The sequence below is a fragment of the Nonomuraea sp. NPDC001699 genome (assembly GCF_053596455.1).
In genome coordinates this window covers 338,769-678,626 of sequence record NZ_JBSFGF010000003.1, presented here as the reverse complement: position 1 = coordinate 678,626, position 339,858 = coordinate 338,769, and the positions used below count along the sequence as shown (strand labels likewise).

At 71.7% G+C, this 339,858-nt stretch carries 317 protein-coding genes, 1 tRNA gene, 3 pseudogenes and 3 riboswitches (1 of these 324 cut by a window edge); of the genes and pseudogenes, 182 read left to right on the top strand and 139 right to left on the bottom strand.

Annotation, left to right across the window (positions count from 1 at the left end; translation table 11 throughout):
- From istA to ACWCSU_RS13305, 5 genes are all read right to left on the bottom strand, one after another.
- A partial coding sequence (gene istA / locus ACWCSU_RS13325) for an IS21 family transposase (protein ID WP_449935096.1) occupies positions 1 to 999 on the bottom strand: 999 nt, incomplete at its 3' end.
- Between the two features lie 290 nt (positions 1,000 to 1,289).
- Entirely contained in the window at positions 1,290 to 2,300 is a 1,011-nt protein-coding gene (locus tag ACWCSU_RS13320) for an NAD-dependent epimerase/dehydratase family protein (RefSeq protein ID WP_449935095.1), read from the bottom strand.
- The gene (locus tag ACWCSU_RS13315) at positions 2,297 to 3,421 is read right to left on the bottom strand and encodes a hypothetical protein (RefSeq protein ID WP_449935094.1); all 1,125 of its coding nucleotides are present in this window, start codon (positions 3,419 to 3,421) and stop codon (positions 2,297 to 2,299) included. The genes ACWCSU_RS13320 and ACWCSU_RS13315 overlap by 4 nt, the downstream gene beginning before the upstream one ends.
- 50 nt (positions 3,422 to 3,471) lie before the next feature.
- The gene (locus ACWCSU_RS13310; RefSeq protein ID WP_449935093.1) at positions 3,472 to 4,701 is read right to left on the bottom strand and encodes a beta-ketoacyl-[acyl-carrier-protein] synthase family protein; all 1,230 of its coding nucleotides are present in this window, start codon (positions 4,699 to 4,701) and stop codon (positions 3,472 to 3,474) included.
- Complete coding sequence (locus tag ACWCSU_RS13305) at positions 4,698 to 4,967, bottom strand: acyl carrier protein (RefSeq protein WP_449935091.1); 270 nt, start codon at positions 4,965 to 4,967, stop codon at positions 4,698 to 4,700. The genes ACWCSU_RS13310 and ACWCSU_RS13305 overlap by 4 nt, the downstream gene beginning before the upstream one ends.
- Positions 4,968 to 5,240: 273 nt before the next feature.
- Between ACWCSU_RS13305 and ACWCSU_RS13300 the strand changes: the two genes are divergently transcribed.
- From ACWCSU_RS13300 to ACWCSU_RS13290, 3 genes are all read left to right on the top strand, one after another.
- Positions 5,241 to 6,467 carry an aminotransferase class I/II-fold pyridoxal phosphate-dependent enzyme gene (locus ACWCSU_RS13300; RefSeq protein WP_449935090.1) on the top strand — a complete coding sequence of 409 codons (1,227 nt, stop codon included), beginning with the start codon at positions 5,241 to 5,243 and terminating at the stop codon, positions 6,465 to 6,467.
- Positions 6,468 to 6,630: 163 nt separating this feature from the next.
- On the top strand, positions 6,631 to 8,925 hold the full coding sequence (locus ACWCSU_RS13295) for an MMPL family transporter (RefSeq protein WP_449935089.1): 2,295 nt from the start codon (positions 6,631 to 6,633) through the stop codon (positions 8,923 to 8,925).
- A 663-nt stretch (positions 8,926 to 9,588) separates the two neighbouring features.
- Positions 9,589 to 10,890 carry a wax ester/triacylglycerol synthase domain-containing protein gene (locus ACWCSU_RS13290; RefSeq protein WP_449935088.1) on the top strand — a complete coding sequence of 434 codons (1,302 nt, stop codon included), beginning with the start codon at positions 9,589 to 9,591 and terminating at the stop codon, positions 10,888 to 10,890.
- Positions 10,891 to 11,738: 848 nt separating this feature from the next.
- Here the strand turns inward: ACWCSU_RS13290 and ACWCSU_RS13285 are convergent.
- The 7 genes from ACWCSU_RS13285 to ACWCSU_RS13255 all read right to left on the bottom strand — a co-directional run bounded on the left by ACWCSU_RS13285 (position 11,739) and on the right by ACWCSU_RS13255 (position 21,661).
- Positions 11,739 to 12,854: a thiopeptide maturation pyridine synthase gene (locus tag ACWCSU_RS13285; protein ID WP_449935087.1), complete on the bottom strand. Its 1,116-nt coding sequence runs from the start codon at positions 12,852 to 12,854 to the stop codon at positions 11,739 to 11,741.
- Positions 12,851 to 13,777 carry a thiopeptide-type bacteriocin biosynthesis protein gene (locus tag ACWCSU_RS13280; protein ID WP_449935086.1) on the bottom strand — a complete coding sequence of 309 codons (927 nt, stop codon included), beginning with the start codon at positions 13,775 to 13,777 and terminating at the stop codon, positions 12,851 to 12,853. The genes ACWCSU_RS13285 and ACWCSU_RS13280 overlap by 4 nt, the downstream gene beginning before the upstream one ends.
- Positions 13,774 to 16,209: a lantibiotic dehydratase gene (locus tag ACWCSU_RS13275; RefSeq protein ID WP_449935084.1), complete on the bottom strand. Its 2,436-nt coding sequence runs from the start codon at positions 16,207 to 16,209 to the stop codon at positions 13,774 to 13,776. Before ACWCSU_RS13275 ends, ACWCSU_RS13280 begins: the two co-directional genes overlap by 4 nt.
- 71 nt (positions 16,210 to 16,280) lie before the next feature.
- Positions 16,281 to 16,457: a thiomuracin/GE37468 family thiazolyl RiPP peptide gene (locus ACWCSU_RS13270; RefSeq protein WP_449935083.1), complete on the bottom strand. Its 177-nt coding sequence runs from the start codon at positions 16,455 to 16,457 to the stop codon at positions 16,281 to 16,283.
- A gap of 14 nt (positions 16,458 to 16,471) precedes the next feature.
- Positions 16,472 to 17,968 carry a hypothetical protein gene (locus tag ACWCSU_RS13265; RefSeq protein ID WP_449935082.1) on the bottom strand — a complete coding sequence of 499 codons (1,497 nt, stop codon included), beginning with the start codon at positions 17,966 to 17,968 and terminating at the stop codon, positions 16,472 to 16,474.
- The gene (locus ACWCSU_RS13260) at positions 17,965 to 19,827 is read right to left on the bottom strand and encodes a TOMM precursor leader peptide-binding protein (protein ID WP_449935081.1); all 1,863 of its coding nucleotides are present in this window, start codon (positions 19,825 to 19,827) and stop codon (positions 17,965 to 17,967) included. The genes ACWCSU_RS13265 and ACWCSU_RS13260 overlap by 4 nt, the downstream gene beginning before the upstream one ends.
- Positions 19,820 to 21,661, bottom strand: coding sequence for a hypothetical protein (locus tag ACWCSU_RS13255; RefSeq protein WP_449935080.1), 1,842 nt, complete (start codon positions 21,659 to 21,661; stop codon positions 19,820 to 19,822). The genes ACWCSU_RS13260 and ACWCSU_RS13255 overlap by 8 nt, the downstream gene beginning before the upstream one ends.
- A gap of 796 nt (positions 21,662 to 22,457) precedes the next feature.
- Between ACWCSU_RS13255 and ACWCSU_RS13250 the strand changes: the two genes are divergently transcribed.
- The 3 genes and pseudogenes from ACWCSU_RS13250 to ACWCSU_RS13240 all read left to right on the top strand — a co-directional run.
- On the top strand, positions 22,458 to 22,829 hold the full coding sequence (locus ACWCSU_RS13250) for a hypothetical protein (RefSeq protein ID WP_449935079.1): 372 nt from the start codon (positions 22,458 to 22,460) through the stop codon (positions 22,827 to 22,829).
- A complete protein-coding gene (locus ACWCSU_RS13245; protein WP_449935078.1) occupies positions 22,829 to 24,562 on the top strand; it encodes a hypothetical protein in 1,734 nt (577 codons plus the stop codon). Before ACWCSU_RS13250 ends, ACWCSU_RS13245 begins: the two co-directional genes overlap by 1 nt.
- 1 nt (position 24,563) lies before the next feature.
- Positions 24,564 to 24,989: pseudogene (locus tag ACWCSU_RS13240) on the top strand (tetratricopeptide repeat protein); the annotation flags it as partial.
- 93 nt (positions 24,990 to 25,082) lie between these two features.
- Here the strand turns inward: ACWCSU_RS13240 and ACWCSU_RS13235 are convergent.
- A complete protein-coding gene (locus ACWCSU_RS13235; protein ID WP_449935108.1) occupies positions 25,083 to 25,337 on the bottom strand; it encodes a hypothetical protein in 255 nt (84 codons plus the stop codon).
- Here ACWCSU_RS13235 and ACWCSU_RS13230 point away from each other — a divergent pair.
- Both ACWCSU_RS13230 and ACWCSU_RS13225 read left to right on the top strand, forming a co-directional pair.
- Positions 25,260 to 25,547 (top strand): annotated as a pseudogene (locus tag ACWCSU_RS13230) (tetratricopeptide repeat protein); the annotation flags it as partial. The gene ACWCSU_RS13235 and the pseudogene ACWCSU_RS13230 overlap by 78 nt on opposite strands.
- A gap of 112 nt (positions 25,548 to 25,659) precedes the next feature.
- Positions 25,660 to 25,833: a hypothetical protein gene (locus ACWCSU_RS13225; RefSeq protein WP_449935107.1), complete on the top strand. Its 174-nt coding sequence runs from the start codon at positions 25,660 to 25,662 to the stop codon at positions 25,831 to 25,833.
- A 443-nt stretch (positions 25,834 to 26,276) separates the two neighbouring features.
- Here ACWCSU_RS13225 and ACWCSU_RS13220 read toward each other — a convergent pair whose 3' ends face one another.
- Together ACWCSU_RS13220 and ACWCSU_RS13215 are read right to left on the bottom strand one after the other, a co-directional pair.
- Positions 26,277 to 27,218, bottom strand: a complete 942-nt coding sequence (locus tag ACWCSU_RS13220) for a protein kinase (protein ID WP_449935077.1) — start codon at positions 27,216 to 27,218, stop codon at positions 26,277 to 26,279.
- A 161-nt stretch (positions 27,219 to 27,379) separates the two neighbouring features.
- Positions 27,380 to 27,889, bottom strand: a complete 510-nt coding sequence (locus tag ACWCSU_RS13215) for a hypothetical protein (RefSeq protein WP_449935076.1) — start codon at positions 27,887 to 27,889, stop codon at positions 27,380 to 27,382.
- Positions 27,890 to 28,248: 359 nt separating this feature from the next.
- On the opposite strand from ACWCSU_RS13215, the gene ACWCSU_RS13210 reads away from it, so the two are divergent.
- From ACWCSU_RS13210 to ACWCSU_RS13170, 9 genes are all read left to right on the top strand, one after another.
- Positions 28,249 to 28,968, top strand: coding sequence for a hypothetical protein (locus ACWCSU_RS13210; protein ID WP_449935075.1), 720 nt, complete (start codon positions 28,249 to 28,251; stop codon positions 28,966 to 28,968).
- A gap of 2 nt (positions 28,969 to 28,970) precedes the next feature.
- Positions 28,971 to 31,760 (top strand): DUF6603 domain-containing protein, encoded by a 2,790-nt coding sequence (locus ACWCSU_RS13205; protein ID WP_449935074.1) that lies wholly within the window; start codon positions 28,971 to 28,973, stop codon positions 31,758 to 31,760.
- Entirely contained in the window at positions 31,757 to 34,039 is a 2,283-nt protein-coding gene (locus ACWCSU_RS13200) for a hypothetical protein (protein ID WP_449935073.1), read from the top strand. Before ACWCSU_RS13205 ends, ACWCSU_RS13200 begins: the two co-directional genes overlap by 4 nt.
- A gap of 13 nt (positions 34,040 to 34,052) precedes the next feature.
- The gene (locus tag ACWCSU_RS13195; protein WP_449935072.1) at positions 34,053 to 37,826 is read left to right on the top strand and encodes a hypothetical protein; all 3,774 of its coding nucleotides are present in this window, start codon (positions 34,053 to 34,055) and stop codon (positions 37,824 to 37,826) included.
- Positions 37,823 to 38,947: a hypothetical protein gene (locus ACWCSU_RS13190; RefSeq protein WP_449935071.1), complete on the top strand. Its 1,125-nt coding sequence runs from the start codon at positions 37,823 to 37,825 to the stop codon at positions 38,945 to 38,947. Before ACWCSU_RS13195 ends, ACWCSU_RS13190 begins: the two co-directional genes overlap by 4 nt.
- A gap of 16 nt (positions 38,948 to 38,963) precedes the next feature.
- Positions 38,964 to 40,115, top strand: coding sequence for a hypothetical protein (locus ACWCSU_RS13185; RefSeq protein WP_449935069.1), 1,152 nt, complete (start codon positions 38,964 to 38,966; stop codon positions 40,113 to 40,115).
- A gap of 120 nt (positions 40,116 to 40,235) precedes the next feature.
- Positions 40,236 to 41,360 (top strand): hypothetical protein, encoded by a 1,125-nt coding sequence (locus ACWCSU_RS13180; protein ID WP_449935068.1) that lies wholly within the window; start codon positions 40,236 to 40,238, stop codon positions 41,358 to 41,360.
- A 215-nt stretch (positions 41,361 to 41,575) separates the two neighbouring features.
- Positions 41,576 to 43,264: a hypothetical protein gene (locus tag ACWCSU_RS13175; RefSeq protein ID WP_449935067.1), complete on the top strand. Its 1,689-nt coding sequence runs from the start codon at positions 41,576 to 41,578 to the stop codon at positions 43,262 to 43,264.
- A 131-nt stretch (positions 43,265 to 43,395) separates the two neighbouring features.
- Positions 43,396 to 43,869 (top strand): hypothetical protein, encoded by a 474-nt coding sequence (locus tag ACWCSU_RS13170; RefSeq protein ID WP_449935066.1) that lies wholly within the window; start codon positions 43,396 to 43,398, stop codon positions 43,867 to 43,869.
- An 860-nt stretch (positions 43,870 to 44,729) separates the two neighbouring features.
- Here the strand turns inward: ACWCSU_RS13170 and ACWCSU_RS13165 are convergent.
- Positions 44,730 to 45,596 (bottom strand): site-specific integrase, encoded by an 867-nt coding sequence (locus tag ACWCSU_RS13165; RefSeq protein ID WP_449935065.1) that lies wholly within the window; start codon positions 45,594 to 45,596, stop codon positions 44,730 to 44,732.
- 1,175 nt (positions 45,597 to 46,771) lie between these two features.
- Here ACWCSU_RS13165 and ACWCSU_RS13160 point away from each other — a divergent pair.
- The gene (locus ACWCSU_RS13160) at positions 46,772 to 48,364 is read left to right on the top strand and encodes a site-specific integrase (RefSeq protein WP_449935064.1); all 1,593 of its coding nucleotides are present in this window, start codon (positions 46,772 to 46,774) and stop codon (positions 48,362 to 48,364) included.
- 288 nt (positions 48,365 to 48,652) lie between these two features.
- Here the strand turns inward: ACWCSU_RS13160 and ACWCSU_RS13155 are convergent.
- Positions 48,653 to 48,928: pseudogene (locus ACWCSU_RS13155) on the bottom strand (transposase); the annotation flags it as partial.
- Between the two features lie 48 nt (positions 48,929 to 48,976).
- Between ACWCSU_RS13155 and ACWCSU_RS13150 the strand changes: the two are divergent.
- Complete coding sequence (locus ACWCSU_RS13150; protein ID WP_449935062.1) at positions 48,977 to 50,371, top strand: IS30 family transposase; 1,395 nt, start codon at positions 48,977 to 48,979, stop codon at positions 50,369 to 50,371.
- Here the strand turns inward: ACWCSU_RS13150 and ACWCSU_RS13145 are convergent.
- From ACWCSU_RS13145 to ACWCSU_RS13135, 3 genes are all read right to left on the bottom strand, one after another.
- The gene (locus ACWCSU_RS13145) at positions 50,322 to 50,939 is read right to left on the bottom strand and encodes an IS3 family transposase (RefSeq protein ID WP_449935061.1); all 618 of its coding nucleotides are present in this window, start codon (positions 50,937 to 50,939) and stop codon (positions 50,322 to 50,324) included. The two genes, ACWCSU_RS13150 and ACWCSU_RS13145, sit on opposite strands and share 50 nt — an antisense overlap.
- The gene (locus ACWCSU_RS13140) at positions 50,939 to 51,244 is read right to left on the bottom strand and encodes a transposase (RefSeq protein WP_185068271.1); all 306 of its coding nucleotides are present in this window, start codon (positions 51,242 to 51,244) and stop codon (positions 50,939 to 50,941) included. The genes ACWCSU_RS13145 and ACWCSU_RS13140 overlap by 1 nt, the downstream gene beginning before the upstream one ends.
- Before the next feature lie 278 nt (positions 51,245 to 51,522).
- A tRNA-Ile gene (locus ACWCSU_RS13135) sits at positions 51,523 to 51,596 on the bottom strand.
- Positions 51,597 to 51,833: 237 nt separating this feature from the next.
- On the opposite strand from ACWCSU_RS13135, the gene ACWCSU_RS13130 reads away from it, so the two are divergent.
- Positions 51,834 to 52,361 (top strand): histidine phosphatase family protein, encoded by a 528-nt coding sequence (locus ACWCSU_RS13130; RefSeq protein ID WP_449935060.1) that lies wholly within the window; start codon positions 51,834 to 51,836, stop codon positions 52,359 to 52,361.
- A 283-nt stretch (positions 52,362 to 52,644) separates the two neighbouring features.
- On the opposite strand, the gene ACWCSU_RS13125 is transcribed toward ACWCSU_RS13130, so the two are convergent.
- Positions 52,645 to 53,577, bottom strand: coding sequence for a LysR family transcriptional regulator (locus ACWCSU_RS13125; RefSeq protein WP_449935059.1), 933 nt, complete (start codon positions 53,575 to 53,577; stop codon positions 52,645 to 52,647).
- Positions 53,578 to 53,673: 96 nt separating this feature from the next.
- Here ACWCSU_RS13125 and ACWCSU_RS13120 point away from each other — a divergent pair, with 96 nt between their 5' ends.
- On the top strand, positions 53,674 to 53,898 hold the full coding sequence (locus ACWCSU_RS13120; protein WP_125631040.1) for a DUF6158 family protein: 225 nt from the start codon (positions 53,674 to 53,676) through the stop codon (positions 53,896 to 53,898).
- A 17-nt stretch (positions 53,899 to 53,915) separates the two neighbouring features.
- Positions 53,916 to 54,137, top strand: coding sequence for a hypothetical protein (locus ACWCSU_RS13115; protein ID WP_397038750.1), 222 nt, complete (start codon positions 53,916 to 53,918; stop codon positions 54,135 to 54,137).
- A 102-nt stretch (positions 54,138 to 54,239) separates the two neighbouring features.
- On the opposite strand, the gene ACWCSU_RS13110 is transcribed toward ACWCSU_RS13115, so the two are convergent.
- A complete protein-coding gene (locus tag ACWCSU_RS13110) occupies positions 54,240 to 54,401 on the bottom strand; it encodes a hypothetical protein (protein ID WP_357700926.1) in 162 nt (53 codons plus the stop codon).
- Positions 54,398 to 56,029: a sodium:solute symporter family protein gene (locus ACWCSU_RS13105; RefSeq protein ID WP_449935058.1), complete on the bottom strand. Its 1,632-nt coding sequence runs from the start codon at positions 56,027 to 56,029 to the stop codon at positions 54,398 to 54,400. The genes ACWCSU_RS13110 and ACWCSU_RS13105 overlap by 4 nt, the downstream gene beginning before the upstream one ends.
- 76 nt (positions 56,030 to 56,105) lie before the next feature.
- Between ACWCSU_RS13105 and ACWCSU_RS13100 the strand changes: the two genes are divergently transcribed.
- Positions 56,106 to 56,885: a putative hydro-lyase gene (locus ACWCSU_RS13100; protein ID WP_357700922.1), complete on the top strand. Its 780-nt coding sequence runs from the start codon at positions 56,106 to 56,108 to the stop codon at positions 56,883 to 56,885.
- Here the strand turns inward: ACWCSU_RS13100 and ACWCSU_RS13095 are convergent.
- Positions 56,794 to 59,067 (bottom strand): excinuclease ABC subunit UvrA, encoded by a 2,274-nt coding sequence (locus tag ACWCSU_RS13095; RefSeq protein ID WP_449935057.1) that lies wholly within the window; start codon positions 59,065 to 59,067, stop codon positions 56,794 to 56,796. The genes ACWCSU_RS13100 and ACWCSU_RS13095 overlap by 92 nt on opposite strands.
- 52 nt (positions 59,068 to 59,119) lie before the next feature.
- On the opposite strand from ACWCSU_RS13095, the gene ACWCSU_RS13090 reads away from it, so the two are divergent.
- Positions 59,120 to 59,740: a TetR/AcrR family transcriptional regulator gene (locus ACWCSU_RS13090; RefSeq protein ID WP_357700918.1), complete on the top strand. Its 621-nt coding sequence runs from the start codon at positions 59,120 to 59,122 to the stop codon at positions 59,738 to 59,740.
- Here the strand turns inward: ACWCSU_RS13090 and ACWCSU_RS13085 are convergent.
- The gene (locus ACWCSU_RS13085) at positions 59,682 to 60,278 is read right to left on the bottom strand and encodes an AAA family ATPase (protein WP_449935056.1); all 597 of its coding nucleotides are present in this window, start codon (positions 60,276 to 60,278) and stop codon (positions 59,682 to 59,684) included. The two genes, ACWCSU_RS13090 and ACWCSU_RS13085, sit on opposite strands and share 59 nt — an antisense overlap.
- An 85-nt stretch (positions 60,279 to 60,363) precedes the next feature.
- On the opposite strand from ACWCSU_RS13085, the gene secY reads away from it, so the two are divergent.
- The gene (gene secY / locus ACWCSU_RS13080) at positions 60,364 to 61,653 is read left to right on the top strand and encodes a preprotein translocase subunit SecY (protein WP_357700914.1); all 1,290 of its coding nucleotides are present in this window, start codon (positions 60,364 to 60,366) and stop codon (positions 61,651 to 61,653) included.
- Between the two features lie 38 nt (positions 61,654 to 61,691).
- On the opposite strand, the gene ACWCSU_RS13075 is transcribed toward secY, so the two are convergent.
- The 3 genes from ACWCSU_RS13075 to ACWCSU_RS13065 all read right to left on the bottom strand — a co-directional run bounded on the left by ACWCSU_RS13075 (position 61,692) and on the right by ACWCSU_RS13065 (position 64,604).
- Positions 61,692 to 62,381: a response regulator transcription factor gene (locus ACWCSU_RS13075; protein ID WP_449935055.1), complete on the bottom strand. Its 690-nt coding sequence runs from the start codon at positions 62,379 to 62,381 to the stop codon at positions 61,692 to 61,694.
- A gap of 97 nt (positions 62,382 to 62,478) precedes the next feature.
- A complete protein-coding gene (locus tag ACWCSU_RS13070) occupies positions 62,479 to 63,591 on the bottom strand; it encodes a histidine kinase (RefSeq protein ID WP_449935054.1) in 1,113 nt (370 codons plus the stop codon).
- A gap of 107 nt (positions 63,592 to 63,698) precedes the next feature.
- The gene (locus ACWCSU_RS13065; protein WP_364093657.1) at positions 63,699 to 64,604 is read right to left on the bottom strand and encodes a phosphotriesterase family protein; all 906 of its coding nucleotides are present in this window, start codon (positions 64,602 to 64,604) and stop codon (positions 63,699 to 63,701) included.
- A gap of 148 nt (positions 64,605 to 64,752) precedes the next feature.
- Between ACWCSU_RS13065 and ACWCSU_RS13060 the strand changes: the two genes are divergently transcribed.
- Positions 64,753 to 65,208: a TIGR02611 family protein gene (locus ACWCSU_RS13060; protein ID WP_364093661.1), complete on the top strand. Its 456-nt coding sequence runs from the start codon at positions 64,753 to 64,755 to the stop codon at positions 65,206 to 65,208.
- A gap of 73 nt (positions 65,209 to 65,281) precedes the next feature.
- Complete coding sequence (locus ACWCSU_RS13055; RefSeq protein ID WP_449935053.1) at positions 65,282 to 66,211, top strand: hypothetical protein; 930 nt, start codon at positions 65,282 to 65,284, stop codon at positions 66,209 to 66,211.
- Here ACWCSU_RS13055 and ACWCSU_RS13050 read toward each other — a convergent pair.
- Together ACWCSU_RS13050 and ACWCSU_RS13045 are read right to left on the bottom strand one after the other, a co-directional pair.
- Complete coding sequence (locus ACWCSU_RS13050; RefSeq protein ID WP_357700902.1) at positions 66,206 to 66,526, bottom strand: GroES family chaperonin; 321 nt, start codon at positions 66,524 to 66,526, stop codon at positions 66,206 to 66,208. The genes ACWCSU_RS13055 and ACWCSU_RS13050 overlap by 6 nt on opposite strands.
- 86 nt (positions 66,527 to 66,612) lie before the next feature.
- Complete coding sequence (locus ACWCSU_RS13045; protein ID WP_449935052.1) at positions 66,613 to 67,539, bottom strand: endonuclease/exonuclease/phosphatase family protein; 927 nt, start codon at positions 67,537 to 67,539, stop codon at positions 66,613 to 66,615.
- Between the two features lie 55 nt (positions 67,540 to 67,594).
- Here ACWCSU_RS13045 and ACWCSU_RS13040 point away from each other — a divergent pair, with 55 nt between their 5' ends.
- Positions 67,595 to 68,848 carry an ArgE/DapE family deacylase gene (locus tag ACWCSU_RS13040; RefSeq protein WP_449935051.1) on the top strand — a complete coding sequence of 418 codons (1,254 nt, stop codon included), beginning with the start codon at positions 67,595 to 67,597 and terminating at the stop codon, positions 68,846 to 68,848.
- Positions 68,849 to 68,867: 19 nt separating this feature from the next.
- Here the strand turns inward: ACWCSU_RS13040 and ACWCSU_RS13035 are convergent, their stop codons facing one another.
- Positions 68,868 to 69,185 (bottom strand): rhodanese-like domain-containing protein, encoded by a 318-nt coding sequence (locus tag ACWCSU_RS13035; RefSeq protein WP_449935050.1) that lies wholly within the window; start codon positions 69,183 to 69,185, stop codon positions 68,868 to 68,870.
- A 37-nt stretch (positions 69,186 to 69,222) separates the two neighbouring features.
- Between ACWCSU_RS13035 and ACWCSU_RS13030 the strand changes: the two genes are divergently transcribed.
- Positions 69,223 to 69,861, top strand: a complete 639-nt coding sequence (locus ACWCSU_RS13030) for a TetR/AcrR family transcriptional regulator (protein ID WP_357700894.1) — start codon at positions 69,223 to 69,225, stop codon at positions 69,859 to 69,861.
- Here the strand turns inward: ACWCSU_RS13030 and ACWCSU_RS13025 are convergent.
- From ACWCSU_RS13025 to ACWCSU_RS13015, 3 genes are read right to left on the bottom strand one after another with little or no spacing between them, the layout of a single operon-like run.
- On the bottom strand, positions 69,858 to 70,667 hold the full coding sequence (locus ACWCSU_RS13025; RefSeq protein ID WP_357700892.1) for an ABC transporter ATP-binding protein: 810 nt from the start codon (positions 70,665 to 70,667) through the stop codon (positions 69,858 to 69,860). The genes ACWCSU_RS13030 and ACWCSU_RS13025 overlap by 4 nt on opposite strands.
- On the bottom strand, positions 70,667 to 71,674 hold the full coding sequence (locus ACWCSU_RS13020) for a FecCD family ABC transporter permease (protein WP_449935049.1): 1,008 nt from the start codon (positions 71,672 to 71,674) through the stop codon (positions 70,667 to 70,669). The genes ACWCSU_RS13025 and ACWCSU_RS13020 overlap by 1 nt, the downstream gene beginning before the upstream one ends.
- Entirely contained in the window at positions 71,671 to 72,744 is a 1,074-nt protein-coding gene (locus ACWCSU_RS13015; protein ID WP_449935048.1) for a FecCD family ABC transporter permease, read from the bottom strand. Before ACWCSU_RS13015 ends, ACWCSU_RS13020 begins: the two co-directional genes overlap by 4 nt.
- Positions 72,745 to 72,829: 85 nt before the next feature.
- On the opposite strand from ACWCSU_RS13015, the gene ACWCSU_RS13010 reads away from it, so the two are divergent.
- Positions 72,830 to 73,846 carry an ABC transporter substrate-binding protein gene (locus ACWCSU_RS13010; RefSeq protein WP_449935047.1) on the top strand — a complete coding sequence of 339 codons (1,017 nt, stop codon included), beginning with the start codon at positions 72,830 to 72,832 and terminating at the stop codon, positions 73,844 to 73,846.
- On the opposite strand, the gene ACWCSU_RS13005 is transcribed toward ACWCSU_RS13010, so the two are convergent.
- A complete protein-coding gene (locus ACWCSU_RS13005) occupies positions 73,840 to 76,257 on the bottom strand; it encodes a helicase-associated domain-containing protein (RefSeq protein ID WP_449935045.1) in 2,418 nt (805 codons plus the stop codon). The genes ACWCSU_RS13010 and ACWCSU_RS13005 overlap by 7 nt on opposite strands.
- A 77-nt stretch (positions 76,258 to 76,334) precedes the next feature.
- A complete protein-coding gene (locus tag ACWCSU_RS13000; RefSeq protein WP_357700883.1) occupies positions 76,335 to 76,829 on the bottom strand; it encodes an ATP-binding protein in 495 nt (164 codons plus the stop codon).
- Positions 76,830 to 77,061: 232 nt separating this feature from the next.
- Between ACWCSU_RS13000 and ACWCSU_RS12995 the strand changes: the two genes are divergently transcribed.
- From ACWCSU_RS12995 to ACWCSU_RS12975, 5 genes are all read left to right on the top strand, one after another.
- Complete coding sequence (locus ACWCSU_RS12995) at positions 77,062 to 77,883, top strand: helix-turn-helix domain-containing protein (protein ID WP_352323686.1); 822 nt, start codon at positions 77,062 to 77,064, stop codon at positions 77,881 to 77,883.
- On the top strand, positions 77,884 to 78,120 hold the full coding sequence (locus ACWCSU_RS12990; protein WP_352323675.1) for a DUF397 domain-containing protein: 237 nt from the start codon (positions 77,884 to 77,886) through the stop codon (positions 78,118 to 78,120).
- A gap of 88 nt (positions 78,121 to 78,208) precedes the next feature.
- Positions 78,209 to 78,460, top strand: a complete 252-nt coding sequence (locus tag ACWCSU_RS12985) for a hypothetical protein (protein WP_357700881.1) — start codon at positions 78,209 to 78,211, stop codon at positions 78,458 to 78,460.
- A gap of 43 nt (positions 78,461 to 78,503) precedes the next feature.
- Positions 78,504 to 79,262, top strand: coding sequence for a hypothetical protein (locus ACWCSU_RS12980; protein ID WP_364093697.1), 759 nt, complete (start codon positions 78,504 to 78,506; stop codon positions 79,260 to 79,262).
- Positions 79,263 to 79,282: 20 nt separating this feature from the next.
- On the top strand, positions 79,283 to 80,038 hold the full coding sequence (locus ACWCSU_RS12975; RefSeq protein WP_357700877.1) for a maleylpyruvate isomerase family mycothiol-dependent enzyme: 756 nt from the start codon (positions 79,283 to 79,285) through the stop codon (positions 80,036 to 80,038).
- 52 nt (positions 80,039 to 80,090) lie between these two features.
- On the opposite strand, the gene ACWCSU_RS12970 is transcribed toward ACWCSU_RS12975, so the two are convergent.
- Both ACWCSU_RS12970 and ACWCSU_RS12965 read right to left on the bottom strand, forming a co-directional pair.
- Complete coding sequence (locus ACWCSU_RS12970; RefSeq protein WP_449935044.1) at positions 80,091 to 80,675, bottom strand: histidine phosphatase family protein; 585 nt, start codon at positions 80,673 to 80,675, stop codon at positions 80,091 to 80,093.
- Positions 80,668 to 81,594 carry a TIGR03621 family F420-dependent LLM class oxidoreductase gene (locus tag ACWCSU_RS12965; protein ID WP_449935043.1) on the bottom strand — a complete coding sequence of 309 codons (927 nt, stop codon included), beginning with the start codon at positions 81,592 to 81,594 and terminating at the stop codon, positions 80,668 to 80,670. Before ACWCSU_RS12965 ends, ACWCSU_RS12970 begins: the two co-directional genes overlap by 8 nt.
- A gap of 59 nt (positions 81,595 to 81,653) precedes the next feature.
- Here ACWCSU_RS12965 and ACWCSU_RS12960 point away from each other — a divergent pair, with 59 nt between their 5' ends.
- The 9 genes from ACWCSU_RS12960 to ACWCSU_RS12920 all read left to right on the top strand — a co-directional run bounded on the left by ACWCSU_RS12960 (position 81,654) and on the right by ACWCSU_RS12920 (position 89,796).
- Positions 81,654 to 82,421: a phytanoyl-CoA dioxygenase family protein gene (locus ACWCSU_RS12960; RefSeq protein WP_357700871.1), complete on the top strand. Its 768-nt coding sequence runs from the start codon at positions 81,654 to 81,656 to the stop codon at positions 82,419 to 82,421.
- A complete protein-coding gene (locus ACWCSU_RS12955; protein ID WP_449935041.1) occupies positions 82,406 to 83,362 on the top strand; it encodes a phosphotriesterase family protein in 957 nt (318 codons plus the stop codon). The genes ACWCSU_RS12960 and ACWCSU_RS12955 overlap by 16 nt, the downstream gene beginning before the upstream one ends.
- Positions 83,359 to 84,552, top strand: coding sequence for a cytochrome P450 (locus tag ACWCSU_RS12950; protein ID WP_449935040.1), 1,194 nt, complete (start codon positions 83,359 to 83,361; stop codon positions 84,550 to 84,552). The genes ACWCSU_RS12955 and ACWCSU_RS12950 overlap by 4 nt, the downstream gene beginning before the upstream one ends.
- Positions 84,553 to 84,635: 83 nt before the next feature.
- Positions 84,636 to 85,493 (top strand): Gfo/Idh/MocA family protein, encoded by an 858-nt coding sequence (locus tag ACWCSU_RS12945; protein ID WP_449935039.1) that lies wholly within the window; start codon positions 84,636 to 84,638, stop codon positions 85,491 to 85,493.
- A 215-nt stretch (positions 85,494 to 85,708) separates the two neighbouring features.
- Positions 85,709 to 86,686, top strand: coding sequence for an ABC transporter substrate-binding protein (locus ACWCSU_RS12940; protein ID WP_449935038.1), 978 nt, complete (start codon positions 85,709 to 85,711; stop codon positions 86,684 to 86,686).
- A 2-nt stretch (positions 86,687 to 86,688) separates the two neighbouring features.
- Positions 86,689 to 87,735 carry a FecCD family ABC transporter permease gene (locus ACWCSU_RS12935; protein WP_449935037.1) on the top strand — a complete coding sequence of 349 codons (1,047 nt, stop codon included), beginning with the start codon at positions 86,689 to 86,691 and terminating at the stop codon, positions 87,733 to 87,735.
- Positions 87,732 to 88,508, top strand: coding sequence for an ABC transporter ATP-binding protein (locus ACWCSU_RS12930; protein ID WP_449935036.1), 777 nt, complete (start codon positions 87,732 to 87,734; stop codon positions 88,506 to 88,508). The genes ACWCSU_RS12935 and ACWCSU_RS12930 overlap by 4 nt, the downstream gene beginning before the upstream one ends.
- Positions 88,505 to 89,143: an adenosylcobinamide amidohydrolase gene (locus ACWCSU_RS12925; RefSeq protein ID WP_449935035.1), complete on the top strand. Its 639-nt coding sequence runs from the start codon at positions 88,505 to 88,507 to the stop codon at positions 89,141 to 89,143. Before ACWCSU_RS12930 ends, ACWCSU_RS12925 begins: the two co-directional genes overlap by 4 nt.
- A gap of 53 nt (positions 89,144 to 89,196) precedes the next feature.
- On the top strand, positions 89,197 to 89,796 hold the full coding sequence (locus ACWCSU_RS12920; RefSeq protein WP_449935034.1) for a Uma2 family endonuclease: 600 nt from the start codon (positions 89,197 to 89,199) through the stop codon (positions 89,794 to 89,796).
- Here the strand turns inward: ACWCSU_RS12920 and ACWCSU_RS12915 are convergent.
- Together ACWCSU_RS12915 and ACWCSU_RS12910 are read right to left on the bottom strand one after the other, a co-directional pair.
- The gene (locus ACWCSU_RS12915; RefSeq protein WP_449935033.1) at positions 89,739 to 91,439 is read right to left on the bottom strand and encodes a hydantoinase B/oxoprolinase family protein; all 1,701 of its coding nucleotides are present in this window, start codon (positions 91,437 to 91,439) and stop codon (positions 89,739 to 89,741) included. The genes ACWCSU_RS12920 and ACWCSU_RS12915 overlap by 58 nt on opposite strands.
- A complete protein-coding gene (locus ACWCSU_RS12910) occupies positions 91,436 to 93,427 on the bottom strand; it encodes a hydantoinase/oxoprolinase family protein (RefSeq protein ID WP_449935032.1) in 1,992 nt (663 codons plus the stop codon). Before ACWCSU_RS12910 ends, ACWCSU_RS12915 begins: the two co-directional genes overlap by 4 nt.
- A 102-nt stretch (positions 93,428 to 93,529) precedes the next feature.
- Between ACWCSU_RS12910 and ACWCSU_RS12905 the strand changes: the two genes are divergently transcribed.
- From ACWCSU_RS12905 to ACWCSU_RS12880, 6 genes are all read left to right on the top strand, one after another.
- Positions 93,530 to 95,008 (top strand): zinc ribbon domain-containing protein, encoded by a 1,479-nt coding sequence (locus ACWCSU_RS12905; RefSeq protein WP_357700849.1) that lies wholly within the window; start codon positions 93,530 to 93,532, stop codon positions 95,006 to 95,008.
- Positions 95,008 to 96,702, top strand: a complete 1,695-nt coding sequence (locus tag ACWCSU_RS12900; RefSeq protein ID WP_449935106.1) for a serine/threonine protein kinase — start codon at positions 95,008 to 95,010, stop codon at positions 96,700 to 96,702. The genes ACWCSU_RS12905 and ACWCSU_RS12900 overlap by 1 nt, the downstream gene beginning before the upstream one ends.
- A gap of 70 nt (positions 96,703 to 96,772) precedes the next feature.
- Positions 96,773 to 97,429 carry a response regulator transcription factor gene (locus tag ACWCSU_RS12895; protein ID WP_357700847.1) on the top strand — a complete coding sequence of 219 codons (657 nt, stop codon included), beginning with the start codon at positions 96,773 to 96,775 and terminating at the stop codon, positions 97,427 to 97,429.
- A 70-nt stretch (positions 97,430 to 97,499) separates the two neighbouring features.
- Entirely contained in the window at positions 97,500 to 99,563 is a 2,064-nt protein-coding gene (locus tag ACWCSU_RS12890) for a DUF6421 family protein (RefSeq protein WP_357700845.1), read from the top strand.
- Positions 99,560 to 100,189 carry an SDR family NAD(P)-dependent oxidoreductase gene (locus tag ACWCSU_RS12885; protein WP_357700843.1) on the top strand — a complete coding sequence of 210 codons (630 nt, stop codon included), beginning with the start codon at positions 99,560 to 99,562 and terminating at the stop codon, positions 100,187 to 100,189. Before ACWCSU_RS12890 ends, ACWCSU_RS12885 begins: the two co-directional genes overlap by 4 nt.
- Positions 100,186 to 101,235, top strand: coding sequence for a threonine aldolase family protein (locus tag ACWCSU_RS12880; RefSeq protein WP_357700841.1), 1,050 nt, complete (start codon positions 100,186 to 100,188; stop codon positions 101,233 to 101,235). Before ACWCSU_RS12885 ends, ACWCSU_RS12880 begins: the two co-directional genes overlap by 4 nt.
- A 51-nt stretch (positions 101,236 to 101,286) precedes the next feature.
- On the opposite strand, the gene ACWCSU_RS12875 is transcribed toward ACWCSU_RS12880, so the two are convergent.
- Both ACWCSU_RS12875 and ACWCSU_RS12870 read right to left on the bottom strand, forming a co-directional pair.
- On the bottom strand, positions 101,287 to 102,708 hold the full coding sequence (locus ACWCSU_RS12875; RefSeq protein ID WP_449935031.1) for a phytoene desaturase family protein: 1,422 nt from the start codon (positions 102,706 to 102,708) through the stop codon (positions 101,287 to 101,289).
- Positions 102,709 to 102,764: 56 nt separating this feature from the next.
- The gene (locus tag ACWCSU_RS12870; protein WP_449935030.1) at positions 102,765 to 103,403 is read right to left on the bottom strand and encodes a DUF305 domain-containing protein; all 639 of its coding nucleotides are present in this window, start codon (positions 103,401 to 103,403) and stop codon (positions 102,765 to 102,767) included.
- Positions 103,404 to 103,524: 121 nt separating this feature from the next.
- Here ACWCSU_RS12870 and ACWCSU_RS12865 point away from each other — a divergent pair, with 121 nt between their 5' ends.
- On the top strand, positions 103,525 to 104,226 hold the full coding sequence (locus ACWCSU_RS12865; protein WP_449935029.1) for a DUF3105 domain-containing protein: 702 nt from the start codon (positions 103,525 to 103,527) through the stop codon (positions 104,224 to 104,226).
- A 59-nt stretch (positions 104,227 to 104,285) separates the two neighbouring features.
- On the opposite strand, the gene ACWCSU_RS12860 is transcribed toward ACWCSU_RS12865, so the two are convergent.
- Together ACWCSU_RS12860 and ald are read right to left on the bottom strand one after the other, a co-directional pair.
- On the bottom strand, positions 104,286 to 104,780 hold the full coding sequence (locus ACWCSU_RS12860; RefSeq protein ID WP_364104772.1) for an EF-hand domain-containing protein: 495 nt from the start codon (positions 104,778 to 104,780) through the stop codon (positions 104,286 to 104,288).
- A 74-nt stretch (positions 104,781 to 104,854) separates the two neighbouring features.
- Entirely contained in the window at positions 104,855 to 105,970 is a 1,116-nt protein-coding gene (ald, locus tag ACWCSU_RS12855) for an alanine dehydrogenase (protein WP_357700831.1), read from the bottom strand.
- 166 nt (positions 105,971 to 106,136) lie between these two features.
- On the opposite strand from ald, the gene ACWCSU_RS12850 reads away from it, so the two are divergent.
- Positions 106,137 to 107,066 carry an excalibur calcium-binding domain-containing protein gene (locus tag ACWCSU_RS12850; RefSeq protein ID WP_449935028.1) on the top strand — a complete coding sequence of 310 codons (930 nt, stop codon included), beginning with the start codon at positions 106,137 to 106,139 and terminating at the stop codon, positions 107,064 to 107,066.
- On the opposite strand, the gene ACWCSU_RS12845 is transcribed toward ACWCSU_RS12850, so the two are convergent.
- From ACWCSU_RS12845 to ACWCSU_RS12835, 3 genes are read right to left on the bottom strand one after another with little or no spacing between them, the layout of a single operon-like run.
- Complete coding sequence (locus ACWCSU_RS12845) at positions 107,063 to 108,445, bottom strand: NCS2 family permease (RefSeq protein ID WP_357700827.1); 1,383 nt, start codon at positions 108,443 to 108,445, stop codon at positions 107,063 to 107,065. The two genes, ACWCSU_RS12850 and ACWCSU_RS12845, sit on opposite strands and share 4 nt — an antisense overlap.
- Positions 108,446 to 108,504: 59 nt before the next feature.
- A complete protein-coding gene (locus ACWCSU_RS12840; RefSeq protein WP_357700825.1) occupies positions 108,505 to 108,738 on the bottom strand; it encodes an EF-hand domain-containing protein in 234 nt (77 codons plus the stop codon).
- The gene (locus tag ACWCSU_RS12835) at positions 108,722 to 110,935 is read right to left on the bottom strand and encodes a xanthine dehydrogenase family protein molybdopterin-binding subunit (protein ID WP_449935027.1); all 2,214 of its coding nucleotides are present in this window, start codon (positions 110,933 to 110,935) and stop codon (positions 108,722 to 108,724) included. Before ACWCSU_RS12835 ends, ACWCSU_RS12840 begins: the two co-directional genes overlap by 17 nt.
- Before the next feature lie 95 nt (positions 110,936 to 111,030).
- Here ACWCSU_RS12835 and ACWCSU_RS12830 point away from each other — a divergent pair, with 95 nt between their 5' ends.
- Entirely contained in the window at positions 111,031 to 112,560 is a 1,530-nt protein-coding gene (locus ACWCSU_RS12830) for a PucR family transcriptional regulator (protein WP_449935026.1), read from the top strand.
- Between the two features lie 2 nt (positions 112,561 to 112,562).
- On the opposite strand, the gene ACWCSU_RS12825 is transcribed toward ACWCSU_RS12830, so the two are convergent.
- The gene (locus ACWCSU_RS12825; RefSeq protein ID WP_449935025.1) at positions 112,563 to 115,373 is read right to left on the bottom strand and encodes a BTAD domain-containing putative transcriptional regulator; all 2,811 of its coding nucleotides are present in this window, start codon (positions 115,371 to 115,373) and stop codon (positions 112,563 to 112,565) included.
- Positions 115,370 to 118,168, bottom strand: a complete 2,799-nt coding sequence (locus ACWCSU_RS12820; protein WP_449935024.1) for a BTAD domain-containing putative transcriptional regulator — start codon at positions 118,166 to 118,168, stop codon at positions 115,370 to 115,372. The genes ACWCSU_RS12825 and ACWCSU_RS12820 overlap by 4 nt, the downstream gene beginning before the upstream one ends.
- A gap of 452 nt (positions 118,169 to 118,620) precedes the next feature.
- On the opposite strand from ACWCSU_RS12820, the gene ACWCSU_RS12815 reads away from it, so the two are divergent.
- From ACWCSU_RS12815 to ACWCSU_RS12800, 4 genes are all read left to right on the top strand, one after another.
- Positions 118,621 to 119,904 carry a helix-turn-helix domain-containing protein gene (locus tag ACWCSU_RS12815; protein WP_449935023.1) on the top strand — a complete coding sequence of 428 codons (1,284 nt, stop codon included), beginning with the start codon at positions 118,621 to 118,623 and terminating at the stop codon, positions 119,902 to 119,904.
- Between the two features lie 44 nt (positions 119,905 to 119,948).
- Positions 119,949 to 120,548 carry a copper resistance CopC family protein gene (locus ACWCSU_RS12810; protein WP_449935022.1) on the top strand — a complete coding sequence of 200 codons (600 nt, stop codon included), beginning with the start codon at positions 119,949 to 119,951 and terminating at the stop codon, positions 120,546 to 120,548.
- Complete coding sequence (locus tag ACWCSU_RS12805; protein ID WP_357700812.1) at positions 120,545 to 122,521, top strand: cytochrome c oxidase assembly protein; 1,977 nt, start codon at positions 120,545 to 120,547, stop codon at positions 122,519 to 122,521. The genes ACWCSU_RS12810 and ACWCSU_RS12805 overlap by 4 nt, the downstream gene beginning before the upstream one ends.
- A gap of 206 nt (positions 122,522 to 122,727) precedes the next feature.
- Positions 122,728 to 123,117: a sensor histidine kinase gene (locus ACWCSU_RS12800; protein WP_449935021.1), complete on the top strand. Its 390-nt coding sequence runs from the start codon at positions 122,728 to 122,730 to the stop codon at positions 123,115 to 123,117.
- Positions 123,118 to 123,150: 33 nt separating this feature from the next.
- Here ACWCSU_RS12800 and map read toward each other — a convergent pair whose 3' ends face one another.
- Positions 123,151 to 123,999, bottom strand: coding sequence for a type I methionyl aminopeptidase (gene map / locus ACWCSU_RS12795; RefSeq protein WP_397038814.1), 849 nt, complete (start codon positions 123,997 to 123,999; stop codon positions 123,151 to 123,153).
- A gap of 32 nt (positions 124,000 to 124,031) precedes the next feature.
- Here map and ACWCSU_RS12790 point away from each other — a divergent pair, with 32 nt between their 5' ends.
- The gene (locus tag ACWCSU_RS12790) at positions 124,032 to 124,208 is read left to right on the top strand and encodes a hypothetical protein (protein ID WP_357700991.1); all 177 of its coding nucleotides are present in this window, start codon (positions 124,032 to 124,034) and stop codon (positions 124,206 to 124,208) included.
- Between the two features lie 7 nt (positions 124,209 to 124,215).
- Here ACWCSU_RS12790 and ACWCSU_RS12785 read toward each other — a convergent pair whose 3' ends face one another.
- Positions 124,216 to 124,863: a cyclase family protein gene (locus tag ACWCSU_RS12785; RefSeq protein ID WP_449935020.1), complete on the bottom strand. Its 648-nt coding sequence runs from the start codon at positions 124,861 to 124,863 to the stop codon at positions 124,216 to 124,218.
- Entirely contained in the window at positions 124,860 to 125,111 is a 252-nt protein-coding gene (locus ACWCSU_RS12780) for a CBU_0592 family membrane protein (RefSeq protein WP_449935019.1), read from the bottom strand. Before ACWCSU_RS12780 ends, ACWCSU_RS12785 begins: the two co-directional genes overlap by 4 nt.
- Positions 125,112 to 125,184: 73 nt before the next feature.
- On the opposite strand from ACWCSU_RS12780, the gene ACWCSU_RS12775 reads away from it, so the two are divergent.
- The gene (locus tag ACWCSU_RS12775; RefSeq protein WP_357700802.1) at positions 125,185 to 126,126 is read left to right on the top strand and encodes a LysR family transcriptional regulator; all 942 of its coding nucleotides are present in this window, start codon (positions 125,185 to 125,187) and stop codon (positions 126,124 to 126,126) included.
- Positions 126,127 to 126,173: 47 nt separating this feature from the next.
- Here ACWCSU_RS12775 and ACWCSU_RS12770 read toward each other — a convergent pair whose 3' ends face one another.
- Positions 126,174 to 126,752, bottom strand: coding sequence for a hypothetical protein (locus tag ACWCSU_RS12770; protein ID WP_357700800.1), 579 nt, complete (start codon positions 126,750 to 126,752; stop codon positions 126,174 to 126,176).
- 111 nt (positions 126,753 to 126,863) lie between these two features.
- Here ACWCSU_RS12770 and npdG point away from each other — a divergent pair, with 111 nt between their 5' ends.
- Positions 126,864 to 127,517 carry an NADPH-dependent F420 reductase gene (gene npdG, locus ACWCSU_RS12765; protein WP_221761998.1) on the top strand — a complete coding sequence of 218 codons (654 nt, stop codon included), beginning with the start codon at positions 126,864 to 126,866 and terminating at the stop codon, positions 127,515 to 127,517.
- Here the strand turns inward: npdG and ACWCSU_RS12760 are convergent.
- The 6 genes from ACWCSU_RS12760 to ACWCSU_RS12735 are packed head-to-tail and all read right to left on the bottom strand — an operon-like array spanning position 127,514 to position 133,054.
- Entirely contained in the window at positions 127,514 to 128,119 is a 606-nt protein-coding gene (locus ACWCSU_RS12760; RefSeq protein WP_357700798.1) for a response regulator transcription factor, read from the bottom strand. The two genes, npdG and ACWCSU_RS12760, sit on opposite strands and share 4 nt — an antisense overlap.
- 43 nt (positions 128,120 to 128,162) lie before the next feature.
- Positions 128,163 to 129,251 (bottom strand): sensor histidine kinase, encoded by a 1,089-nt coding sequence (locus ACWCSU_RS12755; protein ID WP_449935018.1) that lies wholly within the window; start codon positions 129,249 to 129,251, stop codon positions 128,163 to 128,165.
- A 19-nt stretch (positions 129,252 to 129,270) separates the two neighbouring features.
- Positions 129,271 to 129,990: an ABC transporter permease gene (locus ACWCSU_RS12750; RefSeq protein ID WP_449935017.1), complete on the bottom strand. Its 720-nt coding sequence runs from the start codon at positions 129,988 to 129,990 to the stop codon at positions 129,271 to 129,273.
- Positions 129,987 to 130,868: an ABC transporter ATP-binding protein gene (locus ACWCSU_RS12745; RefSeq protein WP_449935016.1), complete on the bottom strand. Its 882-nt coding sequence runs from the start codon at positions 130,866 to 130,868 to the stop codon at positions 129,987 to 129,989. The genes ACWCSU_RS12750 and ACWCSU_RS12745 overlap by 4 nt, the downstream gene beginning before the upstream one ends.
- 46 nt (positions 130,869 to 130,914) lie before the next feature.
- On the bottom strand, positions 130,915 to 131,604 hold the full coding sequence (locus tag ACWCSU_RS12740; RefSeq protein ID WP_357700790.1) for an alpha/beta hydrolase: 690 nt from the start codon (positions 131,602 to 131,604) through the stop codon (positions 130,915 to 130,917).
- A 13-nt stretch (positions 131,605 to 131,617) separates the two neighbouring features.
- Entirely contained in the window at positions 131,618 to 133,054 is a 1,437-nt protein-coding gene (locus ACWCSU_RS12735; RefSeq protein WP_449935015.1) for an aminotransferase-like domain-containing protein, read from the bottom strand.
- Between the two features lie 60 nt (positions 133,055 to 133,114).
- Here ACWCSU_RS12735 and ACWCSU_RS12730 point away from each other — a divergent pair, with 60 nt between their 5' ends.
- The gene (locus tag ACWCSU_RS12730) at positions 133,115 to 134,287 is read left to right on the top strand and encodes a trans-sulfuration enzyme family protein (RefSeq protein WP_449935014.1); all 1,173 of its coding nucleotides are present in this window, start codon (positions 133,115 to 133,117) and stop codon (positions 134,285 to 134,287) included.
- A 47-nt stretch (positions 134,288 to 134,334) separates the two neighbouring features.
- Complete coding sequence (locus ACWCSU_RS12725; RefSeq protein ID WP_357700784.1) at positions 134,335 to 135,270, top strand: serine/threonine dehydratase; 936 nt, start codon at positions 134,335 to 134,337, stop codon at positions 135,268 to 135,270.
- A gap of 13 nt (positions 135,271 to 135,283) precedes the next feature.
- Here ACWCSU_RS12725 and panB read toward each other — a convergent pair whose 3' ends face one another.
- Complete coding sequence (gene panB, locus ACWCSU_RS12720) at positions 135,284 to 136,111, bottom strand: 3-methyl-2-oxobutanoate hydroxymethyltransferase (RefSeq protein ID WP_357700782.1); 828 nt, start codon at positions 136,109 to 136,111, stop codon at positions 135,284 to 135,286.
- Between the two features lie 133 nt (positions 136,112 to 136,244).
- Between panB and ACWCSU_RS12715 the strand changes: the two genes are divergently transcribed.
- From ACWCSU_RS12715 to ACWCSU_RS12705, 3 genes are all read left to right on the top strand, one after another.
- Complete coding sequence (locus ACWCSU_RS12715) at positions 136,245 to 137,471, top strand: MFS transporter (protein WP_449935013.1); 1,227 nt, start codon at positions 136,245 to 136,247, stop codon at positions 137,469 to 137,471.
- A gap of 253 nt (positions 137,472 to 137,724) precedes the next feature.
- On the top strand, positions 137,725 to 139,266 hold the full coding sequence (locus ACWCSU_RS12710; RefSeq protein ID WP_357700778.1) for an MFS transporter: 1,542 nt from the start codon (positions 137,725 to 137,727) through the stop codon (positions 139,264 to 139,266).
- A 7-nt stretch (positions 139,267 to 139,273) separates the two neighbouring features.
- Complete coding sequence (locus tag ACWCSU_RS12705; protein ID WP_357700776.1) at positions 139,274 to 139,891, top strand: TetR/AcrR family transcriptional regulator; 618 nt, start codon at positions 139,274 to 139,276, stop codon at positions 139,889 to 139,891.
- Positions 139,892 to 139,929: 38 nt separating this feature from the next.
- Here ACWCSU_RS12705 and ACWCSU_RS12700 read toward each other — a convergent pair whose 3' ends face one another.
- The 5 genes from ACWCSU_RS12700 to ACWCSU_RS12680 form a co-directional block, all read right to left on the bottom strand.
- On the bottom strand, positions 139,930 to 141,039 hold the full coding sequence (locus ACWCSU_RS12700; RefSeq protein ID WP_449935012.1) for a DNA alkylation repair protein: 1,110 nt from the start codon (positions 141,037 to 141,039) through the stop codon (positions 139,930 to 139,932).
- A 165-nt stretch (positions 141,040 to 141,204) separates the two neighbouring features.
- Positions 141,205 to 142,974 (bottom strand): NAD+ synthase, encoded by a 1,770-nt coding sequence (locus ACWCSU_RS12695; protein ID WP_357700772.1) that lies wholly within the window; start codon positions 142,972 to 142,974, stop codon positions 141,205 to 141,207.
- A 32-nt stretch (positions 142,975 to 143,006) separates the two neighbouring features.
- Positions 143,007 to 144,473: a BTAD domain-containing putative transcriptional regulator gene (locus tag ACWCSU_RS12690; RefSeq protein WP_357700770.1), complete on the bottom strand. Its 1,467-nt coding sequence runs from the start codon at positions 144,471 to 144,473 to the stop codon at positions 143,007 to 143,009.
- Positions 144,474 to 144,522: 49 nt separating this feature from the next.
- The gene (locus tag ACWCSU_RS12685) at positions 144,523 to 146,403 is read right to left on the bottom strand and encodes an ATP-binding protein (protein ID WP_449935011.1); all 1,881 of its coding nucleotides are present in this window, start codon (positions 146,401 to 146,403) and stop codon (positions 144,523 to 144,525) included.
- A 105-nt stretch (positions 146,404 to 146,508) separates the two neighbouring features.
- Positions 146,509 to 147,711, bottom strand: coding sequence for an MDR family MFS transporter (locus ACWCSU_RS12680; RefSeq protein ID WP_357700766.1), 1,203 nt, complete (start codon positions 147,709 to 147,711; stop codon positions 146,509 to 146,511).
- A 58-nt stretch (positions 147,712 to 147,769) separates the two neighbouring features.
- Here ACWCSU_RS12680 and ACWCSU_RS12675 point away from each other — a divergent pair, with 58 nt between their 5' ends.
- Positions 147,770 to 148,735 (top strand): DUF5937 family protein, encoded by a 966-nt coding sequence (locus tag ACWCSU_RS12675; RefSeq protein WP_364091462.1) that lies wholly within the window; start codon positions 147,770 to 147,772, stop codon positions 148,733 to 148,735.
- Positions 148,736 to 148,751: 16 nt separating this feature from the next.
- Here ACWCSU_RS12675 and ACWCSU_RS12670 read toward each other — a convergent pair whose 3' ends face one another.
- Both ACWCSU_RS12670 and ACWCSU_RS12665 read right to left on the bottom strand, forming a co-directional pair.
- Positions 148,752 to 149,732, bottom strand: a complete 981-nt coding sequence (locus ACWCSU_RS12670; RefSeq protein WP_357700762.1) for a terpene synthase family protein — start codon at positions 149,730 to 149,732, stop codon at positions 148,752 to 148,754.
- Between the two features lie 8 nt (positions 149,733 to 149,740).
- The gene (locus ACWCSU_RS12665) at positions 149,741 to 150,286 is read right to left on the bottom strand and encodes an EF-hand domain-containing protein (RefSeq protein WP_364091460.1); all 546 of its coding nucleotides are present in this window, start codon (positions 150,284 to 150,286) and stop codon (positions 149,741 to 149,743) included.
- Positions 150,287 to 150,438: 152 nt separating this feature from the next.
- Between ACWCSU_RS12665 and ACWCSU_RS12660 the strand changes: the two genes are divergently transcribed.
- Entirely contained in the window at positions 150,439 to 151,800 is a 1,362-nt protein-coding gene (locus tag ACWCSU_RS12660; RefSeq protein ID WP_357700758.1) for a glutamine synthetase family protein, read from the top strand.
- A gap of 12 nt (positions 151,801 to 151,812) precedes the next feature.
- Here the strand turns inward: ACWCSU_RS12660 and ACWCSU_RS12655 are convergent, their stop codons facing one another.
- Together ACWCSU_RS12655 and ACWCSU_RS12650 are read right to left on the bottom strand one after the other, a co-directional pair.
- Positions 151,813 to 152,157, bottom strand: coding sequence for a YciI family protein (locus ACWCSU_RS12655; RefSeq protein WP_449935010.1), 345 nt, complete (start codon positions 152,155 to 152,157; stop codon positions 151,813 to 151,815).
- A gap of 71 nt (positions 152,158 to 152,228) precedes the next feature.
- Complete coding sequence (locus ACWCSU_RS12650; RefSeq protein ID WP_364091456.1) at positions 152,229 to 152,822, bottom strand: AAA family ATPase; 594 nt, start codon at positions 152,820 to 152,822, stop codon at positions 152,229 to 152,231.
- 487 nt (positions 152,823 to 153,309) lie between these two features.
- Between ACWCSU_RS12650 and ACWCSU_RS12645 the strand changes: the two genes are divergently transcribed.
- Entirely contained in the window at positions 153,310 to 154,023 is a 714-nt protein-coding gene (locus tag ACWCSU_RS12645; protein ID WP_364091454.1) for a PaaI family thioesterase, read from the top strand.
- An 82-nt stretch (positions 154,024 to 154,105) separates the two neighbouring features.
- Here the strand turns inward: ACWCSU_RS12645 and ACWCSU_RS12640 are convergent, their stop codons facing one another.
- On the bottom strand, positions 154,106 to 154,954 hold the full coding sequence (locus ACWCSU_RS12640) for an alpha/beta fold hydrolase (protein ID WP_449935009.1): 849 nt from the start codon (positions 154,952 to 154,954) through the stop codon (positions 154,106 to 154,108).
- A gap of 107 nt (positions 154,955 to 155,061) precedes the next feature.
- Here ACWCSU_RS12640 and ACWCSU_RS12635 point away from each other — a divergent pair, with 107 nt between their 5' ends.
- The gene (locus tag ACWCSU_RS12635; RefSeq protein ID WP_449935008.1) at positions 155,062 to 155,748 is read left to right on the top strand and encodes a type 1 glutamine amidotransferase; all 687 of its coding nucleotides are present in this window, start codon (positions 155,062 to 155,064) and stop codon (positions 155,746 to 155,748) included.
- Positions 155,749 to 155,844: 96 nt separating this feature from the next.
- Here ACWCSU_RS12635 and ACWCSU_RS12630 read toward each other — a convergent pair whose 3' ends face one another.
- Positions 155,845 to 156,408, bottom strand: coding sequence for an HXXEE domain-containing protein (locus ACWCSU_RS12630; protein WP_449935007.1), 564 nt, complete (start codon positions 156,406 to 156,408; stop codon positions 155,845 to 155,847).
- Between the two features lie 91 nt (positions 156,409 to 156,499).
- On the opposite strand from ACWCSU_RS12630, the gene ACWCSU_RS12625 reads away from it, so the two are divergent.
- Both ACWCSU_RS12625 and ACWCSU_RS12620 read left to right on the top strand, forming a co-directional pair.
- Entirely contained in the window at positions 156,500 to 159,412 is a 2,913-nt protein-coding gene (locus ACWCSU_RS12625; protein WP_449935006.1) for a bifunctional [glutamine synthetase] adenylyltransferase/[glutamine synthetase]-adenylyl-L-tyrosine phosphorylase, read from the top strand.
- 33 nt (positions 159,413 to 159,445) lie between these two features.
- Positions 159,446 to 160,489, top strand: a complete 1,044-nt coding sequence (locus ACWCSU_RS12620) for a hypothetical protein (RefSeq protein WP_357700742.1) — start codon at positions 159,446 to 159,448, stop codon at positions 160,487 to 160,489.
- A gap of 13 nt (positions 160,490 to 160,502) precedes the next feature.
- Here ACWCSU_RS12620 and ACWCSU_RS12615 read toward each other — a convergent pair whose 3' ends face one another.
- Positions 160,503 to 161,330, bottom strand: a complete 828-nt coding sequence (locus tag ACWCSU_RS12615) for a LysR family transcriptional regulator (protein ID WP_449935005.1) — start codon at positions 161,328 to 161,330, stop codon at positions 160,503 to 160,505.
- A gap of 83 nt (positions 161,331 to 161,413) precedes the next feature.
- Here ACWCSU_RS12615 and ACWCSU_RS12610 point away from each other — a divergent pair, with 83 nt between their 5' ends.
- Positions 161,414 to 162,688 carry an MFS transporter gene (locus ACWCSU_RS12610; RefSeq protein ID WP_357700738.1) on the top strand — a complete coding sequence of 425 codons (1,275 nt, stop codon included), beginning with the start codon at positions 161,414 to 161,416 and terminating at the stop codon, positions 162,686 to 162,688.
- A 43-nt stretch (positions 162,689 to 162,731) separates the two neighbouring features.
- A complete protein-coding gene (locus tag ACWCSU_RS12605) occupies positions 162,732 to 163,418 on the top strand; it encodes a B3/B4 domain-containing protein (protein WP_364091441.1) in 687 nt (228 codons plus the stop codon).
- A 30-nt stretch (positions 163,419 to 163,448) separates the two neighbouring features.
- Here the strand turns inward: ACWCSU_RS12605 and ACWCSU_RS12600 are convergent, their stop codons facing one another.
- From ACWCSU_RS12600 to ACWCSU_RS12590, 3 genes are all read right to left on the bottom strand, one after another.
- Positions 163,449 to 163,682, bottom strand: coding sequence for a hypothetical protein (locus ACWCSU_RS12600; RefSeq protein WP_357700734.1), 234 nt, complete (start codon positions 163,680 to 163,682; stop codon positions 163,449 to 163,451).
- Positions 163,683 to 163,865: 183 nt separating this feature from the next.
- Complete coding sequence (gene glnA / locus ACWCSU_RS12595) at positions 163,866 to 165,290, bottom strand: type I glutamate--ammonia ligase (protein WP_449935004.1); 1,425 nt, start codon at positions 165,288 to 165,290, stop codon at positions 163,866 to 163,868.
- A gap of 95 nt (positions 165,291 to 165,385) precedes the next feature.
- Positions 165,386 to 166,402, bottom strand: coding sequence for a hypothetical protein (locus tag ACWCSU_RS12590; protein ID WP_449935003.1), 1,017 nt, complete (start codon positions 166,400 to 166,402; stop codon positions 165,386 to 165,388).
- A gap of 77 nt (positions 166,403 to 166,479) precedes the next feature.
- On the opposite strand from ACWCSU_RS12590, the gene ACWCSU_RS12585 reads away from it, so the two are divergent.
- The 4 genes from ACWCSU_RS12585 to ACWCSU_RS12570 are packed head-to-tail and all read left to right on the top strand — an operon-like array spanning position 166,480 to position 169,723.
- On the top strand, positions 166,480 to 166,941 hold the full coding sequence (locus tag ACWCSU_RS12585; protein WP_357700729.1) for an RDD family protein: 462 nt from the start codon (positions 166,480 to 166,482) through the stop codon (positions 166,939 to 166,941).
- A complete protein-coding gene (locus ACWCSU_RS12580; RefSeq protein ID WP_449935002.1) occupies positions 166,938 to 168,113 on the top strand; it encodes an MFS transporter in 1,176 nt (391 codons plus the stop codon). The genes ACWCSU_RS12585 and ACWCSU_RS12580 overlap by 4 nt, the downstream gene beginning before the upstream one ends.
- Before the next feature lie 48 nt (positions 168,114 to 168,161).
- Positions 168,162 to 168,788, top strand: a complete 627-nt coding sequence (locus tag ACWCSU_RS12575; protein ID WP_357700725.1) for a TetR/AcrR family transcriptional regulator — start codon at positions 168,162 to 168,164, stop codon at positions 168,786 to 168,788.
- Positions 168,785 to 169,723, top strand: a complete 939-nt coding sequence (locus ACWCSU_RS12570; protein WP_449935001.1) for a hypothetical protein — start codon at positions 168,785 to 168,787, stop codon at positions 169,721 to 169,723. Before ACWCSU_RS12575 ends, ACWCSU_RS12570 begins: the two co-directional genes overlap by 4 nt.
- Here ACWCSU_RS12570 and ACWCSU_RS12565 read toward each other — a convergent pair.
- From ACWCSU_RS12565 to ACWCSU_RS12500, 14 genes are all read right to left on the bottom strand, one after another.
- On the bottom strand, positions 169,704 to 170,468 hold the full coding sequence (locus tag ACWCSU_RS12565; protein WP_397038872.1) for a class I SAM-dependent methyltransferase: 765 nt from the start codon (positions 170,466 to 170,468) through the stop codon (positions 169,704 to 169,706). The two genes, ACWCSU_RS12570 and ACWCSU_RS12565, sit on opposite strands and share 20 nt — an antisense overlap.
- A complete protein-coding gene (locus tag ACWCSU_RS12560; RefSeq protein ID WP_352323051.1) occupies positions 170,468 to 171,148 on the bottom strand; it encodes a DUF4191 domain-containing protein in 681 nt (226 codons plus the stop codon). The genes ACWCSU_RS12565 and ACWCSU_RS12560 overlap by 1 nt, the downstream gene beginning before the upstream one ends.
- Before the next feature lie 57 nt (positions 171,149 to 171,205).
- A complete protein-coding gene (locus ACWCSU_RS12555) occupies positions 171,206 to 173,548 on the bottom strand; it encodes a glycoside hydrolase family 3 protein (RefSeq protein WP_449935000.1) in 2,343 nt (780 codons plus the stop codon).
- A 67-nt stretch (positions 173,549 to 173,615) separates the two neighbouring features.
- The gene (locus ACWCSU_RS12550) at positions 173,616 to 174,425 is read right to left on the bottom strand and encodes an alpha/beta fold hydrolase (RefSeq protein WP_449934999.1); all 810 of its coding nucleotides are present in this window, start codon (positions 174,423 to 174,425) and stop codon (positions 173,616 to 173,618) included.
- On the bottom strand, positions 174,404 to 174,787 hold the full coding sequence (locus ACWCSU_RS12545) for a VOC family protein (RefSeq protein WP_357700714.1): 384 nt from the start codon (positions 174,785 to 174,787) through the stop codon (positions 174,404 to 174,406). Before ACWCSU_RS12545 ends, ACWCSU_RS12550 begins: the two co-directional genes overlap by 22 nt.
- Before the next feature lie 97 nt (positions 174,788 to 174,884).
- The gene (locus tag ACWCSU_RS12540) at positions 174,885 to 175,841 is read right to left on the bottom strand and encodes an AraC-like ligand-binding domain-containing protein (RefSeq protein WP_449934998.1); all 957 of its coding nucleotides are present in this window, start codon (positions 175,839 to 175,841) and stop codon (positions 174,885 to 174,887) included.
- 87 nt (positions 175,842 to 175,928) lie between these two features.
- Positions 175,929 to 176,858 (bottom strand): lipoyl synthase, encoded by a 930-nt coding sequence (gene lipA, locus ACWCSU_RS12535; RefSeq protein WP_357700710.1) that lies wholly within the window; start codon positions 176,856 to 176,858, stop codon positions 175,929 to 175,931.
- Positions 176,859 to 176,900: 42 nt separating this feature from the next.
- Positions 176,901 to 177,884, bottom strand: a complete 984-nt coding sequence (locus ACWCSU_RS12530) for a M48 family metallopeptidase (protein ID WP_449934997.1) — start codon at positions 177,882 to 177,884, stop codon at positions 176,901 to 176,903.
- Between the two features lie 58 nt (positions 177,885 to 177,942).
- Positions 177,943 to 178,635: a lipoyl(octanoyl) transferase LipB gene (lipB, locus tag ACWCSU_RS12525; RefSeq protein ID WP_449934996.1), complete on the bottom strand. Its 693-nt coding sequence runs from the start codon at positions 178,633 to 178,635 to the stop codon at positions 177,943 to 177,945.
- 37 nt (positions 178,636 to 178,672) lie between these two features.
- Positions 178,673 to 179,410 carry a Type 1 glutamine amidotransferase-like domain-containing protein gene (locus tag ACWCSU_RS12520; RefSeq protein ID WP_364091415.1) on the bottom strand — a complete coding sequence of 246 codons (738 nt, stop codon included), beginning with the start codon at positions 179,408 to 179,410 and terminating at the stop codon, positions 178,673 to 178,675.
- Positions 179,411 to 179,446: 36 nt separating this feature from the next.
- Positions 179,447 to 180,340 carry a TIGR01777 family oxidoreductase gene (locus tag ACWCSU_RS12515; RefSeq protein WP_449934995.1) on the bottom strand — a complete coding sequence of 298 codons (894 nt, stop codon included), beginning with the start codon at positions 180,338 to 180,340 and terminating at the stop codon, positions 179,447 to 179,449.
- A gap of 70 nt (positions 180,341 to 180,410) precedes the next feature.
- Positions 180,411 to 181,865: a 2-oxoglutarate dehydrogenase, E2 component, dihydrolipoamide succinyltransferase gene (sucB, locus tag ACWCSU_RS12510; RefSeq protein ID WP_357700700.1), complete on the bottom strand. Its 1,455-nt coding sequence runs from the start codon at positions 181,863 to 181,865 to the stop codon at positions 180,411 to 180,413.
- A 38-nt stretch (positions 181,866 to 181,903) separates the two neighbouring features.
- Positions 181,904 to 183,268, bottom strand: coding sequence for a dihydrolipoyl dehydrogenase (gene lpdA, locus ACWCSU_RS12505; RefSeq protein ID WP_357700698.1), 1,365 nt, complete (start codon positions 183,266 to 183,268; stop codon positions 181,904 to 181,906).
- Positions 183,269 to 183,319: 51 nt separating this feature from the next.
- Positions 183,320 to 184,789: a leucyl aminopeptidase gene (locus ACWCSU_RS12500; protein ID WP_357700697.1), complete on the bottom strand. Its 1,470-nt coding sequence runs from the start codon at positions 184,787 to 184,789 to the stop codon at positions 183,320 to 183,322.
- Between the two features lie 105 nt (positions 184,790 to 184,894).
- Between ACWCSU_RS12500 and ACWCSU_RS12495 the strand changes: the two genes are divergently transcribed.
- From ACWCSU_RS12495 to ACWCSU_RS12485, 3 genes are read left to right on the top strand one after another with little or no spacing between them, the layout of a single operon-like run.
- Positions 184,895 to 185,242 carry a GntR family transcriptional regulator gene (locus ACWCSU_RS12495; protein WP_357700696.1) on the top strand — a complete coding sequence of 116 codons (348 nt, stop codon included), beginning with the start codon at positions 184,895 to 184,897 and terminating at the stop codon, positions 185,240 to 185,242.
- Positions 185,239 to 186,204, top strand: coding sequence for a hypothetical protein (locus ACWCSU_RS12490; RefSeq protein WP_357700694.1), 966 nt, complete (start codon positions 185,239 to 185,241; stop codon positions 186,202 to 186,204). Before ACWCSU_RS12495 ends, ACWCSU_RS12490 begins: the two co-directional genes overlap by 4 nt.
- Complete coding sequence (locus tag ACWCSU_RS12485; RefSeq protein WP_357700692.1) at positions 186,201 to 187,088, top strand: CPBP family intramembrane glutamic endopeptidase; 888 nt, start codon at positions 186,201 to 186,203, stop codon at positions 187,086 to 187,088. Before ACWCSU_RS12490 ends, ACWCSU_RS12485 begins: the two co-directional genes overlap by 4 nt.
- Positions 187,089 to 187,130: 42 nt before the next feature.
- Here ACWCSU_RS12485 and ACWCSU_RS12480 read toward each other — a convergent pair whose 3' ends face one another.
- Positions 187,131 to 187,874, bottom strand: coding sequence for an adenosylcobinamide-GDP ribazoletransferase (locus tag ACWCSU_RS12480; RefSeq protein WP_449934994.1), 744 nt, complete (start codon positions 187,872 to 187,874; stop codon positions 187,131 to 187,133).
- A 35-nt stretch (positions 187,875 to 187,909) separates the two neighbouring features.
- Here ACWCSU_RS12480 and ACWCSU_RS12475 point away from each other — a divergent pair, with 35 nt between their 5' ends.
- A complete protein-coding gene (locus tag ACWCSU_RS12475; RefSeq protein ID WP_449934993.1) occupies positions 187,910 to 188,710 on the top strand; it encodes an ABC transporter ATP-binding protein in 801 nt (266 codons plus the stop codon).
- Between the two features lie 39 nt (positions 188,711 to 188,749).
- On the opposite strand, the gene ACWCSU_RS12470 is transcribed toward ACWCSU_RS12475, so the two are convergent.
- Positions 188,750 to 189,733 (bottom strand): bifunctional adenosylcobinamide kinase/adenosylcobinamide-phosphate guanylyltransferase, encoded by a 984-nt coding sequence (locus tag ACWCSU_RS12470; RefSeq protein WP_357700686.1) that lies wholly within the window; start codon positions 189,731 to 189,733, stop codon positions 188,750 to 188,752.
- Between the two features lie 202 nt (positions 189,734 to 189,935).
- Between ACWCSU_RS12470 and ACWCSU_RS12465 the strand changes: the two genes are divergently transcribed.
- Positions 189,936 to 190,142 carry a hypothetical protein gene (locus tag ACWCSU_RS12465; RefSeq protein WP_357700684.1) on the top strand — a complete coding sequence of 69 codons (207 nt, stop codon included), beginning with the start codon at positions 189,936 to 189,938 and terminating at the stop codon, positions 190,140 to 190,142.
- Positions 190,143 to 190,203: 61 nt separating this feature from the next.
- Here ACWCSU_RS12465 and ACWCSU_RS12460 read toward each other — a convergent pair whose 3' ends face one another.
- The gene (locus tag ACWCSU_RS12460) at positions 190,204 to 191,202 is read right to left on the bottom strand and encodes an aldo/keto reductase family protein (RefSeq protein ID WP_449934992.1); all 999 of its coding nucleotides are present in this window, start codon (positions 191,200 to 191,202) and stop codon (positions 190,204 to 190,206) included.
- Positions 191,203 to 191,258: 56 nt separating this feature from the next.
- Here ACWCSU_RS12460 and ACWCSU_RS12455 point away from each other — a divergent pair, with 56 nt between their 5' ends.
- Positions 191,259 to 192,197 carry a hypothetical protein gene (locus ACWCSU_RS12455; protein WP_449934991.1) on the top strand — a complete coding sequence of 313 codons (939 nt, stop codon included), beginning with the start codon at positions 191,259 to 191,261 and terminating at the stop codon, positions 192,195 to 192,197.
- A 100-nt stretch (positions 192,198 to 192,297) separates the two neighbouring features.
- Here the strand turns inward: ACWCSU_RS12455 and ACWCSU_RS12450 are convergent, their stop codons facing one another.
- Positions 192,298 to 192,882 (bottom strand): DUF3043 domain-containing protein, encoded by a 585-nt coding sequence (locus ACWCSU_RS12450; protein WP_357700678.1) that lies wholly within the window; start codon positions 192,880 to 192,882, stop codon positions 192,298 to 192,300.
- Between the two features lie 151 nt (positions 192,883 to 193,033).
- Here ACWCSU_RS12450 and ACWCSU_RS12445 point away from each other — a divergent pair, with 151 nt between their 5' ends.
- The 6 genes from ACWCSU_RS12445 (at position 193,034) to ACWCSU_RS12420 (ending at position 197,619) form a co-directional block, all read left to right on the top strand.
- Positions 193,034 to 193,837 carry a PspA/IM30 family protein gene (locus ACWCSU_RS12445; RefSeq protein WP_357700676.1) on the top strand — a complete coding sequence of 268 codons (804 nt, stop codon included), beginning with the start codon at positions 193,034 to 193,036 and terminating at the stop codon, positions 193,835 to 193,837.
- Positions 193,834 to 194,112: a PspA-associated protein PspAA gene (pspAA, locus tag ACWCSU_RS12440; RefSeq protein ID WP_357700674.1), complete on the top strand. Its 279-nt coding sequence runs from the start codon at positions 193,834 to 193,836 to the stop codon at positions 194,110 to 194,112. Before ACWCSU_RS12445 ends, pspAA begins: the two co-directional genes overlap by 4 nt.
- A 5-nt stretch (positions 194,113 to 194,117) precedes the next feature.
- Positions 194,118 to 195,017 (top strand): zinc metalloprotease HtpX, encoded by a 900-nt coding sequence (gene htpX / locus ACWCSU_RS12435; RefSeq protein ID WP_357700672.1) that lies wholly within the window; start codon positions 194,118 to 194,120, stop codon positions 195,015 to 195,017.
- Between the two features lie 6 nt (positions 195,018 to 195,023).
- The gene (gene pspAB, locus ACWCSU_RS12430) at positions 195,024 to 195,581 is read left to right on the top strand and encodes a PspA-associated protein PspAB (protein WP_357700670.1); all 558 of its coding nucleotides are present in this window, start codon (positions 195,024 to 195,026) and stop codon (positions 195,579 to 195,581) included.
- A 25-nt stretch (positions 195,582 to 195,606) separates the two neighbouring features.
- Entirely contained in the window at positions 195,607 to 196,950 is a 1,344-nt protein-coding gene (locus ACWCSU_RS12425) for an alpha/beta fold hydrolase (RefSeq protein WP_357700668.1), read from the top strand.
- Positions 196,951 to 197,016: 66 nt separating this feature from the next.
- Complete coding sequence (locus ACWCSU_RS12420; RefSeq protein ID WP_449934990.1) at positions 197,017 to 197,619, top strand: SIMPL domain-containing protein; 603 nt, start codon at positions 197,017 to 197,019, stop codon at positions 197,617 to 197,619.
- A gap of 81 nt (positions 197,620 to 197,700) precedes the next feature.
- On the opposite strand, the gene nadA is transcribed toward ACWCSU_RS12420, so the two are convergent.
- Positions 197,701 to 198,858, bottom strand: coding sequence for a quinolinate synthase NadA (gene nadA / locus ACWCSU_RS12415; RefSeq protein ID WP_364091391.1), 1,158 nt, complete (start codon positions 198,856 to 198,858; stop codon positions 197,701 to 197,703).
- Between the two features lie 157 nt (positions 198,859 to 199,015).
- On the opposite strand from nadA, the gene erpA reads away from it, so the two are divergent.
- On the top strand, positions 199,016 to 199,369 hold the full coding sequence (erpA, locus tag ACWCSU_RS12410; protein ID WP_125630793.1) for an iron-sulfur cluster insertion protein ErpA: 354 nt from the start codon (positions 199,016 to 199,018) through the stop codon (positions 199,367 to 199,369).
- 108 nt (positions 199,370 to 199,477) lie between these two features.
- Entirely contained in the window at positions 199,478 to 200,464 is a 987-nt protein-coding gene (locus tag ACWCSU_RS12405; RefSeq protein WP_357700662.1) for a carbohydrate kinase family protein, read from the top strand.
- 53 nt (positions 200,465 to 200,517) lie between these two features.
- On the opposite strand, the gene ACWCSU_RS12400 is transcribed toward ACWCSU_RS12405, so the two are convergent.
- Genes ACWCSU_RS12400 through ACWCSU_RS12390 form a run of 3 tightly spaced genes read right to left on the bottom strand, consistent with a single transcriptional unit; the run spans position 200,518 to position 202,384 of the window.
- Positions 200,518 to 200,946 (bottom strand): CBS domain-containing protein, encoded by a 429-nt coding sequence (locus ACWCSU_RS12400; RefSeq protein ID WP_357700660.1) that lies wholly within the window; start codon positions 200,944 to 200,946, stop codon positions 200,518 to 200,520.
- Positions 200,947 to 200,999: 53 nt separating this feature from the next.
- The gene (locus ACWCSU_RS12395) at positions 201,000 to 201,245 is read right to left on the bottom strand and encodes a sulfurtransferase TusA family protein (RefSeq protein ID WP_352353344.1); all 246 of its coding nucleotides are present in this window, start codon (positions 201,243 to 201,245) and stop codon (positions 201,000 to 201,002) included.
- Positions 201,242 to 202,384 (bottom strand): cysteine desulfurase family protein, encoded by a 1,143-nt coding sequence (locus ACWCSU_RS12390; RefSeq protein WP_364091386.1) that lies wholly within the window; start codon positions 202,382 to 202,384, stop codon positions 201,242 to 201,244. Before ACWCSU_RS12390 ends, ACWCSU_RS12395 begins: the two co-directional genes overlap by 4 nt.
- Positions 202,385 to 202,526: 142 nt before the next feature.
- On the opposite strand from ACWCSU_RS12390, the gene ctaC reads away from it, so the two are divergent.
- The 4 genes from ctaC to ACWCSU_RS12370 all read left to right on the top strand — a co-directional run bounded on the left by ctaC (position 202,527) and on the right by ACWCSU_RS12370 (position 206,779).
- Positions 202,527 to 203,360, top strand: a complete 834-nt coding sequence (gene ctaC, locus ACWCSU_RS12385; RefSeq protein WP_364091384.1) for an aa3-type cytochrome oxidase subunit II — start codon at positions 202,527 to 202,529, stop codon at positions 203,358 to 203,360.
- Complete coding sequence (ctaD, locus tag ACWCSU_RS12380; protein WP_364091382.1) at positions 203,357 to 205,018, top strand: aa3-type cytochrome oxidase subunit I; 1,662 nt, start codon at positions 203,357 to 203,359, stop codon at positions 205,016 to 205,018. Before ctaC ends, ctaD begins: the two co-directional genes overlap by 4 nt.
- Positions 205,018 to 205,431, top strand: coding sequence for a cytochrome c oxidase subunit 4 (locus ACWCSU_RS12375; RefSeq protein ID WP_352353336.1), 414 nt, complete (start codon positions 205,018 to 205,020; stop codon positions 205,429 to 205,431). Before ctaD ends, ACWCSU_RS12375 begins: the two co-directional genes overlap by 1 nt.
- A 187-nt stretch (positions 205,432 to 205,618) precedes the next feature.
- The gene (locus ACWCSU_RS12370; protein WP_449934989.1) at positions 205,619 to 206,779 is read left to right on the top strand and encodes a L,D-transpeptidase; all 1,161 of its coding nucleotides are present in this window, start codon (positions 205,619 to 205,621) and stop codon (positions 206,777 to 206,779) included.
- Positions 206,780 to 206,887: 108 nt separating this feature from the next.
- Here ACWCSU_RS12370 and trpD read toward each other — a convergent pair whose 3' ends face one another.
- Both trpD and ACWCSU_RS12360 read right to left on the bottom strand, forming a co-directional pair.
- Positions 206,888 to 207,934 carry an anthranilate phosphoribosyltransferase gene (gene trpD / locus ACWCSU_RS12365; protein WP_357700648.1) on the bottom strand — a complete coding sequence of 349 codons (1,047 nt, stop codon included), beginning with the start codon at positions 207,932 to 207,934 and terminating at the stop codon, positions 206,888 to 206,890.
- 6 nt (positions 207,935 to 207,940) lie between these two features.
- Entirely contained in the window at positions 207,941 to 208,339 is a 399-nt protein-coding gene (locus ACWCSU_RS12360; protein WP_357700985.1) for a hypothetical protein, read from the bottom strand.
- A gap of 207 nt (positions 208,340 to 208,546) precedes the next feature.
- Here ACWCSU_RS12360 and ctaE point away from each other — a divergent pair, with 207 nt between their 5' ends.
- The 4 genes from ctaE to qcrB are packed head-to-tail and all read left to right on the top strand — an operon-like array spanning position 208,547 to position 212,779.
- Positions 208,547 to 209,197, top strand: a complete 651-nt coding sequence (gene ctaE, locus ACWCSU_RS12355; RefSeq protein WP_357700646.1) for an aa3-type cytochrome oxidase subunit III — start codon at positions 208,547 to 208,549, stop codon at positions 209,195 to 209,197.
- 14 nt (positions 209,198 to 209,211) lie between these two features.
- Positions 209,212 to 210,021, top strand: coding sequence for a cytochrome bc1 complex diheme cytochrome c subunit (gene qcrC, locus ACWCSU_RS12350; RefSeq protein WP_357700645.1), 810 nt, complete (start codon positions 209,212 to 209,214; stop codon positions 210,019 to 210,021).
- The gene (gene qcrA, locus ACWCSU_RS12345; protein WP_357700643.1) at positions 210,018 to 211,133 is read left to right on the top strand and encodes a cytochrome bc1 complex Rieske iron-sulfur subunit; all 1,116 of its coding nucleotides are present in this window, start codon (positions 210,018 to 210,020) and stop codon (positions 211,131 to 211,133) included. The genes qcrC and qcrA overlap by 4 nt, the downstream gene beginning before the upstream one ends.
- A complete protein-coding gene (gene qcrB, locus ACWCSU_RS12340) occupies positions 211,130 to 212,779 on the top strand; it encodes a cytochrome bc1 complex cytochrome b subunit (RefSeq protein ID WP_357700641.1) in 1,650 nt (549 codons plus the stop codon). Before qcrA ends, qcrB begins: the two co-directional genes overlap by 4 nt.
- A 229-nt stretch (positions 212,780 to 213,008) precedes the next feature.
- Here the strand turns inward: qcrB and ACWCSU_RS12335 are convergent, their stop codons facing one another.
- Both ACWCSU_RS12335 and ACWCSU_RS12330 read right to left on the bottom strand, forming a co-directional pair.
- A complete protein-coding gene (locus ACWCSU_RS12335; protein WP_357700639.1) occupies positions 213,009 to 213,296 on the bottom strand; it encodes an Lrp/AsnC family transcriptional regulator in 288 nt (95 codons plus the stop codon).
- Between the two features lie 17 nt (positions 213,297 to 213,313).
- Positions 213,314 to 215,038 carry a DEDD exonuclease domain-containing protein gene (locus tag ACWCSU_RS12330; protein WP_357700637.1) on the bottom strand — a complete coding sequence of 575 codons (1,725 nt, stop codon included), beginning with the start codon at positions 215,036 to 215,038 and terminating at the stop codon, positions 213,314 to 213,316.
- A gap of 181 nt (positions 215,039 to 215,219) precedes the next feature.
- Here ACWCSU_RS12330 and ACWCSU_RS12325 point away from each other — a divergent pair, with 181 nt between their 5' ends.
- The 3 genes from ACWCSU_RS12325 (at position 215,220) to ACWCSU_RS12315 (ending at position 219,858) form a co-directional block, all read left to right on the top strand.
- Positions 215,220 to 216,728, top strand: coding sequence for a serine/threonine-protein kinase (locus tag ACWCSU_RS12325; protein ID WP_449934988.1), 1,509 nt, complete (start codon positions 215,220 to 215,222; stop codon positions 216,726 to 216,728).
- Entirely contained in the window at positions 216,718 to 218,157 is a 1,440-nt protein-coding gene (locus ACWCSU_RS12320) for a serine/threonine-protein kinase (protein WP_449934987.1), read from the top strand. The genes ACWCSU_RS12325 and ACWCSU_RS12320 overlap by 11 nt, the downstream gene beginning before the upstream one ends.
- Positions 218,158 to 218,226: 69 nt before the next feature.
- The gene (locus ACWCSU_RS12315; RefSeq protein ID WP_449934986.1) at positions 218,227 to 219,858 is read left to right on the top strand and encodes a hypothetical protein; all 1,632 of its coding nucleotides are present in this window, start codon (positions 218,227 to 218,229) and stop codon (positions 219,856 to 219,858) included.
- 192 nt (positions 219,859 to 220,050) lie between these two features.
- On the opposite strand, the gene ACWCSU_RS12310 is transcribed toward ACWCSU_RS12315, so the two are convergent.
- The 3 genes from ACWCSU_RS12310 to ACWCSU_RS12300 are packed head-to-tail and all read right to left on the bottom strand — an operon-like array spanning position 220,051 to position 222,295.
- Entirely contained in the window at positions 220,051 to 221,571 is a 1,521-nt protein-coding gene (locus tag ACWCSU_RS12310) for a PH domain-containing protein (RefSeq protein ID WP_449934985.1), read from the bottom strand.
- Positions 221,568 to 222,059: a PH domain-containing protein gene (locus ACWCSU_RS12305; protein ID WP_449934984.1), complete on the bottom strand. Its 492-nt coding sequence runs from the start codon at positions 222,057 to 222,059 to the stop codon at positions 221,568 to 221,570. The genes ACWCSU_RS12310 and ACWCSU_RS12305 overlap by 4 nt, the downstream gene beginning before the upstream one ends.
- Positions 222,056 to 222,295, bottom strand: coding sequence for a hypothetical protein (locus ACWCSU_RS12300; RefSeq protein WP_449934983.1), 240 nt, complete (start codon positions 222,293 to 222,295; stop codon positions 222,056 to 222,058). Before ACWCSU_RS12300 ends, ACWCSU_RS12305 begins: the two co-directional genes overlap by 4 nt.
- A 110-nt stretch (positions 222,296 to 222,405) precedes the next feature.
- On the opposite strand from ACWCSU_RS12300, the gene ACWCSU_RS12295 reads away from it, so the two are divergent.
- Both ACWCSU_RS12295 and ACWCSU_RS12290 read left to right on the top strand, forming a co-directional pair.
- Positions 222,406 to 223,629, top strand: a complete 1,224-nt coding sequence (locus ACWCSU_RS12295) for a sensor histidine kinase (protein ID WP_449934982.1) — start codon at positions 222,406 to 222,408, stop codon at positions 223,627 to 223,629.
- Positions 223,630 to 223,643: 14 nt separating this feature from the next.
- Positions 223,644 to 224,300, top strand: a complete 657-nt coding sequence (locus ACWCSU_RS12290) for a response regulator transcription factor (protein WP_364091361.1) — start codon at positions 223,644 to 223,646, stop codon at positions 224,298 to 224,300.
- On the opposite strand, the gene ACWCSU_RS12285 is transcribed toward ACWCSU_RS12290, so the two are convergent.
- A complete protein-coding gene (locus tag ACWCSU_RS12285; protein ID WP_449934981.1) occupies positions 224,290 to 225,369 on the bottom strand; it encodes a phosphotransferase family protein in 1,080 nt (359 codons plus the stop codon). The genes ACWCSU_RS12290 and ACWCSU_RS12285 overlap by 11 nt on opposite strands.
- 144 nt (positions 225,370 to 225,513) lie before the next feature.
- Between ACWCSU_RS12285 and ACWCSU_RS12280 the strand changes: the two genes are divergently transcribed.
- The 6 genes from ACWCSU_RS12280 (at position 225,514) to ACWCSU_RS12255 (ending at position 232,926) form a co-directional block, all read left to right on the top strand.
- The gene (locus tag ACWCSU_RS12280; RefSeq protein ID WP_357700618.1) at positions 225,514 to 226,836 is read left to right on the top strand and encodes an NYN domain-containing protein; all 1,323 of its coding nucleotides are present in this window, start codon (positions 225,514 to 225,516) and stop codon (positions 226,834 to 226,836) included.
- A 132-nt stretch (positions 226,837 to 226,968) separates the two neighbouring features.
- Complete coding sequence (locus tag ACWCSU_RS12275) at positions 226,969 to 227,895, top strand: C40 family peptidase (protein ID WP_449934980.1); 927 nt, start codon at positions 226,969 to 226,971, stop codon at positions 227,893 to 227,895.
- Positions 227,896 to 228,291: 396 nt separating this feature from the next.
- A riboswitch (cyclic di-AMP (ydaO/yuaA leader) is annotated at positions 228,292 to 228,454 on the top strand.
- 130 nt (positions 228,455 to 228,584) lie between these two features.
- The gene (locus tag ACWCSU_RS12270; RefSeq protein ID WP_449934979.1) at positions 228,585 to 229,067 is read left to right on the top strand and encodes a C40 family peptidase; all 483 of its coding nucleotides are present in this window, start codon (positions 228,585 to 228,587) and stop codon (positions 229,065 to 229,067) included.
- Positions 229,068 to 229,220: 153 nt separating this feature from the next.
- Entirely contained in the window at positions 229,221 to 230,051 is an 831-nt protein-coding gene (locus ACWCSU_RS12265) for a hypothetical protein (protein WP_449934978.1), read from the top strand.
- An 11-nt stretch (positions 230,052 to 230,062) separates the two neighbouring features.
- Positions 230,063 to 231,844: a M48 family metalloprotease gene (locus ACWCSU_RS12260; RefSeq protein WP_449934977.1), complete on the top strand. Its 1,782-nt coding sequence runs from the start codon at positions 230,063 to 230,065 to the stop codon at positions 231,842 to 231,844.
- A complete protein-coding gene (locus tag ACWCSU_RS12255; protein WP_449934976.1) occupies positions 231,841 to 232,926 on the top strand; it encodes a glycosyltransferase family 4 protein in 1,086 nt (361 codons plus the stop codon). The genes ACWCSU_RS12260 and ACWCSU_RS12255 overlap by 4 nt, the downstream gene beginning before the upstream one ends.
- Positions 232,927 to 232,946: 20 nt before the next feature.
- Here the strand turns inward: ACWCSU_RS12255 and ACWCSU_RS12250 are convergent, their stop codons facing one another.
- The 3 genes from ACWCSU_RS12250 to ACWCSU_RS12240 are packed head-to-tail and all read right to left on the bottom strand — an operon-like array spanning position 232,947 to position 236,019.
- The gene (locus tag ACWCSU_RS12250; RefSeq protein ID WP_357700606.1) at positions 232,947 to 233,864 is read right to left on the bottom strand and encodes a carbohydrate ABC transporter permease; all 918 of its coding nucleotides are present in this window, start codon (positions 233,862 to 233,864) and stop codon (positions 232,947 to 232,949) included.
- Positions 233,861 to 234,733, bottom strand: coding sequence for a carbohydrate ABC transporter permease (locus ACWCSU_RS12245; protein ID WP_357700604.1), 873 nt, complete (start codon positions 234,731 to 234,733; stop codon positions 233,861 to 233,863). Before ACWCSU_RS12245 ends, ACWCSU_RS12250 begins: the two co-directional genes overlap by 4 nt.
- Positions 234,733 to 236,019: an ABC transporter substrate-binding protein gene (locus ACWCSU_RS12240; protein ID WP_449934975.1), complete on the bottom strand. Its 1,287-nt coding sequence runs from the start codon at positions 236,017 to 236,019 to the stop codon at positions 234,733 to 234,735. The genes ACWCSU_RS12245 and ACWCSU_RS12240 overlap by 1 nt, the downstream gene beginning before the upstream one ends.
- Positions 236,020 to 236,202: 183 nt before the next feature.
- On the opposite strand from ACWCSU_RS12240, the gene ACWCSU_RS12235 reads away from it, so the two are divergent.
- A complete protein-coding gene (locus ACWCSU_RS12235; protein ID WP_357700600.1) occupies positions 236,203 to 236,985 on the top strand; it encodes a DeoR/GlpR family DNA-binding transcription regulator in 783 nt (260 codons plus the stop codon).
- A 43-nt stretch (positions 236,986 to 237,028) separates the two neighbouring features.
- On the opposite strand, the gene ACWCSU_RS12230 is transcribed toward ACWCSU_RS12235, so the two are convergent.
- Positions 237,029 to 237,922: an aldo/keto reductase gene (locus tag ACWCSU_RS12230; RefSeq protein WP_449934974.1), complete on the bottom strand. Its 894-nt coding sequence runs from the start codon at positions 237,920 to 237,922 to the stop codon at positions 237,029 to 237,031.
- Positions 237,923 to 237,981: 59 nt separating this feature from the next.
- Between ACWCSU_RS12230 and ACWCSU_RS12225 the strand changes: the two genes are divergently transcribed.
- Complete coding sequence (locus tag ACWCSU_RS12225; protein WP_449934973.1) at positions 237,982 to 238,350, top strand: MerR family transcriptional regulator; 369 nt, start codon at positions 237,982 to 237,984, stop codon at positions 238,348 to 238,350.
- Positions 238,351 to 238,354: 4 nt separating this feature from the next.
- On the opposite strand, the gene ACWCSU_RS12220 is transcribed toward ACWCSU_RS12225, so the two are convergent.
- Positions 238,355 to 240,100, bottom strand: a complete 1,746-nt coding sequence (locus tag ACWCSU_RS12220; RefSeq protein ID WP_357700596.1) for an AMP-dependent synthetase/ligase — start codon at positions 240,098 to 240,100, stop codon at positions 238,355 to 238,357.
- Between the two features lie 128 nt (positions 240,101 to 240,228).
- On the opposite strand from ACWCSU_RS12220, the gene ACWCSU_RS12215 reads away from it, so the two are divergent.
- The 7 genes from ACWCSU_RS12215 (at position 240,229) to ACWCSU_RS12185 (ending at position 245,885) form a co-directional block, all read left to right on the top strand.
- The gene (locus ACWCSU_RS12215) at positions 240,229 to 240,996 is read left to right on the top strand and encodes a metallophosphoesterase family protein (RefSeq protein ID WP_357700594.1); all 768 of its coding nucleotides are present in this window, start codon (positions 240,229 to 240,231) and stop codon (positions 240,994 to 240,996) included.
- 61 nt (positions 240,997 to 241,057) lie between these two features.
- Positions 241,058 to 241,501, top strand: coding sequence for an SRPBCC family protein (locus tag ACWCSU_RS12210; protein WP_357700592.1), 444 nt, complete (start codon positions 241,058 to 241,060; stop codon positions 241,499 to 241,501).
- Entirely contained in the window at positions 241,498 to 242,661 is a 1,164-nt protein-coding gene (locus ACWCSU_RS12205; RefSeq protein ID WP_357700590.1) for an ArsA family ATPase, read from the top strand. Before ACWCSU_RS12210 ends, ACWCSU_RS12205 begins: the two co-directional genes overlap by 4 nt.
- 39 nt (positions 242,662 to 242,700) lie before the next feature.
- A complete protein-coding gene (locus ACWCSU_RS12200; RefSeq protein ID WP_449934972.1) occupies positions 242,701 to 243,096 on the top strand; it encodes a hypothetical protein in 396 nt (131 codons plus the stop codon).
- A 13-nt stretch (positions 243,097 to 243,109) separates the two neighbouring features.
- A complete protein-coding gene (locus ACWCSU_RS12195; RefSeq protein WP_357700588.1) occupies positions 243,110 to 244,042 on the top strand; it encodes an ROK family glucokinase in 933 nt (310 codons plus the stop codon).
- A 39-nt stretch (positions 244,043 to 244,081) separates the two neighbouring features.
- A complete protein-coding gene (locus ACWCSU_RS12190) occupies positions 244,082 to 244,741 on the top strand; it encodes an endonuclease/exonuclease/phosphatase family protein (protein ID WP_364091328.1) in 660 nt (219 codons plus the stop codon).
- A 37-nt stretch (positions 244,742 to 244,778) separates the two neighbouring features.
- Positions 244,779 to 245,885 (top strand): hypothetical protein, encoded by a 1,107-nt coding sequence (locus ACWCSU_RS12185; RefSeq protein ID WP_449934971.1) that lies wholly within the window; start codon positions 244,779 to 244,781, stop codon positions 245,883 to 245,885.
- Positions 245,886 to 245,921: 36 nt separating this feature from the next.
- Here ACWCSU_RS12185 and ACWCSU_RS12180 read toward each other — a convergent pair whose 3' ends face one another.
- Together ACWCSU_RS12180 and ACWCSU_RS12175 are read right to left on the bottom strand one after the other, a co-directional pair.
- Positions 245,922 to 246,398 (bottom strand): DNA translocase FtsK 4TM domain-containing protein, encoded by a 477-nt coding sequence (locus ACWCSU_RS12180; RefSeq protein WP_357700583.1) that lies wholly within the window; start codon positions 246,396 to 246,398, stop codon positions 245,922 to 245,924.
- Between the two features lie 46 nt (positions 246,399 to 246,444).
- Positions 246,445 to 247,203 carry an alpha/beta hydrolase gene (locus ACWCSU_RS12175; RefSeq protein ID WP_357700581.1) on the bottom strand — a complete coding sequence of 253 codons (759 nt, stop codon included), beginning with the start codon at positions 247,201 to 247,203 and terminating at the stop codon, positions 246,445 to 246,447.
- Between the two features lie 147 nt (positions 247,204 to 247,350).
- Between ACWCSU_RS12175 and ACWCSU_RS12170 the strand changes: the two genes are divergently transcribed.
- The gene (locus ACWCSU_RS12170) at positions 247,351 to 248,058 is read left to right on the top strand and encodes a lysophospholipid acyltransferase family protein (protein ID WP_449934970.1); all 708 of its coding nucleotides are present in this window, start codon (positions 247,351 to 247,353) and stop codon (positions 248,056 to 248,058) included.
- A 20-nt stretch (positions 248,059 to 248,078) separates the two neighbouring features.
- Here the strand turns inward: ACWCSU_RS12170 and ACWCSU_RS12165 are convergent, their stop codons facing one another.
- Positions 248,079 to 248,534, bottom strand: coding sequence for a MarR family winged helix-turn-helix transcriptional regulator (locus ACWCSU_RS12165; RefSeq protein WP_449934969.1), 456 nt, complete (start codon positions 248,532 to 248,534; stop codon positions 248,079 to 248,081).
- Between the two features lie 81 nt (positions 248,535 to 248,615).
- Between ACWCSU_RS12165 and ACWCSU_RS12160 the strand changes: the two genes are divergently transcribed.
- Entirely contained in the window at positions 248,616 to 249,044 is a 429-nt protein-coding gene (locus tag ACWCSU_RS12160) for a DoxX family protein (RefSeq protein WP_449934968.1), read from the top strand.
- A 77-nt stretch (positions 249,045 to 249,121) separates the two neighbouring features.
- On the opposite strand, the gene mmuM is transcribed toward ACWCSU_RS12160, so the two are convergent.
- From mmuM to ACWCSU_RS12145, 3 genes are all read right to left on the bottom strand, one after another.
- On the bottom strand, positions 249,122 to 249,988 hold the full coding sequence (mmuM, locus tag ACWCSU_RS12155; RefSeq protein ID WP_364091318.1) for a homocysteine S-methyltransferase: 867 nt from the start codon (positions 249,986 to 249,988) through the stop codon (positions 249,122 to 249,124).
- A gap of 404 nt (positions 249,989 to 250,392) precedes the next feature.
- Positions 250,393 to 252,789 carry a VIT domain-containing protein gene (locus tag ACWCSU_RS12150; RefSeq protein WP_449934967.1) on the bottom strand — a complete coding sequence of 799 codons (2,397 nt, stop codon included), beginning with the start codon at positions 252,787 to 252,789 and terminating at the stop codon, positions 250,393 to 250,395.
- On the bottom strand, positions 252,786 to 253,430 hold the full coding sequence (locus tag ACWCSU_RS12145) for a helix-turn-helix domain-containing protein (protein WP_449934966.1): 645 nt from the start codon (positions 253,428 to 253,430) through the stop codon (positions 252,786 to 252,788). Before ACWCSU_RS12145 ends, ACWCSU_RS12150 begins: the two co-directional genes overlap by 4 nt.
- A gap of 116 nt (positions 253,431 to 253,546) precedes the next feature.
- On the opposite strand from ACWCSU_RS12145, the gene ACWCSU_RS12140 reads away from it, so the two are divergent.
- Complete coding sequence (locus ACWCSU_RS12140) at positions 253,547 to 254,014, top strand: Dps family protein (RefSeq protein WP_357700567.1); 468 nt, start codon at positions 253,547 to 253,549, stop codon at positions 254,012 to 254,014.
- A gap of 269 nt (positions 254,015 to 254,283) precedes the next feature.
- Entirely contained in the window at positions 254,284 to 255,306 is a 1,023-nt protein-coding gene (locus ACWCSU_RS12135; RefSeq protein ID WP_357700565.1) for an alkaline phosphatase PhoX, read from the top strand.
- A 144-nt stretch (positions 255,307 to 255,450) separates the two neighbouring features.
- On the opposite strand, the gene ACWCSU_RS12130 is transcribed toward ACWCSU_RS12135, so the two are convergent.
- Positions 255,451 to 256,308, bottom strand: a complete 858-nt coding sequence (locus tag ACWCSU_RS12130; RefSeq protein ID WP_357700563.1) for a bifunctional helix-turn-helix transcriptional regulator/GNAT family N-acetyltransferase — start codon at positions 256,306 to 256,308, stop codon at positions 255,451 to 255,453.
- Between the two features lie 94 nt (positions 256,309 to 256,402).
- On the opposite strand from ACWCSU_RS12130, the gene ACWCSU_RS12125 reads away from it, so the two are divergent.
- Positions 256,403 to 257,302, top strand: coding sequence for a lactonase family protein (locus ACWCSU_RS12125; protein WP_449934965.1), 900 nt, complete (start codon positions 256,403 to 256,405; stop codon positions 257,300 to 257,302).
- An 89-nt stretch (positions 257,303 to 257,391) separates the two neighbouring features.
- Positions 257,392 to 258,849 (top strand): N,N-dimethylformamidase beta subunit family domain-containing protein, encoded by a 1,458-nt coding sequence (locus ACWCSU_RS12120; RefSeq protein WP_449934964.1) that lies wholly within the window; start codon positions 257,392 to 257,394, stop codon positions 258,847 to 258,849.
- Here the strand turns inward: ACWCSU_RS12120 and ACWCSU_RS12115 are convergent.
- Positions 258,806 to 259,531, bottom strand: a complete 726-nt coding sequence (locus tag ACWCSU_RS12115) for a Clp protease N-terminal domain-containing protein (protein ID WP_357705284.1) — start codon at positions 259,529 to 259,531, stop codon at positions 258,806 to 258,808. The two genes, ACWCSU_RS12120 and ACWCSU_RS12115, sit on opposite strands and share 44 nt — an antisense overlap.
- A 173-nt stretch (positions 259,532 to 259,704) precedes the next feature.
- Between ACWCSU_RS12115 and ACWCSU_RS12110 the strand changes: the two genes are divergently transcribed.
- Positions 259,705 to 260,730, top strand: a complete 1,026-nt coding sequence (locus ACWCSU_RS12110; protein WP_357705286.1) for a 6-phosphofructokinase — start codon at positions 259,705 to 259,707, stop codon at positions 260,728 to 260,730.
- Positions 260,731 to 260,969: 239 nt separating this feature from the next.
- On the opposite strand, the gene ACWCSU_RS12105 is transcribed toward ACWCSU_RS12110, so the two are convergent.
- Positions 260,970 to 261,830, bottom strand: a complete 861-nt coding sequence (locus ACWCSU_RS12105; RefSeq protein ID WP_357705288.1) for an MHYT domain-containing protein — start codon at positions 261,828 to 261,830, stop codon at positions 260,970 to 260,972.
- A gap of 114 nt (positions 261,831 to 261,944) precedes the next feature.
- Here ACWCSU_RS12105 and macS point away from each other — a divergent pair, with 114 nt between their 5' ends.
- From macS to thiI, 3 genes are all read left to right on the top strand, one after another.
- Positions 261,945 to 263,072 (top strand): MacS family sensor histidine kinase, encoded by a 1,128-nt coding sequence (macS, locus tag ACWCSU_RS12100; protein WP_449934963.1) that lies wholly within the window; start codon positions 261,945 to 261,947, stop codon positions 263,070 to 263,072.
- A gap of 9 nt (positions 263,073 to 263,081) precedes the next feature.
- The gene (locus ACWCSU_RS12095; protein WP_449934962.1) at positions 263,082 to 263,738 is read left to right on the top strand and encodes a response regulator; all 657 of its coding nucleotides are present in this window, start codon (positions 263,082 to 263,084) and stop codon (positions 263,736 to 263,738) included.
- Between the two features lie 66 nt (positions 263,739 to 263,804).
- Positions 263,805 to 265,001 (top strand): tRNA uracil 4-sulfurtransferase ThiI, encoded by a 1,197-nt coding sequence (gene thiI / locus ACWCSU_RS12090; RefSeq protein WP_357705293.1) that lies wholly within the window; start codon positions 263,805 to 263,807, stop codon positions 264,999 to 265,001.
- Position 265,002: 1 nt separating this feature from the next.
- Here the strand turns inward: thiI and ACWCSU_RS12085 are convergent, their stop codons facing one another.
- Complete coding sequence (locus tag ACWCSU_RS12085) at positions 265,003 to 265,293, bottom strand: YiaA/YiaB family inner membrane protein (RefSeq protein ID WP_357705294.1); 291 nt, start codon at positions 265,291 to 265,293, stop codon at positions 265,003 to 265,005.
- A gap of 156 nt (positions 265,294 to 265,449) precedes the next feature.
- Between ACWCSU_RS12085 and ACWCSU_RS12080 the strand changes: the two genes are divergently transcribed.
- The 3 genes from ACWCSU_RS12080 to ACWCSU_RS12070 all read left to right on the top strand — a co-directional run bounded on the left by ACWCSU_RS12080 (position 265,450) and on the right by ACWCSU_RS12070 (position 268,048).
- The gene (locus tag ACWCSU_RS12080) at positions 265,450 to 266,046 is read left to right on the top strand and encodes a molybdopterin-dependent oxidoreductase (RefSeq protein WP_357705295.1); all 597 of its coding nucleotides are present in this window, start codon (positions 265,450 to 265,452) and stop codon (positions 266,044 to 266,046) included.
- A 55-nt stretch (positions 266,047 to 266,101) separates the two neighbouring features.
- Positions 266,102 to 267,241, top strand: coding sequence for a sensor histidine kinase (locus ACWCSU_RS12075; RefSeq protein ID WP_449934961.1), 1,140 nt, complete (start codon positions 266,102 to 266,104; stop codon positions 267,239 to 267,241).
- Positions 267,242 to 267,307: 66 nt separating this feature from the next.
- Entirely contained in the window at positions 267,308 to 268,048 is a 741-nt protein-coding gene (locus tag ACWCSU_RS12070) for a LytR/AlgR family response regulator transcription factor (protein WP_357705297.1), read from the top strand.
- A gap of 578 nt (positions 268,049 to 268,626) precedes the next feature.
- Here the strand turns inward: ACWCSU_RS12070 and ACWCSU_RS12065 are convergent.
- Positions 268,627 to 269,469: a deoxyribonuclease IV gene (locus tag ACWCSU_RS12065; protein WP_357705298.1), complete on the bottom strand. Its 843-nt coding sequence runs from the start codon at positions 269,467 to 269,469 to the stop codon at positions 268,627 to 268,629.
- A gap of 145 nt (positions 269,470 to 269,614) precedes the next feature.
- On the opposite strand from ACWCSU_RS12065, the gene uraD reads away from it, so the two are divergent.
- The 7 genes from uraD to ACWCSU_RS12030 are packed head-to-tail and all read left to right on the top strand — an operon-like array spanning position 269,615 to position 274,273.
- On the top strand, positions 269,615 to 270,139 hold the full coding sequence (gene uraD / locus ACWCSU_RS12060; RefSeq protein WP_449934960.1) for a 2-oxo-4-hydroxy-4-carboxy-5-ureidoimidazoline decarboxylase: 525 nt from the start codon (positions 269,615 to 269,617) through the stop codon (positions 270,137 to 270,139).
- Entirely contained in the window at positions 270,136 to 270,435 is a 300-nt protein-coding gene (uraH, locus tag ACWCSU_RS12055; protein WP_357705300.1) for a hydroxyisourate hydrolase, read from the top strand. The genes uraD and uraH overlap by 4 nt, the downstream gene beginning before the upstream one ends.
- Positions 270,436 to 271,299, top strand: coding sequence for a factor-independent urate hydroxylase (gene pucL, locus ACWCSU_RS12050; protein ID WP_357705301.1), 864 nt, complete (start codon positions 270,436 to 270,438; stop codon positions 271,297 to 271,299).
- Between the two features lie 5 nt (positions 271,300 to 271,304).
- Entirely contained in the window at positions 271,305 to 272,165 is an 861-nt protein-coding gene (locus ACWCSU_RS12045) for an FAD binding domain-containing protein (RefSeq protein WP_357705302.1), read from the top strand.
- The gene (locus ACWCSU_RS12040; RefSeq protein ID WP_449934959.1) at positions 272,165 to 272,635 is read left to right on the top strand and encodes a (2Fe-2S)-binding protein; all 471 of its coding nucleotides are present in this window, start codon (positions 272,165 to 272,167) and stop codon (positions 272,633 to 272,635) included. The genes ACWCSU_RS12045 and ACWCSU_RS12040 overlap by 1 nt, the downstream gene beginning before the upstream one ends.
- Entirely contained in the window at positions 272,632 to 274,014 is a 1,383-nt protein-coding gene (locus ACWCSU_RS12035) for an 8-oxoguanine deaminase (protein WP_397038959.1), read from the top strand. Before ACWCSU_RS12040 ends, ACWCSU_RS12035 begins: the two co-directional genes overlap by 4 nt.
- Positions 274,015 to 274,060: 46 nt before the next feature.
- Positions 274,061 to 274,273 carry an EF-hand domain-containing protein gene (locus ACWCSU_RS12030; RefSeq protein ID WP_357705305.1) on the top strand — a complete coding sequence of 71 codons (213 nt, stop codon included), beginning with the start codon at positions 274,061 to 274,063 and terminating at the stop codon, positions 274,271 to 274,273.
- Between the two features lie 111 nt (positions 274,274 to 274,384).
- Here the strand turns inward: ACWCSU_RS12030 and ACWCSU_RS12025 are convergent, their stop codons facing one another.
- Positions 274,385 to 275,536, bottom strand: coding sequence for a winged helix DNA-binding domain-containing protein (locus ACWCSU_RS12025; RefSeq protein WP_449934958.1), 1,152 nt, complete (start codon positions 275,534 to 275,536; stop codon positions 274,385 to 274,387).
- A 247-nt stretch (positions 275,537 to 275,783) separates the two neighbouring features.
- Between ACWCSU_RS12025 and ACWCSU_RS12020 the strand changes: the two genes are divergently transcribed.
- The 3 genes from ACWCSU_RS12020 to alc are packed head-to-tail and all read left to right on the top strand — an operon-like array spanning position 275,784 to position 279,181.
- Complete coding sequence (locus ACWCSU_RS12020) at positions 275,784 to 276,926, top strand: glycerate kinase (protein WP_449934957.1); 1,143 nt, start codon at positions 275,784 to 275,786, stop codon at positions 276,924 to 276,926.
- The gene (gene allB, locus ACWCSU_RS12015) at positions 276,923 to 278,233 is read left to right on the top strand and encodes an allantoinase AllB (RefSeq protein WP_449934956.1); all 1,311 of its coding nucleotides are present in this window, start codon (positions 276,923 to 276,925) and stop codon (positions 278,231 to 278,233) included. Before ACWCSU_RS12020 ends, allB begins: the two co-directional genes overlap by 4 nt.
- Positions 278,234 to 279,181, top strand: a complete 948-nt coding sequence (gene alc, locus ACWCSU_RS12010; RefSeq protein ID WP_449934955.1) for an allantoicase — start codon at positions 278,234 to 278,236, stop codon at positions 279,179 to 279,181. It begins immediately after the preceding gene.
- Positions 279,182 to 279,187: 6 nt separating this feature from the next.
- Here alc and pknB read toward each other — a convergent pair whose 3' ends face one another.
- The 4 genes from pknB to ACWCSU_RS11990 form a co-directional block, all read right to left on the bottom strand.
- Entirely contained in the window at positions 279,188 to 281,122 is a 1,935-nt protein-coding gene (pknB, locus tag ACWCSU_RS12005) for a Stk1 family PASTA domain-containing Ser/Thr kinase (protein WP_449934954.1), read from the bottom strand.
- Positions 281,123 to 281,290: 168 nt separating this feature from the next.
- Entirely contained in the window at positions 281,291 to 282,046 is a 756-nt protein-coding gene (locus tag ACWCSU_RS12000; protein WP_357705311.1) for a thiazole synthase, read from the bottom strand.
- On the bottom strand, positions 282,039 to 282,239 hold the full coding sequence (gene thiS / locus ACWCSU_RS11995; RefSeq protein ID WP_352331034.1) for a sulfur carrier protein ThiS: 201 nt from the start codon (positions 282,237 to 282,239) through the stop codon (positions 282,039 to 282,041). Before thiS ends, ACWCSU_RS12000 begins: the two co-directional genes overlap by 8 nt.
- Positions 282,236 to 283,831: an FAD-dependent oxidoreductase gene (locus ACWCSU_RS11990; RefSeq protein ID WP_449934953.1), complete on the bottom strand. Its 1,596-nt coding sequence runs from the start codon at positions 283,829 to 283,831 to the stop codon at positions 282,236 to 282,238. Before ACWCSU_RS11990 ends, thiS begins: the two co-directional genes overlap by 4 nt.
- Positions 283,821 to 283,937, bottom strand: a riboswitch (TPP riboswitch). It overlaps the preceding gene by 11 nt.
- 52 nt (positions 283,938 to 283,989) lie before the next feature.
- Between ACWCSU_RS11990 and ACWCSU_RS11985 the strand changes: the two genes are divergently transcribed.
- The 3 genes from ACWCSU_RS11985 to thiE are packed head-to-tail and all read left to right on the top strand — an operon-like array spanning position 283,990 to position 286,195.
- Positions 283,990 to 285,159 (top strand): NAD(P)/FAD-dependent oxidoreductase, encoded by a 1,170-nt coding sequence (locus ACWCSU_RS11985; RefSeq protein ID WP_357705313.1) that lies wholly within the window; start codon positions 283,990 to 283,992, stop codon positions 285,157 to 285,159.
- A 30-nt stretch (positions 285,160 to 285,189) separates the two neighbouring features.
- Complete coding sequence (locus tag ACWCSU_RS11980) at positions 285,190 to 285,564, top strand: Rv2175c family DNA-binding protein (protein ID WP_357705314.1); 375 nt, start codon at positions 285,190 to 285,192, stop codon at positions 285,562 to 285,564.
- Positions 285,542 to 286,195 carry a thiamine phosphate synthase gene (gene thiE / locus ACWCSU_RS11975; protein ID WP_357705315.1) on the top strand — a complete coding sequence of 218 codons (654 nt, stop codon included), beginning with the start codon at positions 285,542 to 285,544 and terminating at the stop codon, positions 286,193 to 286,195. Before ACWCSU_RS11980 ends, thiE begins: the two co-directional genes overlap by 23 nt.
- 62 nt (positions 286,196 to 286,257) lie before the next feature.
- Here the strand turns inward: thiE and ACWCSU_RS11970 are convergent, their stop codons facing one another.
- Positions 286,258 to 287,325, bottom strand: coding sequence for a polyprenyl synthetase family protein (locus ACWCSU_RS11970; RefSeq protein ID WP_357705316.1), 1,068 nt, complete (start codon positions 287,323 to 287,325; stop codon positions 286,258 to 286,260).
- An 85-nt stretch (positions 287,326 to 287,410) separates the two neighbouring features.
- On the opposite strand from ACWCSU_RS11970, the gene metF reads away from it, so the two are divergent.
- Positions 287,411 to 288,331, top strand: a complete 921-nt coding sequence (metF, locus tag ACWCSU_RS11965) for a methylenetetrahydrofolate reductase [NAD(P)H] (protein ID WP_357705317.1) — start codon at positions 287,411 to 287,413, stop codon at positions 288,329 to 288,331.
- Between the two features lie 187 nt (positions 288,332 to 288,518).
- On the opposite strand, the gene ACWCSU_RS11960 is transcribed toward metF, so the two are convergent.
- Positions 288,519 to 289,082 (bottom strand): GNAT family N-acetyltransferase, encoded by a 564-nt coding sequence (locus ACWCSU_RS11960; protein ID WP_357705318.1) that lies wholly within the window; start codon positions 289,080 to 289,082, stop codon positions 288,519 to 288,521.
- Between the two features lie 10 nt (positions 289,083 to 289,092).
- The gene (locus ACWCSU_RS11955) at positions 289,093 to 289,569 is read right to left on the bottom strand and encodes a YbaK/EbsC family protein (protein ID WP_357705319.1); all 477 of its coding nucleotides are present in this window, start codon (positions 289,567 to 289,569) and stop codon (positions 289,093 to 289,095) included.
- 99 nt (positions 289,570 to 289,668) lie between these two features.
- Here ACWCSU_RS11955 and ACWCSU_RS11950 point away from each other — a divergent pair, with 99 nt between their 5' ends.
- Positions 289,669 to 290,508 (top strand): L,D-transpeptidase family protein, encoded by an 840-nt coding sequence (locus ACWCSU_RS11950; protein ID WP_357705320.1) that lies wholly within the window; start codon positions 289,669 to 289,671, stop codon positions 290,506 to 290,508.
- 158 nt (positions 290,509 to 290,666) lie between these two features.
- Positions 290,667 to 292,295 (top strand): hypothetical protein, encoded by a 1,629-nt coding sequence (locus ACWCSU_RS11945; protein ID WP_449934952.1) that lies wholly within the window; start codon positions 290,667 to 290,669, stop codon positions 292,293 to 292,295.
- Here ACWCSU_RS11945 and ACWCSU_RS11940 read toward each other — a convergent pair.
- Positions 292,278 to 292,781 carry a hypothetical protein gene (locus ACWCSU_RS11940; RefSeq protein WP_449934951.1) on the bottom strand — a complete coding sequence of 168 codons (504 nt, stop codon included), beginning with the start codon at positions 292,779 to 292,781 and terminating at the stop codon, positions 292,278 to 292,280. The genes ACWCSU_RS11945 and ACWCSU_RS11940 overlap by 18 nt on opposite strands.
- A 115-nt stretch (positions 292,782 to 292,896) precedes the next feature.
- Complete coding sequence (locus ACWCSU_RS11935; protein WP_357705323.1) at positions 292,897 to 293,496, bottom strand: TetR/AcrR family transcriptional regulator; 600 nt, start codon at positions 293,494 to 293,496, stop codon at positions 292,897 to 292,899.
- 90 nt (positions 293,497 to 293,586) lie between these two features.
- Here ACWCSU_RS11935 and ACWCSU_RS11930 point away from each other — a divergent pair, with 90 nt between their 5' ends.
- The 3 genes from ACWCSU_RS11930 (at position 293,587) to ACWCSU_RS11920 (ending at position 295,898) form a co-directional block, all read left to right on the top strand.
- Positions 293,587 to 294,759 (top strand): cytochrome P450, encoded by a 1,173-nt coding sequence (locus ACWCSU_RS11930; protein ID WP_449934950.1) that lies wholly within the window; start codon positions 293,587 to 293,589, stop codon positions 294,757 to 294,759.
- Positions 294,760 to 294,765: 6 nt separating this feature from the next.
- Positions 294,766 to 294,957 carry a ferredoxin gene (locus ACWCSU_RS11925; RefSeq protein WP_357705325.1) on the top strand — a complete coding sequence of 64 codons (192 nt, stop codon included), beginning with the start codon at positions 294,766 to 294,768 and terminating at the stop codon, positions 294,955 to 294,957.
- A gap of 554 nt (positions 294,958 to 295,511) precedes the next feature.
- Positions 295,512 to 295,898, top strand: coding sequence for an SAV_6107 family HEPN domain-containing protein (locus ACWCSU_RS11920; RefSeq protein ID WP_357705326.1), 387 nt, complete (start codon positions 295,512 to 295,514; stop codon positions 295,896 to 295,898).
- Between the two features lie 291 nt (positions 295,899 to 296,189).
- On the opposite strand, the gene bldD is transcribed toward ACWCSU_RS11920, so the two are convergent.
- The 8 genes from bldD to ACWCSU_RS11880 form a co-directional block, all read right to left on the bottom strand.
- A complete protein-coding gene (gene bldD / locus ACWCSU_RS11915; protein WP_026214021.1) occupies positions 296,190 to 296,684 on the bottom strand; it encodes a transcriptional regulator BldD in 495 nt (164 codons plus the stop codon).
- Between the two features lie 300 nt (positions 296,685 to 296,984).
- Complete coding sequence (locus tag ACWCSU_RS11910) at positions 296,985 to 297,851, bottom strand: universal stress protein (RefSeq protein WP_449934949.1); 867 nt, start codon at positions 297,849 to 297,851, stop codon at positions 296,985 to 296,987.
- Between the two features lies 1 nt (position 297,852).
- On the bottom strand, positions 297,853 to 299,274 hold the full coding sequence (locus ACWCSU_RS11905) for an amino acid permease (protein ID WP_449934948.1): 1,422 nt from the start codon (positions 299,272 to 299,274) through the stop codon (positions 297,853 to 297,855).
- Between the two features lie 9 nt (positions 299,275 to 299,283).
- Positions 299,284 to 300,219: a carbamate kinase gene (gene arcC / locus ACWCSU_RS11900; protein ID WP_357705329.1), complete on the bottom strand. Its 936-nt coding sequence runs from the start codon at positions 300,217 to 300,219 to the stop codon at positions 299,284 to 299,286.
- A complete protein-coding gene (gene argF, locus ACWCSU_RS11895) occupies positions 300,220 to 301,224 on the bottom strand; it encodes an ornithine carbamoyltransferase (RefSeq protein ID WP_357705330.1) in 1,005 nt (334 codons plus the stop codon). It abuts the gene before it with no gap.
- Positions 301,225 to 301,246: 22 nt separating this feature from the next.
- Complete coding sequence (locus ACWCSU_RS11890; protein WP_357705331.1) at positions 301,247 to 302,491, bottom strand: arginine deiminase; 1,245 nt, start codon at positions 302,489 to 302,491, stop codon at positions 301,247 to 301,249.
- Complete coding sequence (locus tag ACWCSU_RS11885; protein ID WP_449934947.1) at positions 302,488 to 303,903, bottom strand: amino acid permease; 1,416 nt, start codon at positions 303,901 to 303,903, stop codon at positions 302,488 to 302,490. The genes ACWCSU_RS11890 and ACWCSU_RS11885 overlap by 4 nt, the downstream gene beginning before the upstream one ends.
- Before the next feature lie 105 nt (positions 303,904 to 304,008).
- Complete coding sequence (locus tag ACWCSU_RS11880; RefSeq protein WP_357705333.1) at positions 304,009 to 304,224, bottom strand: DUF3040 domain-containing protein; 216 nt, start codon at positions 304,222 to 304,224, stop codon at positions 304,009 to 304,011.
- Positions 304,225 to 304,449: 225 nt separating this feature from the next.
- On the opposite strand from ACWCSU_RS11880, the gene pyrR reads away from it, so the two are divergent.
- From pyrR to ribH, 31 genes are all read left to right on the top strand, one after another.
- On the top strand, positions 304,450 to 304,995 hold the full coding sequence (gene pyrR, locus ACWCSU_RS11875; protein ID WP_357705334.1) for a bifunctional pyr operon transcriptional regulator/uracil phosphoribosyltransferase PyrR: 546 nt from the start codon (positions 304,450 to 304,452) through the stop codon (positions 304,993 to 304,995).
- Positions 304,992 to 305,909 (top strand): aspartate carbamoyltransferase catalytic subunit, encoded by a 918-nt coding sequence (locus ACWCSU_RS11870; protein WP_352353188.1) that lies wholly within the window; start codon positions 304,992 to 304,994, stop codon positions 305,907 to 305,909. Before pyrR ends, ACWCSU_RS11870 begins: the two co-directional genes overlap by 4 nt.
- On the top strand, positions 305,906 to 307,201 hold the full coding sequence (locus tag ACWCSU_RS11865; RefSeq protein ID WP_449934946.1) for a dihydroorotase: 1,296 nt from the start codon (positions 305,906 to 305,908) through the stop codon (positions 307,199 to 307,201). Before ACWCSU_RS11870 ends, ACWCSU_RS11865 begins: the two co-directional genes overlap by 4 nt.
- Positions 307,198 to 308,304 carry a glutamine-hydrolyzing carbamoyl-phosphate synthase small subunit gene (carA, locus tag ACWCSU_RS11860; RefSeq protein WP_364091214.1) on the top strand — a complete coding sequence of 369 codons (1,107 nt, stop codon included), beginning with the start codon at positions 307,198 to 307,200 and terminating at the stop codon, positions 308,302 to 308,304. Before ACWCSU_RS11865 ends, carA begins: the two co-directional genes overlap by 4 nt.
- Positions 308,291 to 311,578, top strand: coding sequence for a carbamoyl-phosphate synthase large subunit (carB, locus tag ACWCSU_RS11855; RefSeq protein WP_357705338.1), 3,288 nt, complete (start codon positions 308,291 to 308,293; stop codon positions 311,576 to 311,578). The genes carA and carB overlap by 14 nt, the downstream gene beginning before the upstream one ends.
- 37 nt (positions 311,579 to 311,615) lie before the next feature.
- Complete coding sequence (locus tag ACWCSU_RS11850) at positions 311,616 to 312,467, top strand: dihydroorotate dehydrogenase electron transfer subunit (protein ID WP_357705339.1); 852 nt, start codon at positions 311,616 to 311,618, stop codon at positions 312,465 to 312,467.
- Positions 312,457 to 313,434, top strand: coding sequence for a dihydroorotate dehydrogenase (locus ACWCSU_RS11845; protein WP_357705340.1), 978 nt, complete (start codon positions 312,457 to 312,459; stop codon positions 313,432 to 313,434). The genes ACWCSU_RS11850 and ACWCSU_RS11845 overlap by 11 nt, the downstream gene beginning before the upstream one ends.
- Positions 313,431 to 314,129: an orotidine-5'-phosphate decarboxylase gene (gene pyrF / locus ACWCSU_RS11840; RefSeq protein ID WP_357705341.1), complete on the top strand. Its 699-nt coding sequence runs from the start codon at positions 313,431 to 313,433 to the stop codon at positions 314,127 to 314,129. The genes ACWCSU_RS11845 and pyrF overlap by 4 nt, the downstream gene beginning before the upstream one ends.
- Positions 314,130 to 314,562: 433 nt before the next feature.
- Positions 314,563 to 314,886 carry an integration host factor, actinobacterial type gene (gene mihF / locus ACWCSU_RS11835; protein ID WP_020541698.1) on the top strand — a complete coding sequence of 108 codons (324 nt, stop codon included), beginning with the start codon at positions 314,563 to 314,565 and terminating at the stop codon, positions 314,884 to 314,886.
- A gap of 121 nt (positions 314,887 to 315,007) precedes the next feature.
- Positions 315,008 to 315,595, top strand: a complete 588-nt coding sequence (gene gmk, locus ACWCSU_RS11830; RefSeq protein ID WP_364091495.1) for a guanylate kinase — start codon at positions 315,008 to 315,010, stop codon at positions 315,593 to 315,595.
- Between the two features lie 5 nt (positions 315,596 to 315,600).
- Positions 315,601 to 315,870: a DNA-directed RNA polymerase subunit omega gene (rpoZ, locus tag ACWCSU_RS11825; RefSeq protein ID WP_043638590.1), complete on the top strand. Its 270-nt coding sequence runs from the start codon at positions 315,601 to 315,603 to the stop codon at positions 315,868 to 315,870.
- Positions 315,871 to 315,878: 8 nt separating this feature from the next.
- Positions 315,879 to 317,072, top strand: coding sequence for a bifunctional phosphopantothenoylcysteine decarboxylase/phosphopantothenate--cysteine ligase CoaBC (coaBC, locus tag ACWCSU_RS11820; protein ID WP_449934945.1), 1,194 nt, complete (start codon positions 315,879 to 315,881; stop codon positions 317,070 to 317,072).
- Between the two features lie 126 nt (positions 317,073 to 317,198).
- Positions 317,199 to 317,522: a hypothetical protein gene (locus tag ACWCSU_RS11815; RefSeq protein WP_352322592.1), complete on the top strand. Its 324-nt coding sequence runs from the start codon at positions 317,199 to 317,201 to the stop codon at positions 317,520 to 317,522.
- Positions 317,523 to 317,650: 128 nt separating this feature from the next.
- The gene (metK, locus tag ACWCSU_RS11810) at positions 317,651 to 318,841 is read left to right on the top strand and encodes a methionine adenosyltransferase (RefSeq protein ID WP_449934944.1); all 1,191 of its coding nucleotides are present in this window, start codon (positions 317,651 to 317,653) and stop codon (positions 318,839 to 318,841) included.
- A gap of 284 nt (positions 318,842 to 319,125) precedes the next feature.
- Positions 319,126 to 321,579, top strand: a complete 2,454-nt coding sequence (locus tag ACWCSU_RS11805; RefSeq protein ID WP_449934943.1) for a primosomal protein N' — start codon at positions 319,126 to 319,128, stop codon at positions 321,577 to 321,579.
- 49 nt (positions 321,580 to 321,628) lie between these two features.
- On the top strand, positions 321,629 to 323,107 hold the full coding sequence (locus ACWCSU_RS11800; protein ID WP_449934942.1) for a hypothetical protein: 1,479 nt from the start codon (positions 321,629 to 321,631) through the stop codon (positions 323,105 to 323,107).
- A 37-nt stretch (positions 323,108 to 323,144) separates the two neighbouring features.
- On the top strand, positions 323,145 to 324,500 hold the full coding sequence (locus ACWCSU_RS11795; protein WP_357705346.1) for a hypothetical protein: 1,356 nt from the start codon (positions 323,145 to 323,147) through the stop codon (positions 324,498 to 324,500).
- 28 nt (positions 324,501 to 324,528) lie between these two features.
- Complete coding sequence (gene def / locus ACWCSU_RS11790; RefSeq protein ID WP_357705347.1) at positions 324,529 to 325,077, top strand: peptide deformylase; 549 nt, start codon at positions 324,529 to 324,531, stop codon at positions 325,075 to 325,077.
- 2 nt (positions 325,078 to 325,079) lie between these two features.
- Entirely contained in the window at positions 325,080 to 326,009 is a 930-nt protein-coding gene (gene fmt / locus ACWCSU_RS11785) for a methionyl-tRNA formyltransferase (protein ID WP_357705348.1), read from the top strand.
- Positions 325,996 to 327,453, top strand: a complete 1,458-nt coding sequence (locus ACWCSU_RS11780) for an RsmB/NOP family class I SAM-dependent RNA methyltransferase (protein WP_449935104.1) — start codon at positions 325,996 to 325,998, stop codon at positions 327,451 to 327,453. The genes fmt and ACWCSU_RS11780 overlap by 14 nt, the downstream gene beginning before the upstream one ends.
- A 122-nt stretch (positions 327,454 to 327,575) precedes the next feature.
- Positions 327,576 to 328,229, top strand: coding sequence for a ribulose-phosphate 3-epimerase (rpe, locus tag ACWCSU_RS11775; protein WP_357705349.1), 654 nt, complete (start codon positions 327,576 to 327,578; stop codon positions 328,227 to 328,229).
- Between the two features lie 921 nt (positions 328,230 to 329,150).
- Positions 329,151 to 330,128, top strand: coding sequence for an ABC transporter permease (locus tag ACWCSU_RS11770; protein ID WP_357705350.1), 978 nt, complete (start codon positions 329,151 to 329,153; stop codon positions 330,126 to 330,128).
- Positions 330,129 to 330,968: an ABC transporter permease gene (locus tag ACWCSU_RS11765; protein WP_357705351.1), complete on the top strand. Its 840-nt coding sequence runs from the start codon at positions 330,129 to 330,131 to the stop codon at positions 330,966 to 330,968. It abuts the gene before it with no gap.
- Positions 330,965 to 333,034, top strand: a complete 2,070-nt coding sequence (locus tag ACWCSU_RS11760) for an ABC transporter ATP-binding protein (RefSeq protein ID WP_357705352.1) — start codon at positions 330,965 to 330,967, stop codon at positions 333,032 to 333,034. Before ACWCSU_RS11765 ends, ACWCSU_RS11760 begins: the two co-directional genes overlap by 4 nt.
- Positions 333,031 to 334,740 (top strand): ABC transporter family substrate-binding protein, encoded by a 1,710-nt coding sequence (locus ACWCSU_RS11755; protein ID WP_357705353.1) that lies wholly within the window; start codon positions 333,031 to 333,033, stop codon positions 334,738 to 334,740. Before ACWCSU_RS11760 ends, ACWCSU_RS11755 begins: the two co-directional genes overlap by 4 nt.
- A 95-nt stretch (positions 334,741 to 334,835) precedes the next feature.
- A complete protein-coding gene (locus tag ACWCSU_RS11750; RefSeq protein WP_449934941.1) occupies positions 334,836 to 335,645 on the top strand; it encodes an oxygenase MpaB family protein in 810 nt (269 codons plus the stop codon).
- A gap of 77 nt (positions 335,646 to 335,722) precedes the next feature.
- Positions 335,723 to 335,853, top strand: a riboswitch (FMN riboswitch).
- Between the two features lie 105 nt (positions 335,854 to 335,958).
- Complete coding sequence (ribD, locus tag ACWCSU_RS11745) at positions 335,959 to 337,128, top strand: bifunctional diaminohydroxyphosphoribosylaminopyrimidine deaminase/5-amino-6-(5-phosphoribosylamino)uracil reductase RibD (RefSeq protein WP_449934940.1); 1,170 nt, start codon at positions 335,959 to 335,961, stop codon at positions 337,126 to 337,128.
- Positions 337,128 to 337,718, top strand: coding sequence for a riboflavin synthase (locus ACWCSU_RS11740; protein WP_357705356.1), 591 nt, complete (start codon positions 337,128 to 337,130; stop codon positions 337,716 to 337,718). Before ribD ends, ACWCSU_RS11740 begins: the two co-directional genes overlap by 1 nt.
- A complete protein-coding gene (locus ACWCSU_RS11735; RefSeq protein ID WP_357705357.1) occupies positions 337,715 to 338,362 on the top strand; it encodes a nicotinamide mononucleotide transporter family protein in 648 nt (215 codons plus the stop codon). Before ACWCSU_RS11740 ends, ACWCSU_RS11735 begins: the two co-directional genes overlap by 4 nt.
- Positions 338,359 to 339,600, top strand: coding sequence for a bifunctional 3,4-dihydroxy-2-butanone-4-phosphate synthase/GTP cyclohydrolase II (locus ACWCSU_RS11730; RefSeq protein WP_357705358.1), 1,242 nt, complete (start codon positions 338,359 to 338,361; stop codon positions 339,598 to 339,600). The genes ACWCSU_RS11735 and ACWCSU_RS11730 overlap by 4 nt, the downstream gene beginning before the upstream one ends.
- A protein-coding gene (gene ribH / locus ACWCSU_RS11725) for a 6,7-dimethyl-8-ribityllumazine synthase (RefSeq protein ID WP_357705359.1) crosses the window boundary here: on the top strand, positions 339,597 to 339,858 show its 5' portion. The gene runs 206 nt beyond the window's last position; the window shows 262 of its 468 coding nt (coding positions 1–262); its start codon is at positions 339,597 to 339,599; the stop codon falls past the right edge of the window. Before ACWCSU_RS11730 ends, ribH begins: the two co-directional genes overlap by 4 nt.

Sequence of the window (339,858 nt, the reverse complement as noted above, 5' to 3'; positions counted from 1 at the left end):
ATGACGGTCCACTCGCAGCGCGAAGTGCCGGCCTGTCTCGAACGGTTCGTCCGGCAGCGGCTTGAGCAGTTCCCGTTCAATGGCGAAGTACTCACCGATGGTGCGTGGGCGGGAGCGGATCCGTCGGGCCTCATCTTCCTCATCCCAACGCTCGACCATCGCGTTCAGCTCGGCCAGGGAGGCGACCTCGGGCACCGGGACGAAGTGGTTGCGGCGAAACCAGCCGATTTGGCCCTCCACTCCGCCCTTTTCGTGCGCGCCCTCGATGCCGGGCCGGCAGTAGAAGCCTTCGATGCCGTAGTGGGAGCGAAACGCTGTCCAGCGTTCGGTCTCCACCCGCTGGCGGGCGAAGCCCAGGATCCGGGCGACCGCGGCCTTGAGGTTGTCGTAGCGAATCTTGCCGAAGGGCACCCCGCCCAGCACGTTCAGCGCGTGGACGTGGCCCTCGAAGAACGCCTCCTGGCCGCAGGAGACGAAGACGCGGTGCACCGCCTTGCCGGAGTAGGACAGACGCAGGCTGAACAGGTAGCAGGTCACCTGCTCCCCGGCCAGGCGCACCGTCACGTCACCGAAGTCCACCTCCGCCTCGGCGCCAGGGCGGTGACTCTGCGGGATGAACGCCTCCACCGGCCCGCGACCGGCTTCGATGCGAATCTGCGGGCGCCTCTCGGCGACGTATCTGCGTACGATTCCGTAGGAGACGTCCATCGCGTCGTGCTCGTCGACGAGTCGGTCGAAAATCCTCTTGGCGGTGTGGCGCTGCTTTCGAGGAGCGTCCAAGTCCGCCAGCAGCATGGCGTCGATCAACGCTTTGTAGTGGTCTAGCCGGGTCGGCCGCGCCGGCGGCTTCTTACGCGGTTGGGGCCAGGCCGACGCCAGCGCCTTGGTCACCGTGGGATAAGACACCGAGTGCTTGCGCATCGCGGCCCGGATCGACATCCCGCCTCGCACGTCGCGTCGGATCGCAGCGTAGAGCTCGGTCTTGGACTGCCGCACCATCCGAGGCCCCTCACGGTGGGTGACAAATCCGATACTCCCACCGCAAGCCCCTGGGTGTTGCTGAAACTCATCAACACGACAACCCGACGATCAGGGGGTGTTGCCGAGTCTCGTCGACAAACGTTGCTGTTACACCCGAACGAAACCACACCGCTCAACAGAACGATCCGGAGGACAAAGAACAAGCTGAGGGAATGCGCGGAGCAGTAGGTCGACGCCTTTCCGTTGCTACCCGGCCGATGTACAGGATCGTTGCATCAGCAGTGTGGGATGGGCGTCGACGAGCGCGGCTATGCCGGGCACGCCTCATCGGTGATGACCGAGGCCAGGCCATGCATAAGGGGAATACTCGGGGTATAGCCGAGTTCCCGCGCGGTCACGTCGATGCGCTCGGGCGGGCAGACCCAGGAGGCACAGCGCATTTCCCGGGCCTTGTCGCGGTTGAACACCGGCACCTGCTGCCGTGTTCGCGCAATGAGTTCGGTCAGGCTGGCCGCGGCATGGACGGCCATCATAGGGACCGGGATGATGAGGGGCGCTCTGCGGCCCAGCGCGTCGGCGACGAGGGCGCAAATCTCCGTCCAGTCGTAGGAGCGTCCGTCACAGACGGGGTAGACGCCTACGTGCGGGTCATCCCTTGAGAGAGGAGTCCCGCGCTCGCTGGCGGTCAGCAGGGCGGTGCACAGGTCGTCGACGTGCAGCAGGCAGTAGCGGCGTGGGCCGAAACCCGCCTTGACCACCACACCGCGTTGGATCATGGGAATCAGCGTGGGCAGCAGCGCCGGCTCTTGGGGGCCGTAGACGATACCCGGCCGCACGATGACCGCTTGGAGGCGGTCGGCGTAGTCGCGGACCGCTTGCTCGCCGGCGAGCTTGCTGGAGCCGTACTGAGATACCGGCCCACCCACGCTGTGACCGCCTGATCCGGCCGCCGGGCCTGCGGCGGCCAGGGAAGAGCAGACAACGAGACGGGGCGGGTGCGACAGCGCGGCCAGTGCCTGGGCGAGTCGGGCGGTGCCGTGTTGGTTGACCTTCCAGAAGTCGACGGGAGTGCGCGCCTTGACGAGGCCGGCCAGATGGATCACCCGGTCGACATGGACAACTGCTTCGGCCAGGCCGCGGCCGGTAGTCAGGTCTCCCTCGATCACTTCGACACCGCGTTCGCGCAATGTCCGCGCTCGTGGCGACGGACGGGCGAGCGCGATGACCGTGTCTCCGCGGGCGAGCAGCATCTGGGTCAAGCGGTTGCCGATGAAGCCTGTAGCGCCGGTGACCAGAAAACGCAGGCGGGTGTGCGTCATAGGCTTCGTTGGTAGATGCGACAGGTCTTGGACCGGGAATAGCGGCTTGCTAGCAGGTATCGATTGATGGCGTCGTTGTCTTCGAGCGTCCAGCCAAGCTCCACGCCGCCGTGGTATCCGGCAGCCCGCATGGCCTCGATCGCTCGGATGACGAGCAGGGTTTCGATGCCGCGTTGCTGGAAGCTCGGGACAACGCCGAGCAGGACAACACGGAGGCGATTGATGCGGCGGGCGGCTCTGGCCAAGCGAAGGAGTCCGATCGGCAGTCCGTAAGTCGTCAGGCGGCCACGCGCGGCGGGCAGGGCCTGATTGATGTCAGGCAGGACAAGGAGGACGGCGACCGGTTCGCCCTCGCTTTCGGCCAACAGGATCAGCCGTGGGTCGGCGATTTTGCGGAGCCGGTGTGCGAGCGCGGCGTATTCCTTGTCGGTCATTGGCGTAAAGCCCCAGTTGTGCTGCCAAGCGACGTCGTAGACGTGCTTGATGCGGGCTGCCTCGGCGTCGAAGTCTCGTAGCTTGATGGATCGGACGGTGAGTTGACTTCGCCGCTGGACGTGAGTGGCGATGCGCAACAGTCTCTCTTCCGGCGGCTGTGATCCGCGCTCCCAAACCCACAGGTCTTTGATTTTGGTCAGTCCGGAAGTCTCCAGCAGGGCGGGATAGTAGACGGGGTTGTAGGGCATCATGATCGCCGGAGCGGTATCGAAGCCGTCTACCAAGAGGCCGCATTCATCGTTGGTGGTGAAGTTGACCGGTCCGATCATGGTGTCCAGGTCGTGCTGCCGCAGCCAGGCGGCGGTGGCCTCGATGAGGTCGCGGGCGATGGCCGGGTCGTCGACACACTCGAACTGGCCGAAGAAGCCGTCGCGTGCCTGGTGCGTAGCGTTATGGCGGGGGTTGTGGATCGCGGCTACGCGGCCCACAACCCGCCCGTCTCTGCAGGCGATGAACAACTCGGCCTGACCGTAGGCGAAGAAGGGGTTGCGTTTGCGATTCAGGAGGTTGTGGCACTCGTTACGCAGGGGCGGCACAAAGTTGGGATCGTTGCGATACAGGCGATGAGGCAGTTCGATGAACTCCTTCAACTCACGGCGCGTGCGCACACGCCGGATCGTGTGCATGGCGGGACGGTGGTTGAGCAATTGAAGACACCCTTGTCAGCGATGTGTGGTCAGCGGCCGTACGGGATGAGGACAAGGCTGGCGTTATGGCCGCCGAAGGCGAAGGAGTTGGACACGACGGCGCCCGGGGCCAGCGGGCGTGGGGAGCTTGGCACGTCGATGTCGCAACGCGGATCGAGCGTCTGCAGGTTGGCCGTGGGATGAACGGTTCGCTTGATGAGGGTGAGCGCGGTGACGACGGCCTCGATCGCCCCGGCCGCGCCAAGTGCGTGGCCGGTGATGCTCTTGGTGGAGGTGACGGGCACCTGCTGCGGGCCAAAGACGCGAGAGATGGCTTGGGCCTCGGCTAGGTCGTTGAGCTGGGTGCTGGTGCCATGGGCGTTGACGTGGGTCACCTCGCCGGGAGAGAGCCGGGCGTCGGCCAAGGCTTGGCGCATACACCGTTCGGCGCCGTCGCCGTCCGGGTGCGGCATCGTCAGATGGTAGGCATCGGAGGTGCGGCCGTAGCCGGCCAGTTCGGCATAGATGCGAGCCCCGCGCCGTAGTGCATCGTCGAGCCGTTCCAGCACCACAAAGGCGGCTCCTTCACCCATGACGAATCCGTCGCGGCCGACGTCGAAGGGGCGCGAAGCGCGCTCGGGGTCGCTGGAGCGGGTGGACAGGGCTCTGCATCGGTGAAAGCACAGCAAGACATTGGGGGACAGACATGCCTCTGCGCCGCCTGCTATGACGACGTCGGCTGAGCCGTCCCGGATCAGCCGCAAGCCTTCGCCGATGGCGTGGCCGCCTGAGGCGCAGGCGGTGGAGATCGTCATGCTCTGCCCCGAGATCTGGTGGCCCATGGTGATCCAGGCGGCCGCCGCGTTGTGCATCGCCATCGGCACCGTTAGCGGCGTGGGAGCGCCTTGGGGGGCGGTCCCCAGCAACAGTGACTGCTCTCTTGCATGGTTTCCGCCCAGCGAAGTCCCAGTTACGACCGCTCGGCGCTCTGGTAGAGGGTGCAGGCCGCCGGCGTCGGTGACAGCGTCGGCGGCTGCGCAGAAGGCCAGCAAGGTGGCGCGGTCCATGCGGTGCGCGTGCCTGGGGCTGACGTGCTCCTCCCACCCCGGATCGTTCACCTGGCAGGCGAAGGTCACTGGCAGATCGTCGATGAGGAGGGAAGGGATGGTGCGCGCGGTGGAGCGACCCGTCACCAGCGTGTCCCAGAAGTCATTGAGATGGTGTCCGGCGGGTGTGCGCACACCCATCCCGGTGACGGCAACCCGGGTACGCGCGTTCATGGTGCGGTCGGCAGTGTGTGCCGGCGGTCGAGCCTGGCCCGGACAAGCTCCACGGCGTCGGCCACGGTGCGCACCTGCGCGAGGGCGGGGGCATCCAAGGCCTGTCCGAATTTCCTCTCGATCGCCGCGAAGACCTCGGCCAGGTCCAAGCTGTCGGCCTCCAAATCGGAGTACAGGTCGGTGTCGAGGGTGATGCTGGCGGGGTCGGCGTACAGGATCGTGGCACAGAGGTGGCGCAGCTCGTCGAAGATCGTCTCGTCGGTCACGTCGAACGTCCTTGGGGATAGCAGGAGGAGCGGGAATGGAGCCGGCGGGGCTTCACAGCGTTACAACGGCGCGTGAGGTGCGACCTCAGTATGCCGATGAGATTACTCAGCGTGACGGTCGTTAAGTAAAATCAAGGTAAAGTTGCTTCCCGACCCGGTAAGGCGTCTCTCAAGATCTCTTCTACAACACGCTGAGTAACCGTCAAGAGTGAGTCGCTGTGGCCGAGTTCCGCGGCAGTCACCACTCGTCCGCCACAGGAAGTGAGCCAGCCGATGTCGGACGCCTTCAGCAAGTGCCAGCCTCGCCCCGATGTGCGCTTCGCCCTCGACTCAGGGTTCTTCCCCTACTACCACCCCATCTCCGAACGGCTGGCTGATGGCGAAGCTGTCATGGACGGCAAGCCGGTACTCATGGCCGGCTCCAACGACTACCTGGCCCTGTCGAATGACCCCCGGCTCAAGGCTGCGGCTGTCGCCGCGACCACCCGCCTCGGCGCGGGAAACTCCGGCTCTCGGCCCAGCAACGGCACGCTGGCGCTGCATGAGGACCTTGAGGCCGATCTCGCCGACTTCCTGCATCAGGAAGCCGCCCTGGTGGTCACCACCGGCTACCAGGCCAACCTCGCTCTCAGTGCTCTACTCGCCGCCGACGACATCCTGTTCGCCGACAAGCACGTCCACGCGTCACTACTGGACGCCGCCCGCCTGGGCCAGGCCGAACTGCGGCGCTTCCGCCACAACGACGTCGCCCAGCTCAACGACCAGCTAGAGACCGCAGACCAGGACCGGGGGCGTCTCATCATGACGGAGGGCATGTTCTCCACCGATGGCGACCTGGGCGACCTGCCATCGCTGGCGCGCATCGCCGACCGGCACGGAGCTCGCCTTATCGTGGACGGCGCGCACGACGTGGGGCTGCTCGGCGCGAGCGGCAAAGGCGCGGCCGAGCACCTTGGCGTGCTGGACGCCGTCGATGTCCAGACGCTGACGTTCTCCAAATGCTTTGGCACCCTCGGCGGCGCTGTGGCCGGCCCCCGGCATGTCATCGACCATCTGCGGCTGCACGCGCGGGCAGCGGTGTTCTCGGCGTCGCTGCCACCGGCGTGCACCGCCGCTGCGCACGCCGCGCTGGGCATCATCCGAACCGAGTCCGAACGCCGCCTTGCCGTCCTAGCTTCCGCGCGCCGCCTGCGCGCCGATCTCACCGACCTCGGCTTCGACACCGGGCCTGGCAGCACACCGACCATCCCGGTACACGTGGGAGACCCGCTGCTCTGCCTGCGCCTATGGAAGGAGCTCCTGAACGAAGGAGTCTTCACCAACGCCATGATCCCCCCGGCGGTCCCGAACGGGCGAGCTCTCATCCGCATCAGCGTTACTGCGGCGCACTCCGACCTCCAACTCGACCGCATCACCGACGCCTGTCAAGCGGCAGGTCGCCGGCTCGAACTCATCCCCGCGCAACGCCCACCCACGACGCCTGCCTCAGCACCTGAATGAACACGCCCGCCCTGCCGGTGCCGGGCGGCCAGCACAGCATCCGGCCGGCTACCCCATCTCACGGTGCCGCTGACCTTGCAGTTTCTCTGCTACATGGCCGCGGCCAGGCGTGTCGATGCCGTCGTCGCGCACCTCACCCGACACCCTCATAAGGAGTACCCGCATGCGCCCAGCGGCGATCGCACACACCGTGCTCTGGCTGACCGCGGCCGGGTTCGTCGCGGCGCTGTTGCTCGGTCACGACGTTTCCGATCGGCTGGTCCTCGGAAACACCGCGCCCATCGGCGCCCCGTCCGCCCGTGCAGACGAGTTGTTCCACCAAGCCTATGAAGCCGGGAACCCTGACCTAGTAGTGATCGCCCGCGATGAGAAGTCCGTCGACTCCGCGGTCAGCGCCGCCACCGGCGCGCGGCTGACGACCGCGCTGAGGCACGCCGCCGGCGTGTCCCACGTCAGCTCCTACTGGGACGACCGCTCGCCACAAATGCACAGCCGTGACGGCCGAAGCGCCCTCATCCTGGTCGCTCTGACGGGCGATCAGGCCCGTCGCGCAGCCACAGCCCGCCAACTCGCCACCGACCTGACCGGCGGCTACGAACACCTGACTCTCAGCGTGACCGGTAAGGCCCCGATCCAGGCCGCGAATCAGGAACGCAGCGAGAACGACCTGCGCACAGCCGAACTCATCGCAGCCCCCATCACCCTGGTCATTCTGCTCGTAGTCTTCGGCGGGGTCGTGGCAGCCCTGCTGCCCATACTCGTCGGAGCCCTGGCCGTCACCGCCACCATGGCGGTGTTGCGTCTGCTGACCGAGGTCACCGACGTCTCGGTGTTCGCCCTGAGCATCGTTACCGCACTCGGCTTCGCGCTCGCAGTCGACTTCAGTCTCTTCATCGTCACCCGTTTTCGCGAGGAACTCGCCCGCGGCCTGTCACCCCAGCCCGCAATCGCGCTCACCATGCGCACCACGGGCCGGGCCATGGCCTACTCGGCGGCCACCGTCGCCTTGTCGATGACCGCGCTGCTGCTGTTCCCGTTCACCCTGCAACGCTCACTCGCCTACGGCGGAATCACCATCACCGTCGCGGCCGCGGCCGCGAGCCTGCTCGTGCTGCCTGCCGTACTCCTCCTGCTCGGCGAGCGCGTCAACAGCCTCCCCATGCCCGGCCCGTGGCGAGCCGGGCGCACCCCCCCGGCCGGCCGGGCGGCTGGGCACTGGTGGTACGTCGGCGCCACCGCTGTCATGCGTCGGCCCCTGGCCGTGGCCATCCCCACCACCCTGCTCCTGCTCGCTCTCGCCATCCCCTTCACCGACGTCCGCCTCGCCACCATGGACGACCGGAACCTGCCACCGCAGGTCCCCGCCGCCCAGGCGGCCGAGCAACTGCGGCATGCCTTCGGCGGCATCGGCGGCATCGCACCCACCACCATCGTCCTGCCCGGCTTGCCGATCGCGCCTGAGATCAGCGCCTACACCGCTTCCCTGCACGACTACGCCCGCCGAGTGTCAGCCGTACCAGGAGTCGTACACGTGGAAACCGCCGCCGGCTCCTACCAGCAAGGCACCCTCACCCAGCGCGCACCGCGACCAGCGGCCACCTCGACCACCGGCGACTCTTACCTGATAGTCACCCCCGCATACGAGCCATACTCCGTCGCCAACAGTGAATTGGTGCGGCAGTTGCGCCGGCTCCCTTCGCCGGTCCCGGCGTTGATCGGCGGCCCAGGCGCCAACCTGGCTGACACCCGCGACAGCCTGGGAAAGATGCTGCCCCGCGCCCTCATGCTCGTGGCCATGGTCACCTTCGCCCTGGTCACCGCCCTGACCGGCAGCATGGTCCTCGCGTTCAAAGCGCTGCTGATGAACGCGCTCAGCCTTACCGCCACCTTCGGCGTCCTGGTATATGTCTTCCAGGACGGCCATCTGCGCTGGCTGGTCGGCGACTTCACCGTGACGGGCAGCATCGAGGTCCTCATCCCCAGCACGATCTTCTGTATCGCCTTCGGTCTTTCGATGGACTACGAGATATTCCTGCTGGCCCGCATCACCGAGGAATACCGACGCACCGGCGACACCGCCGCTGCCGTCGCCCTAGGGTTGCAGCACACCGGCCGCCTGTTCACCTCCGCCGCCCTCATCTTCGCCCTCGTCATGGCGGCACTGGCCACCTCCGGCCTGACACTGCTCAAAATGGTCGGCGTCGGCCTGGCCCTCGCCGTCATGCTGGACGCCACCCTCATCCGCGCGCTGCTGGTGCCTGCTGTCATGCGCCTGGCCGGCCGCGCCAACTGGTGGTCACCCTGGCCGACCCGACAGCGCGCTGACACACCCCGACGGTCACGCCCCCGCGGTCGTGATGTTTCAACGACCCTTCCACCCCCCAACCTCACGCGACCATCAAACCGGGGGCGCGACACGTACGATCCCGATTCATCACCTCAGCTTGCCGATGAGTGAGGTGAAGCAGATCCGATCTGTGCGCGAGACAACCTCGCCCGGTTCTCGCCGGCACCACCCGCGCCGCCATGCCTGGGCGCGCCCGAGAACGATCGCCGGCGGTGCAGCGGCGCTGCCCATACAGATGCCGACGGCCTATTCGACGGGTGGCGCGGTGGGAGGAGAGGACGGAGGGTCATATACATTCATCACGCGCGATCGTCATGAGAATATGTCTTCCAGCCCCAGCTCAACCTAGTTCTCATAGTGCATAGCCGCGCCTTCAGCCCGAGCCATATGGTGATGGAAGAACCTGACTTACCGCCTGACGATTCCTCGATCGTGAGACGGGCCATGCCGCACCCACTCGTGCGACTTTCATGTGTACCGCCGGTACTCTCGCGTCGCAAAATCGTCAAATGCGAGATTGTCGTCGCGGCTTTCCTGTCGCCGCAGGACACCGCATACTGCCACGGCAGAGCATGTACTGGAACTTTCCAGCAGCGGAACACGTCAGATTCGGGAGATTGCTCGGCCAGCCTACAGGCCAAGCCCCGCCAGGCCCCGGTGTCGTGAACGCAACCTGGGGACAATAGGTCCGGGTAAATGGGTTTGATGGTCGTCGATTGGACAATCTAGACCTCCCCTTTCGCCTGGGCCTTCCAGGTGATACAGTCACCGCCTGTGAGTGAAAGCAAATCCGGAAATCAGACTTACCCTGAGAATGCGATACCGCTGAATGTGACCGACCGGCATTTTCAGATCGTTTCCGGTCTCGCGGAGGAGTGGCGCCTGTACATGGGATTCGGCGCCCAGATGGATGGCCCTCCACCTTCTCTGGAGCATTTGCGGGATCTCGTCACGCAAGCGGTGACCCGTGCACCGGCCCTGACCTACCGGCTCCATGGGGCCGGACGCCGTACGCACTGGATCCCTGATCCTGCCTTTGACCCGGCTCAACATGTGGAACTCCACCGCATAGCGCCAGGGCAGAGCCCTCACCAGGCAGTGGCCGACATCGCTGCCCGTCGACCACTCCCGCGTGACCGGCCGCTATGGAAATTCATGGTCCTGCACGGCTATGCCGACCATGAACACCTGTTGTGCTATGCAACACATCACATGTTCCAGGACGGCCTGGCGATGGTCAACACTGTCCGGGCTCTGACTGCTAATCGGACGTTGCCAAGTCCTACGCCGCCGCCACCGCCCGACTCACGACCTCCTCTGGTCCAAACATTGCGGTCTCTTGTAGGCGATCTCACACGGCTGTCCGCTGCGTCGCCGACATGGCATGCCAGCCGCACAGACGCCTCTTCTGGTCGCTGCCTGCACATTCTTAGCCTGGACATGGCGCCGTTTCGCGACATCGCACGTCGCACAGGAGCCTCCATACCGCAGATCAGCTGTGCCATCCTTGCGGGCGCGCTACGGGAATGGCACCCGCAACGATGGACAGAATCGGCTCACGACAAGCGAGAGCTAGTTGTCGGCCTGCCGGTGAGCATACTCGGCACGCGCCATCACATCACGCTGGGAAACCATGCGGGCTTTCTGCCCATCACCCTTCCCTGTGGGGAAGCATCGCCTGTCAAGCGACTGACGAGCATCGTCCGCCAAACGGGCGTCGACAAAATCGCCCGGCAACGCCAAATATTTCGAGACTCCTACCACATCCCCTCTGCGGTAACCTGGCCGATTCTGAGGGCTGTCATGCCTGTTTTCCTTCAAGACTCCAGTCAACGGCTTAACGTCAGCGTGTTGGGGCATAGCCACACTTTTCCGGGTGGCCGTAACATCTTCGTCTGTCCCCCCTTGGGTCGTGGAAGCTCCGCGATGGTCGTTTTCAGCTACGACGAGGACAGCATGGTTGTCTCCGCTATGTTTGATCCTCGGGTCTCCCACGCCCAAGAGTTGCTGCCTTTCGTGCAAAAGTCCCTAGCGGATCTGCACCTCGACGTTCTGGCACAGGATTCGGTGGACTGACCGCGGCTTACCCGTCAAGCGTCCGGGCCCGGCCTCATCCTCTTCCGGCGCCTGGCCGCCGTCATCCTGGCCGCCGCCGACATTCCCTGCCTCGAACCTCTCTACATCTGGGCCACCATGCGCTGCCGCAACGCCGGCGGGCTCCCCGCCATCTTCGGCGACACGATGCGCTGCGAGGGCGGCAAGGACAACGGCTGGAGTGTCAACCTACGGCCCACAACCGTCACGCGGAGCGAATGCCAGCTCGCAGGTGGCACGCCCACTCCCTCCCCACGCCGCCCTGCCAACCGCCGCCAGTACTACTGCAACAACCCCTACACGCCCTACCACGGGATGAGGATGCTAGAGCGGACGGCACACTTTCTCCCCGTTGAGCCGGCTGCTCAGACGGCACGGGAATGCGGGCCGGTGGCGATCGCAGGTTGTGGTGATCAGTTCAGGGGGAGGGTTGGACTCGGACCTCGGTTTCTCCCGGGAAGCCATTGCCTACCAGCTGATCGTCAGCATCTGTAACAAAGGCCGGCACGCCCGGAGCCGCATCGAGCCCGTCGCCTGAACACCTTTGCACAGTGAGGCGGCGATGGTCATCTGGGTTCGCAGCCCTTCCCGCAGCTCAGAGCGATGTGATCTTGTCAGGCACGTAAAGGCGAGGAGGCCGCCTGATGGCCTGGGCACCCAAGAGGATGACGGCATCCCACCCGAGCAGGCCATCGCCGGGTGACTGCTCGTCCTCACCGATCACGTGGCGGTGCGGGTCGGTGAAAGCGATGCAAGCGGGACAGGGGGCGGGCCGTAGCCGGCGCGGGTGGTTGCCTCTGTGCAACGGACGTCGCCATGAGGGCTGCTGGTCAGGGGTTGGGGTGGGCGGCGACCGTGTGGCGGATCGCGTCGAGGGCGTTGACGTTGTAGACCTCTTCAATGGCATTGGCGGCCAGGTGGCACAGGCGCATGCGCTCGGGCGGGGTGAGGCCGAGCCGGGTGATCTGCAGGTAGGTGTAGTTGATCAGCAGGCGGTAGCAGCTGAACCGGGGAGGTTCGAACACGCTCCGGTGAAAGGCCCGGTTGCCGAACATCAGGCGGTGTATCTCGGCGGGATTGCGGGCGGCTTCGTTCTCGTTGTAGACGAGCGGCCGGATGAGTTTGCCTTGGGCGATGAGCGGGGTGGCGCGGTCGCGGTAGGCAGCCATGAGGCCGGCCCACTCGCGGACGAAGGGCACCGGCTGGGCCGCGCGGCCGTCAAGGGTGCCCATGATCGCGCGGACCCTTGCCGTGAACCGGTCGCGGTGTGCGTCGTAGTGGGCGTCGAAGCGGGCGCGGGTGGCTTCGGGGTCGGCGCATTGGGCGATGAAGCCTTCGGAGTGGGAGCGGTAGGAGACGAAGCTATCGGTGATGGGCGGCACGAGGGTGACCGAGTTGGCCAGCATCAGGCCCAGCGCGATCAGTTCGAGGCGGTCGTGGCCGGCGCGAGCGTGCTCCAGCATCTGAAACAGCAGTGGAGTGCTGTCGGTGTAGAAAGCGTTGATCAGGTCGACCGCCTCGGGGTCGGTCAGGACGTGCAGCCGGTCGTCGAAGGGGGCGTACTGGATGCTGTTGTCGGGGTGGAAGGGGATGAGCGGCCCGTGCTCGTTCTCGCGTTCGGCAAGGAATCTGTGCTGGGCCAGCAGTGAGCGCTGGTCCAGGCGGGCAGTGGAGGGGCGCGCGGCCAGGTAGGCGCCGATGCTCTCGTCGATCGCGGGCTGCACGGTGCGAACCCAGGTGTGCGCGTCTGTGCGGATGTTGAGCCGCAGGTGAGGGCCCTGGCGCCAGTGCCGGAGCACGTGCGCGCCGGTCACCAGGGGGTGGAGCCGGTTGAGCAGGGGACGAATGCCGTCCAGGAGCAGGTCGGTCTTGTCGGGCTCGTAGTAGTAGATGTGTGCCGAGTGCCACTGGGTGGGGGGCGGCTGGGGCGCCGGTTGTGCGGTCATGGCAGGTCTCCAGTCTGGTGCAGGGTGGACAGAGCGTGCGCGGCCAGCAGAGCGATGTGGTGTTCAGTGGTGGAGCTGAGGCCGAGCCGATTGTTGAGCAGATGGGTGCAGCGCAGGAGCACCGCGGTGATCGCGCGCTCTTCGGGGGGTGCGGCACGGGCGAGGAAGCCCAGAGGAGACCCGGCGTCCCGGGCGCAATGGCCGTCGAGCAGCGCCTGGCGCAGCGTGGCGACGGACTGGTGCCAGGCGCCCAGAACGCCGCCGGGCTCGGCCGACCACAGGGAGCGGGTCTGCCGGAGCAGGTCGTCGCGGCGTGTCTGGAAGTGGTCATGGACGGTGGCGGGCAGAGCGGCGGGGCTGAAGCCGCTCGGGTCGGTGGCGCAGGCGGCCAGAGTGAGCGTGACGGCGGCCAGGGCGATCGCGGCGCGCCGGGCGGGTTCGGGGTGGGCGGTGAGCATGTCCAGGGCGAGGCGGCTGGAGGTGGTGAAGTGAGTTTCGACGGCGGCCATACAGGTGGCGTCGCCGTAGGCGTGGTGTTCGGGCTGATAGGCGATGAACTCGATGGTGTCGTTGGGGTGCAGGCTGGGGTCATGGGTGGGGAGTCGTTCACCGCCGGCCAGCCGTGGGGCCAGAATGCGGTACTGATCGGCGGTGAGGGCGCGGTGTGAGGGATAGGCGGCCAGGTAGGAGTGTGACCTGCGCGTGAGTTCACGGGTGACCTGTTCGGCGTGGCCGGGATCGGCGGGCCGTAGTCGCAGGCGCAGGTGCGGGCCGCCTTCCCAGTAGCGCAGGAAGAAGAACGAGCCGGTCAGGTCCAGGTCGGCCACCAGTGGGGCGAGCAGGCGGGTCAGGAGCGTGTCGAGGTTGCCGGCGTGGAAGAGGTGCGCGCTGATCCAGCGCGTACGGCCGGACCCTGTGGTCATGCGCCCACCTCGAAGACGTACTCGGTGACCCGGCGGCCGTGGGCGCCGTAGCGGGGCGCGTCGGCGGGGTGGGGCAGGGCTTCTTCCAGGACGAGCACGTCATCGGGGTCACGAAGGGAGCGGGTCAGCGACAGCAACAGGAAGTGGTGGCGCACGTCTACATACAGCGGCTTGCGGTATTTGCTGGCGGCCCGCCCGGCCCGCGCTGGGGTGAGGCGGGCGAAGAAGCAGCGGGGTATGCGGTGGTCGGCCAGCCAGCGGGCCAGCCGGAGCAGGTAGGCGGCCTCGCCCTCGCCTCCCTCGGGTACGGGGAAGGCGTTGGCGCGCATGCGCCACGCGGCACGGGTCAGGACGACACGGCCGATCTGCAGCCGCGGCCGGTGGGCGACCGGACCGGTGGACGTGCTGGGCCAGTGCCGTAGCGGCATGGCGATCGGCGGCTCGCCGAAGACGCGGATCAGGAACATCCAGGCGGGCGGCAGCATCAGCTCGCTGCTCATTCCCGTGTGCATCGGATGCAGGCGCTGCTCGGATTCATCCGTCAGAACCAGCCGTCCGCTCGCGGCGTCGTGCGACACCCACAGGTCGGTCAAAAGCGTGCCGGCGTCGCTGCTGGTGAAGGGGTAGTCGATGCCGGTGGCAGCGGCGGGTCGCAGGTTGAGGTTCGTGCCGAAGGCGCCCCGGCATTCCAGCACGGGATAGATGGCGTCGCCGGCGCGTCCGAGGAGGTGCCGGATGCGGCCGGTGTGGCGGCCGTAGCCGGAGTAGACGGTGTTAAGGGCCAGCCCGATCCCGTCCGGGGCGGACACGGCCTGGCCGTAGCAGCAGATCGAGTCCGGCGCACGCAGGTGGTCCGGCCAGGTCGCGGTGAGCTTGCCGATCAGCGTGCCATCGACCACGATCACGCCTTGGATGTCCTGCGGGCCGCCGTACAGGGCCTCCCAGGTCTGCCGTCGCAGTGCCGCGTGCGCGGTTCGCCGCGGTGTGTCCTGGCCGTGGAGCAGGGCTCGCAGCTCAGCGCCGAAGGCGTGGGCCGCTTGGTACAGGCGCATGAAGGGCACCGGTTCGCCGAAGTGGCAAAGGAAGAAGTCGGCGGCAGCCGCCTTGATCGGGCCATCGGGGTCGAACACCGCGCACAGCCGGCGCAGCAGCTGCAGGTCGCCCAGGACCGGCTGCCAGGCTGGGCGGCTGCAGATCGCCAGGTGGCGGGGGGAGACCGCGGTGTCCAGGCACAGGGTTTTGCCGACCGGCCCGGCCGTTCCGAGGTGTTCCAGCGCGTTGCTGGCCAGTTCGCGCATCCGTTCGACGGCGCGGCGGCGCACGTCGGGCCGGCCGGCGGGGGCGTGCAGCAGCCGGTGGAGTTCGTCCAGCGTGGCCAGCAGGTAGGACCGGTCGGGGGTGTCGGCGGGCAGGCTGCGCCGCAGCCAGGCCAGCAGGTCGCCGAGGGGATCGGCGGCCTGGTCGGTGTACGGGGGCCGCCGCTCCAGCAGCCCGGCCTCCAGCAGCCGGTCTACCGGTTCCGGCGCGCCGGCCAACCTGTCCACGGCGGCAACCGTGGGATCGGACAGGTCGCGCACGCCCGCCAGCAGATCCTCCAGGGCCGGCACGGGCGGCACGCTGGTCAGCGGTTCGTGCGGGCCCGCCCCCAGGAACCACAGCCGTCCCTCATGCTCGGCCAAGCTGGGATTGACGCGTACGCCCACCGCGGCACGCAGCTCCGGCCGGCGGGCCAGTGCCCCCCACAACCGCCGCACCACGGCCTGGTCCAGTTCCGCGACGATCTCGCCCGACAGCTCGCGAGGGACACTCACCGCCGAGCCGCCGGCGGACCAGCGGCCCAGGCCGCTGAGGGTGAAGGTGGCATAGGGGCTGGTCTTGGTCGCGACTCGGGCCAGGTACCGCGACAGCCGGATCAGAGCAGGGCGCCCCGGGAGCGCGCCCGGGTCGTCGAGCCACTTCGACAGCTGTGCTGACAGCGTGAGGCTGGAGAACAGCAGGCCGTGCCGGAACCCCTCATCGGCGGCCAGTCTGCGCAGCGTCTCGGTCCTGTCCCTCAGTTCGGTGGCGAGCACCTCAGGCAGGCAAGCCGCCAGGGCTTCCCGCCGTGCCCGTCGATGCCGCCACAGGTCGATGCGGTGCGCGACGTCGTCCGGCAGGACGGTCCGTAGGATGTCCAGGCCGTGGACGGGCCGGCCGGTGTAGACGGCGCGGCGCAGCGCTACCAGCAGCGGTTTCGCGCCGGGTTGTCGGTTGCGGCCGATGACGTCGTACAACGCCTGCGACAGGGACTCGCCTTCAGCGGCCAGCCAGGCGTCCTGGGCGGTGAGTTCGTCCACCGCTGCCCAGGTGCGCGGGAAGCGCAGCTCTTGCAGGGTGTTGACGGCCAGGCCCGCCACCCGGACGCCGAAGGTCTCGCCCGGCCCTGATGCCATGAGGGCGTTCCTTCCGGTTGGAGGGGCAGGCCCGGCACGCGCCGGGCCTGCCCGCTTGTCGTGGCTACCGGTCAGGCGTCGTCCTCCGGCAGACGACGGCCGGTGCAGCTGTAACTGTTGCCGGAGTTGCAGGAGGCCGCGATCTCGGTCATGCCGTGACCGCTGGTCAGGGCCTCGATGCTGTCTGCAGGCTGGACGTCGATCGTCTCGATGGGCAGCTCGCTGAGGTTGCGGATGCGTTCGGACATGGTGAGTGTTCTCCTCACGGGCACGACTGGTGCCCTGTCGGTTGGCACAGGGCCGGGTGGTCCTGTACCGGTGAGACCGGCGCATGCCGCGTCGGCCCGTCTACGCGGGGCGCTCCCAGGAGCAGGCAGCCCAGGGATCGCCACGGGGTCGCGCTCAGTCCGAGCGCGGTGTCGGTGGCGGGGTTGGTGGCGTCGGAGTGGATGCGGGCGGTCAGACCAAGGGCGTGCGCGGCCAGGGTGGCGCGGTGGAGTACAAAGCCGATCTCGGCCTGCTGAATCCGGTACCACAGGTCGCCGAACCGGCCGGCTCCGGCGAGCGGGTCACCGACCGTGATGAGCGCGGCGGCGGCGGTGCGTAGCGCAGCCCGGGTATTGGGCTGGAGAGGGCCGCCGGAGATGGCGATGATCGCTTCGGCATCGGCGACCTGGTGAAGGATGTGCCGTTCAGGCTGGTAGCGGTAGAGGCCGGGCGGAGAACCGGTGACGCGCAGCATCAGCAGGTAAGGGGCGACCGCGCCCGCATCCAGGTCTTCGCCGGGGTGGTCGGTCCAGGGACTGGCCAGAATCTGGGCCAGCTCGTGCAGTGGCAGGCGGGCGGGCCGGAAACCGTTGAGGGGAGAAGCACGGAAGGGGATGCCGTCGGCCAGGCGGACCGGCCGTACGGCGGGCAGCCGCATGGCCGACCCTGCCGGCTCAGGCGGGAGGGAAGGGCTGGTAGGGCCGCGTGTTCGGGGGCGGCGTCGGGTGGCCGCGTGCAAGGCCGTCAGGTACGGCAGCCGGGTGGCGACCGGCGGGGGCGGATCGGCGGGGGCAGGGCGGCCGCTGCCGGGAGGACCACCGGTGGGGGAGGCGGCGTGCGGTCCGGAGAAGGTGAGCAGGGCCAGCGTGCCCTCCGCGGCTGGGTCGAGATCCAGCAGTCGGTCGGCGGCCAGGCCGTCGACGTCCAGGTGGACGGCGGCGCGCAGTCCCAGTCGGCCGGCCAGCGCGTGCGCTTGGGCGGCGAGCACCCCGACCTCCTGGCATTGCACGCGGTAGGCGTAATCTCCGTACTTGAAGCCGGTACGCCAGAACACCGCCGTCAGCGCCACCACCAGATCAGGGACCGTGCTCGGCGGCGTGAGGCGACGGCGGTGATCGCCTTCGACGACGACCTCCAGGGCGTGGTGGACCACGTCGTAGTGGTACAAAGCGCGGCCGGTCGCCGCATACGCCTCGATGGGGTACAGCGCCCCGCCGGAAGGGGCGGGCCGGGACGGATAGGCCCTGATGCGGCCGGAGACGAACGCGCCGGTCTCGTCGTAGGGGTGGCTCCAGCAGATGCGGGTCAGGCCGAGCAGGCCGCGTAGCAGGTCCCCGATCCGATCGCCGTCGGTCAGGGCGATCCGGGCGGCTGTGAGGTAGCGCTTGTAGGGGGCCGGTGCCGCGCTCCAGTCGATCGGGGCCGGCTCGCGGTCATCGAGGGCCTTCAGGTAGCGGCGGGTCGCCTCGCCCGGGGCGGGTTTGCTGCTCATGGGAAAGGGTGCGGGTAGGGGTTGAGCTCCTCGGGGAGCAGGTCACGGTCGCGGTAGCCGAGCAGGCGCGGCACGGTCAGCGTCCGCGGCAGGCCGTGGATGCGGCGGTAGCGGTGGCCGAAGGTCATCGACAGGGTGCCGGGCACCAGCACCTTGGCGGCGGCCAGGCCGCCTTCCCGCAGCTGAGGGAAGGTGGTGTCGACCGCGACCACATCCAGGCCGGTGGCCAGGTAACGGCCCACCAGCTCGGCCAGGTCCTCGGCGAGGTCGGTGTGTGATGGCCAGGGCTCGGCCAGATCTGCCAGCGGTCGGCCGGAGGCGCGGGCGGGCAGAAACTCCAGCCGCTCGTAGGCGCCGGGATGGCAGGACAACTGCCGGTGCTGCTCCATCTCCCGGACCAGGTCGCCGTCGGCCAGCAGAGCCGCCGCCGCGCGTTCGTCGTAGCGGTCGCCGAGGGGCGCGATCGAGGGCAGCAGCTCCAACAGCGCCGAATGTAGCGCCTGCTCGGGGTCGGGGTGAGCGCCCGCTGCGCACAACACGTAGGGCCGGCCCGGCCCGCCGACGGCATCGACGGCCATCGCCCAGAAGGCCGGGACGCGCTGTTCCATCGGCATCGCGAACGCCATCAGCTCGTACCCGCAGTCCTGACGGGCCTTGGCCGCCAGCATCGGGATGCGCCGGTCGGCGGCCGTGTCCAGATCGACCTTGGGAACGGGCAACCGGCCGTACCAGGTCATCAGGAAGGCATCACGCTCGGCGACCTCCAGCAACCCGTAGAAGATCGCCTCGGCCAGGCAGCCGCCGAGCGCGGCGCCGTTGGAACACTCATACGCCCAGCCGGGCTCTGCCTCGGTCGCCGCGCCGTAGAAGGCGAAGGTCAGCGGCACCAGCACCGGCCGCCGCTCGCGGAAGGAGAACCCCCACACCCAGCGGACCGGCTGGTCGGGGTCGAAGCGGGCGAAGCCGAAGCCGGGCCGGTCGTACCAGGCGTCGGGATACAGTCCCAGAGTGCGCGGGTCCAGCGCGTGATCGATGATGTCGGCGTAGGCCGCGCGAACAGGTTTGCGGTCGCGGGGCAACGTAGTGGCGTGGCGTTCCAGCGCTTCGAGGATCGCCATCCGTCGGGCGGAGGCGAAGTCCAGGGCGCGACCGTAGCCGTGTCGGCTCTCGTCGCCCTCGCGTCCGGGATCGCGCCGGGCGACAGCCGTGGGGATGTTGCCCTGGCCGGCCCTGCCCAGCGAGGCGATCAGCCCGGTCTCGGCATCGACGAAGCGTCCTTCAAGGTCGGCAGGGAGCGGACGGATGCGGAACGTGCCGAGGCCGGGTTTGGGCGCGGGCCCCAGGTCGAAGGTGTGGGGCCTGTCCTCGGGCCGCTGAGCGCAGTCCGGGCACAACGGGTCGGCCGCCAGCCGATGATGGGTGACGGCCGCGCCGGTGACCGACACCCTCAGCACACCCCCATGCGTCCGGCCGAATCCGTTGCCGAGCTCGGCGGCGACCAGCGTGGCGATCACCGATGACACCACGGGCAGCAGCCGGTCGCTGACGTGCCGAGGCTCATGCTGTTCGGCCAGGGCGCGGCGGGCGGTGGCGTCGGATCGGTTGCGGTCGCGCCGCCGGCCCAGGCAGGCCGGGCAACCCGGTATCCCCGCCGTCACGGCCGGACCGATCAGCACCCAGCCGCTCTCGGCCCGTACCGGCAACCAGGTCAGACCGTGCTCGCGGGCGTGCGCCCGCGCCAGGGAGTACCGGTCGTCGTCGCCGCCGTCGGCCAGCACGACAAACGTGCCGTCCGGCGCAGGGACCTGCTCCAGCATCGCACGCAGCCCATGCGTGACAGCGGCCTGCGTCTCACTCATCGCACACCACCCGCACCACGTGCGGGAGCAGCCGCGCCACTTCGGCGTCCGCGCGCAGTGGTAGGGCGGTCGGCGGCCGTCCCACCGCGGTCAGCGCCCTCGTGAGCCTTTCGACAGCGCCGTCATCGTCGCCGCAATCGTCGCTGTCATCGTCATCGGGCCACAGCGCGACCGGTTCGGAGTAGCAGGGCTGGTTGTTGGTGCGCGCTTGCCAGGTCAGCAGTAGATGTTCCAGCGCCCGGCGCATCGCCACCTGCGGGGTGGCGGCGCACGCCGGCGCCGCCGAGCCCGCGGTGTAGGCAGGCACGCCCAACACAGCTGTCAGATCCCGCAGCGCTGCCGGCTCCTGGGCCGCTTGCAGCAGCGCGAGCAGGCGGGCGATCTCCGGATCGTCCAGCGGTGCGACGAGGGGGTGGGTAGCGCGGTCGCTCCCGCCCAGCAGAGCCTGGCACTGCTGAGTCAGGCCGGCGGTGACCGCCTGCCGCCAGGACAGGCCCGCAGCCACTCCTACCGGAGCGCGATACGGCGCGCTCGCCTTCCGTTCTGCGAGCAGCGCCTGATAGGTGGCCAGTCCGGCCAGCACCGCACGCAGCCGCGCCGACGTAGGGTCTCGTCCCCAGCCGATCACCTCTGGCATCGCTCCGGGCCCAAGCACCCCGTTCGGGTCGGACACACGCGCCCGGCACACCGCCAGCGGCACCTGAGCCAGATCACCCTCGTCCACCTCGCCCAGCACCCCGGTGCGGGGATCGATGTAGTCGCTGCTGCGCTTCAGCAACTCCTCACCAGTCAACGGCGCCTCTCGCGGGGACTCGCCCATCCGGCGAGAACCGGCGGTGACCGTCAGCGGATGCACGCGATGCCGGCGCGTGTCCAGCGTCCGCAGATCGACGCAGGTCAACGCCAGACGATCGACCGGACAGGCCATGCCCGTCAGGTGCTCGAAACACGACAGCGCCAGTTGCGTGGCCAGCACCGCCGGCACCGCCCCGGTCAGCCAGTCGACGTCCTCCGCGTCCGGCGCCTCGCCCCGCCGGCCTGGCGGCTCGGTCAGGCGCCGCCAAGTCGAGGCGGACGTGCCCGCCTTCGCCGAGACCAGTGACAGCCAGCCCTCGGTCTTCCTGACCCACAGCTGTCCCAGTGCGATCCGGCGTTCCGCGCACAGCCGACTGACCCGCAGCAAGCCCTCCGCGTGCTGGCCGTCATACACCTGCAGCACGACGTCGGCTCCGTCCGGGATCTGGGCGCACGCCCGTACCGACTGGGCCTCGTCGCGGCGTCCGCGGGCGATGGCGCCGGCCAGCTCCCCACTCGCGGCACCTACCGTGCACACCTGCCGCCAACCTGACCCAAGGCCGGCCTCCACCAGCGCGGCCAGCACCCGGCCGGTGCCCACCAGCGCGATCGTGGCCTGCCTCAGCACTTCGAAGCGGGCTTCGGCCGCGTCGAAGCCGTACCGGATGAAGGAGAGTTCCGGCGCGTAGACGGCCAGCTCGTGCAGGGTAAGAGTGTGCGGCTGATCTCGGCCCGCGTCAACCACGAAACGACGCTCGACCAGCACCTCCACCAAACGTTTCACCATCTGGGCCGATGGGGCCGGCAGCGAGGCGGTCAGTTCCTCCATGGTGTGCTCGCCGGTCAGGAGCGGCGCGAGCTGCGTCAGCCAGGCATGGCTGTGCTGCCCGGTGAGCGTGCATGCATCCAGATCGCTTTGCATGTATACGCCGTCCTTGACGGCGACGAAGCGCACATCGGCAAGTAGGCGCGGACGCATGCCGCCGCCTGCCGTGGCTGCTGTGGTGACGGTCGCGTCGGTCGTGGATTGGGGTGTCATGGGGGTCGCTTTCCCTGCAAGGAGAACAGGTCCAACCCCATAGTAACTAAAAGTAGTCATCTGACTACTAGAAGTAATGGGAGAGTGGAGGGCTGGAATGTGCCGTGTAACCTGACCGCCAGAGGCAAGCGGAAGCTGAGCACGCTTCTCAAGCCTCACTGACACGTTCCCGCGGATTCCGCTGGCCAGGACTGCATGGCAACAGCGCCCGGCGCGGTGCCCTGGGTCTCCACCCCCAGCTAAGGCTATCGACACCGATCACGCTGTCGGGCGGCGCCATGAAGCGTCAGGCAGGCAGCGCTGGCCGAAGAAGCCTCATCGCCGACGGAGAACCCCGATGGCGTCCTGCGGGTTCCGACGGTCATCTTGGGTTCGCAGTTCTTCCCCCAGCTCAACGTGGCGTGATCTTGTCAGGCACGTAAGACAAGCAGGCCACTTGACGGCCTTAGGCGCCGCGCTGGCCACCGCGCCCTCGACACTTTCCTCGCCACAGCGCGCACCGCCAACCCCAACACCCACCGGAGCCTGCGCACCCTGAGCATCTACGTCCAGCCCAGCACCGAAGCCATCGCCGCCGCGCTCGCCGAGCACGACCCCGGCCCGCTGGCAGCACTGACCCTGCCACCATCCCGCAGGCAGAGGGCCCAGGAGCCGGCGGACATTCTGTACCACCCGATCCGAGATCCGCCACCCCGGGCGCTGCCCGCCGGAGCCGCGCCTTGTGTCATCCTCCGAGTGGGCTGAGGATGTTGTCATGTCCAGACGCGCGCGGATGTGGGGTGGAATCGTAGTCGGGGTGCTCGTCCTGGCCGGGCTGGGTGTTTATCTCGCCGCGGAGGGGCTGGACAAGGCCGACAAGATGGCCAGCGTGATCGGCCTGTTCGTCGGGATCGCGGCGCTGGCGGTAGCGCTGTATGAACGTCTCGCCGACCGGAACGGCAGCGGCGGCGAGATAGCGGGCACCACGCCCTCCGAGGAGCGTTCGACCGCCGTCGCCGGTGACGACAACGGCACTGTTTCCTCGGGCGACGGCCCCGTGCAGAACATCACCGCGTCGGCGCCGGGAGCGACTGCTCAGGGCGCGATGTTCGGCAACGTGATCAACCACCACCATGCCGCCCGGCCGCTGGCCGGCTCTCAGCTCCCGCCCGGCGACGAGGACGCCTGATGGACGACGATCGGCAGCCGGTCACGCAGAACGTCACAGCCGTCAACGGCTTCGCCTACGGAGTCATCGGTGCGGATATCCACGTGTTCGGCGACAACGTCCCCCTGTACCTGCTGAGGAAGTGGGAACCACCCCAGGAAGCCGACCTCCACTGGCTGAGGCGGATACCCAGCCGCCTGCTGAACGCGCGCTTCGCCATCGTGGGATTCACCGGCCGCGCCGACGAACTGGCGAATCTGCACCGATGGCGGGACAGCCCGCCACGCCTGTCCGCCCGATGGCTGTACGGGCCAGGCGGACAAGGCAAGACGCGGCTCGCGCGGCAGCTTGCCGAGGAGTCGCTCGAAGCGGGCTGGCTAGTGGTCACCGCGGTCCAGGGGCCGGGGCAGGTGCAGCTCGCGCCAGGCAGCCAGGACCTCCGCGCGGACGGCGTCGCAGGCCTGCTGCTGATCATCGACTACGCCGACCAGTGGCCGTTGACGCATCTGACCTGGCTGTTCAGCAATGCCCTGCTGCATCGCGGCGATGTCCGTGCCCGGGTGCTGCTGCTCGCCCGCAGCGCCGATGCCTGGCCGGCGGTTCGCGCTGCCCTTACCGAGGTCCGGGGCGAGACCTCGACGCAGCTGCTGGGGGACCTCCCGGGCGGGCTCGGGCCGCGCGGGGAGATGTTCCGCGCCGCCAGGGACGGCTTCGCCGCCCGCTACGGGCTCGCGGACCCTAACGCCGTCGGCCCTCCCGGCCCGCTGGACGATCCCGCGTTCGGGTTGACCCTGGCCCTGCACATGGCCGCTCTGGTCGCGGTCGACGCCCACGTCAACGGTGCCACCTCCCCCAGCGACCTGACCGGGCTGACGGTCTATCTGCTGAACCGCGAGCACCTGCAATGGGCGCGGCTGCGTGGGGACGCGGCCCACGACCTCGACCCGGCCGGGCGCGCGTACCAGACGCCGTCGGAGGTGATGAACCGCTTGGTGTTCACCGCGGTACTGACCGGCCCCCTCCCCGCACCCGCGGGCGCCGCCCTGGTGAGATCCATGCGGGTGCCGCTCCCGGCCGAGCGGGCCCTCGCCGACCACAGCCTGTGCTATCCCCCGGCCGACCCGGCCCGGCCCACAGTGCTGGAACCGCTGGCTCCCGACCGGCTCGCCGAGGACTTCCTCGCCCTGACCATGCCCGGCCACACAGCCGACTATCCCGCGCAGCCCTGGGCCGCGTCCACGACCGGCTTCCTGCTCGCCCGCGACAGCGAACGGGAGCCGCCTGACTGGACGCCCCGCGCGATCACCTTCCTGGCCGAGGCCCGCCCGACGCTGGCCGCACCTCGGCGTCCGCCACCTGTACCCCCTGCTGCGCCGCGATCCCCAGCTGGCCATGGCCGCGGGCAGCGCCGCCTTGACCGCCCTGGCCGGCCACGACCACCTCGACCTCGGACTGCTGGAGGCCATCGAGTCCTGCTTCCCCGCCCACCGAAACATCGACCTGGACGCCGGCATCGCCGCGCTCGGCGGGCGACTGGCCGAGCGTCAGCTGGCCGTCCGCACAGACGCCGCTGGACGTGCCCGCGTCCACAACACCCTGGCCAGGCGCCTGGCCCACGCGGGCCTCCACGCCCGGGCTCTGGAGGAGAACCGGCAGGCCACCGAGATCTTGCGCCGGCTCGCCAGGAACAGGCGCTCCGCCCACCTGCTCAATCTGGCTGCCTCGGTGAACGACCAGGCGGCCCTGCTGGCTGAGATGGGGCTGCGGGATGAGGCGTTACGGCTCAGCGAGGAAGCCGTCCGGCTGCGGAGCAGATCGGCCAGGGCCGACCGTGCCGCCCACCTGCCCGACCTGGCACTCACGCTGAACAACCACGCGGCCCGGCTGGCGGAGGCGGGGCGGCGGCGCGAGGCCGTACGGGTCGGCAAGGAGGCCCTGCGCCTGCGCCGCGAGCTGGTGGCGTCCGACCGCGCCGCCCACCTGGCCGCCCTGGCCGCCTCGCTGAACGACCAGGCGGCTCATCTGTCGGCGGTGGGGAAGCGCGATGCGGCGGTGCCGCTCAGCGAGGAAGCAGTCAGCACCTTGCAGGAGCTGGTGACGCTCGACCACGCCGCGCATCTGCCCGATCTGGCCGGCTCGCTCAACAACCATGCGGCCCTGCTGGCGGACCTGGGGCGGCACGAAGAGGCGATCCCGCTCAACCAACAGGCCGTGGACCTGCTCCGGGGGCTGGTGGCGGGCAACCGCGCCGCCCACCTGCCCCATCTGGCCGCCTCACTGGGTGACCAGGCAGCCCTGCTGCTGGAGGTGGGGCGTTGCGCGGCGGCGATGCCGGTCAGCCAGGAGGCCGTCGGCCTCACCCGCGAGCTGGCCACCGCGCTCAGCAACCACGCGCTCCTGCTGGCCCAGCTGGGGCGGCGGGACGACGCGGCGCCCGTCAGCGCGGAGGCCGTGCGCCTGCGCCGGGAGCTGGTGGCGCTCGTCCCGGCCGCCTTCCTGCCCGACCTGGTCGCCTCGCTGATCAATCACTCGGTGCTGCTGTCAGGGGCGGGGCGGCGGTACGAAGCGGTGCCGCTCAGCGAGGAGGCCGTCGGCCTCACCCGCGAGCTGACGGCGCTCGAGCGCGCCGCCCACCTCCCCCGACTGGCCGCCGCGCTCAGCAACCACGCGTCCCTGCTGTCCGCCCTGGGGCGGCGCGCCGAGGCGGTACGGCTCAGCCAGGAAGCCGTCGCCCTCTACCGGGAGCTGGTCGCCGCCAGTCGCCGCCTACCTGCACCACTTTGTCGAGAGCCTCACCACTCTGGGCCAGGTCCTGGTCGACGACGCGCGTTTCCGGGAGGCGACCGCTCCCTTGTTCGAAGCCTTCGACGCCGCACAGCGCCTGCCCCTGCACGCGAGAGCCATCATCGGCGTCATCGTGGAAGTGCTGCGTCGTGCCGGCGAGGGGGACGCCACGGGCGTGAGCCGGGAGTTTCGCGTCCTCACCGGCCAGGACTTCGCCCGCTGGATGCGCCGACCTCCGTGACGACCCCGGGGTCGAGGAACAGGCGGACAGCCGTTGGCCCTGAGAAGACTCTTGATCGCGCGCCATCGTCATCTCACTGCAGGGTGCGCAGTGTGACCGGCTCTGCTCCCGCCCAGCCCGGCTTAGGACGTAGTGGATCGGCACGCCGGCGTGGACGAAGCCGCAGTCGAAGACATTTACCCACGTGGGTGTACGAGAGTGGGGCACTCGGGTTCAGACGAGGCAGCCAGGTGCACATCACCGACCGTGGCCAGGGGAACACCACGGCACTCGACGACCTCATCAGCGGCTCGCCGGGGGCAGACCGATGCGCCAGACCGGATGGACCTGCTCCTGGCTCCGGCCAGGAGCGCCGCGCAGCACACATGCCCAAACCCATCCAGTCGCCCAGTTTGCTGGCCAGGGCCATGATGGTGAGCTCGACATGTTCGTGGCCGCCTGGACTAGGGGGCGGGGCACACTCCCTTTTGCGCAAGCAGGTCGCCAGCCAGTTCGTTGAATCTCTCGACCATGACGGTATCGTTGTGCCACATGTCGTCAGTCGTGTTCGAGGCGGGCGGCTGCCGGTAGTCCCTGATGAATTGCTTGAATGCATCACCCGTCTTGGCGTGGCCTTTGAACGCCTCGTCGATCTGCTTCTCCACCACGCCTCTTAGCGCGTCGTCGCTGAAAAGCCGGTCGGGAGCGTACTCCTTTTTAGCGATGACGCTGACGCTCAGCGCGATGGCCGCCTCCACGTCGACAACGTCGTCGGTCTCCAGCTTTTTCCATTTTCCGAAGTCGGCGAGCTTGGCACGAGTGCATCCCTGCTCTTTTCCAATGCGTTCGCGTACGAGGAGCACATTAGGGGCGATGAAATCCCCGTGTCTGACAAGATTGAGTCGAATAAATTGTGTGGCCGCCAAAATGTCGCGTGCCCAGCCGACTCGTTCTGCCAGCGGCTGTTGAATCTCGTTCTGCAACGCATCTCGAAGGGACTCGCGGGCCAGCTCGTATATCACGAATTTCCTTCCGGCGGGCGATGTCCCCTTGTCGATGTAGTGGATGACCGCCTTGTACTCGCCCATGGCGACCATTTTGTCGGCTTCCTTCTTCTGTTCATCGGGGTCGTTGAAGATTTTCACGGCCACCGCGGTCTTGGTCGACTTGATCCAACCTCGGTGCACCTCCGCCTGGCTGCCCGCGGCCAGGGAATCCTTGCGCACCTCAACGTTTTGGCCCGTGTCGGTCGTGAATTGCCAGGCACCGTCCGTGGTCGTCGCCACGGGCCAGTGCGGCAAGACTGCTGATACAGGGATGGATCCGCGAGGGGGCATGGTGAAAGCGGCCGTCAGGGCCCATGCGGACGATCCCAGCAGGCCGGCCACCACGAGGGCCGCGGCCACATTCCTTCTTCTCACAAATCTCCCCGGCTTTCGTCCGTTCTCAGCACTTCCACACAACCGAGGACCTCCCGCAGAGATCTCGTGTCAGGCGGGCTCTGTCCCGCGTCATCCGGCGTTGGCGTCAGGCGGTCGGCCACAGGTCGCACAGCGCGCTGCCGCTCCTACGTCACGCCGAACGCCTTGGCCAAGTCCGTCAAGCTGATTCCGCCATGGCCGCCGTCGGCCTCCCAATCTGCTTCGAGCTGCCAGCCTGACGCGCTCTGTTGCAATTGGCCGATGAATTCGAGTTTGTGGCCGGTTCCCCCTGTTTCAACTTTCACATACACAGTGGCGCGTAGCACGAACAGCTCCGGGTTGGTCACGTACATGATTTTGACGGATCTGAGAGCGAGGGGCAGTTCGCTCATCTCGGCGTTTTGTACGGCCATGAAATCGTACGACGTGGACTTCTGGGTCACCTCGATGATGACGTCAAGTTGGTCTATGGTCTGCGCGAGCAGGTCCTCGGGCAGCGCATGTCCTCCACAGTTCTTCGCCACCCAGTCCAGCAGGTCGGACAGTTTGACAGCGGCCCCCTCACCCCGCTGCTGGATGAAGCCTGAGTCCTGGGTGACGATGTCCAGCGGTATTTTCGCGCCGCTCTTGAACTGGATGTCTGCGTGCCCGTCCACGGCGCTTTCCTCGATTCTGTAGGCGGATGTCTCCGCTCACGTCGGGTTAGGAGGAGCTCTTGGCGTCCTGGGGTGCGATGCTCATGACCTGTCGCCGGCCAAGATTGTAAGTGCGGTCAAGACGTGGCATGCCCCAGCGGGACCGTCGCCCCTGATATGTCGGCGCGGCTGGGGATTCGATGCTGTCCAGAGTAGGTGTTGCCTTCCAGATGAGGCACGTTCCCTGTCCTCGTCCGGTTGACACCGCCTCTCGCCCATTGACCGCCCCTTGCGAAATGGCGGTTGTTTGCACGTTCCAGGGGTGATGATGGCCGGCGGGCGGGAAGGACGGCATCGGATTTCCGCTGGGAGGTGAGGACATGGCCGAGTGCCCGGACGCGGTGTTCGCTTTTCGCGGCGAAGACGAGGTACCGCGTGTTTACCTGTTTTTCGGCGCGATGGTGCGGTGTGTTTTCCAGGATCCGAAGAGCGGACAGTCGCGCACCAACTACCCGGATCGGGACGGCCAGTGCCAAACAGCGGACGCGGCCGCGGTGCCGTATCCGACACTGTGGCCGCACCTCGAGGGGAAGCTCGGGCCGGCCCCGCTCGACTGCTACATGAAGCCGGCCGGCTCGTTCGAGGTGCACGGCCTCGTGGGCTCGGCCGGGAACCTGACACGGGTGTCGTGGCATCCGGAGCGGAACGTCGAGCCGCGACGCACGGAGAACGTCTTGCAGCAGTCGGAGCTGGCGACCGTGTCAGGGGCGTGCGAGACCGAGCACCCCGACCACGTGCTGCTGTTCGGGACCTCAGCCGGCAAGCCGGCGTACTGGGTGTGGAAGTTGGACGAGGGCAAAGCCGCCGGTCCGCTCGATCTGCCGCAGGGGCAAGGCGAGGTGCAGGCGGCCTTCCGCGGTTTCGACACGCCCGAGGGCGAGTCCAGCGGGTCCGGGATCCGGATCACCCGGCTGTACTCCAAGGCCGAGAACGGATTCACCGAGACCGCCTACACGATCGGGACGACGTCCGCAGGCGGGCACACGTTCACCCGGCAACAGGGGGCTGCGCAGTTTCTGACCGGCGTCGAGGAAGGCTGATCGTGCCGAAGCCAGGGGAGGGACCGCTGCCTGAGGAGATCGTCCCGGCGCTGACCCAGGCGAGCCTGCTGATCCGGATCCCGTCGGGCAAGGGGCCGGTAGAGCTGGGGATGCGGCTGGGCGGGGAAGTGGCCGGGCGGGCGTGGACGGTGGGGCTGGCCAGCGCGGTCCCCAAAAGCGGCGGCAAGCGGGCCACGCTGGTGGTGGCGGGCGTGCAGGTGCAGGCGGGTCTGCATGAGATGCCGGTGTTCGGGCCGCGGATTCCGGAGAACTTGGCGAAGGTTCGGGCGCTGGGGCTGTGCGCGCACACCGGCAAGATCGCGGCCGGCGACGTTCAGGGGCTGCTGGCGCTGGTGCCCGGAGAGGCCGGGAGTTTTCCGGCTCCCACCGAGCAGGCGTTGACGGGCAAGGTCGCCGCCGGGGTCGAGGTGGAGCTGGGCGGCGCGGCCCGAGGGGTGTGGGCGTCGCTGGACGGCACGAAGGACAAGAAGAAGCGGTCGCGGGCGACGAAGGGCGGCAAGCGGACGCCGGCGCTGATGGCCGGCGACGGGCCGACGGGCGGTGCGGACGTCGCGGCCACGGGGTGGGTCGAGGTGAACACGGAGGTGGGGCCGCTTCGGCTGCGCCGGCTGGGGGTGGCGTTCGGCGGCAAGCGTCTGCGGCTGATGGCCGACGCGTCGGTGAAGCTGGGCGGCCTGGTGTTCGACGCGGTGGGCCTCGGGTTGGCGGTGGAGTTGCAGGGCTCCTACAAGGTCGAGGGGACGCTGGACGGGCTGGGCCTGGCCTGGCGGGCCGACCCGGTGACCATCGCCGGCGCCCTGGTCCGCATGGAGGACAAGTCAGGGCTGACGCGGCTGTACATCGGCGGGCTGGTGGTGATCAAGACACCGCAGATCACGTTCGCGGCGGCGGGGATGTACGCCGAGTTGCAGTCGGGGGCGACCTCGGTGTTCGTGATCGGAGAGGTGGCCGGGCTGCGCATCCCGGTAGGCCCGGTGGAGATCACCGGGGTCCTGGGCGGGTTCGGCTACAACTCCCACCTGGCGATCCCGGATGCTCCCGAACAGGTGGCGACGTTCCCGCTGGTCGCCGGGCTCGCCGATTCAGGGGTGATCTCGGTGGCCGACGGTCCGGCCAAGACGCTGGAGAAGCTGGGCACGTTGATCACCCCCGCGCAAGGGGAGATCTGGCTGGCGGCCGGGCTGGAGTTCACCGTTTTCGAGCTGGTCAAGGCCAACGTGGTCGTGGGGGTGGCGGTGGCCCCCGATGATCTGACGGTCGTGGTGCTGGGGGTGGCCCGCGCGCAGTTCCCGCTCAAGGGCACCGCCTACGTCAAGGCGACGCTCGGCTTGCGCGCGATCTACCGCAAATCGACCGGGGAGCTGTCGGTCAGAGGCGCTCTCGCGCCGAGCGAGTCGTACCTGATCGATCCGGGCTGCCGGCTGATGGGCGGGTTCGCGGTGGCCACCTGGGTGGAGCCGTCGCCGCACGCCGGCGACTTCGTGATCACGATGGGCGGCTACCTGCCCGGCTACGCCGTGCCGGAGCACTACCCCAAGGTGGATCCGATCGGCTTCGACTGGCAGGTGAACGACTCGCTCAGCATCAACGGCGGCTGCTACGCGGCGGTGACGCCCCGCATGCTGATGGTGGGCGGGCACCTGAAGGTGGCCTTCACCAGCGACCTGGTCGAAGCGTCGTTGGAAGCGCACGTGAACGCGCTGATCCAGTGGGATCCGTTCTACTTCCTGGTCGACATCGGGATCAGCGTCCGCGTGGTCGTGCATGTGGCCATCGTTCCCGATCTGAACCTGCACGTGTCGCTGACGGTGTGGGGGCCGCCCACGGGCGGCACGGCCACACTGGAGCTGCCGGTCGTTCCCGACATCACCATCCACTTCGGCGCTGACAAGCCGTCCAAGCCCAGCTACCTCGACTGGCCCGCTTTCCACGAACGGACTCTCGGCAACCAGAAGCTGCAGGTCGTGCCCGTCGACGGGATGCTGCGGGAGCAGAGCGCCACCGATGGCAAACCGCCTGACAAGGCGGCGGTGCCGAGGGTGAGCGCGCACGGGTTCGCCGTGATCGCCCGATCACCCGTCCCGTGTTCGGCGATCGGCACGAAAGCGCCGTCCGGCGCCAAGCCGCTGGCGCTGCAAGGGGCCGGCCCGATCTCGATCCGGCCGATGAACGTCTCCCAGGCGGCCTCCGACGCCACGCTGTCGATCTCCCACACGCCGTTGGGGACCACGACAACCTCATTGGTGGACGTCTCCGCCTGGCGGCTGGAACCGGTCCGTCAGAACGTCCCGGTCAGTGTGTGGGGCGAGCCGCTGAAGTCGGCCGATGAGCCGGTGCGGCCAGGGCAAGAGCTGCTTCCCGACCGGTTGATGGGCGCGACGCTCACCGTTCCCGCTCCCCGGGCGGGGGACGTGCTGGGCCCCATGCCCAAGAGCCGGCTGGAGCACGAGGGCGACAACGTGGGCGTGCTGCCGCTGGGCGAGGTGACCTCCGACCAGCAGGTGATCACCGTCGGAAAGGCCCGCCAGGAAGCGTGCCAGGGGCTGAAGACAACCGCCGCCCAACGGGTGGCGCTCTGCGACGAGCTGGCGCGTCTGGGACTGCGCCCGGGTGATCAGGCCACGCCGCCGGTGGACGCGCTCGGCGAGTACGGAAGCCGGGCGTGGTCGTACCTGGACGCCGACCCGCTGATGTCCGCGGGCCCGCCACAGTGGACGCCGCACGAGGAGCCGCCGACGATCGTCACCGCACGCCCGGAGGTGCTGGTATGACCACGCCCAAAGAGGCGCAGGTCAGCCTCGTCAGCAACTATGTGCCAGCGGTGGAGGGCGGTACCTACACGATCGCCTTCACCCAGTCGATCAATGACAGCAAGACGGGACATGTCGCCGATGTGCCCGCGGGCGAGTGCACGGTGCGGGTGGACGCGCCCAGATTCGCCCTGGACCCCGCGGAGATCGTCGCGGTGCATCCCCCGCCGGGCGCGTCCGGCGACTTCGCCACCACGCTGCCGCACCTCGTGGCGACCAGCCGGATGCTGCCCTGGGCCAGGGACCTGCACAACAAGCCGGACGTTCCGTGGCTGGCGCTGCTGCTGCTCGCCGACGCCGAAGTGGTCGCCGACCCCGCGAGCGGCGACGCGGTCAGCGCCCGTACCGCCGGCACGCTGGCCGCCGGCGCGCCCCGCCCCGACAAGACCGTGTTCCCCACGCTGAACATCGCCGACGACGAGCGCGCCGCGCCGTGCCGCACACTGGACGTCCGGCTGGACGCGCTCAAACAGGTGATGCCGTCTGTCGACGAGCTGCGCTGGCTCGCGTACGTGCGCGAGGTCACCGCGGGGGAGCAGACGGTCGGGCTCGAACCCGGCGCGCACAGCGTCCTGGTGGCCAACCGTTTCCCGCGGACCAAGTCCCGCTACACCGTCGCCCTTGTATCGCTGGAAGGGCTCACCGGCTACGCCTTCTGCGGCGGCAAGGACAAGGTGCCCGCCGGCACCGAGTTCGTACGGCTGGTGGTGCTGTGGTCGTGGACGCTGAACTCCGACCCCGGCGGCCCGGGGCACGACTTCGCCGGGTTGGCCCAGAACCTGGCCGCGCAGAAGGACGACCTGCTGCGGGTGTATCCGAGCCACGACAGCGGCGCCACCACCACCGCGTCGGCCAAGGCCCAGGTCGGCGGTCGCCTGCGGGACGGCTACGTACCGGTCCTCTACCGGCTGCCCAGCGGGGAGCAGACTCCGGCCTGGTACCGGGGGCCGTTCACCCCCCGGCCCGCCGCACCGCTGCCCGCCGGCGTCCAGCCGTTCGCCTCGGCCGACGCCGCCCTGATCTACCAGGCCGGGCAGGGCGTCTTCGACGTCAGCTACGCCTGCGCCTACACCCTGGGACAGCTGGTCGCGCTCGCCCACCCGCAGCTGCTGAAGACCCTCGGCGCGCAACGTGAGAAGGTGCTGTCCAGGTTGCGCGGCTGGCTCATGGACACCGGAGCCGACACCGCCCGGTCCGCGCACTGGCTGGTCACCCCGCCCCTGGAGAACGGCTCCACCGGACGCCAGAGGCTGGACAAGCTGCTCCAGCACGGCCTGGCGACCGGGATCACGGCCCGACTGAACTCCGGCGGCGGGCAGCACCACGACCTGGATGTTCCCCGTACCGCCGGGGACGGCATCGCCACCGGCGGCCGCCGCGGGCTCGCCGCCGTGGTCGCGCACATGAACGGCGGTGACGGCGGCGTGCGCGAGGGCGACGGCGATCCGGTGGCCGCGTTCGCGCGGGCGGTCGTGGAGCAGGCGACGGCCGGTCACGACCGGGAGCTGGTGCAGGTGTTCACCCGGCCCGACGGGTGGCTGGGGCAGGTGCCGTTCGGGCATCTGATCGCCCACCAGGAGATGCTGCCGCCCGAGAGCGTACGGTTCTTCTTCGTCGACCGGCAGTGGATCGAGGCGCTGGGCGCCGGTGCGCGTTCCGTCGGCGCGATCACCTCCCTGGACCACCAGCTGACCGGGGGAGCGAGCACGCCGTACATGGCGGGCTGCCTGGTGCGCTCGGCATTGATCCGCGACTGGCCGAAACTGAGCGTCGAGGTCAGCCGGCCCGCCACCCTTCCGAGCGCGGACTTCCATCTGCACGCCTCCCACCCTCTGCCGGACGTCCTGCAGCTGCTGTTCAGCCACATCCCGGATCAGATCATCCTGCGCGAGCCGCCGCACGGGGTGAGCGTCGGCATCGACACCCTCAAGGACGGCGGCGAGCTGGGCCTGCGCGCCCCGACCCCCTTCCGGACGAAGGACGGCGCCTTCTACGCCCAGGGGGACGGGATCGCCAACGCCCTGGTGTCCCTCGCCGGGTGCATGAAGGGACCGGGCAACGAGGTGCTGCGCGTCACCAGCGGCGGATCCGACTGCCTCACGGCCCGGGTGAGCGCCAAGCTCGCCGAGCAGAAGACCGAGGACGGCAAGCCGTTGCAGCACACCCTGACCCCCGCGTCGCTGGCCCTGCAACTGCTCAACGGCGCCGGTCAGCTCACCTTCATCCCGGCGAAGAAATGAAGGAGATCCGGCCATGACCGATGCGACTGTGGTGATCGTGCCGATCCGGGTCGACGCGTTGATGGTCAACTACGCGGTCGCCCAGGACCCCTTCTACCAGGCCCCGCTGGACTTCAAGGGCGACTTCACCGATCCCGAGCCTGTGCCGTTGATCCAGCCCGCCTTCAAGTTCGACAAGCAGGGGGGCATGCACCTGCACTGGCACCTGCCCCGCGCGCTGGGGCACGGCCGCATCGCGGCCGACACGGGCGGGCGCATCCGCTTCCCCAAGGTGCCCAACCGCTGGCTGGTCCTGCGCTACCACCACCCCCGCGACCGGGCCGTCACCGCCGATCCGGACGCCGCCGGCTGGCTGGTGCACAGCGACTACCTGTCCGACGACGACGAAGAGGCCACCTCCCCCGTCGGGCCGAAACTGTGGATGGGCCGCCACATCGACCTGGCCACCACCGCCTGGAAGGAGAGCGAGTCCACTCCGCCCGCCCAGCACGGATTCGACTGGCCGATGACCGCGCTCGGCCCCGGGCTGCCGAACTTCGCCGCCTTCCAGCCCTACTGCCGGGACGTCTTCTCCCTGCACGACCCCCTGGCCGCCACCGGCGTCAAGGGAGCCAAGCCGGCCTCGCTGGCCGCGGGACGGCTGAGCTACCTGGTGGTGGGCTGGCACGCCGGCAGCGAGCACGACGTGCTCCACCCCGCCGAGATCGACGCGGTGCTCGGCTTCTTCGGCACCCCGCAGGCCGAGCGGCACTCCGGCACCGCCCTTGAGGTGTTCGGCTGGCGGCTGGCCGGCGGCGACACAGGGACGCTGACGCGCTCGCTCTATGCCGGGACCGTGCTGGCCGTGGACTGGGACCCCGACACCAAACGCCCGGCGCCGGTGGCCCCGGGGTATCCGGTCGATCCAGGGGCGGTGAAGATCGCTGTCGGGCACGACGCCGCTGACGCGACCGCCGCGCTGCTCGAACAGAACATGCCCGCCAAGCTGGACAATCTCGACCAGAACCAGGGCTTCAATCCTGCCGCGGCCGCCGACCTGCTCCACGCCTTCCAGATCGGCCACCTGGACACGCTGGAGCGGGCCGCCACCGACGCGGGGGTCCGCGAGCTGCTGGACTCGCTCACGCACCGCCTGTGGTTCCAGCCCACCCCGGGCGGCATGCAGTGGCGGGCGCACGGGCCGGGCGACGGCCACCAGACCGAACCGGCGAAGGCCACCCGCGGCGCGCTCGCCACGCTCAACCAAGCCCAGAACACCTGCGACCAGGCCGCGCTGGCGGCCGTCGCGCAGCAGCGGACCGTCTACGAGCTGTGGTGGCTGTCACAGACCGGCAAGCAGCACCAGGTCGACAAGGAGCTGACCGCCGCCGCACAACAACTCGCCGACCTCGCCAAGCGGCTGAAGGACGCCCTGGCCGGCCGCGACAAGGCCAAGGACGAGGCGGTCAAGGTCCTGCCCAAGGACTGGTCACTCAAGAGCGTGCCGCGCCCGCCCTTCAACCGGGCAGCCGACCCCGTCATTCTGGTCCGCGGCGCCGGCACCGCCGGCGACACCAGCCGTGACGTGCCCTGCCGCACCCCCGACCAGCTGATCAGCTCCGTGACGGTGAAACTCGGCACCGAACAGCCGATCACGGCACCCGCCGAACCGCCCGTGCCCGCCCAGTGGGCCTCGGTGCTCGCCACCCTGCCCAAGGAACTGGCACCGCTGCCGGGCAGACTGGCCGCCGAACTCTACGTCCTGCACGCCGCCGCATGCCTGCTCACCAGCGGCGACACCCCGCTCGCCACCGACTCTCGCCTCGTGGTGAAGGCGCCGGGCGCGCTGCCTGCCCTCACAGGGCACTGGCGGCAGCCATGGACGCCGCTGATGGTGCAGTGGCTGGCCAAATGCTACCCACTGCCCTACCACATGCCCGACGGGAGCGCCGAGTCCTGCTGGACCTTCGACGGCTCCGGCCGCCACCTGCGCACCGACGACGCCATCCAGGAGGCGCTCAAGAAGATCGAGCCGTACGTCCTCAAGGGCCGATCGCTGCTCAGCGACGTGCCGGCCGCCACCCTGGCCCGCCAGGTCGACGCCTACCAGCGCACTCTGCCCGCCGACTCGGCCGCCTTCGCCAGCCTGCGCGGCGAGACCGCCAAGTGGGACCTGGCCTGTCAGACCGTCACCGGCCTGTCTGCCCTGCTGATCCGCCGCCGCCCCGGCGTCACCCTGGCCGAACCACCCGAGTCCCTGGGACTCCGGCGCCACGCCGCCGAAGTGCCCGACCCCACGCTGCCGTTCTTCCAGACCGTCCAGGCGGCGCACTTCGCCCTGGACCGCCTGGTGGTCATGGACACCTTCGGACGGGCCGCCGAGGTCGTCCGCGACACCGGCGACAAGCCGAACAACCTGTCCTACCAGCCTGTCCGCTCCCGTGACATGACCCCCACGTGCACCGTCACCGACAAATTCACCTACCGCTACGCGGAACTGCCGCCACGCCTGCCGCAACCGATCCGGCTCACCATGGCCCCGCTGTCCTGCACCGCCACCACCTCCGAGCCCGCGACCGCCATGGACCCGGCCACCCGCGACCGCGTCGTCGACACCCTCGCCGACCCCCTCCTGCGCGACGACACGCCGGTCTGCGGCTGGCTGATCATGCGCGGCAACCCCGCCGGGCAGCCACGCTGGCGACTGGGCGTGTACGGCCCGCACGGCGAACCGCTGGGCGAAATCCGCCGCATCGGCCCCGACCACGACCCGAAGAACACCGCGGAAGCCGATCGCCGCGCCGTCACCTGGCAGGCCCTGCCCGGCTCCACCCTCGCCACCCCGGCACGGCTGTGGGAGACGTCGTTCACCGGCGCCTTCCCGGGTCTGGCCGGCTTCCTGCACGCCCTGGTCGACGCCGACGCCGACGCCATCGCCGCGGGCACCACCAAGGCCACCGGCAAGGCGGGCGCCCTGGCCGATCTGGCCGCCGCCATCGACGCCGCGCTCCTGAACATCGGCGGCGCCAATCCCGCCACCGGCAACCGCGTCGGCGCCGCCCTGGCCGCGGGCCGCCCCCTGGCCCTGGTCCGCGCCCGCGTCACCCTCGAACTCGACGGCCCGCCCCGCATCGACCCCGCCCAGCCGGACAAGCCCGGCGACCCCGACCACCAGACGCGCCGCTGGCCGGTGCGGCTCGGGTTCGCCGCCGACCTGGCCGACGGCCTGATCGGCTACTACACCGCGCCGTCGAGCGGCTCGCACCCGGCCGGCGCCGCCGACTACAGCCGCCTGCACGCCGTGCACGTGCCCGCCACCACGTCCTCGTCGTACCTGGCCGCCATCGGCACCGGCGCCGGCCTCACCGTGGCCGCCCGCCCGGCCGGGCCGACCGTCGACGCGGACGCCGCCGCCTACGTCACCCTGCTGATGGACCCGTTCACCGCCGTGCACGCCCACACCGGCATCCACCCCGTGATCGACTTCCGCCTGCCCCCCGCCGCCGTCGCCGACGTCCTTGACCGCCTGGATCTGGCCGTCCCGCTCGGCCCGGCGCTCGCCCGGCTCATCCCGCCCGCTCCGCAACCGGCGGGCGCCGCGGCCGCGCTGCCCGTACTCGACCTGCCGTGCCCGGCCGCTCCGGGGCAGTGGGGCTGGGCCGAGCACGCCCGCCCGTCCGTCACCACCCCGGCCGGCCCGTGGATCCACCACGCGCTCACCACGACCGACAGCGATCCCCGCCTGGAGCTCGGGACGCCCGACGCCCACGCCGGCTACCTCACCTACCAGAGCGGAACCCACCAATGACAGCACCGGCCGGCCCCGCCACCGCCGCACCGCCGTCCCAGGCCTGCGCGATCGACGTCTACCCGCGCGGCCTGAGCGCCTCCGCCGCCGACGGCGCCGGGGAGCTCAAGGTCGTCATCACCGCCGCCCGCCACGACGTGCTGTGCCACGGCCTGACCCTGCTCCTGCCCGACGGCGACGATGGCCCGTCGCTGTTCGGTGACGCCGTCGCCACCTCCACCGCCGGCTGGACCGTCGAGCGGACCGGCTCGACCCTGCGCCTCACCCCGGCAGCAGGCCAGCTCTCCCTGGGGCCGGGCGACCGGCAGGAGATCGTCCTCACCGGCCTCACCTCACCGGCCACCACCCCCGGTATGCGGCCGCTGGTCACCACCGCCGAGCTGAGCGCACCGGCCCCCACCGGCCAGGCGCCTGAGAGCGCCCGGCCCGAACCGGTCACGATCACCCACCAGCTCTTCTTCGGCGGCGAGCAACTGATCGTCAACTTCCACCCGAGCTGCGGCAACGTCAAACGCCTCGACAACGTCACCCTGCACTGGGGCGGCCCCGCCGACGCCGTCTACACCCTGCAGACCGGCACGGCCGACCACGGCTCGCCGGCCCCCCAGGAACTCCAGCCGGTCTTCGACGGCCACGGCAACTGGAGCTGCGCCACCAAGGCGCTCTCCATCACCACCGTCTTCCAGCTCATCGCCAAGAAGGGCGGCGTCACCGACACCGCGCTCACCGTGGTCGTCGTCGTCGACGGCGACATCACCGCCGGCAACCTGAGCGCCAACGGCACGGTGAAGCTCCTGCAACCCCCCGTCAAATGCCTAGACATGTACGCCGAAACCCAGCCGCACACGGTCTCCTACAAGAAGGCGCCCACCGACGGCCTCCTGACGTTCGCCATCGGCGCCGGCAGCCAAACCGCTGAGATGCGCATCAAAATCACTCCCGCCGAAAGTGTCGCCAACCCCATCGTGGTCCTGCAGGCGGTGCCCGGCAGCAGGAACAGCACCGTCCTGCCCATCAGCAAGGGCGCCGTGGTCGCCGTCACCCTCTCCGGAGCCGGCGCCACCGGATACGCCACCTGGTTCGCCTTCGGCCAAGGCCGGCTCGAACAGCAGCAAGACTGACCACTGGAGCCCGGCCATGACCGACCCGCAGTCCGCCGCCACCGCCCATCTCTGCCTGGACTACGAGGTGTTCACCGACCCGTACCCGCTGACCCTGCACGACACCGGCACCATCACCCTGCGAGCCAGGAACCGGTCGGGGAAACCGCTCCACTGCACGCGCATCACGCTGAACGTGCCCATCGGCACCGCCGCGGGGCAGCTGACAGACCACCCCGAAGGGCTCGGCGTCAAAGACTACGACAGCGACGGTTGGAAGAGCTTCAGCGCGAAGAACCCCCCTGACAGCGGAACACCGCAGTCGATGGACATCGGCATCACCAGCGTCCACAGCAAGGGATACACCCGGATCGACGACGGCGAAGAGGTCGCGTTCACCCTCACCGACGTCAACGTCAACTCCACCAGCGGCCCGGCCGCACTCACCATCGCCGAACAGCTGACCGACACCCCCGGACGGACGGCGCCCGCCTCCCTGCCCAAGGGCCCCGCCGACTTCCAACTACGCGACCTGCACCCCGACGAAGTCGTCGTCGAGGCCGGGCGTCCCGTCGTCGTCAGCTGGTACACCAAGACGCCCGACACCGGCACCGCCACCTACTTCCTGCACCACGGGCTCGGCAACTCGGGCGAGAACGTCGCCGCCGACATGAGCAGGACGTACTGGCTCTGCCAGGACACCGCCTTCCGCCTGGTCGGCACCTACGAGCCCCCGCCACCCGGGGCGAAGATCGAGGTGGTGCTCACCACCCTGGTCAGTGTCGCCCATCCGTGGATCACCGCCCACGACCTGTCCGCCGGCCTCACCGTGGCGATGCAGGACATGCCTGGCAACGGCGGCGGCGGGATTCCCGGCTACAGCCGCGAGAAGACCTGCACCGGCCAGCAGAAGGTCCGGCTCGCCGCTCTCACCGACGGCTTCCTGCTCATCACCACCGACGGCTTCGGACAGACCACCGTCGCCGTCGCCGGCGACCTCACCGGCGCAGGCGGCACGCTCAACATTCTCCATGGCACCAGCACATGCGAGAACACCCTCACCTTGCCGGTCCCTGCTGCCCACACCGTGCACATTTCCGCCAACACCGACAAAGACGGCAAGGAATACCTTCTCGCCCTGCACTGGCACCCTCTCGGCAGGGGCGCGCTCAAACCATCAGACTCATGAACGCGGAGTGAGAAGCTGTTGATGTACTCATTGCGTAGCCGGCGGTTGAACGGAAAAAGCTGGAGGGAATAAGGAGAACGACCGGAGCTCGTCACAGTAGCACTTGGAAGGCGCATCTTGATGGCCAGTAGAATTCGCCTCCTCCGCTGGGAGGAAACATACGCCGACGATCAAAAAGACCGAAAAGGTCTGATCGAAGAGATGTGGATGGAACGAGAGCTCTCCTCCGGCAGTGATCCCAAGTTCAATACCCAAGCCGGGGACAAACGGGCAGACTACTCTCTCGACGGCAAGTTGCAACTGCAGGAGCTCACCAAAGTAAGTCTCGACCTGGAGACAGGTCTGACCTACCGGCGGCTCTCCGATCAAGGGATTTACGAGTTCAGCCTGGGCACGAGCGGAAACTCTCAGGCGCACAAGCTCGGCGGTGGTCCTTATGCCGGCTGCACATGGGCGAGCGATCCGACGGCCATTAACGGGCTACTCTACTGCGGCCATGCTGACGCCGGAAAAATCACCTATTTCGAAGCGCCGAAGAACGGGACCAGAAGCCAAGCGCAGACTGTCGACGTCGATGTGGCAAACGGATGGACCGCCGGCGTCGAAGACGTGCAGGTCTACTCCTCCGCTGGGGGCCGAAGCGCTTACGTGCTTTCCGGTGTCATGGGAGGTAAGCGTAAGTTCGGGCTTGTGGATCTGACCAAGTCCGGTTTGGGCGTTGAAGGTAACGACACCAGGTCCGACAAGGTGTACGGCACGGTGGACGTCTCCGCGGCGGTGGAACGGATCGTGATCAGCTCTGACGACCGGTTCGCGCTGGTGGCCGGCCCGACCTGCATTCAGCTCATCCGCCTGAAGGATAATACGGTCATAGACCTTACGCAAGGCAAATCCCTGTTGAGCTGGCCCGCCCTCGTTACCGCAGGTGGAACAACTTACTGCGTTTACGCCCTGACGGACATCGGAAAAGTCGCATTTGCGATGATCGATCTCAAAAAGCCGGAAGTGACGAACACGTCCCGCTCGCAGGCGGCTTGGGTGGGGGAGGAGCGGCCGCTTCAGCCGCTCTACTCCGAGCCTGGCGCGGGAAAGGTCTGGGGATTTCTCGCGATCCAGAACTCGGCGGTCGCGGCCTTCAAGGTCGGGGTACCGAAAGGTGACATCACCTGGGGCAGGCTCGGCTCGAGCACCGAAGAGAACAAGTCGACAGAAACACGCCAGACCTTCCTCGTCGCTTCGTGGTAGGCGCGACAATAGCCATTCCCTAGTCGTACGAAAAGGAAAATGATATGAGCGAGCCGTGGACAAAAATCGATCCGGGTACAACTGCGGCCTGCACGAAGTATTTGCATGACGGGGGCTACTATGCGTGCTCTGACGTCCACGGAGCAGAGTCTCACTGTGAGGCGATATATGATAATTTGGAGAAAAAGTGTAAAGGTAAGGATACCTTCTGGCCGGTGCAGAGTAGCGTATGTTGCCGACAGAAGAACGACATCTGGGAATGCGCGGAGATGAACGTCAATCATGCCGCGGCAGACTGTATGCACAAGCATGATTTTGACGACAAAGCCTGGATGTCGTATGACTGTAACTGCTGTTGTGCCTGCTTCGCTCGGGGGACGGTGGTGGCCACACCAGACGGTCATCGCGCCATCGAGACTCTGGCCGAGGGAGCATTGGTGCTGGCCGCGCACCCGTCCGGCGAGGCGCCGGGGGGGCTGGTCTGGGAGCCGACGAAAGTCACGTTCAGCAGCGGCACGAGTCAAGGCACCAACCACAGCATGGTCTATCTCGCCTTCCATGAGGGGGAGCAGCAGCCACGCGACCTGATCTGCTCAGCGGATCAGGTGCTGATGCTGGCCGACGGCAAGCTGACCCGGGCGTCCCGACTGCATCGCGGAGACCAACTGGTCACGCAGGACGGTGCCCCGGTGCAGATCCACACGATTGCGATCGGCGAGTACGACGGTGGCGTTCACCACATCGGCACAGCAGCCCTCAGCGACCTCACCGGCCAGCACCTGATCATCGCCGGCGGCGTAGTGGCAGGTGACTACTACCTTCAACTCAACTTCGACGCCTTGGACGACGCGTACAAGGTGGCCGACCACGCGCAGCGTTCCGACATCTGGAACTCCACGTACCAGGAGCAGCACGCAACCGGGGACGGCGCACAGACCAGAATGGTCTTCGGAGACCAACCGGCCGCAGTGAGCGGGCCCACCGGCCTGTTCACCGTGTACGGCACCGGTGATGAGCCCTACGGAGACCTGTCAGCCAGCCTGTTCACCTCGGAACAAGCAGCGGACGTAGCCAAGAACGGCCACCAAGTCCCGCTGGGCCACACGCCGTCGCGGGCCAGGGTCGAGCACATCTTCCGCAGGCTCACCGGTTTCTATCCCGACATCGAGTTCTACCTCGACTGGGCGCGCACGGAAATCAATACGTACGCGGTGCGCACGTTGGGGCGCAAGTTCGTGATCGTCACCGGAGGGCTCGCCCGGTTGCAGGAGCTCAGCTACAACGGCTGTTTCCTCGCCATCGCCCACGCGATCGGCCGGCTCCTCGAGACCAAACCACTCGGACGCGACGGCTTTTCCGGGACCGGCGCCGCCGACTGGAACGCGTTCGCGCTGGTCCGCTCCGATTTCTGGTTCCCGGGCACCGGGCCGAACTCCATGGAACTGTACCGGGAATACAAGACGCTGCTTGAGTTCATCGATACCGCTCACGCCGGCGGCGACCCCAACGACCCGGTCAACCACCCGTCCGTGGAATGCCGTCTCGAGTGCGTCTCAGCCGCCATTTTCGGCGGAGGCGTTTCAGCGTGCGCAGGCGGTAACCCACCGATTCCGGTCTCCCTGGAGGAAGCGAGGGCCACCAGCGCCACACGTATCGTGCTCACACTGAACGAAACGGTCAGCGCCGAGTCGGCCGCCATCACCGACAACTACGCGCTCACTCCTCACGCTCAGGTCACCAAGGCCGAGCTCGTCCCGCAGTCGCTGCCCTGCCAGATCATCTTGACCACCCAACTCGACGGGGCAAAGACCTACAGCATCACGATTCACGGTCTCAAGTCGTCCCTGTACGGTGCTGACGTCGACCCTGAGCACGACACCGCGCAGTTCACCAGCCCGGGCTAGAGACCGCTCACGGCTCATGGTGAGCAGTAAGCACGACAGGCGAATTTCCGACGACCATTGCAGGTGTCATGCCACACACATCATCATCCATCCCCAGCACGTCGACCCACTTGCTCGACCAGCGAGCCGAAATGGGACGGGTGCTCGGCCTGGACGAGGCCGTCCCGGAAGAGGTGTTGCGCGCCGCGCTCATTGACGAGAACTACGCGGCCAACCTGCTCACCTGCCGCCGGCACCCGGAGCTGCTCCAGCATTTGCTGAGCAACCCGCCGAAGCGGCAGGCCGAGATGCCCGTACACGATCTGGTGGCCCGAGCGGGCGGCGCACTGGTTCGCTGGGCGCGTACCGGATTCACGCACGTGGACGACGAGACCCTCCAGCGGCGGATGGCGGCCTGCGAGCGCTGTCCTGAGCTGCGGAACGCACCCCAGAGCCCCGGCCGCCGGGCCCTGTACACCATCGCCACCCTCGGGCTCGACGACAAATCGCTCTGCGGTAAATGCGGCTGCGCGGTCGTTCGCAAGGCCCGCCTGACCTCTGAGACCTGTCCCGCGCCTGACCCGAGCAATCCCGAGATGACCCGCTGGCAGGAGCCCATGCAGTAGGCGGCGGACTCTCGACCCGCCCCGGTCGGACGAATGACTGCCATCGCGCTGCGAACGCGGGCGCGGGGAGCAGGCCGCCGCACAGCAACGCGTCCGGGAGGCATTTCCCGGCATCCGGGGCAAAGCCGGCGGTGCTGTGGAGATGGGTGTGGTAGACGCGGCACAGACCCGAAGCGCTGCCTTGAACCCGGACCGCGCCGCGCAGGGCGACCAGAAGGGGGAAGCTGCCCGGCAGCCGGTCAGGGAGCCGGTCGGCATGGTCCAGGTGTGCGAGCCCGTCGTCCTGCCGGGCCACGCCAGCGGGCGTGGCCGGGGAAGGACCCGATCATCGCTACGGGTGGCCGGCCCGGCCCGCGCTCACCACCGGCGTGGTGGTGAGCTCGCCGATCAGACAGTGCCGCCCGCCGGCGTGAGCACCGTGCTCCCGGCAGGCGGGTCAGCCGGGCTTCCAGCGCCTGCGCCGTGGCCTTATCTGGCAGCGCCACTCTCAGGCCGAGTGGACCTTTGCGCTCTGGGCGATCGCAGCAGGCGACACCATCGAGGAACTCCTCCTCGAACTTGAGCAGTGTCTCGACCGGCTCCCGAACAGGCGGCGGCGTGCCCTACGCATCGCAGCTCTTCGCCTCGGCGAAGCCGGGCTGCTTGCAGAGCGATCAGTGACAGCCACCACCGCCAGCGGCTTGCTTGCGGAGATGCTGGCCGCCCGAGCCGGCCGCGCAGTCACACAGGGCAGTCCAGATTGGGTGGCTCCCGTAGCCGTTCAAGAGCGAGCACCACTCGCAAGTGTTGCCCGCACAGCGAAGTGGCTCAAAGTCGATCAGGCGGCACGATACCGATAGGCAGATCAGCGGCTGCCGGTCTCATAGTCCGATGCCGTGCAGAGGGTTGTCGTTCCACTTGTCGGCCTGGCGGATGTAGCCGGCGACGACGGGTGAGCCGTCGGCCCAGCGTCCGTGGCGGGTGATCGCGGACATGGGCGCGCCGGCCTTGGCGGCGGAGGTGGCGCCGCCCGCGCGCAGGCCGTGGGCGGTGTAGGCATCGGCGTGGTCGAGGTCGGCGGCTGTGGCGGCCCGTTTGACGATCAGGTTGATGGTCTGCGGGGTCAGCCGTTCACGGCGGCCGCGACCGGCAGTCGGATGGGCGGGGGAGGCGATGCGGCCGTGCCGGTCGATCGGGCGGAACAGCGGCCCGGTCGTCACGCCGGCGCCGGTCAGGTCGGCGAGCCATGCGCGGGTCACCCGGACGGGGCAGGTCTGCGGGTGCTGGCCGTGGGGGATGGCGACGCTCTCGCCTTGGGCGTCCTGGTCGGTCTTGCTGAACGGGACGTACAGCTCCAAGCCGTCGGCGGTGAAGGTGAGGTCGTCGATGTCGATGTCGGCGATCTCCGAGCGGCGGCCCATCAGGGCGAAGCCGAGCACCAGGACAGCGTGGTCGCGGCGGGCCGCGGGGGTGGCGGCAGGCAGGGCGTCGACCATCGCGCGCAGCCGGTCGACGGTGATCGGCGGGGACTTGCGGGGCCGGTGACCCTGCTGGGCGCGCTCGCGGCGGTAGGCGCGCAAGGCCAGCCGGGCCGCGGTGGTGGCGGGTTTGGCGAGCTGCATGGGAGCATCGCCCCCATGCAGCACCAGGTCACTGCTGCGGCCGTCCAGGGTGATCTGGCCCAGCGGCGCGCTATGGAACTCGCTGACGTAGGAAGGGGGCGTGGTCTCGGTGCCCAGTTGCAGCATCAGCCCGTGGTTGCGCGCCCGCGCCGTGGGCGGCCTCCATCATGGCCGGTCACTGCGGCCATGATGGCTGTAGGCGTCAATGCCAGCAGGTGAGGTGGTCCTCCGCACGCCGCCGGGGCGAGCTCGTTCCAGTGCGCCCGGTTTCCGGTCGCACTGGTGAGACCGCATATTCCCGCGGGTCTGGCTTGACCTGCCAGGCGAGCGGTATGCCGTTTCGCCCCGCTGTCCGGTTGTCCATGTGCCGGATGCGTGCCGACGAGCATGGACTCGGCCGTTTTCGCCTCTCCAAAGAGGGCGGAGATTCGAGAAAGTACAGGTCAAAATGGGGAGCGGTAGGGCGCCCGGGGCTCGGTCCCGGAACCTACGGATTAAGTCCGCAGTTCTGATTGTGCATGTCAAAGCGTGCCACCTTCTGTCCCACGCGTTCAGAAGGTGGCAGTGCGAATGCGTCGATACCGGGACATGCACGCATGAAGCGACCGCCGGTGATCCGTCCGTATATGCCGCGCGTCTAAAACCACGCGCTGCTGGTGATTGATCGAGCTGCTCGGCTCGGAATCCGATGCCGGTTTGACCAAGAGTTGGCCTCCTGCTCTGTCCTAACTCGGCCTTTCTGGCCGGTATTTAGATCAGTGACAGGGATGATTCGCTCGCCAGATCGGGGCGTCTGATGGTGACCGTACAGTCCAGCTACTTCGCCGACTCTTCATGCACCTTCCGCACCAGCTGAGGCTGCCACCGTGCGATCGGCGAGGGGCTCTCTGCGTGAGGTTGGCGTCCTCCGGCGAGGCATGCAATCCGATGCCCCCAGTCCTGGTCGCGACGTGCAACGGGGCATTGTGACCAGCGGATATTGCTTGACATGGGTGGTGAAGGTGGGCGTCGATATCGACCGCCCCGGGCCGGCCGGTGGCACCGCACGTCCCCCGCTATAGGCCCCTAACGGGTCTGTACGGGCCGACCGGGGCCGCCCTCCGTGCCGGGGCGCGGCAATCCTCCGTCCGGGCCGCCGACGGCGACCCGCGCGGTGATGGACACGGTACGCCGAGCGCTGCCAGGAGCGTCCAGCATCGGCCGTACCTCACGGGGCGTGGCGACGGGGGAGCGTCGCAGGAAGCGCGACGTCGAGCGGTCGGCGACGCGAAGTCAGCGAACAAGGAAGGCGCCACGCGACGATGAACGGAACCACCTTCAAGACGTGTTCCTGCCGGGACGAGGCTACGGGGAAGAGGCTGGGCAAGGCGTGCCCGAAGCTGCGCCGCCCTGGTGGTGGGGAGCGGTGGAGCAGCACCCACGGTACGTGGGCCTTTCAGCTGGAGTTGCCCGCGCACGCCGACGGACAGCGACGCAATCCGCTGCGCCGCCGGGGCTTTGCGACGCTGGAGGAGGTGGAGGCCGAACTGGAGCAGGCTCGGGCGCTGCTGGCGTTGGATGAGGACCCGCACGTGCAGCGGAAGATCGCTGAGCTGATGCTGGTCACGCTCAAGGACACCAAGGCGTTGCCGCCGGTGGAGGAGGTGCGGCGCAAGGTCCGCACCCGCCAGGACCTCAACCCCACCGTCACAGTCGCCGAATGGATGGACGAGTTCCTGCGCCGCAAGCGGAAGATCGACCCGACCACGCGCCGCTCGTACGAGGCGCACATCCGCCTGTACTTCACCCCCTACCTCGGAGACATCCGGCTGGACCGGCTGCGGGTGTCGGATGTGGCAGGCATGTTCGATGCGATTGAGGACTTCAACGACGTCATCACCACCGCCCGCGCCAGCGCCGACCCCGAGGAGCGGGCCAAGGTGCGGTATCGGCGACCGGTCGGCCCGGCCACTATGCACCGCATCCGCGCCACCTTGCGGCATGCGCTGAACATCGCGATCAAGCAGGATCGGCTGATCGACTTCAACCCGGCCGCGGTCGTCGAACTCGCTGACGCCGAACGCCCGAAGGCGCTGGTGTGGACCGACGAGCGGGTCGCCGCCTGGAACCGGGATCTGCAGGAGCGGCTCGATGTCGAGCAGCGGCGACGCGGCGCCCGGCTCAGCCGCGCCCACATGATCAACGTGTACGCGTCCGTGCCCCGTCCATCTCCTGTGATGGTGTGGACGCCCTCGCACACCTTCGCCTTCCTCGCCCAGGCGGCTACCCACCGGCTGTTCGCGCTGTACCGGTTGACCGCCCTGCGCGGGCTGCGCCGGGGCGAGGCGGTCGGGCTACGGTGGAAGGACGTCGACCTGGCCGCCGGGACGGCAGGGGTGCACTGGCAGATCACCCAGCTGGGGTGGGAGCCGGTGCAAGGCAGGCCGAAGACCGAGGCGAGCGACCGCACCATCGCCTTGGACGCCGACACAGTCACGGCGCTAGGCGCACATCGCAAACGGCAGGCGGCTGAGCGGCTGGCCGCGGGGGAGGCGTGGACGGACAGCGGGTTCGTCTTCACCGACGAGCTCGGTCGGCCACTGCATCCGCAGCAGGTCAGCGACCAGTTCTACCTGCTGGCCTTCCACGCGGGGTTGCCACCGGTGCGGCTGCATGACCTCCGCCACGGCGCCGCGTCGATCATGCTCGCTGCCGGAGTCGATCTGAAGGTCGTGCAGGAGACGCTCGGGCATGTGTCATCCACCTTCACCCGAGACACCTACACCAGCGTTTACCCAGAGGTGGCCCGCGCCGCCGCCGAATCCACCGCCGCCCTCATCAACACCGCAGCCGCAGGTGCCCAGAGCGCCCGGCTGATCACACTGCCGAACCACACGGGCGACACCACCACCTGAACCACCGGACGCAGCAGGCCCGCCGACTCTTCGGCGGGCCTGCTTTTCTATTCAGCGCCGTGCAGGATGCAGCCGATCAATCCCCTGGCCCACCCTGCAAGCGCACCGAGACGATCGCCTGAGAGAAGTCAGCGGATCTTTAATCTGCTGGTCGCAAGGGGCTGGTCGGTGAGACGGTGAGACGGGCCCACTTGGACAAGGCTTGACCGGCCATCGGGTCTGAATCGTCCCGGGTTCGGTGGAGACTTTGGTGTGCCCTGGGTTCGATGGAGTCGCGTTTCTGGATTGTCATGCCACGGTGGACGCGTTCTCGAACTGTATCGGGGTGAGCATGCCCAGACTGCTGTGCCGTCGTTGCCGGTTGTGCCAGATCTCCAGGTACTCGAAGATCGCGTTCGCGAGTTCGATCCGGGTGTTCCAGCGCTGACGGTCGAGGAGCTCGACCTGCATCCGCGACCAGAACGACTCCATCATGGCGTTGTCGAAGCAGTCCCCGACGCTGCCCATCGAGGGCAGCAAGCCGGAGTCCTTGGCGCGCTGGGTGAAGGCCCAGGAGCCGAACTGGGCGGATTCAACTGATCGTCGCAACACCTTGATTCTGAGGAGGATGTTGTGGCGCAAGGAAGGGCGCGTGCGGCGATTCAGGCTGGTCGGCCGCCGCTTCGGTCACCGGGGCGGCCTCCGGTAAACCGGCGCGAGGAGAAGCAGCGGTTCTGGCGCCTGATCGCCGAGGGGAGGTCGAGTGAGGAGGCCGCTGTCGCGTGCGGCGTGTCGATGCCGTTGGGGCCGCGGTGGTTTCGTGAGGGTGGCGGTATGCCGCCGATCAGCCTGGAGTCACTGTCGGGTCGCTACCTGTCCTTCGCCGAACGCGAGGAGATCGCCCTGCTGCGCGCCAAGGACCGCGGGGTGCGGGAGATCGCCCGCACTCTGGGACGTGCCCCGTCGACGATCTCGCGGGAACTGCGGCGCAACGCGGCGACTCGCGGCGGCCGCCTGGACTATCGGGCCTCGGTCGCGCAGTGGCACGCCGACCGGCAAGCGCGCCGGCCCAGGAGATGCAAGCTCGCCGACAACGATCGGCTGCGGCAGTACGTGCAGGACCGGCTGGCCGGCACGGTCCGCGCCCCGGACGGCAGCGAGATCGAAGGGCCGCAGGTCCGCTGGATCGGGCGACGGCATGGGCGCCGCCAGGACCGGCGCTGGGCGACGTCATGGAGTCCGGAGCAGATCGCGAATCGGCTGCCGGTCGACTTTCCTGAGGATGAAACGATGCGGATTTCGCACGAGGCCATCTACCAGGCCCTGTATGTCCAGGGCCGCGGCGCGTTGCGTCGCGAGCTGACGGCCTGCCTGCGCACAGGCCGGGCGCTGCGAGTGCCCCGGGCCCGGGCCCGTGGCCGGGGCAAGAAGTTCGTCACCGAAGAGGTACTGATCAGTGCGCGGCCCGCCGAGGTCACCGATCGGGCGGTGCCCGGGCACTGGGAAGGCGACCTGATCATCGGTCTGGACAGCTCCGCGATCGGCACGCTGGTCGAGCGCACTACCCGGTACACGATGCTGCTGCATCTACCCCGGATGGACGGCCACGGCGAGAGCGAGCGGGTCAAGAACGGCCCGGCACTCGCTGGGCACGGCGCCGAGGCCGTGCGCGACGCCATCGCGGCCACGATCGTCACGCTGCCTGAGCAGTTGCGCAGGTCGCTGACTTGGGACCAGGGCGCGGAGATGGCTCAGCACGCCCAACTACGTATCGACACCGGGCTGGAGATCTACTTCTGCGACCCGCACAGTCCCTGGCAACGCGGCACGAACGAAAACACCAACGGTCTGCTCCGGCAGTACTTTCCCAAGGGCACCGACCTGAGCAGGCACAGCCGAAACGATCTGGATGCCGTCGCCGCCACACTCAACAGCCGCCCCCGTAAAACACTCGGCTGGCGTACTCCCGCCGAGGCGTTCAACGAGCGTCTAGGCTTGCTGACAGGCAGTGTTGCAACGACTCCTTGAACCCGAGCTGGACGCCCTGGTCGGAGTGGATGATCGTGCCTGCGGGCGTACGGTTGTCGATGGCCATGCCTAAGGCACTGGTGACGAGGGTGGCGGTCTGGGTCGAGTCGATCGACCACCCGACCACCCGGCGGGAGTAGGCGTCCAGCACCACACAGCAATACACCTTGCCCTCTCTGGTGGGGTGTTCGGTGATGTCAGTGACCCACAGCTGGTTGGGACCGCTCCGGGCGAAAGCTCGGTCTACCAGGTCGACGGCGATCTGGTCGGGCCTGGCACGCCGCCACTTCGGCCGGCCGCTGAGGCCTTGCAGCCCTGCTCGCTGCATGAGTAACTCCACCGCTCCATGGCTGACCGGGACTTGGTGGCCCAGGCGTAGCTCGGCATACACCCGCCGGGCGCCGTAGGTACCTCGGGAACGCTGGTGGATCTGCTGGATCAGGTCGGTCAGCCAGACATGCCGGATGGTCCTCGGCGAGGGCGGCCGATCCCGCCAGGCGTAGTAGCCGGACACCGAGACGTGCAGCACGCGGCAGGCCACCTCGACGGGGATACCTTCGCCGGCCATCACCGCGATGGCCTCGAACCGCCTTTTGGGGGCACCACCTCTCGCACCAGTTCGATCGCCCGCCGCGTGGCCTGTAGTTCTGTCTCCAACTCGGCGATGCGACGCTTGGCGACTGCTAGCTCGTCCTTCTCACTGCTGGTCAAGCCGGGCTCCAGGCCGCGATCGATGCGGTCTTGCCGCCGCCAGGTATAGATCGTCTGACTGCTGATCTCCAGATCGTGCGCCAGGTCGGTGACCTTACGCCCCGCCTCGAGCAGATCCAGCACCTTGCGCCGGAACTCTGGCGGATAGCCCCGTCGTCCCATGCCACTTTCCTCTCATCAAGTGGCACTTGAATCCAGTAACCCACCTCCACTCAACCCGGGACACACCACACCACTGACCAGCGGTGCTGTCCAGACCTTCCCACTTAATCTTCGGATGGCCATCTCTGGGGTCTGAGCTGACGGTGGCGGTCTAAATGATCTACCGCGATACACGTTCCGCACACAAGAGCAACCATCGAGCAACCAGCCATGATCAACAACGCGATCCGAGGCCGTCGAGAACCGAGAAACCCCAGGTCGGACGCGTTTTTGGAGAGTAGGGCGGGTGGGACTTGAACCCACGACCCACGGATTATGAGTCCGATGCTCTGACCGGCTGAGCTACCGCCCCTGGATTCAGTTGTGGCGTGCGGTGTGCGGCGGGTGGATCTTGGTGAGGCTCGCGCATGTCAAGGCTAGAGCATCGGATCCGGGTGTCGCACGGCCGGACGGGGACGGTGTCCCGCGGACATCATTCCATGCCCGGCAAGGTTGGTGGAGTCGTGTCGATCATATTCGGGTCTCGGTTACGGGTCGTGTTTGCTGTGGGCGGAATGAGGGGGCTTGAGGGCGGAGGTACGGTGCCGTCATGGCGGTCAAAGTGGTGTACGAGACCCATTCCATCACTGTGGACAACGAGATCGGGGTTGCCACCGGGTGGCTTCCCGGGGAGTTGTCCGAGCGGGGGCGGGAGCTGGCCGCCGAGCTCGGGATGCGGAGGCGGGGAGTGGACGTCGTCTACTGCTCCGATCTGCGCAGGGCGGTCGAGACGGTGGAGGTGGCGTTCGGGGGTGGGAAGGAGGTCCGGCTCGACGCGCGGCTCCGGGAGTGCGACTACGGCAGTTACAACGGGCGGCCCGTGAGCGAGGTCGCGGCCCTGCGCAGGGGGCACATCGACGCGCCTTGGCCTGGTGGGCAGAGTTATCGGCAGGTCGTGGCGGAGACGGCCGCATTCCTGGGGGAGCTGCGGGAGGAGTGGCAGGGGGCCACGGTGCTGGTGGTGTCCCATTCGGCCAATCGGTGGGCGTTGCAGAACCTGCTGGAGGGGACTCCGCTGGAGGATCTGGTGGATGCGCCGTTCGCGTGGCAGGAGGGGTGGGAGTACCAGGTGGAGTAGTGCCTCGCCTGGAGGTGGGTCCCCGGGGGCCGGGGTGCGGGGGCCCGATCGGAGGTGGGCTCGTCGATGAGGTGGACGTGGGTGTCGGCGGGGTCGCCAGGGCGCCGGGGCTCTTCTGGGCGTACGTCGGCGGCGTTCGGTGGACATGGCTGATGCGCCGATCGCGTTCGCGATCAGCGCCGGTGGGTCGAGCTGGTTGTCTCCTTGCCGCCGGGGGTGTCGCCACGCCACGTTAACGGCGGGCCTGGGGGGCGAGGAGTACTACTTCACTCCTATCAGGGTGTTATGGAGCGGTGCCGTACGCCGGGTTGCGTACGAGCCAATCGGAGTAGACCGGACTGCGACGTACGGCCTCGGTGTGCGCCTGTTTGGCCTGGGCGACGACCCAGGTGGCGTCGGGGGCGGTGGGGTGGCGGCCGAGGAGCTGCCGCCAGCGCAGCGGCGCGCCGGAGAGCGGGACCATGACCAGCCCGGGCAGGGCCTGGTGGGTCGCCTGGCAGAGCACCACGGCGCGGCCCACCTGGGCGAGGTGGGTGCAGGTCGGCACGTCCGTCTCGTAGATCGTCTCGGGGGTGAAGCCGGCCCGTGCGCACGCCATGGCGAAGCAGTCGGCGAAGCAGCCGTCGCCGGGCGTGACCGCCCATTGTTCGCCGGCCAGGTCGGCCAGCTCCACCTCCTTCTCCTTGGCGAGCGGATGGTCCTCGCCGACGAGGCAGAAGACCGGGTCGAGGCTGATCGTCTCCCACAGGAGTGTTCCCGTGGGGGTGCCGGAGTCGCCGCAGGCGCCGGTCAGCACGTAGTCGAGGCGGCCGAGCTCGACCATGTTGATCAGCTCGTGCGTTGACCAGGACGTGAACGTGGTGACCGTGCGCTCCGCGGCCAGCCGGTCGACCAGGCCGCCGAGTATCGGGCCGTTGGTGGCGCCGATGCGGAAGCCGGGGGAGGGGGTGTGGGCGAATCGTACGGCTTCGTCCTGCAGTTCCTTTGCCGCGGGGAGCAGCACGCGCGCCCGCGCGAGAACCAGCTCGCCGAGTCGCGTGGGCCGGGCCCCGTGACGGTCACGTTCGAACAGGGCGCCGCCGAGCACCCTCTCGATACGTTTGAGCTGGGCGGTGAGGGCCGGCTGCGCCAGCCCGAGCAGGGACGCGGCCTTGCTCACACTTCCCGCGTCCGCTACCGCGCGGACGATCCTGAGGTGCCTGAGCTCGAGGTCCATAACGGGAAGGTAAGGCGACGAATCGCTCCCAAACAATGGCTATATGTCAGGAATTGTGACAGATATTGTCGGGGGTGTCTGGGGTAGGGGGAACCCATGACGACGATGGGAATAGATCCGGCCCAGCTCAGCGACGAGGATGTGGTACGCGAGCTGCGGCAACTCCATGCCACTCGTAGTGACACATTCTTCCATGGATCAGACGATGCTCTGGCACGTCACACTTCCCGTACCAATGAGCTAGAGGCAGAATACCTTCGCAGGTTCCCCGACCGCGAGGTCGATCCGGCCCGGCTGCGGGAGGGGGCGAGGCAACGTTGATGTCCGAGGGGCATGACGTGCAGGAACTGTCGGACGTCGACATCCACGTCTACGAGGCGGTGGCCTCGCAGGCGATCGAGTCCGACGGCGTGGCCGGCCTGGAGGCGGTGATCCGGGCGACCGGCCTGGAGGGGGACGAGGTGCGCGAAAGCCTGGCCACCCTCGCGGGCCAGGGGTACGTCGTCCCGCGTGGCGACGGGTACGGCCTCGGTCCCCACACCTTCGAGGTCGAGTACTGACGCTGAGGTCGGGCGCCGGGGCCGTGCCGGGCCCCGGACCGGCCCCCGCACGGGCCCGGAGGGGGCTCAGAGGGGCCTCGGGCAGGGGAGGGGTTCGGAGGGTCAGATCGGGCGGATGCGGGCCCAGGCGACGAAGGCGGCGCCGAAGACGGCCATCGGAAGCCCCGTCCACAGATTGACCACGTCCCCGAGCACCCCCGCCACGATCAGGATCACCCCGTACAGCAGGAACAGCCCGCCGATCACCATCCGGATGTCACTCACAGGATCACTCCGTACAAGAGGGCGGCCAGAATGACGGCGCCGGTGCCGAGCAGCACCGGCGAGCGGTACCAGCGCCGGTCGCCGGCGAGGGCGTCGTCCTCCAGGTCCACGGCGCTCAGGCCGTACACCAGGCCGCGCAGTTCCGCCTCCGGCTTGGGCGTGGTGACCAGCGTGACGATCACCGACACCAGCACGTCCACCACGAAGGCCACGCCCGCGCCCCAGAAGCTGGCGTTCAGCTCGGTGCCGAAGTTCACCACCCCGGCCTTGTACGCGAAGTACGACGCGAAGGCGCTGGCCGTCCCCGCCAGCAGCCCCCAGAACCCGGCCCACGGCGTCATCCGCCGCCAGAACAGCCCGACGACGAACGTCGCGAACAGCGGCGCGTTGAAGAAGCTGAACAACGCCTGCAGGTAGTTCATGATGTTGGAGTAGCCGGCCGCGATGAACGCCGTGCCCACGCCGAGCGCCACCCCGGCGACGGTCGCCACGCGTCCCACCTTCAGGTAGTGGACGTCCGGCCGGCCGGGCCGTACGTGCGCCTGCCAGATGTCGTTGGTGAACACCGTGTTGAACCCGCTGATGTTGGCTGCCATCCCCGCCATGAACGAGGCCAGCAGCCCGGTCACCGCGACGCCGAGCACGCCGTTCGGCAGCAGGTCGCGCATGAGCAGCGGGATCGCGTCGTTGTAGTCCTGGCCCTTGCCCAGGTCGCCGAAGAGCACCAGCGCGATCATCCCCGGCAGCACCGTGACCAGCGGGATGAACAGCTTGGGGAAGGCCGCGATGATCGGCGTCATCCGGGCCGCGTTGGTGTTCCTGGCCGACAGGGCGCGCTGCACCTCGGCGAAGTTCGTCGTCCAGTAGCCGAAGGAGAGCACGAACCCCAGGCCGAAGACGATCCCGATCCAGTGGGCCTGCATCGGGTTGGAGCCCGCGGTCCCGGCCCAGGTGTGCAGGCCGCCCTCGCCGAGCGCGCTCCGGCGCACCTTGTCGAACAGGCCGGACACGCCGCCGACCTTGATCAGGCCGAGCACGGTCAGCGGGATCAGCCCGGCGAGGATCACGAAGAACTGCAGCACCTCGTTGTAGATCGCCGAGGACAGGCCGCCGAGCGTGATGTAGGAGAGCACGATCAGCGCCGAGACGACCACCGACACCGGTAGCGGCCAGCCGAGCAGGGCCTCCATGACCAGGGCGAGCGCGTACAGGTTCACGCCGGCGATGAGGATCTGCGCGACCGCGAACATGAGGGCGTTCAGCAGCTGGGTGGCGCCGTTGAAGCGCCTGCGCAGGAACTCCGGGACGCTGCGCACCTTCGAGCGGTAGTAGAAGGGCATCATGACGATGCCGAGGAACACCATCGCGGGGACGGCGCCGATCCAGTAGTAGTGCACGGTCATCGCGCCGTACTGGGCGCCGTTGGCCGCCATGCCGAGGATCTCGATCGCGCCCAGGTTGGCCGACACGAACGCCAGCCCGGTGATCCAGGCGGGCAGCCCCCGGCCCGCGAGGAAGAAGTCGAGGCTGGAGCTGATCCGGCGGCGGGCGGCGAACCCGATCGCGAGCACGGTGGCGAAGTAGACCGCGATGAGGAGGTAGTCGAGGAGGTTGACGTCTAATCGCACAACCGGCCCGCTACCCGGAAAACACCGCGATAGCCGCGTGGTGGACCGCGTGCACCGGCCGCCATAGTGTCGAAGGGTGGACGTCGCCACCTTGAGCCCAGCGCAGGCGCGGGCGCGCTTCCGCGCCGGTGAACGGGTGCCCACGGCGGGCTGGTGCCGCGGCTGGACGCAGGCCAACCTGATCGCCGTGCCCGCCCGGCTGCGGTACGAGCTGCTGCTGTTCGCCCACCGCAACCCCAAGGCCTGCCCCGTCCTGGACGTGGGCGAGCCGGGCGCCTGGTCGACCACCCTGTTCCGCGGCGACCTGCGGACCGACCTGCCCGGCTACCGCCTCTACCTGGGCGGCGAGCCGGTGGCCGACCTGGACGAGGTGACCGGCCGGTGGCGGGCGGACCTCGTGCCGTTCCTCATCGGCTGCAGCTTCACCTTCGAGGGGGCGCTGCTGGCCGCCGGGGTCCCGGTACGGCACCTGGAACAGGGCCGGAACGTGCCGATGTACCGCACGAACGTGCCGTGCGAGTCCACCGCCACGCTGTCGGGCCCGCTCGTCGTCTCGATGCGGCCGGTCCCGGAGGAGCTGGTGGAGACCGCTGTCGAGGTGACCGGCAGGTATCCGCGGGTGCACGGCTCGCCGGTGCACGTCGGCGACCCGGCCGCGATCGGCGTCCTCGACCTGGACCGGCCCGACTTCGGGGACCCGGTGGAGGTGCGGCCCGGCGAGGTGCCGCTGTTCTGGGCCTGCGGGGTGACGCCGCAGGCGGCGGTCATGGCGAGCGGCGTGGAGTACGCGATCGGCCACCTGCCGGGCCACATGGCCGTGCTGGACGCCCGGGATGACGACTATCGAGTGACTTGATCAGATATTTCGCGGTATAGGTGGATGCTTCGGTCAGTTCGGCCGGAGTGCCCTCGAAGATCACCTCGCCGCCGTGCCGGCCCGCCTCGGGGCCGAGGTCGATGACCCAGTCGGCGTGCTTGACCACGTCGAGGTCGTGCTCGACGACGACGACCGTGTCGCCCTCGTCCACCAGCCGGTCGAGCAGGGCCAGCAGCGTGTCGACGTCGGCCATGTGCAGCCCGGTCGTCGGCTCGTCGAAGACGTACACCTGGCCGCGCTCGCGCATCCGGTGCGCCAGCTTCAGCCGCTGCCGCTCCCCGCCGGACAGCGTGCTGAGCGGCTGCCCGAGCGTCAGGTAGCCGAGCCCCAGCGCGCCGAGCCCGCCGATGCCGGGCAGGTCGAACAGCCCCGTGGCCTCCTCGGCCGTCATCGCCAGCACCTCCGCGATCGTGCGGCCCGCCACCGTGTACGACAGCGCCTCCTCGCTGTACCGGCTGCCCCCGCAGGCGTCGCACACGCGGGTCACCGGGTCCATGAACGCCAGGTCCGTCCGGATCTCGCCGCGGCCCTTGCACACCGGGCACGCGCCGGCCGAGTTGAAGCTGAACAGCCCCGGCCGCACCCCGTTGGCGTCGGCGAACAGCTTGCGCAGGGGGTCCATGGCCTCCAGGTACGTCGCCGGCGTCGAGCGCGGCGACCCGCCGATGGCCGACTGGTCGATGAGCACCACGTGCGGATGGCGGGCGACCAGCTCCCGGCGCATCAGCGTGCTCTTGCCCGACCCCGCCACGCCGGTGACCGCGGTGAGCACGCCGAGCGGCACGCGTACGGTGACGTCCTTGAGGTTGTGGGCGTTCGCGCTCTCGACGGTCAGCCAGCCGGACGGCGCACGGACGGCGTCCTTGAGCCCTGTGACGCGCCGCATCATGCGGCCGGTCAGCGTGTCGCCGGACGCCAGCCCCGCCACCGTGCCCTCGAACACGACCCGGCCGCCCCGCGTGCCCGCGCCCGGCCCCATGTCCACCACGTGGTCGGCCAGCTCGATCAGGTCGCGGTCGTGCTCGACGACCAGCACCGTGTTGCCCTTGTCGCGCAGCTCCACCAGCAGGTCGCCGAGCAGGTGGACGTCACGCGGGTGCAGCCCCACGCTGGGCTCGTCGAAGATGTACGTCATGCCGGTGAGGCTGCTGCCCAGGTTCCGCACGGTCTTGAGCCGCTGCGCCTCGCCGCCCGACAACGTCGGCGTCTCCCGATCGAGGCTGAGGTAGCCGAGCCCGATGGCGTCGATCCTGCGCAACGACTCCACCGCCGCCTCCGCCACCGGGTCGTCCAGGCCCTCCAGCACGCCGATGAGGTCGGTGACCTCCATCGCGCAGTGGTCGGCGATGGACAGCCCGCCGATGAGCGAGGCCAGCGCGGCCGCGTTGAGCCGCCGGCCGCCGCACTCCGGGCACGTGCCCTGGCGCACGTACGGCGCCGCGGCCTTGTCGAGCCGGTCGAGGTCGCGCTTGAGGTGGACGCGCTCGAACCGGGTGACCAGGCCCTCGTAGGTGTTGGTGTACTCGCCCCGGTTGACCTTGAAGCCGCCGCCGTACAGCAGCAGGTCGCGCTCCTCGGGCGTGAAGGCGCGCACCGGCTTGTCGGGGTCGAACAGCCCGGACCTGGCGTAGAGCTGCCACACGTACGACCCGGGCGGGGCCATCCGGATCGCGCCCTCGTTCAGCGACAGCTCCTCGTCGAGCAGCCTGCCGAGGTCGGCCTCCACCTTCTTCCCCAGGCCGTCGCAGACCGGGCACATGCCCTGCGGGTCGTTGAACGAGTACGCCGTCGCGGCCCCGGCCGACGGCTCGCCGCGCCGGGAGAACAGCACCCGCAGGATCGCGTGCACCTCGGTCATCGTGCCCACGGTCGAGCGCGCGCCGCCGCCGACCGGCCGCTGGTCCACGATCACGGCCGCGGTCAGGCCGGACATGTGCTCGGCGCGCGGGCGCTCGTGCTTGGGCAGCCGGTTCCTGACGAACGCGCTGAAGGTCTCGTTGAGCTGCCGCTGCGACTCCGTGGCGACGGTGCCGAACACGATCGAGGACTTGCCCGACCCCGACACACCGGTGAACACGGTCAGCCGCTCCTTGGGCAGCCGCAGCGTGACGTCCTTCAGGTTGTTCTGCCGCAGGCCGATCAGCTCGATGTCGCGCGACACGTGCCACACCTCCCATAGCTTTGGCTACTACCTATAGCTTAAGCTAATACACGTGGCTGACATTCCCGACCGGCGAGCGCGACGGCGAGCCGAGACACAGGCCGAGATCCTCGCCATCGCGCTCGACGTGATGGCGGAGGAGGGCGTCGCCGGGCTGAGCCTGGCGACCGTGGCCAGGCGGCTCGGCATCCAGCCGCCCTCGCTGTACAAGTACTTCCCGTCCCGGCACGCGGTCTACGACGCCCTGTTCAGGCGCGGGCAGGAGGGCTACCTGGAGGCCGTGCGGCGGGGGGCCGAGCCGCACGAGCCGGGGCTGGCGGCCATGGGCCCGTCCCTGGAGGCCGGGGCGCGTTGGATCATGGAGAACCAGGTGCTGGCCCAGCTGATGTTCTGGCGGCCGGTGCCGGGGTTCGCGCCCTCGCCCGAGGCGTACGCGCCCGCGCTGGCCGTCCACGAGCACTTCGCCGTCCTGATCAGGGCCGCCGTCGAGCGCGGTGAGCTGCGTGCCGACGCCGCGGGTGAGGACGGGCTCGCCCTGGCCGCGAGCCTGATCGCCGGGCTCGTCTCCCAGCAGCTCAGCAACGAGCCCGGCGCCTCCTACGAGGAGGGGCGGTTCACCCGGCTCGTCCCCCGGCTGCCGGCGGTGTTCGCGGCGGTATACCCGCCGCCGTGAGCTGGTCGCCGACCGATGGCGCGCCCGGCCGGTTGTCGATCTCCAGGTGCGGCACGACGGGCGGCTCGTCCACGCGGACGTTCCGCAGGTAGTCGGCGAAGGCGGCCAGTTTGCCGGCGTCCCTGCCCAGGCCGCGCGCCTCCAGCCGGGCACGCAGCGTCGGCCCGTCCGAACGCACCCACAGCAGGCGTACGGGCGGCCCGCCCAGCTCCCCGGCCCACCGCGTCCAGCGCGCCGCGTCGTGCACCAGCGTGGTGAACGGGCCGTCGAGCAGCACCGGGCAGCCGTGGCCGCGGATCTGCGCGGCGAGCCTGGTCAGGCCCTCGTACTCATGGCGTTTGACGTGCCGGTCGTACCAGGGGCCCTCGCGCTCGCCCTGGTCGCGGCCGTGCGCCCGCAGGACCTCCGCGACGAGCCCGCCGTAGACGGTGTCCTTGTCGAGCAGCGCGGGCACGGGCGACAGGCGGGCCAGCAGCTCGGCCGCCACCGTGGACTTGCCCGCCCCCGGCGGCCCGCTGATCACCCACACGGTCGTCATGCGATCAACCTACGCGGATCTGCGTACACGGGTGCCTCGCCTGGACGGACGACGTCCGGCGCGCCCGCCGACAGACTTCCTGCTCATGCTGACCGTCTTCGCCAGAGCGTTCCGGGTGCCGGAACTGCGCAGGAAACTGCTGTTCACCCTGGGACTGATCGTGCTGTTCCGCCTCGGCCAGATCATGCCCGCCCCCGGCGTGGACGTCGTGGCCGTACGGCAGTGCGTGGGCTCGGCGAGCGGCGGCGTCTTCGACATGATGCAGATGCTCAGCGGCGGCGCGATGCTCCAGCTCTCGGTGTTCGCGCTGGGCGTCATGCCCTACATCACGGCCAGCATCATCATGCAGCTGTTCGCCGTCGTGGTGCCGCGCTTGGACGCGCTCAGGAAGGAGGGCTCCAACGGGCAGGCCCGGATCACCCAGTACACCCGATACATGACCGTCGGCCTCGCCGTGCTGAACGCCACCACCATCGTCGCCATGGCCCGCTCGGGGAACCTGCTGCCCGGCTGCGCCCGTCCGCTGCTGCGCGACCAGGGGCTCTTCGCGGTGTCTGTGATCGTGACGACGATGGTCGCGGGCACCTGCGTGGTGATGTGGATGGGCGAGCTGATCACCGACCGGGGGATCGGGAACGGCATGTCGATCCTGATGTTCACGCAGGTCGTGGCGGTGTTCCCGGGGTACATGGCGAAGATCTTCGTGCTCACGCCGTTCGGGTTCGGGGTGATGCTGGCGGCCGGGCTGTGCCTGGTGGCGGCGGTGGTGTTCGTCGAGCAGGCACAGCGGCGGGTGCCCGTCCAGTACGCCAAGCGCATGGTGGGGCGGCGCATGTACGGGGGGAGCAGCACGTACATCCCGCTCAAGGTCAACCAGGCGGGGATCGTACCGGTGATCTTCACCTCGTCGCTGCTCTACGTGCCGACACTGGCCGCGCCGCTGCTCGGCGCGGAGGCGGGCGCGTGGGTCTCGCGCAACCTGACCGCCGGCACCCATCCGCTCTACATGACCGTGTACGTGCTGCTGATCGTCTCCTTCGCCTACTTCTACGTCTCGATCACCTTCAATCCCGTCGAGGTGGCCGACAACATGCGGCGGTTCGGGGGGTTCGTACCGGGGATCCGGCCGGGCGTGCCGACGGCCCGCTACCTGGCGTACGTGCTGTCGCGGCTGACCGCGCCCGGAGCCGTCTACCTCGGCGTGCTGGCGCTGCTGCCGCTGGTGGCGTTCGCGATCCTGCGCGACCCCGGCACCCAGCAGAACTTCCCGTTCGGCGGGACGAGCGTGCTCATCATGGTCGGCGTGGGGCTGGACACGGTCAAGCAGATCGAGGCCCAGCTCCAGCAGCGCAACTACGAGGGCTTCCTCAGGTAGCCCCCGGCCCTGCCCGATGCCGCCCTGCCCGATGCCGCTCAGGTCGGCAGTGCGAGGCCGGCCCGCATGGCGAACACCACGAGCTGGGCCCGGTCGCGGGCGCGCAGCTTGACCATGGCCCGGCTGACGTGGGTGCGCACGGTGTCGGGGCTGATCACCAGCTCGCCGGCGATCTCGTCGTTGGACCGGCCCGTCGCCACCCACGCCACCAGCTCGCGCTCGCGCGGGGTGAGCGTGTCCAGGCCCTCGACGGGCTCGGCGCCGCTGCGGCCGAACAGGCCGATGACCTTCCTGGTGATGGACGGCGACAGCAGCGCCTCGCCCGCGGCCACCACCCGCACGGCGTTGACCAGCTCGTCGGGCGCGCTGTCCTTGAGCAGGAAACCGCTCGCCCCGGCCTGGAGGGCGGCGAAGACGTACTCGTCGACGGCGAACGTGGTCACCACCACGATCCGGGTGCCGCCCAGCGTGGGGTCGGCGGCCACGGCGCGCAGCGTGGCCAGGCCGTCGGTGCCGGGCATGCGGATGTCGAGCAGCAGCACGTCGGGACGGGCGCGGCGGATCAGGTCGAGTGCCGCCGCGCCGTCGGCCGCCTCGCCCACGCACTCCATGCCGGGCTCCCGCTCCAGCAGCGCCCGCAACCCCATCCGCACCACGGCCTGATCATCCGCGACCGCCACCCTGATCACCGGCTCACCGGAAGTGGGGTGGTGTGCGTCCCTGATCACGGGCTCTCCGAAGCGGGTCGTGGGGCGTTCGTGATCACCGGCTGCCCGGAGGCGGGGTCGGGGGTGTCCGGGGCCGGGCCGTGGGGGGTGTGGGTGGTCATGCCGTGGGCCGGGGGAAGCGGGCGGTCACCTGGAAGCCGCCGCCCTCGCGGGGCCCGGCGGTGAACCGGCCGCCCGCCTCGGTGACGTGGGCGCGCATCCCGGCCAGCCCGCGGCCCTCGTCCGCGCCGTTCCAGCCCGCGCCGCGGTCGGCGACCTCCAGCACGAACGCGCGGGGGTCGTGCGCCAGACGCACCGACGCCCTGGTCGGCCCGGCGTGCCGGAGCACGTTGGTGAGGGACTCGCGGACCACCCGGTAGACGGCGCCCTTGAGGTGGGCGGGCACGGCGGGGTCGGCCGGCTCGACGTCGACGGGCAGCCCGGCGGCCCGTACGCCCGCGATGAGGCCGGGCAGGTCGGCGGCCGGCGGGTCGATGCCGTCGAGCGCGGCGCGCAGGTGGGCGAGGGCGGTGGTGCTGGTCTCCCTGATCGCCCGGAGCGAGGCCCGCGCCTGCTCGGGGTCGTCGTCGAGGGCGACGAGCGCGAGCCCGGCCTGCATGGCGATGGCGGCCAGCCCGTGACCGGCGGCGTCGTGCACCTCCCCGGCGATCCGCGCCCGCTCGGCCGCCACGACCCCCACCCCACCGGGCACGGCGTCGGACGCGCCGGGACCGGCGGTCGTGCGGCCCGGAAGCAGGCACGCGCCCGCCACGAAGGCGTCGCCGTCCGCGACGGCCTGGCCGGGACGGACGGTGGCCGCGGGATGGGGTACGGCAGGCGCCGGAATCCCCCACGCCGCACCCGGCCGGGGCCCACGAACCGGAGCCGCGCCACCGGCCACCGTGTACGGCGGCGCCCCGTCCTCCGGGGTGAGCGTGTACGGCGGCGCGGTGTCGAGGGCGTATGGCGGTGCCGCGGCCTCGAAGGCGAGGGTGTGCGGTGGTGGGGCGGTGTCGGCGGTGTGGGCCGAGGGCGGGGGTTCGGTGTCGGCCGCGGCGGCCGCCGCGGCCGCTCTGGCCTGGGCGAGACCGCTGAACGACCACGGGACGGCCAGCCACCCGGCCCAGGCCAGCATGACCACGACCGGGATGTCACCCACCCGGTTCAGGCGCGACAGCGCGGCGAACGACCCGCGCAGGCGCCCGCCGCGTTGCGTGTGCTCGCTCACCATCCCCCACCCGGCCAGGCTCGTGTCGTCCCGATCCTAGCGAGTTCCTAGCGGCACGGTTCGATCGCGGGCCCGTCCGGCCGCCCCGGGACGATCTTGCCGGGAGGGCGTCAGCGCATCCCGTCGGTCAGCCAGCGCAGGGGGTTGTCGCGGGTGATCAGGCGGATGACGTCCTCGGCGGTGCCGGCCTCGCGCAGGCGGGGGAGCACGCTGTGGAACAGGTGGGCGTAGCCGCAGCCGCCGTAGCGCTGGACCTGGGCCACGCGGCTCAGTCCGGTGCTGAGCAGCAGGCGGTCGGCGTGGCCGTCCTCGATGAGGCCGAGCGCGATCCTGGCCGCCTGGTCGGGGCCGAGCGCCACGGCGCTGAGACTGACGTACGCGCCCGCCTCGGCGATCTTGCGGGCGCCGCCCAGGTCGCCGGAGTAGCCGACGGCCACGCGGGAGCCGGGCAGGTTCTCGCCGAGCAGGATCTCCAGCAGCGCCAGGGCGTTCTGGCCGTGGGTGGCGACGGGCAGGCGCGACTGCCGGGAGGCGCGGGCGGCGGCGCGCAGGCAGCGCTCCTCCCACGCGGTGGGCTCGGCGCCCCAGCTGCCGACCTCGCCGATCACGCCGGGGAAGACGCCTGTGCCGTCCACGCCGCTGGAGATCTCGGTCATCAGGCGCCGGGTGAGCTGCTCGACGTCCTCGTCGCCGACGCCGGTGAACGGCTGGGCGAAGAAGCCGGTCGAGGCGATCACCGGCACCCGGCTGCCCGCCGCGATGCGGGCCAGGGCGGCGGCGTCGCGGCCCATGCCGAGACAGGTCAGGTCGACGACCAGGTTGAGCTCGTCGGACTGGCGGAGCTCACGGAGCTCCGCGGTGACAGTGGTCTCCTCGTCGAGCCAGCGGTGCGGGTCGGAGTCGATGCCGACCGCCCAGCGCATGTCGTTGCGCAGATGCTCGTGGGGGAGTACGGCTCCGTTCACGGCGGCCGCGCGAATGGGGCCGGTGACGGTGCGAAGGATGACCTCGGGCATAGCAGACATTAACCGATAGTTACCGAATCCTGTGCCCCACGTCCGGAAATTTTACCTTTAGTCCCGTTTGGTGAGCTGCTAGTGGTCTGCAAGTGTTCCTGCCGGTGTGGGCCTTATCCTGAAGGGAAGCCGACGACACGGGGGAGACGTGCCGATCCAGAACTCCGAGACGGGCGACGCCGACGTGATGAAGGACGAGGCCGCCGAACGTTCCGCCATGCCCGGCCGCCGTACCGGCCTGAAGGGCTGGCTCGACGGCGTCAGGTCCACCCGCGCGGGCGCGCTCACGTTGAAGATCGTGGTGGGCGCCATCGGCGCGGTGATGGTGGTCGGCGGCCTGATCATGGTGCCGTTCCCCGGGCCGGGCTGGCTCGTGGTGTTCGCCGGGCTGGCGGTGCTGGCCACCGAGTTCCACTGGGCCCACCGGGTGCTGGAGTTCGGCAAGCAGACCCTGCACGCCTGGACGCAGTGGTACAAGCGGCAGGGCTGGACGGTGCGTATCCTCGTGCTGCTGGTGACCGTGGCCGCCGCCGGGGTGATCGTCTACTTCGGCATGCTGACGCTCGGCATCGACCTGCTGGAAATCGCCCAGCGCTTCGTCTGATCCGGCGAAGGGCTTTCAGACCGGGTCGTTATCGTTCCCGGAATCGCGGCCTTTCCCTGCCTATTCTGCGGGCGTGATCGCTCACCTCGCCGTCGCCTTGTCGCTGACGTTCCTCGCTCCGGCCGCCGCCAGGGCCGACCTGGCATTGCCGGGAACCGGTGGAATGAAATATCAGGAAAAGTCGGGCGATCCCGTACGGCTCAGCGCGTACGGCCTCGGCACCGCCGGCACCTACCTCCGCGCCGCCACCGGCGACGCCTTCACCCGGCAGAAGAGCCTGTCGGAGGTGTCGGTCTCGCCCGACGGGCGCCTGACGGCCGGGGTGCCGTCGTCGTACCGGGCGGGCTTCGACTCCGTGGTCGTCACCGACCGGACCACCGGCAAGACCGCCACGATCCGTACCGTCAAGAAGCCCATGACGGCCTCCTACGCCTCCTGGTCCAGGGACGGCAGGAAGGTCGCGCTCACCGTCGAGCAGAAGGTGAGCGGGACGTGGCGGGTGCTCGGCTTCACGGTCGTGGACGTGCGCGCGGGCACCGCGAGCACCGTCCGGGTCGCCGGGCTCGCCCGGCGGGCCGGCTTCTGGTGGAGCCCCGACGGCAACCTCGTCAGCATGTACGGCACCGGCCTGCGCGTCTACCGCCCCGCCGACGGCACGGTGCTGCGCACGTACGCGGACGTGGGCCTGCCGACCGGCCCCGAGGACTCCTACGCGCCCTCGGGCAAGCGCCTGACGACCTGGTGCCCGTCGCGCTTCAAGGAGCAGGTCTGCCTGGTCGACCTCGCCACCGGCACGATCGCCCAGCGCGTGGCCGTCAAGCCGGAGGCCCTGTTCGGCTGGTGGGACGACAGCCACCTGATCGCCGTCACGAAGGCCGGGAACGGCCGCCGCCTGTCGGTGCTCGACCTGACCGGCCGCACGACGCGCGTGCTCGCGGACGTGCCCGCCGCCACCTGGGCCGCCGAGCTGTGGGTCAGCTTCGCCAGGACCCGCGTGTCATAGGTAGAGGCCCGTGCCGTGGTCGGTCTCCTGGGTTGCCACCGCGTGCAGGTCGCGCTCGCGCATGACCAGGTAGACCCGCGCGTGCACCTCGACCTCGAACTGGTCCTCCGGGTTGAACAGCACCTTGTCGCCCACCTTGACCGCGCGCACGTTCGTGCCGACGCCGCAGACCTCGCCCCACGACAGCCGGTTGGCCATCTTGACCGTCGCGGGGATGACGATGCCGGAGCCGCTGCGCCGCTCCTCGGCCTCCTGCTCCAGCCGGATCATCACGCGGTCGTGCAGCATCTGAATCTCGAACTTGGGCGCTTCCACGGGTGACAGTTTACGAGCCGCCGCGCCCCCGCCGGTCCGCGATCGTCCCAGGTCCCGCCGGACGCCGGTCAGGGCCCGGTGGTGGGTCAGGGCAGCCGGAGCTCGGCGTACACCGGGCGGTGGTCGCTGCCGATCGGCCCGAGCACCTGGAAGTCCCGCACCGCCATGCGGCCGTCGGCCAGCACGTGGTCGATCGCCACGCCGGGCACCGGACCCCATCCGCCCCACGTCGGCGACAGGCCCCGGCCCATGGCGGCGGCCGCGTCCCGGTAGCCCGCGGCCAGCAGTTCGCGGACCGGGCGGTGGTCGAGCGTGGCGTTGAAGTCGCCGGCCAGCACGCGCAGCCGTCCGCCGCCGCGCGGCAGCCGTTCCAGCCCCGCCAGCCAGCACGGCTGCCGGCCCATCCGTTTGGGCGCGCAGGGATGCACCGAGACGATCTCCAGCCGGGCCCCGCCGGGGTGCGTCAGCACGGCCGTGGCCTGCCCGAACCCGCCCAGCTTGATCAGCTCGCCGGCCGCGAGGGGATGGCGGGCGTACACGGCCGAGCCCCCCACGCCCTCGGTGGCCCGCGGCACCGCGTACGGCAGCAGTTCGCGCACTCCCGCCGCCTCCAGCCGCCGCTCGGCCGCAGGCGTGAACTCCTGCAACGTGAGCACGTCCGGGCGCAGCGATCTGACCAGCCGGGCCAGCTCGGCCGCGTCGGCCGTGCCCACCAGCAGGTTGGCGGCCAGCACGCGCAGCGTCGCGCCGCCCGCGGCGGCCCCAGCGGGCTCAGGGAGGGCGCGCGGCAGCACCGCGACGCCGAGCGCCAGCACCGTGACCAGCGCGACCGCCCCCGCGGCCCACCGCCGCAGCAGTCCGGCGAGTGCCAGGCTCAGCACCGCGCCCGCCGCCGCGTGCGGCGTGAACGCCACCATCGGCACCCACGGCCAGTCCGGCTCGAACCCGCTCACCCGCACCGCCGCCCACACGGCGAACGGCGTCACCGCGATCCAGCTCATCCAGGTACGCACGCCCTGTATCACCACATGTCCTGCAAGGAGTTCACGGCGTGAGAAGGTGTGCTCCATGCGCGACGTGGAAGCCAGGGTCCTCAACGCCATCGACGAGACGGAGACGGTCGGCCTGCTGGCCGAGACCGTGCGGGTCCCCAGCGTGACGGGCACCGACGCCGAGTCCGACCTCCAGCACCGCTTCGCCCGCCTGCTCACCGAGGCCGGCCTGGACGTGGACGTCTGGAAACTCGACTTCGCCGGTCTCACCGCCCAACCGGGCTTCCCCGGCACCGAGGCCCCCAGGCAGGAGGGCTACGGCGTCGCCGCCGTGACCGAGGGGGAGGGCGTGCCCGCGCTCGCCCTCCAGGGCCACGTGGACGTCGTCCCCACGGGCGACCTGGCCAAGTGGGAGGGCAGCGACCCGTTCGCCGCCCGGATCACCGGGGACGTGCTGCACGGCAGGGGCGCCTGTGACATGAAGGCCGGCCTGGTGGCCAACCTGGCCGTCGTACGGGCGCTGAAGCGGGCGGGCGTGCGCCTGGCCAGGCCGCTCGCCGTGCACTGCGTGATCAGCGAGGAGGACGGCGGCCTCGGCGCGTTCGCCACCCTGGCCAGGGGGCACACGGCGGAGGCCGCGGTGATCACCGAGCCCACCAGCGGCGCGGTCATCACCGCCAACGCCGGCGCGCTGACCTTCCGCCTGGAGCTCGCCGGCCGGGCCGCGCACGGCGCCACCAGGTACGAGGGCGTCAACGCGATCGAGGTCTTCTGGCCGGTGTTCGAGGCGATCAGGCGCCTGGAGGCCGAGCGCAACCGGGACGTCCCGGAGATCTTCGGCGGCAACCCGATGCCGTACCCGATCGAGGTCGGCACCGTGCGGGCGGGCGACTGGGCGAGCACCGTGCCCGACCTGCTGGTCGCCGAGGGACGCCTCGGCGTGCGGCTGGAGGAGGACCCGGCCGCGGCGCGGGCGGCCTTCGAGGAGGCCGTCGCCTCGGCCGCCCACCCGTGGCTGCGGGACAACCCGCCCGCGGTGACCTGGCCGGGCGGCCAGTTCGCCAGCGGCCGGCTGCCCGCCGGGCACGAGCTGCTCGGCGAGGTGAACCGGGCCGTCTCCGACGTCGCGGGCCGCCGTCCGGCCGAGGCCGCCGCGCCGTACGGGAGCGATCTGCGCCTGTACGCGGCCGGCGGCGTCCCGACCCTGCACTACGGCCCCGGCGACGTCCGGTTCGCGCACGCGCCCAGGGAGCAGGTCGAACTGGCCGAGCTGCGCGAGGTCACCCGCGCGCTGGCGCTGCTCGCGGTCCGCCGCTGCGGCGTCCTGTGAGCAGTTCCCGGTACGACGGTCACAGGGACGACTCGACCGGCAGGCCGGCCCCGACCCAGTCCTCGATGCCCTCGACGTACCGGCGGACGTCGGTGTAGCCGAGCGCGGTCAGCCGGTTGGCCACGGCCTTGCTGTTGCCGCAGGCCGGGTTGGAGCAGTAGGTGACGATGGGGGCGTCCTTGTCGGGCAGCAACTCGGCGGCGCGCTCGGCGACCTCGCTCTCGACCAGCGCGACGGCCCCCGGCAGGTGCTGCTGGGCGTAGTAGGAGCCGCCGAGCGTGTCGAGCACGGTCACGCTGCCCAGACGGGCGTGCAGTTCCTCGCGGGTGATGGTCATTGTGGCCTCCAAGAGAAATGGACTAAAGTCCGGATGTGTGGATGGCCAGAAAGTTAACGGACCGCAGTCCGGTTCGTCAAGCGAGCCGCTGGAGCTGCTGACCGGCAAACCGGTCAAGGAACGCGCGGACGCGGCGCGCAACAGGGAGAAGGTGCTGGCCGCCGCCGCGCGGCTGTTCGCCGAGAAGGGCGTGGAGGCCGTGTCGATGGACGCGGTCGCCGCCGAGGCGGGCGTCGGCAAGGGCACGCTGTTCCGCAGGTTCGGCGACAAGTCGGGGCTGGCGGTGGCGCTGCTGGACGCCCGCGAACGCGACCTGCAGCAGCGCGTGCTGTCCGGGCCGCCGCCCGTCGGCCCCGGCGCGCCCGCCGCCGAGCGCCTGACCGCCTTCACGGCCGCCTACCTCGACTACCTCTACGCCCACCTCGACCTGGTACGCATGTCCGAGACGGCCAGCCCCGGCGCCCGCTACCGCATCGGCGCCTACCGCTTCTGGCATCGTCATTGTGCGATCCTGCTGGCCGAGGCCCGTCCGGGCGCCGACGCCGACGTGCTCGCCCACACCCTGCTGGCCGCGATGGGCGCGGAGGCGGCCGGGGTGCTGCGCGAGGAGTACGGCCGCGAGCGCGCCGTCGCGGGCGTCACCGCCCTGGCCGACGCCCTCGCGCGGCCGGTCTAGCCCAGCGCGGGGGCGGTCACACGCCGCCGCGCCTCGGGGACGATCATCGGCGTCCCCGTCTGCGGGTCCTGGATGATCTCGCACCGCAGGTCGAACACCCGGCGGACCAGCTCGGACGTGACGATCTCGGCCGGCACGCCCTCGGCCACGACCTCGCCGGCCCGCATGACGATCAGGTGGGTGGCGTACCGGCACGCCTGGTTGAGGTCGTGCAGCACGGCCACCATGGTCCGGCCGGCCTCGTGCAGGTCGGCGCAGAGGTCGAGCACCTCGATCTGGTGGGAGATGTCCAGGAACGTGGTGGGCTCGTCCAGCAGCAGGATCGGCGTCTCCTGGGCCAGTGCCATGGCCAGCCACACCCGCTGCCGCTGCCCGCCGGACAGCTCGTCCACGATCCGGTCGGCCAGCTCGGCGACGTCGGTCGCGCGCATGGCCTCGGTCACGGCCGCCTCGTCGGCCCGCGACCACTGCCGCATGAGCCGCTGGTGCGGGTACCGCCCGCGGGCCACCAGGTCGGCCACGCTGATCCCGTCGGGCACGATCGAGCTCTGCGGCAGCAGGCCCAGCCGCCGCGCCACCTCCTTCGACGGCAGCGAGGTGATCACGCTCCCGTCGAGGTGCACGGCGCCCTTCCTGGGCCTGAGCATCCTGGCCAGCGCGCGCAGCAGGGTGGACTTGCCGCACGCGTTCGGGCCGATGATCACCGTGAAGGACTCGTCCGGGATCGCCACGCTGAGGTCGGTGGCCACGACGCGCTGGTCGTAGGCGAGGGTGAGGTCGGTGCCCGAGAGGCGAGGGGCGTCCATCAGTGGCGGTCCTTCCGCAGGAGCAGGGCGAGATACGTGCCGCCGACCGCGGCGGTGACCACCCCGACCGGGAGCTGGGCCGGGGCGAGCAGCCGCTGGGCGACCAGGTCGGAGGCGGTCAGCAGCACGGCCCCCATGAGCGCCGACGCGCCCATGGTGACCCCGGGGGAGCGGGTCAGGCGGCGGGCGATCTGCGGCGCGGCCAGCGCGACGAAGACGACGGGCCCGGCCGCCGCGGTGGCCACGCCGGTCAGCAGCACCCCGGCGGTGACGGCCACGGCCCGTACGGCCTCGACCTTGACGCCCATGGCCTTGGCCGCGTCGTCGCCCATCTCGATCATCCGCATCGGCCGCGCCACCAGCGCGCACACCGGCAGCAGGACGGCCAGCGCCACCGCGACCGGGATCGCGTGGTCCCAGCCGCGCCCGCTGAGGCTGCCGGTCAGCCACGCGCCCGCGGTGGCCGCGTCGTTGATGTTGGCCCTGGTCAGCAGGTAGTTGTTGACCGCCAGCAGCAGCGTGTTGGCGCCGATGCCGACCAGCACCAGCCGGTAGCCCTGCACCCCGCGCCGGAACGCCAGCGCGTAGACCAGGACGGCGGTGACCACGCACCCGGCCAGCGCGCCGCCCGCGATCGTCATGGCCGACCCGCCCGCGACGACGGCGACGATGCCGCCCGTCGAGGCGCCGGCGCTGAAACCGATGAAGTCGGGGCTGCCCAGCGGGTTCTTGGTCAGGCTCTGGAAGATCGCGCCGCCCGCCCCGAACGCCGCCCCGACCAGCAGCCCGGTGACCACGCGCGGGGCCCGCAGCTTACTCACGATCAGCTCGGCGACCGGCGTGCCCTGGCCGAACAGGGCGTCCAGGACATCGGGCACGGAGACGGTGAACTCGCCGGTCGCGATCGCCGCCACGGCCACCCCGCAGCCGATCGCCACGAGGGCGGCGCAGACGAGCAGGGACCGGGGCGCGAGCCGTACGGACCAGGGGCCGACTCGTACGGTCACAGCGCCGCCACCCGCCTGCGCCTGGCCAGCAGGATGAAGATCGGCGCGCCGATCACCGCCCACACGATGCCCACCTGCACCTCTCCCGGCCGCGCGATCAGCCGTCCGACGACGTCGGCGCCCAGCAGCAGCACCGGCGCGGCCAGCGCCGAGTACGGCAGCACCCACCGCTGGTCGCCGCCCACCAGCGCGCGCACGGCGTGCGGCACGACCAGCCCGACGAACCACAGCGGCCCGGCGGCGGCGGTCGCGGCGCCGCACAGCAGCGTGACGGCCACGCCGGTGAGCACCCGCGTCCTGCCGACGGCGACGCCCAGCGAGCGCCCGGCGTCGTCGCCGAGCGAGAGCATGTTGAGCGGCCTGGCCAGCGTCAGCCCGAGCGCCAGCCCCGCCACCATGAACGGCGCCAGCCGCACCAGCGTGTCCGCGCTCTGCCCGGCCAGCGAGCCGGTCAGCCAGAACCGCATGCGGTCGAAGGTCTGCGCGTCCATGCGCAGGATCGCCGAGGCCACCGCCGTGAACACCATGCCGAGCGCGACGCCGGCCAGCGCCAGGCGTACCGGGCCGGCACCGGAGCGGCCGGCCGAGGCCAGCGCGTAGACGACGACGGAGGCCACCGCGGCGCCGCCGAAGGCGAACCAGACGTAGACGGCGGGGTCGGACAGGCCGAACAGGCCGAGCGCGAGCGTGACGCCGAGCGCGGCGCCCTCGTTGATGCCGAGCAGCCCGGGGTCGGCCAGCGGGTTGCGGGTCAGGCTCTGGATGAGCGCCCCCGCCAGGCCCAGCGTCGCGCCGACGCCGATGCCGAGGAGCGTTCGGGGGATGCGCAGCTCGCGGATGACGACGTGGTCGCTGGAGCCGTCCGGGGCGAACAGCGCGTCGATCACCGTCGAGAGCGGCATCGACCGTGCCCCGAGCGCCACGCTCGCCGCGGCCACCAGTGCCAGCACCCCCGCGGTCACGACCAGGCCGGTCACCAGCACGGTGGCGGGCCGGTGGAGTCGCGGGCCTCCCCCGGTCGCGGCCGGTCGCCCGGTGGCGGGCTCAGCGGTGTCCTCTGCCGGGCGCACCCGACCCCCTCTCGTCGCGGTCAAACTTAGGTAAGGCTAATCTAATGCCTCGGCATGAAGGCAAGCCTAACCTTAGGAGATGGACATGTCGGGACCGGTACTCGCGCGCAGGGGCTTCCTGGCCGCCACGGCAGGGCTCGCGGCGGCCCTGACACTGTCGGCCTGCGGCGGCACCGAGGCGGCGGGCGGCGGCGCGTCCGCGTCGGCCGCGCCCTCCGGCACGGCCGCGCGGAGCTGGACGTTCACCGACGACCGCGACAAGAAGCTGGACCTGCCCGAGCGCCCCTCCCGGGTGGTGGCCCAGGTGGGCGCGGCCGCCGCGCTGTGGGACTTCGGCGTGCGCCCGGTCGCCGTCTTCGGCCCGCACAAGCTGGCCGACGGATCGAGCGACCCGCAGGTCGGCAACGTCGACATCACCAAGGTCGAGGGCCTGGGCAACGTCTGGGACGAGTTCAACGTCGAGAAGTACATCTCCCTCCAGCCCGACCTGCTGGTCAGCAGCATGTACGTCAAGGGCACCCTCTGGTACGTGCCGGAGAAGTCGAAGGAGACCATCGAGCAGGTCGCCCCCACCGCCGGCGTCATGCTCACCGGCCGCAGCGCCACCCAGGTGATCGGCAAGTACGAGGAGCTGGCCAGGTCGCTGGGCGCCGACCTCCAGGGCGTGCCCGAGGCCAAGGCCCGCATGGAGGCCGCGACCAGGGAACTGGCCGCCTTCAAGGACCTCAAGATCCTCATGATGTCCGGAGGCGCCGACGCCATGTGGGTGGTCAACCCGCCCGAATACCCCGACATCGTGCATCTCACCGAGAACGGCCTGAACGTCGTCAAGCCCTCGAAGGTCGACGACGGCGGCTTCTTCCAGACCCTGAGCTGGGAGAACGCCGACACCTACGACGCCGACGTGATCCTCTACGACACCCGCACCCAGTCGCTCAAGCCCGAGGAGATGCTGAAGAAGCCCACCTTCGCCAAGCTCCCGGCGGTCAAGGCCGGCCAGTACTACCCGTGGCGCGCCGAGGCGCCCTTCAGCTACCAGGGCTATGCGGCGTTCCTGGAGGAGCTGGTGTCGAACCTGAAGAAGGCCGAGAAGCTTCAGTAGGCTCCGCGCACCTCGACGATCTCGGCGAGGGGGAACTCCAGGTAGTCGCCCGCCTCCTCGCACCAGGCGTCGAGCGTCCCGGCGCGCAGCTCGCCGTGGCTGATGGTGGCCGTCAGGCCGTCGGTCAGCGTGATGCCCGCCCGGACCCCGCGGTCGACGACGAAGCCGAGCAGCGACTGCTGGGCGGTCGGCAGCCTGTTGGCCATCCGGCCGATGACCGCCCAGGTGCGGCCGTGCTTGTCGGAGTCCTCCCGGCCGGCCGCGACCAGGCGGCGGGCGTGCTCGTGCGGGTCGGGGGCCGGCTCGGCGATCACGTACGTCGGCTGCGCGCCGGAGCCGGCCGCGAACTCCGACAGCTCGGCCACCTGCCCGCCGGGCAGCAGGATCAGCTTGCCGTTGTGCGGCTCCTCGGCCCTGGCCCGGTGGATGGTGATCTCGCCGGTGTCGGAGACGGGGACGGGGGAGTAGCCGTTCTCGCGCAGGGCGGCCAGCGTGCGGTCGGCCGGGGCGGCGCTGATCAGCACCGTGGGGGCCAGCAGCCGCAGCCCCAGCCGGGCCAGCCGCCGGTGCCCGGCGATCTCGGCGAGCAGCCCGGTGTCGCCGGCCTGCACGACGCAGCCGACCGTGGAGACCGTCACCTCGCCGTGCCGGCGCGCGGTGTCGCGCACCAGGTACTCAAGGGGCTGCGGGATCGTGCCGACCGCGGCCAGCTCGTCGAGCAGCTCGTCGGCGTCGTAGCCGTGGTCGAGCGCGCCGCGCACGCTCTCGGTGGTGAAGCGCCACACCGAGGCCGCGCCGCGCGACTCGCGCTCGGCCACCCGGTCGAGCAGCGCCGCCAGCTCGGCCGACGGCGGCCCGGTCACCACCGCGGTGAGGTCGGGGCCGAACAGCGCGCTCCTGCGCACGCTGGCCAGCGCCCTGGTGGACGCCTCGGCCAGCACGGGATCGTGCTCGACCTGCGGGACGGCGTCGTCGTTCTCGTCGCCGGGGTCCGCGGTCAGCCCGGCCAGGGCGCGGCCGAGGTCGGTGAGCGCGCCGTTGGCCAGCAGGCCGAGCAGCGTGGCCTCGTCGAGGACGGCTGGCGCGCACTCGGCCAGCAGCGCCTGGTCGAGCAGCGGGGCGTGCCAGTGGACGTTGCGCACGAGGCTGTCGCGGTCGGCGACGGCGGTGCCGGCGGGCAGGTGGGCCAGCGCCGCCAGCACGGCCCGGCGCACCCTGGCCACCGCGCTGCCCGAGGGGTCGTCGCCGAGCACGGTGGCGTACTTGCCGTCGACCTTGCGCAGGGACGACCGTTCCATCCGCCACCATGCCGACAGCAGCACGCGCAGCCGGGCCGAGCCCTCGTCGAGGCGCCAGCGGTCGAACCGCTCGGTGGGGATCATGCCGCCCGACTGCTCGTCCCAGGCCAGCAGCCTGGCCACCGCGCAGACCTCCAGCAGCAGGCGGGTCTCGTCCTCGTCGCAGCCGGTCTCCTTGGCCACCCTGCGCACCTCGCGCACGCCCACGCCGCCGGTCTTGAGCAGCGGCAGCGGGTTCTTGGAGGTGTTGTCCAGCAGGGCCGCGCACCGCTCCACCACGTGCGGCGCGGCCAGCGTCATCAGGTGGTCGACCTCCTCGGGGTCGACCGGGATCGAGGCCACCTCGGGCGCCTCGGGCTGGAACGGCGGGTGGTAGCCGGGGCCGCGCACGCACAGCGCCACCTCGCGGGGGATCTCGGCGACGTGCCAGCTCGGGCGGAACAGCAGGCCGTGGTCGGCGCACCACTTCTCCGGCGTGCCGGGGACGACGAACCGGCCGCCGTCGACGTCGCGGGCGGGGCCGTCCCAGGCCAGGCGGCCGAGCAGGGCGAGCGTGCCGTCGGGGGCGGTGGCCGCCAGCCGGTCGAGGCGGCCGGGGTCGGACAGCAGCTCGATGACGCGGGCGATCGTGCGCCGCTTGTTGCCGTGGGCGGGCAGGCCGAGCGCGCGGGCCAGGGCGCGCAGGGCGTCGTTGCTGATCGTCCAGGAGTTGAGGTAGTGCTCCAGCGGCTCGCCCAGGCCGAGCGGCGCCGCCCACCAGCGCGCGACGCCCTCGGCCAGATGGATCACGCCGTCGGGGTCGGGCCAGGCCAGCGCGTGGTCGTGCAGATGGTCGAGCCAGGGGGTCACGGTCTCACCCGGGACGCCGAGGAAGGCGGCCAGCCCCTCGGGCGTCGGCCGGCTCATGGTCAGGCCCGCCTCGGCCAGTTGCAGGGCGGGCAGCGGCAGCCCCCGCATGGCCTCCATGACGGCGAAGCCGTTGCCCAGGCGCTGGGCCAGCGTGTCGAGCCGGCGGGGCCAGGGCGGCGCGATGGCGTCGGGCCTGTTGGCCAGGATGCGGGCAAGCCTGTTTTCGTCTAGTGTTCGCAGCCAGCCGAGCAGGTGATCTTCCATCTGTCAGCACTCTCATGGGGTCGCGTGGGACTCACCGTGAGCCATGACCATCCACGGTAGTGCAGAGCACCCCTCCGTCAGGAGAGGACTGCCCAGACGATCTTGCCGTGGGGCGCGAGTGCCGACCACCCCCAGCGGAGGCTGAGCGATTCGACGATGTGGAGACCCAGGCCGCCGGTGTCAAGGGGGCCAGGGTATCGCAGCACGGGCACCGAGGTGCCGGGATCGGTGAACGCGCTGGTGACGAGTCCGCCGCGGCGCACCAGGGACATGTGGACCGGGCGCTGGCAGCGGGGCTCGTCGAGGCGCAGGCCGTGACGCAGGGCGTTGGTCGCGAGTTCGGAGACCACCAGCTCCATGTTCTCGACCAGCTCGCCGAGCCCCCAGCCGGACAACGTCCCCATGGTGAAGCTGCGCGCGGAATGGACCGAGGAGGCGGTGGGGGGGAGCACGTACGTGGCGCTCGCGGACGGGCCGGTCACCAGGAGATCGCGAGCCGCCTCCGGCCACCAGCCGACGGGCGGCCACCAGTCGAACGTGGTCCACTGGCCGGGCGCCGTGGTGGATTGCACGTGATCATTCTGCGCCAATCTCTCGTGCAGGTGCAAGAGCGAATGCACGTGCAGACAACTCGTGCAGGCGCTACGGTTCTCCCCAAGTGGTCAATATGGGGGAAAGGGGATCTTGTCCGCGGCCCATGATCTTTCGGCCGCTAAGTGACAGACTGTGTCTTCAAGGAAACGACACAAGGAGCAGCACGTGTCCATTGATCCGCCCGGCTCCGGTTCGACCGTTCGGCGCATCATGCTGGGTGCGAGCCTCAGGCGCCTGCGCGAGGCCTCTGGTCTCGACCGCGGCCAGGCCGGATTCCACATCCGGGCGTCCGAGTCCAAGATCAGCCGCATGGAGCTCGGGCGTGTCGGGTTCAAGACACGTGACGTGGAAGACCTGCTCACCCTGTACGGCGTCGTCGACGATGCCGAACGCCGTGCCCTGCTGGAGATGGTCCGCGAGGCCAACACCCCCGGGTGGTGGCACAAGTACTCCGCCGAGCTGCCCTCGTGGTTCACGACGTACGTGGGCCTGGAGGAGGCCGCGAGCGTGATCCGCACCTATGAGGTGCAGTTCGTGCCCGGCCTGCTGCAGACGGCCTCGTACGCGCGATCGGTCTTCCAGCTCGGCAACCCCGATGCCAGTCCGGACAAGATCGAGCGCCGCGTGCACATGCGCATGCAGCGCCAGGAGCGCTTCACCCAGAAGGACGGCCCCAAGCTGTGGGCCGTCATCGACGAGGCGGCGCTCAAACGGACCATCGGCGGGCGGGAGGTCATGTCCGAGCAGCTCCAGCATCTGCTGGAAGTCGCCGCCCTTCCCAACATCACCCTCCAGGTGATGCCCTTCAGGTTCGGCAAGCACGCCGCCGAGGGGGGCGCGTTCAGCATCTTGCGGTTTCCCGAGTCCGACCTGTCGGACGTTGTCTACGTCGAGCAGCTCTGGGGTGCCCTGTACCTGGACAAACGTGAGGACATCGACCCGTACCTCACCGCCATGGAGCAACTGTGCGTGGAAAGCACCACGCCAGGGGGCACCGTCGAGCTCATCGGCGGTCTTCTCAGAAAGATGTAGATGAACCACACCTACAACGGCATGCCCGCGGCCGACCTCACCCAGGTCGCCTGGCGCAAGAGCCGCTACAGCAACTCGCAGGGCAACTGCGTGGAGCTCGCGGAGCTTCCCGACGGAGGGATCGCGGTCCGCAACTCGCGCTTCCCCGACGGTCCTGCTCTCATCTATACCCGCGACGAGATCCGGGCCCTGGTGCTCGGCGCGAAGGACGGCGAGTTCGACGGCCTCCTCGTGTAACAGCCTGTTCACCTCCGGCGCGCTTCCGTAACGGGGGCGCGCCGGTGGCGTAACCGGCGTAGACCTTCCGCCGGTCAGGATGGCGGACATGCTCGACCGGATGAATCTCTACCCGATCGCCGACGACGTGCTGTTCGCGCCGGGCGGCAAGGTCGTGGTCCGCACGTACGGCGTGGCGCCCGCGGGCGCCTCCATCTCCTACCGCACCTGGGTGACCGGGCTGCGCGACCAGCCGCGCTACTGGCACTGGGGGCACTTCGAGGACGCCGCCTCCGGGCACCGCCGGGTGCTGGAGTGGCTGACCGGCAGGGGGCCGCAGCCTTCCCAGGCGCTGACCTGATCGCTATTCTCGTGCCAAGCAAATGCTTGGTAGAGGAGGCGTGGTGCGGCGCGCGATCCACCTGCTCGAAGAGGTCGACTTCCGGCCGATGAACTCCCGGCGTCCGCTGGAGTACCTGACCTGGCTGACCCGCTACAAACGCGAGGACGAGAGCCGCGCCGAGCCCGCCCTGACCTCCGGCATGTCCATCAGGTCGCGCGAGATCGACCTCGTCGGCGCCTTCTACGCCGTGGGCATCACCGGGCACCCCCAGTTCAAGGCCGTCACGCTGTGGGACTGCCACGGCGGGTGGGACGGCGGCTGGCGCCAGATGATGAACATCTACCAGGGCGTGGACGAGCGCCTGTTCCTGTCCGACATCGACGACCTGCGCTTCTCCGCCTTCTCCAGGCCGCTCGGCGCCGCCCCCGGCTGCCCGCCGCTCGGCGAGGCCCCCGCCGCCGAGTTCTACCTGTTCGAGAGCGCCCGGGTACGCCCCGGCGCCGCGCTGGACTACCTGGAGGCCGTCCGCACCGAGCGCGCCCCGCTGCTGGCCGAGCACGGCCACACCCTGACCGGCCTGTACGAGGTGCTGTTCTGCGACACCGAGGCCGTCACCATGTGGGCCGTCTCCCTGGACGACCACCTGGCCGCCCAGCGGGCCCGCGACGCCGCCCTCGGGCTCGACGACGAGGTCCGGCCCGATCCCCGGCTGCTCGACTGGGGCAGGCGGGCCCGCGGCTACCTCGAAGGCCCCTGGCGCGAGACCCTGCTCGCGCCGTTTCCCGGCAGCCGCCTGGCGCGGGGGCCGCGGCCGGGTTAGCGTCGGCCGCGGAGGCAGCCATGACGGACCCGTACCTCTACGGCGCGGGCGAGGGGGACCACCTCGCCGCGTGCCCGGCCGTCGCGTCCGTGGCGGTGCCGTACGCCGAGCAGGTGGCGCTCATGGGCGACCTGCTCGCCGGGCTGAGCCCGGCCCAGTGGGACGCGCCGATCGCCCGGCACGGCACGGTCCGCGACCTGGTCGGCCATCTGGCCGCCAACGACGGCGCCGTGGCGTTCGTCATGGGCCTGCCGGGCGCGTCCGGGGACCACCGGCGCTGGCGGGAGCAGGCCGGGTCGCTGGTCGAACGCCTCTCGGTGGCAGGGGAGGTGCTGCTCGGGGTCGAGGTGGGGCTGGCGGGGGTGCGTCCGGCCCGCGCGCCGCTGCGCCAGGCCCTGATCCAGCGCACGTTCGAGACCTGGACGCACGCCGACGACATCAGGGCCGCGACCGGTCGCCCGCCCGTGCCGCCGCGCGACGGGCACGTGCGCCTGGCCGCCGGGTTCGGCCTGGCGCTGCTGCCGCGGGCGCTGAAGGGGCCGCGCCGCGACGTCCGGGTCACCGTCGTGCTGACCGGCCCCGGGGGCGGCACGTGGACCGTCCCGCTCTCGCGCGCCCCCGGCCGGGTCGCGGCGCTCGTGTCGGCGGACGCGGTGGACTTCTGCCGGCTCGTGGCCGGCCGCCGGCCCCCGGACGCCTTCACCTGCGCGGTGGAGGGCGACCCCGGCCTCGCCCGCGCGCTGATCCACGCCGCCGCCACCCTCGGCTGCGACTGACGGGGCCGCCGGACGGCCGGCGACTTCGAGCTGCGACCGACGCGACGGGCCGTCAGGCGGCCGGCGAGTTCCAGCTCAGCAGCACCGGCTCGGAGTGCTCGAAGCCGAGCCGCGAGTAGGTGCCGGTGTCGAGCCTCAGCAGCCGGCCGTCCGCCGCGTCGAGGCCGAGCCAGCGGGCGGCCAGTACGCGCAGGAAATGGCCGTGCGCCACCAGCACGACCCGCCCCTCGGCCCGCCGGGCCCGCTCGATCACCCGGTCGGCGCGCGCGGCCACCTCGGCGGCGCTCTCGCCCGGATGCTCGGCGTCGCCGGGGATCACGCCGTCACGCCACAGGTACCAACCCGGCCGGGTCTTCCTGATCTCCACCGAGGTGATGCCCTCGTAGCCGCCGTAGTCCCACTCCCACAGGTCAGGGTCGACCTCGTAGTCCGTCAAACCGGCCAGCTCCGCCGTACGGCGGGTCCGCTGCGCGGGGGAGACCAGCGCCAGCCCGAACGTGCCCTCCTTGACCAGCGGCGCCAGCGCCCTGGCCTGGGCCTCCCCGTCGGGCGTCAAGGGCAGGTCGGTACGGCCGGTGTGCTTGCCGACCGTGCTCCATTCGGTGGCTCCGTGCCTCAGCAACAACATCTCATCCATGTGGTCCATCATCCGGCAGGCCCGCCAGCTCCTCGACGATGGGGGTGAAGGCGGGCAGGTCGCGCTCGTGGTGCAGCACGAAGTAGGACACGCCGTGCTCGTCGCGCCAGTGGCGGAGCTTGTCCACGATGTCGCGGCGGGTGCCGAGCAGCACCTGCGGCGTCTCGCCGAGCCCGGAGCTGTCGGCGGCGCTCCACGACTCCTCCGGCTTGCGCTCGCCCACCTGCATCACGCTGGTGCCGACCTCCAGCAGGTGGTGACGGGGGCCGCAGCGCAGCAGCGCCAGCTTGGCGAGGAACGCCTCCAGGCCCGCGTCGCGCGGGTCGGGGCCGGTGCCGTCCGGCTTGACGCGGGTGCCGAGGTTGACGATGTCGGCGTGCTCGGCGGCCAGGCGCAGCATGCGGGGGCCGCCGCCGCCCAGCAGGATCGGCGGGTGGGGGCGCTGCATCGGCGTGGGCGCCTGCTCCAGCCCGGCCAGCCGGTAGTGCTCGCCCTCGTAGGTCTGCGGACCGCCGGCCCACAGCCCCTTGATCACCTCCAGGGCCTCGCGCAGCCGGTCGAGGCGGACGCCGGGCGGGTCCAGCCGCAGCCCGGCGCCCGCGTACTCGCCGGCCATCCAGCCGGTGCCGAGGCCCAGCTCCAGCCGTCCGCCGGAGAGCACGTCGAGGGTGGCGGCCTCCTTGGCCAGCACGGCCGGGTGCCGGAAGTCGTTGGCGAACACCAGCGTGCCGACGCGCAGCCGGGTGGTGGCGCAGGCCGCCGCCGTCAGCGCCGCGACGGGCGCGAACCGGGGGCCGACCAGATGGTCGGGGACCAGCAGCACGTCGAAGCCGGACGCCTCCAGCCGCCTGGCCTTCTCTGCCCACGCCTTGCCGGACCGCGCCTCGCGCAGCACCGCGCCGAACCTGAACCGTCGCACGGCAACCTCCTCGCGCCGGATCTTAACAAGCGCTTGCTTGGAATGGCACACTGGTGGCCATGGAGATCCCGGTACGCCAGGCGACGGACGACGAGGTGGCGTTCTTCGGCGCGCACGGCTGGGTCCGCCTGGACCGGCTGGTCGACCCCGGCACGGTCGCCGACCTGCGTGAACGGGCCCGCGAACGCCTGCGGGGCCGCAGCCGGGCCGGGGACACCCCGGTCGACCGGGCCTTCGGCCAGTCGCGCGACGTCGCCGCCGAGGACGAGCTGTTCGGCGCGCTGAGCACCAGCCCCGCCATGGGACGCAACGCCGTACGGCTGCTCGGCGGCGTGCGGGCCGTGCGCGTCCAGGTCACCAACCTGCTGGTCAAGGAGCCGGGCGAGCACGGCGCCACCGAGTTCCACCAGGACTTCCCGTGGATGCCCATGGACCGCTCGGCCATGCTGACCGTGTGGCTGGCGCTGGCCGACGTGCCCGCCGACATGGGATCGCTGCGCTTCTACAGCGGCTCACACCGCTGCGGCCTGCTCGGGCGCAGCTTCACCCGCGCCGGGGACGACCAGCTCAGCCAGCATCCCTGGATCGGCGAGCTGGAGCTGTCGCCGCCGCTCGACCTCAGGGCCGGGGACGCCACCGTGCACCACGCGCTCACCGTGCACGGCGCGCCCGCCAACCGCCGCGACGCCGCCCGCCTGTCGTTCACCGTCACCTACTTCGACGCCGACGCCCTCTACACCGGGCTGCCGTACCGGCAGACCGACGGGCTCGGCCTGGAGGTCAACCGGCCCTTCGAGCACGAGAGGTTCCCGTGCCTGAGACCGTGAGAGGGCCGGTCGCCGACCTCGGGGCGACGCTCATGCACGAGCACGTGTTCGGGCTCAGCCCGGAGATCCTGTGGAACTGGCCGGACGTGCCCGAGGGCTGGGACCTGGAGAAACGCGCCCGGGAGGCGGCGGCCAAGCTCGACGCGCTCAAGGCCGAGGGCGTCGACACGATCGTCGACCTGACCGTCGTCGGGCTCGGCCGGTACGTCCCGGCCGTCCAGCGGGTGGCCGAGCTGACCGAGGTCAACATCGTGGCCGCCACCGGGCTCTACACCTACGACGCGCTGCCCCCGTACTTCGGGAACCGGGGGCCCGGGTCGTTGTTCGGCGGCCCGGACCGGCTGGCCGAGTTCTTCGTCCGCGACATCGAGGAGGGGATCGGGCGGACCGGGGTCAAGGCGGCCATGCTCAAGTGCGCCTCCGACCACCTCGGGATGACCAAGGGCTGCGAGCGGGTGTTCCGGGCCGTGGCCGAGGCCCACCTGGCCACCGGCGCGCCGATCACCACGCACTCGCACAGCGCCTCCAGGGGCGGGCTGGAACAGCAGCGGCTGCTCGGCTCGCTCGGCGTGGACCTGGAACGGGTGGTGATCGGGCACGCGGGCGACTCGACGGACCTGGCGTACCTGGAGGAACTGGTGGCGGGCGGCTGCTACCTGGGCATGGACCGGTTCGGCATCGAGACGATCAGTCCGTTCGAGGACCGGGTGGCGGTGGTGGCGGCGATGTGCGAACGCGGCCACGCCGGACGGATGGTGCTGGGTCATGACTCGTACTGCTTCAACGACCGGTTCGACCCCGACGTCGTACGGCGGCGCCACCCGAACTACCACCTCCTGCACATCTCCCGCGACGTCGTGCCCGAACTGCGCGAGCGCGGCGTCACCGGCGACCAGCTCCACCAGATGCTCGTCGACAACCCCCGGAGGATCCTGCGATGACCGAGGACTTCGACGTCGCCTCCGACTGGCACGTCGCCGCGCCGTACGACTTCCTGCGCCGCCTGCGCGCCGAACAGCCGGTGTTCCGCAGCGAGCACCTGGGCGCGTACGTGCTGACCCGCCACGCCGACGTGCGCGCCGCGTACGGCGACCCGGCCCGCTTCTCCTCCGAGGGGTCGCTGACGATCTCCCGCAGCCTCACCCCGCGGACCCGCGCCAAGCTGGGCGAGCACGGCTCGTTCCTGTCCAGCTTCGTGGCCAACGTGGACCCGCCCGACCACACCCGCCTGCGCCGCTCGGTCTCCCGGGCCTTCACGCCGCGCGCCGTCGCCGCCATGGAGGAGCGCTTCCGGCGGCTGAACGAGGACGTCCTCGACCGGGTCGCCCCCCGGGGCCGGGCCGACTTCGTCGGCGAGATCGGCCACGAGCCGTCGATCAAGCTGACCGCCCGGTTCATCGGCGTGCCCGAGGCCGACGAGGCGTTCGTGCAGGCGCACGTCAAGGACTGGTTCATGCTGTTCCTGTCGCCGCAGCCGCCCGCCCGCCAGCTGGAGCTGGCCGACAGCTTCCTGGCCTACCTAGACTACGTCGACCGCCTGGTGGCCGCCCGCGCCAAGGACCCCCGGGACGACTTCACGTCCCTGATGACCTCGCTGATCGGCGACGAGCTGTCCCACCGGGAGGTCGTCGAGCTGATCTCCACGATCCTGCTCGGCGGCAACGACACCGTCCCGAACCAGCTCGGCAACAGCGTCCTGCGGCTGCTGCGCGAGGACGCCTGGCCGGTGCCCCCGGCGCTGATCCCGGGGGCGGTCGAGGAGTGCATGCGGATCGACGGCGCCTCGCTGGGCTCGTTCCGTCACACCGTCCAGGACGTCGCGCTGCACGGTGTGACGATCCCGGCGGGCTCGCTGGTCCTGCTGTCCACCGACTCCGCCGGGCACGACGAGACCGTCTTCCCCGACCCCGAACGGTTCGTGATCGACCGCCCCAACGCCGCCGACCACCTGGTCTTCGGGTACGGCATCCACTTCTGCGTCGGGGCGGCGCTCGGCCGCCTCCAGCTGCGCACCGCGCTCGACGTCCTCGGGCGCCGCCTGCCCGGCCTGCGGCTCGCCCCGGACGCGCCCGTCGTCCACCGCAGGTCGCTGGTGGGCCGCGGGCTGAGCGCGCTGGAGGTGGAGTGGTGACCCGGGCCCGGCCGCAGGGGGCCGGTGGGAGGAGAACGAGGAAAGGGATCTAAGGTCGGGAGAAAGCGGACTTAGGGGGATGGATGGAGCCGGTCGCGGTCGGGTTGATCGGGGCGGGGCCCTGGGCGGAGATGGCGCACGCGCCGATGCTGGCCAGAGGCCCGCACACCCGGCTCGCCGGCGTCTGGGCCCGCCGCCCCGACCATGCCGCCAGGCTCGGCGCCCCCGTGTTCGAGCGCGTCGAGGAGCTGTTCGACGCCTGCGAGGCCGTGGCGTTCTGCGTGCCGCCCGGCGTGCAGGCCGAGCTGGCCGTCCGCGCCGCCCACGCGGGCAAGGCGCTGCTGCTGGAGAAGCCGCTGGCCGACTCGGTCGAGGGCGCCATGCGCGTGGCCGAGGCCGTGGCGGAGACGGGCGTGCCCTCGCAGATGATGCTCACCATGCGTTACGCGACCCCGACGCGCACGTTCCTGGCCCGCTGCGCCGAGATCCGGCCGTTCGGCGGGCACGCCGTCAACATCTCCGGCGCGCTGCTCGGCGACAACCCGTTCGCCACCCCGTGGCGGCTGGAGCGCGGCGCCCTGCTGGACGTGGGCCCGCACGTGATCGACCTGCTCGACGCCGCGCTCGGCCGGGTCGTCGGCGTGCGCGCGCACGGCAACCCGCTCGGCTGGACCGGCCTGCTGCTGGAGCACGAGGGCGGCGCGGTCAGCGAGGCGTCCCTGTGCATGGCGGCCGTCGGCGACCTGCCGCCCTCGACCGTCGAGGTGTACGGCAGGACCGGCAACGCCGTCCTGCTGCCCGGCGACGAGGACCCCTTCGAGACCGTGGCGGAGGAGTTCGCCCAGACCGTCCGGCGCGGCGGCGGTCACCCGCTCGACGCGGCGCACGGCCTGCGGCTCCAGGAGATCATCGCCGCGGCGGAGGAGCAGCTCGCCCGCTGAGTCCGCGCACCCTTGACGCCGAGGACGTCTGCGGCATTGATAACGTTTGTCCGACGCGCAGTGCTGCAGCGAAGTCCGGTGCGAATCCGGCGCTGTCCCGCAACTGTCATAGCCAGGTCGCCTGCCTCTGCGCCGACGTCATCAACCCTCGTGGAAAAGGGTGATCCGTCGCTCATCGCGGGTCTCTCGGTTCCGACAGTGTGAAAGGACTACTCGTGAGGCCCGTACGCACGGCCTTCGCGGGCGCGCTGCTGGGAACGCTCGTCCTGGCCGGATGTGGCCAGACCGGCGCCAATGTCGCCCCCTCGAATTCCCCCACCGATTCCCCCACCGCCCCCCCTGCCGCGACCGCGGCGGCGAGCACCGGGGACTTCCCGGTCACCGTCGAGGCCGGCAACGGCAAGGTCACCCTCGCCAAGAAGCCCGAACGCATCGTCTCGCTCTCGGCCACCCACACCGAGACGCTGTTCGCGGTCGGCGCCGGCCCCCAGGTCGTCGCGGTGGACGACCAGTCGAACTACCCGCCCGAGGCCCCCAAGAGCGACCTGTCCGGCTTCAAGCCGAACGTCGAGGCCATCGTCGCCAAGAAGCCCGACCTGGTGATCCTGTCCAACGACCAGGACAAGATCGTCGCCGAGCTGGCCAAGGTGAACGTCCCCGTCCTGCTCGAACCGGCCGCGACCAAGCTGGAGGAGGCGTACGAGGAGATCGCCGAGATCGGCGCGGCCACCGGCAACAAGGCCAAGGCCGACGAGGTCGTCACCGGCATGAAGACCGCCATGGACAAACTGGCCGCCGACGCCCCCAAGGACAAGAAGCTCACCTACTACCACGAGCTCGACCAGACGCCGTACGCCGCCACGTCCGGGACGTTCATCGGCCAGGTCTACGCCATGTTCGGCCTGACCAACATCGCCGACCAGGCCCCGGACGCGGCGGGCGGCTACCCCAAGCTGTCGGCCGAGTTCGTCGCCCAGGCCGATCCCGCGCTGATCTTCCTGGCTGACGTCAAGTGCTGCCAGCAGAGCAAGGAGACGCTGGCCAAGCGGCCCGGCTGGAAGAATTTGTCGGCCGTCAAGAACGACCAGGTGATCCAGCTCGACGACGACCTCGCCTCCCGCTGGGGCCCGCGCGTCGTGGACCTGGCCGAGGCGATCGGCGCGGCCGTGGCCAAGGCCGGCGGCACGGGCTGACGGTGACAGGCAAGGCGCAGCCGTCCAGGGCGCGGCCTGTGTGGGTGGCGGGCGCCCTGGTCGTGCTGGCCCTCACGATGGTCGCCGGGCTGCTCGGCGGCGCGGCGGACATCTCGCCGTGGCAGGTGGTCCTCCAGGTGGTGGACTGGCTGCCGTTCGTCTCGGCCGACTCGGGCCTCGCGCCGGTCGAGCAGGGCCTGCTGTACGAGCTGCGCCTGCCCAGGGTGCTCGTCGCCGCGGTCGTGGGCGGCCTGCTGGCCATGGCCGGCGCCGGGTACCAGGGCGTGTTCCGCAACCCGCTGGCCGACCCGTACCTGCTGGGGGCCGCCTCCGGCGCCGGGCTGGCCACGACGCTGGCCATCGTGCTGCTGCCCGGCGCCGGCGCGAGCATCCCGGTCGCCGCCTTCGCGGGGGCGGTGGGCGGGGTGTTCCTGGCGTACACGCTGGGCAACGCCGCCGGCCGCTCCGGCGGCCCCGGCGGCGGCACCGCGACCCTGGTGCTGGCCGGGGTCGCGGTCACGTCGTTCCTGACCGCGATCCAGACGTTCGTCCAGCAGCTCAAGGTCGAGGAGCTGGAGCGCATCTACTCCTGGATCCTCGGCGACGTCGGCGGCGGTTGGGACCAGCTCCTGCTGGTCCTGCCGTACGCCGCGGTCTCCTCCGTCCTGCTCCTGCTGCACAGCAGGATGCTGGACGTGCTCAGCGTCGGCGACGAGGAGGCCGGCAGCCTCGGCGTACGGGCCGGCCGGGTGCGCCTGACCGTCCTCGTGGCCGCCTCCCTGGCCACCGCGTCGGCCGTCGCGGTCAGCGGGCTCATCGGGTTCGTCGGCGTGGTCGTGCCGCACGTCGTCCGGCGGCTGGCGGGCGGGTCGTACCGGATCGTGCTGCCGCTGTCGCTCATCGGCGGCGCGGCCTTCCTCGTGGCGGCCGACCTCATCGCCCGTACCGTGATCGCGCCGGCCGAGCTGCCCATCGGGGTCGTCACGATGTTCGTCGGGGCGCCGTTCTTCGTCGGCGTCCTGCGCATGACCAGGCGGGTGGCCACGTGATCGGCGTATCGGCCCTGTCGGTGCGCCTGGGCGAGCGCGACGTGCTGACCGGCGTGGACGCGTACGTCCGGCGCGGCGAATGGCTGGCGATCATCGGGCCCAACGGCGCGGGCAAGTCCACGCTGCTCAAGACCGTCATGGGCGCGATCGTCCCGCACCGCGGCGAGGTCGTGCTCGACGAGCGCCCGCTCGCCGCGCTCAAGCCCCGCGAGCGCGCCAGGCTGCTGGCCTACGCCCCGCAGACGCCCGCCCTGCCGCCCGACATGACGGTCTTCGACTACGCCCTGCTGGGGCGCACCCCGTACATCCCCTACCTGGGACGGGAGAGCGGGCACGACCGTGACGTGACCGCGTCCGTGCTGGACCGGCTGGACCTGACCTCCTTCGCCGGACGCCGCGTCGGCGAGCTGTCCGGCGGCGAGCGCCAGCGCGTCGTGCTGGCCAGGGCGCTGGCCCAGCAGGCCCCCGTGCTGCTGCTCGACGAGCCCACCACCGCGCTCGACCTCGGCCACCAGCAGCAGGTGCTGGAGCTGATCGACCGCCTGCGGCGCGCCGACGGCCTGACCGTCGTCACCACCCTGCACGACCTGACCGTCGCCGGCCTGTACGCCGACTCCCTGATGCTGCTGGCCGGCGGCCGCGCCGCCGCCGCCGGCCGCCCCGACCAGGTGCTCACCGAGGCGCTGATCGGACGGCACTTCGAGGCCCGTGTCAAGATCGAGCCGGGCCCGGACGGTCGGCCCGTGGTCCACCTGGTACGAGGGGGAACGTGAAGCTGACCTATCGCGTGGAGGAGGGCACCCGGCTGGGGTCCCTGCTGTGGGAGTTCGGGCCCGGCTTCCGCATGATCTCCTCGGCCATGCTGGGCGGCGGCATCGGCCCCCGCGAATGGGTGCTGAACGCCCAGGTCGTGGCCGGTTACGCGCGGATGGACCCGGTCGACCACCTGGTCGAGCTGGGCCCGCCCGGCCCCGGCGTCGGCATGCTGACCGCCGCCTCCGTCGACCGGTACGTACGGGCCGCCGACGGGGGAGCGGAGGCCGTGGCCACCGTCGGGCTCCGCGTCCCCACCTGGGCCGCGGCCCCCGAGGGCACCGCCGACCCCGAACTCGCCCCCATGCGGGCGGGGACCGTCAACATCGTGACCGTCATGCCCGTCGCCATGACCGACGCCGCCCTGGTGAACCTGGTCATGACGGTCACCGAGGCCAAGACCCAGGCGCTGATCGAGGCCGGCTACCCCTGCACGGGCACCGCCTCGGACGCCGTCTGCGTGGTCGTCCCGCAGGACGGGCCGGAGCAGGTGTTCGGCGGCCCCCGCTCGGAGTGGGGCGCCCGCGCGGCCCGCGCCGTCCACACCGCCGTCCGCCGCGGCGCCGAGGCGTGGCGACCCGGTGACTACAGGTGACTTTCTTCGGGAAGTACGATGTCGACGAGGGCGTGACTCCCGATACTGAGTGGGTGACCGCATTGGCGATCGAACCGACAACGAGGCGCACCGTCCTTCCCGGCGCGCCGCCGTTCACAGTCGACGACCTGCTCAGGTTCCCCGACGACGGGAACCGCTACGAGCTCTTCAACGGGAGCCTAGTAGTGAGCCCTGCCCCCACCCCCCTGCACCAGCGAGTGATCTTCCGGCTGCAGTGCATCCTCGACGAAGCGGCCCCTCCGGGGCTGGAGCCCTTGTCGACTGTCAACGTCCGTCCTGGAGAGAAGGACTTCTACATCCCCGACCTCGTCGTCGTGCCGGAGAAGGCGAGTGAGTCGGTGCCGCTCATGTTCGCCCCCGGCGACCTGCTGCTGGCCGTGGAAGTGGTCAGCCCGGGCACCCGGACCTTCGACAGGACGACCAAGGCGGCGGCCTACGCGGCGGCCGGAATCCCCGTCTACTGGCGCGTCGAGCCCGACGAAGGGCCGACGCTCTACGTCTACGAGCTCGACGACGACTCCTACAAGGGGCCCGTCGCGTACGAGGCGGGCACCACGGTCAGTCTCTCGGCGCCCTATCCGGTGAGTTTCGACCCGGCCGTCCTGACCGGTCCCCGGGGGTCGAAGCCGTAGTCGGTCGCGGCGCCTTCGGCGGTGATGTGGCCTGATTCCAGGTCGGCCCGGATCGCCGCCGGGTCCCTTTCCGACGGGGGGCCGAGGCCGCCGCCGCCCGTGGTCTCCACGACGAACGCCTCGCCCGCCGCGAACCGCACGTTGTTGACCTTCGAGGCCAGGCGTTCCAGCCGCCCGTCCAGGTGGCGCTTGTGGAAGCCGCCCACCCTGCCGGGCAGGCCGCCGTCCCGGCCCGGGGGCGGGAGGCGCAGGCGGTCGCCGCGGGTGGTGACGTGGCAGTCGGCCAGGAAGCGGTAGACGGTACGCGAGCCGAGCCCGCCCCGGAAGCGGCCGGGGCCGCCGGAGTCGGCGATCGTCTCGACCGACTCCACGATCAGCGGGCAGCGGCTCTCCACCGGCTCGGCCTGCGGCACCGAGTTGCGGCCGATGCCGAAGTGCACGCCTGTCGCGTCGGGCCCGTCCAGCCCCTGCCGGGCGCCCACCCCGCCGAAGTCGTAGGACAGGTGGATCCAGTACGGCGCCCCCACCGCGGCGATCGAGAACGGCTGGAGGATCCCGCTGGCCGCGATCGCGCGGTCCGGCATCGCGTCCGACATCGCCTGGAACACGGCCTCCATGGCGGCGTAGATGGGGACGTACCGGCCGCCGCAGGGGTACGGGGAGCGGGCGTTGAGCAGGGAGCCCTCCGGCAGCACGACCTCGATCGCGCGCAGGCAGCCGTCGTTCATCGGGATCGTCGGGTCCAGGAAGCAGCGCACCGCGAAGACGGCCGCCGCCAGCGACTGCGACGCCGAGGCGTTGATCGCGGCCGGCACCTGCGGCCCGGTGCCGGTGAAGTCGAGGACGGCCGCGTCCCCGCCGAGCGTGACGGCGACCCGTACGTGGTGCGCCACCCCCGGCCGCATCCCGTCGTCGTCAATCGGGTACGACGCCTCGAACCGCCCCCGGGGCAGCTCCGCCAGCGCGGCGCGGGTCCGGGTCTCGGTGTGGTCCAGGTAGTCCGCGACGCCCGCGGCCAGGCCCTCCTCTCCGTACTCGGCCAGCAGGGCCTCCACGCGGGAGGCGGCCACCGCCGTCCCGGCGACCAGGGCCCGGACGTCGCCCAGGACCTTGTCGGGCGTGCGGCTGTTGGCCCGCAGGACGGCCTCCACGGCGGGTTCGAGTCCGTCCCGGGTGGCCAGGCGGACCGGCGGGAGCTGGAGCCCTTCGAGGAAGATGTCGGTGGCCAGCGGGGCCATGCCGCCGGCCGACAGCCCGCCCAGGTCGGAGACGTGGATCATGGTGGCGGTGAAGTACGCCGGGACCCCGCCGGCGAACACCGGCCGGTAGACCAGCAGGTCGTTGGTGTGCACGCCGCCCCGGTAGGCGTCGTTGAGCGCGTACGCCTCGCCGGGCCGCATGGTGTGCGGCGGGATGTCCTTCAGCAGCTCGGGCAGGGCGACCTTCAGGGCCATGCTGTTCATCAGCGTGGTCGCCATGGACTGCGCGACCAGCCGTCCGCCGGCGTCCAGGATCGCCGCCGAGGCGTCGGACCCCTCCACGATGAACGTCGAGTACGCCGACCGCACCACCACGATGCCGGCCTCCTCGGCCGCCACGACCAGCGCGTTCCTCAGCACCTCGGCGGTCAGGGCGTCGTTCACGCGGCGCCCTCCAGGGTCAGGCGCACGGCGCCCGACACCTCGTACGAGGCCAGCCAGCCGGGCGGGACCACGATCGTGGATCCGGCGTCCTCCACGATCGCCGGGCCGCGCACCCGGTCCAGGGTCCGGCGGGTGTGCACGGGGACGTCGACCCACCCCCCGGCCTCGGGGAAGTACGCCCTCCTGCGGCCCTCCGCGTCCCCACCAGACCCAGGTGCGGCGGGCGTGGCAGGCGTGGCGGGCGTGGCGGCGTCGGTGACGCGGACGCGGTAGCTGACCAGCTCGATCTCCCCTTGCTGGACAATTCCGTACACCTGCGCATATTTCGCGAAGAATCGCGCCGCCAGCTTCTCCCGCGACTCCGACCAGTCCACGGTCAGGTCGTGCGACTGCCCCTTGAACCGCACGTCCACCGACCGCGTCACCCGCACCTCCGCGAGGCCCAGGTCGGCGGCGGCGTCGGCGGCCAGGTCGGCGAAGATCCGCTCCGGGTCGCCGGCGTCCAGGCGCGACAGCACCCGGTCCGTCGACAGCGCCCCCGACAGCAGCCCGGCCGCCGAGGCCACCCCGCAGTGCGCGGGCACCACCACCGTCGCGATCCCGAACCGCCGCGCCACCCCGGCCGCGTGCATCGGTCCCGCGCCCCCGAACGCCACCAGCGCGAACCCCCGCGGGTCGATCCCGCGCTGCACCGTCACCACGTGCACGGCGGCGGCCATCGAGGCGTTCACGATCTCGTGCACGGCGTGCGCCGCCTCCTCCCGCGACACGCCGAGCGGCCCGGCCAGCCGGTCCAGGGCCTTGGCCGCGAGGGACGCCGAGAGCGGGATCGAGGCGGAGGAGAGGTAGCCGAGCACGAGGTCGGCGTCGGTGACCGTCGGCTCGCCGCCGCCGAGCCCGTAGCAGGCGGGCCCGGGGGAGGAGCCGGCCGACCGCGGCCCGACGCGCAGCGCGCCCGCCGGGTCCAGCCACGCGAGGCTGCCGCCGCCCGCGCCGACCTCGGCCAGGTCGATGGCCGGCGTCTTGATCGGCACGCCGGTGCCCGCCCGCCGCCCGCCGAAGCTGCCCTTGCCGCCCACGTGGAACTCGTGCGTGATCTCCGGACGCCCCCCGCGCACCGCGCACGCCTTGGCCGTCGTGCCGCCCATGTCGAACGAGATCACGTCCGGCAGCCCGGTCCCGGCCGCCGCCAGCACCCCGGCGGCCGGGCCCGACTCGATGGTGGACACCGCGCGCCGGGCGGCCAGCTCGGCCGAGACCACCCCGCCGCCGGACTCCATGACGTGGACGGGCGCGCTGATCCCGATCGCGGCCAGGCGCTCGCGCAGGCGCGACAGGTAGGAGGTCATCAGCGGGCCGATGTAGGCGGACATGATGGTGGTGGTGGCGCGCTCGTACTCGCGGATCTCGGGCCAGATCTCGCAGGAGGCCACCACGTGCGGCACGTGCTCGCGCAGGATCGACGCGGCCCGCCGTTCGTGGGCGGGCTCGGCGTAGGAGTGCAGCAGGCAGACGGCCGCCGAGGTGATGCCGCGCCGGGTGATCTCCGCCGCGGCCCGCCGTACCGAGGCGGGGTCCAGGGGCTCCAGGACGGCGCCGCGGGCCGAGACGCGCTCGTCCACCTCGAAGCAGTCGCCGGGCGCGACCGGGGGAGGGGGCGGGGTGAAGCGCAGGTCGTACCGGTCCTCCTCGACGCGGGCGTAGCGGCCGAGCGGGACGGCGGCGCGGAAGCCCCGGGTGGTCACGAACGCCACCCGCGCGCCCGTGCGTTCGAGCACGGCGTTGGTCGCCAGCGTGGTGGCGTGCACGACCCGGGTGACCTGGGCGGGGTCCACGGACCCGAGCGCGCGAGTAACGCCGGTGAGTATGCCCGCGATGGGGTCGTCGTGGGTGCTCAGACACTTGGCCACCGCGGTGACGCCGCCGGGGCCGCTCAGGACCACGTCAGTGAAGGTGCCGCCGACATCGACGCCGATCGCGAACCCCATCCCGGTACGTTAAGTCCCCGAGCAAGCGCTTGTCTATGTATTGATCCCTTGACTTACGGCATCTGATTGGGAACCTGGACCTATTCAGTGTTTGGAGCGAAGATGGCGCGCATCACAGCTCTGGCGGGCGGCGTGGCGGCGGTCCTCGTGCTGCTCGCGATCCCCCTGCTCGCGGCCCCCGCCGCCGCCCACAACCATCCGAGCGGGATCACCGACCTGGTGACGCCGGCCGTGGTGCGGGTGGAGGCGGTGTCCCACGTCGAGATCACCCTGCTCGACCACATCGGCGAGCTGAAACACGTGGAGCGCTCCTACGACATACCGTTCGCCTCGGGCACGGGGGCCGTCGTCAACCCCGAGGGCGACGTCGTCACGCTCCGGCGCAACGCCGTCAACCCGGACGACGTCGCGATCTACGCCGCCAACAAGATCTTCGCCGAGCACCACAAGGTCAAGATCCCGCTCGACTACAAGAAGCACACCCTCAAGGACGACCAGCTCAACCACCACCTGCAGGAGTGCTACCCGCCGAAGACCAGCACCGCCACCTGCATCATCGACGTCACCACCGACATCACGGTGTTCCCCAACGTCTCGCCGCCGAGCGCGGGCCTGAAGTACAAGTGCATCAAGGCCGGCAAGACCCCCGACACCCCCGCCGTGCTGGTCCCGCTCACGCCCGCCGCCGGCAGCGTCGGCATGCCGACCGCGCCGCTCGCCGACAAGGTGCCCGACCAGGAGGGCTCGCCGACCAACGTGGCCGGCTTCACGGGCCGTCCCGGGCCCGGCGTCCAGGAGACCGTGCAGATCGCCCACCTGGCCAAGGGCGGCCAGGCCGGCGCGACCGGCCGGCCGTTCGCCGACCCGGAGAAGAAGGTCGACGAGCCGGTCAAGCTGGGCGCCCTGGTCGACCAGGGCCTGGCCGGCGCGCCGGTGATCGGCGACAAGGACGGGCACGTCATCGGCCTGCTCATCGGCGGCGGCAAAGAGGCCACCATGCTGGGCGTCAGGGAGATCACCGCCACCCTCGCCGCGGCCAAGGTCGCGCCGCGCAGGGGCGCGATCGACACCGCCTTCGAGGCCGCGCTGACCCGCTACCACACCAAGTACTACACCGAGGCCGCGCCGGGCTTCCAGCGCGTGCTGGAGCTGTATCCCGGCAACGTGGTGGCCGCCACGCTGCTCAAGACGTCCCTGGCCAAGCGCGGCGGGCCCGAGGACCAGGGCACCAAGCAGGCGGTGGCCCCCGTGTCGCGGTCGACGCCGATATGGCCGTTCCTGGTGGCGGCCGGGGTGCTGTTCATCGCCGCGGGCGGCGGGGTGTACCTGCTGTGGCGGCGGCGGGCGCCGGACAGACCGGCCGAACTGCCCGAGCCCCTGGCGGCGGCCCCGCCGTTCGACGACGCCGGGAGCCAGACCGTCGTCGTACGGCGCTCGCAGCCGTTCCAGATGGTCCCGCAGCAGCAGCAGGTGATGACCGCCCCCGACACGCCGCCGGTCAAGTACTGCACCTCGTGCGGCATGAGGCTCGGCCCGGCCCACCGATTCTGCGGCTACTGCGGCCATCCCATCGAGACGTGATGCAATTGAACGACAGATCGCTCATCGGCCAGGAGGTGGCCGGGTACTACATCGAGGACATCGTCGGCAAGGGCGGCATGGCCGTCGTCTACCTGGCGCTCGACCCCCGGCTCAGCCGCCGCGTGGCGCTGAAGATCCTCAACCCGGTGCTCTCCGTGGACGACCGGTTCCGCCAGCGGTTCATCCTGGAGTCCAGGACGGTCGCCAGCATCGAGCACCCCAACATCATCCCCATCTACGAGGCCAACGCCGACGCCGACGGCGTCCTGTACATCGCCATGCGCTACGTGGACGGCCTCGACCTGCGCAGGCTCATCTACGACCGGGGCCCGCTGCCGATCGCCCAGGCCAACCAGATCTTCGCCCAGACGGCCGCCGCGCTCGACGCCGCGCACGCCCACGACCTGATCCACCGCGACGTGAAGCCGGCCAACATCCTGCTCGCCGGCGACCACGTCTACCTGACCGACTTCGGCATCACCAAGCACCGCTCGTCGATCTCCGGCCTGACCCAGACCGACCAGTTCATCGGCACGCCCCGGTACATGTCGCCCGAGCAGATCAACAAGGAGCACATCGACGGCCGGTGCGACCAGTACGCGCTGGCCTGCGTGGTCTACGAGGCGCTGAGCGCGCGGCTGCCGTTCCAGCGGGAGAACGACATCGCGCTGCTGTGGGCGCACCTGGCCGAGCAGCCGGTGCCGCTGACGCAGCTGCGGCCCGAGCTGCCGCCGCAGGTGGACACCGTGATGTCGCGCGCGCTGGCCAAGGCGCCCGAGGAGCGCTACGCCACCTGCTCCGAGTTCGTGACCGCGCTGCGCGACGCGATCAGCGGCCAGGACGCCGAGCCGGGCGGCCGGCACCCCTCGGGGCCCCACCCGGTCCCGCACGCGGCCCCGGTGCCGGGGCCGGTTCAGGGGCCGGCCACAGGGCCCCGTACCGGGCCCCAGGCGGTCCCTCAGACCGGATCGCGGCTCAGTCCGTACGCGGTGCCTCAGACCGGCCCGCACGGCCTGGGACAGCCCTCCGGGCCGCGCGCGGCCAACCCGCACAGCGCGGCCCCCACCCATCCCACCGCCCCGGCCAGGCGTCCGGGGCGGCTGCCGATCGTGGCCGTCACGCTGGTGGCCGCCGTGGCCGCGCTGGCGCTGGTCGCGATGATCATCTTCAACCACCGCGGCGACACCTGGTCGCGCTACGCCGCCAGCGCCGCCGCGCCGCTCGCCTTCGACTACCCCGGCGACTGGACCGCGCGCACCCACCAGGACCTGTTCGCGGTGGCCTCGCCGCACGCCACCGAGTTCGAGTCGCTGTTCGTGGCCGGTCCGGGGGCCGACTGGTCGGCCGTCTCCCAGATCGTCGCCGACGACCCCGACAGCGCGGTGGGCGTGTACGTCCAGGTCTCCGACACCCTCGACGCGGGCGGCGACTCCGAGCAGATGAAGAGCAAGATGGACAACCTGCTGCCCGGCCAGGTGGACCTGGGCAAGCCGGTCCAGGACCAGGCGGGCGACAGCCCGGCCACCCGCTTCGACGGCGCGCTGCACGACCCGGCCAGCGGCACCCGCCTCGGATTCGTCAGCTACGTCATCGACCGGCAGCCCAAGACCATGCTCGTGATGTACTTCTGTGCCAGGAACACCTGCGACGACGCGGTCCAGACGCGTATCAGGCAGAGCGTGCGCCCTTCGTAGACTTGTAACTGACTTGTGCCCGGCTTGACCTGGGTGTCCAAGCCGGGCATCCGGCGTCTACCCTCCGCGTGTGGGCATACGAATCGTCATCGCCGACGACCAGGCGATGGTCAGGGCCGGGTTGCGCATGGTCGTCGAGAGCGACCCCGGCATGGAAGTCGTCGGCGAGGCCGGCGACGGACGCGAGGCCATCGCGGTGGCCCGCCGCACGAGACCCGACATCGTCCTCATGGACATCTCCATGCCCCGGCTCGACGGGCTCGCCGCGGCCAAGGAACTGCTCGACACCCCCTCGCCGCCCAAGGTCATCACGCTGACCACGTTCGACACCGACGAGAACCTCTACGCCGCGTTGCGCGCCGGGACCAGCGGGTTCCTGCTCAAGGTGTCGCCGCCCGAGCAGCTCCTGGAGGCGATCAGGGTGGTGCACTCCGGTGACGCGCTGCTCGACCCGGCCGTGACCAGCCGGGTCATCGCCACGTTCGCCGGGCGCGCCGACCCCACGCCCTCGCCGATGCTGGCCGAGCTGACGCCGCGCGAGCTGGAGGTGCTGCGGCTGCTGGCCAGGGGCCTGACGAACGCCGAGATCGCCAGAGACCTGTACGTCGGCGAGGCCACCGTCAAGACGCACGTGGCCAGGGTGCTGATGAAACTGTGCCTGCGGGACCGGGCCCAGGCGGTCGTCTTCGCCTACGAATCAGGGGTTGTGCGTCCGGGTGCGGCCTGAGGTTTGACGGACAGGGGGGTACGTATGTGTATATTTTCCGTGAGAAGGCGGTAGTAACAGGAGATATTTCATGCCATCGTTCCCCCGAGTGCTGTTCGACGAGGCCCACAGCGAGTCGTGGACCATCCGCCGCGACGTCGCCGAGACCATCAATCCCGCCCACCCCGACGACAACAGCTACGCGCGCGCGGCCGCCGCGCTGCGCCATCTGGGGCACGACGTGCTCGCCCACACCGAGGGCTCCCTGACGGCCGGGACCCTGGCCGGCCAGGACGTGCTGGTGATCGCCCACCCGTCCGGCGACCGGTGGGAGCGCACCACCGGCCAGGGCAGCCCCGTCTTCGCCGCCGCCGAGCTGGACGCCGTCGAGTCGTTCGTGGCCGAGGGCGGCGGGCTCGTGGTGCTGGCCGAGGAGGAGCAGGACAAGTACGGCAACAACGTCGCCGAGCTGCTCTCCCGCTTCGGGGTGGGCGTCGGTCACACGACCGTGCGCGACCCGGGGAACGCCCACCGCGAGGTCGCGACCTGGGTGCTCGGCGAGCGTGCCACGGGCGACGGCGTGCTGGCCGGCGTCCAGCGGGCCTGCTTCTACCGCTCGGGTGTGCTGACCGCTCCCGAGGAGGCGACGGTCCTGTTCGCCACCTCGGCCACCGCCGACCCGGCGGGCGCGCCGCTGGCCGTCGCCCTGCGGCACGGCAAGGGCCGGGTCGTCGTGTTCGCCGACTCCGACCTGTTCGGCGACGACTCGATCGAGGACTACGACCACCGCAGGCTCTGGGGCAACGTGATCACCTGGGCCGCCCGCGTCCCCGGCGGCGACGAGGCCGCCGGAGCCCGGGACGAGGCCAAGGCCGCCCTGTTCGCCCGGCTCAAGGAGGCCGTGGAGGAGCTGAGGCCGCTGCAGGTCAAGGACGGCTCGGTGCCGGAGGAGAAGGAGCGGGCCAAGGCGCTGGTCGCCGAGATCGGCCGCCGCGTGGGCGAAATTTCGCCTTACTTCCCCCATGACGCCGCCTACCTCCAGGCCGTCCAGGACGACCTGGCCGCCTGGGCCGACCAGGACCTCGGCGTGCCCGACTTCCTCGGCGCCCTCGACCTGTTCCACCCCGACACCCAGCGCGTGGACGGCCTGGAGCACGTCGTGGTGTTCCCCATGTACACCCAGAACGGCAACCTCCACCGCAACCTCGAAGCCGTCTGGATCCGGACGATCTGGCCCGACTGGCTGGCCCGGCTGGAGGCCGGCGGCTACGACAACCCGATGTTCGTGCCGATCGCGTTCGAGGACTTCACCTCCGGCTACGACACCCACTCGGCCGTGCTGTTCCCCGAGACGGTGGCGGTGCGCCAGGCGCCCGCCCGCTTCACCTGGGGCGGCATCTTCGCCGACCGCGAGGCCGCCAGGTTCCGGCGGGTCTCGGCGGCGGCCGCCGCCACCCTCAGGCTCGACCTGCCGCCGGACGCCGCCCGCCTGCTGGACTCCCAGCAGCTCGCCCAGGACACGTTCGTGCTGTGGGACCTGATCCACGACCGCACGCACAGCCACGGCGACCTGCCGTTCGACCCGTTCATGATCAAGCAGCGGATGCCGTACTGGCTGTACTCGCTGGAGGAGCTGCGCTGCGACCTGACCGCGTTCGGCGAGGCCGTGGAGCTGGAGGCCAAGGGCGTGCCGCACGCCCGGTACGTCCAGCTCGCGATCCTGTTCGACCGGCTGTTCAGGTTCCCGGTCACCGGTGACCGGGTGCGCAACTACGACGGGCTCGGCGGCCAGCTGCTCTTCGCCTACCTGCACCGCAACGACATCGTCCGCTGGACCGACAACCGGCTCACGATCGACTGGGAGCGTGTCGCCGACGGCGTGGCCGACCTGCGGGGCGAGGTCGAGAAGTTGTACCGCGACAGCATCGACCGCTCCAAGCTGGCCCACTGGCTGGCCGCGCACGAGCTGGTCGGCGCGTACGTGCCGCCGGCCCCCGGCTCGGTGTGGGCCAAGGGCGTGCAGGCGCTGCCCGAGGAGCAGAAGGCCAAGGTGGACGCGGTGCTGCCGGACGAGTTCCCGCTCAGCATGTTCTACGAGGCCCTGCGCCGTAAGCTGACAGACGTGGTCGATTCGACTAAGGGGATCCGCGCATGATCATCCTGGTGACGGGGGCCGGCGGCCCCACAGGTGAGGCCGTTTCGGAGCACTTCCGCAAGCAGGGGCACACCGTGATCGGGGTCGACAAGGACGACGTCGACCTGCTCGACCGCGCGGCCGTCCAGGACCTGGCGGCGCGGATCGACGCCGAGCACGGCCGGGTCGACGGCGTCGTCCACCTGGTCGGCGGCTGGCGCGGCTCGCGCACGTTCGCCGACACCAGCCTGGAGGACTGGGACGTCCTGCACGACCTGCTGATCCGCACGCTCCAGCACGTGTCGCTGGCCTTCGAGCCGCTGCTGCGCAAGAGCGACAACGGCCGGTTCGTCATCGTCTCGGCCAAGGCCGCCCAGCGCCCCACGGCGGGCGGCGCGGCCTACTCCGCAGCCAAGGCGGCCTCGGAGGCGTGGACGCTCTCCCTGGCCGACGCGCTGTCCGGCACGAACGCGGCAGCGGTCATACTGGTGGTGAAGGCCCTGGTCAACGACGCCATGAGGGCCGCGAAGCCGGAGGCCAAGTTCCCCGGCTTCACCGACGTCGGCGACCTGGCGGAGGCGATCGCCGGCCTCTACGACCGCCCCGCCGCAGACATCAACGGCACCCGATTGGACCTCACTTCTTGATCCCCCGGCACGACCCCCAGCTCAAGGCGTTCGCCAGCGACAACTACGCCGGCGTGCACCCGGAGATCCTCCAGGCCATCGTCCAGGCCAACGGCGGTCACCAGATCGCCTACGGCGACGACGTCTACACCGAGGCGCTGCAGCAGGTGTTCCAGCGGCACTTCGGCGACCGGGCGCGGGCCTGGCCGGTCTTCAACGGCACGGCGGCGAACGTCGTCTCGCTGCGCGCGATGACCGCCCACTGGGAGGCGGTCGTCTGCGCCGAGAGCGCGCACATCCACACCGACGAGGGCGGCGCCCCCGAGGTGGCGGGCGGCATCAAGCTGCTCACCGTGCCCACGCCCGACGGCAAGCTCACCCCCGAGCTGATCGACCGCCAGGCGTGGGGCTTCGGCGACGTGCACCGGGCCCAGCCCAAGGTGGTGTCGATCTCCAACACCACCGAGTGGGGCACGGTCTACACGCCCGAGGAGATCGCCGCGATCTGCGCGCACGCGCACGAGCTCGGCCTGCTCGTCCACCTCGACGGCTCGCGGCTGACCAACGCCGCCGCCGCGCTCGACGTGCCGATGCGGGCCCTGACCACCGACGCGGGCGTGGACGTCCTGTCCTTCGGCGGCACCAAGATCGGCCTGCTGTACGGCGAGGCCGTCGTGGTGCTCAACCCGGAGGCGGCCACCGGCGTCGACTACATCCGCAAGACGTTCATGCAGCTGTCGTCCAAGATGCGGTTCGTCTCGGCCCAGTTCGAGGCGCTGCTCTCGGGCGACCTGTGGCTGCGCAACGCCCGGCAGGCCAACGCCATGGGACGGCGGCTGGCCGAGGCCGTGGCGCGCATCCCGGGCGTCACGGTGCCCCGGCCCGTCGAGGCCAACGCGGTCTTCGCGATCCTGCCCAAGGACGTGACCGAGCGGCTGCAGAAGCGCTTCCGCTTCTACACCTGGAACGAGGCGACCGGCGAGGTGCGCTGGATGTGCTCCTTCGACACCACCGAGGCGGACGTCGACGCGTTCGCGGCGGCGGTCGCCGAGGAGATGCGGGCCTGACCGGCGGCCTTCTGACCGGCGGTCAGGAGGCCGTCCGCTCCACCGGAGCCGTCAGGAGGCGTGCCGCTCCGCCTGGGTGGCCAGGCGGGCGGCCTGCCAGCCGCCCATCCCGTGCACGCCGGGGCCCGGCGGCGTGGCGGAGGAGCAGAGGAACACCCCCGGCAGCGGGGTGCGCCACGGCGCGGGCGACCAGACCGGCCGCCGCACGAACTGGACCAGGTCGTTGAGCCCGCCGCCGATGTCGCCGCCGACCAGGTTGGGGTTGGCCGCCTCCAGGCCGGCCGGGCCCGTCGCGTGCCTGGCCAGCACCCGGTCGCGGAAACCGGGCGCGTAGCGTTCGATCTGGGCCTCGACGGCGTCCGTCATGTCCGCCGGCGAGCCGTTGGGGACGTGGCAGTAGGCCCACAGCGTGTGCCCGCCCCTGGTCGGATCGGCCGCGTACGGCTGCACGACCAGCACGTACGGGCGGGGCGAGAGCCGTCCGGCGGCGACCTCGGCCTCGGCGAGCGTGATCTCCTCCAGCGTGCCGCCGAGGTGCACGGTCCCGGCCCGCGCGACCTCCGGGTCACGCCACGGCACCGGCCCGTCGAGCGCCCAGTCCAGCTTGAAGACGCCGGGCCCGTACCGGTAGCGGCGCAGGCTCCGGCGATACCCGGCGGGCAGGTCGGCCATCGCGAGGAACTGCCGGGGCGTCACGTCGAGCACCACCGTCCGGGCGTCGAGCTCGTCGAGCCGCTCGACCCGGTGGCCGGTGACCGCCTCGCCGCCCAGCGACCTCAGCTCGGCCACCAGGGCGTCGGCCAGCACCTGCGAGCCGCCGCGCACGACCGGCCAGCCGACCAGGTGCGCCAGCGCCCCGAGCACCAGCCCGTAGCCGGCGCTGGTGGGGGAGCGCAGGTCGAGCATGGCGTGCGCGGACAGCCCGGCCAGCAGCGCCCGCCCCTCGACGGTCCGCAGCGCCCCCCGGCCGAACGTCGTGGCCGGCAGCACGGCCGCCGCCCCGAATCCGGCCGCCCGCGCGAACGTGCCAGGACCGGCCCGCCACGGCCCGAGCGGGCTGAGCAGCAGGTCGATGAGCGGGAACCCGCCCCGCGCCGCCGCGCCCGCGGTCGCCCGCCACACCCGGCCGTCCCGGCCCAGCCCCTCGGCCGTACGGTCGGCGTCCCGGTGCAGGAGCACGGCCGGACGGTCGTCGAGCGGATGGGCGGCGGCCACCGGAGGGTGGGCGAACTCGACCCCCTTGAGATCGAGCGCCCGGAACGCGGGCGAGGCCAGCGCCATCGCCATCACGGTGGCGCCCAGGTCGTGGACCCGGCCGGGCAGCGTCAGCTCGCCGGAACGCAGCCCGCCGCCGAACCGGTCGCCCGCCTCCAGCAGCAGCACCTCACGCCCGGCGCGGGCCAGCATGACGGCGGCCATCAGCCCGTTGGGCCCCGAGCCCACGACGACGGTCTCGGCTCCTGCGGTGATCATGGCGCCCGCCCTTCCCGCTCCGGGTCTCCAGCCTCTCACGCGCCCCCGCGCGGGGCTCAGGAGGCCAGGATCGACGGGTACGGCTGCGCGCCACGCTGCCTGAGCAGGTCGGTCATCAGCTTGATCTCACCGCTCTGCCCCTGGACGATCTTCTGGGCCATGCTGACCACCTCGTCCCGCTTGGACAGCTTCAGCAGCCCCTCGGCCATCTCCACGCCGCCCTCGTGGTGGCGGATCATGAGCTGGAGGAACAGCACCTCGGCCTGGACGCCCTGCAGCTCCTTGAGCTTGGCCAGCTCCTGCGGCGAGGCCATGCCCGGCATCGCGCCCGACGTTGCACCTGGCGCGGGCGTGGCCCCGTGGCCGTGGCCCGCCATCCAGGCCATCGGCCGCTGGTCGGTCGCCTGACCGAGATCCCACTGCTGCAACCAGCCCTGGAACATGCCGCGCTGGTTGGACTGCGTGGTGATGATGTCGAAGGCGAGGTTCCTGATCTCCTTGGCCGGGCCCTTGTCCCGGATGACGAACGCCATCTCCACGGCCTGCGCGTGATGCGTGGCCATGTCGCGGGCGAACCCGGCTTCGGGCGAGGAGTCTCCGGGAGTGCCGTCCCTGCCGAACAGCAGGGCCGCCGCGGCGGCGAGCACCAGCACGGCGCAGAGGATCAGAACGGGTTTTCTTGCGGGCTTTTCCATGGCCGCTCCAGACTACCCATGCCCCGCGCGAAGCTGTGATCCGACGCTTATGCGCCCCTTATTCTCCGCATACGCCGGTAGGGCATAGGGTGACCGCAGTCAGTACGCCGATGGAGGGACGATGACGAAGGAGAAGGCGCAGGCGAGGCGCGAGCATCTGCAGAAGATGCGGGCCGAGCAGCAGCGCAAACAACGCCGCGCCGCACTGCTCATGTGGGGGACGGGCGGTCTCATCGTCGTGGTCCTCGTCGGCGTGGTCGGGATCTACCTGGTCAACCAGGCCCGCGCGACCTCGCTCGACGCGGTGACCAGCTACAAGTACGAGGCCGGCCAGCACGTCGCCAAGACGGTCACGTACAAGGAGACCCCGCCCGTCGGCGGCGAGCACAACAACTACTGGCAGCAGTGCGCGGTCTACGACAAGCCGATCCACAACGAGCACGCGGTGCACTCGCTGGAGCACGGCGCGGTCTGGATCACCTACCGCCCCGACCTGCCCAAGGCGCAGATCGACGCGCTGAAGGAAGTGGCGACCTCCACGGGCCAGCAGGACTACATGCTGGTGAGCCCCTACCCGGGCCTGCCCGCGCCGCTGGTCGCCTCGACGTGGGGCCACCAGCTCAAGCTGCAGGACCCCGCCGACCCCAAGCTCAAGGCCTTCATCAAGAAGTACCAGAACGGGGCCGACACCCCTGAGCCGGGCGCCATCTGCGGCGGCCAGGACGCCATCACCACCACGTCCGACCAGGCCCCGCTGCCGCCCGAGCCGACCGGCAACACCCCGATGGAGACGCTCGCTCCCTCGCCCACCCAGTCGAAGTAGCACGCGTTCGGAACACGTCGAAGGGCCCGGCTCCGGCCGGGCCCTTCGACGTGTTCCCGCTAGAGCTCGCCGACGAGCAGGCCGCGGCGCAGGCGCGCGTACTCCTCGAAGGTGATGCGGCCGTCGCCGTCGGCGTCGGCCCGGTCGAAGGCGGCCGAGAGCCCGTCCTCGCGGATCCACAGGGTGCGGAACTCCTCGACGGTGAGCTCGCCGTCGCCGTCGTGGTCGGCGAGGTCGAAGGTGGCGCGCGACATGGGGTTCAGGACGCCGTCCAGCGCGCCCGTGCGCACCAGCGCCTGGAACGACTCGACGTACTCCTCCCTGCTGATGCGGCCGTCGCGGTCGGCGTCGAGGGCGTGGACGTGGGTGTCCCAGGCGTCGACGAACGCCTCGACGACCTTCTTCGCCTCGGGGGTGTCCGGCCGCGCGCCGGCCCGGTGGATGCGGTGCCGGGCCAGCGCGACGTAGTCGTCCCTGGTCAGGAAGCCGTCGCCGTCGGTGTCGAGGTCGTCGAAGTTGCGTTCAGCGCTGTCGCGCAGGAGCACCGGGTCCATCAAGCCTCCACGGTCACGGATCGTCATCGTCTTGTGACTCACCGTAACCCGTCGGTTCTCCGGAGGCCAGGCGCTCAGGCCAGCACCTCCTCCAGCGGCGACCACTCCAGGCCGTGCGCCTCGGCCACCGGCCGGCTGGTCAGGCGTCCCTCGTGGGTGCTCACGCCCGCCGCCAGGGCGGAGTCCGTGCGGACCGCCTCGCGCCAGCCCTTGCCCGCGACGGCCAGCGCGTACGGCAGCGTCACGTTGGTCAGCGCGAACGTCGACGTGTGCGGCACCGCCCCCGGCATGTTGGCCACGCAGTAGAAGACCGACTCGTGCACCCGGTACGTCGGCTCGGCGTGCGTGGTCGGCCGTGAGCCCTCGAAGCAGCCGCCCTGGTCGATCGAGATGTCCACCAGCACCGAGCCCGGCTTCATCCGGCTCACCAGGTCGTCGGTGACCAGCATGGGCGCCTTGGCCCCCGGCACCAGGACCGCGCCGATGACCAGGTCCGCCTCCAGCACGGCCTTCTCGACCTCCAGGGTGTTCGACGCGACCGTCTGGCAGTGGCCCTGGTAGATCATGTCCGCCTGGCGGAGCTTGTCGATGTTGCGGTCGAGGAGCAGCACCTCGGCCTGCATGCCGAGCGCGATGGCGGCGGCGTTCATGCCGGACACCCCGGCGCCGATCACCACCACGTTCGCCGCCCGCACGCCGGACACGCCGCCCATGAGCACGCCCCTGCCGCCCTGCGAGCGCATCAGGTGGTACGCGCCGACCTGCGGCGCCAGCCGTCCCGCCACCTCCGACATGGGGGCGAGCAGGGGCAGCGAGCCGTCCTTGTTCTGCACGGTCTCGTACGCGATGGCCGTGACGCCCGAGTCGAGCAGGGCCCTGGTCAGCGGGCCCGAGGCGGCCAGGTGGAGATAGGTGAACAGGATCTGGCCCTTGCGCATCCGGTGGTACTCCTCGGCCACCGGTTCCTTCACCTTCATGATCAGGTCGCACGTGGCCCACACCTCGTCGGCGTGCGGCGCGATGACGGCGCCCGCCGCGGCGTAGTCGTCGTCCGGGATGGCCGAGCCGAGGCCCGCCTCCCGCTCGACGTGGACCTGGTGCCCGTGGCGTACCAGTTCGTGGACGCCCGCCGGGGTGAGTGCGACGCGGTATTCGCTGTTCTTGACCTCGCGGGGAACTCCGACCTTCATGGGGTCATCCCTCGTTCGCGTGGAAAGTTGCCGACAACCAGCGTTCTCATTTCCATTTTTCCTCCGATCTCACGGAAAGGTGAGGATTTTTCGGCTGATTACCCCGCTGCTGCCCGTCCTCGATAAGCTCACCGGCAGCCCGAACGTCAGGATGGGGTCGTCAACGATGGACAAAGCGGTAGAGGCGCCTCCCGCGGAGCCGGAAGAGCCGGCCGAGCCGAGGGCCAGCCGTCTCACCACCATCGTCCTGACCGTCTCCCTCGTGCTCGTCGTCGCCGTCGCGGGCGTGCTCGGCACGGTCGCCGTCCTGATGACCAGGAGCCCCAACAGCCCGCTCCTCGGCGGCGCGCCGCCGCAGCGCCTGGCCACGCCCCTGCACTTCGCGCCGGTCAAGGAGACCAAGACCGCGCCCTGCCCCGGCGAGCCGGCCGTGCTCGACGAGCAGCAGACCACCTGTTACCTCCTGGAGGACGGCGTCACGGTCGGCGCCGTGCAGCGGATCGAGGCCGTCCGGGGAAGTGACGGCTCGTACTCGGTGCGCATCGCCGTCGCGCCCGTCTTCAAGGACCGGCTGGTGCGGCTCATCGACGAGCTCCAGCCCACGCAGCGGCAGCTCGCGATCGTGCTGGCGCCCGAGGGCGAGCAGACGCCCAAGACGGTCCTGGCCGCGCCGGTCGTCACGCAGAGCATGGACGGCGACAGCCTGAGCATCGCGGGCCTCACCAAGGAGGACGCCGATGCGCTGGTCACCCGCATGCTCGGCACGCCCGCGTCCCAGTCCGGGCAGCCCCAGCCGTCCCAGCCGGCCACGGACCAGCAGCCCCAGCAACCCGCGGACACGGGCCAGGGCACCGTGACCACCGGCCCGACCACCGGCCCGACCACCGGTCCGACCACTGGCTCCACCACAGGCCCGACCACCGGCTCGACCGCCCCCGCGGGCGTCGGGCGCGTCCCCGACAAGCGCTACGCGAGCTGCAAGGAGGCCCAGGCCGCCGGCGACGGCCCCTACACGCGCGGAACGCATGAGGAGTACTCCTGGTATCCCGACCTCGACGGCAACGGCGTGGCCTGCAACAGCGGTGACATCCGCTAACCGAACAGAGCCCGGAGGCCGTCGATCCCGAAGTAGGCCAGGAAGACCAGCGAGACGGCCCACAACAGCCACGGGATCTCCGCGAAGCGTCCCCGGGCCGCCTTGATCAGCGTGTAGGAGATCACCCCGGCCCCCACCCCGTTCGTGATCGAGTACGTGAACGGCATCAGCGCGATCGTCAGGAACGCCGGTATGGCCAGCTCGATGTCCGTCCACGGCACGTTCTTGGACTGCGTCATCATCAGCGCCCCGACCAGCACCAGCGCGGGGGCCGCCGCAGCCGCCGGGACCACCGCGGCGATCGGCGTGAACAGCAGCGTCAGCCCGAGCAGCGCCCCGGTCACGACGCTGGCCAGCCCGGTGCGCGCCCCCTCTCCCACACCGGCCGCCGACTCGACGAAGACGGTGTTGGCCGAAGCGCTGACCGAACCGCCGATCATGCCCGCGACGCCGTCCACGGTGAGGATGCGGCCCAGCCGCGGCACCCGTCCCACCTGGTCCACCAGCCCGGCCTCGTCGCTGACGCCGATGATCGTGCCCATCGCGTCGAAGAAGCCCGACAGCACCAGCGTGAACAGCACCACGGTCGCGGTCAGCGCGCCCGCCCTGACGAACCCGCCGAACAGGTCGAACTGCCACACCAGCCCGAAGCTCGGCGCCGAGACCAGGGACTCGGGCATGTGCGGGACCACCACGCCCCACTCCTCGGGCGGGATGGGGACCACCGAGTTGACCAGGACGGCCAGGACCGCGGTGACCGCGATGCTGATGAGGATGGCGGCCGGGGTCCTGCGCACGTACAGGACGATCATCAGCAGCAGGCCGGCGCAGAAGAGCGCGACCGGCCAGCCCGTGAGGTGGCCGGTCGCGCCGAGCTGCACGGGCGTGCCGCTTCCCCGGGCCACGAAACCGGCGTCCACCAGGCCGATCAGGGCGATGAACAGGCCGATCCCGACGCTGATCGCGTGCTTGAGCGCCAGCGGGATCGCGTTCATGATCAGGGTGCGCAGCCCGGTCACGGCCAGCACGATGATGACCGCGCCCTCCAGCACGACCAGGCCCATCGCCTGCGGCCAGGTCATGTGCGGCGCGGCCTGGTAGGCGACCACCGCGTTCAGCCCGAGCCCGGCGGCCAGGGCGAAGGGCGCGTTGCCGACGAACGCCATGAGCAGCGTGGAGATCGCGGCCGCCAGCGCGGTCGAGGTGGTCAGCTCGGCGATGGACAGCCGGGCGCCGGTGACGTCCTTGGCGCCGGCCAGGATGATCGGGTTGAGCAGGATGATGTAGGCCATCGCCATGAAGGTGGTCAGGCCGCCGCGGACCTCGCGTCCGACGGTCGTCCCCCGCCCGGTCAGCTCGAAGAGTCTGTCGAGCACCACGCAGTCCCCCTCATCATGATCGAGGGGAGTGCGGGTCACCTACCCGGCGGGGGACATGATCACGCTTTCTCGTGCCGCCCGTGGCCGACCAGGCCGACGAACTCCTCCAGCCCGATCCGGCCGTCGCCGTCGGTGTCGGCGGCCTTGATGAACGCCTCGATCTCCTCCTCGGACGCGCCGTGCACCCCCAGCGCCTCGTTGGCCTGCCTGATCTCGGCCGCGGTCAGCAGACCGTCGCCGTCGGTGTCGAAGCGACTGAACTCCGCCTCGGCGGCTTCACGACCGCTCGCCATCGGATACCTCCCCGTGATTGGACAAGGCGATATCTTCCGGCCTGACCGGAACGCGAGTCAACCGGAGCCCGGTGGCGGCGCGTACGGCGGCGACGACGGCCGGGGTGGAGGAGAGCGTGGGCGGCTCGCCGGCGCCGCGGAGGCCGTACGGCGCGGACGGGTCTGGATTTTCCAGGATTTTCAGCTGCATGGGCGGCATGTCGAGCATGGTGGGGATCAGGTAGTCGGTGAACGACGGGTTCAGCACCCGGCCCTCGCGTACCTGGATCTCCTCCATGAGCGCCAGCCCGAGACCCTGCGCCGTGCCGCCGTGGATCTGGCCCTCCAGCGCCTGCGGGTTCATGATCCGGCCCACGTCCTGCACCGCGGCCAGCTCCACGACCTTGACCAGCCCCAGCTCGGTGTCCACGTCCACCACCGCGCGGTGCACGCACAGCGCGAGCTGCGTGTGCGAGTCGCCCTGCCCGGTCACCGGGTCCATCGGGTACGTGGGCCGGTGCCGGTACTCGCGGATCTCCTCGATCGGCCCGAACCTGGCCAGCGCCTCCCGCGGCGGCAGCCCCTTGAACCGCTCGCGCACCGCCTCGCAGGCCGCCTTCACCGCACCGCCCGTCACGTACGACTGCCGTGAGGCCGACGACGAGCCCGCCGAGCCCACGGAGGTGTCGGCGGTCGCCACGGTCACGTCCTCGATGCCCAGCTCGGTACGCGCGATCTGGCCCTGGACGGTCACCACCCCCTGGCCCATCTCGGCCGCGGCGGTGTGCACGGTGACCCGCGGCTCGCCGCCCACCAGCTCGGCCCGCACCCTGGCCGTGGAGTAGTCGTCGAAGCCCTCGGAGAAGCAGATGTTCTTGAGGCCGACGCCGTAGCCGACGCCGCGCCGCACCGACTCGCCGTGCGTGGTCTGGGAGACGCCGCCCGGCAGCGCCCGCAGATCCGCCTCCGTACGGGCGGCGGGCATAGGCATGGCCTCCAGCTCGCGCAACATGCCGGCCAGCGGCGCGGGGGAGTCGATCACCTGGCCCGTGGCCAGCGCCGAGCCCTGGGAGACGGCGTTGCGCACCCGGATCTCGACCGGCGACAGGCCGCACGCCTCGGCCAGCCGGTCCATCTGCGACTCGTAGGCGAAGCACGCCTGCACCGCCCCGAACCCGCGCATCGCCCCGCACGGCGGGTTGTTGGTGTAGACGCCCACCGCGTCGATCCACACGTTCGGCACCTCGTACGGCCCCGCCCCCAGCGACGCCGCGTTGCCGACCACGGCGGGGGAGGAGGAGCAGTACGCGCCGCCGTCCAGCAGGATGTCGGCCTTGACGTAGATGAGCCGGCCGTCGCGGGTCGCGCCGTGCTCGTAGCGCATCCGGGCCGGATGGCGGTGCACGTGGCCGAAGAACGACTCCTCACGGCCATAGACGATCTTGACAGGGCGGTTCAGGCGCAGGGCCAGCATGCACGCGTGCACCTGCATCGACAGGTCCTCGCGGGCCCCGAACGCGCCGCCGACGCCCGACAGCGTCAGCCGTACCTTCTCCGGCGGCAGGCCCAGGCAGGGGGCGAGCTGGTCGCGGTCCACGTGCAGCCATTGGGTGGCGATGAACAGGTCCACGCCGCCGTCCTCGGCCGGGACCGCGAGCCCCGACTCCGGGCCGAGGAACGCCTGGTCCTGCATGCCGACCTCGTACTCGCCGGTGACGACGACCTCCGCCTCGAACGTGTCGCCCTTGCGCACCGGCTGGCGTCTGACGTACTCGCGGGACTCGCGCGGGTCGGTCACCGCCGGGCGCGGCTCATAGGCGACGACGATGGCCTCCGCCGCCCTGCGCGCGGTCTCCGGATGCTCGGCGGCCACCAGCGCCACCGGCTCGCCCTGGTGCCGGACCTGGTCGATGGCCAGCACGGGCTGGTCCTTGTGGTCGAGTCCGTAGAACTTCTCGCCGGGCACGTCCTCGTGCGTCAGGACGGCCAGCACGCCGGGGATCCGCAGCGCCGGGCCCACGTCGATCGAGCGGATCCAGGCCGAGGGGTGCGGGCTGCGCAGCGTCACGCCCCACACCATGCCGTCGAGCCACAGGTCGGAGGAGTAGGCGAACTCGCCGGTCACCTTCAGCGCCGCGTCCGGCCGCCGCGCGCTCGTGCCGACCCCCTCGGACCCGCCGACGCCTTCGGACCTGGTGGAGTGGACCGTCTCCGTCATCCTCCGAGTAGAGCACCGGCCCGGCCCGCCCTCCTATGCCCATGACGTGAAATCCCGGTCATCCCTTGACACAACGGCCTTGTATATTCCTCCAAGTGCGCATCAGTGACCTGCTGGCGATCGACGAGCTGGGTCTGAGGCTGCTGTCCGGCGACCCGGAGCGCGAGTTCGGCATGGTTCACATCACCGACCTGCCCGAGCCGGGGCGCTACCTGTCCGGCGGCGAGCTGGTGCTGACCGGGCTGATGTGGCGCGACACCGCCGCCGACTCCGCCCGCTTCGTGGCCGCCCTGGTCGAGGCCGGGGTGTCCGCCCTGGGCGCGGGCGCGGCCCGGCTCGGGCACGTGCCCGCCGACCTGGTCACGGCCTGCCGGCGGGCCGGGTTGCCGCTGGTCGAGGTGCCGGTCGAGGTCTCCTTCCGTACGCTGGCCGAGCTGGTCGCGCCCCGGTTGTCCGGCGACGCCCGCGACGCACTCGGACGCCACCGCAGGCTCGTGGCGGCCCTGGCCGAGGGCGCCGACCTGCGCGGGCTGTTCGAGCTGACCGCCGCCGAGCTGGGCGTCACCGGCGCCGTCCTGTCCGCGTCCGGCGAGGTGGTCGTCGGTACGGCCGCCGATCCCGTGGGGCTGGCCAGGGCGTACCTGGCCGCGTCCCGGCTGCCCGCGTTCGCCGGCGGCGCGACGCTCTTCGCCGTCGGCCGCGGGCACCGGGCGGCCGGCTGGGTCCTGGCCTGCGACGGCGACCTGCTCGGTCGCGCCGACCTCGGCTACGAGCTGGCCGCCTGCGTGGCCCTCGAACGCGGCCGCCTGGAGGAGGGCCGCCGGGTCGAGCGCCGCCTGGCCGGGCAGCTCGTGGCGGCCGCCCTGGCCGAGTCCGACGTGGCCGAGCTCAACGCCCGGCTGCGCACCTGCGGGATCGGCGCGGACGAGCCGTACGCGGTGGTCAGCGCCACCGCGCCGCGCCCGGGGGCGGCCCGCGGCCCGTCCCCGGCGGTGCTCGGCGGCCGGATCGTGGAGGAACTGCTCGCCCGCGAAACCGTGGCCGCCCCCGCCGCGGGTGTGCCGGCGGGCAGCGGTGACGCGGGGGCCGAGGGTGGGGCGGTGGCCGTGGTGGCGTTGCGGGGCAGGACCGCCGGGGAGCTGGCCACGCGGTTACGGGCCGGGGCCGCCGTGCTGGCCGCGCTGCCCGGCACCCGCCTGAGCGTCGGCCTGAGCGGCGCGCTGACCGGCGCCGCCGCGCTCAAGGGCGGCGTGGAGGAGGCCGGGCACGCCATGCGGCTGGCCGAGGCCCGCGACGGCGGCGTCGTCACCAGCGACGAGATCTACACCCACGCGCTGCTCCTGGCCACCGTGCCCGGCGACGTGCGCCGCTCCTTCGCCGACCGGCTGCTGTCCCCGCTGCTGGCCTACGACCGCCGCCACCAGTCCTGCCTCGTACGCACGCTCGACGTCTTCCTCGACTGCTCGGGCTCCTGGAACGCCTGCGCCGAACGGCTCCACGTGCACGTCAACACGGTCCGGTACCGCGTCCGCAGGATCGAGGAGCTGACCGGCAGGGACCTGTCGGCGATGTCCGACCGCGTCGACTTCTTCCTCGCCCTGCGCGACACCACCCCACCCCGCTGACCTCACGCCTCCCGCCCCGCCGCGCCCATCGCCTCCCGCACGGCCGCCAGCTCGGCCTCGGCCTGCCGCTGCCACAGGGTGTTGCCCCAGGAGTCGGCGTCGGCCACCGCGCCGGTCGCGTGGGACAGCGCCTCCTCCAGCCGGCCGAGCATCCTGCAGGCCCTCGACATGGTGATGAAACGCTCGACCATGAACCGGTACCCGGTCCTTTCGAGCAGCTTCATCGCCCCGCTCATGTGCTCCAGAGAGAGCTCGGGGTCGCCCAGGTCGAGCACGACCTGCGAGAGGATGGCCCGCGCGTGAGCCTCATGCGTCGTGTCGCCGCTCTCGCGCGCCGCGGCCAGGGCCCGTTCCAGAGGGTCCCGCGCCCGCGCGGGGTGGCCCATGCCCTGATGGATCGTCCCGAGCATGAGGCAGGCGAAGCGGACGCCGACCGGGGAGCCGATGCTCGTGGCGACCGCGAGCTGCTGTTCTGCGTGGGGCAACGCCTGTTCGTAGAGCTGCTTGGCGACGTAGGCGTTCGACAGGTTCCCCAGCACCCGCATCTGCCCGAAGCCGTCGCCGAGCCGCGTCGCGATGGCCAGCTCGGCCTCCAGGTGAGGGATCCCCTCCTCAGGACGCCCCGTCAGACGCAGCCCGTTGGCGACGTGGCCGTGGGCGATCTGCGCGCCGGCGTCGTCGCCCAGCCGTTCGCACACCCGCAGCGCCATGGTGTTGAGCGTGAGCATGTCGTGGCCGTCGTGCACCCGCTGCTGGTGCCACAGGAGCGCGAAGGCCAGCGTCACGCCCAGCTCCGCGATCTCGTCGTCGGCCGAGCCCAGCGCCTGGACGGCCGCCGCGTTCAGGACGTGCGCCTCCTGGAGCAACCAGCCCTGCGCCTCCTCGGCGGTCGAGAACTCGTGCGCCGGGCCGTCCACGTGCCGGGCGAGCTGCACCCGATGCGGGTCGATGACGACGCTGGCCAGCCGCGCGGACGCGGCGAAGTAGGCCAGCGCCCGCATGACGGGCGGTTTCCAGTCCTCGGGGCGCAGCTCGCCGGCGAAGAGCCTGACGAGGTCGTGCAACTGGTACCGGCCCGGTTCGGACTCCTCGACCAGGTGCGCGTCGGCCAGCCGGTCGAGCGCCCGCCGCGCCTCCTCCACCGCTGTGCCGAGCAGCATCGCCGCCACCTCCAGGGTGACGTCCGGCACGTTCAGCAGGCTCAGCAGCGGCAGGGCGTCCGCGGCCAGCCGGTCGAGGGGACGCGGGCTCGTCGCCAGCCCGGTGTGGCTGCCGCTGAGGCTGGAACGTACGGCCAGGTCGCCGGCGGTCAGCTCACGCAGCCGGTCGCGTTCGTCCGTCAGCCGCGAGGCCAGCGTGCCCACGGTCCACTCGGGATGGTCGGCCAGGCGCGCGCCCGCGATCCGCAGCGCGAGCGGGAGGCCGTCGCACAGGCCCACCAGGGCGGCGGTGTGGCCGGCGTCGGCCGACACCCGCTCGTCGCCGGCCAGGGTGGACAGCATGGCCGCGGCCTCGGGCCCGGGCAGCGGACGGAGCCGCAGCTGCACGCAGTCGTCGCCCGCCGTGAAGGACTCCCTGCTGGTCACGAGCAGCGTCACGCCCAGCGGCGTGCCGAGGAACGGCCTGATCTGCGCCAGGCCGGCCGCGTCGTCCAGGAGCACCAGCAGCTTCCTGCCGTGCAGCCTGCTGCGCCACATCGCCGCCGCCTCGTCCACGTCGACGGGGATGTCCGCGTTCGAGGCGCCGATCCCGCGCAGCAGCCGTGCGGCGATCTCGTGCGCCGGCATCGGCGCGACGCCCGGCGTGCCGCCGCGCAGGCCGATGGCGAGCTGCCCGTCCGGGAACCGGTCCTCGACCATATGCCCCACGTGCACGGCGAGCGCCGACTTGCCCACCCCCGGCGGCCCGGAGACGGCGACGACGGGATGGGGCGGCCCGTCCTGCGGCGCCAGCAGCGACCTCAGCCGGGCCACCTCCTGGGACCGGCCGATGAACCCGATGAGATCGCGCGGCAACTGCCGGGGCACGGCGGGACGGGCGGACGGGGGCTCCTCGTCGCCGCCGGACAGGACCAGCCTGTGCGCCGCGCGCAGACCCTCGCCGGGCAGGACGCCGAGTTCTTCGTCCAGGGTGCGCCTGGCCCTCTCGTAGGCCAGCAGCGCGTCCGCCTGGCGGTCGGCGCCGTGCAGCGCCAGGACGAGCAGTTCGTGCAGGTGCTCCCGCAGCGGATGACGTGCGACCAGCTCTCGTAGACCGACGACGGCCTCGCGGTGTCGCGCGAGCCGGAGCAGGGTCTCGGCGCGGGCCTCGGAGGCGCTCAGGGACAGCTCCTCCAGCCGGGCGCGCTCGGCCTCGGCGAAGGGACCGGTCAGGCCGCTCAGGGCCACGCCGTGCCACAGGGCCAGCGCCTGGTCCAGCACGCGCAGGGCGTCCTCCCCGCGGGCGGCGCCGAGGAGGCGCGCCTCGTCCAGCAGCTCTGTGAACAGGCAGGAGTCCACCTGGCGCGGAGAGAGCAGGAGCCGGTATCCGCCGGACTCCCCGACGAGGACCGTCGAACGCCGGCGGGGCTCGCGCCCCGGTTCCAGCGCCCGCCGCAGCCCCGCCACGTACGTGTAGACGCTCTGCTCGGCGCTGGCGGGCGGACGCTCGCCCCACAGGCCCTCCAGGAACTGCCTCATCGTGACGACCCGGCCCGGGGGAGAGGCCAGCATCGCGAGGACCGCGCGCTGCCGCGCGGCCCCGAGGTCGGCCTGCTCGCCGTCGAGCACAGCGGTCACCGGGCCGAGCAGGCGGATGCCGATGCCGTCGGTCATCGGCACCTCGCGAGGGCCTCGTGCACGGCGGCCTGCTCTTCCCTGGCCTCCGTCTCCCACTCCGCCAGCCCGTCGGCCCCGGCCACCGCCTCGGTGACGTGGGCCAGCGCCAGGTCGAGCTCGCCCATGGCCCGGTACGTGCGCGACAGCCCGACCAGGTCGCGCAGCCGTCCCACCCGGTAGCCGGCCCGCTCGATCAGCTCCAGGGCGATGAGGTAGTGGGGCAGGGCGTGCTCCGGCTCGCCCCGGCCGAGGTGCACCCGGCCGAGGACCGCGCGCAGCTGCGCCTGGTGCGTCCGGTCGCCCACCTCTTCGGCCTCGGCCAGGGCCTGGGTGAGGATCTTGTGGGCCTCCTCCGCCCGGCCGCGGGCCTGGTGGGCCTCGCCGATGACGAGCATGGCGTACCGGGCGCCCACCCGCGCGCCGATGAGGTCGGCGATCGCGAGCTGCTGTTCGGCCAGGACGATCGCCTGCTCGTACTGGCCGTCGTTGACGTACGTGTTGGCGAGGTTGCCCAGCGCGCGCTGCTCGGAGAAGGCGTCGCCGAGCCGCCTGGCCAGGGCCAGCTCGGCCCGCAGGTGCTCGACGGCCTCCTCGTGCCGCCCCCGCATGCGCAGGGTGTTGGCGAGCAGGCCCCGGGTGTGCATCATGCCCTCCAGGTCGCCGAGTCGTTCGCACACCTCCAGCGCCGCCGAGCTGAGCTCGATCATCTCCCGCGTCCGGAAGCTCCGCTGGCAGGGCCATTCCAGGGCGAGGGTGAGCGCGACCCCCATCGCGGCGACGTCGTCGTCCTGGGCGGCGAGCGCCTGGCGGGCCGCGGCCTCCAGCACGCCCTCCTCCTCCTGCAACCAGGCCGTCGCCTCCTCCTGACCGGCGACCAGGTGCGCGGCCGCCTCGGGAGCCGGGCCGCGCAGCACGCGGTGCGGGTCCATGACACTGCCGGCCAGCCGGGCGGAGGCCGCGTAGTACGCGACCGCCCGCAGCACCGGCTTCTTGGAGTCGGGGGGACGCAGCTCGCCCGCGAACAGGCGGACGAGGTCGTGGAGCTGGTAGTGGCCCGGCCGGGGACGGTCCAGCAGGTGCGCGTCGGTCAGCCGCTCCAGGGCCAGGTCGGCGTCGGCGGGATCGGCGTCGAGCAGCGCGGCGGCGGCCTCGGCGGTGATCTCCGGCACGTGCAGCAGGCCCAGCAGGGACAGCGTGCGGGCGGCCAGCCGGTCGAGGGGACGCGGGCTGCGTTCGAGCGCGGTGAGGCTCGCCGCCAGACCGGCGCGGACGGCCAGGTCGCCGGCCACGAGCTCGTGCAGCCGCCGCCGTTCGTCGCCCAGCCGGCCGGCCATCGTGGCGACGGTCCAGTCGGGGCGGCTGGCCAGGCGGGCCCCCGCGATGCGCAGCGCCAGCGGCAGGCCCTCGCAGAGCCGTACGAGCTCGGCGGTGTCGTCCGCGCCGGCCCGCACGCGCTCCTCGCCGGCCAGCCCGGCCAGCATCGCGGCCGACTCGGCCTGGGACATCCGGCCGAGTTCGAGCTGGTAGGAGTCCTCGCCCCAGGTCATGCTCTCGCGGCCGGTCACCAGCAGCGCGGTGCCGAAGGGGGTGGACAGCAGCGGGCGGATCTGCGCCAGGTCGGCGGCGTCGTCCAGCAGGACGAGGATCCGGCGGCCGTGCAGGAGGCTGCGCCACATCGCCGCGGCCTCGTCCAGGTCGGCGGGTACGGCGTCGGCCGCCACTCCCAGCCCCCGCAGGAACCGGCCGAGCACGTCGAGCGCGGTCAGCGCGGGCAGCTCCGGCGTCGCGCCGCGGCAGTTGACGAACAGCTGGCCGTCGGGGAAACGGTCCTGCACCAGGTGGGCGGCCTGGGCGGCCAGCGCCGATTTCCCGACGCCCGGCGGCCCTGAGACGATCACCAGCGGCGTCGGCGGACGCCCTTCGCCGGGGGCCAGCCGCCTCTCCAGCTCCTCCAGCTCGCGCGAGCGGCCCACGAACCCGGCCAGGTGGCGCGGGAGCTGGCGCGGCACGCCGTCACCGGGCCAGGGCCAGGACTCCCCGCGCAGCACCAGTTGGTGACACTTGCGTAACCCCTCGCCCGGCGTCAGGCCCAGCTCCTCCAGGAGCAGGACCCGGCCCTCGTCGTAGACCTCCAGCGCCTCGGCCTGACGGCCCGACCGGTAGAGGGCCAGCATGAGCAGCTCGCGGGCACGTTCGCGTAACGGATGGCGGACGGTCAGGTCGCGCAGGTCGTCGGTGATCTCGTGGTGGCGGCCCAGATGTAACAGGCTCTCGTAGCGCTGCTCCAGCGCGGTCAGGCGTAACAGCTCCAAACGGGAGCGCTCCCGCTCGGCGAACGGGCCGGTCAGGCCGCTCAGCGCGGTGCCGCGCCACATCGCCAGGGCCTCGTCCAGGATCTGCACCGCCCGGCGGTCGTCGCCGTCGCGCCGGCACAGCAGGGCGTCGTCGAGCCGCGCGGCGAAGCGGAGGGAGTCGACCTGTCCGGGCTTGATGTCGAAGACGTATCCCGCGTCGGTGCCCGCCAGCAGCCGCGACGGTGCCCGCCGCCCGCGGTCGGGCTCGAAGGCGCGGCGCAGGCCGGCGACGTAGGTGTAGACGCTCTGCTCGGCGTTGCGCGGCGGTTCGTCGCCCCACACCTCGTCGACGAGCCGCCTCATCGGGACGGGCCGGGCGGCGGCCGAGGCGAGGACGGCCAGGGCGGCGCGCTGCCGGGCCGGGCCGAGATCGAGGGGCTGGAACGCGCGTTCGGCGCGCACGGTGCCGAGAAGGCGAATGTAGATGTCGTCGCTCACGCGTCCTCCCCGCTTGGGCCCCACGCCCCCCTTAACAGGGCAGCGTAATCACATTTGACGGGCGGTAAAGCGGATGGGCGACTGTAGATCAAATGTAGACGGCATCCGGTAGGCTCGCCGCCAGATGCCGGAAGAGGGGGCACATCCAGGAGTTTCGGGGGCCGGGTTGCCCCCTGTTTGCCGGTGAGTACGCGCCTACGGGCCAGGTGCGGTTCTGAGCCCGGACGTACCCTGTACCCCCTCTTGCGGATTGTGTCAGCAGCAGTCCTGGTCGTCCTGGAACGAAGTGAGGGCAGACGTCGAAGCCTGTGCGGCCGTAACATTGCCTCCAACAGTCACCAAGGCGACAACCACGGTGACTAGCGCCGACAGGGCAATACGCATGCGCATGGGGGGTTCTCCCTCGCCTATGTGGGGTTGCTCGGACCTCATCCTCTCAGGGAGCAACGACTGTGACCACTTCTGACCTGGTCGGACTCCGCATCAAGACCGTTCGGCGGCAACGTGGCCTGTCCCAGGCCCAGTTGGCGCACCCAGAGTTGTCGGACAGCTACGTCTCCTTGATCGAGAGTGGCAAGCGTACCCCGACCCCCGCGGTCCTGGAGCTGCTGGCGCAGAAACTGGACTGCTCGCTGTCCTATCTGATCAACGGCGTGACCGCCGAGCAGATGGAGGACATCGAGCTGGCCCTCGGCTACGCGCGCCTGGCGCTGGAGAACGGTGAGATCTCCGAGGCCCGCACCCGCTACACCGAGCTGCTGGCGAACAACAACCTGACAGGCTTGACGGCCCTCCGTCAAGAGACCGAGTTCGGGCTCGCGTTCGCCACCCACGCCAGCGGCGACTTCGACGGCGCGATCGCCATCCTGCTCCGGCTGTCGGAGGAGGAGGTGTCCTCCGACCGCCGCATCGAGATCGCCACGAGCCTGTGCCGGGCCTACCGGGAGAGCGAGCGGCTCACCGAGGCGGTCGAGGTCGCCGAGCAGATGCTGAGCAGCAGCACCCGGCCCGCGTGGAACGATCTGCTGGTCGAGCTGGGCGCCGGCTTGCTCGCGGCGTATCGGGAGCGCGGCGACCTGCTGCGCGCCCGGCAGTTCGCCGCGGAGCTGCTCAACGCCGCCGACGCCCTCGGCACCCCCCGCTCCGTCGTGGCGGCCAACTGGCAGGCCTCCAACACCGCCTCCGCCACCGGGCACGCCGAGGAGGCGCTGTCCTTCGCCGAGCGGGCCATGGCCGTGCAGCTGGAGACCGGGCAGCCGGGCAGCGTCGCCAGGATGCGGCTCGCGCTGGCCCGCAAGCGGCTGCTGGCCCGTCCCGAAGAGGCCGCGGCCGTGCGCGACGTGCTGCGCGGAGCGGTCGTGGAGTTCGAGCAGACCGCCACCAGCACCGTCGAACGGGCGCGGGTCCTCGTGGAGCTGGCCCGTGCCGAGTGCGTGACCGGCGACCTCGCCGACTCCGTGGAGCACGCGAGCAGGGGCCGCGCGCTGCTGCCCAACACCGGCATGGCGCTCAGGGCCGAGGCGGACCTCCTGCTCGGCTGGGTCTACGGCTCGGTCGGCCGGATGGACCAGGCCGAACGGCACCTGTCCTCCGTACGGGAGTCGCTGGCGCCGTTGCCCGAGTCGCGCCGGTCGGCCTCCACCTGGTACGCCACCGCCGAGACGATGGAGAAACTGGGCGACTCCGACGGCGCCGTCGACGCCTACCAGCGGGCACTCGCCTGCGCGGGTCTATAGCGAGGTCAGGACCGGGCGGTGGCGTCGGTAGCCTTGGTGATGCCATGAAGAGTTCCCCGCTCGCGGCACTCACCGCGATTCTCGCCGCCCTGTTCGTGCTCGGCACCGCCACGCCGGCGCTGGCCCACGACTCACTCAAGACCAGCGACCCGGCCAAGGGCGCCAAGGTCGAGGCTCTCGACGAGGTCAGGCTCGAGTTCACCGCCAAGGTGCGCATGCCGTTCGTCATCGTCCGGGGCGCGGGCGAGGCCGTCTTCCAGGAGGGCAAGCCGGAGCTCGACGGCGCGGTGGTGCGGCAGGCGGTCAAGGGGCCGCTGCCGGACGGGAAGTACACCATCGCCTACCGGGTCGTCTCCTCCGACGGACACCCGCTGGAGGGCGAGATCCCCTTCACGGTCGAGGGGGCCCCGGCGCCCTCCCCGAGCGCGTCGGCCACCGATCCGGCCACCGATTCGAGTACGGCCGCGCCCTCCACCGCCGCCCCCGCTCCCTCCTCCGCCGCGGCGGCCGCACCGGCGGCCGAGGCCGACCAGGCGGCGGCCACGCAGAAGGGCGGCTTCCCGACCTGGCTGGTCATCGTGATCGGCGCACTGGTCGGCATCGGCATCGGGTTCCTGTTCAGCGCGCGGAAGAAGAAGCCATGAGCAGAACGGCGCGTCTCGCGCTCGCGGGCGCGGTCGCCGCGGTCGCCGCCCTGGTGATCGGCATGATCGCCGGCGGCCGGGCCTTCCCCCGGATCATCCCCGGGCTGCCCGACGCCGGGGCGGTGGTCAGGTGGGGCCTGCCGCTGTCCAAGCTGCTGATGGACGTCACCGGCGTCCTCACCGTCGGCCTGCTGCTGACGGCCGCCCTGCTGCTGCCCAACGACAAGGGCATGCTCGGCAAGCCGGGCCTCCTCTACGTCAAGGCCGCGTCCTGGACGGCGCTCGCCTGGGCCGGGTCGGCGTTCCTGGCCATCGTGTTCTCCACGGCCGACTCCTGGGGCCGTACGGTCCCGCAGATCCTCAACAGGGAGTACCTGACCAGCACCGCCACCCAGACCACCCAGGGCGTGGCGCTCACGCTGGTGGTGCTGTTCGGGGTGGCCATCGCGCTGTTCTCGCGCGGCGCGATCACCGCCGGGGCCGCGGCCGGCCTGCTGGTGTTCGCGCTGGTGACGATGTTGCCTGCGCCGCTGACCGGCCACACCTCCTCCTCGCCCAACCACGACCTGGCCACCTCGGCGGTGTCGCTGCACCTGCTCGCGCTCGCCCTGTGGGTGGGCGGCCTGGTCGTGCTGGCCGCGCACGCGGTGCGCGGGCAGCCGCAGCTCACCGTGGCCGCCGCCCGGTTCTCCGCGATGGCGCTGTGGTGCTTCGTCGCGGTCGGCCTGTCCGGCGTGTTCAGCCTGGTCGCCCGGCTCGGCGCGGTGTCCGACCTGTGGACCACCCAGTACGGCCTGCTGGCCCTGGCCAAGATCGTCGCCTTCGTGCTGCTCGGCTACGTCGGCTACTGGCACCGGCAGCGCACGCTCGTCGACCTGGAGGCCGGCCGGCCCAGGGCGTTCACCCGGCTGGCCGGCGGCGAGACGCTGCTCATGCTGGCCACCGTCGGGCTGGCCGTCGCGCTGTCGCGCACGCCGCCCCCCGAGTTCAGCGTGCCCGCCGACCGGGCCTTCGATCTGCTCGGCTTCCCCCTCCCGCCGGAGCTCACGCTCGCGAACGTGTTCTCGCTGTGGTGGTTCGACCTGTTCTTCGCGGCGGTGGCCGCCGTGCTCGCCGGGCTCTACGGCGCCGGCGTCTACCGGCTGATGCGGCGGGGAGACTCCTGGCCGTGGGGGCGCACGGCCGCCTGGTTCATCGGCATCGCGCTGCTGGTGTTCGCCACGCAGAGCGGCCTGGCCCGCTACGCCAAGGTCCTGTTCGACGTCCACATGATCGAGCACATGACGCTCTCCATGATCGTGCCGATCTTCCTGGTCCTCGGCGGCCCGGTCACGCTGGCGCTGCGGGCGATCAAGCCGGCGGCCAAGCGGGGCGACAGGGGGCCCCGGGAGTGGATCACGACCATCCTGCACAGCCGGGTGGTCAAGGTCCTGTCCCATCCGGTCGTGGCGACGGCCATCTTCGTCGCCTCCACGTACGCCCTCTACTTCACGCCGCTGTTCGAGTCGGCCATGCAGGAGCATCTGGGGCACATCTGGATGACGCTCCACTTCCTGCTCAGCGGCTCCCTGTTCTTCTGGGTGATCATCGGAGTCGACCCGGGGCCGAGCAGGCTCCCGTACGTCGGCCGGCTGCTGATGCTCTTCGTCACCATGCCCTTCCACGCCTTCTTCGGCGTCGCGCTGATGATGACCGGCTCGGTGATCGCCTCCGGCTGGTACGAGCAGCTCGGCCGTACGTGGGGCGACAACCTCCTGCAGACCCAGCAGGACGGCGGGGCCATCGCGTGGGGCTTCGGCGAGATCCCGACGTTGCTCGTGCTGCTGGCCATCGCCGCGCAGTGGTACCGCGACGACGAGCGGCAGGCCCGGCGCACCGACCGCAAGGCCGACCGGGGCGGCGCGGGCGACACCGAACTCGACTCCTACAACGCCTATCTCGCCCGCCTCAACCGCGCTGACAAGGGCGAGTAGCGGTTCGGCCACGGCACCCTATCCTCCCACCACGGGTCTCAGGACCGCCAGGTAGCCTGTCTCACAGGGGAGATGGGCATAACCTCATCAGCTAGCGTGCGCAGACCTTGAGGGGGGATTGCGCGACGCGTGCGGGGCGCCGGAGTGGGGACCGGCGCCGGCCCGGGGTGCCGAGGAAGGCGAAACCATTGGCGGAAGAGACACGCATGCGCGGGGGGCAGAGCCTGGCCGAGGCGCTCGAAGGCCTTCTGGCGCAGTGGTCGGAGCGGACCGGGATCGCCGTCGAGACCTGGGCGCTGCCCGGGACGGACGTGCCGTCGCGGGTGTCGTCCGGCGTCATGGAGACGATGCGGGAGGCGTTGTCCAACGTCGAGCGCCACAGCCGGGCCCGCACGGTCGCGGTGGCGGTGACCATGGGCCCGAGCGGCCTGCGCCTGACCGTCAGCGACGACGGCCAGGGCTTTCCCGAGGGCGGCGCAGGGCGCGGGATCGCCCGGATGCGGGCCGCGTTCGCCGAGCTCGGCGGCAGCCTGTCGGTCAGCGCCGTGCCCGGCGAGGGCACGACGGTGAGCGGGGCGATCCCCCGGCGGCGCTGACCGGCGGGAGCCGTCCAGGCAGGTCAGGGCAGGTCAGGGCAGGGTCAGGATCTCGCTGCCCGTCTCGGTGACCATGATGGTGTGCTCGAACTGGGCCGTGCGCTTGCGGTCCTTGGTCACCGCGGTCCACTTGTCGGGCCAGATGTCGTAGTCGATCGTGCCCAGCGTGAGCATCGGCTCGATGGTGAACGTCATGCCCGGCACCAGCTCCACCCGCAGCGACGGGTCGTCGTAGTGGGGGACCATGAGGCCGGAGTGGAAGCTCGTGCCGATGCCGTGGCCGGTGAAGTCGCGCACGACGCCGTAGCCGAAGCGCTTGGCGTACGCCTCGATGACGCGGCCGACGACGTTGAGCTGGCGGCCGGGGGCGACCGCCCTGATGGCCCGCATCATCGCCTCGCGGGTGCGCTCGACCAGCAGGCGTGACTCCTCGTCGACCTCGCCCACCAAGTAGGTGGCGTCGGTGTCGCCGTGGACGCCGCCGATGTAGGCGGTGATGTCGACGTTGACGATGTCGCCGTCGCGCAGCACGGTGTCGTCGGGGATGCCGTGGCAGATGACCTCGTTGATCGAGGTGCACAGCGACTTCGGGTAGCCCTTGTAGCCCAGCGTGCTGGGGTAGGCGCCGTGGTCGATCAGGAACTCGTGGCCGATGCGGTCGAGCTCGTCGGTGGTGACGCCGGGGGCGATGTGCCGGCCGACCTCCTCCAGGGCCTGCGCGGCGATGCGGCCGGCCACCCGCATGCGCTCGATGATCTCGGGGGTCTTCACGTCGGACTCGCCGGTCGTGGGGCGCTTCTTGCCGACGTACTCCGGCCGCTCGATGTGGGCGGGGACCTTCCGGACGGGCGAGACTCGCCCGGGCTGGAGCAGTGTCGTCATGAAACACGAGTCTACGGGGCAGAATTGACCCCGTGAGCGAAGGCCAGTGGTGGTTCTGTCTCAAGCACATGCGGGTCGAGCCCGAGCAGGGCTGCCCCAACAAGGACCGGATGGGTCCCTACGCCTCGGAGCAGGAGGCGGCGGGCGCGTTGCAGCGCGCCGCCGACCGCAACAAGGCGTGGGACGAAGCCGAGCAGGAGGACGAGTGACGCCCGCCTACGGCACCACGGCGTAGGCGCGTACCGGGAAGGTGCCCATGCCCGCGATCATCGGGGGCGCGGCATGGAACCTGAAACCCTCCGCGGGCAGCGCCGACAGGCCCGTCAGGTGTTCGACCAGCGGGATCCCCGCTCCCAGCAGGATCGTGTGTGCGGGGCGTTCGCCGTGCGGCGGGGTGTCGTCGATGTTGAGCGAGTCGATGCCGACCAGCGCCGCCCCCTGCTCGGCCAGCCAGGCCGCCGACTCCGGCGCCAGGTACGGGTGGTCGCGGACGTAGGCGTCCGTGCCGAAGTGGCGGTCCCAGCCCGTGTGGATCAGCACGGCCCGGCCGCGTACGTCGAGCGCGGTGTCGAGCACCACCTCCCGGCCTCCTCCCGTGGCGGGCACCAGCAGGCCGGGCAGGTCGGCCAGCCTGCTCAACGGCACCTGCGACAGGTCCTGGCCGCCCGCGTAGCGGTGGTGCGGCGTGTCGAGGTAGGTGCCGGTGTTGGCGGCCAGCGTGATGACGCCGATCTCGAACTCGGTGCCCGGGGCGTACACCTCGCGTGAGTCCTCCCTGCTCAGGTGCGTGCCCAGCGTCGGCCCCGGAACGCCGGGATAGGTGGTCATGCCCTCGGTGATGCGGTGGCTGAGTTCGACGATCATTTGGCGGCTCCCACCCGGGCGAGTTTGACGAGGGCGACCGTCCCGATGGCGGCCCAGACGAGGTTCAGCCCGGTGGAGGGCCAGGCGGCGTTGTAGGCGCTGTTGACCATGAGCCCGAGCGCGCCGAGCAGGTTGATCAGCTGGTACGTCGCGCCGTGGCCGGACAGCCGTGCGGACGATACCAGGGCGTACCCGGCCAGCAGCAGGGCGGCTCCGGCCCAGCCGACGGCGTCGAGGAGGAGATCCATGGCCGATATTGTCTGGATTTTCGGGCGTAAAGCACAAATAAAGAAAGCTAAAGGTGGACGTAAGCTGACCTGCATGGATATTGATCCTCGGCGCCTGCGTGTCCTGCACGAGGTCGCCCGGCGCGGCGGCGTGATGCGCGCGGCCGAGGCCCTGTACCTGACCCCCTCCGCGGTCTCCCAGCAGCTCGCCCAGCTCGAACGCGAGGTCGGGCTGGCGCTCATCGACCGCTCCCAGCGCCGTGTCTCGCTCACCCCGGCGGGCCGCGTCCTGGCCGGGTACGCCGAGCGGGTGGAGGAGGAGCTCAGCGAGGCCAGGAAGGAGCTGACCAGGTTCACCGAACGCCTGGCCGGGCCGGTGCGGATCGCCGCCTTCCCCACGGCCATCAAGCACATGCTGGTGCCCGCGATGCGCGCCCTGGCCGAGCGCCATCCCCGGATCACGCCGGTCATCCACGAGGTCTACGGACAGCCCGCGCTCCAGGAACTGCGCCTCGGCGCGGTGGACCTGCTCATCACCGAGCAGGACATGAGCCTGCCGGTCCCCGCGCAGCCGTCGCTGACCGTCCGGCCGCTGCACGTGGACGAGTTCCGGGTCGTGCTGCCGCCGGACTGGCCCGAGCCGGAGTCGACGGCCGACCTGATGCGCCTGCCCTGGGTGGCCGGCGAGCCGGACCAGGCGTGCGGGCAGGCGCTCGACCGGCTGGCCGGGATCCACGGGGTCGAGCCGCGCAAGACGCACGTCGTCACCGACTTCGCGCCGGTGCTCGCGCTGGTGGCCGCCGGGCACGGGGTGGCGATCGTGCCCGCGCTCGCCCTGCTCGACGTGCCGGAGGGCGGGGTGCGGGTGAGCGAGGTGCGGGAGGTGGGGGCGCGCCGGCTGGACGCGGTCACGCGGGTGAGCAGGACGCGGTCGGGCGAGCCGGACCCGGTGCAGGCGGTGGTGATCGGCGCGATCGAGGAGGCCACCGAGAGCCTGCGGGCGGCCCTGGGCCCCCGCCTCGCCGCCCACCCCTGACCTCTGCGGCCCCGGGCTCCGCCGCCCAGCCCCTGACCCCGACGTGCCTATTCCGACAGGCGGGGGCCGCTGACCTTCTCCAGCAGGCGGGCCAGGCGCTCGCGCAGCCCCGCGCGCCGCTCGATCTCCCCGGCCGCCGCGCTGACCAGGTGCTGGGCGCCGTCGAAGGTGATCAGCCCGGTGGACGGCACGGCGATCGCGTCGTGGGCCAGCCCGCTCAGCTCGGAGTCGGCGCCCTCGATCGCCAGGATGGTCGCCCCCGTGCGGCGGGCGTCGTCCACGCGTTCCAGCAGCGGGACGGGCGCCGCCTGCTCCGACAGCACGAACAGGGTCTCGCCGCGGCCCGCCCGCTCCAGGCGGTCGAGGCCGACGCGCAGGTGGGCGGGGGCGTCGGCGGGCGGCGACCAGCGGATCAGGGTGGGGGAGAGCTGCGGCAGGCCGGAGAACTTCGCCTCGTCGCTGAGGTGGGCGGTGACGTGCCAGGGCTCGTCGTCGGGAGGGCCCACGAGCAGCAGGCCGCCGGGTGAGCGGGTGGTGCGCAGGGCCAGGCCCAGCTCGCGGGTGCGTTCGAGCCAGCCCGTCGTGGCCAGGAGCTCGCGCAGGAATGCCACCGAACCTGAGTCCATGCCTCCATGGTGCACGAGGAGCGACGAGGAGCGCGGACGAAGCGGCTGATTCGCCGCGGGCGCCCGCCCCGGCCCGCCGTACGGACGGCCGGGGCTGGCATGATCTGAGCCATGACAGATGTGAACGGGCTTTCCATCGCGATCCTCGGCGGCACCGGTGACCAGGGGAAGGGGCTGGCGCGGCGGTTCGCGCTGGCGGGGCACACCGTGCTGATCGGCTCGCGCAGTGCCGAGCGGGCCCAGGAGGCGGCCGGCTCGATCGGCTCCGGCGCACGGGGCGGGGCCAACGCCGACGTGGCGGCCGAGGCCGACGTGGTGATCGTGGCGGTGCCGTACGAGGGGCACAAGGCGCTGCTGGAGTCGCTGCGCGCCGAGCTGGCCGGGAAGATCGTGGTCGACTGCGTCAACCCGCTCGGCTTCGACAAGCAGGGCGCCTACGCGCTGCCGGTGGAGGAGGGCAGCGCCGCCCAGCAGGCCGCGGCGGTGCTGACCGAGAGCCGGGTCGTGGCGGCCTTCCACCACGTGTCGGCCGTGCTGCTGATGGACCCGGCCGTGGAGAAGGTCGACCTCGACGTGCTGGTGCTCGGTGACGACCGCGAGGCCACCGACACCGTGCAGGCCCTGGCCGAGCTGATCCCGGGGGTGCGTGGCGTCTACGGCGGCCGGCTGCGCAACGCCCACCAGGTCGAGGCGCTGACCGCCAACCTCATCTCGATCAACCGCCGCTACAAGGCCCACGCCGGGCTGCGGGTCACCGACGTCTAGAGCCAGCCCGCGTCCTCGGCGACGCGGACGGCGTCGATCTTGTTGCGGGCGCCCGTCTTGGTGATCGCCGCGGTCAGGTAGTTGCGCACCGTGCCGGGGGATAGGTGCAGGCGGGCGGCGATCTCCTCGGCGGTCGCGCCCCTGGCCGCCTGCCTTAGCACGGTGGTCTCGCGGGGGGTGAGCGGGCTCTCGCCGTACTCCATGGCCGAGGAGACCAGCTCGCTCTCCAGCACGCGCAGCCCGGCCGCGGTGCGCCTGATGGCCTCGGCCAGGCGCTCGCCCGGCGCGTCCTTGACCAGGAACGCCTCGATGCCCGCGGCCAGCGCCCGGCGCAGGTGGCCGGGCTGCCCCATGGCCGTGAGCACCAGGATCCGGCAGGACGGCAGCCGTTCGCGCAGCTCGGCGGCGGCGGTGATGCCGTCGGTGACCGGCAGGTCGATGTCCACGACCGCCACGTCGGGCCGGACGTCGAGCGCCACCGGCACGATCTCGTCGCCGCGGACGACCTCCGCCACGACCTCGATGTCCGGCTCCAGCCGGAGCAGGGCGGTGAGCGCGGCGCGGATCATGTGCATGTCCTCGGCCAGCAGCACCCGGATCACGTCAGAGCCTCGATGCCCGGCAGCGCCGTCAGCGGCATCCGGGTCACGCCGGAACCTCCATGGTCAGCAGGAAACCGCCGCCGTCCGTGGGGACGGCCGTGCAGGTGCCGCCCGCCTGGGAGGCCCGTTCGGCCAGGCCCGTCAGGCCGGCGCCCGGCTCGGCCGTCGCGCCAGGCGCGCCGTCGTTGGCCACCTCCAGGCGGACCGTGCCCTCCCGCAGCGACGTGGTGATCGTGCAGGTGGTGGCCCTGCTGTGGCGCAGGACGTTGGTGACCGCCTCGCGCACCCCCCAGGCCAGCGCCTCCTCGGCCCGCCGGGGCAGCGTCACCTCGGCCAGGTGCGCCTGGCAGCTCACGCCCGACGACTCCAGCAGCGCGGCCGCGCGGTGGGTCTCGCCGGTCAGCGACATCGCGCGGTAGCCGCGGGCCACGTGGCGGACGTCCTGGGCGGCCTCGCGGGCGACGCGTACCAGCTCGCCCACCTCGCCGCGGGCGGAGGCGGGGTCGCGGTCCATCAGGCGGGCGGCCAGGTCGCCCTTGAGCGCGATGGCGGTGAGGCTGCGGCCGAGGCCGTCGTGCAGGTCGCGGGAGATGCGCAGGCGTTCCTTGAGCACGGCCGCGTCGGCCAGCTCGGCCCTGGCCTCCTCCAGGTCGGCGGCGACGCGGACGAGCCGGACCAGGACGTAGATCATCGAGCCGGTGATGGGGATGGCGATCACGTAGAACAGGGTGATCACCGCGAAATAGGGGCCGATCCACATGGTGGCGCCCTCGTACACCATCATGAGGACGACCAGCGGCACGGCCCAGCGCAGCGCGAGGAACACCAGCAGGGTCCCGGCCAGCAGCGGGGCGGCGATCGACGACCACCCGCTCGGCAGCAGGTGGTCGCCCGCGTAGGTGACGACGGCCTGGAGCGCCAGCGTGGCGGGGAACAGCGGCGGGCGCCCGCCGCGCAGGGCGGCCCGCATGTTGACGTAGTGGGTGGAGACGACGGCGACCATCACGGCCGCCGCGAGCAGCCCGATCGCCGGGCCGCCCATGAAGTAGACCAGCCCGATGAGCGAGTAGACGACCGAGACGCCCGTGATGAGCACGCGCGCGAGCCTCTGCGCCGAGGACGAGACCACCACAGCTGCGATTATGGCCGAGTCAGGACCGGCGCGGTTCCCAGCGGAACCACAGCCGGATCGCGCCGGCGCCGATCACCGCCCAACCGGCCAGGACGAGCGCCGGCACGAGCGCCTCCCCTGTCCTCACCGCGTGCACCACGGCCGAGGTGGGCAGCAGGTCCAGCACCGGGACCAGCCACGAGGGCAGCGGGATCGGTCCCATCGCGCCCGCCGACACCGCGGCGACCAGGAACACCGGCATGGTGAACGCCCCGGCCAGCTCGCTGCGCGGGATCACCGCCGTGTACGCCGTCCCCAGCAGCGCCATGACGGCCGAGCCCGCGGCCGTCATGGCGGCGAACAGCAGCGGGTCGTCCGGCAGCGGCACCCCGGCCGCGAACCGCACGGCCACCGCGCACAGCACGATCACCAGGAAGGTCTGCGTGGCCGTGCTCGCGACCTGGCCGGCCAGGATCTGCGCGTCGGTCAGCAGCCCGGCCCGCAGCCGCTTGAGCACGAGCTGGTCGCGCCGGTTGGTCAGGGCCACCGCGATGTTCATGAACGCGGTCAGCGCCAGCACGATCGCCAGCGAGCTCTGGAACGCCGCGGTGGCGAACGGGACCCCGCCCGAGGTGACCTGGCGCATCAGGGCGGGCATGCCGACGGTCAGCCCGACCGGGGTGATCACCGAGGCGACCAGCATGGCCCTGTCGCGCCAGAACAGGCGGGTGCCGAGACGGTAGGTGGCGGTCAGGCTCATCGGGCGCTCCTGGGCAGGTCGAGGAAGAGGTCTTCGAGGGTGGCCGCGCGGACTTCCAGGCCGGTCAGCCGCAGTCCGCGCCCTGCCGCCCACGTCAGCAGCGTCTGCGCGGCCAGGTCGGGGTCCTCGGCCCGGCAGACGGCGGTGCCGCCGTCCAGCGTGACCGGCAGCGGCAGGTCGTCCGCGGCGACCCCGGCGGGCAGCCGGAACGTCACCCGTCCGCCCTGCGCGGCCAGCGTCTCGGCCATCCCGCCGGCCGCGACGATCCCGCCCCGGTCCAGGATCGCCATGGACGAGGCCAGGCGCTGGGCCTCCTCCAGGTAGTGGGTGGTGAGCAGGATCGTGGTGCCGCGCGCGGCCAGGCCGGACACGACCTCCCACGTGTTCGCGCGGGCCTCGGGGTCCATGCCGGTCGTGGGCTCGTCGAGGAACAGCACGTCGGGGCGGCCGAGCAGGGCCAGCGCCAGGTCGAGCCGGCGCTTCTCGCCGCCGGACAGCTGGCGCACCCTGGTCCCGGCCTTGTCCGTCAGGCCGGCCAGGTCGAGCGCCTCCCCGGCCGGTCGCGGCGCGGGGGTGAAGTCGCGCCACACCGCGACCGTCCGGGCCACCGTCAGGTCGGGGAAGAACCCGGCCTCCTGGAGCATGACGCCGACGCGCCGCCGTACGGCCGCGCGGTCGGACCAGGGGTCGAGGCCGGCCACCCGTACGGTGCCGCCGTCCGGCCGCTGGAAGCCGGCCAGCACCTCGACCGTGGTGGTCTTGCCCGCGCCGTTCCTGCCGAGGAGGGCGAAGATCTCGCCCTCGCCCACCCGGAACGAGATCCCCTTCACCGCCTCGAACGTCCCGTGGTTCTTCCTGAGTTCGTTCACCTCGATCATGTGTCCGACTATGGCCGGACGGGTCAGGGGGCCGACAGTGAAGAATTCACGACTTCCTGGAGAGCTTCAGCAGCGCGTCCGTGACGCCCTCGGGGTCGATCACCTGGTGCAGGTGGAGGCCGGGCAGCCGGGTCACCGGCCAGCCGCGCCCGGCCGCGTCCTCGGCCACCTGCTCGTACGGCGGCCCGAACCACAGGCACGAGCACCTGACCGCGTCCCAGCCCGCGGGCACGGGGACGGGCTGCGTGTAGTAGTCGAGGGGCAGCCGCGGCTGCTCGCCCGCCACCAGCACCCGCTGGGCCGGGTCGGGGAGCATGGCCACGATGTCCTCCTCGTCCCACCAGTCGGTCCAGCGCGGCAGCACGCCGTCGGGGCCCGCCAGGCCGCGCAGGAACGGCAGGAACCCCTCCTCGGCGGTCCTGACCAGCCCCTGAGGCGGCGGCACGTGCGCGTCGGCGAACACGCAGGCCACCACCTGGTCGCCCAGCCCTTCCTTGATCACCGGCACGAAGAACCCGGCGTTGCTGTGCGCCACCAGCACGAGCGGCCCCTCGGAGGGGACGGCCGCGCGCACCGCCGCGACCACGCGCGGCCAGTACGGCGCCCCGCCGGCGGACACGCCGGTCAGGTCGGGGACGACGGCCGCCCGGCCGCGCCGCCCCAAGGCCTCGGCCACCGGAGCCCACGTCGAGGGCCCGACGGACGGACTGTGCACCAGTACGAAGGTCGTTTCCATGGCCCCCACCCTGTCAGACGACGAGGGCGTGCCGGGAGACGGGTTTCCCGGCGCCGTCGTAGGCCGCCCAGGCCGCCGCGAGGTCGATCACCGCCCGCGACAGCTCCTCCTCGGGGAACAGGAAGTGCAGGCGCAGGTGGTCGGCGCGGCCGCCCAGCGGGTCGAAGGAGCCGCCCGGCGGCACCGCGACGCCGTGCCGGAGCGCGACCTGGGCGAAGGAGCCGGCGTCGCCGCGCGGCAGGCGCGCCCAGACGGTCTGGCCGCCGCGGGCGGGCTCGAACGTCCAGGACGGCAGGCGGGCGCGCAGCTCGGCGCACAGGTGGTCGTGCCGCCGGCGCAGGGCGCGTACGCGGGCCTCGCGCACCTCGTCGAGGCGGCGCAGCAGCGCGACGGCGGCGAGCTGGCTGAAGACCTCGCCGCCGAGATCGTGCACGGCCCGCAGCCTGGCCAGCCGCGACACCAGCGGCGCCGCCGCGCGGACCCAGCCCACCCGCAGCCCGCCCCAGACCAGTTTGCTCAGCGAGCCGACGGTGACCACGTGCTCGCCCCCGCCGAACACGGCCACCGGCGGGGGCGTCCCGCCCGAGAAGCACAGCTCGGCGCAGACCTCGTCGTCGATCAGCGGCACGCCGTGCTCGGCGGCCAGGGCGGCCAGCCGCCTGCGGGCCGCGTCGTCCATGATCGCGCCGTCGGGGTTGCGCGCGGTGGGCACGCAGTAGACCAGCGCCGGCCGCTCGCGCACCGCCCGCGACGCCCGGTCGTCGTCCAGGCCGACGGGCTTGACGACGGCCCCCGCGTGCCGGAACGCCTCCAGCGCCCCCGGGTACGTCGGCGACTCGGTCAGCACGGTGTCGCCCGGCGCGACCAGCAGCCCGGCCAGCAGCGTGAGCGCCTGCTGCGCGCCCGTCGTCACCATGATCTGGTCCGCCGTGGTGCGCAGGCCGCGCGCGCTGTAGTAGGCCGCCAGCGCCTCCCGGAGCGAGGGGTCGCCGGCCGGCTGGTAGCCCAGGTCGCGCAGGCCCGCCACCCGCGCCCCCGCCTCCTGGTACGCCTCGAACAGCGCCTGGGGCGGGTCGTCCGGCGCCGCGCAGGTCAGCAGCCGGACGCCGTCGGGCGCGTGCAGGAGGTGCAGCATCAGCGGGTTGGCCGCCACGCCCTCGGCGGTCCTGGCGGCCGGCGGGTCGCCCGGCGCGACGCGGGTGCCGCTGCCCTGGCGGCGCGTCACCCGGCCCTCCTGCTGGAGCAGGTCGTAGGCGGCGACGACCGTGCCGCGGCCGACCGCGAGCCGGGCGGCCAGCACCCGGTCGGGCGGCAGCGACTGGCCGGGCGGGAGCACGCCGTCGTCGATGAGCGCCCGCAGCCGGGCGGTGAGCAGCAGGTAGAGCGGCCCGCGTCCGGAGGCCCACCGGCCCAGCAGGTGGACGAGGTCATCGGGATTGGCTCTATTCATGGACCAATTCTCTCGTATTGGCTCTGCTGTTGGAGGCCAATGCGGGGGATATTTGATGACATGAGTGATTTTCGCCCTGAAACGCGTGCCGTACACCTGCCTCAGCCCGCGGTCGAGGGCAGCCGGCCGCTCGGCATGCCCCTCTACCAGAGCGCCGGATTCGCCTTCGACGACCCGGAGGTCATGGGCGCGGCCATGGGCAGCCCCGACGGCGCCTTCGTCTACGGCCGCTACACCAACCCGACCGTGCGCGCGCTGGAGCTGGCGGTGTCCGGGCTGGAGGGCGGCGCCGCGGCGCTGGCCGCGGCCTCCGGCATGGGCGCGATCAACACCGTCCTGCTCGCCCTGCTCAAGCCCGGCGACCACCTGATCGCCCAGCGTTCCCTGTACGGCGGCACCGCCACGATGCTCAACGACCTGGTCGCCAGGTTCGGCATGACCGTCACCCACGTGCCCGAGAACGACCCCGGCGCGCTGCGCGCCGCCGTGCGGCCCGAGACGCGGCTGGTCTACCTGGAGACCATCAGCAACCCGATGGCGCTGGTGGCCGACCTGCCCGCGATGTGCGCCACGGCCCGTGAGCTGGGCATCCTGTCGGTGGTGGACAACACCTTCGCCACGCCCGTGCTCTGCCGTCCCCTGGAGCACGGCGCCGACGTCGTCGTGCACTCCACCACCAAGTATCTGTCGGGGCACAGCGACGTGATCGGCGGCATCGCGATCTTCGCCGACCCCGGTCTGCACGGGAAGGTCTGGCACTTCTCCACCGAGCTGGGGGCCGCGGCCGAGCCGTTCACGGCGTGGCTGACGCTGCGCGGGCTCCAGACGCTGCCGCTGCGCATGGAGCGCCACTGCGCCAACGCCGACCTCCTGGCCCGCCGGCTCGCCGAGCACCCCGCCGTGGCGGCCGTCCACTGGCCGGGGCTGCCCTCGCATCCGTCGTACGAGCTCGCCGGCAAGCTGCTGCCGGCCTTCGGCGGCGTGTTCTCCTTCGACCTGACCGGCGGGCGGGCGGCGGGGGAGGCGTTCATGAAGTCCGTACGGCTGGCGCAGCTCGCGCCCTCGCTCGGCGGCGTCGAGACCCGCGTCATGCACCCCGCCACCACCTCACACCGCTCGCTCGGCGCCGAGGAGCTGGCCAGGCACGGGGTGGGCGAGGGCATGGTGCGCATCGCCGTGGGCATCGAGCATCCCGAGGACCTCTGGGCGGACGTGGCACAGGCGCTCGGATAGCGTCGGATCATGCTCGCGGACCGCGGGCGTACGACCAAGGGAGAACCGTGACCGCCGTCACATATCAGGACGTCCTCGACGCGGCCCGCCGGATCGAAGGGCACGTGCTGCGCACGCCCGTCCTGGAGATCTCGCCGGGCCTGTTCCTGAAGCTGGAACTGCTGCAGCACTCCGGGTCCTTCAAGGTGCGGGGGGCGTTCAACCGCATCCTGTCGGCCGGCGCGCTGCCCGCCGCCGGGGTCATCGCCGCCAGCGGCGGCAACCACGGGCTGGCCGTCGCCCACGCCGCCAAGGCGCTGGGCGTGCGGGCCGAGATCTTCGTCCCGGAGGTGACGAGCCCGGTCAAGGTGGCCGGGCTCAAGGCGCTCGGCGCGCACACCACGCAGACCGGGGCCATCTACTCCGAGGCCGCGGACGCCGCCGCCAAGCGCGCCGCCGAGACGGGCGCGCTGCCCGTGCACGCCTACGACCAGCCCGAGGTGCTGGCCGGGCAGGGCACGACCGGGCTGGAGATCATGGAGCAGACCGGGGGCGTGGACACGGTGGTGGTGGCCGTGGGCGGCGGCGGGCTCGCGGGCGGGATCACCCTGGGGGCCCGCGCCGGGGGTGACGCGCCGCGGATCGTGGCGGTGGAGCCGTACGCCATCCCGACGCTGCACGAGGCCCTGCGCGCGGGCGGTCCGGTGCCGGTGCAGGTGGGGGGCGTGGCGGCCGACGCGCTCGGCGCCACGCAGCTCGGCGCGCTGGCGTACGAGGTGCTGTCGGGGAGCGGGGTGGAGAGCGTCCTGGTGGAGGACGACGCGATCGTCGCGGCCCGCCGGACGTTGTGGGAGCGGCACCGGCTGGTGGCCGAGCCCGCGGGCGCGGCGGCGTACGCGGCGCTGCTGTCGGGCGCCTACCGGCCGTCGGAGGGGGAGCGGGTGGCCGTCGTGGTCTGCGGCTCCAACACCGACCCCGCCACGCTCTTCGGCGCGGCGGGGTGAATCGGTCCCGGGGTCAGCTGTAGGTGTGCTCGGGTGCCGGGAAGGCGCCCGAGGTCACCTCGTCGGCGAAGGCCCGCACCGCGCGGTCCATCTCCGAGGCCAGGTCGGAGTACTGCTTGACGAACTTGGCCGGACGCGGCGTCAGCCCCATCAGGTCCTGCCACACCAGCACCTGCGCGTCCGTGGACGGCCCGGCCCCGATGCCGACCGTGGGGACCGACAGCGACGTGGTCACCCGATGCGCCAGATCGGCCGGCACGCACTCCAGCACCACCGCGAACGCCCCCGCCCGCTCCAGGTCCTTGGCGTCGGCCATCAGCTCGTCGCCCGACTGGCCGCGCCCCTGCACCCGGTAGCCGCCGAACGCGTTGACCGACTGCGGCGTGAGCCCGAGGTGGGCCATGACCGGCACGCCCGCCGAGACCAGCGCCTCGACCTGCGGCAGCACCCGCCGCCCGCCCTCCAGCTTGACCGCGTGCGCCCCCGCCTCCTTCATGAACCTGGCCGCCGACTCCAGCGCCTGCTGCGGCGACCCCTGGTACGACCCGAACGGCAGGTCGGCCACCACGAGCGCCCGCGACGACCCCCGCACCACGGCCGCGGTGAGCGGGACGAGGTGGTCGAGGGTGACCGGCAGAGTGGAGTCGAAGCCGTAGACGACCATGGCCGCGGAGTCGCCGACCAGCAGGACGGGCACGCCCGCCTGGTCGAACACCCTGGCCGTCATGGCGTCGTAGGCGGTGACCATGGGCCACCGCTCCCCGCGCTCCTTGGCCGCCGCGAGGTCGCGGACGGTGACCCTGCGCCCTGATGCGCCGCCGTACAGCGTGGTCGAAGACATGGACACCTCCAGAAACGTCTCGAGGCGTCCCAGTGACGTCCCCGGACTCCTTCGATGATGTCATGGAGGGAAATCCAGTGGCGAAACTGTCGGTGCCTCTTGACACAATCGACGCGGAGGTAAACGACACACCATGGCTCTCGACCAATATCGCCGGCTCTTCCGGCTCCCAGGCGTCCGCACCCTGCTCCTGGTGGGGATGCTCGCGCGCGTCCCGGCCACCGCCATGGGGATGGCGCTCACCCTGCACGTGGTCTTCGGGCTGCGCCTGGGTTACGTCGAGGCGGGCGTGGTGACGATGGCCAGCACGGTCGGCATGGCGATCGGCTCGCCGTTGTCGGGCCGGTTCGTCGACCGCCACGGGGTGCGTCCCGTGCTCGTCGTCACCACCCTGGCCCAGGCGGTGTTCTGGTCGTGCGCCTGGGCGCTGCCGCTGCCCGCGCTGGCCGTCGCGGCGGCGGTCGCGGGCCTGCTCAACCTGCCGGTGTTCAGCCTGACCCGGCAGTCGCTGGCCGCGCTGGTCCCGCCGGAGCAGCGGCGCACCGGGTTCACGCTCGACTCGATGCTGGTCGAGCTGTCGTACATGACCGGTCCCGCGCTCGCCGCGGCCGGCATCACCACGCTGGGCAGCACGACCACGCTCGTCGTCATCGGCCTCGGCATCACGGCGGCGGGCATCGGCCTGATCGTCTTCAACCCGCCCACCCGGTCGGCGGTCGAGCTGGAGGAGCCGGTGGTGAAGGTGCCGCGCCGGCAGTGGCTCACGCCGGGGTTCGTCGCGCTGCTCGGCACGACGGCGGCGGCCACGTTCATCCTCACCGCGACCGAGCTGGGGCTGGTGGCCACCATCAACACCGCGGGCGAGACGCGGTGGGTCGGCCTCGCCGTGGCGATCTGGTGCCTCTACTCGCTGGTCGGCGGCTTCGTCTACGGCGGGCTGTCGCGTGGTTTCTCGCCCCTGGTGCTCATCGCGGGCATGGGCCTGCTGACCATCCCCGTGGGCCTGGCCGGGGCCGACTGGCGGTGGCTGATCCTGGCGATGCTGCCGGCCGGCCTGCTGTGCGCCCCGGCCCTGTCGTCCACGGTCGACGTGCTCAGCCGCTGGGTGCCCGCCGCGGCCAGGGGCGAGGCGATGGGCCTCCACGGCACCGCCCTGCTCATCGGCGGGGCCGCGTCCTCGCCCATCGCGGGGGCGATCATCGACGGCAGCGGGCCCACGTGGGCGTTCGTGGTGGCGGGGCTGGTCGGGGTGGTCATGGTGGTGGTCGCGCTGCCGATGTGGCGGCGGCGTCCGCCGGTCGCGGTCCTGTCGGCCCCGGTCGAGGAGCACGCCGTGCCTCCGGCGGTGACCAAGAGCTGACCCGGGGGGTTCGAGCCTGCCGGCCTGAGGCCGGCGGGTCTGGTCAGCAGTGCCCGCGGCGGCCGTTCGCGGGGTCTGTCAGCAAGGTTCGCGAGGGCCTGTGTACGGGGTGAATCGGGGTTTCCCCGCTGTTTCCCACCGCGCACTCCCTCCGTCAGGCGGAAGTTACGAAACGGGACCGTTGCGTATCGGAATCTCTTGCGATACGGTGTCGTTGCGAAACTCAGGCGTATCGAAATTAAGGACGATTTCCATGGACCCGAACGCAGGGCATCCACGCAGGTGGGGGATCCTGGGAGTGCTGGTGTTCAGCCTCCTGGCGGTCGTGCTGGACAACACGATCCTCAACGTGGCGATGAAGACCATCGCCGACCCCCGTGTCGGATTGGGCGCGACGCAGGGCCAGCTGGAGTGGGCGATCAACTCCTACACGCTGGTGTTCGCCGGGCTGTTGTTCACCTTCGGCGTGATCGGCGACCGTACCGGTCGCAAGCGCATGTTGTTCATCGGCATGGCGCTGTTCGGCCTGGCCTCGCTGGCCAGCGCCTACTCCCAGGACCCGATGCAGCTGATCTTCGCGCGGGCGGCGATGGGCATCGGCGGCGCGGCGATCATGCCGGCCACGCTGGCGATCATCTCCAACGTGTTCCCGCCCGGTGAGCGTGGCAAGGCGATCGGCATCTGGGCCGGTGGCGTGGGGCTCGCCGTGGCGATCGGCCCGATCACCGGCGGCCTGCTCATCGAGCACTTCTGGTGGGGCTCGGTCTTCCTGGTCAACGTGCCGATCGTGGTGATCAGCATGATCCTCATCGGCGTCGTCGTGCCCGAGTCGCGTGACCCGAAGCCGTCCAAGCTCGACCCGGTGGGCGTGGTGCTGTCGATCATCGGTCTGGTGGCGCTCGTCTACGGCATCATCCGCGGCGGCGACCTGGGCACCCTGGCGAGCGCGGAAGTGATCGTCCCGACGCTGCTCGGCCTGGTCGTGCTGGGCGTGTTCGTGTGGTGGGAGCGGCGCATCGACAACCCGGTGTTCGACGTGCGCAACTTCAGCAACGTACGGTTCAGCTCGGCCATCGGCATGATGGGCATCGTCTTCTTCGCGATGATGGGCGGGATGTTCTTCCTGACCTTCTACCTGCAGATCGTGCTGGGCTTCAGCCCGATCCAGGCGGGGGCCCTGATGATCCCGTTCGCCGCCGCGCAGCTCATCTTCGCGCCGCTCAGCCAGCGGGTGCACCAGCTCTTCGGCGCCAAGCTGTCGGCCACGGTCAGCATGCTCGTGGTGACCGCCGCGCTGGGCAGCTACGCCCTGATGGACGTGGACACGCCCGTGGTGCTGATCGAGATCATCTTCTTCGTCCAGGGCGCGGCGATGGCGAACATCATGCCGCCCGCGACCACCGCCATCATGGAGGCGCTGCCCAGGGAGAAGGCCGGTGTCGGCTCGGCCATGAGCAACACCGTCCGCCAGGTCGCCGGCGCGCTCGGCGTGGCCGTGCTCGGCTCGGTCCTGTCGAGCAGCTACCGCGGCGAGATCGCCTCGGCGCTGCCGGCCGGCGCCCCGCACGCCGCCGGTGAGTCCATCATGGCGACGACGGCCTTCGCCAGGCAGCTCGGCGAGCACGGCCAGGCGCTGATCAAGCCCGCCTTCACCGCGTTCGTCGACGGCATGCACGTCACGGCGATGGTCTCGGCCGTGATCGCCCTGGTGGGCGTCGCGGTGGTGGCCAAGTGGATGCCGGGCAAGGCGCGCCCGGTCCAGCAGGCGGAACAGAAGGAACCAGCGGTAGTGTGAGGCCGCGATGACGATCCAGGATTCAGGGACTGCCCGCCCGGCGGGCCGTCCGCGCAGCGAGAAGGCCGAGAAGGCGATCATCGACGCGACCCTCGACCTGATCGGTGAGGGCATGGGGGTGTCGGAGCTGTCGATCGAGGCCATCGCGTCGAGGGCGGGCGTCGGGAAGACCACCATCTACCGGCGCTGGTCCAACAAGGAGGACCTGGTCGTCGACGCGCTCTCCACGCTGAAGGCGCCGCTCCCGCCGCTGTCCGGCACCTCCGTGCGCGACGACCTGATCTCCCTGCTCGACGCGATGCGCAGGGAGGCGGGCCAGGCCCGCACCCGCTGCGTGATGAACATCGCGATGAGCGAGGCCGATCGTTATCCGCGACTGATGGAACGCTTCGTGAAGCGGGCCGTCGAACCGCGCAGGCAGGCACTGCGCTCGGTGATCGAGCGCGGCGTCGCCACCGGCGAGCTCAGGCCCGACCTCGACGTCGAGCTGGCGATGGCCCTGTTCTCCGGCACGATGATGTGGCAGTCGAAGTGGGGGCCGGCCGGAGACCTCCCGGCCGACCTGGCCGAACGCGTGGTCGACACGGTCCTGCTCGGACTGGCCGGAGACCGCGTCAGGCGCTGAGACGTCCGGGGTCTCCGGGTCTTCGTGCCGGTGATCCGCTACCCGATCGGCGAGGTGACCCCGCCGGGGGCGGCGGTCAGGGTGAAGGGCACGGTGGCCGCCACCCGGCCGTTGACGATGACGTCGAGCTCGCGTGGCCCGGGCGGCTCGTTGCGGGTGGTGACCGGGCGGAAGGAATGGCTCTTGCGCAGCGTGAACGCCGCCCCCTCGGCGGCGGCCACGCGCTCGCCCAGGTGGAAGACGCGACGCGAGCCTGCCCGGCGGACGGCGTACTTGAGCAGCAGCGGGCCCGGCGCGCCCGCCGTGACCGTGACGGTGAACGTCAGCCTGCCGCCGACGGCGACCGTGTCGGACTCCAGGACGAGGGCCCGCGCCGAGCCGTTGCCCGGGGTGGCGCCCAGCAGTTCCAGCGCCTCGGGGTGCCCGGCACGCAGCAGCCCGCGGGCCGCGTGGCGCACGACCCGCTCGACGTGCGAGCCGCCGCCCGCGCGCCAGCGGGCCAGCACCGCGAGCGCCGTGTCGGGGTGGTCCTTGGCCAGGTCGTTGACGTGGTTGGCGACCGAGCGGCGGACGTATTCGCTCGGGTCGTCGCGCAGCAGGTCGAGCAGGGGCAGGGTGGGGCCGGGCGTCATCAGCCAGCCGACCCGGGAGGCCCACGGCAGGCGCGGCCGGGTGCCTTCCGAGGCCAGGCGGCGCAGGTGCTCGTCGGGGGACTCCGCCCAGCCGTACATGATCTTGAGGGCGTCGTCGCGGTGGCGGTCGAGAAGGGGGCGTACGGCGAACTCGCCCGTCGAGTACGGCGTGAGCGCCGCCAGCGTGGCCATCGCCGCCTCCAGATGGTCGAGCCCGTGGACGGCGGTGTGGTCGGTGACCGGCCAGCCGCTCCACAGGTCGAGCTCCCCGCGCGCGGCGCAGGCCCGCACCAGCTCGGCGGCCTGGGGGTAGGGCATCGGGAGGGCATGCTGGAAGGCGTCGTGGAGGGCGGCGGAGACGTGCCTGACGCGGTCCTTCAGCTCCAGCGGGGCGAGCCCGGCCAGGGCGCGCTCGGTGAAGCGGGCGTGCGGGAACGAGGGCCACACGGCGGCCAGGCCGTCGGCGAGCACCGACACGGACCGGGCGTTGATCAGGTCTTTCAGCGGTTGTGCCACGGCCCCACCCTGCCAGCCGCCACCGACAATCCCACCGCCAGGCGCGACCCGCCCCCTCGTGAGGGGAGGGGGCAGCCGGAAGGACGGCCCACCTCCTCACGAGGGGAGGAGGCGGCCGGAGGGGGGCAGCCAGCCCCCTCGCGACGAAAGGGGCGGCCGGACGGGTCAGGTCGTCTCGCGCCAGCGGTTGGTGATGGGGAGGCGGCGGTCGCGGCCGAAGTTCTTCGGCGTGATCTTGGGGCCCGGCGGGTACTGGCGGCGCTTGTACTCCGCCAGGTCCACCAGCCGGATCACCCGCGTGACCAGCGCGGGGTCGTGCCCGGCCGCGATGAGCTCCTGCGAGCCCATGTCCTTCTCCACATAGTCGTCCAGCAGCCGGTCCAGCACCTCGTACGGCGGCAGCGAGTCGGTGTCGCGCTGGTCGGGGCGCAGCTCGGCGCTGGGCTCCTTGGTGATCGAGTTCTCCGGGATCGGCCGCTCGACGGACATGAGGAAGCCCTCGCAGGTGTGCGCGTTGCGCCACCTGGACAGCTCCCACACCATCGTCTTGGGCACGTCCTTGATCGGGGCGAAGCCGCCGGCGGAGTCGCCGTAGAGGGTGGAGTAGCCGGTGGCCAGCTCGCTCTTGTTCCCGGTGGTGAGCACCAGGTGGCCGTTCTGGTTCGACAGGCCCATGAGGATCATGCCGCGCACCCTGGCCTGGAGGTTCTCCGCGGCCAGGCCGGACAGCTCGATCTCCTTCTCGAAGGCCGTGACGATCTCGGCGATCGGCGCGATCCTGGAGTTGATGCCCTGCCTGGCCACCAGGTCCTCGGCGTCGGCCAGCGAGTGGTCGGAGGAGTGGCGCGAGGGCATGAGCACGACGTTCACCCGGGACGGGCCGATCGCGTCGGAGGCGATGGCCGCCGTCAGGGCCGAGTCGATGCCGCCCGACAGGCCCAGGATGACCGACTGGAAGCCGTTCTTGGCCACGTAGTCGCGTACCGCCAGCACCAGGGCCGAGTACACCTCGGCGTGCAGGTCGAGCCGCTCGGCGACGGGGGCGGGCTGCGCCGGGTAGGGCTCGACGGGCTCCTGCGACAGGACCCGGCGCTCGACGGTGATCGTGGTGCCGTCGAGCGCGTCGTGGGGGAACGTGCCGGGCTCGGCGTCGGAGACCGGCAGGTCGAGGTCGGCGACCAGCAGCTCCTCGCGGAACTGGCCGGCCCGCGCGACCAGCTCGCCCGAGGCGTCCACGATGATCGAGTCGCCGTCGAAGACCAGCTCGTCCTGCCCGCCGACCTGGTTGACGTAGGCGAGCGCGCAGCCGGCCTCGCGCGCCCTGCGGGCGACCAGCTCCAGCCGTACGTCGTCCTTCTCCTTCTCGTACGGCGAGGCGTTCGGCACGACCAGCAGCCCGGCGCCCGCCTGGCCGACGACGGACACCGGCCCGCCCTCCTGCCAGAGGTCCTCGCAGACCGCGATCGCCACGTCCACGCCGTGCAGCCGGACGATCGGCAGCCGGTCGCCGCGCACGAAGTAGCGGTACTCGTCGAACACGCCGTAGTTGGGCAGGTGGTGCTTGGCCGTGCGGACGACGACCTCGCCCTTGTGCAGCAGCGCGGCCGCGTCCAGCGGCGCGCCCTTGGGCTGGCCCACCCGGGGCGCCAGGCCGGCGCGGTCGACGTAGCCGACGACCACAGGGAGGTCGCCCAGTCCCTCGCGGTCGAGCCTGCGCGCCACCTCCTCCAGGGTCCTGATGCTCGCGTCCACGAAGGACGTGCGCAGCACCAGGTCCTCGACGGGGTAGCCGGTGAGGAACATCTCGGTGAAGACGACCAGGTGAGCGCCGCGCTCGGCGGCGTCACGGGTCCACGCGACCAGCCGCTCGGCGTTGGCGGCCAGGTCGCCGACGGTCGGGTTCGTCTGTGCCAGGGCTATGCGCAGTTGTGCCACGTCATTAGCCTAGTACGACCAGATTTTTATCGTCAAAGCGACGAAAAGTGTCCCTTGTCCCCTGGAGTGACCAGACCGGACTCGTAGGCCGCCATGACGAGCTGCGCCCGGTCGAACAGCCCCAGGTGGTCCAGCAGCGACTTCACCAGCACCGACACCTCCTCCTCGGGCAGCGCCAGCGTCTGGCCGATCTGCCGGTTCGTCAGCCCGCGCGCGACGAGTTTGAGCACGTCGAGCCGGGCGTCGGAGAGTCCGGCCAGCGCCGGCGGCGAGGCCGGGTCGGTGCGGCCGGCGAACGCCGAGATCAGCCGGGTGGTGACCGCCGGGTCGATGAGCGCGTCCCCGACGGCGGCGGCCCTGATCGCGGCCAGGAACTGCTCGGGGGCCGAGGTCTTCAGCACGAAGCCGCTGACGCCCGCGCGCAGCGCCGCGTACAGGTTCTCGTCGCTGCCGAACGTGGTCATCATGACGACCTTGGGCGGGCGTTCCCCGGCCAGGATGCGGCGGGCGGCGGCCAGGCCGTCCAGGTGCGGCATCTGGATGTCGAGCAGCACGACGTCCGGCCGGTGCTCGCGTACGCCCGCGATGGCCTCCTCGCCGTTGGCCGCCTCGCCGGCCAGCGCCACGCCGTCCTCGCTGTCGAGCATGGCGCGCAGCCCCGCCCGTACGAGCGCCTGGTCGTCGGCCACCAGCACGCGCAGCACCCGCTCCCCGGCGGCGGCCGGAGCGGGGGCGGCGGACGGCGGGGGCGGCGGCTCCTCCAGCCGCTGGGCCAGCATGTCGGCCTCCAGCCGGCGCAGCCCGGCCGACAGGTCGAGCCCCAGCTCGTCCCGCCACACCGCACGGGCCCGGCGCAGCGCGGCCAGCGCGTCACCCTGGCGGCCCATCCGGTACAGGGCGAGGGCCAGCAGCCGCCACGCCTCCTCGCGCAGCGGGTGGGCCGAGGCGTGCGCCTCCAGGTCGGCCACCAGGGAGGTGGCCCGGCCCAGCGTGAGCCCGGCGTCGGCGCGCCGCTCGACGGCGATCAGCCGCAGCTCCTCCAGCCTGCCCGCCTCGGTCGCCGCCCAGGTCAGTTCGGCGAACTCGGCCAGCGCCGGCCCGCGCCACAGCCCGAGCGCGCTCTCCATGGCGGCCCACACCTGCGGGGGCGGGCCCTCGGTCTTCACCAGGCTCTCGAACCGCCACGAGTCGACCTGCTCGGTCGCGGCCCGCAGCGCGTAGCCGGGCGCGGCCGAGACCAGCACCTCGGCCTCCTCGCGCGGCGCGCGGCCGGGCTCCAGCGCGCGCCGCAGCCGCGAGACGTAGCCCTGGATGGTGGACAGGGCCTGCGCGGGCGGATCGCCCGGCCACAGCTCGTCGATGAGCGTGTGCACGGGCACGGCCCGGCCGCCCGCCACGAGCAGACGGGCGAGCACCGCCCGCTGCCGTTGGCCGCCGAGGTCGAGGGGGACGCCGTCGCTCCAGGCGTGGAACGGTCCCAGTGCGGTGAATGTCAGCATGTCAGGGGTAAGCGTAGAGGGATAACACGTCCGGGGATATGGCGAATTGTCACAGGGGGAGTTCGGCATGGACAACCGTGCCACCTCCCGGTCCCGTTCGTACGGCGCAGGTGCCCCCGAGTTCGGCCGCCCGTTCGCGCATCGAGCCCAGCCCGACGCCGGGCCGCGCGTCCGGCGGCAGGCCGATCCCGTCGTCGGCGACCGTGACGCGCAGGCGGTCGTCGCGGCGCAACGTCACCGTGATCCGTGAGGCGCGGGCGTGCTTGCGCGCGTTGGTGAGCGCCTCCTGCACGATGCGGTAGGCCGCGACCTCGACCGCGGCGGGCAGGCCGGTCAGCTCGCCCGACGTCCCGACCGGCGTCCCGGCCAGGTCCTCGATCGCGCCGGCCAGGCCCAGCTCGTCCAGGGCGGGTGGGCGCAGGCCGTAGACGAGCTGCCTGATGTCGCCGGTCACGGCGTCCATGCCGGCGCGCAGCCCGGCCAGCAGCCGGTCGGCCTGCTCGGGAGCGCTGTGCATGGTCAGCCGGGCGGCGTTGATCGACATGGCCATGCCGCTGAGCGACTGGCCGAGCCCGTCGTGCAGGTCACGGCGCAGCCGCCGCCGTTCCTCCTCCCGCGCGGTCAGGATGCGCTCGCGTGAGCGCTGCAGCGCCGCCGTCAGCCGTACGGCGTGCGCGGCGTCGGCGATGTACGGCGTGATCGTGGCGATCACCCGCTCGTCGTGGGCCGCGGGGAACCTGCGCCGGTCCGTCGGCCCGATCAGCAGCAGCCCGACCGGTTCGCCGTGCCACACCAGCGGGACGGTCCTGGCCGCCGCGCCCACCACGCCGGACGTGGTGACCGCGCCGTCGGCCTCGACCGCGACGCCGGTCACCGACAGGCCCTCGCGCAGCACGTCGAGCGTGGCCAGCAGGCCGTGCACGGGGTCGGTGTGCTGGAGCCGGTGCCGCAGTCGCCGGGCCAGCGTGCCGGGCACGCCGGTGCTGCCGTACAGCAGGCGGTCCACGCCGCGTTGCAGGCCGCGGCGCATCGGCTGGAAGAACGCCCCGGCGAACAGGGCCGCGGGGATGCCGGCGATCCGGTCCACCTCCGACAGGAACACGCTGAGGGCCGCGCTGACCGCGACGTACACGAGGGTGATCACGATGGCCAGGCCGGTGCCCACCAGCGCCCTGCTGATCAGCGTGTCGATGCCGAACAGCCGGTAGCGCAGCACCGCCACGGCGATGGCCGCCGGGATCAGCGGGATGGCCAGCGAGGCCACCCACCAGACGTCCGCGCCGAGCATCCACGGCACCAGCAGGCCGGGCAGCGCCACCAGCAGCCACAGGAGCTGCCGCCGCTCGACCGCGTCGCCGCGCCGGAAACGCACGACCAGCGAGGCGAAGGCCAGCACCATGCTCGCCGAGAGCGTGGCGTGCCCGGCCTCCCGCAGCCCGGGCCGGTCGGCCAGCAGCCCGGCCCAGTCCAGCGCCTGCCCGGCCACGGCCAGCGCGATCACCGGCCGCCACCGCCGCGACGGCAGCCTGCCCACCGGGTACAGCAGGGGCAGCAGGACGCCGAGGGTCAGCTCGCAGACGTTCCAGGTCAGGTTGACGATCGGCCAGCGCGGGCCCGGCCCGCCGTCGAGCAGCTGGTAGAGGTTGGCCGACAGGATGTTGGCCGCCGCGCTCGTCCCGCCGAGGCACAGCAGCCAGCCGATGACCAGCCGCGGCCTGCTGTGCACGAGGATCGCGCCGAAGACGGGGAACGCCGTGCCCGCCATGTCCTCGGGCGCGAACGGCAGCGGCGTGTACGGCGACGGCGGCAACTGCGCGGTCACCCAGATGTCGGCCAGCTCCAGCACGACGGCGAACGTGGCGATCCCGACCGCGACGCGGGGCGTGGCCAGCCTCGTGCACGCCCGGCGCGCCCATCCTGCGTGGCGCATCCCACCATTTCCTTCCGTGATCGGCAGGAAATTATCGGGAATCAGCCAACATCCGATCAAAATTCTCTCAACGGCGGCGGATTCCGTGGACCGCCGCCCGCGACCTCAGGCCGCCGCCCGCCGCCGGATCGCCGGGCCGAGGGCCAGCATGCCCGCCGCCGAGACCAGCGCGACGCCGCCCACGCTGAACCACAACGTCTGCGACCCGGCCGCGAGCAGCGGCCCGCCCATCAGCGGCGCCAGCACGGAGGCCAGCGACCAGGCGAACCCGAACAGCCCCGAGTACCGCCCCCGCAGGTGCTCGGGGGCCAGCGCGGCCACGATCGTCCCGGAGATGCCCGCGGTGATGATCTCGCCCACGGTCCACACCCCGATCGTGACGGCCAGCCAGAACGTGGTGGTGACGAAGGCCGTCATCGCGAACCCGGCCCCCATGACCGCCAGGCCGAGCGCGAACGTGCGGGAGGCGTCCCTGCGTCCGAGCCAGCCGGAGACCAGCGGCTGCACGACGACGATGAGCACCCCGTTCAGGGCCATGGCCAGGCCGAACTGCGCCGGCGTCAGCTTCACCACCGACGTCATCGCGACCGGCAGCATGGTCACGGTCTGCAGGTAGACCAGCGCGTTGCCGAGCACCACCAGCGTGAAGGCGACCATCGCCCGGTCGCGCAGCACGACGCCGAACCCGCCGGACGACTCACGCGCCTGCGGCCTGGTCTCGGGCACCGCCCGCCACACCAGCGCGGCGAAGACCAGGCAGGAGACCGCGTCGATCCAGAACAGCCAGAGGAACCCGACGCTCGCCAGCCAGCCACCTGCCGTCATGCCGACCGCGTAGCCCAGGTTGATCGCCCAGAACAGCAGCCCGTACGCGCGGGCCCGCTCCGCCGGGGACACCAGGTCGGCCACCAGGGCGTTGGACGCCGGCCGGTAGATGTCGATCACCAGCCCGAGCACGAACATGGACGCGACGATCGCCGGCAGCGAGCTGCTGTAGCCCAGCGCCAGCATGGTGGCGGCGGTGGCCAGCATGCCGCCCGACAGCGTGACCCGGCGCCCGACGCGGTCGGTGAGCACGCCCGCGAGGATCTGCGACAGCAGCGAGCCTGCGCCGTAGACGCCCATGACCAGGCCCACGGCGGTCACCGACATGCCGCGCGAGTGGGTCAGGTAGACGCCGGTGAACGGCATGACGAGGGTGCCCAGACGGTTGACCAGGGTGCCGCTCCACAGGGCCCAGAAGGGGCGCGGCAGTCCGCCGATCTGGGAACGGAGGAAGGAAGGCTTCTCAGCGACAGTGCTAGACACGGGTACAGGGTCAGGTCCCCGCGCTCGACGCGCCAACGATTTAGTGCACACTAAAAGCATGGCCGTCACCTGGGTCCTGAAGCCGGAGGACGTCGCGCGCATCAGGTTCGCGTTCTCGCCCATGTGGGAGCTGGTCGCGAGCCTGCGCACCCTCCAGGACCCCTCCAGGCAGTCGATCCACCTGCCGTGGATCAAGGCCGTGCGGCCCAGGCTGGCCCGGCTCGACCTGGACGAGCTGTTCGCGCTGGTGCCGCCGTCCGGCTACCTGGCCGACTTCATCACCCCGCCCCCGGAGACGCCGCTGCCCGACTTCGCCGCCGAGCTGGCGCTGGTCCGCGGCACGCCCCCCGAACGCGCCCGCTCGGAGGTCGCGACCATCGCCGGCACCGACCGGGCGCTGCTCGACCGGTTCACGGCCGACCCGGCGGCGGGCGTGGCCCGGGTGGCCGACGCGCTGGAGACGTACTGGCGGGAGTGCTTCGAGGAGTTCTGGCCGCGCGTCTACGGGCTGCTCGAACGCGACGTGCTGCGCCGCTCCCGCCAGCTCGCCCAGGGCGGGGCCAGGGAGCTGTTCGCCGGGCTCGGTCCCGCCGTGGAGTGGACGGGGGAGCAGCTGCTCATCGACCGGCCGTGGTGCCACGCGGGCGGCCTGCACGGCGACGGGCTGCTGCTGGTGCCGAGCGCGTTCTACTGGCCGTCGGTGGCCGTGATGTCGGCTCCGTACCAGTCGATGCTCGTCTACCCGGTGCTCGGCGTGGGCACGTTGTGGGAGCAGGGCCCGCCGCCCGCCCCCGGCGCGCTGGCCGCGCTCATCGGGCGCAGCCGGGCGCAGATCCTGCTCGCGCTGGCCGAGCCGAGCACCACCTCGGCGCTGGCCGCCCGGATGTCGCTCACCCCGGGCGCGGTCAGCCAGCACCTCGGGGTGCTCAGCGACGGCGGGCTGACGGTGGGCCTGCGCCTCGGCAAGCAGGTCGTCTACCGCCGGACGGCGGCGGGCGACATGCTCGCCGCAGCTTCCCCCTGACCGGCTCCTGATCGGCTCACGTGTACCGGGACGTCTCCAGCAGCCAGTCCAGGTGGGCGCGCGGCGCGGCCAGGTAGGCGCAGGCGACCTTGCTGACGTCCCTGGCCGCCTTGGGCGGCAGGTCGTCCAGCGGCAGCCGCCGGGCCGCCCGGTTCATGTCCTGACATCGTCCGACGATCCGGTCGAGCACCCATGCGACGGCCTCGCGCTCGCCCAGCCCGAGCTGCCGGACCGCCAGCACGACCAGGTTGTGCACGTCGCCGCGCTCCTTGGGCCGCGAGGCCACGTCGTTGCACCAGGCCGTGACGTCGTTGCAGGCGTCCACCAGCTCGCGCCACGGCTCGCACTCGACCATCCAGGCCGGCACCTCGACCCGCAGGCACGGCTCGACCAGGTCGTACAGGTAGGGGCCGACCGTCCCCCTGCGCAGCGCCGGGTACTCCTCCAGCGTCGGCATGCGCCCGGCGGCCCGGTTGTCGGCCTCGGTGCGGCACGCGTCCGCCTGGCGTCGCAGGTTGACCGCGAACCGGGCCCGCCAGTGGTCGCTCATCCGCGCGCTGGTCACCCGCCACAGGTCGGCGAAGGCCGCCTCCAGCGGGTGCCGGGACGCGCCCTGGAGCATGCCGCCGAAGATGTCCAGCGTGCACGACCCCTCGTCCAGCTCGTCGTCGAGGTGGAACAGCCAGGTCAGCCATTGCGCGAACAGCGCGGCGGCGGCCGCGTCGAACTCGGCGAAGGCGCGCCCGGCCATCCGGTGGAAGCCCACCCCGGCGTCGGCGCGCAGGCCCGTCCGCCTGGCCCAGTCGATGACCGCGGCCTCGATGGCGTACACGGCGGGGTGCATCCGGCAGGGCGCCCCCATCGCCGGCACCCGCTCGACCAGCGGCAGCAGCGCCAGCGCGGGCGAGCCGCCCTTGCGCGGCAGCGGCAGCATCGGCTTCCAGTGCAGGACCGAGCGGAGCGCGGTGCGCACCGTGGCGAACACGGTGGTGCTCACGGCGGTGTTCACAGCGGTCCGAAGAGCCAGTTGCCCGCGGCGTTCGGGTCTGAGCTGCGGTAGTAGTCCTCGGCCGCGAGGACCAGCCCCTCGACGGTGAGCGCGCCTCTGCCCTCGCGGTCGAGCCGGTCGAAGGCCTCGTCCACGTCGTCGTAGGCGGTGCCGAACGCGCTCAGCATCGTACGGAACTCGCCCGGCCCGATCAGGCCGTCGCCGTCGCCGTCGCAGAGCTGGGCCACGGCCAGCGTCGCCGGCCGGAACACCGGCTTGTAGCGGTCGCCCGTGACGAACGCGGCCGTCATCCCGCCGCGGAAGTCGGTGCGGGCGATGCCGGAGTCGCCGTCGCGGTCGAGCGCCCGTGACAACGTCGACCAGATGCCGTCGAAGCTGTCGACGAGCCGGTTGCCGGTGACCGAGGTGGGGGACTCCCCGAAACCCACCAGCAGGCGCGCGCCCAGCCCCAGCAGGTCCTCCCGCTCGACGACGCCGTTGCCGTTCGCGTCGATGTGGTCGAACGCCCGATCGAGCTTGTGATTGAGCAGGTCGATAGCCACCAATGCCTCCCCCGAGACTCACTGCGTGATCACAGTAGATCTGGGCGGCCCCTTTGTCAGTGAGGCTCGCACCGGCACCCCCTGTAACGTGTGCGAAACACGGGCACGGCATGCTGGTAGAAGACCCGCACTGTCTTCAACGAGGGGACACCTTGGACCGCCAGCAGGAGTTCGTGCTCCGCACGCTAGAGGAACGCGACATCCGGTTCATCCGGCTCTGGTTCACCGACGTCCTCGGCTTCCTCAAGTCCGTCGCGATCGCGCCCGCCGAGCTGGAAGGCGCCTTCGCCGAGGGCATCGGCTTCGACGGCTCGGCGATCGAGGGCTTCGCCCGCGTCTACGAGTCCGACATGCTGGCCAAGCCCGATCCCTCCACGTTCCAGATCCTGCCCTGGCGCAGCGAGACGCCGGGCGCGGCGCGCATCTTCTGCGACATCCTCATGCCCGACGGCACCCCCTCGCACGCCGACCCGCGCTGGGTGCTCAAGCGCACGCTCGCCAAGTGCGCCGACATGGGCTTCACCTTCTACACCCACCCCGAGATCGAGTTCTTCCTGCTGAAGAACCGTCCCGAGGCCGGTCAGAAGCCCGAGCCGATCGACTCCGGCGGCTACTTCGACCACACGCCCCACAGCTCCGGCCACGACTTCCGGCGCCAGGCGATCATGATGCTGGAGTCGATGGGCATCTCCGTCGAGTTCAGCCACCACGAGGGCGCCCCCGGCCAGCAGGAGATCGACCTGCGCTACGCCGACGCGCTCACCACGGCCGACAACATCATGACGTTCCGGCTGATCATGAAGGAAGTGGCCCTGGAGCAGGGCATCTGGGCCTCGTTCATGCCCAAGCCGTTCACCGAGCACCCGGGCTCGGGCATGCACACGCACATGTCGCTGTTCGAGGGCGACCGCAACGCCTTCCACGAGGCCGGCACCGACTACCGGCTGTCGAAGATCGGCCGCTCGTTCATCGCCGGCCTGCTGCGGCACGCCGCCGAGATCACCGCCATCACCAACCAGTGGGTCAACTCCTACAAGCGGCTGTGGGGCGGCGCCGAGGCCATCGCGGGGCAGGGCGGCGAGGCGCCCTCCTACGTCTGCTGGGGGCACAACAACCGCTCGGCGCTGGTCCGGGTGCCCATGTACAAGCCGCACAAGGGCGGCTCGACCCGCATCGAGTTCCGGTCGCTCGACTCGGCGTGCAACCCGTACCTGGCCTTCGCGCTGGTGCTGGCCGCCGGGCTCAAGGGCATCGAGGAGAGCTACGAGCTGCCGCCGGCCGCCGAGGACAACGTCTGGACCCTGACCAGCGCCGAGCGCCGGGCGCTGGGCATCCAGCCGCTGCCCGGCTCGCTCGACGAGGCCATCGCCGTCATGGAGCGCAGCGAGCTGGTCGCCGAGACGCTGGGCGAGCACGTCTTCGACTTCTTCCTGCGCAACAAGCGGGCCGAGTGGCGCGAATACCGCCGTACGGTCACCGAGTTCGAGCTGGGCCGCTACCTGCCGGTGCTGTGAGGCCGGGGCGGCTCAGCCCTTGAACTCGCGCACCTCGACCGGGAGCACGCCCACGGCGCGCGCGAGCCGGCGCCCCCACTCCAGCGCGCCGTCCAGGTCGGGCGCCCGGATGACGGTGAACCCGCCGACGTGCTCCTTGCCCTCGGTGTAGGGGCCGTCGGTGGTGAACGTCTCGCCGGCGCGCACCCGGACCACCGACGCCTGCTCCGCCGGGGCCAGGCCGCCGGAGAAGACCCACACGCCGGCCGCGCGCATCTCCGACTCGACCGCGCCGATGTCGCGCATGATCGGCTCCAGGACCTCGGGCTCGGGCGGCGGGCCGTCGGGCTCGAACAGGGTCAGCAGGTACTGCTTCATGGCGGGTCCTCCCTCGGTGTCCCCTTGGCGTCCCCTTGGCGTCTCCTCGGCGTCCCCTCGGGACGTCGTCGTCAGTCGGCGGGGGCGCGGTCGGCGCTGTCGAAGACGATGTGCTCCAGCAGGTCGGCCTCGGCGCGGGTGACGACGTGCGCGCTGACGGCCGGGGCCGGGTCGCCGCCGGCCACCCGGGCCAGCAGGCTGTCCCAGTTGCGGCGGTGGCGGGCGAACGTGCGGGGCGCGACCACCCGTCCCCTGGCGTGCTGGCCGGCGACCGCCGCCGCCGGAGGCGCGTCGAGCAGCAGCAGGTGGAAGCTCGCCCGCTGCCTGCGGGCCAGCCAGGCGAACCCCTTCAGCACGTACGTGGCGCAGCCCCGGTTGTGCGCGAGGACCGCCTGCCCCTTGGCCAGCGCCTGGCTGACCCGGCTCACGTGGGTGGCGAACACCACCGCGCGGCGGACCGGCCGGGGAGCCCAGGTGATGCGGCCGGCCCAGTGGAGCCGCGACTGCCCCGAGTCGATCACCACGACCGCGTCGGCGACGACGGGCGCGCTCTCGGAGCCGTGAAGGCCGTAGAGGCGGCGCAGCAGCGTGGTCTTGCCGGCGCCGGGCAGCCCGGTCAGCACGACCAGCGACCCGGGCGGAAAACGTAACGTCGCCCGCTGCACAGACCCACCCCGCCCGATCGGTTCGCTTCGACCCCTGTCGCGCCAGCATAGGGCGCGCGGGCGGGCAGTGGGTGGGCGGTGGGCGGGCAGTGGGCGGGCGGTGGGCGGGCGGTGGGCGGGCACAGCGGCCGGAACGGTCCGACGGGATTCACCGGGAATGGGCTCGGGGCGGGGAAATCACGGGATAAGGTACTGCCGACGCCTTGATCGGCCTCACCCCGGATACGCATCCGACTCCGGGTTGGGGCCGATTTTCGTTGTTCCTCACCCCCGAGTCACATCCGTGCCATGGACGGCGCCGACCCTGGGTGGGGATGGCGGGGGGTAGCCGGGGAAGTTTCGGCCACGCCTGTGGCGTTATGGCATGAGTCGGTCGGCGCTCAGGGACCCCCAACATCGTGGTAATCCGGGAGTCCAGTAAAATCGGCCTACTCTTTACGATATTTCCGGACTTCTCGCCTGGTGGGGCGATATTGGAGGGTGTGGCATGACGACGGCTGCCCTGCAGACCGTGTTGACCGTTCCCGAGCGTTTCCGGGGCCCGGTGGGAGTCGCCAACGGCGGCTGGATCGCGGGCACCATGGCAGAGGCGCTGAACGGCGGCCGATCAGCGGTCGAGGTCACGCTGCACGCGCCCACGCCCCTGGAGACCGAGCTGCGCCTTGAGCACGTCGCCAACAGCGTCTCGCTGTCCGACGGCGACAAGGTCCTGGTCGAGGCCATCCCCGTCGCCGAGACCCTGACCGGGCCCGGCTTCGTGCCGTTCACCGACGCCGCCCGCGCCGAGGCCGGGTTCGTCGGCCTGAAGGCCCACCCGTTCGCCGAGTGCTTCGCCTGCGGCCTGCGCGAGCCGGGCGACGGCCTGCGCATCTTCCCCGGCCCGGTGGAGGGCTCCGACCTGGTGGCCGCCGGGTGGCGGGTGCCGTTCACGGTGAGCGGCGAGGACGGCGTCCCCGCCTCGATCGTGGGCGCGGTGCTCGACTGCATCACCGGCTGGGCGCACTTCGGCCCCGGCGAGTCGGCCCTGCTCGGCCGTCTGGTCGTGCAGATCAACGGCCCGGTGCTGCCGGGTGGCCGCTACTCCGTCGTGGCCCGTCCGACCGGCCGCGAGGGCCGCAAGATGTACGGCGAGAGCGGCATCTACGAGGGCGACGGCACCCTGGTGGCCGCCGCCCGCGCCACGTGGATCGCTCCACGCTGACCTGTGCCGACGACGGCCCTCCGAGCTCGGCTCGGGGGGCCGTTTCTCGTCCGAGGCGAAGACGGACGGCTCGCCGCAGCGGTCAGGACCCGGTGATCCGGGCCAGGACGGTCGTCACCGGCTCCTCGTCGAACAGGATCGTGTAGTGGTTGCAGTCGGGCACCAGCTCGTCGCGCAGGCCGGGCACGCGGGCCGTCCACGTCCGGGCGACCTCGTCGGGCAGCATGCCGGTGTCCTGGTCGAGCAGGCCGCGCGGCGCCCTGAGCAGGTGCAGCGGCGCCTTGATCGCGGCCAGCGCGGCGCCGATCTCGGCCGTCTCGGTGCGCATCCAGCGCCCGTCCGCCATCACGGCCTCGCCGACGGCCCGTGAGCGCATCGCGCCCTCGGGGCCGGTGAGGTCGTAGCGCACGTACGCCTCGACGTCCGGGCTCCAGTGGGCGGCGAAGGCCGGATGGGCCTTGAAGAAGTCCACGTACTCCTGGGGGGAGGCGAACGTCCGGCGCAGGCGGGCGAGCGCGGGCCCGAGCGTGGCCTCCAGGGCGGCGTCGGGGTCGACGCCCTCGGGCAGCGGGAGCGGGAGGCCGCCGTCCACCAGGACGACCCGGGCGAAGTCGCGGGCGGCCCCGGCCAGCACGGCCACGTACGCTCCCATCGAGTGGCCGGCCAGCACCGCGTCCGGGCCCGCGCCGACGTGCTCGGCGACGCGCAGGACGTCCTCGGCGTGCCGGGGCAGCCCGTACGGGCCGGGCAGGGAGGCGCTGTGCCCGCGGCCGCGCAGGTCCATCGCGATCAGTGACCACTCCTCGGGCAGCCGCCGCCCGACCGCGCCCCAGGCCATGAGCGAGGCGCTGATGCCGTGGACCGCGATGATCTTGCGGGGCCCGGTGCCGAACGTGGCGACGCGCAGCCCGTCCACTTCGTCGAATCTCATAGCCGGATCCTAGGGACCCGCCCGGCGCCGGGCACCCACCGCCCGCGGCTGTCCCGGCAACAGACGGATAGCCGCTTTTACGAAAAAAGGCGGATAAATTACCCGATATGCGCATCACCGTGATCGAGCACGAGGCCGGCGCCGGGCTCGGCTACCTGGCGGACTGGCTCGGCCCCACCTGCGACGTCGTCCGCCCCTACCTCGGCGACCCGGTCCCCGCACGGGCCGCCGACGGCCTGATCGTGCTCGGCGGCGCCGCGGCCGCCTGGGAGGACGAGCGCAGCCCCTGGCAGCCCGCCACCCGCGCCCTCCTGCGCCGCGCCGTGGACGAGGGCACCCCCACGCTCGGCATCTGCCTCGGCGCGCAGCTTCTCACCATGGCACTCGGCGGCACGGTCGAGCGCGGCGGGAACGGCCTGGAGGTGGGGGCGTGCGAGGTGGTCGCGCTGCCCGCCGCCGCCTCCGACCCGCTGCTGTCCGGCGTCCCGGCCAGGGCCACCGCCGTCCAGTACCACCAGGACGCCATGACGCGGCTGCCCGCGGGCGCGGTGCCGCTGATGACCGGCGCCCAGTACCCGAACCAGGCCTACCGGGTCGGCGAGCGTGCCTGGGCGTTGCAGTTCCACCCCGAGGCCACCCCGGAGATCTTCACCGCCTGGACGTCGGAGTCGGAGCTGGAGTCGGCCGAGGACCTGAACGCCGCCGTCAAAGCCGCCGAGCCCGCCCTCGTCGCGACCTGGCGCCCGGTCGCGCAGGCGTTCGCCCAGGTGGTCGGAGCCCCCCGCCCGGCCTGACAGCCGCCCCGGGACCCACCGCCCCCGCCCAGGAGCCCCCCACGCGGCCTGGCCGCCCGGCGCGGCTCGGGCCGGGGGGCGAGCCGCCGGTGCGGGTCAGAACCAGCGGTCGCGGCCGAGACCGTCCGTGGGCGAGGACTCGGCGGCCCGGTCGTGGCGGCGGGTGAGCAGGTGGGCGACCGCGTGCACGCCCCCCGCCGTCAGCGGCAGCGCCGCGAGCCCGTACGCGGCAGACCGCCCCGGCGCGGCCACCACCCCCGCCCGCCGCAATTGCCGCCACGCCCAGGCCGAGAACGGGATCACCACCAGCGGCGCCGTCACCACCCCCGGCGTGTACCCCCGCGTGGCGACGGCCTGCGCCAGGTGCACGACCCCGTGCAGCCCGAACCCCGCCAGCACCGCCTGGAATACCGGGCTGCGCCCGCCGCTGCGCGCCCCCAGCGCCGAGGCCCCCGCCACCACGCCGCCCATCAGCCCGATCGCCACGTTCACCCGCGCCTGCGACACCTCCAGCCGCTCCCACGGCACCCCCGGGTACAGCCGCTCCAGCCGGGGATGGGCCCGCCGCACCCATCCGGCCATGGTCGCCAGCTCCTCCGCGTCGTGCACGGCCCAGGCCGCCAGCATCCCCCAGGTCACCGCCGCGGACATCCGGCTCATGTCATCACCTCTCCGACAAAACACAACGCTACGTTGCGTTGCACTCTACGGCTTTTGGGCCGCCACCTGTCAAGATGAGCAGGTGCCCAGGATGGAATCGACCGCCGCACGCCTCGCCAAGCTCGGCTTCGCCGACGGGGCCAGGGCCGCCCAGCTCCTCGACCGCACCCCGGCCCACCTCGACGACCTTCTGGAGTTCCTGGTCGTCGTGGCCGATCCCGACCTGGCCCTGGTCTCGCTGACCCGCCTGGCCGAGCGCGAGCCCGCCGTCCTCGACGCCGTGCGCGCCGACGACCGGCTCAGGGCGCGCCTGTTCGCCGTCCTCGGCGTCAGCGCCGCGCTCGGCGAGCACCTGGTGCGCCACCCCGGCCAGACGGCCCTGCTGGCCGAACCCGACCTGGGCGAGGCGCGGGCCGCGCTGCTGCGCGCCGTCGGCGCCGAGCCCGACGAGCCCGAGCCGCGCGCCGACGGCCCCGACCCGCTGGTGGCGCTGCGGGTGGCCTACCGGGGCCGCCTCATGCACCTGGCCGCCCGCGACCTCACCGGCCAGGCCACGCTCGCCGAGGTCATGGCCGAGCTGTCCGACCTGGCCGGCGCGGCGCTGGAGGCGGCCCTCGCGGTCGCCCGCGCCGAGGTCGACGACTCCGAGGCGCGCCTGGCGGTCATCGGCATGGGCAAGTGCGGCGCCCGGGAGCTCAACTACATCAGCGACGTCGACGTCGTCTTCGTCGCCGAGCCGCGCGAGGGCGCCGACGAGACCAAGGCGCTGCGCTCGGCCACCAGGCTGGCCCAGGCCATGATGCGGGCCTGCACGGCGGCCACCCAGGAGGGCTCGCTGTGGGAGGTCGACGCCGGCCTGCGCCCCGAGGGCCGGTCCGGCCCGCTGGTCCGCACCCTGGGCAGCCACCTGGCCTACTACCGCCGCTGGGCCAAGACCTGGGAGTTCCAGGCGCTGCTCAAGGCCAGGCCGGTGGCGGGCGACCCGGAGCTCGGCGAGTCCTACGTCCAGGCGGTCAACGACCTGGTCTGGACGGCCGCCACCCGCGAGCACTTCGTGGAGGACGTGCAGGCCATGCGCCGGCGCGTCGAGTCGCACGTGCGCGCCGAGGGGGAGCGGCAGCTCAAGCTGGGGCCCGGCGGGCTGCGCGACATCGAGTTCGCCGTCCAGCTGCTGCAGCTCGTGCACGGCAGGCTCGACCCGCTGCTGCGCCGCCGGGCGACCCTCCCGGCCCTGGCCGCGCTCTCCCGCGGCGGCTACGTGGGCCGCGACGACTCACGCGGCCTCGCCGAGGCGTACACGTTCCTGCGCCAGGTCGAGCACCTGTTGCAGCTCCACCGGCTGCGGCGTACGCACTTGCTGCCCACCGACGAGGCCGACCTGCGCCGGCTCGGCCGCGCGCTGGGCATGCAGACCGACCCGGTGGGGGAGTTCACCGCCCGGTGGCGGCGGCACGCCATGGAGGCGCGGCGGCTGCACGAGAAGTTGTTCTACCGGCCGCTGCTCCAGGCCGTGGCCCGGCTGCCGGAGTCGGAGGCGCGGCTGTCCACGGCCGCGGCGGCGGCCCGGCTGGAGGCGCTGGGCTACGTCGATCCCAACGGCGCGCTGCGGCACATCGCGGCGCTGTCCACGGGCGTGTCCAGGCGCGCGGCCATCCAGCGCACGCTGCTGCCCGTCATGCTCGGCTGGTTCGCCGACACGCCCGACCCCGACGCGGCGCTGCTCGGCTTCCGGCAGGTCAGCGACAAGCTCGGCAGCACCCCGTGGTACCTGCGGCTGCTGCGCGACGAGACCGCGGTGGCCGCGCGGATGGCGCGGGTGCTCGGCACCGGCCGCTACGCCACCGGCCTGCTCATGCACGCCCCCGACGCGGTCGCGATGCTCGGCTCCGACCAGGAGCTGGCCGTCCGGCCGCCCGGGGCGCTGCGCGGCGAGGCGTCGGCGGCGGTGTCCCGGCACGCAGGAGAGCCGGAGACGGCGGTGGCGGCCGTGCGGGGGCTGCGCCGCAGGGAGCTGTTCCGCACCGCCGTCGCCGACATCTCGCAGCTCCTCGACATCGAGACCGTCGGCACGGCGCTGTCGTCGCTCAACGACGTGACCCTGCAGGCCGCGCTCGACGCCGCGCTGGCCAAGGCCCCGGACGTGACCCGGTTCGCGGTCATCGCCATGGGCCGGCTCGGCGGCATGGAGTGCTCGTACGCCAGCGACGCCGACGTGATGTTCGTGCACTCGCCGCTGCCCGGCGTCGAGGAGCGGGAGGCCACCGACGCCGCCTTCGCCGTGGCCAACGAGCTGCGCCGGCTGCTGTCGCTGCCCGCCCCCGACCCGCCGTTGCTCATCGACCCCGACCTGCGTCCGGAGGGCCGCCAGGGGCCGCTGGTGCGCACGCTGGCCTCCTACCGCGCCTACTACGCCCGCTGGTCGTCGCCGTGGGAGGCGCAGGCGCTGCTGCGCGCCCGCTTCTCGGCCGGCGACGCCGCGCTCGGCGACGCGTTCATCTCCATGATCGACGAGCTGCGCTACCCGTCCGAGGGGTTGCCCGAGGACGCGATCAGGGAGATCAGGCGGCTCAAGGCGCGCATGGAGGCCGAACGGCTGCCGCGCGGCGCCGATCCCGCCCTGCACACCAAGCTCGGCCCCGGCGGGTTGTCGGACGTGGAGTGGGTGGCCCAGCTCCTCCAGCTCTGCCACGCGGGCGGCGTGCCGGCCCTGCGCACCACCCGGACGATCGGGGCGCTGCGCGCGGCGGCGGCCGAGGGGCTGCTCGACCCGGCCGACGAGCTGGTGCTGGCCGAGGCGTGGCGCTTCGCCTCGCGCGTCCGCGACGCGATCATGCTGGTCAGGGGCAGGCCCGGCGACAGCGTGCCGGCCGACGCGGGGGAGCGCAGGCTCATCGCCCGTACGCTCGGCTACCCGCCGGACGGCTCGGAGGACTTCCTCGACGACTACCGCCGCGTCACCCGCCGCGCCCGCCGGGTCGTGGACCGCGTCTTCTACGGGGGTTGATCCCGGTCCTCGCCGGGGTGTATCAAGGCGCAGGTGTTATCCGTTTACGTGGACCTGGCCCTCGGCCTGGTGGTGTCGTTCCTGCTGCTTTCGCTGCTGGTGAGCGGGGTCAACGAGGCGTTCGTGCGCCTGCTCGCCATCCGCAGCAAGTTCCTGTGGGCCTACCTCAGGGACACCCTCGACGGCGCCGACGCGCAGGGCAGGTCGTGGCTGCCCGCCAAGCTGCGCGACGTGTTCGCCGCACTGCCGTTCACCCGCGATCCCCGGCCGGCCCACAGCGACCAGCCCGCGCCCGCCGAGCCCGGCACGCTGCCGGTCGCCGAGCCAAAGGCGCAGGACGCCATGGTCAAGCTGCTGTACGAGCGCGTCCAGGAGATCGACCATCCGACCAAGGGCCGTACGAGCATCGCGAACATCCCGCCGGGGCGCTTCGCCGTCGCCCTGATGGAGATGGCGGCCGCCGAGCCCGAGGGGGTCGAGGGCCTCCTGGCCAAGCTCAAGGAGATGGGCAGCCCCCTGTACGGCCACCTGCGCGGCGTCTGGGAGGCCGCGCAGCGCGACCTCGACCGGTTCAGGCAGGGCGTCGAGACCTGGTTCGACGGCGAGATGGAACGCCTGTCGATGTTGTACAAGCGCTACGTCAAGTGGGTGGTGGCCGTCCTCGGCCTCCTGGTGACCCTGCTGTTCACCATGGACGGCCTGGAGTACGGCAAGACGCTGCTGCGCGACAACGCCTTCCGCGCCTCGGTGACCGCCGTGGCCGAGGCGGGCCCGGCGGCGTACGACGAGCTCAAGGCCCGGTGCGGCCGGTCCGACCCGGTGCCGTGCATCACCGAGACGCTCAGCGAGCCCGCGATGGTCCAGATGCTCCAGCACGCGCTGGTCAGCATCGCCATCCCGGCCGAGGGCGACCCCACGCTCCACTGGAACGGCGCGGCCTGGTGGAACCGGCTCACCACTCCCAGCCACTGGCCCGGCTTCCTGCTGACGTACGTGGCCCTGCTGTTCGGCGCCCCCTTCTGGTGGGACGTGTTCCGCCGCATCACCGGCATCAGGTCCCGGCGCAAGGACCGGTGAGGGGAGCGGCGGGTCAGGCGCTCATGGCGTACAGCACGTCGCGCAGGGACTCCTCGCGGCCGCGCAGCCAGACCAGGCGCAGGGCCAGGGCGGGCGCCCGGCAGTCGAGCTCGACCAGCGCGCCGGAGTCGAGGTCGGAGCCCAGGGCGAAGTCCGGCAGCAGCGCCTGCCCGAAGCCCTGCCTGGCCCACTCGCGGGCGGTGGCGATGCTGGTCAGCTCCCTGCGCGGCACGGCCGGGCCGAACGTCTGGTCGGCCGCGAGCCGGATCGAGCAGCCGGGCGGGCTCACCAGCAGCGGCTCGCGCTCGCCGTCGGGCGCGGCGACCAGCAACAGCGCGACCTCGCCGACGTCCAGGAAGTCCATGCCGGGCGGCGGGGTGAACCCGAGGCCGCCGATCCGGGGGCCGAGGTCCAGCAGCAGCGCCGCGTCCAGGTCGCCGGAGGCCACCTGGGCCAGCAGGTCGCGCCGCATCAGGGAGCGTACGTCCACGTCCAGGTCGGGGCGGCGTTCGGACAGGCGGCGCAGCACGGAGGGCAGCCGGGCGGCGGCCAGCATCTCCAGCGCGCCGACGCGCACCCGGCGGCGCCGGCCGGTGACCGCGCGGCGCACCTCCTCGGCGTGGTCGAGCAGGCCCTGCGCGCGGCCGAGCAGGGTGGCGCCGGCGTCGGTCAGCCGCATGCCCTGCGGTGTGCGCTCGAACAGCGCCACGCCGAGGCTGCCCTCCAGCCTGCGCACCTGCTCCGACACCGACGCGGGGGCCAGGCCGAGCGTGTTCGCCGCCCCGGTGACGGTGCCCGCGCCCGCCACCGCGACGAAGCCCCTCAACTGCCGCAAGTCCATATAAAGCAGCATAAGGTTTTCCCGAATGCCCCGTGCGGCGGCGCCTGTTGAGGGGAGAAGTCGCGTTTCAGCAGGCTGTGGGCATGCGAATGTTCGGCTTCTCCCTCGCCTACTTCCTGGTGATCCTCGACACGACCGTGCTGACGATCGCGCTGCCGGACCTGCGTGCCTCGCTCGGCGGCTCGCTGGCCGGGCAGCAGTGGGCGGTCAACGCCTACACCGTCGCCTTCGCCGCGTCGCTGCTCACCGGGGGCGCGGTGGCCGACCGGTTCGGCGCGGCCCGCGTCTTCAAGGCCGGGGTGGCGCTGTTCGGCGTGCTGTCGCTGCTCAGCGCGGCGGCGCCGGACCTGGGCGTGCTGGTCGCGCTGCGCGCCCTGCTCGGGGTGGCCGCGGCGCTGTGCACGGGCGGCTCGCTCGGCCTGCTCGCCGAGATGTACCCGGCGCCCGCCGTCCGCGCCCGCGCCACCGGCCTGTGGGCGGCGATCACCGGCTCGGCGCTCGCCGCCGGCCCCCTGCTCGGCGGCCTCCTGGTCGGCCTGTCCGGCTGGCGCGCCGTCTTCCTGGTCAACGTGCCCTTCGCCGTGACCAGCCTGCTGATCATGCGCGGCGTCGCCTCGCCGCGCGGCTCCCGCCGGATCGACTGGCAGGTCCAGGCACTGGCCTGCGTGCTGCTGGGCCTGGTCGCCGAGGCCCTGATCGACTCCTCCGCGCTCGCCGCCGCGCCGGCCGTGGCCGTCCTGGTGGCCCTGGTGCTGGTGGAGCGCCGCAGCCACGCCCCCGCCCTGCCCGGCGGCCTGCTCGCCGCCACCTGGCCCGAGCTGCTGGCCGGGACGGCCGCCAACTTCGCCTTCTCCGGCGCGCTGTTCGTGCTCACCCTCCTCCTCCAGGACACCCGCCACCTGTCCCCGGTCGCCGCCGGGCTCGCCTTCCTGCCGCTCACGCTGCCCATGACGGTCAACCCGCTGCTCACCGGCCGCCTGGTGGCCCGCCACGGCCCGCGTCCGCCGATCCTGGGCGGCCTCGCCCTCCTCGCGACCGGCCTGGCCGGGGTCGCGCTCACCGACGTGTCGTGGCCCTGGCTGGTGGTCATGGGGTTCGGGCTGTCGTTCGTGCTCCCGGCGCTGATGGCGGGCATGGTGAACGCCGCCCCCGCGGGCACGGCGGGCACCGCGGGCGGCGTGCTGAACGCCTCCCGCCAGGTCGGCGCCACCCTCGGCGTCGCGGTGCTGGGCGTCGTCGGACGGCCCCTGCTCGTCGCGGCCGTCGTGACGGCGCTGGCGTTCGCCTGCTACGCCCTGGCCGCCGCCCGCGCCCGGCACGCCGCGAACGGACGACGGGAGGCCGCCGCAGTATCGTGAGGCGCACCAGCGTGACGACCGGCACGGTGACAGTGAGGTAGCAGTGCGTTTCCAGCATTCCGACGACATCTGGCGGGACTTCCCCGACCTGGTGCCCTTCGCGCTCCACGTGGAGGGGGTCGACGCCGCCGCCCGCGTCGACGACCAGGTGGCCCGCTACTGCGACCTGGCCGCGCGGCGGGCCGGCCCCGAGAGCGAGCTGCCCGAGATCCAGGCGTGGCGGCGGGCGTTCACGCGGATGGGGCTCAAGCCGACGCAGTACCGGTGCGCGTCGGAGTCGCTGCTGCGCCGCTTCAGGAAGGAGGGCGCCCTGCCGCGCCTGCATCCCCTGATCGACCTGTGCAACGCGGTCTCGATCGCCTTCGCCGTCCCGGTGGCGGTGTTCGACGTCTCCCGGATCTCCGGCTTCGTGGAGGTGCGGTACGCCACGGGCGAGGAGACGTACCAGACCTTCTCCGGCGAGACGGAACATCCGGCCCCCGGAGAAGTGATCTTCGCCGACGCGGACGGCCGGGCGCACGCGCGCCGCTGGACCAACCGGCAGAGCGGCCTGTCGGCGGTCGGCGACACCACCACCGACGTGCTCATCGTGGCCGAGGCCCTGCACGAGACGGCCCGCGCCGACGTCGAACGCCTGGCCGCGGCCCTCTACGACGAGCTGACCGCCCTGTGGCCGGTGTCGCCGAAGTCGGAGATCCTCACGCCGTCGGCGCCGCGCTTCGACTTCTGACCACCGCCGGCCACGGGCGGTCTCCCCGGATCAGCAGGGCGTGAAGTAGACCTTCTGGGTGCCCGACAGGATGCCCCACTCACCGGCGGGCTGGCCGCAGCCGAACCAGCGCTGGCCGACGAGCTGGTCGCCGCTGAAGTAGGCGAAGACGACGAGGAGGTCGCCGCCGGGCGGAGGCGGCGGAATGGCGTGAGCCGGGGTGGAACCGAGACAGAGCGCGCCGGCGGCCAGCACCGCGGCTAACACCCCTCGTGTGATCCTCATGACGGTCCTCCAGACCGTTCGGGCGCGTTCGGCCGATGGCCGGTTGCGTGATCTGGGATCAAGGTAACCGCGTTCGGGGACGGCCGCCAGAGCCCTCCTGGCGCCGCCCCGGCCCCCCCGCACACGGAACGGCCCGGCGTCGCGAACGATCGCGGCCGGGCCGTCTCCGTCAAGCCTTCGACGTCACACGTCGTAGTACAGCTCGAACTCGTGCGGGTGCGGCCGCAGGCGGATCGGGTCGACCTCGTTCTCCCGCTTGTACGACACCCACGTCTCGATCAGGTCGGGCGTGAACACGCCGCCTTCGAGCAGGTAGTCGTGGTCGGCCTCCAGCGCGGCGAGCACCTCGGGCAGCGAGCCGGGCACCTGCGGCACCTGGCGGGCCTCCTCCGGCGGCAGCTCGTAGAGGTCCTTGTCGACCGGCTCCGGCGGCTCGATCTTGTTGCGGACGCCGTCGATCCCCGCCATCAGCATCGCCGCGAAGGCGAAGTACGGGTTGCACGACGGGTCGGGCACGCGGAACTCGATGCGCTTGGCCTTCGGGTTGGACCCCGTGATCGGGATGCGCACGCAGGCCGAGCGGTTGCGCTGGGAGTAGACCAGGTTGACCGGCGCCTCGTAGCCCGGGACCAGGCGGTGGTAGGAGTTGACCGTCGGGTTGGTGAAGGCCAGCAGCGACGGCGCGTGCCGCAGCAGGCCGCCGATGTAGTAGCGGGCGGTGTCGGACAGGCCCGCGTAGCCGACCTCGTCGTAGAACAGCGGCGAGCCGTCCTTCCACAGCGACTGGTGGCAGTGCATGCCGGAGCCGTTGTCACCGAAGATCGGCTTGGGCATGAACGTGACGGTGTGGCCGTACTCCAGGGCGGTGCTCTTGATGACGTACTTGTAGAGCATCAGGTTGTCGGCCGTCTTGAGCAGCGTGCCGAACTTGAAGTCGATCTCGGCCTGGCCCGCCGTGCCGACCTCGTGGTGCTGCATCTCGACGTCGATGCCGCACTCGATGAGGTTGCGCACCATCTCCGAGCGCAGGTCGGTGAAGTGGTCCATCGGCGGGACCGGGAAGTAGCCGCCCTTGTAGCGCGGCTTGTAGCCCAGGTTGCCGCCCTCGGCCCGCTTGCCGGTGTTCCAGGCGCCCTCGATGGAGTCGATGTAGTAGTAGCCGGCGTTCGCCTTCGTCTCGAAGCGCACGTCGTCGAAGATGTAGAACTCGGCCTCCGGGCCGAAGTAGGCCGTGTCGGCGATGCCGGTGCCCTTGAGGTACTCCTCGGCCTTGCGCGCCACGTTGCGCGGGTCGCGGCTGTAGGCCTCGCCGGTCAGCGGGTCGTGCACGAAGAAGTTGAGGTTGAGCGTCTTGTGCTGGCGGAACGGGTCGAGCACCGCGCTGGACGGGTCGGGCAGCAGCAGCATGTCCGACTCGTGGATCGCCTGGAAGCCGCGGATGGACGAGCCGTCGAACATGAGCCCGTCGGTGAAGACGTTCGCGCCGAAGTTCTCAACCGGGAAGGTGAAGTGGTGCGTCGTCCCCGGCAGGTCGGTGAACCTGACATCGACGAACTGCACCCCTTCGTCACTGATGAACTTCAGGACGTCGTCGGCGGAGTTGAACACTCTCGAACCTCCCTGAGGGACTGGCCATCATGCCGACGCTAGGTCGCGGCCGTTTCCGTACGGTGTCTCGATTGTTTCGCATGTGTTACGCAGGGTCACGTCTCCTCGGACGTGTCGCAGCCCCCGTCGGAAACCGATCGTTCCTCCAGTTCGTAGGGGTCGGTGGCCGGGCCGCTCGGCGCGACGGAACCGGGCGGGTCGTCCTCGTAGACGGGATGGACGAAGCCGTCTTTGGTGCCGCACCTGGCCGGGGTGTGACTAATGCCCCACTCCACGTACGCGGCCGTCCGGCCCTCCGAGCGGTACACCTGCACCTCGCCGGTGAGATGCGAGACCAGCCGCATGGTGGTGGACGGCTCGCCGGGACGGCGCACGGCGTAGACGGCCAGGTAGTTCACCTCGACCTTGACGCCGTGCAGGCCGTCCTCCCGGAAGGTGCCCAGGCGGGCGGTGCCGTTGACCTTGATCACGTCGCCAACCGGCTCGGCGCTGCCGGGGGCGAAGCTGTTGACCAGGTCGCGGCTGTCGTAGTTCTTGCCGCCCAGCGCCTCGTAGAACATCTCGCGCTGGTCGGGCTCGAGCAGCCCGGCGAACGCCTTGGGCCTGCCTCCCAGCAGCGTCTCGCGGTCGAGGAGGGCCGCCGCGAGCAGGGCGCGGGTGCGCTTCAGCCCCTTGGCCACGTCCGCCTTCGACAGGCCGCCCAGAGCCTTGGCCTCCGGCATCACGAAGCCCGCGGCGCCGTCGGCGTAGTGCTCGGCGGGCGACCCGGCGAAGGGGTTGTCGGTCCGTACGGGATTCGCGAGGACCGGCAGGCCCTCCAGGCCCGGGTTCGCGCCGAGCCGGTCGGGGCGATAGATGATCATGAGGCCCGCGGCGCTCACGACCACGCCCAGCACGATCAGCGCGACCGACATGCGTCCGAGCCTGCGCGAACCGGGGCCGGCGGGTAAGCGCTCCGGCCGCGGCGGGCGTGGCGCGCGTTGTGGCGGGGCGCCCGCCCTGGCCTCCCTGGCCTGCCTGGCGGCCGACGAGCGCATCCTGCGGCGCTCGCCCTCGTCGATCTGCGCGACCACCTCGTTGAAGCGCGCGTCAAGGTCATCCCCGTGTGGCATGGCGACCATGATGGCGGCGGCAGGGCGCGGTTGGGTCACGACGCCGACCGGCCCGGGGGCCGGATACCGTTGAAGGCATGAGCAGCAATGAGCCTCGGTGGACGCAGACCTGGCTGGGCGGCGTCCGGTCCGCCGGGATCGACCTCGGATACCCGGGTGAGCGTCTCGGGCTGCCCGAGGAGGGCAGCGGATCGGTCGCCGGGTGGGGGCGCAGGATCGCCGCGCTCGCGATCGACTGGATGATCTGCACCTGGTTCGTCGTGCAGCTGCTGCTCAGGATGAACCCGGCCGAGTCCCCGTGGGCGCCCGTGGCGGTGTTCGCGCTGCAATACCTGCTGCTCGTCGGCTTCATGGGCCAGACGTTCGGCCACCGGCTGGCCGGCATCCGCGTCGCCGCCATGGACGGCGGCGCACCGCGCCTGCTGCCCGTGCTGGTGCGCACCGTGCTGCTGGGCCTGGCCCTGCCGGCCCTGATCTGGGACCGCGACCACCGCGGGGTGCACGACCGGGTGTCCAACACCGTGGTCGTCCGGATGTGACGACCTCCGGGGCGGGCCGGTGGTTCGGCCCGCTCATGGTGGCGGCGGTGTGCGTGCAGGCGGCGACGTTCGCGGCCCGTCCGATGGTGAGCTACCGGGCCATCGAGATCGGCGCCGGCAACCTCGGCATCGGGCTCGTCACAGCCGGTTTCTCGCTGCTCCCGCTCTTCGCGGCCGTCTCCGTGGGCCGCTGGGTGGACGCCTCCGGCGAGCGCGGCGCGGCCCTGCTGGGCGCCGCGCTGATCACCGGCAGCGCCCTGGCGCTGGCCGTGGCCCGTTCGTTGTGGGCGCTGGTGCTGCTCAACGCGGTGTTCGGGCTCGGGCACCTGCTGTCCGTCGTCGCCCAGCAGGCCGTCATCGCCAACCGGGTCGCCGCCGGAGGCCACGACCGCGCCTATGCGCGCTTCACCGTCTTCACCTCGCTCGGCCAGCTCGCCGGGCCGTCCGCCGCGGCCCTGGTGGCGGCCGGCACCGCCTCCGGGGGCGCGGCCCAGGTGGGGCCGGCCCTCGCCGTGGCGGCCGGGTTCGGGCTGGTGGCGGGGCTGGCGAGCCTGCGCACCGGCGGTCCCGGCCCGGCTCGGGGGCGGGCCGCCGTCCGGCGCTTCCCGCTGCGGGGCACGCTCGGCCAGGAGGGCATGTGGCAGGCCCTGATGACGAGCCTGGCCACCGTGTCCACGCTCGACCTGGTGCTGGCGTACCTGCCGGCCTGGGGGGAGAGCCGCGGCGCCGGGGTGGTCGCGGTCGGCGCGCTGCTGGCGCTGCGGGCCGCCGCCACCATGGCGAGCAGGCTCGCCATGGAACGCCTGGTCCTGCGGTACGGCCGCCGCGCCGTCCTGGTGACCAGCACCGTCGTGGCCGCGGTCACCGTCGCCGCGCTGCCCCTGTGCGGGCCGGCCGCCGCGGTGCCGGTCGTCGCGCTGATGGGGCTCGCGCTGGGGCTGGGCCAGCCGCTGACGTTGTCGTGGGTGGCCGGACGCGCGCGGGCGGGCGAGCGCGGCACGGCGCTCGCGCTGCGCCTGACCGGCAACCGGCTGGGCCAGGTGCTGGTGCCGGCCCTGGCGGGCGTGGTGGCGGGCGCGACCGGCGTGCTCGGCGTCTTCACGCTCAGCGCCGCCATGCTGGCCGCCACCGCCGGTCTGGCCGCCCGCGCGCCGATGAGCACCGCGGAGTAGAAACCATACCGGGTTGGAAAACATACCCGGTATGGTTATGGTGGTCCCATGATGGCGGGGCTCAGGGAGCGCAAGAAGGAGCAGACCCGGCGGCGCATCGCGGAGACGGCTCTGCGGCTGTTCGCCGAGCGCGGCTACGACGCGGTGACGGTCAACGAGATCGCCGAGGCGGCCGGGGTCGCGAAGGTCACGCTGTTCGCGTACTTCCCCAGCAAGGAGTGCCTGGCGCTCGACGGGGTGTCGGAGGACCCGGCCGCGATCGTGGCGGGCCGCGGGCCGGGCCGCTCGCCGCTCGGCGCGCTGCGCGAGCACTACCGGTCGATGGCCGCCCGGGGCGCCGGGGAGGTCGACGTGGAGGGGCTGCTGACCCGGGTCCGGGTGATCGCGGCCACCCCGGCGCTGCTGGCCGCCGTCCAGCAGGTGCACGCGGGGGAGCGGTACGAGCTGGCCGCGGCGCTGGCCGAGGCGGCGGGCGCGCCCGCGGACGACCTGACCGCCCGGCTCATGGCGGCCCAGATCACCGGCGCGATCACCACGTTGCAGGAGGCGTTCTTCCAGCGGCTCGTCTCGGGGGCCTCGCTGGAGGAGGCGGGCCGGCTGCTGGCCGGTGACGTCGAGACGGCCTTCGACCTCCTCGAACACGGCTTTTCATCCACTAAAAGGGGAAAATCATGAAAAAAGGGATTAACTATGACACCGGGTTCTTGAACGGCCCCCAGCTCACCCGTCGCACCCTCGACCCCGACGTCGTCGCCCGCGAGATGCGGGTGATCGCCGACGAGCTCCACTGCACGGCCGTCCGCGTCTCCGGCGGCGACCCCGAACGGCTGTCCGTCGCGGCCGAGCGGGCGGCGGCGGCCGGCCTGGAGGTGTGGTTCGCGCCCTTCCCCGTCGACGCCACCCCGGAGGAGGCCGTCGCCCTCTACGCCGACTGCGCCGCCCGCGCCGAGGACCTGCGCCGCGGCGGCGCGGAGGTCGTGCTGGTCGCCGGGTGCGAGACCAGCGCCTTCTGCCACGGCTTCATCCCCGGGGCCACGTACGGCGAGCGCCTGGCGGCCATGACGACGGCCGACCTCGCCTGGTGGCAGTCGCTGGCCGAGATCGTGCCCCGCTTCAACGCCTTCCTGGCCGAGGCCGCCGCGACGGTCAGGGCCGGGTTCGGCGGCCGGCTCACGTACGCGTCGGGCCCCTGGGAGCTGATCGACTGGACGCCGTTCGACATCGTCGGCGTCGACGCCTACCGCGCCGCCTACAACGCCGCGGACTTCCCCGCGGAGCTGCGCGCCCACTTCACCCACGGCAAGCCGGTGGCCGCCACCGAGTTCGGCACCTGCGCCTACAAGGGCGCGGGGGAGCGCGGCGGCTCGGCGTACATGGTGCCCGAGGGGGCCGTCCCGGACGAGGGCGAGCAGGTCCGCTACCTGACCGAGCTGCTCGACGTCTTCGAGGCCGAGGGCCTGGACGCCGCGTTCTGGTTCACCTTCGCCGCCTACCACCGGCGTGGCGCTGACGACCTCGGCTCCTACGGCGTGGTCAGGATGCTCGACGAGACCCGCTGGGAGCCCAAGGAGGTCTTCGCCGCGATGGCGGCTAGGTATTCGCGCACGTGAAGATGGCCGTGCCGGGCAGGTGACGGCCGCGCAGCGGGCTCCAGCCGCCCCACGCCCGCTCGTGACCCTGCGGCCACTCCGGCTCCAGCAGGCCGGTGAGGGTCAGCCCGGAGGCGGCCAGCAGGCCGATCCAGTCGCCCATCGTGCGGTGGTGCTCGACGTAGGAGGCGGAGCCGTCGTCGTCCCGCTCGACGTAGGGCGAGCGGTCGAAGTAGGAGCGGTCGGAGGTGAGCCCGCGCGGGCCGGGGTCGTCGGGGAAGGCCCACCGGATCGGGTGGCTCACCGAGAACACGAACCGGCCGCCCGGTCTCAGCACCCTGCGCACCTCGCGGAAGACCGCCAGCGGGTCGGCCACGAACGGCAGCGCCCCGTACGCCGAGCACGCCAGGTCGAAGGCGCCGGACGCGAACGGCAACGACTCGGCGTCGGCCTGGGCCACGGGGACGCGCAGGCCGGTGTCGAGGTCGATGCGCTGGGAGTGGCGCAACTGCCGGTGGGAGATGTCGAAGGCGGCCACCCGTGCCCCCTGCGTCACCAGCCACCGCGCGCACTGCGCCGCGCCGCAGCCGATCTCCAGCACGTGCCGGCCGCGCACCTCGCCCAGGAGGTGCGCGTCGGCCTCGTCGACGCCCTCGGGACACCAGACGAACCCGGTGTCCCGCAGGAAGCCGCCGTGCTCGACCTGGTAGTCGTCGGCGTTGCCGTCCCACCAGAGGCGGTTGGCCCGCGAGGAGACCGACAGCACTAGCGCATCTTCGGGCCGCGCGGCATGCGGGCCCCCTTGGGCATCGGGCCCTTCGGCATCGGCAGGTTCTTCGGCAGCGAGCGCAGCCGGTCCTTGACCTCGTTGACCGAGGGCTTCTTCAGGTTGCGCGGCAGCTTCATGATGTGCCGCTGGAGCTTGGCGATCGGCACCTGGCCCTCGCCGTCGCCGCACTGGATGTCGTAGATCTCGACGCCCAGCACCACGCGCGCGACCCGCTTCTTCTCGGCCGCGAGCATCTTGGCCACCCGGTTGCCCGGCCCCTCGGAGACCAGCACGACCCCCGGGAAGCCGACGACGAGGTGGACCAGGTCCTGGTCACGGTTGACGGCGATGGCCGGGGTGACCTGCCAGTTGCCCCGCATGCCCTGCAGCACCGCGGCGGCGGCGCCGGTCTGGCCGTGCAGGATCGAGTACTGGGCCTTCTGGGCGAGCTGGCCGAAGACGACCAGCCCGACGGTGAGCGCGGCCAGGACGCCGATGAACACCGAATACCACAGGTAGTCCGTGACCAGGCCGATCACGACGACCACAGCCAGCGTGCCCACCGCCGAGAGGAAGACGATCGGCATCCCCTTGGGATTGGCCTGCTTGATGATCTGCGCGATCATGCGGAGCTGTTTGATGCGCCCCGGCTTCTCTGGATCCTCGGACTTTGCCATGCTCAGAAGGATACAAACCAACTGGTGCACTATGGAAAACGCGGCCGGCCTTTGTCGCTAGATCTTCACCGTGATCGACAGCCTGGGGTCCGCGACGTGGTGCGACGCCTGGAGCGTGTACTCGCCCTCGACCGTGCGCCAGCCGTCCCGCCACACCTGGAAGGCGCGTTCGGGCAGGAAGACGGTCGTGATCACGGTCTCTCCCGGCTCGGCCTCGACCACGTCGAACCCGGCCAGACGGCGTTCGGCGCCCTGGCCGAGATAGATCTGCACGACCTCGCGGCCGAAGCGGTCGCCGGTGTTGGTCAGCGCGACGGTCACGGTGCCGCCCTCGGCGGCGATCGAGTCGTAGCTCCAGGTCGTGTAGCCGAGCCCGTGGCCGAACCAGAAGGCCGGAACCCGCCCCGACCGCTCCCAGGCCCGGTACCCGATGGACGTGCCCTCGTCGTAGGCCACAGCGCCGTCCACGGGGGTGACGTCGGTGACGGGGGCGTCCTGGAGCGTCCGCGGCCACGTGGTGGGCAGGCGGCCGCCGGGCTCGGCGTGGCCGGACAGCACGTCGGCCAGCGCCGACCCGGCCTCCTGTCCGGGGAACCAGGTCAGCAGCACGGCCGCGACCTCGTCCGCCCACGGCATCTCCACCGGTGAGCCTGCGTTGACCACGACCACCGTGCGCGGGTTGGCCGCGGCCACGGCGCGGATCAGCTCGTCCTGGCGGCCGGGGAGCGCGAGGTCCGCGCGGTCGAAGCCCTCGCTCTCGACCTCGGGCGTCGTCGAGGCCACGACCACCGCCACGTCACTGTCCGCCGCCAGCCGCACGGCCTCGGCGATCAGCTCGTCCGGGCCCGGCGCCGGGTCGGCGTGGCCCAGCGTGTACGCCACGAACGCCATGCCCCCGAAGGCCCCCGCCGGATGCGTCACGCTCAGCTCGTACGGCTCGCCCGCGGCCATCTCGACGGCGAACCGCCGCTCCGGCGGCGCCAGGAACGCGGCCGCCGGATCGCCGCCCTCCAGCTCGATCGCCGCGTCGAAGACGGTCTCGCCGTTCACCGTGACGGTGAAGTGGCCCACGCCCGCCACCGACAGCTCGTGCCGGCCCGACCTGCCCGGCGTGTACGCCGCCCGCAGCCGTACCGCCCCGAGCCGCTCGCCGTCCACGTCCGGCGGCAACTGGCCGATCCACCGCGCCTCGGCCGCCGCCAGCGGATGCTCGGCCAGCAGGCCGCCGTCGCCGTCGAGGAACTGCGCCACGACCGGGCAGGCCAGCGGGGCCAGCCGGATGCGCGGGTCGGTCCCGACGGCGTGGCGGACCTCGACGCCCTCCAGCGCGCCCAGCCCCGCCAGCGGGGAGACGACCCGGTCGGGGAACACCTGGGCGCTGCCGCCGCCCATGACCCGGGCCTCGTCCGCGGCCGAGCCGATGAGCGCCAGCGTGCGCACGTCCCGCAGCGGCAGCACGCCGTCGTTGGTGAGCAGCGTGAACCCGCGCACGGCCACCTCGCGGGCCAGCGCGACGCCGTCGATCACGCCGGGCTCGGGCCGGTCGCCGCCGCCGAGCGCGCCGGTGCGCCGGGCGAGCCGCAGGACGCGCCGCACCTTGTCGTCGATCACCGACTCGGGCACCCGCCCCTCCCGTACGGCGGCCTCCAGCTTCTCCCCCCAAGGGCCGAACGGTCCGGGCATGGCCACGTCGGTCCCGCCCAGGGCGGCGGCCTCGGTGCTGCGCACGGCCGTCCAGTCGGACACGACGAGCCCGTCGAACCCCCACTCGTCCTTGAGCACGCCGTTGACCAGGTCGGAGTGCTCGGTCATGGTGGTGCCGTTCACCGAGTTGTAAGCCGTCATCAGCCCCCAGGCGCCGGCCCGCACGACCCGCTCGAACGGCTGCAGGTAGACCTCGCGCAGCGCCTTCTCGCCGACCTCGACGTTCACGGTGAAGCGGTCGGTCTCGAAGTCGTTGGCCACGAAGTGCTTGGGCGTGGTGGCCACGCCGCCCTCCTGCACGCCCTCGACGTAGGCCGCGCCGATCTCGCCCGTCAGGTACGGGTCCTCCGAGAAGCACTCGAAGTGCCGGCCGCCCAGCGGGGAGCGGTGCAGGTTGATCGTGGGCGCGAGCAGCACGTGCACGCCCTTGCGCCGGGCCTCCTGGGCCAGCAGCGCGCCGGCCCGCCGGACGAGGCCCACGTCCCAGGTGGCCGCGAGCGCGGTCGGGCTTGGCAGCGCGATCGACGGGTCGGCGGAGGTCCACTGCTCGCCGCGGACGCCGATCGGGCCGTCGCTCATCACGAGCCGGTCCAGGCCGATCTCGGGGATCGCCGGAAGGGACCACATGCCGGCGCCGGTGAGCAGGCGGATCTTGGTGGGGAGGTCGAGCCGGTCGATCAGTTCGTCGAGTTCCACGGCATCAGTGTTTCCCAGGAAACCGAGTACTCGATAGGTTTGTGACCTTTACGTTACGCAAAGCCTGTCATCGGGCGAAGAACTCCAGCAACTCGGGCACCAGCGCCTCCGGCGTCACGGCGTGGGCCTGATCCTCCAGCACCCGGTGCCGCGCCCCCGGCACGGCCGCCGTGACCGCCCGCGCCGCGGCCGCCATCCACCGGGGGCCGCGCTCGCCGCTCAGGACGAGCAGCGGCTGCGCGATCGCGGCCAGCGCGGCGGCCGGCAGCCGGTTGCCCGGCCCGAGGACGGCGGCCTCGTAGGCCAGCGTGCGGGCCACGCCTTTGAGGTGCGCCCACGACGCGTCGGCCCGCATCGCGGTCACGGCCTCGGCCGGCACCTCGGCCGCCTCCACCATGAACCGCTCGACCGCCTCCTCCCACCGGCCGGCGTCGACCAGCGACTCAAGCTGCGCGGCGAAGTCGTCCGGCAGCGGGGGAGCGTCGTCGTCCACGTGGTAGGGCGGCTCCCACACCGCTACCCGGGTGATCCCGAGGCCCCGCGCGGCGGCCTCCAGCACGAGCGCCGCGCCGGACGAGCCCCCGAACACCATGGCCGTCCCGCCCGCCGCGCCGATCACCGCCGCCAGGTCCTCGATCTCCCGCTCGACCGCGTACGGACGGGTGTCGCCGCTGCCGCCCCGGCCCCTGCGGTCGTAGTCGAGGACCGTGAACCAGGGCGACAGGGCGGCGGCCACGCCCGCCAGTGTCGGGTGCGATCGGTCGCCGAACGCGCCGTTGACCAGCACGACCGCCGGCCCGGCGCCGTAGCCGTCGAAGGCGAGGACGGTGCCGTCCGCCGAGGTGACCCGGCCGCTCACGCGGGCTGGACCAGGCACAGCGCCTCCCAGTGGTGCCCGTCGAGGTCGGCGAAGCCGCGCTGGTAGCGGAACCCGGCCTCCTGCGGCACGCCGGCCGGGGTGGCGCCGAGCGCGAGCGCCTTGTCCACCAGTTCGTCCACCTGGGCCGGGTTCTCCATGCCGAGCACCACGATGGCCTCGGTGCTGGTGGCGGCGTCGGCGATCTCCTTGCTGACGTACGTGGCGAACGTCGGCTCGGTGAGCAGCATCACCTGCGTCTGCTCGTTGATCAGGATCGAGGCCATGCCCTCGGCCATGCCGTACATGGTGAAGCCGAGCTCGGTGAAGAACTTCTGCGACCGGTCCAGGTCCTTCACCGGCAGGTTGAGGAAGAGCTGCATGTCGTGGTCCTTAGCGTTCTGAGGTGTTTTGCGACACCCTCAGTCTGCTCACCGCGCCCCCGCGCGTCTTGGATCCCAGCGCCAGGGAAGTTGACGATCAGCGCACGGGATCGGCGCGCCGGAACTCGGCGGGCGGCATCCCGTACGCCCGCTTGAACAGCCTGCTGAAGTGCGCGGAGTCGGGCAGCCCCCACCGGGCCCCGACCTCGCTCACCGGCACGTGGCGGGCGGCGAGCAGGTCGGCGCGGCAGCGCTCCAGCCGCCGGTGCCTGATCCAGGCGGCCACCGTCGTGTTCTCGGACTGGAACAGCCGGTGCAGGTGACGCACCGAGACGTGGTGCGCCTCGGCCACCATGGCCGGGTCGAGGTCGGGCCACCCCAGACGCTGGTCGATGAAGGCGCGCACGCGCACCAGCAGCGCGCGGCGGCGGGCGTCCTCGGGCACCGCGTCGGCCCGCTCCGCGCGCTCGGCCAGGGCCGTGGTGACCAGGTCCATCACCACCGTCGCCAGCCTGGCCGCGCTGGCCGGGGTGTAGTCGTCGTAGTCCTGGGTGACCCGGCGCAGCAGCGGCACGGCCAGCGCGCCGGCGCCGTCGCGCGCCGAGACGGGCACCGCGGTCAGCCGGGCCATGTCGTCGTACGGCAGCGGCAGCAGCTCGTGCGGGAAGCTGAACACCGCGAGCTGCACGGCCGAGTCGTAGGCCACCTCGTAGGGCCGGGTGAAGTCGTAGACGGCGAACTCGCCCTTGTCCAAACGGATCTCGCGGCCGTCCTGGCGCAGCACCGGGTTGCCCGAGACGGCCAGCACGGCCCGGTAGAGCTCGGGGTTGTCACGGTGGATCAGCCGCGCGGTGCGGTGGACGCTGTGCGGCGTGGACGTGCGCACCCGGCCCACGCCCACCGGGCCTAATTGGCCCAGCTCGATCTCGCCCCGCAGCGGCGCGCCGGAGTCGATGCGCAGGTCGAGCGGGCCGAGCGTGTCGCAGACGATGCCGCGCCAGGCGTCGTGGCGGCTGCGCGCGGGCAGATCGCTCGTGCGGATCACGGTCGCCATCGCCTCGCCCCTTCCTCGGCCGCCCTGCCATGCTAGGGACGCCAAAAGCCCCGGGCAAACCGCCCGGGGCTCCGCTCGCGGCGTGGATCAGGTGGTCTGGCGGGCCGCGATGGCCTGCTGGTAGAGCCTGCCCGCGCGGTAGGACGAGCGCACCAGCGGGCCGGACAGCACGCCGGCGAACCCGATCGCCTCGGCCTCGGCCTGCAGCTCGACGAACTCCTCCGGCTTGACCCAGCGCTCCACCGGGTGGTGGCGCGGCGTGGGACGCAGGTATTGAGTGATCGTCAGCAGGTCGGTGCCGGCGGCGTGCAGGTCGCGCATCGCCTCGACGACCTCTTCGCGGGTCTCGCCCATGCCCAGGATCAGGTTGGACTTGGTGACCAGCCCGGCCTCGCGGGCCGTCGTGATCACCCCGAGCGAGCGCTCGTAGCGGAAGGCCGGGCGGATGCGCTTGAAGATGCGCGGCACCGTCTCCACGTTGTGGGCGAACACTTCGGGCTTACTGGAGAAGACCTCCTCCAGCTGGTCGCGGTTGCCGTTGAAGTCGGGCACCAGCAGCTCGACGCCGCAGCCGGGCAGCAGGGTGTGGATCTGCCGCGCGGTCTCGGCGTAGAGCCAGGCGCCGCCGTCGGGCAGGTCGTCGCGGGCCACGCCGGTCACGGTCGCGTAGCGCAGGCCCATCTGCTGGACGGACTCGGCGACCCGGCGCGGCTCGTCGCGGTCGTATTCCTTGGGCTTGCCCGTGTCGATCTGGCAGAAGTCGCACCGGCGCGTGCACTGGTCGCCGCCGATGAGGAAGGTCGCCTCGCGATCTTCCCAGCACTCGTAGATGTTGGGACAGCCCGCCTCTTCACAGACCGTGTGCAGGCCCTCCCGGCGCACGAGCGATTTCAGCTCGGTGTATTCGGGGCCCGTCTTCAGCTTGGTCTTGATCCACGGGGGCTTGCGCTCGATAGGGGTCTCGGCGTTACGCACCTCCAGGCGGAGGAGCTTTCTGCCATCAGGAGCAACGGTCACCCGTCCAGCTTACGTCCGCCGCCGAACCGGACCGGTCGAGGGTCAGGTGATCAGGCCGAAGCCGCGGATCGCCCTGGTGTAGTGGCGCGTCAGCTCCTCGTCGATCAGCGCGGACCCGGCGGTGCCCAGCAGCTCCGAGTGCGGCGCCGAGGTGAGCACGCCGTCGTCGGTGAGCTGGTGGCGGGTCAGCGCGCCCTGCCGGATCGCCGTGACGCTCTCGCCGCGCAGCGCCGCGGCCTGCATCGGCGCCAGGTAGCCGCCGGCGGCCAGGTCGCGCAGCTCGGCCAGCTCGTGCTCGGACACGACCCGCCGCGCGATCGCCTCACGCCGCTCCTCGGTACGGGGACGCCCGGCGCGGGCCAGCCCCGTCAGCGCGTACTCCACCAGCAGCACCGGGCCGCCCAGCACCCGTCCGATCAGCCGGCCGATGGCCCCCACCGCCTCGTACGTCGTGCCGGTCTGGTCGATCGGGCCCAGCGAGGACCTGGCGATCGCGGCCTGGGCCTCCTCCCTGATCTTCAGCGGGGCGCTCGACCCGAGCAGCGCGTCGTGCCAGGCGGCCAGCGTGTACAGGGCGCCGTCCACGATCAGCTCCTCGCCGACCGGCGTGCGCGCGTACGCGGCGGCCAGCAGCGCCACCCGTTGCCGCGGGGGCAGGGCCAGCCACAACGGCAGCCCGACGACCAGCACCGGCGTGCGCACCACGCCCACATGGTCGTAGACCGTCTCGGTGGCCAGGTCCCGGACCGCGATCTTGCGCGGCCTCTTGACGCGGGCCCGGTCGGCCACGCGGTCGGCCAGGGCGTACAGCTCACCGGCAGCGGCGCGGTCGAGCACCTCGGCGTCGGCCGGCAGGCGGGGAAGGCGCGGTCGCAGCGCCCATCCCACGGCCAGGCTCACGCCGCCGACCAGCCACGCGACGAGGGAGCCGAGATTCGTCAGCACGGCCCACGCGCCCAGCGCGAGGAAGGCCAGCGTGAGCAGGTGAACCAGGAGCGCGAGGACGAGAGCGGCAGAACGCTTCACACGGGCGATGATAAGCCGGAAAGATCCACATTCGACCGCTGTTTCGATGCCGATTCGGTCACCTGCGCAGCAGATCCTCCTCGTGCAGGTCGAACGGCTCCCTGCCGAGCGCCTCGGCCAGCCGCTTCTCGGCGATCGGGACGACCTCCTCGACCACGATCCGGCGGCCGGTCTCCGCCGACAGCGAGGAGACCCCCGCGTCGGCCAGCCCGCACGGGGTGATCCGGTTGAACCACCGGGGGTCGTTGGCGCAGTTGAGCGCGAACCCGTGCATGGTCACGCCGCGCGCGACGCGGATGCCGACCGCGCCGAGCTGCCGGTCGGGCAGCCCCAGGGCGGTGTCGCCGGCCGCCCACACCCCCGGACGCCCCGGCACCCGCCGCCCGGTGACGCCGAAGTCGGCGCACACCTGGATCATCGTCTCCTCAAGGGCGCAGACGTAACGGGTCACGTCGGTCACGGCGACGATGGGGTAGGCGACGAGCTGACCGGGGCCGTGCCAGGTGACCCGGCCGCCCCGGTCGACGTCGACGACGGGGGTGCCGTCGTCGGGACGGTCGCCGGGCAGGGTGCGCCTGCCCGCGGTGTAGACGGGCGCGTGCTCCAGGATCAGGACGGCGTCGCCCAGCTCACCGGCGACCCGCTTGCCGTGCATCCAGCGCTGCAACGACCAGGCTTGCTCGTAGGGGACGTCCACACCAAGGCGGACGACGGCCAGCGCGTGGGGATCGTCCCCGTGGATGGGGCGCATGAGCCTATTGTGCCGTTCCCTCACCCTGTCAGGGTAATCAGGAGGTCAACAGGCGTGGCTCGATCCTGAACTCCTTGACGCCGTTGGAGCCGTCGTACTCCAGCCGGTACGCGTAGGCGCGCGGGTCGACGGTGACCGCCTGGATGAACTCGGTGCCCACGTAGTGCAGGGCCACGCCCTCGTCGGCGGCGTACCCGCCGGGCAGCTCGCCCGAGGCGACCGACTCCTGCAGCAGCGGGCGGCGCTGCGGCTCGGCGTTGTAGTGGACCCCGCACGAGTACGGCAGCAGCCCGAGCCCGTCGGCCCACGGACGCAGCGCCGGGCCGAAGGAGTCGGTGTTGCCGCCCACGTGCCAGCACAGCGCGCCCGCGCTCTGCCCGGACAGCACCACGCCCGCCCGCCAGGCCTCCTCGAAGACCTCGTCGAGGCCGTGCAGCCGCCACAACGCCATCAGGTTGGCCACGCTGCCGCCGCTGACGTAGATCATGTCCTGTTCGAGCGCCCACGACCGCGCGTCCTCGACGTTGGGCATGGGGAAGACGGTCAGGTGGCTCAGCTCGACGTCCCAGCCGGAGAAGGCACCGTACATCTTCAGCAGCCAGTCGGAGGAGTCGCCGACCGCGGTGGCGACCAGGCCGAGCTTGGGGCGGTCCTGGCCGGTCAGGTCGAGGCCGTACCGCAGCAAACCGCTCGCCTCGATGAAGTTGTGACGCTCGCTCGGGCGGAACGACCCGCCCCCGATCGCCAGAATGTGCGACTGCCCTGACCTGCTCATGTCGGATCTCCTGCGTGCTGAAGGACGAACGGCACCCTACAGTACGGCGCGCAGCGCCTCGTCGAGACGGGTATGCGTGAAGCCGTAGCCGCTGTCAAGCAGTTTCCGCGGAATCATCCGATGGCTCGGCAGCAGCCCCGCGCGAGCGAATTCACCCACCCCGATGGACAGCGCGAACGCCGGCACGGGCATGGGGACAGTACCTTTACGCAGGCATTTACCCAGAGTCCGAGTGAATTCTTCGTTGGTGACCGGAGAAGGCGCCCCAAGATTCACCGGACCCTCGATTTCCCGATTTTTCAGGATATGTAGGGCGGCGGCCACCCAATCGTCCTGCGAGATCCACGACCAGTACTGCCGGCCCGTCCCCAGCGGCGCGCCCAGCCCGATCCGGAAGATCGGCAACATGCGCCCGAGCGCCCCGCCGTGCGGGCTCAGCACCATCGCCGTACGCAGCAGGGCGACCCGGCAGCCGGCCTCGGCGGCCCGCCCGGCCTCCCGCTCCCAGCGCTCGCACAGCTCGGCCAGGAACCCCTTGCCCCTGCCCTGGCTCTCGTCGATCTCGCGGCTGCCGGTGTCGCCGTAGAAGTCGACCCCGGAGGCCGACAGCAGCACCGGGGGCGGGCTGCCGAGCGCGCGCAGGGCGTCGACCAGCAGCCGGGTGCCCTCGACGCGGCTGCGCACCAGCTCCCGCTTGTAGGCGGTGGTCCAGCGGCGGTCGCCGACCGAGGCTCCGGCCAGGTGCACCACGCCCTCGGCCCCTTCGAGCGCGGCCCGGTCGATCACCCCCGCCGACGGGTCCCAGAAGGCCTCTCCCGGCCCCGCCGGCTCCCGCCGGACCAGCCGGACGACCTCCCGCCCCTCGTCCCGCAGCGCCCCGACCAGCGCCGTACCGAGCAGGCCCGACGCGCCGGTCACGATGATCGCCATGGCCCCACAGTACGCCAAAGGCCGGGCGGCCCCCATCAGGAGGAGCCGCCCGGCCTGTCAGACGCGATGACTACGCGAGCCCGAGCTGGGCCTCGAAGCGGCCCTCCTCCAGGCGACGCTTGATCGTCGTCAGGAAGCGGGCGGCGTCGGCGCCGTCGACCAGGCGGTGGTCGTAGGTGAGCGCCAGGTAGACCATCGACCGCACCGCGATGACCTCGCCCTCGGGCGTGTCGAGCACGACGGGCCGCTTGACGACCGCGCCGGTGCCGAGCATGCCCACCTGCGGCTGGTTGAGGATCGGCGTGTCGAACAGCGCGCCACGGCTGCCGGTGTTGGTCAGCGTGAACGTGCCGCCGGTGATCTCGTCGGGCGTCACCTGGTTGTTGCGGGTGCGCTCGGCCAGGTCGGTGACCTTGCGGGCGATGCCGGCGAGGTTGAGGTCGCCGGCGTTCTTGACGACCGCCGCGAGCAGGCCGCGCTCGGTGTCGACCGCCATGCCCAGGTTCTCCACGTCGAAGTACGTGACCTCGTTGGTCTCGTTGTTGATCGTGGCGTTGAGCTTCGGGTGCTGCTTGAGCGCCTCGACGGTGGCCATCGCGAAGAACGGGGTGAAGGTCAGCTTCACGCCCTCGCGACGGAAGAAGTCGTCCTTCGCCCGCGCCCGGAGCTGGGCGATCTTCGTGACGTCGACCTCGACGACCGACGTGAGCTGCGCCGCGGTCTGCAGCGACTCGACCATGCGCTTGGCGATGGTCTGACGCAGCCGCGTCATCTTCTCGGTACGGCCGCGCAGCGTCGTGTCGACCTCGACCGGCTCCGGCGCGGCGGCGACCGGGGCCTGGGCGGCGGCCGGGGCCGGCGCTGCGGCGGCCGGCTGGGCTGCCGGAGCCGCGGCCGGGGCGGCGGCCTTCTCGCGCTGGGACTTGGCGGCCTCCAGCACGTCCTGCTTGCGGATGCGGCCGCCGACGCCGGTGCCGCTGATCGCGTCGAGGTTGACGCCGTGCTCGTTGGCGAGCTTGCGCACCAGCGGCGTCACGTAGGGGCTGTCGCCCGAGGACGGCAGCGGCGTGGGCTCGGCCGCGACCGGCGCCTGCTGCGGAGCCGGAGCCTGCGGGGCGGGGGCCTGCGGGGCGGGGGCCGGGGCCGGGGCCGGGGCGGCCTGCTGGGGAGCGGGCTGGGCCGGGGCCGGCTGCGGGATGGAGGAGGCCGGGGGAGCCGGGGCGGGCTCGGGCTCGGGCTCCGGCTCGGGAGCGGCCTGCGGGGCCGGGGCGGCGGCGCCCGGCTGGGCGTTCTCGTCGATGATGGCGAGCTCGGCGCCGACCTCGACCGTCTCGTCCTCAGCCACGACGATCTTGGTGAGCACACCCGCGGAAGGCGACGGGATCTCGGTGTCGACCTTGTCGGTCGAGACCTCGAGGAGCGGCTCGTCGGCCTCGACGCGCTCGCCCTCCTTCTTCAGCCAACGGGTTACCGTGCCCTCGGTCACGCTCTCGCCGAGCTGGGGCATCTGTACGGAGACCGGCATCGTTATTCTTCTCTCGCGTTCTGATCTCGAGGGCTGGACTAGTTGTGTACGTGCAACGGCTTGCCGGCCAGGGCCAGCATCGCCTCACCGACTGCCTCGGACTGGGTCGGATGTGCATGGATGAGCTGGGCGACCTCTGCGGGCAGCGCCTCCCAGTTGTAGATCAGCTGGCCTTCCGTGACGAGCTCGCCGATGCGCCGGCCCACCATGTGGACGCCGACGACCGGCCCGTCCTTCTGGGCGATCACCTTCACCGCCCCGGAGGTGCCGAGGATCTGGCTCTTGGGGTTGCCCGCCAGGTCGTAGACCTGCTCGACGATCTCGATGCCGCGCTCGGCGGCCTGCGCCGACGTGATGCCGACCGAGGCGACCTCGGGGTCGGAGTAGGTGATGCGGGGCACGCCCGCGTAGTCGATCGGCGGCGGGTTGAGGCCGGCGATGTGCTCGGCCACCAGGATGCCCTCGGCGAACCCGGCGTGGGCCAGTTGCAGCGTGGGGATCAGGTCGCCGATGGCGTAGACGCCGGGGACGGAGGTCTGGCAGTGCTCGTCGACCACGACCGCGCCGCGCTCGACGGTCACGCCCTGCTCCTCGAAGCCCATGCCGGACGACACCGCGCCGCGGCCGACCGCGACGAGCAGGAGCTCGGCGTCGAGGGTCTTGCCGTTGGCCAGGGTGACGACGACGCCCGTCTCGGTGGTCTTGGCGGAGTCGAAGAAGACGCCCAGCTCGTACTTGATGCCGCGGCGGCGGAAGGCCCGCTCCAGCAGCTTGGAGCTGGACTCCTCCTCGGTCGGCAGCAGGTGCGGCAGCGCCTCGACGATCGTGACCTCGGCGCCGAACGAGCGGTAGACGCTGGCCAGCTCGACGCCGATCACGCCGCCGCCCAGGACGATCACCGACGACGGCACGCGGTCCATCTTCAGGGTGTGCTCGCTGGTGATGATCCGCTCGCCGTCGATCTCCAGGCCGGGCAGCGTGCGGGGGGCCGAGCCGGTGGCCAGCACGAGGTTGGCGCCCTCGTAGACCTCCGAGCCCACCTGCACGCTGCGCGGGCCCACCAGACGGCCCTCGCCCTCGACCACCGTCACGCCCGCGCCCTTGAGCAGGCCCTGGACGCCCTTCCAGGCACGCGTGACGATCTTGTCCTTGAACGCGTGCACGCCCTGGACGTCGATGCCCTCGAAGCTCGCCTTGACGCCGAAGGACGCGCTCTCGCGGGTCTCGTCGGCGACCTCGGCGGAGTGCAGCAGGGCCTTCGTGGGGATGCATCCCCTGTGGAGGCAGGTGCCGCCGATCTTGTCCTTTTCGATGAGGACGACCGACTTGCCCAGCTCGGCCGCCCGGAGCGCGCAGGCGTAACCGCCGCTGCCGCCACCTAGGACGACGATGTCATAGGCCACAGGAAGGCTCCTTGTCGGGGTGTTCGTGATGCCGTCATCTTTTCATTTGTTTCAGATGCTCGCGTGCCGCTCTGCGAGTCCGATGAGGGTGCGGGTGATCGCGCCGGTGCCGCCCTTGGGGGTGTAGCCGTACGGCTCGCCCTTGTTGTAGGCGGGTCCGGCGATGTCGAGGTGCGCCCAGCGAACCCCGTCGGGCACGAACTCCTTGAGGAAGATGCCCGCGGTGAGCATGCCGCCGAAGCGCTCGGGGTGGAGGTTGGCGATGTCGGCGATCGGCGAGTCGAGGCCCTTGCGCAGCTCCTCCGGCAGCGGCATGCCCCAGGCGCCCTCGCCGGCGGCGGTGGCGGCCTCGACGACCAGCTCCCTGACGGCGTCGTCGTTGGCCATGACGCCCGCGGTGCGCCAGCCGAGCGCGACGATCTGGGCGCCGGTCAGCGTGGCGATGTCGACGATCAGGTCGGGGGAGTCCTCGGCGGCGCGCGCGATGCCGTCCATGAGCACCAGACGGCCCTCGGCGTCGGTGTCGAGCACCTCGACCGTCTTGCCGCTGTAGCTGTGGATGACGTCGGAGGGACGCTGGGCGGTGCCGCTCGGCATGTTCTCGGCCAGGCAGAGGTAGCCGACGGCGTTGACCGGCAGGCCGAGCCTGGCGATGCCGATCAGCGCGCCGAGCACGGCGCCCGCGCCGCCCATGTCGGACTTCATCCAGTCCATGGCGGCCGACGGCTTGAGCGACAGGCCGCCGGAGTCGAACGTGATGCCCTTGCCCACGAACGCCAGCGTCTTGGCGGCGTCGGGGTGGCTGTAGGCGACGCGGACCAGGCGCGGCGGGTTGACCGAGCCCTGGCCGACGCCGACCAGGCCGCCGTAGCCGCCGTCCTTGAGCTGCTTCTCGTCGAGCACCTCGACGGTCAGCCCGGCCTTGGCGCCCTCCTGCTCGGCGAGCTCGGCGAACTTGGCCGGCCACAGGTCGGACGGCGGCGTGTTGACCAGGTCGCGGACCAGCGCGACCGACTCGGCCAGCACCCCGGCCCGCTCGGCGACGGACTCGGCCTGCCCGGACAGGACGGTGATCTCGGCGACGGGCGCCTTCTGGCCCTCGCCCGTGCGGTAGCGGTCGAAGCCGTACGCGCCGAGCAGCGCGCCCAGCGCGACGGCCTCGGCCTGGGCGTCGTCGTCGGCGGGCAGGGCCAGCGCGGCGCGCGCGGTGCCGGCCAGCGACCGGACGGCGGCTCCGGCCGCGCGGCGAAGGGACTCGTGGTCGGACGACTCGCCCAGGCCGACGGCGACGAGCACCGGGGCCGTGACGTTGCCGAAGGTGGGCAGCTTGGCGACCTCTCCGGGTTTGCCGGAGAAGCCGAGGGAGCTGAGGGAGGCGGAGAGGTTGCCGCCGAAGGCCGCGTCGAGGGACTCAGCGCCCGTGGCCGGGCGGGGGCCGTTCTGGCCGGGCCGGAAGCCGACGATCAGGGCATCGGTGTCGACAGAGACTGGGTCTGCTGAGTTCAGCCGCACAGTGGTCACGTAAACCGATGCTATCCACGGTTTCTGCGTACTCACAAACAGGGGTTCATCCTACAAATGCTGGTCGCGCGCATTCCGTTTCTTGGTGCTAGTGTCATTAGCATCATGTTGCTCGCGCTCGATCTCAACGACGCACGGCCCCTCCACGAACAGGTGTCCGGCGCCATCCGCCGTGCCATCGGCGAGGGCTCCTACGCGCCCGGTGACCGCCTTCCGCCGGCCCGCGACCTCGCCAGGGTGCTCGGCATCAACCCCAACACCGTGCTGCGCGCGCTGCGCGACCTGCGCGACGAGGGGCTGCTGGAGTTCAGGCGGGGGCGCGGGGTCAGCGTCGCGGGCCGGGCCGACGGGCGCGCGCTGCTCGTGCAGCGGGCCCGCGAGCTGCTGGAGGAGGCCGAGAGGCACGGCTACCGCCGTGAGGACCTCATCACCATCCTGGAGGATCTGCCATGAACCCACGAGTCGCCGCCGCGGCGTGGGGCGCGGCCGTCACCGCCGCCCTGGTCCTTGGCCCGATGGCGCTGCGCGACCGGCTGCCCGAACCGCTGGCCACCCACTGGAACGCGGGAGGCGTCGACAACTCGGCCTCCTTCCAGGCCCACGTGCTGACGGTGGCCGCGGTGTGGACCCTGGTGTGGGTCGCGCTGCTGGCCGTCGCCGCGCGCGGCTGGGCGCTGCGGCACAGGAACGGGCGGGCGCTGTGGTGGGGCGGGCTGTTCGGCGGCGGGGTCCTGGTGCTCGGCACCCAGGCCTCCACCCTGTCGGCCAACCTCGACGTGCCCGACTGGACGGCCGCGAGCCTCTCCGGCTGGCAGGTCCCGCTGGTCGTCGTCGGGTCGCTCGGCGTGGGCGTGCTCGCGGGCTACCTCGGCAGGGGCGCGCCCGACCCCGTCCAGGCCGTGCAGCCGCCCCCGGCGATGCGCCTGCGGCCCGGCCGGCGCACGGTCTGGGTCAGCCGTCTGGTCAACCCGTGGCTGGTCGCGCTGGCGCTCGTGGCCGCGGCGGCCGTCGCGGTGCTCTGCGGGCTGCGCCTGGCCGGCGCGGTCTCGGCCGCGACGCTGGCCTCGGCCCTGCCCGGGGCCGTGATCGCGATGGTCGTCGGGCTGGCGACCGCCGGCCTGACCGTACGGGTCGGCGGCGACGCGCTCGTCATCGGCTTCGGCCCGCTCGGCTTCCCGGCGCGCAGGATCCCGCTGTCGAAGATCGACCGGGCCTGGACGGAGGTCCGCAGGCCGAGCGAGGTCGGCGGCTGGGGCTTCCGGGGCATCCCGGGCATGGCCACCATCATGCTGCGCGGCGGCGAGTGCCTGGTCGTCGGCTACCGCTCCGGCGGCCGGCTGGCGATCAGCATCGACGACGCCGAGAGCGGCGCGTCCCTCATCAACGCCCTCGTCGCGGAGCGTGTCCGGTCATGAGAAAGCAGCTCGCCGTCTTCCTCGTCCTCGCGTTCGGGCTGTCCTGGCTGGTGGCGCTGCCCATCTGGCTCGGCGCCGGTCTCGCCTCGCCCGCGGCCAAGGGGCTGGCCGCCGTCATGATGTTCACCCCCACCGCCGGGGTGCTCGGCGTGTGGGCGCTGTCCCGCGCGCCCTGGCGGCGGTGGGCCGCCGAGACCGGCCTGACGCTGGGGGAGAGCAAGGGGCGCACCGGCCGGTACGTGCTCGCCGCCTGGCTGGGCGTGCCGCTGCTGATCGCCGTCTGCGCCGGGCTCAGCACCGCGGTCGGGCTGTTCCCGCTCGACCTCGACCGGTTCAGCCTCTACCGGGCCACGCTCGAAGCCGCGGGCGTGCGGCCGCCGGCGGACCCGGGCCCGGCTCTCTACCTGCAGATCGCCATCGGCGTGCTGGCGGGCCCGGTGCTCAACGCCATCCCGGCGCTGGGCGAGGAGTGGGGCTGGCGCGGCTGGCTGCTGCCGCGGCTGTCGTCCACGTACGGGGCGATCGGCGGGCTGGCGCTGTCCGGCGCGATCTGGGGACTGTGGCACGCCCCGGTCACCCTGCTCGGCTACAACTACCCGAGCCTCGGGTCGTGGGCGGCGCTGCAGTTCATCGGCTTCTGCGTGCTGGCCGGGATCGCGGTGGGCTGGCTGCGGCTGCGTACGGGCAGCGTGTGGCCCTGCGTGGTCGCGCACGGCTCGCTGAACGCGGTCCTTCCGGCCGTGCTGCTGCTCGGGGACGCCGCGGCCCCGCCCGACACGGCGGTGTCCGGGCTCACCGGGCTGGTCGGGTGGGTCCCGCTCGCCCTGCTCTGCGTGATCCTCCTCCGCACCCTCCGGACCCGCGTCCCGCAGCCGGTCGCCTGACCCGCCCCCCGTCCTCCGTGGCCGCGTGGGCGAGCCGCTGGGTCAGCCCAGGATCGCGCACACCACGAGCGCGGCCGCCGTACCGGTCTCCACCAGCGCGCCGAGCACGTCGCCGGTGACGCCGCCGAGCCGCCGCCGGGCGTGCCGGAGCAGCAGCAGCGCCGCCCCGAGCCCGGCCGCCAGCGCGAACGGCGGCGCCCACGTCCCGGCCGCCAGCCCCAGCCCGGCGCTCACCGCGAGGGCGGCCAGTGTGGCGAGCCACGCCGCCGGAGCGCTCACGGTGCCCGCCACCATCGCCCCGAGCCCGCCCGGACGGGCGGCGGGCACGCTCGCCCGGCAGGCCCAGGCGAGCGCCAGCCGCCCGGCCACGCAGGCGGTGACGAGGGCGGCGTAACCGGCCCCGGTCAGCGCCGCCGCCTGGACGAGCAGCGTCAGGACCAGCGTCATCACCCCGAACGGCCCGATGTCCGACTTTTTCATGATGTCGAGGGCCGCGTCGGCGGGCTTGCCGCTGCCCAGGCCGTCGGCGAGGTCGGCCAGCCCGTCCAGGTGCAGCCCGCGGGTGAGCGCGGCCAGCAGCGCGAGCGCGAGCCCCGCGCCCAGCAGCGGCGGCCCAGGAAGCAGCAGCGCCAGGCCCGCCACCGCGCCGAGCCCCAGCCCGACCGCCGGAGCCGCCACCATGGCCCACCCGGCGACCTTCCGATCGACCCGTTCGACCCGCACGGGAACGGCGCTGAGCGTGCCGATCGCGAGGCGCAGCCCATGGGTCAGCTCAGCAAGCCGCATAACGACCGATCCTAGGGCCGACTAATGTGGCGGGAATGCACGTGCTTGAACTCGAAGGTGTAGCTGTCCGGGTTGTCGGCAAAACGCTGCTCGACGCCATCGACTGGCAGGTGGAGTACGGCGACCACTGGGTGATCCTCGGCCCCAACGGCGCGGGCAAGACCACCCTGCTCTCCCTGGCCGGAGCGGTCCGCCACCCGAGCGAGGGCACGGTCAGGGTGCTCGGCCACCGGCTCGGCCGGATCGACCTGCGGGAGCTGCGCCGCCACATCGGCCTGGTCGCCGCGAGCCAGCGGCTGGTCGACGAGGAACTGATGGAGCAGGAGGGCGCCACCGCCCACACGGTCGTCCTGACCGGCCACACCGGCACCAGCGTCCCGTTGTGGGACAAGTACGGCGACGCCGAACGCGAGCGCGCCGGCCGCCTGCTGGCCGACCTGGGCTGCAAGGACCTGGCCGAGCGGCCGTTCCGGGTGTGCTCGCAAGGGGAGCGGGCCCGGGTCAGGGTGGCCAGGGCGCTCATGGCCGAGCCCGCCGTGCTGCTGCTCGACGAGCCGTTCGCCGGGCTCGACCTGCCGGCGCGCGAGGACCTCATCACCGCGGTCGAGCACCTGGCCGCCACCCGGCCCGTCCTGACCACGGTCACGGTGACCCACCACCTGGAGGAGGTGCCCGCGACCACCACGCACGCGCTGCTCATGCGCGACTCGCGGCTGCTGGCCGCGGGGCCGGTGTCGGAGGTGCTCACGGCCGGCAACCTGTCCGAGTGCTTCGGCCGGCCGCTGCAGGTGGACCGCCTCGACGGCCGCTGGTACGCCAGAGCCGTCCGCCCGTAAGGCCCTTCTTCCGCAGGTCGTGGACTCCCGCTCGCGGGGTCAGAGCTCCAGGGGGCGTCCGGCGACCACCAGGGCGACGTACTCGGACTCGGCGGCGAGCCGTTCGTTGAGCCTGCCGAGCGCGTCCCTGAAGGCCCGACCGGCGGACGTGGCGGGCACCACGCCCATCCCCACCTCGTCCGAGACCGCCACGAGCGGCACCGGCGTGCCCCGCCACGCCGCGACGAGCTCCGCGCAGCGCCGCTCGACCGGCGCGCGGTCGCCGTCCCATGCCCCGTGCTCGTCGAACACCGCCGCCAGCCACGTGCCCAGCCCGTCGATCAGCAAGGGCGTGCTCGCCGCGCCGATGACACCCGCCAGGTCCGTGGTCTCGACCGTGTCCCAGTGCGCGGGCCGCCGTTCCTTGTGCGCCCGCACCCGCGCCGCCCACTCGCCGTCCGCCGCGCCGTCGCCGCCGGTGGCGACGTAGGTGACGTACGGCTCGGCCGCCAGCCGCAGCTCCGCCTCGGCCGACTTGCCCGACCTGGACCCGCCGAGCAGCAACGCCCGGCGCGGCGGCGTCCCGCGTACCGTCCGGCCGCTCTCCAGGACCGTCCCGTCCGGCACGGCCACCGCCCCCCACAGCCGCAGCCGCCTGGCCAGCTCCTCCTCCGATCTGATCCGGTGGTCCAGCCACGCGGCCACCACCATGGTGCGGTCGTCGGCCAGCCCGGCCCGGCGCAGCTCGCCGAGCCGCTGCGGGCGGTCGAGCAGGTCGAGCACGACGACGTCGTACCGCGCGGGACCGTCGGCGGGGGGCTCGCGGCCCGGCGGCAGGCACAGGACGGCCTCGCCCCCGGCCCCTGCCAGCCCGAGCCCGTCGCCGAACGCGCCCTCGCCGGTGAAGGGGAAACGGGCCACGTCGTCCACGACCAGGTCGAAAGGGCGGCGACCGTGGCGGGGGAGCCGGGCGCAGGAGGCGCACGCGCACCCGTCCGCGGGCCATCCCGCCTCACCCGCGGTCCCGGAGAGAAGAAGCTTCACCGCCCAGAGGCTACGCGCCCGGACAAGAACCGCCCGCCAGGCCGCACACGACGACGAGCCGGACGGCCCCCCAGGACGGCCCCGCCGGCCCCGCCGCGACACGGCACGCGCGCGGCCTCGATGGACTTCCGAGCTCGGGAGTAGGGTTCCAGTGCCGTCGGAGGGAAAGCGCCGGCGAACCCGCGGAGAAGGAGCGTATGGCATGACATGGCGGTGGCGTTATGAAGATGCAAATGGTGGTGAGGTGACGGACCGCCCTTTGCCGCGAGAGATTTTTCCGAGTCAGGCCGATGCGGAGTCCTGGCTCGGGGAGAACTGGCGCGACCTGCTCGAATCCGGAGTCGAGCAGGTGGCGCTGCTCGACGAGGACCGCGTCGAATACACCGGGATGTCATTGCGTCCGGAGTGATCCGGGAAAAGGAAGAACCCCTTGAGCGCATCGCGGCTCAAGGGGTTCTCGTCACCTCGGGTCAGGGACGGGTGGCCGGGCTCACCGTCTTGGCCGGGTCGCGCTCCACGACCGTGCCGAGCACGTCGTCGATGCGCTTGAGCACCTCGTCCTCCAGCTTGACGCCGGCCGCCTTGACGTTGTCGCGCACCTGCTCGGGGCGGGTGGCGCCGACGATGGCGCTGGAGACGTTCGGGTTCTGCAGCACCCAGGCGACGGCCAGCTGGGCCATGGTCAGGCCGAGGTCGTCGGCGATCGGCTTGAGCTCCTGCACGCGGGTGAGCACGTCGTCGTTCAGGTAACGCGCGATCATGGCGCTGCCGCTCGCGTCGGTCGCCCGCGAGCCCTGCGGCGGCTGCTGGCCGGGCAGGTACTTGCCGGTGAGCACGCCCTGCGCGATCGGCGACCAGACGATCTGGCCGACGCCCTCACGCTCGCTCAGCGGCACGACCTCCGACTCGATGACCCGCCACAACATCGAGTACTGGGGCTGGTTCGACACGATCCGGTCGAAGCCCATCTCGTCGGCGATCTTCAGCGCCCGGCCGATCTGCTCGGCCGTCCACTCGCTGACGCCGACGTAGAGCACCTTGCCCTGCCGTACGAGGTCGTCGAACGTCTTGAGCGTCTCCTCGAGGGGCGTCTCGTTGTCGAAGCGGTGGGCCTGGTACAGGTCGACGTAGTCGGTCTGGAGGCGGCGCAGCGAGGCGTTGATCGACTCGGTGATGTGCTTGCGGGACAGCCCGCGGTCGTTCTTGCCGGGGCCGGTGGGCCAGTAGACCTTGGTGAAGATCTCCAGCGACTCCCTGCGGACGCCCGTGAGCGCCCGGCCGAGCACCTCCTCGGCTTTCGTCCCCGCGTAGACGTCCGCGGTGTCGAAGGTGGTGATGCCCTCGTCGAGCGCCGCCTGCACGCACAGCTTGGCGGCGTCCTCCTCGACCTGGGAGCCGTGGGTGAGCCAGTTGCCGTAGCTGATCTCGCTGACCAGGAGACCGCTGCGGCCGAGGTGTCGGAATTCCATACGTTCGACCTTAGAGCGTCACATGAACCGATTCGTTTCGGGATAGGGTGCGCGACGTGCTCAAGCTCGTCCGCCAGGCTCTCACCGCGGCCGTCCTGATCGCCCTCGCGGTGCGGTTACGCCGCCGCGCCCGTCTGCCGCAGGCCGAGCCGCCGCCGTCCGTCCCCGCGCCCGCACGGCGGGCCCGAGGTGCGGGAACGTTCCTGTCGTGGCTGGTCATCGCGGTCGTCGTGGCCCTGACGCTGGGGTTCGCCCTGGTGGGTACGTCGGTGCAGCGCGGCGCCACGGCCCTCGTGCGCGCCGTCACCGAGCAGCAGGAGCCGCTCCCGGTCCACACCGGGAACGCGACGCCCGTTGAGCCTCCGGCCGACCCTGTGGCGACCGGCGAGCCGACTCCGGCCGCGTCCGCCGCCCAGGCCCCCAACTGCGCGCCCCGGCGCCGCCCGATCGACCCCCGCAGGGTCGCGCCCGACGTCAAGCGGGCCGTGGACGGCCAGTGGCGGCGCATCGAACGCTGGCTCAGGCGCAACGCCCCCCGCACCTACCGCACGCTCGGCGGCCCGGTCAGGGCGCGCACGATCGCCGTGGCCGAGTCGCAGATGGGCGTGGACTTCCCGGACGCCCTGCGCGCCTCCCTGCTGCGTCACAACGGCGCGCGCGGGGCCGGCGTGCTGGGCTTCCGCCCCGGGGCGCGCCAGCAGCTCACCGTCCGCGGCATCAGGGACGCCTGGCGCGAGATGTGCGCCCGCCGGCCGGCCGGCACCTGGGACGGCCTGCTGATCCCGTTCCTGTCCTACACCGCCTTCGACGGCACTACGGCGTACGCCACCGTCAGCTCCGCCGACGGGACGGTGTCCGGGGCCACGAGCAGGCGGCTGCGGTCGTCGTACACGCTGCTGCGGACCGTCGCCGACGCCCTCGAACGCGGCGGGACGATCGACGGCCGCCGCCCGGTCGTCACCCGCGGCCACCTGCGCTGGAAACCGGCACGCTGAAGGCGGGCGTGAGGAGGAAGCACGAGTGCCCACCACCGGACGGTGATGGGCACGCGGGCGTCGCCGATAGGCCGTTTCCCGAAAAATCGGGAAAACAGGGCTACTTCTTGGGCGGTGCGGGCTTGCCGCCCGGAAGCACCGTGGGCGGCGGGAACCGCAGCTTGCGGATCTGCAAAGCCCGCATCGCCGCGTAGAAGCCGACGCCCTTGACGCTCTCGTTGGGAAGCTTGGCCGCGACCTCCTTCTTCACCTTCCACGCCACGTAGACGGAGGTGAACAGGACGCCGACCATCATGATCGGCCAGCCGACCGCGATCACGATGTTGAGCACCTGCGCGCGGACCTCGATCGGCCACGGCACCCAGGTCGCCAGCAGGATCAGTAGCGAGAACGGCAGGAAGTACTGGCTCGGCAGGCGTCGCGAGTCGACCCAGTCGCGCGCGAACTTGCGCGCCGGACCCTTGTCGCGAACGGGAAGAAACCGCTCGTCACCTGCGAGCATGCCCTTGCGGGCCCGGTCGCGCTCGGCGGCCTGCTTGGTCCGCATCTGCCGATAGGCCTCCTTGCGGTCCTTCGGCGCGGAGACCGGCTGGCGTCGTCTGCCCTCGGCATCCCGGCGCTTGGGTGTGGGACGACCTTTACCCTGGGGCTTAGGATCGTCAACGGGGACGGGGGTGTCGTCCACGGAGGTTTGGGATCGGCGTCGCAACACACGTCAACCCTACCTGGACTGCAACTTAGTGACGCCCCCGTGCGTTATGCGTAGGGTAATCCCAAGGCGGCTGCGCTGCATTGGGTGAACACCAGCACGACCTAGAAGGGGACGGCCGACGCGCATGAGCGTGATGAAGAGACTTTCGATGATCTTCAAGTCCAAGGCCAACAAGGCCCTGGACAAGATGGAGGATCCGCGCGAGACGCTTGACTACTCCTATCAGCGGCAGCTCGAGTTGCTGCAGAAGGTGCGTCGAGGGGTGGCCGACGTGGCCACCTCGCGCAAGCGGGTAGAACTGCAGATCAACGGCCTGGAGGCCCAGGCCAGGCGCTACGAGGACCAGGGCCGCAAGGCGCTGTCCGTCGGGCGCGAGGACCTCGCGCGTGAGGCCCTGCAGCGGCGGTCCAATCTGCAGGGGCAGATGGCCGACCTCAAGGTCCAGCACGACAACCTGCAGGCCGAGGAGGAGAAGCTGACCACGGCTTCCCAGCGGCTGCAGGCCAAGGTCGACTCCTTCCGCACGAAGAAGGAGACGATCAAGGCGACCTACACCGCCGCCGAGGCCCAGACGCGCATCAACGAGGCGTTCTCCGGCATCTCGGAGGAGATGGGCGACGTCGGCCTGGCGATCCAGCGCGCCGAGGACAAGACGGCGCAGATGCAGGCCCGCGCGGGCGCGATCGACGAGCTGCTGGCCAGCGGCGCGCTCGACGACTTCAGCGGCACCCGCGGCGACGACATCCAGGCCGAGCTCGACCGCATGGGCGGCGGCATGGACGTCGAGCTGGAGCTGGCCCGGATGAAGTCCGAGCTGGGCCAGGGCCCGGCGCCCAAGAGCGCCATCGAGCAGGGGCAGCCCCAGCAGCAGGCCCAGCCGCAGCAGGGTCACACCCAGCAGCTGCGTCAGCCCGGGGAGAACGCATGATCGTCAGAATCATGGGCGAGGGCCAGGTCGAGATCTCGCCGGACGACATCACGGTGCTCAACGAGCTCGACAGCGAGCTTGAGGCCGCCATCGAGACCGGTGACGAGAAGGCCTTCCGCGTCAAGCTGCACGCGTTGCTCGACAAGGTGCGCCATGTGGGCAAGGCGCTTCCCGACGACAGCCTTGAGCCGTCAGAGCTGATCCTTCCCCCCGCGGACGCCTCGATCGAGGAGGTCCGGGAGATGCTGGGCGACCAAGGCCTCATTCCGGGCTGATCCCCGTGGGCACGCGGTTCGCGTCCGACAGCGGCCTGACCCGCCGCATGGTCGTGACGATGTTCCTGCTGGGGCTGCTGTACGTGGTGTTCGTCGGGGTGCTGATCGCCCTCGGCGTGCGCGCCCTGACCGTGCTGGTGCTCGCCGGGGGGCTGCTGCTGGTGCAGTACTTCCTGTCCGACCGCATCGCCCTGTTCGCGATGCACGGACGGGAGGTCTCCCCACAGGAGGCCCCCGAGCTCCACGGCCTGATCGACCGGCTGTGCGCGTTGGCCGACATGCCCAAGCCACGGGTGGCGATCGCCGACTCCGACGTCCCCAACGCCTTCGCCACCGGCCGCAACCAGAAGCGGGCCGTCGTCTGCGTGACGACGGGCATCCTGCGCCGCCTGGAGCCGCAGGAGCTCGAAGGCGTCCTGGCCCACGAGCTGTCGCACGTCGCCCACCGCGACGTCGCCGTCATGACGATCGCCTCGTTCCTGGGCATCGTCGCGGGCCTCATGACGAGGTTCGCCCTGTACGCCGGCTTCGGCGGGCGGCGGGACAACGGCCAGGGCGGCATACCGGTCGGGCTGATCATCATGCTCGTCTCGATCGTCGTGTACGCCGTCAGCTTCCTGCTCACCAGAGCCCTGTCGCGCTACCGCGAGCTGGCCGCCGACCGGGCCGGAGCCCTGCTCACGCAGCGTCCCTCGGCCCTGGCCAGCGCGTTGACCAAGGTCACCGGCGACATGGCGCGCATCCCGACGACCGACCTGCGCGAGGCGGCGCCGTTCAACGCCTTCTACTTCGCCCCGGCTCTGGCCAGGGGGGAGACGCTGGCGAACCTGTTCTCGACGCACCCGCCGCTGGAACGGCGGCTCGAACTCCTCGCGTCCATCTCCAAGCAGCTCGGAAGGGGCTGAGGCCGTATGGGCTGGCTCGACTCGCTGCTGGGCCGGTCCAAGCCGGTCAAGCCCAACCTCGACGCGCTGTTCGCGCTGCCGTCCGCGGCCGTGACGCTCCAGGCCGCGACCGGTCTCGTCCCCACCGGTCTCGGCTCGGTGTCGTTCAGGGCCGCGGAGGGCGGCGCGTTCGCCACGCTGGAGAGCGACGTCAAGGCGCTGCTCGGCGGGCGCGTCGAGGAGTCCGACGACGGCTACGGCTACACCTGGCTGCTGGTCCGCCGCACGCCGGACGCCGTCGGCGACCTGGTCACCGAGCTGCACGCGGTCAACTCCTCGCTGGAGTCGGCCGGGTTCGGGCCCTCGTTGCTGTGCTCGCTGGTGTCGTTCGCCGATCCCGGCGGGAAGCGGCTGGCGGTCGTGTACCTGTACAAGCGCGGCACGTTCTACCCGTTCGCGCCGCTGCCCGGGAACAGGCGTGACAACGCCCTCGAACTGCAGGTTCGAGGGGCTCTGGAGGGCGAGCTGCCACTGGAGGCCGACCTCAGCCGATGGTTCCCGGTATGGGGTGCTCCGGGCCTTTGACCACGGCTGGTGATGTAATCATCACGTGGAGCGAAGGTTGTTCATCGCCGCGGCATCGGCGCTCATCGTGGCGGCCGTGCTGTACAGCGCGTGGATCACCGGCCAGTTCACCACGCCCGCCGTGGACAGGACCGACGGTTACGTCAGCGAGCTGGCCGCCCGCGACCAGCCCTGGACACGCCTGTTCCGGGTCAGCGACGTGCTGTCCGGGCTGGCCTGCCTGGCGGCCGTGGCGACGCTGCCGAGGGTGGCGCGCGAGTGGGCGGGCTGGCTCGCGCTGGCCGCGTTCGGGCTGCTGACGGTCGTCTCCGGCCTGATCCCGCTCGACTGCGCCGTGCTCAGCGACCCCACCTGCGTCGGCGACGGGATCGCCCACCGGCTCCACATGGTGGCCGGCGCGCTGGCCATGACGGCCGTGCTGACCGCCATGGCGCTGCTGTCGGCGCGCTGGCGCTCATGGGTGTCGTGGCTGTTCACCGGCCTGAGCGCGGGGGCCACCGGGCTCATGCTGGTCGCCCTGGCCGCCGGGCGGCTCGCCGGCGTCGCGCACCGGATCCAGCTCACGATGATCGCCGTCTGGGTGGTGTACGTGGCGCTCAGGCTGCTCGTCCACGACGGCGAGGAGGCCCACTGCGGCCCCCCGCACGTCGTCGACCAGGGCGCGGGCCCCGGCGTGCTCATCACGGCGGGCCTCGGGGGCGCCTGGTTCCACTGGGACGCCGTGGCCGCCGGGCTGGCCGCCTGCCACCGGGTCGTGCGCTTCGACCGGCCGGGGCTCGGGCTCAGCCCGCCGGCGACCGACCGGCCCACCCTGTACGCCGAGGTGGCCCGGCTGGCCGCGCTGGCCCCCTCGCACCCGTCCCAGGTCACCCTGGTGGCGCACGGCCTGTCCTGCTGGCACGCCGAGGCCTTCGCCCGGCTGCACCCGTTGTGCGTGGCCAAGCTCGTCCTGGTGGACCCGAGCCCGCCGCCCGGACGCCGGCCGCTCGCGCTCGCCGCCGTCCTGGGCGCGTGGCTGCCCGCGCTGGGCGGCACGTGGGGCGCGAACGTGCTGGCCCGGCTGGCCGGACCGCCGGCGCACCGCCTGGTCACGGGCACGGGCGACCCGTTCGGCGTGTACCGCATGGGCAAGGTGCCCGCGGCGGTGGCGGGGGAGTGGCTGGCCCGCCGCGACATGGCCGCCGACCTCCGCAGCATCAGGGCCGGTCACCCTTTTCCCGACATCCCGGTCACCGTGCTCGGCGCCGGCGCCCGGGACGCCCGCCAGGAGCGCCTGGCGGGCTACCTCGACGCCAAGCTCGTCCTGCTGCCCGGCTCGGGGCGCCGGATCGAGCTGGACGATCCAGGGTCGATCGTGGACGCCGTGTGACACGGCCGTAGGCGGGGGCAGGACACGCCCGTAGGATCGAGGCGAACCCAGTCGAGGGGGGCAGGCGTGGACATCTCCGTCGTCGGTGAGGGCAGCGTGCAGGCGGCGCCCGACGTCCTGCGGTTGCTGGCGGGCGTCGAGGTGCGCAGGTCGTCGGCGTCCGAGGCGTTCACGGCGGTCAGGGCCGCCGCGGCCCGGCTGGCCGGCGCGCTGGCCGGGGCCGGGATCGCGGCCCACGACGTGCGCACGGTCGAGCTCTCACTCGGCCCCGAGTACGAGGTCTACCCGAAGGTCTCCGCCTACCGGGCGGCCCAGGGCGTCGAGGTGGTCGTCAGGGACCTGTCGCGGGCCGACGCCGTCATCGACACGGTCGCCGGCGTGGGCGAGGAGGCCCGGCTCAACGGCGTGACCTTCGAGCTGTCCGACCCGGCGGCCGTCCTCGGCGAGGCCAGGACCGGCGCCTTCAGGGACGCCGCGGCCAAGGCCGCCCAGTACGCCGAGCTGGCCGGACGCCCGCTCGGCCCGGTCGTGTCGATCTCCGAGGAGGTCCGGGGAGGCGGCCCCCAGCCGCTGTTCGCGATGGCCGCGGCGGCCGACGCCGGCTCCTCGGTCAGCCCGGGCCGCCAGACCCTGACGGTGACCGTCCGCGTCGGCTACGACTTCGCCTGACGGCGGCATGAGCACGCCGGCCCGCGGCGAGGGCGGGCGCTCCTCGCCACGGGCCGGGTCCCTCCCCGCGAGGGGAGGGCGTTACGGGAGGGCCAGCATGCGGTCCAGGGCGACCCTGGCCCAGTGGGCGGTGTCCTCGTCCACCGTGATCCGGTTGACGACGTCGCCCAGGACGAGCGACTCCAGGGCCCACACCAGGTGCGGCAGGTCGATCCGGTTCATGGTGGAGCAGTAGCAGACCGTGCGGTCCAGGAACGAGACGTTCTTGTCGGGGAACATGGTGGCCAGCCGCTTGACCAGGTTCAGCTCGGTGCCGATGGCCCAGCTCGAACCGGCGGGAGCGGCCTGGAGGGTCTTGATGATGTGCTCGGTCGAGCCCACGTGGTCGGCCTTGAGCACCACCTCGTGCCGGCACTCGGGGTGGACGAGCACGTTCACGCCGGGGATGCGCGCGCGAACGTCGTCGACGGACTCGGCCGTGAAGCGGCCGTGCACCGAGCAGTGGCCCTTCCACAGGATCATCCGCGCCCGGTCGAGCTGCTCGCGGGTCAGCCCGCCGCCGGGGCGGTGGGGGTTCCAGACCACGCAGTCCTCCAGCGACATGCCCATCTCCAGGACCGCCGTGTTGCGCCCGAGGTGCTGGTCGGGCAGGAACAGCACCTTGCGGCCCTGCTCGAACGCCCAGTCGAGGGCCCTCTTGGCGTTGGAGGAGGTGCACACCACGCCGCCGTTGCGCCCGCAGAACGCCTTGATGTCGGCGCTGGAGTTCATGTACGTGACGGGGACCACCTCGCCGGCCAGACCGGCATCCTCAAGGGCCTCCCAGCACTCCTCCACCTGGTCGAACGTGGCCATGTCGGCCATGGAGCACCCGGCGGCGAGGTCGGGCAGCACCACCTTCTGGGCGTCACCGGTCAGGATGTCGGCGGATTCGGCCATGAAGTGCACGCCGCAGAAGACGATGAACTCCGCCTCGGGCCGCGCGGCGGCCTGCTGGGCGAGCTTGAAGGAGTCGCCCGTCACGTCGGCGAACTGGATGACCTCGTCGCGCTGGTAGTGGTGGCCCAGCACGAACAGGCGGTCGCCCAGCGCCTCCTTGGCCTTGCGGGCGCGCTCGACCAGGTCAGGGTCGGACGCGGGCGGCAGCTCGCCGGGACACTCGACGCCCTTCTCGCTGTGCGGATCGGCGCCCTGCCCGAGGACGAAGAGCGGCAGACCGGTCTGGGTGGCCATCGCCATACCCCCTTATCGTCGATTTGACGATACTCACTATGACACACGGACGAATGTGGTTATTCCGGGGGTAGGGGACCCGGGAATGTGTGGCATGGGCGAGGTGTTGGTAGCGTCATCAGTAGGACGTCGGAATCAGACAGCCGGGTTAGGGAGTCAGCAGATGACGGTTGAGAGCAGCGAGACCACGACGCAGGGCCTGATCCTGACTGACGCGGCCGCCGCGAAGGTCAAGAGCCTGCTGGAGCAGCAGGGCGAGGAGGGTCTGCAGCTGAGGGTCGCCGTGCAGCCGGGTGGTTGCTCCGGCCTGCGCTACCAGCTCTTCTTCGACGACCGTTCCATGGACGGTGACGTGGTGACGGACTTCGGCGGCGTCAGTGTGGTCACCGACCGCATGAGCGCCCCGTACCTGCTGGGCGCCAGCATCGACTTCGTCGACACCATCGAGAAGCAGGGCTTCACCATCGACAACCCCAACGCCACCGGCTCCTGCGCCTGTGGCGACTCGTTCAACTAAGGGGTCACGGCTTCGGTCCGTGGGGTCCCGCCCGCCTTTGTGCGAGCGGGACCTTCGCGTATTCTCGGGGGGCTCATTGGCCTGCTGACAACGAGGAAGAAGAATCCCGTGCGCATCGCCGTAACCGGCTCCATCGCGACTGACCACCTGATGACGTTCCCAGGAAGCTTCGGCGACCAGCTCATCGCCGAGCAACTCGACCGGGTGTCGCTCTCGTTCCTGGTCGACGACCTTCAGATCCGTCGTGGCGGTTGCGCGGCCAACATCGCCTTCGGCATGGGCTGCCTCGGCCTCAAGCCGATCCTGGTGGGCGCCGTCGGCAACGACTTCGCCGACTACCGCTCCTGGCTGGAGCGCCACGGCGTCGACTGCGAGTCCGTGCACATCTCCGAGACGCAGCACACCGCGCGTTTCCTGTGCACCACCGACGAGCACCACAACCAGATCGCCTCCTTCTACACCGGGGCGATGGCCGAGGCGCGGCTGATCGAGCTGCAGCCGGTCGCCACCCGGCTCGGCGGCCTCGACCTGGTGCTGATCAGCCCCAACGACCCCGACGCGATGCTGCGGCACACCGACGAGTGCCGCCAGCGCGGCATCCCCTTCGCCGCCGACATCTCCCAGCAGCTCGCCCGCATGGCGGACGAGCAGATCAGGCAGCTCGTCGACGGCGCCGCCTACCTGTTCTCCAACGACTACGAGAAGGGGCTCATCGAGCAGAAGACCGGCTGGTCCGACGAGGAGATCCTCGACCGGGTCGGCGTCCGGATCACCACGCTCGGCCCCAAGGGCGCGGTCATCGACCGCAAGGGCGAGCCCTCCATCCAGGTCGCCCCGGCCCCCGAGCGGGGCAAGGCCGACCCCACGGGCGTCGGCGACGCCTTCCGCGCCGGCTTCCTGTCCGGCCTGGCCTGGGGCCTGCCGCTGGAGCGCTGCGGCCAGATCGGCAACCTCACGGCCACGCACGTGCTGGAGCGCGTCGGCGGCCAGGAGTACGAGCTGGGGCAGAAGGTCTTCCTGGAGCGCTTCTCGGCCGCCTACGGCGCCGAGGCCGCGGCCGAGATCGCCGACCACGTGCGCTGCTACCACCCCTGACAGCCGTACGCCCCGCCCGCCGTACGGCGTGGCGGGGCGATCCCGCGCCGGCGTCAGCGGCTGGCGTACACCCGGTGCACGAACTCGGCGAGCTGGTCGTCGGGCAGGCAGCGGGCGAGGTCGGCCTCGCTGATCATGCCGACGATGCGGTCGCCCTCCAGCACGGGCAGCCGCTTGATCTGGTTCTCCTCCATGCGCGTCAGCGCCTCCTGCACGGTGGCGTCCGCCGGGACCCAGACCAGGCCGGTCGCCAGCTCGCCCGCCGTCACCTGCGCCGGGTCGTGACCGGCCGCGACGCACTTGATCACGATGTCGCGGTCGGTGATGATGCCCGTCACCCGGTCGTCGGGCCCGCACACGGGCAGCGCGCCCACGTTGCTGTTGCGCATCATCTGCGCCGCCCGGTCGAGCGTCTCGTGCGCGGCGATGCACTCCGCGCCCGTGCTCATCACGTCGCGGGCGGTCTCGTTCGCCTTGGCCATGTCTCCCCCGAATGGTCGAAGTGCCCTCAGGGGAGGGCCCTACCCACAAACCATCAGTAGTTGCGCATCACGTGGATGGCCCAGCCGCCCTCGGGCAGCTCGTACGAGGCCACATGGCGGTGGGACTTCAGCCGGCACCACGCCGGCACGTCGGTGTAGGCCGCCGGATCGTCGGCCAGCACCGCCACCACGGCGTTGAGCGGCACGTGGTTGATCTGCTCGGCGAGCATGATGATCGGGATCGGGCACTTCTTCCCGAGCGCGTCGATCGTCAATGACGGCTGAGTTACCTCGGTCATGCGACTCCTGCGTCGTGCCGGATGCGGCGTACCAGCTCGGGCAGCACGGCCAGGAACCGGTCGACCTCGGCGGCGGACGTGCCCCTGGGCAGCGACACCCGGACGTTCCCGTGCGTCAGCACGCCCATCGCTTCGAGGACGTGCGATGGACGAAGCGTACTAGCGGTGCACGAGCTTCCGGACGATACGGCGAATCCGGCCTTGTCCAGCTCGGTGAGCAGCGCCTCGCCGTCGACATAGAGGCAGGAGAAGGTCACGATGTGGGGCGCCCGGCCGACCGGGTCGCCGATCACCTCGACGTCCGGCACGATCTTCGGGACGGTCTCCCTGATCCTGGCGACGAGCGTGGACAGCCGCGCCTGCTCCTGGGCCGCCTCGGCGCTCATCGCCCGCAGCGCCGCCGCCGCGGCCACGATGCCCGGCACGTTCTCGAACCCCGGCACCCGCCGCCGCTCCCGCTCGTCCTCGGGCAGGAACGAGCGGAAACGGGTGCCCTTGCGCACCGCCAGCACGCCCACCCCGGCCGGACCGCCCCACTTGTGGGCGCTCGCGGTCAGCACCGACCAGCCGGGCGGGATCGGCATGCGGCCCGCGGTCTGGGCCGCGTCGACCAGCAGCGGCACCCCGTGGGCCCGGCACGCGGCGGCGGCCTCGGCGACCGGCTGCACCGTGCCGACCTCGTGGTTGGCCGTCTGCAGGCAGGCCAGCGCGGTGCCGGGAGCCGCGACCGCGCGCGCGAACGCGTCGAGGTCGACCCGGCCTTCGAGATTCACGCCCACGGTCTCGACCGTGCCGCCGTCGCGTTCGTGCACGCCGGCCGCGTGCAGCACGCTGGAGTGCTCGACCGCACCCGTGACCAGATGACGCCCGACCCTGCGCCTGCCGTGTAGGGTGCCGAGCACGCCGAGATGCGCGGCCTGCGTGCCGGACGAGGTGAACGACACCTCGTCGGGGCGCGCGCCGAGCGCCTCGGCCACCTCCGTGCGGGCCTGCTCCAGCAGCAGGTGAGCGCGGCGGGCCTGGGTGTACAGTCTCGCGGGGTCGGCCCAGCCGACGTCGATCGCCGCCAGCAGCGCCTCGCGTGCCTGAGGGTGCAGCGGCTCGCTCGAGGCCGCGTCGAAATACGCCACGAGACACATCGTCCCACTTGCGGCGCCATCGAGGGGTCGCGCGGTAGGGCGGGACACCTGCACGCTAATGTGTCTGCAATCAGCTGTGCATTTGGAAATACGAGCACCCAAGGGAAAGACTCTTGGGCTTCATCTGTGGGGTAGGCGATCCGTGAGTCCGACTCGCCGTACGACGCGGCGTTCGTTGGCCCGGCGCAGGGTGCCGCGCGCCGCCGCTTTGGCGTTGCTGCTGGCCACTGCTACGGCGTGTGCTAATGACGTTCCCAAGTTCGACTGGTCCAACGGCCTGCTGCCCGAGGGCGTGACCGAGCAGGCCAAGGTCGTTCAGCATCTGTGGAACGGGGCCTGGATCGCCGCACTCGCCACGGGCGTCGTCGTCATCGTCCTGATCGTCTGGGCCGCGATCTTCCACCGCAAGCGCAAGGGGAAGGCCGAGCTGCCGCCCCAGGTGCGCTACAACCTGCCGATCGAGATCCTCTACACGGTGGTCCCGCTCGTCATGGTGTCGGTGTTCTTCTTCTTCACCGCCCGCGACAGCAAGGTCCTCACGGACGTCGCAGGCGACGCGCCCGTCAAGGTCAAGGTCGAGGCCTACCAGTGGAGCTGGCGCTTCACCACGACCTACAACGGCAAGACGTTGCAGCCCGTGCCCGGCATGCCGGTGAGCGACTACCGCAACGGCCCCGAGCTGATCCTGCCGACCAACACCAAGGTCGAGTTCGACCTGTCGACCGACGACGTGATCCACTCGTTCTGGGTGCCCGAGTTCCTGTTCAAGCGGGACATCATCCCCGGCATCCCGGAGGGCAACCCCGGGCGCAAGTTCGAGATCAAGACCCTCGGCGACGACCGCGCGGGCATCTACGCCGGCCGGTGCGCCGAGCTGTGCGGTGTCGACCACAGCCGGATGTTGTTCAAGGTGAAGCTCGTCAAGCAGGCTGAGTTCGACAAGTACATCGCGACCCAGGCTGGAAGTGCCCAGTGACCGCCATCCAAGAACCGCTTCGCGCACCGGTCCGGCCCGTCACCAAGGGCCAGATCATCGCCAAGTGGCTGTCCTCGACTGATCACAAGATCATCGGACACCTGTACCTGATCACGTCGTTCGCCTTCTTCCTGATCGGCGGCGTCATGGCGCTGATCATGAGGGCCGAGCTGGCGCAGCCCGGGCTGCAGATCACCAGCAACGAGCAGTTCAACCAGCTGTTCACCATGCACGGCACGATCATGCTGCTGATGTTCGCGACGCCGCTGTTCGCCGGCTTCGCCAACGAGCTGATGCCGCTCCAGATCGGCGCCCCCGACGTGGCCTTCCCGCGTCTGAACATGGTCAGCTACTGGCTCTACCTGTTCGGCAGCATCATCGCCGTGTCCGGCTTCCTCACGCCGGGCGGCGCGGCCTCCTTCGGCTGGTTCGCCTACACGCCGCTGTCGAACGCGATCCACTCGCCCGGCATCGGCGGCGACCTGTGGATCATGGGACTGGCCCTGTCGGGCCTCGGCACGATCCTCGGCTCGGTGAACTTCATCACCACGATCATCTGCATGCGCGCCCCCGGCATGACCATGTTCCGCATGCCGATCTTCACCTGGAACGTCCTGCTGACCAGCATGCTCGTGCTGATGGCCTTCCCCGTGCTGGCCGCCGCGCTGCTGGCCCTGGAGGCCGACCGGAAGCTGGGCACGCACATCTTCGACCCGGCCAACGGCGGGCCGATCCTGTGGCAGCACCTGTTCTGGTTCTTCGGCCATCCCGAGGTGTACATCATCGCGCTGCCGTTCTTCGGCATCGTGACCGAGGTCCTGCCGGTCTTCAGCCGTAAGCCGATCTTCGGCTACATCGGCCTGGTCGGCGCCACCATCGCGATCGCCGGTCTGTCCATCACGGTCTGGGCGCACCACATGTTCCCGACCGGGCAGGTCCTGCTGCCGTTCTTCTCGTTCATGACGTTCCTCATCGCGGTGCCGACGGGCGTGAAGTTCTTCAACTGGATCGGCACGATGTGGCGGGGTCACCTGTCGTTCGAGTCGCCGATGTTGTTCTCGGTCGGCTTCCTGATCACGTTCCTGCTCGGCGGCCTGACCGGCGTCATCCTGGCCTCGCCGCCGCTCGACTTCCAGATCAGCGACACCTACTTCGTCGTCGCCCACTTCCATTACGTGGTCTTCGGCACGGTCGTGTTCGCCATGTTCGCAGGCTTCTACTTCTGGTGGCCCAAGTTCACCGGCAAGATGCTCGACGACAAGCTGGGCAAGGTGCACTTCTGGTTGCTGTTCATCGGCTTCCACACCACCTTCCTCGTCCAGCACTGGCTGGGCATGATCGGCTTCCCGCGGCGTTACGCCGACTACAGCGCGGCCGACGGCTTCACCGACCTGAACATGATCTCGTCGGTCGGCGCGTTCATCCTGGGTGCCTCGACGCTGCCGTTCTTCTACAACGTCTGGAAGACCTGGCGTTCGGCGCCCAAGGTCACCGTCGACGACCCCTGGGGCTACGGCGGCTCGCTCGAATGGGCGACCTCCTGCCCGCCGCCGCGGCACAACTTCACCTCGCTGCCGCGGATCCGGTCCGAGCGCCCGGCGTTCGACCTGCACTACCCGCACATGTCCGCCAAGTCCGCCCAGGAGGTGGAGGCCTGATGAAGGTCCAGGGTTGGCTGTTCCTGCTGTGCGGCCTGTTCTTCGCCGGTGTCGACGTCGGCTACTGGTTCTGGACGAAGGCCGCGACCGGTCACGGTGAGCCCGTGGGCACCACCGCCATGGCGATCTCGGTCGGCTTCGCCTTCATGGTGGGCTACTACCTGATGTTCACCGCGCGGCGCATCGGCGCCCAGCCGGAGGACGACAAGCAGGCCGACATCAGCGACGGCGCGGGCGAGATCGGCTTCTTCAGCCCGAGCAGCTGGTGGCCGCTGTTCCTGTGCCTGGCGGCGGCCTTCGCCTTCGCCGGGTTCGTGATCGGGTTCTGGATGTTCCTGATCGGCGTGTTCCTGATCATCATGGCCATGATCGGGTTCGTGTTCCAGTACTACCGGGGCAACTTCTCGCACTGAGAACCCCCTAGCACCTCGAAGCGGGCGTCTCTCCCATAGGGGAGGACGCCCGCTTTTTCGTGTTCTTTACCAGGTGGCGGATGTCGTGAATAGATCACTCAGGGTAATAAGGGAGGAGAAGGTTGGATCTTGGGCGAGGGGGGCACTCGTGAGGCGCTTGGCGAACGGATCGGCAGGCTTGTTGGCCTTGGCCCTGCTCACGGCGTGCTCGCTGAGCGGCGAGGCCAACGAGACGAAGGAACTGGCCGCCGTCGCGCGGCAGCCGGCGGTGGCGATCACGCCGCAGGACAAGGCCGTGAACGTGGCCACCGACCAGGCCGTGGTGGTCTCCGCCCACGGCGGCACGATCAAGAGCGTCCGGGTGGACGGCGGCAAGGCCGGGCGGCTCAAGGGCGTCCTGAGCGGCGACGGCACCCGCTGGCGCAGCACGGCCACCGCCCGGCCCAGCGCCGGCTACACGGTCACCGTCGTCAGCGTGGACGCCTCGGGCAAGCAGAGCGAGACCTCCAGCACGTTCACCACGGTCAAGGGCGACAAGACGTTCGACATCCAGACGGTCACCCCCAACAGGGACGACACCGGGCTGACGGTCGGCATCGGCATGCCCGTCATGATCGCCTTCGACAAGCCCGTGAGCGACCGGGTGGCCGTCGAGCGCAACCTCACCATCCGCAGCTCCAAGCCGGTGGAGGGGGCCTGGCACTGGTTCGACGACAGCCACGTGGACTTCCGGCCGGAGGACTACTGGCCGGCGTACACGAAGGTCCGGCTGGAGGCGAAGCTGGCCGGGGTGCGCGGCGGCCCGGGCCTGTACGGCAAGCGCGACGTCACCCTCGACTTCAAGATCGGCCGTGCCCAGATCACCAAGGGCACCACCGACGAGCACGTGCTGACGGTCCGCCGCGACGGCAAGCGCATCCGCACCATGCCGATGAGCGCCGGACAGGGCGGCCAGTGGAAGTACTACACCACCTCGGGCGTGCACCTGGCGATGTCGAGGGAGCCGGTGACCGTCATGACCTCGCCCGGCATCGGCCCGGGCCAGTCCGGCTACTACCAGCTCACCGTCTACAACACCGTGCGCATCTCCAACAGCGGCGAGTACGTGCACAGCGCGCCCTGGTCGGTCGGCTCGCAGGGCAACTCCAACGTCAGCCACGGCTGCGTGAACGTCAGCCCGGAGGACGCGGCCTGGTTCATCAAGAACACCCTGATCGGGGACCCGATCATCATCACGGGGTCGCCGCGGAAGCTGGAGCCCACCAACGGGTGGGGACACTGGCAGGAGAACTGGAAGGAATGGCTCAAGTGGAGCACGCTCAAGGACGGCCCGAGCATCACCTTCTGACCGGGTGACCGCCGCACGGCCCTGAGCAGGCCGTGAAGGCGCTGCCAGGGCTTTCGTGTACCACGTACCGCCAGAAGACGTGAGCGCGCCTCAGGGGCGCGCTCACGGTCACGACGGGCGGTAGGAGCTGCTGACCTCGACCCAGCGGCGCAGCGTGTCGGAGGCCAGGCCGGAGTCGACGGCCTGCCTGGCGCGCTCGTAGCCCTTGAGCATCGCCGAGTCGAGGTCGTCGCCGGCGCCGTCGTGGGCGACCAGCGCGGCGGCGGCGTTGAGCAGGACGGCGTCGCGCACCGGCCCCTGCTTGCCGCCCAGCAGGTCGTGCACGGCCTGGGCGTTGAACTGCACGTCGCCACCGCGCAGCGCGCCCGCGTCGGCCCTGGGGATGCCCAGCACCGCGGGGTCGAACCTGGCCTCGGTGGCCGTGCCGTCGCGGACCACCCACACCGTGGAGGTGCCGGTGATGGTCAGCTCGTCGAGCCCGTCGTCGCCGCGGAACACCAGGGCCGACACGCCGCGCTCGGCGAAGACCCCGGCGATGACGGGCAGCATCCGGGCGTCGTAGACGCCGATGGCCTGGGCGCTGGGTCTGGCCGGGTTGGTCAGCGGGCCCAGGAAGTTGAAGACCGTCGGGACGCCGATCTCCTTGCGCGCCGGCCCGGCGAAGCGCAGCGCCGGATGGTAGACGGGGGCGAAGCAGAAGGCGATGCCCGCCTCGCGCGCCACCCGCGCGGTCTGCTCCGGCGTCAGGTCGAGCCTGATGCCCATGTGCTCCAGGACGTCGGCGGCGCCGCACAGGGAGGACGCCGACCGGTTGCCGTGCTTGACGACCCGGGCGCCGGCCGCGGCGGCCACGATGGCGGCCATCGTGGAGACGTTGACGGTGTGGGCGCGGTCGCCGCCCGTGCCCACGACGTCGAGGACGGGCCCCTCGACCGTCAGCGGGGTGGAGAACTCCAGCATCGTCCGGGCCAGGCCCACCACCTCGGCCACCGTCTCGCCCTTGGCGCGCAGGGCCAGCGCGAAGCCCGCGATCTGGGCGGAGGTGGCATTGCCTGAGAAGATCTCCCGCATCGCCCAGGCCGCTTCGTCGGCCGTCAGATGCTCGCCGGAAAGGAGCGCGGAGAACAGGGCGGGCCAGGTCGTCCGGGAGTCCATGAGCACCTACTTCGCGTTGAGTCGGGTGGAGGAGCGGCGGCGCATCAGGTCGGCCACGGTGTCGGCCAGGACCATGGGCTCGATGGGCTGCGGGACGACGGCGTCGGCCTTGGACCAGTCGGCCAGCCAGCGGTCGTCGCGCCTGGCGATGATCAGGCAGACGGGCGGGCAGTCGTAGACCTCGTCCTTGGCCTGACGGGAGACGCCCATGCCGCCGGCGGGCTGGGTCTCGCCGTCGAGGACCGCCACGTCGATCTCGCCGGAGCCGAGCCACTGGTGGACCTTGGGCTCGGTGGCGCACTCGATGATCTCGACGAGGGGCACATCGGCCGCCGGCCGCCGGCCGATCGCCTGGCGGACCTCGGCCCGGGTGGTGGCGTCGTCGCTGTAGACGAGGACCCTCATCGTGTCGTCGGTGCTCCCAGAGGACGTCACTTTCGCGCTCACTATCGCTCGAAGCTGTATGGTCACCTGGATCGTACCGTTGCGTCGGGATGCAATCCCAGGCCACCGGGTCTGACAGGCGTTTTGTCCCAATTATCCCAGGTTGATGGCCGGTTTGTTCCTCCTAACGGGGGGTCGTTGGCCGGACCGAACACCGGAGCCGCAATAATGCTGCCCGTGGCGACAGCATCCGCAATAACTTCGACGACGACAGCACAGTCGTACCGACGGCCGAACCTGGTCAGTGTCGGGACGATCGTCTGGCTGTCCTCTGAGCTCATGTTCTTCGCGGCGCTGTTCGCGATGTACTTCACCATCCGGTCGGTGAGCGAGGGGAAGGGCATCGAGTGGGGCCCTGCCTTCCTTCCTGCAGGCATTGAGGCAGAAGGCGCTCACCTGAACATCCCGTTCGCGACGGTCAACACGATCATCCTGGTCCTGTCGAGTGTGACGTGCCAGCTTGGCGTGTGGGCCGCGGAGAAGGGGCAGGTCGGCAAGCTCCGCTTCTGGTACTTCGTCAGCTTCCTGATGGGCGCGGTCTTCGTCGCCGGTCAGCTGTACGAGTACGGCGAGCTGGCGTCAGAGGGCGCGACCCTGTCCGCTAACGCCTACACCTCGGTGTTCTACCTGACGACGGGCTTCCACGGCCTGCACGTGACCGGTGGCCTGATCGCGTTCCTGTTCATGCTGGGACGCACGTACGCCGCGAAGCGCTTTACGCATGAGCAGGCCACCAGCGCGATCGTCGTGTCCTACTACTGGCACTTCGTAGACGTCGTCTGGATCGGTCTTTTCGCGACCATCTACATCATTCGTTAAGGAACGGGATCTCTGTGACTAGGATCACCGCTTGGCGGCGGCATCCCCTCGCGAGATACGCCGTCCTGATTTTGGCGTTGGCGCTGGTCGGGATGGTATACGCCGCCTTTGTCCAGGCGGGCAAGCCTGCGGACGCGGCGCTGGCGGCGGGCAAGGTCGACGACGTGGCCGAGGGCAAGAGCCTGTTCGTGGCCCACTGCTCAAGCTGCCACGGCATGAACGCGGAGGGCACCAACACCGCCCCCACGCTCGTCGGCGTCGGCGCCGCGGCGGTCGACTTCCAGATGAGCACCGGCCGCATGCCCGCCGCCAACCCCGGCCCGCAGGCGCCCCGCAAGCGTCCGGCGCCGTGGGTCAACGAGGAGTCGACCCGGCAGATCGCCGCCTACGTGCAGTCGCTGGGTGGCGGCCCGCAGGTGCCGGGCAAGGAGCAGGTCGACCCGAAGCTCGGCGACGCCGGCAAGGGCGGCGAGCTGTTCCGGGCCAACTGCATCCAGTGCCACAACTGGGCGGGCGCCGGCGGTGCCCTGACGCAGGGCAAGTACGCGCCCAACCTGAACGAGTCGTCGCCGACGCAGATCTACGAGGCGATGGTCACCGGCCCGCAGGCGATGCCGGTCTTCAACGACTCGACGATCACGCCTGAAGAGAAGCGCAGCATGATCGCGTACATCACCCAGGTCCGTGAGCAGAAGGACCCCGGAGGGTTCGGCCTCGGGCGCATCGGCCCGGTCACCGAAGGTCTCGTAGCGTTCGTGGCGGGCATCGCCGCGCTCGCCCTCGCCGCCATCTGGATCACCGCGAAGAAGCGACAGAAGTCATGACAGACAACGAGCACGAGATCGAGCAGCCGGACGAACGCGTGCCCAAGCGCGTCATCGGCACTCCCGCGGCCGGCACGTCGATGCTGGGCGCCGCTGAGACCGAAGAGGTCGCGGACCGCGACGTCCCGGGCGTGACGCTGCAGGACGAGTCCAAGGCCGGCAAGGCCGAGAAGATCGTGGCGCTCTGCTTCGCGATCACGTTCCTGGCCGGGATCGCCTTCCTCATCTCCTACGTGGTGTTCCAGGTGGGCAGCCCGGAGGCGACGGGCGTCTCCAACCTCGCCCTCGGCGGCACGCTGACCCTCGCCGTCCTCGGCCTCGCGGTCGGCATCGTGGTCTGGGTCCGCCAGATCATGCCGAAGTACGCGCTGGTCCAGGAGCGCCACTCGATGGCCTCGGACGAGGACGACCGCGAGGTCGTCTCCGAGACGTTCCTGCAGGGCGCCAACGAGAGCGGGTTCGTCAAGCGCAAGCTGATGCGCCGCACGCTGCTGCTGGCCGCCGCGCCGCTCGGCCTGGTGCCGCTGGTGCTGCTGCGCGACCTCGACAACTCCAAGATGCCCGCGGCGAAGTTCAACAAGCTGCTGCGCCACACCGTCTGGGGTGAGAAGACCAAGGAGGGCAAGCCGCTGCGCCTGGTCGTCGAGGGCACCGGCCAGCCGATCCGCGCGGCCGACTTCAACTCGCCCGGCGGCATCCTGTCCGTGGTGCCCGAGGGCTACCAGCACGACCTCAACGCGCTCGCCAAGGCCACGCTGATCCTGATCAAGTTCCGTCCGGAGGAGCTCAAGAGCGGCGTCAGGCAGAACTGGACGCACGACGGCATCGTCGCCTACTCCAAGATCTGCACGCACGTCGGCTGTCCGGCGGCGCTCTACGAGCAGACCACCCACCACATCCTGTGCCCGTGCCACCAGTCGACGTTCGACGCGGCCGACGGCGCGAAGGTCATCTTCGGTCCGGCCGCCAGGCCGCTGCCCCAGCTGCCCATCACGGTCGACGGCGAGGGCTATCTGATCGCCAGAGGCGACTTCGACGTACCCGTCGGTCCCAGCTACTGGGAACGCGGCGACGCCGAGGCCGAGGCCAGGGAGAAGGGAGGCCAGGCATGAGCGACATGAACGCCGTACCGAAGGCCATCGCCGGGCCGTCGAACTTCCTCGACGAGCGTCTGGGCGGGGCCAACTTCCTCAAGCGCAACCTGCGCAAGATCTTCCCCGACCACTGGTCGTTCCTGCTGGGTGAGATCGCGCTCTACTCGTTCATCATCCTGCTGCTGACCGGTACGTTCCTGACGCTGTGGTTCAAGCCGAGCATGGGCGAGGTCGCCTATGACGGCTCGTACGCGCCGCTCAAGGGCGTCATGATGTCGGAGGCCTACGCGTCGTCGCTGGAGATCAGCTTCGACGTCCGGGGTGGTCTGCTGATGAGGCAGATGCACCACTGGGCGGCCCTCCTCTTCGTGGCCGGCATGACGGTCCACATGCTGCGGGTTTTCTTCACCGGCGCCTACCGCAAGCCGCGCGAGCTCAACTGGATCATCGGCGTGCTGCTGCTGACCCTGGCGCTGGCCGAGGGCCTGACCGGCTACTCCCTCCCCGACGACCTGCTCTCCGGCGCCGGTCTGCGGATCACCGAGGGTGTGGCGATCTCGCTGCCGCTGGTGGGCACGTACATCACGTTCTTCCTGTTCGGCGGGGAGTATCCGGGCGGCGACGTCGTATCCCGGTTCTACTCGCTGCACATCCTGCTCATCCCGGGCATCCTGCTGGCGCTGGTCTCGGCTCACATGGTGCTCATGTGGGTGCAGAAGCACACGCAGATGCCGGGCAAGGGGCGGAACAACAAGAACGTGGTGGGCGCGCCGTTCTACCCGGCCTTCATGGCCAAGGCGGGCGCCTACTTCCTGTTCACGCTCGCCGTGGTGTCGGGGCTGGCGACGTTCGCCCAGATCAACCCGATCTGGCTGTTCGGGCCGTACACGCCGGCGGACATCTCCGCCGGTTCGCAGCCCGACTGGTACATGGGCTTCCTCGAAGGCTCGCTGCGGCTCATGCCGCCATGGGAGTGGAACCTGTTCGGCACGGCCCACGCGGGCACGCTGCCGCTGAGCGTGATCATCCCGGCGCTGGTGCCGATGGGCATCATCATGACCGGTCTCGCGCTCTACCCGTTCATCGAACGGTGGGTGACCGGCGACCACCGCGAGCACCACGTCGCCGACCGTCCGCGCAACAACCCCCACCGCACCGCGATCGGCATCTCGGCGATGACGTTCTACGGTGTGCTGTGGCTGCTCGGCGCCAACGACGAGATCTCGGCCAACTTCCACGTCAGCCTCAACTGGACGACGTACATCGGCCGGGTGCTGGTGTTCGTGGGGCCGGCGCTGGCCTACCTGATCACCTACCGCATGTGCCTCGGCCTGCAGCGCAGCGACGCCGCGGTCATCGGGCACGGTGTGGAGTCGGGTGTCATCAAGCGGCTGCCGCACGGTGAGTTCATCGAGGTGCACACGCCGCCGTCCGACGACATCGAGGCCCACCTGCGGGGCAAGGAGGCGGTGCCGGCCCTGCCCGTGGACGAGGACGCCTCCGGCATCCCGCCCAAGGGCATGCGCGGCCCGCTCGGCAGGCTTCGCGGCAAGATGTCCCAGGCGTACGGCGGGGAGAAGATCCCGCTCGACGACGGGCACCACGAGGAGCACGGCGAGCACGCCGCCATCGGTTCCGGCGACGACCGGAGCCTCACCCACTAAGGGTGTTCGTGCATGATCGGCCCGGACGGGGTGACCCGTCCGGGCCGTCTCGCGTTCCGGGCCGGCCGCGGGGAGGACGGGCAGGTTCCTGCTCCCGGCCCGCCGTCTGAGGGGGTGGGCCGGAGGCGTCACGGGGCGGCGGCCGTCCGTTCGGGCCGGGAAACGCCTCGGGCCCGGCCGGGGGACGGCCGGGCCCGGGAACGGACGCGAGGGTGGCGGGGGAGCGGGGTCAGTCGGTCTCGGTGAAGCCGATCGAGAAGGCGGCGTCGAGGTCGTGCTTGGAGTAGGTGCGGAAGGCGATGTGGGTCTCGGTGTGCTCGACGCCGTCGACCTTGTTGACCCGCCCGGGGATGACCTCGGCCACCTCCTCGTAACGGGCGACCCTGACCATGGCGAGCAGATCCCATTCGCCGGTGATGGAGTAGACCTCGCTGACCCCGTCGATCTCGGCGATCGTCTGGGCGACCTCCGGGATCCGGTCTACCTCGGCCTTGATGTGGACAATTGCCGTGACCATGCATTAACTGTATCCGGTCATCGCAAAGGCCGTCCCTCGCGGTCGCGACGCTGATCAAGGCCGCGATAGGCCAGATCGATGCGGGCCTTGTGGCGGGCCGCGCCCCGGGCGGGCATCGACCACACGCCGTCGACCTCGACCAGCCGCACGCCCGGCGACTCCAGCCAGCGGAGAATGCACTCGGTCTCCTCGGCGCTGGCCGCGTGGACCGGGCCGGGGCCCGGGATGACGGCCTCCGCCATCGCCTTGAGCGAGGCGACGAAGGGCGTGGGATGGGCGCCCTTCGGCATCACGCCCGCCGCGGCCAGGCGGCCGTAGCGGACCACGTGGATGTCCCAGCCGCCGTCGAAGGCCGGGCTGGCGGCCACCAGCTCGGGGAGGCGGGTGACGGCGGTCAGGCGCTGCATGCGGGCCGCCGCCCGGACGAACGCGGCCAGCCGGTCGCGGTCGACGGAGGCCTCCTCGTAGCGCTGCTCGACCGACAGGCGCTCCATGCGGGCCGACACGGCCGTGAAGACGAGCGAGGCGTCGGAGGTCATGGCCCGGCGCGCGCTCTCGACGTGCACGGAGTATTCCTCGGGGCTCTCGTTGCCCGCGCAGGGCGCGCCGCAGCGGCCCATCTCGTGCAGGACGCAGGCGGCCCGCCGGGTGCGCAGGCTGATCGGCTGGGTGCACTGGCGCAGCGGCACGGCCTCGTGCAGGGCGATGCGGGCCTCGTCGGCCAGGCGGGTGCTGCTGAACGGGCCGAGGTAGGTGGCGTCGTCGTCCTTCAGCTCGCGCACGATCGACAGGCGGGGGAAGGGGCCGGCGGTGAGCTTGAGCCAGACCATCTTCTCCGGGAAGCGTGAGCGGCGGTTGTAGCGCGGCTTGGCGCCGCCGATCAGCCGCAGCTCTCTGACCTCGGCCTCCAGCGCGGTCGCGCAGACGACGTGGCGCACGCGCTCGGCGATGCCGATCATCTCGCGGATGCGCGGGCGGGTCTCGGCGGCCGTGAAGTAGGAGCGCACGCGGTTGCGCAGGTTGGTGCTCTTGCCGATGTAGAGCACCTCGCCGCGTTCGTCCTCGAAGAAGTAGACGCCCGGCGCGTGCGGGACGGACTCGGCCAGGTGGCGCTTGCGCTGCTGCTCGGGCGTGGGGGCGCGGACGAACGACTTCAGCTCTTCGAGCGTGTGGACCTGGAAGGAGCCGGCCCGCTCGATCAGCCCGTGGAGCACGTCGACGGTGGCCCTGGCGTCCTGGAGGGCGCGGTGGCACGGCTCGGTGGGGCTGCGGAAGAACCGGGCGAGGGTGGACAGCTTGGCGTTGGGCGTCTCGTCGCGGGTCAGCACCCGCCGGGCCAGGTCGACGGTGTCGACGACCGGGTTGGCCGGCGGGGGATAGCCGTGGGCGGCGCAGGCGGCCTTGACGAAGCGGGTGTCGAAGCTCGCGTTGTGGGCCACCAGCGTGGAGCCCCTGATGAACTCCAGGAAGCTCGGCAGCACCGCCTCGATGCGCGGGGCGGCCATCACCATGGCGTCGGTGATGCCGGTCAGCACCGAGATGAACGGCGGGATCGGCCCGCCCGGGTCGACCAGGGTGGAGAACTCGCCCAGCACCTCACCCGCCCGCACCTTGACCGCGCCGATCTCGGTGATCGAGTCTTCGGCCGGCGAGCCGCCGGTGGTCTCCAGGTCGAACACGACGAACGTGACGTCGCTGAGGGGGGTGCCTAGCTCGTCGAGGGTGCCTTGTACCGCGTCCACGTTCCAAGACCATAGAGAGGGGGTCCGACAGTTACTCCGGCGGACCACGCCGGAAGGCGTGTCGGAGCGCGCCGGAATGGCAGGCGGGGACGCGGTGAGGGTGGGCGGGAAGGGCGAAGAGGGCGAACGGGAAATGTGCTCGAATAACCATCTTTCTTGATCCTTAGTTACCCTTCCCTTTATGTCCGCGGGAAGACTTGCCGGCCGCTACGCCCTGCTGCGCCCACTCGGCGCCGGCGGCATGGGGAAGGTGTGGCTGGCCAAGGACGAGATGCTCGACCGCGAGGTCGCGGTCAAGGAGCTCACGCTGCCCGAGGGCATCCCGCCCAAGGAGCGCGCCCACGCGGTCACCAGGGCCGTGCGCGAGGCGCAGGCCACCGCCCGGCTGCGCCATCCCGGCATCGTGGCGCTGCACGACGTCATCGTCGAGCACGAGCGGCCGTGGCTGGTCATGGAGCTGCTGCGGGGCCGTACGCTGGCCGAGACCGTCCGCGAGTTCGGGCCCATGCCTCCCGAGTACGCCGCCCGCGTCGGCGCCGACGTCCTGGAGGCGTTGCTGGCCGCCCACGCCCAGGGGTTGCAGCACCGCGACGTGAAGCCGGGCAACGTGTACCTGACCGACAGCGGCAGGGTGGTGCTGACCGACTTCGGCATCGCCCGGCAGGAGGGGCAGGCCACGCTCACCGAGCAGGGGCTGATGATCGGCTCGCCCGGGTTCATCGCGCCCGAGCGGCTGGAGGGCGAGCCCGGCGGCCCGGCCAGCGACCTGTGGTCGCTCGGCGCGACCCTGTTCGCCGCGGTGACCGGCGGCAACGCCTACCAGGGCTCGGTCGCCGAGCGGGTCAGGGCGACCGTGACGCAGCCGGTGCCGGTCGCGCCGGGTCCGCTCGGGCCGCTGCTGGCCGCCATGATGGCGCGTCACCCGGGCGCCCGTCCCGATGCGCGCAACGTCGTGCACGCGCTCAGGCAGGTGGCCGCGGGCGGTCAGCCGCCGGTCCCGGCGGCCGGTGAGCAGGCGACCGCTCCCCGCCGGGTCGGCCGGCGCGGCCGGCCGCTGCTGGTGTGGAGCGCGGCGGGGGCCGTGCTCGTCGTCGCCGCCGCGGCCACCGGCTTCCTCCTGCTGCGCGACGACGTCGGCGGCGGGACGCCGACCGCGTTCACCGTGCCCTTGGACGTGTGCACCCTGCTGACCCCGCAGGACGTCGGCGGCCTGCTGCGCACCCAGAGCCCGCCCAAGGCCCAGCCGGACGGCGACGAGGTGGGCCCGGAGTGCGGCTGGCCGGTCGCGGGCACCGGGGTGGGCCTGCAGGTGCAGAAGGACTCCGACACCGTCGATCCGTGGTCGATGACCGCCGACACCGCCCGCACCCTGTTCCAGAACCAGAAGCGCTACTGGGCCAAGTACGACCAGGTCGACTGGACCTGGCCCGAGATCGGCGTCAAGACCGACATGCGCTCCACGCGCACCCCCGTCCACGATCTGAAGGGGCTGGGCGAGGAGGCGTTCGCGTTCGAGCTGAAGGGCAGGACGGGCCGCGTCCACTCCGCCCACGTCTACTACCGGATCGCCAACCTGGTGGTGGCCGTCGAGTACGCCACCCTGGGCGACAAGCCGACCGACGAGGATGTCCGGCAGGCGGCGATCAAGGCGGCCAGGGCGAGCGAGCAGGCGTTGCGCCGTGCGAGGTGACCACTACCTGCTGGCCGGCCGGTACCGGCTGGTCGAGCAGCTCGGGCAGGGCGGCGCGGGCACGGTGTGGCGGGCGCTGGACGAGACGCTCGACCGCGAGGTCGCCGTCAAGCAGGTGCGGGTGCCGCCGGGGCTCAGCCCCCACCAGCGGGCCGAGTTCGCCGGCCGCGCCATCCACGAGGCCAGGTCGGCCGGGCGCCTGCGCGACCCGGCCATCGTGCTCGTGCACGACGTGGTGCTCGACGGCGACCAGCCGTGGATCATCATGGACCTGGTCACCGGCCGGTCCCTGGACAAGGTGATCAAGGAGAACGGCCCGCTGCCGCCGCCGTACGCGGCCCGCATCGGGCTCCAGGTGCTGTCGGCGCTGGAGGTCGCGCACGCCCACGGCATCCTCCACCATGACGTCAAGCCGGCCAACATCCTGCTCGACGCCGACGGCTCGGCCATGCTGACCGACTTCGGCATCGCCGTCCCCATGGACGGCCAGGGCGACGGGGGTGTCGGCAGCGGCTCGCCCGGTTACATGGCTCCCGAGCGGCTCAACGAGCAGGCGCCGGGACCGGCGTCCGACCTGTGGTCGCTGGGCGCGAGCCTGTACACCGCCGTGGAGGGGCGGGCGCCGTTCGAACGGCAGCTTCCCGCGGCGGTCGCGGCGGCGGTGCTGCTGCACGAGCCGCCCTTCCCCGCGCGGGCGGGCCGCGAGTTCGGCGGGCTGCTCATGGCGATGCTGGCCAAGGAGCCCGCCGCCCGTCCCACGGCGGCCCAGGTCCGGGAGGTGCTCAGCGGCGCGCCGGTGCGCTCGGGTCCGATCCCCGTGCGCAGGCGGCGGTGGCTGCTGCCGGTGGCGATCGCGTCCGGCGTCGCGGTGCTGGGCGCGGGCGGCTGGTACGCCGTCGGCGCGGCGCAACCCGAGACCGGCCGCTACGCCGCCGCCCCCGACCCCTGCCGCCTGCTCAGCGACGCCCAGGCCGCCGAGCTGATGCGGGGCGCGGCCCGGCGCAGCGCCACGCGGGACGGCGAGTGCCAGTGGGTCGCCGGCCTGGAGGAGCGGCAGGGCCGGCGGATCACCGTCCGCACGTGGATCGAGAGGCCCGACGGCGGCCTCGGCGGGCCGCAGGTGGCGTTGCGCCGGTTCACCAGCGAGAAGGGCACCAGGAGCGCGGCCGAGGGCACCCGGGCGCGGGTGGCCGTCGGCGAGGTCGGCGACGTCGCGGGGGTGGGGGAGGCGGCGTTCGTGCAGCACCGGTTCGAGCTGTTGATGTCCTCCAGCGCGGTCGGCCGGTTCGACAGCACCGTGCTCTTCCGTTCCAGCAACCTGCTCGGCGAGGTGGTCTGGCACCGCGACGAGGTGTCGGTCAAGGCGCCGGTCGACAAGGAGACGGCGCTGCGGGTCGCCCGGCTGGTCTCCGGGGCGCTGCCACGATGACCGTCCAGCGCACCGCACGGGCGTTATCACCATGTGTCCCCGCAAGTCAGGGCAAGCTCAGGAGTGCCAGTGAATCCCGGTAGCGAGTACGAGCCGCCGACCACCCCTCATCCGGTGCCGGGCCGGCGGTTCGAGCCGCCGTCCGGGCCGCCGCAGGGTTCGCAGCGGGGTTCGCAGTGGGGGCCGCCGCAGGAGCCGCAGTGGGCGCCGCCGGCTCTGCCGCCCACCGGGCCGATGGGGAGGCCGCCCGGCCCGCCCACTGGTCCGCCCGGACGCCGGCCGGCGTGGTTGACGCCCGTGCTCGCCGCAGCCCTCGTGGTGGTCGTGGCCGCGGGCGGCGTGGGGGCCTACCTCCTGATCTCCGACAGGGGCTCCGGGGGGACGGCGGCCGGGCCGTCGTCGTCCTCGTCGTCCTCGTCGGCGGCGCACTCCGCGGTCCCAGCCGCCGCCGCGACGGGCCCGGACGTGTGCTCGATGCTGCCCCAGGACGAGGCGGAACGGCTGGCGCCCGGCGCGACGGTGGCCAAGTCGTCCAGGGACTCCGACTACACGGTCACCTTCGCCTGCAACTGGCAGAACCAGCGCATCTCGTTCGGCGAGTTCTGGCGCAGCAGGGAGATCGACGTCAAGATCGACCAGCACAAGGGCGAGGGGGCCAAGACCGGCCGCTCGATGGCCCAGAGCTCGTACGAGATGGACTACCGGGGCGCCAAGTACGGCGCCACCGCCAAGCCCTCGCTCGACCCCGACGAGAAGGAGTACGTCTCCCCGGTCAAGGACGTGACCGGCGTGGGCGAGGGCGCGTTCGCCCAGTACACCTGGCGGCGCGACGGCAAGCTGTTGTGGTACTCCTTCGGCAAGGCCCACGCCCAGGTCGGGGACATGACGATCGAGGTCAAGTTCCAGGCCGGGCAGCAGCGCAAGGACGCCCGGATCCTGTCCAACGAGAGCACCAGGTCCATCACGGAGGACAACGCGATCCGCGAGGTCAGCGGCCTGATCGGATACTTCGCCAAGGGGGTGGCCGCCTGGCAGGCGCAGCACCCCGGCGTGCTGGCCAAGCCCGACCAGGCCCAGGTCACCCAGAGCCCGACCGCCCGCCCGACGCCGTCGCCCACGGTCCTGGCCGCCTTCCCACCCGCGTGCCAGGCCGTCACGGAGGCCGCCACCCGCCTGGTGCCGAAGCCGACGACGAGGGCGCGCGCCACCGAGTCGGGCAACGACGACGAGACCGAGTGCCGCTGGCTCAACCTCGACCTGCCGGGCACGGCCGGCAACGTCAAGATCCGCAGCATGCTGATCAGCACCCACCGCTTCACCAACCGGGCGGGCGCGATCGACCCGGGCGCGGCCAAGGCGTACTACGCCGGCGAGCGCGGCGGCGACAAGAACACCGAGAAGTCGACCATCGGCGGCATCACCTGGGGCGAGGTGCGCGACCTCGAAGGGCTCGGCGAGCAGGCGTACGGCCAGTTCGTGCAGACCAGGCAGGGCGACGTGTCGGCCTCCAGCGGCACGGTGATCGCCCGTACCGGCGCGCTGGTGGTCAGGGTCGACTACTCCGGCGCCGAACGGCCCGAGAGCGAGCCGGCGAACTCGCCCAAGGTCAAGCTCATGCCGCAGAAGGAAGCGCAGGAGGGGGCGCTCACCCTGGCCCGGGCGTTCCTGGCCGAACTGGTCAAGCAGCCGGTCGGAAGCTGAGCCCGCGCGCGGCGCGACGCCGCCGGTCCTCGCGCGCCGCGCGGGGACCGGCTCTCTGACAGGAGATCCGCGTCAACAGTTAACAGGGCTGCAACTCGGTTGCAAGCGGGACAAATAGCGTTGTTGACCAGCAAGCCGCCGGGCCGCGCGATCACGCTTGTCCGCTACAGGGGCATGGGCAGCCGTGGTGGATCACGCGGCCTGCCGCTCGCCACCCGGCTCGCGGATCAGGAACGGCTCCAGCAGGCCCGGCACCGCGTGTGCCGCCAGGTCGAGCCCGGCGCCGCGGCCCACGTCCAGGATCTCGTAGTGGCCACCGCCCGCGGCCGTGCAGGCCGAGACGGTCAGCAGGCCCGAGCGCCGCTGGAAGAACGACTGGCGGAACGTCCAGCCGGTGATGCCGGCCCGGTCCAGCGCCACCGTACGGCGGACGAGCGCGCCGCGGCGCATGACCAGGTGCCGCCGGCCCAGCGCGTGCCCGAGACCGCGACGGCTCTCGGCGGCCAGCCACAACCCCGCCGGGAGCGCCAGGACGGGCGCCGCCCAGAGCCACCCGCGCGGCCACGACGCGGGCAGCAGCCACCAGGCGAGCCCGGCGCACGCCGCCAGCACGACCGTCGTCGCCAGCGCCCGCACCACCCGCCGCCGCCCGGCCGCCGCCGGGTGCGGGACGAGCGGCGCGCCCATGACGGAGCCCATGACGGAGCCCAGGGGCGGGCCTGTGAGGGCGGCGGCGATGCGGGTCGCCTCGGCGCGGGGGAGCGGGGGCGTGAGCGCGGCCACGTCCTCGGTCTCGTCGTCCTTCTTGGCCAGCCCGGTCGTGACGGCCTTGACGCGGGCGCCGCCGCCCAGCCGCAGCAGCAGCGGTTCGCTGATCTCGACGCCGCGCAGCCGCCGTTCCTCCAGGGTCAGCGAGCGCGTGGTCAGCAGCCCCCGGCGCAGCCTGAGCCGGCCGGGCTCGCGGTCCAGGCGGTAGCGGCCCCAGGACTCGGCGTACAGCAGGAACGCGCCGAGCGCGCCGACGGCCGCGTTGAGCGCCAGGAGCAGCGGGACCGCCAGCCAGGGCTGCGTGCTCACCCAGTCCCACAGGCCGGTCGCCGCCCGGTCGGAGAAGTCCTTGAGCCCGACGGCGCCGAGCGCCTTGTAGGCCGCGCCCAGGACCACCGCGGCGCCGGTGAACGTCCAGATCGACAGGGGCGCGTACCGGATCCAGGACCAGCGCAGCTCGGCCAGGGGGCCGTCCGCGGGCGCGGGCGCGTCCTGGCGCAGCAGCGTACGGCGCAGCATCTCGGCCGAGTGCCGGTCCAGGGCGTCCAGCGCCAGCTCGGAGCCCTCGGCCGCGTGCTCGCCGGTGCCCACCTTGACCACGGTCAGGCCGAACGCCCGGCGTACCGGGTCGGCCCGCAGGTCCACGCTGCGCACCCGGTCCAGCGGGATCGAGCGGTGCTGCCGGACGGTCACGCCCGAGCGCAGTTCGAGCCGGTCGGCGGTGAGCCGCCAGGACGTCGTACGCAGCCGGGCCTCCTCGTAGGCCACCGCCCCGGCCACGATCAGCACGGCGGCCCCCGCGCACGCGGCGACGACGCCGCCCAGGCCCCAGTCCTGGCCCACCAGGAACCGCGCCAGCCCGGCCGCCGCGCCCGCGACCAGTGCGAGCGACCTGGCCGCCGCGTTCCACAGGCTCCGGCGCGACAGGCGCTGCCAGCCGGTCACGTCGCGTCCCCGGGCGTCGCCTGGGTGCGCGCGGTGAGCAGTTCGGCCAGCTCCGCGGCGAGCGCGTGGTCCAGCGCCGTGATCTTGACCGCCCCGGCGGAGGAGGCGGTGGTCACCGTGACGTCGGCCAGCCCGAACAGCCGCTGCACCGGCCCCCGCTCGGTGTCGACCCGCTGGATCCTGGACATCGGCGCCACCTTCCACGTGTGCGTCAGCCACCCCTGGCGGACGTAGACCGCCTCGTCGGTGACCTCCCACCGCTGCACCCGGTAGGCCGCCCGCGGCTCGACCACCGCGACCAGCAGGCACGCCACCGCGAACGCCCCCGCCGCCGCCCCCAGCCCCGGCGTACGCGGCGTGAACACCACGTACGCGCCCACGGCCGCGGCCGCCACCGGGACCATGAGGACGAGCCACTGCACCGTCCACCACGCCACCGCCCTGCGGTCGGGCCGGTGCCGCGGCGGACGCAACACGGTCCCGCTCATCGTCCCTCCTCCGTCCGGCCCGACGCCTTGGTCACAGAGCCGGCCACCGCGAGCAGCGCGAACCCGAGCACCCCGATCACGACGGCCGCGAAGATCTCGTAACCGTCGAGGAACGGCAGCACGTTGACCACGAGCAGGCCGTGCGCCCATCCCCACCAGCCGAACAGGGTGTTGAACAGGCCGCCGATCCCCTGCAGGACCAGCAGCCAGCCGAAGACCTCCACCACCGCTTTCATGCCTCCACCCTCGCCGCCGGGGCGGCCCGCCCGCCTCGGCCATCGGTCTGCGGCGACATCGACTTTGGTCGCTGTCGGGCGGTCCTCGGCAGGGCATAACCTCGACGAATGTGAGAGAGCTGCGGGGGGAGGGCGATCCGGCCCTGGAATACCGGTGGGCGTTGCCGTCCACGCTGCTCGGCGACGGCCGCGGGCGGCGGGTGCGGCGCTCGACCCTCGACTGGGTCTCCGACATCGCGCTGTTCCTGCTGGCCTGCGGCCTGACGTTCATCAGCCTGGAGGAGATCAGGAACGAGCCCGAGCCGCTGCTGGCCGTCGAGCAGATCGTGGGGGCGCTGGCGTGCGCGGGGGTGTGGCTGCGGCGGCGCTGGCCGGTGGCGTTCGCGCTGGTGACGACCCTGCTGTCGTCCTATCTGGAGCTGGTCGGCGGGGCCTCGCTGGTGGCGCTGTTCACCGTGGCGGTGCACCGGCCGTTCAAGGTGTCCGGGCCGGTCGCGCTGCTGTCGCTGGTCACTCTGGCCCCGTACGTGCTGCTGCGGCCCCAGGAGGACCTGACGCCGCTGTGGGGGGCGGCGTTCGGGGTGACGATCGTGGTGGCCGTGTACGGCTGGGGCATCGTCATCCGGGCCAGGCGGCAGCTCGTCTGGTCGCTGCGGCAGCGGGCCGAGACCGCCGCCGAGGACGCCAAGCGGCTCGAACGCGAGCGCATCGCCCGCGAGATGCACGACGTGCTGGCCCACCGCATCTCGATGCTCAGCCTGCACGCCGGGGCGCTGGAGTTCCGGCCGGACGCGCCCGCCGAGGAGGTCGCCAGGGCGGCGGGCGCGATCAGGAGCAACGCCCACCTGGCGCTCCAGGACCTGCGCGAGGTGATCGGCGTGCTGCGCCACACCCCGCCCGGCGCCGCCGACCCGGTGCCCGACCGGCCGCAGCCGACGCTGGCCGACCTGCCCGCGCTGGTCGAGGAGTGCCGCCAGGCGGGCATGGACGTACGCTTCGACCTGGGCGCCGCGGACGGCGTCCCCGAGGGGCTGGGCCGTAACGTCTACCGCATCGTGCAGGAGGCGCTCACCAACGCGCGCAAGCACGCGGGCGGCGCGCCGGTGGCGGTGGCCGTGGCGGGGGAGCGGGGCGAGGGAGTCTCGGCGGAGGTGCGCAACCCGGTGTGGACGCGGTACGGACCGCGCATGCCGGGCGCGGGCGCCGGGCTCATCGGGCTGACCGAACGGGCCGAGCTGGCAGGCGGACGGCTGGAGCACGGCGTGACGGACGGCGAGTTCCGCGTCCACGCCTGGCTGCCGTGGCCGCACGAGAAGGACGGGGACCGGGGTTGAACGACGGAGGGCTGATGGACGCGCCGATCAAGGTGCTGATCGTGGACGACGACGCGATGGTGCGGGCCGGGCTGTCGATGATCCTCGGCGGGGCGGCCGACATCGAGATCGTGGGCGAGGCGGCCGACGGGGCCGAGGTGCCGCCGCGGGTGGCCGAGCACCGGCCGCACGTCGTCCTGATGGACATCCGCATGCCGGGCGTCGACGGGCTCACCGCGACCGAGGCGCTGCGCCGCACCGCCTCGCCGCCCGAGGTCGTGGTGCTGACCACGTTCCACGCCGACGCCCAGGTCGTGCGGGCGCTGCGCGCGGGGGCGGCCGGGTTCCTGCTGAAGGACATCCCGCCCGGCGACCTGGTCGACGCCATCAGGAGGGTGGCCGCGGGCGAGCCGATCCTGTCGCCGGCGGTGACGCGGCAGCTCATCGCGCACGTGTCCGACGGGGGCGGGCGCGACCGTACCGAGCGGGCGCGGGGGCTGCTCGGGCGGCTGAGCGAGCGGGAGCGTGAGGTGGCGCTGGCGGTGGGGCAGGGCAGGTCGAACGCCGAGATCGGGCGCGAGCTGTTCATGAGCGTGCCCACGGTCAAGGCGCACGTCTCGCGCATCCTGACCAAGCTCGACCTGAACAACCGGGTGCAGGTCGCGCTGCTGGTCTACGACGCTAGCGGGTGAGCAGCTCCTCGATGGCGGCCCGGTGGAGCACCAGGTCGTCGGGGTCGTCCGGCATGGGCTGCTCGCCGAAGTGGATCCGGCGCTGCCACACCCTGGCCATGATGATGCCGTGGCGGAGGGCGGCGTACATTTCGTAGAAGTCGAGGTCTCGGGGCTCGTAGCCAGTTATTTCGCAATATTTCTGGCATACGTCGGCGCGGTGCATGAAGTCCGGCATGCCGGGCAGGCCCATCGTGACCGCGAGGTCCTGGAAGAAGCGGTGCAGGAAGATCATCCAGGAGACGTCCAGCTCGCGCGGGCCCACGGCGGCCATCTCCCAGTCGAGCACCGCCACCGGCGTGAAGTCCCGGTACATGATGTTGCCGATCCTGGCGTCTCCCCAGGTCAGGACGTCGGGGCCGGGGGCGTCCGGCCAGTGTGAGGCCAGCCAGTCGAAGGCCCGCTCCAGCACGGGGATCGGCCGCTCGCCGTGCGCCCACCGGTAGTAGGCGCGTTGGGCCTCGACGTGGGCGCGCAGGCCGTCCCCGCCGCCGGGGGCGAGCGGGCCGAGCACCGCGACGTCCTCGCCCGTGCACGGCGTCTCGTGCAGCGCGGCCATGAGCCCGACGCTCGCGTCCTGCAACCGGCGCCGGTCGCCGGGGGAGGCGTCGTGCAGCCAGCCCCCGAACGTGTACGGCATGACATCGGGCGGCACGTCCCCCTCGGCCTGCTCCATGACGAAGAACGGCGTCCCGAGCGGCGCCGGGTCGGGCTCGAACCAGAGCGGCCTGGGCGCTGGGATTCCAGCTTTCTCCCTGGCCAGTCGCATGATCTCGAACTGGGCGCGCAGATCGTAGGAGGGGAACACCGGAACGGCTTCCTTCGCAGGTGCGAGCCTGGCCACGCACCGCCGGGTCTCCTCGCCCCACGTGGCGGTGAAGAAGAGCGTCTCGCTCGACATGCCGTTGCCGGAAGGGCGCGACAGCTCCGAGACCGCGGCGTCCCCGCCGACCCGGCCGCGCAGCCAGCCGGACGCGCGCTCGCGCAGTTCGTCCAGGTCACGCGTGGACGTGCGCATCTGTTCCGTCACCGCTCACCTCCGCGCCGTACGGCTGCCCCGGCTCAGTCGTATACCCCCTACCAAGCGCTTGTCTAGGTTCAAGGGACCGTTACGGTCAGGTACGCAAGAGCCGTACCCTTGTCTGAAAGGGCATGTCACGAAGGGACAAGTGGGATGAGTTCAGCGGGTGAAGGCCTGTCTCGCCCGCTTCCCGAGCAGGTGCGCCTCAACGTCGTCGACCTGGCGGCGCAGGTTCTCGGCACCATGCCCGCGGTCTCCGTGCCGCCGCCGCTGCGCGGCATCGCCAAGTTCGACCCGCGCAAACGCGCCAAGCTGGGCAGCGCGCCGATCGCCGCGCAACTGGAGAACGACAAGAAGTTCCGCGAACTGGTCGCCGAGTCCGTCGCCGCCGGATGGCCCGAGCTGGTCGCCGCCCTGGCCGAGGGGAGCGTGCCGCCCGCCGCCGACCCCGTGCTGGTGGCGGCCGCAGCCTATCTCACCAGGCCGCCCGGCTGGGCGGAGATGATCGAAACCGCCCGCGCCGACCTGGAGCAGTCCGCGGTGGCGGCCGAGGGCTCCGAGCGCGAGGAGGCGGTGACCCGGCTGCGCGAGCAGCTCGCCGCGCAGAAGACCGCCGCCAAGGAGGAGGCCGACCGGCTGCGCGAGCAGATCAAGGCGGCCCGCGCCGAGAACTCCGACCTGCGGCGCAAGCTCCACGACGCCCGCGAGCGGGCCAAGGCCGCCGTCCGCAGGGCCGAGGAGATGGAGCAGGCCGCCGACGACGCCCGGCACGCCGCCTCCACGGCCGGCAACGCGGGCGAGGCCGAGCTGCGCCGCCTGCGCGAGCGGCTGGCCGACGTGGAGAGGCAGCTCGAAGCCTCCCGCCGGGCCGCCCGCGAGGGCCGCAGCATCGAGGACGCCCGCATCAGGGTGCTGCTCGACGCGCTCCAGGACGCCTCGGCCGGGCTGCGCAGGGAGCTGGCGCTGCCCACCACGATCAGCAAGCCCGCCGACTCGGTCGCGGCCAGCACCGGCGAGCGTCCCGGGGTGCGCGGCGTGCCGGCGCGGGCCCTGGCCGACGACGACCCGCAGCTCCTCGACCAGCTCCTGGCGCTGCCGCAGGTCCATCTGATCATCGACGGCTACAACGTCACCAAGACCGGCTACGGCACGTTCACCCTCGCCGACCAGCGCAACCGGCTGATGACGGGCCTCGGCGGCCTGGTCGCGCAGACCCGCGTCGAGGTGACGGTGGTCTTCGACGGTGCAGAGCTCAACGCGCCCGTGCAGGTGGTGGCGCCGCGCGGGGTGCGGGTGCTGTTCAGCGCGCCGGGGGAGATCGCCGACGACCTCATCCGCCGGCTCGTCCGCGCCGAGCCGCCCGGCCGGGCCATCGCGGTCGTCTCCTCCGACCGCGAGGTGGCCGAGTCCGTCCGCCGGATGGGCGCCAGACCCGTTCCGTCGGGTCTGCTGCTGCGCCGGTTGGGCCGCGCATAAGTTACGAATTAGCACTATTGGCGAGACCCCACCCGCCACTTCTGTACTATTTCGCCCCAGGTGTAATCCCTGGGAGGCGACGCTGTGAGGTTTGGCCGGGTCACGTTGGCGGCGGGTCTCGCGATCGGGCTGATGACGGTCCCGATGGGTGCGGCGCTCGCTGATCCCAAGCCCACTCTCAAGCAGGCCAAGGCTAAGCTGGAGAAGCTGAACGACAAGGCCGACAAGGTCGTCGACCGGTACAACACGGCGACCGAGCAGTACAAGAAGGCCAAGAACGCCTACACCAAGCTGAACGACCGTTACAAGCAGAAGCTGCAGACGGTCGCCGACCTGCGGGCCGACATCATCAGGGCGGCGGTGGACTCGTACAAGATGGGCGGGGACGTCGCGTCCCTGCCGGGCTTGATGGGCGCGGACGACCCCGAGAACCTGCTGGCCGGGATGGCCATGGCCGGGCAGCTCTCGCGCGAGCGGCTGGAGAAGCTGGCCGCCTTCGACCGCGAGAACAAGGGGCTCAAGGTCGAGCGCGACAACGCCGAGACCGCCCTGGCGGACGCCGACAAGGAGCGGGACGCGGTCCAGAAGGAGCGCGCCGAGGTCCTGAAGCTGGTCGGCGAGCAGAAGAAGCTCCTGGACAAGCTGGGGGCCTACAACCCGGGCAACCCCAACAGCACCGGCATCAAGTACACCGGTCCCGCCTCGGGCAACGCGGCCGCCGTTCTGCGCTTCGCCTTCGCCCAGGTCGGCAAGCCGTACATCTTCGGGGGCACGGGCCCGCGCGGCTACGACTGCTCAGGGCTGACCCAGGCCGCCTGGCGCGCGGCCGGCGTCTCGTTGCCGCGTACGACGTGGCAGCAGTGGGCCTGGGGCTCCGGACGCAAGGTGGACATCAAGGACCTCCAGCCCGGGGACCTCATCTTCAGCGAGGGGCTGGGGCACGTCAGCATCTACGCGGGCGGGGGCAAGATCGTCCACGCGCCGCAGACGGGTGACGTCGTGAAGGTCGTCCGGCTCTCGGACTATCGCCGCCCGCTGGTCGGAGCCATCCGCCCCTGACCTCCGGTCCACCGGGACTCCTCCCGACACTCGCCCTCGGCCGCCCGTCTCGAAGGCCGCAGGGACCACCGGCGTGCCCGCTCTTCCGGCCTGTGGGACGAAGGGGACAAAAGGTGTCAAAGGGCCCTGACAAGCGCCTGCGTCGGGAAGTGTGAGAAGGGTCACATTTAGGTAACGGAGCCTGTGGCTCCAGCAGGGGTTTCCTCCCTTACTCGTGCCTTTATTCGATCTTTACAACCTGACTCCCCCTTTGCACTTTCTTGACCCCTCGGCGTAGTTTCTGGCGTCGCGGTCGGCAAGCCATGCGAGCCGCGAATCGACATCGGAACCCCCCGATGTGGACCACATAAAAATCCGTCGGTCGCCGCCGATATCCCCATTCAGGCACATCAATCGAGTGGCGACCTGCCGAGTCCGTGCAGCCAGGAGGCACGGAGCCGGGGACCCAAAGATCCCGTCATCCCCCGGGATCAGGGGTGAATCGGCGCGTTCAGCGCCGTAGGGCGACTTCCAGGCCCGAATCCGTCAGCTAACCCGGTAGGCGTTCGTGGAAGACACAAGGAGAAATCCTGTCTACCTCCCTGCATAACCCCCGTCTGTCCCGTCTCGCCCTGAAGGGCGTCGCACTCACGATGACCGTGACGGCCGGAGGTGCGGTTCTCCATGCCGTGCCGGCCGGGGCGCAGACGGTGAGCGAATCGGCCGTCAGGCTCACCGCGGTGTCCAGCACCGCCGAGGCGGCCACCACCAGGTCGGCCAAGTCGGCGAAGAGCGCCAGGTCGGCCAAGGCGGCGAAGGCCGCCAGGCAGAAGGTGAGGGCCTACAAGGCCGTCGCCGTCGCCAAGCACCAGATCGGCGACCCGTACCGGTACGGGGCCACGGGTCCTGGTGCGTTCGACTGCTCCGGACTCGTCCAGTACGCCTGGAAGAAGGCCGGGGTGCGACTCCCGCGCGTGACGAGCAGCCAGTTCGCCCGCATTCGGCACAAGGTCTCCTGGCGGAAGCTCAAGCCGGGCGACCTGATGTTCTTCAACGGGCTGGGCCACGTCGGCATGTACGTCGGCCACGGCAAGATGATCCATTCGCCGAGGACCGGCGAACGGGTGCGCATCGACAAACTGGGCGGATGGCGGAAGTCGTCGTTCGTCGGCGCGGTGCGTCCCGGCGCGTGACAACAGGCCCCGCCCGGACCCTCCCCGGTCCGGGCCGGGGCCTGTCGCATGTCCGGCTTCCTGCTGCGAACCGCAGGTCCGGCCTTGCGGAGAGGGCGTGGGCCCGGTCTCGTGAAGGGGGCGTGCGGGCCGCGGGCCGACTAGCATCGGGCCGTGTCCTCGCAGGTGCGTCCGTCCCTCCGCGGTCCGCGTCTGCTCCTGTCCGTCCTGCTGCTGGCGGCGGTTCTCGTGGTCGCCGACGCGCCGCCCGGCGCCGTCCTGCCCGCCGGGGCGCGCGATCTGTGGGCCGGCGGCGGTCAGGTGGTCCGCGGCGGACGGTCCGTGGTCGTGGGGCATCGCGCCGAGCCCGGCGTGCTCGCCGATCTCGCCCGTCGCGCCGACCTCGCCGGTCGCCGGGTGTCCGCGCTGCTCGGCCGGCCGGTACGCGCGCTGGTCGTCGTACCGGACTCCGACGCCGAGGCGGCCGGGCTGGCGGGCACGGGCCCGCTGGACGGGCTGGCCGCGGTGGCCGACGGCCCGAGGGTGATCATCGTCCCCGGCTCCTTCGCTCGGCTCACCCCCACCGGACGCGACGTCGTCCTCACCCACGAGCTCACGCACGTCGCCGCGGGCACCGACCGGCTGCCCGTCTGGCTCTACGAGGGGTTCGCCGACTACGTGGCCTACCGCGACGCCGGACTCCCCGTCAGGACGGCCGCCGCCGAACTCGCCGCCGAAGTACGGGCCGGCCGACTGCCGAGCGAGTTGCCCGGAGCCGCGGCTTTCGCCCCCACGGCAGCCGACCCCGGACGGCTCGCGCGGGCGTACCAGGAGGCCTGGATGGCGTGTCGCTTCCTCGCAGACCGGTTCGGTGACGGGACCCTGGTACGGCTCTACCGTGATGCCCGCGTGGCCGGCGTCGATCAGGCGCTCGCCTCCGTGGGGCTGACCGCCGAGACACTGGCGGCACGGTGGCGCGAGTACGTACGAGAGCAGCTCGCGTGAAGGGGAGGCAGATGAGCGAGCGGAACGACCCGCCCCGGGAGGGGGACGAGCCTGCGGGAGCGGTCGCCAGAGGGGCCGACGAGCCCGGTACGGCGGTCGCGGCGGGCCACGGCGGCGGTGTGGCCATCAGGGACGACGAGGACGGGCGCCCCGGCGACGGCGGCCCGCCGGAACCCTCCGGCACCACCGAACCCCCTGAGTCCCCAGGTCACCCCGACGACCCGGACGACCCGGACACCTCCGGCCCCACCCCCGGCGAACGCCCCGACGCGGACGCCGACCCCGACACCGAGGACCCCCGCCACCTCCATCCCCCCACCCCCGACGAGCGCCCCCACGCGAAGGACGCCGAGAACCCCGCCGAGAACCCCGCCGAGAGCGCGGACGCCCCGGGCAAGCCCGGCAAGGGCCGAGGCGACGGCAAAGGCGGCAAAGGCGGCAAGCGTGGCAAGGGTGGTGAAGGCGGAAAGGACGGCACGGGCCGCCCCGGCGACCTGGTAGGAACGGCGGAACACCTGATCGCCCGAGAACGGCAACGCGCCGAATCCCGCTCCAGGCGCGCCGCAGGCATCGCCCTGGCCCTGGTCGGCGGCGTGATCCTGGCCGTGGCCGCGTTCACCACCCCGTGGCGGGTCCTGGCCGCCGGCGCGCCCGCCGTCACCCCCGACCCCGCCCGCGACTTCAGCGCCGCCCAGATCGCCAGGGCGCAGGCGTTCGACGCCGCCACCTCCCTGCCCGGCTACATCTCGCTCGGCCTCACGGTCCTGTTCGCCGGGCTGCTGGTCCTGACGCCGTTCGCGGCGAAGGTGCTGGGGGTGCTCAGGGGCCCGTGGTGGGTGCGGGTGGTCCTCGGCGTGGTGGTGCTCACCGCGATCACCGAGGTGCTGCGGTGGCCGCTCGGCATGTGGTTCGAGACGATCCTGCGCGACTACGGCCTGTCCACCCAGGACTGGGCGGGCTGGACCGTCGACCGGCTCAAGAACACCGGCGTCGGCGTGGTGCTGCTGTCCGTCATGCTGCTCGCCCTGGTGGCGCTGGCGCGCAAGGTGCGCCGCTGGTGGATCCCGGCCGCCGTGGGCGCGTTCGCGCTCACGCTGGGCGTGTCGTACGTCTACCCGGTGGTGTTCGAGCCGCTGTTCAACGACTTCACCTCCATGCCGCAGGGCTCGCTGCGGTCGGACCTGCTGGCCATGGCCGAGCGGGACGGCGTCCCGGTCAAGGACGTGCTGGTCGCCGACGCCTCGCGGCGCACCACGGCGCTCAACGCGTACGTGTCGGGCTTCGGGGCCACGCGCCGGATCGTCGTCTACGACACGCTGCTGAAGGCGCCGGAGTCGGAGGTCGAGCTGGTGGTCGCGCACGAGCTGGGCCACGCCAAGCACGCCGACGTGCTCGACGGCACGCTGCTCGGCGGCCTGCTGGCCGGGTGGGGCACGATCGTCCTGTTCCTGCTGGTCGGCCCGCTGCGGCGGCGTACGGGGATCGCCTCGGTCGCCGACCCGCGGGCGATCGGCGTGCTCATGGGCCTGATGACCCTGGGCTCGATGGTCACCGACCCGGCCCAGAACCTGATCACGCGGCACGTGGAGGCGCGGGCCGACGTGCACGCCCTCGACCTCACCAGGGACCCGGCCACGTTCGTCGCGATGCAAAAACGCCTGGCCATAACCAACATTTCCGACTTGTCGCCGGATGCGGTGGAATATGTGCTCTATGCCTCCCATCCCTCCACCCCCGAGCGCATCGCCCTGGCCCGGTCGTGGGCGAAGCTGAACGGCGTCCCCGAACCGTGACCAACGTGGTCTTCGTGACGAACGACTTCCCGCCCAGACCGGGCGGCATCCAGTCGTTCGTGCACGGACTCGCGCTCCGCACACCGGGTGTGGCGGTCTACGCCCCCACCTGGCCGGGGTGCGAGGAGTTCGACCGGCGTCAGCCGTACCGGGTCGTACGGCACCCGACGCGGCTGATGCTGCCCACTCCGGCCGTCGCGCGCACGGCGGCCGGGCTGGTGGCCGAGCACCGTGCCGAGACCGTGGTCTTCGGCGCGGCGGCGCCGCTCGGCCTGCTCGCGCCGCGCCTGCGCGCGGCGGGCGCGCGGCGGGTGGTGATGCTCACCCACGGCCACGAGGCGTCGTGGGCGGGCGCGCCGGGCTTCCGTTCGGTGCTGCGCAGGATCGGCGCGCACGCCGACGTGGTCACCTACCTGGGCGACTACACGCGCGAGCGCCTGGCGGCGGCGATCCCCGCGCACAAGCTCGTACGCCTGGCGCCCGGCGTCGACGCCGACCAGTTCCACCCGCGGGCCGCCAAGGCGGCGCTGGGCCTCGACGGCCGGCCGGTGGTCGCCTGCGTGTCCAGGCTGGTCCCGCGCAAGGGCCAGGACCAGCTCATCCGGGCCTGGCCCCGCGTGCTGCGCGCGGTGCCGGGCGCGGTGCTGCTGCTGGTGGGCGGCGGCCCGTACCGGTCGCGGCTGGAGCGCATGGCGGGCGGCCGCGAGTCGATCAGGTTCACCGGTACGGTCCCCGCCGCGAGCCTGCCCGGCTACTACGCGGCGGCGGACGTCTTCGCCATGCCCTGCCGCACCCGCTGGAACGGCGTGGACGTCGAGGGCCTCGGGATCGTCTTCCTGGAGGCGTCGGCGACCGGCCTGCCGGTGGTCGCGGGCAACTCCGGCGGCGCGCCGGACGCCGTACGCCCGGGGGAGACCGGCCTGGTCGTGGACGGCGAGGACGTCGCGGACGTCGCCCAGGCCGTCGTCGACCTGCTCGCCGACCCGGCGCGGGCGCGCAAGATGGGCGCGTGCGGCCGGGACTGGATCACCCGCGAGTGGACGTGGGACCAGGTCGCCACCCGCTTCCATGCCCTTCTCTGAGCCCTTCTCTGGGCCCTCCTCTAACCTTTGGTGGACCCCAGCGTGAGCCCGGCGACGAACTGCTTGTGCAGGAGCTGGAAGACGATCAGCGTGGGCAGCGCCACCAGCACGGACCCGGCCGCCAGCAGGTTGTAGTCGGTGAAGAACTGGCCGCGCAGGTTGTTCAGCGCCGAGGTCACCGGCAGCTTGTCGCCCGAGGACATCAGCACCAGCGCCCACAGGAAGTCGTTGTACATCCAGGTGAACTCCAGGGTGGCCAGCGCCGCCAGCACCGGCCGGCACAGCGGCAGCGTGAGCCGCCAGTAGCGCTTCCACACGCTCGCGCCGTCCACGAGGGCCGCCTCGGTGATCTCCTCGGGGATCGTCCGCATGAAGTTGGCGATGACGAAGACGCAGAAGCCGAACTGGAACGCCACGTGGATGAGGATCAGCCCGAGGTAGGAGTCGTAGAGCGACTGGGAGTCCGACAGCCAGGCGGGCAGCGGCACCAGCGTGTAGAGGGAGTAGAGCGGGGTGATGAGCACCTGCGGCGGCATCAGGTTCCCGGCGGTGAACACGATCAGCAGCACCTTGCGCCCGGGGACGCGCACCCGCGCGACGGCGAACGCCGTGAACGAGGCCAGGAACAGCGTCACCAGCAGCCCGGGGACGACGATGATCAGCGTGTTCAGGTAGTAGTGGGGCAGCTCGGCCTGGCTCCACGCCTTGGCGTAGTAGTCCAGCGTGAGATGCTCGGGCAGCGAGAAGTAGCCCAGCCTGGCCGTCTCCTCGTATGGCCGCAGCGAGGCGTAGAGCGACAGGGCCAGCGGCAGGAACCAGCCCAGCGCCACCAGCGCCAGGAAGGCGTGCAGCAGGATCCGCAGCGGCCGCACGGGCCGGCGCGCGGGCGCGCGCCGGCCCTGGGCCGGGGGAGCGGGGGCGGGCGCGGTGAGCGTCATCGCTCCTCCTTGAACAGCTGCGACAGGTACGTGACGATGAACCCCAGCGAGGTCGCCAGCAGGATCACGGCGATGGCCGAGCCGAAGCCGATGCGGCTGGCCTCGCCCACGATGTTCTCGGTGACCAGCACCGACAGCAGCTCCAGGCCGTTCCTGCCCTTGTTGACGGCGTAGACGATGTCGAACGCGCGCAGCGCCTCGATCACGGTGATGACCAGCACGATCACGTTGACCGGCCGCAGCGTTGGGAACACCACGCGGAAGAAGGCCTGCGCCTCGGTGGCCCCGTCGATGGCGGCGGCCTCCTTCAGCGCCGGGTCCACGGCCTTGAGCCCGGCCAGATAGATGATCATGACGTACCCGACGTGCCGCCAGCCGGCCGCGAGCATCACGACCCAGATGTTGATCGAACGGTCGCCCAGCCAGTCCACGGTCAGGCCGGTCACCGCGTTCAGCACGCCGTAGTCGGAGGAGTAGACGAGCTGCGCGATGAAGCCCACCACGGCCAGCGACAGCACGACCGGCATGTACAGCGCGCTCTGGTAGACCCGCGACAGCCGCAGCCGCCGGTCCAGCAGCACCGCGCAGAACAGCCCGAACGGCGTCGCGACCAGCCCCAGGAAGCCCAGCCACAGCACGTTGTTGCGCACGGCCGACCAGAACGGCGGGTAGGCGGTGGCCAGGTCGTGGTAGTTGCGCCCGCCCACCCACTCGATCGGCCCGATGCCGTTCCAGTCGGTGCCGGACAGCGCGGCGGAGGCCAGCGTGGGCCCCCAGATGAGGCCCACGTTGACGATGACGGCCATCCCCAGCCCGATGACCAGGACGGTCACGTCGCGGGCGGAGTAGCGACGGGTCTTGACGGTCATCAGCGGAAGAGGTTGGCCTTCTGCTTCTCGATGCTCACCAGCAGGGAGTCGATCTCGTCCGGCTTGCCGACGAACGCCTGGAGGGAGGGGATCATCACGGTCGAGGCGAAGTCCGGCCGGGTGTCGCGGTCGAGGAACTGCGCCAGGTGGGTGGCCTGGGAGACCAGCTCCGCGCCGCGCTTCTGCAGGGCGCTGTAGCCGCCGGTGTCGGCCTTGGAGCTGGCGGCGAGCGTGCCGGGGTCGAGCTTGGTCGCCTCGTTCTGGGAGGAGCCCTTGGCCAGGTGCCTGAGCAGGGCCTTGGCGCCGTCCACGTTCCTGGCCTTGGCCGAGATCATGTAGCCGTCGATGGGGGCGTCGATCGAGTCGGTGCCGTACGCGGGGTTGATCTCGGGGAAGGTGAAGAAGTCGAGGTCGTCGCGGTCGGCCTCGGGGAACTGCTGGGCGACGAACATGCCGAGCAGGATCATGCCGGTCTTCTTCTGCGCGAGCGACTGCCCGGCCTCCTGCCAGGTGCGCCCGAGGGCGGCCGGCTGGTGGAACTCCATCAGCCCCCGCCAGGTGTCGAAGACCTGCTTGACCCGGGGGTCGGTCCACGACTCCTTGCCGGCCATGAGCGAGATGTGGAAGTCGTAGCCGTTCGTGCGCATGTTCAGGATGTCGAACGTGCCCATCGCCGGCCAGCCGTCCTTGTCGGCGAACGCGATCGGCACCAGTCCGTCGGCCTTCATCCTCCTGGCCAGGGCGGTGAACTCGTCCAGGGTTTTCGGCGGCTCGTACCCCTTGGCCCGCCACAGGCTCTTGCGGTAGAAGACGGCCCACGGATAGTAGGTGAACGGCACGAAGTACTGCTTGCCGTCGATGCCGGTCGACTGGTCCTTGAACGCCTGCGTGTAGTCGCCCCCGATCTCCTGCCACACGTCGGAGATGTCGGTCGCCAGGCCCTGCTGGGCGAAGAACTGCATCCGGTAGCCGGCGAACCAGGTGAACACGTCGTCGGGCGTGCCCTTGAGATAGCGGTTGATGTTCTCCTGGAACGTGTTGTGGTCGACCGTGTTGACCTTCGGGACGGCCTGGGTGAAGCCCTTGAGCACGGTCTCCAGGGCCTTCTTGGGGACCTCGTCGGAGGCGTTCGAGCCGATGGTGACCGTGCCGAGCCCGCCGCCGGACGACCTGCCGGGCGCGGGGGAGGGGCTGCCGGACCCGCAGCCGGCGAGCACGGCGGGCACGCCGAAGGCGGCGGCTCCGAGGAGTAGACGGCGGCGGGAGATCGGCATACGTCGGTCCATGGTGGTTCCTCCTTGCCGGACCCTTCAGATTCCCCCGAGTTCGCTCACACCCATTCATCGAAAGACGAACTTTCACTGCTGTCAACGCACTGTTTCATGACGTTTTCGACGCATTCACCAGGTCGCTGTCATGTCATGATGCGAACGGGATGGTGTCGGAACCTGTTGGGATCTGGTGATGCGATGCTCGCCCCGCAGCGTCAGCAGGCGATCCTGGACCTCGTCCGGCAGAACGGCGGCGTCAGGGTCGTGGACCTGGTGCGCACGTTCGGCGTCTCCGACATCACGATCCGACGCGACCTGGAGCTGCTGGCCGAGCGCGGCCTGCTGGCCAAGGTGCACGGCGGCGCGACCACCATCGGCTCCACCAACGAGCCCGGCTTCGCGGCCAAGTCCGTGCAGCAGGAGGAGGAGAAGCAGGCCATCGCCGGGCACGCCGCCGCGCTCGTACGTCCGGGCACGGCCGTGGCCCTGTCGGCCGGCACCACCACCTGGACGCTCGCCCACCACCTGGGCCAGGTCCCGGGGCTGACCGTCGTGACGAACTCCGTCCGGATCGCCGACGTCTTCCAGCACGCCGGCCGCCCCGACCAGACGGTCGTGCTCACCGGCGGCGTGCGCACCCCCTCGGACGCGCTCGTCGGCCCGGTCGCGGTCGCCGCGATCCGCCAGCTCAACGTGGACCTGCTGTTCCTGGGAGTGCACGGCATGACCGCCAGGGCGGGCTTCACCACGCCCAACATGATGGAGTCCGAGACCGACCGGGCGCTGGTCGAGGCGGCCTCCAGGCTCGTGGTGCTGGCCGACCACACCAAGTGGGGCACCGTCGGCATCAGCACGATCGCCCGGCTCGACGAGGCGGACGTGGTCGTCTCCGACACCGGCCTGCCGGAGGCGGCCAGACAGGCGCTGTCGGAGCGGGCGGGCCGGCTCGTCCTGGCACAGGCGCGGCCCGTCACCGGGTAGCGGGCCCGTCATCCGGCGACGGGCCCGCCCCCGGACGGCGGCCTCAAGCGACCGCCGCCGACAGCCGGTCGTACTGCTCGTCGGAGAGCTTGACCGACAGCGCCGCCACGTTCTCCTCCAGGTGGCCGATCGAGGAGGTGCCCGGGATCGGGATCACGGTGGGGGAGCGGCGCAGCAGCCAGGCCAGCGACGCCTGGGCCGGGGTGATGCCGATCTCGGCCGCCACCGCCGCCAGCGGCGTGCCGGGCCCGGCGTGGGAGCCCGCCGCGATCGGGAAGAAGGGCAGGAACGCGATGCCGTGCGCGGCGGCGTGGTCCACGACGTCCTCGTGCTGCCGGGTGGCCAGGTTGTACATGTTCTGCACGGCCGCGATCGGCGTGATCTCCGCCGCCTGGCGCAGCTCCTCGGCGCTCACCTCCGACAGGCCGATGTGCCGGACCTTGCCCTCGTCCCTGAGCTGCTTGAGCGCGCCGATCTGGTCGGCGAGCGGGTAGGCGGGGTCGAGGCGGTGGAGCTGGAGCAGGTCGATGCGCTCCACCCGCAGCCGGCGCAGGCTCAGCTCGGCCTGCTGGCGCAGGTAGGCCGGGTGGCCGAGCGGCACCCACTCGGCGGGCGAGGGCCGCAGCACGCCGATCTTGGTGGCCACCGCCACGCCGTCCCCGTACGGGTGCAGCGCCTCGGCGATCAGCTCCTCGTTGGCGCCGAGCGCATAGGAGTCGGCGGTGTCGAAGAGGTTCACCCCCAGCTCGGCCGCCCGGCGCAACACGGCCACGGCGCCCGCCCGGTCCGCCGGCGCCTCCCAGACGGGCGCCTCCAGGGCCGAGCGCGAAGGGTCGGGGGCGTCGGCCAGCCGCATCGACCCGTAGCCGATCCGGCGCACCTCAAGGTCTCCGCCAATGGTGAACGTCTGTACAGTTTCGCGAGGAATTTCTCTCATGGACGTCACGCTAGAAGCTCACATGGATGTGAGATGCAAGCGGGTGTGAGGAGCATCACGTGAAGATCGGCGCTCTCTCGGCGGAGACCGGGGTCAGCCCCCGGTTGCTGCGCTACTACGAGGAGCAGGGCCTGCTGACCTCGTTCCGGGCCGACGGCGGTCACCGGCGCTACGGCACGGACGCGCCCGTCGTGGTCCGCCGCATCCGCACCCTCCTGGCCGCCGGCCTGCCGACCAAGGTCATCAAGGACGTGCTTCCGTGCGCCTCCGGCTCCGGCGACGTGCTGGACGCGTGCACCCTGGGCCAGTTGCGCGGCCGGCTCGCCGGCCTGGACGAGCAGCTGGCCGAGCTCCAGGCCACCCGCCAGGCCCTGGCCGCGATCCTGACCGCGACCGAGCGGGCCGGCGAGCTGGTGGGGGCCGCCTGACGGCTCAGTGGCCGTAGAGCTCGTCGATCTCCTTGGCGTAGTCGCGCATCACCAGGTTGCGCTTGACCTTCAGCGTCGGCGTCAGGTGGCCGCTCTCCTCGGTGAGGTCGGCGTCGAGGATCGTGAACTTCTTGATCTGCTCGGCCTTCGACACCGTGCTGTTGGCCCGGTCGACGGCCTCCTGGACCTGCGCCAGGATCGCCGGGTCGGCGCGCAGCTCGGCCACGCTCCGGCCGGCGGGCGTCGCCTCGGGGTCGAGCGTGACCAGCGCGGCGACGAAGGGACGGCCCTCGCCGACGATCATGGCCTGGGAGACCAGCGGGTGGGCGCGCAGCGCGTCCTCCAGCGGGCCGGGGGCGACGTTCTTGCCCGCGGCCGTCACCAGGATCTCCTTCTTGCGGCCGGTGATGCGCAGGTAGCCGTCGGCGTCGAGCTCGCCCACGTCGCCCGTGTGGTACCAGCCCTCGGCGTCGACCGCCTCGGCGGTGGCCGCGTCGTTCTTCCAGTAGCCGTGGAAGACGTTGCGGCCGCGGGCCAGGATCTCGCCGTCGTCGCCGATGCGGATCGAGACGCCGGGCAGCGGCTTGCCGACCGTGCCGATCTTGTTGGCGCCCGGCATGTTGACCGAGACGGGGGCGGAGGTCTCGGTCAGGCCGTAGCCCTCGAAGACCTCGATGCCGACGCCCCTGAAGAAGTGGCCGAGACGGTCGCCGAGCGCCGAGCCGCCGGAGACCGCGGCCGACAGCCGGCCGCCGGTGGCCGCGCGCAGCTTGGCGTAGACCAGCCGGTCGAACAGCAGGTGGCGCAGGCGCAGGCCGAGCGGCGCGCCGCCGGACGCCTCGGCCTTGCTCCAGGCCACCGCCACGTCGACGGCGCGGGCGAAGATCTTGCCCTTGCCGCCCGCGGCGGCCTTCTGCTCGGCGCCGTTGTAGACCTTCTCGAACACGCGCGGCACGCCCAGCAGGAACGTCGGCTTGAAGTCCTGGAGGTCGGGGGCGACGTTCTTCATGTTCGGGGTGTGCGCCATGATCGCGCCGGCCTCGACCAGCACCACCTGGATCATCCGCGCGAAGATGTGCGCGAGCGGCAGGAACAGCAGCGCCGCCGGGTCCTTGGAGCTGAACAGCGGCTCCAGCGGGCCGCGCAGCACGTTGAGCGCGGTGAACAGCAGGTTGTCGTGGGTGATCCGGCAGCCCTTGGGACGGCCGGTGGTGCCCGAGGTGTAGACGACGGTGGCCAGGTCGGAGGCGACGACCCGCTTCCTGCGCTCCTCAACGGCCGAGTCGGGCACGCCCTCGGCGTCGAGCCGCCCCTCGACCCGCCAGACGGCCTTCAGTCCGGGCGCGGCCTCCCGGACGGTCTCCTCGTGCGCGTCGAGCTCGACGAAGGCGGCCTTGGCCTCGCTGTCGGCCAGGATCCACCGGACCTGCTCCACCGACGAGGTCTCGTAGATCGGCACGGTGACCGCGCCCACGGACCAGAGGGCGTAGTCGACCAGCGTCCACTCGTAACGCGTGCGCGACATCAGCGCGACCCGGTCGCCGTGCTCGATCCCCGCCGCGATGAGACCCCTGGCCACCTCGACCACCTGGTCGCGGAACTCGCCCGCGGTCACCACGGGCCAGCCGTCGTCGGTCTTGCGGCGCATGATCACGGTGCCGGGCTCCCGCTCGGCCCGGTCGAAGACCGTGTCCGGCAGGCTCGCTGAGGCAGGCACATCGACCAGGACGGGGACGCTGTACTCGCGCACGAACTTTCAACTCCTCTACAGGGACCGCCTGGACGTTACCGCCTTAAGTTACGCGTCGGTAGCATCGTCATGGGAGCGTTATGAAGGGCGTTCATCACGCTAGCAGCCGTCCCACCTAGGATTTCCCCATGAGGGTCCACGTGGTGAGTGACGTGCACGGCAGGGCCGACGCGCTGGCCCGGGCGGGCGACGGCGCCGACGCGCTGGTGTGCCTGGGCGACCTGATCCTCTTCATCGACTACGACGACCACTCCAACGGCATCTTCGCCGACCTGTTCGGCGCCGAGCGGGCCGCCGAGTTCATCGCCCTGCGCACGGCCAAGCGCTTCGACGAGGCCAGGGCCATGTCGGCGCGCCTGTGGGCCTCCCTCGACGGCGACCCTCGCGAGCACATCGAGCGCAACGTCCGCGCCCAGTACGCCACCCTCTTCGCCGCCATGCCCACCCCCGCCTACCTCACCTACGGCAACGTCGACATTCCCCGTCTGTGGCCCGACTACCTCAAACCGGGTCATCAGGTGCTCGACGGCCAGGTGGTGGAGATCGGCGGCCTGCGTTTCGGCTTCGTCGGCGGCGGCCTCAAGACCCCCTACCGCACCCCGTACGAGCTCGGCGACGACGAGTACGCCGCCAAGGTCGAGGCGATCGGCGAGGTCGACGTGCTGTGCTGCCACATCCCGCCCGCCCTGCCCGAGCTGCTCTACGACGTCGTGGCCAGGCGCTTCGAGCGCGGCAGCGAGGCCACGCTGGAGGCGATCCGGCGCACCCAGCCGCGCTACGCCCTGTTCGGCCACGTCCACCAGCCCCTCCACCGCCGCGCCCGCGTCGGCCGCACCGAGTGCGTGAACGTCGGCCACTTCCGTGGAAAGGGTGAGCCGTTCGTCCTGGAATGGTGAGCCAGGCGGCCGGTGACCGGCGCTCCGCCGCAACGGGCGGATTCTGCATTACGGTGGTCGCATGGCTGATCGCACCACTTCGAGCACCACCGTCGGCGCCGCCCGCGCCGAGGTCATGGCGGTCATCGCCGACTTCCCCGCCTACCCGGAATGGGCAGGTTCGATCAAGAGCGCCGAGGTCGTGGGCATGGGCCCCGACGGGCGTGCCGAGCGGGTGCGGTTCGTCCTCGACGCGGGCGTGATCAACGACACCTACACCCTCGCCTACACCTGGGAAGGCGACGAGGGCGTGCGCTGGCAGGTGGTCGAGCCGGGCAAGATGGTCGGCGACCTGCGCGGAAGTTACCAGCTTGCCGAGACGGGCAGAGGCACCGACGTGACGTACGAGCTCACCGTCGACCTCACGGTGCCCATGATCGGGATGATCAAGCGCAAGGCCGAGAAGGTGATCGTGGACACCGCGCTCAAGGGCCTGAAGAAGCGCGTAGAGGGCCGTCCGAGGTGAGCCCCCGGGTCCTGCTCTTCACCGGCAAGGGCGGCGTGGGCAAGACCACCGCCGCCGCCGCGACCGCAACACTGGCCGCCGAGCGCGGGCTCAAGACGCTGATCGTCTCCACCGACACCGCCCACTCGCTGGCCGACGCGCTCGCCGTCGAGCCCGGCGAGATCGCGCCGGGCCTCCACCTGCACCAGGTCGACACGCAGAAGACGCTGGAGCGCCACTGGGGAGAGCTGCAGCACTACGCCAGGGGCGTGCTCACCGAGCTGGGCCTCGACGAGATCACCTCCGAGGAGATCACCGTGCTGCCCGGCGCCGAGGAGGTCATCGCCCTCCTCGAACTGCGCGAGCACGCCCGCCACGGCGCCTGGGACGTCATCGTGATCGACTGCGCCCCCACCGCCGAGACGCTGCGGCTGCTGGCCCTGCCCGAGGCGCTCGACTGGCACGTCACCAGGCTCATGCCGGTCGGCCGCAAGCTCGTCAAGGTCGTCTCGCCGTTCATGCGCAGCGTGGCCCGGGTCAGCGCGCCGGGCGAGGACGTCATGAGCGCCGCCGAGCGCTTCCACCGCGGCCTGATGGAGGTGCGTGAGCTGCTCACCGGCGACAGCGCGTCCGTGCGGCTCGTGCTCACCCCCGAGGCCGTGGTGCTCGCCGAGGCCAGGCGCACCCTCACCTCGCTCAACCTCTACGGCTACCGCGTCGACGCGGTCATCGCCAACCGCGTCTTCCCGGCCGGCGGCGCCGACGAGTGGCGGAGCAAGTGGGTGGACGCCCAGTCGCGGCTGCTGGCCGAGGCCGAGGAGTCGTTCGCGCCGCTGCCCATCCACACCATTCCCTACCTGCCCGCCGAGCCGGTCGGCCGGCGCGCGCTGGCCGAGGTGGGCGCCTCCGTCTACGGCGAGGCCGACCCGTTCGCGGCGCCCGCCGTCGAGCCGCCGCTGCGGCTGAGCGCCGACGAGCTGACGCTCGCCCTGCCCGGCGCCGACCGCGACGACGTCGACCTGGCCCGCAAGGGCGACGAGCTCATCATCACCGCCGGTCCGTACCGCAGGATCCTGGCGCTGCCGGCGGCGCTGGCCCGCAGGAGGATCGGCTCCGCCGTGCTCCGCGACGGCGTCCTGAGAATACGGTTCAGTGTGGGGAGCGAATCCGCCTCCGAATGAGTTGAGCAGGATGAGCGAACCGTACTCAGGGAGGGCCAGATGACCGAGAACAACGACAGGGATCCCATCGGCACCGTCGCCGACGAGGCCCGCAAGCTGTTCGAGACGATCCAGGGGCGCGCCACGCGCCACGTCGGCAAGACCGTCTACAACTCCTTCACGGGCGGCGGCGCCCGCAAGGAGAAGGACGTGTGGAGCGAGGCGGTGTCCGAGCCCCACGACGAGTACATCTGCCGCGCCTGCCCGGTGTGCCGGGCGATCGCGGCCCAGCGGGAGTCGGGCTCCGACGTGACCGGCCACCTGGTGGCCGCGGGTGGCGAGCTGTTCGCCGCGGTGCGCGGGGCGTTCGACGCGCTGAGCAGGCCCGCCCCCCGCGGGCCGCGCGACACCCGTGACCGCGATCGCGGCGACGTGGAACACATAGATCTGGGATAGGGAGACACGCGGCATGCTCACGATCGGTGTCGACATCGGCGGTACCAAGGTCGCCGCGGGCGTGGTCGACGACAACGGCGAGATCGTCGAACACACCCTCAGGCCGACCGCGGCCGACCGGCCCGACGTGGTCGCCGAGACGGTCGCGGACGTCGTCCGCGAGCTGTCACGCGACAGGGACGTCGAGGCGGTCGGCGTCGGCGCGGCCGGGTTCGTCGACGAGACCCGCTCGATCGTGCGTTTCGCCCCCAATCTCGCCTGGCGCGAGGAGCCGCTGCAGAAGAAGATCAGCGATCTGGTCGGCCTGCCTGTCGTGATCGAGAACGACGCCAACGCCATGGCCTGGGGCGAGACCACGTTCGGCGCCGGGCGCGGCCAGTCCCACGTGGTGTGCCTGACCCTCGGCACCGGCATCGGCGGCGGCATCGTCATCGACGGCGCCCTCTACCGCGGCCGCTGGGGCATGGGCGCCGAGCTCGGCCACATGCAGGTCGTGCCCGAGGGCCGGGTGTGCGGCTGCGGCAACCTCGGCTGCTGGGAGCAGTACGCCAGCGGCCAGGCCCTGGTCAAGGAGGCCAGGGAGATCGCGGCCCGGCAGCCCGAACGCGCCGAGATCCTGCTCGGCCTGTCCGGCGGCCGGATCGAGGGCGAGGAGGTCACCGAGGCCGCCCGGCTGGGCGACAAGGTCGCGCTGGCCGCCTTCCGCAGCCTGGCCGACTGGCTCGGGCAGGGCATGGCCGACCTGGCCGCCGTGCTCGATCCCGGCTGCTTCATCGTCGGCGGCGGCGTCTCGCGGGCCGCCGACCTGTTCCTGGACGAGGCCCGCGAGGTGTTCGCCAGGCAGCTCACCGGCCACGGCCACCGGCCGCTCGCCGAGATCCGGCTGGCCGAGCTGGGCGCGTCCGCGGGTGTGGTCGGGGCCGCCGACCTGGCCCGGCGGCGCTAGCGCGTGCTGGTCAGGGTCGCCTCGTACAACGTGCGGAGCATGCGTGACAGCGTGCCCGCGTTGCGCCGGGTGCTCGCCGCGATGCGGGCCGACCTGGTCTGCGTCCAGGAGGCGCCCAGGTTCGCCCGGTGGCGGGCCAGGCGCCGGGCCCTGGCCGAGGCCGGCGGGCTGCGCGTGGCCACGCCGGGGCGCGCCGGCGGCGTGTGCGTGCTGGCCGGGCCGCGGGTCCGGGTGCTGGAGGCGCGGCTCCACCGGCTCAAGGCGTTCCCCGGCCTGGAGCGGCGGGTGCTCGCCGTCGCCGTCGTCGAGATCGGCGGCGCGCGGCTGGCCGTCGGCTCGCTCCACCTCGACCTCCACCTCGCCGCCCGGTTGCGGCACGCGGGCGAGGCCATGTCCCTCATGGAACGGGCGGCCGCCGCGCACGACGCCGCGATCGTGGTCGGCGCCGACGTCAACGAGCGGCGTCACCAGCCGGCCTGGCGTTTCCTGGCCGCCCGGCTCACCGACTGCCACGCCGTCGCGCCCTCGGGCGACGGGCTGACCTTCCCCGCCGCCCGGCCCGCCGAGCGCATCGACGCGGTGTTCGCCGCGCGCGGGACGAGCGTCCTGTCCTGCGGCGGAGTGGCGGCCGGGAACGCCGATCTGGCCGGGGCCAGCGACCATCTGCCGGTGCTCGCGGAGTTGCAGGTTGGACTCTGACGGGCGAGCCGCCCGGGGCAGCCCGTAGCATTTGCTCATGACCCGTCGCTCTCAGCGGCGTGCGCTCTCCGTCCTTCTGGCGACGTCCGTGGCCTTGCCGCAGGTCACGCCCGCCGCGCATGCCGAGCCCCGTCCCGCCGCCGAGGCGTGGCAGAAATCGACGAGCGCGCGCCTCGACGCGGACGGCTCGCTCTCCGACGTGCTCGCCGTCTCGCCGGGCGACGTGTGGGCGGTCGGCCAGCAGGAGATCTGGGACGTCTGGAAGAACCGCGGCACGATCCGCCACTGGAACGGCACCGCCTGGAGCGAGGTGGCCGTGCGCGACGCCACCGCCGCCGGCAACCTGCGCGGCCTGGCCGCCGCCGGCGCCTCCGACGTGTGGGCGGTCGGCGACGGGCACGACGGCCTGCCCTACCTGGCCCACGGCGACGTCACCGGCTTCGACCGGGTCCGGCCGCAGGGGCTGCACGCCGGCGACTGGCTGGGCGGCATCGACGCCAAGCAGGGCCGGGTGGTCGCGGTCGGCAGCCGGGAGAAGTCCGGGCTCATCCTCACCGGCCAGGGCAACAGCTGGACCGTCCAGCAGACCAAGGAGAAGGGCGCGCTCTACGCGGTCGCCTCGGGCTTCGCCGTCGGCGACACCGGCGGCGCGCCGCTGATCATGCACTACACGTCGGGGGCCTGGAAGTCGATGTCCGTGCCCGCCGTCCCCGGCGGCTACCTGCGCGACATCCAGGTCGACAGCTCCAAGCGCGCGGTGGCCGTGGGCGGCGTCTACCACGGCCCGGGCGAGATCTCGCCGCTCGTGCTCACCTGGAACGGCAAGCGCTGGCAGCGCCTGGCGATCCCGGCCACCGGCGCCCGCCTCTACGGCGTCACCGGCGACGGCAAGGGCCGCTACTGGATGACCGGCTACGACCCGGAGCAGGCGGCCCAGCCGTTCGTGATGCGCTGCGAGAAGGACGCCTGCCAGATCATCCGCGGCGCCGCCGAGAAGGGCCGCGACAGCGTGCGCCTCCAGGCGGTGGCCTACCTGGCCGGCAAGGGCGCGCTGTGGGCGGTCGGCCACGCGGTCGACACGGCCGACCGCTACTCCGACGTGGTGGAGTCCTTCGCCCCCCGCACCACCACGGCCAAGTCGTAACGGACCGGGTCGCGAGGGCCGCCCCACAGGGCGGCCCTACAGGACGGCGCCGTCGTCCCAGCCGGAGTCGTTGGGCGGGCCGTCGCCCATGCGCACCACCAGCGCCACGAACCCGCCGATGAACGCCGCCACCGCGGTGAACAGCGCCCAGCCCTCCATCTGCCAGCTCGCCATCGCGGCCACCAGCAGGTAGGCGGGCCCGCCGAACAGGGCCACCCACGCCAGCTTGGTGGGCAGGTCGAGCTTGGGCAGCGGCGGCGGGGGCGGGGGCTCGAAGTGCCCCTCGTCCTCGTCGTCGTCCCGGTTGTGGTCGGGTTCGTGGTCGGACTCGCGGTCGGGCTCGTCCTGGTCGAGTTCGAGCTCCTCGGAGGGTTTGACCACCCTGCGGGTGGGCTCGGCGGGCACGTTCTCGCTGTCCGGCCATGGCTGGTCGGCCGAGTCGCGCTCGGCTGTGTCGTTGAAGGACGCGACGATCTGCCGCCAGACCTCGTCCTCGTCACTCTGGGGCGTCACCTAGATGGGCCTCTCCGCAGCGATCGCGACTTCCCCCTGGGTGCGATCAGTCCCTCTGCAAGGGTACCGAGGCATGTGTCCGGATGAAGTCGAGGCTACCGGCAAAGATCCTGTCGGCATCGTTGTCCAGCGTCGCAACATGGTAGCTATCGGTAAGCTCCTCGATCGTGGCCTGCGGGACCTTCTGGCGAATGATCGCCACACTCGTCGGTTTCACCACGTGGTCGTCGCGGCTGTGGAAGACCAGCAGCGGCTGGGTGACCTTCGCCAGGTCGGCCCGCACCAGCGACCACAGCCCCGGCAGCGACGCGGCCGCCTTGACGGGCGTGCGGGCGTAGGCCAGCTCGGTCACGCCGGGCTTCTTGACGTCGTTGGCGACACCGGGCACCGACGGCAGGAACCACTTCAGCAGCGGCGCCAGCCTCAGCAGCGGCACGTCCACGGCGATGGACGGGTTGACCACCACCACGCCCCCGACCGCGTCCCCGTGCACCTCGGCCAGCCGCAGCGCCAGGCAGCCACCCAGCGACAGGCCCGCCACGAACACCTCCGCGCAACGCCCCTGGAGGTCGGCGAATGCCTTCTCCACCTCGGCGTACCAGTCTTCCCAGCGGGTGCGGTTCATCTCCTGCCACGTGGTGCCGTGGCCCGGCTGGCGGGGGAGCGACACGCTGACCCCGTGACCGGCCAGGTACTCGGCCCACGGCCGCAACGACTGCGGCGTGCCGGTGAACCCGTGGCAGAGCAGCACACCGACCTGACCCGCTTGGTGGTGGTAGGGCTCCGCGCCTGGCATGAGCGGCATAACAGCTCCTCCACGCAATTTCATCCCGGATCTGCCCGATCGTCGCACGTTCCGGGGTGATTGTGCGAGAGCTGATGTAGTTGCATCTCGCCAGGGATGGGAAGATGACTCTGCTCCATCATGATGTCCTGCGGAAGAGGTGGCCGGGTGTTCTACTGGGTGGTCAAGGCCATCTTGAAGCCGATCCTCATGCTCTTCCGTCCGTGGACGGAGGGTGGCGACAACGTACCCAGGCAGGGGCCCGCGATCCTGGCCGGAAACCATCTCTCCTTCGCCGACCACTTCTTCGGCCCGCTGCAGATCCGCCGCAAGGTGATCTCGCTCGGCAAGGCCGACTACTTCACCGGCACCGGCCTCAAGGGCTTCTTCACCCGGCTGTTCTTCAGCGGCGTCGGCACCGTGCCGATCGACCGCTCCGGCGGCAAGGCCAGCGAGGCCGCGCTCCGCACCGGCCTGCGCATCCTGCGCGAGGGCAACATCCTGGGCATCTACCCCGAGGGCACGCGTTCGCCCGACGGCCGCCTGTACAAGGGCAAGACCGGCGTGGCCCGGCTCGCGCTGGAGTCGCGCGTGCCGGTCATCCCGTGGGCCGTGGTCAACACCTACGAGATGATGCCGCCCGGGCGGGTGTTCCCCAAGCTCGGCATCCGTCCGGGCGTCAGGTTCGGCAAGCCGCTCGACTTCTCCCGCTACTACGGCATGGAGGACGACCGGCTGGTCCTGCGCGCGGTCACCGACGAGATCATGTACGCGCTGATGGAGCTGTCCGGCCAGGAGTACGTCGACAAGTACGCCGCCAGCGCCAGGGTCGAGATGGAACGCGCCGCCCGCGCCGCCGCCAAGGCCGCCTCCTAAGAGGCGGGCCCGCTTCCCCGTCAGGTCCTGAGGGCCTGTTCGCTCTTCGTCATCGCGCTGGTCAGTGAGGTCAGCTCCGCGCTGCTGAGCCGGTCGATCAGGTAGTCCCGCACGACCGCCACGTGGCCGGGCGCGACGCGTTCCAGGCAGCGCTCGCCCGCCTCGGTGAGCACGGCCAGCACCCCGCGGTCGTCGGAGGGGCAGGTGGTGCGCTCCACCAGCCCCGCCTTCTCCAACTGGGTGATCTGGTACGTCAGCGCGCTCTTCGACACCACCACGCCCCGGGCCAGCTCGGTCATGCGCATCTGACGGCCGGGCGCGTCCGACAGCCGCGCCAGGATCTCGTACTGCGGGTGTGTCAGCCCGGCCGTGGCCTTGAGCTGCTCCTCGATGCGCCGTTCGAGCAGGTGGGAGGCCGACAGGAAGGCGCGCCAGGCGGCCATCTCCGTGTCGTCGAGCCAGCGGGAGTCCGTCACGTCCCAAGTGTACTTGTTGTTCAGTTTTGAACTACCGGTAGAGTGGTTGTTCAAATCTGAACGACTCCATCTGGAGGTTCCATGATCGACCGGGCGCGTCCCATCGCTCTGCTGCTGGCCAGGATCGCCGTCGGGGTGATCTTCCTGGTGCACGGCTACCAGAAGTTCGCCGACATGGGCATCGCGGGCACCACGAAGTTCTTCGAGTCCGCGGGCATCCCGCTGGCCGGGCTGGCCGCGCCCGCCGTGGCCGTGCTGGAGGTGGTCGGCGGCATCGCGCTGATCCTCGGCGCCGCCCTGCCGGTCGCGGGCACGCTGCTGGCCCTGAACATGATCGGCGCGGTGGTGTTCGTCCACGGCGCCAACGGCTTCGGCGCGGGCGACGGGGGTTACGAGTTCGTCCTCGCCCTGGCGGCGGCGAGCCTGGCGGTGGGCTTCACCGGGGGCGGCGCCCTGTCCCTCGACACCGTCCTCGACCGCCGCCGCACCACCGCCCCGGTGACCGTCTAGAGACCGTCCCGTCCGGCCGCCTCACGGCCTTCGCGTGCGCCCTCTTCGGTGTGGCGTGCGCGAGGGCCCCGCGGCGCTCAGGTCAGGTGGGCGCGGATCTGCCTGATGTGGTCGGGGGTCGTACGGCAGCAGCCGCCGATCAGCGACGCCCCGGCGCGCTCCCACTCCTTGGCGGCCAGGCCGTACTCCACCGGGTCGGACAGGCCCAGCCAGCGGCGCCGCCCGGCGTCCCACGTCTCGCCGGAGTTGGGGTAGACCACGACGGGCAGGCCGCCGGACAGGCGGGCGACCAGGCCGGGGATGTGCCGCGGCGCCGTGCAGTTGACGCCCACCGCCACCACCTGCGGGTTGCCCGAGAACAGCGCGGCGGCCCGGTCGATCGGGGTGCCGTCGTTGATGTGCTCGGCGTCGCGGCAGGAGAAGCTCACCCACGCCTTGACCTCCGGCGTGGCGGCCAGCAGCCTGGCCAGCGCGCGCGCCTCGGCGTAGGACGGGATGGTCTCGCAGGCCAGCAGGTCGGCGCCGGCGGCGGCCAGGATCTCCCAGCGCGGACGGTGCCAGGCCAGCAGGCCGTCCTCGTCGAGGTCGTAGTCGCCGGTGTACTCGGCGCCGTTGGCCAGGTAGGCGCCGTAGGGGCCGACCGAGGCCGCCACCAGGCCGTGACCGGCCTCGTCGCGGGCCTGCCCGGCCAGCTCGACCGACAGCCTGATCAGCCGCTCGGCCTCGGACCGGTCGAGCCCCCGCCGCTGGAAGCCGGGGATGGTGGCCTGGTAGCTCGCCGTGGTCGCCACGTCGGCGCCCGCCGCGTAGTAGTCGGCGTGCACCCGCCTGATCAGCTCGGGCTGCTCCAGCAGCAGGCGCGCCGACCAGAGCTCGTCGCGCAGATCCGCGCCGAGCGACTCCAGATGCGTGGACAGGCCGCCGTCCAGGACGAGTGTGCTCACCCGTCCAGAATAGGAGGCCGCGGGCGATGATGGCGCACGAGAATGGCACGCCTTTTCCTGGGGACGTCCGAATATCGCGGCGAAGATATCGCGGGGCGTGAAATTCATAATGCTCGCGCGAGGATTCGGGTGGCGTCCGCGTCATGGGAGGCCGGTCGGCGGGTGGGAGTGCGCTGCGGCGTATTGCGCGGGGATCGCGCGTTATCGGGCTGATTGTTCGTCGAAATCGGCAAAGACTGTTGGATTCCCGGGTTCGGGGCGAACGGCGGCTTTGAAGGGATGCCGTGCGACATGGTCGGCCGCCTTTTCGTCATTCTCCAGGAGTGTCCCCGGGGTGCGGTTCCACCGCCCGCCCGGCGTCACGCGTGGCAGCGCCGCGTGATTCCGCAGCGCTGCCACAGGTGTCAGCGGCGTTTCCAGAAGGGGCCGCGGCGCGTTCCTGAGCCGGGGTCCCCCGGAAGGGCGGGACCGGCGGCGTCGTCGGCGGACCCTGGGGCACCGCCGGTGAGGCCGGTGAGGAGGTCGACGGCGTGGTCGTGCAGGGCCCGGAGGTCCGTGCCCGGACGCTCGGCCGCCTCCAGGTCGCGGGCCAGCGCCGTCAGCGCCTCGTTCCCGCCCAGGTACGCCGCCAGCGCCGCCAGCCGGGAGCCCAGGTCGGCCAGGTACAGCGCGTCCGGGACGCGCATCGCCGTGAGCCGGTCCAGTTCGGCCTTCAGCTGCGGCCTGACCGACTCCAGCCGGTGCGCCGGACGCGGTGACACCGGAGGCGCGAACATCGGCGAGCCCCCGAACCCCGACCCACCGGAACCCGGCGCGGGCGGCGGCGGACCGGCGGGGCCGCCGGCCGAGGGCGGCGCCGGGAAGGGGGCCTCGGCCGAGGAGGCGGCGGGCCCGCCGCCGGCCGGCGGCGCGAAGCCCTGAGGCATCATGCGGGGAGCGCTTGCCGGACGGGCCATCGTCATGGCCTGCGCCACGAACCCTCCGCCCATGGACGGGTTCGGCGGCAGCTCCCACCCGCTCGGCGGCTCGACCGGCTGGATGACCCGATGCTCGGGCCCGCCCTCCGCGACCTGCCGGGTGTCGATCGCCACGTACGCCGTGAACCTGCACAGCACGCCGTTCTCCAGCGAGACCCCCACGATCCGCGACTCCAGACCGTGCTCGCCCATGGCGTACCGGTCCTCCAGTTCGCGCAGATGGGCGCGGGCCCAGACGGCACGGAGGGCGGGACCGTCCGTGGTCACCCCCGTGACCCGCTCCTCCCACGGCCCCTCGGCCGACGTCCCGCGTACGGTGACGGCCTCGGCGCCCTCGCGGCACCGCCCGTACACCCGGAGCGGCACGCCCGGGAAGATCGAGCCGAGATGGGTGACGGTGTCCGGGTCGGTCTCCAGCCCCTTCAGGGACAGGTCCGTCACCAGCGGCGCGCCGATCCTGCGGTGGATCTGCTCCATCGCCGCGTCGAGCCGGTCCTCGGACTCCACCAGCTCGCACCGGCCCGCGCCCAGCCCGGCGAGCCTGCCGAGGAACCCGGCGTTCACCGCCCGGTCGATCCCGACCGTGTGCACCCGCATCGCCGACAGCGCGCCGCCGGTCTGTTCCAGGATCTGGTCCTCGTTGCCCACCTGGCCGTCGGTGACCAGCACCAGCACCCGCTCCCTGTCGCCGGGCGCGCCGAGCAGCGCGATGGCGCGGCGCAGCGGTTCGAGCAGTTCGGTGCCGCCGCGCGCGTCGACCCGCGCGAGGTGCTCGACCGCCCGGTACCGGTTGCGGTCGGACGCCTCCACCAGCCCCTCGAACGCCGCCTCGACCACCGAGTCGAACGTCAGCACGTCGAAACGGTCGTGCGCGGTCAGCGTGTCGACGATGCGCGCCGCCGCCCGCCGCGCCGCGACCATCTTCCAGCCGCCCATGCTGCCCGAACGGTCGAGCAGCAGCACCACGTCCCGCGGCGCGCGGGGGGCCTGGAGCGCGGGCGGGACGACGGTGAGCGCGAACGTCCCCCGGCCGTCGAACTGCAGCGACGTGGACGCCTCGAACGACAGGCGCAGCACGAAGTCGCGGTCGAGCCGCTCGCCCGGACGCAGCCGTACGGTGTGGTTCTCCTCCTCGACCACGTGCAGGCTGGAGGCCAGCTCCCGCAGGTCGAGGCCGGAGGCGTCGACGCGGGCGGTGAGCGAGAGGCGCACCGGGCTGGGGAAGCCGGGCAGCAGCACCGGCGGCGTGATCCTGGACGCGTCGGGCACGGCGTCGGTGTCCGGCGCGACCCCGGACCCCGCCGGGTCGCCGTCGAGCGGGGTGCCCGGGACGTACCGCGGGGCCACGACGAGCGGGAAGCGGAACGTCGCCGCGCCGTCCTCGTAGGGGAGGGGCTGGCTCATGCTCAGCCTGACCGAGACGCGTTCGCCGGGCAGGATGTTGCCCACCCTGATCGTGAACACGTCGGGCCGGTCCTCCTCGGCGATGGCCGCCCGCCTGCCCTCGCGCAACGCCTGGTCGTAGTCGGCCCTGGCCTGGCCGCGCTCCTTCAGCACGCCCTCCACGACCCGGTCGTCGGCCTCCATCCTGAACCCCGTCACCGCCGCCCGGTCGGGCAGCGGGAAGACGTAGGTCGCCTCCAGCGTGACGTCGAACGGGTTGCGGAACCCCTGCTCGACCTCGACCCCGGCGATGAGCCCGGCGATGTCGGCGTGGACGTCCACGCTCTCCAGCGGCAGGTTGCCGCGTTCGGTCAGCAGCGCGCCGAACCCGGCGTCCGGCACCGGCAGGCACCGTGCGGGCTCCAGCGAAGTGATCTTCACAGCAGTCTCCTCTCTACGAGCACCGCGAGCAGCGGTCCCGCCGCCGCCAGCACCGCCTGGACGTCCTCCTCGGACGGAGGCCGCCCCCCGTCCCACACGACCCGCACGCCGTCGCCGAGCGCGATCCCCGCGACCGCGCCTCCGGCGGCGTGCCCGCCCGTGTCCCCGGCCGCCGGTCGCGGCGCGGCTTCGGGGCCCCCCGGTTCCTGGACGGCGGCCGGGGTGGGACGGCTCGGCCGGTCGGCCCAGAACCGCCCCCGTCCCGCGTCGCCGCCGCCGTCCGGGCCGCCCGGTGGGGGACGCCGGACCGCCGGGCCCGGGGGCGGCGCGTCGGTCAGGCCGGCGGCCGTCGCCAGCGTCGTGTTCGTCGCCCCGGCCAGGGCCGTCTGGATCTCCGCGATCGAGTGCCCCGCGGCCTGCATGCGCTTGACGGCCACCAGTTGCAGCAGGTGCCGCCGGCCGTAACGGGCGATCCTGCCGCGCCGGGTCAGGGGCGGGTCCACGAGGCCGATGGTGGTGTACCACCTGATCAGGCGCTCCCCGGGCACATCGCGGACCCGGCCGTTGACCGGCTGCGCGCCGGCGCGCAGCGCGTGCGCCGCGTGCTCGGCCAGCTCGCCGATGGTCCAGGTGTCGCTCATACCTCCACAATGACACTGTCACTATTGCACTGTCAATGACGGAAAGATCGGAAGAATCGAGCCCCGAATGACGTTGTAAAAGGGGAAAAGCACTACTGAAGGGGAGGAAATACGACATGGCTACGATCACCGGTCCGCTCTCGGGTGACGCCAAGAACACTGTCGCCGAAGCCCTGCAGGGCGCCCTTGTCGATCTGATCGATCTGTCGCTGATCGCCAAGCAGGCGCACTGGAACCTCGTCGGCCCCCATTTCCGCCCGATTCACCTCCAGCTTGACGAGCTGACCGACCTGGCCCGTACCCATATGGACACCATCGCCGAACGCGCCGTCGCCCTCGGCGTGAACCCCGACGGACGGTCGGCGACCGTCGCCAAGTCCACCCAGCTCCAGCAGCCCGAGCGCGGCTGGCTGGAGGACGGCAAGGTCGTGGCGACCGTCACCGACATCCTCGACGGCATCAGCAAGCGCATGTACGAGCGCATCCGCGCCACCGACGAGGCCGACCCCGTCAGCCAGGACCTGCTCATCGCCGTGACGCAGGACATCGACAAGCAGCACTGGATGTTCCAGGCCCAGCGCTGACCGCAGGCCGACCGCGCAACCGAAAGGCCCGGGCACGAGCCCGGGCCTTCGCGCGTCCGGGCCTTCGTGTGTCCGGGCGTTTGTGTGTTCGGGTGGGGAAGTGGGCGATCTTCCGCGCAGTGGGTACGGACTGTCACGCATCGTCCAGGGACCGCCGACGATCTCCCGTCGCGACGGAGCGCGGGGTTTGCGCAGAGTTTGATGTCGCGAGTCCTTGCCATTCATGTCGATGCGGTCGACTAGCGTGGCACCTAGAGGGAGGCCCCACGATGTCCCACAAGACTCTCCTCCGCACGGGCCCGCTCTTGCAGGGCGGCATCAGCCCGTACGGGCCGCTCACGCCGGCGTCCGCCGACGGGCTCGCGCTGCCGCCGGGCTTCACCGGCCGGGTCGTGGCCCGCTCCGGTGACAAGGTGGCCGGGCTCACCTGGCACGCGGCGCCCGACGGCGGCGCCTGTTTCCCCGACGGCGCCGGCTGGATCTACGTGTCCAACTCCGAGCTGCCCCTGCTCGGCGGCGCCTCCGCGGTGCGCTTCCAGGCCGACGGCACGGTCGCCGACGCCTACCGCATCCTGTCCGGCACCGACCTCAACTGCGCGGGCGGCGCCACGCCGTGGCACACCTGGCTGTCGTGCGAGCTCGGCGACCGCGGCCGCGTCTTCGAGTGCGACCCCTACGGCGCCCGCGCCGCCCGTCCCCGCCTGGCCATGGGCCGCTTCAGGCACGAGGCCGCCGCCTGCGACCCCGAGCGGCGCGTCGTCTACATGACCGAGGACGAGCAGGACGGCTGCTTCTACCGGTTCCGGCCCGGCGACTGGGGCGACCTGACCGAGGGCACGCTGGAGGTGCTGTGCGCGTCGGGCGGATGGCGGCCGGTGCCGTCCCCGGCCGCGCTGCTCACCGCGGCCCGCCACCAGGTCGAGGACGCCCGCCACTTCGACGGCGGCGACGGCTGCCACTACGCGGGCGGCGTCTGCTACTTCACCACCAAGGGCGACACCGGCCTGTGGGCCTACGACGCGCAGACCTCCACGCTCGACCGGCTGTGCGAGGGCGTGCGCGCGATCACGGCCGCGCCCTCGGGCGACCTCTACGTGGCCAGGGAGACGACGGAGATCGACGTCATCGCCCCCGACCGGGCCGTCACGCCGTTCCTGCGGCTCACCGGGCACGACGGGGCCGAGCTCACCGGGCTGGCGTTCTCGCCGAGGGGCGACCGGCTCTACTTCTCGGCCAGGCGCGGCCGCACCGAGGGCCACACCTTCGAGGTCGGCGGCCCCTTCCGTCCCTGACCGGACGTCCTCGGCCCAGGCCGGGCAGCGGACCGGCATCAGCTTCAACTCGGCCACGAGCTGCCCCACCAGCGCCTCCAGCGGGCCGTCCGGGGTGACCCCCGCCGCCCAGAACCCCTCCCGGTCGTCGGTGTGCCGGGCCGCTCAACCGGTGGCCCCGAGGTCGAGCGACCACATCTCCTCCGTGACCTCGGCGCCGTTCTCCACGCCCCGTTCGGCCGACTCCAGCTCGAACCCGGCCGCCTGGTAGATGCGCCGCGCGCTCACCAGGCAGTCGCGCGTCCACAATGTGATCCGCCGGTAGCCGCGCGCCCTGGCGTGGCGCAGGCACTCGGCCACCAGGCGCCGGCCGATCCCGAGCCCCCGCGCCGACGGCTCCACCAGCAACATGCGCAGCTTGGCCGTCGTGTCGTCCTGGTGCACGCAGAACACGCATCCGGCGCGCTCGCCGTCGACCTCGGCGATCCAGCCGGCGTCGCGGGCGGGGTCGTAGGCGCCCACGATCCTGGCCACGAGCTGCTCGAACTCGGTGCCCCAGCCGTACTCCTCGCTGTAGAGGGCGCCGTGCCGGTAGGCGACCCAGCCCAGGTCGCCCGTCCGCGGGGGCCTGATCACGTACGAGCGCTCGGAGGGCTCGCCGAGCAGCCGCCTGATCGTCGCCATGCCGCCGACCAGCAGCGCCTGGTCCTCCTCGGGCAGGCCGCCGAGCAGGCGCTCGATCTCCTCGGCCGACCGGCGGTCGAGCCCGGCGAAGGTCGCGGCGCCGGCCTCGGTCAGCCGTACGAGCTGCTTGCGGGCGTCGGCGGCCGACCGCTCGCGCGACACCAGGCCGTCGCCCTCGAACCGGGCCAGGATCCGGCTCAGGTAGCCCGCGTCGAGGTCGAGCAGGCCGCGCAGCTCGCCGGTCTCCATGCTCTCGGCGTGCGCCAGCTCGAACAGCACCCGGACTTCCGTCAGCGAGTAGGGCGAGTCGAGCATGCCTGCCTGGAGGACGCCGATCACTTTCGTATAGAACCGGTTGAAGGCTCTGATCTCAGAAACCCTTGCCTCCGTCAACGAATTCATTGCTCCAGTCAACCATAAGAAGGATCCCGTTGTGAACCTGTACATAGGCGGCTACGGCCCCGGCATCGTGACCGCGGACGGCGAGCTGACCCGCGTGGCCTCGCCGTCGTTCCTGGCCGCGCACCCCACCCTGCCGGTGTTGTACGCGGTGGGCGAGTTGCGGCGCGGCTGGCTCACCGCCTTCACCATGGACGGCGGCCTGTCCCCGCTGGACGAACGCTCCAGCGACGGCGACAGCCCCTGCCACCTGGCGGTCCACCCCTCGGGGACCCTGCTGGCCGTGGCCAACTACGGCGACGGCACCGCGGGCCTGCACCACCTGGACGAGCGGGGGGCCTTCGCCGGCGACCCGATCGTCCTGAGGCACGAGGGCTCGGGCCCCGACCCCGACCGCCAGGCCGGCCCGCACGCCCACATGTGCGTCTTCCACGAGGACGTCCTGCACGTCTCCGACCTGGGCACCGACGAGATCCGCCGCTACCGCCTGGACGGCTCCCCGCTCGACCCGATCACCCTGGCCCCCGGCACCGGCCCCCGCCACTTCGCCTTCGCCGGCGACCGCCTGTACGTGGCCGGTGAGCTGGACGGCACCGTGACGCTCGTCGAGGGCGAGCGCCGCACCGTCGTCCCCGCCTCGCGCGCCGGGGGCGACAACGCGCCCTCCCACCTGCAGCTTGACGGTGACCTGGTCTACGTCGCCAACCGCGGGCCCGACACGGTCTCGGTGCTGCGCGCCGCCGACCTGACCCCGGTGGCCGAGGTGCCCTCGGGCGGCGACTGGCCCCGGCACTTCGCCATCGCGGGCGACCGCCTGTACGTCGCCAACCAGAACTCCGGCCAGGTGACCGTGTTCACGCTGAACGACGGGGTGCCCGAGCCGGCCGGGCAGTCGTACGAGGTGCCCAGCCCGTCCTGCGTGCTGCCCGCCTAGGAGGGCACGGCCTGTGCGGGGAGGCGGGCCCGTGTAAGAAGTTGACCAAGTGGTGGCCCGGCGCCCCGCCGGGCCACCACGATGGCCGGGTGCGCAAGATCCTGTCGCTCCTCGCCCTGCTGATCGCCGTCCTGCCCGCCGCCGGGTGCGGCGGCGCCCCCGTGCGGCCGGTGCCGTCCGCGGCGCCCGCGCCGCCCGCGCCGACGCCCTCGGAACCGGGCCGCCCGTCGCCGCCGCCGGTGAACGCGGGGGAGTCGTGGCGGATCACCACCCGCGGGGCCGAGCACGAGATCGAGGGCTACGCCGACCACGTGAGCGTGCTGCCCGGCGAGCGCTTCGCCCTGCATGTCTCCACCACCGCCCCGCGCTTCACCGCCGCCGCCTTCAGGATGGGCGCGCACCCGGCGAAGGTGTGGGAGTCCTCCCAGGTCAAGGGCGTACGCCAGCCCCCGGCCAGGACCGTGGACCGCATGGTGACCGCCGCGCACTGGAAGCCCTCGCTCACCGTGGACACCCGAGGCTGGACGGAGGGCGCGTACCTGATCAGGCTGGACGCCTCGACCGGCGCCCAGCGGTACGTGCCGATCACCGTGCGCTCGGCCTCGACCCGGGGCCGCGTGGTGGTGGTGAACGCGGTCACCACCTGGCAGGCGTACAACCTGTGGGGCGGGCGCAGCCTTTACCTCGGCCCCGGCGGCTTCGCCGACCGCTCGCGCGAGGTCACCTTCGATCGCCCGTACGACGGCGCCGGCGCCCGCCTGTTCCTCGACTTCGAGCAGTCGGCGCTGGACGTGGCCGAGCGCAGCGGCGTGCCCCTGGCCTACCTCACGAGCCTCGACCTCGGTCCCGGCGTGCTGGACGGCGCCAAGGCCGTGCTCTCGCTGGGCCACGACGAGTACTGGTCGCCCGCCATGCGCACGGCCGTCACCCGGGCCAGGGACAGCGGGACGAACCTCGCCTTCCTCGGCGCGAACGCCGTCTACTGGCGGATCGCGATCAAGGGCAGGACGGTCGCCTGCGACAAGGAACGGCTGTGCCCGCTGTGGCGGGACTCCCGCCCGGAGAGCGCCCTGGTGGGGCAGATGTACGACTGCTTCCCCGCCCAGGGCGCCTACACGGTCACCAGGCCCGGTCACTGGATCTTCGACGGCACCCGGGGGCGGCGTTTCCCCGGCATGGTCGGCCCGGAGAGCGACAAGGTCTCGCGCGGCTCGCCGAAGGGCGTCGAGGTGCTGGCCGACTCGTCGTTCTCGTGCGGGGGACGGGCGACGACGTCGCAGAGCACGTACTACACCGCGCCGAGCGGGGCCGGGGTGTTCGCGTCCGGCACGATGCGCTGGGTGTGCGCGATGCGCGGCAAGCGGTGCGGTCACGGCGTCCCCGAGTCCGCGGCCGCCTTCACCCGCCGCGCGACGGCGAACGTGCTGACCCGCTTCGCGGCGGGCCCCGCCGGCACGCCCCGGGAGGCACCCCTGAAGGCCCCCAGGAAGGCCCCCAGGAAAGCTAGGAGCGGCGCTCGCGCAGGATCGCCTCCAGTCGCTTCCTGATCTCCTGTTCGGCCGCCTCCTTGCGCACGCCGAGGTCGGCGAGGGCCTGCACCACCGGGCCCTCCTCCAGGGAGAGCACGCCGAGCAGCAGGTGCTCGGTGCCGACGTAGTTGTGCCCGAGCCGCAGCGCCTCCCGCAGGGTCAGCTCCAGCGCCTTGGCGCTCTGCGCGGCGAACGGCAGGGTGACGGGCGACTGCCCGCCGCCCGGCCCCATGGCCGCCGTGACGGCCTCCCTGACCGCCTCGGCGGACGCGCCGAGGGTGGCCATGGTCGAGGCGGCCAGCGCCTCCGGCACGTGCAGCAGCCCGAGCACCAGGTGCCCGACCTCGATGTGGTCGTGCCCCGACAGCCGCGCCTCCTCCTGCGACTTGACCACCGCGACCCGCGCCTTGTCGGTGTAACGGGCGTAGTTGCGCAGGTCGTCGGCGAGCGAGCTGCCCTCCTTGACCACGAACCGCTTCTGCGCGGCCTGTTTGGTGACGCCCATGCTGCGGCCGATGTCGGTCCAGGAGGCGCCGGAGTGGCGGGCGTTGTCCACGAAGTGGCCGATCAGGTGGTCGGCCACTTCGCCGAGGTGCTCGCCGAGCGTGACGGCGTCGGTGAGCTGGCCGAGGGGGTCGCCGTCCGGGTGGCGGCTCTTGATGGCGGCGATGAGGTCGTCGAGACGTACGGTTCCATCCATGCGTCAACCATAGGTTGACGTTCTCTCTTCGTCAACCCTTGGTTGACGAACGTGGTTCCTCTTCGGAAATGATCTGCGCCTGGCGTTTGGTCTAGACCACTGTGCGCCCCGGCAGGCACAATGCGAGCTGTCACCGAGCAATGGTTCGTGAACCCCATCGGGAGGAACCCGCCATGCGTATAGGAGTGCTCACCGGAGGCGGAGACTGTCCGGGTCTCAACGCCGTCATCAGGGCCGTGGTGCGTAAGGGGGTGAGCGCGTACGGCCATGAGTTCGTGGGGTTCCGCGACGGCTGGCGCGGCCCCCTCGAAGGCGACACGATGCCGCTCGACATCCAGGCCGTACGAGGCATCCTGCCGCGGGGCGGCACCATTCTCGGATCCTCCCGGACCAACCCGATCAAGATCCAGGGCGGCGTCGACCGCATCAAGGAGAACCTCCTCGCCACCGGCGTCGACGCCCTGATCGCCATCGGCGGCGAGGACACGCTCGGCGTGGCCAAGCAGCTCTACGACCGCGACGTGAACGTCGTGGGCGTGCCCAAGACCATCGACAACGACCTGTCCGGCACCGACTACACCTTCGGCTTCGACACCGCGGTCAACATCGCGATGGAGGCCATCGACCGGCTGCACACCACCGCCGAGTCCCACCACCGCGCGCTGATCTGCGAGGTCATGGGCCGCCACGCGGGCTGGATCGCGCTGCACGCGGGCATGGCCGGCGGCGCCAACGTGATCCTCATCCCCGAGAAGCCCTTCGACATCGACCGGGTCTGCGAGTACGTCGAGTCCCGCTTCCGCACCCGCTACTCGCCGATCATCGTCGTGGCCGAGGGTGCCCACCCGATCGAGGGTCAGATGGAGCTGCAGACCGGCACCCTCGACGCGTTCGGGCACGTCCGGCTCGGCGGCGTCGGCGAGGTGCTGGCCAAGGAGATCGAGAAGCGCACCGGCAAGGAGGCCCGGACGACCGTGCTCGGGCACATCCAGCGCGGCGGCACCCCGACGGCCTACGACCGGGTGCTGGCCACCAGGTTCGGCCTCCAGGCGATCGACGCCGCGCACGAGGGCGACTACGGCAAGATGGTCGCCCTGCGCGGCACCGACATCGTCCGGGTCGGGCTCGACGAGGCGACGGCCGAGCTGAAGACCGTGCCGGTGTCCCGGTACTCCGAGGCCGAGGTCTTCTTCGGCTGAGGTCTTCTTCGGCTGAGGTCTTCTTCGGCTGGGTGAAAGCGGCTTGCAAGCGCCGGGCCGTACCTTCTGGACAGCGGGGTTACCGCTTACAACCCCCCTCGGGGTACGGCTTGGGGCGCAGCGAGTCGGCGGCCCACTTCGCGCCGCAAGCCGTACCCAGGAGATAGCTCAACCGCGGGGCGCGCCGGGGAGATCCACCTCCGGCGCGCCCTCGTCGCGTTCACGGGGAGCGTCCGGGCTCAGCGGCGGGGCGTCCGCATCATCTGCTGCTGCGGGCGGGGGGCGGCCGGGGGCGCGGGGTAGGCCAGGCGCTGCTGCTGGGCGGTACGCCGGCGCAGCTCCAGGCGGGCGACCATCTCGGCGTCCTCGTGCAGTTCCTCCTCCGAGGGCGCGAGGATCACCATGAGCAGCATGGTCAGCGTGATCAGGCTGATCACGGTCATGAGGGGGACGAGGAAGTCCAGGGCGTCGGCGCCGGTGACCATGCCGGGCTCGGCGTCGACGGAGACCCGCATGGCGTACATGCCGGTGTAGTGCATGCCCGAGACGGCCACGCCCATGACCATCGCCGCGCCGGTGATCCAGATCGTCCTCTTGACCCGCAGGGTGAACCAGAGCGCGGCGGTCGCGGCCACGACGGCGATGACCACGGACGCGGCCACGGTCGTGCGGTCGTAGGAGACGTGGGCGCTCATGTTCATGGCGTACATGCCGAGGTAGTGCATGCTGGCCACGCCGAGCCCGGTGAGCAGGCCGCCGCCGAGCAGCGCCAGGGCCCGGCCGCGGCCGTAGGACACCAGGAACAGCCCGGTGCCGACCACCACGATGGCCACGGCGGCCGAGGCGACGGTGAGCGGCACGTCGTACTTGATCTGCGTGCCCTCCACCGCGAAGCCCATCATGCCGACGAAGTGCATGACCCAGATCCCGGTGCCGCCTATGGAGATCGCCGCGCCGATCAGCCAGCGCATCCGCGACGCGCCGCGGCTCGCGTGGGCCTGGGCGGTCAGCCGCAGTCCGAGCATCGAACCCAGGCACGACATCAGGTACGCGAGCAGCGGAGTGAGCGGTCCGTGGGTGAAATGATTAACAGCGGTCATATATCGACATTCCTTGTGATTAGGGGTTCACGGATTGTGCCATCCGTCCCGTCCCTATCGCATAGATAACGCAACTATCTGTCAACCGCCGTGTCGGAAACATGAAAAGGTCTCATGAGCATCGAGGGGCCCTTCTGGCGGGCGATCGCGGTCTTCCGCGTCGCGTCGCTGCTGTACGCCGCCGTGCTGATGGCCCAGTACCGCGGGTACGAGGAGCCGGTCATCGGCTGGCTGGTGATCGCCCTGATGGCCCTGTGGACGGCCGGGGCCACGTACGCGTACTCGGTCGAGGGGCTGCGCGGGTGGCCGCTGCCGGCCATCGACCTGCTGGTGGCCCTGGCCTGCCTGCTGGCCTCGCCGTACGTCGAGGGCGCCCGGCAGGGCGCGGCGGGCACCATGCCCGTGCCCGCCACCTGGATCGCGGCGCCCGTCCTGGCCTGGGCCGTGTACGGCGGCAGGCGCGCGGGCGCGGTGGCGGCGGCCGTCGTCGCCGCCGCGGACCTGTGGCTGCGCGTGCGCGCCCCGGACGCGCCCGTGATGATCAACGGCGCCGTCCTGCTGTTCCTGTCAGGAGTGGTGGTCGGACACGTGGCCCGGCTGGCCAAGGAGGCCGAGGAGCGCATGCAGCGCGCGGCCGAGATGGAGGCCGCCCAGCGCGAACGCGACCGGCTGGCCCGCGACCTGCACGACTCCGTCCTCCAGGTGCTGGCCCTGGTCCAGCGGCGCGGCCGGCAGATCGGCGGCGAGGCGGCCGAGCTGGGCCGGCTGGCCGGCGAGCAGGAGGCCGCGCTGCGCGAGCTCATCGCCGCCCGCCCGGCCCCGACCGGCTCCACCGACCTGCGCTCCCTGCTCATGCGGCACGGCTCGCCGCTGGTGACGGTCTCCACCCCGGCCACGCCGCTCGTCCTGCCCACCCCGGCGGCCGAGGGCGTGGCGGCCGCGGTCGGGGCCGCCCTGGACAACGTGCGCAGGCACTGCGGCCCGGACGCGCGGGCCTGGGTGTTCGCCGAGTCCTGCGACGACGTGGTCATGGTGACCGTCCGGGACGAGGGGCCCGGCATCCCCGAGGGCCGCCTGGAGCGGGCCGCCGCCGAGGGCCGCCTGGGCGTCGCGCAGTCCATCCGCGGACGCGTCGCCGACCTGGGCGGGACGGTCGCCGTCACCTCCGCGCCGTCGGGGACCGAGATCGAGATCAGCCTGCCCGCCGAGCGGACGCGGAAAGGCGCGGGCGGCCCCGGTTAGAGTGGCGTCATGGTGCGGGTCATGGTCGTGGACGACCATCCCATGTGGCGCGACGGCGTGGCCAGGGATCTGTCCGAGGCGGGCTACGACGTCGTGGCGGTGGTGGGGGAGGGGCGGCAGGCGATCCGGGCGGCCGGGGCCGTACGTCCCGAGGTCGTGGTGCTGGATCTGCACCTGCCCGACATGTCCGGGGCCGAGGTGGCCGCCGGGCTGGCCGGGGCCGACCCGGCGCCGAAGGTCCTGGTGTTGTCGGCCAGCGCCGAGCAGGACGACGTGCTGGCCGCGGTCAAGGCCGGCGCGTCCGGATATCTGGTGAAGTCGGCGAGCCGGGAGGAGTTCCTCGACGCCGTCCGCCGCACCGCCGACGGCGACGCCGTCTTCACGCCGGGCCTGGCCGGGCTGGTCCTCGGGGAGTACCGGCGGCTGGCCGCGGGTCCGGCCGCAGCCGGCCGCGCGGGCGACGAGGGGCCGAGGCTGACCGAGCGCGAGACGGAGGTGCTCAGGCTGGTCGCCAAGGGCCTGACCTACCGGCAGGTGGCCGACCGCCTGGTGCTCTCGCACCGCACGGTCCAGAACCACGTGCAGAACACGCTGGTCAAGCTCCAGTTGCACAACCGGGTGGAACTGGTCCGATATGCGATCGAGCAGGGCCTCGACGCGGACTAAACTCGATGGGTCGCGGCGTTGCCTTCCTACGGCCGCGCTTTCCCCGTCTTCCCCGGAGGTTCCACCATGACGATGTCCGCCCTGGGCGAGCCATGCGTTCTGCTCAAGCTGGGCGAGATCGTCCTCAAGGGCAAGAACCGTGAGCTGTTCGAGCGTCGCCTGATCGACAACATCCGCTTCGCGCTCCAGGATCTCGGCCTCAAGACGGACGTGCGCAGACGCCACGGCGTCGTCGCGATCTTCCTGCCCGAGGGTTCGGGCGTCGAGCAGGCCGAGGCGGTGGCCCGGCGGGTCGCCGACGTGCCCGGCCTGGTGTGGATCCACCAGACCTGGCGGGTGGCCAAAGACCCCGACAGCGTGCTCAAGGCCGCCCTGGAGCTGATCCGCGACCGCGAGGAGGTCGCCCGCGGGGCCCGCTTCGCCGTGCGCTCCCGCCGCCGCGACAAGCGCTTCCCGCTGCGCTCCAACGAGCTCGACCGGCTCGTCGGCGGCGCGATCAACGACGAGTACCACCTGCCCGTCGACCTGAAGAACCCCGAGCTGACCGTGCACATCGAGGTCGACAGGGACGAGGTGTTCGTCTTCACCGACGGCATCCCGGGCCAGGGCGGCCTGCCTGTCGGCAGCAGCGGCCGGGCGCTGGTGCTCATGTCGGGCGGCATCGACTCGCCGGTGGCGGCCTACCGGATGATGAAGCGCGGCCTCCACGTCGACTTCCTGCACTTCTCCGGCATCCCGTTCACCACCTCCGAGTCGATCTACAAGGCGTACGCGCTGGTCAGGAAGCTCGACAGGTTCCAGGGCAGGTCGCGGCTGTGGGTGGTGCCGTTCGGCAAGGCGCAGCAGTCGATCCGCAACTCGGGCCAGGACCGCCTGGCGGTGATCGCCCAGCGGCGGCTCATGCTGAAGACGGCCGAGGAGGTCGCCCACCGCATCCGCGCCGGCGCCCTGATCACCGGCGACGCGCTCGGCCAGGTCTCCTCCCAGACGCTGGCCAACATCACCGCCCAGGACAACGCGGTCGACCTGCCGATCCTGCGCCCGCTCGTGGGCTGGGACAAGACCGAGATCATGGCCGAGGCCCGGCGCATCGGCACGCTGGAGATCTCGGAGCTGCCCGACGAGGACTGCTGCTCCCTGCTGGCTCCCAAGCGCGCCGAGACCCGGGCCAAGATCGAGGACCTCAAGCAGATCGAGAAGCGGCTCGACGCCGAGGAGCTGTGCGTGCAGCTCGCCGACTCGATCCAGGAGTACACGCTGTAGGTCAGGCCGCGTCGACCTTGAACGGGTCGTGCTCGGCCAGCAGCTTGTCCAGCCTGGCCTGGTCCACGCGGTTGGTGACCTCCGCCAGCTCCTGCCGGTCGCGGACGACCTTGCACAGGTTGACCGTGGAGGTGACCACGTACAGCAGGCCGAGCGCGAGGAAGGCCCGGATCCAGCCGGAGGCCGGCAGGTAGATCAGGGCGATCACCACGGACGACACGGCGACGGCGAACGACAGGATCGCCTGGACGTAGAACGCGGTGGTCTGCGTGGTACGGATGGGCTTGGTCATGAGCTCATGGTGATCCCGCAGGCCAGGCCGCCGCATGAGGTCTCGTACTCAAGTTACTCCTGAGTACGACAAGGCCAGGGCCCAGCCCCGGGCGCGGGGCTCGGCCGGGCCGATGGCAGGATGGCCCAAGACGCGAGATCGGTGAGGGGAGTGATCGTGGAGGAGTCGCGCCTGCCTCCAGGCCAGTACGTCCCGCGCGGCCGCCCCGTGATCCACTACGGCAGGGTGCCCTCGTTCAAGCCGGACAGCTGGGACTTCCGCGTCTTCGGGGCCACGGCCTCCGGCGAGGAGCACTGTCTGACCTGGGCGGACTTCGAGAAGCTGCCCCGGGACACGCGCATCGCCGACTTCCACTGCGTCACCAAGTTCTCCCTCATGGCCAACGAGTGGCGGGGCGTCACCCCGGCCACGATCATGGAGCTGGCGCCGCCCGACCCCGGCGTGCGTCACGTCATGATCTGGGCCGAGTACGGCTACAGCGCCAACCTCCGCATGTCCGACTTCGCCGCCCCCGACACCCTGCTCGCCACGGAGCTGGACGAGAAGCCGCTCAGCCCCGACCGCGGTTACCCCGTACGCATCGTGGTCCCCCACCTGTACGCCTGGAAGAGCGTCAAATGGGTGCGGGCCATCGAATATCTCCTGGAGGACCGGCGAGGTTTCTGGGAGGAGCGCGGGTACCACAACCTGGCCGATCCCTGGCGCGAACAGCGTTACTCCTACCAGGAGGAACCCGGCGAGGGTCCACCCTAGACTTCACTCCGGGTTTCCGCCCGAACACGACCGGTTATTGGCTACGGTTTTGCGCATGCAGACCACCGCATGCGTGGCGCTCTCCCTTCTGACCTTCGTCCTCGGCTACGCCTGTGCCAGGGCGCGCCGCCGGCCGCTTCCCGGAGGCGGCGGCAAGGACGAGGCGACCTTCACCGCGTTGCACGTCGCGGGGCTGGCCGCGCCCGCCCTGCGTACCGGGCTCGACCGCGACTCGGCGCGCAAGGCCGTACGCCACCTGCACACGCTGCTCGGCACCCGGGCGGTCGCGATCACCTCCATCGACGCCGCGCTGGCCTGGGACGGCCCGTGCACCGACGACGTGCTCACCTACGCCCGCACCACCCTGGCCGCCGGGCGGGCGCAGGTGTTCGCCGGGCGGCCGTACGGGGCCGTGGTCGTGCCGCTGACCGTCGACGGCACGGTCGTGGGCACGCTGGCCGCCTTCGACGAGGAGGTCAGCGCGACGCTCGTGCGTACCCTGACCGAGCTGGGCCGCTGGGTGTCCGGGCAGCTCGAACTGGCCGACCTCGACGCCTCGCGACGGCGGGCGCTGGAGGCCGAGATGCGCGCGCTGCGCGCCCAGATCTCGCCCCACTTCGTCTACAACGCGCTGACCACGATCGCCTCGTTCGTCCGCACGAACCCCAAGCGCGCCCGCGAGCTGCTGCTCGACTTCGCCGACTTCTCCCGCTACGCCCTGCGCAGGGCCCACGACTTCACCACCCTGGCCGACGAGCTGACCTGCGTCGACCGGTACCTGCTGCTGGAACGCGCCCGCTTCGGCGACAAGCTGCGCTTCAGCATGCAGGTCGCGCCCGAGGTGCTGCCGGTGCCGGTGCCCTTCCTGTGCCTCCAGCCGCTGGTGGAGAACGCCATCAAGCACGGCATGCGCGGCCGGCGCGGCGGCGGCGAGGTGCGGGTCGTGGTCCGCGACGCCGGCCCCGAGGCCCACATCACCGTCGAGGACGACGGCACCGGCATGGACCCCGAGTGCGCCAGGCGCATGCTCGACGGCGAACCGGCCCGCGAGGGCGGCGGCATCGGCCTGGCCAACGTCGACCTGCGCATGCGCCAGATCTACGGCGACGGCTACGGCCTCGTCGTGGAGACCGCGCTCGGCGCCGGCACGAGGGTGCGGCTGCGCGTCCCGAAGACGCAATTTAGCTCATTGTAGTCTTTTCCTTACGCTGGGCTGGCGTGTCGCGGCTGACCTTTGCTTTCATACGGGAGCGTGGAGGCCATGCTGAGGGTCCTGGCAGTCGACGACGAGGTGCCCGCTCTTGAGGAACTCGCCTATCTGCTGCGCCAGGACACCAGAATCGAACACGTCGCGACCGCGGCCGACGGCGTCACCGCGCTGCAGGACATGGTGCAGATGATCGGCGGCGGCGAGCGGCTCGACGGGATCTTCCTCGACATCCGGATGCCGGGCCTCGGCGGGCTCGACCTCGCCCGGCTGGTCGGCGGCTTTCCCAGCCCGCCCAAGCTGGTGTTCGTCACGGCGCACGAGGAGTGCGCGGTGCAGGCGTTCGAGCTGGAGGCCGTCGACTACCTGCTCAAGCCGGTCCGGGCCGAGCGGCTGTCGGAGGCCGTCAGGCGGCTGGAGGCGGCCTCCGCGCCGCCCGCCGAGCCGAGCCAGGACGACGTCATCCCGGTCGAGCTGGGGGGCCGCACCAGGTTCGTGCCGCAGCAGGCCGTCTGGTTCGCCGAGGCCAAGGGCGACTACGTGCGGCTGCACACCGGCGACGGCAGCTACCTCGTCCGCATGTCGCTGGCCGCGCTCGAACGCCGCTGGTCGGAGGCGGGGTTCATCCGCGTCCACCGCAGCACGCTGGTCTCGGCGCGGCACGTCAGCGAGCTGCGTTTCGAGGGCGGCCGGGTCACGCTCACCGTCGGCACCGAGACGCTTCAGGTCAGCCGGCGTCACAGCCGCCAGGTGCGCGAGCAGCTCGTCCGCCAGCATCGCGGCGTCTTCTCCTGACCCTCGCCCGGCACGAACGGGCGGGCGTGAAGCAGGGCGTGCCGGCGGCCGGTCCACGGCCGGTCGCCGAGCCCGTCGCGGCTGCCCGATGGTAAAAGTTTTCCCAGGTCACATGGGTCGGGCGCCGTGCGGGCAGGGCCCGGCCGCGTCGCGCGGCCTCCGTGGAGAACCCAGGGAGCAACCGTTCGTCGCCGGTGGGTGACCGTTCATCGGGCAGACACCCTCCGTATGTCGATGACTACAGACCGTTCAGCGAGCTGACCGTGAACGGGGTGTCTCCTACAAGATCGCGACCGTAGTGTTTCGGCATCGGAAGCCACCCGGCGCATCGGGGGGGACGGGTCGCGAGGCCCAAGCAAGGGCCTGATGCGTCGGCTTCACCGGTGACCAACCAGGTCACCACGGCTGTCGGGCCCTTGACCGGGGGGTAGGGCCCGCCTGCCGATCACGTGAAGGGGCGCCTGCGGAGGCCACGGACCCCGGCCCCGCGATCCGGCCTTCGGGGGCGGCCGGATCGCGAAAGCAGGCGCCCCTCTCACGATCAGGAACCAGGCGCCCGTCACCGGGGGAACGCCGGATCAGCCCTCGTCGCGGAGCTTCTTCAGCAGCTCGATGTCCTCGCGGTGCCTGTCGGCCTTGCCGGGCGTCTCGATGCAGATGGGCACCCCCGCCACCGCCGGATGCCGCATGATCTCGGCGAACGGCTCCGCGCCGATGTGGCCCGCGCCGATGTTCTCGTGACGGTCCTTCTTGGCCCCGCACACGTCCTTCGAGTCGTTGGCGTGGATGAGCTTGAGCCGGCCGGGCGCGAGGGCGTGCAGCGCGTCGAACGTCTCCCGCACCCCGCCCTCGGCGGCCAGGTCGTGGCCGGCGGCGAAGGCGTGGCAGGTGTCGAGGCAGACGCAGGCCCGCGGGTGCCAGTCGAGCGCCGCGAGATAGGGCTCCAGGTCCTGGACGGTCGCGCAGAGCATCGCGCCCTGGCCCGCCATGGGCTCCAGCAGCAGGTCGGGGCCGCCCTCGGGGATCTCGTCGAGCAGCGGCAGCAGCGTCTCGCGCACCTGGCGCAGCGCGTCGTCGCGCGACTGGGTGACGGCCGAGCCGGTGTGGACGACGACGCCCTTGGCGCCGGTCTCGACCCCGCGCCGCAGCCCGTGGCGGACGACCGCGATGGAGTTGGCCAGCGTCTCGGGGTTGGGCGAGCCGAAGTTCACCAGGTACGGCACGTGGATGAAGGCGGTGACGCCGGACTCGGCCAGCTTGGCGTCCTCGGCGGGTTTGCCGTCGTTGAGCGCCCAGCCGCGCGGGTTGGTGACGAACACCTGGATCATCTCGGCGCCGATCTCGGCCATGTACTTCAGGCCGCCGGTCGCCAGGCCGCCGGTGACGGACACGTGCCCGCCGATCAGGGATGTCAAGGTCATGATGGCTCCCAGTGTAGGCGCAGCTCAGCGGCGTCCCGGCCGGGGCCGGGTTGGAGCATGACACGAAAAGTCCTGGCCATCCCGTTGCGTACTTGGGAGTTCTCACGGATGGACCGGGGAGCAGGCCCCTGTGTGTACTGCTGACATGCCCAACTCCTTGGCCCGGTTCAACCGGCGGCCGTGTGAGGAGGCGGAGGCCGAGCTGCTGGCCTGCTGCGCCTCCCGCGCCTTCGCCGCGGCGGTGGCCGCCCGCAGGCCCTACGCCGGCCGCGAACGGCTCGCCGAGGCCGCCGAGACCGCGGTGCGCGAGCTGAAGTGGCCCGACGTGCTGGAGGCGCTGGCGGCCCACCCGCGGATCGGGGAACGCCCGTCCGGGGACGGCCGGGAGTCACGCTGGTCGCGCGAGGAGCAGGCGGGCGCGCACGAGGACACCTCCGAGGAGGCTGCGGAGCTGCGGGCCGCGCTGGCCGCGGGCAACCGCGCGTACGAGGAGCGTTTCGGGCACGTCTACCTGGTGTGCGCGACCGGCCTGAGCGGGGCCGAGCTGCTGGCCCGGCTGCGCGCCCGGCTGGGCAACGACGAGGAGGGCGAGCGCGGCGTCGTCCGCGACGAGCTGGCGAAGATCACCCGGCTCCGGCTGGGGAAGCTCATGGAAGGGGAGGGGAGATGAGCTTCTCGACGCACGTCCTGGACGCGGTCGCGGGCCGGCCGGCCGCCGGCGTCCGCGTACGGCTGGAGCGCGAGGGCCGCGTGCTCGCCCGGGGCAGCACCGACGCCGACGGCCGGATCACGGGCTGGGTCACCGAGGAGGGCGTGCACCGGGTCGTCTTCGACACCGGCGGCTACCTGGCCGACACCTTCTACCCCGAGGTCGTCATCGCCTTCACCGTCACCGACCCCGGCGCGCACCACCACGTGCCGCTGCTGCTCAGCCCGTACGCCTACTCCACCTACCGAGGGAGCTAGATGACCGTCAAGCTCGGCCCCAACCGCTACGGCAAGGCGGAGACCAGGCTCGTCCACGTGGTCAGGGACGGAGACGTCCACCACGTCAAGGACGTCAACGTCAGCTCCTCGCTGTCGGGCGACATGGAACAGGTGCACAGGAACGGCGACAACGCCGCCGTCCTGCCCACCGACACGCAGAAGAACACCGTCTACGCCTTCGCCAGGAAGCACGGCGTCGGCGAGATCGAGGACTTCGCCCTCTTACTGGCCCGCCACTACGTCTCGGCGCACGCCTCCATCCACCACGCGCGGGTGGAGATCGAGGAGTACGCCTGGAACCGCATCCCCGGCCGGTCGCTGCACTCCTTCGTGCGCGACGGCGGCGAGGTGCGCACGTGCGTCGTCCACCACGACCGGGACGGCCGCACCACCGTCGTGTCCGGTCTGAAGGACCTGGTCGTGCTGAACTCGACCGGCTCGGAGTTCCACGGCTACCTCGTGGACGAGTACACCACCCTCCAGCCGACGACCGACCGTGTCCTGGCCACCGCGGTCACCGCGCAGTGGCGGCACACCGGGACGGGGGAGCGCCCGCCGTACGCGCGGGTGCGCGAGGGCCTGCTGGACGCGTTCGCGCAGACGTACAGCCTGTCGTTGCAGCAGACCCTCTACGCGATGGGCGAGCGGGTGCTGACGACCTGCCCGCAGGTCTGCGAGGTCCGGTTCGCGCTGCCGAACAAGCACCACTTCCTGGTCGACCTGTCGCCGTTCGGCCTGGACAACGAGAACGAGGTCTTCTACGCCGCCGACCGCCCCTACGGGCTGATCGAGGGCAGCGTGCTGCGCGAGGACGCGCCGGACGCGGGATTCGCCTGGGAGTGAGGACGATGGACTTCTTGCGGCCCACCACGTGGGCTGAGGCGCTGGCCGCCAAGGCGGACCGGCCCGGCGCGCTGCCCGTCCAGGGCGGCACGGACGTGATGGTGGAGATCAACTTCGACGTGCGCAGGCCGGAGGCGCTGCTCGACCTCAACCAGGTGGCCGAGCTTCGCGAATGGGGCATGACCGACGGGGTCTGCCGGATCGGGGCGGGGGTGACGTACGCGACGGTCGTCGACGAGCTGGACGGCGTGCTGCCGGGCCTCGCGCAGGCCGCGCGCACGGTCGGCTCGCCGCAGATCCGCAACCGCGGCACGGTCGCCGGGAACCTCGGCGCGGCCTCGCCCGCGGGCGACAGCCACCCGCCGCTGCTGGCGGCGGGCGCGGTCGTCGAGGCCGAGTCGCGCGACCGGGGCATCCGCCTGATCCCCGCGCACGAGTTCTACCTCGGGGTCAAGCGCAACGCCCTGGAACCGGACGAGCTGATCAGGGCCGTGCGCGTCGGGCCCGCCCCGGGACCCCAGTACTTCTCCAAGGTCGGCACGCGCAACGCCATGGTGATCGCGGTGTGCTCGTTCGCGGTCGCGTTGCACCCCGGCGAGCGGCGGGTGGGCACCGGGATCGGCTCGGCCGCGCCCACGCCGCGCCGCGCCCTGGAGGCCGAGGCCCTGCTGGCCGCGGAGCTGGACTGGGACGCGCCGCTCGCCCCCGCGCTGCTGGCCCGCTTCGGCGAGCTGTGCGCGGCCGCCGCCGCGCCGATCGACGACGTGCGCGGCACGGCCGCCTACCGGGTGCACGCCGTCGGCGTGATGGCCCGGCGCACGCTCACCTGGGCCTGGAACGACCACCTCGCGAGGAGGGCCGCCTGATGCGCCTCAACGTCACCGTCAACGGCCGCGACCAGTGCGTGGACGACGTCTGGGAGGGGGAGAGCCTGCTGTACGTCCTGCGCGAGCGGATCGGGCTCCCCGGCTCCAAGAACGCCTGCGAGCAAGGCGAATGCGGCTCGTGCACGGTCTATCTCGACGGGCTGCCGGTCTGCTCGTGCCTGGTCGCCGCCGGGCAGGCCGAGGGGCGGCGGGTGCGCACGGTCGAGGGGCTGGCGGAGGGCGACCGGCTCGACCCGGTGCAGGAGGCGTTCGTCGAGTGCGGGGCCGTGCAGTGCGGCTTCTGCACCCCCGGGCTCGTCGTACAGGCCCACGACCTGGTCGAACGCGTGCCCCGGCCCTCCGACGCCGAGATCCGCGAGGCCCTGGCGGGCAACCTGTGCCGCTGCACCGGCTACGAGAAGATCCTCGACGCGGTACGGCTGGCCGCCGCGCGGAAGGCGGCCCGATGACCCTGCTGATCGAGAACGCGCACATCGCGCCCGTCGTCGGCCCCGAGATCCCCTCCGGCCACATCGTGGTCGAGGGCGACCGGATCGCCGCGCTCGGCCCCGGCCCCGCGCCCGCGACCCCCGGCGCCCGGCGCGTGGACGGCTCCGGCTGCCTGGCCACGCCCGGCCTGGTCAACACCCACCACCACCTCTACCAGTGGGCCTCGCAGGGGCTGGCCCAGGACGCCACCCTGTTCGAGTGGCTGGTGGCCCTCTACGACGTGTGGGCCGCCATGGACGCCGAGGTCGTCAGAGGCGCGGCCACGGCCGGGCTCGGCTGGCTGGCGACGGGCGGGTGCACCACCTCCAGCGACCACCACTACGTCTTCCCCAAGGGCAGGGGCGACCTGTTCGCGGCCGGGGTCGAGGCCGCGCGGGAGATCGGCGTCCGCTTCCACCCGGCGCGCGGCTCGATGGACCGCGGCCGGTCGCACGGCGGGCTGCCGCCGGACGAGGTGGTCGAGGAGCTCGACGACGCCCTGGCGGCGACCGCCGAGGCGGTGGACGCCCACCACGACCCGTCGCCGTCCTCGATGGTGCGGGTCGCGGTCGCGCCGTGCTCGCCGTTCTCGGCCAGCGCGGAGCTGATGACCCAGTCGGCCGCCCTGGCCAGGGACAAGGGCGTGCGCCTGCACACCCACCTGGCCGAGACCCTCGACGAGGACGAGCACTGCATGGAGCAGTTCGGTCTGCGTCCGGTCGACTACATGGACAAGCTCGGCTGGCTCGGGCCCGACGTGTGGCTCGCGCACGCCGTGCACCTCAGCGACGCCGACATCGCCAAGCTGGCCCGCACCGGCACGGGCGCGGCCCACTGTCCCTCCTCCAACGGCCGCCTGGGCGCGGGCATCGCCCGGGTGTCGGAGATGTTGCGGCGGGGCGCGAACGTCGGCCTCGGCGTGGACGGCAGCGCCTCCTCCGAGCTGACCTCACCGGCCGGGGAGATGCGGCAGGCCCTGCTGTTCCAGCGGGCCAGGTACGGCCCCCGCGCGCTGTCGGCCCGTCAGGCGCTGGAGCTGGCCACCCTCGGCGGGGCGCGCAACCTGGGCCGCGAGGCCGAGCTCGGCTCGCTGGAGCCCGGCAAGCTGGCCGACGTCGTCCTGTGGCGGACCGGCGGCCCCTTCACCGCCGCCGTGGCCGACCCGGTGTGCGCGCTGGTGTTCGGGCCGCCGCCGCCGGTGGCCCGCGTCCTGGTCGGCGGCCGGACCGTGGTCGAGGACGGCGAGCTGCGGACGACGTCCCACGACGCGGCCGGGCGGGCGGGCGCCGACGCCCATCGCAGGCTCATGCGGTTGGCGGCCGAACGCGGGCTCTCGGCGGAGAGGGAGATCCATCACTAAGGTGTGAATGTCCGGAACGTGGCATCCAGCACTGAAAGGCGGTCCCGTGTCGGCAGAACTCCCCGGCGAGCGGCTGGCGCAGCTCAGAAGCACCTTCGCCGAGATCGACACCGACGGCGACGGCTTCGTCAGCGAGGCCGAGCTGAAGCGGCACTTCCCCGACCTGCCCGCCGAGGCCCTCGGCGCGCTGAGCCAGGAGGCCGACACCGACCAGGACGGGCGTTACTCGCTGGAGGAGTTCATCCGCCTGGTCGCCTGACGCCCTCGGGCGCGCCGCCTACGCCGACGGCGCGCTCCGGAGGGCGCTCCGACAGCGCCGCGCCTCGGCGGCGGCGGCCTACTCCGACAGCGCCGCGACGGCGGCGGCGGCCTACTCCGACAGGGCGCGCTCCAGGGGCGTGCGGAAGCGAGGGGTGATCCGTGCGCCGCCGAGCCAGGAGGCCAGACCGGCGATCTCGGCCTCCACGGCGGTCACGGCGTCGGAGCCCACGTCGGTGAGCGCCCGCCACACGATCTCGCCGCCGGGACGCTGCCCCCAGCCGCCGACGACCCGGCCGTCCCACCACACGGTCGGGCCGACGTTGCCGCTGCGGTCGAACAGCTCGGCCCGGTGCTCCTTCGGCAGGTACCAGTCGCGGCCCTGCCAGCCCATCGGCGTCGGGTCGAGGGCGGGCAGCAGCGCCGCCCACGGCTCGGGCTCGGGCGTCTCGTCCAGGTCGCCGGGCAGGACGTACCCCGGGCCCTCGTCCAGCTCGACCTCGACCGCGCCGACGGCGGCCAGCGCGGCGCGCACCTCGCGCAGCGTCCAGCCGGTCCACCACTTGACGTCGGCCTCCGTGCCGGGGCCGAACGCGGCCAGCCAGCGGCGTACCAGCTCCGCCTGGGCCTGCGGGACGGCCAGGTCGTCCATGGGCAGGGCGACGGCCCACAGGTGCTGCGTGCTCGTCCAGGAGCCGGACGGGCGGCCCTGCCGGACGAGCCGGCCCTCCATGCCCATCAGCGTGATCAGCCGCTGCCCGACGCTGTGCACGGCCTCGTACGGCTTGCCCACGGCCACCCGGAACTGCTCGCGCAGCCGCGGCTCCAGCACCCCCAGCCGGGCCGCCGTCGCCGTGCCCTCCTCGGCCAGGACGCGCAGCACCGACGACTCCACCTCAGCCAGCCACGGCTCGTCCCAGCCGCCGGCCGCGGTGAGCTCCTTGACCAGCGCCCTGCGCACCCTCGTGGCGACCGCGAGCGTGGAGGAGTGGTGCACGACGGGCACCAGCGCGGCCGGGACCACGAACACCGTGCGCCGCATCCCGTGCATGCGCACCAGCGTGCGGTCCTCGTACAGGGCCCGCTCGACCGGCGCCGGGCCGGGGGCGGTGAGCCGCGCGCCCGCCGACAGGAACACGGTCGCCGGGTCGGTCGCGTGCAGCGCCACCACGGAGGCCGTCGCCTCCTCCGGGCTCGCCGCCTTGGCCGCCAGGCTGTGGCGCACGCCCAGACGACGCCGCCGCTCCCGCTCAGAAATGCGCATGAAACGCCTCCTTACGGGATGTGAGCCTAGTTGGAGGATCAACCACCTCAGAACCCGTCAAGACCGCTCAGATTCGCGGCTGCTTCAGGGAGGCTGTTCGCTGAGGGCACCCACCCTGGGCCGCCCTCGGTCAGGGGCCTGATGTGATGATGAGTCACGCCTTCCTGCCCGCTCGCACCGGGCAGGAAGGCGTGTCCGGCCATTGTTCAGCATCTTGTGGGAGTTCGTAGTGGTTAAGCAGGTTCTGGTGGCACCCGACAAGTTCAAGGGCTCCCTCACCGCCGCCGAGGTCGCGGCGCGGGTGTCGGCCGGGCTCGGGGTGCCCACGGTCGAGCTGCCGGTCGCCGACGGCGGCGACGGCACCGTCGAGGCGGCCGTGGCCTGCGGGTTCGACCGGGTCACCGCGGAGGTCACCGGGCCCACCGGCGAACGCGTGACCGCGGCCTACGCCTGGCGGGCCGCGGATGGCACGCCGACGGCGGTGGTCGAGCTGGCCGAGGCGTCCGGGCTGCGGCGGCTGCCCGCCGGGCTCGCCCCGCTGACCGCCACCTCCTACGGCACCGGAGAGCTGATCGCCGACGCCCTGCGCAGGGGGGCGCGGCGAATCGTCCTCGGGCTGGGCGGCAGCGCCTGCACCGACGGGGGAGCGGGCATGGTCCGGGCGCTCGGCGCGCGCCTGCTCGACGACGACGGCGCCGAGCTGCCCGACGGCGGCGCCGCGCTGCGCGGGCTGGCCCGCATCGACCTGTCCGGGTTCGCCGACGTCGCCGGGGTGGAGTTCGTCGTGGCCGGCGACGTGGACAACCCGCTGCTCGGCCCGCACGGAGCCGCCGCCGTCTACGGGCCGCAGAAGGGCGCCACCCCCGACGACGTCAAGGTGCTGGAGGCCGGGCTGTCCCGGCTGGCCGCGGTCGCCACGCAGACCCACGGCCTGGTCGGCGCGGTCGAGCACGACGACACCCCGCGCGCCATGGGCGTGGCCGGAGCCCCCGGGGCGGGCGCGGCGGGCGGCGTCGGGTTCGCGGCGCTGGCCTTCCTCCAAGCCGAGCTGCGTCCCGGCATCGAATACCTGCTCGACCTGCTCGGCTTCGGCGCGCTCGTCCAGGGCGCGCGGCTGGTGATCACCGGTGAGGGGTCGCTCGACGAGCAGTCCCTGCGCGGCAAGGCGCCGATCGGCGTGGCCCAGGCCGCGGCCAGGGCGGGCGTGCCGGTCGTCGCGGTCTGCGGCCGGCGCACCCTCGGCGACACCGAGCTCAAGGACGCGGGCATCGAGGCCGCCTACGCCCTGACCGACCTGGAGCCCGACCCGGCCCGCTGCATGGCCGAGGCGGGCCCGCTGCTCGAACGCCTGGCCGCTCGCGTGGCGGCCGACCATCTGGAGGGCAGATGACCGCTTACGACGTCGTCGTCCGCTCCCGCCGGGCCGTCACGCCCGAGGGGGAGCGGGCGGTGGCCGTGGCCGTGCGGGGCGAGCGCATCGAGGCCCTGTACGACTACGACGCGCCCCTCGATGCCGTCGAGGACGTCGACCTGCGTGACCTGGCCTTGCTGCCCGGCCTGGTGGACACGCATGTGCACGTCAACGAGCCGGGCCGTACGCACTGGGAGGGGTTCGCCTCGGCGACCAGGGCGGCCGCCGCCGGCGGGGTGACCACGATCGTGGACATGCCGCTCAACTCCGTGCCGCCCACCGTCAGCGTGGAGGCGCTGGAGGTCAAGTTGCGGGCCGCGCGCGGGCAGTGCCACGTGGACGTCGGGTTCTGGGGCGGCGCGGTCCCGGGCAATCTCAAGGAGCTGCGGCCGCTGCACGAGCGTGGCGTGCGGGGTTTCAAGTGCTTCATGTCGCCGTCGGGTGTGGAGGAGTTCCCACCGCTGGGCACGGCGGAGCTGCGGGCGGTGCTGGCGGAGGTGGCCGGGTTCGGCGGGCTCGTCGTCGTGCATGCCGAGGACCCGGAGCTGCTGGCCGAGCCGGGCGGGCCGACGTACCGGGAGTTCCTGGAGTCGCGGCCGGGGGCGGCCGAGGCCAGTGCGGTGGCGCGGGTCGTCGCGCTGGCCGCGCAGACCGGGGCACGGGTGCACGTCCTGCACGTCTCCAGCGCCGAGTGCCTGGAGGTGCTGGCGCGGGCCCAGGCCGAGGGGGTGGCGGTCACGGCCGAGACCTGCCCGCACTATCTGACGCTGGAGGCCGAGCAGGTTCCCGAGGGGCGCACGGCCTACAAGTGCTGCCCGCCCATCCGGTCGCGGGCCAACCGCGAGCTGCTGTGGGAGGGCCTGGCCGGCGGTGTGCTGAGCTGTGTGGTCTCCGACCACTCGCCCTCGCCCGCCGAGCTGAAGGTGCCCGACTTCGCCGCCGCCTGGGGTGGGGTCGCCTCTCTCCAGGTCGGTCTGCCGGCGGTGTGGACGGAGGCCGCCCGGCGCGGTCACACCCTGGCCGACGTCGTCGGCTGGATGTCGTCGGCGCCCGCCGCGCTGGCCGCGATCCCCGGCAAGGGCGCGATCCGCCCTGGCAACGACGCCGACCTGGTCGCCTTCGACCCCGGCGCCGACAACCCGGTGGACGCCGCCCGTCTGCACCACCGTAATCCCGTCACCCCGTACCACGGCCGGGTGCTCAAGGGCGTCGTCCTGACCACCTGGCTGCGCGGCCGTCCCGTGGACACGCAGCCGCACGGCCGCCTCATCTTGGGAGAACAGTAGATGTCCGGCTTCACCACCCTGCCCGACCTGGCCCTGCGCTCCCTCGGCGGTTCGGTCGTCGCGGCCAGCGACGAGTCCTTCGCCGAGAAGGAGAGCCTGATCAGGCCGGGCCGCCCCGGGTTCCGCGCCGAGACGTTCGGCAACAAGGGGCAGGTGTACGACGGGTGGGAGACCCGCCGCCGCCGCACGCCCGGCCACGACTGGGCGCTGGTGCGGCTGGGCCTGCCGGGGGCGATCCGCGGCGTGGTGATCGACACGGCCTGGTTCAAGGGCAACTACCCGCCGCACGCGTCGGTCGAGGCCGCCGCCGTGCCCGGCCATCCCTCAGCGGCCGAGCTGGCCGCCGCCGACTGGACGGAGATCGTCCCCAGGACGGGGCTCAAGGGCGACGCCGAGCATCACGTCGAGGTCACCGGCGACGACACCCGGTACACCCACGTACGGCTGAACATGTATCCCGACGGCGGCATCGCCCGCCTGCGCGTGCACGGCGAGGTACGCCCCGACCTGTCGGTGTACGACGGCCTGAGCCTCGACCTGGCCGCGCTGCAGAACGGCGGCCTGGTCACCGCCTGTTCTGATGAGTTCTACTCCGCGCCCAACAACGTCATCGCTCCCGGGCTGGCCCGGCATCAGGCCGAGGGCTGGGAGACCGCGCGCCGCCGGGAGCCGGGCAACGACTGGCTGCTGATCCGCCTGGCCGGGCCGGGCCTGGTGCGCCTGGCCGAGATCGACACCACGAACCTGATCTTCAATGCCCCCGGCCACGTGGCGCTCACCGGGCTGTCCGGCGGACGTGAGATCGGGCTGCTGCCCAAGACCCGGTTGCAGCCCGACCTGCCCCACCGCTTCCGCCTCGACCACTCCGAACCGGTCACCCACGTCCGGGTCGACATCTACCCCGACGGCGGGCTGGCCAGGGTCCGCCTGCACGGCCACCTGGCCTGAGGAGGGCTACTGCCAGAGGTAGACGGTGGCGCCGGGCGGCCGCTCGCTGTTCGGTAACGGCCGCTGGTACTGGACGACGCCGCCGTTGGCCAGCCGGCTGACCCGGACGTGGAAGCCCAGCGACTCCAGCTCCGACTTGGCGTCCTTGACGTTCTTGCCGATGACCGCGGGCACCAGGCGGAAGTCCTGGTCGTCGCGGGCCTCGTTGTCGCCCTTGAACCAGTCCCAGAAGTCGGTCTGGCAGCGCGCCACCGTGATCATGGCGGGCGTGCCCTTGTCGACCTCGGACTTGGCCTTGGGCGCCTGGGCGATGACCGTGCAGGGCTCGGCGTCGTCGTCGACCTCGTTGACCTGCACCTGGAAGCCCTGGCCGCCCAGGTAGGCGGCGGCCTCGTCCTTCGGCATGCCGGTCACGTCGGGCATCACCATGCCGGCGCTCACGAAGATGCCGACCTTCGCGCCCTCCTTGACCTTCTCGCCCGCCTCGGGGGAGCTGCGGATCACCTTGTTCCGCTCGACCTCGGCGCTGGGCAGGCGCTTGACGCTGCCCACGGTGAGCCCGGCCTCGGCGATCTTGACGCGGGCCTCGTCGCTGGTCAGCCCCTTGACGCTGGGGACGATCACCCGCTTGGGGCCGAGCGAGGGCACCAGCGTGATCGTGCCGCCGCTCTCCAGCTCGGTCTTGCCCTCGGGGTCGGTACGCAGCACCAGCCCCTCGGCGGTGTCCTCGTCGTACTCGCCCGCGACCTTGTGGATCTTGAAGCCCTTGCTCGTGGCGGTCCGCTCGGCGACCACCATGTTCTGGCCGACCAGGTCGGGCACCTGCACCATCTTGGTCTGGGAGAAGTACCAGCCGGTCAGCGCCACCGCGACCACCATGACCGCGGCGAGGGTGACCAGGAACCAGTTGGGCTTGAACGAGCGCGTGGACGGCGGCGGCGACACCGGCGGCACCGGCGGCGCCATCTCGGCGCGCGGCTGGATCAGCGTGTGGGCGGGCGCGGCCATCGGCATCGACGGGGCGCCCGCGCCGCTCGGACGCGGCGGGATCGACTGGTTGAACACCGCCGTCATGGCCGGCGGGGTGCTCAGCCGGGGCAACATGCGATGGGCCTCGACCGCCTGGACGAGCATCGCCGTGGCGTCGTTGGGGCGGTCGTGCGGCTCGCGGGCCGTGGCGTGCGCGACGAGCGTGTCGATCAGCGGCGGCACCTCGGGCACCAGCGCCGACGGCGGAGGCACCGTGTCGTGGACGTGCCGGTAGGCCACCGACATCGGCGTCTCGCCGTCGTAGGGCTGCTGCCCGGTCACCAGCTCGAACAGCATGATGCCCGCGGCGTAGACGTCGCTGCGCACGTCGGCGCCGCCGGTGGTGACCTGCTCGGGCGACATGTAGCCGATCGTGCCGATCATCACGCCGGTACGGGTCTGGTTGGTCGCCTCGATGGCCCTGGCCAGCCCGAAGTCGACGACCTTGACCCGGCCGTCGTCGGTCATCAGCACGTTCTCGGGCTTCACGTCGCGGTGGACCATCCCGGCCTGGTGGGCCGCGCCCAGGGCGGCGAGCACCGGGATCATGATCTCCAGCGCCTCGCGGGCGGGCAGCCTGCCGCGCTCGCGCAGGATGTCGCGGAGCGTGCGGCCCGGCACGTACTCCATCGACAGGTAGACGACGTCGGTGTCGGTGCCCTGGTCGAAGACGTGCACCACGTTGGGGTGGGACAGACTCGCGACCGACTTGGCCTCACCGATGAACCTGCGGACGAAGGCCGGGTCCTCGGCGAGCGAGGAGTGCATGACCTTCAGCGCGACAGTGCGGTCCAGCCGGACGTCGAGCGCCAGGTAGACGGTCGCCATACCGCCCCGGGCGATCCGGCTCTCGATGCGGTAGCGCCCATCGAGGAGCCGCCCGACCAGGGGGTCCGCAGTCGTCTTATCCACCACCCCCCTGAGTTTACGGGCGTTTTGGCACCGGCAGGGCCCGCGCGCCCGAAACCGATGCGGAGACGTTCCCAGGAGGGCGGCCCCGACCGGCGGGAGGACCCGGCGCGAGCCGAGCCCTCCGAGGGATCTGAGGGGGATCCTACGCGGCGAACTTCCGGCGGGCCCCTACGGGGTCGTCGGCGAGGACGCCTCCGCGTAGCGGCGGCGCGGGATCCTGCCCGCCTGCCGCGCCTGGCGCCCCGCCGCCACGGCCGCCCTCATCGCCGAGGCCATGAGCTCGGGCCGCTGCGCGCGGGTCACCGCCGTGGCCAGCAGCACCGCGTCGCAGCCCAGCTCCATGGCCAGGGCGGCGTCGCTGGCCGTGCCGATGCCCGCGTCGAGGATCACCGGCACCGCGGCGGCCTCCACGATGAGCTCGATGTTGTGCGGGTTCCTGATGCCGAGGCCCGACCCGATCGGCGCGCCCAGAGGCATCACGGCCGCGCAGCCGGCCTGCTCCAGCCGCCGCGCCAGCGCCGGGTCGTCGCCGATGTACGGCAGCACCACGAACCCGTCGGCCACCAGCCGCTCGGCCGCGTCGAACGTCTCGATCGGGTCGGGCAGCAGCGTGCGCTCGTCGGAGATGACCTCTAGCTTGACCCAGTTCGTCCCCAGGGCCTCGCGGGCCAGCCGGGCCGTCAGGACGGCCTCGCCCGCGGTGAAGCAGCCCGCGGTGTTGGGCAGCACCTTGATGTCGCGGCGGCGCAGCACGTCGAGGACCGAGCCGCGGGCGCCGGGGTCGAGCCGCCGCATGGCCACCGTGGTCAGCTGGGTGCCCGAGGCGGCCAGCGCCTGGTCGAGCACCTCCAGGGAGGGCGCGCCGCCCGTGCCCATGATGAGCCGGGAGGAGAACTTCTCCCCGGCGATGATCAGCTCATCCACCCTGCACCGCCGTCAGCACCTCGACGCGGTCGCGGTCGCCGAGCGCCGTCGTCTCCCACGAGCTGCGCGTCACCACCTCGTCGTTCACGGCCACCGCGACCCCGGTGGTGGCGGTGGTCAGCGTCCGTACGGCCTGGGCCACGGTGGTGCCGTCGGCCACCTCGTGCGCGGCGCCGTTGATCGTCACAATCATGAAATATCCCGAAATCTCGCGGGCGAGCACAGCGCGGCCAGCTCGCCCTCCTCACCCGTCAGAATCCCCGCACCCGGCAACGACCCCGCCCCGCGTGACGCCACCCCTGAGGACGCTGCCGCCCCTGGAGACGCCGCCCCTGAGGACGCGGGCCCCCCTGGAGACGCTGTCCCTCGGGACGCTGCCGCCCCTGCAGACGCCGCTCCTGAGGCCGTTGGCCCCTTGGGGGCTGCCCCTGATGGCGGCGTCACCGTGGTGGGGGTCGCAGGGGACGGTGTCGCCCCGGCAGGTGTCGTGAGGGTTGCTGTGACCAGGGCCGCCGTGAGGGGGGCCAGCAGGACCCCGCCCCGGTGGTGGCCGGTCGCCAGCACCAGCCCGGGAGCCGCGCCCGGCCCGATGATCGGCAGGTTGTCGGGGGTGCCCGGCCGCAGCCCGGCGACCACGTCGGCGACCTCCAGCTCGGTGACGCCCGGCACCAGCTCCCTGGCGTCCCGCAGCAGCTCGTAGAGCCCGCCGGCGGTCACCCGGGTGTCGAACCCCAGCTCCTCCTGCGTGGCCCCGAGCACCAGCTCGCCGTCGCCCCTGGGGACGAGGTAGACGGGGGCGCCGTGCACCATCCCGCGTACGCACCGCCCGAGCAGCGGCTGCGGCGAGCGCAACCGCATGATCTGTCCCTTGATCGGCCGTACCGGCACGCCGGCCAGTTCTCCGCTCCACGCCCCGGCGGCCAGCACCACGCGATCGGCCGCGATCTCCCGCACGGCGGCGCCAGGCTGACCCGGGTCGGGTTCGAGGCGCACACCGATCACGGCACCCGCCGCGGCCCCGGTCATCGCCCCGATCCCAGCGCCGGTCCCAGCACCGATCCCAGCGTCGGTCCCAGTGCCGGTCGTGGTGTCGCCGTCGCGCAGCAGCCCGGTCACCCGCGCCCGCACCAGGGGCACGCCCAGCCGGTCGAGCGCGGCCAGCAGCGCCGCCGTGACGCGGCGCGGGTCGACCCAGGCGTCACCGGGGGCCAGCAGCCCGCCGCGCACCGACGGGGCCAGCATGGGCTCCAGGCGGCGGCACTCGCGCCCGGTCAGCCGCTCCACCCGGAGCCCCAGCTTGTCCATGAACGCCGCCAGGTCGTCGAGCGCCGCGAGGTCGTCGGCCCCGAAGGCGACGTCGAGCGTGCCGTCGGCGCGCAGGTCGAGCCCCCGGCGCGCGGCCTCCATCGACCCCGCCTCCCCGGCCACCCGCCCGAACCCGCCGCCGAATCCCGCGCCGGACCCACTGGCGAGCCCCGCGCCGAAGCCCGAGCCGGTGCCACCGGCGAGCCCTGTGGCGAAGCCTGCGGCAGACCCGTCGTCCAGCCCCGCGTCGGCGGCCAGCTCGGCCGCGAAGGACGGCCACCGGTTCAGCGACGCGGCCCCCAGCCGCAGCAGCGGCTCCTCGGTGTAGGCGACCTCGCTGACGGGGGCGAGCATCCCGGCCGCCGCGTAGGAGGCCCCGCGGCCCGGGGCCGGGTCGACCACCGTGACGGGCGACCCCGCTCGGGCCAGCCGCCAGGCGATCGACAACCCGACGACCCCGCCGCCCACGATCACATTCATCCGCGCTCCCTTCGCCGGCATGATCCGGATCAGGTGTCTTGCGGTCGAAGGCCCGTTCAAGCCTTCCTCTCAGCCCGGTGACGGCCGGACTCCCGCGCGTCTTGCCCTCCCAGCCTACGGCCTCGGTGCGACGCGCCGGCACGGCCCCCGTTATGGTCATGAACGTGAACCATGTCGTAGTGGTGGGAGCGGGCCTGGCCGGGCTGCGGAGCGCCGAGGCGCTGCGCGGGCGCGGCTTCACCGGACGGATCACGCTGATCGGCCAGGAGCGCCATCGGCCCTACGACCGCCCGCCTCTGTCCAAGGCCGTCCTGTCGGGCGCCGCCGACTCCAGCTTCCTGGAGGCCGACCTCGACGCGCTGGAGATCGACTTCTGGCCCGGCGTCACCGCCAAGGCCCTGCGCCAGGGCGTCCTGGAGACGACCGAGGGCGAGCTCGGCTATGACGGCCTGGTGATCGCCACCGGCGCCGAGCCGATCACCGTGCCCGGCGACGGCCCCCAGCACGTCCTGCGCACCCTCGACGACGCCCACGAGCTGCGCGCCGGGCTGGTGGCCGGGGCGCACGTCGCGATCATCGGCGCGGGCTGGATCGGCGCCGAGGTCGCCACCGCCGCCCGCAAGGCCGGTTGCACGGTGACCGTGATCGAGGCCGGCCCCACCCCGCTGGCCAACGCCGTGGGCCCGGAGATCGGCGCCCGCACCCTGCACTGGTACGACGGCATCGACCTGCGCCTGAACACCATGGTCGACGAGGTGGACGAGGGCGGCGTACGGCTGGTGGGCGGCGAGTTCGTCCAGGCCCACGTGGTCGTCACCGGCATCGGCGTGCGGCCCGCCATCGAATGGCTGGCCGGTTCCGACATCGACCTGCACAACGGCGTCGTCACCGACGAGCACCTGCGCACGTCCATGCCGGGTGTGGTCGCGGCCGGCGACTGCGCCGCCTGGTGGTCGCGCCGCTACGGCACCCGGCTCCGCGTCGAGCACTGGGACACCGCGCTCGGCTCGCCTGAGGTCGCCGCCGCGACCCTGCTGGGCGAGGAGGCCGTCTACGATCCGGCGCCCTACTTCTGGTCCGAGCAGTTCGGCCACATGGTCCAGTACATCGGCCACCATCCCTCCGGCGACCGCCTGGTCTACCGGGGCGAGCCCGAGGGCAAGTGGTCGGCCGTCTGGCTGACCTCGGGCGACACCCTCGCCGCGGTGCTCGCCGTCGACCGGCCCCGGGACTACGTGCAGGGCCGTAGGATCATCGAAGGCGGTCACCGCCTCGACACAGAACGCCTGGTAGATCCAGAGGTCCCCCTACGGGATTGTGTTGTTTGAGCAAGGACGGCATGTGGTAGTTGTGGTTTCGTGACGCTTTCTGTTGCACAGATCGACCGGGAGACCGACCAGCTCGTCGACGAGTGGCTCACTCTCCCCGAAGTGGCCTCACGCCTCGACCTTTCGATCGGGCGGGCCAAGCAACTCCTCAAGGACCACAAGCTGCTCGGCGTACGCCGCGGCGGCGGCGGGCCGCAGGTGCCCGCGGTGTTCCTCGACGGGAAGGACGTGATGAAGGGCCTGCCCGGCACACTGACCGTGTTGCTCGACGCCGGCTACGACGACGTGGAGTCGCTGCGCTGGCTCTTCACCCCAGACGAGTCCCTGCCGGGGTCGCCCATCGAGGCGATCAAGGCCGGCCGTCACACGGAGGTCAAGCGGCGTGCCCAGGCCCTCGGTTTCTGAGGCCCGCCTCTATCTCTGCACCGACGGCCGCCGCGACCGCGGCGACCTGGCAGAGTTCCTCGATGCGGTGCTGGCCGGCGGCGTGGACATCATCCAGCTGCGGGAGAAGGGCCTGGAGGCACGCGAAGAACTCGCGCTCCTGGAAGTCTTCCGCGACGCCTGCGACCGGCACGGCAAGCTGCTGGCCGTCAACGACCGGGCGGACATCGCCTACGCCGCCCGGCCCGACGTGCTCCACCTGGGGCAGGACGACCTTCCCGTGACGGTCGCGCGAGAGATACTCGGCGACGACATCGTCATCGGCCGGTCCACCCACTCCATCGCCGAGGCGTCCGCCGCGGCCGTGGAGGAGGGCGTCGACTACTTCTGCTGCGGCCCGATCTGGCCCACGCCGACCAAGCCGGGCCGCCACGCGCCCGGCCCGGCGCTGCTGCGGCACGCCGCGTCGCTGGGGTCGGCCTCGGACCCGGAATCGCCGCGGCCGTGGTTCGGGATCGGCGGCATCGACCTCGCCAACCTCGACGAGGTCATGTCGTACGGCGTGAGCCGCGTGGTGGTCGTACGCGCGATCACCGACGCGGAGGACCCGGGGGCGGCGGCGGCCGAGTTCGCCAAGCGCCTGAGCCCCTGAACCGACCGGGCGCCCGTCCTCGACGGGCGCCCCAGGCCAGGTGCCCGGCCAGAGTGCCGGGGTCAGGTCTTGCGGGACGTCGCGGCGATGGCCAGCTCGGTCAGCGCCGTGCGCGCCTCGGCGGTGACGGGCGCCTCGTCGAGCGCGGTCAGGGCGTCGGCGAGATAGCCGGCGATCAGGTCTTCGCACTCCCGCAGCGCGCCGGTGTCCGTGATGATCTCGCGCAGGGCGGTCACTCCGTCCTCGTCGAGCGCGGGGTCGCCGAGCAGCCTGCGCACCGTCGCGGCCGACTCCGGCGTGGCCGCGGCCAGGGTACGGGCCACCAGCATCGTGCGCTTGCCCTCCCGCAGGTCGTCGCCGGCCGGCTTGCCGGTCTGGGCCGGGTCGCCGAACACGCCGAGGATGTCGTCCCTGAGCTGGAAGGCGATGCCGACGCGGCGGCCGTAGCCGGTGCACAGCTCGTCCATCCACGGCTCCAGGGCGGCGGCGGCGAGCACCAGGCCGAGCCGGAGCGGCTGCTCCACCGAGTACTTGCCGCTCTTGAACAGCGCCACCCGCAGCGCCGACTCGAAGGTGTTCTCGCCGTGGGCCTGCTCCAGCAGGTCGAGGTACTGGCCACACATCAGCTCGGTGCGCATGTGGTCGTGGACGGGCTGGGCGGCGGCCAGCGACGCCGGCGGCAGGCCGCTGGTGCGCCACATCTCGCCCGACCACACCAGCAGCAGGTTGCCCAGCAGGATCGCGGCGCCCTCGCCGAACTGGTCGGCCGAGCCGTGCCAGCCCTCCTTCTCGTGCAGGGTCTGGAAGCGGCGGTGGGCGGCCGGCATGCCCCTGCGCAGGTCGCTCTTGTCCATCACGTCGTCGTGCACGAGCGCGCTGGCCTGCAACAGCTCCAGCGACGCGGCGGCGGTGAAGATCTCCGGCACGTCGGTGCCGCCCGCGCCGCGCCAGCCCCAGTAGCAGAACGCGGGACGCAGGCGCTTGCCGCCGGCCAGCAGGTCGCCCGCGGCGGTGCGCAGCGGTTCGAGTTCGGCGTCGCCCGAGGCGGGCAGTTGCCGTTCGACGAACTCCCCCAAGGCGCGCTCCACCTGGGTGCGCAGGGCGTCCATGCTCGCGGCGTCAGTGGTCATGCCTTGAGACTAGTGGGCGCGGACTCGGGTTCGGGTCCCCGGTCTAGGGGCGGTCGACCCGGACACCGGCCTGTACGCTTGGTGCATGGCGCTTGGTCGACCCTCCGTCCTGCCCGATCGTGTCCCCACCGTCCGCGAGCTGCTCGCCACCGGTGGCCGGTCGTTCTCCTTCGAGTTCTTCCCCCCGAAGACCGACGAGGGCGAGCGGCAGCTCTGGAAGGCGATCAGGGAGCTGGAGTCGCTGCGGCCCACATTCGTCTCGGTGACCTACGGCGCCGGCGGCTCGACCCGCGACCGCACGGTCGACATCGTCGAGCGCCTGGCCCACGACACCACGCTCACCCCTGTGGCGCACTTCACGGCGGTCAACCACTCGCTGCGTGAGCTGCGTCACCTGGTCGGCCGCTTCGCCGACGCGGGCGTGCGCAACATCCTGGCCGTGCGCGGCGACCCGCCCGGCGACCCGACCGCCGAGTGGGTGCGCCACCCCGAGGGCGTGCTCTACGCCGAGGAGCTGGTGCGGCTCATCCGGCAGGCGGGTGAGTTCTGCGTGGGCGTGGCGGCGTTCCCGTACAAGCATCCGCGATCGCCGTCCGTCGAGTCCGACACCGACTACTTCGTGCGCAAGTGCCGCGCGGGCGCCGACTACGCGATCACCCAGATGTTCTTCCAGGCCGACGACTACCTGCGGCTGCGCGACCGGGTGGCGGCCCAGGGCTGTGACACGCCGATCATCCCGTGCATCATGCCGGTCACCCAGATGAGCACGATCGCGCGTTCGGAGCAGCTGTCGGGGGCGCCGTTCCCGTCCGACGTGGCGGCCCGCTTCGAGGCGGTCGCCGACGACCCGGCCGCGGTGCGGGCGCTGGGCATCGAGCACGGCGCGGAGCTGTGCCAGCGGCTGCTCGACGAGGGCGCGCCCGGGATCCACTTCATCACGTTCAACCGGTCCAGCGCCTCGCGCGAGGTGTTCCAGCGCCTGACGCCGGTCGCCGCCACCGCCTGACCCCGTACAAACCCCCCGTACAAGGCGGTGCCCGTCACCCGCCCGCAGGGGGACCGGGCGGGTGACGGGCAAGGGGTGGTATCCGGTAGGTAACGTGTCCGTCACTTTCTGTCACCAAGATGCCCGGCGGCATGCTCAGGCAAACCCGTCAAGCCCAGGGCTTTACCCGCGGTGACGTGCGACGCGTTCAGTCGAGGGGGAGTGGGCGGCCCACGATGGCGTACTCCTCGTGGCCGCCGGGGAAGACGAAGCGGGTCAGCAGGTCGGTGAAGCCCAGGCCGGCGTAGAGGTGGCGGGCGGCCGTGGGGCGGTCGTGGGTGGACAACACGGCCGAGCGTTCGGGGCGGCCGGCGCACAGGGTCCTGATCATGGCCCGGCCGATGCCCTTGCCCTGGTGATCGGGGTGCACGTGGATCTCGGCCAGCTCGAACGCGTGGCCCATCCAGGCGTGCGCGGCCTCCTCGCCGGCCTCGTCGGCCAGCGCCCTGCTCACCACGTCGTGCCACCACTGGCCGGTCGCGCCGCGGAATCCGTAGGCGAAGCCGACGATCCGGGGGCGTTCCGTGCCGGTCGGATCCCGCAGCTCTGCGAAATAGCACTGGAAATGGGGATATGTCCCGTGATTTCGCATGATGGTCTTGCGGCCGGAGATCTGCTCGGGGGGCGGGTTCATCGCCGCCGTGTAGATGTCGATCACCGTGTCCAGGCGCTCGGTGAACTCGGCCGGGCCCGCCCCGCGAAACTCGATCACCCGTCGCACATTACTCGACGTCGACCGCGGTGCCCCCGGTGATCGTCACCAGCTCCTCGAACGTCGTCGGGAAGACCGTCAGCGGGTGGCCGCCGGCCGCCCACACCACGTCGTGCTTGCTCAGCCAGTTGTCCACGAGGGTGCGGACCGGGGCCGGATGGCCGACCGGGGCCACGCCGCCGATCGGCTGACCGGTCGCGGCCCGGACGAACTCGGGCGTGGCCCGGCGCACCCGGGCGACGCCCGCCGTGCGGGCGATGAGCTCGACGTCCACCCGGTGGGCGCCGCTGGTCAGGACCAGCAGCGGCGCGCCGTCGGCGTCGAAGATCAGGCTGTTGGCGATCGCCCCCACCTCGCAACCGAGCTGGGCGGCCGCGGTCGCCGCGGTCGGCGCCTTCTCGGGCAGGACGACGATCTCCCCGGCGGCCCCCACCGCGCGCAGGGCGGCCTCCACGACGACGGCGTTCGCCGGCAACTTCTCAGACATGAGGACACTCTAAACAGGTTGACCGCCTTATTACCTGTTCGTGGTAGGTGGTGTAGGGTCCATCGATCCGGAGTGTTCGTGACAAAAGAGGTGGTACCGGTGGGGGCTCGACGGCTGCCCGGAGTGGCTGCTCTTCTGACGGCTGGGGCCGTCGTACTCACGGGCTGCGCGCAGACGGTCACACCCGCCGCGCCGACCGGCCTGACCGGTACGGCGAGCACCCCCGGCACCGCGGGGGCCAAGGCGGGCCCGGCGGCGGCATCCGTCACCGCACCCGTCACGGCGCCCGTATCGGCGCCGCGCAAGACGCTGAAACTGGGCGCCAAGGGCGAGTCCGTCACCTGGCTGCAGCGGCGGCTGACCGCCCTGGGCTACCTGCCCGGCAAGGCCGACGGCAGTTACGGCGGCACCACCCTCGCCGCCGTCTGGGCCTTCCAGAAGGTCAACGGCATCACCCCGACCAGCACGATCGCCCGCAGGACGTGGGAGGCGCTGGAACGGCCGAAAAGCCCGAAGGTCCTGGTGGCCAACGGCAAGCCGACCCGCGCAGAGGTCAACCTGACCAAGCAGATCATGGTCCTGTACGTCGGCGGCCAGGTACGGCTCATCACCCACGTCTCCTCCGGCAGCGGCGTCCCGTACTGCGAGACGACCGCCTGGCAGGGCAAGGAGCAGCGCTTCTGCGGCTCGGCCCGGACGCCGACCGGCGACTACCGCACGACCTGGCGCGCCGGCGGCTGGCACAAGTCCTACCTGGGGCAGCTCTACAACCCGATCTTCTTCAACGGCGGCATCGCCTTCCACGGCGCGCTGTCGGTGCCGCTCTCCCCGGCCTCGCACGGCTGCGTGCGCATGCCGATGAACGTGGCCGAGGTGCTGCCCGGACTGCTCGGCAAGGGCGTTCCGGTGCACGTGAGAGGTGCGTTCAGGCGCGCATAACGTCCGCATAACCGGATCCGGTGACGGCCGGGTTATCCGCCTCTTGCTGGACTTCCCCCGACTTCTAGGGGGATTCCATGGCGACGACGTCCATAGTTCGTGTTCCGGCCCCTGCTCCGCACGTGCGGCGCGGGGGCCGGTCGCTTCTGCGGTGGACCTTGGCGATCGGCTGGGTGGCGCAGGTCGTGCTGCGGCTGTGGTTGTTCCGGCAGCACACCGGGCCCGTGGCCAACCCGGACGAGACCGGGTACCTGCTCGCCGCCCGGTGGCTGACCGGCGGGCCCGGCGCGGAGCTGACCGGGTTCACCTTCTACCAGGGCGGTTATCCGCTGCTGCTGGCGCCGGTGTTCTGGGTCACGCGTGACCCGGTGGTGGCGTACCGGCTCGTGGTCGTGGTGGGGTCGATGGTGGCGGCGGGGGCGTTCCCGCTGGCGTACCTGCTGCTGCGGCGCCTGGGGGCGGGCCGTCGGGCGGCGATGGCCGCGGCGTTCGCGGGCGGGCTGTCGCCGTCGCTGCTGCTGTTCTCGGGGCTGGCGCTGGCCGACGCGATCCTGCCCACGCTCGTCCTGGCCTGGCTGGTCGCGCTGCACGACCTCGCGGCCAGAGGGTCGGCCGGGGCGGGGGTGCCGGCGGGCGGGCTCGCGGGGTTCGCCATGACGGTGCACCTGCGCGGCACCGTCGTCCTGGCGGTGACCGTACTGGCCATGCTGGCCATGACGGCGCTGCTCCCGGCGCGCCGCCGGGCGGCCGTGGCCGGGCTGGTGACCGCCGTGGTGGTCGCGGTCGCCGGGACGGTGCTGAACCGGGCGCTGTCCGCGGCGCTGTACCCCGGCGGGCCGCGTGACCTGTCGGGCATCCTGGCCGGACGGCTGGCCGGGCTCGACGGGCAGGCGTGGGCGCTGGCGGGGGCGGCCGGGCAGCTCTGGTACCTGGTCGTCGCGACCTGGGGGCTGGCCGGGGTGGGGATCGCGGGCGCGGTCGCCGTCGTGGCCAGGCGGTCCGCGCCGGGGCCGCGGCGTTTCCTCGCGGCCGTCCTGCTCGTCACGACCCTGGGCATCGCGTACGCCTCCTCGGCCGCGCTCCCCGACGAGCACCGGGTCGGCAACTACGCCTACGGCCGCTACCTGGCCTGCGTGGCGATCGCCTGGACGCTGGCCGGGCTGCTCGTGCTGGCCCGAGCCGGCCGCCGGGCCGTCGTGCGGCACGCCCTCGCGGCGGCCGGGCTGCTCGCGGTGACCGGCGGCGTGGTCGTCTGGTACGCGGGGGACCGGCTCCAGCGGTACGCGTTCATCGCCTTCGACTTCCCGGAGGTGATCTTCCTCACCCGGGTGCGGGACTCCTTCGACCTGGTCGCCGCCTCCGCCGTGACGCTCGCCCTGCTGGCGTGCCTGACGGGAGCGGCCCTCCTGACCGCCCGCAGGGCCTGGCCGGCGGTCGTGGCCGCGCTGGCGTTGACCAACGTCGTCTTCGCCGCCGATCTGGCGCCGAAGTCCGCGCCCGCCGCCGGGCCCGACTGGCTGCCCGTCATCACCGGGCCCGGACGGGTGGCCGTGGACCGGCAGGTGAAGTGGAACGTCCGGGCCCTGCTGGCCTACCGCGTGTCCTGGACCGAGATCGAGCACTTCGACCGTACGCCGCCGGACGGCGTCTGCACCGCCGTCGTCCCGCCCGACGCGGGGCCGCCGCCCGAGGGGTGGACCGCGACCGGCGCGGGCGGCGCCTGGCAGGGCTGGACGACCTGGGTCGACGACCGCTGCCCCGGCGGCACGTCACCGCGGGGGAGCTGAGGCCGTCCGCGCCTCGCTGTGCGCACGGACCATGCCCACCGCCTGGGCCAGGGCGGCCACCACCACCAGCAGGGAGGAGGCGTACTGCCACGGCGGGAGCGCGTCCTCGAAGGCGACATCGTCGTAGAACCCGGCCAGCCTCGGCGCGGGGTTGTAGACGGCCGCCATGACCCCGAGCGTGTACGGCAGGATGAGGACGCCCGACAACACCAGCAGCGCGCCGCGCCGCCGGGTCGCGCGGCGGAGCAGCAGGCCCACCACGGCGAGCCCCACGGCCGCCACGGCCGCCACCAGCGCGACGCCCCGCGTGATCCACCAGAGGTCCGAGCTCAGCGACGAGAGGCCGCCGGACGTGATCCGGCCACGGGGGGCGCCGACGCGCGCCTGCGAGGCCGTGCGGAGGGCCGCGTAGTTGACGGCCGCGTATGCCGCCACGAGGACCGGCCCCGACAGCAGCAGCACGAGAGTGCCCGTCCGTCCCCGCATCGATCCCCCTCGCGTCGCCGCCCCGTACGGCCGGTCCGTCCGCAGCCCGGCACCGCGCGGTCAGCCTGCCAGACGCGAGCCGTCGCGCGCCACCCCGGGACGCCCGGGCCAGGGGTCAGCGGGGGAGGCCGTGGACGGCGACGTCGGCCGCGCGGCGGGCGGCGTCGCGGGCCTGCTCCACCGGGAGGCCGTCGATGAGCGTGGTCATCACGGCCAGCTTCACCGCGCCGATCAGCGACCCCACGGCCGCCGCCGCCTCGACCCGGTCGAGCCGGCCGGGGAAGGCCGCCGACAGCGCCGCCGCCAGCCGGAGCTGGCTGTCGAACAGCAGGTGCAGCGCCCGCGCCTGCAGCGGCGGCTCGCGCATGATGAGCTCCAGCCGCAGCGACGACTGTTCCGACCAGCTCTCCCGGCCGTCGTCCGACGTCGACAGCGTGTCCTCGATGAAGTCGCGCAGCAGGTCGGCCGGCGTCTGGCCGGGAGCCGGCGCGGCCAGGTACGCCAGCGCGCGCTCGATCTGCTGCTCGGAGTCGTAGAAGAGCACGTCCTCCTTGCCGGCGAAGTAGCTGAAGAAGGTGCGGGTGGAGACCTCGGCGGCGGCGGCGATCTCCGCCAGCGTGGTCTCCTCGTAGCCCTTCTCACTGAACAGCCGGAGCGCGGCCTCGATCAGCGCCCGGCGCGTGCGCTGCTTCTTGCGCTCCCGCAGTCCTACCATGACGGAACTCTACACCGGTAAACGAATTTCATGCATTGAAGTTTTGCATCGAGTGAGGTTTTCTGGAGGGGAGCTCGGAAAGGAGCCAGCATGTCCGACCTGACCTTTCCCATCACCCGTCAGCAGCCGTTCGATCCGCCTGAGGAAGCCACGGCCCTGCGACAACAGGGCGCCATGCACCGCCTGACCTTCGCCGACGGCCACCTCGGCTGGCTGGTCACCGGCTACTCGGCCGCCCGCTCGATCCTGGCCGACCCCCGCTTCAGCAACCGTCCGGAGCGGCTGCACCCCGTGGTGCCCGCCCGGATGCAGCTCCAGCGGGACGTGCCGCCCGGGTTCTTCCTGCGCATGGACGCGCCCGAGCACACGCGTTACCGCAAACTGCTCATGGGGCAGTTCACCGTCCGGCGGATGAAGGCGCTCGAACCCAGGATCGAGGAGATCACCCACTCCTGCCTGGACGCCCTGCAGGCCGCCGGGCCGCCCGCCGACCTGGTGGAGTCCTTCGCGCTGCCGATCCCGTCGCTGGTGATCTGCGAGCTGCTCGGGGTGCCGTACGAGGACCGCGTGGAGTTCCAGGAGGCCACCAAGATCCTGGTCAACCTGGAGACCAAGGCCGACGACGCCCTGGCCGCGTTCTCCAGGATCGGGGCGTACCTGTCGGAGCTGATCGGGCGCAAGCGGTCGGAGCCGGCCGACGACCTGCTCAGCGGGCTCGTCGAGGACCTGAACCACGAGGAGCTGACCGGGGTCGCGTTCCTGCTCCTGCTGGCCGGGCACGAGACGACCGCCAACATGCTGGGGCTGGGGACGTACGCGCTGCTCACCAACCCCGGCCAGCTCGCCGCCATGCGCGACGACCCGTCGGTGGTGGAGAACGGCGTGGAGGAGCTGCTGCGCTACCTCACGATCATCCATCTCGGCCCGGTGCGCAGCGCCCTGGAGGACGTCGAGGTCGAAGGTCACCTCGTCAGGGCGGGGGAGTCGATCGCCCTGCACCTGCCCACCGTGAACCGGGACCCCTCCCGCTTCCAGGACGCCGACCGCCTCGACCTCCACCGGCCGGCCGGCGGGCACCTGACGTTCGGCCACGGCATCCACCAGTGCCTCGGGCAGCAGCTCGCCCGGGCCGAGATGCGCATCGCGTACCCGGCGCTGCTGCGGCGCCTGCCTGGCCTACGCTTGGCCGTATCACCCGAGGAGGTGCCGATGCGCTCGGACATGAGCATCTATGGAGTGCACCGCCTCCCTGTCACTTGGTAGGTCACGATGAAGATCACAGCGGATACGACGGTGTGCATCGGGGCGGGCATGTGCGCCCTGACGGTGCCGGAGGTGTTCGACCAGAGTGAGGACGAGGGCACGGTGGTGCTGCTGCGCGAGGTGCCCGAGGAAGGGCAGGAGGAGGCCGTGCGGCGTGCGGTGTCCTTGTGCCCGTCGGGGGCCATCTCCGTCTCCTGAACCGCCCCCCGCCCGCCCCGCCGCCGTCACCGCCTCCGGTGGCGGCGGTTTCGTGTGCGGCGGCCCGGGCCTCTTGGGAGCCTTCTGAGGGCCGGACGCCACCCGCAAGGGATCACGCGCGAACAGGGTGACGTCACGAGCCGGATCGATCACTTCGATCCTTGGTCATCGAACCTGTGTTCGTGGAACAGGTTGACACCGAGCGTGATCGAAATTATGTTCGACCTAGTGGCGGTGAGGCTCGCGGCTCAACGTCACCCCAGGACCTGGTCGCGGGCCGTTCGCTTCCCCAAAGCGATCCCCGCGGCCGGGTTCCACGGGCGAAGGGCGCGTCCTCGTCGTCGGCGGAGACGAGTGGGCGTGTCCTGGCCGGACGGGGAGAGGGGAAGCTCCTCGTCCGGCCGGCTCGGCGGAAATGTCGGTGGCGTCTGCAAGTGTTGACCTCACCGGCGGAGACGCCGGCCGCCGCCCACGACTCCAAGGAGGCGCGCAAGATGGCACCACGGCCTAGAGAAACACCCGGGCCCCGGCTGTCGCCTGCGGTTCGGGCACACTTGACCGATTCACGTTCCTGCCTGGCGGAGGCGACCGCCGCCCGCACCCCGGCGTCCCGATACGTGGCCGCTCACCTGGCGGCTCTTCGGGCGGCTGCGGCGATCCTGGCCGCCCGTCCCCGTCCCATGGAGGGCCGCAGGCGCCGTCTGCGCAGCGCGTGGGAGTTGCTGCCCGAGGCCGAGCCCCACCTTGCCGAGTGGGCCGCCTACTTCTCCGTGAGCGCCGCCAAGCGCGCGGCCGCGGAGGCGGGCGTGGTCCGCGGCATCAGCGCGGCCGACGCCGCCGAGATCCTGGCCGAGGCCGAGACCTTCGTCTCCACGGTGGAAGAGCTGCTCGGCGTCCCCGTCCAGGCCCAGCTTCCCGTGGACGTCCCGCTGGCGGGCTGACCCCGCCGTCCGGCTCTCCGGGCGACGCCGCCGAGCGGAGAAGCGCGGGTGGCGGGGTCTAACGGCGCGAAGAGGCAGGCAGGGCGGCTGTGGCCTTGACGCATGCCCAAAAGCGGGCGCGGCTTCGGCGGGCTCCCGGCGCTGTCGTTTCCCCGGGCCGTTGTTCGCAATAGCGGGTTATCGGGGTAAAAGGGCGTAATGTCCATGTATCGGGCCGAAGAATTCCCAGCCGGTACGGCGGAGGGCCCGCCAGGGGAATGGGCGAGCCCTCCAGTGGTGAAGCGGTAGGTCCTAGAACGACTCGACGGCCCGGCGCGCCTCGGCGTCGAGCACGCCCCAGCTGATGAGTTCCTCGGTCAACTCGCTGGGCGACTTGTCATAGATCACAGCCAACGAACGCAGGTCCTCCTGGCGGATCGACAGGACCTTGCCGTTGTAGTCGCCACGCTGGCTCTGAATGGTGGCGGCGTAACGGGCGAGCGCTCCGGCCTTCTCCTTCGGCAGTGTCGCCAGGCGCTCCAGGTCGATCACAAGCTTGGGAGTGGGCCCGAGCGGACTCGGAGCGGCGCCCCCGGGCAGCAGCTCGGAGACAGGCACTCCGTAGAAATCGGCAAGCTCGGCAAGCTTCTGCACGGTCACGGCTCGGTCGCCACGCTCGTAGGAGCCCACGACCACGGCTTTCCACCGGCCGCGCGACTTCTCTTCGACTCCATGCAGGGACAGCCCCTGCTGGGTGCGGATGGCGCGGAGTCTTGCACCCAGCGACTTTGCGTACTCAGACGGCATCGTGTGGCCCCCCGGCTCTCGTATGTAGCGCTCTCAGTAGATTGTGCTCCCTTGCGGCATATGCCCCAGCCACCGGGGGGTACAGTGCCAGGCTCGGCACCATCGGTAGCCGTGGCCCTGGGTTTACCCCAGAACGCCGCGCGGTGTGGTTACGCACAGTGACGGTAAAGGGGTGGGAGCCTAAGGTCAAGCTGATTGGAAAAAAGATGCCGAATCCGGTCCGGGAGGGAACGCAACAAACGCCCCTCTTGTACCGATGGCAACACTACTTCGTCATAGTTTGACGAGTGAAATCGAGCGTCAGGTCTCGCGGGTCAAAATCATGACCGGGCAGGTCGCGGCCTGGACGATCTTGATGGACGTGTCGCCCAGGAAGACCCGCCGCAGCGGCCCGGCGTCGCTGGAGGCGCACACGAGCAGTTCCCCGGGCAGCCAGGTGGTCGTGCCGAGCGCCTGTGCCACGTTCCGGCCCTCGAGGAGCTCCACCTCGACCTGGAGCCTGCGCCGCTGCCCCCGGGCCGCGGCACGCAGGTCCGCGGCGGCCTGGTCGCGCAGCCGGACGAGCATGTCCTCCTCGATCTGCACGCGACGGCCGGTCCTGACCACCAGCGTGACCAGCCGCAGCGGGATGTTTAGGGTGACCGCGGCCTTGGCCGCGCCCTTGACGGCGGCGTCGGCGCCGGGCCCGCGGCGGTAGGCGACCGTGATGCGCTCGAACGCGGCCGGCGGGTCGTCGCCGTAGCCGCGCGGGGCCAGCAGCACGGGCACCGGCGAGGAGTGCAGGAGCTGGTCGGCGGTGCTGCCGACGGTGATGCGGGACCGTCCGCCGCCGGGCGCCGAGCCGATCACCACGACGTCGGCGCCGCGCCTGCGGGCCACCTCCACCAGCCCGCGCCCGCTGCCCCTGTTGGTCTGGCGGACGTACTCGACCTGGTCGCCGGCCAGCTCGCGGGCCTGCGCGAGCGCGGTCTCGGCCTGTTCGCGCAGGTAGGAGCGCCAGGCGCCCTCGTCGGCGCGGGCGGGGCCCGGCGTGGTGGTCACGGGCGGCTGGACGGTCGCCACCGTCAGGCTCCCCCCGGTCTGCCGGGTCAGCAGGACGGCCAGCGCCAGCCCGTCCCTGCCGCGTGGCTCGGCGATGTACCCGGCCAGCACCTTCTCGAACTTCATGTCACCGCACCTCGGCATTCAGCCGCGAATGCCCGTAGCCGTACAGGAAATAGCAGATCAGGCCGACCAGCATCCACAGGCCGAAGGCGGCCCACGTGACGCCCGCCAGCCCGGCCATGACGATGACGCAGAAGACCGCGCCGAGCACCGGGGTGAGGGGGAAGAGCGGCGTACGGAAGCTGCGCGGCAGCTCGGGGCTGCGGTGGCGCAGGACCAGCACGCCGACGTTGACGATGAAGAAGGCGAACAGCGTGCCGATGCTGGTGGCCTCGGCGAGCTGGCCGAGCGGCACCAGCCCGGCCAGGACCGAGATGAACAGGGCCACGATCAGCGTGTTGGCGACCGGCACCTGGTGACGCGGGTTCACCCGCTGGAAGATCCGGGGGATGAGCCCGTCGCGGGACATCGCGAACAGGATGCGGGTCTGGCCGTAGATGACGGTGAGCACGACGCTGGCGATGGCGATCACCGCGCCGAAGGAGACGATCACGCCGGGCCAGGTGGCGCCGGTGGCCTGGTCGACGATCTGCGACAGGCTCGCCTCGGTGCTCTCCGGGTCGAACTCGGTCCACGGCTTGGCCCCGATGGCGGCCACGGCGACCAGGACGTACACGGCGGTGACGATGAGCAGGGACAGCAGGATGGCCAGGGGCAGGTCGCGCTTGGGGTTCCTGGCCTCCTCACCGGCGGTGGAGGCGGCGTCGAAGCCGATGTAGGAGAAGAACACCTGCGAGGCGGCGGCCGTGATCCCGGCCACCCCCAGGGGGGCGAACGGGGTGAAGTTCCCGGTCCGGAACGCCGTGAACGCCACCACGCAGAAGAACACCAGCACCGCGATCTTGATCAGCACGAACACCGCGTTGGCCCTGGCCGACTCCGAGGCCCCGTAGAGCAGCAGCCAGGTGGCCAGGAGCACGATGAGGATCGCGGTGACGTTGACGACGCCGCCGTCCTGGCCGGGGGAGCGGGTGATCGCCTCGGGCAGCGTCCAGCCGAACAGGCTGCGCAGGAACGCGTTGAGGTACTCGCCCCAGCCCACGGCCACGGCCGCGACGGACACGGCGTACTCCAGCATCAGGCACCAGCCGCACACCCAGGCCACCAGCTCGCCCAGCGTCGCGTACGCGTAGGAGTAGGACGACCCGGACACCGGGATCGTCCCGGCCAGCTCGGCGTACGACAGGGCCGAGAACAGCGCCGTGATCGCCGCCAGCACGAACGACAGCACCACCGCCGGCCCCGCCTTGGGCACCGCCTGGCCGAGGATGACGAAGATGCCGGTGCCGAGCGTGGCGCCGACGCTGAACAGCGTGAGCTGCCACAGCGTCATCGTGCGCCGCAGCTCGCCGCCCTCGCCCTGCCCGCCCTCGGCCACGATGCGCTCGGTCGGCTTGGTGCGCAGCAGCCGTGCGGCCAGTGTCACGTCGGTCTCCTAGAGGGTGCTCGTCAGCGGCCACATCCCGTTGGGCGTGACGATCGTGCCCGCGGAGCCGGCGAGTATGTCCGCCGCCTCGTCGAGCCTGCCGATGGCGGCCATGTCGCCGGTCGTCTCGACGAACCGGCACACCGCCTCGACCTTCGGCCCCATCGACCCGGCCGGGAAGCGCAGCCCGCGCAGCTCGTGCGGGGTGGTGCAGGCGATCTCGGTCTGGCCCGGCGCGCCGAAGTCGCGGTACACCCGCGGGACGTCGGTCAGGATGAGGAAGGCGTCGCACTCCAGCGCCTCGGCCAGCATCGAGGCGGTCAGGTCCTTGTCGATGACGGCCTCGACGCCCGCCAGCCGGCCGCGGGCGTCGCGCACGACGGGGATGCCGCCGCCGCCCGCGCAGACCACCACGACGCCCTCGCGGATCATCTTGCGGATCAGCCGGGTCTCCACGATGCGCTGCGGCGTGGGCGAGGGCACGACGCGCCGCCAGCGGTCGCCGTCGGGCTTGACCGTCCAGCCGTACTCGGCGGCCAGCTTGCGGGCCTCGTCCTCCTCGTAGACCTGGCCGACGAACTTGGTGGGGTCGTCGAAGGCCGGGTCGACGGCGCTGACCAGGGTCTGGGTGACCATGGCGAGCACCTGCCGGCCGGGCAGGGCGTTCTGCAGCGCCTGCTGCATCCAGTAGCCGATCATGCCCTGCGTCTGCGCGCCGAGCGTGTCGAAGGGGTAGGGGCGGCTCAGGTTCGGGTCCGCGGCGCTCTCCAGCGCCAGCATGCCGACCTGGGGGCCGTTCCCGTGGGTGATGACCAGCTCGTGCTCGCCGGCGAGCCGGGCCAGCGTCCTGACGGCGGTGGCGATGTTGTCCCTCTGCGCCTCGGCGTCCGGCTTCTGGCCGCGTTTGAGCACCGCGTTGCCGCCGAGTGCGACGATGACCCGCATTCAGTCCCCCAGGGTTGCGACCATGACCGCTTTGATGGTGTGCAGCCGGTTCTCGGCCTCGTCGAAGACGATGGAACGCGGCGACTCGAAGACCTCGTCGGTCACCTCCAGGGCCTCCAGGCCGGTCCTGGCGTAGATGTCGGCGCCCACGCCGGTCTCCCGGTTGTGGAAGGCGGGCAGGCAGTGCATGAACTTCACGTCCGGATTGCCGGTGGCCCGGACGACGTCGTCGTTCACCTGGTACGGCAGCAGCAGCTCGATCCGCTCGTCCCACACCTCCTTCGGCTCGCCCATCGAGACCCACACGTCGGTGTAGAGGAAGTCGGCGCCCCTGACGCCCTCGGCCACGTCCTCGGTGATGGTGATCCGGGCGCCGGTGGACCGGGCCAGCTCCTCGGCGGGCCGCACCGCGAGGTCGCGGTCGGGCCGCAGCGCCGGCGGGGTGACCAGCCGGATGTCCAGGCCGAGCAGCGCGCCGGTGACCAGCAGCGAGTGGCCGGTGTTGTTGCGCGCGTCCCCGAGGTAGGCGAGGGACACCTCGCGCAGCGGCTTGTCGCTGTGCTCCCGGATGGTGAGCATGTCGGCCAGCATCTGCGTGGGGTGCCACTCGTCGGTCAGGCCGTTCCACACCGGCACGCCGGACAGCGCCGCCAGGTCCTCGACGTAGGACTGCTTGCTGCCCCGGTACTCGATGCCGTCGAACATCCGGCCCAGCACCCGCGCGGTGTCCTTGACCGACTCCTTGTGCCCGATGTGCGAGCCGGCCGGGTCGAGGTAGGTGACGTGCGCCCCCTGGTCGTGGGCGGCCACCTCGAACGCGCAGCGGGTGCGGGTCGAGGTCTTCTCGAAGATGAGCGCGATGTTCTTGCCGTGGAGCCGCTGCCGTTCGACCCCGGCGTACTTGGCGGCCTTCAGCTCTGCCGACAGGTGCAGCAGGAAGCCGAACTCCTCCGGCGTGAAGTCCAGTTCCTTGAGGAAACTGCGGTTGCGCAGGTTGAACGCCATGTCACCCCTTCTGGATGCCGTCCTAGATGCCGTCGCGCTCCAGCGGGCAGCTCATGCACCGCGGCCCGCCGCGTCCTCTGCCCAGCTCGCTGCCCCGGATCGTGATGACCTCGATGCCGTTGTCGCGCAGGTGGTTGTTCGTGGTGGTGTTGCGCTCGTAGGCGACGACGACGCCGGGCTCGACGGCCAGGCCGTTGCAGCCGTCGTCCCATTGCTCGCGTTCGGCGGCGTACACGTCCTGGTGGGGGGTCAGGACGGTGATGTCGTCCATGTCCAGGGCGTGGGCGATGGCCCTGTGCATGTCCTGGGGCGGATGGTCGGTGACCCTGAGCTCCTTGGAGGTGTCGCCCGGCTCGATGGTGTACGCCGGCAACATCCCGAGCCCGGCGTACTTGGTGAACACCCCGACGTCGAGCATGGTCATGACCGTGTCCAGATGCATGAACGCGCGCGCCTTCGGCATGTCCAGCGCCACGATCCGGGTCGCGGACCCGGCGCTGAACAGCCGCTGGGCCAGCATCTCGACCGCCTGCGGCTGGGTGCGCTCGCTCATCCCGACCAGCACCGCGCCGCGCCCGATGACCAGCACGTCGCCGCCCTCCAGGGTGGCCGGCGCCATCGCGTGGCCGGGCAGCCAGCAGTGGAAGCCGCCCTCGTAGGGCCGGTCGAAGCCGGCGGCGAACATCGGGTGGAACCGGTAGACGGCCTCCAGGTTGACCGTCTCGCGCATGCGGGCCTTCTTGCGCATCGCGTTGATCGACACGCCGTCGTAGATCCAGCAGGAGGTGTCGCGGGTGAACAGGTGGTTGGGCAGCGGCGGCAGGATGAAGTCGTCGTCGGCGGTGGAGTGGAAGGCCACCGACTTGGGGTCGCAGCCCATCGCGACCAGCTCGCGCTTGGTGATGCCGCCGGTCAGGTGCACCTGGAGGGTGGTGGCGTCCATGCCGTCGAGGGTGTTGCGGATGTCGTCGATGGCGACCGGGCCGAGCCAGCGCTCGTCGATGACGGCGTCGAGGATGTGCTTGCGGGCCTCGGGGATGTCGACCACGTCGCGCAGCAGGTCGGCCAGCATGTGGACGACGATGCCGCGATCGCGCAGCACCCGCTCGAACTCCTCGTGCTCCTCCACCGCGCGCTGCACCCACAGCACGTCGTCGAACAGGAAGGCGTCCTTGTTGCTCGGGGTCAGCCGTTTGAGGGCCAGTTCCGGCTTGTGCAGCAGGACCTGGCGCAGCCGGCCGACCTCTGAATCGACATGAAAGGTCATTTTTCAGATATCCCCTCAGCGCGGCGGACATCACGCGGTCCGTACTCGCCGTGCCTGGCCTTCAGCCAGATGTAGACGGGCACGCCGACCAACAACATGAGCGTGCCGCCGAGCACGGCCGGGGGCCCGGAGCCGTACGCCATCCAGAACGAGAACAGCAGCGCGAGCACCGCGACGGCCAGGTCGCGGGCCAGCCGCCCCCGGTCGATCCGCCGCTCCCGGGTCACCAGCCAGAACAGCTGCGCGGCGGCCGAGAAGAAGTACGGGATGACCGTGGTGAAGGAGGCCAGCAGCACGATCGTGTCGAAGGCGTTGGCGGAGGCGTAGCCCACCAGCAGCATGAGCGAGGTGAGGACGGTCCCGGCCAGGATGCCCGTCAGGGGCGCGCCGCGGCGGGTGACCACGGCGAAGGCGGGCGGGAACAAGCCGTCCTTGGAGGCGGCCAGCGGCATCTCGGCGACCAGCAGGGTCCAGCCGTTCAGCGCGCCGATGCCGGAGATCATGGCGCAGACCGCCATGAGCAGCCCGCCGCCGGTGCCGCCGAACATGTGGTCGAGCGCGGCGGCGAACGGCGCGGTGGACCCGACGAGCTCCTCCTGCGGCACGGTGCCCATGACGGCGACCGTGCTGAGGATGTACATGACGGCGCAGGCCAGCACGCCGATGACGCTGGCCCGGCCGATGGTGCGGGCGGGGTCCCTGACCCGGTCGGCCGCGATGGCGGCGCTCTCCACGCCCGAGTAGATGAACAGCGTGACCGCCCCCGCCAGGGAGACGGCCGAGACCCAGCCGTCCCCGGTGGCGTTGAACGGGGGGTAGTTGTCCTGGTGCACGAAGAACAGGCCCACGACCGCCACGAACAGCAGCGGCGCGAACTTCAGGATCGTGGTGACCACCTGGAAGGCGGCCGCGTTCCGCACGCCCGCGAGGTTGACCACGGCCGGGATCCACACCCCGGCCAGGCCGATCAGGATCGCGCTGAGCGTGCCGCCCCAGTTGAGCCCGAACAACCCATGGGCCAGGTACTGGACGTAGCCCACCCACGCCACGGCGATGGCCGCGTTGCCGATCCACGCGGTCAGCCAGAACGACCAGGCGATCCAGAACCCGGCGAACTCCCCGAACGCCTCGCGGGCGTAGGCGTAGGGGCCGCCCGCCGCCGGGACGCGCCCGCCCAGGCGGCCGAAGACGATCGCCATCGCGATGGCGCCCGCGGTGACCAGGACCATGGAGACCAGGCTCACCGTCCCGAACGCCGCCAGCGAGGCGGGCAGCAGGAAGATGCCGGTGCCCACGACGTTCCCCATGACCAGCGCGACGGCCGCGCCGAGGCCCAGGCCGCCCGCGGCCGACGAGCGCGTCCCGCGCGCCGCCGTCCGCACGCCGTTCGAGGGCGGACGTGGTTCCCCCATGCGTGCCCCCCGCGCGAGTCCCCAGGAAGAGCCGCCGCCGAACGCGTACGGCCCTCGGGGACGTGCCCTACGCGAAGGACGCCGACACGGGGAGTGGCGGGGGTTTTACCTGATCGCGGGGTGCGGCAGGGTGTCGGGCGAGCCCGTCAGCAGCAGCACGACGGCGAACACCGCCAGGCACAGCGCCATCAGCGCCAGCGGCCAGGCCAGCGACGCGGGGGCGCCGTGCCGGGACATGGCCGCGAACAGCTCGGGGTCCTCCTGCCGGACCTGCCGGGCGATGGCCTTGAGCACCGACTGCTCGCGTGCCGACAACGCCATGTGAAACCTCCCCCGAGAAGACTTAGAGGAGGTTTTATACCTGTATGTCGGCAATTGCCAAATTCGCTGGTGTGGCGGGACGAAAGGCCGGTCAGGAGGGCCCGCCGCACCCGGAGGGCAGGGCGGGGTGCTCGCGTTGTACCAGGTAGTGCCTGGTACTGTGTGTCCCGACCAACACCCTTTTAAGACCCGTCCCGTGAGGCGGGAAAGGTGGTGAGATCCTCCATGTCCGATTCCAGGGCCGTGCTTGAAGGCCCGGACATCCACCGGGCGCTGACCCGTATCGCGCACGAGATCCTCGAACGCACCAAAGGCGCCGGTGACGTCGTCCTCCTCGGCATCCCGACCCGCGGCGCCACGCTCGCCCGCAGGCTCGGCGACCGAGTGGAGCAGTTCGAAGGGCTCAAGATCCCCGTCGGCTCGATCGACATCACGATGTACCGCGACGACCTGCGCAGCGGTCCCGTCCGCCCGCTCGGGCGCACCGAGCTGCCGCCCGACGGCATCGACGGCAAGGTGGTCGTCCTCGTCGACGACGTGCTCTACTCCGGCCGCACCGTCCGCGCCGCGCTCGACGCGCTCAACGACCTCGGCCGTCCCACCGCCGTGCAGCTCGCCACGCTGGTCGACCGCGGCCACCGCGAGCTGCCCATCCGCGCCGACTACGTGGGCAAGAACCTGCCCACCGCCAAGAGCGAGAAGGTCAAGGTCTACCTCTCCGAGATCGACGGCCGCGACGCCGTCCTGCTCATGAAGGAGGACGACAGATGAACCGGCATCTCATCTCGGCGGGCGACCTCACCAAGGACGACGCGCTGCTCATCCTCGACACCGCCGAGGAGCTGGCCAGGGTCTCGGAACGGTCCATCAAGAAGCTGCCCACGCTGCGCGGCCGCACGGTGGTCAACCTGTTCTTCGAGGACTCCACGCGCACCCGCATCTCCTTCGAGGCGGCGGCCAAGCGGCTCTCGGCCGACGTCATCAACTTCTCGGCCAAGGGGTCGAGCGTGTCCAAGGGCGAGTCGCTCAAGGACACCGCGCTCACCCTGGAGGCCATGGGCGCCGACGCCGTCGTCATCCGCCACGGCTCCTCCGGCGCGCCGCACCGGCTGGCCGGCTGGGTGCGCGGCAGCGTCGTCAACGCCGGCGACGGCACCCACGAGCACCCCACGCAGGCGCTGCTCGACGCCTTCTCCATGCGCCGCCGCCTCGGCGGGCTCGACGGGCGCCGGGTCACCATCGTCGGCGACGTCCTGCACAGCCGGGTCGCCCGCTCCAACGTGCTGCTGCTCAACACGCTCGGCGCCGAGGTCACCCTCGTCGCGCCGCCCACGCTGCTGCCCGTCTCGGTCGGCACCTGGCCGTGCGAGGTGTCCTACGACTTCGACGCCGTGCTGCCCAAGTCCGACGCGGTCATGATGCTGCGGGTGCAGAAGGAGCGGATGAACGCCGCCTACTTCCCCAGCGAGCGCGAGTACTCCCGCCGCTACGGCCTCGACCGCGACCGCTTCGCCAAGATGCCGGACGAGGCCATCGTCATGCACCCCGGGCCGATGAACCGGGGCATGGAGATCGCCGCCGAGGTGGCCGACTCGCCGCGCTCCACCATCGTGGAGCAGGTCGCCAACGGCGTGACCATCCGCATGGCCGTCCTGTACCTGCTGCTCGGGGGAGAGATCCAGTGATCATCAAAAACGTCAGGATCCTCGGCGGGGAGCCGGTGGACCTCCGGATCGCCGACGGGCGCATCGCCGAGATCGGCGCCGGCCTCGACGCCGGTCCCGGCGGCGAGACCGTCGAGGGCCGCGGCGCGATCGCGCTGCCCGGCCTGGTCGATCTGCACACCCACCTGCGCGAGCCCGGCCGCGAGGACGCCGAGACCGTCCAGACGGGCACCCAGTCCGCGGCCCGCGGCGGCTACACCGCCGTGCACGCCATGGCCAACACCTCGCCCGTCGCCGACACCGCCGGCGTGGTCGAGCAGGTCTGGCGGCTCGGCCGCGAGTTCGGCCACTGCGACGTGCAGCCGGTCGGCGCCGTCACCGTCGGCCTGGAGGGCAGGCAGCTCGCCGAGCTCGGCGCGATGGCCGACTCCGCCGCCCGCGTCCGGGTCTTCTCCGACGACGGCAAGTGCGTCAGCGACGCCGTGCTGATGCGTCGCGCCCTGGAGTACGTCAAGGCGTTCGACGGCGTCGTCGCCCAGCACGCCCAGGAGCCCAGGCTCACCGAGGGCGCCCAGATGAACGAGGGCGTCGTCTCCGGCAGGCTCGGCCTGACCGGCTGGCCGGCCGTGGCCGAGGAGGCGGTCATCGCCCGCGACTGCCTGCTGGCCGCGCACGTCGGCTCCCGCCTGCACGTCTGCCACGTCTCCACCGCCGGCTCGGTCGAGATCATCCGCTGGGCCAAGTCCAAGGGCTGGAACATCACCGCCGAGGTCACCCCTCACCACCTGCTCCTCACCGACGACCTCGTCGAGGAGTCCCCGGTCGGCGCCTACAACCCGATCTACAAGGTCAACCCGCCGCTGCGCACGCACGCCGACGTCCAGGCGCTGCGCGCCGCGCTGGCCGACGGCACGATCGACGTCGTCGCCACCGACCACGCCCCCCACCCGGTCGAGGACAAGGAGACCGAGTGGCCGGCCGCGGCCATGGGCATGATCGGCCTGGAGACGGCGCTGAGCGTCGTCCAGGAGGCCATGGTCGAGACCGGGCTGCTCGACTGGGCCGGGGTCGCCGAGCGCATGTCGCTCACCCCCGCCCGCATCGGCCGCCTGTCCGGCCACGGCAGGCCGCTGGAGCCGGGCGCGCCGGCCAACATCACGCTGTACGACCCGTCGGCCCGCACCGAGGTGGACCCCTCCGCCTACGCCTCCAAGAGCAGGAACACCCCGTACGAGGGGATGACGTTGCCCGGCCGGGTGGTCGCCACGTTCCTGCGCGGCACGCCGACCGTTCTCGAAGGGAAGCTGGTTTGAACACCGCGGTGCTCGTCCTGGAAGACGGCCGCGTCTTCCACGGAACCTCTTACGGCGCCGAAGGCGAGACGTTCGGCGAGATGGTCTTCAACACCGGCATGACCGGCTACCAGGAGACCCTCACCGACCCCTCCTACCACCGGCAGATCGTCGCCATGACGGCCCCGCACATCGGCAACACCGGCGTCAACGACGAGGACCCCGAGTCGGGCCGCGTCTGGGTCGCCGGGTACGTCGTGCGCGAGCCGTCCAGGATCGTCTCCAACTGGCGGGCCGACCGCTCGCTCGACGACTACCTCAAGCAGCAGGGCGTCGTCGGCATCGCCATCACCGGCACCCGCGCCCTGACCCGCCACCTGCGCGAGCGCGGCGCGATGCGGGCCGGCATCTTCTCGGACCCCTCCGCGACCGTCGACGAGCTCGTCGAGCGGGTGCGGAACTCGCCCGCCATGGAGGGCGCCGACCTGGCCGCCGAAGTGGCCACGGCCGAGCCCTACGTCGTGCCCGCCGTCGGCGCCAGGCGCTTCACCGTCGCCGCCGTCGACCTGGGCATCAAGGGCATGACCCCGCACCGCATGGCCGAGCGCGGCTGCGAGGTGCACGTGCTGCCCGCCACGGCCACGTACGAGCAGATCATGGCGGTCGAGCCCGACGGCGTGTTCTTCTCCAACGGCCCCGGCGACCCCGCCACCGCCGACGTGTCGGCCCTCCAGAGTGTCCTCGCGGCCAGGGTGCCGTTCTTCGGCATCTGCTTCGGCAACCAGCTCTTCGGCCGCGCGCTCGGCCTGTCCACGTACAAGCTGCGCTACGGCCACCGCGGCGTCAACCAGCCGGTCCAGGACGTGCGCACGGGCAAGGTCGAGATCTCGGCCCACAACCACGGGTTCGCGGTCGAGGCGCCGATCGGCGAGGCGTTCGAGACCCCGTACGGTCCGGCCGAGGTCAGCCACGTCAACCTCAACGACCGCTGCGTGGAGGGCCTGCGCCTGCTCGACGGGCGGGCCTTCAGCGTCCAGTACCACCCCGAGGCCGCCGCGGGTCCGCACGACGCCGCTTATCTCTTCGACGAGTTCTGTGAGGTCATGAGCCGTGCCCAAGCGTGAGGACATCCGGTCGGTCCTGGTGATCGGCTCCGGCCCGATCGTGATCGGCCAGGCGTGCGAGTTCGACTACTCGGGCACCCAGGCCTGCCGGGTGCTGCGGGCCGAGGGCTTCCGCGTCATCCTGGTCAACAGCAACCCGGCCACGATCATGACGGACCCGGAGTTCGCCGACGCCACGTACGTCGAGCCGATCACCCCCGAGTACGTCGAGAAGATCATCGCCAAGGAGCGCCCCGACGCGCTGCTGCCCACCCTGGGCGGCCAGACCGCGCTGAACACCGCGGTCGCCCTGCACGAGTCGGGCGTGCTGGAGAAGTACGAGGTCGAGCTGATCGGCGCCGACTTCGACGCGATCCAGGCGGGCGAGAACCGCGAGAAGTTCAAGGAGATCGTCGCCAAGGTCGCGCGCGAGCACGGGCTCAACGCCGAGTCGGCCAAATCGGTCATCTGCCACACGATGCAGGACTGCCTGGCCGCCGCCGGCGAGCTGGGCTACCCGCTGGTCGTACGGCCCAGCTTCACCATGGGCGGCGTCGGCTCCGGCTTCGCCTACGGCGAGGACGACCTGCGCCGCATCGCCGGCGCCGGCCTCGACGCCTCGCCGACCACCGAGGTGCTCCTGGAGGAGTCCATCCTCGGCTGGAAGGAGTACGAGCTGGAGGTCATGCGCGACAAGGCGGACAACGTCGTCATCGTGTGCTCCATCGAGAACATCGACCCGATGGGCGTGCACACCGGCGACAGCGTCACCGTCGCGCCCGCGCTGACCCTGACCGACCGCGAGTACCAGAACATGCGTGACGTCGCCATCGCGGTCATCCGCGAGGTCGGCGTCGACACCGGCGGCTGCAACATCCAGTTCGCCGTCGACCCGCGCACCGGGCGCATGATCGTCATCGAGATGAACCCGCGCGTCTCCCGCTCCAGCGCCCTGGCCTCCAAGGCCACCGGCTTCCCGATCGCCAAGATCGCCGCCAAGCTGGCCATCGGCTACACCCTCGACGAGATCCCCAACGACATCACCAAGGAGACCCCGGCCTCCTTCGAGCCGACGCTCGACTACATCGTGGTCAAGGTGCCGCGCTTCGCCTTCGAGAAGTTCCGCGGGGCCGACCGCACGCTGACCACGCACATGAAGTCCGTGGGCGAGGCCATGGCCATCGGCCGCTCCTTCACCGAGGCGTTGCAGAAGGCGCTGCGCTCGCTGGAGAAGAAGGACTCCGCCTTCACCTGGGCGGGGCCCGTCCAGGACAAGGACGAGCTGCTGGCGGCCTGCCGCACCCCGCACGACGGACGGCTGCGCACGATGCAGCAGGCCGTGCGCGCGGGCGCGACCGCGGCCGAGCTGTTCGAGGCCACCAGCGTCGACCCCTGGTTCCTCGACCAGCTCCTGCTGCTGGAGGAGGAGGCCCAGGAGATCGCCGCCGCGCCCGAGCTCACCGCCGGCGCGCTGACCCGCGCCAAGCACCACGGCTTCTCCGACGCGCAGATCGCCGAGATCCGCGGCGTCGAGGAGGCCCACGTGCGCGGGCTGCGCCACGCGCTCGGCGTGCGGCCGGTCTACAACACCGTCGACACCTGCGCCGCCGAGTTCGCCGCCAGGACGCCGTACCTGTACTCCACCTACGACGAGGAGACCGAGGTCCCCTACGGCGAGCGGGAGAAGGTCATCATCCTCGGCTCCGGGCCCAACCGCATCGGGCAGGGCATCGAGTTCGACTACGCGTGCGTGCACGCCTCGTTCGAGCTGTCGCGGGCCGGGTTCGAGACCGTCATGGTCAACTGCAACCCCGAGACCGTCTCCACCGACTACGACACCTCCGACCGGCTCTACTTCGAGCCGCTGACGCTGGAGGACGTCCTGGAGGTGGTGCACGCCGAGCAGCAGACCGGCCCGGTCGTGGGCGTGATCGTGCAGCTCGGCGGGCAGACGCCGCTCGGCCTGGCGCAGGCGCTCAAGGACGCCGGCGTGCCCGTGGTCGGCACCTCGCCCGAGTCGATCCACCTGGCCGAGGAGCGCGGCGCGTTCGGGCGGGTGCTGGCCGAGGCCGGCCTGCCCGCGCCCAAGCACGGCACCGCGCTGACGGTGCCGGAGGCGCTGGAGATCGCCGGCGAGATCGGCTACCCGGTGCTGGTGCGGCCCTCGTACGTGCTCGGCGGGGCCGGCATGGCCATCGTCTACGACGACAGCACGCTGACGACGTACATGGCGGCCCAGGAGGGCGGCCACCCGGTCCTGGTGGACAAGTTCCTCGACGAGGCCATCGAGATCGACGTGGACGCGCTCTACGACGGCGAGGAGCTGTTCCTCGGCGGCGTCATGGAGCACATCGAGGAGGCCGGCATCCACTCCGGCGACTCGGCCTGCGCGCTGCCGCCGCTGACGCTCGGCAGCCACGACGTCAAGCGCATCCGCGCCGCCACCGAGGCCATCGCCGCCGGGGTGGGCGTGCGCGGGCTCCTGAACGTCCAGTACGCCATGTCCGCCGGCGTCCTGTACGTCCTGGAGGCCAACCCGCGGGCGAGCCGTACCGTGCCGTTCGTGTCCAAGGCCACGGCCACGCCGCTGGCCAAGGCGGCGGCCCGGGTGATGCTCGGCTCCTCGATCGCCTCGCTGCGCGCGGAGGGCATGCTGCCGGCCACCGGCGACGGCGGCACGCTGCCGATGGAGGCGTCCATCGCGGTCAAGGAGGCCGTGCTGCCCTTCAACCGCTTCCGGGGCGTCGACATCGTGCTCGGGCCCGAGATGCGCTCCACGGGCGAGGTCATGGGCATCGACGCGTTCTTCGGCGTGGCGTACGCCAAGTCCCAGGCGGGCGCTTATGGGGAACTCCCGACCAAGGGACGCGCGTTCGTGTCCGTGGCCAACAGGGACAAGCGTGCGATGATCTTCCCTGTGAAGGCACTGGCCGACCTCGGCTTCGAGATCCTCGCCACCGAGGGCACGGCCGAGGTGCTGCGCCGCAACGGTGTCCATGCCAAGATCGTGCGAAAGCACAGCGAGGGGACCGGGCCCGGAGGTGAGCCTACGAGCGTGCAGGCGATTCTCGACGGCGAGGTGGACCTGATCGTCAACACGCCGTTCGGCAGCCCGGGCCAGTCCGGGCCGCGCCTGGACGGCTACGAGATCCGCACCGCGGCGGTGCTGCGCGGCATCCCGTGCATCACCACCGTCGCCGGGCTGGCCGCCGCGGCGGCCGGGATCCAGGCGATCGTCCGCGGCGACGTCGGGGTGCGTTCACTCCAGGAGCACGCACAGGCACTACGCGGCTGACCCGCGCGGGAGGTGAAGACGACTGGCCGGCACACCTGTGCAGGTGACGGGCACGGTGCTGACGACGCGCCGGGTCGACGCCTACCATGCGCTGACGGTGGTGGCGCCCGGCATCGCCGAGCGTTACCGCCCCGGCCACTTCGTCTCCGTGGCGGTCGGCGGGCCCCACACGTCGATGGTGACGCGCCGCGCGCTGTCCATCCATGACGTCAAGTCCGACTACGGCGGCACGGTCGAGCTCGTCTTCACCGCCGCCGGGCCGGGCACGTCCTGGCTGGCCGAGCGGCGCGCCCGCGACACGCTGGACCTGGTCGGGCCGCTCGGGAGGCCGTTCCCGCTGCCGCGCGACCCGGTCAACTGCGTGCTGGTCGGCGCCGAGTACGGCTCGGCCGTGCTGTTCCCGCTGGCCGACGCGCTGCTGGCGCGCGGCTGCCGGGTCGACTTCGTGCTCGGCGGCGCCGGGGCCGACCGCGTCTTCGGCGCCATGCGGGCCCGCCGCATCGCCGAGACGACGACCCTGACCACCGAGGACGGCTCGCTCGGCCTGCGCGGCAAGGTCACCGACGCGCTGCCCTCGGTGATCGCCGACACCCGGGCCGACGCCGTCTACGCCTGCGCGCCCATGCCGGCGCTGCGGGCGGTGACGGCGGTGGCGATGGAGTTCGACATCCCGGTGCAGGTGGCCGTCGAGGAGTCGATGGCCTGCGGCATCGGCGTGTGCATGACGTGCGTCATCCCGGTCATCGGCGACGACGGCGCGACCAGGATGGTCCGCGCGTGCGCGGAGGGGCCGGTGTTCCGGGGGGAGCGGGTGCGGTTCGAGGACGTGGGAACGATCCCGTTCGACGCGCTCGGCGCCCCCGGAGGCGGTGCACGACATGTCAGTTGATATGCGTACATTTCTGGCGCACGTGGAGCTGGGGAACCCGATCACCACGGCCGCCGGCTGCGCGGGTTCGGGCCAGGAGCTCGCCCAGTTCTTCGATCTCCACCGGCTCGGCGCGCTGACCACCCGGTCCGTCACCATGGCCCCGCGCGCGGGCCGTCCGACGCCGCGCATGGCCGAGACGCCCTCAGGCATGCTCAACGCCGTCGGGCTCCAGGGGCCGGGCATCGAGGCGTACCTGGAGCGCGAGCTGCCCTGGCTGGCCCAGCGCGGCATCAAGACCATCGTCTCGATCGGCGGCGGCACCGTCGCCGAGTACTCCGAGCTGGCCCGCAGGCTCGCCGACGCGCCCGGGGTGACCGCTCTGGAGGTCAACCTTTCTTGCCCGAACATGGAGGACCGAGGGCGTGTCTTCGCGCGTGAGGGCAGCGCCGCGGCCGAGGTGATCGCCTCGGTGCGCTCCATCATGCGCTACGACGTCCCCGTGGTGGCCAAGCTCGCGCCCGACGTGGCCGACATCGTCTCCGTCGCCCGCGCCTGCGTGGACGCCGGCGCGGACGCGCTGTCCATGATCAACAACCCGCTCGGCATGGCCATCGACACCGAGGCGCTGCGCCCCTCGCTGGCCGCCGTCACCGGAGGGCTGTCGGGGCCCGCCATCCTGCCCCTGGCCGTCCGCTGCGTGTGGCAGGTGCACGCGGCCCTGCCCGGGGTGCCGCTGATCGGCATGGGCGGCGTGATGACCGGCAGGGACGCCTTCCAGCTCATCCTGGCGGGCGCCTGCCTCGTCGGGGTGGGCACCGCCCTGTTCCACGACCCCTACGCGTGCCTGCGCATCGAGCGCGAGCTTGAGGACCTGCTGCGGGCCCGCGGCTTCCAACGCCTCGCCGACGCCGTCGGCCTGGCCCACCGACCGCCGGGGAGCGCTCCCCGGCACCTTCTGGCCGACTCCGAGGAGATCTCCCCTTGACGCCCGCACCCATCGCCGTCGCCCTCGACGCCCCCGACCTGGAGACCGCCGCCCGGTGGGCGAGCCTGGTGACGCCGCACGTCAGCACCATCAAGGTGGGCCTGGAGCTCTACCTGCGCTACGGCCCCGACGTGATCGCCTCCGTACGCGGCGCCAGCGGCGTGCAGATCTTCCTCGACCTCAAGCTGCACGACATCCCCAACACCGTCGCGGGCGCCGCCAAGGCCGTCTCCCGCCTGCGCCCGGCCATCCTGACCGTGCACGCGGCCGGCGGCGCGGCCATGATCCGGGCCGCGGTCGAGTCCGCGCCGCAGACCAAGATCGCCGCTGTGACGATCCTCACCTCGCTGAACGAGTCCGACCTCGACCGCATCGGCCTGGCCGGGCCCGCGGACGAGGCCGTGCGCCGCCTGGCGGCCCTGTCGGTCGAGGCCGGCGCCACGGCGCTGGTGTGCTCGCCCCACGAGGTCGCGGCGGTGCGGGCCGAGGTGGGGCCCGGCATCACCCTCATCACGCCCGGCGTGCGCCCTCAGGGGGCCGACGTGCAGGACCAGGTACGCGTGGCGACCCCCGAGCAGGCGTTGGCCGACGGCGCCGACCTGCTCGTGATCGGCCGCCCGATCACCGGCTCGGCGGACCCGGGAGCGGCCGCCGCCGCCATCGCCGCCTCGCTGCGCCGCACGACCGCCTCCTGACCCGGTTTCCCGGCCCGGTTCGCCCGGTTCACCCGGGCCGTTTCCGGGCCGGTCTTCCGGCGCGCGGGCGGGGCATGGCGGCAGGCGTCGCCGGACCGTCCGCACAGCCCTCGCTCACAAGATCGTAATGCATCCGGCGGGCGTTCGCGCACCCTTCCCGAATCGGGTTTCGGTCCTGGTCCGGCCCTGGTTTCGGACATGATCGGCCGGCGCGCGGACGATCTTCGCCGTGTTCCGGGACGCCGTCCGGGCCGCTCGCGTGAAGCGGGAAGTGAGGGCGATTTGATCAGCAGTGGGTAATTTTACGCTCACGGACAGTGATGAAGTGGATTTTGTGAGGAGAGAAACTGCTCTTGACGTTGCTTAGGGGGCGATGACCAGCTAGTTTCCCTTCCCGTCCGAGTACATCGACAGAAATTCGAGGTGACCCGGCGTGGCTCTTCCTCCCCTGACCCCTGAGCAGCGCGCCGCAGCCCTTGAGAAGGCTGCCAAGGCCCGTAAAGAGCGTGCCGAGGTCAAGAACCGGCTCAAGCATGGCGCGGTTTCTCTGGCTGAGGTGCTCAAGGATGGGCAGACCGACGACGTCATCGGCAAGATGAAGGTGTCGGCACTGTTGGAATCGCTCCCCGGCGTGGGCAAGGTCCGCGCCAAGCAGCTCATGGAGCGGCTTGCCATCGCCGAGTCCCGCCGCGTGCGGGGTCTCGGTGCGAACCAGAGGGCCTCCCTCGAGCGCGAGTTCGGTGGCAACGAGAGCTAATCTCTGTTCCACAAGAAAGCGCAGGTTCAACGGGGGGTAGGAAGTGACCGAGAGGTCCTGGTCCGGCGAAGCAAGGGCCCACGAGGCAGTCGGATCGGGAGCGAAGGTCGGCTTCCTCCCCCTGAGCAAGAGGCGGCTGACGGTCCTGTCAGGGCCGTCGGGCGTCGGCAAGTCCACGGTCGTCGCCGAGCTCCGGCGGGCACACCCCGAGGTGTGGCTGTCGGTCTCGGTGACCACCAGGAGGCCCCGTCCCGGCGAGGTCAACGGGGTCCACTACTTCTTCGTCGACGGCGAGGAGTTCGACCGGCTCGTCGAGGCCGGTGAGCTGCTGGAGTGGGCGGAGTTCGCGGGCAACCGCTACGGCACCCCGCGCGAGGCGGTGCTGGACAAGCTCGCCCAGGGCGTCCCGACCGTCCTGGAGATCGACCTGGAAGGCGCCAGGCAGGTGCGTGGCACCATGCCGGACGCCCTGCTGGTCTTCCTGGCCCCCCCGACGTGGGAGGAGCTGGAGAAGCGGCTGCGCGGCCGCGGCACCGAGCCGGAGGACGTCATCGAGCGCCGGCTCCAGGCCGGACGGGTCGAGATGGCGGCCGAGTCGGAGTTCGACCTCACGCTGGTGAACACGAGTGTCCATGAAGTGTGCCACCGGCTGATAGCCTTGATGACTGACCCTCAGGGGGTCACCACCACCATCAACCGAGAGGTCTGACAATCGTGGCAGGCACCACCCCGGCCGCGGAGGGCATCACCAACCCGCCGATCGACGCGCTGCTCGACATCGTCGACAGCAAGTACTCCCTGGTGATCATGGGCGCCAAGCGCGCCCGCCAGATCAACGCCTACTACTCCCAGCTCGGCGAGGGCCTGCTGGAATACGTCGGGCCGCTGGTCGAGACGCACGCTCAGGAGAAGCCGCTGTCCATCGCGCTGCGCGAGGTCTCCGAGGGCCTGCTCAACGCCGAGCCCATCGAAGGCGCGGTCTGACCCCTTCGATGAAGGTCGTCCTCGGCGTCAGCGGCGGCATCGCCGCGTACAAGGCGTGTGAGCTGCTGCGGCTGTTCACCGAGTCAGGTCACGAGGTGCGGGTCGTGCCGACCCGCGAAGTCCTGCGGTTCGTGGGCGAGCCCACCTGGGCCGCCCTGTCGGGCAACCCCGTGACCGCCGACGTCTGGGACGACGTTCACGAGGTGCCCCACGTCCGCATCGGCCAGCGCGCCGATCTCGTCGTGGTGGCGCCGGCGACCGCCAACACCCTGGCCAAGGCGGCCCACGGGCTCGCCGACGACCTGCTGACCAACACGCTGCTGACGGCGCGCTGCCCGGTCGTGTTCGCCCCGGCCATGCACACCGAGATGTGGCAACATCCGGCCACCCGCGCCAACGTCGCGACCCTGCGCGAGCGCGGGGCCGTCGTGATCGACCCGGCCGTGGGGCGCCTCACCGGCGCCGACACCGGCCCCGGCCGCCTGCCCGACCCCGCCGAGATCTTCCAGGTCTGCCTGCGCGTGCTGCGCGGCGGGCCGCGCGACCTGGCCGGGCACAAGGTGGTGATCTCCGCCGGAGGCACCCGCGAGGCGATCGACCCGGTCCGCTTCATCGGCAACCGCTCGTCCGGGTTGCAGGGGTACGCCCTGGCCCGTACGGCGGTCGCGCGCGGCGCCGAGGTGACCGTCGTGGCCGCCAACGTCGCGCTTCCCGACCCCGCGGGGGCCACCGTGGTGCGGGTGGGGTCCACGGCCGAGCTGCGCGAGGCGGTGCTGGCCGCCTCGGAGAAGGCCGACGCCGTCGTCATGGCGGCCGCGGTGGCCGACTTCCGCCCGGCGTCCCGGCACGACACGAAGATCAAGAAGACCGACGGCGAGCCCGATCCTATCCACCTGACGAAGAACCCCGACATCCTGGCCGAGCTGGGCCTGCTGCGCCGCGAGTCCGGCACCGGCCCCCGGGTGATCGTCGGGTTCGCGGCCGAGACCGACGACGTGCTCGCCAACGGGCAGGCCAAGCTCGCCAGGAAGGGCTGCGACCTGCTGGTGGTCAACCAGGTGGGGGAGGGGCTGGCGTTCGGCACGCCCGACAACGCCGCCACCGTCCTCGTCGCCGGCGGCGATCCCGTCGAGGTGCCGCGCGGCCCCAAGGAGGACGTCGCCGACGCCGTCTGGGACCTGGTCGCGCCCCGCCTGTCCTAGCGCCCGATTTTCGGCGGGAACGATTACCTGATCGCCAGTTGCGACACCCCGGACGCCTACCGATACTTGGGGGCAAAGGGGGACGGAATGCCGGTGGGTTCCGCTGTCAGGGATCGTTGCAGGAGATTGCTAGAGGACCAGGGAGGAATCCGTTACGTCTTCCCCGCGTTGTCCGTGGGGCCGACGGGAACGGGCCACTTCCTCATCGTCGTCACTGATTCGTCCGTCTCGGTGCTCACCACCAGGACCCTCCGGAGTGACCGGCCGGTCGCGGTGTTCGCCACGTATCCGAGGCACACCAGGCTCGGGCCGATCCTGCCCGGACCGTTCATCGAGCTCGGCAACACCGTGTTCGAGTTCGACGAGGAGTACGCGGCGGTGGTGTCCGCGGCCGACGCCGAGGTCTTCGCGCCGGAGACGCTGCCCCCCGATCCCCTCCCCGACCTGTGACCGGACACGGACACGGGACGGTTTCGCGACCGGGCGCCGGGTAGGGCTAGACTTCGGCGAGGCCCTGGCGTGTACTTCCGTCCCGGGCCCAACATCCGTCAGCAGCCGCTGCATGAGGAGCCACTGAGTTGTCACGTCGCCTGTTCACCTCCGAGTCGGTCACCGAAGGCCACCCGGACAAGATCGCCGACCAGATCAGTGACGCGATTCTCGACGCCATGCTCAAGGACGACCCCAAGAGCCGGGTCGCCGTCGAGACGCTGATCACTACCGGCCAGGTCCACGTCGCAGGCGAGGTCACGACCGAGACCTACGTCGACATCCCCGGCGTCATCCGGGAGAAGATCCTGGAGATCGGCTACGACGCCTCCCACAAGGGCTTCGACGGCGCCTCCTGCGGCGTGTCGGTGTCCATCGGCGCGCAGTCGCCCGACATCGCCCAGGGCGTCGACGACGCCTACGAGCACCGCGTGGGCGGCGGCGACGCCGACGAGCTCGACCGCCAGGGCGCCGGCGACCAGGGCCTGATGTTCGGCTACGCCTGCCGCGAGACGCCCGAGCTGATGCCGCTGCCGATCACGCTCGCGCACCGGCTCGCCCAGCGCCTGTCCGACGTCCGCAAGACCGGCAAGGTTCCCTACCTGCGCCCCGATGGCAAGACCCAGGTCACCATCGAGTACGACGGCGACAAGCCCGTCCGCCTCGACACCGTGGTCGTCTCCACCCAGCACGCGGCCGAGATCGACCTCAAGGAGATGCTCGCCCCCGACATCAAGGAGCACGTGGTCGACCCCGTGCTCGACGGGCTGGAGATCGAGACCGAGGGCTACCGGCTGCTGGTCAACCCGACCGGCCGCTTCGAGATCGGCGGCCCGATGGGCGACGCCGGCCTGACCGGTCGCAAGATCATCATCGACACCTACGGCGGCATGGCCCGCCACGGCGGTGGCGCGTTCTCGGGCAAGGACCCGTCCAAGGTCGACCGTTCGGCGGCGTACGCGATGCGCTGGGTGGCCAAGAACGTCGTCGCGGCGGGGCTGGCCGACCGGTGCGAGGTGCAGGTCGCGTACGCGATCGGCAAGGCCCAGCCGGTGGGCCTGTTCGTGGAGTGCTTCGGCACCGAGAAGCTGCCGGTGGAGCAGATCCAGGCGGCCGTGCTGCGCGTCTTCGACCTGCGTCCGGCGGCCATCATCCGCGACCTCGACCTGCTGCGCCCGATCTACTCCGAGACCGCCGCTTACGGACACTTCGGCCGTGAGGGCTTCTCCTGGGAGTCCACCGACCGCGCCGAGGCCCTTCGGACGGCTGCCGGTCTCTGACCTCTCCCGGTTCTTGTTCGACGCAGGTGCCGCATCCGGCCCATCGGGGCGTGGATGCGGCACTTGTCGTCGGCTGAGGTCGGTGTGAGGCGGGTTCTGCTCGGCTGTCCGTCTCTTCGCTGAGGGCGGGTTCGCCTTCGGGGGCTCGGTCGCAGGTCCCGGCGGATGTCGGGTGTCCGGCGTCCTGCGGTGTGGTCTGCCTGCATGCCTGTTGTCGTGTGCTCCTTTTCACGGTCGAGTCGGCGTGGGGATGGCGGGGCGCGGGGTCTGGTAGACGTTAGTGCGTGACCCACTCCGACGACGCCCTTCTGCCGCTCGACGCCGTGCGGCCCCCGGCGTCGTCCAAGGACACCAAGGGGGCCGTGGTCGCGGCGCCCGAGCGGCCGGTGGCGCGAGTGGTCGTGGACAGCCCGCTGCCGCACCTCGACCGTCTCTTCGACTACCTGGTGCCCGCCGCCATGCACGAGGCGGCCCGGCCCGGGGTGCGGGTGCGCGTCCGGTTCGCGGGCAAGCTGATCGACGCGTTCCTGCTGGAGCGGGTGGACGAGAGCGATCACGAGGGCAGGCTGACCCCGCTGGAACGGGTGGTCTCTCCCGAGCAGGTGCTCACGCCGGAGATCGCGGGTCTGGCCCGCGCCGTGGCCGACCGTTACGCGGGCACTCTGACCGACGTGCTCCGCCTGGCCGTCCCGCCGCGCCATGCCAAGGCCGAGGCCGAGATCCCGCCCCCCGCCGGCCCGGCTCCCGGCTCCTCCCACGAGGCCGGCTCGCCGGACACCGTCGAGGAGACGCCCGGCGGTGCGGGTGACATCGGGGAGCAGCGAGCAGCCGACGGCGACACCGGCGTCGTGGGCGGCGGTTCCGCGGGTGACGGCCGCGGGGACGCCTCGGAGCATGCGGGGGAGGGGCGTGAGAGCGCCTGGGACGCCTATCCGACCGGGCCGTCCTTCCTTGACGCGCTGCGCCACGGTCGCGCCCCACGCGCCGTGTGGTCGGCGCTGCCCGGCGCCACGGGCTGGGCCGGGGCCATGGCGGAGGCGGTGCTCGCGACGCTGGAGGGCGGGCGGGGAGCGGTCCTCGTCGTCCCCGACGGCAAGGACGTCGCGCTGGCGGACGCCGAGTTCGAGCGGCTGCTCGGCCCGGGCAGGCACGTGGCGCTCACGGCCGACCTGGGTCCCGCCGAGCGCTACAGGCGGTGGCTGAAGGTCCTCAGAGGCCAGGTACGCGCGGTCGTGGGCACGCGGGCCGCCATGTTCGCCCCCGTGGCCGATCTCGGCCTGGTGGCCATCTGGGACGACGGCGACGACCTGCACGCCGAACGCCTGGCCCCCTACCCCCACGCCCGGGAGGTCCTCGGCCTGCGTGCCCACCGGACCGGCGCGGCCATGCTGATCGGCGGCTACGCGCGTACGGCCGAGGCCACCCAGCTCGTCGCGACGCGCTGGGCCAGGCCGATCGTGGCCGCCCGCACCATGATCAGGACCGTGGCCCCGCGGGTGCGTCCCGCCGGTGAGGACGCCGAGCTGGCCAAGGACCAGGCGGCCCGGCAGGCGAGGCTGCCCAGCCTGGCCTGGCGGGCGCTGCGGCAGGGGCTGGAGAGCGGGCCGGTGCTGGTGCAGGTGCCCAGGCGCGGTTACCTGCCGGCGCTGGCCTGCCGCCACTGCCGTGCCCCGGCGCGGTGCGTCCTGCCGCCCACCAGGATCGCTCCGCACCTCGCCGCACCACCGGCCCCCGCCGCCGCGCCGACACCCGTCCGGGGTGGCGCGGGAGCGCCTGCCGGGGCCGAGGGGCGGGGCGGGCCGTTGCCGGTCGCCGGTGAGGCGCTCACCCTGTCGGCGGCGGCGTCCGGGGCGGTCCCGCTCGGCCTGCCCCTGCACGCGCCGGGGACAGGCGCCGGGGCTCTGCCGCCCGCCGTCGACGGGTTGGCCGGGATGCCGGATGGGTCCGCGGCGCACGGCGGCGGGGAGTCGCTGTGCCATGGGCCGCTGGCGCTCAGGGCCGGGCACGCCGCCCCCTACTGCCGCTGGTGCGGCCGGGTCGACGCCGACTGGCGATGCCCGTCCTGCGGCAGCCCCCGCCTGCGGGCGGTCGTCACGGGGGCCAGGCGCACCGCGGAGGAGCTGGGCCGGGCCTTCCCGTCGGTGCCGGTGCGCACCTCGGGCCGGGACGGCGTGCTGGCCCGCGTGCCCGCCGCCCGCGCCCTGGTGGTCGCCACGCCCGGCGCCGAACCCGTGGCCGAGGGCGGTTACGCGGCGGCCGTCCTGCTCGACGGGTGGGCGCTGCTGGGCCGGGCCGACCTGCGGGCGGGGGAGGAGACGCTGCGCCGGTGGATGAACGCCGCCGCGCTGCTGCGGCCGTCCGCCGAGCTGGTGGTGCTCGGGGACGCCGGGCTGCCCTCCGTCCAGGCGCTGCTGCGGTGGGACCCGATCACGCACGCCGAACGCGAACTGGGCGACCGGGCCGAGCTGGGTTTCCCGCCCGCGGTGCGGATGGCGACGCTGACGGGTTCGGCCAGTGCCGTGCGGCAGATGCTCGACGAGGTACGCCTCCCGCCCGACGCCCAGGTGCTCGGCCCCGTCCCCGTGGACGAATCCGGCCTGGAACGGGCCATGATCCGGGTACGGCGCGGCGGCGGGGCGGCGTTGTCGGCCGCGCTCAAGGGGGCCAGTGGGGTGCGTGCGGCGCGTAAGACACCAGATGTCGTGAGGGTGAGTGTCGACCCACTCGACCTGATTTAGACCGTTTCCCCGATTCGCTCATCTGTTGGTCAGCCGTTAGCGTGCCCCTGTGTCGATCGAATGGGTGAACCAGGCCATCGACGACCTGCGCGCATGGGGGCGCGCGCGGGAAGTCGAGGTGGACGCGGACGAGGTCCGCCTGCTCTGCGACTACGCCAGCGACTACCTCGACGTCGACGAACTGAGCGACTTCACGCCGGAGACCTTCGACGAGCTGCTGCTGTCCATCTATCCGCGCAAGGTGATCGCGCCGCCCGAGAGCGCGCCCGAGACCGTGGCGGCCGCCCGCACTCTGGTCGACTACCTCGGCGACGCCGGCCATGTCGGTCCGGACACCGTGGCGGGCATGCGCGCGCGGCTCGACGAGATCGCTCCGCGCATGCCCGAGGCCCTGGCCGACACGGCCAACTTCGGCATGGCCAAGAGCCTGTTCAGCTCGATCGGGCCCGAGTCGCTCGAACAGGCGGTGCCGGTGCCGTCCGGGGAGCTGCCCGACCTGGGCGAGGCGCCCTGCGACTGTCCGGGCTGCACCCCGCTGCCCGCCGTGCGGCTGGCCTCGGAGGAGGAGCTGGCCGAGGCGCTGCGGGCCGTTCCGGGGCTGGCCGGCGGCCCGCCCCCGGGCGACCCGGCCGACGGCGGGCCGCTGCGCGCCTGGGCCGAGACCGTGGCCCGCCTGCTGGAGGACGACACCGGCGGCGAGATCACCGGCCACGCCGAGCTCGACGAGGGGCTCTACGACCTGTTCGACATGCTCTACCGCCTCCAGGCGCCGGTGCCGCTCCAGGTCGTCGCCGACTACCTGGAGGAGGTCTCCGGCGAGGGCGGCGTCGACGTGGGCGGAGCGCTCGACCGGCTGGCCGGGTGGGGCCTGGTCCGCCTCACCGGCGAGGCCGCCGAGCTGACGCCCCTGGCGGTGTGGGGGCTGCGCGAGCACTACCTCTCGCTCGGCCTCGACGCCCCGATCGCCCCCGACCTGGGCGAGGCCGACGCGCGCGGCCTGATCGAAGGGCTGCTCGAAGGGCTGCCCGCCGAGCTGGCCGAGCAGGACATCTCCCGCTGGCTGTCCGGCCGCGCGGCGGGCGAGGCGGCGGCCGAGCTGCTGACCGCCGCCTCCGGCGCGCCCGCCGTGGCCCGCGGCATCGCGATCACCATCGTCGACCGGCTGGGCGCGGAGGCCGAGCCGCAGGTCCGCGAGCACCTCGACGACCAGGAGCTGCGCCCGCACGTCATACACTGGCTGGCCGCACGTGGTCTCGGCGCGCCGCCGCTCACCCAGGAGGAGTTGCTCTGGGTCAGCGTCGACATGCTCGCCCTGGCGATGCCGGCCGCTCGGGAGGATCCGGAGATCTTCGCCGAGAACATGGCGGCGTCCGGTCCGCCGGCCCACCTCATCGAGGAGATGTGGCGGGTCGACCACCCCGACGTGGTCGAGGTTCTGGAGCTGCTCGGACGCTCCATCCCCGACGACACGGTGGCCAAGGCGGCGCGCAAGGCGGCGTTCAAGGCACGCTCCCGGGCCATCCGTTGAGTACGCCCTTGTGACTGCTGTGCAGTAAGTTTCGTGGGTGGCAAACAACGTCTTCGACCTCGCCGAGCTGCGCAAGCTGATCGATGAGCAGGCCGCCGTGCCTCCACGGCCACCTGAGGAGACCTCTGTGGAGCACGAGGCGCTGACCTTCCCGCCCGTCCTGCTGGCGAGCGACGCCGAGCTGGCCCGGGCGGTGCCCGCGGTGCCGCTCGTCGCCGACGCCATCCGCCTGACCGCCTGGACGGGCAGCCGCGAGGTGGGCGCCGACGGCATGCTGGGAGAGTCCGACGCCAGGGCCGCCGCGGAAGAGCTGGGGCTCCAGGAGTCCCGGATGCGGCTGATCTGGATCGTCGCGGTCAACACCGGCCTGCTGCGCATCCTCGGCGGCCGGGCCTCGCGCGGCCCGCTGTCGATGCAGCTCACGGTCGAGGCCACGCTGGAGTTCTGGGACGGCGTGGTGATGGACGTCCTCGACCGCGCCGACGAGGGCCTGACCGGCTCGGCCGTGGTCGACGACCACCTGGCCGAGATGCTGGCCACGATCTACTCGGTGCGCTCGGGCGTGGCCGTGGGCAACCTGGCCAGGGGCATTTTGCAGTCGCACGAGGTGGCCTGCGCGCCGGGCCAGGTCGAGATGCGCAGGCTGGCCGCCGCGCTGCCGGCCGAGCTGCTGGAGGCGGTGTCGCTGCTGACGTACTGCGGGCTGGTCGAGCAGACCGAGGCCGGGCGCACGGCGCTCACCCCGCTCGGGGTGTGGGCCGTCCGGCGCGACCTGCTGCGCGAGGGCCACGACGCGCCCACCGCCGCCGAGGTGCAGGTCTTCGCCGACCTGTCGGCCGCCGAGCTGGTCGAGGCGCTGGTGAGGGGCACGGCCACGCAGAGCGCCGTGGCGGGCTGGCTGGAGCGCCGGCCGCCCGAGGCGGCCGCGCGCGACCTGATCGAGATCGCCGCCTCCGGCACCGCCGGGCAGCGCGGCGCGGTCGGCGCCATCCTGGAGGAGCTCGGCCCGGAGGCCGAGCAGCCCGTGCGCCAGGCGCTCGACCACCCGCTCACGCGCCGCTACGCCGCCTCCTGGCTGCACATCCGCGACCTGGAGGCCCCGCCGCTCAGCGCCGAGGACCACACCTGGATCGCGGTCGACAACCTCGCCGCGCTCATGCACCTGTCGGGCCCGGCCGCCGGCCGCCTCGACATGCCCGAGCCGGGCGAAGACCTGATCAAGCTCGTCGGCGAGATGCCCGCGGTCGGCCATCCCGACACGCTGGCCGTGCTCGACATGCTCGCCGGCACCCACGACGACCGGGCGGTGGCCAAGGCGGCGCGCAAGGCCGCGATGAAGGCTCGCTCCCTGGGCACGACCGGCCGCCGGCCCACCGCCGGTAAACTGGGCTGATCAACGTTCGAGAACAGGAGTGAGCCCCTTGGCGATCCAGTCGATCCGGCTGTTCGGAGATCCGGTGCTGCGCACCGCGGCGGCCCCGGTCGTCGACTTCGACAAGGAGCTGCGCAAGCTGGTCAAGGACCTCACCGACACGATGATGGACGCCCCGGGCGCGGGCCTGGCGGCTCCGCAGATCGGCGTCGGCCTGCGGGTGTTCACCTACTACGTCGACGACCAGCTCGGCCACCTCATCAACCCCGACCTCGACCTGTCCTCCGACCTCGACGAGGACGGCGAGGAGGGCTGCCTGTCCTTCCCCGGCCTGAGCTACCCGACGCCGCGCGCCGTCCGCGCCGTGGCCAAGGGCTTCGACATGCACGGCGAGCCGGTCACGCTGGAGGGCACCGACCTGATGGCCCGCTGCTTCCAGCACGAGACCGACCACCTCGACGGCATCCTGTTCATCGACCGCATGGACCCCAAGCAGCGCAAGCTGGCCATGAAGGCCATCCGCGAGGCCGAGTGGAGCGGCCTGTCCGCCCCCGTGATCAAGATGTCGCCGCACGCTACCGGCGGAAGGGCGCTCTGACGATGCGGCTGGTCTTCGCGGGCACACCCGAGACGGCGCTGCCGTCGTTGCGCATGCTGATCGACTCGCCGCGGCACGAGGTCGTGGCCGTCGTCACCCGTCCCGACGCCCAGTCCGGGAGGGGGCGCAAGGTCCACCCCTCGCCGGTGGCCGAGCTCGCGGAGGAGGCCGGCATCGAGGTGCTGCGCCCGGCCAAGGTCGGCGATCCCGCCTTCCTCGACACGCTGCGCGCGCTGGAGCCCGACTGCTGCCCGGTGGTGGCCTACGGCGCGCTGCTGCCGCAGTCGGCGCTCGACGTGCCCCGCCACGGCTGGATCAACCTGCACTTCTCGGTGCTGCCCGCCTGGCGCGGCGCGGCGCCCGTCCAGCACGCGGTGCTGCACGGCGACGAGATCACCGGCGCGACCACGTTCCAGATCGTCAAGGAGCTCGACGCGGGCCCGGTCTACGGGGTCGTCACCGAGGAGATCCTGACCCACGACACCAGCGGTTCCCTCCTCGAACGCCTGTCGGTCTCCGGCGCCGGCCTGCTGGCCGCCACGCTCGACGGCGTCGAGGACGGCGCGCTGGAGGCCCGTCCCCAGCCGCTCGACGGCGTCACCACCGCGCCCAAGATCAACGTCACCGACGCGCGGGTCGACTGGTCCAAGCCCGCCATGCGGGTCGACCGCCTGATCCGCGCCTGCACCCCCGCTCCGGGGGCGTGGAGCGAGTTCAGGGGCCAGCGGGTCAAGCTCGGCCCGGCCAAGGTCGCCGTCCAGGCCGACCGGCTCGCGCCCGGCCGGATCGTCGCCACGAAGAGCGCCGTGCTCGTCGGCACCGCCACCGACCCCGTCGAGCTGGGCGAGGTGCAGCCGCAGGGCAAGCGGGCGATGGGCGCGGTCGAGTGGGCGCGCGGCGTCCGGATCGCGGGTGACGATGCCTTCGCGTGACCGGGGCGGCCCCACGGGCACCAAGCCCCGCGGCGCCGGCCGTCCCCGCCGCCCCGCCCGCGACCACGCCCGCAACGCCGCCTTCGACCTGCTGCGGGCCGTCGACGAGCGCGACGCCTACGCCAACCTGCTGCTGCCGCGCCTGCTGCGCGAGCGCGACATCCGGGGGCGCGACGCGGCGCTGGCCACCGAGCTGGCCTACGGCACGCTGCGCGGCCTCGGCACCTACGACGCCATCATCGAGATGTGCAGCGACCGGGCGCCCGACCCGGCCGTGCGCGACGCCCTGCGGCTGGGGGCCCACCAGCTCCTGCGCATGCGCGTCCCGCCGCACGCCGCCGTCGGCACCACCGTCGATCTCGTCCGCCTGCGCATCGGCCAGGGCGCGGCCAAGTTCGTCAACGCCGTGCTGCGCAAGATCGGCTCACGCGAGCTGGAGGACTGGATCCCGATCGTCGCGCCCGACGCCGAGAAGGACCCCGTCGGCCACCTGGCCGTCGCCTACGGACATCCCCGGTGGATCGTCTCGGCCTTCCGCGACGCGCTGGGCGGCGGCGGGGAGCTGGCCGACCTGCTCGACGCCGACAACGTCCGTCCGCTGGTGACCCTGGTCGCGCGGCCGGGGCGCAGCTCGGTGGCGGAGCTGGCCGAGGCGGGGGCCGATCCCGGCCGCTACTCGCCGTACGCGGCCTACCTGCGCGAGGGCGATCCCGGTCAGATCGAGGCCGTGGCCGAGACGCGCGCGGCCGTCCAGGACGAAGCCAGCCAGCTCGTGGCGCTGGCCCTGACCCGGGTGCCGCTGGAGGGCGAGGACGAGCTCTGGCTCGACATGTGCGCCGGGCCGGGCGGCAAGGCGGGCCTGCTCGACGCCGTCGCCACCTACGGCGACCTGGCGGGCCTCGACGGCGAGCGCCGCGACGGTCTCGACGGCACCGGGGTGGCGTTCCCGGGCGGGGCCCGGGTGCTGGCCGCCGACGTGCAGTACCACCGGGCGCGGCTGGTCTGGCAGACCACCAGGACCGCCTCGGTGGTCACCGCCGACGGCACCGAGCCCGCCTGGCGGCCCGGGGTGTTCGACCGGGTGATGCTCGACGCCCCCTGCACGGGGCTGGGCGCGCTGCGGCGGCGTCCGGAGGCCAGGTGGCGGCGCGACCCGGCCAGCATCGCCGAGCTGGGCGCGTTGCAGCGGCGGCTGCTCGGCACGGCCCTCGACGCCGTGCGTCCGGGTGGCGTGGTGGCGTACGTGACGTGCTCGCCGCACCTGGCCGAGACGCGCGTGGTGGTCGGCGACGTCATGGGCCGCAGGGGCGACGTGGAGCAGCTCGACGCGCGCGACTACCTGCCGGAGGCCGAGGGGCTCGGCGACGGCCCGCACGCGCAGTTCTGGCCGCACCGCCACGGCACCGACGCCATGTTCCTCGCCCTCCTCCGCAAACGCCCCTGACCTCGGAGCCGCCCGCGCGATGGCGCAGGGGGGAGGGCCGTCCGGGGTCCTGAACCCCGGGGGGCCGGCGTCGTGGGAGGGGCGTTCGGGGTGGATCGGGCGGTTCAATAGACTGGCGCATCATGGCCGTACAGATCTCGCCCAGCATCCTCGCCGCCGACTTCGCGCGGCTGGCCGACGAGGCCGCCGCCGTGCCGAACGCCGACTGGCTGCACGTGGATGTCATGGACTACCACTTCGTGCCCAATCTCACCCTCGGGCTGCCCGTGGTCGAGTCCCTCCGCAAGGCAACGCAGACCCCTCTCGACTGCCATCTCATGATCGCCGACCCCGACCGTTGGGCCCCCCAGTACGCCGAGGCCGGGGCGGGCAGCGTGACCATCCACGCGGAGGCGTCCAAGGCGCCGGTGCGGACGTTGCGCGAGATCCGGTCGCTCGGCGCCCGGGCGGGGCTCGCGCTCAACCCGGCCACGGCCGTGGAGCCGTTCGAGGGGCTGTTCGGCGAGGTCGACATGCTGCTGCTGATGACGGTGGAGCCCGGGTTCGGGGGGCAGAAGTTCCTCGACATGGTGCTGCCGAAGGTGCGGGCGGCGCGGGCGATGATCGAGCGGCACGGCGGGTCGGTCTGGCTCCAGGTCGACGGCGGCGTGACGGCCGAGACGATCGAGCGCTGCGCCGAGGCGGGCGCCGACGTGTTCGTGGCCGGCAGCGCCGTCTACGGGGCCGACGACCCGGTCGCCGCCATCGACGCCCTGCGCGCCGCCGCCACCCGCTGACCTTCCCCCGCCACGGCGCGTCCCCCCGCCACGGGGGGGCGTCCCTTCCGCGCCACGGGCGTGCTCGCGCACTCCCGTGGTGCCCCCGTCCCTCCAAGAGCGCCCCACGGTGCCGCACGTCGGCACCAGACCCGCGCCGGGCCTGCGGCACCACAGCCGCGCCCGGCCCGGTGCAGCACCAGGGCCGTGCCTGGCCTGGGGGCGTGGCATCAAGGGCGTGCTCGGCGAGGCGCGGTGACGCGTCTACGGGACGCGGTGCGAGGCCCAGCTTCAGGGGCGCGGGTTGGCTGGCCGTCGGGAGAACCGGGCCTGCCGCTTCGTGCGGGCGTGTGGCGCTTCCCGACGGGTGTGGGGCGCTGTGGGAGGACCTCGGTGTCGCGGACGGGCGTTCGGCCGCGGTGGATGGACGCCCCCGCGCGGCCGGCGGTTCGTCGGGCGCGGGGTGGTGAGCGGAGCGTGAGCGCGTGGCGATCGTCCTGGGGACGGCTCCGGGGCGGGCGGCAGCGTGCCCTCAGACCGATCCACTTCGGCCGCCCACCTGAGATCAAAAGCCGCGACATCGCGAAATTTCAATCCCTACCCTATTGATCAGTATGACGTGCGTCACTTCGGGATTGGGTTATTTTTTGTCAGGATTCTGTGACATAGCCTGATCCGATAGCGCGCGTTACCGATCTTGATAGCTCGCGTTTCCCCAGGTCAACCCCCTTATCGACCCGTGATCACCGGCGGGGCCCCACCATGCGAAGTGACCTTTCTGTTATGTCGAACTATTGCTGACTGTGATGTTTGGCTAGATATCCTGCGTTTTGATCGCCGTTCCGCGTCATCACTTTTCGCGGCGTAAGACGGTCTTTTACCATTGCGGGGGTCTTCTCCTACCGGGGTTTCCGGGCCCTCGTTCAGTGCGAACGGAGGGTAATGGGCAAGTACCTGCTGCGCAGGTTGGCGATCAATCTGATCCTGGTCGCGATCGCGGCCAGCCTGGCCTACATGCTCGCCGCGACGACCATGAACCCTCGCGGTGCGTACGAGGGCCGCCAGCCTCCTGTCGCCGAGGAAGTCATCGACGCCACGCTCGACGCCTACAACCTCAACGACAAGACGCCCGTCCTGGAGCGCTACGGAACCTGGGTCAAGGGCGTCGTCACCGGGGACTTCGGCAAGACCTGGAACGGCGGTTCGGTCAACGACGAGATGGGCCGGCGGATCTCCGTCAGCCTCCGGCTGCTGCTGGTCGGCACCATCGTGGGATTCGTCCTGGGAGTGGCGCTCGGCGCGTTGTCGGCGATCAAGCAATATCGGATCACCGACCGGGTGATCGGTGTCGGCTCGTTCGTGATCATGGCGGTGCCGGTGTTCGTGCTGGCCACGCTGCTGGCGATCAGCGCCTACAACCTCAACCGAGGGCTCGGCTTCACGCTGATCGAGTTCACCGGCGAGTACAACCCCAAGCTGTCCGGCTGGGACCAGTTCACCAACCGGCTGAACCACCTGATCCTGCCGACCATCTCGCTCAGCCTGGGCTCGATCGCCTTCTACAGCCGCATCCAGCGCAACATGATGCTCGACGTGCTCGGCCAGGACTTCGTCCGCACGGCGATGGCCAAGGGCCTGCGGCGCAGGACGGCCCTGATCAAGCACGCGCTTCGTACCGCGCTGATCCCCGCGGCGACGTACTTCGCCTTCGCCTTCGGGACCATGCTCACCGGCGCCACCTTCACCGAGAAGATCTTCGCCTGGAACGGCATGGGCGCCTGGCTGGTCGACTCGATCAACCAGAACGACGTGAACTCGGTCGCCGCGGTCAGCATGTTCGCCTCCGTCTGCGTCCTGTTCGCCGGCTTCCTGTCGGACCTGCTGGTGGCGGCCCTCGACCCACGAGTGAGGGTGAGCTAAGTGCGTTCCAAGGTTGTTCTCGGGCGGATGCTGCGCAACCGGCAGGCCCGCTACGGCTTCATCGCCCTCGTGCTGCTGGTGGCGCTGGCCTACATCGGGCCCCTCTTCGGCGCCTACGACTGGACGGACAAGGACTTCCTGTCCTTCCTGTCGGCGCCGTCGTCCGACCACTGGTGGGGCACCACCACGATCGGCCAGGACATGTACGCCGTCACCCTGCGCGGCATGCAGAAGTCGATCATCATCGGCCTGCTCGTGGCGCTCATCTCGACCGGCCTGGCCGCCGTGGTCGGCGCCTTCGCCGGGTACTTCGGCGGCTGGGTGGACCGTGTCCTCATGTGGGGCGTGGACCTGCTCCTCGTCCTGCCCAGCTTCCTGATCATCGCGATCGCCTCGCCGCGCCTGCGCGGCGCCTCCTGGCTCTGGTTCGTGGTCCTGCTGGCGGCGTTCGCCTGGATGATCACCTCCAGGGTGGTCCGCAGCATGACGCTCTCGCTCCGTGAGCGCGAGTACGTGCAGGCGGCCGTCTACATGGGCATCCCCCGCTGGAAGATCATTTTCCGGCACATCGTGCCGAACCTGTCCTCCTTGCTGATCATCGACGCCACGCTGAACGTCAGCGGCGCGGTCATCGGCGAGGCCGCGCTGTCCTTCTTCGGCTTCGGCATCCAGCCGCCCGACGTCTCGCTCGGCACGCTGATCGCCGAAGGCTCCCGCAACGCCACCGGCTACCCCTGGCTGTTCGCCTTCCCCGCCGGGCTCCTGGTGCTGCTGGTGCTGAGCATCAACCTCATCGGAGACGGCCTGCGCGACGCACTCGACCCGGGGAGCAACTCATGAGCATCCTGGAGGTCCAAGACCTCACCGTGACCTTCCCCGGCGGCATCGAAGCCGTCCGCGGCGTCAGCTACGAGGTCGGCCGCGGCGAGGTCCTGGGCATCGTGGGCGAGTCCGGTTCGGGCAAGTCCGTGACGTCCCTGGCGATCATGGGTCTGCTGCCGCGCAACGCCCAGATCAGCGGCTCGGTCAAGCTCCACGGCCAGGAGCTGATCGGGATGAAGGAAGAGGACCTGGTCAAGGTCCGCGGCAAGTCGATGAGCATGATCTTCCAGGATCCGCTGTCGGCCTTCACGCCCGTCTACACGATCGGCGACCAGATCTCCGAGGCGCTGCGCGTCCACCAGAAGCTGGGCAAGGACAAGGCCGCCAAGCGCGCCGTCGAACTGCTCGACCTGGTCGGCATCCCGCACCCGGACGTGCGCGCCAAGGCGTTCCCGCACGAGTTCTCCGGCGGCATGCGGCAGCGCGCGATGATCGCCATGGCCATCGCCAACGACCCCGACCTGCTGATCTGCGACGAGCCCACCACCGCGCTCGACGTGACCATCCAGGCCCAGGTGCTGGAGGTGCTCAAGACCGCCCAGCGCGAGACGGGCGCCGGCATCGTCATGATCACGCACGACCTGGGCGTCGTCGCGGGCATGGCCGACCGGGTGCTGGTCATGTACGCCGGCAAGCCGGTCGAGCAGGGCAACGTCGACGACATCTACTACCGGCCGCGGATGCCGTACACGATGGGGCTGCTCGCCTCGATCCCCAGGATCGACGGCGAGGAGGGGCCGCTGGTGCCGATCGAGGGCAACCCGCCCTCCCCGGCGGCGCTGCCGCCGGGCTGCCCGTTCGCGCCGCGCTGCCCGATGAAGATCGACTCGTGCGACGACGAGGAGCCGCCGCTCACCGACGTCGGCGGCGGCAGGCACGTGGCCTGCATCCGCTCCCGCGAGATCGAGTACAAGGGCCTGACCGGCGCGGACGTGTTCCCGGTCCCGGTCATCCCGGTCAGCGAGGTGGTCCGCGTGCCGCGCGAGCAGCGCGCGACCGTGCTGGAGCTCGACAACCTCATCCGGCACTACCCGCTGATGAAGGGCGCGGTGTTCAAGCGCCGCGTCGGCACCGTGCACGCCGTGGACGGCATCAGCTTCGACATCGCCGAGGGCGAGACGCTGGCCCTGGTCGGCGAGTCGGGCTGCGGCAAGACCACGACGCTGCAGCAGATCATGCAGCTCGCCCCGCCGCAGAGCGGCCGGATCGTCGTGCTCGGCCAGGACAGCGCCAAGCTCGGCCCGTCCGGGCGCAAGGCGCTCAGGGGCGACCTGCAGATCGTCTTCCAGGACCCGATGGCGGCGCTCGACCCGCGCATGCCGGTCGGCGACATCGTCGCCGAGCCGCTGCGCGCCCACGGGCGCAAGAACGTCAAGGAGCGGGTCGCCGAGCTGCTCGAACTGGTGGGCCTGGCGCCGGAGTACGCCGAGCGTTACCCGCAGAGCTTCTCCGGCGGCCAGCGCCAGCGCATCGGCATCGCCCGCGCGCTGGCCCTGGAGCCCAAGCTGCTGGTCCTGGACGAGCCGGTCTCGGCTCTCGACGTGTCCATCCAGGCCGGTGTCATCAACCTGCTGGACCAGCTGAAGAACACCCTGGGGTTGTCGTACCTGTTCGTGGCGCACGACCTGGCCGTGGTCCGGCATCTGGCCGACCGCGTCGCGGTCATGTACCTCGGCAGGATCGCCGAGATCGGCACGGTCGAGGAGGTCTACGACCGCCCCGCCCACCCCTACACGCAGGCGCTGCTGTCAGCGATCCCGCTGCCCGACCCCGAGATGGAACGCACACGCAAGCGGATCCTGCTCGAAGGTGACCTGCCCAGCCCGGCCGACCCGCCATCGGGTTGCCGGTTCCGCACCCGCTGCCCCAAGTTCGCCCTGCTCACCGAGGCCGAACGCGGGCGCTGTGTGGACGAAGAGCCCTCGGTTGCCCGGCTCGCGAACGCCGTCGACCACGGCGCCGCCTGCCACTACGCGGAGGAAGTCGAGGTCATCACGGCCTCGGACGATCAGGAGGAAAAGTGAAGGTTCGTTACCGGGCGGCGGCGGGAATCGCCGTCCTCGCCATGGCCGCGGCGGCTTGTGGCGGTGGTGGCGGCGAGGCCAAGAAGCCGAGCGCCGAGCAGTCGCAGCAGGCTCAGCAGCAGATGTCGGAGACTCCGGGCATCTCGATCAACCCCGTCGCGTACGAGCAGGTCAAGGACGGCGGCACGCTCACCCTCTCGGTCGGCCAGTGGCCGAGCCAGTGGAACGGCAACCACGTCGACGGCAACCAGCGCGACACGGCGGACATGCTCGACTCGCTGATGCCGCAGCTGATGGTCGCCGACTCCGAGGCCAACTTCAAGGCCAACCCCGACTACCTCACCGACGTCAAGATGGACCTGTCGTCGGGCAAGCAGGTCGTCACCTACACGCTGAACGACAAGGCCCAGTGGTCGGACGGCACGCCGATCACCTGGAAGGACCTTGAGGCGGCGTGGAAGGCCAACAGCGGCAAGGACAAGAAGTTCAAGCCGGCCTCCACCGACGGCTGGGACCGCATCGAGTCGGTCACCAAGGGTGACTCCGACAAGGTCGCCATCGTGACCTACGCCAAGAACTACCCCGACTGGCAGGGGCAGTTCTCCCGTTCGCCGCACCTCTACCCGGCCTCCCACATGGAGACCCCGGAGAAGTACGAGAAGGACTACCTGCAGAAGATCCCGGTCACCGCCGGGCCCTTCAAGGTCGAGAGCATCAACGAGGGCACCAAGACCCTCACCGTGGTGCGCGACGACAAGTGGTGGGGCCGCAAGGCCAAGCTCGACAAGGTCATCTTCCGGACCATCGAGACGCCCGCCGCGCAGGTGAACGCCTTCGCCAACGGCGAGCTCGACGCCGTGGAGATCCCGCCGGGCAGCCCCGCCGACCTCAAGCGGGCCAAGGAGGTCCCGAACGTCGACGTCCGCAAGGCGCTCAGCCCGAACTGGCGGCACATCACCGTCAACAACCAGAGCGAGTTCCTGAAGGACAAGTCGGTCCGCCAGGCCGTCGCGTACGCGATCAACCGTGACGTGATCACGCAGTCCGACCTCAAGGACATGGACTGGCCGCTGCAGACGCTGGGCAACCACGTCTTCATGAACAACCACAAGGCGTACGTCGACAACTCCGGCGACCTGGGCAAGTACAACCTGCCCAAGGCCAAGGAGCTGCTCGACGCGGCCGGCTGGAAGCAGGAGGGCGACGTCCGCAAGAAGGACGGCAAGGAGTTCTCGCTGAACTTCGTCGTCCCGGCGGGCCTGCCCTACGCCAAGACCGAGGGTGAGCTCACCCAGGCGATGCTCAAGGAGGCCGGGATCAAGCTGACGATCCGCCCGGTCCCCGATGACAAGTTCTTCACCGACTTCATCATCAAGGGCGACTTCGACCTGGTGCCGTTCTCCTGGATCGGCACGCCGCTGCCGATGGGCTCCCTGCCGCAGATCTACAAGTCGGGCTCCGAGTCCAACTTCCCCAAGGGCAGCGACCCGGCGCTGGACGCCGCGATCGACGCCGCGGTCGGCGAGATGGACCCGACCAAGTCCGCCGAGCTGGCCAACGCCGCCGACAAGCTGATCTGGGACCAGGTGCACACCATCCCGCTGTACCAGCGTCCTGACATCCAGGCGACCAAGAAGACGCTGGCCAACTACGGCGCCTTCGGCTACCAGGCCGCCGACTACACGGCGATCGGCTTCACCGGCTGATCTCCGTCCCGCACGACAGCCTCACGAAACCCCCGGCCGTTCTCGGCCGGGGGTTTTCGGCATGCTTCACCGCCTATATGGGTAACTGTTCACTTATGGACGACTATGGGATCTTCGGCCCCGAGTCGGTGACCTGGCGGGTGATGGGGGAGCCGATCCAGCTCGTCGGCGGCTTCCGCGCGCTGCTCATGCAGGGGCTGCACCCCAGGGCGATGCGCGGCGTGCTGCAGAACTCGGCGCTGCTCGACCCGGCGGAGGCGTGGGCGCGCTTCCTGCGGACCAGCGAGTTCGTCCGGGTGCGCACGTACGGCACGCGCGCGGAGGTCGAGCGGGCCGGCCGCCGGGTGCGCGCGATCCACGCCAGGCTGACCGCCCATGATCTTGAGACCGGCGAGACCTACCGTCTGGACGACCCCGAGGCGCTGCGCTGGGTGCACGTCGGCGAGGTCGACTCCTACCTGACGGTCGCCCGTCGCGCCGGCGTGCGGCTGTCCGACGCCGACGCCGACCGCTTCGTCGCCGAGTGGCGGCGCGCCGCCGAGGTCGTGGGCCTGACCGGGGACGACGTGCCGGGCTCGGTGGCCGAGCTGCGCGACTACATCGCCGCCCGGCGTCCCGAGCTGCGGCTGGTGCCCGAGGCCGCCCATCCGCTGCGGTTGTCGCTGCACACCCCGCTGCCCGGCGCGCTGTCCGCGCTGCGGCCCGCGGTGCCCGCGCTGACCGTGCTGGCCCTGGCCACGCTGCCGCGCTGGGCCCGCCGCCTGTACGGCCTGCCCGCCACGCCCGTCGGCGACCTGTGGGCCTCGGCCACGTTGCGGGCCCTGCACACCGGCATCGGCCTGGTCCCCGCGCAGGTCCGCTACGCGCCCTCGGCCCGCCGGGCGCGCAAGCTGATGGCTGCCTGAGCGAGCGCTTGTTCAAATAGCACGGGGGCGGTCGCGCTTTCCGTAGGCGGCATGGCAAACTGGTACAAGAAGAGAGCTAGCGTGCTCCGGGGTCGGTGAAAGTCCGAACCGGCGGTTACAGTCCGCGACCCGGCCGATGCCATCGGCCGGTTGACCTGGTGAAATTCCAGGACCGACGGTTAAAGTCCGGATGGGAGGAAGCGCGCGAGGTGTCCGGCGTCCCAGCCGGGCTCCTGACGTGGTGCCGTGCAGGCGCCCGAAAACCCCCCGGGGCCCGCCGTGGCTTGAAGCTACTGGCGAGTAGGAGACCCGGGTGGACATCTCAGTCGCCGACGCCGCGCACATGGCGCGCGCCGTCGAGCTGGCCGCGCGCGGACACGGCGGCACCAGCCCCAACCCCGTCGTCGGCTGCGTCGTGCTGTCGGCCGCCGGGCAGGTCGTGGGCGAGGGCTTCCACGCGTACGCGGGCGGGCCGCATGCCGAGGTCGTGGCGCTGGCCCAGGCGGGGGAGCGGGCGCGGGGCGGAACGGCGTACGTGACGCTGGAGCCCTGCGACCACACCGGCCGCACCGGGCCGTGCAGCCGGGCGCTGCTGGCCGCGGGCGTGGCCCGCGTGGTCGTCGCCGTGGCCGACCCCAACCCGAAGGCCGCCGGCGGCGCGGCCCGGCTGCGCGAGGCCGGGGTGAGCGTGACGCGGGGCGTGCTGAGCGAGGCGGCCGAGCGGGTCAACGAGGAATGGCTCACCTACGCCCGGCTCGGCAGACCCCACGTGACCTGGAAGTTCGCCGCCACCCTCGACGGCAGGTCGGCCGCCGCCGACGGCACCAGCCAGTGGATCACCTCCCCGCAGGCGCGGGCCGACGTCCACCGGCTGCGCGCCGCCTCAGACGCGATCGTGGCCGGCGTCGGCACCGTGCTCGCCGACGACCCCCACCTCACCGTCCGCCTCCCCGAACCCGCGCACGACGCCGAGGAGGGCGACGCGGGGGCGCTGCTGGCCGGCAGCCCGCCGCTGGCCGGCCGGCCCCTGGGCGCCCGCCCGCCGCTGCGGGTCGTCGTGGACACCGAGGGCCGCACGCCGCCCACGGCCCGCGTCCTCGACGACGAGGCCCCCACGCTGGTCGCCGTCGCCGACGACGCCGTGACGGAGCTCAAGGCCGGCCTGCTGCGCCTGCCCCGGCATGCGGAGAGCGGCCTCGACCTGCACGCCCTCCTGCGTGAGCTGGCCGCCCGCGAGGTGGTCAGTGTGTTCCTGGAAGGCGGGCCCACCCTCGCCGGCGCGTTCCTGCGCCAGGGCCTGATCGACCGCGTGTACGCCTACCTCGCCCCCGCCCTGCTCGGCGAGGGCAGGGCCGCGCTCGGCCCGGCGGGCGTCGCCACGATCAGTGGCGTCCACCGCCTCACCTTCGACGAGTTTTCCCCCATCGGGCCGGATCTGCGGCTGACCGCGCGGCCCGCTCCGCATCAAGGCAGGGAGAAGTGATGTTCACCGGAATCATCGAGGAGAAGGGCGAAGTCGTCGCCATCGAGCCGGCGGGCGGCGGCGCCCGGCTGTCCGTCCACGGCCCGCTCGTCACCTCCGACGCCGCCCACGGGGACTCGATCGCCGTCAACGGCGTGTGCCTGACGGTCGTCGAGGTCAAGGACGACGTGTTCACCGTCGACGTCATCAGGGAGTCGCTCGACCGCAGCTCGCTCGGCGGCCTCACCGCGGGCTCGGCGGTCAACCTCGAACGGTCGGTACGCGCCGACCAGCGCCTCGGCGGCCACATCGTCCAGGGTCACGTCGACGGCACCGCCCGCCTGCTGTCCCGCGCCCCCGGCGAGAACTGGGACGACCTGCGCTTCTCCCTCCCCGGCCCGCTCAGCCGGTACGTGGCCGAGAAGGGTTCGATCGCGATCGACGGAATCAGCCTGACCGTCACGACGGTTGACGACGACAGCTTCGGCGTGAGCCTCATCCCGACCACGCTGAAGCTGACCACCATGGGCGACCGCCAGGTGGGCGACGTGGTGAACATCGAGGTCGACGTGATCGCCAAGTATGTGGAGAGGCTGGTGGGCACCCGATGAGCTGGGTGGACGCATCGATTGACATCCTGGGTCGGCCGGTGAAGTGGACCGACCTGATCGGCAACGTGTTCGCCCTCGCCACGGTGGCGTTCGCGATGCGCAAGTCCATGTGGACCTGGCCGGTGCAGTTCACCGGCTCGGTGTTGTTGTTCCTCGCCTCGATCAGCGCGCACGTCACCGGCAACGCGCTCAAGCAGGCCCTGTTCGCCGTGCTGGCCGTCTACGGGTGGTGGAAGTGGCGGCAGGGCACCCAGGAGCAGGCCCTGGCCGTCCGGCCCGCCACGGGCGGCGAGCGGTGGCGGATGCTGGCGGCGCTCGCGGTGGGCACCGTGGTGGTGACGATCCTGTTCAAGGCGTTCGACCTGTCGTGGTACCCGGGCGCGCCGGTGGCCGTGGTGGCCTCCGACGCCTACATCTTCGTCGGCGGCGCGGTCGCCACCTGGGCGCAGGGCCGGGCGCTGGTCGACTTCTGGGTCGTCTGGGTGCTGGTCGACCTGGTGGGGGTGCCGGTCGCGTTCAAGTCCGGCCTCTACGTCTCCGGCGCCGTCTACGGCGTGTTCTTCGTCATGGTCCTCACGGGCTTCGCCAAGTGGCTGCGCGAGTACCGCGCCGCCGCCCGTCCGGAAGTGGTGGCAGCGGCATGAGCGAGTTCAAGCTGGATCCGATCGAGCGCGCCATCGAGGACATCCGCCAGGGGCGTCCCGTCGTGGTCGTGGACGACGAGAACCGCGAGAACGAGGGCGACCTGATCTTCGCCGCCCAGAAGGCCACGCCGGAGCTGTGCACGTTCCTGATCCGGCACACCAGCGGCATGATCTGCGTGGCCATGGACGGCAAGGAGCTCGACCGGCTCGGCCTGCCGCTCATGGTGGCCCAGAACCGCGAACGCCTGCGCACCGCGTACACGGTCACCGTGGACGCCCGTGACGGCGTCACCACCGGCATCTCCGCCGCCGACCGCGCCAGGACCATCCGCACCCTCGCCGACTCGGCCACCGAGCCCAACGAGCTGGTCCGGCCCGGCCACGTCTTCCCGCTGCGCTACCGCGAGGGCGGCGTGCTGGCCCGGCGCGGCCACACCGAGGCGGCCGTCGACCTGGCCAGGCTCGCCGGGCTGTCGTCGGCGGGGGCGCTGGCCGAGGTGGTCAACGACGACGGCACCATGGCCAGGCTGCCCCAGCTGCGCCGCTTCGCCGACGAGCACGACCTGGCGCTGGTCTCCATCGAGCAGCTCGTCGACCACCGCCGCCGGGCCGAGAGCATGGTCACCAGGGTCGCCGAGACCCGGCTGCCCAACGCGTACGGCATGTGGCGGGCCTACGGCTACGCCAGCGCCCTCGACGGCGGCGAGCACGTCGCGCTCGTCTACGGCGACCTCGGCGGCGGCGAGAACATCCTGGTCAGGGCCCACTCCGAATGCCTGACCGGCGACGTGTTCGGCTCGTTGCGCTGCGACTGCGGCGTGCAGCTCGACCACGCCATGGGCGCCATCGCGCAGGAGGGCCGCGGCGTCGTCGTCTACCTGCGCGGCCACGAGGGCCGGGGCATCGGCCTGCTGGCCAAGCTCAAGGCCTACAGCCTCCAGGACAACGGCAGCGACACCGTCGATGCCAACGTCGAGCTGGGGCTGCCGGTGGACGCCCGCGAGTTCTCCAACGCCGGGCAGATCCTCGCCGACCTCGGGGTGCGCTCGGTGCGGCTGCTCACCAACAACCCGGCCAAGCTCAAGGGCATGGACGGCTACGGCATCAAGGTGCTCGGCCGCGAGCCCATGCCCGTGGCCCTGAACCCGCACAACGAACGGTACCTGGAGGCCAAGCGCGACCGGCTCGGCCACGACATCGCCTCCAGCGTCCCGCACGAGATCTCGGAGGCGTCATGAGTGGAGAAGGCCGTCCAGGCGTGGCCGTGGTGGACGCGGCCGGCCTGGTCGTGGGCGTGGTGGCGGCGAGCTGGCACGCCAAGATCACCGACCAGCTCGTGGCGCGGGCCGTGCAGGCGTGCGACGACAGCGGCGCCACCGCGACCGTGGTCCGCGTGGCCGGTTCGCTGGAGATCCCCGTCGTGGCGCAGGCCCTGGCCCGGCGCTGTGACGCGGTGGTCGCCCTCGGCGCGGTCATCAAGGGCGAGACCGCCCATT

Coding starts and splice junctions, on each gene's coding strand:
- ACWCSU_RS13180 (WP_449935068.1), top strand. CDS start 40,236: ATGGCCAGTAGAATTCGCCTCCTCCGCTGGGAGGAAACATACGCCGAC.
- sucB (WP_357700700.1), bottom strand. CDS start 181,865: ATGCCGGTCTCCGTACAGATGCCCCAGCTCGGCGAGAGCGTGACCGAG.
- bldD (WP_026214021.1), bottom strand. CDS start 296,684: ATGCCGTCTGAGTACGCAAAGTCGCTGGGTGCAAGACTCCGCGCCATC.
- ACWCSU_RS12640 (WP_449935009.1), bottom strand. CDS start 154,954: ATGAGATTCGACGAAGTGGACGGGCTGCGCGTCGCCACGTTCGGCACC.
- ACWCSU_RS12520 (WP_364091415.1), bottom strand. CDS start 179,410: ATGAGCAGGTCAGGGCAGTCGCACATTCTGGCGATCGGGGGCGGGTCG.
- ACWCSU_RS12475 (WP_449934993.1), top strand. CDS start 187,910: ATGCACGTGCTTGAACTCGAAGGTGTAGCTGTCCGGGTTGTCGGCAAA.
- ACWCSU_RS12600 (WP_357700734.1), bottom strand. CDS start 163,682: ATGAGGATCACACGAGGGGTGTTAGCCGCGGTGCTGGCCGCCGGCGCG.
- ACWCSU_RS12375 (WP_352353336.1), top strand. CDS start 205,018: ATGAAGGTCCAGGGTTGGCTGTTCCTGCTGTGCGGCCTGTTCTTCGCC.
- ACWCSU_RS13145 (WP_449935061.1), bottom strand. CDS start 50,939: ATGGCCGGCGAAGGTATCCCCGTCGAGGTGGCCTGCCGCGTGCTGCAC.
- map (WP_397038814.1), bottom strand. CDS start 123,999: ATGACGACACTGCTCCAGCCCGGGCGAGTCTCGCCCGTCCGGAAGGTC.
- ctaE (WP_357700646.1), top strand. CDS start 208,547: ATGCTGCCCGTGGCGACAGCATCCGCAATAACTTCGACGACGACAGCA.
- ACWCSU_RS12135 (WP_357700565.1), top strand. CDS start 254,284: ATGTCCCACAAGACTCTCCTCCGCACGGGCCCGCTCTTGCAGGGCGGC.
- ACWCSU_RS12810 (WP_449935022.1), top strand. CDS start 119,949: ATGAAGAGTTCCCCGCTCGCGGCACTCACCGCGATTCTCGCCGCCCTG.
- ACWCSU_RS13005 (WP_449935045.1), bottom strand. CDS start 76,257: ATGGAAGATCACCTGCTCGGCTGGCTGCGAACACTAGACGAAAACAGG.
- pyrR (WP_357705334.1), top strand. CDS start 304,450: ATGTCCGATTCCAGGGCCGTGCTTGAAGGCCCGGACATCCACCGGGCG.
- ACWCSU_RS13200 (WP_449935073.1), top strand. CDS start 31,757: ATGACCACGCCCAAAGAGGCGCAGGTCAGCCTCGTCAGCAACTATGTG.
- ACWCSU_RS12035 (WP_397038959.1), top strand. CDS start 272,632: ATGACCCTGCTGATCGAGAACGCGCACATCGCGCCCGTCGTCGGCCCC.
- ACWCSU_RS12590 (WP_449935003.1), bottom strand. CDS start 166,402: ATGCCACACGGGGATGACCTTGACGCGCGCTTCAACGAGGTGGTCGCG.
- ACWCSU_RS11735 (WP_357705357.1), top strand. CDS start 337,715: ATGAGCTGGGTGGACGCATCGATTGACATCCTGGGTCGGCCGGTGAAG.
- ACWCSU_RS12905 (WP_357700849.1), top strand. CDS start 93,530: ATGGCGCGCATCACAGCTCTGGCGGGCGGCGTGGCGGCGGTCCTCGTG.
- ACWCSU_RS13065 (WP_364093657.1), bottom strand. CDS start 64,604: ATGCCCGAGGTCATCCTTCGCACCGTCACCGGCCCCATTCGCGCGGCC.
- ACWCSU_RS12615 (WP_449935005.1), bottom strand. CDS start 161,330: ATGGACTTGCGGCAGTTGAGGGGCTTCGTCGCGGTGGCGGGCGCGGGC.
- ACWCSU_RS12825 (WP_449935025.1), bottom strand. CDS start 115,373: ATGACCGACGGCATCGGCATCCGCCTGCTCGGCCCGGTGACCGCTGTG.
- ACWCSU_RS13260 (WP_449935081.1), bottom strand. CDS start 19,827: ATGAGTGAGACGCAGGCCGCTGTCACGCATGGGCTGCGTGCGATGCTG.
- ACWCSU_RS12540 (WP_449934998.1), bottom strand. CDS start 175,841: ATGGCGACCGTGATCCGCACGAGCGATCTGCCCGCGCGCAGCCGCCAC.
- ACWCSU_RS12145 (WP_449934966.1), bottom strand. CDS start 253,430: ATGAGCGACACCTGGACCATCGGCGAGCTGGCCGAGCACGCGGCGCAC.
- ACWCSU_RS13040 (WP_449935051.1), top strand. CDS start 67,595: ATGCGCGACGTGGAAGCCAGGGTCCTCAACGCCATCGACGAGACGGAG.
- ACWCSU_RS12960 (WP_357700871.1), top strand. CDS start 81,654: ATGGAGATCCCGGTACGCCAGGCGACGGACGACGAGGTGGCGTTCTTC.
- ACWCSU_RS12400 (WP_357700660.1), bottom strand. CDS start 200,946: ATGGCCAAGGCGAACGAGACCGCCCGCGACGTGATGAGCACGGGCGCG.
- ACWCSU_RS12235 (WP_357700600.1), top strand. CDS start 236,203: ATGCTCGCCCCGCAGCGTCAGCAGGCGATCCTGGACCTCGTCCGGCAG.
- ACWCSU_RS12890 (WP_357700845.1), top strand. CDS start 97,500: ATGCCATCGTTCCCCCGAGTGCTGTTCGACGAGGCCCACAGCGAGTCG.
- ACWCSU_RS12230 (WP_449934974.1), bottom strand. CDS start 237,922: ATGAGAGAAATTCCTCGCGAAACTGTACAGACGTTCACCATTGGCGGA.
- pucL (WP_357705301.1), top strand. CDS start 270,436: ATGACCGTCAAGCTCGGCCCCAACCGCTACGGCAAGGCGGAGACCAGG.
- ACWCSU_RS12070 (WP_357705297.1), top strand. CDS start 267,308: ATGCTGAGGGTCCTGGCAGTCGACGACGAGGTGCCCGCTCTTGAGGAA.
- ACWCSU_RS12945 (WP_449935039.1), top strand. CDS start 84,636: ATGGAGCCGGTCGCGGTCGGGTTGATCGGGGCGGGGCCCTGGGCGGAG.
- ACWCSU_RS13195 (WP_449935072.1), top strand. CDS start 34,053: ATGACCGATGCGACTGTGGTGATCGTGCCGATCCGGGTCGACGCGTTG.
- ACWCSU_RS12630 (WP_449935007.1), bottom strand. CDS start 156,408: ATGAGCCGGATGTCCGCGGCGGTGACCTGGGGGATGCTGGCGGCCTGG.
- coaBC (WP_449934945.1), top strand. CDS start 315,879: ATGAAGGTCGTCCTCGGCGTCAGCGGCGGCATCGCCGCGTACAAGGCG.
- ACWCSU_RS12995 (WP_352323686.1), top strand. CDS start 77,062: ATGCTGGGTGCGAGCCTCAGGCGCCTGCGCGAGGCCTCTGGTCTCGAC.
- ACWCSU_RS11940 (WP_449934951.1), bottom strand. CDS start 292,781: ATGCGGGGACGGACGGGCACTCTCGTGCTGCTGCTGTCGGGGCCGGTC.
- ACWCSU_RS12675 (WP_364091462.1), top strand. CDS start 147,770: ATGGCCGTCACCTGGGTCCTGAAGCCGGAGGACGTCGCGCGCATCAGG.
- ACWCSU_RS12290 (WP_364091361.1), top strand. CDS start 223,644: ATGGACGCGCCGATCAAGGTGCTGATCGTGGACGACGACGCGATGGTG.
- ACWCSU_RS12085 (WP_357705294.1), bottom strand. CDS start 265,293: ATGACCAAGCCCATCCGTACCACGCAGACCACCGCGTTCTACGTCCAG.
- ACWCSU_RS13120 (WP_125631040.1), top strand. CDS start 53,674: ATGACGACGATGGGAATAGATCCGGCCCAGCTCAGCGACGAGGATGTG.
- ACWCSU_RS13025 (WP_357700892.1), bottom strand. CDS start 70,667: ATGGACGCCCCTCGCCTCTCGGGCACCGACCTCACCCTCGCCTACGAC.
- ACWCSU_RS12250 (WP_357700606.1), bottom strand. CDS start 233,864: ATGACGCTCACCGCGCCCGCCCCCGCTCCCCCGGCCCAGGGCCGGCGC.
- ACWCSU_RS13160 (WP_449935064.1), top strand. CDS start 46,772: ATGAACGGAACCACCTTCAAGACGTGTTCCTGCCGGGACGAGGCTACG.
- ACWCSU_RS13185 (WP_449935069.1), top strand. CDS start 38,964: ATGACCGACCCGCAGTCCGCCGCCACCGCCCATCTCTGCCTGGACTAC.
- uraD (WP_449934960.1), top strand. CDS start 269,615: ATGCCCAACTCCTTGGCCCGGTTCAACCGGCGGCCGTGTGAGGAGGCG.
- ACWCSU_RS12970 (WP_449935044.1), bottom strand. CDS start 80,675: ATGGATGAGATGTTGTTGCTGAGGCACGGAGCCACCGAATGGAGCACG.
- ACWCSU_RS11760 (WP_357705352.1), top strand. CDS start 330,965: ATGAGCATCCTGGAGGTCCAAGACCTCACCGTGACCTTCCCCGGCGGC.
- nadA (WP_364091391.1), bottom strand. CDS start 198,858: ATGGCGATGGCCACCCAGACCGGTCTGCCGCTCTTCGTCCTCGGGCAG.
- ACWCSU_RS12545 (WP_357700714.1), bottom strand. CDS start 174,787: ATGCAGCTCTTCCTCAACCTGCCGGTGAAGGACCTGGACCGGTCGCAG.
- ACWCSU_RS12835 (WP_449935027.1), bottom strand. CDS start 110,935: ATGACGGAGACGGTCCACTCCACCAGGTCCGAAGGCGTCGGCGGGTCC.
- ACWCSU_RS12190 (WP_364091328.1), top strand. CDS start 244,082: ATGCGTGACAGCGTGCCCGCGTTGCGCCGGGTGCTCGCCGCGATGCGG.
- ACWCSU_RS13190 (WP_449935071.1), top strand. CDS start 37,823: ATGACAGCACCGGCCGGCCCCGCCACCGCCGCACCGCCGTCCCAGGCC.
- ACWCSU_RS12875 (WP_449935031.1), bottom strand. CDS start 102,708: ATGATCACCGCAGGAGCCGAGACCGTCGTCGTGGGCTCGGGGCCCAAC.
- ACWCSU_RS13265 (WP_449935082.1), bottom strand. CDS start 17,968: ATGAGCAGCAAACCCGCCCCGGGCGAGGCGACCCGCCGCTACCTGAAG.
- ACWCSU_RS12900 (WP_449935106.1), top strand. CDS start 95,008: ATGCAATTGAACGACAGATCGCTCATCGGCCAGGAGGTGGCCGGGTAC.
- ACWCSU_RS13275 (WP_449935084.1), bottom strand. CDS start 16,209: ATGGCATCAGGGCCGGGCGAGACCTTCGGCGTCCGGGTGGCGGGCCTG.
- ACWCSU_RS11955 (WP_357705319.1), bottom strand. CDS start 289,569: ATGTCTGAGAAGTTGCCGGCGAACGCCGTCGTCGTGGAGGCCGCCCTG.
- ACWCSU_RS11780 (WP_449935104.1), top strand. CDS start 325,996: ATGCCTTCGCGTGACCGGGGCGGCCCCACGGGCACCAAGCCCCGCGGC.
- ACWCSU_RS12705 (WP_357700776.1), top strand. CDS start 139,274: ATGACGATCCAGGATTCAGGGACTGCCCGCCCGGCGGGCCGTCCGCGC.
- ACWCSU_RS12715 (WP_449935013.1), top strand. CDS start 136,245: ATGGCTCTCGACCAATATCGCCGGCTCTTCCGGCTCCCAGGCGTCCGC.
- ACWCSU_RS12240 (WP_449934975.1), bottom strand. CDS start 236,019: ATGGACCGACGTATGCCGATCTCCCGCCGCCGTCTACTCCTCGGAGCC.
- alc (WP_449934955.1), top strand. CDS start 278,234: ATGTCCGGCTTCACCACCCTGCCCGACCTGGCCCTGCGCTCCCTCGGC.
- ACWCSU_RS13035 (WP_449935050.1), bottom strand. CDS start 69,185: ATGACCATCACCCGCGAGGAACTGCACGCCCGTCTGGGCAGCGTGACC.
- ACWCSU_RS11730 (WP_357705358.1), top strand. CDS start 338,359: ATGAGCGAGTTCAAGCTGGATCCGATCGAGCGCGCCATCGAGGACATC.
- ACWCSU_RS13320 (WP_449935095.1), bottom strand. CDS start 2,300: ATGACGCACACCCGCCTGCGTTTTCTGGTCACCGGCGCTACAGGCTTC.
- ACWCSU_RS12685 (WP_449935011.1), bottom strand. CDS start 146,403: ATGCGCCACGCAGGATGGGCGCGCCGGGCGTGCACGAGGCTGGCCACG.
- ACWCSU_RS12485 (WP_357700692.1), top strand. CDS start 186,201: ATGAGAAAGCAGCTCGCCGTCTTCCTCGTCCTCGCGTTCGGGCTGTCC.
- rpe (WP_357705349.1), top strand. CDS start 327,576: ATGGCCGTACAGATCTCGCCCAGCATCCTCGCCGCCGACTTCGCGCGG.
- pspAB (WP_357700670.1), top strand. CDS start 195,024: ATGGGCTGGCTCGACTCGCTGCTGGGCCGGTCCAAGCCGGTCAAGCCC.
- ACWCSU_RS12325 (WP_449934988.1), top strand. CDS start 215,220: ATGTCCGCGGGAAGACTTGCCGGCCGCTACGCCCTGCTGCGCCCACTC.
- qcrB (WP_357700641.1), top strand. CDS start 211,130: ATGAGCGACATGAACGCCGTACCGAAGGCCATCGCCGGGCCGTCGAAC.
- ACWCSU_RS12990 (WP_352323675.1), top strand. CDS start 77,884: ATGAACCACACCTACAACGGCATGCCCGCGGCCGACCTCACCCAGGTC.
- thiS (WP_352331034.1), bottom strand. CDS start 282,239: ATGATTGTGACGATCAACGGCGCCGCGCACGAGGTGGCCGACGGCACC.
- ACWCSU_RS13300 (WP_449935090.1), top strand. CDS start 5,241: ATGTCGGACGCCTTCAGCAAGTGCCAGCCTCGCCCCGATGTGCGCTTC.
- ACWCSU_RS12260 (WP_449934977.1), top strand. CDS start 230,063: ATGAGCGAGCGGAACGACCCGCCCCGGGAGGGGGACGAGCCTGCGGGA.
- thiI (WP_357705293.1), top strand. CDS start 263,805: ATGACGATGTCCGCCCTGGGCGAGCCATGCGTTCTGCTCAAGCTGGGC.
- ACWCSU_RS11910 (WP_449934949.1), bottom strand. CDS start 297,851: ATGAAGTTCGAGAAGGTGCTGGCCGGGTACATCGCCGAGCCACGCGGC.
- ACWCSU_RS12275 (WP_449934980.1), top strand. CDS start 226,969: ATGACGGTCCCGATGGGTGCGGCGCTCGCTGATCCCAAGCCCACTCTC.
- ACWCSU_RS13165 (WP_449935065.1), bottom strand. CDS start 45,596: ATGCTGCAACTGGGCACCGAGACCACGCCCCCTTCCTACGTCAGCGAG.
- ACWCSU_RS11930 (WP_449934950.1), top strand. CDS start 293,587: ATGTCCGACCTGACCTTTCCCATCACCCGTCAGCAGCCGTTCGATCCG.
- ACWCSU_RS12185 (WP_449934971.1), top strand. CDS start 244,779: ATGACCCGTCGCTCTCAGCGGCGTGCGCTCTCCGTCCTTCTGGCGACG.
- ACWCSU_RS12985 (WP_357700881.1), top strand. CDS start 78,209: ATGCTCGACCGGATGAATCTCTACCCGATCGCCGACGACGTGCTGTTC.
- ACWCSU_RS12335 (WP_357700639.1), bottom strand. CDS start 213,296: ATGGTCACGGCAATTGTCCACATCAAGGCCGAGGTAGACCGGATCCCG.
- ACWCSU_RS11970 (WP_357705316.1), bottom strand. CDS start 287,325: ATGACCACTGACGCCGCGAGCATGGACGCCCTGCGCACCCAGGTGGAG.
- ACWCSU_RS12770 (WP_357700800.1), bottom strand. CDS start 126,752: ATGGACTCAGGTTCGGTGGCATTCCTGCGCGAGCTCCTGGCCACGACG.
- allB (WP_449934956.1), top strand. CDS start 276,923: ATGACCGCTTACGACGTCGTCGTCCGCTCCCGCCGGGCCGTCACGCCC.
- ACWCSU_RS12390 (WP_364091386.1), bottom strand. CDS start 202,384: ATGTGTCTCGTGGCGTATTTCGACGCGGCCTCGAGCGAGCCGCTGCAC.
- macS (WP_449934963.1), top strand. CDS start 261,945: ATGAGCATCGAGGGGCCCTTCTGGCGGGCGATCGCGGTCTTCCGCGTC.
- argF (WP_357705330.1), bottom strand. CDS start 301,224: ATGGCGTTCAACCTGCGCAACCGCAGTTTCCTCAAGGAACTGGACTTC.
- ACWCSU_RS12740 (WP_357700790.1), bottom strand. CDS start 131,604: ATGGAAACGACCTTCGTACTGGTGCACAGTCCGTCCGTCGGGCCCTCG.
- ACWCSU_RS13310 (WP_449935093.1), bottom strand. CDS start 4,701: ATGAACGCGCGTACCCGGGTTGCCGTCACCGGGATGGGTGTGCGCACA.
- ACWCSU_RS12860 (WP_364104772.1), bottom strand. CDS start 104,780: ATGGACCCGGTGCTCCTGCGCGACAGCGCTGAACGCAACTTCGACGAC.
- ACWCSU_RS12885 (WP_357700843.1), top strand. CDS start 99,560: ATGATCATCCTGGTGACGGGGGCCGGCGGCCCCACAGGTGAGGCCGTT.
- ACWCSU_RS12490 (WP_357700694.1), top strand. CDS start 185,239: ATGAACCCACGAGTCGCCGCCGCGGCGTGGGGCGCGGCCGTCACCGCC.
- ACWCSU_RS12495 (WP_357700696.1), top strand. CDS start 184,895: ATGTTGCTCGCGCTCGATCTCAACGACGCACGGCCCCTCCACGAACAG.
- ACWCSU_RS12115 (WP_357705284.1), bottom strand. CDS start 259,531: ATGGATGGAACCGTACGTCTCGACGACCTCATCGCCGCCATCAAGAGC.
- ACWCSU_RS12025 (WP_449934958.1), bottom strand. CDS start 275,536: ATGCGCATTTCTGAGCGGGAGCGGCGGCGTCGTCTGGGCGTGCGCCAC.
- ACWCSU_RS12910 (WP_449935032.1), bottom strand. CDS start 93,427: ATGGGGTTCGCGATCGGCGTCGATGTCGGCGGCACCTTCACTGACGTG.
- ACWCSU_RS11925 (WP_357705325.1), top strand. CDS start 294,766: ATGAAGATCACAGCGGATACGACGGTGTGCATCGGGGCGGGCATGTGC.
- ACWCSU_RS12645 (WP_364091454.1), top strand. CDS start 153,310: ATGACGACGGCTGCCCTGCAGACCGTGTTGACCGTTCCCGAGCGTTTC.
- ACWCSU_RS12570 (WP_449935001.1), top strand. CDS start 168,785: ATGAAAAAAGGGATTAACTATGACACCGGGTTCTTGAACGGCCCCCAG.
- ACWCSU_RS12575 (WP_357700725.1), top strand. CDS start 168,162: ATGATGGCGGGGCTCAGGGAGCGCAAGAAGGAGCAGACCCGGCGGCGC.
- metF (WP_357705317.1), top strand. CDS start 287,411: ATGGCGCTTGGTCGACCCTCCGTCCTGCCCGATCGTGTCCCCACCGTC.
- ACWCSU_RS13140 (WP_185068271.1), bottom strand. CDS start 51,244: ATGGGACGACGGGGCTATCCGCCAGAGTTCCGGCGCAAGGTGCTGGAT.
- ACWCSU_RS12585 (WP_357700729.1), top strand. CDS start 166,480: ATGAGCAGCAATGAGCCTCGGTGGACGCAGACCTGGCTGGGCGGCGTC.
- ACWCSU_RS13270 (WP_449935083.1), bottom strand. CDS start 16,457: ATGTCCGAACGCATCCGCAACCTCAGCGAGCTGCCCATCGAGACGATC.
- ACWCSU_RS13070 (WP_449935054.1), bottom strand. CDS start 63,591: ATGGTGAGCGAGCACACGCAACGCGGCGGGCGCCTGCGCGGGTCGTTC.
- ACWCSU_RS12870 (WP_449935030.1), bottom strand. CDS start 103,403: ATGGAAAAGCCCGCAAGAAAACCCGTTCTGATCCTCTGCGCCGTGCTG.
- ACWCSU_RS13285 (WP_449935087.1), bottom strand. CDS start 12,854: ATGACCGCACAACCGGCGCCCCAGCCGCCCCCCACCCAGTGGCACTCG.
- trpD (WP_357700648.1), bottom strand. CDS start 207,934: ATGGACTCCCGGACGACCTGGCCCGCCCTGTTCTCCGCGCTCCTTTCC.
- ACWCSU_RS12730 (WP_449935014.1), top strand. CDS start 133,115: ATGAGTGATTTTCGCCCTGAAACGCGTGCCGTACACCTGCCTCAGCCC.
- ACWCSU_RS12200 (WP_449934972.1), top strand. CDS start 242,701: ATGACCGAGAACAACGACAGGGATCCCATCGGCACCGTCGCCGACGAG.
- ACWCSU_RS12635 (WP_449935008.1), top strand. CDS start 155,062: ATGCGCATCACCGTGATCGAGCACGAGGCCGGCGCCGGGCTCGGCTAC.
- ACWCSU_RS12745 (WP_449935016.1), bottom strand. CDS start 130,868: ATGATCGAGGTGAACGAACTCAGGAAGAACCACGGGACGTTCGAGGCG.
- ACWCSU_RS12610 (WP_357700738.1), top strand. CDS start 161,414: ATGCGAATGTTCGGCTTCTCCCTCGCCTACTTCCTGGTGATCCTCGAC.
- npdG (WP_221761998.1), top strand. CDS start 126,864: ATGACAGATGTGAACGGGCTTTCCATCGCGATCCTCGGCGGCACCGGT.
- ACWCSU_RS12780 (WP_449935019.1), bottom strand. CDS start 125,111: ATGGATCTCCTCCTCGACGCCGTCGGCTGGGCCGGAGCCGCCCTGCTG.
- ACWCSU_RS12110 (WP_357705286.1), top strand. CDS start 259,705: ATGCGTATAGGAGTGCTCACCGGAGGCGGAGACTGTCCGGGTCTCAAC.
- ACWCSU_RS13255 (WP_449935080.1), bottom strand. CDS start 21,661: ATGACACCCCAATCCACGACCGACGCGACCGTCACCACAGCAGCCACG.
- ACWCSU_RS13085 (WP_449935056.1), bottom strand. CDS start 60,278: ATGACGACCGTGTGGGTGATCAGCGGGCCGCCGGGGGCGGGCAAGTCC.
- ACWCSU_RS12140 (WP_357700567.1), top strand. CDS start 253,547: ATGGCTACGATCACCGGTCCGCTCTCGGGTGACGCCAAGAACACTGTC.
- ACWCSU_RS12850 (WP_449935028.1), top strand. CDS start 106,137: ATGGACAAAGCGGTAGAGGCGCCTCCCGCGGAGCCGGAAGAGCCGGCC.
- ACWCSU_RS13130 (WP_449935060.1), top strand. CDS start 51,834: ATGGCGGTCAAAGTGGTGTACGAGACCCATTCCATCACTGTGGACAAC.
- ACWCSU_RS12305 (WP_449934984.1), bottom strand. CDS start 222,059: ATGAGCGGGACCGTGTTGCGTCCGCCGCGGCACCGGCCCGACCGCAGG.
- ACWCSU_RS12690 (WP_357700770.1), bottom strand. CDS start 144,473: ATGCTGACATTCACCGCACTGGGACCGTTCCACGCCTGGAGCGACGGC.
- erpA (WP_125630793.1), top strand. CDS start 199,016: ATGACGGTTGAGAGCAGCGAGACCACGACGCAGGGCCTGATCCTGACT.
- ACWCSU_RS13315 (WP_449935094.1), bottom strand. CDS start 3,421: ATGCACACGATCCGGCGTGTGCGCACGCGCCGTGAGTTGAAGGAGTTC.
- ACWCSU_RS11845 (WP_357705340.1), top strand. CDS start 312,457: ATGTCAGTTGATATGCGTACATTTCTGGCGCACGTGGAGCTGGGGAAC.
- ACWCSU_RS12865 (WP_449935029.1), top strand. CDS start 103,525: ATGACGAAGGAGAAGGCGCAGGCGAGGCGCGAGCATCTGCAGAAGATG.
- ACWCSU_RS12065 (WP_357705298.1), bottom strand. CDS start 269,469: ATGACCTTGACATCCCTGATCGGCGGGCACGTGTCCGTCACCGGCGGC.
- ACWCSU_RS12215 (WP_357700594.1), top strand. CDS start 240,229: ATGAGGGTCCACGTGGTGAGTGACGTGCACGGCAGGGCCGACGCGCTG.
- ACWCSU_RS12805 (WP_357700812.1), top strand. CDS start 120,545: ATGAGCAGAACGGCGCGTCTCGCGCTCGCGGGCGCGGTCGCCGCGGTC.
- secY (WP_357700914.1), top strand. CDS start 60,364: ATGCTGACCGTCTTCGCCAGAGCGTTCCGGGTGCCGGAACTGCGCAGG.
- ACWCSU_RS13245 (WP_449935078.1), top strand. CDS start 22,829: ATGGACGACGATCGGCAGCCGGTCACGCAGAACGTCACAGCCGTCAAC.
- ACWCSU_RS12105 (WP_357705288.1), bottom strand. CDS start 261,830: ATGACCGCTGTTAATCATTTCACCCACGGACCGCTCACTCCGCTGCTC.
- ACWCSU_RS11985 (WP_357705313.1), top strand. CDS start 283,990: ATGAACGTGAACCATGTCGTAGTGGTGGGAGCGGGCCTGGCCGGGCTG.
- ACWCSU_RS13295 (WP_449935089.1), top strand. CDS start 6,631: ATGCGCCCAGCGGCGATCGCACACACCGTGCTCTGGCTGACCGCGGCC.
- ACWCSU_RS12775 (WP_357700802.1), top strand. CDS start 125,185: ATGGATATTGATCCTCGGCGCCTGCGTGTCCTGCACGAGGTCGCCCGG.
- ACWCSU_RS12445 (WP_357700676.1), top strand. CDS start 193,034: ATGAGCGTGATGAAGAGACTTTCGATGATCTTCAAGTCCAAGGCCAAC.
- uraH (WP_357705300.1), top strand. CDS start 270,136: ATGAGCTTCTCGACGCACGTCCTGGACGCGGTCGCGGGCCGGCCGGCC.
- ACWCSU_RS13125 (WP_449935059.1), bottom strand. CDS start 53,577: ATGGACCTCGAGCTCAGGCACCTCAGGATCGTCCGCGCGGTAGCGGAC.
- ACWCSU_RS12785 (WP_449935020.1), bottom strand. CDS start 124,863: ATGATCGTCGAACTCAGCCACCGCATCACCGAGGGCATGACCACCTAT.
- arcC (WP_357705329.1), bottom strand. CDS start 300,219: ATGCGGGTCATCGTCGCACTCGGCGGCAACGCGGTGCTCAAACGCGGC.
- ACWCSU_RS12560 (WP_352323051.1), bottom strand. CDS start 171,148: ATGGCAAAGTCCGAGGATCCAGAGAAGCCGGGGCGCATCAAACAGCTC.
- ACWCSU_RS12210 (WP_357700592.1), top strand. CDS start 241,058: ATGGCTGATCGCACCACTTCGAGCACCACCGTCGGCGCCGCCCGCGCC.
- ACWCSU_RS12465 (WP_357700684.1), top strand. CDS start 189,936: ATGACATGGCGGTGGCGTTATGAAGATGCAAATGGTGGTGAGGTGACG.
- ACWCSU_RS11990 (WP_449934953.1), bottom strand. CDS start 283,831: ATGAATGTGATCGTGGGCGGCGGGGTCGTCGGGTTGTCGATCGCCTGG.
- ACWCSU_RS12300 (WP_449934983.1), bottom strand. CDS start 222,295: ATGAAAGCGGTGGTGGAGGTCTTCGGCTGGCTGCTGGTCCTGCAGGGG.
- qcrA (WP_357700643.1), top strand. CDS start 210,018: ATGACAGACAACGAGCACGAGATCGAGCAGCCGGACGAACGCGTGCCC.
- ACWCSU_RS12840 (WP_357700825.1), bottom strand. CDS start 108,738: ATGGCGAGCGGTCGTGAAGCCGCCGAGGCGGAGTTCAGTCGCTTCGAC.
- ACWCSU_RS12625 (WP_449935006.1), top strand. CDS start 156,500: ATGGAATCGACCGCCGCACGCCTCGCCAAGCTCGGCTTCGCCGACGGG.
- ACWCSU_RS12800 (WP_449935021.1), top strand. CDS start 122,728: ATGCGCGGGGGGCAGAGCCTGGCCGAGGCGCTCGAAGGCCTTCTGGCG.
- ACWCSU_RS12160 (WP_449934968.1), top strand. CDS start 248,616: ATGATCGACCGGGCGCGTCCCATCGCTCTGCTGCTGGCCAGGATCGCC.
- ACWCSU_RS12280 (WP_357700618.1), top strand. CDS start 225,514: ATGAGTTCAGCGGGTGAAGGCCTGTCTCGCCCGCTTCCCGAGCAGGTG.
- ACWCSU_RS13280 (WP_449935086.1), bottom strand. CDS start 13,777: ATGACCACAGGGTCCGGCCGTACGCGCTGGATCAGCGCGCACCTCTTC.
- ACWCSU_RS12975 (WP_357700877.1), top strand. CDS start 79,283: ATGACGGACCCGTACCTCTACGGCGCGGGCGAGGGGGACCACCTCGCC.
- ald (WP_357700831.1), bottom strand. CDS start 105,970: ATGAAGGTCGGAGTTCCCCGCGAGGTCAAGAACAGCGAATACCGCGTC.
- pspAA (WP_357700674.1), top strand. CDS start 193,834: ATGATCGTCAGAATCATGGGCGAGGGCCAGGTCGAGATCTCGCCGGAC.
- ACWCSU_RS12480 (WP_449934994.1), bottom strand. CDS start 187,874: ATGCGGCTTGCTGAGCTGACCCATGGGCTGCGCCTCGCGATCGGCACG.
- ACWCSU_RS11935 (WP_357705323.1), bottom strand. CDS start 293,496: ATGGTAGGACTGCGGGAGCGCAAGAAGCAGCGCACGCGCCGGGCGCTG.
- ACWCSU_RS11885 (WP_449934947.1), bottom strand. CDS start 303,903: ATGGGGGAACCACGTCCGCCCTCGAACGGCGTGCGGACGGCGGCGCGC.
- ACWCSU_RS12095 (WP_449934962.1), top strand. CDS start 263,082: ATGGTGCGGGTCATGGTCGTGGACGACCATCCCATGTGGCGCGACGGC.
- ACWCSU_RS12075 (WP_449934961.1), top strand. CDS start 266,102: ATGCAGACCACCGCATGCGTGGCGCTCTCCCTTCTGACCTTCGTCCTC.
- ACWCSU_RS12735 (WP_449935015.1), bottom strand. CDS start 133,054: ATGAATAGAGCCAATCCCGATGACCTCGTCCACCTGCTGGGCCGGTGG.
- ACWCSU_RS12460 (WP_449934992.1), bottom strand. CDS start 191,202: ATGGAATTCCGACACCTCGGCCGCAGCGGTCTCCTGGTCAGCGAGATC.
- ACWCSU_RS12175 (WP_357700581.1), bottom strand. CDS start 247,203: ATGCCGCTCATGCCAGGCGCGGAGCCCTACCACCACCAAGCGGGTCAG.
- ACWCSU_RS12710 (WP_357700778.1), top strand. CDS start 137,725: ATGGACCCGAACGCAGGGCATCCACGCAGGTGGGGGATCCTGGGAGTG.
- ACWCSU_RS11740 (WP_357705356.1), top strand. CDS start 337,128: ATGTTCACCGGAATCATCGAGGAGAAGGGCGAAGTCGTCGCCATCGAG.
- lipB (WP_449934996.1), bottom strand. CDS start 178,635: ATGCGCCCCATCCACGGGGACGATCCCCACGCGCTGGCCGTCGTCCGC.
- ACWCSU_RS12395 (WP_352353344.1), bottom strand. CDS start 201,245: ATGACCGAGGTAACTCAGCCGTCATTGACGATCGACGCGCTCGGGAAG.
- ACWCSU_RS13010 (WP_449935047.1), top strand. CDS start 72,830: ATGTCGGGACCGGTACTCGCGCGCAGGGGCTTCCTGGCCGCCACGGCA.
- ACWCSU_RS12195 (WP_357700588.1), top strand. CDS start 243,110: ATGCTCACGATCGGTGTCGACATCGGCGGTACCAAGGTCGCCGCGGGC.
- ACWCSU_RS13210 (WP_449935075.1), top strand. CDS start 28,249: ATGGCCGAGTGCCCGGACGCGGTGTTCGCTTTTCGCGGCGAAGACGAG.
- ACWCSU_RS12515 (WP_449934995.1), bottom strand. CDS start 180,340: ATGGCGATCATCGTGACCGGCGCGTCGGGCCTGCTCGGTACGGCGCTG.
- ACWCSU_RS12360 (WP_357700985.1), bottom strand. CDS start 208,339: ATGAGGGTCCTCGTCTACAGCGACGACGCCACCACCCGGGCCGAGGTC.
- ACWCSU_RS12655 (WP_449935010.1), bottom strand. CDS start 152,157: ATGAAGCAGTACCTGCTGACCCTGTTCGAGCCCGACGGCCCGCCGCCC.
- ACWCSU_RS12045 (WP_357705302.1), top strand. CDS start 271,305: ATGGACTTCTTGCGGCCCACCACGTGGGCTGAGGCGCTGGCCGCCAAG.
- ACWCSU_RS12040 (WP_449934959.1), top strand. CDS start 272,165: ATGCGCCTCAACGTCACCGTCAACGGCCGCGACCAGTGCGTGGACGAC.
- ACWCSU_RS12750 (WP_449935017.1), bottom strand. CDS start 129,990: ATGAGCCTGACCGCCACCTACCGTCTCGGCACCCGCCTGTTCTGGCGC.
- panB (WP_357700782.1), bottom strand. CDS start 136,111: ATGTCTTCGACCACGCTGTACGGCGGCGCATCAGGGCGCAGGGTCACC.
- ACWCSU_RS11770 (WP_357705350.1), top strand. CDS start 329,151: ATGGGCAAGTACCTGCTGCGCAGGTTGGCGATCAATCTGATCCTGGTC.
- ACWCSU_RS11880 (WP_357705333.1), bottom strand. CDS start 304,224: ATGGCGTTGTCGGCACGCGAGCAGTCGGTGCTCAAGGCCATCGCCCGG.
- ACWCSU_RS11890 (WP_357705331.1), bottom strand. CDS start 302,491: ATGACCTTTCATGTCGATTCAGAGGTCGGCCGGCTGCGCCAGGTCCTG.
- fmt (WP_357705348.1), top strand. CDS start 325,080: ATGCGGCTGGTCTTCGCGGGCACACCCGAGACGGCGCTGCCGTCGTTG.
- ACWCSU_RS12950 (WP_449935040.1), top strand. CDS start 83,359: ATGACCGAGGACTTCGACGTCGCCTCCGACTGGCACGTCGCCGCGCCG.
- ACWCSU_RS11750 (WP_449934941.1), top strand. CDS start 334,836: ATGGACGACTATGGGATCTTCGGCCCCGAGTCGGTGACCTGGCGGGTG.
- ACWCSU_RS11870 (WP_352353188.1), top strand. CDS start 304,992: ATGAACCGGCATCTCATCTCGGCGGGCGACCTCACCAAGGACGACGCG.
- ACWCSU_RS13170 (WP_449935066.1), top strand. CDS start 43,396: ATGGGACGGGTGCTCGGCCTGGACGAGGCCGTCCCGGAAGAGGTGTTG.
- ACWCSU_RS12245 (WP_357700604.1), bottom strand. CDS start 234,733: ATGACCGTCAAGACCCGTCGCTACTCCGCCCGCGACGTGACCGTCCTG.